Source organism: Hydrogenophaga sp. PBL-H3, from assembly GCF_010104355.1.
In the GTDB taxonomy this organism is placed as follows: domain Bacteria; phylum Pseudomonadota; class Gammaproteobacteria; order Burkholderiales; family Burkholderiaceae_C; genus Hydrogenophaga.
This window is the reverse complement of record NZ_CP044972.1, coordinates 2,249,739-2,711,111: the sequence shown is the minus strand read 5'-3', so window position 1 is coordinate 2,711,111 and position 461,373 is coordinate 2,249,739. Positions and strand designations below refer to the sequence as shown.

Here is a 461,373-nt window from a genome sequence, read left to right as displayed (position 1 = left end):
CGCCGGCGCGGTGCAGGTCCACCGCGAGGTACTTGCCGCTGGGTTTCAGGTCACACAGCACGGGGGTCTTCTGGCGCACACGCTCGAAGTCGTCGATGGTCCACTCGACCTCGGCCGCGTGGGCGATGGCCAGGAAGTGCAGCACCGCGTTGGTCGACCCGCCGGTGGCCATGATCACTGCCACCGCGTTTTCGATCGCCTTCTTGGTCACGATGTCGCGCGGCTTGATGTCTTTCTTGATGGCCTCGATCAGCACCTTGGCCGATTCCTTGGCCGAGTTCATCTTCTCGTCGTGCGGGTTGGCCATGGTGCTGGAGTAGGGCAGCGAGATGCCCAGTGCCTCGAACGCCGAGGACATGGTGTTGGCGGTGTACATGCCGCCGCATGAGCCTGTGCCGGGGATGGCGCGCATCTCGATTTCCCGCAGGTCTTCGTCGCTCAGGTTGCCGGCAGCGTTCTGGCCCACGGCCTCGAACACGCTCACGATGTTGAGGTCTTGCCCCTTCCAGTGGCCCGGCAGGATGGTGCCGCCGTACACATAGATCGCCGGCACGTTGGCGCGCAGCATGCCCATCAGGCCACCGGGCATGTTCTTGTCGCAACCGCCGACCACCACCACGCCGTCCATCCACTGGCCGCCGACGCAGGTCTCGATGCAGTCCGAGATCACCTCGCGGCTCACCAGCGAGTACTTCATGCCTTCGGTGCCCATGGCCATGCCGTCGGAGATGGTCGGCGTGCCGAACACCTGCGCGTTGCCGCCCGCTTCCTCGATGCCGGCGATCGCCGCGTCGGCCAGCTTCTGCAGCCCCGAGTTGCACGGCGTGATGGTGCTGTGGCCGTTGGCCACGCCCACCATGGGTTTGACGAAATCGCCTTCCTCGTAGCCCATGGCGTAGTACATGGAGCGGTTGGGCGCGCGCGACTTGCCTTGCGTGATGTTCGCGCTGCGGCTGTTGATGGGTTTGATCGGGATGGTTTTGCTGTCTGCCATGGTCTTGTCTCGTGGGTGGGAAAAAGAAGGGGAAGTATGCGGCAGCCCTCGGCCTCCTTCCAATAGCTTTGAATACCGGATTTGATACGCTTGGCGTATGAATGAGCCATCCAGATCGCTGCGCATTGAATTGCGCCAGTGGCGCCAGTTTGTCGCCCTGGCCGAAGAACTGCACTTCGGCCGAGCCGCCGCGCGCCTGCACATGACCCAGCCGCCGCTGACCCAGGCCATCGCCGGGCTGGAGGCCGCGCTGGGCGCGCGCCTGTTCGAGCGCACCCAGCGCAGCGTGAAGATCACGCCGGCCGGCGCCGCCCTGCTGCCTGAGGTGCGCGACTTGCTCAGCCGCGCGCAGGCCCTGCCCGAGCTGGCGCGCGCCGCCGCCGCCGCCGGCGAGCTGGGGCGGCTGCGGCTGGCCTTCGTGTCCACGGTCGGTTTCGAGCTGTTGCCGCGCTGGGTGCGAGCGTTCCGCGAACAGTGGCCGCAGGTGGCGCTGGAGCTGATCGAGGCCACGGGTGATGTGCAGCTGGAGCTGCTCGCGCGCGGCGAGGTGGATGCCGGCTTCGTGTTGCACTCGCCCGGCTTCACCGCCGCGGGCCTGGCCCATGCCCTGATCGCCAGCGAACCGCTGGTGGTGGCCCTGCCCGAAGCCCATGCCTTGGCGGCTGAGGAGCGACCCGCGCTGAAGAGCCTGCTGGCCGAGCCGCTGGTGATCTTTCCCCGGCGCATCCTGCCATCGTTGTTCGACACGATCTTTGCGCTGTACAACGCGGCCGGACGCGAGCCGCAGGTGGCGCAAGAGGCCATCCAGATGCAGACCATCGTGAACCTGGTGTCGGCCGGGCTGGGCATGGCCTGGGTGCCGCAGAGCGTGCGGCAGTTCCAGCGGCCTGGTGTGGTGTACCGCCCGGTGGCCTGGCCGCGGGGCAGGGCGGTGCCCGCGTGCGAGACCAGCCTGGTGTGGCGTGCCGATCTTGTGAGCCCGGCACTCGCCCATTTCATTGAATTTGCCAGGAACCACGCCGCAAGCCCTGCGACCTCGACGCGAAATATGCCAAAGGCACAATAGGTCGATGCTTCAACACCCCCAAATCGACCCCGTCGCCCTGCAGCTCGGCCCGCTGGCCATCCACTGGTACGGCCTCACTTATCTGGCGGCCTTTGGCCTGTTCATGTGGCTGGCCAACCTGCGCTTGCGCCACCAGCCTTTTGCAGGTGTGACCAACCCGCCCTGGACGCGGCGCGATGTGGAAGACATCCTGTTCCTCGGTGTGCTCGGCGTGGTGGCGGGCGGGCGCATTGGCTATTGCCTGTTCTACAAGCCCGCCTATTACCTGGCCCATCCGCTGGAGGTTTTTGCGGTCTGGCAAGGTGGCATGAGTTTTCACGGCGGCCTGCTCGGGGTGATGCTGGCCATGCTCTGGTATGCGCACAGCCGCCAGCGCCCGTTCATGGAGGTCATGGACTTCGTGGCGCCCTGCGTGCCCACGGGCCTGGCGGCCGGGCGCGTGGGCAACTTCATCAACGGCGAACTCTGGGGCCGCGTGGCCGACCCGTCGCTGCCCTGGGGCATGGTGTTTCCCGGGGCCGGCGATGCTCCGCGCCACCCCTCGCAGGTCTACCAGTTCCTGCTCGAAGGCCTGTTGCTCTTCGTGCTGCTGTGGCTCTATGCGCGCAAGCCGCGGGCGCGCGGCCAGGTGTCGGCCGTGTTCCTCTTTGGCTACGGGGTGTTCCGCTTCATCGCGGAGTTCTTCCGCGAGCCCGACGCCCACCTGGGCCTGCTCTCCATGGGCATGAGCATGGGACAGTGGCTGTGTGTGCCCATGATCGGAGCCGGTGCCTTCATGTGGTGGTGGTTCGGCCGGCGCAGCTAGGGAGGCGGCCCCCACGCTCCACCGCTTCGCGGGGCGCTGCCCCGGGACGGGGAGGGCCCCGTCCTTGCCGGGTGCGTGCGGCTGATCCGCCTGAGGGCGGCCCGGCGGCGGATCTGATCGCCGTCCATCGCCGGTAGGGGTAAATCCCCGGTGCATGTGGCCGGGGATTTTTTATGATGATGCGTAATTACAGGTGATTACGGATAAACCCGACCCCATGCGACTGGTGCTCAACTCCCTGCACGACGAAGTGGCCGAGAAGCTGCGACAGCGCATCTTCGACGGTGTGCTGTCGCCCGGCAGCTTCATCGACGAGCTGGGGCTCTGTGGTGAATGGGCGATCTCGCGCACACCGCTGCGCGAGGCGCTGAAGGTGCTGGCCGCTGAAGGCCTGGTGCGCCATGAGCCGCGCCGGGGATGTTTCGTCAACCAGATCACCGAGCGCGACCTCGACGAGATCTTTCCGGTCATTGCCCTGCTCGAAGGCCGTTGTGCGTTCGAAGCCGCGAGCAACGCCACCAACGCTGATCTGTTGACGCTGGAGCAGATGCACGAACGCCTCAAGCGCTGTGCCCATGCCCGCCGCATCAACGACTACTACCAGGCCAACTTCGCCATCCACGAAGCCATCATCACGCTGGCCAACAACCGCTGGCTGGCGCAGGTGATCGGCGATCTGCGCAAGATCGTCAAGCTTGCGCGCCTGCAGCAGCTGCATGCGCCGGGCCGGCTGGAGCAAAGCCTGTCCGAACACATGGCGGTGTTTGCCGCGATCAAGGCGCGCGATGCCGAAGGTGCCGAGGCCGCCATGCGCACCCACCTCACGCGCCAGCGCGTGGCCTTGCGCGAGCTCGCGCGCAGCAACACTTCGAGGATCACGGCATGAACACCGCGGAATGGCTGGAGAAGGGTGCCTCCATGTTGCGCCCCGGCGCCAAGGCGGGCGTGCGTTCGACGCAGGAGCGTCTCAAGGGCTCGCTGCGCCACGACGACGAGGCCATGTCGCCACGGCAGTTGCGCCGCCTGCTGGATCAGCTCAAGGGCATCGTCGATCCCTTGCTGAGCGAAGTGGAGGGTGGGCGCCGTGCCCAGGACCTGATGGCCTGGTACGCCCAGGCCGCCGCCCCGCAGCGGCGCGACCTGTGGCTGCTCATGAGCGAGCACTTCGTGGCCGATGTCGAGCAGATCAAGGCCGCCCAGACCCAGTTCGCCGCCGCCGTGGGCACGCCCGACGAAGCAGCGGCCGAGGTGTTGTACCGCCGTGCCACGGTGTCGCCGCGCCGGCGCATCCTTCAGCGCTTCAGCGCGCACCCCGAGGGCATCCGGTTTCTGGTTGATCTGCGCGCCGAGATGCAGCCGCACCTCAAGGGCGACAAGCGATTGCTCGCGCTCGACGTGGAGATGGAATACATGTTCTCCACCTGGTTCGATGTGGGCTTTCTCGAGCTGCGCCGCATCAGCTGGGATTCGCCGGCGTCGCTGGTGGAAAAACTCATCAAGTACGAGGCGGTGCACGACATCCGCAGCTGGGCCGACGTGAAGAACCGGCTCGATGGCGACCGCCGCTGTTATGGATTTTTTCACCCCCGCCTGCCCGAAGAGCCCTTGATCTTCGTGGAGGTGGCGCTGATGAACGAGATAGCCGACTGCATCACGCCGCTGCTTGACGAGGAGGCCGCGCCGGTCGACATCGCCAAGGCCAACACGGCCATCTTCTATTCGATCAGCAACACCCAGAACGGCCTGCGCGGCGTGAGCTTTGGCGACTCGCTGATCAAGCGCGTGGTCGAGACCTTGCACCAGGAATTTCCCAAGCTCAAGGTGTTCGTCACGCTCTCGCCCATACCGGGCCTGCGCGCCTGGCTGAACAAGAACGCACCGGCCGAACTGCTCAAGAGCTGGGAGAACCTCGAACAGCTCACCGAGGCTGCGCCCGAGCGCAAGGCTCTGCTGGGCTGGGCCGCGCGCTACCTGGGCAAGGAAATGCAGGGTGGCAAGCCACTGGACCCGGTGGCCCGCTTCCACTTGGGCAACGGCGCCCGCGTGGAGCGCCTGAACTGGGCGGGTGACCCGTCCAACAAAGGTTCCAAACAATCCTACGGTTTGATGGTCAATTACCTCTATGACCTTAAACGCCTGGAGAAACACCGCGCCTGGCTGGCGCAGGGAAAGATCCCGATAGCCTCAGCGATCGAAGACCTGTACCTTTGACGCTGCTTTTTCATCACCACAGGAGACAAAAAACATGATCGATCGCTTCAACCGCAGAGACATCCTGCGCACGGCTGTTGCCGGCGCCGCCGTTTACGGCACCGGGGCATATGCCCAGTCCACCTGGCCCAACAAGCCCGTGACCATGATCGTGCCGTTTCCCGCCGGTGGCGGCACCGACGCGTTCGCCCGCCCCATGGCCGCGCAGTTCACGCGCCTCTCCGGCAAGAGCCTGGTGATCGACAACCGCGGTGGCGCTGGTGGCACGCTGGGCGCCGGCATCGCGGCCAAGGCCGTGCCCGATGGCTACACCCTCTTCATGGGCGCGGTGCACCACACCATTGCCCCGAGCATGTACCCCAAGCTCGACTACAACATCGAGACCGACCTGATCCCGCTCATCTTGGTGGCCAGCGTGCCGCAGGTGCTGGTGGTCAACCCCAAGAACATCCCGGGCGCGGGCTTCAAGGAATTCATGGCGCAGGTCAAGGCCAACCCCGGCAAGCTCAACTACGGCTCGGCCGGTGGCGGCACCTCGCACCACCTCGCGGGCGAGCTGTTCAAGCAGCAGTCCAAGACCTTCATCACCCACATTCCCTACCGTGGCGCAGGCCCGGCACTCAACGACCTGATCGCCGGCCAGGTTGACATGATGTTCGACGGGCTCGGCTCTTCAGCCACGCACATCAAGGGTGGACGCATCAAGGCGCTGATGGTCTCGGGCGCCAAGCGCAGCCCGGCTTTCCCCGACGTGCCGTGCGCCGCCGAACTCGGCCTGCCCGAGTACAACGTGACCACCTGGTATGGCGTGTGGGCGCCCAAGGGCACACCTGCCGATGCGCAGGCCCGCGCGATCGAGGAGATCCGCAAGGCGGTGAGCACCGATGAAGCCAAGGCCGTGTGGGCAAGCCAGGGCGCCGAGTTCGCCAACATCAGCGGCCCGCAGTTCGACGCCTTCGTCAAGGGCGAGATCCGCAAGTGGGCCGCGGTGGTCAAAGTCTCCGGCGCCAAGCTGGACTGAGCACTTGAACGCTGTGGCTGGCCAGGTCCATCTCGACATCGACGGTCCGCTGGCCCGCGTCACGCTGTCCAATCCCGGCAAGTTCAACGCCATGTCGCGCGCGATGTGGCGTGAACTCAAGACGGTCTTCGAGGACCTGCATGGCAGCGTCGACGTGCGCTGCGTGATCGTGGCGGGCGAGGGCGGTCACTTCTGCGCGGGCGGCGACATTGCCGAGTACCCCGACTTCCGGTTCGACGAAGTCGCCTTGCGCGATTTCCACGAAGGCGATGTGTGGGGTGGCCTGGGTGCCATGTTGGCGTGTGACGTGCCACTGCTGGCGCAGATCGAGGGCAACTGCATGGGCGCGGGAGTGGAAATCGCCAGCTGTTGCGACATCCGCGTGGCGGCCAGCGCAGCGCGCTTCGGTGCGCCGATTGCCAGGCTGGGCTTTCCCATGGCGCCGCGCGAAGCAGCGCTGGTGGCCCGCGAGGCCGGGGCGGCCACCGCGCGCGAGATGCTGCTGGAGGCTGCGGTGTTTGATGCTGCCGAGATGAAGGCACGCGGCTTCTTGAGCACCGTGCTGCCCGACGGCACGCTCACCACCGCGTTGCTGGCGCGCGCGCAGCGCATCTGCGCGCTGTCGCCGCAGGCCGCGCGCCTGAACAAACAAGCCTTGCGTGCCACGCAGGGCCACGCGGTGGCCGAGAGCGATGGTGCCTACCGGTACGCCGACAGCGCCGAACACCGCGAGGGCATTGCCGCATTCATCGCCAAGCGCCCACCCGTGTTTTGACGGACCTTCTGATTTTTTTGTCACTCCACCTTGCTGACCAGAACATGAGCAACCTCAACCTCTTTGCTGCCCTGCGCGCCGCTTTTCCGCAGGACCTTGACCGCGTGGCGATCGAGACCGACGACGGTCTGAACTACTCCTGGCGCGATCTCGACCGCGCCTCGGCCATGGTGGCCAACCTGCTGGATTCGCTGGCGTTGCCGCCCGAGTCTCGCGTGGCGGTGCAGGTGGAGAAGTCGGTCGAGGCCCTGGTGCTGTACCTCGCCACGCTGCGCGCAGGCCACGTGTTCCTGCCGCTCAACACCGCCTACCAGAGCGCTGAGATCGAATACTTCATCGGCAACGCCGAGCCTGCGGTGGTGGTGTGCAGCCCGGGGCAGTTTGGCTGGGTCAGCAAGATCGCTTTCACCGCCGGCACGCGCCACGTGTTCACCCTGGGCGACGACCGCACCGGCAGCTTGCTGGAGCGCGCGTCGCACATGAGCGACCGGCACACGCCGGCTGTGCGCCGCGACGACGACCTCGCCGCCATCCTCTACACCAGCGGCACCACCGGCCGCAGCAAGGGCGCCATGCTCACGCACGGCAACCTGCGCAGCAACGCCGAGGTGCTCAAGACCTACTGGGGCTGGAAGCCCGACGACGTGCTGATCCACGCGCTGCCGATCTTCCATGTGCACGGCCTGTTCGTGGCCATCCACGGTGCGCTGATCAACGGCAGCAAGATGTTCTGGATGTCCAAGTTCGACCCGAAGCTGGCGATCCGCAAGTTCTCCGAAGCCACGGTGTTCATGGGCGTGCCCACGCTCTACACCCGCATGCTGGCCGAACCCACACTCACGGTGAAACAGGCGGCCCACATGCGCCTCTTCATCTCGGGCTCGGCGCCGCTGTTGATCGAAACCTTCAACGACTGGAAAGCCCGCACGGGCCACACCATCCTGGAGCGCTACGGCATGAGCGAGACCGCGATGCTGACCTCCAACCCCTGCAACGCCGACGCGCGCCATGGCGGCGCCACCGAACGGCGCGGCGGCACGGTGGGTTTCCCGTTGCCGGGTGTGGAGTTGCGCGTGATGGGCGACGACGGTCAGTTGGCGCAAGCGGGCGAGATCGGCGGCATCCAGGTGCGTGGCCCCAACATCTTCAAGGGCTACTGGCGCATGCCGGAGAAGACCGCCGAAGAATTCACCCCCGACGGTTTCTTCAAGACGGGTGATGTGGGTCGCATCGACGAGCGCGGCTACGTGAACATCGTGGGCCGCAGCAAAGACCTGATCATCTCGGGCGGCTACAACGTCTACCCGGCCGAGATCGAGGGGTACATCAACGAGATGCCGGGAGTAGTGGAGAGCGCGGTGATCGGCGTGCCGCACCCGGACTTTGGGGAGGTGGGGGTGGCGCTGCTGATTGCCAAGCCGGGGGCGCAGGTGGACGCTGCTCAGGTTCTGGCATCGCTCAAGTCACGTCTTGCGAACTTCAAGATTCCCAAGCGCTGTTTTGTGGTGGCTGAGTTGCCGCGCAACACGATGGGGAAGGTGCAGAAGAACTTGCTTCGTGAAGAGCACAAGGGCTTGTTTGCCTGAGCTTCTGTTGGTGTTCGAACGGCGTTTTGAAAGTTTGGCGAGCTTGGATGCACCCCACGTCCGCGAGCCGAAGAAGCGCAGGCAATCAACGAAAAACTAAGGGGGAGCCAGAACAGAAGAAGTGGCCTCCCGCTCCAACCGCTTGAGAACCCGCCGACTCAACCACACCCCCACCACCCCGAACACCACCACCCCGAGGCCGTAGCCCACCAGCACACCCCGCGCACCAAACCACTGCGCACCAATCCAGATGAAGGGCGCCACCCCCAGCGTGGCGCGGCCCCAGTTCAGAGCCGTGGAGTAGAAGGCAAAGCCCAGGTTGTTGAAGGCAGCGTTGGCCACGAACAGCGCTCCGTTGAAGAAGAAGCTGCCCGCCACGAACACGCAGAAGAACACGATGAGCTCGCGCGCCTCGCCTTGCGCGCCAAACGCGTCGGCGATGAAACCGCTGCCCAGCGCCATGAGCAGCCAGACCACCAGCACGTAGACCAGCGTCACCTTCAAACTGTCGCGCACCGTGCTGCGCAAACGGTCGAAACGGCGCGCGCCGAGGTTCTGGCCCAGGATCGGGCCCACCGAACCCGAGAGCGCAAACAGCGCCACGAAGGCCACCGGGATCAGGCGCACGATGACGGCCCAGCCCGCCACTGCGTTGTCGCCAAAGGGTGCGATGGCCGCCGTCACAAAAGCATTGCCCACCGGCGTGGCCACCTGCGTCAGCACCGCCGGCACACCGATGGCCAGGAACGGCCTGAGGCTGCCGCGCAGCACCACGGCACTCGGCCAGGCGAACAGGCCATGCACGCGCAGCAGTGCGTGCAGGCCGATGACCGCCATGGAGCAGCGCGCCAGCACCGTGGCCACAGCCGCACCGTCCAGCCCCCAACCCAGGCCCAGGATGAGCAAGGGGTCCAGCACGGCCGACACAGCGCCTGCGCCCAGCGTGACGAACATGGCCCGGCGTGCATCGCCCAGCGAGCGCAGCAGCGCCGCCAGGCACATACCCAGCCCCAGCGGCACGGCCGAGGGCAACACGCCGCGCGTGAAGCGCAGCGCCAGCGTGGCGGTATCGCCCCGGGCCCCCAGCAGGCCCAGCAGTTCGGCCAGCCAGGGGTAGACCAACAAGACGGCGACGCCCATGAACACGGCCATGAGCACCAGCGAGGCGCCCGCGATCAGCTTGGCCTGGTCGCGTTCGCCGCGCCCCAGCGCCCGCGATGCCAGTGCCGTGGCCGCGATCGACAGGCCAATGGCCATGGACGTGAGGAAAAACAGCAGCGTGCCCGCGTAGCCCACGGCGGCGGCCAGCTCCTTCTGCCCGAGCTGCGAGATGTAGAAGAGGTTGAGCACGTCCACGAAAAAAACCGCCGCCAGCCCGATGGAGCCGGTGGCGGTCATGCTGATGACGTGTCTGAGCGTGGAGCCGGTGACGAACTTCGGCGCGGCGTGGGGCGATGGCGGCATGTGGGTGGGCGTGTATGCGCACCCACTCTACACCGGGCCTCTCGGGCCCGGGAGGCCGAGGTCTGTTCAGCGCAAGACCAGAACCGGTGTGTGCGAATGCGTCAGGACTTGCTGGGTCTCGCTGCCCAGCAGAAGACGCTTCAAGCCGCGGCGCCCGTGCGAGGCCATCACGATCAGGTCGCACTTGTTGCGTTTGGCCGCAGCGATGATGGCCTCGGCAATCAGGTCGGATTTCACCGTGACCGGCTTGACCTTGACCTCGCGCAGTTGCCCGGCCGATTTCACCTCGTTCACCACGGCCAGGGCCTCTTCGTTCCACTGGGCTTCGATGCGTGCGATCTCAGCGGCGGCCAGCGCCACGCCGCCTTCAAAGTAGGTTTGCGGATAACGGGGGATCACCTTGAGTGCAACCACTTCGGCGCCGGTGAGGTCGGCCAGGTTGATGGTGTGCTCCACGGCCATCTTGGAGAGTTTGGATCCGTCGGTGGCCACCAGAATGCGCTTGTACATGGTCTGCTCCTGCAAGGTTGTTGTTCGAGTCCGCAGGGTAGCGCAGGTGGCCGCCTTGTGGTTGACTTGGATCAAACCCATGAAACAAGACCCCGATTACGCTTCCTCCATGAACCAGGCCGTGTCCACGCTCCGGGTGCGGCCCCCACTTGCCGAACCCGCGCCGTCAGCAACCAGCTGGCTGGGCGACCACCGGGGTCCGCTCACCGTCACCGACAACTTCGCGGTGCTCGACGATCCGGTGGAGCAAGAAACCTTCACCCAGCGCATCGAACCGGCCGAGGGTGAACTCGCCGAATCGGTGTTGATGGTGCAGGGCATGTATTGCGCGGCCTGCGCCGACACGGTGGAGTCGGCCCTGCAGGGCTTGCCTGGCGTTGTGCAGGCGCGTGTGCACGCGGCCACGCGCCGGCTCACCTTGCGCTGGGACCCACAGGCCACCCGCATCTCGGCCCTGGCGCAGGCGGTGGGCGAGCGCGGTTACCGCCTGCTGCCCATGCAACAGGCCCTGGGCATCAGCGAGCGCCTGCGCGAGACGCGCCAGGGTTTGTGGCGCCTGTTCGTGGCGGGTTTCTGCATGATGCAGGTGATGATGTACGCGTGGCCTGCGTATGTGACCGAGCCTGGTGAGATACCGGCCGACATCGACCAGCTGTTGCGCTGGGCCAGCTGGGTGATCAGCCTGCCGGTGGTGTTCTTTGCCAGCGGTCCGTTTTTCGAGAGCGCCTGGCGCGACCTCAAGCATGGCCGTGTGGGCATGGACACCCCGGTCTCCATCGGCATCCTGGTCACTTTTCTGGTGAGCTCGGCCGCCACCTTCGACCCCACCGGCCCCTGGGGTGCCGAGGTCTGGTTCGACTCGCTGACCATGTTCGTGTTTTTCCTGCTCGGTGGGCGATACCTTGAATTCAAGGCGCGCGACCGCACGGCCGGGGCGCTGGATGGTCTGATGAACCGCCTGCCCGAAGTGTGCGAGCGCGAGACTCTGAGCGGCCTGGAGACGGTGTCGATCCGCCGGCTGGCGGTGGGCGACGTGGTGCGGGTGCAGGCGGGGCAGGCCTTTGCGGCCGACGGTGAATTGCTGAGCGAACGCGCCGCGGTGGACGAGGCCTTGCTCACCGGCGAGTCCCGCCCGGTGAACCGTGCGCAAGGGCAGGGCGTGGTGGCGGGCAGCTTCAACCTGGGCGGCCCGGTGCGCGTGCGCGTGACGCAGGTGGGGCGCGACACGCGCTTTGCGCAGATCGTGAAGCTGATGGAGCAGGCCTCCACCGAGAAGCCGCGCCTGGCCATCCTGGCCGACCGGGTCGCCGCGCCGTTTCTCGTGCTGGTGCTGCTGGCAGCGGCTGTGGCGGGTGTCTATTGGTGGCAGATCGATCACACCCGGGCGCTTGCCGTGGCGGTGGCTGTGCTCATCGTCACCTGTCCGTGTGCACTGTCGCTGGCCACGCCAGCGGCCATGCTGAGTTCGGCGGGGGCACTGGCACGCCGGGGTGTGCTGGTGCGCCGGCTGCAGGCGTTCGAGGTGCTGGCCGGCATCAACGCCGTGGTGTTCGACAAGACCGGCACGCTGACCCACGACCGGCTGGAGCTGCGCGAGGTGAGCACCCGGGCCGGCGTGCGCCGCGAGCAGGCGCTGGCGCTGGCCGGTGCGCTGGCGGCGGGTTCGCTGCACCCGGTGTCTCGCGCCTTGGCGCGGCAGGGCGGTGGGCAACTGCTGACCGATGTGACCGAAGTGGCCGGGCAGGGCATGCAGGCCCGCCTGCCCGACGGCACAGGTGTGCGACTGGGCTCGGCCGCTTTCTGCGGTGCACCCGCGCACGCCGCAGACGACGAAGCGCCGCGCACCCACCTAAGCGACGACGCGGGCTGGATGGCCAGCTTCACGCTGGAAGAAGGCCTGCGCGAAGACGCCCGCGAAGCGGTGCAGGCCCTGCGTGCGCTGGGCGTGCGCACCTGGCTGCTCTCGGGCGACCGCGCGACCGCGGCCGAAGCCGTGGGCCAGGCGGTGGGCGTGGACCACGTGATTGCCGGCGCCACGCCCGAACAAAAGCTGGTGGAAGTGACCCGGCTGCAGGCGCAGGGCCTGACGATTGCGATGGTGGGTGACGGCCTCAACGACGGCCCGGTGCTCGCGCGCGCCGACACCTCGTTTGCGCTGGGTCAGGCCGCGCCGCTGGCGCAGGCCCAGTCGGACTACGTGATCCAGGGCGGGCAGGTGATGGACGTGGTGCACACGCTCACCCAGGCGCGCGCCACGCTGCGCATCGTGCGGCAAAACCTCATCTGGGCCGCCGCCTACAACGTGGTGGCCGTGCCGCTGGCGCTGGTGGGCTGGATGCCGCCCTGGCTGGCCGGCCTGGGCATGGCGGGCAGTTCGCTGCTGGTGATCGGCAATGCCCTGCGCCTGGCGGGAAAAACCCCGCAAGCGTCATCGAACAACCCGCCTCCCGCGCCCGCATCGGCGTAGCATGGCCCACACCTCCACAACCACGCTGCAAGCCCACCACCCATGGACATCCTGTACCTGCTGATTCCCCTGTCCGTGCTGCTCGTGTTCGGGATCATCGGCGTGTTCTGGTGGGCCTTGCAGTCGGGGCAATTCGACAACATCGAGCGCGAAGGTGAGCGGATTCTCAAGAGCGATTGAGCCCGCTTGATGTAAGTCAAGGTATCGAATCGTGTCCGTGAAGACACTTCCATCAGTGACATTTGCGAGGAGTTTCAGTATGTCCGTGACAAACAAGGCCAGCCAGTCGGCGGTCTACAACGACAAAGTGGTGCGGCAGTTCGCCGTCATGACGGTGGTGTGGGGGGTGGTGGGCATGCTGGTGGGCGTGATCATTGCGGCGCAGCTCACCTGGCCCGAGCTCAATCTGGGCATTGAATGGCTGTCTTACGGCCGCCTGCGGCCGCTGCACACCAACGCAGTGATCTTTGCCTTTGGTGGCTGCGGTCTCTTTGCCTCCAGCTACTACGTGGTGCAGCGCACCTGCCAGACACGGATCTTCTCCGACGGTCTCGCGGCCTTCACCTTCTGGGGCTGGCAGCTGGTGATCGTGCTGGCCGCGATCACGCTGCCGCTGGGCCTCACCCAGGGCAAGGAATACGCCGAACTCGAATGGCCGATCGACCTGCTGATCGCGGTGGTCTGGGTGGCCTACGCGGTGGTGTTCTTCGGCACCATCGGCAAACGCAAGGTGCGCCACATCTATGTGGCCAACTGGTTCTTCGGCGCCTTCATCCTGGCCGTGGCCATGCTGCACATCGTCAACAGCGCCGCGCTGCCCGTGGACGGCTTCAAGTCCTACTCGGCTTACGCCGGTGTGCAGGACGCGATGGTGCAGTGGTGGTATGGCCACAACGCGGTGGGCTTCTTCCTCACCGCCGGTTTCCTTGGAATGATGTATTACTTCATCCCCAAGCAGGCCGAGCGCCCCGTCTACTCCTATCGCCTGTCGATCGTGCACTTCTGGGCGCTGATCTTCACCTACATGTGGGCCGGTCCGCACCACCTGCACTACACCGCGCTGCCCGACTGGACGCAGTCGGTCGGCATGGTGTTCTCGCTCATCCTGCTGGCGCCCAGCTGGGGCGGCATGATCAACGGCATCATGACGCTCTCGGGCGCCTGGCACAAACTGCGCGATGACCCCATCCTGCGCTTCCTGATCGTCTCGCTCTCGTTCTACGGCATGTCGACCTTTGAAGGTCCGATGATGTCGATCAAGACGGTCAATGCACTCTCGCACTACACCGACTGGACCGTGGGCCACGTGCACAGCGGCGCCCTGGGCTGGGTTGGCCTGGTGACCATGGGGTCCATGTACTACCTGATCCCGCGCCTGTACGGCCAGAAAAAGATGTATTCCGTGCCCGCCGTCGAGCTGCACTTCTGGGTTGCCACCATCGGCATCGTGCTCTACATCGCCGCCATGTGGATCGCCGGTGTGATGCAAGGCCTGATGTGGCGCTCGGTCAACCCCGACGGCAGCCTCACCTACACCTTCGTGGAGTCGGTCAAGGCCACCTTCCCGTTCTATGTGATCCGCCTGCTGGGCGGTCTGCTGTACCTCGGCGGCATGGTGGTGATGCTGTGGAACACCGTCATGACGGTCAGGAGCGGGCTGGCACAGGACGTGCGCATCCCCGCCATCAACCCTGCTCACGCCTGAGGACAACACCATGGCCAATCAAGACAAACCCCAGGGTTTCACGCACGAGCGCATCGAGACCAACAACTTCCTGATGATCGTGCTCATCGTGCTGGTGATCGCGGTCGGTGGACTGGTGGAGATCGTTCCGCTGTTCTTCCAGAAGTCCACCACCCAGCCGGTAGAGGGCCTCAAACCCTACAGCGCGCTGCAGATCGCCGGACGCGACATCTATGTGCGCGAAGGTTGCTACAACTGCCACTCGCAGATGATCCGGCCGCTGCAGGCCGAGACGCTGCGCTACGGCCACTACTCGCTGGCGGGTGAATTCGTGTACGACCGGCCGTTCCAGTGGGGCAGCAAGCGCACCGGGCCCGACCTGCACCGCGTGGGCGGGCGCTACAGCGATGAATGGCACCGTGCGCACCTGACCAACCCGCGCGATCTGGTGCCCGAGTCGAACATGCCGGCCTACCCATGGCTGGCGAAGAAGACGGTGAACGAAGCCGGCATTCCCCGGCGCATGGAGGTGCTGCGCACCCTGGGCGCGCCCTACACCAACGACGAGATCGCCGCATCCACCGCCGACGTCAAAGGCAAGACCGAGCTCGACGCGCTGGTGGCCTACCTGCAGGTGCTCGGCACCGCGATCAAGTAAGCCCACGGAGGACACCATGGACATCAACGACCTGCGCAGCATCGTCACTGTGGTCAGCATGCTGACCTTCCTGGGCATCGTGGTCTGGGCCTGGTCCAGGCAGAACAAGGAACGTTTCGAGGAGGCGGCCCAGCTGCCTTTCCAGGACGAATGAACCCCACGACTCCGTCAGAACAAGAGAAACATCATGAGTGATTTCACCAGCGAATTCTGGTCCTGGTACGTGGCCGGGCTGACCGTGGTCAGCATCCTGGCCTGCGCGGTCCTGCTCTGGATCAGCGGCACCACCAAAGTCAAGGTACGGGCCGACAACACCACCGGCCATGTGTGGGACGAGGACCTGCAAGAGATGAACAACCCCTTGCCGCGCTGGTGGGTGTACCTGTTCATCATCACGGTGGTCTTCGCGCTGGTCTACGGCGTGCTGTACCCCACCTTCGGCAAGTACCAGGGCGTTTTGGGCTGGACGTCGCAAGGCCAGCACCAGGCCGAGGTCGACAAGGTGCAGAAGGACATCGCACCCATCTACGCGCGCTTCAACGGCCTGTCGCCCGAGCAACTGGCGGGCGACGCGCCGGCCATGGCCATCGGCGAGCGCCTGTACATGAACAACTGCGCCCAGTGCCACGGCTCGGACGCGCGCGGCGCCCGCAGCTTCCCCAACCTCACCGACGGGGACTGGTTGCACGGCGGTGATCCTGCAACCATCAAGACCACGCTCACGCAGGGCCGCATCGGCATGATGCCGCCCATGGCTGCAGCCGTGGGCACGCCCGATGACGTGCGCAACGTGGCGCATTACGTGATGAGTCTGTCGGCCACGCCGCACGACTCGGTGCGCGCTGCGGTGGGTCGTTCCAAGTTCGGTGCCTGCGCTGCCTGCCACGGCGCCGAGGGCAAAGGCAACCCCGCACTGGGTGCCCCCAACCTGACCGACGGCATCTGGCTGCACGGCTGGGGCGAGGAGGCGATCGTGCGTGCCGTGACCAACGGCTTCACCAACCAGATGCCGGCGCAGGCCGGCAAGCTCAACGCCGACCAGATCCATGTCCTCACCGCCTACATCTGGGGTCTGTCCAACAAGCCGCCGGTGGCGACCAACTGAGTCTGATTGAAAGCCTCCGTGTCCCAAGCAACACCTGGCGCCAAACCTTCAGCCACCATCATCCCCATCGTGCCTGCGGCCGCAGACGACGAGGTGATGGTGTCGCTGTACGCGTCGAGCCAGAAGATCCATCCGCGCTCGGTCTCGGGCGTGTTCTCCAACTGGCGCTGGATCATGGTGTGGATCACGCAGGTCGTCTTCTACGGTCTGCCCTGGCTGGAGTGGAATGCGCGCCAGGCCGTGTTGTTCGATCTGGAGGCGCGCCGCTTCTACATCTTCAGTCTGGTGCTCTACCCGCAGGATTTCATCTACCTCACCGGGCTGCTGGTCATCTCGGCACTCTCGCTGTTCCTGTTCACGGCGGTGGCGGGTCGGCTGTGGTGTGGGTTTGCCTGCCCGCAAACGGTCTACACGGAGATCTTCCTGTGGATCGAAAAGAAGGTGGAAGGCGACCGCTCCGCGCGCCTGCGGCTGGACGCGGCCGCCATGTCGGCATCCAAGCTCGGCAAGCGCGTGCTCAAGCAGGTGCTCTGGATTGCCGTTGCGCTGTGGACCGGCTTCACCTTCGTGGGCTACTTCACGCCCATCCGCGAGCTGGCCGCGCTCTCGGTGGCCGCCTCGCTCGGCCCCTGGCAAACCTTCTGGGTGTTTTTCTATGGCTTCGCCACCTACGGCAACGCCGGCTTCCTGCGCGAGCAGGTCTGCAAGCACATGTGTCCGTATGCGCGCTTCCAGAGCGCAATGTTCGACAAGGACACGATGATCGTGACCTACGACGAGAAGCGCGGCGAGCCGCGTGGTCCTCGCTCGAAAAAGGCCGACCCGGCGGCCCTGGGGCTGGGCTCGTGTGTGGACTGCACCCTGTGCGTGCAGGTCTGCCCGACCGGTATCGACATCCGCAAGGGCCTGCAGTACGAGTGCATCGGCTGCGCGGCCTGCGTCGACGTGTGCGACGACGTGATGGACAAGGTCGGCTACCCGCGTGGCCTCATCAAGTTCTCGACCCAGAACGGCATGGAGCAGGGCTGGAGTACGAAGCAGATGCTGCAGCGCGCCATGCGCCCGCGCGTGCTGGTGTACTCGGCCATCCTGCTGACCATCACCGCGGCGGTGGGTGTGAGCCTGTTCCTGCGCACGCCACTGCGGGTGGACGTGATGCGCGACCGCGGTTCGCTCGCGCGCATGGTGGAGCAGGGCCGCATCGAAAACGTGTACCGCCTGCAGATCATGAACGCCACCGAAAAGACGCAGCGCTACGCCATCACGGTCTCGGGCCTGCCCGGCATCACGCTGGACCCGCTTGCCGAGGTCGAGGTGTTGCCCACCGAAGTGCGATCGGCCGCGGTGCGGGTCCAGATCCCGCCTGGCACCGCCGAAGCCGGTTCTCACCCCATCCGGTTCGAGATCCGTTCCACCGGTGACGAAGTGGCCCGCGTGACCGAGAAGGCCGCCTTCCTCGTGCCGCGCTGAATCGCCCACCCAGATTTGCCTTTTCAGGAGATTGCCATGACTTCATCCAACGCCACGAACACCGCTGCGGCCCCGGCCTGGTGGCGCACGCCTCACATGTGGCTGGTGGTGGGTGCGCCACTGGTGGGTGTGGCGGCCAGCCTGACCGCCGCCTTCTTCGCCATCAACGGTGCCGACCCGGTGCTCAACAAGGCCGACTACCAGCGCGATTTCAAGGCTGCTCATGCGTTGCAGGGCCAGGCCCGCATCGACGCCTTAGCCAAGCTGCAGCCGGCCCACCAGGCGCGCAACAACGCCGCCTCGCCGGTGATCCCGGCCGAGTGATCCACAACGACAACGGGGAGACAAACCCATGTGGGGAAAGCGCCTGATGGGGATCGCATGGCCCGCCTTTCTGGTGGCGGCCGTGCTGGAGATGGTGGTCTTTGCACTCGTGGACCCGAGCGATCTGCACTGGTTCGGCTCGCCGCTGGCGCTTTCGCGCGAGGCGGTCTACACGCTGGCGTTTTTCGTGTTCTGGGCGCTGACGATGGCGTCAAGCGCGCTCACCACGCTGCTGACCCTGCCTTCGTCGGAACTCTGAACGATCCGCCTCAGGAGGGCAGCGACCCGCGCAGCGGCGGAGCGTGGGGGCCTGGGGATCCGGCGCAGGGCCGCCCCAAGCCGGATCAGCCCCCGTGGGGGGCAGCGACCCGCGCAGCGGCGGAGCGTGGGGGCAACGTTTTGCCGCCGGGCCGCCCCAAGGCAAAACAGCCCCCGTGGGGGGCAGCGACCCGCGCAGCGGCGGAGCGTGGGGGCTACGTTTTGCCGCCGGGCCGCCCCAAGGCAAAACAGCCCCCGTGGGGGGCAGCGACCCGCGCAGCGGCGGAGCGTGGGGGCTACGTTTTGCCGCCGGGCCGCCCCAAGGCAAAACAGCCCCCGTGGGGGGCAGCGACCCGCGCAGCGGCGGAGCGTGGGGGCTACGTTTTGCCGCCGGGCCGCCCCAAGGCAAAACAGCCCCCGTGGGGGGCAGCGACCCGCGCAGCGGCGGAGCGTGGGGGCCTTAGATACAGGTCTGCGGGTTGACGATCTGGCGCAGTCCGTCGACGTTCTTGATGTGCACGTAGCGCTGCTTCACCTCAATGATGCCGTCCTCCACGAACTTGGAGAACGTGCGGCTCACCGTCTCCAGCTTCATGCCCAGGTAGCTGCCGATTTCCTCGCGCGTCATGCGCAGCACGAATTCGGACTGTGAGAAGCCGCGAGCGTGCAGGCGCTGCACCAGATTGAGAAGGAAAGCGGCCAGCCGCTCTTCGGCGCGCATGCTGCCCAGCAGCAGCATCACGCCGTGGTCACGCACGATCTCGCGACTCAGGATCTTGTGCACATGGTGCTGCAGCGTGGTGAATTCGCGCGAGAGTTCCTCGACCTGGTCGAACGGCATGATGCAGACCTCGGCGTCTTCCAGCGCGACCGCGTCGCAGGAGTGGTGGTCGCTCACGATGCCGTCCATGCCGATGATCTCGCCCGTCATCTGGAAGCCGGTCACCTGGTCGCGGCCGTCGGCCGTGGTCACGCAGGTCTTGAAGAACCCCGAGCGAACCGCATAGAGCGAGGTGAATTTGTCGCCGACGCTGAACAGCGATTGACCTCGCTTGATCCGCTTGCGGGTGGAGATCACGCGGTCCAGCTTGTCCATCTCGTCAGGGTTCAGACCCATGGGCAGACAGAGCTCGCGCAGGTTGCAGCTGGAACAGGCAACTTTGATGGTGTGGGCGTCCATACGAAATCCGGGAATGTGTGACAGACCACAGCATACCCCCGTGGGGTGTCGGTGCTCCCAAACGGGCAGGGCGCATCTGCCTGTTGATGAAGATCAAGGGCCCCAGGCCTTTCCTGCGGCACAGTGGTTCCATTGATTGGGAGACATCCTGTGAGCCACACCATTTCCGACGATCTGCTGCGCCGGTTCGACATCCCCGGACCACGCTACACCTCGTACCCCACCGCCGACCGCTTCGTTGAAGCCTTCACCGAGCAAGACTACGTTCAGGCGCTCGAGCAGCGAAAAGCGGGATCGATGGCACTGCCGCTATCACTTTACGTGCACATCCCGTTTTGCGAGTCGGTCTGCTACTACTGCGCCTGCAACAAGGTGATCACCAAGCACCACGAGCGCGCGGCCGAATACCTGCGTTACCTCACACGGGAGGTCGAACTGCAGGTAGCCCATTTCGGCCGGGGGCACAACGTCTCGCAGCTGCACCTGGGCGGTGGCACGCCGACCTTCCTGTCGGACGCCGAGCTCGAAGACCTCATGACCATGCTGCGCTCGCACTTCACGCTGGTGCCTGGCGGCGAGTATTCGGTGGAGGTGGATCCGCGCACGGTGAGCGAAGAGCGCCTGCGCAACTTGGCCCGTCTGGGCTTCAACCGCCTGAGCTTCGGTGTGCAGGACTTCGACCCCGCCGTGCAGAAGGCGGTGCACCGCGTGCAACCCGCCGAGCAGGTGTTCGCACTGGTGGACGCCGCGCGCCGTATCGGATTCGAGTCCGTCAACGTCGACCTGATCTATGGCTTGCCGATGCAAACGCCGGAGTCGTTCGCACGCACCCTGACCCAGGTGAATGCGCTTCGCCCCGACCGCATTGCGCTCTACGCCTACGCTCATTTGCCAGCGCGCTTCAAGCCGCAGCGGCGCATCGTCGCCGCCGAACTGCCCAGCGGCAGCGCCAAGCTGGCCATGCTCTCGGCTTCATTGGACGCGTTGCAGGACGCCGGCTACGTTTACGTGGGCATGGACCACTTTGCGCTGCCGACCGACGCGCTGGCCGTGGCCAAGCGGCAGGGCCGGCTGCACCGCAACTTCCAGGGCTACAGCACCCAGCCCGACTGCGATTTGATCGCACTCGGTGTGTCCGCCATCGGGCGTATCGGGGCCACCTACAGCCAGAACGCCAAGACGCTGGAGGAGTACCGCGACATGCTGGACCAGGGCCGCCTGCCGATCGTGCGCGGCCTGGCGCTCACGCGCGACGACCTGCTGCGCCGCGCGGTGATCATGTCGTTGATGTGCCAGGGCGAGCTGCAGTTCGAGTCGATCGAACTTGGGCACCTGATCGATTTCAAGTCTTACTTCGCCCGCGAGCTGGAGCAGCTGCAAGGCTTGGCCGAGCAAGGGCTGGTGCGTCTGGACAAGACCGGTCTGCAGGTGACGGAGGCTGGCTGGTACCTGGTGCGCGCCATTGCCATGGTGTTCGACAAGTACCTGCGGGTCGACCAGGACCGGGCACGCTTCTCCAAGCTCATCTGAGCTGCACTACATTGAGCCCATGCAAACTTCAATGGCGATCACGGCCTTGTTCATGGGCGTGGTGGGTGGCCCCCACTGCGTGGCGATGTGCGGTGCGGCCTGCGCCGGCATCAGCCGCGGCGCCGGGGAGCGCAGCACGCAGGCCCTGTGGACCTTCCAGCTCAGCCGCATGGTTGGTTACGCGTTGTTCGGCGCCTTTGCCGCGGGCTCGGTGCAAGGCTTGGCCTGGCTGGGCACCAACACTGCGGTGATTCGCCCGGTGTGGACCTCGTTTCACGTGGCGGCCTTGCTGCTGGGGGTCACGCTGCTGTGGCGCGCGCGCCAGCCCGCCTGGATCGAGACCATGGGCCAGAACATCTGGCGCAAGGCGCGGCCCGTGCTGATGTCCATGGGCCAGCGCGCCCCGGTGGTGCTGGGCGTGGCCTGGGCGCTCATGCCCTGTGGCCTGCTGTATTCGGCGTTGCTGGTGGCTTCGCTGTCGGCCAACGCGCTGGAGGGCGCGGCCATCATGGCGCTGTTCTCCATCGGTACGTCGATCTCGTTGACTGCCGCTCCATGGCTGCTGCTTCGCCTGAACGGCGCGCGCTCCGGCGCCTGGGGCATTCGCCTGGCCGGCCTGGCGCTGGCGGCCACATCCGGTTGGGCTCTGTGGATGGGCATCACCCAACCCACCGGGCTCTGGTGTCTCTGATTCAGGTTGTCTGGCTGCTGCGGCCCGGCAAGGTGGCGAGCACCAAGCCGAGCAGGGCGATGCCGAAGGCCAGCAACTGAATGGCAGTGAGTCGCTCGCCCATGAACAACACGCCGATGGCCGCCGCGCTCACCGGCAGCATCACCGTGAACACGCCGGCTTGCGAGGCCGGCACGGTTTTGAGGCCAGTCATCCACAGCCACACCGTCCACACGCTGGCCGCCAGCGCGTAGAACACCAGCAGCGTCCAGATCGGCAGGCTCACCGTGCCGAAATCAAACGACCACGCGGCCCACAGCCCGAACGGCGTGACCAACGCAAACCCCCACAAGTTGATGATGGCCGAGATGCGCTTCGGACCCAGACCCTCGGTGAGGCGCTTGCCGATGACCACATAAGAAGCCTCGCACACCACCGCCGCGAACACCAGGAGGTTGCCCAGCAGCGCGCGGCTGATGCCGAAAGGACCGTTGCTGTCCACCGCCGCACCGGTGTCCACTTTCTGCAGCGAGAACAGGCCGATGCCGATGGCCGCGCAGGCGATGCCCGCTGCGCTGCGCCAGCCGATGCGTTCGCGCAGAAAGACCCAGCTCAGCACCGCCACCACTGCCGGGATGGAGGACATCACCACGCCGGCCGCCACAGCCGTGGTCATGCTCACGCCGAACAGCATGCAGATGGAAAACAGGAAGTTGCCGAGGAAGGATTCGAGGAACAACAGCCGACGCGTGTGCGGCGTGATCGGTGGCTCGCCCGGCGGCTTCTTCAACCAACGCAACATGGCCAGCCCGCCAATGCCGAACCGCAGCCAGGCCAGCAGGAAGATGGGAAACACGAGCACCAGCGGCTTGGACAAAGCCACGTAACTGCCCACGAGCGACATGCTCAGTGCAAGGCTGGCGTAGGCCCACCAACGGTTCAGGGGAGGGATGGGGTTCACAGGATCGCTTGATTCAAAAGTGGGCTGGATCATGCCCGAAGGTGCTGCGCCCTTGCTTTTCGGGATGAGGGTTGTCAATTTCTCATTGTGAAATAAAAGAATGTTGCGGTGCGCAAAAATTTCTCAATACAAGAAAGTTGATTCCATATTGAGAAAAAGTACAAAAATGCTGTTGATAAACATAGAGAAAGTTTTTCTCTTATATAAGACATAAGAGCGTCTAAAACTCTTCTATAAGACTTAAAGTCGAGGCGCTGGCTGAGGCCTTGCAAGCGAACTTGCACTACCGAAGCCAACCCTGATCCATCAACCTCACGGAGTATCCCCATGCCTCAATCCCTCACCGAGCAACTGAGCCGCCAGCAGCAAATCGAAGCCCTGGAAAAAGACTGGGCGACCAACCCCCGCTGGAAAGGTGTCAAGCGCGGCTACTCCGCCGCCGACGTCGTGCGTCTGCGCGGCAGCATGCAAATCGAGCACACGCTGGCCAAGCGTGGCGCCGAAAAGCTCTGGGACAAGGTCAATGGCGGCTCCAAAAAGGGCTACGTGAACGCCTTTGGCGCGATCTCCGCAGGCCAGGCCATGCAGCAGGCCAAGGCCGGTCTGGAAGCGGTGTACCTGTCGGGCTGGCAGGTGGCAGCGGACGGCAACACCTCCGAGACCATGTACCCCGACCAGTCGCTCTACGCCTACGACTCGGTGCCCACCATGGTTCGCCGCATCAACAACACCTTCAAGCGCGCCGACGAAATCCAGTGGGGCCGTGGCATCGAGCCGGGCAGTCCTGAGTTCATCGACTACTTCCTGCCGATCGTGGCCGATGCAGAAGCTGGTTTCGGTGGCGTGCTCAACGCCTTCGAACTGATGAAGAACATGATCGCCGCCGGTGCGGCAGGCGTGCACTTCGAAGACCAGCTGGCCGCCGTGAAGAAATGCGGTCACATGGGTGGCAAGGTGCTCGTGCCCACGCAAGAGGCTTGCGAGAAGCTGATCGCCGCGCGCTTCGCCGCCGACGTGATGGGTGTTTCCACCATCGTGCTGGCCCGCACCGACGCCGAAGCCGCCAACCTGATCACCAGCGACCACGACGCCAACGACAAGCCTTTCCTGACCGGCGAGCGTACGCAAGAAGGCTTCTACCGCGTGAAGAACGGCCTGGAGCAGGCCATCAGCCGCGGCATCGCTTACGCCCCCTACGCCGATCTGGTGTGGTGCGAGACCGGCGTGCCCGACATCGGCTTCGCCCGCGAGTTCGCCCAGGCCGTGCAGGCCGCCTGCCCCGGCAAGCTGCTGTCGTACAACTGCTCGCCGTCCTTCAACTGGAAGAAAAACCTCAACGACAAGCAGATCGCATCGTTCCAGGAAGACCTGGCAGCGCTGGGCTACAAGTACCAGTTCATCACGCTGGCCGGCATCCACATCAACTGGTTCAACACCTTCCAGTTCGCCCACGCCTACGCCCGCGGCGAAGGCATGAAGCACTACGTGAACATGGTGCAGGAGCCCGAGTTCGCCGCACGCGACAAGGGCTACACCTTCGTGTCGCACCAGCAGGAAGTGGGCGCCGGTTACTTCGACGACGTGACCACCGTGATCCAGGGCGGCTCGTCCAGCGTGAAAGCCCTGACCGGTTCGACCGAAGAAGAGCAGTTCCACTGACATCCCCGAGTCCGCCCCAGAGCGGTTGGAGGAGACGAGGAAACGCCACCCTTCGGGGTGGCTTTTTTTTATTGGTGCGGAAGTTAGTTTTAAGGGAAAGTGCTCTAAATTGATGTATTACAAGCAATCAAACTACAACTGCTTCGCGTTACCGGTTTGGACGATTCTCCACTCGGAATCAGGTATCGCGCAATCAATTCGACACTGTAATGAGCCCGGGCGGAGATCGACGATAGACATATTCTTGGATTTAAGCATTTTCGCCAATGCACCTGTTCTCTTCACAATAGGCTTGGCGCCGTGAGCCGTGATGAACACACGATTTGTCCGTGCCTTAATACGTTCGATATCTTCAGCCCGAGGCAGCTTACTGCGACTAAATGGCGTAAGAATTGCGAGCGGATCAGGCAGTAGCAAATCTGTCCAAATACTCTGATGCTCAGCGGTTATAGATCCATGATGTGCAACTTTGTAGAGACTTGCCTTTTGTCCCGGCTTCTCATTACTCGCTAAAACAGCACTCCATCCCGTCAAAATATTACCGTGTTCTTCCAAGTCCGATCCCAGTAGAATTGAATGTTCTCCTGCTCTAAAGTGCATTGCGACGGCGACATGGTTAGGTCCTTGTGCCGGTAGGGTGAGCTTATTTGTCCAAAGTGGAGGCATTAGCTTGGCTAAACTTATCAGACTTCTTGCTGAGTTTTCAGGTGAAGGACTAAGGGTCCAAAGCTCTACGACACCATCTTGTGACATAAAAATGCGTTGATCTTGCGTCGCCAGTTTTGGCGGTGTATTTCTCGATCTAACTATCTTTAAGCAATTCGTCAGTTCAGCTACACCGGAAGTAAAAGGGTCTTCTTCAGTTGAGCCGTCACTGTATGCCTGCAAGAGGGATAGAAATTCTTTTGATGCTAATGCACTCGACATGCAAAATCTTGCATTGGGCGCTGCAGCTAAAATGTCGCTCAGTCCCCGAATATGATCATCATGCCAATGACTGCATACAACTAGTTTGATTTTCGTGAGATCTACACCTATCGAGTTTAGGTAAAGAAGCGCTGTGGGTGTCTTGGTCTCTCGATCTATACAGCTATCAATGACGAACCACATGTCTTGGTAGTGAAGAATTATGCATTCTCCAACACTCGGTCCTATCAAAGTTACTTCTAACTCACTGGGTTTAGGCAGGGTCATTACTAGCTGGTGCTAAGTCAGATTTTAGCCACTCAAGGTCGAATAGGGGTGCATTTATCAGTTGTTCATTCTGTTTGCGTGTCCAAATTTTTCCTCTCTTAAAGCGCAGTGACGATTCGGTTGACCTACGGCCAAACTTGTCAACTCGATACCCTACTGACCAATAAAACAATGCACCTGGTTTGATGAGGTCAAGATCATCTTCTGATATCTCTTCAAAGTTAAACTGCGCGTTTTCTAGAATGCCGGCTTGATGTTCACTAGAAACTTGTGCGTCAAACACACCACTCTCGGTGTCTACGTGTTCAACTCTACCTGTCCACGCTTCCAGCAATTTAAAGGCAACTGTTTCCTTCTCTTCCTTGGAAATAGGAAGAGTTCTTTGCGCTTGCGCGTTGGACCTAACTACTTGTGTGCTACCCGGCACTAAAATTTGGTTGAACTCGCCCCAGTTTGGATCAACTGATTTTGTAATTCTGGGCTGCGTGTAACCGTCATGAATCTCTGTTTTCGAGCTCTCGAAACTTCTTGGATCTGTCCCGTGAGTTCCATGAGTTAAGGGAGTGCTATGTAGCGTTGGTGTGCTCATACAATTCCTTAAAAAGCTTTTCAGCAGTTTCTTTAGAGCTTGTCCAGTGCTTTCTCAAGAATTCTGAGGCCTCTGCTGAACTTACCTTTGCATCATTGATTTTGAGGTTGTAGTGATCATTGATGGAGGTGAATATGCCATTTTTAACGATATTTGATGGCTGAAAGTTTAAGTTGATCTTCCCATTAAGATCATCATTTCTTTCAAGTTGAACTTGGAGATTGAGCATGCCAGCGCGCTTGGGCCAAATTTTATTCCACATTGTTTTTGGCACAAGCGTGTCACCTACATGATGCCAAGCCTTTTCAGACTGAGTTGAGTAATGTTCGACCCAATTAATTCCGAGCTCGTCAATAAATGTCCCTTCAAGAACATCAAGAACTCCACACATCAAATCACGTACAGGTTCAAATAGATTTTCCTGGGTTGTGCCAATTTGAATCCTGTTAGTCCGAACATCTATATCAAACCCCGCGACGTTGAAAATGGTGGCATCTGGAGTTACCAATACTTGATCAGTACCCTTTGATTCAACCTCCCCAAGTAGTTTGTGATGTGCAAACCACCAGGGATGAAAGGTGCCAGGCGCGAAAGGTCCTGTTGCCACAACGGTGAATGATCTCCTGTTATCGGCTTGAGTCATTAGCGTAGATTTCAAAGTGCTGCGAGTAGCAGTGGAGGTGTCAAAAAAAGTGATGCTTGCCAAACAGCTCGTAGCGGGTAATAGATTCGGATGGTCGAACCATGCTCTAGTCCTCTGCTAGCGGTTGTACCTCTTGTGGCGATTCCCGTCCACCTAGTGGTCTGTCACATCACAGCGAGGTCATCCGTTCAACTCTAACGAATCGCTTGTACACGCATGCGCTTCTCCACGTCTTTCATCAGTTCTGAAGGAGTGAGGTCCAACGCATCGCAGAGCTTAAACACCAATCTCACGCTCGGGCTGTTCTTCCCTAGCTCGACTAACGAGATGTAATTTCGGTCCACGTCCGCGCGTAGTGCGAGGTCAGTCTGACTCCACTTGCGACGTGTACGCATACTGCGCAACGCTTGCCCGAATGCTTGATCTGGTTCCACGCTGATCGCTCTCTAAGTTGAGCAAGGTTGTGCCAGATTCTCCCCTGAGTTGCAGCATATATGCGGCAAATTTACTCTCGTGCCGACGGTACTGAGGGGTTCTAGGTGTGGCCGCAAGGAGACTTGCACCACTTGTGGGTCAGTTCAACTTAAACAGTAAGGAAAAAATCTTGACTCGTGTTCATCAAATGATCGGTGTCCTCAGCGTTGGCCTCCTGGCCGCATGTTCGGGTCCATCGAGCGAGGAGGTCAAGACGTATTCAGAGGCCTGCGTCGACTTCTACAAGGAGAAGAGGGCGAAGTCTTCCGATGACGTCGAATACAGAAAGCACTGGATGAAGGACGACAAGATCGTCATTGCCCTGAAGGTCGAGCGAAGGGGGGAGAGCGGCTATGCCGAGGGCATCTGCGTCGTGGATCCCGAGGAGGGCACCGTTCACATTCCCTCACTCTTCGACCAGGCTCGATGGGCCAATTGACGTCCCTCCCTCTCCACCCACCCGCGCCCCAGCGACTTCGGTTCCTGGGGTTTTTTGTTGCCCATTTTTGGAGATTCAAATGATCTGGATACCCCTCCTGTCCGTCCCCCTCGCGCTCGCCCTCGTGAAGTTGGGCGCGGCAATCACCATGGCCTCGGTGCTCAAGTCGGCGGTGACGGTGGCCCTCGTGCTGCTCGTCCTGCTGGCGATAGCGCTGGCCTGGGCTCTTCGTAGGAGGAGTCAGGTTTTGTAGTTATCGATCCGCACCACCTCACCCGATGGGCTCCAGTTGTGTATGCAGCTGGGGCCCTCCTCATTTCCACACCACAAGGAGACTGCACATGCAGGTGATGCGTGATTCCACCTCGATCACCGACCCGACATTGATCCCACTGATTGCCCGACTCATCGAGGACCTGGACGACCAAGGCTGCGAACTGGAAGAGATGGTTCGAGTCGTCGTGATCGATCCCGGTGATGCGCTGACCACCATCGAAACAGAACTAGGCTTTCGTCTGCTGGACCGACCGCTGGACGTCATTGAGATGCACGAGGGTTGGTTCGAGCTGACCTACGTGCTGAGCGATGACGGATTTGGTGTGGTGGTGTACGTCCCCGTTCGCCCCGACGTCGATCCCGCACTCATCGCCCACTGTCGGGCGTCAATGTCATGAGATCCGCCCCCGTCCCCCCGCCGACCACCCACGAGGTGGTTTTTTTTCGTCCGTACCCATTCAGGAGATGCCGTTGAGCAGCCATCCCATCGTCACCGACTTCGCCTCCCTCCTCGACGAGAACCTGCGCGAGGCCTGGGAGGAGAGGGCGGCCGTCATGCAGTTCGAGGCGGGAATACCGCGTGATCTGGCCGAGGCGCTTGCGCTCCTGCTGGTGATCCGTCAGTACCCCACCGCCGCTCTATCCCGGCTCGTCTGAGCCATTTTTGCTAGGAGATATCCATGTCAAACGAAGAAATCATCATCGACGAACCCAGCCTGGACGATCTTGTGCGCGTCATCCGCGAGGGTCAGTGTCCATCCGTCTCCGGGCGCTCCACGCTGACCTACCACCTCGGGCAACTTGGGGAGGGCGGCGAGTTCTATGTGCGCATCTACGACAACACCGGCAAGGGGATGTTCGCCCGCGACTGGATACCGGCGGAGGGCATCCGTGGTGTGCTGGAGAGTGATGTACCGATCACGTCATCCGCCTTCAAGCCGCTGTACGAGGGTCGATCGGTCAACACCGCGGGCTTCCTCATGGCCGCACTGCGTGATCTGGGTGTGATCGGACTCGACGCCGAGAACGCGCGGCTCCACGTCCGCATTCCTGATGTGCCGCTGGACTCCGTGTTCAGTGAGGCTCCTCCCCGCCGCAAGAAGAAGGGAGGCTGATGGATGACGAGTCTCGTCAGTGCTCTTCTGGCCGCCGCGCTGCTCTCCATGCTCTTCACGGGCACGAGGGCGTTCGGTGTCGTCTGTCTCGTTCTCCTCTGCTACCTCAAACCCATCCTCGCTGCCTGCTTGGTCGTGCTGGCCATCACCTTCGTTCTGTACCTCTTCAAGTAAAGGAAATTCACCATGTCATACATCGACGCCATCACCGCCGCCGCCCACTGCATCTCCGACTGGGATGTGCCGCACGAGCTGCTGCAGCCGACCCTGACCAACGAGGCTGCTCGCCTGGCCCACCTGGACTCTGACCGCATGGGGTGCGCGGGGACAGAGTAAATGGGGTGGCCTCGCCGGGGCGCTGGCGGGGCCGCCTGGGACCAACCTGGGCAACCCTGGGCTAACCCCGGGGCTTCGTGGCCGCGCGACCCGGGCACAGGAGGGGGGCACGGGAGGCAGCCTTTTGACATTTGTGGAACCTCAGGAGAGCTTCCGTCGAACAAGATTCGCCCAGAAACTGCTCGTTTACCTCTGTAGGTTGCGTAGAAGCAACGTGGTCCAGAGACATTTTTCAGACCGAACTTTGGTACTGAAATTCCGCCAGGGGACACTTATACTGAGCGTCGATCATGAGTAGCTATAACGATGTATAAATATGAGAAAAAAATAGTATCTATAAGGAAGAAATAAAGCATAGGTATAGAACTAATTTGCAGGTAAGGCGCGCCTGTTCTCCGGTGCTTTGCTAGACTTCGTCCTGTGCCGTGATGAAGTGATGTTGAGTTCAGAACGGCGCAAGGGACTGTCGATTGTGGTGGTGCCAATGCTCTTTAAAAATTTATGTAGCTACGAAGGGTCTTGCGTCATTCATGCAGCGCGAACGGGATGAAAGTCTGCGCTTCGAGCCGTGTTCGGACGCACCTGTGACGCAGCTTTGACGGGGAAGAAGTTACATCGAACCAGTCGTGGGCAGAGAACGCGCTCCCACACAACTATGAAAGGAAACCCAGTGCAACCCCATAGGAGGGTCGGCGAACAATCACCAAAATCAGAAAACGTTCCATACATAAAGCAAGAAAGGAACAAAACAATGAAAGAGGAAGATCAAGCAACGTTCGAGAAGACTAAACCGGGGGGACGAAAGTCTTTCCTACCCAGTCTTTCAAAAGTATTTCAGCCGCTGGACAAAGCCAGCTTTCCACACCAACCTGAAGTACCACATCATTCACTACCAGGCACGATCGAAAATATCGCCCACATGCTCATGGGATACGGCATAACTGTGTCCAACGACGTGATTACCAAGTCCACTACTTTATCGATGGCAGGCTTGGCGAATACGGATGGGATGCAGGAAGCTCTGTTGGCTACGGTGATCAGCCTTGCGAATCTGAATAAACTGCCATCGTCGAATATCTCAGGGTACATCGAGGCGCTGGCCAAGGCTCATGAGGCCAACTGCGCCGAGGAATGGATGAAGTCGAAGCCTTGGGATGAGGTTGATCGGATGGATGCGATCACGGATACCGTGACGGCGGCGCCGGGTTATCCAGCCTTTCTCAAAAGGACTCTCATCAAGAAGTGGTTGCTGAGCATTGCGGCAGCTGCTACTCGACGCTCATTCAGTGCCCGCGGAGTGCTTACATTTCAGGGCGCTCAGGGCATCGGGAAAACGAGCTGGTTCAGGAGGTTGATTGACGATGATGGTTTGCGTGAGCGACTCATCAAGATCGATCATCACTTGGATGTGCACAACAAGGATTCAAAACTCGGGGCCATCAAGCACTTGATCGTTGAATTGGGCGAACTGGACAGCACCATCAAGAAAGATTTCGCCCGGTTGAAGGGTTTCTTGACAAGCGATCAGGACAAAATTCGCAAGCCATACGCCCGGCTTGAGTCGGAATACCAGAGGCGCACGGTGTTCTGTGCGTCGGTGAACGAATACAACTTCTTGGAGGATTCGACAGGAAATTCCCGGTTCTGGACCATTCCGGCGGTGAGTATCGACTACCAGCATGACATCGATATGCAGCAGTTGTTTGCGCAGTTGCTTGTGATGTTGGACAAGGGTGCAGAGTGGTGGCTCGACAAGGAGGAAGAAGGTCTCTTGGAAGAGCAAAACCGGAAGCACCGTGCAGTCAGCGTGATGCGTGACTTGTTTTTGGAGCACGTCGATGTTGAGCGAGTCGACGTAGGTGGATGTGAGGCTTACACGTCAAGTGAGGTGCTCAAGAAGCTGGGGATCCAGTATCCAACGAACGGTCAGGCAAAGGAGTGTGCGAGGACTTTGAGAGAATATTTTGGCGGCAGCCGGAAGATTCGAGATCGTGATCGGTGGCGTGTGCCGTTTCGTGCACAGCCTGCCTATCGGAGTACGGCGGAGGACGATGACAGGTTCGGCGACATAACTTTCTGAGAGTAGTCAACGTATTGTTTTTTGGAGATGTGATGAAGAAGGGGCCCTACGGGGCTCCTTTTTTTTTCGTCGGTACTTTGTTGTGTGAAGTCAGGCAAGCCACGGAGGCGGGGGGATGGGGGGCAGAAAACACAAAATTCCTTGGTGTGGGTGCCGGAGGCCATCCCATGGCGGGAGCACGGGTAGCAGAAACACAGGCAAAAACTGCCCCCGTGATTTCAGGATTGGAGCCGCGCTGGCCAAGTCGGAAAATCTGCCTCCGGTGCCCCCGTGCCCCCGCCACCGGCCGGGTTTTGGTGTGGAGCGCGACAGCAGGACCCATCAACACATTCGGACATATATCTACACACCGCTGGACAAACCTAGTTGGTCGCAGTGATCACACCAACAATTTGGAGATAAGGAAAAAACACAAAAGCTGCATTTCTGACCTGACCGCGTAGCCGGTCCCCATCCATGGCCATGCCTGTTCACTCAATGAGTGTGCCGGTGTGGCCTTTTTTTTCGTCCGCACAATTCATAGGAGGTCCATGTGCCCACTGCAACCCTGTCCACTCAACTCGTGAACTCAGCTGTGTGCCCGGAGGGGCGCAGCAAGCTCGACCTCTACGACACCGCCGTCCCGGGTTTCATCCTGGAGGTGCGTCCGTCGGGAGGCAAGACCTATCACCTCCGCTACCGCGACCAGTACGGCAAGCAACGTCAGTACAAGATCGGTGACGCCGCGTCCATCAGCTTCACGCGTGCACGCGATGCGGCTCAGCGGGTCCGCTCCCGGGTGGTGATGGGAGATAGCCCCATGGATGAGCGCCGTGCTCAGAGAACGGTGCCGACCCTCGCGGAGTTCATCCGTGACACCTACATGCCCCACATACGTGTGCATCGTCGGAACTTCCAGTCCACGGTGAGCTTCCTCAAGCTGCACGTCCTCCCGCGCTTCGGCCATCGGCGCCTCGACGAGATCACACCCAAGATGATCAGTGAGGCCCACGATGAGCTGAAGGTGAAGGGGTATGCCCTGTCCACGGCGAACAAGATGCCGATCCTTTTCAAGATCTTCTACAACCTGGCCCGCAGGATGAAGGTGCAGGGCGCAGCGTCGAATCCCGCCCAGTCGCTCAAGCTGTTCCAGGTCAACAACATGAAGGAGCGGTATCTGACGCCGGAGGAGGTGCAGCGGCTGCGCAGGGTGCTGGAGGAGGGCGACAACAAGCAAATGAAATACATCGTGACTCTGCTGCTGATGTTGGGGTGTCGCAAGCGCGAGCTGCTGGAGGCGCGATGGGAGGACGTCGATTTGGATCGGCGGACTTGGTTCATCCCCATATCGAAGTCGGGGAGGGCCCGCAATGTGCCCCTCTCGTCGGCGGCCATTGAGGTGTTGAGGTCATTGCCACGCTGGGAGGGGTGCACTTATGTGGTCCCCAACCCGATCACACGCAAGCCCTTCGGCAACCTGCACTATCCGTGGGACAAGGTGAGGCGGGCGGCGGGATTAGATGGTGTGAGGATGCACGACCTCCGGCACAGCTTCGCGAGCAATCTGGTGAACTCGGGGCGGTCCATCTACGAGGTGGGCAAGCTCCTCGGCCATTCGCAAGTCAAGACGACACAACGGTATGCGCATCTCTCGGACACAGTGCTTATGTCCGCCATGGAGGAGGCGGCAAATGCGGTGGGACCCATGCGGGAGGAGTGCAGAGAGGAGGGCGAATAAGCATTACATCCAACTTGGTGGCACGGGTACTGGGTTGGATGTGAGCTTGAAAGCGCGACAGGTACGACGAAGCCAGCTCTATTGCCGAAGTAGCGTGCACAGTGGTCAACTTCTGCTTGGGCCCCACTTAAGTCATTGGACCTGGCTGCGTGGGGGCAACGATCATAAATACTTGTACCGAGCGCTGAAAGGAGCGCGTGCTTGCCGGCGCGTTGTTATTATGTTTTCGAACATTGCAAAGCGGGGCCAACTCGCTAAACTGTAGTTCCCTTTATCTACCTTTTCAATCATGCGCCGTCTTGTATTTTGTCTCCTCATGATTGCCGGACTTGCCGGACTTGCCGGATGCGCCGCGCCCAAACCACCTCCAGGCTCTAAGCAGTCACATGCCAGGGTGGTTTCATCGCCTTATGGAAACTTCTCCTTCACAAATATTCAGATCTTTCCTGACAGCCTTGGCGTGAAGGTAAAGGCAGATGTTGCGAGTGGCGCTACCAATCGTTTTGAAGAGGTGTGGTTTGACGTCGCCATTTTCAATGGTAACAACACACAAACTGGAAAGGCAAGACTTGGCGTGTCTAATTTTGCGCCTGGCACTAGCCGTTCCACCGAGACTTTAGTCTATTTATCTGGAAAGGATACTCAAGCCTTTGATCTGAAATTTTCGGAGGCCAGGCTGGCACTAAAGTATGTGTTCAAACTAACTAAGCCAGTTGAATCCGAAGATACAATTTTTGACGACAAGGAAGTGAATATCGGCTTTTCTCCCTCCACTTCGCAGATCGGCATGGTCATCAGGAATAAGACTGAAACGGTCATGCGTATCGACTGGAACAACGTTGCTTACGTGGACACCGATGGGCTGTCTCATCGGGTAATTCACGAGGGTGTAAAGATGGCAGAGAAAAATGCCGTCATGCCGCCGACCGTGATCCCGCCGGGTTCGATGATCAATGATCTAATCTATCCAGCAAGCTATATTTCGTACTCAACAGGCACAGGCCGTGTAAGCGGAAGCTGGAACGAACGCGCGCTGTTTCCGAAGTTGCCCGCAGCGAGGGGAATGAAAGGTAAGGAATTCAAAGTCTTCCTGCCGATCGAAATCAATGGCAAAGTCAGGAATCTGAATTTCGTGTTTCAGATCAAGGATGCGATAGAAGGTTGAAACTTCTTTTTAAGCAGCTTTGGAGGGAAGGCGAGAGGATGGAACGCCTGTAAACAACGCACCCAACTCTGTAGTCATTTGCTAAAGAGTTGGGTGTGGGTGGCTTCCGACTGTTTGGGGAAGACAACCAGTATCACTTTGGCTCTAGGGCTTTGCGTCGCTTCGCCAAAATTGAAGCTGCCGCCAATCCAGCGAAAAGCAAGACTATGGACGAGGGTTCTGATACTGGAGTTGGATCTGTGTTGGCAAGCAAATAGTTGTGTCCTGTTTCGCCAATGAAATCAACGCCTGCAGCTGAAAGGTATGTATGGCTACTGTTTAATGAGCTAACTTGACCAAAATTCATGGGAAATGCATCTGCATCTGCATTTGCACCAATTGCGGCGTAAGTCGCACCAGAAATATCACTCTGCACCAAGAGCAATGACCCTATCAAAGTCTGAAACGAAAATGAATAAGTTATGCTATTCGATGAATAAACTAGGGAGCATCCACCTGTAAACTGTGGCGATGATGCGCTGCATGCAGTGAATTGCACAAGGGGTCCTGTCGACCCTGGGCCATAAATGCTGTAGTTGGCCTGAAGCCATGCATAAGAGCTGGCAGTTACTTGACCGCTAATGCTGGTTGAGTCGGCAAATGCGCTGCCATCCAATGTCAACGTAGCCATAACGTCTACTGGGGTTCCCAGTGCAAGCGTACTGCTCGATACTAATACTTGATCCCAAAAGCCTGCGGAGGCTTGAGCAGTCGCATAAGTGCTGATTTCACCAGTACTTGCCTGCGTCGCTGAGTTCAAATAGATCCCAATATCGCCATAGTTGGCGCGAACACCAAAGTCTGCTTCGCCAATCCCACCGCTTGCCGACTGTAATATGGTGGAGGGGGCTATGTAATTACTCGATGAAACAGGGTCGCAGTAGATTACATCAACTCCCGTATTGACTAAGCATGAGCCAGAAGCTGTAAGTTGGCCAGACCACCCGTAAGCCGGCGCGACGAGCGCACTTACGAAGGCGAACTTCAAAATAGTGTTCACAGTGGAGTCCTTTCGGGGTTGGTAAAGTTTGGTACGCAGACCGCTTACGCTCAAACTTTTTACGCAAGCACGAACTACACCAAAGGAAAAAAGCTATAAAAAACAATAGCTTAAACTTACCTTGTGTAGATTCTGTAAGATGATTCGACAGAATTTATGTCTAGATGCAAAGTTTTTCCTCTAGCAGCCGACCTATCAGAAGTTAGTGCTGTCGACCATCGGCCCTTTGTCTATTTGAAGTACCGAACGAGTTCACGGAGCGCAGTGCACTGTGGCCGTACACCTGATGAAAACCACTCAAACCGACATTCACCTCGCGCGAGTCTTCTATGACATCCTTTTGGATCATGCTCGGACTCATCCGGGTAAGCCGATCCGATACAAAGAAGTGTTAGACCGCGCTCGTCGTGCTCACCCGGATGATGCATGTGTTGCAGGAGCGATTCCCGTATCTATTGGTCGGCGCCTTGAAGTCATAGTGCAGTTCACCCGTGAACATGAACTGCCGCCGCTCACATGCATCGCCGTGAACGAGTCTGGACGTCCAGGAGAGAGTTACAAAACAGTCCATGGATCATGGGACGCGGACATGGAGGCAGTAGCGAGATACGGTTGGTCTGATTGGCAAGGAAGGTGGGATCACTACGCGGAGACTGCATACAAGGTTGCGACACCACTTAAGCGCCGCCGTGACGATGCAGCGCGGCAATTGGTGCATGAGGAGTACATTGCCGGGCGTATCCCAAAACTGGATCTGGACGCGAAGGAACAGCTCGTGGAGCTATTGAAGGATGGACTTCCTTTCAATGATGCGTGGTTGGAAGTTCAGGGACTCACTTCGTAAAACTTTCACGTATTCACTATGGCCTTATACGAATTCACTGAAGATACAAAACTTATTCGAGTAGAACCTCAGAAGTTTTCAGACCTGATGATTCTCGAAAGAACGCACTTGCAACGTGCCCTACGAGAGGCGATTGACGCCATTACGCCAGGCGTCGTCACAATGGTCTTGACGGAGGAGTTTGGGGACTGGAAGGATGTCAATCGGAGAATCGACCTTCTGTGCCTTGACTCCGATGGGCACTTGGTGGTGATTGAACTCAAGCGTAGCGAGTCGGCTGGACATGCAGACCTGCAAGCGTTGCGCTACGCCGCCATGGTCGCTCCCATGACCTTTGATCAAGCTGTGACCGCTCATGCGAAGTACTTGGGGGCAGTAGGTCAGGACCCTGCGTCTGCCGAGAGTTCGATTCGAACCTTTCTTGACCAAGAATCTGGCTCTGTGGCGTTCAAGACCGTAGTTCGAATTGTGCTGGCTGCGGGGAACTTTGACCCTGAGATAACTACCTCGGTCCTTTGGCTAAACAGCATGGGCCTTGATATCCGCTGTGTCCAGATGCAGCCACATCTCGTTGGCACGCGCCGCATCCTGGATATTAAGCAGTTGATACCACTGCCGGAGGCTGCCCACTATCAGGTTGCTATCCGCGAGAAGTCTCGAGAGCAGGTTGCCGCTCAAGAGGGTTCCTACCGCGACTTCACCAAATACGATCTGGTGATCAATGGCACCAGCTATCCCAGGTTACCGAAGCGGCGATTCATCTATCACATAACCAAGGCAGCGATTGATCGCGGAATGACTCCCGAGGAGTTAGCAGCTTGTGTTCCATGGCGGACAATGGCAGCTCTATTTTTGATAGTAAATGGTGATGTGACATCAGCGGCGTTTGCGGAAGCAAACCCAGATCGCGATATTGATCGCTGGTTTGCTGATGATCTAGAGCTATTTCATTCAGGTGGACGCACCTATGCCCTAACGAAAATGTGGGGCGAACATACTGAGAAAGCGGTAAATTCAATATTGGACGCCCTCCCCAGTACACAAGGCATCGCATACACCATTTCAACTGAAGCCTAGCCGTCGCGCGCTATGTTGAGTTGCATCATCCCGCCTCTCACTCCTGCCACCGCTGCTTGCCTTCAACCAATCGGCCTCCAAGAGACCCAGGGCGGTTCACCATGCCTCAAACGTGGTCGTGGCAGAGAGCCGCTGAGACCATTTCTGTCGAGATCGCCCTTCGTATCATCCGCAAACAGAAGAACGAACCACCGGACCCAGCCTTTGGAAGTGCATGAGGTCTTTCTTCGGCTGCATGATCACCAACTCGCTTTCGCTTCTGCTTGAACGCTTCTCTCTGCCTTTTTGACCCCACCATTACGTTGATGTGATGTGCAACCTGCAGCGCACAGGCCTACTGTCGGGATCGTCCGGACCTACGTTAGTCAATCGTTGTATTGGATGTGTACAGGGAACTGGGGAAGCTTATTTGTTATTGTTCAATACTATTCCTGTTTGAATAATTGCTGGTTAAGTACTGCTATTCAGATATGATAAATGCACTAAGAGTTTTTTTTGTTTTTCTACTTTTAATGGTAGGAATTACTCAGTGTATCCAAGGCAATGATCAGGAGAGAAATGCTATTTCAATTGGTTCAACCGGAGAGTGCACTTTATCTGAAGTTATTGCACAAACAGGATCTTTTCAAAGGCATGAAAACCTTCCCTATGATTTTTGCATCATGTATGCTGCACCGGGAAGTTACCGAGAAATTGGAAGTTCCAATTGTATTTTGGCAACATATAATCTTGAAGGTCGAATAACTCCATACAAATTTGAAGTTGGTAAGCGTTGGTTCGTTCTTCCTATTTGGCGTGACGAAAAAGCTTGTTCTGTGTTGATTGCGAGAAGTAAATGGAGTAAGCTTAACTCAATAATTTACTCGCCTCTTATAAACAAGGAAAAAATTCTTGGTGCTGCTACCACAATAGATGACTCTTCCAAAGGCGAAGATAGCTATCGTATTCTTTATAATGAAGCTGATGTTTCTGAGCAATCCATACGACCGATTTTACTAAATGCAGTCGATGAGGCGATTGCTAGGGGTGAAATCTACGACAGATCATCCGATATAAAGATAGAAATCTTTACTTTTGAAAGACGCCTGAAAAGGGATTCTGATCCGATCTGCTACGCAAGTTTTCCCGTACAAAGTAGAAAATTAGGTGGCGAACCATATATTGGCTGCAATAGAGCTCAGCTTGAAATGTGGCAATCGCGTGAAAAGCTAATGTTCAATTTTTCTCCGGAAGCAAGAAAAGAAATTTTTACGGATCTTGCCAATTTATCTCAACCCTACACCAAAAAGAGCTATACAAATCCATCTCCTATCGAAAGGAGGCTTCACTTGCTTTCTCTGAATTCAGGTACGGCGCGGATCAACGATTTGATGATGAATATGATCGCTCGAGAGATCAAGACAGATAGAAAGGCATTGAATTATATTCTAGACGAGGGTTATACATTAGGATGGGCATTCCCTATGGCGGATGCAATACAAGACAAATAGAAATTGGCATTCAATGACTTATTTGCTCTTCAAGCCTCAACTACGAGTGTCCCCGATCAGTCCTGGCAGATTGACCGAAGTGCAAGCTGGGCGGCAGATCTCCGTCGAAAGCAGCGCTCGTCGCTTCACACAAAACGGTCTAGCGCCTCACAAAAAAATGGGCAAAATCACGTTCCCGTGAAAGTGCTCCGATGTGACCCCGTCCCCTTGCGTGTTGGGTGTCTGGTGGGAAACCAACGCGTGACTATGTTTCCGCCTGCAGCAGCACGGGTCGATGCCGAACTCCACATAGCTGGCTCCGATGGGAAGTTGGTGGGTCTGCCCCCCGTCGCACCCTGCCGCCCCTAAATGCTCAACACCAATGTTCGGTTTTCCGATGGCTGGAAGAATCAACACCTTCCAGTTCGCCCACGCCTACGCTCGCGGCGAAGGCATGAAGCACTACGTCAACATGGTGCAGGAGCCCGAGTTCGCCGCACGCGACAAGGGCTACACCTTCGTGTCGCACCAGCAGGAAGTCGGCGCCGGTTACTTCGACGACGTGACCACCGTGATCCAGGGCGGCTCCTCCAGCGTGAAAGCCCTGACTGGCTCGACCGAGGAAGAGCAGTTCCATTGAGCTGAAACTCCGAGGGTTTGAGGAGACAGGAGCCCGGGTACGCCCGGGCTTTTTTGTGGGAAAATTTAGTTTCTTTGAATCAGCAAGAGCGAGAAAGGCGATCTGGTTATGACACCGCGAACTCAGGAGATCACCCTCCCGGCCTTCTAAGGTCTGCAGTTCGCGCCTGCCCGATTCCCCCTTGACCCACACCAGCGCGGCCCCTGCCGCGCTTTTTTGTTTTCAGGACCACCCCATGTTGCACATCACGCTCCCCGACGGTTCCCAACGCGAATATCCCGGCCCGGTCACCGTGGCCGAGGTGGCCGCTTCGATCGGCAGCGGTCTGGCCAAGGCCGCGCTGGCCGGCAAGCTCCCCGCCGAAGGTGGTTCCGGCTTCAAGGTTGTCGACACCAGCTTCCTCATCACGCAGGACAGCCCGCTGTCCATCGTCACAGCCAAGGACGCCGACGGCCTGGAAGTCATTCGCCACTCCACCGCTCACCTGCTGGCGTACGCGGTGAAGGAGCTGTTTCCGGATGCGCAGGTGACCATCGGCCCGGTGATCGAGCACGGCTTCTTTTACGACTTCTCGTACAAGCGACCCTTCACGCCAGACGATCTGGTGGCCATCGAGAAGCGCATGACCGAGCTGGCCAACAAAGACGAGCCCGTGGTGCGCCGCGTGTTGCCGCGCGACGAGGCCGTTGCGCATTTCAAGGCCATGGGCGAGCACTACAAGGCCGAGATCATTGCCAGCATCCCTAGCAACGAGGACGTGTCGCTTTACCGCGAAGGCGCGTTTGAAGATCTGTGCCGCGGCCCACACGTGCCCAGCACCGGCAAGCTCAAGCACTTCAAACTCATGAAGGTGGCCGGTGCCTACTGGCGCGGCGACCACCGCAACGAGATGCTGCAACGCATCTACGGCACGGCCTGGGCCACCAAGGACGAGCTGCAGCAGCACCTGACCATGATCGAAGAAGCCGAGAAACGCGACCACCGCAAGCTCGGCCGTGAACTCGACCTGTTCCACATCGACGAGCACGCGCCGGGCCTGGTGTTCTGGCACCCAAAAGGCTGGACGCTGTGGCAAGAGGTGGAGCAGTACATGCGCCGCGTGTACCGTGACAACGGTTATCAGGAGGTCAAGGGTCCACAGATCATCGACAAGTCGCTGTGGGAAAAAACCGGCCACTGGGACAAGTACCGCGACAACATGTTCACCACCGAGAGTGAAAAGCGCGACTACGCCCTGAAGCCCATGAACTGCCCGGGCCACATCCTGATCTACAAGCAGGGCATCAAGAGCTACCGCGACCTGCCGCTGCGCTACGGCGAGTTCGGTCAGTGCCACCGCAACGAGCCCAGTGGCGGTCTGCACGGCATCATGCGCGTGCGCGGCTTCACGCAAGACGACGGCCACATCTTCTGCACCGAAGAGCAGATCCTGCCCGAGTGCCTGGCCTACACGGCGCTGCTGCAGAAGGTCTATGCCGATTTCGGTTTCAAAAACATCATCTACAAGGTCGCCACGCGGCCGGCTGCGCGCATCGGCTCCGACGAGGTCTGGGACAAGGCCGAGCACGCGTTGATGGAAAGCCTGCGCGCTTCGGGTTGCGAATTCGAGATTTCACCCGGCGACGGCGCCTTCTACGGCCCCAAGATCGAATACACGTTGAAAGACGCGATTGGGCGTCAGTGGCAGTGCGGCACCATGCAGGTCGATTTCTCCATGCCGGAGCGGCTGGATGCCGAGTACGTGGGTGAAGATGGCGCGCGCCACCGCCCCGTGATGCTGCACCGTGCCATCGTCGGCAGCCTGGAGCGCTTCATCGGCATCCTGATCGAAGAACATGCCGGCGCACTGCCCACCTGGCTCTCACCGGTGCAGGTGGCGGTGCTCAACATCACCGATGCGCAGGCCGATTACTGTCGGGAAATCGCGAATTCTCTGCAGAATCAAGGGCTTAGGGTCATAACCGATCTGCGCAATGAGAAAATTACGTATAAAATACGGGAGCACGCGTTGCAAAAGCTGCCTTTCATCGTTGTCGTGGGCGACAAAGAGAAAGAAGCTGGTGCCGTGGCTGTGCGGGCTCGGGGTAACAAAGACCTCGGTGTCATGCCGCTGGAAGCCTTTTCCAAACTCATCGCGGCAGACGTTTCATCCAAGGTTTGATTTCAAACGTCCAGGTTGATGCCCCCGCTGCCGTGGCGCACTTCATGTGCATGCGGGCGGCCGAGGGGCCGCCCTTTCGCCTGAACAGCCCACATCAAGGAACACACCATAGCTACCAACTTTCGCGACCGCCGCCAACGTGAAGAGCGCGCACACCGACTGAACCGTGAAATCATGGCCCCTGAGGTACGCCTCAACGGTCCTGAGAACGAGCCACTGGGCATCGTCAGTCTGCAAGAAGCGCTGCGCATGGCCGGAGAACTGGATGTCGACCTGGTCGAAATCGCGGCCACGGCCGTGCCTCCCGTGTGTCGCCTGATGGACTACGGCAAGTTCAAGTACCAGGAGCAGAAGAAGGCGGCGGAAGCCAAAGCCAAGCAGACGGTCATCGAGATCAAGGAAATCAAGTTCCGGCCCGGTACCGACGACGGCGACTACAACATCAAGATGCGCAACATCCGGCGCTTTCTGGACGATGGTGACAAGTGCAAGATCACGCTGCGGTTCCGCGGCCGTGAGATCACCCACCAGGATCTGGGTCTGGCCCTGTTGAACCGCATTCGTGACGAGTTGGCCGATTCGATCATCGTGGAGCAGTTTCCAAAATTGGAAGGCCGCCAGATGATCATGATGATCGCGCCTGGTCGCAAGAAGACGGGTGGCGGCGCAGCCAAACCTGTCGAGGCGGTGACGCCCGCGGCAGGACAGCCGGCAGCCTGAAGGCCGCTGGCGAGATGAACAGCATTGGACGGGCAGGGTAGTCTCCTGCCGGTCCGAGGCGTCGACTGAGAAGTCAGACGCCGAATCGGAAGACCGAAAGGCCTTCCATAAAAGTGGCTCGGGGCCTACAAGTCTGCGGAAGGTTCGCAGCGCCTCACGAGCACAAATGAAAAGGAGCATGAATATGCCCAAAATGAAGACCAAGAGCAGCGCGAAAAAGCGTTTTCGCGTTCGTCCCGGTGGCACCGTCAAGCGCGGTCAAGCCTTCAAGCGTCACATCCTGACCAAGAAGACCACCAAGAACAAGCGCCACCTGCGCGGATCAGTCACTGTGCATGAGACCAACATGGGTCACATGGCACAGATGCTGCCCGGCATGGGTATTTGATCAACGACGAACAGGAGAACACACATGCCTCGCGTCAAACGTGGTGTCACGGCTCGCGCCCGACACAAAAAAGTACTGGCTCTGGCCAAAGGTTTCCGCGGCCGCCGCGGTAACGTCTTCCGCATCGCCAAACAGGCTGTGATGAAGGCTGGGCAATATGCCTACCGTGATCGTCGCACCAAGAAGCGCGTCTTCCGTCAGTTGTGGATTGCCCGTATCAACGCCGGTGCTCGCGCATGCGGCCTGACATACAGCCAGTTCGCCAACGGTCTGAAGAAAGCTTCGATCGAAATCGACCGCAAGGTTCTGGCCGATCTGGCCGTGAACGACCCGGCTGCCTTTGGCAGCATCGTGGAGCAAGTCAAAGCCAAGCTGGCCGCTTGATTCACGACAGGGATGCACCCAGGTGCTCCCCAGTCGCTCAAAGGGGTTGAGGCTTGAGGGAGTTCCCTCGCTGGCTTCAACCCCTTTTTTCATTTGTAACGATTCAAGTACACACATGAACGAGTTGGACGCACTGGTCGACAGCGCCCGCGCAGCGTTTGCGCAGGCCCCCACCCCGGCCGATCTGGAAAACGCCAAGGCCCTGTACCTGGGCAAGGCCGGCCGCATCACAGAGCTGATGAAGGGCATGGCGGCGTTGCCGGTTGACGAGAAGAAGACCCGGGGTGCTGCGATCAACCTCGCCAAGCAGGCCATCGAAGCGGCTCTGACGGATCGTCGGCAGGCGCTGGCCGATGCCGAGTTGCAGATCCAACTCAAGGCCGAGGCGCTGGATGTGACCTTGCCAGGTCGCCAGCGCGGGCAGGGCGGTCTTCACCCGGTGAGCCTCACGCTGGAGCGCATCGAGGCGATCTTTGGCTCCATGGGCTTCGAGGTGGCCGAGGGCCCCGAGATCGAATCCGACTGGTTCAACTTCACCGCGCTCAACACGCCCGAAGACCACCCGGCGCGTTCGATGCACGACACGTTTTACGTGGAAGGCGGAAGCGAAAAGGCGCCCAACCTGCTGCGCACCCACACCAGCCCGATGCAGATCCGCCACGCTGTGCAGCACGTCAAGCGCCACCGCGCTGCCCTGGACGCCGGCCAGCCCATGCCCGAGATCCGCGTGATCGCGCCCGGACGCACCTACCGCGTGGACAGCGATGCCACGCATTCGCCCATGTTCCACCAGTGCGAAGGCCTCTGGGTGGGCGAGAACGTGAGCTTCAAGGACTTGAAGTTCGTCTTTACCGATTTTTGCCGCACCTTCTTTGAATCGAACGACTTGGTGCTGCGCTTTCGTCCGAGTTTCTTCCCGTTCACCGAGCCCAGTGCGGAGATCGACATCCAGTTCCAGAGCGGCCCGCTGGCGGGTCGCTGGCTGGAGGTGGCAGGCTCTGGCCAGGTGCATCCGAACGTGGTGCGCAACATGGGTCTGGACCCCGAGAAATACATCGGCTTTGCCTTCGGCATGGGCCCGGACCGCCTGACCATGCTGCGCTACGGCGTGAACGACTTGCGCCTGTTCTTCGACGGCGACGTCCGTTTCCTGTCGCAATTCCGTTGAACCTTCGCGCAAAGACACCGACATGCAATTCCCTGAATCCTGGCTTCGCGCCTTCTGCAATCCGCCCCTGACCAGCCAGCAACTGGCCGACACCCTGACCATGGCCGGTCTGGAAGTGGAAGAACTGCAGCCTGTGGCGCCGCCGTTCTCCCACATCGTCGTGGGCGAGATCAAGTCTGCCGAGCAACATCCCAATGCCGACCGCCTGCGCGTGTGTCAGGTGGATGTGGGGCAGGGCAGCCTGCTCAATATCGTGTGCGGTGCGCCCAATGCGCGCGTGGGCATCAAGGTGCCTTGCGCGCTGGTGGGTGCTGAACTGCCGCCGGGTGAAGACGGCAAACCGTTCCTGATCAAGCTGGGTCAATTGCGCGGCGTGGAGAGCCAGGGCATGTTGTGCTCGGCGCGCGAGCTCAAACTGAGCGAGGACCACGGTGGTTTGCTTGAGCTGCCGGCTGACGCGGTGGTGGGGCGCAACATCCGCGAGCAGCTCTTGCTCGACGACGTGCTGTTCACCCTCAAGCTCACGCCCAATCTGGCCCATTGCCTGAGCGTTTACGGCATTGCGCGCGAGGTGTCCGCGCTCACTGGTGCGCCCTTGGTCGAACCGGCATTTCCCGCTGCAGCCGTGTCACTGCAAGATCGCCTGCCGGTGACGGTGAGCGCGCCCGACCTGTGCGGCCGCTTCACCGGTCGCATCGTGCTCGGCGTCAACACCCGCTCGACCACACCCGCCTGGATGGTCGAGCGCCTGGCGCGCTGCGGCCAGCGCAGTGTCTCCCCGCTGGTGGACATCTCCAATTACGTGATGTTCGAGCTGGGCCGTCCTTCGCACATCTTTGACCTCGACAAGATCCACGGCGGCCTGCAAGTGCGCTGGGGTCGCGAGGGCGAAACACTCAAGCTGCTCAACGGCAACACGGTGTCGGTGGACGCGCAAGTGGGCGTGATCGCCGACGATCAAGCTGTGGAATCGCTGGCCGGCATCATGGGTGGCGACGCGACCGCCGTGTCCGACGACACACAGAACATCTACATCGAGGCCGCGTTTTGGTGGCCCAAGGCCATCGCAGGCCGCTCGCGCCGCTACAACTTTTCCACCGACGCCGGTCACCGCTTCGAGCGCGGAGTGGACCCATCCACCACGGTCGAACACATCGAACGCATCACGCAACTGGTGCTCGAGATCTGCGGTGGGCAGGTCGGACCAATGGACGATCATGTGGTCAACCTGCCGGTGGCCAAGCCCGTGACGCTGCGCGTGGCGCGAGCGAACAAGGTCATTGGCATGACGCTCACGCAGACACAGTGCACTGGCGCATTGCGCCGGTTGGGGTTGGCGCTGGAGGAGGGCGAGGGCACGATCACGGTGACGCCGCCCGCCTACCGATTCGACATCCAGATCGAAGAAGACCTGATCGAAGAAGTTGCGCGTGTCGTGGGCTACAACCAGTTGCCCGAGACGCCGCCGCTCGCCCCAATCACGGCCAAGATCCGGCCCGAGGCCAAGCGCGGCCCGTTCGCCGTGCGCCGACTGCTCGCACAGCTCGGTTACCAGGAAACCATCAACTTCAGCTTTGTGGAAGAACGCTGGGAGCGTGAACTCGCCGGCAATGCCGACCCCATCCGTCTGCTCAACCCGATTGCCAGCCAGATGAGCGTGATGCGCTCTTCCTTGGTCGGCAGCCTGGTCTCGGTGCTCAAGTTCAACCTCGACCGCCGCGCCGATCGCGTGCGTCTGTTCGAGGTCGGACGTGTGTTCCGCAAGGACGCGTCGGTGATCGACAGCGACACGAGCGTGGCCGGTTTCCATCAGCCCATGCGCGTTGCTGGTCTGAGTTTCGGTGCGGTGGATGCATTGCAGTGGGGCACCGGCGAGCGTGTGGCTGACTTCTTTGACGCCAAGGGTGATGTGCAGGCTTTGCTTGCGCCGCTGAAGCCTGAGTTCCGTGCCGACGAACACCCCGCCATGCACCCCGGGCGCTGCGCCAGTGTCTGGCTGATGGGGCAGTGCATCGGCCATGTGGGGGAGTTGCATCCTCGCTGGCGCCAGTCGTACGAGCTTGCGCAGGCGCCCGTGCTGTTCGAGCTGGAACTGGACGCTGTGCTGGGAAGGGACGTTCCCGTGTACCAGCCTGTGAGCCGCCATCAGGCCGTTGAGCGCGACCTGGCCATCGTGGTCAAGGAAAGCGTGACCCACACCGCCGTGGTCGAAGCCATCCGTGCGCCTGCCAGTGCCTGGTTGCGCGACGTCGTCTTGTTCGACGTGTACCGACCCAAGAAGCAGTCCGACACGGGCGCACCAGGTGCGTTGGCGCCAGACGAAAAAAGCCTGGCGGTGCGACTCGTGCTCAACCGCGACGACGCTACACTGACCGAAGACGATATTGAGGCCACCGTGAAAGCGGCCCTCGAATCCCTGCAAACGCGTGTGGCCGCCCGGCTGCGCGCCTGATCGAACGAGGATGGAGAAAGCCCCGCATGGAACTCGCTGTTGAAAGCCTGGAGACACCAGCACTGACCAAAGCCCAACTGGCCGAGATGCTGTTTGACCAGATCGGTCTGAACAAGCGGGAGTCCAAAGACATGATCGATGCCTTCTTCGATCTGGTCACCGACAGTCTGGTCGAAGGCACCGATGTGAAGATTTCGGGTTTCGGCAATTTCCAGATCCGCACCAAGGCACCACGTCCGGGACGCAATCCGCGGACCGGCGAACCGGTGGCCATCGAGGCCCGCCGCGTGGTTACGTTCCACGCCAGTCCCAAGCTCAAGGAACAGGTTCAGACAGCCGTGATTGGTGGCTGACCCGCGCTTCCTTTTCGCATTCCCGGGAATCTCCGACCGATGCGGTCGGTGCTTTCAACCGCTCTGACGAACCTTTTCCACGCCTCGCGCCAGACGGTCAGCCATCGGCACTGAGCGGTCGAATCGACCTGGCCTCGGTGGCGTTTGCAACATTTCACACAGAAATCCGCGTTCTCCTGCGCATACCCATGCTTGTTAGAGTAAATTCAAGCTTCGGTCCGTACCGCCTTGATTTTCATGGAAAAAACGCTCCCGCCAATCCCTGCCAAGCGCTACTTCACCATCGGTGAGGTGGGCGAGTTGTGTGGTGTCAAGCCGCATGTGCTGCGTTACTGGGAGCAGGAGTTCACACAGCTGCGGCCCATGAAGCGGCGAGGCAACAGGCGCTATTACCAGCACCACGAGGTGCTCATGATCCGTCGCATCCGTGAGCTGTTGTACGACCAGGGCTTCACCATCAGCGGCGCCCGCAACAAATTGCAGGAACTCGTGCAGGCCGAGCGCGAAAGGCGACGCGGTGATGACGAGGACGAGGCGATTGATGTCATTGACCTTGATGCCGTGATTCACGATGAGGGGCCGCCCGTGGTCAACGAACCAACTCATGAGGTGATGGCAGGCACGGGGCTGCTGGTGCACGAAGTGCGACGCGAGCTGCTTGAAATACGCGAGCTTCTTCGTCACGCAGCCTGAAAGGCCTGCTTTGCCAGCTATAATTCAAGGCTTGTCGGCGTGTAGCGCAGCCTGGTAGCGCACTTGCATGGGGTGCAAGGGGTCGCGAGTTCGAATCCCGCCACGCCGACCATTGAAAACTGAAAGCCCGCAACCGAAAGGTTGCGGGCTTTTTCAGTTTCTGGGCCCCGGCGTCAGCGTGGCCGCTCAAATCCCGAGGCAATCCAGGTTTGCGCACTGTCGACGGTCAATTTGAAGGTAGTCGGCACGGCTACACGGGCCAGTTCCTCGTCGAATTCATCCAGGGCACTCAAGCTTGCGGTTGCGCCTTCCTCGTCGGGGACGATGGAGAGCGCGACTCTCAAACGGCTGCCGTTGACCGTCACGCTGACGCTCTTGTTGAGTTGTGCGTGCAATTGCTGCTCCGATCGCCGAATCACTTCCTTGGCGGTCTTCACCAGTGTGTTGAAGGCTGCGGTGTCCAGTGGCTTTGGGTTCTTCTTGTCACGGCCCATGGTCCAGGGCCCCACCAACGCCGGCTCGGACCCTCCATCCAGGTGCATGGCCACGGCCCAGCCATCGTCGTCTTCGTTCTTGATCACGCGGGCTGTCCAGTGGCCGTCGCTCCACAGGCGGTCTTCGTGTACGGGTTCGTTGGTGTCGATCATGTTGGCTTGCGCTGGGGTTTGAATGAGCCAACCATACCTCGGGAAATCCGGGCTTGCCGCACCGCTTCTCTTCAAGGCACCAGCCACTCCTGGGTGCTGGCGCTCAGGCGCGCTCGGCGATGGCCTTCGGGGGCCAACTCCAGCCAGTCGATGCTTTCGACTTGCGCAACGACCACGGCCAGGTGGTGCGCGGCTGTCGCGACATCGGCGCACGAGGCCAGCGCGGAGCCTGGCGGGCCGGGCGCAAGGTAGTCGCCCGCCGCAGGCGACTGGCGGATCCGCTCCCATGCCGACTCGACCATGTCTCCCTTGCTGTGAAGCTTGGTCAGAACCCGCGCACGCAACTGCCAGTTCAGGCGCTTGCTCCAGAACACGAAAGCGGCAGCGGGTGTTGCGTGGAGCTCGCTTGCCTTGGGGCTGCGGCTGTCGGTGAAAAAGACGAGTTGTGAGGTGGATGCGTTGGCCGCGCGCAGCACCACCGTGCGCGCCTGAGCCAGCCCGTCCAGCCCGGTGGTGGCCAGCACGGGTGTGCGCCATTCGTGGTGACGGTCCACGGTGGCTCGCTGCAGTTCGGTCCAGATCCGTTGACGAATGTCGTCGGTTGCGGGCGGTGATGTGTTTTTCACAAGGCGTGTCGCGGCATGGCTCACTGTTCGTCCCGCGTTGCCGGAGCGGCCGCCGCCGCGGCTTGTTCGCGAGCCTGGCGCTGCTCGCGCTCGCGAATGACCTTCTTCACGTCGTGGAGCTGCCAGAGGCCCCAGGCGAGGACCACCAGAAAGATACCGAGTTCAAGCCAGATACCCATGGTGTGTGCCTCAGGAAGGTAGCGTTAGCGATCCGGCTGACTGTGCCTCAAGGCCCATGTCGGTGCAATACAGTGCGGTATGACCGACGAATACCAGATTGAAATCCCGGCCTCTTTCGTTGCCTTGTATGTGCTGCCCGGCCACCAGAAGCCCAGCCTGCCGCGAGACGATCTGGCCGCGCGCTACGAGCTGTGCGAAGACATGGCCCAGCTCTTGACCGAAACCGCCCGCAACATGGAGTTCAGCCTGGGCCTGGCCGAGAGCGATGTGCTCACGCGATGCCTGCACGGGCTGCGCGTGGAGCCTGCGGTGGTGAGCGAGGCCGAGTCGGTCTGGGTGGTGCGGCGGCTCGCCGAGCTGCTGGGCTGGAGCGATGCGGGCCTGCAGGACCCGCAGGCTTAGCGCACGGGCTGGCGACCGCTGACGCGCAGCCAGAGCAGGGCGCCCAGTGCGCTGAGGCCAAGCCCACCCGAGATCCACAGTGCCCCGGCACCCCAGCGCTCGATGCACAGGCCGAAGAGCAGCGGTGCAAAGGCCTGAGCCACACGCGAGGGCGCCATGAGGATGCCCTGACGCAGGCCGTAGCCCAGCGGGCCGAAATACACCAGCGGCAGCGTGCCCTTGGCAATGGTGAGGATGCCGTTGCCCGCGCCGTGCAGCACGGCAAAGGCGGGCCCGGCCACCGTGCCGAACAGCATCCAGCAGGCCACGCCCACCGGGTGGGCCAGTGTCGCGCAGCGAGCAGAAATCAGCGGGTGCAGGCGCCGCAGAAAACCGAACTCCAACATCCGGGCCGCCACCTGCGCCGGACCGATGAGGGCACCGATGGCCACGGCGCCGGCCAGCGTGGCGCCGCTGGCCACCAGCAACTGAGGCAGGTGCGCTGCCATGGCGGTGCTGATGAACAGGCTGGCGGCGAACACGTAGGAGAGCACCCAGGCGGTGTATTTGGCAGGCGGAGTGTGGGGCGCTGCAGGGGCAACGGGGTCACCGGCAGCCAGTGCCATCGGCGGTGTGGGCAGGGCCACCACGCGCGGGATGCTCGCGTTCAGCGGCAGCCCGACCAGCACATGCAAGCCGGCCCAGGCCAGGCACGCGCCTCGCCAGCCGAACTCGGTCTCCAGCAGGCCGGTCAGGGGCCAGCCCACGGTGCTCGCGAAGCCGGCGATGAGTGTGATGCCGGTGATGGCCGCGCGGGCCTGGGTGCCTTGCAGTCGCACCAGCGCGGCAAACGCTGCTTCGTACAGCCCACTGCCCATGGCCATGCCGATGAGCAGCCAGGCCAGCATGAGGCTGATCGTGCCTTGCACCTGCGACAAACTGGCCAGGCCGATGGCGAACAACACGCTGGTGCCCATGAGCACCGGGCGCCCACCCCAGCGGTCGATGGCGCGGCCGGCGAATGGACCGAGCACCGCCGAAGCCAGCAAGGCCACTGTGAAGGCGATCCAGATCTGCGAGATGGGCAGGCCCAGCCCGTCGGCCATGGGTCGGGCGAGCAGGGCGGGCAGGTAGTAGGTGGAGCCCCAGGCCAGCGTCTGGGCTGTGCCCAGGCGAAGCACCAGGGGCCAGGTGCGGGGGGCGGTCATTCGGGCACGGTGTGGGATGACCGGACCGCCAGGTGTCAGGCGATGTCGAAAGCGTGAAAACCGAAATGGCCTTGGCGGCGATCGGCGAAGTAGTGTTCCAACGTTTCCTTGACGGTGCGAAACGCGATCTCGTCCCAGGGGATCTGGTCTTCCGTGAACAGCCGTGCCTCGATGGTTTCGTGCCCGGGGTCGAAGATGTCGCTGAGCAGGCGGGCGCGGTAGTAGATGTGCACCTGCCCCACGCGTGCAACGTTCATCAGCGTGAAGATCTCGCCCATTTCGAATTGGGCGCCCGCTTCCTCGGTGGTTTCGCGGGCCGCGCCTTCGGCCGTGGTTTCGTTCAGCTCCATGAAGCCCGCCGGCAGCGTCCATTTGCCAAAGCGTGGTTCGATGTTGCGCTTGCAGAGCAACACGTATTGGCCCGTGTCGCCCCAGACCGGCACCGTGCCCACCACATTGAGCGGGTTGTCGTAGTGCACCAGGTGGCAGGCCGGGCAGACCGCGCGCGTCTTGGTGTCGCCGTCGTCGGGCAGACGCATCACGACCGGGGTGCCGCAGTTGCGGCAGTGTTTGGCGGGAGAACGAAGCATCAAAGCAGTTTAGCGGGGTGGCGTGTCGACGAAAAAAAGCCGGGCTTGGCCCGGCCTTTTTTGAGAGAAGGCATCAAGCCTTCTTGCCGTGCTTCACGATCAAGGCCTTGGCGGTTTCCAGCAATTCCTTGCCGTTGAAGCCGCGCTTGTCCATGTCCTGCACCCACTCAATTTCCACCAGGCGCGCCTTGCGGCGGAATTCCTGCGCTTCGGCCGCCGGGATGGTGTAGATCGTGTTGCCCTGTTTCACTGCCGATTCGCGGCCGGCCACATCCCCGGTTTGCTGGGTCTTGCCCAGCCAGCCCGAGGTCTCCATGCCGGAGTTCTTGTCGATCACGGCCTTGAGGTCGGGCGGCAGGCTGGCGTACTTGGCCTTGTTCATGGCCATCACGAAGGTGGTGGTGTAAAGCGCGCCGCCAGCGGGGTCGAACTCGCTGTGGAACTTGGTGAGTTCCTGCACCTTGACCGAGGGCACGACCTCCCACGGGATCACGCAGCCGTCGATCACGCCTTTGGACAGCGCATCGGGAATCTGCGGCAAAGGCATGCCCACGGGCGTGGCGCCCAGGTAGCCGAGCATCTTGGTGATCTGGCGGGTCGGGCCGCGCACCTTGGAGCCGCGCAAGTCTTCGGCGGTCTTGATCTGCTTGCTGCGCATGTGGAAGATGCCCGGGCCATGCACTTGCAGGGCAATCGGTTGCACGTCCTTGAACTCGTCCTTGGCCACCGTTTGCACGTATTCCCAGTAAGCCTTTGAAGTGGCTTCGGCGTTGTTCATCATGAACGGCAGCTCGAACACTTCGATGCGCGGGAAGCGACCCGGTGTGTTGCCCGGCAGCGTCCAGACGATGTCGACCACGCCGTCGCGGGCCTGGTCGAACAGTTGCACCGGCGAGCCGCCGAGCTGCATGGCCGGGTAGGCCTCGAACTTGATGCGCCCGCCCGAATCCTTTTCGACGCGGTCCATCCACGCCTTGTGCATGTTGATCCACACATTGGATTGCGGTGCCATGAAGGTGTGGAACTTGAGCGTGACGCTTTGCTGGGCCAGGCCCACCAGCGCGGGGGCGCCGAGTGCCACGGCGGCACCGGTCTGAAGCAGGGTTCTGCGTTGGATCATGTGAAAAGTCTCCTGGGGGCTGTGGAAAAGTGGGGAAAGGATAAGCGGGGACCGAGGGTCATTTCAGAGGTCTTACCCTCGGGTTCAGACCACCTTCACCGAGATGGGGGTCAAGCCGTCCACGGCGCCCACCAGCGTGTCGCCACGCACCACGGCGTTCACGCCTTCGGGGGTGCCTGTGTAGATCAGGTCGCCGGGTTGCAGTTCCCACGCGGCCGAGAGGTGTTCGATGGTCTCATTCACGTTCCAGATCAGCTTGGCCACGGTGCTGCGCTGGCGATCGCTGCCATTGACCTGCAGCCAGATGGGGGCGTTGTCCACGTCGCCGGCGTCGGCTGCGCGGGTGATCGGGCCGATGGGGGCGGAGTGGTCATAGGCCTTGCCGATGCACCAGGGTCGGCCCTGTTTCTTCATCTCGCCTTGCAGGTCCCGACGTGTCATGTCCAGGCCCACGGCGTAGCCGTAGATGTGCTTGGCCGCATCGGCGGCCTTGATGTTTTTCCCGCCGGTGCCGATGGCCACCACCAGCTCGATTTCGTGGTGAAGGTTGCTGGTCAGGCTGGGGTAGGGCGTGCTGGCGGTCTGGTTCGGCTCGGCCACCACGATGGCGTCGGCTGGCTTGAGGAAGAAGAACGGCGGTTCGCGGCCGGTGAAGCCCATCTCCTTGGCGTGTTCTTCGTAGTTGCGGCCCACGCAGTAGATGCGGTGAACAGGGAAGCGCTCGGTGCTGCCGACCACGGGGACGGAGACGGTGGCCGGCGGAGTGAAGGCGTATTTTTCGGACATGGTGTTCAGCGTGTGTAGCTGGCGGTTGGTGTGAAGGTGAAGGACACAGCGGCGGTCAGTGTGCCATCAGTGTTGTGATGCCGGCAGGCGCACCACCAGGCCATCGAGCTCGGTGGTCAGGCGGATCTGGCAACTCAGGCGGCTTTGCGGCACCACCGGGCTGGAGGCGAAGTCGAGCATGTCGAGTTCGTCGGGCACCGGCGGAGGCAACAGCCTGGACCACGGTGCGTCGATCATCACGTGGCAGGTGGCGCAGGTGAGGCTGCCGCCGCAGTCGGCCTCGATGCCCTGGATGTTGGCGTCCACTGCGGCCTTCATGAGGCTGTCGCCCGGGCGGGCCTGGATGTCGTGTTGCGTCTGGTCGGGGTTGATGAACCGGATGGAAATCATGGGGATGCTCTTGGGTTGGATCAGGTGCGGCTGAAGTATTCGCGGCGTTCGAAATCGGTCTTGTCCTCGGCCTGGGCATGGCGCTCGATCTCGCTGCGCTTGATGCGACAGAAATGCCGCACGACATCGTTGCCGAGCCCTGCGCACAACGCCGGATCCGATGCCAGTGCATCGAGTCCTTCAGGCAGCGAGGTGGGTATTTTCTCGCCACCGTCGGCGTAGGGGGATTCGCTGGCGGGTGGTGCTTGCAGTCGATTCTGCAGGCCGTCGAGTCCGGCGTGGATCTGCGCTGCCATGTAGAGATACGGGTTGGCGGCGGGCTCACCGATGCGGTTCTCGATGCGGGTGGCGTTGTCGCCCGCCGCCCCCACCACGCGCAGCATGGCACCCCGGTTGTCACGCCCCCACAGCACGGCCTGTGGCGCGAGCGCGTTGGGGCGAAAGCGCGCGAAGCCGTTGAAGGTCGGGGTGCACAGCGGCGTCATGCCGCGCGCATGGGCCAGCAGGCCGGCGAGCCAGTGGCTGGCTACGTCGGACAGGGTGTGCCGCGCGTCCAGCGCCGTGGTGCCGGCGGCGGGAGCGTCGCGCAGACAGGCGTTGCGCCCGGTCTTCAGGTTCACCAGCGACTGGTGCAGGTGCCAGCCGCTGGACATGATGTGCGGGAACGGCGGGCGGCACATGAAGGTGGCATGAAAGCCCGCGCGGCGCAGCGCCTGGCGCACACCGCTGCGAAACAGCACCATCTGGTCGGCGGCAGTGAGCGCGTCGGTGGCGTCGAACACGGCTTCCACCTGGCTGGGGCCGAGTTCGATTTCGATCGACTGCAGCGGCAGGCCCAGTGCCTGCGCGGTGCGCTGCACGATGCGCAGGGGTTCGTCGGCCATGTCCATCAGGGCTTCGGCCTGCAGGTTGTAGCCGGGGTGGATCATCTCCACCGCGGGTGGCAGGCCGGGCCAGGCGGCGAGTTCGGGGTCGAGCTGCGGCCGTGTGTCGGTGATGCGGTAGATGTGGAACTCGACCTCCAGCCCGGTCTTCAGGCCGTAGCCCGCGTCACCCAGCCGCGCCAGCGCGGTCTGCAGCACACGCCGCGTGTCCAGCGGCACGGGCGCACCGTCGGCAAACCAGGGCTGGCAGCGCAGCCAGCCGGTGTGGGGCGCCCATGGCAGCTCGGTGAAGCTTTCGGGGTCGGGCAGCAGCATGAGGTTGGCCGCGCCGGCAAAGCCGGGCAGGTCGTCTGCACCGCCGGGCTCGAACACCTTCCACGCGGTTCGGTCGGCGGTGTCCTTGAGCATGAGCGTGCCCACCATGCCCACGCCGTCCTGCAGCGCGCGCATGGCCGCCGTGGCCGTGAGGGTCTTGCCGCGCAGCATGCCGTGGGTGTCGCACCAGGCCATGCGCACGAGCTCGACGCCGCTGGCTTCGATGCGCTTGACCAGGCGCACGCAGGCGGCCTCGCGGGCGGCGGTGTGGATGCCGCAGCGTTCGGCGAACGTCATCCAGCCACTCCCGTTTGCCCCGAGCTGATTTCCGTTCGCCCTGAGCTTGTCGAAGGGTTCGCCAGCACCTGTGGAAGGGCTTCGACAGGCTCAGCCCGAGCGGAGGTGGGCTCAGCCCGAGCGGAGGTGGACTCAGCCCGAACCGAGGATTGCGCGTTCCAGGGCGCGCCCTCGCGCCGTGCGCGCACTGCGTCCTGCCACCAGGCCTGCCAGCCTTGCGCGGGCGCGATGCCGTCCACCGTCTCGGGGCCACTGATCTGCTCACACAGCGCAGGGTCGGCGATGCCGGGTGCGGTGCCGCCTTGTTCCACCGTGTCAATGGCCTGCTGCAGCATGCGGCGGTTGGCCATGATCACCTTGTCGGTGGTGCCCAGGTGTTCGCGCGTGCGGTCCTGGATGGCGCCCATGCTCTCGCAGGCCCACTGGTCGTGCACGTTGATGTCGTCCTCGCCCATGCCCAGGTAGGTGCGGCTCTGCTGTTCCTCGGGGTTGAAGCCCCAGTGGTTGTGGCGGCCGGTTTTGGGCAGGTAGTCGGGCAAGGTCACGGCGGCCAGGCGCGGGGTGCGCATGGCGTCCTTGTCCACCGGGCCGGTGAAGCTGGTGAAGAAGGCAAACCAGTGGTTGTGGGTGTCGTCCACCGGCACGTGCATCTGCGTGATCGTCATGGTCTCGGAAAGGGGAATCACGAAGGTTTGCGGGAACACGGCGTGGGTCACGCGCACATGCGTGAGTTCGTCCGTCATCGGGCGCAGGGCGGTGAGCTGCAGGCCGTGGGGTTTGGGCTCAAACGAGATCAAGGGCTGGCCGAACTCGCGCATCACGCGCGTCATGGGCCAGCGCTCGCCGTCCACGTCGCCTGCGCTGGCGCCACGGAACTGTTTGCCGTAGCTGTCTTCGAGCGATGCGTCGTTGAAGAAGCGGTGCAGATACGAGGCGTGCGCCGGGTCGATGCCGACCTCGAAGGCCTGCAGCCAGTTGCAGTTCCACAAGCCTTTGAAGGCGAAGGTGTGCGAGGCCGGGGCGTTGAAACAGTCCAGCGCGGGGAAGGGGGGTGGCGTCTGGTTTTCGGGGCCGAACCAGCCGAACAGCACGCCGCTTTTCTCAACCAGCGGGTAGCTGCGCTGCCGGATGCGGGTGCACAGTGTGCTGCCCGCGGGCTCGGCGGGCGTCTCGATGCACTGGCCCGTGGTGTCGAACTTCCAGCCGTGAAAGGGGCAGCGCAGTCCGTCGCCCTCATTGCGGCCGAAGGCGAGGTCGGCACCGCGGTGCGGGCAGTCGCGGTCGAGCAGGCCGTAGGTGCCTTGTGCATCATGGAACAGCACGAAGTCTTGCCCCAGCACGCGCACGGGTTTGACCGGGCGCACCGCCATGCGCGGGTCCAGCGCTGGGTCGAACTCGTCGAGCAGGGCGACCGGTTGCCAGTAGCGGCGCAGAAGTTCACCGCCGGGGGTGCGGGGGCCGACCTGGGTCAGGCGCTGGTTGAGTTCGGCTTTCATGGGGGCTCCGGTGGAAGTGGTTCAAACGGTATCCCGTTTAAAAAATTCAGTGTACAGTTTGAGCCATGAGCCTGCAAGACACCGTGTTGATGCAATTGCGCGACCTGATCCTGAGCGGCCAGTTCGAGCCCGGACAGCGCCTGGCCGAGCAGCAGCTCGCCGAGCGCCTGGGGGCTTCGCGCACGCCGGTGCGCGCCGCGCTGGTGACACTGGAGCAGGAGGGCTTGGTCGAGGCCAACGAGACCGGCAAGTACTTGGTGCGCCAGTTCACGGCGCAGGAAGTGACCGACGCGATTGCCGTGCGCGGCCACCTCGAAGGCATGGCCGCGCGGTTGGTGGCCGAGCACGGCGTGCCGCGCCAATTGCAGGGGCAGTTGCAGGCATGTCTGGATGAGGGCGATCGGCTGCTGGCCGACAACCCCTTGACCATCGAGAGTTACGCGGCGTATTCGGTGATGAACGACCGCTTTCATGCCCTGCTGCTGGAGGCCTGCGGTAACCGCGCCCTGCAGCGTGCCGTGGCGCTCAACGACAAGCTGCCGTTCGCCCCGGCCTCGGCCATGCTGCCCATGCAGGGCACGGTGGCGCTGGACCGTGACTGGATGCTCTATGCGCACCGCCAGCACCACATGCTGTTCGACGCCCTCCAGCGTGGTGAAGGCGCGCGCGCCCAGGCGCTGGCCGTGGAGCACACCGAGGTGGCGCAGATGAACATGCGCCTGGCGCTGGAGCGGCGCGCCGAGTCCGAGCGTGTCATGCCGGTGATGCGCCTGGTGGTGGGCTGACACGGCGGCGGTGTATCGTGCCGGGCATGCAAACCGCTGCCCTCACCGGCCTCACGCTGCGGCGCGTGGCCATCGACACCTACCACGAGAACGTGGCCTATCTGCACCGCGACTGCGAGGTGGTGCGGGCCGAGGGCTTCCAGGCCCTGTCCAAGGTGGAGGTGCGGGCCAATGGGCAGCGCATCCTGGCCACGCTCAACGTGGTGGACGACAGCAACATCGTGGGCTGCAATGAAATCGGGGTGTCCGAAGACGCCTTTGCACGGCTGGACGTGGCCGGTGGCCACCCCGCCTCGGTGTCGCCGGCTGAACCCCCTGAATCGATCCCGGCGCTGTTTCGCAAGATCAACGGCGAGCGCCTGGGCCGTGACGACTTCCACCACATCATTCGCGACATCGCAGAGCTGCGCTATTCCAAGATCGAGCTCACCGCCTTCGTGGTGGCCTGCAACCGCAGCGAACTCGACCGCGAAGAGGTGTATTTCCTGACCGAGGCCATGGTGGCCAGCGGGCGGCGGCTCGACTGGCACGAGTCGCTGGTGGTGGACAAGCACTGCATCGGCGGCATCCCGGGCAACCGCACCTCGATGCTGGTCGTGCCCATCGTCGCCGCCTACGGCCTGGTGTTTCCCAAGACCTCGTCGCGCGCCATCACCTCGCCCGCCGGCACGGCCGACACCATGGAGGTGCTGGCCAACGTGGAGCTGCCGTTCGAGCAGCTCACCGGCATCGTGCGCCAGCACCATGGCTGCCTGGCCTGGGGCGGTGCGGCGATGCTCTCGCCGGCCGACGACGTGTTGATTTCGGTGGAGCGCCCGCTGTCCATCGACTCTCCTGGTCAGATGGTGGCCTCCATCCTGTCCAAGAAGATCGCCGCCGGCGCGACCCACCTGGTGCTCGACATCCCCATCGGCCCCACGGCCAAGGTGCGTTCCATGCCCGAGGCACAGCGCCTGCGCCGCCTGTTCGAATACGTGGCGCAGCGCATGCACCTCTCGCTGGACGTGGTCATCACCGATGGCCGCCAGCCCGTGGGCCGTGGCGTGGGGCCGGTGCTGGAGGCGCGCGACGTGATGCAGGTGCTGGAAAACGACCCACAGGCGAGCGCCGACCTGCGGCAGAAATCGCTGCGGCTGGCCGGGCGGCTGATCGAATGCAGCCCCGACGTGCGTGGCGGAGATGGCTTTGCGATTGCGCGCGACATCCTGGACTCGGGCCGCGCGCTGGCGCAGATGCAGGCCATCGTGCAGGCGCAAGGCAGTCGGGGCTTTGACCATCACCACCCGGCGCTCGGTGCGCTCACACTGGAGGTGAGGGCGCCCGACGCGGGCGTGGTCGTCGGCATCGACAACCTGCAGATTGCCCAGATCGCCCGCCTGGCTGGCGCGCCCAAGGTGCGGGGTGCGGGCGTGGACCTGTGCGTCAAACTCGGCGAAGCGGTGGTCGTCGGCGACTTGCTCTACCGCATTCATGCCAGCTACCCGGCCGACCTTGAATTCGCGCGCCAGGCCAGCGAACGCGCCAACGGTTTCAGCCTGGGCACCACCGCTCAGGTGCCCCATGTTTTTGTGGAGTTCTGATGCTTCTCTCCAGCCAAGCTACCGCCGGATGTGTGTTGTGTTTCGACGATGAAGAGGCTGTGGCTGCGCGGGCCGCCAGCGCCGCCGGCATGGCCCTGGCCGTGGTGGAGCGCCACCGGTTTCCCGACGGTGAGATGCGCCTGCGCCTGCCCGCCGAACTGCCTGCGCGCGTGGTGCTCTGGCGCGGCCTGCAGCAGCCCAACGAAAAGCTGGTCGAGGTACTGCTGGCGGCCCAGACCGCACGCACGCTGGGGGCGAGACACCTCACGCTGGTCTCGCCGTACCTCGCCTACATGCGCCAGGACATCGCCTTCAACCCCGGCGAAGCCATCAGCCAGCGCATCGTGGGTGGCTTTCTGGCCGGCCTGTTCGACGCCATCATCACCGTGGACCCGCACCTGCACCGCGTGGCCACGCTCCACGAGGCCATGCCGGTGAAAGACGCGATCGCGCTCAGCGGCGCGCCCCTGCTGGCCGACCACATCGCCACGCAGCGCCAGCAGCCGCTGCTGATGGGCCCCGACGAGGAAGCCCTGCAGTGGGTCGCGCTGGCGGCACGGCGCCACGGCTGGGACCATGCGGTGTGCCGCAAGACGCGCCACGGCGACCGCGACGTGGACATCGAACTGCCGGAGCTGCCTGTGGCCGGGCGCGCGGTCGTGCTGATGGACGATGTGGCCAGCTCCGGCCACACGCTGGCGCGGGCGGCCGCGAAGCTGCGCGCCGCCGGCGCGGCCTCGGTCGACGTGGCGGTGACGCACGCGCTGTTTGCCCCGGGTGCGGTGCAACTGGTGCGCAGCTCAGGCGTTGGTGAGATCTGGAGCACCGACTGCATTGCGCATGCCTCCAATGCCGTGAGCATCGTTCCCGCTGTGGTGGACGCGTTGCAGGGCATCTGAAAGACGGTCGATTCATTGAGGTTGCTCAACGGCGAGCGTGGGGTGCTGCCTAGACTGGCCGGGCAGGGGAGTGGCCCCTGTTTGTTCCAAGGAGACCGTCATGCGCGCCATCCTGCCTTGCGCAATCACGCTGTTGGTGTCGTCGGGCCTGACCGCCTGTTATGTCGTGCCCGAGCGCCAGGCCGACGGGCAGGTGATCTACCAGCACTACCCCTTGCCGCCGGTGGGCTCGGTGGTGCCGCCCCGTGTGGCCATGCCGTCCGGAGGTTCGTCGGCACCCGCCAACCTGCCGGCACGCCTCTACCCCATCAACGACATCGCCACGGCCACCGGCATCGTCACCGGATCGGTCACCAACATGATGACCGGCAAGGGGGTCTTCAACGTCTCCTACCTCGGTGAGGTGCTCACCGGCGAGGCGACCCGTGTGTCCAACGATGAGCGACGGGGCGTGGCCAGCGCGTTCAGCCCGAAGGGCCTGTACATGTCGTGCGAGTACCAGATGAACACGCCTTACCAGGGCGCGGGGACCTGCACCTTTTCCAACGGTGCGGCCTACCGCATCCACATCGGCGGCAACTGAGCGCGGTGGCTCTGCCACGCGGGCGAGGCGTGCGCCCAGTCGCACTCAAATGGCCGTGCAGTGGGCGGGTTATGGAGGAAGCCCGACCCGATCGCTCGGGTATGGGGGAATACTCGGTTTTTTCCTTGCTCCATCACCGCACCGTTCTCATGACCACCACCACGCTGTTCTCTCCCTTCACCGCCGGCCAGATCTCGTTGGCCAACCGCATCGTCATGGCACCGCTCACGCGCAACCGCGCGCCAGGCGCCGTGCCCACGCCGCTCATGGCCACCTACTACCAGCAGCGCGCCAGCGCCGGCCTGCTGATCACCGAAGCCACCGCCATCAGCCACCAGGGCCAGGGCTACGCCGACGTGCCCGGGCTGTACGCGCCCGAGCAGATCGAAGGCTGGAAACGCGTGACTGCGGCCGTGCACGCCGCTGGCGGCAAGATCGTCACCCAACTCTGGCACGTGGGCCGTGTCTCGCACACCGAGCTGCAGCCCGCTGGCGGCGCACCCGTGGCGCCGTCGGCCATCGTGGCCAAGACCAAGACCGTGCTGCTCAAGGACGGCGCACCCGTATTTGTCGAGACCTCCGAGCCGCGCGCGCTGGAACTGAGCGAACTGCCCGGCATCGTCGAGGACTACCGCAAGGCCGCGCTGGCTGCCATCGAGGCGGGCTTTGACGGCGTGGAAATCCACGCCGCCAACGGCTACCTGATCGACCAGTTCCTGAAGACCGGCAGCAACCAGCGCACCGATGCTTACGGCGGCAGCATCGAAAACCGGGCGCGCTTGCTGGTGGAGGTGGTCCAGGCCGTCACCAGCGCCATCGGCGCGGGTCGCACCGGTATCCGCCTCTCACCCGTGACGCCGGCCAACGACGTGATCGACGCCGATCCACAGCCGCTGTTCTCCCATGTGCTGCGTGAGCTGGCGAAGTTCGACCTGGCCTACGTGCACCTCATTGAAGGTGCCACCGGTGGCCCGCGCGAGCTGGCCGACCGGCCGTTCGATTACGACGCGCTGCGCGCGGCTTACCACGCAGCTGGCGGCAAGGCGGCCTGGATGGTCAACAACGGCTACGACCAGCCCATGGCCGAGCAGGCCGTGAAAGACGGCGCCGACCTGGTGGCCTTCGGCAAGACCTACATTGCCAACCCCGACCTGGTGGCGCGCCTGCGGCAAGGTGGCCCGTTCAACGTGCCCGACAACAAGACCTTTTATGGCGGTGGCGCCAAGGGTTACACCGATTACCCGGCTCTGGCTGCCTGATGTGCCATGCACCGCCACGGCGGCGGTGCATGGGCTTGCGCGGTCAGCGCAGCTGGGCGTTGGCCTGCACTTGTTGCTTGAGCTGCTCGGACAGCTGGGCGGCGGCGCGCCGTCCCGCCAGGCCGAAGTCGCTCTTGAATTCGGTGAACTCGGCGGTGCCGTTGCCTTGGGCCTTCACCGTGGTCAGGGCCTTGCCCTCGGCGTCGCTGACGTCGCACGCCAGCTCGATGCCGAACTTGGTGGGTGGCCAGGTGAACAACGACGGAGACTCGGTGGTGGTGGTGATGCTGGGCGAGAACACATAGCTCACACCGTAGGACGCGATGGCCTCGCGGTCACTCGCCGACTTGACCACGAACACATCGGCGTACACCGCTCGCAGTGCATCGCGAATGGACTTCTCCAGGTCGCGGTAGGGAAAGTAGCTCACCTTGTCACCTCCGCCGCCGGCGGTGATGACCTCCTTGCCTCGCTCGGCATCGGTCATGACGTAAGCGACCTTTTTCGGGTTGAGCCCGGCCTCGTTGCGCACGGGTGTTTCCAGCGGGCTGATGCCGATGGGGTGGGCGCAGGCGGCCAGCAGGGCGAGCAGCGCGGCTGCCACGGGGATGCGCCAGAAGTTCTGAAAGGGCATGGGTTTCTTTCGGTTCAAGGTTTGACAGCGGCGATGAAGGCGGGATCGGCGTAGATGGTCTGCAGCAGCGTGCGCACCAGGCGCGGGTATTCGCTCTGGCCCTTGGGCACGGCCACCGCGGCGGCAAAGCTCGATTCAAACTGCGTCTTGGCGCTGTAGATCTTCTCGTGCACGGTCTGACCACGCTTGATCACGCTCAAGCGCACGTCCATGAAACCTTCGCCGGTGTTGATGCCGGACACGTCCATGTCGTTTTTCAGCAGCGTGGCGTCGATGCGCGTGTCGGCCTTGGGGTCAAGCACCCGCAGCTCGGTCAGGTCGGAGCGGATGGCCTCTTCCAGGTACTGGGCAAATGAACCCTGGGTCGTCACGAAGGGTGCGCCTCGCAGGGTGATCTTGTTGACCGGTGCCTCGGGGCTGCGTGGCTGGAATTCACCAACGGCAATCTTGCCCAGCTGGCTCGTCTTGAGCCGGTCGATGCTCGGATAGTCCGGACTGTAGGTGGGCGCCACGAACGAGGCGCAGCCGGTCAAAACGACCGCCGTGAGGGCCAGCGTGGCCATGCGTAGTTTCATGTTGTCTCGCTTTTTTCTGATCGATGCACATGCACCGCGCAGAACTATAGCGATCAGCCGTGGCCTCGCCGGGATACCGCCCACGGTTTATCCTCGCGGGCATGAAGCTCTACAACTATTTCCGATCCTCGGCCTCGTTTCGCGTGCGCATCGCGCTCGCCCTCAAGGGCCTCGACTACGAATACCACGCGGTCCACCTGGCCAAGGGCGAACACAAGCAATCGGCCTACACCGACATCGCCGTGGAGGGCCTGGTGCCGCTGCTCGAGCTGGATGACGGCACGCGCCTGACGCAGTCCATGGCCATCATCGAGTACCTCGACGAGGTGCAGCCCCAGCCGGCCCTGCTGCCTCTGGATGCGCTGGGCCGCGCGCGGGTGCGGGCACTGGCACAGATCATTGCCTGCGAGATCCACCCCATCAACAACCTGCGCGTTCTCAAATACCTCAGCAAGGACCTCAAGCTGGACGAAGACACCAAAAATACCTGGTACCGCCACTGGGTGCGCAGCGGGCTGGAGTCCTTCGAGCGTCAACTCGCGCTGCAGGCCCCCGGCACCTATTGCCACGGTGAGTTGCCCACCCTGGCCGATTGCTGCCTGGTCCCGCAGATATTCAACGGTCAACGGTTCAACGTCGACTTCTCGGGCCTGCCGCGCACCATGGCCGCCTTTGAGGCCTGCATGAAACACCCGGCATTCCAGAAGGCCCAGCCCTCGGCCTGCCCGGACGCGGAGGCCTGATGCTGCCGGCGGGCGACGGCATCCAGCCGGACTGGCCTGCGCCGCCCGGCGTGCGGGCGCTGTTCACCACGCGGGTGGGCGGCGTGTCCGTGGCTCCGTTCGACAGCTTCAACCTGGGCGACCACGTGCGCGATCAGCCTCTGGCCGTGGCATGCAACCGGGAGCGGCTCGCAGCGCTCACCGCGCCCGCGCGTCCGGTGTTCCTGCAGCAGGTGCATGGAACGCAGGTCGTGAGGCTCACGCCCGACATGCCCGATGGCGCCGTGGCCGATGCCTGCGTGGTGCAAGGGCCGGGGGTGGTTGCCACCATCATGGTGGCCGATTGCCTGCCGGTGCTCTTCGCCCATGCCTCGGGCACCGCGGTGGCCGCGGCCCACGCTGGCTGGCGCGGCCTGGTCGACGGTGTGATCGAGGTCACCGCGCGCGCCTTGCACAATGCCGCGGGCGAGGGCGAGCTCATGGCCTGGCTGGGTCCCTGCATCGGGCCGCGGGCTTTCGAAGTCGGGGCTGACGTGTGCGAGGCGTTTGTTGCGGTCGACCACGGGGCCGCAGCGCACTTCTGGCCGCTCGGCAAGGGCAAGTTCCTTGCCGATCTGCCTGCGTTGGCACGGCGCCGGCTGCGGGCCGTGGGCATCACCAACGTGCACGGCAATGACGGCTCACCGGCGTGGTGCACCGTCACACAGGCTTCAAGATTCTTTTCGCACCGGCGCGATGCGGTCATCCTCGGCAGCACCGGGCGCATGGCCGCCTGCATCTGGATCGATTGAGGTCGTCGCCTCAGGCGCTGCGTTGGCCGCCAGCCGGGACATCTGCGCCTGGTGTTCGGCGGCTTCGCGCGCCCTGATGGCCTTGCGCCGCGCAGGCGTTCGCATCAGGTAAACCACCAGTACCACGGGCAGCAGACCGTAAAGAAAAAAGGTCACAATGGCTCCGAGGACCGAGCCTGTGGTGTTGGTCGCTTCTGCCACCGACATCATCAGAACAACATACATCCAACCAATCACGACCAGGTACACAGCGATCCTTGCAGACCGGGAAACCATGTCAGTCTGCTGGAAGCCGCCACGCAGATACTGGGAAAAACCCGGAAATGTTTCCCCAGCGCGGGGATGATAAGCCGCACACAAAGGCACAGGAGACCAGCATGACATCGGGCAAAACCCCACCCACCGACTGGCTGGAGACGGCCAACGCGTTTCAGCAAAACCTCATTCAGCAATGGACCCAGGTGGCTCAGGCTTTCCCGGGTGCCGCCGCCCACGCGAAGCCAGGCGCGACCGACCCCTTTGCCGCATTCAAGGCCTTCATGCCGCAGGCCGGTGCGGCCAACCCGTTCGGTATGGCCATGCCCACCGCGGGTGCGGCTTTTCCCGGCATGCCCGCCATGCCGGGCATGGGCGACATGTTCAAGAACGCGGCTGGCCAGCAGGTGAGTTTTGATCCGGCGAAGCTGCTCGAAGTCCAGAACCAGTACCTCAAGGACGTGGCCGGGTTGTGGAATCAGGGCGGCGCCGTCAAACCCGAGGGCGATCGCCGGTTCGCCGCCGATGCCTGGGCCAGCAACCCGATGGCAGCGTTTTCGGCGGCGGCCTATTTGCTCAATGCACGCACGCTCATGGCCCTGGCCGATGCGGTGCAGGGCGATGCCAAGACGCGCACGCGCGTCCGCTTCGCGGTGCAGCAGTGGATCGATGCCAGTGCGCCGAGCAACTTCCTGGCTTTCAACGCCGAAGCGCAGAAGAAAGCCATCGAGACCAAAGGCGAGAGCATCGCCAAGGGCATGGCCAACCTGCTTCACGACATGAAGCAGGGCCATGTGTCCATGACCGACGAGAGCGTTTTCGAAGTGGGCAAGAACGTGGCCACCACCGAGGGCGCGGTGGTGTTCGAGAACGAACTGTTCCAGCTGATCGAATACAAGCCGCTCACGACCAAGGTGTTCGAGCGGCCCTTCCTGCTGGTGCCACCCTGCATCAACAAGTTCTACATCCTCGATCTGCAGCCCGAGAACTCGTTGATCCGCTATTGCGTGGAGCAGGGTCACCGCACCTTCGTGGTGAGCTGGCGCAACCCGGACGAATCGCTGGCCAAGGCCACCTGGGACCAGTACATCGAAGACGCGGTGATCAAGGCGATCGGCATCACGCAGGACATCACGGGCGCCGAGACCATCAACGCACTGGGCTTCTGCGTGGGCGGCACCATGCTGGGCACGGCGCTGGCCGTGCTGGCCGCGCGCGGCGAGGAGCCGGTGAACTGTGCCACCTTCCTCACCACGCTGCTCGATTTCACCGACACCGGCATCCTCGACGTGTTCATCGACGACAACTTCGTCAAGTACCGCGAGATGCAGTTCGCCGACGGCGGCCTCATGCCCGGGCGCGACCTGGCCACCACCTTCAGCTTCCTGCGCCCGAACGACCTGGTGTGGAACTACGTGGTGGGCAACTACCTTAAGGGCGAGACACCGCCGCCGTTCGACCTGCTGTACTGGAACTCCGACAGCACCAATTTGCCAGGCCCTTACTACGCGCGCTACCTGCGCCAGATGTACCTGGAGAACAACCTCGTCAAGCCCGGCAAGATGACCGTGTGTGGCGAGAAGATCGACTTCCGTCAGGTCAAGCTGCCGGTCTACATCTACGGCTCGCGCGAAGACCACATCGTGCCCATTGGTGGCGCCTACGCGAGCACCCAGGTGTTCCCGGGCAAGAAGCGCTTCGTCATGGGCGCCTCGGGCCACATTGCCGGCGTGATCAACCCGGCAAGCAAGAAGAAACGCAGCCACTGGATCGGCTCCAGCACCCAGTTCCCGAAAGACGTGAACGAGTGGATCGCCAGCGCCGATGAACAACCGGGCAGCTGGTGGACCGACTGGGCTGCCTGGCTCAAGCCCCAGGCTGGCAAACAAATTGCAGCGCCCAAGACCTACGGCAAGGGCAAGACCTACGCGGTCATCGAGCCCGCGCCTGGCCGATACGTGAAAGCGAAAGCCTGATACCGATCAAGTAGTGACCATTCGGGCTGAGCCTGTCGAAGCCCCCGCCAGCACCGCTGGATGCCCTTCGACAGGCTCAGGGCGAGCGGAGTCGTTTTTTTCAGCACAACAAGGAGCAAACCCATGGAAGACATCGTCATCGTTTCAGCCGCCCGCACCGCTGTCGGCAAGTTCGGCGGCTCGCTCGCCAAGACCCCCGCCACCGAGCTTGGCAGCATCGTCATCAAGGCGATGCTGGAGCGCACCGGCCTGCCGGCCGATGTGATCGGCGAAGTGATCATGGGTCAGGTTTTGGCTGCGGGCGTGGGCCAGAACCCGGCGCGCCAGGCCATGATGAAAGCCGGTGTGGCGAAGGAAACGCCGGCGCTCACCATCAACGCCGTCTGCGGCTCCGGCCTCAAGGCTGTGATGCTGGCCGCGCAGGCCGTGGCCTGGGGTGACAGCGAGATCGTGATTGCCGGTGGCCAGGAAAACATGAGTGCCAGCCCTCACGTGCTCAACGGCAGCCGCGACGGCCAGCGCATGGGCGACTGGAAGATGATCGACACCATGATCGTTGACGGCCTGTGGGACGTCTACAACCAGTACCACATGGGCATCACCGCTGAAAACGTGGCCAAGGCCCACGGCATCAGCCGCGACGCGCAGGACGCGCTGGCCCTGGGCAGCCAGCAAAAGGCCAGCGCTGCGCAGGACGCCGGCAAGTTCAAGGACGAGATCGTCGGCGTGAGCATTCCGCAGCGCAAGGGCGACCCGGTTGTGTTCGACAGCGACGAGTTCATCAACAAAAAAACCAACGCCGAAGCCCTGGCCGGTCTGCGCCCCGCCTTCGACAAAGCCGGCTCCGTGACCGCCGGCAACGCCTCCGGCCTGAACGATGGTGCTGCCGCCGTGATGGTGATGTCGGCGAAGAAAGCCGCTGCGCTGGGCCTCAAGCCGCTGGCGCGCATCGCTGCGTTCGGCACCAGTGGCCTGGACCCGGCCACCATGGGCATGGGCCCGGTGCCGGCCTCGCAGAAGGCCTTGGCGCGCGCCGGCTGGAAAGCGTCCGACGTGGACCTGTTCGAGCTCAACGAAGCCTTTGCCGCCCAGGCCTGCGCCGTCAACAAGGCGCTGGACATTGACCCCGCGCGCGTCAACGTCAACGGCGGTGCGATCGCCATCGGTCACCCCATCGGAGCGTCCGGTTGTCGCATCCTGGTGACGCTGCTGCACGAAATGATCCGCCGCGACGCGAAAAAGGGCGTGGCGGCCTTGTGTATCGGTGGCGGCATGGGGGTTTCCCTCGCGGTCGAACGCTGATTTGCCGGTAGATTCAAAAGCCTGTTGCGGGGTCACGTGCGCCCCGCAATCCAACACACACAAACCAGAGGAGAACCCCGAATGAGTCAAAAAGTAGCGTACGTCACCGGTGGCATGGGTGGCATCGGTACCGCCATCTGCCAGCGCCTGCACAAGGAAGGCTTCAAGGTCATTGCCGGTTGCGGCCCCACACGCGACTTCAAGAAATGGCTGGACGAGCAGCAAGCCCTGGGTTTCTCGTTTTACGCCTCGGTCGGCAACGTCGGCGACTGGGCTTCCACCGTGGAAGCCTTCACCAAGACCAAGGCCGAGCACGGCACCATCGACGTGCTGGTGAACAACGCCGGCATCACGCGCGACCGCATGTTCCTGAAGATGTCGCGCGAAGACTGGGACGCCGTCATCGAGACCAACCTCAACTCCATGTTCAACGTGACCAAGCAGGTCGTGGCCGACATGGTCGAAAAAGGCTGGGGCCGCATCATCAACATTTCGTCGGTCAACGGCGAAAAAGGCCAGGCCGGCCAGACCAACTACTCGGCCGCCAAGGCCGGCATGCACGGTTTCTCGATGGCGCTGGCGCAGGAGCTGGCCAACAAGGGCGTGACGGTCAACACCGTGAGCCCGGGCTACATCGGCACCGACATGGTCAAGGCCATCCGGCCCGACGTGCTGGAGAAGATCGTGGCCACCGTGCCCGTGAAGCGCCTGGGCGAACCCGGCGAGATCGCCTCCATCATCGCCTGGCTGGCCAGCGAAGATGGCGGCTACGCCACCGGCGCGGACTTCTCGGTCAACGGCGGCCTGCACATGGGCTGAGCCTGCCGTGCGCAGACGACCAACCCCGCTTCGGCGGGGTTTTTTGTGGGCGTTTTCGGGCGGTATTCAAGCGATCGTGGCTCGGGCAGCGCGTTTATATTGCTGCGATGTACAAGCCGCTTCCCCTGGAATCCCTGGCACTCAACCAGCCGGTGCCCGTGAACATCTGGGACCCCAAGGGCGTGCTGTTGCTGCGCAAGGGCGAACCCATCACGTCCGAGCAGCACCGCGGCCATCTCATGTTGCACACGCCCATGGTGCTGTCCGCCGACTGGCAAGCCCTGAGCTACAGCTACACCGCGGCGCTGGACCGCATGGTGCGCAGCAACGAATCGCTCAGTCGCATCGTCGGGCTCGACGCCATGGTGCCCGTGCACGACAAGGCGCAGGCGCGCGACGATCTTGCCCCCACCGAAGCCTGGCCCGACATCCACGCCGCGCTCACGACATTGCTGCACCAGGGCGGCGAGGCCAGCCAGTTCATGGAGCGGCTGGACCGCCTGGACGCACGGACCGAAAAGCTCTGGCGCGAGCACCCTGACGACAGCCTGCTGGTGCTGGTGCAACTGCTGTTCGATGCGCGCATGCACTACAGCGCCACGCATGCGCTGCTCACCGCCGGGCTGTGCGCCCTGGTGGGGCCGTCGGCCGGCATGGTGAGTGCCGACCAGCTCAGGCTGTCGCGCGCGGCCCTGACGATGAACATCGGCATGACCCGCGCGCACGATGACATGGCACGCCAGGCGGGGCCGCTGTCGGAGCAGCAGCGCAAGACCGTGCGGGAGCACCCCCAGCGCAGCGCAGAGGTGCTGCGCCAGCTCGGCGTGGCGGATGCGACCTGGCTGCAACTGGTGGAAGAACACCACGAGCGCCCCGACGGACAGGGCTACCCGGCGGGCAAACAGGCCAGCGGCACCGCCCACCGCCTCCTGCAGATGGCCGACGTGTACGTGGCCTGCATCAGCCCACGCAAGAGCCGGGGTGGGCTGCTTTCGCAGCAGGTGGCACGCGAGCTGTACCTGGGCGCCGACCTCACCCCCGATCCGTTGGGCGCGCTGTTCATCAAGAACATCGGCTTCTATCCACCCGGCAGCTATGTGCGCCTGGCCAGCGGGGAACTCGCCGTGGTGGCCAGGCGCGGCGTCAAAGCCAACGCGCCGGCGGTGTTCGCCATCGTCGGCCGACAAGGCCTGCCGCTGGGAGAGCCCGCCCTGCGCGACACGACCGACCCCGCGTTCGAAGTCAAGGCAAGTCTGGCGCCCGGCGATGTGAAGGTGGTGGTGAGTGTGGCCAAACTGCTGGCCCGCCTGTGAATGCCAGGGTGGCGCGGTACAGTTCCAGGCTGTGCCCGTGAGCGATTCCCTCAGATGATTGACAGCCCCAACCACCCACAACCCAACCCATGGCGCCTCTCGGTCGCGCCGATGATGGACTGGACCGATCGGCACTGCCGTTACTTCCACCGGCTGCTGTCGAAGCAGACCCTGCTCTACACCGAGATGGTGACCACCGGCGCGTTGGCTCATGGCAGCGTGCAGCGCCACCTGCGCTTCAACGCCGAGGAACACCCCGTGGCCTTGCAGCTCGGTGGCAGCGACGCGGCCGAGCTCGCCATGGCCGCGAAGCTGGGCGAGGAGTGGGGCTATGACGAGATCAACCTCAACTGTGGCTGCCCGAGTGATCGTGTGCAGCGCGGCGCTTTCGGTGCCTGCCTCATGGCCGAGCCGAACACGGTGGCCAATGGCGTGAAAGCCATGGTGGACGCGGTGTCCATCCCGGTCACGGTCAAGCACCGCATCGGCATCGACCGCGTGGAGAGCTACGACTTCGTGCGCGACTTCGTTGGCACGGTGAGCGAGGCGGGGTGCCGTGTGTTCATGGTGCACGCGCGCAATGCCTGGCTGGACGGCCTCTCGCCCAAGGAAAACCGCGAGGTGCCCCCTTTGCGTTACGAGCTGGCCTACCGCCTCAAGCGCGACTTCCCGCAGCTCACCATTGGCATCAACGGCGGCATCACCACCAACGCGCAGATCGCCGAACACCTGCAGCAGGTGGACGGTGTGATGGTGGGCCGCGAGGCGTACCACAACCCCTGGCTGCTCACCTCGTGGGACGAGGCCTTCTTTGGCGCAGCACCCAGCACGATCACGCGCGAAGCGGTGGAGGAGCAGATGGTGGCCTACATGGAGCGCGCCTTTGCCGAGGACGGCTGCCCGTGGTACGCCATAGCGCGCCACATGCTGGGCCTGCGCCACGGCCTGCGCGGCGCAAGGCGCTGGCGCCAGATCTGGAGCGACCACCGCCTGAAGCCCCTGCCGCCGCGCGAGGTGTGGGGCATGGCGCAAGAGAGCATTGAAGCTGAAACCCGGTCCCTGTCTGCCCCGGTGGCGTGACGCCATCCACCTCACCAAGGCCTCCATGTCTGCACTGCCTCCGGCGCTGAACGCTGAACGCTTCGAGATCGACACAGTGGCGGGTCGGGTGAGCGCCTATCGGGCATGGCCGCAGGTGGGTGCGGCGAATCTGCCGCCCGTGTTGCTGGTGCACAGCGTCAACGCGGCGGGGTCGGCGGCGGAGGTGGCGCCGCTGTTCGAGCATTGCCGCCAGCGTCGCGTGGTGTACGCGCTGGACCTGCCGGGCTTCGGTTTTTCCGAGCGCAGTGATCGGCTCTACACGCCGCGCCTGATGACCGATGCGATCCACGCCTTGCTTGCACACATGCGAGACGCACACGGCGTGGGTGCGATCGACGTGGTGGGCGTGTCGCTGACCAGCGAGTTCGTGGTGCGTGCGCAGCAGGAAGCGCCTCTCACAGTGCGTCGCATGGCCCTGGTGAGCCCCACCGGTTTCAGTGGCCCGAAGCGGCGCTACGGCCCGCCGGGCAGCACGCTGTACCAAGCCTGGCTGTACAAGATTCTGTCGTGGCCGTTCTGGTCGGACGGGATTTATCGCAACCTCACCCGGCCCAGCGTGATCCGTTATTTCCTGGAGCGCACCTGGGGCTCCAGGCGCATCGACGAAGCGCTCTGGCGCTATGCCGTGATCACCACGCGCCAGCCAGGTGCCCGCCATGCGCCGCTGCACTTCGTGTCAGCCGGCATGTTCAGCCGCGACATCAACACCCTGTACGAGGCCGTCACTTGCCCGGTGTGGGTGAGCATGGCCACCCGGGGTGATTTCACCGACTACCAAGGCAAGGTGACGGTGGAGCAGCGGCCCAACTGGCGTTTTCACGCCATGGAAGGCGGGGCCTTGCCTTACTTTGAAGACCTCGCGGCCTTCACCGGGAAGCTCGACCCTTTCTGGGGTTGACGGGCAGGGCCAGGTACGAAATCGGACCTGGCGACGCAGTGCTCAGGCCGCGGCTTCCAGGCCGCTCTGAAAATGTTCCTGCATGCGTTGCACCGCCAGTGCCGTGTTGCGCTCGGTCATCGCGCGGACGATGGCGCGGTGCTCGGCCAGCGACTCTTCGATGCGCCCGGTCTTGAGCAGCGAGTTGTGGCGGTTGAGCTTCATGACCTTGCGCAGGTCGGCCACCATCTGCTCGCGCCAGCGGTTGCGCGCCAGTTCCAGCACGCGCATGTGGAACTGTTCGTTGAGCGCAAAGAAGCGGTCGCGTTCGTCCACCGCCGCCTCCAGGTCGTCGTGCAGGGTTTGCAACTCTGCGAGTTCGGCATCGGTTGCCTGCCGCGCCACCACGCCAGCGGCGTCTGACTCCAGCAGAGAGAGCAGGTGGTAGACGTCGGCCAGGTCTTTCTCGGACACTTCGGTCACGTAGGCGCCTCGCCGCACCTTCATTGTCACCAGGCCTTCGGCGGCCAGCACCTTGAGCGCCTCGCGCAGCGGCGTGCGGCTGATGCCGTATTCCTCGGCCAGCTTGAGCTCGTCGATCCAGCTGCCGGGCTCCAGTTCGCGCTTGAAGATGCGCTGGCGCAGCAGTTCGGCTACTTCTTCGTAGAGGGCGCGGGGTGCAAGGGACAGGGCGGACATGGGCAGGATTGTAAGTCGCGAAGAATATTCTGCATCAATAATTATGAATGATATAAAATCTCGCCCGTTCCTGTGTCATTTCAACCATTGCCCGCCATGAGCTCCAAAACGCCCGCCCCAACGCCCGAGTTCCCAACCGTCCCCCTCGAAGCCTGGGCCAAGGCCGCGCAGAAATCGGCACCCGGTGGCGATCTGGGGGCCCTCGACTGGGTCACGCCCGACGGCATCCGTGTCAAACCGCTCTACACCGCCGAAGACACGGCGGGTCTGCAACACACCAACACCTTGCCGGGCTTTGAGCCCTTCATTCGCGGGCCGCAAGCCACCATGTACGCGGTGCGTCCCTGGACGATCCGCCAGTACGCTGGCTTCTCTACCGCCGAGGAAAGCAACGCCTTCTACCGCAAGGCGCTGGCCGCCGGCGGGCAGGGCGTGTCGGTCGCGTTCGACCTGGCCACCCACCGTGGCTACGACAGCGACCACCCACGCGTGACCGGCGACGTGGGCAAGGCCGGCGTGGCCATCGACAGCGTGGAGGACATGAAGATCCTGTTCGACCAGATCCCGCTGGACAAGGTGTCGGTCTCCATGACCATGAACGGCGCGGTGCTGCCGGTGCTCGCGGGCTATGTGGTGGCGGCCGAAGAGCAGGGCGTGGCGCAGGACCAGTTGAGCGGGACGATCCAGAACGACATCCTCAAGGAGTTCATGGTCCGCAACACCTACATCTACCCACCCGAGCCGTCGATGAAGATCATCGGCGACATCATCGAGTACACGGCTGGCCACATGCCCAAGTTCAACTCGATCAGCATCAGCGGGTACCACATGCAGGAAGCCGGCGCCAACCAGGCGCTGGAGCTGGCCTTCACGCTGGCCGATGGCCAGGAATACGTGAAGACCGCGATTGCCAAGGGCATGGACGTGGACGGCTTCGCCGGGCGCCTGAGCTTCTTCTGGGCGATCGGCATGAACTTCTACCTGGAGATCGCCAAGATGCGCGCAGCCCGCCTGCTGTGGACGCGCATCATGAAAGGCTTCAACGCGAAGAACCCCAAGAGCCTGATGCTGCGCACGCACTGCCAGACATCGGGCTGGTCGCTCACGGAGCAGGACCCCTACAACAACGTGGTGCGCACCACGGTGGAGGCCATGGCGGCGGTGTTCGGTGGCACGCAGAGCCTGCACACCAACAGTTTTGACGAAGCCATCGCGCTGCCCACCGAGTTCAGCGCGCGCATCGCGCGCAACACGCAGCTCATCATTCAGGAAGAGACCCACATCACGAACGTGGTGGACCCCTGGGCCGGCAGCTACATGATGGAGAGCCTCACCCAGGAAATGGCCGACAAGGCCTGGGCCATCATCGAAGAGGTGCAGGCCATGGGCGGCATGACCAAGGCGGTGGACAGCGGCTGGGCCAAGCTCAAGATCGAGGCGGCTGCCGCCGAGAAGCAGGCGCGCATCGACTCCGGGCGCGACGTGATCGTCGGCGTCAACAAATACAAGCTCAAGACCGAAGACGCGATCGAGGCGCGCGACATCGACAACGTGGCGGTGCGCGACGGGCAGATTGCGCGGCTTCAGAAGATCAAGGCCACGCGCGACAGCGCGAAGGTGCAGGCGGCGCTTGAAGCGCTCACGGCCGCCGCCGACAGCGGCGAGGGCAATCTGCTCGACCTGACGATCAAGGCGATGCGCCTGCGCGCCACCGTGGGCGAAGTGAGCGACGCGCTGGAGAAGGTTTTCGGGCGCCACCGCGCCGATACGCAAAAGGTGACCGGTGTGTACGCAGCTGCCTACGATTCCGCCGAGGGTTGGGATGCCCTCAAGACCGAGATCAACGCATTCGCCGAAGCGCAGGGCCGCCGCCCGCGCGTGATGATCAGCAAGCTCGGCCAGGACGGCCACGACCGCGGTGCCAAGGTGGTGGCCACGGCCTTTGCCGACCTCGGTTTCGATGTGGACATGGGCCCGCTGTTTCAGACGCCCGAGGAGTGCGCACGGCAGGCGATCGAGAACGACGTGCACGCGGTGGGTGTCTCGACGCTGGCCGCGGGCCACAAGACCCTGGTGCCGGCCATCATTGCCGAGCTGAAGAAGCAGGGTGCCGACGACATCATCGTGTTCGTGGGCGGTGTGATCCCGCGCCAGGATTACGAGATGCTCTTTGATGCCGGCGTCAAGGGCATCTACGGCCCGGGCACCCCCATTCCCGCCAGCGCGAAGGATGTGCTGGAGCAGATCAAGAAGGCACTCGGGTGACCCCTTCGGTGCTGCTGGAAGGCATCGTGCACGGCGACCCCGCCGGGCAGCGCCGCGCCATTGCCAAGGCCATCACCCTGCTCGAATCCACCCGCGCCGACCACCGCGCGCAGGGCGATGAGTTGCTCACCGCCTTGTTGCCCCACACCGGCAAAGCCTTCCGGCTGGGCATCAGTGGCGTGCCGGGCGTGGGCAAGAGCACCTTCATCGAGGCGCTGGGCCTGTACCTCATCGACAAAGGCCTCCGCGTGGCAGTGCTCACCGTCGATCCTTCCAGCACGGTGTCAGGCGGCTCGATCCTGGGCGACAAGACGCGGATGGAAAAGCTCTCTGTGCACGAGCAGGCCTACATCCGCCCCAGCCCGAGCAGCGGCACGCTGGGTGGCGTGGCCGAGAAGACGCGCGAGGCCATGCTCGTCTGCGAGGCGGCGGGCTACGACACCGTGATCGTCGAGACCGTGGGCGTGGGCCAGAGCGAGACGGCCGTGAGCGGCATGACCGACATGTTCGTGCTGATGCAGCTGCCCAACGCGGGCGATGATTTGCAGGCGATCAAGAAAGGCGTGATGGAGCTGGCCGACCTGGTGGTCATCAACAAGGCCGACATCGACCCGGACGCGGCCACGCGGGCCCGTGCACAGATCACGTCGTCGCTGCGCCTGCTCGGTCTGCAGGGTCACCCGGAGCATGCGCACCACAACGAAGCCGTGTGGCACCCGCAGGTGATCCAGCTCAGTGCATTGCTGGGGCGCGGTGTGGATGCCTTCTGGGCCGAGGTGTCGCGGTTTCGCGCGCTGCAAAGCGGCAATGGCCAGCTGGCGGCGCGCCGCCAGCAACAGGCCCGCGCCTGGATGTGGGAGCGCATCGACGCCGGCCTGAAGCAACGTTTCCGCGCGCACCCCCAGGTGCGCGCCGCCCTGGACGACACCACGCAGCGTGTGCTGGCCGGCACCTTGCCCGCCAGCACCGCAGCGCGCCAGCTGCTCGATCTTTTCGACTGAATCCATTTTCTGGAGAACAACGCCATGCAGGACATCCTCGATCAACTCGAAGAAAAACGCGCCGCCGCCCGGTTGGGTGGCGGTGAAAAACGCATCGCCGCGCAGCATGCCAAAGGCAAGCTGAGCGCGCGCGAGCGGCTGGAGGTGCTGCTGGACGAAGGCACCTTCGAAGAATGGGACATGTTCGTCGAGCACCGCTGCACCGACTTCGGCATGCAGGACAACAAGATCCCCGGCGACGGCGTGGTCACCGGCTACGGCATGATCAACGGCCGCCTGGTGTTCGTGTTCAGCCAGGACTTCACGGTGTTTGGTGGCGCGCTCTCCGAAGCGCATGCCGAGAAGATCTGCAAGGTGATGGACCAGGCCATGAAGGTCGGTGCGCCTGTGATCGGCCTGAACGACTCGGGCGGTGCGCGCATTCAGGAAGGCGTGGCCTCGCTCGGTGGCTATGCCGACGTGTTCCAGCGCAACGTGATGGCCAGCGGCGTGGTGCCGCAGATCAGCATGATCATGGGTCCGTCTGCCGGCGGCGCGGTGTATTCGCCCGCCATGACCGACTTCATCTTCATGGTGAAGGATTCGAGCTACATGTTCGTCACCGGCCCCGAGGTGGTGAAGACCGTGACGCACGAGGAAGTGACCGCCGAGGAACTCGGTGGCGCCATCACGCACACCACCAAGAGCGGCGTGGCCGACCTGGCCTTCGAGAACGACGTGGAGGCGCTGCTGATGCTGCGCCGGCTCTACAACTACCTGCCGCTGTCCAACCGCGAAAAGGCCCCGGTGCGGCCCAGCGGAGACGCGATCGACCGCATGGAGTTGAGCCTGGACACACTGGTGCCCGAAAACCCGAACAAGCCCTACGACATGAAGGAGCTGATCGTCAAGACGGTGGACGACGGTGACTTCTTCGAGCTGCAACCCGAGTACGCCAAAAACATCCTGATCGGCTTTGCGCGCATGGACGGCCAGACGGTGGGCATCGTGGCCAACCAGCCGCTGGTGCTGGCCGGTTGCCTGGACATCAAGAGCAGCATCAAGGCCGCGCGCTTCGTGCGTTTCTGCGATGCCTTCAACATCCCGGTGATCACCTTCGTCGACGTGCCCGGCTTCATGCCCGGCACCTCGCAGGAATACGGCGGCATCATCAAGCACGGCGCCAAACTGCTCTATGCGTACGCCGAGTGCACCGTGCCCAAGATCACCGTGATCACGCGCAAGGCCTATGGCGGTGCCTACGACGTGATGAGCTCCAAGCACCTGCGTGGCGACGTGAACTTTGCCTGGCCCAACGCCGAGATCGCGGTGATGGGTGCCAAAGGCGCGGTGGAGATCATCTTCCGCGAGGAGAAGAAGGACCCGGCCAAGCTGGCCCTGCGTGAGGCCGAGTACAAGGCCCGCTTCGCCAACCCCTTCGTGGCGGGCGCGCGTGGCTTCATCGACGACGTGATCCTGCCGCACGAGACGCGCAAGCGCATCTGCCGTTCGCTGGTGATGCTGAAAGACAAGAAGCTGGAAAACCCGTGGCGCAAGCACGGGAACATTCCGCTGTGAGCCAACCCCTCCCGTTCCCTGAGCAAAAACACCCGTTCGCCCTGAGCCTGTCGAAGGGCTCTCACACAAGTTGACTGGTCAGCGCTGGGCTTCGACAGGCTCAGCCCGAACGGTTGGAAGAAGGAAGCACCATGTTCAAGAAAATACTCATAGCCAACCGCGGCGAGATCGCTTGCCGCGTGATTGCCACCGCGAAGAAGATGGGCATCGCCACCGTGGCGGTGTATTCGGAGGCCGACAAGGAAGCGCGCCACGTGCAGCTGGCCGATGAGGCCGTGTTGCTCGGGCCGGCGCCCTCGCGCGAGTCCTACCTGGTGGCCGACAAGATCATTGCGGCCGCCAAACAGACCGGCGCGCAGGCCATCCACCCGGGCTACGGCTTCCTGTCGGAAAACGAAGCCTTTGCCCGCCGCGTGGAAGAAGAGGGCATGGCCTTCATCGGCCCCAAACACTTCAGCATTGCGGCCATGGGCGACAAGATCGCGTCCAAGAAGCTGGCGAATGCGGCCAAGGTCAACACCATTCCGGGCTGGAACGATGCCATCGAGAGCGCCGAGCGCGCGGTGGAGATCGCCAGGGACATCGGCTACCCGGTGATGATCAAGGCCAGTGCCGGTGGCGGTGGCAAAGGCTTGCGCGTGGCCTTCAACGACAAGGACGCCTTTGAAGGCTTCACCAGCTGCCGCAACGAGGCGCGCAACAGCTTCGGCGACGACCGCATCTTCATCGAGAAATTCGTACAGGAGCCGCGCCACATCGAGATCCAGGTGCTGGGCGATTCGCACGGCAACGTGATCTATCTGAACGAGCGCGAGTGCTCCATCCAGCGCCGCCACCAGAAGGTGATCGAGGAGGCGCCGTCGCCCTTCATTTCAGATGCCACGCGCAAGGCCATGGGCGAGCAGGCCGTGGCGCTGGCCAAGGCGGTGAACTACCAGAGCGCCGGCACGGTGGAGTTTGTGGTCGGCAAGGACCAGGACTTCTATTTCCTGGAGATGAACACGCGCCTGCAGGTGGAGCACCCGGTGACCGAGTGCATCACCGGTCTCGATCTGGTGGAGCTGATGATCCGCGTGGCGGCCGGCGAGAAGCTGCCGCTGACGCAAGCCGACGTCAAACGCGAGGGCTGGGCGATCGAGTGCCGCATCAATGCGGAAGACCCGTTTCGCAATTTCCTGCCCAGCACCGGGCGCCTGGTGAGGTTTGCGCCACCCGCGCAGAGCATGTGGCAAGGCAACACGGCTGATCTCCAAGGCGTGCGCGTGGACACCGGCGTGCAGGACGGTGGCGAGATCCCGATGTTCTACGACTCGATGATCGCCAAGCTGATCGTGCACGGCAAAGACCGGCTGGAGGCGATCACCAAGATGCGCGAAGCGCTCAACGGATTCGTCATTCGAGGTATCAGCAGCAACATTCCGTTCCAGGCCGCGCTGCTGGCGCACCCGAAATTCGTGGCCGGTGACTTCAACACCGGCTTCATTGCGGAGCACTACGGCCATGGCTTCCGCGCTGAAGATGTGCCGCACGACGATGCCGACTTTCTGGTGGCGCTGGCCGCTTTTGTGCGCCGCAAGTCGCGCGAGCGCGCGGCGGGTCTGTCGGGCCAGTTGCCTGGCTACGGCGTGAAGGTCGGGCATGACTTCCGTGTGATCGTGCTGGGCGCCACGGGGGAGCACCTCTACAAGCCGGTGCATGTGGACGAGGTGGTGGGTCAACTCGGCTCGGCGCTGGTCACGGTGGATGGCAAGCGTTATGCCATCAGCAGCCCTTCGCGCCTGAACGACATCTGCATCACTGGCGAATGCAACGGCCAGCCTTTCACTGCGCAGATCGAGCGCGGCACGCCACGCAACCCGCTGGCGCTGGTGGTGCAGCACAACGGCACGCGCATCGAGACCATGGTGGTCTCGCCGCGCATGGCCGAGCTGCATGCTTTGATGCCGTTCAAGGCGGCGGCCGACATGAGCAAATATGTGCTCTCGCCAATGCCCGGTCTGCTGGTGGAGGTGGCGGTGCAGCCGGGCCAGAAAGTGCAGGCGGGCGAGCGCGTGGCGGTGATTGAAGCCATGAAGATGGAGAACGTGTTGTTCGCGGCGGCCGATGGCGTGGTGGGCAAGGTGCTCGCTTCTAGGGGCGAATCGCTCGTGGTCGACCAGCCCATCGTCGAGTTCGAATGAACCTGGCAGGGGCTGCTGCCCCACAGACAGCGGGCTTTGAATTGCGCTACCCTGCAAGTCACGTCGACTCTGAAGGGAACTGCATGCGACAAGGTTTGGCTTTCGCGCTGGGGTACCTGCGTAATCCAAGGCGCGTGGGTGCCATCGCTCCGGCCTCCAGAGCCCTGGCGCAAGCCATCCTGAGCGAGGTGATGCGGTCCGCGCCCGGGACCTTGATCGAGGTGGGCGCCGGCACCGGGGCCATCACCCGGGCCCTGCTGCCGGCCTTGGCCCATGTTGATCGCTTCATGGTGATCGAGCGCGACCCCGGCTTTGCCCAGCTGCTGCGCAGAAGCTTTCCCGATCTGGAGGTGCTCAACCATTGCGCCTCCCGGCTCGATGCGCTGGCCATCGAAAAACGCAGTCCGGTCACTGTGGTGTCGTCCTTGCCCCTGCTGTCCATGACGCGGGATGAAGCGCATGGGTGTATCGATGCCATGGTGGCCTTGATCGAGAGCCGCCCGGGTTCGCGCCTGATCCAGTACACCTACGCGTCGCCCCACCTGCGGCCCTTCAAGGACATTCCCATCGGCTGGCGCTGGCGCCGGGCTGCTTCCATCTGGGCGAACCTGCCACCGGCCACCGTGTGGACGCTGGAGCAGGCCAGCCATCCCTCACACACCCACAACGGCTTTCATTGACGCATGAGCACATCGGTATCCCCCATCCGCCCTTTCAAGGTACTGGGCATCCAGCAGATCGCCATCGGCGGGCCTGACAAGCAGCGCCTGCAGAAGCTCTGGGTCGAGATGCTCGGCCTGGAGGTCACTGGCCACTTTCGCAGCGAGCGTGAGAACGTGGACGAGGACATCTGCGCCATCGGCAGCGGACCGTTCAAGGTCGAGGTCGACCTGATGCAGCCGCTGGACCCCGACAAGAAGCCTGCGGTGCACGCCACGCCGCTCAACCACATCGGCCTGTGGATTGACGACCTGCCCACTGCGGTGGACTGGTTGAGCGCTCAGGGCGTGCGGTTTGCACCGGGCGGCATCCGCCAGGGGGCGGCGGGCTTTGACATCACCTTTCTGCACCCCAAAGCCAACGACGAATTCCCGATCGCCGGCGAGGGTGTGCTGATCGAACTGGTGCAGGCGCCGCCCGAGGTGGTCAGCGCGTTTGCCCGGCTCTCGGCCCAGCCGGCCTGAGCGGCCCAGCCCGCAGAACCCCGGAGCAAAGCTGGGTTTCTGCCGCTGTTTCGGGGAATGCGTGGGTTCCAGGCGACCTACGCTTGAGGTGTCCAGAGGCCATGCATCCGCGCAAGAGGCCTCACACCTCCGAGGAGCCGCCATGAACACGGTACCGACCCGAGCAACGCCCGCCACCGCATCCACTCCAGCCCAGGCACCGCTGAGCCGCCGCGCGCTCGATGCGACGCAGATCTGGCCCCACGACCTGCTCGAAGCCTTCTGCCTGCGCATGTCCAGCCACGGCATGTGCGTGAGCCGCGCCCTCATGCAGCACGACCGCCGCTACGGTCTGGAGCAACTCTCGCACGCTCACAACATGGCCGATGACGCGCTTCGCGTGATGGCGGTGCAGCTGTTCCGGCATTTTGAAGCGCGTCAATCGGGGATTTCCGGTCCCCATTGAGAGCGGGCCGTGTCTCAAGCCAGCGCCGTTCTGGCCGATAGCAATGCAACCCCATAGAGGAGACACACGCACATGTCCGGCTTTCATCCTTTGTCCCCAGGCGTCTGGCTGATGCGCCGCCTGCGCCTGCGCGGCAAGTTGCTGCTGCTGGCCGCCTCCTCACTGCTGCCGCAGGTGGTCGCCTGGGGGTTCTCCGGACTGCCTTCGGCGAGCGCCTGGGTGCTGGGCATTGAGCTCGGTGGCGCTGCCGTGCTGGTCTACCTCATGCTCAGTTTCTATGTCAGTTTCATGAGCGACTTTCGGCAGGTGCTGGGCAGCATGGAGCAGACCGCCTCGGGCAACTTGCGCGCCGTGCTGAAGGTGCGAGGCAGCGACGAACTCGCCGATCTCACCCGCTTGCTCGACCGCATGGTCGGCAACCTCTCGGCCATGGTGGCCGAGGTGCGCAGCAACTCCGCCCTGGTGGCTCACGCCGGCAAGAGCCTGGCCACCGGCAACCGCGATCTGGCCGACCGCACCGAACAACAGGCCGCCAATCTGGAGCAGACCGCGGCCAGCGTGCAGGAACTCTCCAGCACGGTGCAGCAAAACGCCCAGACCGCCGGCGACTCCGACAGCCAGGCCGCGCAGGTGCGCGACGTGGCGGAGTCGGGTGCTCAGTCGATGGGCCGCGCGGTGGAGTCGGTCGAGGGCATTCAGAAGAGCGCGCAGCAGATGAACGAGATCATCGGCGTGATCGACAGCCTGGCGTTTCAGACCAACATCCTGGCGCTGAACGCGGCAGTGGAAGCTGCTCGCGCGGGCGAACAGGGCAGGGGGTTTGCGGTGGTGGCGGCCGAGGTCCGCTCGCTGGCCCAGCGCTCGGCTGCGTCCGCCAAGGAAATTCGACAGCTCATCGAGGCCTCGCGCCAGCAGGTGGAGGCCAGCGTGGTGCAGATCCGCACCGCAGGCAGCAGCATCCAGCAGATCGCCAACGGCGTGCGCGGCGTGGCGGCCAACATGTCGCTGATCTCGGCCTCCAGCGCCGAACAGAGCACCGGACTGAGTGAAATTTCATCGGCCGTCTCGCAGCTCGACGAGATCACCCAGCGCAATGCACAGATGGTCGAGCGCGCCGTGGCGCAGGCCGACCAACTGGAGCAGCGGGCGGCACACCTCTCCAAGGCGGTGTCGTCCTTCATGTTGCAGCAAGGCACGGCCGAAGAAGCCATGGCGCTGGTGGACAGGGCGCAGGCCATGCGCCAGCAGCGCGGGCGCGAAGCCTTCGTGCGCGAGATCACCACGCCCACCAGCGGTTTCCACGACCGCGACATGTATGTCTTTGCGCTCGACAAGAGCGGTGTCTATCGCTCGTTCGGCGGCAAGCCCGAGAAGGTGGGCAGCCGCGTGCAGGACATTCCCGGCATCGACGGTCAGGCCCTGCTGAACGCCATCGTGTCGCAGGCCGAAACCGCGCCGGGCTGGGTCGAGTACGACATCGGGAACCCGGCCAACGGCAGCATCCAGGCCAAGATGTCGTATGTGGTGAAGGTCGACGAACTCTACGTGGGCTGCGGCGTCTACAAGACCGCGGCCGCTCGCCAGGCGGCCTGATTCGGTCGATGCCTCAGACGCTGGTGCGCCTGGCCCTGGCCCGGGCGAGCGCGGCCTCGATCACGGATCGCTTCTTGTCCAGCAGCGCCTCGTTGGTGATCCGCGAATGCGCGGCCAGGTCGGTCAGCTTCTCTTTCGCCTTGGCCTCCAGCCGATCGTCGTGTTCCCGCTTCTCGCGAGCGAGTCGCGTCTGCCTTGCCTGGTAGCGCGCCTGGCCTTGCCGCGCCTGCTCGGCCGTCCAGGCCTGCCAGCCGGTGCGCTCGCCACTGACGATCTCCAGCGAAATGCAGTCCACCGGGCACACCGGCAAACACAGCTCGCACCCGGTGCAAGCGGGTTCGATCACGGTGTGCATGCGTTTGTTGCTGCCCACGATGGCGTCGGTGGGGCAGACCTTGATGCACAAGGTGCAGCCGATGCACCAGGCCTCATCGATCACGGCGACCGTCACAGGGCCTTCAATGCCGTTGTGCGGGTTCAGGGGTTTGAAGACCTGCCCCGTGATCGCGGCCAGCCGCTCGATGCCCTCGGCTCCACCGGGTGGGCACTGGTTGATGTCGGCACCGCCATCGGCAATGGCCAGCGCGTAGCTCGCGCAGTCGGGATAGCCGCAGCGCGTGCACTGGGTTTGCGGCAGGGCGGCGTCAATGCGCCGTGCGAGGTCGTTCATGACGGCCAATATACCGGCGCCTGTACCGGTGCCGGGCTTCAGGTTTGAGTCTGCTCAGGCGGCGGTGTTGCGCGGCTTGCGGGTGGCCGGCGTCTTGGCTGCAGGCTTGGCCGCCGCTTTGGCAGGGGCGGCCTTGGACACCGCCTTGACTGCCGGCTTGGCCGGGGCCTTGACCGCGGCTTTCACGGGCTTGGGGGCGGCTGCCTTGACCACCACAGGTGCTGGCACCACCGTCGGCTGGTGAGCCTTCAGGAAAGTCTTGACCACAGGGTGTACCGCCTCGCGCCAGCGGCGGCCACTGAAGATGCCGTAGTGGCCCGCGCCTTGCGCTTCGTAGTGCATGCGATGCGTCTTGGGAATGCCGGTGCACAGTTCGTGCGCCGCTGCGGTCTGGCCGGAGCCCGAAATATCGTCGAGCTCGCCCTCAACCGTGAGCAGGGCGGTGTGCTGGATGTCTTGCGGGCGCACGCGCTCGAGCTTGCCTTGCGGGTTTTTCACGTCCCAGGTCCCGTTGACCAGCTTGAATTCCTGGAACACGGTCTCGATGGTCTGCAGGTAGTAGTCGGCATCCATGTCGAGCACGGCGTTGTACTCGTCGTAGAACTTGCGGTGGCTCTCGGCGCTGGAGTTGTCGCCTTTGATCAGGTCCTTGAAGTAGTCGTAGTGGCTCGACGCATGGCGGTCGGGGTTCATGGCCACGAAGCCGGTGTGCTGCAGGAAGCCGGGGTAGACGCGGCGGCCGGCGCCGGGGAAGCTGTCGGGCACGCGGTAGATCACGTTGTTCTCGAACCAGCTGTGGCTGCGCTGGGTGGCCAGGTTGTTCACGGCGGTGGGCGACTTGCGCGCGTCGATCGGGCCGCCCATCATGGTCATGGACAGTGGGGTGGTCTCACCCCGGCTGGCCATGAGCGACACGGCCGCCAGCACCGGCACGGTGGGCTGGCACACGCTGATCACATGGCAGTTGCCGTAGGCCTTTTGCAGGTGCCGAATGAACTCCTGCACGTAGTTCACATAGTCGTCGAGGTGGAATTCACCCTCGGACAGGGGCACCAGACGGGCATTTTTCCAGTCGGTGATGTAGACCTTGTGGTCTTTGAGCATGGTGCGCACCGTGTCGCGCAGCAGCGTGGCGTAGTGGCCAGAGAGAGGAGCCACGATCAGCACCACTGGCTCCCCCTTGAGCTTGGCCAGGGTGTGGGTGTCGTCAGAGAAACGTTTGAAGCGGCGCAATTCGCAGAACGGCTTGTCGATCTCGATGCGCTCGTGGATGGCGACTTCGATGCCGTCCACATCCACCGTGTGGATACCGAACACGGGCTTCTCGTAGTCCTTGCCCAGGCGGTGCATCAGGTCGTAGCCTGCAGAAACGCGCTGGGCCATCGGCAATTGGGCCAGGGGCAGGGCGGGGTTGGTGAACAGCTTGGCGGCCACTTCGGCCAGGTCCGCAAACGGCTCCATCATGGAGCGCTGGGTTTCGTAAATCTGGTAGAGCATGGGGGTCCGGCCTCGTTATGTTGCAGTGCAATATAGCAGCATGGGTGATCGAGCGTTAGCGTGATAACACCTAATTTACACGGCCATTTGTCACCTTCATGAAAGAATCAGGATCATCGCCGTTGGCTCCCGGCCAGACGGCAATCCACCTGCCACACACATGCCTGAAACCACCACCTCCCAATCCGGCCCCGACGCATCGGGCGATCTGCCGCTCACCCAGCGCATGCCCGTGCTGTTCGTGGGGCACGGCAGCCCGATGAATGCCATCGAGGACAACCGCTGGCACCAGAGCTGGCAGACGCTGGGCCGAGAACTGCTGGAGCGTGCGCAGCCGCCACGCTTGATCCTGTGCATTTCCGCCCATTGGCTCACGCCCGGCTGGCAACTCACGGCCATGAGCCAGCCGCGCACCATCCACGATTTCGGCGGCTTTCCGCAGGAGCTGTTTGACCAGCAGTACCCCGCACCGGGGTGGCCCGCAGCCGCCCGGTTGATCAGCCAGTCGGTCGCTCAGCCCGATTCAAGCCATCCCCTGGGCCTGGACGAGATCAGTTGGGGCCTGGACCATGGGGCGTGGTCGGTCCTCAAACCCATGTTCCCGCAGGCCAACATCCCGGTGATCCAGCTCAGCATGGACTACAGCCGACCTGCTGCCGAGCATTTCGCCATCGGCCGACAACTGTCGCAGCTTCGCGAGCGCGGCGTGCTGATCGTGGGCAGCGGGAACACGGTTCACAACCTGCGCACCATGCGCCGCGACGCGGCCGATAACCAGGCTTACGACTGGGCGATCGAGTTCGATCGCGTCACTGCTGATCACATTGTTCAAAGACGGCTGTCAGCGCTTTGTGATTTTCAGCAGCTGGGTGCCGTGGCGCAGATGGCGCATCCCAGCTGGGAGCATTACCTGCCCTTGCTGTACGCAGCGGGTGCGGTGCACGAAGACGATGAACCGCGCTTCTTCAACGAAGGCTTCCAAGGGGCTTCGATTGCCATGCGTTCCGTGCTCTGGGATTGAGCCGGGCAGGCAGCAAAAAAGCCGCTCAGGAGCGGCTTTCTCTTGGCATTCGTGGGCTCAGACCACTTTGGCGATGGCCTGGCAGACGTAGTCGAGGTTCTTGCTGTTGAGTGCTGCGACGCACATGCGGCCGGTATCGGTGCCATAGACGCCGAATTCGTTGCGCAGACGCACCATCTGGTCCTTGGTCAGGCCGGAGTAGCTGAACATGCCGATCTGGCTGGTGATGAAGCTCATGTCCTGCTTCACGCCGGCAGCCTTGAGGCCATCGACCAGCTTCTGGCGCATGGCCTTGATACGCACCCGCATCTCGCCCAGTTCCTTTTCCCACAATGCGCGCAACTCGGGGTTGTTGAGCACGGCCGCCACCACCGCGCCGCCGTGGATGGGCGGGTTGGAGTAGTTGGTGCGGATCGCAATCTTGAGTTGCGACAGCACGCGGGCGGTTTCCTCGGCGTTCTCGCACAGCACCGACAAGGCACCCACGCGCTCGCCGTACAGGCTGAAGCTCTTGGAAAACGACGTCGAGACGAAAAACACGAGGCCCGCGGCCACGAACTTGGCGATTACCGCACCGTCTTCCGAGATGCCGTGGCCAAAGCCCTGGTAGGCCATGTCGAGGAAAGGCGTGAGGCCGCGCGACTTGACCACCGCGATCACCTGGTCCCACTGGGCCGGCGTGATGTCGTAGCCGGTCGGGTTGTGGCAGCAAGCGTGCAGCACCACGATCGTGCCCGGTGCCGCAGCGTTCAGGCTGGCGAGCATGGCGTCGAAGTTCACGCCGCGCTTGTCGGCATCGTAGTAAGCGTAGGTTCCCACCTTGAACCCGGCATTGGTGAACAGCGCGCGGTGGTTCTCCCAGCTGGGATCGCTGATGAGCACGGTGGCCTCGGGGTTCAGGCGCTTCAGAAAATCAGCGCCGATCTTCAGGCCACCCGTGCCGCCGATGGCCTGCACGGTGGCCACCCGGCCAGATTTCACCGGCTCCGAATCCACGCCGAACACCAGGCCTTTGACGGCAGCGTCGTATGCGGCAATGCCGTCGATGGGCAGGTAGCCGCGCGCGGCGGGCTTGTCCATCATGGTCTTTTCAGCGCTCTGAACACATTGCAGCAACGGCAGCTTGCCGTTGTCGTCGAAATACACGCCCACACCCAGATTCACTTTGTTGGGGTTGGTGTCGGCGGCAAACTGTTCGTTCAGACCCAGAATAGGGTCGCGTGGTGCCATTTCGACGGCGGTGAATAAAGACATGCTGGGTTTCCTGGGGTTGATGACAAAACAGACCAGTATTTTAAGGTGGCGACTCGTGATTGATTGCTCGACTCGACTGGCGCCTTCTGTGCGTCAACGCACTTAGCAGCTACTAAATTCACTGCACTGTGTGACCTTCTTCACTTTGGTAACTTCGTCACACTTTGTCGGTAGTCAGTCCGATGAGGTGTGCGGTATATTCAAAAAGACCGTTAACTTTTATTAACATTTCACCGTGATTTTGAGGACGTGCCACATGCAAAAACATACTTCAGAACTCATGCGTCGCATTGCCGGAAGCGTTGCGCTGATGGCCGTGGTGTTGGCCGCCACAGGTTGCGCTACGCAAGGAGCCAATCCACCCGCACCGGTATTGGCTTCCAGCCCGGATTACAACTACATCGTGGGCCCGGGCGACACCTTGAACATCAATGTCTGGCGCAACCCGGAGCTGTCTTCTTCAGTGCCGGTGCGCCCCGACGGCAAGGTCTCCACTCCGCTGGTGGATGAGTTGGTGGCCCAGGGCAAGACCCCGACCCAGATCGCTCGCGACGTGGAAAAGGCGCTCGCCACGCTGGTGCGTGATCCGGTTGTCACGGTCATCGTGACCAGCTTCGTGGGCCCTTACAGCGAACAGATTCGTGTGGTGGGTGAGGCTACGAGGCCCCAGTTCCTCGCGTACAAGCAGAAGATGACGGTCATGGACGTGATGATTGCCGTGGGTGGTCTCACCGAATTTGCCGATGGCAACAAGGCCACGCTCATTCGTGCCAGCGACGGCAACAAGCGTTACAGCGTGCGTCTCCAGGATCTCGTCAAGCGCGGTGACATTTCCGCCAACGTGGAAATGCTGCCTGGTGACATTCTGATCATCCCCCAGGGTTGGTTCTGACCCTGCCTGTCCCGGCTTGAATCCACCCGCCCCGCGCGGGTGGAGTTTTTGAATTCTCACTGCCACAGGCAGTCGCTTGCATGCAAGACCTCATTCAACAGATCACGATTTTCCTCAGGGGAATGTGGAAGTACCGTCGGCTGGGCGTCGCTGTCGCCTGGCTGGTGGCGGCAGGCGCAGCCACCACCGTGCTTCTCATGCCTGACCGCTACGAGGCTTCAGCCCGCGTCTACGTGGACACCCAATCGATCCTGCGGCCCTTGATGGCCGGTCTGGCCATCCAGCCCAACATCGAGCAGCAGATCAACATGCTCAGTCGCACGCTCATCAGCCGCCCCACGGTGGAGAAACTGGTGCGAATGGCGGACCTTGACCTTGGTGCCAAATCCAAGGCAGAACAAGAGGCGTTGATTGCCCAGGTGACCGATTCGTTGTCCATCCGGTCGACGGGGCGCGACAACCTCTACACCCTGGCTTACCAGGGGGAAAGTCCAGAAAAGGCCTTGCGGGTGGTCCAGTCCCTGATGACGGTTTTCGTTGAGTCCAGCCTGGGCAGTTCCAAATCCGACTCGGACACGGCCCGGCGCTTTGTTGAGGAGCAGATCAAGAACTACGAGGCCCGACTGACCGAAGCCGAGACGCGTCTGAAGGAATTCCGACTGCGCAATCTCGACATCCAGTCGCAAGGCGGACTCGACACTGCTGGCCGTCTCGGTGAAACGACCAACACGCTCAACCAGGCAAGACTGGATCTTCGCGAGGCTGAAAGCGCAAGGGATGCAGCGCGCCGGCAGCTCGATGCCGCCAGAGCCGCCCAGCGTGCATCACCGTCGCAAGCGGGAAGCTCTTTCGCGACGCCAGACCTGGATGCACGAATTGATCCACTCAAGCGGAACCTGGACAGCCTCTTGCAGCGTTACACGGATCTCCACCCGGATGTCACCAACACGCGGCGCCTGATCAAGGAACTTGAAGAGCAGAAGCGCGAAGAAGTGGCCAAGATGCAGCGCGAGGCCGCCGCAAACCCCGGGCAGCCCGTTGCTGAAACCAATCCCGCACTGTTTGAACTCTCCCGCATCAACTCGGCGGCCGAAGTTCAGGTGGCATCCCTGCGGGCGCGGGTGGCTGAGTACGAGTCGCGCGTCAACCGCGCTCGCGAATCCATGAAGGTCGCGCCTCAGGTTGAAGCGGAGCAAGCGCAACTCAATCGAGACTATGAAATCAACCGCAAGAACTACGAAGATCTGGTGGCTCGGCGGGAGGCGCTCACCATGAGTGGCGAGCTGGAAAGCGCGTCCAGCGTGGCCGATTTCCGCGTGATTGACCCACCACGCGCCAATCCAAAGCCCGTGGCTCCGAACCGGGTCCTGTTGCTCCCCTTGGGGCTGCTTGGCGCGTTGGCTGCTGGTTTGGGTGTGACCTTCCTCATGAGCCAGATCCGGCCGGTGTTTTTCGATGCGAACTCGCTGAGGATTGCTACCGACCTTCCATTGCTGGGCGTGGTGACCCTCGTGAAAAACGATGTCGTGAAACGGCGCGAAGCGCGCAGCTTGTACCGTTTCACCGGTTCCGTGGTTGCCTTGGTTGTTGTTTTCCTGATCGGCATGGCCTATCTGGCCTACCGATCAGGCTTTGGAAGGTAGTCCCGAATCATGTCCAGTTTGATTGAAAAAGCCGCCCAACGCTTGGAGCAACTTCGCCAGGCTGGCGTGGAGATGGCACCGGCGCAGCAGGCCGCCGACGAGCCAACTCTCGCAGCCGCAGCCGCGCCATTGCCTGCCTCGCCGGCGCCGGCGCCGGCCGTGGTTGCCCAGATCTCGTCCCCCGAGGTGGATCGCACCTCAAAGTTTGTGCATCTCGATGTGGAGAGCCTTGCGCTCGCTGGCTTCGTGACGCCCAATGCCCCCCGCGCCGCCATTGCTGATCAGTTTCGTGTCATCAAGAGGCCCTTGCTGGCCAATGCCACTGGCAAGGGCGCAGCGCCTGTGGCAAACGGAAACCTCATCATGGTGACCAGCGCCATGCCGGGGGAGGGCAAGAGCTTCTCGGCCGTGAACCTGGCCATGAGCATGGCCATGGAGTTGGACTACCGCGTGTTGCTTGTGGATGCTGATGTGTCACGTCCCTCGCTGCGCAAGGTGTTCAACCTGCCGGCCGGGCCGGGCCTGATGGACCTGTTGATCGACAACAAGATCAAGATGGCCGACGTCCTGTTGCGAACCAACGTGGACAAGTTGAACCTGTTGCTCAGTGGCACACCGCATCCCCGTGCGACCGAACTGCTGGCCAGTGACGCCATGACGGCCTTGATTGAAGACCTTGGCCGGCGGTACCCGGATCGCATCATCATTTTTGATTCGCCCCCGCTCCTGTTGACCACAGAAGCCCGGGTGCTCGCGTCTCACATGGGGCAGATCCTGATGGTTGTCCATGCGGAAAAAACCTTGCGCTCCCAGGTCCTTCATGCGCTCACCACCATCGATGCGTGTCCTGTCAAGCTGTTGATGTTGAACCAGGCGCGCGGTGGCGATCAAGACGCGTATGGCTATGGTTACGGCTACGGGTTTGGCTATGGGCAGTCGGCCAGCCAGGCCGCCGAATCCAACGTGCAGGTGTCTTCTGCATCATGAAAATCACCGAGAGGGCACGTTGATGAAAAGAACGCACCCGAGGGCATTGGCCATGCCCAAGTGCTCGGCCACCATGCTCGGTTGTGTGGCGCTGCTGGGCATGCTGGCGGGCGAATCCTTTGCGCAGGCGGCGGGCGACGCTGAGCCCTCCGGCACAACGCGACCGACCACCTGGATCGAACCCAGTGTGTCGGTGGGCGCGACCTTGTCGTCCAACGGCAACGCGTCCAGCGCAAACTCACGAAGCGAATTGGCGTTGGACGTTTCGCCGGCTTTGAAGGTGGTGATGAACACGCCCAGGGTAAAGGGCTTTGTGGATTACTCCCTCAGTGCCACGTATTACCTGCAGGGCAACTCGCGCAACCGCATTGGCAACCGGCTCAATGCCGACGGCACGGTTGACGTGTGGGACGGAAAAGCCTTTGTGGACGTGTCGGGCTCCATTTCCGATGAGGCCATTTCGGCCTTTGGCCCTCAGACGCTCACAGGCTTGTCGGACACGAACCGCTCCGAGACCTCCGTTTACAGAATTTCTCCCCACATCGGCGGCACCATTGCTGGCGTGATGGACTACCAGCTGCGTTACGCATTGCAGACCGTCAACACGAGCACCTCGCTGCGTTCGGACTCCACCAGCCAGGTGCTGTCCATGCGTTTGGGAAGCCGGCCGGTCGGCCAGTTTCTGGGTTGGTCGGTGGATGCCATGTCCCAGGTCAACGATTATTCAATCGGTCGCGATACCCAATCCGACATTGCCCGGGCCAACCTGTTCATTCTGGCCTCACCGCAGTTGACGTTCTCACTCACCGCTGGTGTCGAAAGAAACGACATCATCACGTTGCAGCCAGCGTCCTACAACATCACAGGCGCCGGCATGGAGTGGCGGCCATCGCTGCAAACGAGCGTCTCGGTGGCTGTTGAAAACCGGTACTTTGGAACGGGCTACAACGTCGCGCTGGAGCACCGAACTGGACGAACCGTCTGGCGCTATGTGGCCTCTCGTTCGGCATCCGACAGCCCCACCCAGTCGGGCGCATTTTCGCGCGGCACCATCTACGACCTCCTGGACGCACTGCTGGAGCCTTTGCAGCCGGACCCGGTGCGCCGGGCCCAACTCGTTCAGCTGGAGTTGCTGCGATTGGGGCTGCCAGCCGACACCCCGGTCTTGCAGGACTTTCTGCGTTCGTCGGCCAGCCTGAACCAGACGCAGCAGTTGTCGGTGGCTTTGAGTGGCATTCGCAGCGTCGTGACGTTCACCTTGACGCGCAGCACCAGCAGCCGTCTCGATTCGTTCTTCACCGGGGGGGACGATTTCGACATCAACGACGACATTGCCCAGCAATCGTGGGGTGTCAATTACGCCCATCGGATCACTCCCCTGACGTCGTTCAATGCGGCTTTTCTCAACCAGAAGAGCACCGGCAATTCAGGAGCCTCCGGACGCCGCCAGACTGTTTCGGCGGGTCTCAGCACCCGTCTTGCGCCGAGAACCAACGGAATCGTTCAGGTTCAGTACGGGCGGTTCAACAACTCCGGCGGACCCTACACCGACGCTGCCATTTCCGCGCGCATCAACCACCGGTTCTGATCCATGTACGAAGCTTTTTACGGGCTGAGCAACAAGCCTTTTCAGCTCAACCCCGACCCCCGTTTTTATTACAGCAGCAAGCCCCACCGGCGTGCGCGTTCCTACCTTGTGTACGGCGTCATGCGCGGCGAGGGTTTCATCGTCATCACCGGTGAAGTGGGCGCGGGCAAGACCACCATCGTTCGTGACCTGCTCGACAGCCTGGAGAATGGATCGGTGGTGGCGGCGCACCTGGTGAGTACGCAGCTGGGGGCTGAAGACGCACTCAAGCTGGTCTGCGCGGCGTTTGGCGTGGCGGTGCGTGGAACCGGCAAGGCCGACATGCTGATGGCGCTGGAGGCCTTCTTCATCACCCAGACGACCCAGGGAAAGCGCTGCCTGTTGATCGTTGATGAGGCGCAGAACCTGCAGCCATTGGCGGTGGAAGAGTTGCGTATGCTCTCCAACTTCCAGTTTGGCGATCAGGCGCTGCTGCAGACCTTTCTGGTGGGGCAGCCCGAGTTTCGGGACATCCTGCAGGGACCCAGCATGCTGCAGCTTCGCCAACGTGTGACGGCACGCTGCCATCTGGGTCCTCTGGACGAGGAAGACACCCGCGCCTATGTGGAGCACCGCCTCAAGTGCGCTGGTGCTACCGACAAGCCCACCTTCGATCCGGCGGTCTTTGCTGCGCTGTACCAGCAATCCGGTGGCATTCCACGTCGCATCAATACCTTGTGTGATCGTTTGTTGCTGTTGGGCTACCTGTCGGAGACGACACACCTCACGCTTGACGCGCTCAATGAGGTGGTCGCCGAGATGCAGGTGGAAAATGCCGGGGCCCCTTCGCGGGTGGCAGAAGACCAGGAACGCTGGGCGCACCTGCCCAACGCCGGCATGAGCGCAGCCCCGACCTGGATGGCCGACGACATGGACCTGGCCGAGCTGGCGCTGGATCCAACGCTGGTGGACGGCATGAGCGACCAGCTCACCCGCGTGTCGGCCGAACAACTGAGCACCCGCTTGCTTCGCATGGAGCGCAGTGTGCTTCGTCAGGAACGCATCAGCCTTGAAATCCTGAGCTCGCTCAAGAAGATCGTCGCCGCCGCTCGCAAGCCACGCGCCACCGACCTGCCCAAGTGAACACCATGCTGGCTCGCTCGCTCATCACCAATGCCCTGACGATCGACGTCGAGGACTACTTTCAGGTCTCGGCGTTTGCACCCCACATCGACCGCGCCGATTGGGACAGCCGCGAATGCCGTGTCGAGCACAACATCGACCGCATCCTGAAACTGCTGGACGACGAACAGACCAAGGCCACGTTCTTCACGCTGGGCTGGGTGGCCGAACGTTACCCGCAGATGGTGCGACGCATCGTGAGCGAAGGCCACGAGCTCGCCAGCCATGGGTACGGTCACCAGCGGGCTTCCGACCTCACGGAAACAGAATTCTTTCAGGACGTGTCGCACGCCAAAGCGCTGCTGGAAGACATTGGCGGACAACGGGTGCAGGGATACCGTGCGCCGAGTTTCTCCATCGGCACGGGCAACCTTTGGGCGCTTGACACCTTGCTGCGTGCCGGCTACCGATACAGCTCGAGCATCTACCCCGTCAAGCACGACCACTACGGCATGCCCGATGCCCCGCGCTTTGCGCACCAGATTCGCGAAGGCCTGATGGAGGTTCCCCCCACCACCTTGCGTTTGTTCAACCGCAACCTGCCGTCCAGTGGCGGTGGCTATTTCCGCCTGCTGCCCTACGCCTTGTCGCGCTGGATGCTGCAGCAGGTCAATCAGCGCGACGCCGAGTCCGCGATCTTTTACTTTCACCCTTGGGAGATTGATCCCGATCAGCCGCGTGTGCCCGGCATCAGTCTGAAAACGCGCTTTCGGCATTACGTGAACATCGGTCGAACCGAGCAACGACTGGCTCTCCTGCTCCAGGATTTCCGCTGGGGCCGCATGGACGACATCTTCCTGAAAGACCATGCGCCAGATCGTTCGACAGGGGTGCCCGTTGTCTGACCGCGGCGCCCTGCAGATTCAGCGCCTGGACAGCTCCCAACCCGACCAGGTCGCCCGATGGGAGGCTTTTGTCGCTCGGTGTCCCAACGCCACTTTTTTCCACCGGGCGGGTTGGCAAACCATCATTCGTGATGTGTTCCGTCATCCCACGCACTTCCTCTTTGCCGAGCAAGATGGCGAGATCCTGGGTGTGCTGCCCCTGGCCCATGTGAACAGCCGGCTCTTTGGCAACGCACTCACGGGTCTGCCCTTTGCTGTGTACGGCGGCGTGGCCTCCGAATCGGCGGCCGCTGCCCTCGCGCTCGAGTCCGAAGCACAGCGCCTGGCCATCGAGCTGGACACCGATCATCTGGAGCTCCGTCACATCGAACGCCGCCACACCGACTGGCCGGTGCAGGAGCTCTATGTCACCTTCCGCAAGGCGATCCTGCCCAAAGAAGAAGACAACATGCTGGCCATTCCGCGCAAACAGCGCGCCATGGTGCGCAAAGGCATCAAGAACGGATTGACCTCCCAGGTGGACGCGAATGCCGACCGCTTCTTTGCCCTGTACGCCGACAACGTGCACCGCCACGGCACGCCCGCGTTTCCCAAGCGTTACTTCCAGGCCCTGATGCAGACGTTTGGGCGTGACTGCGAAGTGTTGACCGTGAGTTCGGCCGAAGGCCGTCCCCTCTCCAGCGTGCTGAGCTTTTACTTCCGGGACGAGGTTTTGCCGTATTACGCGGGCGACGATGAGGCGGCTCGTGACCTCGCGGCCAACGACTTCAAATACTGGGAGCTCATGCGCCTGGCCTGCGCGCGCGGGCTCAAGGTGTTCGACTACGGTCGCAGCAAGGAAGGCACCGGGCCTTATGCGTTCAAGCGCAACTGGGGCTTTGAGCCCACACCGCTGAACTACGAATACCGCCTCTACAAGCGCGAGAGCATTCCGCAGAACAATCCGGCCAACGCCAAATACAAGCTGCTGATCGCCACCTGGCGTCGCATGCCGCTGGGTCTGGCCAACTGGCTGGGCCCGTTCATCGTGCGCAACCTCGGCTAAGCAGGAACCCCATGGCCAACCTGCTGTACCTTGTCCACCGTTTGCCGTATCCACCCAACAAGGGCGACAAGGTGCGCTCGTACCACCTGTTGCGCCACCTGTTGCAGCGCCATCGGGTATTTCTCGGCACCTTCATCGACGACCCGGACGACGAGCAACACCTGCCAACGCTCAAGGCCCTATGCCCGGATTTGCACGTCGAACGCATCGTGCCGCGCACAGCCAAGCTCAAGAGTCTGGCCGGCCTGCTCACGGGCGAAGCACTCACCTTGGCCTACTACCGCAGTGCAGGCATGCAGCAATGGGTGCAGGCAATGGCCAACCAGCACAATCTGCAGGCCAGCGTCGTGTTTTCATCCGCCATGGCGCAGTACGCCCAGCCGCTCGCACCGCAGGTGCCGATGCTGGTGGACTTTGTCGATGTGGATTCGGCCAAATGGACGCAGTACGCCCCGGCACACCGTTGGCCCTTGTCGATGCTCTACCGGCGCGAGGGGCAGAGACTGCTGGCGTATGAACGTGAGGTGGCCGCCCAGGCCCGCCGCTCCTATTTCGTCACGCCCAACGAAACCGCCTTGTTTGTTTCTCAGGCTCCCGAATGTCGCGACAAGGTCCAGTCCTTGAGCAATGGCGTGGATGCCGATTTTTTCGCATCCGACCCCCAGCGACCCAGCCCCTTTGCGCCTGACGAACAGGCGGTGGTCTTCACCGGCGCCATGGATTACTGGCCCAACATCGACGGCGTGAGCTGGTTCGTCGCCGAGATGCTCCCGCGCTTGCGCGCCCACTGGCCACGCGCACGGTTCTACATCGTGGGCCGCAGCCCTACGGCCCAGGTGCAGGCGCTGGCCGGTGAGCATGTGGTGGTCACCGGCACGGTACCCGACGTGCGCCCCTACCTTCAGCACGCCGCTGCCGTGGTGGCACCTTTGCGCGTGGCGCGCGGTATTCAAAACAAGATCCTCGAGGCCATGGCCATGCAACAGGCTGTGATCACCGTCAACAGTTGTGCTGACGCCATTGGCGCAACGCCAGAGCAGGGACTGCTGCGCGCCGAAACGCCCGATGGGTTCGTGCAGGCCTTGCAGCCTTTGCTGGATATCCCCGGTCATGCAGCCGAGGTGGGCTTGCGTGCCAGGGCCTATGTCGAGCGAGGCTTCAGCTGGCAGGCTCACCTCAGCGGCATCGATGCCTGCCTGGCAGAACTCCCGAGCGTTCTCGCCGTGTCTTCTCCGGAGCCATCCCTTCATGTCTGACACTCCACGACTCCCGGCGCACTGGCGCACACCGCTGGCTGCTCTGGCGCTGTTGCTGCTGGCCATCCTCGGGTTGTATGCCCACACGGCCAGCGGCATGGTGGCGATCTGGTGGCGCTCAGACACCTACGCGCACGGGTTCGTGGTGCCTGTCATATCGCTGTGGCTGATCTGGCGCATGCGCTTTGACCTGGCCCCCCTGCAGCCGCGCCCCAGCCCACTGGCCTGGCTGCTGTTGCTGGGGGCCGCCGGTCTGTGGCTGGCCGGCGATCTGGTGGCGGTGAACGCAGCGACACAACTGGCTCTGGTGATGCTCCTGGTGCTGACCGTGCCGGCCGTGCTGGGATGGCGGCTTGCCTGGGCCATGGCCTTTCCCTTGGGTTTCCTGTTTTTTGCCGTCCCCATAGGCGATTTCATGTTGCCCCAGCTGATGGAATGGACCGCGAGCTTCACCATCCTGGCCTTGCGCCTGAGCGGCGTGCCGGTGTACCGCGAGGGTCTGCAGTTCATCATCCCGTCGGGCTCGTGGTCGGTGGTCGAGGCCTGCAGTGGCATCCGCTACATGATTGCGTCCGTCACCGTGGGCTGCCTGTTTGCCTACCTGAGCTACAAGAGCCTGACCAAACGCGTGATCTTCGTGGGTGTGGCGATCCTGGTGCCACTGGTGGCCAACTGGCTGCGCGCCTACATGATCGTGATGCTCGGCCACCTCTCAGGCAACGAGCTGGCCACCGGGGTGGACCACTTGATCTACGGATGGCTGTTCTTTGGCCTGGTGATTCTGGCCATGCTGTTTGTGGGCGCCCGCTGGGCCGATGCGCCCGAACCGTCGACCGCACCTTTGGCCCAGGGCCGTACCGTGCTGGCCAATCAGCGAAAACTTTCTCCCGGAATCGCCGCCCTGGCTGCGCTCTTGATCGTGGCGTCACCCCATCTGCTGGAGCGCCTGCTCGCGCTCGGAAGCAACAGCAGCCCTGTGGTTCTGTCGGTGCCTGCGGCGAACGCGCCATGGCAAACCGCTGCCCAGCCCCCGAGCAACTGGACACCCGCCTTCCAGTTTCCTGCGGCCACGAGCCACACCGGTTACGTTGGTCCCCAAGGACAGGCCGTGGGTGTTCACCTGACCTACTACCGCGCGCAGAACTACGAACGCAAGCTGGTGAGCTCCGAGAATCTGTTCGTCGCCAGCAAGGGCGATGGATGGGCACAGGTGTCTGAAGGGAGCGCCGAGACCCGGTTGGCGGACCAGCCGTTGACGGTCTCGGCGGCCACCCTGCGGCAGCAGGCCGGAGGCCTGGTGGCCAATGGTCTTCGCTTGCAGGCTTGGCGTTTTTATTGGGTCAACGGGCGTTTCACCGCCAGTGACGTTCAAGCCAAGTTGCAAGGCGCGCTGTCGCGACTGACGGGGCAGGGCGACGACGGCGCGATCGTGGCCATTTATGCGCCACTCGATGCCAGCCTGTCCGAAGCCGAAGCGCGCTCGGCGGCCAATCAAACGCTGACCGACTTCCTGCGCGTCCATGGCACCAGCCTCGAAGAGGCACTGAAGCGCACGCGACTCGTGCCTTGACGACATGGGACACACCGGTTCGCCCACAGCCTGCCTGTCGCACCCGCCGTGTGCCTCCCGGCGCGGCCACGGTTCAGGTCGCCGGGACCTCGACGTGACTGATCACGTAGCGGTACTTGCCGGACTTTTCCGGTGGGATCTCGTCGACCAGGCGGATGTTGATGGTCACGTCCGCGCCCAGGCGAGCCTTGGCGCCGCTCTCGATGGTAGGCAGCAATGCCCGGTCAAAGTGCTCGTTGGTGACCAACAGGATGTGGGTCAGGTCGATGCTGTCCTGCACGATCTTGAATTGTTTGACGCCAGCCAGATCCCGCACGATGTAGATGAGCGACAAGCCGTGCATCACGGTGCCGTTGCGTGCCACCAGAAAGTCGGTGCTTCGCCCCTGAAGGTCTTTCAACAGCGGCAAGGTGCGACCGCATGCGCAAGCCTCATGGCCCAGCGCACCGATGTCGCCCGTCCGGTACCGGACAAACGGGAAATGGCGCGTGGCGAGGTGGGTGACGACAATCTCGCCACTCTCACCCTCGGGCAGCACCTGGCCTTGCGGGTCCACAATTTCCACGATCACGTCTTCGTGGGTCAGGTGCATGCCTCCTGATGGGCATTCGTGTGCAATGAAACCCGCATCCCTACCTCCATACCCATTCGCCACCGGGCAGTTGAACACCCGCTGGATCAATTCGCGCTGGTGGTCATACAAGCGCTCCGAGGTCACGAAGGCCACCTTGATGCCCAGCTTGTCCATCGGGATGTGGTGCGCCTCGGCGTGCCGCGCGATGTGCGCAAAAGCCGAGGGGTACCCAAACAGCATGGCCGGTCGCACGCTGCGGATTTTCTCGATGAATCCCGCCACCTTCTCCGGCGACATCTCAAATGCCGGCAGCAATTGCGTGCGCATGAGTGCGTCACGCCAGCGCCGGGCGCGGTCCTGCGAAGTCAGTTCGATGGGCGAGCCCCACAGCACGATTTCAGGATCGCCGATGTCCACGCCCCACCAGCGGGTGGCCCGCCATTTGGCGGCCACGTCGTGGCTCACCCGTTCCTTGCCGATGAAGAACACCAGCGGTTCACCACTGGATCCTCCGGTGTTGAAACGCGCCAGGTCGCTCGCCTCATCGGATTTCATGGCCTCGGTATGAGCACGAATCTCCGTCTTGGTCAGAAAGGGCAGGCGCTGCAGGTCGCGGCAACTGCTGATCGATCGCGGGTCAAAGCCCAGTCGGCCAAACAGTTCGCGGTAGTAGGGAACATGCTGCCCCGCGTGGTCGAGCAGGCTGCGCAAGCGCTTGACACGCAGGTCCTCGAGGCGATCCAGCGACCAGTACTGGCTGGCTTCCATCGCTTGCTTGACGCTCACCGTGGTGTGCTTTTTCAAGCGCTCCTGCATGGGAAAGATCAGATCCGAAATGAGGCGTGTGTGAAGAGTCATGCGCAAATGGTAGACGCCTCGATGCGGGCGCTGCGATCGGCGTTGTTGTTTTTGTGGTGCCGCAGAATCTCGGCAATCTGATCATGCGAATTCTTCATGTCCTTGACCACTCCATTCCGCTGCACAGCGGATACACCTTCCGCACAGCGGCCTTGTTGCGCGAGCAACGCGCGCGCGGCTGGGAAACCTTTCACCTGACCTCACCCAAGCACGGCGCCGAGAAGCAGCTGGAAGAGAACGTTGACGGACTGCACTTCTTTCGCACGCCGGCCCAGCCACCCCGAGTGAAGCTTCCCCTGCTGGGTGAACTCCAGCTCATGAACGCGCTGGCGCACCGGTTGCAGGCTGTCGTCGACCAGGTGCGCCCCGACATCATTCATGCCCACTCACCGGTGCTCAATGCCCTGCCTGCGCTCAAGGTGGGCCGGCGCAACGGCATCCCCGTGGTGTATGAGATCCGCGCCTTCTGGGAAGACGCCGCGGTTGACCATGGCAGCACCCGAGAAGGCAGCCTTCGTTACCGCGCCACACGGGCGCTGGAAACCCGGGCCATTCGCCAGGCGGGCCACGTCTTCACCATCTGCGAGGGATTGCGCAGAGACATCGTCGCCCGGGGCGTGCCGTCGGCCAAGGTCACGGTCATTCCCAACGCGGTCGATGTCGACGGTTTCCAGATGGCCCAGGCGCCCGAGCCTGCGCTGCAGGCACGCTGGGGGCTGCAAGGTCGCACGGTGGTGGGATTCATTGGATCGTTCTATGCCTACGAGGGGCTCGATCTGCTGGTGTCGGCCTTGCCGCTGCTGCTGAAATCCAGGCCTGACATCTTTTTGCTGCTGGTGGGGGGCGGACCGCAAGACGCAGCCCTCAAGGCGCAGGTTCAGGCCCTGGGTCTGGGCGATCACGTGGCGTTCACCGGCCGGGTGCCGCACGCCGAGGTCAACCGGTATTACGACCTGATCGACGTGCTCGCCTACCCACGCCACTCCATGCGCCTGACCGAACTCGTCACGCCGCTCAAGCCGCTGGAAGCCATGGCCCAAGGCCACCTGTTCGTGGCCTCCGACGTTGGCGGTCACAGGGAACTCATCCGCCACGGTGAAACTGGCTGGCTGTTCAAGGCCGACAACGTCGGTGAGCTCTCTGACGCCATCCTGGACATGCTCCAGAATCGCGCCCGGTGGCCTGAGCTGCGCGCCAATGGCCGGCAGTTTGTGGAATCCGTGCGCAACTGGCGCAACAGCGTGGCCAACTACGAAGCGCCGTACAAAGCGCTGCTCTCCAAGGGAACCCAATGAAAGTCATGGTTGTATTCGGCACCCGCCCCGAAGCCATCAAGATGGCGCCGCTGGTCAAAGGCTTGCAGGGCAGGGCTGGTGACATCGAAACGGTGGTCTGTGTCACGGCCCAGCACCGTGAAATGCTGGATCAGGTCCTCAAACTGTTCGAGATCGTGCCCGAGCACGACTTGAACATCATGAAGCCCGGCCAGGACCTCTTCGACATCACCAGCAACATCCTGCTCGGCCTCAAAGGCGTTCTGGAGCAGGAAAAGCCCGACCTCGTGCTCGTGCACGGTGACACCACCACCACGCTGGCCACCAGCCTTGCGGCCTACTACGCCCGCGTGCCGGTGGGTCACGTTGAAGCTGGCTTGCGCACCGGCAACAAACACTCCCCCTTCCCGGAGGAGATGAACCGCAAGCTCACCGGGGCCATTGCCGACATCCATTTCGCGCCCACCGCGGCGTCTCGCGACAACCTCCTGCGCGAAGGTATTTCCGCTGATGCCATCCACGTCACCGGCAACACCGTGATCGATGCGCTGCTGGCCGTGGTCGACAAGCTGCGCAATGACGCAGCGCTGAAAGCCGAACTGGCGCAGCGCTTCGCTTACCTGAACCCGCAGCGCCGCCTCATCCTGGTGACCGGACACCGGCGCGAGAACTTCGGAGAAGGGTTTCAGCACATTTGCGAAGCCCTGGCCGACATCGCGGCCGAGCACGACGACGTGGAGATCCTTTACCCCGTGCACCTGAACCCCAACGTGCGCCAGCCGGTGAAAGACATCCTGGCCGCGCGCGGACTGGCCAACGTCCATCTCATCGAGCCGGTGGACTACCTGCCGTTTCTCTACCTCATGGACCGCTCCTGCATCATCGTCACCGACTCCGGCGGCATCCAGGAAGAAGCGCCCTCGCTGGGCAAGCCCGTGCTGGTGATGCGAGACACCACCGAGCGGCCCGAAGCGGTGGAGGCTGGCACGGTGAAACTGGTCGGCACCTCGCGCGAGAAGATCGTGACCGAGGCGCGTCGCCTGCTGGTGGATGCGGACGCCTACGCCAGCATGGCCCGCGCGCACAATCCGTATGGCGACGGCAAGGCTGTCGAAAGAATCATTGAGCACATTCGAAACTTGAGAGGGAACTGAGATGGCAAGAGAACTGCAAAAGATCGTCGTCATGGGCCTGGGCTACATCGGCCTGCCCACCGCCTCCATGCTGGCCACCAAGGGGCACCAGGTGCTGGGTGTGGACGTCAATGCCAAGGCGGTGGACACCATCAACTCGGGGCGCATCCACATCGTCGAACCCGACCTCGACATCCTCGTGCGCTCGGCCGTCAACAGCGGCAACCTGCGCGCCTCGCTGACGCCGGAGGAGGGCGACACCTTCATCCTGGCCGTGCCCACGCCTTTCAAGGAGGAAGACGGCAACCCCAAGGCACCCGACCTGAGCTATGTGGAGGCCGCCACGCGCGCCATCGTGCCCTACCTGCGCGAAGACAACCTGGTGATCCTGGAATCCACGTCGCCCGTGGGCACCACCGAGGTGATCGAAAAGATCATTGCCACGGAGCGGCCCGAGCTGGCGGGCAAGATCCACACGGCCCATTGTCCCGAGCGCGTGCTGCCGGGCCACATCCTGCGTGAACTGGTGGACAACGACCGCATCATCGGGGGCAACACCAAGGCGGCCGTTGCCAAGGCCAAGACGCTCTACAAGACCTTCTGCAACGGTGCGATCCTGGAGACCGACAGCCGCACGGCCGAGCTCTCCAAGCTGGTGGAAAACTCGTTCCGCGACGTCAACATCGCCTTTGCCAACGAGCTCTCGGTGATCTGTGATCGCCTGGGCATCAACGTCTGGGAAACCATTGCGCTGGCCAACCGCCACCCGCGCGTCAACATCCTGCAGCCCGGCCCTGGCGTGGGCGGTCACTGCATTGCGGTGGACCCCTGGTTCATCGTTTCCAGCGCACCCAAAGAGGCGCGCCTGATCCGCACCGCGCGCGAGGTCAACGATGCCAAGCCGCAATGGGTGATTGAGAAAGTGCGCGCCAAGGCACAGCGCTTCAAGGAGCCTGTGATCGGTGCGCTGGGCCTGACCTTCAAAGCCAACATCGACGACATGCGCGAGTCCCCCTCCATGGACATCGTCGAGCAGCTGCTGCATTCGGGTATCGGCAAGGTGATGGCTTGCGACCCGAACGTGGCCAAGGACAAGGTGCCGTTTCCGCTGTACGACCTGAAAGATGTGCTCAAGGAGGCCGACATCCTGCTCCTGCTGGTGGACCACGCCGAGTTCACCGAGATCGATCCCCAGATCATCAAGGACAAGATCGTGATCGACACCAAAGGTGTGTTGCGGTGAGGGTGCTCAACACCGATGCCGCCAGGGAGGCGCGATGATCGAATCGGTGCTGTTTGCCCTTGACCTGGTGGTGGTGACCTATTGCTGCTGGACCGCGATGCGCGCCAGCAAGAAGCCGCAGGTCACAGCCGCCGATCTCGGCTTCTTTGCCTTCAAAGAGAAAAAGGAAGAAGTCAACAAATGAGAGATTTGTTGATGTTGGGGGTGTTGCTGGCCTTGCTGCCCATGGCACTGAGGAGCAGCTTCGTTGCGTTCCTCGTCTGGGTTTACGCCACGGTCCTGTCGCCCCATCTGTACCTGTACGGTTTCATGCAGGACTTTCGTTTCGTGTTTGTGTTCGCCGCCATCGCCCTGGTGGGTTTGTGGCTGGAAAAAGGCCACAACCGGGGGGGGTTCCTCGCCGAACCGTCCTCGGTATTGCTGATCCTTTTCGTGCTTCACGGGGTCATGTCCGCGATTTTTTCCATGCAGCCCAATCCTGCGGTGTGGGTGCGTTTGGACATCTTTGCCAAAGGCATGGTGCTGGCCATGGTGGCGCCCCTGTTCCTCACTTCGCGCTGGCGGATTCACGTCATGTTGATCGTGCTGGCCGCCGGGCTGGGCTTTCACGGCGTTCTGGACGGACTGAAGATGATTTCGTCAGCGGGCTCGCACAACGTCACCGGCATCCCCACGTCTTCGCTGTCCGACAATAACCTGTATGCCTTGGGCATGGTGATGCTGCTGCCCTTGCTGCTGTATCTGGCGAGGTACAGCGCCAACCAGTTGGCCAAATGGGCCGCGCTCATCGCCTTCGGGCTGTGCGTGATGACCGTGCTGGGCTCCAACTCCCGCGGGGGGTTTCTCGCGCTGGCCATCCTGGGCGTCTGGTACTGGCTGACCAGTCCCCGCAAACTGCTGTCCACCGTGGTGCTCGCTATCGTTGCCTTTGGCGTGGTCCAGCTCGCGCCAGAGCGCTGGTTCGAGCGCATCGACACCATCAAGAACGCGGCAGAAGACGAATCCTTTCTCGGGCGGGTGGCGGCCTGGAAGGTGAGCCTGAACATCGCCAATGACAACCCCATCTTCGGGGGCGGTTTCCATGCGGTGGAGCGTCAATGGATCTGGGACCAGTACCGGACCATCCCGAACCTGATCAACATCGATATTCCGGAGATGACCGCCAAGGCCGCCCACAGCAACTACTTCCAGGTGCTCGGCGATCTGGGCTACATCGGGCTGATCCTGTTCCTCTCGGTCATGGCGTCCGCATTCGTCATGCGCTGGCGGATCAAGGCCAATGCGGCCAAGTCCCGAGGCGACTTCGCCTGGGCGGTCGATCTCGCCACCGCCATCAACCTGTCGCTGGTGGCGTTCATGGCTGGAGGCGCGGGTGTGAGCCTGGCCTATTTCGAGCTGGTCTATCTGTTCATCATGACGCTGCTCGCCATCAACCGGTTGATCCTGTCGGAGACCGTGCGCTTGAAAGCGGTGGTGCCTCAGCGTGGGAGGGCCGCGTCGCATGTTTAGGGCTTTTTCCAGCGGCAAGCTGACCACGCTCGTATTTCACAAGATCCCGCAGGTCCGCCATCCGCTGAGCCCTGCGGAGCTGGATCTCGCGGCCTTCACCGCCGTGCTGCGCACGACGCTGCGCAGGTTCCGCATCTTGCCGCTGGACGAGGCCTTGGTCGCTCTGCGCGCGGGCAATCTGCCCGCCAACGCCGCCTGCATCACCTTCGACGACGGTTACCCCGACTGGCTCGGCGGTGTGGTGCCCGTGCTGGAGCAGTTGGGCGTGCATGCCACCTTCTTCGTCACGTCTGGGCAGTATTCGGGTCTGCCCATGTGGAACGAACGCATCCTGCATGCCGTGGCGGCAGCGCCACCCGGCACGCCGACGCTGCAGTGGCCCGGCGTGGATCTGTCGCCCTTGAGGTTTGGCGACGCGACCGAGCGGCAGAGCACCATTCGGCGTCTGGACGACTTCCTGAAATACCAGGAGCCGATGGAAAAAGAACGGCTGCTCACCGCGCTCGAACAGCACACCGGTTTCGAGCGCTCGAGGGTTCCGGTGATGGATGTGGCCGACCTTCGAGCCCTGCATTCGCGGGGGTTCGGCATCGGCGGGCATTCCGTGACACACCCCATTCTGAGCCGGTGCACGGCCGAGAAGGCCTTTGAAGAGATTGCGGGCGCCCGCGAGCAGATCGAATCCATCATTCGCGGCAAGGTCACGGCCTTTGCCTACCCCAACGGCGCTCCCGGCAAAGACTTCGGCCCGGAGCACATCGAGATGGTGCGGCGGGCAGGCTACCGGTATGCGCTCACCACCTTGCGTGGCGTGGCATCGGCCGACACCTCGCTGCTGCAGGTCCCCCGCTTCACCCCCTGGGGACCCACCACCGCGCACATGAACCTGCAGTTCATGCGCAACCTGTCGCAGCGCATGCCCATGCTGGCTGAAACCACGACAGAGCAGAAGCGGGCGCTCATGGTCGCGTTTCACTTCCCGCCGCAGGCCGGCAGCAGCGGCATTTTGCGCACGCTGAACTTCGTGAAGTACCTGCCCCAGCAAGGCTGGTCCACCTCGGTGCTCGCGGCCACGCCCTGCGCGTTCGAGGAACAGCGCAACGACCTCGTTTCCTCCATTCCCTCGCAGACCAGTGTGGTGCGGGCCACAGCGCTCGATGCCGCCCGCCACCTGTCCATCAAGGGCAAGTACCCACGGCTGATCGCGCTGCCCGATCGTTGGTCGTCGTGGTGGCTTCCCGCCGTGTGGGTGGGCATGAAGGAGATCCGGCGCCAGCCGCCCAAGCTCATCTGGAGCACCTACCCGATCTCCACCGCGCACCTCATTGGCGCGAGCCTGTCCAGCCTCAGTGGCTTGCCGTGGGTGGCCGATTTCCGCGACCCCATGGTCAACAGTGAGTACCCGGTGGACCGCATGCAGCGCCGGGTCTGGCAGTGGCTGGAGGCCCGTGTGCTGCGCACCGCGTCGGCCTGCGTGTTCACCACCGCCAGCGCCGCCGAGGCCTATGGCCGCCGTTACCCCGAGCACGCGGCCAAATGCCACGTGATCGAAAACGGGTACGACGAAGAAGCCTTTGCCCAGGTGGTGCCCTCGCGCGAAGGCGTGGAGGAGGGCAAGCTGCTGCTGTTGCACAGCGGGTTGATCTACCCCAAAGACAGAGATCCGTCGACCTTCTTTGCGGCGGTGCGCATGCTCATCGACGAGGGGCACCTCGACCCCCGGCGCTTGTGCATCCGCTTCCGCGCCCCTCACCATGGGGACGAGGTGATGGCTTGCGCGCAACGGTACGACCTGACGGCGTGCGTCGAGGTGGGCGCGCCCATTCCCTACCACCGGGCGATCGCCGAGATGATGGGCGCCGACATGCTGCTGGTGTTTCAGGGCAGCAACTTCAACACGCAGATTCCCGCCAAGATCTACGAATACCTGCGCTCGGAGCGGCCCATCCTGGCGGTGGTCGACCCGGCGGGCGGCACGGCCGCCCAGCTGCGCCGCTTCCACGCAGTTCACATCGCCGACATTCATGCCGAGGACGCCATCCGTGTGTCCTTGCTGGCTGCCCTGGGTGTTTGCGCCAGCCCGGAGCAACAACTCGCCCTGGCGAGCAACCGCAACCTCGTGCTGAGCTATTCCCGCAGTTCGCAGGCGGGCAGCCTGGGCCGGCTGTTTGACCGCATCGCCGAGACCTCAACGTGAACCGACATGCCAGCGGCCATGGCTTGACCCCTGTGCATCCGGAAATGCTGGCGCATTGGTCGGATGCCGAAGGCTGCTGGTGCACGCACGACCACGGTGTCTACCGGTTCACCTACGCCACCCAGGCCCTGCGCAAAGTCTTTCGCCTACCGCCCAAGACCGACAGCGTGCAAGGCCGCCTGAAAGACGCGCTCGCGCGGAGCTGGCTCAAGCGCACCTTCTGGCCCGGACCCGGCATACAGGACCTGGTGGAATTGCCCAGCCGCGATGTGCTGGTGTTCTACGACCGGATCTATTGGTATTCGGCGGCCCGCCACGAGTCGTGCGCGCAAGTGCTGCCCGACCCCTTGACCCCCCCGATAGCGACCCCGCTGCGTGGCGGCGTGGCGGTGCATCCAAAAAGCCAGTGCGCCTACTTTGGTGAGTACCTCAACGGGCACAACCGCGACATCCGGGTGTGTCGGGTCGATGTTCAAGCGCAGACAGTACAAGCCTGCTGGACGTTCGCGCGCAGCGAAATCAAGCATGTGCATGCCATCCACTACGACCGCTTTCGCAACCGCCTCTGGATCTGCACCGGCGACCTGAACCACGAGTCGTCCTTCTATTACACCGACGACGAATTCGCCACCGTGCACCGCTTTGCCGGCGGCGACCAGAGCTGGCGCGCCATTGCCGTGTTGTTTGACGAGAGCGGCATGGAGTGGGGCATGGACGCCGGCAAAGACGCGCCGGCCGAAGCCATCAACCGCATCTACCGCTACGACTTCGCCACTGGCCAACGCACCGAGTGCGCCACCATCGGCAACCCCGCCTACGCCGCTTGTGAATTCACCGACGGCACGGCCATGCTTCAAACCACCTACGAGCCTGGAAGGCTGCAAGACACCCCCGAAGAAGCAGGGCTCTGGTTTCGCGGACCAGACCGCCAGTGGCGCCAATGCCTCGCATTGCCCCACGCACCCCACCCACGCCCAGGCGTCAGCCCATACGCATCCATTTCCCTGCCCAAGGGCACCAGCCCAGCGGGAGCGCTGCTGTGCACGCCCGTGAACTGCCAGACCGGGCACTACACCCTGATGGAATTTCGCTGGCCTTCACTTCAGAAGCTTGCCTGATGGGGCCGTATCAGATGTTCCTATTGGCTTTTCGTAGCGAGACCCATGGGTTTCTGAGATGGCGAGGTTGAATTGATCACTTCAGCCAGTTTTCGTAATGACATAAATGGCCTGCGAGCTTGGGCCGTCGTTGCGGTCCTGCTCTACCACTTTGCCGTACCAGGATTTCAGGGCGGCTTTGTTGGGGTTGATGTATTTTTTGTCATCTCAGGCTTCTTGATGACTGGAATCGTGGTTTCAGGACTTGAGCAAGAATCAGGATTTGATTTATGGGCCTTTTACCGAGCTAGAGCCCGACGCATCATTCCTGCGCTATCGGTGTTGTGTGCTGTGCTATTGGTGCTGGGTTGGTTTTTTCTCATACCACAGGAATATGAGTTATTGGGCGCGCACACTGTCTCAAGTCTGATGTTCTTGTCCAACGTGATGTTCTGGAATGAGGCAGGATATTTCGATGCAGCCTCCCATGAAAAATGGCTGCTTCACACTTGGTCTTTGGCGGTGGAGTGGCAGTTCTATTTTTTTCTCCCATTGATTCTTATGATGATTTGGAGAATTCAATCTAATCGTGCTAATGTATTTTGGATTGTCGTTGCATTTTTGATCGCATCCTTGGCGATGTCTGTGGCACTGACACCATTGAAGCCGATCGCAGCATTCTATCTGCTTCCGACAAGAGCTTGGGAAATGTTGGCTGGCGGGGCTGTTTATCTCGCCAGTAATAGGTTGGTGATTGACAATGTAAGGCGGAGATTGCTTGAGTATGTCGGGTTTTTCGCAATTGGATTATCAGTTGTTTATTTCGATTCAGGTAGCGAATGGCCTGGTTGGAGAGCTTTGATTCCAGTTCTAGGCGCGATGCTGGTACTGCTATCTGCTCAGGCAAATTCGGTGCTGTCATCAGGTGCATTGATTCAATGGATCGGCTTTCGATCCTACTCGATCTATCTTTGGCATTGGCCAGTCGTCGTAGTATTGTATTTTTTGGAGCTCCAAGACAATTGGGTGATGGTTTCAGTTGGGATGCTTTTCGCATTCATCCTTGGGCACTATTCATTCATTTGCATTGAAAAGAAATCGCAAAGTTTCTTTTCGAATTCTAAGAGTAAATTTCGTTTCGAAGGTTTTATGGTATTTACAGCGGTTATTGCTACTGCTGGTGCGCTGGTCAGTATCTTGAATGGAGTGTCCGGTAGACTGTCTGTAGAAATTGAAATTGCTGCCAAAGAGGCAAATAACACAAAACCTCGTCGGGATACTTGTTTTGTAAAACAAGGTGAAAGTTCACCCTCATGTATCTACGGGCAGGGCGATAAGTTACGAGCCATTTTGATTGGGGATAGCCATGCAGACTCCCTAACTACTGCACTGGCTGCGGCTGTGCCTAGCGGCGATGGCGGAGTCTTGGACTGGAGTTACGTTAGTTGCCCAACGATAATCGGCGTCAAAAATCTTTCTCCAAAATTTAAATCGAATGAAAACTGCAACGGTTTTTTGAATTGGACAGTTTCCAAGTTGGAGCAAATTTCCCAGGATATTCCTTTGGTTATTGTAAATCGAAGTGCGGTATATGCACTTGGGCATAATGAACCTTGGGAAAATGACCTTGGGGTGCCCATGGTCTATTTTACCAAAGCTTTCCATAAAGTCTCGCCCGAATTTTTAACGGAGTACGCCCGTCAATTAACAGATACTGCTTGTCAATTTGCCAAGAGTAGACGTGTGTTTTTAGTGCGACCTATTCCCGAAATGGGTGTGCACGTTCCCAAGGCTGTAGTCCGTGCGATCGCTTGGGGGAAAGATGCAGAAATCTCTATTCCACTCGATCAATATCATCAGCGTCAAGCGTTCATTTGGGCAGCACAAGATGAGGCACGGGATCGCTGTGGTGTGAGTATTCTCGATCCATTGCCATATTTGTGTCATGAAGGCCGCTGTCATGGCGCCAAAGATGGACGACCTTTGTATTTTGATGATGACCATTTAAGCGAGTGGGGCAACAAATTTCTTGTGCCAATGTTTGCTGAGGTTTTCAAATCGGAATGAACTATTTAATGATTCTTAATTGTGTTGCTCATGAATTTATCAACCTGGGGTTTTTGTACCCTATCAAACGCTGAAGCTCATGACCGCACCCCACGCCACCGGAAAGCAAATTGCCAAGGGCGCTGCCTGGCTCATGGGCTTCAAGCTGCTGGACAAAAGCATCGGCCTGATCAGCACCCTGGTGCTCGTGCGCGTGCTCACGCCGTCGGACTTCGGCCTGGTGGCCATGGCCATGGCCGTGGTGTCTCTGCTGGAGCTGATGGGTGCCTTCGGCTTTGACTCCGCGCTCATTCAGCGGCAAGACACCGAGCGCAGCCATTTCGATACGGCGTGGACCTTCAATGTGATCTTTGGCGTGGCCATTGCGATCTTGCTGCTGGTGATGGCGGTGCCGGCGGCGGCGTTCTACCGCGAGCCGCGCCTGGAGCTGATGCTGCCCGCACTGGCCATCGGGGCCGTGGTGGGCGGGTTTGAAAACATCGGCACCGTGGCCTTTCGCAAGGAGCTGAACTTCCGCATGGAGTTCAAGTACCTGCTGATCAAGCGCGTGGCCGTGTTCATCGTGGTGGTCACCCTGGCGTTCACGTTGCGCAGCTTCTGGGCGCTGATTTTTGCCACCATCGCAGGCAAGCTCATGGCAGTGGCCATCAGTTATCTACTGCACCCCTACCGCCCGCGGTTTTCGCTGGCCGCAAGGGCCGATCTGTTTCATTTTTCAAAGTGGTTGTTCATCTCGAACCTGATCCAGTTCCTGCACAGTCGCTCCACCGATTTCATTCTGGGGCGCACGGTGGGCAGTTACGGCCTGGGTATTTACAACCTCGCGGCTGAGATCTCTGCGATGCCCTCGACTGAGCTCATCGCACCCCTCAACCGCGCTGTTTATCCCGCCTATGCTCAGTTGGCCAGGGTGCGCGAGAAGTTGCTGGCGCGATTCCTCGAGGTGTACGGCCTCATCAGTCTGTTGTCATTTCCTGTGGCCGTGGGCCTGTTCTGTCTGTCGGATTTGGTCGTGAACTTGCTGTTGGGGGCACAGTGGGTGGAAGCTGTTCCCATCCTTCAAATTCTGGGATTGTGTGGTCTGGTGGGTGCGTTGCAGGGCAACATGTACGTGGTGATGTCTGCGATGGGAAAGCCCAAGGCCAACACGCTTCTGTCAGCCAGCTTGTTGGCTGTTTCGCTTCCCGCGGTGGTACTTGCCAGTCTGCACTATGGCGCTCTGGGGGCTGCCTACGCACACTTCGTATCTGCCCTGCTGGGTTTTGCCGGGATCGTGTATGTGTTCACACGGGTGACTGGTGCTCATAAGCGTCAGTTGGCTGCAGCCATGTGGCGACCTATGGTGGCATCTGCGTTCATGGCGGCCATTCTTTTGGGCATAGGCCGCCTGGCGGCTCCAATCGGGTGGGAAGTTCCCCTGGCGCTGCATCTTCTCGGTTTGGTGGCTGTAGGAGCCGTTGCATATGCGGTGATCGTTGCGGCCCTGTGGTGGATTGCTGGTCGCCCGGAAAGCGCCGAGAAAGTGTTGCTGAATTTCCTCGGCAACAAGCTCTTGGCCAGGCGCCCTGCACATTGAACGGAACTTGAATATGGCCGAATTTTTCAAACACTCACATGCCCTGGTGGAGAGCGACACCATTGGCGATGGCACTCGAGTCTGGGCCTTCGCGCACATCCTGCCGGGTGCACGCATCGGCTCAGGGTGCAACATTTGCGATGGGGTGTACATCGAAGGCAACGTGGTGGTGGGCAACGATGTAACCATCAAATGCGGTGTTCAGTTGTGGGACGGGCTTCGCGTGGAAGACGGCGCTTTCATCGGGCCCAACGCCACCTTCACCAACGACAGCTTTCCGCGCAGCAAAAATCATGCGTTTCATCTCCAGCACACTCTGGTGAAGGCGGGCGCATCCATCGGCGCAAACGCTACCATCCTCCCGGGTCTTACCATCGGAGCACGGGCGATGGTGGGTGCCGGCGCGGTGGTGACACGGGATGTCCCAGACGGCGCCATCGTGATGGGAAATCCGGCTCGAATCACGGGCCATGTGGATGACGAAAATCCAGCTTGACCTGCTCCCATTCTTCCTGAAAGAAAGCTATGTCAATTGACTTGTGCAAGGTGATGGATCTGCCCATCCACAAAGACCCTCGCGGCAACCTGACTGCGATTGAAGGAGGGACGCACATTCCCTTCGATATCCAGCGGGTCTATTACCTCTACGACGTGCCCGGTGGCTCGGAGCGGGGCGGGCACGCCCACAAGGGCCTGCACCAGCTGATCATCGCCATGTCGGGCAGCTTTGACGTGGTGCTCGACGACGGCAAAGACAAGAGGCGCGTGCATCTGAACCGCTCTTATCAGGGTCTGTACGTCTGCCCCATGATCTGGCGCACCATCGACAACTTCTCCTCGGGTTCGGTGCTGATGGTGCTGGCCTCCAACAAATACTCCGAAGACGACTATTTCCGCGAGTACAGCGATTTCATGCGCGCGAGGTGGCAAGCATGAGCGTTCCGTTTCTCGATCTCAGCGCCATGCACAACAGCATGCGCCCAGGCCTGGACGCCGCATATCAACGGGTGGTGGACTCCAGCAGCTTCATCCTCGGCAAAGAGGTGGAACTGTTCGAAACCGAGTTCGCCGCTTACTGCGAAACGCGCCACGCCGTTGGTGTGGCCAACGGTCTCGATGCCTTGTTCCTCGTTCTCAAGGCCATGGACATCGGCGCGGGTGATGAAGTGATCGTGCCCTCCAACACCTACATTGCCACCTGGCTTGCGGTGTCGTATGCCGGCGCCACACCCGTGCCGGTGGAGCCTGATCCACACACCTTCAACCTCGACGCTTCCCGCATCGAAGCTGCATTGACTCCCCGCACGCGGGCCATCATGCCGGTGCATCTGTATGGTCAGCCCGCCGACATGGATGGCATCAACGCCCTGGCTGCAAAGCATGGTCTGAAAGTGCTTGAAGACGCGGCTCAGGCACATGGAGCGCGGTACAAGGGGCGGTTGGTGGGTGGGCTTGGTGACGCCGCTGGCTTCAGTTTCTACCCCGGCAAGAACCTGGGCGCACTTGGCGATGGTGGTGCCATCACCACCAACGACGACGCGCTGGCCGCACGACTTCGGGTGCTGCGCAACTATGGGTCCGAGCGCAAGTACCACAACCAGTACAAGGGCTTCAACAGCCGGCTCGACGAGCTGCAGGCGGCGTTTCTCCGTGAAAAGCTTCGACTGCTGGATGGCTGGAACGTGCAACGTCGAGCCATCGCTGATCGCTACCGCGAGGCTCTGGAGGGGTGCGGCGTCGCTGTCCCCCAAGTGCCTGAATGGGCAGAGCCGGTGTGGCACCTGTTTGTGGTGCGCTCGGCGCAACGGGATGCGCTCGCGCAGGCGTTGGCAAACCGTGGCATTGGCACCGTGATTCATTACCCGGTGGCGCCCCACCGACAACCTGCTTACTCAGAACTGAAGCTCGGCGTTGGCAGTCTGCCTGTGGCGGAGGCCATCCACGACGAAGTTCTGAGTTTGCCCATCTGGCCCCAAATGTCGGATGCCCAGGTAGAGCAGGTGATTTCGGCTTGTCGCGATGCCGCGGCCTCGCTTTGATTCAGTTGCGGCACCTGCTCGCCTGTTGCCGTGATTGACTCAAGCACGTTGATGCATGCAGAAATCGATGCAGCGCGCGCGCCGGCAGTGACCGTCATCGCGCTGTGCTTCAACCACGCTCGATTCCTCAAGGAGTGCCTGGACAGCATCGCAGCGCAGACCTTTCAGGACTTTCAGCTCATCGTCATGGATGACTGCTCGCAGGACGGATCGGCCCAGTTGATTGAAGCCTGGTTGGCGCGTCATCGACCGGGGGCGCTGTTCATTCGACACAGCCGCAACATGGGGCTGTGCAAAACACTCAATGAGGCCTTGGTCCAGGCACGGGGTGAGTTCATCAGCATGATTGCCACGGATGACGCCTGGGAGCCCGACAAGATCGAACGCCAGCTGGCAGCCGTCAGCCCTATGTCGACAGCGGTGGCGGTGGTGTATTCGGATGCCTCGCGGATGGACGAGGAAGGCAAGCGCCTGGAGAAGGATTTCATTGAATCTCACACCCCTCAATGCACACGTCCCTCCGGACACATTTTTGCAGAGCTAGCCAACCGCAACTTCATTCCCGCGATGTCCACCTTGATTCGCCGTCAGGCTCTGGTGGAGGTGGGGATGTACGACGAGCAGCTGGCCTACGAGGACTACGACATGTGGCTGCGCCTGGCTGCTCGTTTTGAGTTCGTCTACTGCCATGGTGTCGTGGCGCGCTATCGCATCGTTTCCACCTCGTTGGTGCGTACGATATTTGCCAATCCCTCACCGCACTACCTGCACACGGTCTGTCTCATTTGTTTGAAGTGGTTACCCGGTGAGCGTCTGACCCGACGTCAGCGAACCGATTGGGCCCACAGGCTGTGGGAGGCTGCTTATGGTCTGTATGTGGCGAACGATCGCCGCGCGGCCTCGTGCCTGTGGCGGGCCGCCTGGTATGGACGCAAGCCGTATGCAGCGCTCCTCGCCTTGACGCTGTCCATGGGCATCTCGCGCAACATGGTCCGCCGGCTCACCGGGCGCGCATCGTGAGTAAACCTTGGGTGAACTGGAATGACTGACCGCATCAAGGTGGGCTTCGTTTTGCTGTCGAACACGCAGAACGCTATCCCCAGCACCCGCATCGTCGTGCTGAACATGCTGCCTTACCTGAAGGCCGCAGGCTTCGATGCGCAGATCGTGTTTGAACCCGCCACCAGCACCAAGACGCCCGATGTGTCCGGGCTGGCCGAGAAGATCAAGGCGCAGAACTTCCAGATCGTTGTGCTGCAGAAGGTGTTTGGCGACAGCGTGCTGGAGCTCGCCCGCGAACTGCGCCAGGCCGGCATCAAGACTGTGTTCGCGATCTGCGATTTCGTGAACCCGGCCATGTGCGAGGCCACCGACGCCACCATCGTGGTCACCGACCACCTCAGGAGCCTGTATCCCAAGGAGCAGCAGGGCCGGATCTGGGTGGTGCACGACGGTGTGGAGAAGCCGCAGTTTCACAAGACCGATTGGGGCACCCACTCGGGCTCCAGCGCCAGGCCGCTGAACGCGGTGCTCGTCACGTCGGCGGGGCTGGATCGCCTTCCGCTGCTGGGCAGCCCGCCCGACTGGCTCAAGGTCACGATCGTGGGCCGGTATTCCCCGGCCGGGTCGCGCTGGCGCCGCTGGCAAGAGAACAAGTGGCAGATGGACAGCAAGAACGGCGCAAGCGAGCGTTGGCGCTACCTCAAGTTTCTGGCGAGCCGGCGCATCGTCTGCGAGGCCTGGGGCGCTGACTCGGTGTACGACGCCATGCAGCGCGCCGACATCGGCATCATCCCGATCGAGGTGGACCCGGTGCGCGACCCCACGGGGGAGTGGAGCGTCAAGTCTGAAAACCGCCTGACCTTGAAAATGGCCATGGGCCTGCCGGTGGTGGCCACGCCCATCCCCTCTTACGAGCCTGTGATCGAACAGGGCGTGAACGGCTTCCTGGCGCGCAGCAACGGCGAGTGGTTGCATTACCTGGCCGCCTTGCGAGACCCGGCCTTGCGCCAGAGCGTGGGCCAGCAGGCTCGGCAGACAGCGCTGAGCCGCTATTCCATGGACCGCCAGGCCGACAAGCTGATCGCGGTGTTGCGCGACGTGGCGGGCGCTGCGCCGCACACGGCCACCAGCACAGAACAGGCGAGGGCGTGATGCCGAACTCAGACACGCGGTACACCGCCGTGGCCATCGTGGTGGGCGGTGGCCTCAATGCCCTGGGGGTGGTGCGCAGTCTCGGGCAGGCCGGGGTGCCTGTGCGGGTGCTGGACACCGACGCCCACTCTCCGGCCATGCGATCGCGTTGGGGCAGGGCGCAGATGGTGAGCGCCCTCGAAGGGCCGGCGTTCATGGCCGAACTCCAACGCGTGGTGGCCGGGCTGGGGTCGCGCGTGGTGCTGTTCCTGACCGAAGAGAAGACCGTCAACACCGTCTCGGAACACCGTGCGGAGCTGCCTGCGTCGCTGCTGATCCGCCTGCCCGAGCACCAGCGGCTGATGCAGCTGATGCACAAGCAGGGCTTCCAGGAGCTGGCCGAAGCCCTGGCTGCGCCGGTGCCGCGCACGGTGCGACTGGAGAGTTCGCAAGATCTGCACAAGGCGCGTTCGCTGAACTACCCCTGTGTGCTCAAGCCGAGCGGGAAGAGCTACGAATACGGTGCGCGCTTCAAGAAGGCCTACAAGGTGGCGTCGGCCGACGAGGTGGACGCGCTGTACCGCGAGATCGAGCCGGTGCTGGCCGACATGGTGGTGCAGGAATGGATCGAAGGCGGTGACGGCGACATCTATTTCTGTCTGCAGTACATCGGGGCCAACGGGCAGGTGGTGAGCTCGTTTCCCGGGCGCAAGATCCGCTCGTGGCCACCGCGCATTGGCGGCACCGCCAGCTGTACCGCTGCGTGGGAACATGCGCAGGAACTCCGTGACACCACCTCGGCTTTCTTCAAGCAGGTCGGGTTCACCGGCATCGGCAGCATGGAATACAAGCGCGATGCACGCGACGGGCGCTTTTGCATGGTGGAGCCCACCGTGGCGCGTACCGACTTTCAGGAAGAAGTGGCCACGCTCAATGGCTGCAACCTGCCCCTGGCGGCCTACTGCCACGAACTCGGGTTGCCGGTGCCCGAAGCCCATCTGGTGGACCCGCCCCGCGTCTGGCGCGACACGCAGATCGATCGCTGGTCTCAGGAAGAAAGCGGCGATCCGCCCGATCTCGCATCCCGCTCGCACGAGGTGTTTGACGCCTACCGCCGCTGGAACGATCCACGGCCCTGGCTGGACCACCTGCGCTCGCGTTTGCTGCAGCGCCTGCGGCGCTGAGCGCGTGTGTCTGTGTTTGCACCACCCGTGAAGCGCCAGCCCCTTGCCTTTGCAGACTGGTCGGGCGCCGAATACGCCGCCATGGCCAGCTGCCTGCTGCGTGGGCGCGTGCACCAGGGGCCGAACACGACCTTGCTGGCCCAGCGGCTGGCTCAGCTGTATGCGCCATCGGGCGTGCACTTGACCAACTATGGCCACCACGCCATCGAGATCGCGCTGGGCCTGTTCAAACGGCAGCGCCCCGAACGCACCGAAGTCATCGTGCCGGCCTACATCTGCCCGAGCGTGGTTTCGGCCGTGAGCGCCTGCGGCCTGCGGGTGCGCAGCGTGGACGTGCAGGACGACCTGAACATGGGCCCTGCCGATGTGCAGGCGGCGTTGGGGCCCGACACCTTGGCGGTGATAGCCCCGCACATGTACGGCTGTCCGGCGCGCATCGGCGAGATCGAGGCGCTGTGCGACGCGGCGCAGGTGTTCCTGATCGACGACGCTGCCCAGGTGGTCGGCGTTCGGCAAGACGGGCGGCTGCTCGGCACCTTTGGCGACATGGGCGTGATCAGTTTTGCCCAGTCCAAGACCATCGTCACCGGCATCCGGGGTTCGGGCGGCGTGCTGCTCGTCAACCGGCCTGCGTGGACTGCAGAGGCCAGCCGCGTTTGTACCGAGCTGCCCCCGGCCAGCGGCCGCCTGGGTGCACTGGCCGACTTCCTGTGGAACCATGTCGGTCACGTTCACACCGGGCATTCGGGCTATTACCTGGGCCGGGTGATGTCGGCGCTGGGCGCGGTGCCGTCCACCCCCAGCGCCGCCACGCAGATCAGCCACCTGGAGGCCGGCATCGCGCTGGCCCAGCTGGACCGACTCGACGCGCTGCTGGGTGAGAAGGTGCGCATTGCACAGGCTTACCACCAGGCCCTGCAGAGACATCCCCGCCTGCGGTTTCCGCAATTCGCGCCAGGGCGCTTTCTGGCGCGGGTCATGCTGCTCCTGCCCGAGGGGGCCGACATGGCAACCTTTCGCCGCGAGGTGTTGGCGCGCGGCGTGGAAACGCGTCTGGGCTATGCGGCCCAGGTGGGCGCTGGTGAGCACGCGCCGCAAGCCGAGTCATTCGCCCGGCGTTTGGTGGGTGTGCCTTGCCGGGCTGGCATGGGCCAGGCCGATGTGGACGCCATTTGTGCAGTGCTGGACACGGCGCTCCAGGGCGTTTGACACGGGCAACTTCTCCAAACTTCTGCCTACTTCCAATTTCACCCTCAACATGTCCAACACCCCCGACGCGACGCGATTGAACCCACCCGACCAAGGCCCGGCCGTCCGGGACCTGGCTGCCAACGAGCGCTTCCGCCAGAAAGTGGTGGATCTGCTCGGCGGCGACCCGGATTCGATCTGGCATGGGGGTTATGTGGACCATGTCTGGGAGAAGTGCCGGCAACCGCTGGTGCAATACCTCGGGCAGAGCCGGGCGAAGCGTGTGCTCGAATTCGGCTGCAACCTGGGTGCCACGTCGGTCGTGTTGGCTCACCTGGGCGCGAAGGTGGATGCGATCGACATCGACACCCGGTACATCGAGATCGCGGTGGAGAACGCGGCGCGGCACGGTTTCACGGACGAGATCCGGTTTGGCTGCCACGCCGACAGCACGGCCCTGCCGTGGCCCGATGGCACGTTCGATTTCATTGCCTGCAACAGTGTGCTGGAGTACGTGCCTTTCGCCATTCTTCCAGCGGTGCTGTCGGAACTCGACCGCATCCTGGCGCCGGGGGGCATCGTGTTCGTGGCGGGTACGTCGAATCGCTTGTCCCCGATCGAGATCCACTCGCGCCGCTGGTTCATCAACTACATGCCCAGGAGCTTCGGGCCGGCCGCCTCCGACGTTGAGCGGGGCCTGTTTCCCTGGGATGTACTCGGTGGATTTCCGGGCTACACGCAGCTGGATGTCGAAGATCGGTCGAGCACCTATTTCGATTGGAAGAGGGCAGCCGGCATGTCGGCATCCAGGCGAGCCGTGCTGCATGCGGTGGATGCGGTGAGCCGCCCGCTGGGCCTGCCGGTGGCCTTGCTGTTGCCGAGCTTTTCCACGGCCTTGCGCAAGCCCGCCTGACCTTGGAGCGGGCCAGGTGCCCAAGGGTGCATTCCTTCACGCGGAGGTCATTACGTCTTGTTGCATTGCTAAACTGTCGTCACATACTGCGAAAGTACGACAGAACAGGCGGCAACGATGCTCGATGTGTTTTTTACCGTGGACGTGGAGATCTGGTGCCAGGGCTGGAGCGATCTCGATCGCCAGTTCCCCGCAGCCTTCAAACGTTACGTTTACGGCTCCACGCCCCAGGGTGACTTTGGTTTGCCCTACAAGATGGACGTGCTGAACCGGCACGGCCTCAAGGGTGTGTTTTTCATCGAGCCTTTGTTTGCACTGCGCTTTGGCCAGGCTGCGTTGGACGAAATCGTGGGCCTGGTGCGCGAACGTGGTCACGAAGTGCAACTGCACCTGCACACCGAGTGGGCTGACGAGGCGGCCGAGCTGGTGCTGCCCGGGGTGACCGAGAAGCGCCAGCACCTGCGTTATTTTTCAAGGCAGGAGCAGGCGACCTTGATCGCCAAAGGCCTGGAGCTCATGAAGCGCGCCGGCGTGCACGACATCAACGCTTTCCGGGCCGGCAGTTTCGCCTTCAACCGCGACACCTTGCTGGCTTTGGGGGATGTCGGCATTCCTTTCGACAGCAGCTACAACGCGTCCATGTTCGGACCCGACAGTGGTGTGATGCCCGGTGAGCGAATGGTCGAGCCGTTCGAGCTGGACCGGGTGCACGAATACCCCATGACCGTGTACCGGGACGGCACTTCGCAGATGCGGCACGCACAGCTCACGGCTTGCTCGTTCCGCGAGATGGAGGGGCTGCTGTGGCAGGCGCTGGAGCAGCGTCGCCAGTCTTTCGTCATCCTCTCCCACGGCTTTGAACTGCTCAACCGCGCCAAGGACCGGCCGGACACGGTGGTGGTGGAGCGGTTCCACAAGTTGTGTGCCTTTCTGGACAAGCACCGCGACAGCTTCAACGTGCGCGGCTTCCAGGGTTTGAAGCCAGCACCGGTGTCCAGGCAGCCTGCACCGCTGCACTCGCCGTTGCACCGCACGGGCCGGCGCCTGGTGGCACAGGTGTACCGCAAGCGCTTCGGCTGAGCCTTCAGCTGGTCGTGTGCGCTGGCGTGGCGCCGAATTCCCGCGTGTAGATGTCCAGCAGCGACTGCGCCATGGCGTCGACGCTGTAATGCGCCCGGTACTTGGCGTGGCCTGCGTGGCCCATGGCTTCGCGCTGTGCGGGAGACCCTGCCAGTTGGTCCATGGCGGCGGCCAAAGGCGCTGCCTGACCGGGTGAGACCAAAAAGCCTTCGACGCCTTCATCAATGACTTCGGGGATGGCTCCCACCGTGGTGGCCACCACGGGCAGGCGCGCCGCCATGGCTTCGAGCAGCGACATCGGCAAGCCTTCCGCGAGCGAGGGCAGCACGAACGCATCGGCCCGGACCAGCGCGCGGTCTTTGGCCTCGCCCACCACGGAGCCCAGCAGCGTGACGCGATGCGCGAGTTGGCGGCGTTCGATCTCCTGGCGCAACCACTCGGTGAAGCCGGGTTCGGCTTCGCTGCCGGCCAGTTGCACGCACCAGTCGGCCTGTGCCAGGCTCATGGCCTCCAGCAGCACGGGCACCCCCTTGAGGCGGCTCAGATTGCCAAGAAAGAGGAAGGTGGGGCGATCGTTGGCCACGCGCTGTGCTGGGCAGTTCGGCTCGTGCACGCCGTTTTGCAACACGGCAAAGTGGGTGCCCGGCAGCCGTTGGCCCAGCCGGTTGCGCCAGTCCTCAGAGAGCACGATCACCACATCGGCTGTTCGCGCGATGCGCCGGGCGATGCGCAGCAGGATGGGATGGAGTCCGTCGAGAAAGGTGTCGAAGAGGCCGCCGTGCACGTGCAAGACCACCCGGCAGCCCCGGCGACGGGCCAGCAAGGCGAGCAGGCCATCCAGAAAGAAGGTGAAGCCGCTGCAGGTGTGGATGTGCGCAATGGTGCCGCCCTGGTTGGCCAGCAGGGCGGTCCAGTGGCGCATCAGGCGCAGGCGTGCCTGGATGCCTTGCAGCAGCGTGCGGTCGGCAGCGGTCTTCTTGCCGGTGTCAAACAGCGTGAGTCGGGTCTGGCTGGCCAGGCGGGAAGTGCCCAAGGCATCCAGCACCGAGGCCATGCCGCCGATGGCGGGTGGCAGCGGACCGCTCATGACCACGCGATGGAGGCGCTCGGTGTGGCGCATGCCGGGTGGCGAATGGGTCATGGGCTCACCGCCCGTGCCACAGCTCGGGTGCTGAAGCGGCTGAGGAACAGCGTCCGGTACCTTTGTGTGACGACGCCCATGTCATGGCGCTGGCGGGCCTCGTCCAGCGCATGGCTGGCCTGCTCCTTGTCGGATGTGTCGCTCAGGTGTTTGAGCAGTTGCGTGCTCAGGGCCTGCACATCGCCCGAGGGCACAAGATCCCCGCAGCGGCCATGCTCCAGCAGTTCGGCATTGCCACCGACATCGGTGACCACGATGGGCAGGCCTGTGGCCATGGCCTCTTGCAGGGTGCACGAGGTGCCTTCAGACAGCGAAGGGAGAACAAAGCAGTCCAGCGAGCGCAGGATGGCGGCCACATCGCTGCGCACGCCCGGCAGCCAGACCCGGTCTTCCAGGCCAGCGGAGCGAATGCGTTCGCCGATCTCGCCTTGCAGGGGCCCGTCGCCCACCATCGCCAGGCGCATGCGCTCGGTGCCTGCAACGCCGGAGCGCGCGAGGCTGATGAAGGCATCCACCAGCATCAGGGGGTTCTTGATGTGCACCTGCCGGCCCACGGTGCCGATGACCCAGTGGCGTTCGCGCTCGAAGGGGAACCCGGGTGGCAGCGGGTCTTTGGCAGTGGCCGGCCTGAACACGTGTGTGTCCACGCCATTGGGGATCAGGTGAACATGAGCGGGAGGCACGCCCAGCTTGCGCTGCAGGTAGGTTTGCAGTGGTGCAGACACGGCAATGAACTCGTGCACGAAGGGTTTGTAGATCTTGCGCAAGGTGAGGTAGCGGGAACCCTTGGTGTTGATCTCACCCATGTCCATGCCGTGTTCGGCGTGCACGCGCAGGGGCGCGCCCGCCAGCGCCGCCATGGGCATGAACTCCAGGGCCGCCAGGTTGCAGGTGTGCACCACGTCGGGTTTGAGGCGGCGCAGCAGGCGGAAGGTCTTGGGGTACAGGGCAAACGGCTGCCCCGGGGGTTTGTCGAGGCAGATCACGTCCACGTCCTTGCGCTCGATGCGCTGGACGAATGTGGGGTCTGCGTCGGTGATGGCCACCACGGTGTGCCTGAACTCGCCGTGGGGCAGGTGGTTGATGAGCTGGACAACGACGTTCTCGAGCCCGCCGGTGGTGAAGCGGTAGATGAGGTGGACGATGTGGCAAGGACGATTGGGCATCACGTGGAGCGGGCAGTTCCCGGGGTGTTGGTGGAGTCGGGCTCGCGAAGAGACGCCGGTCCCGGGGCGATTGTCACGTATCGCGGCGGCGAGTCCGGCATGGGTCTTTGCGTGCGGTCCAACGACTATCATCTTTGAATGATCCCAACCGCAGGCATCCCACTTGACGACCTTCGCGGCAGGTGCCGATCGGCGCGTCGATCCAGCACAGCATGGGTGGTCGTGGCCTTGCAGCGCATCGCCTGGTGACGGGACCTGAACGGATGTCATTGGTGCCAGCACCTCCTTCTTTGCGGGTGGACCAGGCCGCGGGTTTGCCAGCCCGTTTTGTCCGAGCGCTCTGGTGGGCTTGGGTCTTGTTTGTCGTCTATGGCAGCCTTGTTCCTCTGGAGTTTCAGGCCATCACCCTGGAACAAGCCCTGGCGAGTTTCGCGAGCATCCCCATGCTCGACATTGGCCTGGAGGGGCGCGCCGACTGGATCGCCAATGGCGTGCTGTACGTGCCCGTGGGCTTTTTGACCGCCGCATCGTTGGCGGGGCAGGGCATTGGCCGGCGGCTGTTGAACAGCGTGCTGGCCATCGGGTTCGGCCTGGCCCTCGCGGTGGCGGTTGAGTTTTCGCAGTTGTACTTTCCTCCGCGCACGGTCTCCATCAACGACCTGGTGGCAGAGGGACTGGGTACGGCCGTGGGCGCTTTGCTGGCCTGGCGTGGCACGGCGTGGCTGGCTGGCTTGCAGACGGTTTTGCGCGGTCACTGGCGCGAGGTGGCCGCTGTCCTGGTGCCCGCGGGGGCGCTGGTGGTGCTGCTCGTGTCCCTGTTTCCGTTCGACGTTCTGGTGTCGTCTGCCGAACTGTCGGACAAGGCGAGTGGCTCGTTCTGGGGTTGGTGGATGGCCCCCGAGTTTGCGCAGGAGTCCTTGATACGTCAGCTGGCCCGGCTGGTTGCCGAGACTGCGGTGCTGGTGCCGCTGGGCGCGTTGTGGGCGCGCTCCGTCCTCGTCGGCCAGCGGTCGGCGACCGCGCAGGCTTCGTTGCTGGCGGCATGGTGGTTGGGTGCCGGTTTCGGCGTGATCATCGAGGTCGGGCAATGGTTCATGGCGTCGGGTGTGAGCCAGGGGCTGTCGGTACTGACGCGGGGCACAGGCTGGTTGTTGGGTGCCTGGCTGTGGAATCGCAGGCTCGTCTGGAGCATCGATCAGTGGCGCAAAACCTTGAGCCGGTGGGTGTGGCCCCTGGCAGCGCTCCACCTGTGGGCGGTCGTGGTGTTGAGTGGCTTGGGCGGTGGCGCCTGGCGCAGTGTCGAAGATGCGGTGGCGCGCTTGTCCAGCGGCGAGCTTCGTTTCGTGCCGTTTTATTACCACTACTACACCAGCGAGGCGGTCGCTCTGCAGAGCCTTCTCACCATCGCCTTTCTCTATGCGCCAGTGGGGCTGTGGTGCTGGGTGTCGTCTTTGTCGGTGCGCCATGCGGCCTGGATCGCCGCTGGCGTGGCCCTCGTGGTGGAGTTCGGGAAACTGTTTCCGCTTGAGAGCCGGCCCGACCCGACCAACGTCTTGATCGCTGCGACGGCAGCGGCTTTGTGCGTGCAGTTGTTGCATCGGTTTTTTGAGCCGGGGAGGGAGGTTGAGCCCGTACAAGCATTGCCCGCAGTGAGCCCGGCGCGCACGGGCTCCGCGGGAACCGTTGCGACACGCGCCTCGGTCTGGTTGATCCTTCCGGTGTTCGTTGGCGCTGCTGCCTGGTTGTTCCATTTCCCGGTGTTGCAGTGGCCGGTCGGACTCGCGCTGATGGTGGGTGCCTCGCTCGTCTGGTGGCGCCCGGTGTGGTTGTTTGGCGTGGTTGCAGCGGCCTTGCCCTCGTTTGACCTCTCTGCCCTGAGCGGCAGGGAGTATGTGGATGAATTTGACGTGCTTCTGTTGATCGTGGTGGTCATCGCATGGGTGCGCCAGCCACTGGGCGGCGCGACCCCCGCACAAGACCGCTGGTTGGGTGCAGTCCTGGGCGTGTTTGTCATGAGCGCTGTTGTGGCGGTGGTGGTGGCCTTGCGTCCCTGGGAGCTGGCTGCATTGCAGAACCCGGATACACCCCTGAGTCCCTGGCAAGCGGTGCGTCCCTTGAAGGGGTTGTTGTGGGCCTTGTGCTTGTTCGTTCTGGCGCGGCGGCAACATGCCAACCAACTGCCTGTGGTGCGCTCGTTTGGCGTGGGCCTGGTGGTGGGTCTGGCCTATGTCTCGTGTTTCGTTTTCTGGGAGCGTGCCGCTTTTGCCGGTTTGTGGGATTTCTCGACGCCTTATCGCGCGGCCGGTCCTGTGATGGCCATGCGACTCGGCGGGGTGTATCTCGATGCATTTTTGGTCTCGGCGCTGCCTTTTGCCCTGTTGGGCGCGCTGTTTGGCAAATCAGCAGTCTGGCGGGTGTTTTGCAGTTTGGTCGCGCTGGCGGCGGCCTATGCAGTTGTCGTGACGTTCACGCGAACGACGCATCTGGCCGCGGTGGTGGTTTGTGCATTCGTTGCCATTGCCGGTCACCGGGCTTTTCTGACGAGGCGCCTGGGTGCCCTGACCTCAGCGGCCCTGTTGGTCGTGCTGGTCGCGATGGCCTATCCCCTGGCCATCAGCCCATTCGCCAGTTCGCGGCTGGCGATCGTGGGGCAAGACTTTCAAATACGGATCGATCACTTCAGGAACGTGGTGCGCATCGGTGGTCAGAGTGCCTCGGCCTGGATCTTCGGAAACGGTCTGGGGCAATACCCTTCCCGAACCTACTGGGATGCCGTGTCGCAAGCACAAGATGGCACCCACAAGGCCATGCACCGTTTCCTGCGACAGGAGGGTGTGAGCCAATTGCAGTTGGGCCCGGGCCCTGATCTGTACCTGGATCAGTTCGTTGAACTTCATGGTGCAGGCCCTGTTGAATTGGCGTTGGAAGCCCGGTCCATCGGGGGCAGCGGTTCAATGGCTGTTTATCTGTGCCAGAAATGGCTTCTTTCCTCAGAGAACTGTGTCGTGCGCGGTTTTGATCTGAAAGCAGGCGAGCCGGGCTGGCAGTCTTTTTCCGCTTCCATTGAGACGGAGGCATTGCGTCGATCCGACGGTTGGTTGGGTCGACCGGTGCGGCTGGCGATTCAAAACTCCGGTGCCGCGCGTGTCGATATCCGCCAGATTTCGCTGCGCACCGCGCAGGGAAACGAGTTGCTGCAAAACGGCAACTTTGCCTCTGCGGGGGACCATTGGAGCTACACCTCGGACGACCATCGCTCGTGGCGGGTGCTCAACATCTTTCTGGCGGTCTGGTTTGACCAGGGGGTGTTCGGTCTGGTGGCCTTCGTGCTGTTGGTGGGCACGGGACTCGTGCGTGGGTTCAGCGCTGCATCGTCGGGTGACCAGTCCTCGCTCGCCTTGACCGCCGCGTTGGTGGGTCTGGTCGTCGTGTCCTTGTTCGACTCGTTCACCGGCGAGCCGCGCTATGTGCTGCTCCTGGTGTGCCTGACGTGGATGGCGTCAATGAGGTCGTCCCATCGCGTTGCTGGTCCTGTTGTTCCGGCGCCTTCGATGCCTGGCAAGGCTTCCCGAGGCTTGCGGGTGTGAGCGGGCCAGCCGACCGGGCCCACAGGCCGCCAGATACGGAGCTGTTCCAGACGAAGGCATGGTTCGACAACCTTCGCGAGCACGGCTTTGTCGATCAGCCCATTTCCCTGCCGCTGGAGTCCTCATCAAGCGCAGGCGGTTTGAGCTTTGAGCTCATGCGGCCGCAGGCGGGGGGGGGCTTGCAGGCGCTTTCAAACTTCTATACCTGTCTGTTTGGACCACAGGGTGATGTTGAATCGATGAGCGCATCCGACTGGCGTGCTCTGGTGACGAGGATGCGCGAACTCCCCGGCAGTGCCGTCGTTCAATTGCAACCGCTGGATGCATCCAGTGAATGGCTGGCCGCGTTCGAGAAGGCCTTGCACACGAAGCGCTACTGGACCGATCGTTTCTTCTGCTTCGGCAACTGGTACCAGCCCGTGGCCTCGGGCGGATTCGCCGCCTATTGGTCTGAGCGGCCTTCAGCGCTGCGGCACAGCGTGGAGCGAGGGCGTCGCCGTTTGGAGAAAGCGGGTCCTTGGCGCATCGACATCGTCACCAGCGAGTCTGACGAGCTGGAAGCTGCCGTCGCAGCCTATGCGTCGGTCTATGGCCAGAGCTGGAAACAGCCTGAGCCTTGCCCTGCCTTCATGCCAGGCCTGATCCGTACCGCGGCTCGAGAAGGCTGGTTGCGCCTGGGCGTGTTGTGGCTGGACGGCAGGCCGCTGGCGGCTCAGGTGTGGCTGGTGCACGGCGGCAAGGCCAATATCTACAAGCTGGCGTATGTCGAGGGTTTCCAGAAACTCTCCGCGGGATCGGTGCTGACCGCCGCCTTGATGCAGCATGTCATTGACGTGGATCGTGTGGTGGAAGTGGACTACCTCAGCGGCGACGATGCTTACAAGGCCGACTGGATGGCGATGAGGCGGGAGCGGGTGGGCCTGCTGGCCTGCGACCTGCTCCACTGGCAAGGTTGGCTGGCGGCTGGGCGCCATGTGCTGGGGCGCTGGGCCCGGCGAACGCGGGCCGCGCTGACGGGCTGATCAGGCCAGAGGAGCGGATTCCGCGTTCGTGTTGAGTTGCGTCTGCATGAACTGCAGGATGGTGGCTTCACGAGCCCCGAGCATGCGTTCCATTTCGGTGGCGCTGATGATGTAGACCCTGCGCGCCGGCGTGACGTTGGGGTTCAGAGGGCCCACCGCCACGAAAGGAAATCCCAGTCGGGTCAACAGCCGGCTGAACAGGTTGTCCATCGCGGCCATGCAGTAATCCAGGCCGGTCTGGCGGCACAGCTGGTACACCTCGCGGTACATGCCCAGCACCAGCTCGGGTTGGTGATGCCGCACACCATCGGTCTTGAGGGTCATCTCACTTTCGGGGTCACCCTGAATCGGCTTGCCCTCGTCAGAATGACGGCGGCGAAAATGCGGCGTCACGGCCAGCCGGGAAATTTCCCCGATCTTGTCCTCGGTGGCGCTGGAGTAGGGCAGGGGCCGCTCGATCACGTAGCGCTGCGCCACATTGAGCCCATATTCGTTGGGCATGATGATCCGCATGAAACCCGCCACCACGCCACTGGCTTTGTGGCGGGCGATGAAATGGCGGCTGTTGGCGTCGTACTGATCGGTTTCAATGGGATGCCCGCGGCTGGAAAACATGCCCGGTGCATCGACCCGGCCCAGCTCTTCGCAGAACACGAGGTACCGCGCCTCGAGGTAGTCCTCGAAATCGGAGCTGCCCGGGATCACTTCGTAGAAGGTGAAGTACACAGTTTCCATCGCAGGCCCTGGTGCCGTCGACCTTATGCGCGCTCGCCCGACACGATGAACACGCCGGCCGCGACCAGGCGCCTGCCGGCCGCCACGTCGGCCGACAAGTCTTCGAACAGCTTGGCGAGGTCCACGGCGTCGCCGAGCAGCGAGGCCTTGTAGCCGAGCAGGATGTTGAACAACACGGGGAACGGCAGTTCGCTGCTGGTGAGCATCATGACCCGCGTCTTGACCTTGGTGAACCCGGCCTGAAGCATCATCTCCTGCATCTTGCGACCGATGAACCGGTCACCGCCCTGGCTGGCCTGAATGCTTTGCGCGCTGTGCAGCACATGGTCCACACGCGGTTCTCCGGGGTGGAACAGAACGAGCCCGTCATCGGAGTCGACAGCGCAAAAACGGCCACCGGGCCGCGTCACCCTGAACACCTCTTGCACCACTGCCTGCGGCTTGGGAACGTGCTGTAGCACGAAGCGCGTGTATGAGAAATCAATGCTCTGGTCCGCGAGGGGCAGGGCGTCGCCATAAGCCTGATGGCTGAACAACCCGCGTGCGGGCTTTTGCCGCACATTGCCTTCCAGCTGGGCAATCAGGGTGGGACTGGGCTCCACGGCGTGCAGACTGCCCTGGGGAGCCAGCTCGGCCAGCAGGTCGGACACGAAGCCCGGGCCGCTGCCAATCTCGAGCACGTCGTGCGTGGGCTGGATGCCTGCGCCCCGCAGAATCGAGGTTTCCAGGCTGCGCACAGCCTGGGCCTGCTGCTGCAGGCGCTGTGTTTGAAACTGCGCGTCGTTGAGCGCTTCGAACTGGTATGAGCCCGTGTTCGTGTTGGTCATGTTCTGCAACCGTTGCTGTTCAACGGGGGACGGCATCCCTGGATGCGACGGTGAGCGCACATCGTCATTCCCTCCTTGATTCTGCTTCTGTACGAATATTGTATTGATCGGCCGCGATATGCAATCCCATGATCAACCCTATCACTTCGTTTTTTCAGCTTCGTTTCATTATGCTCGCCGGCCCTTGCCGGCAAGTTGACACAAGACAAGGATTCGCCTTGCGCTGTGGTGCGTGCGCTATAACTTCAGCAGCGGATGCCGCAGATTCATGCGGCTCCACAGCACCACCAGGGCCGGCAGCAGCAGCAGTTCCAGCAACTGGCCCGAGATCAGGCCGATGGCGGTCAGCAGACCGAAGCGGGACGTGGGCACGAAGCTGGACGTGGCGAGCAGCAGGAACTGCGAGACCAGCAGCGCCGAGGTGGCAAGCACGGCCTTGCCCGATGCCTCGATGCTTCTGGCGATGGCAAACACCGCGCCCGCACCGTTGCTCCGTCGCTTTTGATACTGATAAAAAATGTGGATGGTGTCGTCCACCGTGATGCCAAGCACCACGCCAGCAATGAGCACGGTCGCCATGTCCAGGTAGATGCCAGTTGCTCCCATGAGCATGAAGACGAAAAACAAGGGCGCCAGATTGGGCAGCATGCTGATGACCGCTGCCGGCACGGTTCGCCACAGCAGCAGCATGATGAGGAAGATCTGTCCGAAGGCACCGGCAAAGCTGAGCAGCTGGCCAGAGACCAAGAGGTCCTCCTGATCTGCAAACAGGCGTCCGTAACCCGCCATCTGCCACTTCAGTTGAGGTGCATCGACCTTGGCGATCATGGCCTCGATTTTGTTGATGACTTCCTGAATGGCGTTCGCGCCGTGCACGTTGACGTTGAGAAGAATGCGCATGCGCTGGTAGTCGTTGTTCACCAGTTCCTGCAGATCGCGGCCGTCGTAGATCAGCAGCAGCTGGGCCAACATGCGGTCGTCCGTGGGCAGTGCGCGAAAGCTCTTGTCTTCCTCGTTGAACGCCCAGTTCATCTCTTCGACGATGTCCATCATCGACAGCGTGCGGTCCACCTCGGGCAGGGACTCCACCTGCGCCTGCAGCGCCTGCACCTTGCGCAGCAGTTCGACGTTCTTGAACGCATCGCGGGCGGGGCCATCGATCACGATTTCGAGCGCCGTCACTCCGACCAGTGCCGACTCGACCTTGGTGGTGGACGTTGTCAGAGGATGCGATGCGCTGAAAAACTTCAGCAGGTCCGACTCGGCCTGTACCCTGAGCACCAGGGCCGTGCCAGCCACCGAGATGAGCACCAGGCCACCCACCACCCAACCCGCATGCCGGATGCCAACGCGCGCCAGGCTGAAGGAGAGGCGGCGCGTCCATCCGAAGCCGCCACCTTCGCTGGCCCACGGCCCGTGGTCGTACTTCACCAGCAAGGGCGGGATCAGATAGAACACCACGAAATAGATCACGAGCACGCCGATGGCACCGACGAAGCCGAACACCTGCACCGGAGGGATGGGCACCAGCACCAGGCTGATCATGCCGGCTGCCGTGGTCAACACATTGAACATGGCGGGCGTGTTGATCTCCTGCAAGGCGAAGATGACGCGCTTCGGGCGATGGAACCCCGCGTCCCGCATGCGCTTGAGGGCGGCATAGAAGTGCAGCAGGTTGGCCGCGGTGTAGGCCGAGATCAAGGTGGGCACCATGGCCGTGACCAGTGTGTACGGCTGACCGATGAGGGCAATCAGAGCCACGCAGGCGATCACCGAAGTGCTCATGGCCACCGCCCCGATGACCACCGGAATCACGCGTCCAACCACCCAGTACAACAGGGCCAGGCCCAGCCCCATGACCAACGGCGTGAACACGATCGTGTCGCGCAGCATCGAGCGCATCTCCGCAGCGTCCAGGGCCACGGTTCCCGCCACCGCCTCCAGGCGGGCCTCCAGTTTTTGTTCCTGCACGGCGGCATGGAACGCGTCTTCGATGGACTGTCGCTGACGGCTTTCGTCGAGCTTGCGGGTGCGCACCACCACGGCCAGGGCCTTGCCGTCGGTTGAGGCAAGCCAGCGCGGCATGAAGCGGTCACCCAGCACGCGGGCCTTGCGGACCTCCGCCGACTCGGCGTCCAGACGCGTTGCATCGATCAGGGGTTCGACCACGAAGCCGTCTGCGCTGCCCGCGATGTGGTCCACCCGCGTGACGGCGAAAACCCGATCCACATCGGGGTGTTTCGCCATGCTTGCCGCGACGCGGTCCAGAGCGCCGAGCACCGGGGCAGAGTAGATGTCGTCGCCGCGGAACAGGCCGATCAGGATCTCGTCGCTGGGAAACTCGGCGCGCAACTCGCGTTCGAGCACGGTGGCGGGAGCGTCGTGCGGGAAGTACAGGCCGGGTGCGTTGTTGAGGTTGAGCCTGAGCAACAGGGCGGCAGCGATCACGTGGATCAGCACGATGATCGTGATCGCTGTCTTCCTGCGCAGAATGCCCGGCTGGGTCACGCGCAGGAAGAGCGCGTGTTGCGTCACCCTTGCTATCTGGTTGCGCAGCCTGTCGATCAAGTGCATGCCTCAGCCACAGCGTGCCTGCGCCGTGGCTTGAAATTCAACCGGGCAGTTCATGGTCAAAACTTTCCCTGCCAACCGATCACCAGGGTGTCGTTGCGCCGGTAGAAGCCCCCCAGGGTGTTGCTCGCTCCGCTGAACAGGTGTGCCGCGAGGTAAATCTCCTGCTGATCGATACCGGTGTAAGTCAGCCGCGGGTTGAAGTAACGGTCCCGGTCGTTGAGCCCCAGCGAGAAGCGCAGGTCGGCGCGCCAGCGTCCATTGGCAAACGGATGTTCGATTTCACCGGTCAGGCTGTAGATTCGGGTCCGGTCCAGCACGGCCTTGTTGGTGAAAGTTCGGTGCCCTGCGAGCTGCAAGGTCACGCGTGTTTCACTGTCACCCGGGAAAAATTCCGCACCGAGCACGATGTCCAGTGCAGGTTCGGTTCGATACTGGAAGCTCTGGGTGGTCAGCGGTACCGCACTGTTCGCGGCAACTTCCATGCGCCAGGTCGCACCCAGGCGCTCCGTTTCCAGTTCGACGCCCAGCACCGTGCTGAAAGGGTGGACCGCTTGCAGCACCACCTGCGCAGCGGGCACGACCTTGTAGTAAGGCTGAGACTGCCGGATGCGCTGCAAGCTGAATCCGTAGTCGAAGCCTTCGCCCTCGGCCGTCAGGCGCACGCCCCCTCCGCCCGAGCCATGGATGTCGGCCTTGACCACGCGCGCGCCCACGATGCCGGGCAAGCTGCCGATGCCCAGGATTCTTCCGTTGGTGGTGTCCACAGGGTTCCAGACACTGCGGGCGTCGGGCATGACGGCATCGTCAAACACGGGCAGCCACACGCTGTCCAGCTTGAAGCGTTCGCCAAAGTACTCCGCGCGCACCGCGGGGACTGCGCGCCGGCGATCGGGCAGCTTGTCGAGGACGGCGCGGGAGAAGTCCACCCGGCCCATGCGATCGGTCGGGGAAATCTCGTCAACCCGTCCCCACAACACGTTTTGGGTGCCCAGTGTCACCCGGACGTCTTTTTGCTGCCAGCGAAGGTAGTTCTCGGTGTAGTCCAGCCGGACCCGGTCGAAGTCGCGATCGCCGTATTGCGCGTGGGCGTCCAACCTCGCGCCCAGGGCGTAGCTCCAGTCACCGTTGTTGCCTTGCAGGCTCACGGCACCGTGCGCCAGGACACTGCCGGATGCGCCCGGGTCGTCGGCAAAGCCCCCCACCTCCAGACGCAGCGCGTCCACCTTGAGCCCCTCGGCACTTGCGGCCAGCGGTACGCCTCCCAGCGCCGCCAGCAACAACCCCGACCCGACCCAAGCCCCCCGCATTTGCTGACCCTGCATGAACATTGCTCCTCGTCTGATGGTTGATTGCATATCGATTTCGTCGCGAGCGCACCCCTGCGACCAAGGTTGTCACGGAAGGAATTCTCGCTCCACGCGCTCGTCGGCCAAGGCCCGCGAGGTGAATAACGACTCCGGGAGGTTGCGGTCGTACAGCACCTTGCCCACCGTCAGACGGGTTTGGTGACCACTGCCCAAGTCGCTCAGCGTGCTGTCCATGACGGTCCAGTGCCCCTGGATCAACTCGCGTTTGGTGACCAGCAGTCGCTTGCTCGGCTGGTCTGCGTTGCGTTCAAAGAAGTCGACGCGCAGAGGCAACAGACTCTTGGGGTCAATCCAGCTCAGTCGGCGCAGGTACACCGAGTTGCCAGCCTCTGTCGGGACACTCTCCAGTACCTCGCATTCGGTGTCTCCCACCCGCTCGCGTGCCTTCAGGCGGTGGTTGTCCATGGAAGGCTTGCGATCACGCAAATCCTCAAAGTAGTAGTCGGAATTGACAAAGCGCCCACCCTTGCGGTTGGAGTCGACTCGACGCACACGCTGCATGGCAGGCAGGTAGATCCACTGGTTGGAGGCCCCGTCCGCGCCATCGAGCGTGAGAAGCCCGGTGCCTTGTATGTCTGCCGGATCGGTGAAGCGGATAAGGGTTGACACATCGCCACCCTTGCCACTGGCCCGAAACAGCAGCATGCCGCGAACCCTGGGCGGCTTGCCTTCCTCTGTGAGCGACATGGTCACCACTGAAGTGACGTCTTTGCCGTCGGGCCGGTCGTACACGCGCTGGGCCAGCTTGGCGCCTTCGTCAGTCTGTGCGGCGGCAACCAGTGGGGTCAAAAGAATGGCGGTTACAAGGCGCCGGGCCATGCGTTGACTCAGTGCCAGACGCGTGGAATCGAGCCATGTCCTCCAGACCGTTCCTGCCATGCTCACCCCTTCATGAATCTGCTTGCTGGTCAGTCTAACGCAGGGTATTTGCCCTGGCGCTGGCACTGTAGCGCCCCCAGACCTCCAGTCTGGGTTCAGGAGTCAGCCGTCATCTTGGCCAGACGTTTTTTCGCCACGAAGCTCTTGAGCCGTTGAATCGGGTTGCGGTTGCCCATCCACAACCGTCGGTGATGAAACCGGCTCAGCCGCGCATCGAGGTAGGTGTACCAAGGCACGCATTCCAGATCTTGGGGATGCAAGAGGGCGATGAGAGCCTGCGTGGTGATGAAGCCGGTGCAGAGCTTGCAACCGGCGATCGAACTGGGACCTTTGCGGGCTTTCAGGTTGATCGTCTTGGGATCGAGGTATTTGAGGTGATGAAGTTCGGGCGCGAAACCCAGCATGAACTGCACGATCTTTTCGTCGTCCGACATCTCAGGTTTGATGGCGAAGTAGTCCGAGTACGACATCCCCTTGGGGCCAAAAGCGAGCACGCCCGCACCCAGACCCAAGGGCACAGCAGCAATGGTGGCCAGGCCCCGGGCCGTGGCTGCGTTCACCAGCAGGGGATGCATGTCGACTGCAAAGGCGTCAATGGCATCCACCGCCAGGTCCACACCTTGCAAGAACTTGTCGATATTGGCCGCGTTGATGCCTTCATCGAATTTCGTGATGCGCAAATCGGGGTTGATCGCGAGTGCCATGTCCACCATCACGTCGAGCTTGCGCAGGCCGATGGTCTGGGTGTTGGCACCGTACTGGCGGTTGAAGTTGAACAACTCGAATTCGTCGAACTCCGCCAGATGAAAGCCGCCCACGCCGGCCCGCACGAGACTGATGAGGTAGTCACCCCCCACGCCACCCATGCCTGCAATCGCCACTGTGCAGTTGTTCAGGCGCTCGTGCTCGGCGGTGTTGACCACCCCGATGTTTCGGCTGAAGGCGTCGGTGTAGTTGAACGTGGTCAAGATGGGCCCTCATGTGTCGTCGATGGTGTCACCTTTTATCAGATGCGCGCGCGCGAGAAGAACCGGGAAATGACACCAGTTGCCTCGGCGACCCAGGCCGTGCGAAAGAGCGACGAATGTCGGATTTGTTTACAGGCATGCGGGTCGTTGGCACGCCGGTGTTCGCTCATCTTTGTTTCTGTTGAAGTTTTCAGTCCTGGCACACAAACTGCTTTGTACAGGTTCAGGGCACAGCGCTCACCCATCAACATCAAGGAGTTTGGAAATGAAATTGAACAGAATCGCAGCTTCGGCGTTGACCGCCGCTACTTTGCTGCTGGCTACCGGTTCCGCCAGCGCTGGCTTGGTCAACGTGGGTGGTGTTGTGTGGGACACCGACTCATTCTTTGATTTCTCGGCGAACAGCACGCTGGTCGAGAGCGTGGCAACCACTGCTGGTCAAACCATCTCGGGCTACGGTCTTATCACGACCATCAATACGCAGACCAATTTCTGCTCTGGTTGCGAACTGACCTACACTTTCACTGGCTACACGTTGGTGAACAGCCTGACGCCTGCTGTGGGTGAAAGTTTCACGTTCACCGGCGGTGTGCTGAACTTTTTCGTGTCGGGCGCAAACGCCAACTTCCAGGACGTGACCACGTTTTCCGATGGCACGCCTTGGCTGACACTGGTTGGTGCTGACCCGTTGGGTACTGGCGCCACTCTGGCCGGTTCGCTGACGGGTGTGAGCTCACTAGGTGCCATTTTGACCGGTGAAGGTTCTGGTTTTCTGAACGTGGCCGGCGGTTTGGCTGCTGCCTACTTCGACACGAACTCGCAGTTTGGCGCCGACTTCAAGTACACCTCTGAGTTTCAGCCACTTCCCTCACCGATTGGTGGCATAACCCACCTGGGTACCGCAACGATTGCTGGCGACTCGCAGCCCGTTCCTGAGCCAGGAGTGATCGCTTTGCTTGGCCTCGGTCTTGCGGGCTTGGGTGTTTCCCGCCGCATGAAAAAAGCAGCTTGATCGAGATTGAGTAGATGTAAGGCAGGCCGTACAGCACAAGCATGTTGTGCGGCCTTTTTTAACACGGGGTGTGATATGAAAAACATGATTGTGAACGCCGTGCGTTCAGCTGTTGTGACCGGTGGACTTTGTTTGGCCGGAGGAGCGAACGCCCAGTTGGTCCTTCCAGATGTGGAACCCTGCGGTGCAGCTATTCAAACCGCTCTGAGCGGTGGTCTCAACAACCTGCAGTGCTTGAAGGGTACCGTCACGGCGACCAGCCCCGGCACTTACATCGCCAGTTACCACGACGAGTTTCTCTCTTACTCGATCGAGGCGCTGGAGACAATTCAAAAATTGGCCCCCAGCCTGCTGTCGACCACCATTTATGGCGACTGGAGCAAGCTGGTGTCGGGTTCCGGGCAGCTCGACATCGGCGTGCTGATCAAGGCAAACGGAGATGGGGTGCTCAACAACCCCGATCCGTTCCCCGACGCGCAGTCTTCCAATACAACCGATCCAATTTATGTGCGTACCTGGGGTGGATCCACTGGGACTGATACGAGTGATCCAGGCAATGATCCCAATGATCCAGTCTTGACCGTTCAAGAGGTGGTTGATTGGCTTTCGCCTCAACTCATCCCGGTTTTTTACTTTGATTTGGCTGATCCGCAAGCAGGAGGTGCCGTTTCTCAACTCTACTTCGGCGGTCAGGTCTATCTGACCGACAGCTCTGGAGTTCCATTGACAGATGGGAATGGCGATCCCGTGGTTTGGGCGCTCGACAACGTTTTTGATGGTCAGTACTCGATCAGCGGCGATCTGGCGTTGGATCCAGACATGGTGTTGGCTCCACAAAACGTCCCTGTGTATATTCCCGGATCGGGTTGTTCTACAGCGCCGTTTGGCGCGGATTGGTGTCTCATCACGAACAGCCGTGGTAGTGGATCACCCGAGTTCATTGCTTACGCTCCCAGCATGGACTTGAGTCCCTATGCGAAAGACGGCAACTTGTTCTGGGGCAATTTCAAGATCGCAGCCGATGGTGGCGCCAGCGAAGAGATTTATCTGACCAAGCGTGTGTCCACCACCGACATTCCCGAACCAGGCATCCTCATTCTGTTGGGTGTGGCACTGGCCGGCCTTGGTGTGGTTCGGCGGTCGAAGAAGGTCGTTTGACAGACCAGATTGAAACGTAAAAAAACCGCGCAGGCAATGCGCGGTTTTTTTTCGTCCACGCGCAATCAATGACGCGCGCTGTTGATGCAAGCCGAATGTCAGACCAAAGAGGGTATGCGAGCGCCAAATGGCAACAGGCAGGAAGTCGAGCGCGGCGTTTGCCATGAAGGCTCACCAAACGCTTCCACCATCGGTGCATCCGTTCCGAAAATGAACTGATACAGGCAGGAGTTCCGACCCGCCAAGCCAGAGCGCATTGCGTGTGCGCCAATAAGGTAGGGTTGCCTCGCAGGTTGAACCGCATGGTTGACAGGACCTGCTTCTTGAAACGGAAATCCCAGACGATTGAGCATTCGTGACAACGAAGGCTCCATGGCCGCGTAGCAGTGGGTGATGCCGTGTTCACTCGCCAGTCGGAATATCTCTCGGTAGAGACCCAAGGCGACGGTCGGGCCGTCGCGCTTGACTTCCCTGCAGATCTCTTCCGAGCAGATCGCTGGCAGGGCCGGACCAACGAGTTGTGTATCGCGACGGTAGCGCCGCAGCTTGCTTGAAATGGCGAGTCTGCCGATTTCTCCCACCGATTCCGCATCCGAAGTGGCGGCGGTGTGGAGTTTGTATCGAGACAGGACGTTGAGCCCCTTGGGGCTGGGAAGAATGAGTCTGGCACACCCGACGGCTTCGCCAGTCTCTACCGATCGGCACAAGACATGCAAACTGTGCTCGTCAAAACCATCTGTTTCCATGGGGCGGCTGCCCGAACCCTCTGCGCATGAGGGAACTCGTTGCAGTTCCGTGCAAAACACCTCGTGTCGCAGAGAGCAGTAGTCTTCGTAGCCCGGGGTCCCCCGGCTCACGACCGAGTACTCGTATTTTTGCGCCAGCATCGATGTTCTCCACAGCGTACCTGAAGGTACCCGCTTGATATAGGTTGCAAACGCTTTCCCAACCTTGCGACCATACCTTGATGATGGTTGGTTTTCGGGCGCTGAAATGTAAATGCAGTCGCCGAAATGTAAGCCGTCGCAGGACTGGGAATCTTGTGCATTTGGCAACGGGCGCCTCGTGCCATCGCAGAGTAACCCGATCACATTATTTGACGGAGCCAGGACAAGACGAATGACTCCATTTGGCGACTGGCGGTCGTGGTGGAGCAGGTGTGGTCTGCCCCTTGAATGTGTTGCAGAAAAAGCTGTGACCGCTCAAGTGAACCCAGCCACCGTGCGTCGCTTTGAGCCAGTTCGTGGAACTCTTTCGCGACGAGGTCACGTTCGCTGAGCAGCAGCAGGATGGCACCCGGAAAGGCCTTCCAAGCTTCTGCCATGGCATCTTGAAAGCTGAGTGGCGTGGGCTCATGGCGGCGCATGGCGATTAGGTTATGACCCAGACCTCGAAGTGCCTGCCATCCCACCTGCCCACCTAGCAACTTGCGCCAGAAGGATGGGTCCAGGAGCCTTTGGCGGTAGTAGTGTTTGACTCGAACGCGGGCGTGGCTGGCTTCGGAGCGTACCCACGGATTGAGCAGCGCCAGTCCGACCACGCGCGGGTCTTGTGTGTTTCGAAGATACAGCACACTGGCCGATGCTCCATCGCACAGGCCCCACAGGACCACCTGGTCTACGCCGGGGCAGTGCTGGTACAACGCATCGATGGCCAGTCCGATAGGGTCCGAAGTGGCTTCAAATGGCAGGAGGATACCCGGACTGTCACCCATGCCCGGCAGATCAAAGCGCAGTACCGGGTGCCCCTCTGCGGCCAGGCGGCGCGCCAGTTGCACAAATTGCCTGTGGCTGCCCACCCGGTATTGGGCGCCGCCGACCACGATGACGACCGCCGTGTGCTTCGCGGCGACGTCCTCTGGGGGCAGGCTCACGATGCCCAGCATGTCGGCCTCAGGGCCGATCATCTGGATGGCTTGTTCACGGACTCTCATGGGGCGACACGAAGCTGCGAGGCGTGTTGATCCACCATTGCTGCGAGTGTGGTGCTGATCAGGTTTGGTGCCTCGTCTGCGCTCACCGTTTGCCAGAAGGCGGGGCCTGCCACCGAGCGGGCATCCACTTCCCAATGGGCCGCATGCCAGCGTCGCAACTCACTTTGCCCTGCCGGGCTCAAGGCGACATCGGACTGGGTGGAGAGTTCAAGCCAGACAATCCGCCCGGCGGTCCCTCCATCGAACGGTTGCAGGCGTGCGTCTGCCAAGCCCCCTGCCAATTCAGGACCGATGGTGTAGCCGGCGACGTCCACGGTTTGGCCCTGAGCAAGTCGCTGAGCGGGAGTTGGTCCGTCCGCCTTTTGCGAGCCGAGCCACTGGCTTGCAGCGTGCAGTCGAAGGAATTGCTGCAGTACCTGCGGGCCGCTGACCACGGGTTGCCACAACAGCAGGTTGGCCGGTTGGCTCAGCCTGCTCAGCAGCGCGGTGGCCAGCAGGGTGCCCGAACGCAAGCCCCAGAGCCACAACGGACCATCGGATTTTGAGTTCAACCATCCAAGGGCCAGTTGCGCGTCATTGAGCCAGTCAGACCACGTCGCCTCAGCAAAGTCGCCTGAACTGTCGCCGCAGCCCAGCAGGTCGATCTGCAACACCGCGTAGCCCGCCCTGGCCATGGCGCGGGCTTGCTGAGCGACCACACGGCGGGTGGTGTTGAGTTCTTCGGCAAACGGGTGCAGGTACAGGACGCGCCCGCGCGGGGCGCCTTGCGGCGAATGAAAAAGGCAAAACCGCTGGCTCTCGTCATGATCGGTGCCGCCAGAGGGCAGGAAAAATGCCTTGGGCAGGACTTCGCGGTCGGTGGGGGTCACGTGGGATGACCACTGAGGTGCTGCTCGACCAGACTGGTCAAGGTGCCCACGGTGGCAAACACGTCAGCATTGAGCACCTCGTCGCTGAATGCAATGCCGAAGTGGTCTTCAAGGCCGCCGATCAGGGCCAGCACGGCCATGGAATCGAGTTCGGGTAGCGCGCCCAACAAAGGCGTGCCGCGATCAAAGGCAACGGAGCGCCCTTGCAGGCTGAGGGCATCGTCCAGCACGCGCAAGACTTGTTCGTACACGTTCATGGAATGGAAGCGGATGGATTGATATGGGAAAAGTCTTGAGTATCGCGTCTGATTCTAGAGAACGGGCTTGCCCGAGCGACCGGGGCGGGCCGCGCGACGGTGATCGCTTAACATGCGCCGCATGGCCACAGCGCAAGATTTCAGCGAAAGCTATCCACCGGTTTTGCTGCACGAGTTGCCGCTGCGCGCAGCCGCCGAGATGCAGCAGCGGCTGGCTCTCACAGCGGGTCGCACCAGTGTTTCCTACGGCGAATTGGGTGAATCGATCCAGGGGCTGGCCGCTGGTCTGATCCAGTTGGGGCTTGTGCGCGGAGAGCGCGTTGCGGTGTTTCTGGAGAAACGTGTCGAAGCTGTGGTGACCAGCTTCGGCGTGTCGGCCGCCTGTGGCGTGCTGGTGCCCGTGAATCCTCTTCTCAAGCCGGCTCAGGTCGCCCACATCCTGCAAGACGCGGGCGTGCAGGTGCTGGTGACCTCCGCGTCGCGCCTGGAGGTCCTCAAACCCGCGCTGAAGGAATGCCTGGCGTTGCGGCATGTGGTGGTTTGCGACAACGCCGCTGCTTTGACGGCGGAGTTGCCGTGCAAGCTGCATGCATGGGCTGACGTGCTGGCATGCAGGCAGAACGTCCTGCCATCGGTCCTGGAGACGGATGCGGCCGCCATCTTCTACACCTCAGGCAGCACGGGCTTGCCCAAGGGAGTGGTCTTGTCGCACCGCAATCTGGTGGCGGGTGCGACGAGTGTTGCCAGCTACCTGCAGAACAACGCCGACGACACCCTGTTGGCCGCTTTGCCTTTGTCGTTCGATGCGGGCTTCAGCCAGTTGACCACAGCCTTTCTGGTGGGCGCGCGCGTGGTGTTGCTCAACCACCTTTTGCCGCGCGATGTGTTGCTGGCCATGGCCAGAGAGCAGGTCACCGGCCTGACGGCCGTGCCAGCGCTGTACATGCAACTCGCGGCGCTGGATTGGCCCGAAGAGGCGTCGCGGCATTTGCGCTATTGGGCCTGCACGGGAGGTCGCATGCCGCGAGCCACGCTGGATCGCTTGCGCCAGTTGATGCCCTCGACCAAGCCATTCCTGATGTACGGATTGACCGAAGCCTTTCGATCGACGTACTTGCCACCGTCGGAGGTGGACCGCAGGCCCGACTCGATCGGCAAGGCCATTCCCAATGTGGAGATTCGGGTGCTTCGCCCGGACGGTACCGAGTGTGATGTGGACGAGCCGGGGGAGTTGGTGCACCGTGGGCCCTTGGTGGCGCTGGGCTATTGGCGCCGGCCCGAGGAAACCGCATTGCGTTTTCGGGCTTGGCCGATCGCGCTTTCAACTCCGCGCGAGGCGTTTGCCCGAACTGAGATGACCGTTTTCTCTGGCGACACCGTTCGCCGCGATGCCGAAGGTTTCCTGTATTTCGTCGCCCGGCACGATGAGATGATCAAGACCTCGGGCTACCGTGTCAGCCCGACCGAAGTGGAAGAGGCTGTGCACGCCAGCGGGCTGGTGGTCGAAGCGCTGGCGGTGGGCATGCCCCATGCGGTGTTGGGTCAAGTCATTGTGGTGGCCGCGGTGGCCATCAGCGACGAGGACACCGGTGCACTGTTGGCCCACTGCAAGGCCACGCTGCCTGCCTACATGGTGCCGGCTGTGGTGCATTGGCATGACCAGGCCCTTCCACGAAACCCCAATGGCAAGCTCGATCGCGCCCGATGGAAGTCGGACTGGGAACGCCTCGCCGGAAAGAACAACGATGAGACCCTCTGAGACGCTTGATGGTGAGCTTTGTGTCGGCGGCATACCGCTGACCCGCCTCGCTGAGCGGGTGGGCCAGACCCCGTTTTATGCCTATGACCGCCATTTGCTGGCTGCGCGCGTGGCGTCTGTTCGAGCCGGCTTGCCGCACGGTATTGGCTTGCATTACGCGGTGAAGGCCAACCCCTGGCCCGCCCTGGTGGGCTTCATGCGACCCCTGGTCGACGGCCTGGACGTGGCCTCTTCGGGGGAGCTGGCAGTTGCCCTGGATGCCGGGGTCGACCCGATGCATGTGAGTTTTGCGGGACCAGGCAAGCGCGAGGCTGAAATCGCGCAGGCGGTGGCGGCGGGGGTGCTGGTGAATCTGGAGTCCTTCCGGGAAGTGGAGTTGCTGGCCCGCGCCTCTGAGCGCCTGGGGTTGCCCGCTCGAGTGGCCGTTCGCGTGAACCCGGACTTTGACCTGCGCGGCGCGGGCATGCGCATGGGCGGAGGCGCCAAGCCGTTTGGTGTGGATGCCGAGGTGGTGCCCCTGGTGCTCAGGGCCATTGGTGACGCCGGCTTGCGGTTTGAAGGTTTTCACCTTTACCCGGGGTCGCAAAATCTCCACGGTGCATCCATCGCGCAAGCCCTGCGCCAATCTCACGAACTGGTGGTCCGGCTGGCCGAAGGCGCGTCGTCGCCAGTGAAACAGATCAATCTGGGTGGTGGTTGGGGCATTCCTTACTTCCCAGGCGAACAAGCACTTGACCTTGCACCCGTTGCGGAGGCACTGGCCGAGATTCAGGGCAGCATGGCCAGCGAATGGCCCGCTTGCCGCCTCGTGCTGGAGCTCGGGCGCTATCTGGTGGGGGAGGCGGGGGTGTACGTGGCCCGCGTGCTGGACCGAAAGGTATCCCGCGGACAGGTCTTTCTGGTCACCGATGGTGGCATGCACCACCACCTGGCGGCCTCCGGCAACTTCGGACAGGTCATTCGTCGCAACTACCCGGTGGCCGTTGGCAATCGCATGGACCTAACCGAGCGCGAAAAGGTCTCGATCGTGGGGCCCTTGTGCACACCGCTGGATGTGCTGGCCGACCGGGTGGAACTGCCCCCGGCCTATCCGGGCGATCTGGTGGTTGTTTTCCAGTCGGGCGCGTACGGTGCCAGTGCCAGCCCGCAAGCCTTTCTGGGCCACCCGCGTTGCGCGGAAGTGCTGGTTTGATTGGACACGGCGGGGGTCGGCGGGCGACGGGAGATCTCATTCAGCCGGTGCTGTTGCTGTTGATCGGTGGGGGCATGACTTTGGCGGCCCTGTGGCTGGCGGTGAGGCATCCTGTCGCTCCCTCGCTGGTGTCTGGCGCAGCTCTCCTGACCGGCGCTTGGGTGGCGGCGCGGCCCCAGACCCTCTGGTTTTTGTTGCCTGCCGCGTTGCCGGTCATGAGCTTCATGCCCTGGACCGGCTGGTGGCTGGTCGACGAGTCCGACGTGCTGGTGCTGTCGTGCCTGGGCGGGGCCTTCGTCCGCTGGGCGCATGACATGCGTCAAGGAGAAACGCCCAGGCGCTTGATGGCCCATGGGCCCGTTTTCGCAATCTGGGCACTGTTGGCGGTGTCTCTCGTGGTTGGCGTGTGGCGCGGCCTGCACGACGCCGGCGTTGACTGGTCGGCGCTGCCACGGTGGCACGAGGCGGCATACGCCGGCTACGACAGCGCCTGGAACACTTGGCGGGTTGGCAAAAGCCTGCTCTGGGCCTTGCTGCTGGCCACGTTGTTGGCGCCACCGGGGGACAGTGATCGGCCCGTGCTGCCGCGGCTGGTGGCGCGCGGCATGTTGACCGGATTGGGGCTGGTGTGTCTGATGGTGCTTTGGGAGCGCACGGTTTACACCGGTGCGTTCAACTTCACCCAAGCCTACCGCACCAGCGCCTGGTTCTGGGAAATGCACGTGGGTGGCGGAGCCATCGATGCCTACCTCGTCATGGCGGTGCCGTTCGCGGTGTGGGGCATGTGGGCATCGTCGACAGCACCGCGATGGATTGGGTGCAATCTGCTCATGGTTGTGGCCGTATATGCCGTGCTGACCACGTACTCGCGTGGGGTGTACCTGGCGGTGACCCTGACCTTGTTGCTCATGGGGCTCACGGCCTGGCAATTGCGGCTGCCCCCCGCTGCCGGCGCGATCTGGGGGCGCAGAACCCTGCTTGCCGTGCTGGCCACGCTGGTGCTGGAGAGCTCACTCGTGCTGGTGGGCGGGTCGTTCATGGCCGATCGCCTTTCCCGCTCGGAAACCGACATGGTCAACCGAATGGATCACTGGCGATCAGGGGTGGGGCTCCTGGACTCCCCGCAGGACTGGTTGCTGGGGTTGGGGTTGGGCCGCTTCCCGGCCCACTACAGCACCGAAGTGCCCGGTGGGCAGTTTCCTGGCCAGGCGATCTGGCGGGGAGACTCAACCGGCTCGGGTCATGTCCTGCTTTCCGGGCGCCACGACATCGACCAGCGTGCCGATTTGTTTGCGTTGACTCAACGCATCGAGCTTGGCGAGGGGGACACTGCTACCGTGCGCTTGCGCGCCTCAGGTGACAGCGGATCGAGGTTGTTGGTGAGCCTGTGCGAGCGGCATTTGCTCTACAACGTCGAGTGCCGCAGGCAATGGGCCTCACTGAATCCGGCTTTGGGTGCGGGAGATGGTCAGGTGGAAATGCATTTCGGCAAGGACATTTCTGGAGAGACGCGTGGCGTCGCCCGTTGGCGTGAAGCGGTTCTGGCACTGTCGCCCGCTCAGGCGGATGCGCCCATTCGCATCGATCGGGTGGAAATGTTCGACGCCGCCGGACACCAGCGTCTGCTCAATCCCGACTTTGCCGCCGGTTTGCAGCATTGGCTTCCCATCGCGCAAGGGAGGTTCCAGCCCTGGCACTTGGACAATCTTTACCTTGATGTGCTCATCGAGCGCGGATGGTTCGGCCTCTGGGTTTTTGCCGTCTGGGTGATGTGGGCACTGCGCCACCTGTGGCGCCGTGTTCGGGCGGGTGATTCGGTGGCTTGGGCATACATGGGCGCGCTGGCAGGGATCTTGAGCTTGGGCGGCGTGATCAGTGTCACGGAAGTGCCGCGTGTGAGCTTGATACTGCTGATTTTGTTGTGGTCAGTGTGCGCATTTCGTGGACAAATAGAGGGTGTTTCATCATGTAACAGGTTGTAGTCCTTAGCATTACGCTGTAATGTGTTTGACGACGTTGCCAGTCCCGCAACCTAGTCATCCGAAAATACGCAGGGACCCTCGCTTTGATAAAGATCTTCAATCACTACTTCCATCGCCGTACGGTGCTCCAAGTCATGCTCGATATGGGCTTGGTGGTCGGAGCGCTCATGCTGGCTCTGTTCGTGCAGTCCAACTCGGCATTGCTGGGTGCCTCGGTGGTCACCGAAGGTTTGACCCGCGGCGTGTTGATGGCCTTGGGAATGTTGGCCATCAATTCAGCGCTGGGCTTTTACGAACGAACCCGCAGCAAGACAACCGGTCAGATGCGAGCGCGTGCCGTGTTGTCTTTTGTATTGTCTGGCGCCATTGCGGTGGCCGTGCTGTGGTTCCTGCCTCTGGAGCCTTCCTACGACGCCAAATGGGTGGCGCTCATCGTTCTGGGTACAACCGGGTTCATGCTCACCCACCGTGTTCTGGTGGGTGAAATGCTGCCCAAATCCCTCACGCGCCGCAAGGTGCTCGTCTATGGCACTGGGGAACGTGCCCAGATGGTGGGGAAGTCGCTGACCCACTCCAGTGCCAACGTTGAGCTCGTCGGCTACTACGCGAGCCCCAATGAAACAGACCACAAGGTCACCTCTTGGGCGACTCTGGCGCCGGGCGAACGCCTCAATGACCTCGTCACGCGGGCTGGCGTGGACGAAATCGTGGTGGCTTTGAGCGAACGCCGCGGTGGCAGCATGCCCATGCGGGAACTTCTGGACTGCAAGTTGCAGGGAGTTCGCGTCTCCGACATCGCCACGTACTTTGAGCAAAACCTGGGCCAGATCCGCCTGGAGTCGGCGTCTGCAGGCTGGCTCATTTTTGGTGAAGGATTCAACCAGGGCTTCGTCCGCACCACCGTCAAGCGCCTTTTCGACATCGCCGGGGCGATGGTCCTCATCCTCGTTTCGCTGCCGATCATGGTGATCACGGCCCTGGCTGTGAAGCTGGAGAGCGCCGGCCCGATCCTGTACCGCCAGGAGCGCGTCGGCTTGAACAGCAAGCCGTTTGACGTTGTGAAATTCCGCAGCATGCGCATCGACGCAGAAAAGGACGGCGTTCCCCGTTGGGCCACTGCTTCCGACAGTCGCGTCACGCGTGTGGGACGAATCATCCGCAAGTTGCGCATTGACGAACTGCCGCAGCTCTTCGGCGTGCTCATGGGTGACATGAGTCTGGTGGGGCCTCGCCCGGAGCGCCCTTATTTTGTCGATCAGCTCACGCAGGACATACCGTTTTACGCCGTACGGCACAGCGTCAAGCCCGGGGTCACCGGTTGGGCGCAGGTGAGCTACCAATACGGTGCCTCACGAGAAGACACGGTGGAAAAACTCCAGTACGACCTCTATTACGTCAAGAACCACTCCCTGTTTCTTGACCTTGTCGTGCTCTTCGAGACCATCGGTGTGGTGCTGACGGGCAAAGGTGCCCAGTAATCCGACCCGTTTCATGTTTGCGGGGCCTGCGGCATGAACGGCATGGGTAACGTGTTGTTGGCCTGGGGCTTCGGCGCAGCCATGCTGGCGTACGCAACGATGACTGCCCTCGTGGGGCGCCAGGGCTACTTCAAAGCGCCTGTCAACAGGCCGGGTATGGCGATCCTGATGGCTGCAGCGCTCACGGCTTTGTGGGGTGGCTTGAGCTTCGCCGCCTTGTCCGCGCCGGTGTGGTGGGTGTGGGCTGCTGTGGCCGACATCTGCAGGTATGCCGCGTGGTTCGCATTTGTGGTTTGTCTGTTTCGCGCCAACGCCGAGCAAGGGCGCGCGCTCGACAAGGTCCAGTGGATGGTGCCTGTTGCCGTGGCCCTACCGGTTCTGAGCCTGTTGAGCCTTTTGTTCTCGACGTTCTGGTTTCAGCCCAAGGGTGATGCGCCAGTCGGGCTCTACCTCACGTTGATGCTGCTTTCCGTGATGGGCTTGGTGCTGGTGGAGCAGCTATTTCGTAACTTGCCAGAAGACGCGCTGTGGAGTGCAAAGCCCATCTGCCTGGGGCTGGCTGGCACGTTTCTTTTCGACCTGTACCTGTTCTCTCAAGCTGTGCTCTTCAGCGGCATCGATGAGGACGCCTGGAACATTCGAGGCATGGTGCACGCGGCCTTGATGCCGTTGTTCTTGCTCGCGATCTCCCGCCATCGCAACTGGATTTCCAACATCCGGGTTTCTCGCAAAGTGGTATTTCATTCAGCGACGCTCCTGTTGGCTGGTGGCTACCTCATGTTCATCGCGGGAGTCGGCTATTACGTGCGCTATTTCGGTAGCGATTGGGGGCGGTCGCTGCAACTGGCGATGGTGTTCCTGGCGCTGGTATTGCTCGCTGCATTGGGCCTGTCGCGCAGCTTCCGGGCACGCATGCGGGTGCTGCTGGGCAAGCATTTTTTCAGGTACCGCTACGACTACCGTGAGGAGTGGTTGAAGTTCACCCAGACCCTGTCGATCCAGACCGCGCCAGGTGAGACGGGACTCAACGTGATACGGGGCCTGGCGGACATGATGGAGAGCCCGTCCGGCGCGCTGTGGCTGCGGCGCCCCGATGAGCAGATGTACCGACAAGTCGCTCGTTGGAACTCGCCACATGTTTCGCAGACCGAGCCTGTTGATTCGGCGCTGCTGGATTTCATGCGCCGCTCGGGCTGGGTGGTCAATTTGGAGGAATACCGACTTCATCCAGATCGCTACGAGCATTCGACCTTGCCGCAATGGCTTGCCGCACAGCCGCAAGCTTGGCTGCTGGTGCCTCTGTGGCTGGGCAACGAACTCTTGGGCTTCGTGGTGTTGGGCAGCCCGCGCACTCGAGTCGACGTGAATTGGGAGGTGACGGACCTGCTCAAGACGGCGGGTCGCCAGGCTGCCAGCTTTCTGGCCCAGATGCAGTCCACCGAAGCGCTGCTGGAGGCCCGCAAGTTCGAGGCGTTCAGCCGCATGTCTGCGTTTGTGGTGCACGACCTGAAGAACATCGTGACGCAACTCTCGCTCATGGTGAAAAACGCCAAACGCCTGAGTCACAACCCCGAGTTCCAGGCCGACATGTTGATGACGGTGGAGAACTCGCTTGAGCGCATGCGTCAGCTCATGCTGCAGTTGCGTGAGGGAGCAGCTGCAGGGGGCGCTGCCGTGGGTGTCGATCTGGGACGCATTGCCGAGGAGTTGGCCTCCAGCGTCGCGAGGCGTGGCCGTCAGTTGGAGCTTGACGTCCAGCCTCGCGTGGCCACTCGCGGCCATGAAGATCGGTTGGAGCGGGTCATGGGGCATCTCGTCAACAATGCGCTGGATGCCACGGAAGGCCAACAGCGGGTCTGGCTGAAGATCGAGCGCTATGGGAGCCATGCTCGGGTGGAAGTCGGGGACAATGGCTCGGGGATGTCTGAGCATTTTGTGCAGGAACGGCTGTTCAAGCCCTTCCAGACGACCAAGGAAGCCGGCATGGGCATCGGTGCCTATGAGAGTTTTCAATACGTGCAGGAGTTGGGCGGCAAGATGTCGGTGGACAGCAAGGAAGGTGCGGGAACCGTGGTCACTCTGCTCTTGCCACTCATCGAGTCGTTCAACGAATCCGACTGGCATCAAATGGGAGAGGCATGAGCGCTGACAAAGGGCCGCAACTGCTGATCGTCGAAGACGATCTTGCATTGCAAAAACAGATCAAATGGTCGCTGGACCAATTCGCCTCGGTGACAGCTGACGATTGCGACAGCGCGCTGGTTCAATTGCGTCGCTACGCGCCTGCCGTGGTCACCATGGATCTTGGGCTGCCGCCAGATGCCGACGGTACTTCTGAAGGTTTCAAGCTGCTCGAGCAGATGCTGGTGGCCGCACCGGATACCAAAGTGATCGTGCTCACTGGGCAGAATGGTCAGGCCAATGCCCTGAAGGCCGTGGCCATGGGCGCTTACGACTTCCTGGCCAAACCGTTCGAGCCGGAGATGCTCAACCTCACGGTGGAGCGGGCTTTCCGTTTGCACGAGTTGCAGACCGAAAACGCCCGCCTGCAGGCCATGCGCCAGCCCGACACGCTGGCTGGGCTCATCACGCGCGACCCGGAAGTTCTGCGCGTCTGCCGCACCATCGAGAAGGTAGCCAACAGCGGCGCCACCGTGATGCTGCTGGGCGAGAGCGGCACGGGCAAGGAGGTGCTGGCCCGAGGTCTGCACCAGTCGTCCAATCGCAAGGCCGGGCGTTTCGTGGCCATCAATTGCGCGGCGATTCCCGAGAATCTGCTTGAGAGCGAACTCTTCGGCTATGAGAAGGGCGCTTTCACCGGAGCGGCCAAGACCACCTTGGGCAAGATTGAAACGGCCAACGGCGGCACCCTGATGCTCGACGAGATCGGTGATCTGCCCATGCCTCTGCAAGCAAAGCTCCTTCGCTTCTTGCAGGAGCGTGTGATCGAGCGCGTGGGCGGCCGTCAGGAAATTCCGGTCGATGTGCGCATCGTGTGCGCCACGCACCAAGACCTCAAGCAACTGACGACGGAAGCGCGCTTCCGGGAGGATCTTTACTACCGGCTGGCTGAAATCGTGGTCAACATTCCGCCACTGCGCAAGCGCGTCGGTGACGCCGCGCTGCTGGCCCATGCGTTCACCAAGCGCTTTTCGCAGGAACAAAACCGCCGCAACCTCTCTCTATCGGACGACGCACTCAGGGCCATCGAGGCGCACACTTGGCCCGGCAACATCCGCGAACTTGAAAACTGCATCAAGCGTGCCACGATCATGGCCGATGGCTCGCAGGTCACCGCTGACGATCTGGGTTTGCCGGTGCCGCTTGACGGGGTCGCGGAGCAGTCGATGGACTTGCGTGCCGTGCGTGATGAGGCCGAAAGAAAAGCGGTCATCGCGGCGGTTGCAAGGGCCAATGGCAATTTGCTCAGGGCGGCCGAATTGCTGGGCGTGAGCCGCCCGACCTTGTATGACCTGATGCACCGACTGGGGCTCAAGTGAGACCCGCAACCATCTCCTGGAGGAACCCATGAAAACTACAAAATTCCTTGGCGGCTTTGCACCAGTCGCCCTCGCTGTCGTGTTGTTGCTTGCGGGCTGCGCCGAGAGCGATCCTCAGAAAATGGTGGAGTCGGCCCGGCAATACCTCGGCAAGAACGACACAGCCGCGGCGATCATCCAGCTGAAGAATGCCCTGCAGAAGAACCCCGATCTTGCCGAGGCCAGATTCTTGCTGGGACAAGCGCTGTTCCTCAACGGTGACCCGGTCGGCGCGAAGGCGGAGCTTCAAAAAGCCCGCAACCTCGGATATCCCCTCGATAAGTTGGCTCCGTTGATGGTTCGAAGCATGCTCGCGTTGGGCGAGTTCAAGCAGGTGACGGAGGAGTTCGACAAGGTAGAGGTCACCGCACCGGAGGATGCCGCTGAACTGAAAACACTGATGGCGGTGGCATGGCGACAGCAAGGCAAGCAAGAGAATTTTGAGGTGAGCTTGCAGCAGGCATTGGCTGCAAAACCCGATCACCCTCCCGCTTTGATCGAGCAAGCCCGATTCAAATCGGCTCGGCGTGACTACGACGGTGCGCTCGCCATTCTCGACAAGGTTTTGGCTGCGGCTCCCAAGAACGAGGATGCGCTCCAGCTGAAAGGCGACATCGTCTTTTATGGCACTGGTGACGCGCAGAAGGGCATGGCGTTGTATCGCGAGGCCGCGCAAGCGAACCCCAAGTTCCCGGACGCTCAAGCTTCGATTATTCGCATCCTGCTTAGCCAGGGGCAGCTGGCCGAGGCTTCCGTCGAAATGGAGAAGCTGACCAAGCTCGCCAAAGGCGCCCCAACGACTGTTTACCTTCAGGCGCTCCTTGCGTTCGAGAAGAAGGATTACCCAGCAGCACGAGAGTATTCACAGCAGATGTTGAGGTATGCGCCCAACAGCCCCAAGGCGCTGGAGATGGCAGGTTCTACTGAGCTTCAACTCAACTCTTTGGGCCAAGCCGAGGCGCACTTGACCAAGGCGCTCAGCGCAATGCCAACCTTGAAGGTTGCGCGTCGTGCGCTCGTGCTCACCTTGCTGAAAACTGGCCAAACAGACAAGGCGCTTGCTGCCTTGCCTGCCGACATCGCTACGAACAATACTGATCCGGCGCTGCTCACCGCGGCGGGACAGGTGCACCTGGTGCGAGGAGACCTGGATCAGGCTCAGGCATTGTTTGCACGCGCATCGCAATTGGATCCTCAAGACCCCGCCAAGCGAACTTCGCTGGCGGTGAGCCAGTTGATGTCGGGCAAGACAGAGCTTGCGATGAACTCCCTGCAAGGGATCGCGGCTGATGATTCAGGGGTGGTTGCTGACCTGGCCTTGATCAATGCTCACCTGCGCAAACGCGACGTTGACAAGGCGCTCGTTGCCATTGATGCCCTGGAAAAAAAGCGCGCGAACGACCCCATGCCATCGCTCCTTCGCGGGCGTGCAAACTTGCTGCGCAATGACAGGGAAACGGCACGCAAATCCTTTGAGCGAGCATTGGAGATCGCCCCTGGATACATGGCTGCAATTGCCGCGCTCGTAACGTTGGATGTGGCAGAGGGCAAGCCTCAAGAAGCCCAGAGACGTCTGGAAGCCGAGGTGAAGCGCGACCCCAAGAATTCACAGGCTCTCATCGCGTTGGCCGAGATCAAGGCGAAGAGCGGGGCAGCGAAAGAGGAAGTGCTGGACATTCTGCGCAAGGCGATTGATGCTGCGCCGAATGAGAAGATTCCCCGCGTTATGTTGGTGGAGTACCTTCTGCAACAAAAGGACCCAAGGGGTGCTTTGTCGAGTGCCCAAGGCGCGGTCTTGGCTGTTCCCGATGCACCGGAGTTGATCGATGCGCTGGGTCGGGCACAGGCTGCGAATGGTGAATACAACCAAGCCATGAGCAGCTTCAACAAGCTTGCAGGATTGCTGCCCCAGTCGGCCCAGCCTCATCTGCGAATTGCATCGGTACATGCCGCTTTGAAGAACTCTGCGGCGGCTCAGCAAAGTCTTCATCGAGCGCTGGAGCTCCAGCCCAACTTTCTGAACGCGCAGCGGGCCTTGGTTGAGCTCGCCATGCAGGACAAGAAGCCAGCCGATGCACTTCTCATCAGCAAGACAGTGCAGAAGCAGCGTCCCAAAGAGGGTGTCGGGTTCTTGATGGAGGGAGACATCCACTTCAGCAGCAGAAACTGGACCAATGCGGTTGAGGCCTATCGCTCAGGTCTCAAGGCTGCCCCAAGTACCGAATTGGCCATCAAGCTGCAAACAGCACTTGGATTTGCCGGCAAGTTGGCTGAGGCTGATCGATCCGGAGCGGAATGGGTCAAGTCCCATCCCAACGATGTGGGGTTCCTCCTCTTTCTGGGAGATCGTGCACTCAGCATCAAGAACCTCCAGGAAGCCCAACGGCAGTATGAGCGGGTGATTGAACTGCAACCAAAGAACGCGTTGGCACTGAACAATTTGGCCTGGGTGGCCGGTCGGCTGGGTCGCGCAGATGCCCTGTCATTGGCTGAGCGTGCCGTCGCAGCAGCGCCCAATCAACCCGCCTTCATGGACACCCTGGCGGGGTTGTTGTCTGAAAAGGGTGAGCACGCCAAGGCTTTGGAAATTCAAAAGAAGGTGGTCTTGGCGCAGCCCAACTCGCCCACTTTCAAGCTCAATCTCGCCAAGATCTACCTGGCCTCTGGTGACAAGTCTTCCGCACGGCCGCTGCTGGACGAGCTTGAAGCTCTGGGCGACAAGTTTCGCGGGCAGAGCGAGGTGACAAAAATGAAAAGCGCTCTCTAAAGTGTCGAAAATATTTACACATGCAAACCCCAAAGCAGCACACGCATGGAATGCGGTGTCCTCTGCAGGCCTAGACCGTTGAAAAAACACGCCTTTTGTATCTAATTGCTAATTGGTCCAATAATTGCTTCGTTGATGCAAGCGCGACCGAAATTCAAGTTGCAAGAAAGTCTCTCATGTCAGAAAACACCCCGCCACGCTCAACCGAACAGCCCAAGCAACTCTCCGCTGAGGCAAATGCTCGGCGCCTGATGATGTTGAAAGGGCTTGGCCGTGGTTCGGCTGTCGTCTCTGCGGCGGCACTTCCACTTTCGGCGCTCTCTCAAGGCAGCACCTTGTTGCTGACGCCCACCGGCAAGGGTGGAGAAGAAGCTGGGTTGCGGTGTTCGGTGTCCGGCATGCAGTCCAAGGTTGCCAATTCGCGAATTCCGAGCGATGCCCGCACTTGCGGCGGCTACAGTCCCGGCTGGTGGGGGCAAGAAGCGGAGAACAACGGGAAGATCGTTCCCCGGCGCACATGGCCGATTGACTACAAGACCAAGTGCACCTCACTGTTCACCCGGTATGCGACCGACGATCCCGGCATGTCCGGTTTGTTCACCAACGGTGTAACCCTCTTCGATGTGATGCGCAAATCCGAGTTTGCGTCCACCAAAACGCGACACTGGATCGGGGCCTACCTCAATGGTTTGTCGGGTGGCGTACCCGGTTTCCCATTTCCGTACAGCGGCGCCGAGGTGATGAAGTTCTACAACACCATGGATCAGAAGCGCGATCAGTTCTACGCGTTGGTTGTGACCTACCTTGAGATTCACAACTGAGCTTGCTCTGAAGGGGCGGTGGCTTGATGGCGGATGGCAGGCTGTTCATTCAGAACCCGTTGGTGAGGCTGCACTGGCGCGCATTCGACGATGAGTTCGTGGCGTTTGACCAACTTTCGGGCATCACCTACCGATTTGACGTGTTGAGGGCATTTCTGCTGGATGTGTTGGCCCAGGGCGCTCGCAGCGAGACATCACTCGCGCTTGATGTCAGTGAGCATCTTGGTCTTTCCGACCCATCCACCGTGCCGTTGCTTGTGCAAAAAATTTTGCGAGAGTTTGATGGAGCCGGTTTGGTAGAGGTCGCAGAAGCGTGATCGTTGCCGACCTCACTCCCGATGCCTTGCGCGACCGACTGTCGAATGGTGGGCTGCTTCTGAAGATTGGCCCCTTTTCATTTGAGCTGATCTCGCCGTTGCCCCAAGTTGCCGAGGCCCTGATGTGCCTTTACGCCGACTACCCCGTTCTTGACGACAGTCAGTTTGTTGACTACAGCATCACGATCGCCAGGGGGGCGGGCTGGCGGCGTTGGTTCAGGCGGCAGGCCATCTTCAAGTTCGATGGTTTCGAGCCCTTCGTGCCATTGCCTGAGAACCACGCGTTTCCCCTGCTGGAATGGGCCATGAACTGGTGTGTTTCGATGCACACATACCACTACCTTTTGCTGCATTCCGCTGTGATCGAGCGAGAGGGCTGCGCCGTGATCATGCCGGCGCCTCCCGGCTCGGGCAAGAGTACCTTGTGCGCAGGTCTGGTCAACCGGGGCTGGCGGCTGTTGTCAGATGAACTGGCGCTGGTTTCACTGAACGATGTCTCCATCACCCCGTTCGGGCGTCCCATCAGTCTGAAGAATCAGTCGATAGACATCATGCGGCGATACGTTCCGCAGGCGGTGTTCAGCCAGGTCGTGCACGACACGTCCAAGGGCACGGTGAGCCACATGAAAGTTCGACCCGAGCACTTGGCGCGCATCGCCGAGACCGCGCAAGCGCGGTGGGTGATCTTTCCCAAGTACGTGGCGGGAGCGGCGCCCCGTCTGACTGAACGTTCCAGGGCCGACAGCCTGCTGGAGCTTGGAAGGAATTCGTTCAATTACCTGATTCTTGGAAAGCAGGGATTTGACGTGTTGGCCAACCTGGTGGAGGCGTGCGACTGTTACGACTTCGAATACGGGCAGCTTGATGACGCGGTGGCCATGTTTGAAAAACTGGTTACAAGGCGGTTTTGTGAAGCCTGACCTGCTCTCTTCCGTCTGGTCCACGTCCAACACGCGGCCAGCGCTTGCCTTGCGGCAATGGGGCGCGCTGCTTGGCCAGGCCAGGCAGGCCACGTTGCTACCCAGGCTGGCCCACCTGTATGCCGACCGCGGCTGGCTTGAACAGGTCCCCGATGGCCCACGGCAGCACCTTGAGGGAGCCATCAGACTGGCTGATCGCCAGCAGCATGAGGTGCGTTGGGAAGTGGATTGCATTGCTCGCGCCTTGCGGGGCCTGAACACCCCGGTGGTGTTGCTCAAAGGTGCCGCATATGTGATGGGTGAACAGGCGCCGGCGCGCGGGCGCCTGTTTTCAGACATCGACATCATGGTTGATCAGGCCCACATCCTGAGTGCCGAAGCTCGCCTGCTGGGTGGAGGCTGGATCTGCGAAGAGCGCGATGAGTACAACCAGCGCTATTACCGCGAATGGATGCACGAGATCCCGCCGCTGCGTCACGTGCAGCGGGACACGTTCATCGACTTGCACCACACCATCGCGCCGCCCACGTCCCGCTTTCGTGTAGATGGGCGCAAGTTGCTGGAGCGGGTGGTTCCGGTGAGGGGCTACCCAGGTCTGTTCGTGCTGGCCCCGGTCGACATGGTGTTGCACAGTGCCGTGCATCTGTTCCAGGAGGGTGAGTTCGGGCACGGGCTGCGTGATCTGTTGGATCTCAACGATCTGCTGCTTCATTTCGGAGCCAGACCAGGATTCTGGGACGAGCTGGTGGAGCGGGCGGTGGAGCTGGGTCTTCAGGTTCCTCTGTTCCACGCTTTGCTGCATATCCACCGCCTGTTCGGTATGTCAGCGCCTCAGCACCTGCGGGCTCGTGTGGACCGGCTGGGCCCTGGTCCGATGGCGCGTTGGCTGATGTCATGGGGCCTGGGCCTGGCGCTTCGACCCATGCATCCTTCCTGCGACACGCCGTTGACGGGCCTTGCGCGTTGGCTGCTGTACGTTCGTTCTCACATGCTTCGCATGCCCTTGCACCTGGTGATTCCGCATTTGTTGCGAAAAGCCTGGATGCGCCGCTTTCCCAATGTACCCAAAGATGAAGCGGTGCTTCACCCGAAAGCTTGAATGCGCAACCTGCACCCGATGAAACGCCTTCTGGCGATTTGCCTTTTGTGGTCTGGCTTCTGGCTGGTCTGCACAGGCGCTGTGTGGGCGGGGTTGCCAGACACCATCGACAAGCTGAAGCCCTCTGTGCTGTTGGTCGGCACTTTCAAAGCAACGGACAGCCCGCGGTTTCAGCTCAGGGGCACAGGCTTCCTCGTGGGCGATGGGCAGACTGTGGTGACCAACGCCCACGTGCTTCCGTCAGACGCATCGACCGGTGACGCGCCTGCGCTGGTTGTGCAGATTCGCCAGCCATCGGGCGAGTGGCAGATACGTCCAGCCAGGGTGGTGGGCACCAACCCCGGCCGCGACCTCGCCCTGCTGCGCATGGAGGGTCCGCCAGGCTCAGTCGTGCGTCTGGGCGATTCCAGGGCTGTGCGTGAGGGCGCTGAGCTGGCCTTCATGGGTTTTCCCATTGGTGGTGTGCTCGGGTTCTCGGTCGTCACCCACCGTGCCACCGTCTCCAGCATCACATCGGCAGCGCTGCCCAGCCCTTCGGCCGGTCGCCTGAGCGAGCAGGCCATTCGAGGGCTTAGAGGTGGCACATTCGAAATTTTTCAGTTGGATGCGACGGCCTACCCCGGCAACAGCGGCGGGCCGCTTTTCGATCCCAACACCGGTGATGTGGTGGGGGTGCTCAACATGGTGTTGATCAAGGGCACACGTGAATCCGCTCTCAGCCAGCCGTCCGGCATCTCCTATGCGATTCCGAGTGTTCACATCCAGGAACTGATGGAACGCCTTCGGTGAAGCCGGCCGCCATGGATCCCGCCAACGCAACAAGCCATTCCCCATGAACCGCGCACCTGAACGAGTGGACGCGTTGGTCATTGGCGCGGGAGTGGTTGGACTGGCCGTGGCGCGTGCTCTTGCCCTGAGTGGTCGAGAGGTGATGGTGCTCGAACGCGAAGCCGCGATCGGCACTGGCACCAGTTCGCGCAACAGCGAGGTGATCCACGCAGGCATCTACTACCCGACCGGTTCGCTCAAAGCCACACTGTGTGTTCAAGGGCGCAAGGCGCTCTACGCCTACTGCGCCGAGCGCGGCATTGCCCATCGTCGGTGCGGCAAACTCATTGTTGCCAACACGCCATCACAGTTGGCTGCCTTGCCCGCCATCTTGACCAAGGCGGCCGCCAATGGGGTGGACGATCTGGTTCTGCTGAGCCGCGATGAGGCCCAGCTGCGGGAGCCCGAGCTTGAGTGCCTGGGAGCGATTCTTTCACCTTCCACCGGGATCGTGGACAGCCACGCGCTCATGCTGGCGCTGCAAGGTGATCTGGAGAACCAGGGTGGGCTGGTGGTATGCCACAGCGGAGTGCGCGAGCTCGCGGTCACCCCTCGTGGGATTGAAGTGGAGTCTCTGGACGGCACCCGGCTGATGGCGCAAACCGTGGTCAATGCCTCGGGTTTGCATGCTTGCGATCTCGCACGCAAGACCCGTGGTCTGGATTCGCGCAGCCTTCCCAAGGCCTGGTATGCCAAGGGCAGCTACTTCACACTGGCGGGCCGGTCTCCTTTCTCCCACTTGATATACCCGGCGCCTGAGCCCGATGCACATCTGGCCGGCCTGGGTGTCCACCTGACACTGGACTTGGGTGGGCAGGCCAAATTTGGTCCGGATGTGGAGTGGACTTCGTCGGTTGATGATCTGCGGGTGGACCCTTCACGCTCCGACGTTTTCTATGCGGAAGTGCGGCGCTATTGGCCCGGCCTGCCCAGCGGCTCGCTGCAGCCCGGGTATGCGGGCATCCGACCCAAGATCAGCGGCCCGCACGAGCAAGCCGCCGATTTCTGGATACAGGGGCCCAACGACCATGGTGTGCCAGGTTTGGTCAACCTGTTCGGTATTGAGTCCCCGGGCCTGACCAGCTGCCTGGCGCTTGCAGACCGTGTGATGTCAGATTCAAGGGCGCTTTGAGCTTCCGTGGGCCTGGATTGCCCGGGCCGATTCCCACACCAAGGAGGGGCCTTTGTAGATCAGCCCGGTGTAGATCTGAACCAGATCGGCGCCTGCCTGAATCTTGCTCACCGCATCGGCTGCGCTGAGCACGCCGCCCACGCCAATGATGGGAAAGCTCTTGCCCAGACAAGCGCGCAGTTGGCGGATCACCTGGTTGCTCATGTTCAGCACCGGCGAGCCCGACAGGCCACCGACTTCCTCTGCGTGGTCCATGCCGCTGACAGCTTCGCGGCTGAGTGTGGTGTTGGTGGCGATCACGCCCAGGGCGTGAGTCGCCTGGCCTTCGTTGTCGGCGCCGTATCGCATGAGCGTGGCCGCGATGATCTCGATCTGTGTGTTGTCCAGATCCGGGGCAATCTTCAGGAAGATCGGAATGCGCCGGCCGTGGCGTTGAGCCAGCAACTCGCGCCGCTCGGCCACCGCGCCTAGCAAGGCGTCAAGTGCTTGGTCGCTCTGCAGGCTGCGCAGGTTTTGCGTGTTGGGGCTGGAGATGTTGACGGTGACGTAGTCGGCATGTGGATACACGCCGTCCAGGCAAGTGAGGTAGTCGTCGGTGGCGCGCTCGATGGGTGTGCTGGCGTTCTTGCCGATGTTCAGGCCCAACACCATGGGGCTGGCGCCGCTCTGGCTGCGGAAGCGGGCCCGCTGCACGTTGGTCAGGAATGCATCGAGGCCTTCGTTGTTGAAGCCCAGCCGATTGATCAGGGCATGTGCCTTGGGCAGTCGGAACATGCGCGGCTTGGGGTTGCCAATCTGGCCCTTGGGGGTGACCGTGCCCACCTCCACAAACCCGAAGCCCATGGCGGCCAGGCCGTCGATACAGCGGGCGTTTTTGTCGAGACCTGCCGCCAGTCCCACACGGTTGGGGAACTGGATGCCCGCCAGCGTGTAGGGGTCGTGAATCCGGGGTTCGCTGTACAGGCAGGTCAGTGGTGAGTGCTGCAGACGCGCGAGAGCGTTGATGGTCAGGTCGTGGGCGGCTTCGGGGTCCATGCCGAACAGAAAGGGGCGGGCGGCGGCATAGGGGAGAAGCGACATCGGATAATCCAAGGCTGTTGTTTCACCGATTGTCTCAAATGACCCAAGACGAACTCAAAGCGCTGGTCGGCCTGGCTGCCCTGCAATACGTGACCCCCGGAGAGATCGTTGGCGTGGGCACCGGCTCCACGGTCAACAAGTTCATTGAAGCGCTGGCCAGCATGAAGGACCAGATCGCCGGCGCCGTCTCCAGCTCGGAGGCTTCCACCGCCCGCTTGAACGCCTTGGGCATTCCGGTGTTTGAGGCCAATGCGGTGGGCGAGCTCTCTGTCTACATCGATGGTGCCGACGAAATCGACGCCGGCGGGCACATGGTCAAGGGTGGAGGTGCTGCTCTCACACGCGAAAAGATTGTGGCGGCGCAGTCGCGTCGCTTTGTCTGCATCGCCGACGAATCGAAACTTGTGACGGCGCTGGGCGCTTTTCCGTTGCCGGTGGAGGTGATCCCGATGGCCACCTCGCGCTTGGTGCGGCAGTTTGCTGCCATGGGCGGACACGCCAGCGTGCGCCTGAAGGACGGTGTCCCGCTGGTCACCGACAACGGGCAGCACATCCTGGATGTGACCGGTCTTCGGATCACCGATCCGCTGGCGTTCGAGAGCGAGGTCAACCAGTGGCCGGGCGTGGTCACCGTGGGTGTCTTTGCCCACCAGAAGGCCAGCGTGTGCCTGCTGGGCACGTCGGACGGCGTGAAGACGCTGACGTTTTGATCAGCGTCCAGCACCCGATCAGAAGCGGATGCCGGCGGGATTGGTGACGGGGGGCGTCACCGACGGTGTCGCAGGTGCCTCGGCCGGTTGCGACTGAGCTGCGCTTTGCCTGGCTGCTGCGGTCGGCGCCTGCACTGCCACCAACGGTGTGGCGGCTGCGCGGCTGTAGGCGGCGGGCAGGGCCGACTGCTTGGGATAGCCGGCGGCATCAAGGTACTGGGTCCACTCGCTGTCCGAATAGCCTTTGATTTGCTGGCTTCCAATCGTCAGGAAGGGCAGGGCGGCCTGGCCGCTGAGCCGCTTGAGCGCTTCCGCATCCTCATTGGTCCCGATCGTTTTCTCGGTGTATGGAATGCCGCGGGCATTGAGCAGGTTGCGCCCGCTGTTGCACGGAGCACATTCGTTGCTGGTGTAGATCGTCACCGGGTATCGGGTGCTGACCTGACGCAGCTCGAACGGCAATTGCGCGTTGGCGCTGCTGGCGGAGCCGGCTGCTCCAGCCACCGGGCGCGCATTGGTGGCCGGCGGTGGTTGGTCAGAGTAGCTCACACGACCATCGGGGCCGACAATCCGGTACACGCCTTGCGCAAAGGCTGACACGGACACCATGCCCACCACCAGGCTCAGGGCGGCACAGCACAGACGAGAGGCAGTTGCGGGCGTGAAAGTGGATACGTGGGTGTTCATGTCGACTCCTATCGGCAATCAGCAAAACAAATCAAGTCATGCCCTGGTGGCGCAACAGCGCCTCGATGCTGGGTTCGCGGCCCCTGAAGGCCTTGAACGACTCCATGGCCGGGCGGCTGCCGCCCGCTTCCAGGATTGCTTCACGATAGCGGCGGCCGGTGGCCACGTCCAGCGTGCTGCGGCCGTTTTGCTGTGCGGCTTCTTCGAATGCGGCGTAGGCGTCGGCGGACAGCACCTCGGCCCATTTGTAGCTGTAATAACCGGCCGAGTAGCCGCCAGCAAAGATGTGGCTGAAGGTGTGCGGCGAGCGGCTGTAGGCCGGGGGCTGCAACACCGCCACCTCGTCGCGCACCTGCTGTTGCAACGCCAGGATGGCCTCGCCGCTGGTGGCAGGCTGGGTCAGGCTGTGCAGCAGCATGTCAAACAGCGAAAACTCCACTTGGCGCAAGGTCTGCAGACCGCTCTGGTAGTTCTTGGCGGCCAGCATTTTGTCGAACAGGGCGCGCGGCAGCGGCTCGCCGGTGTCCACATGGGCGGTCATGTGCTTGAGCACGTCCCACTCCCAGCAGAAGTTTTCCATGAACTGGCTGGGCAGCTCGACCGCGTCCCATTCCACACCGCTGATGCCTGACACGTCTCGCTCGTTCACCTGGGTCAGCATGTGGTGCAGGCCATGGCCGAACTCGTGGAAGAGGGTGATGACATCGTCGTGTGTCAGCAAGGCGGGCTTGCTGTTCACACCCTCGGCGAAATTGCACACCAGGTGCGCCACCGGAGTTTGCAATTCGGAGGTGTCGGGGCGCAGCCATCGCGCGCGCACGTCGTCCATCCAGGCGCCGCCGCGCTTGCCGGTGCGTGCCGCCGGATCGAGATAGAACTGGCCCACGAGCTCGGCGCCCTGGGGCCCGGTGCGCTCAATGCGGTAGAACGCCACGCCGGCGTTCCACACCGGCGCCTGATCCCGGCGGATGGCCACTTCAAACAAGGTCTCGACGATCTGGAACAGCCCGGCGAGCACTTTGGGCGCCGTGAAGTAGGGCTTGACTTCCTGCTCGCTGAAGGCGTACCGGGCCTCCTTGAGCTTTTCGCCGATGTAGGGCCAGTCCCAGGCCTGTGGGTCTGTCAGACCGAGTTCGCTGGCGGCAAAGGCGCGCAGGTCGGCCAGGTCTTTTTCAGCATGCGGGCGGGCCTTGGAGGCCAAGTCGCGCAGGAAGGCAACCACCTGCTCAGGCGACTCGGCCATCTTGGGCACCAGGGACACATCGGCGTAGTGCCGGTAACCCAGCAACTGCGCCTCCTCAAAGCGCAAGGCCAGCAGCTCACCCATGATCGCGGCGTTGTCGAACTTCACCGCGTCGCCCTCGGCCTGGTCGCTGGCTCGGGTAGCGTAGGCACGGTAGAGCCGTTCGCGCAGCGGGCTGCTGTGTGCGAACTGCATCACTGGCAAGTAACACGGCATCTTCAGGGTCAGCTTGTGGCCCGTCTTGCCCTCTGCCTGTGCAGCGGCAGCGGTGGACTGCACAACATCGTCGGGCACGCCGGCGAGTTCATCCGTCGTCACATACAGCGCAAACGCATCGGTGGCATCGAGGGCGTTTTCGCTGAACTTTTGGCCCAGTTCTGCCTGGCGCTCCTGCAGCCAGGCAAAGCGGGCCTTGGCCTCGCCCTGCAGATCGGCGCCACCGAGCACGAAGCCGCGCATGGCGTTGTGGTGGGCGCGGGCCTGCTCGGCGTTCAGGCTGGCCGGATCCATGGCCTTGTACTTGGCGTACAGCCGCTCGTCGGCACCCAGGCGGGTCCAGAACTCGGTGACCTTGGGCAGCGCCTCGTTGTAGGCGGCGCGCAACTCCGGCGTGTCGGCCACGCCGTTGAGGTGGCTCACGGCACCCCAGGCGCGCGACAGGCGCTCGGTCGGCACGTCCAGGGTTTGCGACATGCGCTTCCAGTCGGCGGGGAAGTCGCTGGCCGTCACGGCTTCCAGCGCAACGCTGGACGCCTGCATCAGCTCGTCAATCGCCGGGCCCACCAGCGCTGGCGTGATGGCGTCGAACAGAGGCAGGTCGTCGAAGTTGAGCAGTGGGTTCTGGGCAAAGGGAGCAGTACGGTCGTTCATGCGTTCTGAGATGTGGCGCTGTGGGTGAAGTTCAAGCCAGAGGGCCCTGAACGAACGTAGGGGGAGGGCAATTACTGCGATTGAGCGCTCTTCTTCACGCTCTTCTTCATGACCTTGGCGCGCTTGATCTGCCCGCCGGTGGTCAGGCGCTGGTTGCCCAGCACGCGCACCACCTTCACTTCGGGGCGCTGGCCGCCGCGTTTGCTGAATTTCAGAACCTTGACGTCGCGCGGTCCGGGCATGCGGTCTTCGTCGACCACTTTCACCTTCTCGGCCACGGGGCGCCAAAGCACCAGCAATTTGCCAATGTGCTGGATGGGCGCTGCATCGAGCTCGTCGGCCAGGGTGTGCAGCATGGCCTCACGGGCGACGCGGTCGTCGCTGAGCACGCGGACCTTGATCAGGCCGTGCGCCTTGAGCGCCGCCCCGATTTCTTTTTTGACGGCAGGGCTCAAACCGTCGTTGCCGATGTGGACAACGGGGTCGAGGTGGTGGGCTTCGGCGCGGTGAACTTTGCGCTGGGCGGGCGTGAGTGTGATCTGGGGCATGGGACAATTATCGTTTACACAGACCTTAGGCAACCCTCATGGGCATGAAAGTCAAAACCCAGAGCAAAAAGGTCAACAAGGCCTGGCTCAACCAGCATGTGAACGACCCGTACGTTCGCCTGGCCAAAAAAGACGGCTACCGTGCGCGCGCCGCCTACAAACTCAAGGAACTCGACGAAACCCTGGGCTTGATCCGTCCTGGCGACTGCGTGGTCGACCTCGGCTCGGCGCCCGGCGCCTGGAGCCAGTACGCGCGCCGCCGGCTCAGCCCGCAGGGTGCGGCGGTGGGGGAACTGCACGGCACCATCATCGCGCTGGACATGCTGCCCATGGAAGACGTCGAAGGTGTGCATTTCATCCTGGGCGACTTCCGCGAGGCCGCCGTGCTGGAAGAGCTGGAGACCGCCCTGACCGACCGGGGCGTGCACCAGGTCGATGTGGTGATCTCCGACATGGCGCCCAACCTGTCGGGCATCGGCATGACCGACGCCGCGCGCATCACCGACCTGGTGGAGCTGGCGGTGGATTTTTCAATCAAACACCTCAAGGCGGATGGTGCGCTGGTGGTCAAGCTGTTCCACGGCGGCGCCTACGACCCCATGGTGGCGCTGTTCCGCCAGACATTTCGCACCGTCAAGGCCGTCAAACCCAAGGCGTCGAGAGACAAATCGTCTGAAACCTTTCTGGTCGGCATGGGTCTGAAATCCACGGTACGGGGCTGAGTACGGCGCTTCGTTGCCCTCCATAGGCAAAAGCCAACCCTTCCATTGACACAGCCTCGTCACCCGCATGAGGCACGCGCGCTTGAAAGTCCTAGAATGACTCCCACATGCGCATAACCGCCAATACCGACTCCAGGAGCTGCACTTGAACAATCAGTGGTTTTCGAAAATCGCCGTGTGGATGGTCATCGCCATGGTGCTTTTCACCGTCTTCAAGCAGTTCGACACACGCTCTGCGGCTGGATCGGGCTACATGGGGTACTCCGAGTTCCTCGACGAGGTCAAGGCCCGACGCATCAAGAGCGCCACCATCCAGGAAGGCCAGGGCGGCACCGAGATCGTCGCCGTCACACAAGACGATCGTCGCGTGCGCACCACGGCAACCTACCTCGACCGCGGTCTGGTCGGTGATCTCATCAACAACGACGTCAAGTTCGACGTGCGTCCCCGCGAAGAGGGTTCACTCCTGATGACCCTGCTGGTCAGCTGGGGCCCCATGCTGCTGCTGATCGGCGTGTGGATCTACTTCATGCGACAGATGCAGGGCGGCGGCAAGGGCGGTGCGTTCAGCTTCGGCAAGAGCAAAGCCCGCATGCTCGATGAGAACAACAACACCGTGACTTTCGCCGATGTGGCCGGTTGCGACGAGGCCAAAGAAGAGGTGAAGGAGGTCGTGGACTTCCTGAAAGACCCCGCCAAATTCCAGAAACTTGGCGGGCGCATTCCACGCGGCTTGCTGCTCGTTGGCCCTCCCGGCACCGGCAAGACCTTGCTGGCCAAGGGCATCGCGGGTGAAGCCAAGGTGCCGTTCTTCAGCATCTCGGGTTCCGACTTCGTGGAAATGTTTGTCGGCGTGGGCGCGGCCCGCGTGCGCGACATGTTCGAAAACGCCAAGAAGAACGCGCCCTGCATCATCTTCATTGACGAGATTGACGCGGTCGGCCGCCAGCGCGGTGCGGGTCTGGGCGGCGGCAACGATGAGCGCGAGCAGACCCTGAACCAGATGCTGGTCGAGATGGACGGCTTCGAAACCAACCTGGGCGTGATCGTGGTCGCTGCCACCAACCGCCCCGACATCCTGGACGCCGCGCTGCTGCGCCCGGGCCGGTTCGATCGTCAGGTGTATGTGACGCTGCCCGACATCCGTGGCCGCGAGCAGATCCTGAACGTGCACATGCGCAAGGTGCCCCTGGGCACCGACGTGAACCCGAGCGTGATTGCGCGTGGCACGCCCGGCATGAGCGGCGCCGACCTGGCCAACCTGTGCAACGAGGCCGCCCTGATGGCCGCGCGTCGCAACGCCCGCGTGGTGGAGATGCAGGACTTCGAGAAGGCCAAGGACAAGATCTTCATGGGTCCCGAGCGCAAGAGCATGGTGATGCCCGAGGAAGAGCGCCGCAACACGGCGTACCACGAGTCCGGCCATGCACTCATCGGCAAACTGCTGCCCAAGTGCGATCCGGTGCACAAGGTCACCATCATTCCGCGCGGCCGTGCGCTGGGTGTGACCATGAGCCTTCCGGCACAGGACCGCTACAGCTACGACAAGGACTACATGCTGAACCAGATCAGCATGCTGTTCGGTGGCCGCATCGCCGAGGAGGTGTTCATGAACCAGATGACCACCGGCGCATCGAACGACTTCGAGCGAGCCACGACCATCGCCCGCGACATGGTGATGCGTTACGGCATGACCGATGCCTTGGGCCCGATGGTTTATGCCGAGAACGAGGGTGAAGTGTTTCTGGGTCGCTCGGTGACGAAAACCACCAACATGAGCGAGCAGACGATGCAGAAGGTCGACGCCGAAGTGCGCCGCATCATCGACGCCCAATACAAGCTGGCGCGCGACCTCATCGAGGAAAACAGCGACAAGATGCACGCCATGGCCAAGGCCCTGCTGGAGTGGGAAACCATCGACGCCGATCAGATCGACGACATCATGGCGGGCAAACCACCCCGTCCCCCGAAGGACTGGACGCCGCGCAACCCCTCGGTGGGTGGTGGTGGTAGCGGTGGATCGCCCGCCGTGGCGACCGACCCGGCGCCCACGGCTGCCTGATCGGCCTGGATTTTTCAATCAGACACACGGGGCTTCGGCCCCGTTGTCGTTTCCGTTTCCAAACCCTCTCCAAAGTCTTTCCATGCATTGGCAGACCACCCGTTTCAATATCGATCTTTCCACGCCGCATGTCATGGGCATCGTCAACGTGACGCCCGATTCCTTTTCCGACGGCGGTCAGCATGCGGGTACGTCAGCCGCGCTCAGGCATTGCGAACAGCTCATCCGGGACGGGGCGCACATGCTCGACATCGGCGGTGAGTCGACCCGCCCTGGCAGTCCGGCCGTGCCGCTGGACGAAGAGCTGGCCCGTGTGGTGCCGGTGGTGCGCGAGGCTGTGACGCTGGGCGTGCCGGTGTCGGTGGACACCTACAAGCCCGAGGTGATGCAGTCCGTGCTGGACGCCGGTGCCGACATCGTCAACGACATCTGGGCGTTGCGGCGCGGTGCTGCGCTCGAAGTGGTGGCTGCGCATCCACGCTGTGGTGTGTGTCTCATGCACATGCACCGCGATCCACAGACCATGCAGGTGGCTCCCATGGATGGCGACGTGCTGCCGTCGGTGGCTGCTTTCCTGCGCGAGCGGGCGGACGCGCTCATGGCGCATGGCGTGGCGCACGAGCGCATCGTGCTCGACGCAGGTGTCGGGTTTGGCAAGAACGTGGCGCAGAACTTCAGCCTTCTGGCGCGCCAGAGCGAGCTGATGGCTCTGGGCTGGCCCATGCTGGCGGGCTGGTCGCGCAAGTCGTCGCTGGGCGCCGTGACCGGGCACGAACTGCCCGTCGATCGCGTGGCCGCCAGCGTGGCTGCGGCCTTGCTTTCGGTGGAGCGCGGTGCTCGCGTGGTGCGTGTGCACGACGTGCGCGAGACGGTGGACGCTCTCAAGATCTGGCAAGCCATCCAGCCCGGGTGAGCGGGGTGCTCAGGCCCCGATAATGGCCCAGCTTCGATACAACAAGACACAGGACAAGGACAAGCACATGCCCCGCAAATACTTCGGCACCGACGGCATCCGCGGCACGGTCGGCCAGGCCCCCATCACCCCCGACTTCGTTTTGCGCCTGGCCCATGCCGTGGGTCGCGTGTTGCGCCGCACCGAGCCTCATCCTACCGTGCTGATCGGCAAGGACACGCGCATCTCCGGCTACATGCTGGAGGCCGCGCTTGAGTCGGGTTTCAACTCGGCGGGTGTGGACGTGGTGCTGCTTGGCCCCGTGCCCACGCCGGCCGTGGCCTACCTCACACGGGCCCAGCGCGCCAACCTGGGCGTGGTGATCTCCGCCAGCCACAATCCGTTTGCCGACAACGGCATCAAGTTCTTCAGCGCCCTGGGCACCAAGCTGCCGGACGACTGGGAGCACGCGGTGGAGGCGGCGCTCGACGAGCCGCCGGTGTGGGCCGCCTCGGCCGAACTGGGCAAGTCGCGCCGGCTGGACGACGCGGCGGGCCGTTACATCGAATTCTGCAAAAGCACCTGCTCGCACAACCTCTCGCTCAAGGGCCTGAAGATCGTGGTGGACGGCGCCAACGGCGCGGCCTACCAGATCGCGCCCGCCGTGTTCCATGAGCTGGGTGCCGAGGTCATCAAGATTGGCTGTGCTCCGGACGGCCTGAACATCAACCACGGCGTGGGCGCCACGCATCCGCAAGCCATGGTGGATGCGGTGAAGGCACATGGCGCACACTTTGGCATCGCGCTCGATGGTGACGCCGATCGCCTGCAGATGGTGGACTCGGACGGGCGTCTGTACAACGGCGACGAGTTGCTGTACCTGATCGTGGCCGATCGTCTGGCTCGCGACCACGACGTGCCCGGCGTGGTGGGCACGCTCATGACCAACATGGCGGTGGAAGTGGCGCTGAAGGCGCGCGGCGTGAAGTTCGTGCGCGCCAAGGTGGGTGACCGCTATGTGCTCGAAGAACTCGAAAAACACGGCTGGATCCTGGGCGGCGAGGGCTCGGGCCATCTGCTGGTGCTTGACCGGCACACCACTGGTGACGGCCTGGTGTCGGCCTTGCAGGTGCTGCACGCCTGCGTGGACAGCGGCAAGACCATGGCGCAGCAACTGGCCGACGTGACGCTGTTTCCGCAGACCCTGATCAACGTGCGCCTGCAACCCGGCCAGGACTGGAAGACCAACACCTTCCTGGCGCAGCAGACGAGTGCGGTGGAAGCCGATCTGGGCGAGACCGGTCGTGTGCTCATCCGCGCCAGCGGCACCGAGCCGCTGCTGCGCGTGATGGTGGAGGCGCGCGACGCACAGAAGGCGCAGGCCTGCGCCGAGCGCCTGGTGGCCGCCGTGCGGGCGCAGGTGCCCGCGTGAGTGCCGCTTCCATCTTGCGCGCGGACTACGCCGACCCCATTCACGCGGCCGCGCTGGTGGCCTTGCTCGATGCGTATGCCAGCGATCCGGCGGGTGGCGGCGAAGGGCTGTCGGACTTTGCCAAACAGCACCTGGTGCGCGAACTCTCGGCGCGGCCACAGGCCTACAGCGTGCTGGCGTTTGACGGTACGCAGCCGGTGGGACTGGTGAACTGCATCGAAGGCTTCTCCACCTTTGCCTGCAAGCCGCTGGTGAACGTGCACGATGTGGCCGTGTTGGCCAGCCACCGCGGGCGCGGGATTGCCGAGCAGATGCTGGCCTTCGCAGAGTTGATCGCGCGCGATCGCGGCGCGGTGAAGATGACGCTGGAAGTCCTGTCGGGCAACCAGGGCGCCGTCCGGCTGTACGAGCGCATCGGCTTCGCTGGTTACCAGCTGGACCCGGCCATGGGCACGGCCCGGTTCTATCAGAAGTGGCTGGACTGAAGCCGTTTCAGTACAGCAGGAAGGGCGCGCGTCCTAAAGCCCAAGCCCCCTCGTCGGCTGCCGCGGCAGCATCCAGCACGTCCGGCGAGGCCGACACATCGTCCACCCACTCCCGCAGCATCGGCCCACCGTTGATGAGGTCGATCGCCAGGCGGTCGTGTTCGTACTCGTAGGCGAAGTCGCGCCACAGGGGGTAGTCGGGTGCCTGCAGGCGCAATGCGCGAAACGCCAGCGCTTGCAGCCGCCAGGGTTTGAAGGCGGCGTGGTCGTAATGGGTCGGGTCTTCCACATGGATCTGCAGGCCGGCGCACAACTGCCCGTGGTGCTTGTGGAAGGTGGGCTCGAAGAAGCACGGCCGCAGCACGCAGCCCAGCAGCCATTGCGGCGCGATGCGGCGCATGTTGGCCAGCAGGCGCGGCACATCGATGTCCGGCGCGCCAAACAACTCCAGCGCGCGCGTGGTGCCTCGGCCTTCGGACAGCGTCGTGCCCTCCAGCATCACCGTGCCGGCGTAGGCGCGCGCCATGCTCAGGTTGGCGGCGTTGGGGCTGGGGTTCACCCAGCTGCGCTCGGTCGGCCAGCCAAAGCCGGGCGCTGCGTCGGGCTGCCAGCCGGCCATGGCGATCACGCGGTACTCCACGGTGAGGCCGAGCCTGGCGATGAACCAGTGCCCGAGTTCGCCCATGGTCATGCCGTGGCGCATGGGCATGGGTCCGGCGCCTACAAAACTCTCCCAGCCTTCGCGCAGGGTGAGGCCTTCGATCGGCCGGCCTGCGGGGTTGGGGCGGTCCAGCACCCACACCGCCTTGCCGTGCTGCGCTGCAGCCTCCAGCACATAGCGCAGCGTGGTGATGAAGGTGTAGATGCGGCAGCCGAGGTCTTGCAGGTCGACCAGCAGCACGTCGAAGCTGGCCATCATCGCGTCGGTCGGGCGGCGCACCTCGCCGTACAGGCTGAACACCGGAATGCCCAGTCGCGGGTCGAGGTAGTCGGGCGACTCGACCATGTTGTCTTGCTTGTCGCCGCGCAGGCCATGCTGCGGGCCGAAGGCGGCGCTGAGCTTCACATCGGGCAGGGCGGCCAGTGCGTCGAGTGCATGCGTGAGGTCGCGCGTGACCGAGGCGGGGTGGGCCAGCAGGGCCACGCGCCGGCCCGCGAGCGGAGCGCGCAGGGTGGGGTCTTGCAGGAAACGATCGAGGCCGAATTGCATGGCGTTCAGTTCTGGGGCAGGGCCAGGCGCAACGAGCGACCGGCGGGGTGGTGGAAATCGGGACGTGCTTGCGGGTGTTGCAGCGCCCAGTAGCTGAGGTGACCGTTGGCCTCCTCGATGACGGCGCTCAGGGCGATGCACAGCGTGCCGGGGCGCGGGGGCAGGGCAGCCCACGGCAGACGGGCCGACAGGACCAGGCAGGCGGGCGTGAGGCTCAGCTCCAACGATGGCGGCGGACTCGCTTCTGCGTTGGTGTCCCTCACCCGCTCGCTGGCGAATCGGTAGGCCGCCCATTGACCCGAGGGCGAGAAGTTGAATTCGCGGTAGGTCGCCCCACCCTCGGCGGCCACGAAGGCCTCCAGGCAGGTGTGTTGCCACAGACCGTCAAGCGGGCCCGGTGCGGTCGGCGCCGGGATGCGCAGTGCGTCTGTGTGCCCGCTCACCGTGTAGACCAGCAGCAAGCCATCGCGCTCGACGCTCACCGCCACCGACAGGCCCAGCGGTGTGCCGGGCGGTGTGGCGGGGTGGCATTGCAGCGGGTGTGGGGTCGCGGGCGAGACGGGGTTCACAGGGCCGTATTCTCTCAGGCCCCTGCGGTCGTCCAGGTCAGGGCGTGGCGGGCGACACCAGCCAGCCTTGCACTTCGGCCACGGTCGGAATGCGGCCGCTGCTCACGAGTTTTTCGTTGATGACAAGGCCCGGTGTGGACATCAGATCGTAGGCAATGATCTGCTTCACGTCGGTTACCTTGACGAATTCGGCCTCAACCCGGGACGCGCTGACGGCCTCGCGCGCCACCGCTTCGAGTTTTTTGCAGTTGGCACAGCCGGAGCCGAGGATTTTCACGGTCAACATGGGTTTTCTCCTGTGGGAACGAACGGGTTCAAGCGGGCACGGAGGCGCGCCAGCGCCGCCGCAGCCGGCCCACTGCCACGGCCAGTGAGCCCAGCACGAGCGCCATCACCGCCGCCAGCGATGGCCAGCCCACGCCATCGGACCAGGCGCCAAAAATCAGGCCGGCGCACACGCTGAAGACCGCCACCCAGCCCACGTAGGTTGCGGTCTTGGTCCAGCCGATGACGGCGGCCACCATCAACATGCTTTGCAGGCTGAGTTCCGGATCGGCCATGAGGTAGGCCAGCAAGGGGCCCGGGTGCATGCCGAGATCGAGGAACATGCGCGCCACCGGCACCTCCACCAGCGTGGGGAAGTACATGAAGACACCAAAGCCGACCGCCACCACGTTGGCCTGCACCGTGTTGCTGCCGGCCAGGGACTCGATCCACTCAGGCCGGATCACCTGGCGCGCCATGCCGACAATGAACACGCCGATCACCAGCACCAGAAAGATCTGCTTCACGAAGCGCCAGGTTTCCCACAGCCATGAGCGCCAGTCGTCGGCCGGCAGCTGACGCGCGTGGTACCACACAGACGCCATGGCGAGCGCAACACCGACAGTGCGGCCAGTGACCTCGATCTCAAGCCCCTGGAGGCCAGGCACCAGGCTCAGTGAAGCCACCAGCAGTGTGGTGGCCGCCAGTCCCAGCACGAGCCAGGTCCAGCGGTTGGCCCCTTCGATGATGTTCTCCAGCCCTTTCCCCGCCGTGGTGGCCACCAGCACCAGCAACACGATGAGCACCGAGCCGTGCAGGCTCACGCCTTCTTCGCCCCGGGCCGAGTCAAACGGCACCCAGCCAAGCAGGGTGGCCTGCCAGCTCTGCGCCCACGACCCGGGCAATGCGAACGAACCCAGCGCAGCGGTGAGTGGCCACAGCTTCAGCGTGCCCGCAATCAGCAGTGCCACCAGCGAAACCATGACGCCCAGCGCGGCCGGCGAGACGCTGGCCCGGTCGGCAAACAGCTGGTCGGTCTGGGCGTCGTGGGCCGCGTCGTCGCGCCAGAAAATCAGCGCCATCAACAGGCCGATGCCGACGCCGAACATCAGACACAGCACGAGGCGGGCGACGGCAAATTCCGGTCCGAGGATGCTGCCGGTGTAGGCCAGCGCCATGACGTTGCCCGCCGGTGCGAAGAACAGGAACGTCATGGCCGGGCCGATACCGGCACCCTTGCGGTAGATGCCGGCAAACAAGGGCACGATGGTGCAGGAGCACACCGCCAGCAGCGAGCCCGCGGCCGCAGCCGCCGGGTAAGACACGAAGGCGGGCACATGGCGCCCCAGCCAGCGCGTGATGCTGGCCTTGGGAATCAGCGCGGCCATGGCCCCGGCAATGAAGAACGCGGGCAGCAGGCACAGCAACACGTGCGCCGCCAGGTAGGCCGCCAGGCTGCCGGCCCCACCGTGGATCATCCTCAGGAACAGTTCCATGCCGCGCGCGCTCCTTCAAGTCTGTCCATTATGGAAAGCCGATGCGCAAAGAGAAGAGGGCCGGGGCGCCCAAGTGGGCACTGCTTGAGCCGGATCAAGAAAGGGTGAAATTCACCCAGCCCACGCGGCACAGCGCTTTGTCATGACTCAAGGGGGGCCTGTCCGCAGGCCTGTTTCGGCGGGTCGCCAGGCGTTGACCAGGGCCACCAGCGACAGCATCACCGGCACCTCCACCAGCACGCCGACCACGGTGGCCAGCGCCGCGCCCGAGTTCAAACCGAAGAGCGAAATGGCCACGGCCACTGCCAGTTCGAAGAAGTTGGAAGTACCGATCAGGCAGGCCGGGCCCGCCACGTTGTGCGGCAGCTGGAGCCATTTCGCGCCCCACCAGGTGATGAAGAAGATGCCGTAGCTCTGCAACACCAGCGGCACCGCGATGAGCAGAATCACCAGTGGCTGGCGCACGATGGTTTGTGCCTGAAAACCGAACAGCAGCACCACGGTGGCAATCAGGCCGATCACCGACCACGGCTTGAGCGCGGCCACAAACGAGCTCATCGCAGCAGGTCCGCGTTGCATCAGCCACTTGCGTGTGAGCATGCCGGCTGCCAGGGGCAGCACCACGTAGAGCACGGTGGACAGGAGCAGCGTTTCCCAGGGCACGGTCACGTTGGTCACTCCCAGCAAAAACGCCGCGATGGGCGCGAACGCCACCACCATGATGAGGTCGTTGATCGACACTTGCACCAGCGTGTAGCTCGCATCGCCTTTGACGAGCTGGCTCCACACGAAGACCATGGCCGTGCAGGGCGCCACGCCCAGCAAAATCATGCCGGCGATGTATTCGCTGGCCGACTGCGGATCGACCCAGGGCGCAAAGATGACCTGGAAGAACAGCACGCCGAGAGCGGCCATGGTGAAAGGCTTGATCAGCCAGTTGACCACCAGCGTGAGCAGCAGCCCTCGCGGCTTATTGCCCACATCGCGCACGGCGTGCCAGTCGATCTGGATCATCATGGGGTAAATCATCACCCAGATGAACACGGCCACGACCAGGTTGACCTGCGCGACCTCCATCGCAGCCACGGCCTGAAATCCGGCGGGTGCGAGCAGCCCCAGCCCCGCCCCGGCGGCGATCCCCAGCGCCACCCACAGCGTCAAGTAACGTTCAAAGAGTCCCATCAGGCTGAGACCCGTCCTATGCCGGTGAGCTCGTTTTTGAGTGCGTGCTTGTCGAGCTTGTGGATGGGCAGCACCGAGAGCAGGGCAATGCGCCGGTTCAGAACGATGAAACGGTCGTTGAACGCTCGCTGGATGGTCTCATCGCTGCCCTTGACCGCCGCAGGATCTTCAACGCCCCGGTGGGCCGACATGGGCTGCCCAGGCCACACCGGGCACATCTCGCCGGCCGCCTTGTCGCACACGGTTCGCACGAAGTCCATTCTGGAAAACCTTTCAGCAGGTGGTGCAGACAGCAACGGAGGCGGTCACCTCGCAGGGCTCACCCTGGCAGCAGTGGGCGGTGAGGAATTGCAGCAAGTCGTTCATGGTGCTGAACTCGGCGCGGTAGATCAGGTGGCGGCCGTTGCGCTCTTGTGAAACAAGACCCGCATGGCTGAGCTCCTTGAGGTGGAACGACAGCGCCGTGCCTGCCACGCCCAGCACTTCGGTGAGTTGGCCCGGTGTGAGGCCCAGAGGCCCTTGCGCCACCAGTGCGCGGAAGATGCGCAGGCGTGTTTCCTGCGCCAGGGCTCCGAGGGACTTGACGGCTTGGATTTCGTCCATGGGATGTCTTTCAGGCAGGTGTGTGTTGCAGGGGCGGGCGGATGGGCAGCTTGAGCGTGGCCAGCCAGCACGCGACCAGCATGAGCGCGGAGCCCAGCAGCGCATAGAGCAGGCCGCCCCACTGGTACAGCAGGCCCGAGAGCAGCGTGCCGCTGAAGCGGCCGAGTGCGTTGGCCGCGTAGTAAAAGCCCACGTCCTCGGCCGCTTTTTCCGAACCCGCGTAGGCCAGTACCAGGTAGGAGTGCACGGACGAGTTCACCGCGAACGCAAAGCCGAACACGCCCAGCCCACCCACCACCACCCAGGGCAGGTGCGGCACGTCCAGCGCCACCGCCACGGCCAGCGCCATGGGCACCAGCGCCAGCAAGGCCGACCACAGACGCGCGGCGGGTACCTCGGTGCTCAGGCCGTCGGTGCTGCGCTTCACAAAAGCGGGTGCCATGGCCTGCACTGCGCCGTAGCCGATGGTCCAGGCCGCCAGAAACGTGCCGACCATGGTGAAGGTCCAGCCCTGCGAGTACAGGTACACCGGCACGCCCACCACAAACCACACGTCACGCGCGCCAAACAGCACCACGCGTGCGGCGGCCAGCACATTCACGCCCGTGTTCTTGGCGAACAGTTCTTTCGCGGACCTGGACGCCTTGTTTTTGCCCATCATCTGTGGCAGCGCGCTCACCACACCCATCAGCACCAGCGCCAGCAGCGCCGCCATGGCCCACAGCGCGTGCTGAAAGCCCAGCATCTGCAGCAGCAGGCCGCCGAGGAAGAAGCCGACGCCCTTCATGGCGTTCTTGCTGCCGGTGAACCAGGCCACCCACTTGAAGAGCTGGCCCGAGCCCTGGTTTTTGGCCTGGTCGGCCGTGACCTTGATGGCCGACTTGCTGGCGGTCTTGGTGAGGTCTTTGGCCACACCGCAGATGCCTTGCGCCAGCACCACCCAGGCCACCGACATCGCCGCGCTCCAGCCCGGATCGAGGAAGGACAACACGGTGAATCCGACGATCTGCGTGACCAGTCCCACGGTGAGCATGCGTGTGATGCCATAGCGCGTGGCCAGCCAGCCACCGATGAAATTGGCCACGATGCCCGCCGCCTCGTACAGCAGAAACAGAAATGCGAGCGTGAACGGCGAATAGCCGAGTTGGTAGAAGTGCAGCAGCACCAGCATGCGCAGCGCGCCGTCGGTGAGCGTGAAGCCCCAGTAGGCGGCGGTGACGATGGCGTAGTTGCGTTCTGCTGTGTTCATGTGTGTGCGAGGGCTTCGACAGGCTCAGCCCGAACGGATATGGGCTCAGCCCGAGCGGATGTGGATCCGGCTCGTGCGGTGTGGTCAGATGCCGACGCTGTGCATGTGGCAGGCCAGGTCGACCATGCGGCAGGCGTAGCCCATCTCGTTGTCGTACCAGGCGTAGACCTTGAGCAGCGTGCCGTCGGTGACCATGGTGGACGGCGCGTCCACGATGCTCGACCGCGTGTCGCGTGCGTAATCGGCGCTCACCAGCGGGCGCGTCTCGTGACCCAGAATGCCGGCCAGCGGGCCCTGCGCCGCCGCGGCAAACAGGCCATTGACTTCGTCCACCGTGGTCTCGCGCTGCAGCTCGAACACGCAGTCGGTGAGCGAGGCGTTGAGCGCCGGCACGCGCACCGCGTGGCCGTTGAGCTTGCCCTTGAGTTCGGGGTAGATCAGCGCGATGGCGGTGGCGCTGCCGGTGGTTGTGGGCGCCAGGCTCATGAGCGCGCTGCGGGCGCGTCGCAGGTCCTTGTGCGGCGCGTCCACCACCAGGTTGGTGTTGGTCGGGTTGTGCAGCGTGGTGATCTGGCCGTGGCGGATGCCGATGGCTTCATGAACCACCTTCACAACCGGCGCCAGGCAGTTGGTGGTGCACGAGGCGGCGGTCACGATGCGGTCGCGCACGGGTTCGTAGAGCATGTGGTTCACGCCCACCACGACGTTGAGCACACCGCCCGTCTTCACCGGCGCGGCCACGATCACGCGCTTCGCGCCCCGGTCCAGGTGGCCCTGAATCGTCTCTGGCGTGAGGAACTTGCCGGTGCACTCCAGCACCAGGTCCACCCCCAGATCGCCCCAGGGAATGTCGCCTGGGGCGGCGTGAGAAGAGAACGACAAACGCTGCTGGTCGATGCGGATGCTGTCTTCACCCTCGGAGGCGATGTCGGCGCGCCATTTGCCCTGCACGCTGTCAAAGGCCAGCAGGTGGGCGGTGGCCGCAGCGCCACCCTTGAGTTCGTTGAGGTGCACCACTTGCAGCCGGTTGCCGGCGCGCGGGTCGGTGGCTTCGCGCTCGGCCGCGCCGAGGGCGGCGCGCAGGGCCAGGCGGCCGATGCGGCCCATGCCGTTGATGCCAACTTTCATGAAATGTCCTGTGGAGGGTGGGACGCAGAAGGGCGTCAAACTATTCAACGAGTGTTGAATTGTTGTGCGACTTCGTGACCGTTCTGTGACAGCGCCGCCGGCATCGTGGGCACCACCACCACCGGCGAGAAGCCGCCTCCCTCGGTGCGGAAGTTGGTGGTCTGGCCGGTCCAGGTGCGTGCGGCCAGGAGTTGCACGTCACCCCGGTAGGTGTAGGCCCGCAGGTCCAGCTTGAGCAGTTGGGTGCCGTCCTGAACCCGCACCAGGCGCTCGCTCGGTGGCACCAGGGCCTGGGCCACGTAGTCGCCCGCCAGGATCTCGCCCCACACGCGGCGCGTGAGCTTGTCGCCCCGGTAGGCCGCGCGCGCACCAAACCCGGCGGCCGGCTTGAAGAACAAACCTCGGCGCCCGGCCCACAGCTCGTCTGCGTTGTGGGTGCCCACCCGTTGCGTGGCGGGCACCACGGCCTGCAGCAGGGCGCGGTCGGCCTCGCTCACGCCCCAGCGGGCGAGCAGATCGGTATCGGAGAGGGCAATGAGGTTGCGTTTGTCGGCGTACAGGGCATGGGTGCGCGGGTGCGGTGTGAGCACCACTGCGCCGGCCTCATGAGCAAGCCGCAAGGCCTGGTGGGCCTCGTCTTGCAGGTAAAAGTCGGTCAGGCGGTTGTAGACCAGGTCCACCGGCGTGCCGGGTGGCAGGGCGGGGTGGTGCAGTGCGCCATCCCGCCACTGCAGATCGGCCGCGTCGGCCACCAGGGCGGTGAGGCCGTGCGCGGCGAACAGTTCGCGCACGAGCTCGAACTCGGGTGCCAGGTACTGCTGGTCGGGCGCATCGTCCACGATGAGCACGGTGCGCAGTGGTGCGTCGCCCCGCTGCAAGGCCCATTCCGAGCGGAACATGTCGACGAACACCGTGTCGATCGACTCCAGCGTGCCGCGTGGATCAACCACCTCGCCCATGGCGTTGCAGCAGGCGCTGTGCGCGCGGGCCAGGGCCGCGTTGAGCACCCCGCCGCCGGCGTTGCTGTTGATCTCTATCAACCGCGGACCCGTGCTGGTGAGGTGGAAGTCGTAGCCCATGAACACGCCCACCGGGCCGTGGTTGAGGGCGGCAATCGCTGGCGCCCGCGCCAACGCCTGGTCTTGCCAGGCGGGCAGGGCGATCACGCGCTCGATGGCCGCCACCGCCTGCCCGATGCGCTGTGCCATGGCGCTGTCGAGGAACACGGCGGTGGCCGAAAAGAGGTGGGGATGGCTCAGCGTCAGCCGCGCGGCCAGGCCGTCGAGCGCCGGGCCGGTTTCCAGCTGCTCGCGCAGGTGGGGCATGGACAGCGTCTGGCAGGCGCAGCCCAGGTTGAGGGTGTCGGCGAGGTTCATGGCTTTCAGGTGCCTTTCATATATTTCAATGATATTTGAAATAACAAGGGGTGGCCCTCCGCAGACCGTCATCAAAACTTCATGCGAGTGCCTTGTGAGGGTCATGACCGGTTTTCACACTGCCTGTTCATGACCACAACCTTCATCCCCCACGCCATTCCGCCAGAGACGGTCTTCGTCCCTGTACCGGCGCAGCCGGTTGCACACGGCATCGAGGTTTCCTGGGCCCGGCACCAGAGCGAAGTGCGCGAGGCACAGAAACTCCGGTTTGACGTGTTCTCCCGTGAGATGGGCGCCCGCCTGCCCAACACGCTGCCCGGCCATGACGTGGACCTCTTCGACGACTTCTGCGAACACCTGCTGGTGCGCGACAGCGCCACCCGGCAGGTGATCGGCACCTACCGCGTGCTCACGCCGGCCCAGGCCAAGCGTGTGGGCAGCACCTACAGCGACACCGAGTTCGACCTCACCCGCCTGCGTGGCGTGCGCGAGCGCATGGTGGAGCTTGGCCGCAGCTGCGTGCACCGCGATCACCGCCATGGCGGCGTGATCATGGCGCTGTGGGGCGCGCTGGCCGAATTCATGGTGCGCAACCAGCTCGACACCATGATCGGCTGCGCCAGCATCCCCATGCAGCACGAAGGCCCGCACGGCATGGTGGGTGGTGGTCACGCAGCGGCCAGCATCTGGCGCCAGGTGCGGCAGACGCACCTCGCGCCGATCGATTTTCACGTGCGCCCACGCCTGCCGTTGCCGGTGGAGCGGCTCGACGACACGCTGGACGTGGAGCCACCCGCGCTGATCAAGGGCTACCTGCGCCTGGGCGCCAAGGTGCTGGGCCCGCCGGCCTGGGACCCGGATTTCAATGCCGCCGACTTGCCCATGCTCATGCGCATCTCCGATCTGCCCGCGCGCTACCGCAAGCACTTCCTGGGGGCCTGATGCGCCCATGAAAATCCTGCTCGTCACCGACGCCTGGCTGCCGCAAGTCCATGGGCTGGTCTCCACCCTGGTGGAGCTGGTGCGCCAGTTGCAAGTCGGTGGCCACGAGGTGGTGGTGATACAGCCGGGGCAGTTCCGCACACGGCCTTGTCCGGGTTGTCCGGGGCTGGAGATCGCGCTGTTTCCCGGCGCTCGGCTGCGTTCGCTCATGGACGCCGCCGACCCCGATGCGATCCACATTGCCACCGAAGGCCCGTTGGGATGGGCGGCGCGGCGCCACTGCGTGCGGCGCGGTCTGCCGTTCACCACCGCGTTTCACAGTCGGTTTCCCGAGATGCTGCAAGCCGCATTCCGTTTGCCGCTGTCCTGGAGTTACGCGCTGCTGCGCTGGTTTCACCGGCCATCCGGCGGCGTGATGGTGCCCAACCAGGGCTTGCTCAACCGCCTGCAGGAGCGCGGTTTCGAGCGCCTGCGGCAGTGGACACCCGGCGTGGACACGCATCTGTTTGCGTTGACCGATCGAACCCGGTCCAGCGCTTCGCTCGGTCCCCTGGCCCACCCGGTCAGTCTGTACGTGGGGCGGCTCTCGGTCGAAAAAAACCTGGAGGCCTTCCTGTCGCTGGATGTGCCCGGCAGCAAGGTGGTGTGTGGTGACGGCCCGCTGGCATCGAGCCTGCGCGCGCGTTATCCCAATGTGCACTGGCTCGGCGAGTTGCCACGGCAAGAGCTGGTGCAGGTGTATGCCGCAGCCGACGTGTTCGTGTTTCCCGGTCGTGGAGAAACCCAGGGCAAGGCCATGCTGGAGGCCATGGCCTGTGGCGTGCCGGTGGCCGCCTACCCGGTGGACGGACCGCTGCATCTGGTGGGTGAAAGCCGCGCGGGCTCCTTGCGCGACGATTTGCGTGAGGCCTGGTACGAGGCCCTCAAGCTGCAGCGCCACGATGCACGCAACCGCGCATTGCTGTTGGGCTGGGGACGATCGGGTGCGCTGTTTCTGTCGCATCTGGTGATGCTGCCGAGGCACCGGCGGCAGCGCCTGCGTTCGGAATTTGCCGTGCACGGCCATGAGGGTGCTGGCATCACGAAGCTGTCACACAAACGTCATCCTGTCGTTGAATAATCGTCACAAGTCATGCGTTGATGGCCTTGCACACTGGGCTGGGTCCCGCGTGCCTGGGCACAGGGCAGGCGCAACTGGCGACAACAACAACATCAGACATGAGCGGCAACAACTCCAACAACAAGTTTCCCCTGCTGGACCGGGACCACAGCATCCTGGCCTTCAATGAACGTGTCATGGACTGGGCGCGTCGTCCCGACGTACCGTTGCTGGAACGCCTGCGTTACCTCAGCATCGTCTCCAGCAACCTCGACGAGTTCTTCGAGGTGCGCGTCGCACCCCACCTGACGGCCGCGCAGGCCAACGAGCAGCGCGGCCAGTACACCGCGCAGACTTTCGAGAAGCTGTCCGAAGAAATCCACACGCTCGTGGCGCAGCAGTACGCCATCTACAACGACGAATTGCTGCCGCTGCTGGAGAAAAAGGGCATCAAGCTCATCTCGCACGGTGAGCGCAACGCGCGCCAGCGCCGTTGGGTCAAGGAGTTCTTCGTCAAGGAAGTGCAACCCCTGCTGATGCCGGTGGGGCTGGACCCGGCGCACCCGTTTCCCCAGGTGGCCAACAAGTCGCTCAACTTCATCGTGCGCCTGGCTGGCAAGGACGCCTTCGGACGCGAAAACGAGATCGCCATCGTCAAGGTGCCGCGCATCCTGCCGCGCTTTTTCAGCATGCCGCCCGTCAAGGGCTCCAAGCAGACGCACTTCGTCTCCATCTCCAGCCTGATCCGCTCTCACCTGGGCGACCTGTTCCCGGGTCGCCAGGTCACCGAGTTTTCCCAGTTCCGCGTCACGCGCCATTCCGATCTTGCGGTGGACGAGGAAGAGGTGAAGAACCTGCGCACCGCGCTGCGCAAGGGCCTGCAGCAGCGCCACTACGGGCAGGCCTTGCGCCTGGAAGTGTCGGCCGGGTGTTCGGAGTTTCTGTCGAATTTTTTGCTGGAGCAGTTTGTGCTGCCCCACAAGGCGCTGTACCGCGTGCCCGGGCCGGTGAACCTGGTCCGCCTGAACCAGCTGATCGACAAGGTCGACGCGCCCGCGCTGCGCTTCGACAACTACAACGCGGGCTGGCCGGCGCAGCTCACGCCCGGGCAGTCGTACTTCGAACGGCTGCAGCAGGGCGACGTGCTGATCCACCAGCCCTACGAGAGCTTCGATGCCGTACTGGCCTTCCTGCGCGAGGCGGTGGAAGACCCCGATGTGCTGGCGATCAAGCAGACCATCTACAGAACCGGTGCGAAGTCGGAGCTGATGAACCTGCTGCGCGAAGCGGTGCGCCGCGGCAAGGAAGTGACCGCCGTGGTGGAGCTCAAGGCCCGCTTCGACGAAGAGGCCAACATCAATTACGCCGAGCGGCTGGAGTCGGTGGGCGCGCAGGTGGTCTATGGGGTGGTGGGCCTCAAGACCCACGCCAAGATGCTGCTGGTGACCCGCCGTGAAGAGGCTGGACTCAAGCGCTATGCACACCTGTCCACCGGCAACTACAACCCGGGCACGGCCCGGCTCTACACCGACATCAGCTACCTCACGGCCGACGACGCGCTCACCGCCGACCTGGAGCAGATATTCCTGCACCTGGCCAGCCAGAACCGCCTGCCCAAACTCAACAAGGCGCTGATCGCACCGTTTCACCTGCACAAGGCCATGCTCGACAAGCTGGACGCCGCGGGCGCCGCGGCCAAGGCTGGGCTGGAGGCACGCGTGATCGTGAAGATGAATGCGCTGACCGACGAGCAACTTGCCCGAGCGCTGGCCACGGCATCGCAGCAGGGCGTGAAGATCGACCTCATCATCCGCGGCGCCTGCATCCTGCCGGCGCAGGTGCCGGGTTTCACCGACAACGTGCGCGTGCGCTCGGTCATCGGGCGCCTGCTGGAGCATTCCAGGGTGTTCTATTTCCGCACGGGAGAGTCGGAAGAACTGTGGCTCTCCAGTGCCGACTGGATGAACCGCAACATGCTGCGCCGCATCGAACTGGCCTGGCCCGTGACCGACCATGCGCTGCGCCACCGCATCATGGACGAGTGCCTGTCGGCCTACCTGCACGACACCAAGGACGCCTGGCTGCTGCAGCCCGATGGCCGCTATGTGCCGGCCAGCATCACTGGCAGTGGTCGCGCCCGCTCGGTGATGCATTCGGCGCAGGCCAGCTTGATGGCGCGCTACGGCAGCAAGGGATAGGGATGCTCGGCACGATGGACCTCATCCTGTGGCGGCACGCCGAAGCGCATGAGCATCCCGATCTCCTGACCGGGGTGCCTGGCGACGCCCGGGATCTGGCCCGACGCCTCACCCCGCGCGGCGAGAAGCAGGCCGCGCGCATGGCCGCCTGGCTGGACCGGCAGTTGCCCGAAGGCGCGCGCGTCTGGAGCAGCCCGGCTTTGCGGTGCGAGCAGACCACACTGGCCCTGGGCCGCAAGTTCAAGATGCGCGAAGAGCTGTTGCCCGAGGGCGACCCGCTGGCCCTGCTGGAACTGGTGCAGTGGCCAAACGGCAAGTCGCCTGTGGTGGTTGTCGGTCACCAGCCCACGCTGGGCCGGGTGATTGCGCGCTTGCTCAACCTGGCCGAGGACGACTGCTCGGTGAAGAAGGGAGCGCTGTGGTGGCTGCGCCATCGCGAACGTGCCAATGGCAGCCAGACCGTGGTGGTCACGGTTCAGACCCCTGAACTGATCTGAGCGACATCCGCAGCGGTGCCCCGGGTAGGCTTCAGGCGGCCACAGCCTTCTTGGCGGGAGCGGCTTTTTTCACAGCGGGCTTGGCAGCGACTTTTTTCGCGGCGGCTGGAGCGGCAGTCTTGCTGGCGGGGTTGGCCAATGGCTTGGCCGGTGCCTTGGGCGCCACCTTGACGGCGGTCTTCACGGCTACCTTGACGGCTGGCTTGCTCGCTGGGTTCTTCGCGGCTTCGGGCTTCTTGTCGGCGCCGGTGGGGCGGCCGGTCTTGAGCGTGGGCACGGCGGACAGCGCAGCCTTGTAGGCGGCGTCGTTGAGGCCTTGCAGGGCCATGAGTCCAGCGCGCAGCAACTCGCTCTTCTTCACGCTGGTGCCCAGCGCGATGGCGCGGGTTTTCAGCGTTTCAATGGCGGCGAACTCCGCCTTGGGGATGGTGAAGCTGTCGCGCACGAGCTTGGGTTTCTTGTTGCTCTGACTGGCCATGAATGCACTCCGTTGGTCGATAAAAAGGAGAGCAGTATAAACCGTATAAATCGTTTATACGGTTGTGGCAGCAGTGTGACGGCAGTGTGACGGTGCGACGTCAACGGATGTCGGCGGTGAACTTCCACGCCGACTTTTGCCAGGCCACGACCTCTTCGCCCAGCAACCATGCCGATTGTGGGTAGCGCTTGGCCCAGCCAGGGTTGGTGGCCAGCTTGAAGGCGCGTGGCTTGTAACTCAGCTTGACCGACTCGTGCTCGGGCATCTGGCGTGCGTGGCACAACAACACCGCCAGGCGCAGGGCCATGAGTTGTTTGGCAAAGAGCTCGTCCTGCAATGTGTCTTCGAGCTTTCGAAGCTTGCCTCGCTGGCCCAGCACCAGCTGGCTCATGCGGTGCAGTTCGGGCAGCGAGAAACCGCGTGCATCCACGTTGTCCAGGATGTAGGCGCCATGGTGGTGCGAGCGTTCGTGGGAAATGTGGGTGCCGATCTCGTGCAGCCGAGCGGCCCAGGCCAGTTTCTGCGAGTAACGTTCGTTCTGCGCGTCCAGCGCGGCAATTTGTGAAAAGAGGGCGGTGCTCACCGTGCTGACGCGCTTGCCTTGGGCCTCATCGGCCGAGAAGCGGTGGGTCAGCCAGTTCACGGTGCGCTCGCGCACGTCGCCACCATCGGTGTCGCGGTCGATCAGGTCGTACAGCGCGCCGTGGCGCAGCGCGCCCTGGGCGGGCAGCATCTGCTCGATGCCGAACAAATCAAAGATGGCGCGCAGCACGCTCAGGCCACCGCCGATCACCGGGCGTCGGTCGTCCTTCAGGCCTTCGAGGCGCAACTGGTCGACATTGCCCGCCTTGATCATGCGATCGGTGAGCCAGTCGAGCCCCGCCCGGGTGACCACGCCGGAGGCCCAGCCGTTGGCGGCCAGCATGTCGGCCACCGCGCCCACCGTGCCCGAGGAACCGTAGGCCACGGTCCAGTCGGCGGGGGGGAATCGGTCCAGAGCCTCGTCGATCACCGCCTTGGCCGCCACTTCAGCAGTCTTGAAGGCGGCGGCGGTGAGCTGGCCACGCGGGAAATAGCGGGTGGACCAGGCCACGCTGCCCAGGCGGTACGACTCCATGGTGCGGGCCGAATAACCCTGGCCCAGGATCATCTCGGTCGAGCGCCCCCCGATGTCGACCACCAGGCGTTTTTCGTCTGAATGCGGCAGCAGGCGCGAGACGCCCTGGTAGATCAGGCGCGCCTCCTCGTAGCCAGACACCACGTCGATCGGAAAACCCAGGATGGCCTGGGCCTGGCGCACGAATTCGTCGCGGTTCTTCGCCTCGCGCAGGGTCTGGGTGGCCACGGCGCGCACCTGCTGTCGCTTGAAGCCGTGCAGCCGCTCGGCAAACCGGGCCAGGCATTCCCAGCCACGCTCCATGGCCGCCTGGCTGAGGTTTTTTTCCTCGTCCAGCCCGTTGCCCTGGCGCACGGTCTCCTTGAGGTATTCGATGCGCTCGATGTGGCCCGAGTGGTAACGGCCGATTTCCAGCCGGAAACTGTTGGAGCCGAGGTCGATGGCGGCGAGGAGGGTTCCGTTTTGCATGCGAAGGGGGAGCGGCGAGCCAGAACGGCTCAGGGACGGCTCCGGGAGAGCGGGGGAGGGGGGAGGTTGGGGCGAGCCCGGATTGTGACGCATGCCCGGGCCATGGCCATGGGTTTGTGAGTGCGTCACGGCAGGCTTTGTGACATTCGTGAGATGTCATGTAGATGTCACATTGCCTGCCTAAAGTCGCCTGTGTTCGTATTTTCAACCGCAAGGAGTCTCGACATGATCAACAAACGCATCTTCCTTCAGGCCGTCGCCGCTGCCGCCATGGCAACCGCCGGCATGAGCTCCGCCATCGCTGCCGACATCACGGGTGCCGGCGCCACCTTTCCCTTCCCGATCTACGCGAAGTGGGCCGAGGCCTACAAGAAGGAAACCGGTACCGGTCTGAATTACCAGTCGATCGGGTCGTCCGGTGGCATTCGCCAGATCCGCGCCAAGACCGTGGCCTTCGGCGCCTCCGACGCGCCGGTGCCCGGTGCCGACCTCGACAAGGACGGCATGGTGCAGTTCCCAGCCATCATCGGCGGTACCGTGCCCGTGATCAACCTCGAAGGCTTCAAGCCGGGCGAGTTGCGCGTGACCGGCCCCGTGCTGGCCGAGCTGTACCTGGGCACCATCACCAAGTGGAATGACCCCAAGCTGGCAGCCCTGAACCCCGGCAAGACGCTGCCCGACCAGAACGTGACCGTGATCCACCGCGCTGACGGTTCGGGCACCACTTTCAACTTCACCGACTACCTCAGCGCCGTCAGCAAGCCCTGGGCCGACAGCGTGGGCAAGGGTGCTGCCGTGAAGTGGCCAGCGGCCTCTTCGGTCGGTGGCAAGGGCAACGAGGGCGTGGCTGCCAACGTGAACCGCGTCAAGGGCGCCGTGGGTTACGTCGAGTACGCCTACGTGAAGAAGAACAACATGAACTTCCTGCAGCTGCAGAACGCCGACGGCAAGTACGTGAGCCCGGACGACAAGACCTTCGCCTCGGCCGCCGCCGGTGCCGACTGGTTCAGCGTGCCCGGCATGGGCGTGTCGATGGTGAACGCCAAAGGTGCCGAGAGCTGGCCCATCAGCACCGCCTCGTTCATCCTGATGTACAAGGACCCGGCCGACAAGGCGCAGTCCGCCGAAGTGCTGAAGTTCTTCGACTGGGCTTTCAAAAGTGGCAAAGCCATGGCCACCGAACTGGACTACGTGCCGCTGCCCGACGCGCTGACCGCGCAGATCCGCGCCAAGGTTTGGACGCAGATCGCCAAGTAAGTTAGGCTGCTCCCCAAGTTGCATCCGCCGGTCGGTTCAGTCGGGCCGGCGGATGTTGACTTGTGGGGCCGGTCACCACCGGATCGGAGTCAACATGAGCCTGGGAACCACCATGAGTTCGCAACCCGTGTCCATTGAGCTGGACAATCCCAACATGGCGTCGATTGCCAAGCGGCAACGCTTCCAGGACGTCCTGTTTCACCGCATTACACAGAGTTTTTCGCTGCTGGTGCTGGTCGCCCTGCTGGGCATCATCGTCTCGCTGTTCATCAATGCCTGGCCCACGTTCCAGAAGTTCGGACTGAACTTCATCTGGCGGGTGGAGTGGGACATCATCAACGAAGAATTCGGTGCCGCGATCGCCATCGTTGGCACCATCGCCAGCGCCACCATCGCCATGCTGATCGCTGTGCCGCTGGCCTTCGGCATCGCGCTCTTTCTCACCGAAACCTGCCCCGTGTGGCTGCGCCGCCCGCTGGGCACGGCGGTCGAGTTGCTGGCGGCCGTGCCGTCCATCATCTACGGCATGTTCGGTCTGTTTGTGTTCGCGCCGCTGTTCGCAGACTACTTTCAGGTGCCGGTGCAAAACGTGCTGGGCGGCATGCCGCTGGTGGGCTTTCTGTTCGGCGGCAGCACCAACGGCTTCGGCATCCTGGCCGCGGGCATCGTGCTGGCCTTCATGGTGTTGCCGTTCGTGGCGGCCGTGATGCGCGACGTGTTCGAGATCGTGCCACCCATCCTGCGCGAATCGGCTTACGGACTGGGCTGCACGACCTGGGAAGTGGTGCGCCGCGTGGTGCTGCCCTACACGCAGAAGGGCGTCATTGGCGGCATCATGCTCGGCCTCGGTCGGGCGTTGGGCGAGACCATGGCGGTCACCTTCGTGATCGGCAATGCCAACCGCATGCCGACCTCGTTGTTCTCGCCGGGCACCTCGATCGCCTCGACGCTGGCCAACGAATTCGGTGAAGCCGCCGATTTCCACCTCTCCACGCTGTTTGCGCTGGGCTTCCTGCTGTTCGTGATCACCTTCATCGTGCTCTCGGCGGCCAAGATCATGATGATGCGCGCCGAGAAGGCCAAAGGCTTCTGACATGGAATTCAACAACCAACTCTACAAACGCCGCCAGCGCGCCAACACCGTTGGCCTGACGCTCTCCATGGGAGCCATGGTGCTCGGCCTGGTGGTGCTGCTCTGGATCCTGAGCGTGCTGCTGTCCAACGGCCTGGCCGCGCTCGACTGGAACATGTTCACCCAGTCCACGCCGGCCCCGGGCAGCGAAGGCGGCGGCCTGGCCAACGCCATCGTCGGCAGCCTGATGATGGTCGGCTTCTCGGTGCTGGTATCCACCCCCATCGGCGTGTTTGCCGGGGTGTACCTGGCCGAGTACGGCGACGAGAGCAAGACCGCCGAGCTCACCCGCTTCGTCACCGACATCATGCTGTCGGCTCCCTCCATCGTGCTCGGCCTGTTCGTCTACGCCATCGCTGTGGCCACCGTGGGCAACTTCTCCGGCTGGGCCGGCAGCCTGGCGCTGTCGCTGATCGCGGTGCCGGTGGTCGTGCGCACCACCGAGAACATGCTTCGCCTGGTACCGGGCAGCCTGCGCGAAGCGGCATTCGCCCTGGGCGCGCCGCGCTGGAAGGTGGCCACGCTGGTCACGCTGCGCGCGGCCAAGAGCGGTGTCATGACCGGCCTGCTGCTGGCGGTGGCCCGCATCAGCGGGGAGACCGCACCTCTGCTGTTCACCGCGCTCAACAACCAGTTCTTCAGCACCGACATGGGCGCGCCCATGGCCAATCTGCCGGTGGTGATCTTCCAGTTTGCGCTCAGCCCTTACGACAACTGGATCCGCCTGGCCTGGGGTGGTGCGCTGCTGATCACCTTGTCGGTGCTGTTGCTCAACATCGTTGCCCGCGTGTTCCTGCGCGAGAAGAAGCTGGGTTGAACCCGGCGTATCCCAACTTCCCAGAATCAAGAAATACGGACATCACCATGCCGAACACCGCCGCCCAACCCGCTGCCGCTGCCAAGAACGCGCTCGAACTGCGTAACCTCAACTTCTTCTACGGCAAGTTTCAGGGCCTGAAGAACGTCAACATGAACATTGAAGAGCGCAAGGTCACCGCCTTCATCGGCCCGTCGGGCTGTGGCAAGTCGACCCTGCTGCGCACGCTCAACCGCATGTACAGCCTGTACCCGGGTCAACGCGCCGAAGGCCAGATCAACTTTTATGGCCAGAACATCCTGGACGACAAGCAGGACATCAACCTGCTGCGCGCGCGCATCGGCATGGTGTTCCAGAAGCCCACGCCCTTTCCCATGTCGATCTACGACAACATCGCTTTTGGCGTGAAGCTCTACGAAAACCTGGACCGCAGCGAGATGGACGATCGCGTGGAATGGGCGCTGTCCAAGGCGGCACTGTGGAACGAGGTGAAGGACAAGCTCAACCAGAGCGGTCTCTCGCTCTCCGGCGGTCAGCAGCAGCGCCTGTGCATTGCGCGCAGCGTGGCGGTGAAGCCCTCGGTGTTGCTGCTGGACGAGCCCACCTCGGCGCTCGATCCGATTTCCACAGGCAAGGTGGAAGAACTGGTGCATGAGCTCAAGCAGGACTACACGATCGCCATCGTCACCCACAACATGCAACAGGCCGCGCGCTGCAGCGACTACACGGCCTACATGTACCTGGGTGAACTGGTCGAGTTCGGCTCCACGGAGCAGATCTTCTTCAAGCCCGCCAAGACCGAAACCGAGGACTACATCACCGGGCGCTTCGGCTGACCCGCCAACGGGCCGAAGGTCGAACAGTTCCAAGCCATCACGGGAGATTTTCCATGAGCGACAAACACATATCCAGCCAGTTCGACGCCGAGTTGAACTCCATCTCTTCCCAGGTCCTCGAAATGGGCGGCCTGGTCGAATCCCAGTTGCATCAGGCGGTCTACGCACTGGTGCACATGAGCATGGAGTCGGCCGATCAGGTGATCGAGAACGAAGCGCGCATCAACCAGATGGAGATCCAGATCGACCACGAGATCATCTCCACCATCGGTCGTCGCCAGCCCACCGCGCGCGACCTGCGCTTTCTGATGGCGATTTCGCGCACGACGCAAAATCTCGAACGGGCCGGTGACGAGGTGGCCCGCATCGCCCGCATGGTCAAGTCCATCATCGAAAACGGCTCACCGCGCAACCTGCCCAGCTCCGAGCTGCGCATGGCAGCCGACCTGGCTTCCGCCCTGTTGCGCAAGACACTCGATTCGTTCGCACGGCTCGACACCACGATGGCGGTGGCCATCATCAAGGGCGACAACGCCATCGACAACGAATACAACGGCTTCCTGCGCAAGCTCATCACTTACATGATGGAAGACCCCCGCACGATCTCGCCCAGCCTGGACTTGCTGTTCCTGGCCAAGTCGATCGAGCGCGTGGGCGACCACGCCAAGAACATCGCCGAGCAGATCATCTTCATCGTGAAGGGTGAAGACGTGCGCCACACGCCGATGTCGAAAGTGGAATCGGTGGTCGGATGAGGAAGTTGCCCAGAGTCCTCGTGGTTGAGGACGAACCTTCAATCGCCGAGCTGATCGCCGTCAACCTGCGGCACAACGGCTTCGCGCCCACCGTCGTGTTCGACGGTGTGGCCGCGCAGCGCGAGGTGGATGCCGTGCTTCCCGATGTGATCCTGCTCGACTGGATGCTGCCCGGCGAAAGCGGCGCCTCGCTGGCCCGCGGCTGGCGCAAGAACGAGCGCACCAAGACCATCCCCATCCTCATGCTCACCGCGCGCAGCGACGAGAGCGACAAGGTACAGGGCCTGGACGCGGGTGCCGACGACTACATCACCAAACCGTTCTCCACGCAGGAGCTGCTTGCGCGCATCCGCGCGGTGCTGCGCCGGCGTGCGCCCGAGATCGTCAACGACTCGGTGCAGGTGGGAGAGCTGTCCCTGGACGCGGCGACCTACCGCATCACGTTCCGTGGTGCCGAACTCAAGGTCGGGCCAACCGAGTTCAAGCTGCTGCACTACCTCATGAAGCACGCAGAGCGGGTGCACACCCGTGGTACGCTGCTCGACAAGGTCTGGGGAGACCATGTTTTCATCGAGGAACGAACCGTGGACGTGCATGTCAAACGATTGAGGGAATCACTGGGTGAGGCCTCGAGCATGATCGAAACGGTTCGTGGCGCTGGCTACCGGCTCACTTCGATGAACAACACCGCACGACCGGCGCAAAGCACCCCCATATCCGCAGCATGACCCGGCGCGCGATAGAGCTTCTGCTTCTGGTTGCACTGGGGGCAGTGCTGGGGTGGACGCAAAACTCACCTGGCTGGACGTTTGCCGGCGCGCTGGTCGGCGCCCTGGCCTGGACGGTTGTCGATGGCTTGCGGGCCCGCAGCTTTTTGCGCTGGCTCAACAAGGCCGACGTGGCCCGTCAGCCCCACCTTTCCGGCACCTGGGGCGAAATGGTGGATCGGGCGCGCAAGCTGATCAAGAAGCTTGAAAAAAAGGCGCAGAGCAGCGATGCCCGTCTGGAGGACTTTCTCGCCGCCATCCAGGCCTCGCCCAACGGCGTGGTGTTGCTGGATTCTGCTGGCCGGATCGAGTGGTCCAATCTCACGGCCGCCAACCATCTGGGCTTTGACCCGCAGCGCGATCTGGGCCAGTACGTGCGAAATATGGTGCGCAACCCGGCGTTCACCGCGTATCTGGCAGGCGGCGATTTCAACCAGGAGATTCAGATCGACGGGATCGGGCCGCGGCCCTCCCAGCCTTCCAAGATCTCGCTGCAGATTCACCCATATGGCAAGAAGCGCAAGCTCATGCTGACCCGCGATGTGACGGCGGTGCAATTGGCCGAAACCATGCGGCGGGACTTCGTGGCCAACGTCTCGCACGAGATTCGAACCCCACTGACTGTGCTCAGCGGTTTCGTGGAAACCATGCAGAGCATTCCGCTGGAAGAGGCCGATCGCACGCGCTATCTGGGTCTCATGAGTCAGCAGGCCCACCGCATGCAGACGCTGGTGAGCGACCTGCTCACGCTGTCGCGTCTCGAAGGCAGTCCCGCGCCTGGTCCGGGCGAGTGGATCGACAGCGAAGAACTGCTCACGCATGTTGTGCAGGAGGCGCAAGGCCTGACGCAGGCAATCTCCACCACACTGCACAAGATCGAACCCATACCCGGGCCTTCGATGTGGGTGTCTGGCGCCAAGACCGAACTGCTCAGTGCCATGTCCAACCTGCTCAGCAACGCGGTGCGCTACACACCCGGAGGGGGCCTCATCCAGACGGGCTGGCGGTTGCGATCCGACGGTTGGGGTGAATTCTTTGTGAAGGACACGGGACCCGGCATTGCCGCTGAGCATCTGCCACGCCTGACAGAGCGCTTTTACCGCGTGGACCGCAGCCGCTCCCGCGAGACCGGCGGTACCGGTCTGGGTCTGGCCATCGTGAAACACGTGGCGCAGCGCCATGGGGGACACATTGATGCCGAAAGTACCGTGGGAGAAGGCTCCCGGTTTGCGATTGCTTTGCCGCCCAACCGGGTGCGCGAGCGCGCCACCGGCTGAACGGGCCCAGCGTCAGTTGCCCACGCGCTGGTAGATCAGCAAACTTTCTTTGGTGTCGGTGAGTCGGCTGACGGTGGACTTGAAAGCCCAGTGGGTCAATTCGACGCGTTGATGGAGCGTGGCCTGGTTGGGCGGCGCCACGACCAGGCTCTGGCAATCGGCGCCTGCGCCACGGTCGGTGGTGCGCACCAGCTTGAGCGATCCGTGGTACTGCAGGGCGGCAATCTGCGCCTGTGTCAAGCCGTCAGCCAGCACACAACCCTCAGCCGGCACCAGGGTGGCAATGCGCCGTGAAATCGGGCCATAGCTGCGGCCGAAGTCCAACAGCGGCAGCCACAGCGTCATGAGCAACAGCCAGCACAGGGTGCTGCCCGCTGCAGGCAGCACGAGGCTCTTCCACAACGCTTGCCGATGTTTTCCCACGCGCCATGACACCAGCCAGAGCCAGGCGCCGGTGGCCACAGCCGCTGCCAGAAACAGCCACCAGGAGAACTCGGGCACGAAACCAGGAGCCAGTTTGGCCACGTTGGCCGCCGGCTTGGCGGGCACGCCGGTTTGCATGGCAAACCAGATCACCCAGATGACCAAGGCACAGCCCGAGAAGAAAATCAACGTGAACCAGTCAACCAGGGCAGAGACGCTGCGGCGCAGCGTGGGCAGCGCAAAGGCCGCCAGCGCTGCGAGCGCGGGCAAGGCCAGCAGCAGCGCTCGATCACGTTCGGGAGACTGTGCACTGTCCGCAATGCTCACCAAAGCAGCCCACATGGGCAGCGCCACATGGGGTCGCAGGAGCTGATGGCGCCAACGCCACAGCGTCCACAACACCAGCGGCCAAGCCGGCCAGGTGAACCACACAAGCAGCTGACCCCAACTCTGCCATTCCACCAGATTCAGTGCGGTTTGCAGGCCGGGTACAGGGACTTGTCCGGTAAGTGCGGATGCCGCCACGATCAGCGCCAGCAACACGGCTGACCAGGCCAACGGGTCGCGCTGTGAAGGCGCTTCGCTGGTGAGCCACGCGGTGTCGGGTGCCTCCTGGTTGCGGCGTGAGAGCCACAGGATCAGCAGCAGACCACCGCCGAGCGTGACTGCGATCCATGGCGCCCCGCTGAACACCAGTGACGCCACGGCCACGCCCCACAGAGCCACACTTCGCCATGGTTGCCGTTGGCCTGTGTGCGCCATGCGCGAAGCCATCAGAAGCATGAGCGAAACCAGTGCGAGTCGCGCCAGATCCGGGGTGGTTTCGTGCGACAGCTGGGCCAGGCCCAGGCAGGCCATGAGCGCCAGCAGCCCGGCGTCGGCCAGGGCCCGTGCGTAGTCGGTCGGTTTGGCTTCACCACCGAAAGCAAACTGCACTGGCTGCGCGGCGGGCTGGCGAGCGAGGTGGTACACGGTGTACCAGGTGCAGACCAAGGTGAGAGCCAGCAGCAGCGCGAAGGGCACACGCACGGCGAACTCGGGTGAGAGAAAAGGCAGCAGCTTGATGAACACCGCTCCGAGCCAGTAGGGCAGCGGGCCGGCTTCCTCGACCGCTACACCCAGTACCCGTGGGCTCCACCAGCCGCTGTGACCAACAGCCATCTCCAGCATCACGCCAAAGGCCGATACGTCGGCGTTCTTCCAGGGCTCACGCCCCAGAAAACCCGGCAGAACATAGGCCACGCAAAACAGGACCAGAGCGATCCGGGGCAGCCGGCGCACGGCTGACTGGGTGACGATAGCGGGTGTGGGCTGGTTCACTGCGGGGAATATACAAGGAGCCCGACAGGCAGGGGCAGCCAGGAAAGGACGAAAAAAAAGCAGCCGGACAACCAGCTGCTCTTCTTGTGCGGGACGTTGCGCCTGTGCAGACGCAAGCCAGCCTTCTGCTTACTTCGCAGCGGGAGTCGTCTTGCCGTAACGGTTGCGGAAGCGCTCCACACGACCACCCATGTTGTCCACGCTTTTCTGCGTGCCGGTGTAGAAGGGGTGCGATTCGCTGGAAGTGTCCAGCTTGAACAGCGGCAGCTCGCGGCCGTCTTCCATCTTGATCATCTCTTTCGTGTTCGCGCAGGAGCGGGTCACGAATTTGAAGCCATTGGAGAGGTCCTGGAAGCAGACTTCGCGGTAGTTGGGGTGAATGCCGTCTTTCATGACGATTCCTTGAGGTTCAGGTGCGGCAGCCGCAGGAAAACCATTTCCCTGTACTTGCAGCAATTAGCAAAGCCTGCGATTTTAGCAGGAAAGTCCAGATCAGCCGCCCCGACGCATCATGTCGAAGAATTCGGAGTTGTTCTTGGTGGATTTCATGCTCTTGAGCACCATCTCCATGGCCTCGATCTCGTCCATGTTGTACATGAACTGACGCAGGATCCGGGTTTTCTGCAGGATCTCGGGCTGCAGCAGCAACTCTTCGCGGCGGGTGCCGCTGCGGTTGAGCTGGATCGAAGGGAACACGCGTTTTTCGTACAGGCGGCGGTCCAGGTGGATTTCGCAGTTGCCTGTGCCCTTGAACTCTTCAAAGATCACTTCGTCCATGCGCGAGCCTGTGTCGACCAGCGCGGTGGCGATGATGGTCAGCGAGCCGCCTTCCTCGATCTTGCGGGCCGCTCCGAAGAAGCGCTTGGGACGTTGCAGGGCGTTGGCGTCCACGCCGCCAGTGAGCACCTTGCCGCTGGAAGGCAGCACGTTGTTGTAGGCGCGGGCCAGGCGGGTGATGGAGTCGAGCATGATCACCACGTCCTTGCCGAGTTCGACCAGGCGCTTGGCGCGCTCGATCACCATTTCGGCCACATGCACGTGCCGTGCTGCGGGTTCGTCGAAGGTGGAGGCGATGACCTCGCCGCGCACGGTGCGTTGCATCTCGGTCACTTCCTCCGGGCGCTCGTCGACCAGCAACACCATGAGCACCACCTCGGGGTGGTTGGCGGAGATGGCATGGCAGATGTGCTGCATCATGACCGTCTTGCCGCTCTTGGGTGGTGCCACGATCAGCGCGCGCTGCCCGCGGCCGATGGGCGCAATGATGTCGATCACGCGGCCGGTGATGTTCTCTTCGCTCTTGATGTCGCGTTCCAGGCGCATCTGTTCCTTGGGGAACAGCGGCGTCAGGTTCTCAAACATGATCTTGTGCTTGTTGTCCTCTGGGGGCAGGCCGTTGATCTTGTCGAGCTTGTTGAGCGCGAAGTAGCGCTCGCCATCCTTGGGAATGCGAACCTCGCCCTCGATCATGTCGCCGGTGTGCAGGTTGAAGCGGCGGATCTGGCTGGGCGAGATGTAGATGTCGTCGGTGCTGGCGGTGTAGCTCGTGTCGGGCGCGCGCAGGAAGCCAAAGCCGTCGGGCAGCACTTCCAGCACGCCGTCGGCGTATACCAGTTCACCGCCCTTGGCGCGCTTCTTGATGATGGCGAACATGAGCTCCTGCTTGCGCATGCGGCCGGTGTTTTCGATCTCAAGCGCTTCAGCCTGCTTGAGGACTTCAGACACGTGCAGTGCCTTGAGTTCGTTGAGGTGCATGGAATTCACTCCGTGAGGGAGTTGAGTCGGGAACCGGGGGAGGGGGCGCTGGCGTCCGGATGTCGGGCGGTGCGCAGATGTGAGGCGGGGACTGTCGGATCCGCCTGCGAGAAATTATGACAGGAAAAGAAAGCCGCTGAAAAGGTGCCCGGGCATTGCACCCAGGCACTCGTCAATGGAGATCAGGCGAGTTGCTGATCGATAAAGGCGGTGAGCTGGGCCTTGCTCATGGCGCCAACCTTGGTGGCCGCCAGCTGACCGTCCTTGAACAGCATCAGCGTGGGGATGCCGCGAATGCCGAACTTGGCCGGCACGTCGCGGTTGTCGTCCACATTGAGCTTGGCGATCTTGAGCTTGCCGTCGTAGGAGCCAGCCACCTCGTCAAGGATGGGGGCAATCATCTTGCAAGGGCCGCACCATTCGGCCCAGAAGTCAACCAGGACGGGCGCCTGCGCTTCCAGCACATCGGCCTGAAAGCTTGCATCAGAAACGTGTTTGATCAGGTCGCTCGCCATGATTCATCCTAAAAAACGTTGAACGGGGAGGTTAAAGTTTGGGCACTCGCACGGGCTTCAAGAGCTTGAATTTCCCGCTGGGCCGGCCAGTCCGAGCAATTGTGACAGAAACCCCCATTTCATGACGCCTGCCAACCCGCCTTCCGAATCCGGTCTTCTCGCCTGGCCCGAGCGAGAAACCGAAGGCGGCACCAGCGACTGGTTTTCGTTGGTTGAGACACTGTCGCAGGCGCTGGCCCAGCGCGGTGTGTCCCCGGGCAGTGCTGTGGTGCTGGTGCCCTACGCGCAACTCATGGACGTGGGTCGGCGCGCCTGGTCGATTCGCCATCCCGATGGCTTTGCACCGCGTTTCGAGTCGAGCCGCAACTGGGCTGCATCGCTGCAACCCTTCGTGCCCGGGGCCACCGACCTGAGCATGGACATGGCGCGCGACAGCCTCATGGCCGCAGGCTTCATCGACCGGGTGGCGCCTGCCCGCGCCGACGCCGAGTTGCGCGCCGTGATGGCGACGCGTCTGGTGGAGGCCGCGCGGCAACTCGCTCTTTTGGCCGCGGCCGTGCCGCCGGAGCAGCGCACGGCGTGGGCCGAAACGCTGCGCCAGGACCTGTTGCCGGGTCCGGCCTCGCTGCAATGGGAAGGTCTGGTGGCCACACTCGCGCTGACCTGGGCCAGCACATCCGCTTACGCCACCGACGTGTTGTGGTGTCCGCAGGCCAGCCCTGGCACGGGCGCACAGGCATTGGTGGTGCTGCAGGGTTTTCAGACCGATCCCCTGACCGCAGCCCTGGCGGCGCACTGGGGCGAGCGCGCGCTGAGCTTGTCGTGGAGCGTGGGTCAGCCAACCAGCGTCGAAGCCTCGGGCTGGACGCTGCACGCTTGCGATGACGCCGAAGACGAGGCGCAGCGCGCAGCCGCCTGCGTGATTGCCCGGATCAACCAGGGCCATCGGCCTGTGGCGTTGGTCGCCACCGACCGGCTGCTCACCCGGCGCATCAGCGCGTTGCTGCACGGTGCCGGGGTGGCCGTGACCGATGAGACGGGATGGAAGCTCTCCACCACCCATGCGGCTGCTCAACTCATGAGTCTGTTGCGCGCGGCTTCTCCGCGCGCGTCCATGGACGATGTGCTCGACCTGCTGAAGCAGGCGCCGAGCTGGCCAGAAGAAACTGTGCTCACGCTGGAGCAGCTCGCCCGAGAAGCCGGTGTGTCGCAGTGGCGCGCCGCTGCTCGCACAGCCAGTCTGGAGCAAGCCTTGCCCGGTGGTTTGACGGAACTCCTGGCGGGCTTGCAATTGCCGCGCACCCTGGTGCACTGGCTCGACGCGGTAGCGCAGGCTTTGAAGGCCGCCGGCTTGTGGGACCTGCTGCAGCTTGACGGCGCGGGGCGACAGGCTTTGCAGGTGCTGCGTCTGGAAGACGGCGCGGCGCAGGAACTCTCGGACATCGGTGAGATCTCGGTCGATCCCGCCGCACAGCGGGTTGCTGGGCGCAAATCACTCGCCGCGTTCACAGCCTGGGTGCGCGACGTGCTCGAGGGTGCAACCTTCATGCCGCGCGGTGCACAAGACGCGTCGGTGGTGATCCTGCCGATGGCGCAGTTGCTCGGACGCTCCTTCGCGGCCACGGTGGTGCCCGGCTGCGACGAGGTGCATCTCAATCCCAGTCCGGAGCCGCCTGGTTCGTGGACCGCCGCGCAGCGTGAACTGCTGGGCTTGCCATCTCGGGAGACCTTGGCCCAGGCCATGGCCAGCGCCTGGCACTCGCTCCTGCAGATGCCGCGTCTGGATGTGCTGTGGCGAACGCAGGAGCTTGGCGAGCCCGTGATGCCCAGTGCTTGGGTGTTGGCGTTGCGGACCGAGGCCAGCATCGATTCGCTCGACCCCCGCATGGTGACGGCGATGGTGTCGGTGCCTTCTGCGCGTCCCGCGCCATCGGCGGGCGACGTGTTGCCCGGCGCACTTTCGGCCAGCGCTTACCAGGACCTGCGCGATTGTCCCTACCGGTTTTTCGCCCTGCGCCAGTTGCGGCTGGTCGATGCACCCGAGCTCGCTGCCGAGCCGGACCAGCGTGACATGGGCAACTGGCTGCACGCGGTGCTGCGCACTTTTCACGAACAGCGCGGCGATGCGCGCCCCGGGGCCGAGGCCGATCGCGCGGCGCTCGACCAGATCGCCCTTGAAACCGCCGCAGCCATGGGGCTGAACGCCGGCGAGGGTGGGGCGGGCTTTCTGCCGTATGAAGTGGTGTGGCCCGCCACGCGCGACGGTTACCTCGAATGGCTGGCCACGTTCGAGGCCACGGCCGACCGACCCGGCCCGCGTTTCGTGCAGGCCGAAGCGGCGATGACGGCCAGCGTGGGCCCATGGAAGCTCTACGGCAAGCTCGACCGCGTGGATGCGCAGGACAGCCCGGAAGGCCCGATCCCGTTTGTGATCGACTACAAGACCGAGAGCCGCAAGACCACCACCGACCGCTTGAAAGAGCCGCTGGAGGACGTGCAACTGGCGTTCTACGCCGCGCTCCTGCCCGACGACAACCTGCGTGCCGCCTACCTCAGCATCAACGACCGGCCCGGCTCTGGCGCGAATGACGGCGCCACCAAACTGGTTGAACACATCGAGGTGCTGGATGCGCGTGAACACCTCCGCGCAGGCCTCTCGCACGACATGGCCCGCGTGGCTGCGGGCCACCCCATGCACCCACTGGGTGAAGGCCGCGTGTGCGAATTCTGCAAGGCGCGTGGCCTGTGCCGCAAAGATTTCTGGAGCGTGACATGAGCACCGTTGCTGCCTACCGCATCAACGGTGCACCGGTGTCCCGCGAAGCGTTTTATGCGCTGGCCTGCGACCCGGCGCGCAGCATCGCGGTGGAAGCCTGCGCCGGCGCCGGCAAGACCTGGATGCTGGTCTCGCGCATCTTGCGCGCGCTGCTCGACGGCTGCGCGCCCCAAGACATTCTGGCGATCACCTTCACCAAGAAAGCCGCCGGCGAGATGCGCAAGCGGCTGGGTGAAGAGTTGCGGCGTTGGGCCGATCTCTCCGAAGCCGAGCTTGTGGACACGTTGCTGCAGCGTGGTCTGAGCCGCGCCGACGCCGAGCGCCGCGCGCCCGAGGCCCGCAGCCTGCATGCCCGGGTGATGGCGCTGGGGCGGCCGGTGCAGGTGCGCACCTTCCACAGCTGGTTCGCCGCCTTGCTGCGCGGCGCGCCGCTGTCGGTGCTGCAAGAGCTGCAGTTGCCGGTGCAGTACGAGCTGCTCGAAGACGACACGCAGGCGGTGGGCCAGGTGTGGCCGCGGTTTTACGGCGCGCTCGCCGCCAGTCCAACCGACCGTCAGGACTTCGTCGATGCGGTCGGCACACACGGTCGCTTTCAGACGCAGCAGGCCTTGCACAAGGCGTTGCAAAAACGCGTGGAGTTCGCACTGGCCGATGCGGCTGGCGTGGTGCAGACCTCGGTGGATTCGATGGTCGAGCAGTTTCCCGAGTTCGCTGGCTTCGACGATCCGCTTCGGTGGCTGGTCGAAAACGCACCCACCCGCAGCCTGTTGTCGGGTGCTGCCATCGCCCTTGGGCGAGCCAGCGCCGTGACCTTCGCGGCGAAAGGCACCGAGCTGGAAAAAGCCATCACCGACCTGAACGGTGCCGGTGTTCTCGATGCCTTGCTCACGCAAAAGAGCGAGCCCCGCAAGTTCAGCGACAAGCTCACCGGTATCGAGCAGGTCCGTGCGGCACAAGAGACGGCACTGCGTGTGCTCGCCGCGCGTGCGCAACACCAGGCCTGGCTGCACCACCAGCGCATGGCACGCCTCACGCGAGTGCTGCTCGCCAGCTTCGCCGCGCTCAAGCGCGAGCGCGGCTGGGTTGACATGAACGATGTGGAGTCCGCCGCGCGCCGCCTGCTGGGCGACGCCGAGCTCTCCGGCTGGTTGCAGCAGCGGCTGGACGCACGGGTGCGTCATGTGCTGATCGACGAGTTCCAGGACACCAATCCGCTGCAGTGGCAGGCGCTCTACGGCTGGCTCTCGGCCTACGCGGGCGCCGGCCCGGGCGAGGCACCGTGCGTGTTTCTGGTGGGCGACCCCAAGCAGTCGATCTACCGCTTCCGCCGCGCCGAGCCACAGGTGTTCAAGGCCGCGCAGGCCTTTGTGGTGCAAGGCCTCGCGGGCGCCTTGCTCAGCTGCGACCACACCCGCCGCTGCGCCCCTGCCGTGGTGGATGCCCTCAACAGCGCCATGCTGGCCGCCGTGCAGGCCGGTGACTACGGCAGCGATTTCCGTCTGCACACCACCGAGAGCCACGAGCCGGGTGAGGTGGTGGCCCTGCCGCAGGTGCCGCGCAGCGCGCGAGAACGCGAAGCTGGCGCTGGCGATGAAGGCACCTGGCGCGACAGCCTGAGCACGCCGCGCGTGCTGCTCGAAGACACCATGTCGGCGCTGGAGGCGCGCCAGGCGGCCAACTGGATCGTGGCCGAGATCGGCTCGGGCCGCTTGAGCGCCGACGGTCTGATGGTGCTGGCGCGTCGGCGCGAGCGCCTGGCCTGGATGTTCGAGGCACTGCGCGAACGCGGCATTGCCAGCGAACAACCCGAGAAACTCGACCTGTGTGAAGCGCCCGCCGTGCAGGACGTGGTGGCGCTGCTGGATGCGCTGGTCTCGACCCGCCACGACCTGAGCCTGGCGCGCGCACTGAAGTCGCCGCTGTTCGGCTGGGGCGACGATGCGTTGGCCTGGCTGGCCCGGCTGCAACAGCACTGGACGGTGCGCCCGGGCACCGACGCCAAACCCGTCAAACCCTCGTGGTGGGCCGCGTTGCAGCGCTTCGCGGAGACGCCAGCGCTGGACGGGGTTGCCTTGCCGCCAGTGCCCGGGTCAATCGCCCTGGACTTCAACGCCACCGCCGAGCGCCTTCTGCGCTACCGGCAGTGGGTGCATAGCCTGCCGCCGCACGACGCGCTCTCCGCCATCTATGGCCATGGTGATGTGCTCGCCCGGTTTGCCCGGGCCGTGCCCGCCAGCCAGCGCGCCGGTGTGCTGGCGCAGCTGCGCGATCTGCTGGCCAACGCGTTGGCGCAGGATGGCGGGAGGTTCCTCACGCCTTACCGTTTTGTGCGCGCGCTCAAGGCCGGTGGCATCAAGGCCACGCCCACGCACAACAGCGGCGCTGTGCGCCTGCTCACCATCCACGGCGCCAAGGGGCTGGAGGCCCACACGGTGCTCATGCTCGACACCGACACCGGCCCCTCGCGCCCCGAGAGCATGGGCGTGTTGATCGACTGGCCGGGCGAAGCGCCGCTGCCGCGCCGTTTCGTGTTTCTGGCCAGTGAAAAAAATCCGCCGGCCTGCGCCGCCAGTGCCCTGGCGCTGGAGCAGCAGGCCCGCTCGCTCGAAGAGCTCAATGCCCTGTATGTGGCGCTCACCCGGGCCGAAACGCGCCTGGTGATCTCCAGCTTCGAACCCCATGCACGCGGCAACGCCACCAGCTGGTACGAGCGGTTGCTGCCGCTGACACAGCCGCTGGCGGTGCCCTTGGAAGCTGGCGGGCACGGGGCGCCCGACGCATCCCATGCCGACACCTTCAGCCTGCTCGAGCTGCCCGCCTTGACGTTCGCGGCGAGTCCCGCAGCACCCCCGCCGGCCGAGGCGGTGCGGGCCGACGACGAGCGCACCCGCATCGGGCTGGCACTGCACCGCCTGCTGCAGTGGCACCCCACGCCCGCGCGGGGGTTCGACTGGACCAGCGTGCACACCCACGCCGTGGCCCGCGAATTCGCGCTCAGCCCGGCCCAGGCCACGCAGGCGCAGGCCATGGCGCGACGCATCGTGCAGGGCGAAGCCGCCTGGGCGTGGGACGACGCCGTGGTCGACAACACCGGCAACGAAGTCGAGCTGTTCCATGGCGGTGAACTGTTGCGGCTGGATCGCCTGGTGCGGCGCACCGACTCTGGCGAATGGTGGGTGCTCGATTTCAAGAGCGCGGAACATCCAGAACAACAACCCGAACTGCTCGCGCAGATGCGGCGTTACGCACAGGCGGTGCAAGCCGCGCGGCCCGGCGCTGTGGTGCGCCCGGCCTTCATCAACCTGCACGGTCGTCTGATCGAACTGCAAGACACATCGATCCATTCATGAGCGACCTCAACCCAACCCCATCTTTCAACGTGGACGTGGCCATCATCGGCGGCGGTCCCGCCGGCCTCATGGCCGCCGAGGTCCTGAGCCGCGCCGGCGTGGCCGTGCACCTGTTCGACGCCATGCCCTCGGTCGGGCGCAAGTTCCTGCTGGCCGGCAAAGGTGGCATGAACCTCACGCACGCCGAGCCGCTGGAAACCTTCGTCACGCGCTATGGCGCAGCACAAGACCGCGTGCAAGCGCTGCTGCAGCACTGGGGCCCGCAGGCTGTGCGCGACTGGGCCGCCGGCCTGGGCATCGAGACCTTCGTGGGCACCTCGTACCGGGTGTTTCCCGCCGACATGAAAGCCGCGCCTTTGCTGCGCGCCTGGTTGCACCGCCTGCGCCACCCGGGCGCGGGTGGGGTTCCCGTGGTGTTTCACATGCGCCACCGTTGGCAGGGCTGGGCTGGCTCGCCCGATGGGCCGCTGGTGTTCGACGCGCCCGGCGGCCGGGTGGAAGCGAGCGCCCGCGCGACCGTGCTCGCGCTGGGCGGTGCCAGCTGGGCGCGCCTGGGGTCCGACGGCGCCTGGCTGCCCTGGCTGCAGGCCGCCGGCGTGGCGGTGAACCCGCTGCTGCCCAGCAACTGCGGCTTTGATGTGGCGGGCTCGGCCGCACACGGTGTGGCGCAAGGCTGGAGCGGGCATTTCATCGAACGCTTCGCCGGCCAGCCGTTCAAGTCGGTCGCGATCCGCGCCACCGACAGCCTGGGCCAGCACTTCCACCGCAAGGGCGAGTTCGTCGCCACCGCCACCGGCGTCGAAGGCAGCTTGGTCTACGCCGTATCCAGCCTGCTGCGCGACGAGATCGCGCGCAGCGGCCAGGCCAGCTTCGAACTCGACCTGCTGCCCGACCGCAGCGCCGAGCAGGTGTTGGCCCATGTGAGCCACCCGCGCGGATCACGCAGCCTCTCCAGCCACCTCAAGAGCCGCCTCGGCCTGGACGGCATCAAGATGGGCATCCTGCACGAGCGGCTCGACAAGGATGCGATGAACGACCCGGCGCGGCTGGCCGCTGCCATCAAGGCCTTGCCCATCACCGTGCGCGCGACCCGGCCGATCGATGAAGCGATCAGCAGCGCGGGTGGTGTGCGCTGGGATGCCCTGGACAACGACCTCATGGTCGAGGCGCAAGCGGGCCTGTTTTGCGCAGGCGAGATGCTGGACTGGGAAGCCCCGACCGGCGGCTACCTGCTCACCGCCTGCCTGGCCAGCGGGGTGCGGGCGGGGCAGGGCGTCCTGCACAGGCTTGGGGTCACGGCAGGCGGCTGAAGGGGCGGCACTGGTCCGTTTGGCTGGGGCACCCGGCTTGTTGCACAAGGTTGTTGCTGTTACAAATCCCCGGGGGTACGCCATTCCGCGTATTTCCGAGTACCGACTTCGACAGAAAGCTCCGGTATCTGGATCTTGGGGGGAGCCCGGTGAGAGTTCGCAAATTGCTTGCAGGGGACGAGCTGGACGTTCCCGCGCCTGTGCCTGGCGCCGTTGGCACGGCCACGGCGTTTCAAGACGGCAACCTGTCCCAGCTCGCGTTTGTCCACGGTGACCCCGCGCGTTTCAATGCTTGCATGGTGGCCTGGGCTGGCGGCGCGGGAGCCCGAGGCCGGGAGGCCGAGCTCTCCCTGTGCGTACAGACGTTCGTGAGGTCCTGGGCCGTGCCGGGTGAGGCGGGAGAGCCGCTGCCCGCAGCGGATCAGGTGTCTGACACCCGAGCCCTGGGGAGCGTGGCCACTTTCGCGGAAGAAGCGCAGGTCATGGCACTGCTCTTTCTCGCCGATGCCTTGCGTGAACGGCAACCTGCGGTCGCGCAGCGCCTGCTTCGCCTGGCCTTGGGCGAGCGGTTTGCACCCTGCCTGTCCCACAAGCTGCCCGGGCCGGCGCCTGCCATGACTCGTCTGTTCTCGCTGGCCTTGGAGGAGGGGGTCGAGGTCGAACGCGTGAAGGCGCTGATCCGCCAGCACTGGCCCCCGCCCCCGCCCGATGCGGCCGAGTCGCTCAACTGGCCCTGGCCGGTTCGCATTCACACCCTGGGTCGGTTTGCCGTGCTGTGCGACAACGCGCCCCTGGCGTTCTCCGGCAAATCCCCGCGCAAGGCGCTGGAGTTGCTTCAAGCGCTCATTGCCAACGGCGGACGCGAGGTGTCGCTTCCGTTGCTCATCCGCAACCTCTGGCCCGACGAGGATGGGGGTGACATGAAGAACCTGTTCGACAACACCTTGCACCGGCTGAGAAAACTGATGGGGCCGGTTGAAGTGATCCAGGTGCGCAACGGCAAACTGACGCTGGACCCGTCAATGTGCTGGGTCGACGCCTGGGCCTTCCAGCGCCTGTCCGGCGCCTTCCTCGCGGCCGACGCGCCGACCGATGCAGCCCGGGGCCGTGCCTTGCAGCGCGACGCCCTGGCTGCCTTGCGACTGTATTCGGGCCATTTCCTGCAGTCGGAGGGCGACGAGCCCTGGGTCCTGGCCTACCGCGACCGCATCAAGAGCCGTTACCTGCGCCTGGTGCGGGCGCTGGGTGGCCGGTTCGAGCAACTCGGCCAGTGGGACCTGGCCATCGAGATCTACGAGCGCGCCCTGGAGGTCGACAACCTGACTGAAGCGCTCTACCGCCAGTTGATGCTGTGCCACCAACAGCTGGGTGAACACGCGGAGGTGCTTCGGGTCCACCGGCGCTGCCGGGAATTGCTCTCCATTGTGCTGGGTCTGGCGCCATCGGAACGCACGGAGAGCGTTCGAGAGGCCTCCGTGCGGGCCAGCCGGAGGCTCACCGCGCCTGGGGCCGTGCCCTTTTTCGAGAGCAGTCCAGGCGATCTTGGGGATTGCTAAGTCATCCCTACGTGCCCACTCCCTAGGATGCCCCCGAGGGTACTGCGGCTGGCGGTGGGATGTTTCATGGCCCCCGGAAACATCGCCATGGAGGTTGCAGGCTCACGGAATGCTGACTCTGGGGTCATTGCCGGTTGCTTCGTGCGCTGTGCACCAACGCCAGCGTGGGCGCAAGGGATAGCGCAAACAACCGGAGATGCTCATGGATACGTCCGTCAACCGCAGCCGCACCGAATCCGTCTGGCGCCGATTCGCTTTGGCCAGGGCCTTGCGGCCCTCGACACTGTGGTCGCGGTTGCAGGATGGTTACGGGCGGCTCATGCGGCCGGCCAGCACGGTGCATCACACCCTGCCGCTGGTGCCGACCAGACACGGGCGACGGCCGCAGGTTTTGCATTCGGTGCGCGGGCGCACGCGCACCCGGCCTTTCGGCCTGGAGGTCATGGAGCCCAGGCTGCTGCTCTCGGCCGATGTCAATGCCCTGGGCGTTTTGCAGGTGGGCGGCACCAGTGGCGACGACGAGGTGGTGTTGACCCGAACCGCTTCCGGTCTGGACGTGAAGATCGGCGGGGTCCTGATCGACAGCTTCAACAGCGGCTTGTTCGACAGCGTCGAAATCGATGCGCTGGGCGGTCAGGACACCATCCGCTTCGAGGGTGACTTCGATCTCGCGGGCCATGCACTGCTGGCCCTGGGTGAAGAGATCACGCTGGCGGGCTCCATCACGGGCGCCTCGTCGGTGACCTTCATGGCGCACAGCGACACCCTGGCCACGATCACGGTTCAAGGCGACATCGAAGCCTCGGGGGCGGTGTTGCTGTCGGCGCAGTCCGGCGCGACCACGGCGCTCAACGGGTTCACGAGCCACGATGCGGCATCCACGGCCACGATCGCCATCACTGGCGCCGGCACCACCGTGCAGGGCCAGACGGTGGCGATCACCGCGCACAACCGCGCGGTCGTGACGGCCCAGTTCGATGCGGCCGATTTCACCCAGTCCACCCTGTCGATCACCCAGGACAACACCACGGCGGTGAGTGTGGGCGGTGGTGTCACGGTGAACGGCGCGGACGGCGTGATCGTCGAGGCCCTGGATGACAGCTGGATTCAGATCGAGCTCGACAGCACCGGCATCGATGTGTCCGGCGGTATCGAACTCGAACTCGACTTCGCGCTGCTGAATTCCCAGGTGGTGCTCACGCGCAGTACCACCGTGATGCTGCAGGAGGGCAGCACGGTCGAGAGCGGTGGCCTGGTGGCCCTGAGCGCGCGCAACGACCTGGCACCGCGCACGGGCGTGGCGCCAGAAGACCTGTTCAGCGTCTCCAACCGGGTGCTGGGCGGCCTGGTGGGTCAGGCCAGCAACACGGTCACCGACGTGGCCGAAGCCAGCGTGACCGGCGCCACCGTGAATGCATCGCTCTCGGTGCTGGCGAGCAACGCCGGGGTGTACACCGCACTGGGCCGGGTGGCTTCGAACACGCTGGACGGCAACACCCTCGCCGCGATCCGGGCGGAAAGCGCCGTCACGGCCACCGGGTCGGTGTCGGTGGCGGCCACCGACAGCGCCCGCCTCACGGCCGAGGCCACGCCGGTGCTGCTCGATGCCCAGATGGTGGTCGGTGAAATCGGCCTGCAGGCGGGCGTGGCGCGCAACACCGTTGCGCGCGAGGTCACGGCCTCCATGGACAGCTCCGTGGTGAGCGCCACCAACGGCGACATCACGTTGGACGCCGATGCGGCGCGCCAGTTGCGCGCCACCGCCTCGGGCGTGGAACTCTCCGACGCCACGCTGCTGGGCGGCTCTGCCTTCGGCGCGCTGGAACTCGGCGGTGTGTATGCCGAAAACCGCGTGCTCGGCGACATCACGGCCGAAGTCTCTGACAGCGAACTCACCACCCTGGACAGCGGTCTGGTGCGCGTCCAGGCCACCGACACCTCGCTCATCGATGCCCAGGCCGGCCTGAGCGGTGTCGCCACCACCACGGGCATCGGCTTTGTGGCTGGTGGCATCAGCGCCGGTGTGGCCGTGGCATTCAACGCCATGGGCTGGAACATCAGTGCTGGCGAACAGACGCTGGAGACGCTGATCGGCACCAGCTTCGGCGACGCGGCGGAAGACTCACTGGACGTGACCGCCTCCCTGTACAACACCCGCGTCGAGGCGGCGGGCAACGTCACGGTGCAGGCGGAGGCCGGCGCCCGGCTCGACGCCACCGTCAGCAACACCAACACCGCCACCGGCGCCGGCCTGTTCGGTGCCCTGAGCGCGGCCGCCAGCGGCATCCTCACCAGCAACTTCGTCAGCGGTTCGGCCCAGGCCCTGGTGACCAACACCGCAGCCATCGACAACACGGTGGACATCACCGCGCTGGGCTCGCTCACCGTCAAGGCCAGCGACACGACGCTGGTTGCGGCCAACACCCGGCTCGTGTCCAGCGCCGTCAGCACCTCCGACGGCGGGGCCAACGTGCTCAACGACCTGCTGGCCAGCCTGGCGCACGACCACACCAGCCTGGACGGCTCGGTGACGCTGGCCTTCGGCGACCGCGTGCTGGTGGATGGAGGCCACACCGCTGGTGGCGAAACCGACCGGGCTTACCAGTACATGGGCACTGGCGCCACGCTGGACCTGGGCCTGCAGGATTACAGCAACGCCGACTGGTGGAAAGAGATCCTGGAGACCCAGCTCATTCCCGAGGGCTACAACCTCGCCAATTCCAGTTCGGTCGCCATCGGCGGTCTCGTGGTGCGCAACGATTTGCGCACCGACGTGCTGGCCCTGCTGGACCAGGTGGTGGCCGAGATCACGGACGGCGACATCGCCGTGACCGCGCTGCAGGCCGCGACGATCTCGTCGGTGGCCGACGCCAACGCCACCGCGTCGGGCGGCAGCGCCTACGGCACCGGCACGGTGATCGCCGCCAGCGGCCTGATCGCCACCAACATGGTGCGCAGCCAGGCCGATGCCCGGGCCAGCAACAGCCGTCTCAAGCTGGAGAAGAGCCTCGGTGGACCGGTCGGCACCGGCACGCTCACCATCGACGCCCAGAACCGCTCCAGCATCACCGCCACCGTGAAGAACGCGGTGACCTCGGGCGACACCGGCGTAGGCGTCACGCTGGCCTTCAACACCCTGGGCTGGGAAGCGCAGAACCTGCTGTACCAGACGGTCGATGCCCTGGTGTCCACCGACATCGCCGAAGAAGACAAGGCGGGCGCGCGCGCCGAATTGCTGAACACGGTGGTGACCACCCACGGGAGCGTGGCGATCACCGCCGAGATGGCGGCCCTGATCGACGCCACCGTCGACAACCAGGCCACGTCGACCGCCAGCGCCATCTACGGCGCCACGGGTTTGTCGGTGAGTGCGCTGCTGGCCAGCAACATGGTCAGCACCGAGACCCTGGCATCGGTCGGTGACCCGTCCGATGCCACCCAGGGCAGCTCCATCACGGCCGCCGGCGCCATCGAGGTGCGAGCCACCGAGAGCAGCTCCATCCAGTCCGGGGCCGAGATGCTGGCCAAGGGGTCCACCAGCAACGACGGTGGCGCCAGCCTGATCAACAACCTGGCCCGGGCGCTGCTCAACGAGTACCGCTACACCTCGCGCTCGGGCCAGCAGACCGTCAACCCGGACGACATGGTGCGCGTGGCCTCGGACAGCACCCAGGGTGTGCCGGGCGCGCTGTATGTCTACCAGGGCAGCGACCCAGCGGTCATCGATCTGGACACCGTGGACTACCGCAGCGCCGACTGGCTGCGCGTGGACGAGCGCAACATCGTCCCGGCCTTTGGCAACGTGTCGAATTCCGACTCGATCGCCATTGGCGGCATGGTGGTGCGCAACGACGTGCGCGGCGGCGTGAACGCCACCGTGGCCGACAGCACGCTCACCGGTGCGGCCATCGGCATCCATGCCGTCGGCCAGGCCATCATCACGGCCAGCACGCTCAGTGCCGCCGAGGCCTCGGGTGGCAGCCTCTACGGCAGTGGCACCGTCATCGCCGGCAACGGCAGCGCCGTGACCAACCTCGTGCTCGGCGGCGCCGACGCACTGGCCCTGCGCAGCGAGCTCACCAGCACGGTGGGCGACGTGGCGGTGACGGCCGAGAACACCGCGCAGATCGACGCCACCCTGCTCAGCAAGACCAGCAGCGGTGACACCGCTGTGGGCGTGATGCTGGCCTTTAACAGCGTGGGCTGGACCTCGCAGAACCTGCTGATGAACGCGCTGGATGCGGTCATCGGCCGGCCGGTGGATTCGTTTGATGCCACGCGCACCGAGGTCGGCGCGCTGGCCCAGGGCACGCGCGTGCTCGCAGCCAATGGCTCCGTTTACACCTACGGCGGGCCCACCGTGTCGGGCCAGACCCTGGGCGATTTCTTCTACAACGATGCTCCGTCGAGCTGGACCCTGGTGGCCGCGGGCCAGCAGGTCGAGACCTTCGACGTGCGTGCCGCCGACGTGGGCAAACTCCTGACCGGCGACCGCGTGCTGGCCGACGACGGCAAGGTCTACCGGTACCTCGGCGACACCACCACCATCGCGGCCCTGGCAGACGGTTTCCAGGGCGACGCCACGCAATGGGACGAGGTGGTCTCGCCCTACGGCAACGAGCTGCCCGCCGCCACCCGCGCGCGGCTGCTTGATACCCTCGTCACCAGCAAGGGCGACGTGATCGTCAGCGCCGTGGGCGAGGCGCAGATCAACGCCACCGTGAGCAACGCCGCCAGCTCGGCCGCGTCGGCCCTGATCAACGCCACCGGCAAGTCGATTGGCGGCATCCTGGCCAGCAACAAGGTCAGCAGCGCGGCCGAAGCGTCCATCGTCTACACAGACGCCTTCGTCCACCCGGTGGATGCCGACGTGCAGGCCGCAGGCCGCGTGGCGGTGGTGGCCCAGGACAACGCGGGCATTTACGCCAACACCCGGCTGGTGTCCGACTCCGTCACGTCCAACGATGGCGGCGTGGGCCTCCTCGGCGGCGAGATCGACGCCCTCCTGCCGGTGGACCACCTCAGCGACGATCCGAATGCGCCCCTGGAGTTCGGTGACCGTGTGCAGCTCATTGCGGGCTACGGCGACAAGGACTTCGACAGCGGGGACGGCGAGCAGTCCCTGGCGACGGGCCAGAGGGTGCTGGTCAGCGCCGAGCACACCGCCAGCAAGTTCAGCTCTGACAACGGCGTGCGCCTGCTGCGTTACGCCGACGTGGTGCAACTGGCCGACGACCACGACGACCCGTCGCGCGGCGACGCCGGCGCCACCTACCGCTTCGTCGCCCCCGGCACGCGCGGCCAGCGCACCGATCTGCAGACCGAGGACTACACAGACACCTCGCGCTGGGTGCGCATCGGCGGCGATGCCGACACGTTGTACGAGTACCTGGGCAGCGACGCCACGCTCGACCTCGCCTTGCAGGACTACACCGACGAGAGCTTGTGGCGCGTCATCAGCGGCAGCGAAGGCGAGATCTACCAGTACATGGGCCAGACGGCCACGGTGGACCTCGTGCTGGCCGACTTTGGCGACGACACGCTCTGGAAGCTCGTCCCCGAGTCGCAGGTCATCCCCTCCGGGCTGAACATCACCTCATCCGACTCGGTGGGCGTGGGCGGCGTGGTGGTGCTCAACGACGTGCGCAGCGCGGTGCTGGCGCAGATCGACCAGGCCGAGGTGACAGCCGCTTCGGCCGACGACACCGATGCCGCCATCGCCGTGACGGCCAGCGTGGCGGCCGTGATCCGTGCCGACACCGACGCGGCGCTGTCCTCGTCGGGCGGCAACGTGTTTGGCAAAGGCACCTCGCTGGCATTGGGCGGCGTGCTGGCGACCAACCTGGTGCTCAGCGCCGCCGACGCGCTGGTCACCGACAGCGTGCTGGCGACCACCGGCACCACCGGCGGCGACATCGCCGTGGCGGCCGAGAACCTGTCGCAGATCGACGCGCTGACCCGCGTGGTGGCCACCTCGGGTGCCCAGACGGCGGCCTTCCTGCTGGCCTTCAACACCGTGGGCTGGGAAGCCCAGAACCTGCTCTACAACACGCTGGACGCGCTGCTGGGCACGAGCCTGTTCGCCGACGAGCGCGCCGCGCGCGTCAACGCCACCGTGCTCGACAGCCAGGTGCGCGCCAGCGGCGACTTCCGGTTGACCGCCGACAACGCCGCGCAGATCTTTGCCCGGGTGAGCAACGACGCCACCTCTTACCCCAGCGCCTTCTTCGGCGCGGCCGGCCAGAGCGTCAGCGGCGTGCTCTCCAGCAACCTGGTCAACAGCAGCGCCACCGCACGCATCGCCTTCACGGACGGCTACACCCACCCGGTGCTGGGCGACCTGATCGTGGGCGGCAACGTGCTGGTGGAAGCGCTGGACGAGGCCTCGGTGGATGCCGAGACCCGGCTGTCGGCCGAGGTGTCGCCCACCAACGACGCCGCCACCGGGCTGTTCAACAACGCGGCCAGCGCCTTCCTGGACGACTACCAGTACACCACCGAGTCGGGCATGCAGGACCTGGTGTTTGGCGACAAGGTGTACGTCAGCTTCGGTGCGTTCGACGCCGATTACGAGAACGATGGCGAGACCGAGCAGATCGTCGTGCTGGCGGTGGGTGATGTGGTCGAGCTCGACGAGGGCTTCGACGGCGACGGCACCGCCGGCAGCCGTTACCGCTTCATCGGTCTCGCCAACGGTGCCGACGTGGACCTGGCGACCGAGGACTTCACCGACACCACCCGCTGGGTCGAGGTGGGTGGCAGCTACCAGTGGATGGGCTCCGATGCACTGGGCCTGCAGGTGGACCTGTCCGCGCTGGACCTGGACGACTTCACCGACTACGGCCGGTGGAAGCGCCTCAACCCGGCCAACCTCATCACCGACTCCACCACCTACGCTGTGTTGTCGGTGCTCAGTGCCTCGCAGAAAAAGGCCACCGGCACCGACCCGAGCCTGGCCGGTGAATCCACCAGCCTGTACGGCCTGATCGACCGCAACGACGTGCGCAGCGAGGTGCTGGCCAGCATCGACGGCGCGGTGCTGCGCATCGGTGGTGACCTGAGCGTGCAGGCGTGGGAGAGCGCGACCATCAACGCGCTTGACGACAGCTACGTGGTTCCGTGGGACGGCACCGGCGGCGTGATCGCGACCAACCTGGTGCTCAGCAGCGCCAACGCCACCGTCACCGGCAGCGACGTCCAGACCGATGGCAGCGTGGCCATCCGGGCCGAGAACCTCTCCACCATCGACGCCGAGGTCACGAGCAAGGTCGAGGCCTGGGGTGCCAAGACGGCCGTGGTGGCCTTCAACACCATCGGCTGGCAGTCGCAGAACGTGCTCTTCAACGCGGTGGACGCGCTGATCGGCGACCCACTGATCTCCGACGCCTTCAACGGCGAGCAGCCAGCCGAGGTGCAGGCCTACGCGCTCGACACCCGCATCGTGTCTGGCGGCGACGTGACCGTCGATGCCCGCTCCACGGCCCAGATCAGCTCGTATGTGGGCAACGACAACGAGATCGTGGCCGAGGTGGACATCGTCATCCCCGGCGCCATGGAGGGCGCCGAGGCCGTGGCCGGTGGCGGTGTGCTGGCCAGCAACAAGGTCAGCAGTTTTGCCAAGGCCTACATCGCCTTCACCGGCGCCACCGCCGGCACGGTGCAGGCGGAGGGTGCCGTGACCGTGCAGGCGCAGGACGAGGCTGGCATCAACGCCAGCTCGGCCTTGTCTCAACTGGCGGTGGCCAGCAACACCCTGGCCGGCGTGGTCGATCAGATCCAAGCCCTGCTGCCGGGTGATTTCGACTACACCACGAGCTCGGGCACGGTGCTGGTGGAGTCCGGCACACAGGTCAAGGTGGGCCCGGACTTTGATCCCTTGCGCGGCGACGCCGGCGCGGTGTACCGATACATCGGCCAGACGGGCGGCGAGCTGTTGCTGTCTGCCCAGACCTACACGGACGAGCTCGTGTGGGAGAAGCTCGTCGGTGGCGCGGACAACCTGGAAGACCTGTACCCGGGCATCGGCAACCTCACCGAGTCCGACGCAACGGCGGTGGGCATCCTCGTGGTGATGAACGACGTGCGCAGCGGGGTGGACGCCTACATCCACAACGCGGTGGTCACGGCGGCCCAGCCCACGGTGTGGCAACACGTTGCGCCGGCTGCGGGTGTGGACGTGATCGAGATCGAGACCGGCCAGCGGGTGCAGGCCACCGACGGCCGCGTGTTTGAGTACCTGGGCGAGTCGGACCGCGAATTCGAGCTGGACGACACCGGTTTTGACGACGCCGACCTGTGGCGCCGTGTCGAGTCGGTCAACGTCAACGCCTTCGAGACCGCCTTCATCCAGGCCACCGCCGAGGCGAGCGTTCAGGCCTCGGGCGGCAGCTTCCTGGGCAAAGGCTCGGTGCTGGCCGTCAATGGCCAGATCGTGACCAACGTGGTGCTCAGCCACGTCACGGCCACCATCACCGACAGCGACATCACCACCACCGGCGGTGGCAGCGTGGCGGTGCTGGCCGAGAACGAATCCACCATCGACGCCACGATGACGGCCACCACCAGCACCGGCGAAACCGGGGTCGGCGTCACGCTGGCCTTCAACTCCATCGGCTGGCAGTCGCAGAACTTCCTGTTCAACGCGCTGGACACCATCATCGGCCGTCCGGTCGACCAGTACGACCACGAGAGCACCGAGACGGTGGATTCGCTGGCCGTGGGCGATCGCGTCAAAGACATGGGCACCGGCGACATCTACTGGTACGCCGGCACCGGCGAGAGCGCGCAGGAGTACACGGTCTACAGCAAGCCCACGGCGCTGGTGGCCGGGGACCGCGTGCGCCTGAACGCCGACCTGCTGGACACCGACGGCGTCACCGTGCTGGCCGAGGCCGGCCTGTACGAATACGCCGGCAGCGACCTGTCCGACGGGGACGGCATCGACCTGCGCGCGCTGTTCAGTGCCACCGGCTTCGTCAGCGCCGACTGGGCGCTGCAGGACCCGGTGCCGATCGACCTCGGCGCCGACCTCCAGGCCAACCCCGATCGCTGGAAGCGGGTCATCAACCCGTTCGCCAACGAGCAACCCGCGCTGGTGCTGGCCCATATCACCGACACCGCGCTCGACGTGGACGGCGACCTGACGGTCAGCGCCACCTCGCAGGCCCTGATCAATGCCACGGTGAGCAACGTGGCCCAGTCCACCGCCTCGGCGCTGTACGGCGCCAAGGGCCAGAGCGTGGGTGCGGTCGTGGCCAGCAACAAGGTCAGCAGCGACGCGCAAGCCTACATCCGTGGCGACGACACCCTGACCACCGAAGCCGGTGCGGTCACCGTGGCGGCACAGGACGTCTCGGGCATCTATGCCAACGTCAAGCTGGTGTCGGCATCCATGACCACCAACGACGGCGGCGCCGCCGTGTTGCAGGAGACGATCAACGACTTCATCGCCGCCGACCACCAGAGCGGTGACGGCACGGTGCAGCTGGTCTTTGGCGACCGGGTGCGCCTGGCCGACGACTACGGTGACCCCGACTTCAGCAGCGATGACAGCGGCGTCCTGCTCACCCAGGGCAAGCGGGTGGAAGTGGCCGACGGCTTTGACGCGACGCGCTTCACCAACGAGTCCGGCAAGCGCCTGATCGTCACTGGCGACAAGGTGCAGCTCACCGACGACTACAACGACGCAGGCCTGAGCACCCGGGGCGACAAGACGGTCAGCCTGAGCAACGGCCAGTTCGTCAAGCTGGAGGCCGACTACACGGTCACGGCTGCCGATGGCGACATCCAGCTCGTCGATCTGGACGCAGGCGATTTCGTCAAGCGCGTGGTGATGGGCGAACCCGGTTCCGAAGCCGACGGCCAGGTGCTCAGCTCGGCGATCTACCGCTACGTGGGAACCCCCGGCAGCGTCGACCTCGAACTTGAAGACTACGACGACACGGACCGCTGGGCGCGTGTCCAGGGCGATGACGGAGCGGTGTACGCCTACCGCGGCGACAGCGGCCCGGTGGATCTTGCGGCGCAAGACTTCACCGGCGGCGACTGGCAGGCCGTGGCCGGCGGGGTCTACCGGTACGTGGGTGTTGGAGGTGCCGGCTTGCGGCTGGACCTGGCCGCGCAGGATTACGGCGACACCACCCAGTGGGTGCGTGTGGGCGGCGAGGCTGGCGTGGTCTACGAGTACCTGGGCAGCAGCGCAGTGGCCGACGCCGACCTGGGCCTGGTGGACTACACCGACAGCACGCTGTGGCTGAAGATCGGTGGTGCCGGCGCCATCTACGAATGGATGGGCTCCGACGCCAGCGTGAACCTGGGCAGCGCGGACTACACCAACCTCGACTTCTGGAAAGAGGTGCTGGTCACCAAGCTGATTCCCAGCGGCTACAACATCAGCGACTCCGACTCGATCGGCGTGGGTGCGCTCATCGTGCTCAACGACGTGCGCAGCGATGTGGACGCCGAGGTGTCGGACGTTCAGCTGACAGCCGGCAGCCTGTCGGTCACGGCCGACCAGACCGCCGTCATCCGCGCCACCGCCGACAGCGCGGCCAGCGCCTCCGGCGGCAGCGCCCTGGGCAAAGGCAACGTGGTGGCTGTCAGCGGCGTGATCGCCACCAACCTGATCCTGAGCAACGCGCAGGCGCTGCTGGACAGCAGCACGGTCACCCTCACGGGGGACCTGGCCGTGACGGCCTCCAACGTCTCGTTGATCGAGGCCGTGAACCTGAACTCGACCACCAGCGGCGACAAGGGCGTGGGCGTGACCCTGGCCTTCAACACCGTGGGCTGGGAGCCGCAGAACGTGCTGTTCAATGCGATCGACACCCTGGTCGGTCCGTTCGATTACGACCACCGCTCCGACGAGATCCTGGAAGACGGGATCAACAACGGCGCGCTGGTGCAGGACGTGAACGACGCCGATGCCGTCTACCGCTACCTGGGCACCACCACCACCAGCCGCGTGGACCTGAACAACGCCGATTTCGATGATCCGCTGGCCTGGGAGCGAACGCTCAAGGTGTTTGCGGCCGAGCGCCCGGCGCTCACGCACGCCACCCTGCGCGACACCGTGCTGGCGGTGGGCGGAGACCTCACGGTCAGCGCCGTGACGGAAGCCTCCATCGACGCGACCGTGAGCAACGAGGCCACGTCGGCCGCGGTGGCCCTCAAGGGAGCCAACGCCACGGCCGTGGGCGTGGTTCTGGCCAAGAACATGGTCAGCAGCGACACGCGCGCCCACCTCGAGAACATCACCGGCCTGGCCGACGCGGCCGCCAACCATGTGGGCGGCAGCCTCGTCGTGACCGCCGACGACGCGGCCCTCATCAACGCCGACACCACCGTCAAGGCCATCGCCTCGGTGGTCAACGACTATGGCCTCAGCATCGCCACCAACCTGCTGCGCACCCTCATCGCCGACTACCAGTTCACCTCGAACTCGGGCATGCAGTCGCTGAACAAGGGCGCGCTGGTGCGCGTGGCCAGCGACTACGGCACGACGACAGAGCAGATCGCCCTGCGCGGCAAGGTCGTGCAGTACCAGGGTGGCCCGGCCGATGTGGACCTGAACAGCGCCGACTTCAGCACCACCACCTGGCTGGTGCGCACCGTGGCCGGTCAGGACCTGGACGCCGCGCTGAGCTTCGTGCTGGACCTGATCCCGAGCAACCTGGGCGGTGGTGTGTCCACCGCCGCCGGGGCGCTGGTGGCACGCAACGACGTGCGCGGCCTGGCCGATGCCCGCGTGAGCGACGCCACGCTGCGCGTGCAGGACGCGTTCACCGTCAGTGCGCTGGAGACCGCGTCCATCCAGGCCGCCCACCAGAGCACGGTGCAAACCAAGGGCGGCACCGCCACCAACGTCAACGGCGTCATTGCCGCCAACCTGGTGCTGAGCGAAGCCAACGCCATCGTCGAAGACAGCAACGTCCTCACCCGCACGGGTGACATCGTGGTCGATGCCGAAAACATCTCCACCATCAACGCGACCACCACCAGCAGCCTGACCGCCAAGGGCACCAACGTCGGTGTCACGCTGGCGTTCAACTCCATCGGCTACGCATCGCAAAACCTGCTGTTCGATCTGGCCGACACCTTGTTCGGCCTGGGGCTGGCCGACGAGATGCCGGCCCAGGTGCGCGCCCAGATCCTGGACAGCACGGTCAGCGCCGGTGGCGACCTGTCGGTGACGGCCGCGTCCGATGCATCGATCACGGCCACCGTGGAGAACAGCGTCACCACGATCGCCAAGGCACTCTTCACCTTCAGCGCCACCCAGAGCATCTCGGTGGGTGCGGTGGTGGCGCTCAACCGGGTCGCCACCCAGGTGCGTGCCGGCATCGACGGTGTGGACCCCAACGGTCTGTCCGGCGTGCAGGACCCGATCAACACGGCGAGTGCTCGGGGCAATGTCACCATCGACGGTACCGATTCGGCCGTCATTGAAGCAGAAGTGCAGGTCAGCACGCTGGCCGTGGCCGCCACCCCCAGCGGGGACAAGACCTCGATTTCCGTGGGCCTGAGCGTGGCCCGCAACGAGGTGATGACCGACATGCTCGTCGGTGTGTCCGATGTGTCGCAGGTCACCGCCACCGGCGGCTCGGTGCGGGTGGGTGCGAACGAGGCGGCCACCATCGACGCCACCTCCACCGCCACCTCGATTGCGCTGTCGCTGTCGCTGGCCGGCAGCAACAGCACGGCCTTCAGCGGCGGCGGCGCCACCGCGGTCAACAGCATCAAGGGTGGCGCACAGGCCTTCATCCGCGACACCCGCGTCACCGCCACCAAGGCGGCCGTCGATCCCACGGCCAGCACCGGCGCCATCGAGGTGATCACCGTCAACAGCGCCGAGATCGATGCCCTGGTGCGCGCCATCGCGGTCAGTGCCGCGCTCACGTTCAAGGGTTCCGGCACGGCGGTCGCCATCGGCCTGTCGATCGCGCGCAACCTCATCGGCTGGAACGAGTTCGGCGGCGCCGACCCGCTGGCCGTCAAGGCCTATGTGGCCGATACCGATGGCGATGGCGACACCTGGCTGCTGGCCGACCGCGGCATCGAGGTCTCGGCCACCTCCAGCAACCGCATCGACGCCACCGTGCAGGCCGCTGCGCTGGCCCTGTCCATCTCCGCCAAGTCGGCGATTGCGGCCACTGGCGCCGGGCTGTGGACCGACAACCGCATCGCCAGCGACATCCACGCCTACATCGACGGCGCCACGCGCGTGCAGAGCGATGGCGCGCTGAGCGTCACGGCGCAGGACACCTCAACCATCGATGCCGACGCCATGGCCGCTGCCATCTCGGCCGCGCTCACCGCCAAGAGCGCCATTTCCGTGGCCATCGGGCTGTCGCTGGCGGAAAACGCCATCCGCAACAGCATCCAAGCCCACATCACCGACGTGGACGCGGTGGACACCAAGGGCGGCACGGTGACGGTGAGTGCCACCGACGACGCCACCATCAACGCCACGTCGACGGCCGTGGCGGTCTCCATTGGCGCCTCGGGCAAGCTCGGCGTGGCGTTTGCCGGCGGCGGCGCCGTGGCCACCAACACCATCCTCACCTCCACCAAGGCCTTCATCGCCGACAGCGTGCTGGGCGCGGGCGCCGACACGGTGGGCGCGGTCGACATCGACGCTGTGAGCACGGCCACGGTGGACGCGCGCGTGCTGGCGGTCTCGGCGGCAGTCGCCTTTGGCGGCAAGGCCGGCGTGGGCGTGGCGCTGGGCGTGTCGGTGGCCCGCAACTTCATCGGCTGGTCGATCGACGGCGACGCCGTGGCCGACTACCAGACCAGCGACGGGTTGCCCGCGGGCGATTCGCTGGCCGCGGGTGACACCGTCAAGCTCAGCGAGGGCGCGCGCGCTGGCGACGTGTACGAATACCTGGGCGAGACCCTCACACAGCCCACGGCCAACCTCCAGTCCAGCGGCATCCGGAATCTGATGGCGGGCGACCTGGTGGAGGTGACGGCTGACCACACAGGCGAGGGCGGCACGCTGGGGGCGGTGTACCGCTACCTGGGCGGCGCGACCGCCAACGACAACGACAACGTCAACCTGACGACGGAGAACTACGAGGACAGCACCCGTTGGGAGCTGGCCAGCACCGACCTGCGCACGCTCGACTACTCCGACCGCCGCGTCTGGCGCCAGACCAATCTGGCCGCGCAGGTGGACGAGGACGGCAAGTCCAGCTCGCAGGTGCGCGCCTTCATCGAAAACACCAGCATCGACGCCACAGGCGACATCACGGTGGACGCCGATGCCACGCGCAGCATCGAGGCCCTGGTGGTCGCGGGCGCGGTGGCTGTGGGCGGTGGCGGCAAGGCCGGCATCGGTGCCAGCGGCGCCGGTGTCTACACCGAGAACCGCATCCGCACCGACATCGAGGCCTTCATACACGGCGACGGCGCACTGGGCATCACCGGCGCGAGCCTGGCGCTGGACGCGCGCGATGCCTCGACCATCGTGGCCACGGCCGGCGCCGCGTCGCTGGCCGCCGGCCTGGGCGGCGGCCTCGGGCTGGCCGTGTCGGTGGGCATTTCGCTGGCGCGCAACGAGATCGACAACCAGATCGCGGCGTTCATTGAAGACGCCGACACGGGCATCAAGACCACCACGAGCGAGATCTCCGTCGTCGCCACCGAATCCGCCTCCATCGGCGCGTTTTCGGTCGCCGCTTCGCTGGCCGCCGGAATCGGCGGCAAGGCCGGCATCGCGCTCAGTGGCGCCGGTGCCTGGTCGAGCAACAACATCCTGAGCGACGTCCGGGCGCACATCACCGACAGCCAGGTCGAGAGCGCCACCGGCGTGACGATCGAAGCCACCAGCACCACCAGCATCGACGCCACGGTGATCGCGGCCTCGGTGGCACTGGCCGGTGGCGGCCTGGCCGGCATCGGCGCGTCCATCGGCCTGTCGATCGCTGACAACCGCATTGGCGACCCCGGTGATGCGTCCGAGGTACTGGCCTACATCGACAGCTCCACCGTCAACGCCAGGAACGGCGCGCTGACGATCAGCGCCGACGGCAACCAGACCATCGAAGCCCTGGTGGTGGCCGGTTCGGCCGCCGTGGCGGCCTCGGGCGTGGCCGCCATTGGCTTCAGTGGTGCCGGCGTCAGCGCCACCAACCTCATCACCCAGCACATCAAGGCCTTCATCGACGGCGACGACAACAACGCCAACGCCACGGTGACCGGCATCCACGCCGACAGCATCGCCATCGATGCCTTCGACAGCTCGGTGATCCTGGCCGATGCGGCGGCCGCTTCGTTGGCGGCCTCGTTCGCTGGCGTGGCCGGCATCTCCTTGTCCATCGGCGTATCACTGGCCCGCAACGAGATCCGCAACGTGGTGGAGGCGGGCATGCGCAACGCCCGCCAGGTGGTCTCGCGCGAGGGCGACGTGACCATCCACGCCGGCACCATTGAAGACCCGAGCGGCTTCCCCAGCCAGTACGACGCCAGCGGCGTGGTGGCGCTCAAGGCGGGCGACACCGTCAACAGCGGTGGCGTGGTCTACCGCTTCCGTGGTGAAGACCAGCCATACGCCCCCGACTTCCTGTCCACCGACGGCGTGCAGCAGGTGCGCCACGGCGATCTGGTGGGCGTGGCCGACGACGACAACGAGCTGACGCTCTACCGCTACAACAACACCGCGGCGACCTCCACGCCCGTGTCACTCGACTTGGGCACACAGACCTACCCGTCGTCGCGCTGGGTGCTGGTGAAGCAGCCAGCCGCCTACAACACCAACGGCGGTGAAACCGACCTCGAAACCGGCGACATCGTCGAGGTGGGGCGCGGCTACACCGTCATCCGCGGCAGCGACGAGACCGGCGTGGACCTGGTCCCCAACAAGAGCTTTGTCACCCTTGGCGAAGATTTCGAGCCCGTGGTGGGCGTGCGCGACGGCATCGAGGGCGCGACCTACCAGTACATCGGCACGGCCTTGCTGACCAGCGTCGACCTGAACGACATCGACTACACCGACACGACGCAGTGGCGCCTGGGCAAGCCGGCCGACAACGCTTTCGGCGAGGGCGGCGTGTTCTACCGCTTCAAGGGGGCCGATGTGCTCGACCTGGAGCTGGGCCTGCAGGACTACACCGACACCACGCGCTGGGAAATGATCACCCGCAACCTGGCGGCCGAGGACTTCAGCGACACCTCGCGCTGGACGCGCACCTCGGCCATCACCGCGTTGTCGGTGGCGGCATCGCTGGGCGTGGGCGTGGGTGGCGTGGCCGGTATTGCGGTGAGCGGCGCGGGCGCCGAGGCGACCAACGTCATCCTCACCCACACCAACGCCTTCATCGAGAGCAGCAATCTGCAGGCCCTGCAGGGCGACGTGGACCTGGACGCGAGCAACACCGCCAGCATCGACGCCATCGTCATTTCGGCCTCGGCCGCGATCGGTGCCGGTGGCGTGGCCGGGGTGGGCGCCTCCATCGGTGTGGCGGTGGCGCGCAACTACATCGGCTGGGACACCAGCGTCTCCAGCGGCCTGGCGGCCGAGGTGGACTTCTCCACCGGCGACGCCAGCCGCGACCGCTTCTCCGGATCGAATCCGCTGGAAACCGGCGACCTGGTGCGGGTGGACTCGGGTGCCCGCGCTGGCGACGTGTACCGCTACCTCGGCAGCACCGTCGACCCGCGCTTCACCAGCAGCCAGGGCACGGTCTCGGTCAGCGAAAACGACCTCGTCGAGGTGTCATCGGGCTACACGCACGACACCGATGACGACGGCACCACGCCCAACGGCAAGGTCGGTGGCCTGTACAAGTACGTGGGCTCCGACAGCGCCAGCCTCAACCTGTCCACGCAGGACTACCTCGACGGCGACCACTGGCAGTACGTGGGCTCCACCCGCCTGGCGGAGCAGGACTACGGCAACGAAGACCTCTGGCAGCAGGCCAACCTGGGCAACGCCCGGGCCCAGACCCGCGCCTACGTGGACGACAGCAGCATCACGGCAGGCGGAGCGCTCACCCAGACCGCGATCGCCGATGCCACCATCAACGCCATCGTCTTCGCCGGATCGGCAGCCATCACCGGCGGCGGTGTGGCCGGCGTGGGTGCCAGCGGGGCTGGTGTCTATGCGGCCAACCGCATCGCCAACGACGTGGGCGCCTTCATCAGAGGTGACGGCAGCACGGGCATCGACGTGGGCAGCGTGGCGCTGCTCGCCCAGGACAGCTCACGCATCAACGCACTGGCGGGCGCTGCCTCGGTGGCAGCGTCCTTTGCCGGCGTGGCCGCCGTCTCGGTGTCCCTGGGCGTGGCCGTGGCCAGCAACACCGTGACCAACCAGGTGCACGCTTTCATCGAAGACGCCGATCAGGGTCTGATCGCACGCAAGGGCGAGGTGAGCATCGAGGCCCACGAACTGGCCCGGGTTGATGCCATCGTGGTCGCCGCCTCGGTGGCCATTGCCGGTGGTTTTGTGGGTGTGGCCATTGGCGGTGCCGGTGCCGTGGCCGACAACATCATCTCCAACGACGTGCAGAGCTACATCGACGGCAGCGTCGTCACGACCCAGGCACCGCAGGACCACACCTCCGACCAGTTGCTGACTTCACTGGTCACCGGCAAGCGCGTGCTGGTGGTCGATGGTGCCACCGGCCTGCTGGGCACGGGCACGGTGGGCTCGGTGTACGAATACATCGGTGCCACCCGTGGCTCGGCCACCGAACCGGTGGGCCTGCGCGGCGAGAACTACGCCAACACGTCGCTGTGGAGAAAACTCACGATCCCCAGCAAGGACGTGACCGTGGAAGCCACCAACGACGCGGCCATCAAGTCCCTCACCGGCGCCATTGCCGGTGCGGTGTCGGGCGGCTTCGTGGCGGTGTCGGGCGCGGTGGGTCTCACGCTGGCCGACAACTTCATCGGCGACCACAGCATCGAGGTGTTCGACGTCGCTTCCGGCTCGTTCAGGTCGGTCAACACATCGAACACGGCCAAGGCCCGCATCGAGGACTCCACGGTGCATGCCGCGGGCGATGTGCGGGTGCTGGCCGACTCCACCGAACGCATCGAGGGCGATGCCTTTGCCGGCTCGGTGGCAATCGCCATCGGCATTGGTGGCGCGGTGGCCGGTGCCGGTGTGCAGATACGGAACACCTTCGGTACCGACACGCACGCTTCGGTCATCGACAGCGAACTGGTGGCGACCGGCAACATCGACGTCCTGGCCACGTCGGACAGCGAGATGGCGCGCTCGGCGGCCGTGGGCGTGGCGCTCTCGGGCAGCCTGGTGGGCTTGTCGGTCGCGGTCTCGCTGGCCGAGAACACGATTGCCAACGACGTGCGAGCCTGGATCGAGGGGGACGCCGAACACATCGTGCTGGCCACCGGCGACATCACGGTGGATGCCGACGCCACGGCGCGCATCGCCGATGTCGAGGCGGTCACCGTGTCGGTCTCGATCGGTCTGGTGGCGGTCAGCGGCGGCGGCCTGCGCATGGACAACACCATCGACAACACGGTGGTGGCGTCGATGACGGGTGGCATGAACGTGATGGCGCTGGGCGATGTGGAAGTGTCGGCGGCCGACCATGCCTACCTGGAGGGCGACGCCACCAACGTGACGCTGGCCATCGGCCTGGGCGCCGCCATCGGCGTGTCGGACGTGCTCAACGCGATCACCAGCGATGTCTCGGCCAGCGTGATGGGTGCCAGCAGCACCGACCGCCTGGACCTCTGGGCCGACAATCTCAGCGTGTCTGCGCTGGCCGATGCCGACATCGACCGGACCAAGACGGTGGGTGTGGCGGCCTCGCTGCTGGGGGTGGCCGTCAACCTGGCTGAAGCCAAGGTGTCCACCAGCGCCTCGGCCCTGGTCGGCCAGGCCAACGTGAGCGTGGCCAATGACCTGGTCATCTCGGCCAGCGGGGTCAACCAGGCCGATGCATCGGCCGTGGGCGGCGCGTTCGGTGCCATTGCCGCAGGCGCCATGGTGTCGGCGGTGCGCATCGGCGGTGACCACGCGGTGGACGTGAGCGCCGGCGTGGGCGACCACACCCGCATCGAGGCGGGCGGTGTGACCATCGGCTCTGCCGCCAGCAACATCCTGACCAGCCATTCGCAGGCCGCCGCCGGCGGCCTGATCGCCGGTGCCGGCGCCGACACGACCATCACCAACGACACCGTGTCGCTGGCGCGGATCGGCGAGAACGTGGCCATCACCAGCGGCAGCCTGGTGGTCACCTCCACCCATGGCCAGACCTTCAACGCCACCGCCGATGCGATTTCCTTCGGCCTGGCGTTCGGCGCCGGTGCGGCCATCACCAACACCATGAACACCCGGGCCGATATCGACATCGGCGTGGGCAGTGGCGCCGCCACCAACCTCACGGCGGACTCGATCTTCATCAAGGCGGTCAACGCCTTCCAGAAACCCGCCCTGGACGACGGCGACTACAACCTCAACTCAGGCTCGGCCGGTGCCTTCGGCCTGACCATCCTCAAGAGCAGCACCATCCTCAACTCGGATGCGGTGATCGACATCGGCGCCGGCACGTCCCTCACGGCCCTGGGCAGCAACGACCAGCGCGGGCAGATCGAGATCGAGGCGGCCAACACCGGCGCAGCCTTCGACAAGCTGCGCCTGGAAAGCGTCACGGGCTTCTCGCTGGCCATCGGCCTGTCGGAGATCCGCTTCGACGGCGACGCCGAGGTGAACGTCACCGGCGCGACGATCGAGAACAAGACCGGCGACGTGGTGATGGCCACCAGCAGCAACGTCCAGGTGCGGCCCAGCGCCAACCTGTTCGTGGGCTCGGCCTTTGCCAGCGCGGTGGGCGTGAACGTGACCAGCATCAACACCGCCGACAACCGCGTGACGGTGACCGACAGCACGATCAAGGCCAGCGATGTCAACCTCACCGCCGGGCGCAACACAGACGGCATCTCCAACCAGCTGTTCACCTCGGCCAACGCCGAGATCCTCACGATCTCGCTGTTCCCGTCGATCGTCGTGCCGATCGTCGATGCCGACATCAACGAGACCAACCAGGTCAATGTGCGCGGCACCACCCGCATCCAGACACTGCAGGACGTGATCCTGTCGGCCAACAAGGGCATTGGCCAGGTGCGGGCCGACACCAGTGGTCTGGCCCTGTCGCTGTCATTGATTCCCTTCGGCTTCCCGGTGCCCGATGGCGCCGACGACCGCAGCGTCAACGAGGTCAACATCGACGCGACCGCGCTGATCGAAGCCGGCCTGAACAACAAGACGGTGGTGCGCGCGTTGCCGGTCACGATCAACGGCCTGGAGCGCACCGACTTGCTGGGCAACCCGATCATCGCGCGCCTGAACAGCACCAGCGACGTGGCCGGTGTGGGCCGGCGCCTGAGCGACGCCGAACTGGCGCTGCTCACCCCGGCGCTGCCGGCCGGCCTGAAGTACGAGTACGCGTGGCTGGACGTCAGCGAGATCGCCTTCCGCCTGACCCAGAGCAGCTTCATCCAGGTGGCCGCGGGAGCCAACCAGGGCGGCGAGGTCGGTGCCTATTACCGCTTCCGTCCGGCGGTGGGTGCCGATGGCATCGACATCGTGCTGGAGAACGAGAACTACGCCGACACGTTGCGCTGGGAAAAGATCACCCGCGCGCTGTCCAGCGACGAACTCAACCGCACCTATGGCAGCGACGCCACCGCCGCCTTGCGCGAATCGGCCCAGGGCAAGTTCTATGTGATCAAGCCAGTGGAGCTGGCCAAGCCCACAGTGACCTACGCCAACGTGGGCAACCTGCTGCTGAGTCAGCGCGAGGAACTGGTGTCGTGGATCACCAACCACCGTGGTGACGCGGAGGCGCTGGCACGCTACCAGGTGCAGCTCGATGCGATCGACGAGACGCTGGAAAAGCTGGGTCTGGCCGACTACATCACCCCGGTGGCCACCAATGCCGTGGTGTTCGACGTGGCTGGCGCGAAACGCTACCAGCACACCACCATGGCCGCCGGCTACGTGCTCACCTCCGAAGATTTCAGCGACACCAGCCGCTGGACCTTGCTCGGCGGTACCACGGCCCAGGCCGGAGACATCCTCAGCACCACCACGGTGGGCACGCGCGTGGTCCAGCGCGAACTCGATTCGCTGTTCCTCAACATCCCCGACATCTACGCCGCGCCGGGCTCTATCTACATCGAGCGCGATGCGCTCGACGATGCCGAAGAAGTGCTGGCCAGGGATGTCTACCAGGACCTGGTGGATACCGGGCGGCTGATCGCGCGCTCCGGGGCGTCGATCGATGTCTTCAACGCCACCCCGTTCACCACCGTCTTCGGCGACGCGATCATCCGCGACAACAAGCGGGTGCAGGTGGTTGATGGCGTGTACACGGTGTTCGAGCCCGGCAACGCCTGGCTCAACACCTACAAGCTGACCAACAACCAGGACACGACCCCGCCGCAGATCCGCATCGTGCAGGACGCGTTCCCGATCGCGGCCTACGGCTTCGACGCCAACCTGGCGCGCGCGCTGGGCGGCCTGGACCAGGACATGTACCTGGCCGGTGACGTGATCAACGAAAACGGTGGCCTGGTGGTGACCAACTTCGAGGGCAGCATCATCGTCTCGGGCACGCTGCGCGCCGAAACGGTGTCGATCACCGCCTTCCGCGATTTCTCGCTCAACAGCGAGGGCTGGTTCCACACCAACAAGGACCCCCGCCAGTACATCAACTACGACGCCATGCGCGCCCTGGCCCAGCAATCGGCGGGCATCAACGCGCTGGCCGATCTCCTGGCCTCCCTGGGCTTCAACCTCAGCGGCCTGTCAACCGACTACGACAACGCCACGGCCACGCCCGATATCCCGTCGTCGGCCGTGCCGGGCCTGACCGCCGCCATCAACGCCGACAACTCGCGCATCCTCGCGCAGGGCAAGATCACCATCACCGCGCGTTTCCTCAACATCAACGGGCTGGTGCAGAGCGGCGTTGACACGATCGAGCTGGACATCGATGCCGGCTTCAACCCGGGCAACCGCACGGTCAACTTCACCGACGACGACGGCATCGTGCTGCCGGGCATCCACTTCGGCGGCGACGTGCCGGTGGACGGCTACTTCGACGCCAGCCGCCGGGCCATCGTGCTGGAAGAGATTTCGCCGCAGGGTGGCGAGATCGTGGTGGCGGGCCAGATCCTGAGCACGGGCCACGGCATGCTGCGCGTGGCCAACGGCTACACCAATGTGCTGATCAACAACCGCAGCGGCTACGACCTGATCCTGGACCGCATCGACACCACGACCGACCGCAAGGGCAAGATCACCATCGTCGACACGGCCCGCCTGACCAAGGATGTGTACGAGGTGTCGGCCGGCCGGGTGGTGCACACGCCCTACCAGGGCGTCGTGGCCACGCAGCCGGTCAGTGCCGACGGGGTGGTCTCGGCCATCGTGTACACGGCACTGCCCACCGTCAACGAAGGGACCGTGGGCGCCGGCATCGAGGCGACCTACATGCCCCGCGAGGGCCTGCACTACGTCTGGTCGGAAGGCCAGTCGCTGCAGCGCACGATCATCACCAAGTACGAGCAGAAGAGCTTCAACCTGCTCGGCGACAACGCGCTGGCCGACTGGCTGGTGGGCGACACCAGCTGGGTCAGCCGCGACACCTTCTACACCGACAAGCAGCCGTTGCTGGAATCCGAGACGCTTGAGCTCGAAGGAACGAGTGGCCTGCCGGCGTATGCCGACGAGAGCGCTTACACCATCCGCTACGTGCAGGTGAGCGAAGGCGAGCTTGACGCAACGAAGAACGTGACCAAGGTGTTCGTGGGTGGCGACATCCGCTACGGCACGGGAGGCACCTGGTACAAGTACATCGGCGAGAACGCGCTGCTGTACCTGCCCACGCAGACCTACACCGACACCAACCTGTGGGCGCCGCTGACCGAGGCCGAGCTGGCGCAGATCCAGCTGGGTGACTCGAACGACGAGGACGACATCGCCGTCCTCAACCGCACGCTCAACCAGTATTACCAGGGCTACATCAACTACTCGGTCGATGCCGAGGTGTGGACCGAGGGTGGCGGCTGGTTGCGCTACAAGACTGTGCACACCGAGATCACCGAGATCGCCGGCCTCAAGGACATCTACACCCACACGCTCAAGGCGGATTACCCGATCAGCCTGGACTTCCTGCAGGGCCCGACCTCGCCCTACATCAACGTCCAGACCCAGGGCAACCTGTACCTCAACGGCGACATCGAGTCGCCGGTGCATGGTGCGATCAACCTGCGCTCCTTCACCGGATCGATCATCGGCGCAGAAGGCATTGCCATTTACGGCGCAACACCCGAGGTGCACGCCGGCCAGGGCGTCGAGGACATCATCCGGCTCAACATCGAAGGCAACAAGCTGCCGGTGGACACGCCGCACAAGCAGGGCATGAACGAGCTCACCCTGCGGCGCGGCGACTTCGTCGAACGCGCCGACGGGCTCTACCAGTTCACCGGCAACGGCGCGGTGCTGCAGAGCAATGGCACCACCGTGCAGGTGGGCCGCAACGCCGTGACGCTGCTCATGAGCCAGCAGGACCTGAGCGACCAGCGCAACTGGCTCAAGGTGGCCGACAAGGGCCTGATCGCCACCGCGGGTGGTGACATCACGGTCAACGCGGTGTCGCTGAACAACATCAGCAGCCGCTTCAAGATCGCGGAAATCAATTCCAGCAAGGGCGACGTGCTGGTCAATGCCCGCAACGGCATCTACGCGGCCTCGGCCGCGGCGCAGATCACCGGCGAACACGTGGAGCTCGATGCCGCCGACGGGTACATCGGCAGCAGCACGCTGATGCTGCGCGTGAACAGCGACATCGACGGCGTGGCCGCCACCGGTGGCCTGTCGGCGCGCGCGCAGGGCGACATTTTCATCACCGAGGACAACGCCGCGCGCAACGCCGGCAACCTCAAGCTGGTCAAGGCCGTGAGCTGGACCAGCACCGCTTCGGTGGCCTCCACGGGTGGCAACGTGCACCTGCAGACCGGCAACGGCACCATCCTGGACGGCATGGTCGAGCTGTTCCGACCGGGCGAGGCCGGCACCACGCTGACGCGCGACATGCTTTCAGAGCAGATGAAGCTCGATCTCGACGCGGGTCTGTTCTCGCTCGACGCCGCCAGTTTCGCGGTGTCCCCAGGCCTGATGCGTTACCTGTTCCCGCAGACCGAATTCCTCGGGCAGACGCCCGCCATCAACGCCGACGAGGACCCGAACATCGTCGGTGTCAACGTGACGCTGGTGGCCGGTGGCCTGGACGGCGGCGTGGGCCGCGCCTCGGGGCGCCAGTCGATTGACCTCTCAGGCAACTGGTCTGATCTGAGCGACGCTGAAAAGTCGACCCTGGCCAATGCCACGGCGGATGACGTGATCGGTGCGCAGTACGCGACCTACCGCTACGTGGGCGCAGGCGCGACCGGCGTGAACCTGGGCGACAGCGGCTTCAACTTCAACACCAGCGACTGGGTGCGCATCACGGCCGATGTGGTGTCCCGACTGGACCGCACCACGGCCGACACCGTGACGCTGACGCGCGGCCAGCGGGTGCTGGTGCAGTACTCGGCGGGCGAGTACGGCCTCTACACCTTCAACGGCGGTGACGACCAGGGAACGGCGGTCACGCTGAACCTGGCCACGGAAAGCTTCCAGGCGGGTGGCCGCTGGACGGAGTTGACGGCGAACCACGCCACCGACGACGTGGGTCTCAAGACCCTGAGTGCGAACCAGATCGTGCAGGACAAACGCCACATCGATGTGCTGACCCTGCAGCTGTTCGACGACGTGGACATCGAGGCGTCGGGCAACCTCTCGGTGGACGCTGGTGCCGCCGTGGTGATCGACACCACCGGCGATTTCAAGATCGACCACATCCTGGTCGACGGCGACCTGCGCATCCGGGCGGGCGGCAGCCTGTTCGACAGTGGCGACACCGCCGAGAAGGCGGCCATCAGTGTCTTTGGTGACCTGGCCATGATCGCGGGCACATCCATCGAAGGGCTGGCCAGCGACACGGCGCTGCGCCTGCAGATTGCGCCCGACAGCCTGCTCAACGTCGATGTGCGCGGCAACCTGCGCCTGGTGCAAGTGGCAGCGGACATCGAGGTCAGCGATTTCGACACGGCCGTGCTGGGCGTCAGCCGCCTGGACATCAACGACCTGATCGCGTTCCGCATCGATGCGGGTGGCGTGGCCGAGATCGAGGTGAAGGAGGGTGACCTGTACCTGGGCCGGGTGGAGGCGGGTGATGCCGTCGAACTGCGTGCCCAGAGCGACATCCTGGACTTCTACGACGACGCGGCCGACACCGTGGTCAACGTCTACACCGAGAACGCTGCGGCGGATGTGTTCCTCTACACAGCGACCGGCAACGTCGGCACCGCCACCAACTTCGTCGACGTCCAGATCCTGCAGGCCGACCTGAATGGCGACGTGGCGCGCGACAGCTTCGTCAACAGCGTGATCGACCTCAACGTGGGCGAGTACACCTCGCGCGACGGCAACGTGACCCTGACCGTGGCCGGTCAGGCCAACATCGGCCTGATCACCGCGCTGGGCAACGAAACAGCCGATCCCGCCACTTCGCTGGGCGACGGACTGGTGACCATCCGCGCCACCGGCTCCATCGTGGACCGGCGCGACGACGATCTCGCCAACATCGTTGCAACCGGTGCGATCCTGGTGGCTGGCGATGATGTGGGCAGTCATGACAATCTCTTCGACACCCGCATCGCCCGCCTTGAGGCCCAGGTGACCAGCGGTGGCATCTGGCTGCGCAACACCGGTGATCTGGTGGTCGGCGACATCAGCACGCTGGCGGGCATCCAGGCCCGGAACACGGTGCACCTGGAGGTGCTGGGCACGCTCACCGTGAACGAGGCGATCGACACCGAAGATGGACCCGTGTGGCTGAAGGCCAGCCAGGACATCACCGTCAACGCCGGCATCACCAGCGGCGGGGGAGCCGTGTCACTGCTGGCCAACCGCAGCATCTTCTTCACCGAGCGCGGTTACATCGACACCGAAACAGGCGCCAGCCTGGTCACCTTGAGCGCCGATGAAGACTTCAACGGCACCGGCGGCATCACCATGGCCGACCGCTCGTATGTGGACGCCACCGACGGCAACATCGATGTGCGTTCCGCGCGGGACATCCTCCTGTCCCACCTGCGCACCAGCACCAACGTGGTGGTGGTGTCGCGCCTGGGCGCCATCCTGGACAACGGCGACAGCGACCTGGAGATCCAGGCCCGCACGGCGCAGTTGATCTCGCAGGGCGACATCGGCCGCGATGCCAACGAACTGGAGGTGGATGTCGCCTTCCTGGAAGGCAGCAGCACCGCTGGCGGCATCTTCATCGACGACGAGTCCGGTGTCGTGCTCGGCATCATCGGCCTGGTCGGCGCGCCCGCATCGTTCAACGCCTTGCTCAACGGCTTGCGTGCCCGCAACGACATCCGCGTGACCAGCACCGGCTTCATGCGGGTGCGGGAGGACGTGGAGTCCACCCACGCCACGGTCGAGCTGCACGCCATCGACTCGGCGGCCATGACGCTGCTGCCCTGGATCGCCAGTGGCCCGGGCATCACCTCAGCCGGCAACGACGGCAGCAACGCCGACGAAGACCTGATCCTGGAGAACGCTGCCGACATCAAGGGCGCAACCCGCGTGACCCTGCTGGCCGGCGACGACATGCTGATCGGTGCCGGCTCGATCGTCACCACCGACGCCGACGGCGTGACCGATGTGAACGACACCGTGGTGCTGCGCATCGACCACGGCGACGCCGACAACGCGGCTGGCTCGGACGCCAACGGCAACGCCTTCAACACCGGCGCACGCCTGGACCTCCTGGGCAGCGTGGCCACCACCCGTCTGCTGGTGACCGGTGCGGCCGACGACGACTTCTTCTACTTCAACCCGCAGGCGCTCAGCGGCCACGTGCAGGTGCTGGGCAACCTGGACGGTGCAGCGCGCGACACCGACTTGTTCGTGCTCGACCACCTGCCGACGCTGGCCAGCACACACGATCGCCCGGACCACGACCCGGTGTCGGGACTGGCGGCCGTGCTCGACACGATCGACCTCGACGGCCGGGGTGGCACCGATCACTACGTGGTCAACGTGTCCGACGCTGGCGCGGCTTACCTGGTGAACGTGAAGGACAGCGGCGGGCCTGCCGATGGCGCCGACACGCTGCGCATCCATGCCCTGAACGTGGTGGGCACCGGTGCCTTCGACTGGGACCACCCCCAGCAGGGCAGCACCGATCCGGCACGCAACGACGTGTTCCTGCTGCGCCAGAATTTTGTGGCCCACCTCACGCCCGTGGGCGGCGGGGCGTTTGGCCCGTCGGTGCAGCGCATCAACTACGACGGCAGCATCAATGGCCGTCTGCTGGTCAGTGGTGGCGCCGGTGACGACGCGTTCTACGTGGACGACAACAGCGCCATCACCACGCTGGACGGTGGCCTGGGCAAGGACCTGTTCCAGATCGGCCAGGTGTTCGGCAGCAACCCCAACGGGCACGTCTACGCCAACGGCGCGGTCGATGCGCGCGAGGTGGCCACCGACACGCAGAACATCGATCTCACCGCCGATGGCGACGACATCGAGCTGCTGCAGATCACCCGCGGCTGGCTCAGCCAGGGCATCACACATGCGCTCACTGCGTTTGGCGGCGAGGGCGGCGACACCTTCAACGTCTACAGCAACAAGGCGGTGCTGCGCATGGAGGGCGAGTCGGGCAACGATGTGTTCGTCATCAGGGCCTTCATTGCCGAGGACGACATCATTGCCGAGGGTGGCAACGACGACGACCAGTTCGAATACAACATCAACGCGCCGGTCAGCATCAACGGTGGCCTGGGTTTTGACACCGTGGTGGTGATCGGCACCGAGCGTGCGGATGCCTTCATCATCACGTCCGAGGGCATCTTCGGCGCCGGTCTGAACGTCAAGGTGGACGGGGTCGAGGAGTCGATCGAGGTGGACGGCCTGGAAGGTGACGATTACTTCTATGTCCTGAGCACACGCAACGACGTGGTGACCACCGTGATCGGTGGCCTGGGCAGCGACAGCTTCATCATCACGGGCGACGTGACGCGCGACGTGGTGAGCCAGAACCTCGAGGGGCTCAGCGGCGTGGTGAACCACGGCGCCCAGAGCAGCGGCGACAGCGCCTACGACAAGCTGCTGGTGGACGGCATTGCGGTGACGGTGGCCACCCAGAACCAGGGCAAGGTCATCATCAACCAGGACCTGGACGCCACCTCGCCCGGCTTCACCCGCGTGACCGAGGACAGCGGTGACCAGGATGGTTACTGGATGTCACTGCTGCGCCCACTCGGCCTGCACGGCAGCACCGTGGCCTACATGACGGTGTCGGCCGCCAGTGCCTCCAGCTACGACCGCCGCCTGCCCACGCGCAGCGGCGCACCGCACGCCGACGAGGCGGAATCGGTGCTGATCTCCATTGACGGAGGTGTCACCTGGCAGGCCTCGGCCGTGCTGACCTTCACCGCCGACACCTGGGACGTGGCCCAGCGCGTGCTGGTGAAGGCCGCGCACGACGACGCCATCGAAGGCGAGCGCAAGGTCATGATCAGCCACAGCCTGCGGGTGGACATCGATCCCGCAGCCGACGCGGCTGCCCGGGCCGTCGCAGCGTCCTACAACGGGATCGCCATCGCCAACGTCGAGGTTCAGGTGCTGGACGACGACCGGGGCACGTTGCTGATCGAACAGTTGGGCGCAGGCGGTGCGGTGGACAACCGCACCACCGTGCTGGAAGGTGGGCCGGTGTTCGACAGCGCCGGCATGCTGGTGGGCAACAGCGCCATCGACGATGTGTACCGTGTGCGCCTGTCGGTGGCGCCCACCGCCGACGTGCGCGTCGACCTGGGCTTCGATGCCACGCAACTGGCCGTGTTCAATGCGGCGGGTCAGCAGATCAGCTTCCTGAACTTCAACAGCAGCAACTGGAACGACTGGGTCACGCTGACCGTCAAGGCGGTCAACACCGACACGCCGCTGAACGGCCGAGAGAACGCGCAGACCGAGACCATCACGCACCGCTTCACCTCGACCGACCTCGTGTTTGGCGGTGCGCAGGCGGTGGAGATGGACGTGCGCGTGCTCGACAACGACAGCGCCGGTGTGCTGGTGACCGAATCGAACGGCGCCACGCGCCTGGTCAAGGGCGGCGCGGGCGACGACTACACGCTGCGCCTGGTCACTGCGCCCACCGCGCCGGTGACGGTCAATGTGTTTGGCGACGGACAGACCCGCGTGGTCAGTGCCCTGCTGAACGGCACGGATCGCCTGGTGACGGCCAACGTGGGCCAGCCGGTCCACGTCATGGTGACCGTGGGCAGCAACGCCACGACCAGCGACGGCGTGCCCGTCACGCGCGACACCATCACCCGGACCGATGGCCGCAGCTGGCTCGACGACGGCTACCGCGTGGGAACCCTGTTCACGCTGGATGGCGGCACCACGCTCTACAAGGTCAACAGCGTGCTCACCGAGGTCGACGAGACCACCGGCGTCGTGCTGTCGTCGACCCTGGTGCTCACGCTGGATGGCGATGTGCCGGTGCTGGCCAGCGGCGTGACGCATGCCTTCCAGCGCGCGGCCTGCGCCGTGACCTTCACCGCCGACAACTGGTGGCAGCAGGTCACGATCGCGCTGGAGGCCGACGTGAACTATGTGGCCGATCCGGCCGACCAGTTCCTGCGCAACGAGCCCGTGCGCCAGCACCTGGTGGGTGCGATCGGTGGTCCGCTGGTCATCGAAGGCAACGTGGCCGACGGCAAGGACCGCTCGCTCAAGACGGCTGTGATGCTGCCCACGGAGCGCACGGCGCCGCCCAAAGACATCTCCGTCAACACCGACGAAGGCCAGCAGGCCGACCGCCTGCAGGTGTTCAACGACTCCAGCACCGCCGACGACACCGGCTGGATGTCCGCGGTGGATGCCGGCACGATCGCGCAGCTGGCCGACATCATCCGGCTCAGCGACAACGCCATCAACCTCTCGGGTCTGGGCATGCGCCCGGTGAGCAACGCCAGCCCGGCTTCCAGCCCGCTGGCAGTGGACATCAGCGAGAACCAGGACGGCACCGGCATCATCCACGTGCCCGGTGGCATCACCTTTGACGACATCGAGATCACCGAGGTCCTGCTGGGCCAGGGCAACGACCGCTTCAACATCAGCGCGACCAGCCGCGGCACGCCCGGCGCGCAGGACAAGGTGGTCACGGTGGTGCACGGCGGCGGCAACGCGATGCTGGCCGGTGGCGTCATCGGTGGCGACCACATCGTGGTCACCGGCAACGCTGGCGGCGCGGCGTCGCCGTTGGTGGTCTTTGGCGACACCTCGCAGGACGGCAGCCGGTACGACGCGCGTCCCGACCTGGGTCTCTTCACCGGCAATGCCACCTTCTTCGGCCTGCACGGCAACGACGTGATCGATGCCAGCGGCTCCCTGCTGGGCCTGACCATCTACGGTGGCCGAGGCAATGACACCATCACGGGCAGCCAGGGCGACGACCAGCTGGCCGGTGGTTCGGGCGACGACACCATCCGCGCCGAGCGCGGCAACGACCACGTCTATGGAGACTCGGGCTTCAACATCGACATCTCCGTGACCAAGCTCGCCGGCTCCGATGCGGCCATCGTGCCGCGGCTGCTGAGCGTGCCCACGGTCAACACCAGCCCCTTGCTCACGGCGGACGCGGTCATCGTGCCGGTGGCTGGCGTGGCGCGCACCACCTCGACCATCCTGGCCGGCGAGGACCGCCTGTACGGCGGCCTGGGTGACGACATCGTCTTCGGCGATCACGGCGACATCCGCCAGGCCGATGGCGGGCGCATGCGTCTGGTGAGCAATGCCGGCGTGGTCTACGTCGGCACGGTGGAGGCCGCCAACGGACGCAACGACGTGATCGAGGGCAACGAAGGCCACGACCTGCTGCTGGCCGGCAACGGTGCCGACGCGGTGGACGGCGGGACTGGCCGCGACCTGATCTTCGGCGACCTGGGCCTGATCGACTTCGTGGTGGCCGATGGGCAGGCCGATGACATCGACCGCATCGAGAGCACCGACTTTGGTGTGGGCGGCAACGACCAGATCCTGGGTGGTGCCGACTCCGACATCATTCTGGGCGGCTTCGGCGCTGACTTGATCGACGCGGGCGAGGGCGACAACAACATCGTCTTCGGCGACCACGGTCGCATCCGCTCGGCGCGGGACAGTGGTTCCGAGGACCTGGTCAACCCGCTCGACGGCCACCCGATTTCGCTGGGCCGCATCGAGACCATTGCACCCGCAGTCGGCGACGCCGACGTGATCACGGCGGGCGCGGGGCGCGACTTTGTGCTCGGTGGCGCCGGTGCCGACCGCATCGAGACCCGGGCGGGCCGCGACCTGGTCTTTGGCGACCATGGCTTCATCGACTTCGTGCTGGCCGATGGGCAGGCCGACGACATCGACCGCATCGAGAGCACCGACTTCGGTGTGGGCGGTAACGACCAGATCCTGGGTGGTGCCGACTCCGACATCGTTCTGGGCGGCTTCGGCGCTGACTTGATCGACGCCGGACAGGGCGACAACAATATCGTCTTCGGCGACCACGGCCGCATCCGCTCGGCGCAGGACAACGGTGGCATCGACCTGGTGGCGCGGCTGGACAGCCACCCGATCTCGCTGGGCCGCATCGAAACCATCGCGCCAGCCGTGGGCGGCAACGACGTGATCATCACCGGCACGGGGCGCGACATCGTGCTGGCCGGTCTGGGCAACGACGATGTGTTTGCCTATGGCGCGGTGCAGACCGGCGGCGTGTGGGTGGCCGCATCGGCCTCGGTGGCCGCGCTCGATCGCAACAACCTCGTGCTGGCCGACCTGGGCTTCATCGACTACCGCAGCACCACCGACCTGGCCGACGACGCACGCGACATCGACACGATCCGCTCCACAGACCTCGGCCTGGGCGGCAACGACCGCGTGTTCGTGGGCGACGACAACGACATCGTCATCGGCGGCTCGGGCTCCGACCAGATTACCGACGGTGAAGGCTCGGCCATCCTGATCGCCGACAACGGCCTGATCACCTCGCTCGACGGCTACGACCCGCTGGCACCGTTCTCCGCGCACCCGCTGCTGCTGGGTTGCATCGAGACCCTCTACTCCTCGGCCGATGGTGGCGACACCATCATCTCGGGCAACGAGGGCAGCCTGATCTTCGGCGGCTCTGGCGAGGACGTGATTTTTGCCGGTGGCGGCGACGATCTGGTGTTCGGCGAGTACGGCGAGGTCTGCGCTGGCGAAGAGATCGAGAACGACTGCCTGCCGTTCCGCTTCCGCGACGCCAACGGCAACGTGTCGGGTGGGGACTTCCACTACAAGGCCCTGGACACCCAGGTGGGCGGCAACCAGAACGATCTGATCTTCGGCCAGGGTGGCAACGACATCCTGATGGGCCAGCAGGGCGACGACGCGCTGTACGGCGGTGACGGCGACGACATCATCATTGGCGGCAGCAACGTGGCGGGTGCGCTGGATGGCAACGACCGTATCGACGGCGGCGGCGGGCACGACGCCATTGCAGGCGACAACGCCAGCATCTGCTACCGCCCCGACGCGCTGGACGTTCGCATGCGCGCGCTCGACGGCACCTTGCTCTACGGTGTCACGCCGGGCCTCAATGACGGCCAGGTGCTCATCGGTGTGAGCAATGCCGGCAACGCCATCAATCCGAACGATCCGTTTGACAACGCCATGAACGACCCCCGCCACGCCGAGCGTGTCTGGGTCAATGGCGTGCTGGTCAATCCGGGGCATGCGTCCTACCGCATCAATCTGCTCGACCACAGCGACACCACGCTGGCGGGCCGCTACGGCAACGACTACATCGCCGGCGGCGCGGGCGAGGACGAAATCTTCGGCCAGCTGGGCAATGACGTGATCCAGGGCGACGGCACCATCGGGGTGGGCAACATGGCGCACCTGGGCGCTGCCCAGCTCAGCCTGACCAGAACCGACGGCACGACCCTCGGCCTCAGTGGCTACCACCTCGTGGGTGCCAACCGGGGCACGGTGTCCTTTGATCCGGCCAGCTTCGGCTTCACCATGAATCCGCAGTCGGCGCTGCTGTACACGGCCAGCTTCGAGGGCAAGTTCGACGGTGACGATTACATCGAAGGCAACGGCGGCAACGACGTGATCTTCGGCAACCGGGGCCAGGACGATATCGTCGGCGGCAGCTCCGACCTGTTCGGCCTGACGCTCGCCTCCGACCGTCCAGACGGCAGCGACCTGCTGTTCGGCGGCGCGGGCACCGACCTGGCGCGCATCAACGACGGCGACCTGGGTGCGGGCGGCCATGCCCAAGATGCCGACACGCTGACCGGTGACAACGGCCGCATCCTGCGCATCGTCGGTGTCAACGGGGTGCAGGGCACCGCGACCGGCCTGGCCAGCTCGGGCGGTTTCCTCAACTTCAACCACGACACCTTCGGCAACGCCGCGGACAGCGACAGCACCACGTACGACCGCATCATCGTGCGCGCCGTTGGCCATCTCGACTACCACGAGGGCGGGATCGACGTCAGCGCGGCAGCGGCCCAAGATCGGGGCGGTGCCGACGAACTGCACGGCGAGTCGGGCGACGACGTGCTGTACGGCCAGAAGGGCGACGACGTGTTGTACGGCGAAGGCCAGGACGATGACCTGATCGGTGGCTACGGCAACGACTGGATCAGCGGCGGCAATGGCGCCGATGGCGTGATCGGTGACGACGGCCGCATCATGACCAGCCGCAACGCCACGCTGTATGGCGAAGCGCTGTTCGGTGTGCACGCTCTCCTGAGGGACGACGGCGACACCCGCACCTTCAACGGCAACATGATGGACGAGTGGATCGCCACGCCGGGTTCGATCCAGCAGGCGCGGGTCAACGTCGGTGGCGAGCTGAAGAAAGCCATCAACCTCACGCCGTTTACCTTCGACACCGCGTTCAACGGGCAGTGGGACGAATTCATCACCATGGACCGCAAGACGGTGGACGATCAGGGCCGCCCCGGCGCGCACAACGCCGACGACATCATCTTCGGTGGCCTGGGCGACGACTGGCTGCACGGCGGCTCGGGCGACGACGCGATCTCCGGTGGCGAGGCGCTTTGGGTGGCCTACACACAGGCGTACGACGCAACAGGGCGTCTGGTGGCGACCTTCAGCGACTACCAGCGCCCCTTCAACCCGGTGGACGTGCTGCGCTACAACCCCGAGGACGCGGACGGCTGGCATTTCGACGCCACCCGCCGCTCGGGCGAGTTCGCCCTGTACGACGAGTACGATCCGCGCCGCGCGATCCAGCTCAACGCCGATGGCACGGTCAACAAGACAGGCACGGGTCTGCCCTGGTTCCTGAGCTTCTCCACCACCGAAGGTATCTTCGTACCGGGTGGCACGCTCAACACCAACGGCCAGCAGGCCACGAGCTATCTGTCCACCTACAACGATGGCAACGACAGGATCTTCGGCGACACCGGCAACGACTGGCTGGTGGGTGGCACGGGCCGCGACAACCTGTATGGCGGCTTCGGCAACGACCTCATGAACGCCGATGACGAGCCCGCCACGGCAGAGACGCCCGACACGCAGCCCAGCTTCGAGGACCGTGCTTTCGGCGGTGCGGGACGCGACATCCTGATCGGCAACACCGGCGGCGATCGCCTGATCGACTGGGTGGGCGAGTTCAACGCCTACATCGTGCCATTCGCACCGTTCGGCATGGCCACGGTCAGCCGCACGCTGCAGCCGCAGCTGGCTGAATTCCTGTACACGCTCAGCGAGAGCGACGGTGCCGATCCGACCCGCGTTGGCGACCTGATGCTGGATGCCAGCCAGGCCTTCCGCAACGGAGAGCCGGCCGGCGAGCTGGGCCTGATCCGCCAGAAAGACTTTGCGTGGCAGAGCCAGACCGGTGCGCCCACCGATCCGCAGGCGGGCAACATCCCCGGCGGCAAGCGCGACGTGCTGCGCAGCGCCACCTTCAACGACGGCCAGATGCAGGCGCTGGCGCCCGACAGCGGCACCTGGGAAGTCAGTGGCGGCACGCTGCAGGTGAGCGCCAAGTCGAACAAGTCCGACGCGGTGGCGGTGTTCAACGTGGGTGATGCGCTGCCGTCTTACTACGAGGTCCAGGCTTCGATCAAGACGTTGAAGCCGACCCAGGGCTGGAACGCCAACAGCTACGTGATCTTTGACTACCAGAGCGCGACCGACTTCAAGTTCGCCGGCATCAACATGTCGACCAACAAACTGGAGATGGGCCACCGCACAGAAGCCGGCTGGATCGTGCTCAAGCAGGCCAGCTTCCCCGGCAGCGTCAAGGCCGACACCTGGTACAACCTCACGCTCGCCGTCAACGGCCTGAACGCCACGCTGGTGGTCAACAACACCAGTGTCTTCAGCCACACCTTTGAAGCGACGGTGATCGATGGCTGGAGCTACGGTCTGAACTGGGGTCTGGTTGGCTTCGGCTCGAACAAGGCCCGGGGCGCGCTGGACAACATCGCGGTGCAGGTTTTGCCCCCGGTGGCCACCGTCATCAAGACCGAAGACTTCAACGACGGCGTGGCTGGTGTGCTCGACAAGTCGGCTGGTGCCTTCAGTGGCAGCTGGTCGATGGTCAATGGACGGCTGGTCGCCGCGCCAGCCACCACCGGCACGACCTCGGTGCAGCTGCTGACCTGGGTGGATGTGACCCGCCTGCAAGGCAGCGCCATCCTGGACATGAACGCCACACTGCGCACCGGCGGCAGCGCCGGCATCGTGTTTGACCGCTACAGCGACACCGATTTCAAGTTCGCTTCGGTGGACGTTGCCAACCAGCGCCTGGTCATCGGTCACCGCACCGCGTCGGGCTGGACCATCGATGCCTCCATCGCCCGCACGGGCCTGTCGTCCACCGTGGACTACCAGCTCGGTGTGTCGATCAAGGGCTCGACTGTGAGCGTGACCCTGGACGGGCAGACCCTGCTGGGCCATGTTTTCAACGCGGTGGCGGTGGACGGACGCTTTGGCCTGCACGCCTCCGCGGCGGGCGCCAGCTTCGACACCATCACCTTGCGCACCAACGACGCCGCCGTCGGGCAAGCCGTGCAACTCGCCACGGCCTCCGGGGTCGATTTCCTGATGGCCGAATCCGAAGCTGTTCGAAGCACGGGCCCGACGGTCACTCAAGACCAGGCCGAGGCCTTGCTGAAGCAGGCGCTGCAACGCCTGGGCGTGGGCCTGGATGCCACGGCCATCGCCGCGCTGGGCGCGGTCACGGTGCGCATTGAAGACCTGGACGGCGCCGCGCTCGGTTACTTCGACGACGGCGTCATCGTGATCGATGTCGATGCAGCCGGCCACGGCTGGTTCATCGATCACTCACCGATGGATGACAGCGAGTTCGGCGCCGATGGACTGGCACAGAACGGGGTCGCGGCCCGACGCATGGATCTGCTGTCGGTGCTGGCGCACGAACTGGGTCACGGCCTGGGCCTGGAGCACAGCGAAGACGGCCTGATGGACGATCGACTGGCCACCGGTGAACGCTCGCTGCCAGCCATCAACACCCGGGTGCCGTCGGAGGGAGCCACGCCAGCAAGGCCATGGCTGTTGGGCGAGCTGCCGCTGGGTGTGCCGCCGCTGCCGGGTTCAAGCGCCGCGGTTGCGCCAGTGATCGACTGGGCGCCAGCGCAAGGCCTTGCGTTGCCCCAACCGGCGGCGTCCAAGGTGCCGTCCTGGGTGCGCGACTTCGTCGAGAACCTGGGCCGCCGTTCGGGCGATCTCGGCCCGAATGCCGACCTGCGGGTGCAACTTCCGGTCAGCAGCCCGCTGACGGAGGAGGTCGACCTGCTGTGACGGCGAGCCAACCGTGACCGTGGCCATGGCCCAACCCGCGCTGGCCGACGGCTGCGCCCGTCTGCTGCAGGTCATCGCGCAGCGTGGCGTCGCGCACGGCATCGAGGACTCGCTGAAATTCTCGGTGCGCGACGGGCTGGTCGCGCGGCGGCTGCTCGTGGGCGTGCGCTCGGCTGATCTGCCCTGGGCTGGTTTTCTGTCTCTGGTGGAGGAGCTCGGCCTGCCAGCCGGGCACGCAGCAAGCCTTCAGTCCGCGTTTGCACGCTCCAGTGCGCTCGGCCTTGCCGTGGAGGACCGGGGTGCGCGCACCTTGTGGAAGGTGTACCTGGAATTCTGGGACGAGGTGCGCGCAGCCGTGCGCACCAGTGGGTCGCGCGAGCCCCGTTTGATGCACCTGGGCCTGAAGTGGGAGGAGGGGCCGGCGCAGCGGCTGGAACGTGCGCACTACACCTGCCACCCCCTGCTCACGCACCAAGACATCCTGGCCCGCTTGAGGACCCTGTATGGCGAGGACCAGACCATGGCGGGCTACACCGCCGCGCGGCGCATCGTCAAAGTCTGCGCCGTGCGATGGCCGACGATGCCGTTGATCTACCTGGAAGCCGGTGAAGAGGGCAATCCGCGCCGCTCGTTCGACATCAACTGCTACCGGACCGAACTGCGGCTGCCCGACGTGTTGCTGCCGCTGCAGTCAGCGGGTGAGGGGCTTGGTATCGATGCGGAGGCGGTGGCCGACGCACTCGCCGGCCTGGGCGATGCCCGTCTGGGCCATCTGTCGGGCGGCATCGACCGCCACGGGAGCGAATTTCTGAGCCTGTACGTGGAACGCCAGCCGTTGTAGGTGGCCCAAAGGCTCGAAAAACATGGAAGGTGACGAGCCTCTACCCCGGCACTGGATTCACAGTTAGGGCTGCTTGGTTCCCCACCTGACCCGGTTGGCCGCTTCACCATGCGGGAAGGCCCGTCGGGGTGAATTGTAGGCCATGCGGCCTCGCGGCGCAGGGAAGCTGGCGATACCCCGCCGCTTAGAATCAACCGCATGTCCTATGTCGTTCTGGCCCGCAAATACCGCCCGCGCAATTTCACCGAAATGGTGGGTCAGGGCCATGTGGTGCAAGCCCTCTCCAACGCACTGACCACCCAGCGGCTGCACCACGCCTACCTGTTCACCGGCACGCGGGGCGTGGGCAAGACGACCGTCTCGCGCATCCTGGCCAAGTCGCTCAACTGCCTGGGCGCCGACGGGCAGGGTGGCATCACCGCCGAGCCGTGTGGCGTGTGCCAGGCGTGCACCGACATCGACAGCGGCCGCTTTGTGGACTACACCGAGCTCGACGCCGCTTCCAACCGCGGTGTGGACGAGGTGCAGGCTTTGCTGGAACAAGCGGTCTACAAGCCGGTGCAGGGCCGCTTCAAGGTGTTCATGATCGACGAGGTCCACATGCTGACCAACACGGCGTTCAACGCCATGTTGAAGACGCTGGAGGAGCCGCCCGAGTACCTCAAGTTCGTGCTCGCCACGACCGATCCGCAGAAGGTGCCGGTGACGGTGCTCTCGCGCTGCCTGCAGTTCAACCTGCGACCGATGGCGCCCGAGACGGTGCAGGAGCATCTCATGCAGGTGCTGCAGGCCGAGCAGGTGGCTGCCGAAACGCAGGCGCTGCGCCTGATCTCGCGCGCGGCGCGAGGTTCCATGCGCGACGCGCTGTCCCTCACCGACCAGGCCATTGCCTTTGGCGGCGGTCAGTTGCAAGAGGCGACCGTGCGCCAGATGCTCGGCGCGGTGGACCGCTCGTATGTGCTGCGCCTCATCGACGCGCTGGCGCGCTCCGACGGTGCCACGGTGGTCGACACGGTGGATACCTTGCGCCTCAACGGCCTGAACGCCGCCACCACGCTCGAAGACATGACCGGTGTGCTGCAGCGCATGGCGGTGTTGCAGGCGGTGCCGGGTCGTGCGCCGGCCGATGGCCTGGAAGATCCGGACGAAGTCGAGATCGAGCGGCTGGCCGGCAGCCTGCCGGCGGATGAGACCCAGTTGCTTTACAGCCTGTGCCTGCACGGCCGGGCCGAACTCGGCCTGGCGCCCGACGAATACGCCGGCCTGACCATGGTGTTGCTGCGGTTGCTCGCATTCAAACCGGCAGGCTCGGCGGTGGCCGCCGCGGAAAAAAAAACTCTGAAACCCGCTGAGGCGGTGCCACCAGTGGCCTTGGCCGCGCCGACGAGTGCGCCCGTGGCACGCACGGCGCCGATTGCCGCGCCTGTTGCGCCGGCAGTTGCAGCCCCCGTCGCAGCGCCTGCACCCCGGCCGGTGGCGGTTCAGCCACCACCGGCGGCGTCACCCGCACCGGCGCCAGCACCCGCCACGCAAGCCGCAGCCTCGCCCGAGATGGACGATGCGCCCTGGCCCGAAGACGACGGGCCACCGTGGGAAGAAGACCATGAAAGCGTGGTCAACCCGAGCCGCACGGTGGCAATTCCTGTGCGCGACGCAGGTGAGCCGGGCCGCGCAGATCAGCCGCAAGTTCGCGCGCCGTCAGTGTCTGCCGGACTCGCACCGATTGTGCCCAGCGAAGAGGGTGATTTCTGGTTCGACGCCGTCATGCAGCTGGTGCGCGCCGAGGCGATTTCAGCCCTGGTGCGGGAGCTGGGCCTGCAGTCCCAGCTGGTGGCACGCGACACCGACCGCTGGGTGCTGCGCGTGGAGCGCGAGTCGCTCAACCAAGGCAACAGCCGCGAGCGCCTGGCCACGGCGCTGCTAACCATTGGCCACCAGGTGCGCCTCGTGGTGGAGATCGGTACCGTGGCCGACTCACCGTCGCGGCGCCTGGCGCTGGAGGCCGAGCGGCTGCAGCGCCAGGCCGAAGCGCAGATCATGGGTGATCCGTTTGTGCAAACCATGATGCGCGACTTTGGCGGCAGAATCGTCCCCGGCACGCTCAAGGCCACACGCGCCTGAGCCTCTCATTTCATTCCTACAAAGAAAGACACACAGCATGTTCAACAAAGGACAACTCGCCGGCCTCATGAAGCAGGCCCAGGCCATGCAGGACAACCTGAAGAAGGCGCAGGACGAACTGGCCTTCGTCGAAGTCACGGGCGAGTCCGGTGCCGGTCTGGTCAAGGTGCTCATGACCTGCAAGCACGATGTCAAGCGCATCACCATCGACCCCAGCCTGCTGGCCGACGACAAGGACATGCTCGAAGACCTGGTGGCCGCGGCCTTCAACGCCGCAGTGCGCAAGGCCGAAGAAACCTCGGCCGAGAAGATGGGCAAGATCACCGCCGGCATGCCGGGCCTGCCCGGTGGCATGAAGTTTCCTTTCTGACGATCACTTCCGCTAGCGCATGGCCGAAACGCATTCCCTAGAGCATCTGGTTCAGGCCTTGCGGCGCCTGCCTGGGGTGGGCGTCAAGTCGGCCCAACGCATGGCGTTCCACCTGCTGCAGCACGACCGCGAGGGTGCGCTGCACCTGGCCCGCGCGCTGGAGCACGCTGCCGCTTCCGTGCAGCACTGCGCGCTGTGCCACACCTTCACCGAAGAAGCCATCTGCCACACCTGCCTGGACCCGCGGCGCGACCGCAGCCAGCTCTGTGTGGTGGAGACGCCGGCCGACCAGGCCGCCATGGAGCGCACGGGTGCGTACAAGGGCCTGTTTTTCGTGCTGATGGGCAAGCTCAGCCCGTTGGACAACGTGGGTCCGAAAGACATCGGCCTGCAGAAGCTGTTCGACCGCATTGACGCGCCCGCGCAAACGCCCACCGGCGTATCCGAAGTGCGTGAGGTGATCCTGGCGACCAACTTCACGGCTGAAGGCGAAACCACCGCACACGTGATTGCCCAGGCGCTCAAGGGGCGCGGCGTGCAGGTCACGCGGCTGGCGCGCGGCGTGCCCGTGGGCAGCGAGCTGGAATACGTGGACCTGGGCACCATTGCCCACGCCCTGGTGGACCGGCGCTGAACGCATCGATTCATTTTTCCTGAAAGAACCAAACCATGAAATTGGCGGGATTGACCGTGGCCTACTGGTGCGTGCTCGTGTCGTCGGTGCTGCCCATCGCGTGCGCAGGGCTGGCCAAGTGGGGCATGTTCACCCGGCCCAGACGCCAGGGTGGCTATGACAACAACCATCCACGTCAGTGGCTGGCGAAGCAGACCGATTGGCGCGCCCGCGCCAACGCGGCTCAGGCCAACAGCTTCGAAGCTTTGCCGTTTTTCATGGGCGCGGTGATCATTGCCCATCAGATCGGCGCTTCGCAGCTGCGGCTGGATGTGCTGGCCTTCCTCTACATCGTGCTGCGCCTGCTCTACATCATGATGTACGTGGCCGATCTGGCCACGGTGCGCAGCCTGGTGTGGGCGCTGGCCTTTCTGGTGAATATCGCCATCCTGTTCGCCTGAGTGGCAACGCCGTTACATCGGCTTGCAAAAAACACCCTGAAAACGCTCGGTACAAACCCGCTCCGGAATGGTCCCGATGCGGAGTTGAAGGCGGCCCCGTAACCTCTGTGTATTCATAAAGCAATACAGAGAGGACATTCGGGCATGCTCAAGCGCAGAGATTGGGGTCGAGCGGTGGCTGCGGCGGCACTGGCCGCGGGCTTGCCTGAGCTGCGCGCTCAGCCGGTCGTGCCACCTGCCGCCCCCTTGGCACGCAGCGCTCCCAAGCTGGTGATCGCGGTGGACAACCGCACCGACTTCTCCTGCCTGCCCCTGACCATTGCCGACCGTTTGGGCTACTTTGCCAGCGAGGGTGTCGACGTGGAGGTGCGGGATTTTGCCGACGCGTCCCAAGCCATGCAGGCTTTGCTCTCGGGTGCGGTTCATGCGGTTTCGGCGCACTACAGCAGCACCATCGCCTGGCAGGTCCGGGGCCATTCGCTGCAGTCGTTCGTGCTGCAGGGGCGCACGCCGCAGATCGTGGTGGGGGTGTCGACCAAGACGTTCGCGGATTACCGCCAGCTCTCGGATCTCAGGGGCAAGCGCGTGGGCGTGCAGGCCTTCGGATCGCCGGCGCACCGCGTGGCGCGCGCCGTGTTCAACCGTGGCGGCTTGCGTTCCGACGACGTGCAATTCGTTGCCCTGCCCAACGCATGGGCCGCCATTTCCGCGTTTCGCAACGGCGCACTGGACGCCATCAGCTACACCGATCCCACGATGACGCAACTGGAGCAGGCGGGTGAACTCAAGGTGGTGGCCGACACCCGCAGCGTGCGTGGCAATGCCGATGTGTTTGGCGGTCCGATGCCTTCGGCTTGCCTGTGCGCCACCAGTGGATTTCTCACTCAGTTTCCGCGCGCCAGCCAGTCCATGGCGGACGCGATGGTGCATGCCCTCAAGTGGCTGCAGACGGCCGGGCCTTCCGATCTCATCAAGGTGGTGCCGGAGCGCTACTTTCAGGGCGACCGTTCGCTCTACCTCGCGGCGTTCAACCGCGCGCGTGAGGCCTGGTCGCCCGACGGCCTGATGCCTGAAGCGGGGCCGGAGATCGCGGCGCGCCTGGTGGCGCAGTTCGACGAGCCCGGGTCGATGGATCGGTTTGATCTTCCGAGCACATTCACCAACGTGTTCGCCCGCAAGGCCAAGGCCCGCTTCAGGGCCTGAGGCTGATTGGTTCAGGGCTTTCTGTCGGCCTTGGCGCTGGACGCCACACGCGTCTTGGCGCCGCTCGACGCCACTGCCTTGGTGGTCTTTTTCTTGGCAACGGCGCTGACCTTTGTCTTGGTGGGCTGGCCCGCGCTCTTGGCGACCTTGCGGGTGCCGCTGGCCGCCGCCTTCTTCCCGGGAGCGCCAGCCGATGCTGCCAGCGAGACCCGCTTGGGCAGCATCAGGGTCACTTGCTGACCGGGCTTGAGGGCCGCGTTCACCGCCAGCTTGTTCCAGCCAGCCACGCTGACCGCACTCACGTTGTAGCGCTGCGCCAGGCGTGCCAGTGTGTCGCCCTTGCGTGCCTTGACCACCGATCGACGCAGCACGATGTCGGGTTGCAGGCTGAGCTGGGCGTTGTCGGCCACGTGCAAGGGCACATCCGTGTTGCGCTGCCCGGTGCGCGGTACCAGCAGGCTGGAGCCGGCGCGCACGCTCATGCTCGGCGGGATGTTGTTGACGTCGCGCAGCTCGGCTTCGCTCATGCCCACGCGTGAAGCGGCCTGTGCCACCGTCATGGTGGTGGGCACGACCCAGGCGGTCCAGCTGGCCAGCGGGCCGTTGTGGGACTGCAGCTTGGTCTGGAAGATCACCGCGTTGTCCCAGGGCAGCAGCACGTTGGGGGTGCCGGACGCCATCACCACAGGCTGTTTGAGCGAGGGGTTGAGCGCGCGGAAATCGGCCTCGCTCACCTCGGCCAGACGGGCGATCACGGCCACATCGATGTCACGGTCGAGCGTGACGGTGTCAAAGAACGGGTGGTTGCCGATCAGGGGCAGGGTGGTGTTGAACGCCTGGGGGCGGGCCATGATGTTCTTGACCGCCTGCAGCTTGGGCACGTAGGTGCGCGTCTCCAGCGGCATGTTGATGTCGGTGTACCCGGTGGGCAGTCCCTGGCGCTTGTTCTGGGTGATCGCGCGGTTCACATTGCCCTGGCCCCAGTTGTAGGCCGCCAGCGCCAGGTGCCAGTCGCCGAAACGGCCGTGCAGCTGCTGCAGGTAGTCGAGCGCGGCGCGGGTGGAGGCCAGCACGTCGCGGCGGTCGTCGCGAAAGACGTTTTGCTTGAGGTCGAACGACTGCCCGGTGGCGGGCATGAACTGCCACATGCCAGCGGCGCGCGCGCTGGAGACCGCTTGCGGGTTGAAGGCGCTTTCAATGAAGGGCAGCAGGGCCAGCTCCATGGGCATGTTGCGCCGCTCGATCTCTTCGACGATGTGGAACAGGTAGCGGCTGGAGCGCTCGGTCATGCGCTGGATGTAATCGGGCCGGGTGGCATACCAGCGTTCCTGGTCGCGCACCAGGTCGCCGTCGAGATCGTTCATGGCGAAGCCACGGCGGATGCGCTCCCAAAGATCGGCCGGGGCGGCCAGCAGGGCCACGGGCGGCACGCTGGTGCTGGCCACGCCGATATCGCTCAGCGGCACATCGCCCGGCAGGCGGTACGAGGGCAGGCGCGGCGTGTTGGCCGCGCGGTTGCTGGAGGGATCGGTTGCCGACGGCGCCGGGGCGTTGTAGTCGTTGTAAACCGTGGCACAGCCGGAGAGAAAGAGACCGGCTGCCAGGGCGGCAGTGCTCCACCAGTGGTGGCGGCGGGAGGGGGCGGGCGCGGAAGATGGCAAAGCGGAAGCAGGCGTCATTTGAAGTTGTTTTTCCAGGTCCGAAGCGTGGCGAAGACCGACACGGCATCCTGGGTGGTGGCCGGTTCGTGGGCTTGGGCCGATCGCACCACGGACGCTTCTGCGGTGCGCAGGAACGGGTTGATGCGTCTTTCCACTTCGATGGAGCTGGGCAGGGTGGGAAAGTTCTGCGCGCGTTGTTGCTGGCATTGCGCCACGTAGGCGGCGAGAGCGCCATTGTCGGGCTCGATGGCTTGCGCGAACTTCAGGTTGGACAGCGTGTACTCGTGGGTGCAACACACGCGCGTGGCCGCGGGCAGGGCCGCCAGGCGGGTGAGGGAGTCGAGCATCTGCGCGGGTGTGCCTTCGAACAGGCGGCCGCAGCCACCCGAGAACAGCGTGTCGCCGCAGAAAAGCAGCGGCGTGCCCTGGGCTTCGGCCGCGTAAAAGGCGATGTGGCCGGCGGTGTGGCCCGGCACCTCGATCACCTCGAAGCGCAGACCCAGCACGTCCACGTGTTCACCAGCACCCACGCGCTGCAGCGGCTCGGGCATGGGCTCGTGCGTCGGGCCCACCACGCGCGCGCCGGTGGCCTCGCGCAACGCGGCCACGCCACCGGTGTGGTCGGCGTGGTGGTGGGTGATCAGGATGGTGTCGAGCTGCAGCTTGTGCTGTGCCAGCCAGGCCAGCACGCCATCGGACTCGCCGGGATCGACCACCAGCGCGCGCCGGCCGTCGTGGAGGATCCAGATGTAGTTGTCGCTGAAGGAGGGCAGGGGGAACAGTTCCATGGCGTCGGGGCGTGCGTCGATCGGGTGGGGACGTGTAGAGTCCGGGGGGGCTTTCGCGGTGGTTTGCAGTGTCGCAGACTTCGGTTGTTTCATCGCCCATCCCACGCCACCCATGACCGAAAAATTGACAGGGCTGACCGAATGGTTTCAGACCCCGCCCGGCCAGTATTTGCTGGGCTGGGAGCAGACACAGTTCGACCTGGCTGTGGCCGATCTGTTTGGTTACAACGCCCTGCAACTCGGTTTGCCGGAGTTGCAGACCCTGCAGGCCAACCGCATGCCGTACCGGTGGCTGGCCTTGCCCGAAGAACTCGAGTCCGCCATCGCGCTGGACGACGGCTTGACCGGACAGCCACGGCGCACGCGGGTCGCGCTGGTCACCGACGCAGCCGCCCTGCCGTTTCCCGCGGCCAGCCTCGATCTGGTGGTGCTGCCGCACACGCTGGAATTCAGTGCCGACCCTCACCAGGTGCTGCGCGAGGTGGAGCGCGTACTGGTGCCCGAGGGGCGTGTGGTGATCTCCGGTTTCAACCCAGGCAGCCTGTGGGGCCTGCGCCAGGGGCGGGCGCGTCTGGGCGGGCGCATGGGTCTGCTCGGCACCCCCCACCTGTTTCTGCCGGATGCCGGTGAATTCATCGGTCCCTGGCGCCTGCGCGACTGGCTGCGCCTGCTGAGTTTTGAAGTAGAGTCGGACCGCTTTGGCTGCTACCGTCCGGCGATGAAGACCGACAAGTGGTTGCAGCGCACGGCCTGGATGGACCGGGCCGGTGCACGGTGGTGGCCCATCTTTGGCGCGGTGTATTTCGTGGTGGCGGTCAAGCGCGTGCGCGGCATGCGCCTGCTGGGGCCGGCCTGGAAACCCCGGCGCGCCGCGTCACCTGCGCCCGTGCCGGTGACCAACCGGCGTTGAGCCGCCGAGCCCGGCCATCCCATCTCCCCAAAGCCTGTTTTCTGGAGTTTGACGTTTGAACCATGTGGTGATCTACACCGACGGTGCCTGCAAAGGCAACCCGGGGCCCGGCGGCTGGGGCGTGTACCTGCGCTCGGAGGGGTTTGAGAAAGAGTTGTGGGGTGGCGAGCGCAACACCACCAACAATCGCATGGAGCTGACTGCGGTGATCGAGGCGCTCGCTGCGCTCAAGCGCCCGTGCCGCGTCTCGCTCTACCTCGACAGCGAGTACGTGCGCAAAGGCATCACCGAGTGGATCCACGGCTGGAAACGCAAGGGCTGGACCACCGCAGCCAAGCAGCCGGTGAAAAACGCCGAACTCTGGCAGCGGCTGGACGCCCTGGTGCACGGTGGCGTCCACCAGATCGAATGGCACTGGGTGAAAGGCCATGCGGGTGATCCGGGCAACGAACGGGCCGATTCCCTGGCCAACCGCGGTGTCCCGGGCTGATCAACATCCCTTGTAAAAGCCTGGATGGGGGGAACTCCGAGCCAAGCGCGTTGCTCTGCACTGATACATTGCGTGGATCGTGAGCATGCCATCGATCAAGCTCTGACCGCATGCACCGTCACCGGGCATCCCCTGACTGAACTTTCACAGAAAAGACCATGGCCAAGAAAGTGATTTACGTTGTGGTTGCGGTTGCGGTTGCGGGCATTGCCCTGGCCTCGGGCGCAGCCTGGTGGTTTCAAAACCGCGCTGCCTCCGGCGCTGCGAAGGCCTCGGCCGTGGCGGCGCCGGCCAATGCGGCCCGCAGCGGGAATGGGGCGGGTACCCCCGGCGTGGAGGTGGCGAAGGTCAAGGCGGTCCAGTTGCAGGACGACGCACAGGCGGTCGGCACCTTGCGCTCGCGCCAGAGCGTCACGCTCAAGCCCGAGGTCAGCGGCCGGGTGGCACGCATTGCGTTTGCCGACGGTGCACAAGTCAAGACCGGGCAACTGCTGGTGCAGCTTGACGACACCTTGCAGCGTGCCGAGCTCAGCCAGGCGCAGGCCCAGCAATCGATCGCCCGCGCCAATCTGAAGCGCAACCAGGAACTGGTGGCGCAAGGTTTCGTGGCCACACGCGTGGTGGAAGAAAGCCAGGCCAACCTGCAGGTGGCCGATGCGCAGGTGGCCCTGGCCGACGCGCGCATGAAGCGCATGCGCATCACGGCGCCGTTCAACGGCACGGTGGGCCTGCGCAGCATCAACCTGGGCCAGTACGTGGGCGACGGAGACGATCTGGTGAACCTGGAAGACACCTCGGTGCTCACCGTGGACTTCCGCCTGCCCGAGCGCTACCAGACCCGCCTGGCACCCGGCCAGCCGGTGCAGGTGCAGCTCGATGCCTTGCCCGGGCGAGGCTTTGAGGCCAAGGTGCTGGCGGTGGACCCGCTGCTGGACGCCAATGGCCGCTCGATCGCGGTTCGCGCCGTGATGCCGCCCACCAGCGGCAATGTGTTGCGCCCGGGCATGTTCGCCCGTGTGGTGACCATCTTTTCGGTGAACGATGCCGCGCTGGTCGTGCCTGAGGAAGCCCTGGTGCCGCAGGCGGGCAAGCAGTATGTGTACCGGTTGGCCCAGGAAGGCGAGGGCGATGCGCGCAAGACGGTGTCGCGCCGCGTCGAGGTGCAGCTGGGCGTGCGACGGGGGGCCGAGGTGCAGGTGACCGGTGGCCTGGCGGTGGGCGACACGGTGGTTGTTGCGGGACAGCAGCGTTTGCAGAAGGACGGCACGGCGGTGCGCGTCGTGGACATGAGCAAGGGTGGTGCGCCGGGTGCGGCCAAGCCTGCAGCCGCCTCGGCCACGGCCACGCCGGTAGTCCCGGCAAAGCCTTGATGCCAGCCCTCCAACGCCTGCGGAGCATCCCCCATGCAATTGCCTGAAATTTCGATCCGCCGCCCGGTGTTTGCGACCGTGTTGTCGCTGCTGATCCTGTTGGTGGGTTTGGTGGCGTTCAACGGCCTGACGGTGCGCGAGTACCCCAAGATCGACGAGCCCACCGTGACGGTGAGCACCACGTTCGGTGGCGCCTCCAGCGAGGTGATCGAGTCGCAGATCAGCAAGGTGCTGGAGGATTCACTGGCCGGCATCGAGGGCGTGGACGTGATCACCTCGATCAGCCGCCAGGAGCAGAGCCAGATCACGGTGCGCTTCAAGCTCGAACGCGACCCCGACTCCGCCGCCGCCGATGTGCGCGACAAGGTCAGCCGGGTGCGCCAGCGCCTGCCGCAAGACATCGACGAGCCGGTGATTGCCAAGGTGGAGGCCGATGCCCAGCCGGTGATCTTCCTGGCCATGATTTCCGAGACCCACACCCCGCTGGAGCTCAGCGACTTCGCCAACCGCCTGGCCAAGCCGCAGCTGCAGACCGCGCCCGGCGCGGCCGACGTGCGGGTGTACGGCGAGCGCAAGTACGCCATGCGCGTCTGGCTCGACCCCGACCGCCTGGCCGCCTACAGCCTGACCGTGCAGGACGTGGAAGACGCGCTGCGCCGCTCCAACCTGGAAGTGCCGGCCGGACGCATCGAAAGCACGCTGCGCGAGTTCAACGTGACCGCCGCCACCGACCTGCAGACACCGGCGCAGTTCATAGACGTGGCGCTGCGCAACGTGAACGGACAGACCATCCGCCTGGGCGATGTGGCCCGCGTGGAGCAGGCGCCGCTGGACGAGCGCACCTACATCCGCCTGAACGGCCGCGAAGGTGTGGCACTGGGTGTGATCCGCCAGGCCACGGCCAATCCCCTGGAGCTGTCGGCCGGCGTGCGAGCCATGCTGCCCAAGATCATCAGCGACCTGCCCGCCGGCGTGAGCGTGGAGGTGGCCAACGACAACTCGGTGTTCATCGACCGCTCGATCAAGGCCGTCTACACCACCATCGCCGAGGCGGTGGTGCTGGTGGCGCTGGTGATCTTCGTGTTCCTGCGCACGCTGCGGGCCTCCATCATCCCGCTGGTGACGATTCCCGTGAGCCTGATCGGCTCGTTTGCCCTGATGGCCTTGTTTGGCTTCTCCATCAACACGCTCACGCTGCTGGCGCTGGTGCTGGCCATTGGCTTGGTGGTGGACGACTCCATCGTCGTGCTGGAGAACATCTACCGGCACATCGAAGACGGCATGAAGCCATTCGAGGCCGCGATCAAGGGCGCGCGCGAGATCGGCTTTGCCGTGGTGGCCATGACGCTCACGCTGGCCGCGGTGTACGCACCGCTGGCGTTCACGCCGGGGCGTACCGGGCGCCTGTTTGCCGAGTTCGCGCTCGCGCTGGCCGGGGCGGTGGTGGTGTCGGGCTTCGTGGCGCTCACACTCTCGCCCATGATGTGCAGCAAGCTGCTGCGCCACAACGCCAACCCCGGCCGTTTCGACCGCGGCATGGAGCGCGTGCTGGTGTCCATCACCAACGGGTACGACCGCGTGCTGGCCCTCTCGCTCAAGGCGCGCTGGCTGGTGGTGGGCGTGATGATCGCCAGCGCGCTGGGCAGCTGGCTGCTGCTCAAGAACACCCGCCAGGAGCTCGCCCCGATCGAAGACCGTGGCGTGATCCTGGCCTCCATCAACGGGCCTGACGGTGCCACGCTGGCCTACACCCGCCGCTACGCCGAGTCGATCGAGCGCATCGGGCAGGAGTACCCCGAGTTCAACAACGTGTTCAGCAACGTGGGCAACCCGTCGGTGGCGCAGGGTAGTGTGTTCCTGCGTGCCAAGCCGTGGGAGGAACGCACGCGCACCACGCAGGAGATCGCGCGCGAGATCGGCCCACGCATGGCGTCGCTGCCGGGCGTGAGCGCCTTCGCCATCACACCCCCGTCGCTGGGGCAGGGCTTTCGCGAGCGCCCGATCAACTACGTGATCGTGACCTCCGACAGTTACCAGAACCTCTCGGCCACGGTGCGCAAGTTCCAGGACGCGCTGGCCAGGAATCCGGGCTTCGTGCAGGTCGACACCGACCTGCGCTTGAACAAACCCGAAATCCGCATGGACGTGGACCGCGAGCGCGCGGCCGACATGGGCGTGAGCGTGGACGCGATCGCGCGCACCGTGGAGACCATGCTCGGCGGGCGTACGGTGACGCGCTACAAGCGCGACGGTGAGCAGTACGACGTGGTGGTGCAGACCGTCTCGGCCAACCGCAGCACGCCTGAAGACATCGACCGGCTTTTCGTGCGAGGCCGAGACAACGCCATGATCCCGCTGGCTTCGCTGGTGAAAGTCTCCGAGGTGGTGGTGCCGCGCGAACTCAATCACTTCGGACAGCGCCGCAGTGCTTCCATCACCGCCAACCTGGCGCCCGACCTGGCGCTGGGGGATGCGCTGGCTTTCATGGACCAGACCGCGCGCGAGATACTGCCCCCGGGCTACACCACCGACCTCAACGGACAGAGCCGTGAGTTCCGCAACTCGTCGGGCTCACTGGCGATCGTCTTCGTGCTCTCGCTGCTGTTCATCTACCTGGTGCTGGCGGCGCAGTTCGAGAGCTTTGTCGATCCGTTCATCATCATGCTCAGCGTGCCGCTCTCCATGCTGGGCGCGCTGGCCGCGCTCAACATCACGGGCGGCACGCTCAATGTGTTCAGCCAGATCGGACTGATCACCTTGGTGGGCCTGATCACCAAGCACGGCATCCTGATCGTGGAATTTGCCAACCAGTTGCAGGAAGAGGGCGTGAGCAAGCTCGAAGCGGTGAAGCGCTCGGCAGCTCTGCGCCTGCGTCCCATCCTCATGACCACGGGCGCCATGGTGCTGGGCGCGATTCCGCTGGCGCTGGCCTCGGGTGCGGGCGCCGAGAGTCGGCAGCAGATCGGCTGGGTCATCGTGGGAGGCATGAGCCTGGGCACACTGCTCACCATCTTTGTGGTGCCCACCATGTACACGCTGCTGGCGCGCACGCACCAGCACGACAAGCCCGCAGCACTGGGACTGAAGGGGGATGGTGCTTCGGGAGCTGTGCCAGCGAAGTGAGGGCCGGGGAGCCGTCAGATCGCTCCGTCGAACATCATCACATCCACACGGTCGCCCACGGCCACATTGCCCTGGCCATGGTGCAGCACGATCAGACCATTGGCCTCGACCATGGAGCTCAACACGCCCGAGCCCTGGTTGCCGGTGATGCGCACCGTCAGCGTTCCGTCGGCCGCGCGGCCGACGATGCCGCGCTGGTACTCGGTGCGGCCGGGCTTCTTGCGCAGGGGCTCCAGGCTGTGTGCCTGCAGCAGCACCGGTTGCGTGACGGTTGCGCCCATGAGCCGCTGCAGCGCAGGGCGCACGAAGGCCAGGAAGGTGACCATCACGGCCACCGGGTTGCCGGGCAAACCGAACAGCACAGATGATTTGCCCGCCTCACCGAGGCCGGCGCCGGGCCGCCCCAAGCCGGACTCAGCTCCCTCGGGGGGCAGCGACCCGCGCAGCGGCGGAGCATGGGGGCTCGTGATGCGGCCCACCGCCATGGGCCGACCCGGCCGCATCGCAATGCGCCAGAACGCCACGTCGCCGAGCTGTTTCATCATGGCTTTGGTGTGGTCGGCCTCGCCCATGCTCACGCCACCGCTGGTGATGATGGCGTCGGCTTGCAGGGCGGCGCTGCGAAATGCGGCTTCGAGCAACGCGGGCTCGTCGCGCACCACGCCCATGTCGATCACATCCACGCCCATGCGCTTGAGCAGGCCGAACACGGTGTATCGGTTGCTGTCGAACACAGCGCCTTCGCGGATGGGTTCACCCAGCGTGAGGATCTCGTCACCGGTGGAGAAATACGCCACCCTGATGCGGCGGAACACGGTCACTGTCGGCAGACCCAGGCTGGCGATCAGGCCCAGTGCGGCGGGGCCGAGTGTCTGGCCCTTGCGCAGCGCCGGCTGGCCCGCCATGAGGTCTTCGCCGAGCAGGCGGCGGTTGTCGCCCGCCTTCACCACACCCGGTGGAATCTCGACCACATCACCATCGACCTTGACGAACTCCAGCGGTACCACGGTGTCCAGCGCGCCCGGCATGATGGCGCCGGTCATGATCTTCAGGCACTGGTCCGCGCCCAATGCGCCCGCCCAGGCCTTGCCCGCAAAGGCGGTGCCGGCCACGCGAAGCTTCAGTGGCTGGCCTGGCTGGAGCAGCCGGCTGTCGAAGGCAAAGCCGTCCATGGCCGAGTTGTCGTGCGGCGGCACGCTGATGGGCGAGACCACATCCACGGCCAGCACGCGGTCCAGCGCCTCGAACACGCCGACCTCCTCCAGGGTGGTCACGGGCTCGACCAGATGGGCCAGAAACTCATTGACCTGACCGGCGCTCAAGGCCTGGGGGTCGTAGCCCTGCAGCTCGGCTGCGATCTGCTCCATCGTCTTCATGAGGTCAGCTCTTCTCCAGCGCGTGCAGCTCGGCCAGGGTGTTGGTGTTGTGAAAGGCTTGCGGGTCGTCACCGGGCTGGTTGAACGGCACGATCACGGTCTTGTGCTGAGCGGTCCACAGGTCGATCTTGCGGCCACCCGCCTGCGTGAAGGCCACCAGGCTTTCCAGCAGGCCCACGCGCATCAGGCAAAACACGGGCTGTGGGCGCAATTGGCCGTCATCCTCGGGCGCGGCGGCCATGGCGATCTCGGTGCTCTCGTCTTCAAAGGCCTGCGCCAGGCGCTGGGCCAGGTCGAAGGGAAACAGCGGTGTGTCGCAGGGCACGGTGAGCAGGTAGGGGGTTTCGCAACGTTCCAGCCCGGTCATGAAGCCCGCCAGCGGCCCGGCGAAGTCGCCCAGGGTGTCCGGCCACACCGGCGCTCCAAACGCCTCGTAGGCGGCAAGATTGCGGTTGGCGTTGAGCATGAGCTCGCCGATCAAGCCCCCTTGCTGCATCTGCAGGCGCAAGACCGTGTGCAGCGCCAGCGGCGTGCCGTTGAAGTTCTGCAGCCCCTTGTCGAGCCCGCCCATGCGCGAGCCGCGGCCGCCCGCGAGAACCAGGCCGGTGATTTCGTTGGTGTGGATCATTCTTGTTCAGCCACCGATGTAGCTCATTTCGACGCGTCGGAGGCCTGTTGAAGCGTCGGGCGGGAGGCTCGCCCGCAACTCTGAGTACCGGTCGCTGCGGCCCTGCCAGATGGCCGCAATCGCGCTGGCGAGCTGTTCGTCGGTGGCGTTGCCGCGGATGAGCGGGCGCAGGTCGTGGCCCTGGCTGGCGAACAGGCACAGGTAGAGCTGGCCTTCGGTGGACAGACGGGCGCGGTTGCAGTCGCTGCAGAAGGCCTGGGTCACGCTGCTGATCACGCCGATTTCGCCAGCACGCTCATCGTGCTTTCCATCGTCGTCGGCATAGCCCCAGCGCTCGGCCGTCTCACCCGGCGCGGCAGCACCCAGCTGCACCAGCGGCAGCTCGCGGTGGATGCGCTGCACCACCTCGGCGCTGGGCAGCACCTCGTCCATGCGCCAGCCGTTGGTGGCGCCCACGTCCATGTATTCAATGAAGCGCAGCACGATGCCGGTGCCTTTGAAGTGGCGCGCCATCGGCAATATCTGATGGTCGTTGGTGCCGCGCTTGACCACCATGTTGACCTTGATCGGACCCAGGCCGGCGGCCTGCGCGGCCTCGATACCCTCGAGCACGTCGGCCACCGGAAAGTCCACGTCGTTCATGGCCCGGAAGATGGTGTCGTCCAGTCCGTCCAGGCTCACGGTGACGCGTTGCAGGCCGGCGGCTTTGAGCGCAGCGGCCTTGCGTTTGAGCAGCGAGCCGTTGGTGGTGAGCGTGATGTCCAGCGGCTGGCCCTCAAGGGTGCGCAGCGCGGCGAGCTGTTCGATCAGGATTTCCAGGTTCTTGCGCAGCAGCGGCTCGCCACCCGTGAGGCGGATCTTCTGCACCCCGTGCGCCACGAACTGCGTGGCCACGCGGGTGATTTCCTCGAAGGTCAGCAGCGAGTTGTGCGGCAGGTAGGCGTAGTCCTTGTCGAAAATCTCCTTGGGCATGCAGTAGCTGCAGCGGAAATTGCAGCGGTCGGTCACGCTGATGCGCAGATCGCGCAGCGGGCGGCCCAGGGCATCGCCGAGCAGGCCTGTGGGCGTCACCGGCACGGTGGGAATGCGCGCAACGGTGTTGACGAGGCGCTGATCGATCAGGGGGATGACACGTTCGGACATCCCCGGATTATCGATGACACCCCGTGGGGTAGTGCATTGGCAACGGCCTCAACCCGCCCCGACACGCGTGTACTGGTCGGCGTTGCGCTCCAGCCAGTTGCTGGAGAGGTCACTCGACTGCTGGTTGGGGTGGAAATCGGGCCGGAAATACGCACGCCAGGGTTTGAAGCTGCTGCTGAGCAGACCGTCGCGTCCGAGCAGATGGCGGCCTGCGCTGCGCCAGGTGGACCAGCGCCACAGCGTGCCGTCGTGGTGCAGGTTGAGCACCGTCTGGCGCAGCGCGTCGGTAAGGAAGAACACGGTGACTCGGCGCATCCAGGTCACGCGCCAGCGGTGGCTGCCGCCCAGCGCCTGATAGAGGTCGAACGCGGTGCATTTGTGCTCGGCCTCTTCGGCGCTGTGCCAGAGCCAGAGGTTCTTCAATCGAGGCTCGGTGTGTTTGAACACCTCGGGGTGCGAAAGCATCCACTCGGCGAACAGCGCAGTGAAATGCTCATTGGCGGCGGTGATCGCCAGGTGGTGGCGCGGGTCTGCACCGGCGAGCACCTTCATGCGTTCTTCGATGCGTGGACCCCAGGCGTTCACCAGCCCATGTTTTTCGATCTGAGCATTGAACAGCGCATGGATGCGCCGGTGGGTGGCTTCCTGGCCCACGAATCCCTGCACCTCGGCCTGCCATGCAGCCTGTTGTTCGGGCGCAAGGCCTTTGGCGCCGTGGCGCACCGAGTCCAGAAAGAACTGTTCACCCACCGGGAAGCTCATGGAGAGAGCGTTGAACCAGGCCGTGAGAAAGGCGTCGTTGGCGCACCAGTGGCGCGCCACGGGTTGTTCCAGATCGATCAGCAGGCGGCGGACGGTGAGGGTGGTCATGGATGGAGCGGTGGTGCGACAGAGGCGGCATGTTGCGCGTGGCGCCTGGAGCCGTCAAGCAGACGCGGCACAGCGTGTGCAGCGTGCCATGAAAAAGGCCCGCCTGAGCGGGCCTGGTTGCCATGCAAGGGCCGTTCAGGCGGCCATCGGCAACAGCGGCACGATCAGCAGCGCCACGATGTTGATGATCTTGATCAGTGGGTTCACGGCCGGGCCGGCGGTGTCCTTGTAGGGGTCGCCCACGGTGTCGCCGGTCACGGCGGCTTTGTGCGCTTCGCTGCCCTTGCCGCCGTGGTGCCCGTCTTCAATGTACTTTTTGGCGTTGTCCCACGCACCGCCGCCGGTGCACATGGAAATGGCGACAAACAGGCCGGTGACGATGGTGCCCATGAGCAGGCCGCCCAGCGCCTTGGGGCCGAGGAACACACCGACGAGGATCGGCACCACCACCGGCAGCAGTGAGGGGATCACCATTTCCTTGATGGCTGCGGTGGTGAGCATGTCGACCGCGCGGCCGTACTCCGGCTTGGCCGTGCCTTCCATGATGCCCGGGATCTCCTTGAACTGGCGGCGCACTTCCACCACCACCGAGCCGGCGGCGCGGCCCACGGCTTCCATGGCCATGGCGCCGAACAGGTAGGGGATCATGCCGCCGATGAACAGACCCACGATCACCATCGGGTCGCTCAGGTCGAACTTGATCTGGTGGCCAAAGGTCTCCAGCTTGTGGGTGTAGTCGGCAAACAGCACCAGCGCGGCCAGGCCTGCGGAACCGATGGCATAGCCCTTGGTCACGGCCTTGGTCGTGTTGCCCACGGCGTCCAGCGGGTCGGTCACATCGCGCACGCTGCTGGGCAGCTCGGCCATTTCGGCAATACCGCCGGCGTTGTCGGTGATGGGGCCGTAGGCGTCGAGTGCGACCACGATGCCGGCCATGCTGAGCATGGCGGTGGCGGCGGTGGCAATGCCGTAGAGGCCGGCGAGCTGGTACGAGGCCAGGATGCCGACACAGACGAACAGCACAGGCCACGCGGTGGAGCGCATGGACACGCCCAGACCAGCAATGATGTTGGTTCCATGGCCGGTGGTGGAGGCTTGCGCGATGTGCTTGACCGGCGAGTACTGCGTGCCGGTGTAGAACTCCGTGATCCAGACCAGCGCGGCGGTCAGCAGCAGGCCGACGGCGCAGGCGCCGAACAGGCGCATCTGGCTGCCGGTGGCGGTGATGGCGTTGTCCGGCATGATCAACTTCGTCACGAAGAAGAAGGCAATGAGCGAGAGCACACCGGCAATGGCCAGGCCCTTGTACAGCGCCGGCATCACGTTCTTCATGCCCGGGCTGGCCTTGACGAAAAAGCAGCCCACGATGGACGCGAGGATGGACACGCCGCCCAGCACCAGCGGGTAGAGCACCGCCTGCATGGGTGCGGCCGCGACCATGAGCGCACCCAGCACCATGGTGGCGATCAGCGTGACTGCGTAGGTCTCGAACAGGTCGGCGGCCATGCCGGCGCAGTCGCCCACGTTGTCACCCACGTTGTCGGCGATCACCGCCGGGTTGCGCGGGTCGTCTTCCGGAATGCCGGCTTCGACCTTGCCCACCAGGTCGGCGCCCACGTCCGCACCCTTGGTGAAGATGCCGCCGCCCAGGCGCGCGAAGATCGAGATGAGGGACGAGCCGAAGGCAAAACCGATCAGGGGATTGAGCAGTTTGGCCAGGTTCTTGTCGGGCGTGAGGTTGCCGTTGCCGACCAGGAACCAGAAGAAACCGGCCACGCCCAGCAGGCCCAGACCGACCACCAGCATGCCCGTGATGGCGCCACCGCGGAAGGCCACGTCGAGCGCTGGGCCAATGCCTTTGGTGGCGGCTTGCGCGGTACGCACGTTGGCGCGCACCGAGATGTTCATGCCGATGAAACCGCAGGCGCCCGAGAGCACGGCGCCGAGCACGAAGCCGATGGCGCTCTGGCCATCGAGGAAGACACCGATCAGGATGGCGAGCACGACGCCCACGATCGCGATCGTCTTGTACTGCCTGGCGAGATACGCCGCAGCGCCGGTTTGAATGGCACCGGCAATTTCCTGCATGCGGGCGTTGCCAGGGTCTTGGGAAAGAATCCAGCTGCGCGACCAGAAGCCGTACGCCACGGCCACCAGTCCACAGACCAACACAAATATCAGCGCAGATTGACCAACCATTGAATCGCTCCTCGTTGTTTCGACTTGGAAGGGGCAACGCCTCCGGGGTGCCCCCGCTGCGTTGCTTCCTCGCTGCCGGTTGCGCTGCGTTGCACAGCGTTGAAACAGGGCGATTGGCCAACATGGCGAATTTAGCGGCAATTCAGTGCGCTCAAGTGAAAGCGGGTCTGTAAGTCAGCTTCGAATCAGTAAAATCAGGGTAAATCCTAGGCGCGCCGACCGCATGAGGCACGCCAGATGCCTCTCCAGAAGGCAGCGGGCCTGCACCGGCTGCTTCAGTTTTCAACCAACCTCCCTCAAACAACATGGCTCTCGACAACGTCACCGCCGGCAAGAACGTGCCCGAATCCTTCAACGTGATCATCGAAATCCCGATGAACGCCGATCCGATCAAGTACGAAGTGGACAAGGAAACCGGCGCGATCTTCGTGGACCGCTTCATGAGCACGGCCATGCATTACCCGACCAACTACGGCTACGTGCCCCGCACCATTTCCGGTGACGGTGACCCGGTCGATGTGTTGGTGATCACGCCTGTACCGCTGATCCCCGGCGTGGTGGTTCCCTGCCGCGCCATCGGCATCCTGAAGATGCAGGACGAGGCCGGCGAAGACGGCAAGGTGCTGGCGGTGCCAATCGACAAGATCCTGTCGATCTACACGCAGTGGCAAAAGCCCGAAGACCTGAACCCCATGCGCCTGAACACCATTCAGCACTTCTTCGAGCACTACAAGGACCTGGAGCCGGGCAAGTGGGTCAAGGTGATCGGCTGGGAAGGCAAGGACGCCGCCCACAAGGAAATCCTCGACGGCATCGCCGCCTACGAAGCTCAGAAGGGCTGATCAGCCGGCGGCGGGATCGGGCAACACGTCGTTCAAGACCGGCAGGTTGTCCCCGAGTCTCAGGGTCTTGAAAGGACCCTGCAGACTCGCCCCCTCGTAGAGCTGCATCCGCCGCGCCGAGAGCGAGCCCGTGGATACGCCGCTCTTGGCCACATAGGCCATGCCCTGGCATTCCAGGCTGGTCTCAACCGCGTTGCCGCCAGGCCCGCCCAGGTGGCCAAACAGGTACAGATCGCCCAGCACGCGGATGCGTCCGCGCACCACAGCGCCGGTCCAGATGATCAGGGGGCCATTGACGCGGATGTGGCCAGAGACCTCGCCCTGCACCAACAAGCCGCCGTTGAATTCCAGTTCTCCGTGCAGCTTGCCACCCACGGCCACCCGGTTGACCACGTTCATCGCCACTGGGTCGATGGTCAGCGTGTCCTGCGGTGTTTTCAGATCCATGGTCAGCGCCCCATCCAGGTGGCCGGCACCCAGCCGGTGGTGGGCAGCCACGCGATGGTCCAGAACACCGCACTCCCGAGCACCATCAGCAGGCCCGCCAGTGCGATGAGCAGGGCGTGGCGCTCCAGCCAGCGGCGCACGCGTCTGGGCCGGCGGCGGGGTGTTCCAGCGGGGGGGTCGAGGTGGTCAAGCATGGCCCAGCTTCGCCAGCCCTCGGTCAGGACCATGTCGCCTTTCGCGAGCGACACCTCCATGCCCTGCGTCGACGCGCTTGCCGGCCCCTGGCGGCGCCCCAGCAGCACCGAAAAGGGCGCGCCCACGATCGTGTGGGTGAAGAATGCGTCGGTTTCGTCCATGGTGACCGAGTTTAGCGATGCACCGTTTGACATCCTCACTTCACAGCTCGTTCAGCGGCGGCGCCACGTCGCGCGTCGCCAGGCCGGTCTTGAGCGGGTTGCGCTGGGCAAGCTCGTCCATGTACTGGCCGATGCCCTGGCTTTCACGCTCCAGGAAGCGCTCGACCGCCTCGGCAAACGAGGGGTGTGCGAGCCAGTGGGCGCTGGTGGTCTTGACCGGTAGCAGGGCACGCGCCATCTTGTGTTCGCCCTGCGCGCCGCCCTCGAAACGCTGGAAGCCGTGTTCAATGCACCAGGCCAGCGGCGCGTAGTAGCAGGCCTCGAAGTGCAGGCAGTCCACCCGCTCCAGAGCACCCCAGTAGCGCCCGTAGGCCACGCGGGCTGTATCGTCGACGCCGATCAGGCTGCAGGCGATGGCACGGCCCTCGCGCTCGGCCACGAACAGCAGCCAGTGCTGCGGCATGGTTTGCGCCATGCGGCGGAAGAAGTCGCGGTTGAGGTAGGGCGCATTGCCGTGTTCGAGGTAGGTGCGCTCGTAGCAGCGGTAGAAAAAATCCCAGTCAGTCTCTGAAATGTCGGCCCCGCGGGACCAGCGAAACGTCACGCCGGCCTCCGCGACCTTGCGCCGCTCCTGGCGGATCTTCTTGCGTTTTTCCTGTTGAAGGCTGGTGAGGAAATGGTCGAAGCTGGTGAAGGGGGGCGACAGGCCTTCAGCGGAGGGCGCCTCATTCTTCCAGTGGAACTGCACCGTGTGGCGCAGCATCATGCCGGCCTGCTCACATGCCTCGACGTCTTGAGCCTGGGCGAACAGCAGATGAAACGAGGACAGGTCTTCGTCGCGCACCTGCTGGATCACTGCCTTGACCAATGCGGTTCGAGCCGCTGCGTCGCGCGCCAGCAGCCTCGCACCCGGCACCGGCGTGAACGGCACCGCCACCAGTGCCTTGGGGTAGTAGTCAAGGCCGTGCTGCGCATAGGCGTTGGCCCAGGCCCAGTCGAACACGTACTCGCCATAGGAGTTGTTCTTGAGGTACATCGGGCAGGCGGCCTGCAACTCGTCTCCGTGCCACAGCGTCACGAACTGACACTGCCAGCCCGCGCGAGGCCTCGCGCTGCCACTCTCGTGCATGGCCACCAGGTATTCGTGGCGCATGAACGGGCTCGGGTCGGGGTTGAGGGCCAGCAAGGCGTTCCATGCGGATTCTTCGAGCTGCGATGGGGAAGAAAAGACCCGGGTGACATAATCGATTTCAGTCACCTGCAGCTCCGGCACACAGCGAGCTCAAGGCCCATTTCGCAACGTTTTCAGACCCCATGACTCTTTCCATTTGCGTGGCCCAGCTCAACTTTGTGGTGGGCGACATGGCGGGCAACGCCCGGAAGATGATCGACGCCGCAGAAGCGGCCCACGCCCGCGGCGTCAACCTGCTGCTGACCCCCGAATTGGCCCTGTGCGGCTACGCCGCCGAAGACCTGTACCTGCGGCCCGCGTTCGTCGATGCCTGTGATGATGCCCTCAAAGTCGTGGCGGCTGGCACCGCCCACCTCAAAGGCCTGCACATCGTGGTGGGACATCCGGCGCGGCCCGCGGCAGCCGCCGGCCAGCGGCGCGAACGCAGTGTGTCGGTGGCCCACCTGCACAACGCGGCCAGCGTGCTGCACGCCGGCGCCGTGACCCACGCCTACGCCAAGCGCGAGCTGCCCAACTACCAGGTGTTCGACGAGCGCCGCTACTTCGTGCCGGGCCATGACACCTGCGTGTTCGACGTGGCCGACAACGAAGGCCGGAGCGTGCGCGTGGGCCTGCTGATCTGCGAAGACGCCTGGTTCGATGCGCCTGCGGCGGACGCCAAGGCGGCGGGTGCCGAGCTGCTGGCGGTCATCAACGCCTCACCGTTTCACGCCGGCAAGGGCGGCGACCGAGAAGCGGCCATGCGCGTGCGCTGCCAGGCCACCGGTCTTCCGCTGGTGTACGCGCACCTCGTGGGCGGGCAGGACGAAATCGTGTTCGAGGGCCGCAGCTTTGTGCTGGCAGCCGACGGTGTGCTGGCCGGGCGCGCGGTGAGTTTTGAAGAGACCTTGTTCGACGCCGCCTTCACACGGCAGGGCGCGGGCTGGCACATCACCGCCGACACCGACCGCGCGCACAGCCCCGAGGCCGACCTGTGGCACGCGCTGGTGCTGGGCGTGCGCGACTACCTGGGCAAGAACGGTTTTCCCGGCGCCATCCTCGGCCTGTCGGGCGGCATCGACTCGGCCCTGGTGCTGGCGATCGCGGTGGACGCGCTGGGCAAGGACCGCGTGCGCACGGTCATGATGCCCTCACCCTACACGGCCGACATTTCGTGGATCGACGCGCGCGACATGGCCGCGCGCCTGGGCGTGCGTTACGACGAGATCGGCATCGCGCCGCAGTTCGAAGCCTTCAAGGCCAGCCTGGCCAGCGAGTTCGCGGGCCTGCCCGAAGACACCACCGAAGAGAACCTGCAGGCGCGCATCCGTGGCACGCTGCTCATGGCCTTGTCCAACAAGTTCGGCAGCATCGTGCTGACCACCGGCAACAAAAGCGAGATGGCCACCGGCTACTGCACGCTGTACGGCGACATGGCAGGCGGTTTCGCGGTGATCAAGGACGTGGCCAAAACCATGGTCTTCAAGCTCGCCCGCTGGCGCAACGCGCACGACCCCTACGGCACCGGTGCCAACCCGATCCCCGAGCGCATCATCGTGCGTCCGCCAAGCGCCGAACTGCGCCCTGATCAGAAAGACCAGGACAGCCTGCCCGAGTACCCGGTACTCGACGCCATCATCGAGCGCTACATGGAAAACGACCAGAGTCCTGCCAGCATCGTGGCCGCCGGTTTCGACCGAGCCGACGTGGACAAGGTGGTGAGGCTGATCCGCATCAACGAGTACAAACGCCGCCAGGCGCCGGTGGGTATCCGCGTGACCCACCGCAGTTTTGGCAAGGACTGGCGTTACCCGATCACGAGCAAGTACCGGGCTTGAGCTGTCCCCCGGCCGCGCTGCGAGCGCCCCCCAGGGGGGCGATGCCGTAGACCGGATCGGGTCCGTCCAATGTCGACCAGGGCTCGAGCGAGGAACGGGTGAAGAGTGGCGAGTTCACCTCGCCCACGCTGGCCAGCAATTGGCCTGGGCGTTCACCACTGCCATCGAGCCAGGGTGGATGTTTTCCGGACGCCCTCAGCGGCAGGTGACGGTGATGGGAGCGTGGTGGGGCAGGGTGGTTGAATTCATGTGCGGGAGGGTGGGTTGGCTGCGTCGCGTACGAACCGATCGGAGGGCCTTGGGCATAATGAATCGACAACGCCCTTCCCACTAGTCACGCCCTGGAGACATTGCATGAAACAGATCACCGCCGTCATCAAACCGTTCAAGCTCGAAGAGGTTCGCGAAGCGCTGGCAGAGCAGGGTGTGACCGGCCTGACCGTGACGGAGGTCAAGGGCTTCGGAAGGCAAAAGGGCCACACCGAGCTCTACCGCGGTGCCGAGTACGTGGTCGACTTCCTGCCCAAAGTGAAGGTGGAGGTGGTGGTGAAGACGGTAGACGTGGAGCGCTGTGTGGACGCCATCATCCGCGCCGCCCGCACCGGCAAGATCGGCGACGGCAAGATTTTTGTCACGTCGGTCGAGCGTGTGGTGCGCATCCGCACCGGTGAAGAAGACGAAACCGCCGTCTGAGCTGGCGAATCAGATGGCGTCCAGGCGGGCTGCGGGCGACAGCCCCGCCGCCTGTACAAGTTCAGGCAACAGCCTGTGTGCGTCGCCGTCGACACGAATCAGCTTCATCTGGACACCGCTCATGAACTGTTGGTCCAACCCAGTGCGCAAAAAGGCCATCAATCCGTCGTAATAGCCCGCCACATTGAGCAGGCCGACCGGCTTGTCGTGGTAGCCGAGCTGGCGCCAGGCCCAGACCTCAAAGAACTCTTCAAACGTACCGATGCCGCCGGGCAGTGCCAGGAACGCATCGGCCTTGTCGGCCATCAAACGTTTGCGCTCGTGCATGTTGTCCACGACGTGCAGTTCGGTGCAGCCGTGGTGGGCCCACTCCCGCTCAACCAACGCTTTCGGGATGATGCCGACGACCTGGCCACCCGCTGCCATGGTGGCGTCGGCCACGATGCCCATGAGGCCGTTGCGGCCACCGCCGTACACCAGCTGGCCGCCGTGATCACCGATCCACTGGCCCACGGCGCGTGCCGAGTCGGCAAACGCGGAATTGGCACCCGGACGGGAGCCGCAATACACGCAGAGCGAAAAGGCGGGTGCTGTCATGTTTCGGCCATTCCCGGCGGTCAGGCCCAGCGAACCCACGCCGCCGCCAGCCAGATGCCCACGCACAGCAACAGACTGAGCAACACGGCGGCGCTGCCCATGTCCTTGGCGCGCTTGGAGAGGTCGTGCCATTCCGGGCCGATGCGGTCGATGGCGGTTTCGATACCGGTGTTGAGCAGCTCGACCATCATGACCAGCATCACCGAGCCCGCGAGCAAGGCGGTTTCCACCCAGGTTTGACCGATCCAGAACGCCGCCGGGACCATGACGATGGCGGCGAGTGCTTCCTGGCGGAACGCGGTTTCGCCCCAGCCCGAGCGCAAGCCGGCCAGCGAATATCCGAAGGCGTGCCACATGCGGGAGACGCCACTGCGCAGCTTCTGTGCGTTGACCGGTTCCCGATCAGGATTGAGACTCATGTTTTCAACTCCACCAGCGCCGTGGTTTGCTCGCGTCATCCACCGGCTTGAAATGGATCAGACGTGTACCGGCCAAGGCATCATGCAGGAACTGGCGCTGGACATGGAAGCGTGACAGCAGTGCCCAGAAGACGACCCAGCCCACCAGCAGGACCGACAGCTGCTGCCCGGACAGGCGCATCAGCCCCGCGACCGCCAGCGGTGGCAGCAGCCACAGCCACGACAGAACGTATCGCCACAGCGCGCGGCCTTGCGTCAAGGCGTTGCCGTGGCGATCAACCACACGGATGTGCCAGGTCTTCATGGCCAGGGTCTGGCCCTTGGCCCAGAACCAGCCGAAGTAAATGCCGAATGCCACGAACACCAGCGCCTGCTGCACAAAGCGGTTGTCCAGCGCGTTGCCCGACTGGGTGAACGAGGACAGCACGTAGCTGGTGGTGAACAACACGCCCACCAGGAATACCACGCCGAACAACAGGGTGCCTTCGTACAGCCAGCAGGCCATGCGACGGCGCAAGGACGGCGCCATCAGGTCCGTTGCAGCGCCCTCATCGATGGGTGTGTTGAAAGGTGAGGGGGTGAAAGCGGGCATGTGCTAACAAGAGGGAGCGGCCCGTTGGGCTCGGGCTCGAATTGTCGCATTGGAGCCAAGACACCCGCGATTTGAGGCCGTTGTAAGGGTGGCCGCTTGGCCTGACCCGTGTTGCAGTGCGATAATGCGCGTTGCACTTCAAAACACGGCAAACGGATCAGGGTCCGGCGGGGTATGTGCCCGCTCATGTCCACTGGTCTCAAGTCTCGACACCGCCCCACAAGGGTTGGTCAAGAGGCACCCAAGGTATTTCGTCAGAGAAATTCTCGAAAGGTTCATCATGGAAATCAACAAGGCCGAACTGGCCTCGGCCGCTGCCGCTACCGGCACTGCCCCTCAAGAACTCCGCGGCGCAGAAATCCTCATCAAGGCTCTCCAGGCCGAAGGGGTCAAGTACATCTGGGGCTACCCCGGTGGTGCTGTGCTGCACATTTACGACGCTTTCTACAAGCAGGACACCATCCAGCATGTGCTGGTGCGCCACGAGCAGGCGGCCGTTCATGCGGCCGACGGCTACGCGCGCGCCACCGGTGATGTGGGTGTGGCTCTCGTCACCTCGGGTCCGGGCGTGACCAATGCCATCACCGGCATCGCCACCGCCTACATGGACAGCATCCCGATGGTGATCATCACTGGCCAGGTGCCCACGGCCGCCATTGGCCTGGACGCCTTCCAGGAATGCGACACCGTCGGTATCACGCGTCCCATCGTCAAGCACAACTTCCTTGTGAAGGATGCGCGCGACATGGCCATGGTGATGAAGAAGGCCTTCCACATCGCGCGCAGCGGCCGTCCTGGTCCTGTGGTGGTGGACATCCCGAAAGACGTGTCGTTCAACAAGGTGCCCTACAGCGGTTACCCCGAGTCGGTCGAGATGCGCTCGTACAACCCGGTGCGCAAGGGCCACGGCGGTCAGATCCGCAAGGCGCTTCAGCTGCTGCTGGCCGCCAAGCGCCCCTACATCTACACCGGCGGCGGCGTCTTGCTCAGCAACGCCACTGAAGAGTTGCGCACGCTGGTGAACATGCTGGGCTACCCCGTCACCAACACGCTCATGGGGCTGGGTGCTTACCCGGCGTCGGACCGCAAGTTCCTCGGCATGCTGGGCATGCACGGCACGATCGAAGCCAACAACGCCATGCAGAACTGCGACGTGCTGCTGGCCGTGGGCGCGCGCTTTGACGACCGCGTGATCGGCAACCCCAAGCACTTTGCGCAGAACGAACGCAAGATCATCCACATCGACATCGACCCGTCGAGCATTTCCAAGCGCGTGAAGGTCGATGTGCCGATCGTGGGCGACGTGAAAGACGTGCTCACCGAGCTCATCAACATGGTGCGCGAGAGCGCCACCAAGCCCGATGGCAAGGCGCTGTCCGCTTGGTGGGACACCATCGAGACTTGGCGCTCCAAGGACTGCTTGAAGTACGACCGTGGCAACACCGACGTGATCAAGCCGCAGTACGTGGTGGAAACCCTCTGGAACATGACCAAGGACGCCGACACGTATGTGACGTCCGACGTGGGCCAGCACCAGATGTGGGCCGCGCAGTACTACCGCTTCGACGAACCCCGCCGCTGGATCAACTCCGGTGGCCTGGGCACCATGGGTGTGGGCATTCCCTACGCCATGGGCATCAAGCTGGCCAAGCCCGACAGCGAGGTGTTCTGCGTGACCGGCGAAGGCTCGGTGCAGATGTGCATCCAGGAGCTCTCGACCTGCCTGCAGTACAACACGCCGATCAAGATCGTTGCGCTGAACAATCGCTACCTTGGCATGGTTCGCCAGTGGCAGGAGATTGACTACGAAGGTCGCTACAGCCACAGCTACATGGACGCGCTGCCCAACTTCGTGAAACTCGCCGAGGCCTATGGCCATGTCGGCATGCTGATCGAACGCCCGCAAGACGTGGAGGGCGCTCTCCGCGAAGCGCGCAAGCTCAAGGACCGCACCGTGTTCATGGACTTCCGCACCGACCCGACCGAGAACGTCTTCCCCATGGTCAAGGCCGGCAAGGGCATCACTGAGATGTTGCTGGGTTCCGAAGACCTCTGACCCCCTCCGCGAAGCAGCGTTTGCCCGCTGCTTCATCCCCTCAGACGAATCTATTGCCCGCCAAGCCTGCGCATTACCGTGTGCAGGGGAGGGCGGCGAAAAGAGGAATCGCACATGAAACACATCATCGCTGTCTTGCTGGAAAACGAACCCGGGGCCTTGTCCCGCGTGGTCGGCCTGTTCTCTGCGCGTGGGTACAACATCGAGTCGCTCACTGTGGCACCGACCGAAGACCCCAGCCTGTCCCGCATGACGATCCAGACCACCGGGTCGGACGACGTCATTGAACAGATCACCAAACACCTCAACCGCCTGATCGAAGTGGTCAAGGTGGTGGATCTCACCGAAGGTGCCTACACCGAGCGCGAGCTCATGATGGTGAAGGTTCGCGCAGTGGGCAAGGAGCGTGAAGAGATGAAGCGCATGGCCGACATCTTCCGCGGACGCATCATCGATGTGACCGAGAAGAGCTACACCATCGAACTCACCGGCGATCAATCCAAGAACGATGCGTTCCTGGAAGCCATCGACCGCTCCGCGATCCTCGAGACGGTGCGCACCGGTGCCAGCGGCATTGGGCGCGGCGAGCGCATCTTGCGCGTGTAAGACAATCCCCAAGTTTTCATTTCCCCCGAACAACACATTTCAACCGGAGCAACCCATGAAAGTTTTCTACGACAAAGACTGTGACCTGTCCCTGATCAAGGGCAAGACCGTGGCCATCATCGGCTACGGCAGCCAGGGCCACGCACACGCACAGAACCTCAACGACAGCGGCGTCAAAGTCGTGGTCGGCCTGCGCAAGGGTGGCGCCTCGTGGGACAAGGTCGGCAAGGCCGGCCTGACCGTTATGGAAGTCAACGACGCCGTGAAATCGGCCGACGTGGTCATGATCCTGCTGCCCGACGAGCAGATCGCCGAGGTCTACCACCAGAACGTGGCACCCCACATCAAGCAGGGCGCATCACTCGCCTTCGCCCACGGCTTCAACGTGCACTACAACCAGGTCGTGCCGCGTGCCGATCTGGACGTGTGGATGGTCGCGCCCAAGGCCCCTGGCCACACCGTGCGCAACACCTACACCCAGGGTGGCGGCGTGCCCCACCTGGTCGCCATCCACCAGGACAAGAGCGGCAAGGCGCGTGACCTGGCGCTGAGCTACGCCATGGCCAACGGCGGCGGCAAGGCCGGCATCATCGAGACCAACTTCAAGGAAGAGACCGAGACCGACCTGTTCGGTGAGCAAGCAGTGTTGTGCGGTGGTGCGGTCGAGCTGATCAAGATGGGCTACGAAACACTGGTGGAAGCCGGCTACGCGCCCGAAATGGCCTACTTTGAATGCCTGCACGAGCTCAAGCTCATCGTGGACCTGATCTACGAAGGCGGCATTGCCAACATGAACTACTCGATCTCGAACAACGCCGAGTACGGCGAGTACGTGACCGGCCCCGAAGTGATCAACGCCGAGAGCCGCGAAGCCATGCGCAACGCCTTGAAGCGCATCCAGTCCGGTGAGTACGCCAAGATGTTCATCCTGGAAGGCCGCACCAACTACCCCAGCATGACGGCCCGCCGTCGTCTGACCGCCGAGCATCAGATCGAAGTGGTTGGAGCCCAGCTGCGCGCCATGATGCCCTGGATCGCCAAGAACAAGCTGGTTGACCAGACGCGCAACTGACGCGCGCCCCGCTCGCTTCGGCGAGTGGAATCTCACAATGGCCACTTCGGTGGCCATTGTCGTTTCTGCATGCCGTGGCACTGCCTTACACTGCACCTTTGCGCCATACAGGGTGCCCTTGGGCATCCCTTTACACACATCTCATGCACGACGGTACCGATCCCCAGCACACCCAGCACGAAGACCGACCCAAGCGGTCCAAGGGCATCTACATGGTGCCGAACATGATCACGCTGGCCGCGTTGTTCGGCGGCTTCTATTCGGTGGTGATGGCCATGAACGGCCGCTACGACCTCGCCACCGTGGGCATCTTCGTGGCCATGGTGCTCGACAGCCTGGATGGGCGCGTCGCCCGCATGACCAACACCCAGAGTGCGTTTGGCGAGCAGATGGACTCGCTCTCCGACATGGTCTCGTTCGGCGCGGCGCCTGGCTTGATCGCCTATGAGTGGACATTGCGTGATCTCGGGCGCTGGGGCTGGATTGCCGCCTTCGTGTACTGCGCCTGCGCCGCCTTGCGACTGGCCCGCTTCAATGTCAACACCGGTGTGGTGGACAAGCGCTACTTCCAAGGGTTGCCTTCGCCTGCAGCGGCTGCACTGGTGGCGGGCTTCATCTGGTTGATGACCGAACTGGATGTACCCCCGCAAGACGTGACGTGGGTGATGTTCGCCATCACGCTCTACACCGGCCTCACCATGGTGACGAACGTGCCTTTCTACAGCTTCAAGGACCTGAGTCTGCGCAAGAGCGTGCCGTTTGCCGCCATTGTGCTGGTGGCGCTGGCCATCGCGGTGATCAACATTCACCCCCCCACTGTCTTGTTTGGTCTGTTCGTGGTTTATGGCTTGTCTGGATACGCAGTGTATTTCTGGCGCAAGGCCAAGGGCCGCCCGACCAGCGTGATCAGCACCTCCACTGACGAGCCTGACGAGCGTGGTCTGCACGACGATTGAGGTCTGAATCTTGTCGATCATTTTTCCCAACCAAGGCCCTCTCGGGCTTTGTGCTACATTGCCAGTCATGTCCAACTTTTCGATTTCGCTACTACTGGATGTCCGTCACGGGCAGGTCTGGTAACGCGAGAGCGATTCCCTTACAACGGCCCGTTTGCACCCGCAGCGGGCCGTTTTTGTTTGGACTGCGGGTTTTTGAAGCGCTGCCCACGAGGCATCCCACTGGAGCATTGAGATGAGCGACAAACTGATCATTTTTGACACCACCTTGCGCGACGGCGAGCAGTCGCCAGGCGCGTCCATGACGAAGGACGAGAAGCTGCGTATCGCGCGCCAGCTGGAACGTCTGAAGGTCGATGTCATTGAGGCCGGCTTTGCCGCGAGCTCCAACGGTGACTTCGAGTCCGTCAAGGCCATTGCCGATGTCATCAAAGACTCCACCGTGTGTTCGTTGGCCCGAGCCAATGACCGCGACATCGCGCGCGCTGCAGAAGCTCTCAAAGGTGCTCACCGAGCGCGCATCCACACCTTTATCGCCACCAGTGCGCTGCACATGGAGAAAAAACTGCGCATGACGCCCGAGCAGGTGCTGGAGCAGGCCAAGCAGTCAGTGCGGTTTGCGCGCAACCTCGTGGACGACATCGAGTTCAGCCCTGAGGACGGATACCGCAGCGACATGGATTACCTGTGTCGCGTTCTGGAGGCCGTGATCAAGGAAGGCGCCACCACGCTCAACATCCCGGACACCGTGGGTTACGCAGTGCCTGAGTTGTACGGCGAGTTCATCCGCACCCTGCGCGAGCGTGTGCCCAACTCCGACAAGGCGATCTGGTCCGTGCATTGCCACAACGACCTCGGCATGGCGGTGGCCAATTCCTTGGCGGGCGTGAAAATCGGCGGCGCGCGCCAGGTGGAGTGCACCATCAACGGGCTGGGCGAGCGTGCGGGCAACTGCTCGCTTGAAGAAGTCGTGATGGCGGTGCGCACGCGTCGCGACTACTTCGGGCTCGATGTGGGTGTGGACGCCACGCAGATCGTGCCGGCCAGCCGCATGGTCAGCCAGACCACCGGCTTTGTGGTGCAACCCAACAAGGCGGTGGTGGGCGCCAACGCGTTTGCACACGCCAGCGGCATCCACCAGGACGGCGTGCTTAAGGCTCGCGACACCTACGAGATCATGCGCGCCGAAGACGTGGGCTGGGCGGCCAACAAGATCGTGCTGGGCAAGCTCAGCGGTCGCAACGCGTTCAAGCAGCGACTGCAGGATCTGGGCATCGAGATGGAGTCAGAGAGCGAAATCAACACCGCGTTTGCCGCCTTCAAGGAGCTGGCCGACCGCAAGAGCGAGATCTTTGACGAAGACATCCTCGCCCTGTGCAGCGACGAAAGCGTGACCGCCGAAAAGGAGCAATACGGCCTGGTTTCGCTCAAGCAGCGAAGCGAGACCGGTGAGCGCCCTCATGCCAGCGTGGTGTTCACGGCTGACGGCCAGGAGATCCAGGTCGAAAGCGACGGCAATGGCCCTGTGGATGCGTCGTTGAAGGCCATCGAGAACCACGTCAAAAGCGGTGCCGAACTGGTGCTTTATTCGGTCAATGCCATCACGAGTGGTTCGACCGAAAGCCAAGGCGAGGTAACGGTTCGGTTGCAGCACAGTGGGCGTGTCGTCAACGGCGTGGGGGCAGACCCCGACATCGTCGTGGCTTCGGCCAAGGCGTATCTCAGCGCCCTGAACAAGCTGCACAGCAACTTGGACCGGGTCGCCGCACAAGGATAAAGCCTAGATAATTCAATAACTTGGGTTAATCAGTGTTTTGATCTGTGGAAATGACACCAAAAGTAGCACCTGTTCTACCGATCATTTAAGAGAGTTTCCCAAGCAATTGATATTGCTAGTTTTTTTCCTGTTGCCTATACTTCACCCCAGCGCAATTTCTGTTGCTGGAGTGAAGTCATGAGCCTAGGCGTTTTTCGCATTCGAAAACTGGTCCTTGCAGCCACGTTGGCCGCGTGGGTGGGCGTGTGTGCCTTGCCCACGGCTGTGAACGCCGCCGCCACTTCCGCCAAAGTCTCCAAGACCCCCAAAGCGTCGTTGGCCAAAGCCTCGATCAAGCGCACGGCCGTGTCGGCCAAAGCTCCCACGCGCAAGCTTGCAACAGCCCAGTCCAAGAGGGACGTCGTTGCCAAAAAGGGGGCTTCCCGAGTCAAAGTCCAGTTGGCCTCGGGCAAAAAGCCCACGGCCCGTCAGTTGGCCGCTCAGAGCGAAGCCAGGAAACCCGTGAAGGCAGCCGTTGTGCGGGTGGTGGCACCTGCTCGCCTGTCCATGGGAGAGCAACTGGGCCTGCGAGCCAGCGACGATCGGCTGGAACTCAACTCCAGCGTGGCGTTGGTGATCGATCAGGAAACCAACGAGGTGCTGTTCAGCAAGAATGACGCGGCAGTGCTGCCGATTGCCTCCTTGACCAAACTCATGACAGGTCTGGTGATCGCCGATGCAAATCTGGACATGAGCGAGCTGATCACCATCACCCAGGACGACGTGGACACATACAAGGGCAGCAGTTCACGGCTGGCCGTGGGGAGCACGCTGTCTCGCGGCGAGATGATGCATCTGGCGCTCATGTCCAGCGAAAACCGAGCTGCGAATGCTCTCGGCCGTACCTATCCGGGCGGCTTGAGCGAGTTCGTCCGGTTGATGAACAACAAGGCGAGGCAACTGGGCATGAGCGACACGCGCTACGTCGAACCCACTGGGCTGTCCAGTCTGAACCAGTCCAGTGCACGCGATCTGGCCACGCTGGTGTCGGTGGCCTATGAGCGACCCATCCTCCGCAGTCTGTCCACATCGCCCGGCCATGAGATCGAATTGGGCCGCCGTACGCTGCACTACAACAATTCCAATCGTCTGATCAAGAACCCCGATTGGGAGATCGGTCTGCAAAAAACGGGCTACATCTCCGAAGCGGGCCGCTGCCTGGTGATGCAGGCCAAGGTGGCTGGTCGCCAGTTGATCATGGTGTTCCTGGACTCCGCGGGCAAGCTGAGCCGCATGCAGGATGCAGAGCGTGTTCGGCGTTGGGTTGAGGTGCAGGCGGACACGCCGCGCCCGATGGCAGCGCGACCGCAAGGTTGAGCCAAGTTGCTCCCGGAGTTCAAAAAACGGTCCCTTGAGGACCGTTTTTATTGATGCCGAAGGATCAGCGTCCCGTGGTGCCTGCGGGCCGTGAACAACCGAGGGCCGACGATATCTCCGCCGCAGTGGTCCTGAGTTTGGGAAGCCAGCTCTCGTCAATGCGGTCCGCCGGCGCGGAGATCGACAGGCCGGCCACCAGTTTGTTCTGGTCGTCATAGATACCGGCAGCCATGCAGCGCACGCCCAGCTCCAGTTCTTCGTTGTCCCGTGCCACACCGGCTTGGCGGCATTGGGCGAGTTCACGTTCGAGGCTGGGCAGCTGCGTCAGGCTGTTGCGTGTGTTTCCTGCCAACCCGGTGCGTGTGGCGTAAGCGCGCACGCGTTGTGGCTCGTCATCGGCAAGAAAGAGCTTGCCCACTGACGTGAGATGCAGTGGCGCGCGTCCACCAATGGCGCGCACCACCTGCATCCCTGAGCGCTCGCTGTAGGCCCGCTCGACATACACGATCTCATCACCTTGGCGCACGCTCAAATTGACTGGTTGTTGAATCTGCTTGTGCAGTTCGCGCATGGGCAGCAAGGCTGCGTCTCGTACGCTCAGCCGCGCTTTGACCAGATTGCCCAGCTCGAGAAGGCGCATGCCGAGACGGTAGCTGCCGGCTTCGGGTCGATCGACGAAACGGCCGATGGTGAGGTCGTTGAGAATGCGATGCGCCGTGGAAGGATGCAGGCCGGTCTTTTCGCTGATTTCTTTGAGCGACACCGGCTCTTCTTTGGAGGCAAGCACTTCAAGCAGGTTGAACATGCGTTCGATGACCTGAACCGTGGGAGTGGCGGGGATGGAGTCTGAGCGTTTGGTCATGGCGCAAGTGTGACCGAAATTTTACGAGATGAAATCAGGTGTCGTGCCGTGCAGTGTGCTTGGCACCGGTCCCCACACACATATTTTCTCAACCACCCGGAACCCAGCGACCATCAAGCAGCAGCTCGTGTGGCTGGAAACTGGCCTTGTAGCTCATCTTGCTGCTCTGGGCGATCCAGTAGCCCAGATAGATGTGGGGCAGGTCCAGCGCCTTTGCCTGCTCAATCTGCCACAGCACGCTGTAAGTGCCAAAACTGGCCTTCTCATCGGGTTCGTAGAAGGTGTAGACCGCGGACAGACCGTCATTGAGCACATCGACAATCGACACCATCTTCAGGCGTGAAGGCTGCCCATTGGTGCCGGGCTCGTGGAATTCGATCAAACGCGAGTTGACCCGACTCTGCAGCAGGAACTGCGTGTACTGGTCGATGCTGTCTTGGTCCATGCCGCCACCCGCGTGCCGGCTGTTCTGGTAGCGCAGGTAGAGCTGGTAGTGCTCAGGCACGAAACACAACTTGAGCACGCGGCTTTGCAAATGGCCATGCTGCGCCATGGAGCGACGCTGGCTGCGGCTGGGCTTGAAGTCGGCCACGGGCACACGCAGCGGTACGCAGGCCTGACAACCATCGCAATAGGGACGGTAGGTGAACATGCCACTGCGGCGAAAGCCGTGTGTGACCAGATCTGAATAGGCGTCGTTGTGGATGAGGTGGCTGGGTGTGGCCACCTGTGACCGGGCCTGATGACCGGGCAGGTAGCTGCACGGGTACGGCGCAGTGGCGTAAAACTGCAGCGCTTGTAGCGGGAGTTCTTTGAGGTGTGTCACGCGTGCCGACGTTGTTCAGGGATGACTTTTTGCCAGTATATGGGCAGGAATTTCCACTCTGGTGCGGGGCGTGACATGGCCTCGCTGACGTGTCGGCAGAATGCCGCCCGTGGCATCAATTGCCCCCCGAGGCTGGCGAGGTGTGGCGTGTTCTGCTGACAATCGATCAGAGGCAAGCCCTTGGCGCGGCAGAAGGCCACCAGTGCCACGAGCGCGATCTTGGAGGCGTCGCTTTGTCGGCTGAACATGGACTCGCCATAGACCATGCCACCGAGGTTGATGCAATAGAGGCCGCCAGCGAGTTCGCCATCGATCCAGGTCTCCACACTGTGCGCGATGCCTGCGTGGTGCAGCCGGGTGTACGCCTGCACCATGGCCGGCAGAATCCAGGTGCCATCCTGGCCGTCGCGCGGCGTGCTTGCACAGGCCCGGATCACGCGCTCGAAACCGTGATCGAAGCGGATCTCCAGTCGGCCGTCGAGGCGCATTTTCTGGATGGTCTTGCGCAGCGAGCGGTGCAAGCGGAACGCCTGCGTCTCCAGCACCATGCGGGGATCGGTGCTCCACCAAAGAATGGGTTGTCCTGCGCTGAACCAAGGGAAGATGCCGCGCGAGTAGGCTGCAATGAGGGAGGGCACATCAAGCACCCCCCCGGCGGCCAGCAAGCCCGGCGCCGGGTCGCTCGGGCCCCACGCTGCTTCCACGGGTGGAAACGGTTGACCGGGCTCCAGCCAGGGCAGGGCGCGGTTGGGAGGAGCGTGTGACATGCCGCTATTGTGCGGCTGGCCTCAGCTCTGCGGTGTTGCCAGGCGCCGAAGACCCATCCACAGAACTGCCCCGATCAAGATGCCGATGCCGTCGGCTAAAAAATCGAGCCATTCGCCATAGCGCCAGCCGGTGGCGGCTTGCATCAGCTCGATGACGCCGCCGTACACAACCAGCCCCACAAGCACCGACCACGGCCTGCGGCCGTAAGCCAGCAAGCCCACCAGGGCCAACCAGGCGAACCCGAATGCATGCTGGCCTTTGTCCCAGATCGAGGCGGCTTGTTGTGGCAACAAATCCACCGGAACCAGAGACGCGATGGCCAGCACCAAGGCGCTGCACCAGAAGGCTGTCCTGATCAGTCTGGAAGTCATGGTGGGCAGTGGCATGCAGAAACAACAAAGGCCTTCGCAAGAAGGCCTTTGAGTGGATGTTGGGTGGCTCCCCGACCTGGACTCGAACCAGGGACCTGCGGATTAACAGTCCGTCGCTCTACCGACTGAGCTATCAGGGAACAGCCTCAAATTATAGCGTTGAATCTTTCGATTTCTGGCGCGAGGCAGATTTTGATGAATATTTGTCGCGTTCAGCCAATGGCGGGTGGAGCCACGCCAAGAACCTTGTGCAGTTGGGTGCTTGTCGTCGTGTATTGAAGCATCACGGTTTTGTCGGGGAAGATGAAAGAGGCTGCGCCGAAGGCCGCGAGGGTCGCCTCGTGAAAGCCCGAGAGGATGAGTTTCTTCTTGCCGGGATAGGTGTTGATGTCACCCACGGCGAAGATGCCCCGCACGCTGGTGGAAAATTTTTCGGTGTCCACCACGAGTTGCTTGCGTTCGATGTCCAGGCCCCATTCGGCGATGGGCCCGAGTTTGGGTGAGAGGCCGAGGAAGACCAGCAAGGCGTCGAGCGGCACGGTGTGGGTCACGGCTTGCGGGTCGGTGATCTGCACGGCCGTTAGGCGATCGTCAAGGGATTCGAAGCCCGTGGGTTGTCCCACCATGAACAGCATCTCGTGGCGCTCGCAAGATCCACGCATGCGTGCGATGCTCGCAGCACTCGCCTGGAACCCGTCGCGCCGGTGAACCAGGGTCACACTGGCGGCCTTGTTCGGGCCCGGTGCGGCAAAGTTCGTGGCCCAGTCCAGCGCAGCATCATTGCCGCCCACGATCACGATGTTCTTGCCCGCGAACCCATCGGAAGTGTTGAAGCGGTGGAAGACTTGTCGGCCTTCGAATGCATCGAGTCCGTCGAGCTTGAGCATGCGAGGCTGAAACGCTCCGACACCGGCTGCGATAAACAACGTCTTGGTCTGGAAACGTGTGCCTTTTGAGGTGGCTACGAAGAAGCGCCCGTCGTCCTGCTGCTGCACTGTGGCGACTTCCTGACCCAGGTGAAAGGTGGCGCCGAAGGGCTCAATCTGCTTTAGCAGGTTGTTGACCAGTTCCTGACCCGTGCACACCGGGATGGCCGGGATGTCGTAGATGGGCTTGTCGGGGTAGAGCTCGGCCGGCTGTCCACCCGGGTAAGGCAGGGCATCGATCACGTGGGCCTTGATCTCCAGCAGGCCCAGCTCGAACACCTGAAACAGTCCGACAGGGCCCGCTCCGATGACGACTGCGTCGGTTTCGATGAGCCCGTCGTGCACAGCAGCGGTGGTCCCGATCGCCGTGTTCAGGTCCGGCTCCATGCCGCTCAGCGCAGCAACTCGGGCAGTTTGCCGGTGCGGTCTTTCCAGTCGTCGGCGTCGGCCAGGGGGGCCTTGCGCTTGGTGATGCTCTTCCAGCCTGGCAGTTGGGCCAGATCGGCGTTGAGCTTGGTCATGTGCAACTGGTCCTTGGGCAAATCTTCTTCTGCGTAGATCGCGCTCACCGGGCATTCGGGAATGCACACCGCGCAGTCGATGCATTCGTCTGGATCGATGGTGAGGAAGTTGGGGCCTTCGCGGAAGCAGTCCACGGGGCAGACGTCCACACAATCGGTGTATTTGCAGCGGATACAGGCTTCGGTGACAACGTGAGTCATGGTGGTCTTGGGAATCGGTGGAAGCCGTGATTTTAGGGTTTCCGGCAATGCGGGGCGGGGCCATGGCCCTTGCCGTGACACAAGTTAAGGTGATGCGAGCCCAGAGAAGGCCCGCGCTGGCTTCATTGCACCAGCAACGCTCCGGCCGTGCGGTGGCTGGCGGTGTCCACCAGCACCAGTGAACCCAGGGCCCGCGATTGCGCAAAAGGCAGCGTGGCCAGCGGTTCCTGCAGCGCCAGTTCGATGTGGCCGATGGCATTGGGTTCCAGCTGGTTGGCGTCCTCTTCGGCCAGGGTGTGGATGTCGAGCCGGTGCACGATGCGCTTGATCTTGGCCTTGACCCAGCGATGGCCATGAAGAGCCCAGTACACGCGGCCGGGCACCAGGGTTTCGTCGTCGAGCCAGGCCACGGTGGCGCGGATTTCGCGGCTGCCACTCAATGCCTCGCCTTCGTCGTCCGCAAGCAGCCAGTCGCCTCGCGAGACATCGACTTCGCGGTCGAGCACGATGCCTGCGCTGTGGCCGGCGAGCACGGCCTGTGGTTGACGCACATGGTTGAGCACCTGCGCAACGACGGCGGTCTGGCCATTGGGCATGATGCGCACGCTCTGACCGGCCTGCACACCACCGGTGGCCACGCGACCCCAGAAAATGCGGCGGCCTTGCGAGGTGTCGGCGGAGCTGCTGAATTTTTCAACCCATTGCACGGCAAACGCGAAGGGCAGTGTGCTGTCTGTCGGCGTCACCGGCAGGTCTTCCAGAATTTCCAGCAGCGTGGGACCGCTGTAGCCGCACCAGCCGGTCTGTTCGCTGGCGTCGACCACGTTCCAACCCTTGAGCGCCGAGATCGGCACCACGGCCGTGACCGGAATACCGGCTTGTGCGGCGAATTCGCGCAGCGCGGCACCGATGTGCTCGAACGCGACGGCGCTGTCTTCGACCGCGTCGAGCTTGTTGATGGCGAACACCACCGAGGGCACGCGAAGCAGCTTGAGCAGCAGGCTGTGGCGGCGGGTCTGGGGCAGCAGCTTGAGCGCGGCGTCGGCCCAGGCCAGCTTGGTGGCGTCGACCAGCACCACGGCGGCGTCGGCGCTCGATGCGGCTGTCACCATGTTGCGCGTGTACTGCTCATGGCCCGGCGCGTCGCCAATGATGAATTTGCGCGTTTCGGTGCTGAAGTAGCGGTAGGCCACGTCGATGGTGATGCCTTGCTCGCGCTCGGCCGAGAGGCCGTCGGTCAGCAGGGCGAGGTCGGTCTGACCGTGGCGCTGCACGCCGGCCAGGTGGTCTTGCAGCACGGCCTTGCTGTCGACCAGCAGGCGGCCGATCAGCGTGCTCTTGCCGTCGTCCACGCTGCCGCAGGTGATGAGGCGCAGAGCCGAACGCGTGTCGATGGGGCCGGTGGCGGTTTGCGGCGCGGTGGCGTGGGGGGCGAGTGTGGTCATGTCGTTGTCCTGTGTCGGCGTGGCTTCAGAAATAGCCATCTTTTTTTCGTTTTTCCATCGAGGCATCGGAGGTCTTGTCGTCCATGCGCGTGGCGCCGCGTTCGCTGACCTCGGCGGCCAGCGTCTCGATCACGATGTCGTCGGCGGTGGCGGCCAGGCTCTCCACCGGGCAGGTGCAGGTGATGTCACCCACGGTGCGAAAGCGCACGTCGCGCAACTGCACGGTCTCGCCGTCGCGCGGTGGCGTGAGTTCGGTCACCGGCACCAGCAGGCCGCGGCGGTCGACCACTTCGCGCTGGTGCGTGTAGTAGATCGAGGGCAGCGCGATGTTTTCGCGGGCGATGTACTGCCACACGTCGAGCTCGGTCCAGTTGCTGATCGGGAACACGCGGAAGTGCTCGCCGGGCTGCAGCCGGGTGTTGAACAGCGTCCAGAGTTCGGGGCGCTGGGCCTTGGGCTGCCACTGGCCGAAGCTGTCGCGGTGGGAAAAAATGCGTTCTTTGGCGCGGGCCTTTTCCTCATCGCGGCGCGCACCGCCGATCAGGGCGTCAAAGCGGAACTCGTCAATGGCTTCGAGCAGCGTGACCGACTGGTGCACGTTGCGGCTCTCGCCCTCGTGGGCCAGGCGCACGGTGCCGCGCGCCATCGAGTCTTCAACGCTGCGCACGATCAGCTCGGCGCCCAGTTCCTTCGCGCGCAGGTCGCGGAAGTCGGTGACTTCGGGGAAGTTGTGACCGGTGTCGATCATCAGCAGCGGGTACGGGATGCGGCCCGCGCCAAACGCCTTTTCGGCGCACTTGAGCATGACCAGCGAGTCCTTGCCGCCGGAGAACAGCAGCGTGGGGCGCTCGAAGGCGGCAGCCACCTCGCGCAAGATGAAGATGGTTTCTTCTTCCAGCGCATCCAGGTGGGCGTTGCTCAGGTGGTGGTCGCTGGCGTGTTGCAGGGCGGTCTGGATCACGGCGGTTTCGGTGCGGGCGTTCATGAGGGGGTCCGTTCGAGTGAGGACACGAGGGGAGGCACAAGGGATGAAGCGGCAGGCTGCACGTGCAGGCCGCATTCCTTGGCGCTTTCCTGTTCCCACCACCAGCGCCCGGCGCGGAAGTCCTCGCCGACACTGATGGCACGGGTGCAGGGCGCGCAGCCGATGCTGGGGTAGAACTGGTCGTGCAGTGCGTTGGTGTCGAGCTGATGCAGGGCAATGAAATGCCACACGTCGCCCCAGGTCCATTCGACGATGGGGCTCACCTTGATTCGACCGGGCTCCTGCACGACCTCACCCACCTCGGCACGCGCGTTGGACTGCTCGCGGCGCAGGCCGGTGATCCAGCCGTCGTGGCCAGCCAGGGCGCGCGCGAGCGGCTCCATCTTGCGGATGTCGCAGCAGGCCTTGCGCAGCTCGATGCTCTGGTACATCGCCTCTTCGCCGTTCTTTCGCACGAAATGGATGACCGATTCCTGCTTGGGGCGAAATACCTGCACGCTGATGCCGTAGCGCTGCTCGATCTTCGGAATCACGGCAAGCGTCTCGGCGTGCAGCTTGCCGGTCTCCAGCACGAAGACGCTGGCGTCAATGCCAGCCAGGTGCATCAGGTGGGTGACCACCATGTCTTCGGCCCCCAGGCTGGACGCCTGGGTCAGCCGGGGATGACTCGCCGCGGTTTCGCGCAGCAGCGCGATGCTGCGCTCCACCTTGGCGGCAAAGTCGCTGGAAGGCTTGTTGTACAGGTCGAGAGCTTTCATGACGGCAACCCTCAAGCAGCGACAAAGTGAGGGGCGATGTGCACCGCGTCGCCCTGGTAGAAGGCCGGGTAGTGCGCCAGCAGCGCCTGGCCGTGGGCCAGGTTCTGGTCGGCGCGCAGCACGGCCTGTGTGAAGCCACTGCGCTGCATCTGCACGAGCTGGTCGATCAGCACGTCGCCGGTGGCGCGAATCTGACCTGAGAAGCCCAGGCGGCGATGCAGCAGGAAGGCCTGGCTGAAGGCGCGGCCATCGCTGAATTTGGGGAAGTGCAGTTCGATCACGCTGATGCCGGTGAGGTCGGCCTCGCGTGGATCGGCGTCATTGGGCAGCGTGAGGCGTTGCGCCTGCGCCTCGGTGGGCGCAAATGTGTCGGCACTGAAGAGTTGAAGGGTGTGGCTCATGGTGTCTGTCCTCAGGCGGTGGCGCGCGCGGTGCTCGTGCGCACCGCGTTGGCGGCGGTCTTGAACGGATCGGCGCCGGTGCGGCGCAGCGTGGCCACGAAGGTCTCGGTGTCGACGCGCTGGGCGCGGTAGGTGTCGAGCAGCGCTTCGATCACGTCGGGCACTTCGCTGGCGGCAAACGAGGGGCCGATCACCTTGCCAGGGGTGGACTCGCCGGACAGGCGCGTGCCATCCGAGCCACCGAGCGTGACCTGGTACCACTCCTGGCCGTCCTTGTCGACGCCCAGAATGCCGATGTGGCCGCTGTGGTGATGACCGCAGCTGTTGATGCAACCGCTGATGTGCAGATCGATCTCGCCCAGGTCGTGCAGCTCGTCGAGGTCCTTGTATCGGCCCAGAATGGCTTGTGCCAGCGGCAATGAGCGCGCGTTGGCGAGGTCGCAGAAATCGCCGCCGGGGCAGGCGATCATGTCGGTCAGCAGGCCGATGTTGGGCTTGGCCAGACCCAGGCGGCGCGCTTCGCGCCAGAGTTCGGGCAATTGGTCGCAGCGCACCCAGGGCAGCAGCAGGTTCTGCTCGTGCGTCACGCGGGCTTCGCCGGCCGAGAAGCGTTCGGCCAGGTCGGCCGCGCGCTCCAGCTGTTCTGCCGTAGCGTCGCCAGGCGCTTGTCCGAAGCGCTTGAATGAAAGTGTGACGGCGCGCAGGTCGGGGTTCTGGTGCGGCTTCACGTTTTGCGTGAGCCAACGGCTGAACTCCATGTCGTCCTCGGCCGCGGCCTTGAGGATGTGCGCAATCTTCGCGTCGGCGCTCTTGCGATCGCAGTTGAGAACGGGCGGAACGAAGAAGGCGCTGACGCGGTCGAGTTCGGCCTGGCTGATGGTGTGCGGCGCGCCATCCTTCTCGAGGATGTCGCGGTACTCGGCTTCCACCTGGTCGGTGAAGGCCTGGCCCTCGGCCTTCACCAGGATCTTGATGCGGGCCTTGTACATGTTGTCGCGGCGGCCGAAACGGTTGTAGGCACGCACCACGGCTTCAAGGTAGTTGAGGATCTGGTTCCAGGGCAGGAACTCGCGGACCACGCTGCCGATGATGGGCGTGCGGCCCATGCCGCCGCCCACACGCACCTGGAAGCCCAGTTCGCCGTCCACGTTGCGCAGCAGGCGCAGGCCCACGTCGTGCCAGGCGGTGGCGGCACGGTCTTCGCGCGCGCCGGTGATGGCGACCTTGAACTTGCGTGGAAGGAAGGCGAACTCGGGGTGCAGCGTGCTCCACTGGCGCATGATTTCGGCGAAAGGCCGCGGATCGGCGACCTCGTCGACCGCAATGCCAGCCAGTGCATCGGTGGTGATGTTGCGGATGCAGTTGCCGCTGGTCTGGATGCCGTGAAGGTTCACGCTGGCCAGCAAGTCCATCACATCGGCCGAGCGCGCCAGCGGGATCCAGTTGTATTGCACGTTCTGGCGCGTGGTGAAGTGGCCGCAGCGGTCGGGCAGGGTGGGTACCTCGCTCAAACCGGCATTGGCGTTGGAGACGTCGTGGTCTTCCTTGTGGTCGAAGTCGCGGGCTATCGTTGCGAGCACCTTGAGCTGGGCGCTGTTGATTTCGCCGTAGGGCACAGCCACGCGCAGCATGGGTGCAAAGCGCTGCACGTACCAGCCGTTTTGCAGTCGCAGCGGCTTGAACTCGTCGCCGCCCAGGGTGCCGGCCTGCCAGCGGGTGAGCTGGTCGCGGTATTGGTCGGCGCGCAATTGCACGAACTGGCGATCAAAGTCGGAATATTGGTACATCGTGGGTACGTCGTCTTCGTGGACAGTGGGAATCAGAGGGCGATCAATTTCAGGCCGGCGTAGGCCAGCAGCACAGAAAGCGCGGAACGCACCAGGCGCTCAGGCGTGTGACGCATCAGGCGTGTGCCCAGCCAGATGCCGGGCAGCGAGCCTGCGAGCAGCTTGCCCAGCAGCGGCCAGTCGACCGAGCCCATGCTGGCGTGACCCAGGCCGGCGACCAACGTGAGCGGCACGGCGTATGCAATGTCGGCAGCCACGATGCGTGGCAACGGCAGCAGCGGGAACAGGAGCAGCAGCACCGACACGCCAATGGCACCGGCACCGACCGAGGTGAGCGTGACCAGCGTGCCGATCACCGCGCCGAACAGCACGGGCAGGCTCCAGTGGCGCGCGTGCGTCGCGGTTTCCAATTGACCGGCAGCCAGTGTTCGGGGCAACTGCTTGCCGCGAGCGGCCTTGTAGAGCATGGCTGCAGCGGTGAGCAGCAGGGCCACGCCCAGGGTGTTGGTCATGAGCGACTGCACGAGCGGGCTGGCTGGGCCCAACTGGTGCAGGGCGCCCAGGGTGATCAGCGCGGCCGGGATGCTGCCCGCGCAGAGTTGCCCCACCACGCGCCACGGCACCAGCTTCTGGCGCGCCAGGCTGATGGTGCCGCCCATTTTGGTGAAGGCCGCGAACAGCAGGTCGGTGCCAACCGCCAGGTAGGGTTTGACGCCGAAGAAAAAAATCAGAATCGGCGTCATGAGCGAGCCGCCGCCCACACCGGTGAGACCCACGATGAGTCCCACGGCGAATCCGGCAAGGATGATGGCGATGTCAGGCATGGGCGCGACTGTACGGAGTCGGGCTTATATCCCAAACGATTTTTTCTTTATGGGGGTATGCCTCAGTTGAATATAGAAGGCGGGGCGTGTGGCATCGCACGCCGCCTCCGTTGGACCGACGCGCGCGCCGGGCTGCGAAGGGGCGCTGACGTAACATGGCCTCATGCAACAACAGCGAGTTCTGGTCAGCGTGGTGGGTTTTTCCGACGTGGAGCGCCACGCTTTGAACACCGTCTTTCGCCTCTCCCAGTCCAGAGACCTGTCGTACGCACCCTACGCTCCCTTGACCGCGCCAGGCGTGGCTGCGCCCAGGGGCGTGTCTGAGGTGGCGCTGGTGGATGGTGCAAGTGCCGAGGCGGTGTTGTCGCACGCCAAGGAAATGCCGACGGGGCAACGCCTGATCTGGGTGGGCAAAGATGCGCCGGAGCACGCGTGGCGGGTCATGGACCGGCCCATTGACTGGGCGGCCGTCCTGCACGACCTGGACGCGGTTTATGCCGCCAAGCAGGCCGATTCCGGCTTGCTCGATCTGGATGTGACGGCACCCGCACCGCTCGACCTGGCCTTTGGCGAAGACGTCATCGGCTTGCGCCGTGCCCTGGTGGCGGGTGCTGACGAACAAGAGCGCACCTACCTGCGCACCCGCCTGGCACTGGCGGGCGTGGCGCAGGTGGACGAGGTGACCACCACCGAAGCCGCTGTCTCCATCATTGCCCGCAACGCATACGTCTGCGGCGTCTTCAGCCTGGACGATCCGCAGCTGGATGTCTGGTTGTTGATGCGCCTGTTTGCCGAGCACAACCCCAAGGCCCTGACGCTGGCCACCAGCGAGCTGGCGGGCCCTTTGGCCGGTTGGTGGAGCCGACGCCGGGTGCGGCGCAACGCCCAGCGCGCGGGAATTTCGGCGCTGCTGGCGCGTCCGATTCAGCCGCCCGAAATCTCGGTCTGGCTCAACCTGCTGTAGTCCGTTCCTGGGCGGAACCCCGACGGCGGACATTCCTGAGCGCAAAGCGAGCCGGGTCGAGTGCGCCCATGAGATCGGACTCCACCAGCGCAGGCACACCCTCCAGCTGAATGGCCAGCTGTTCCGCGCACCAATGGGCCAGCGTGAGGCCCCGCGAGCCCATGGCGCAGAGTAAATGGAGTCCCTGCCAGCGAGGAACATCGGCCAACTGGACACGATCGCGTTGCCCCCGCCCTGCGGCCATAAGTTCGCTCAGCGCGGCGGTGTCGGGCGCGGCGCCCACCAAGGGGAGCCGGTCGAGGGAGGCGCAGCGCACCTGCGCCCAACCCATCAACCGACCCTCGGCCAGGTCGGTTCGCAGACGGTCCGCGGCTGCCGGGTGGATGGCGTGCAGGCTTCGGGCATTCCGTTCGTGGGCCTCAAGGCTCACGTGGGTGTGCGTCATGCCGCGTTCATAGGTAGAGCCCATGGTCCAGACGGTGGCTGGCCACAGAGGTGGCAGGCCGCTGTCCTGGTACCGGGGTACAAACACGCCGTCGTTGCGTTGAGGTCGCTCGGCCAGGGCGGGGCCTTCCAGCGCCGCCAGGCTCATCTGACCCTGCACCGGGCGCAGCGGCAGGTCGGTGCCCGACAGCTGACCGGAAGCGCCCGTGAGCAAATTAAAGCTGCCGAGCGCCGCCGCGAGCACCACCACCGGTGCTTGGGCCAGTGGCCTGCCTCGTGCGTCGCAGGCCTGCCAAACCCCGGGACCAGACGGGTCAACACCCTTCTTCGGTTCCAGCCGGTCGACATGTGCCTTCCAGATACAGGTCAGAGCGCCAAGGCCCGTCGCCTCGTTCAGCCAGGCTTGCACCAGTGCGGAAGGCCGCACCAGCGCAGCTGGCCAACGGCCAGGATCGTGGGCCAGGTTGTCGACCTCACAGGTTTGCCATCCCGCGCCTTCGGGTACGAGACGCCGCAACTCGGCCAGCGTGTCGGCCACGCCCAGCGCCGACAGGCGCGACAGCGGCGTGGGTGAGCGTGTGACGTGGGGGCTGAGCATGCCCACCGGCAGGCTTGATGCGCCACCGGCAGGACCGTCCGCCGCGTCGAGCAGGGTGATGCGCCACCCACGGCGGGCCAGTGTCGAACAGGCGGCCGCGCCAGCCAGGCCAGCGCCAATCACCAGGGCATGGCGCCGCGAGTCAGACACGGGCTGTTGGGTGCGGATCAGGCCGAGGGAGGCGGCACATAGCCGGCGGCGGCGTCAGCGCCTTCGCCGAAGAAGTGCTTTTCCATCTGGCGGGCGAGGTACTGGCGCGCGCGCGCATCGGCCAGGTTCAGGCGGTTTTCGTTCAGCAGCATGGTCTGGTGCTTGAGCCAGGCCGCCCAGGCTTCCTTGCTCACGCCTTCATAGATGCGCTTGCCCAGCTCGCCAGGGTAGGGTGGAAAGTCCAGGCCTTCGGCTTCTTTGCCGAGCTTGATGCAGTTGACGGTGCGTGCCATGGGGTGTCCTCGGGAAGAATCAGATGATTTGGTTATAACGAATGGAAGAATTTATTCGTTCCAGTGTCTTGCGAAGGCCGGCATGATGCGGGCTTCGTGCGGCAGAGGGCGACTGTAGCAACCTTTGATCGACCGCAAAGTCATCAGGGCCGCAGTCCGCATGATCTGTGGTGCGCAATTCCATGGTGGTCTTGTTGCCACGATGCCTTTTTACAATAGACACCTTCGCCTTCACAGGACCCCTCATGAGTGCATTTCAGGAAGAACGCGTGCTCAGCGTTCACCATTGGACCGACCGGCTGTTCAGTTTCACCACGACGCGCGACGCATCGCTGCGGTTCTCCAACGGTCACTTCACCATGATCGGCCTGCGCGTTGATGGCAAGCCGCTGCTGCGCGCCTACAGCATCGTCAGCCCCAATTACGCAGACCACCTCGAGTTCCTGAGCATCAAGGTGCCCGACGGCCCGCTGACCTCGCGGCTGCAGCACATCCAGGTGGGCGACACCATCGTCGTGGGTCGCAAGCCCACCGGCACCTTGTTGATCGACTACCTGCTGCCCGGCAAACGCCTGTACCTGCTGGCCACGGGTACCGGGCTGGCGCCGTTCCTCAGCGTCATCCGCGATCCGGAAACCTACGAGCGTTACGAACAGGTGGTGCTGATCCACGGCGTGCGCCAGGTCAAGGAACTGGCCTACCGCGAGTACCTCAGCGAGGCCCTCCGCCATGACGAGTTCCTGGGTGAAATGGTGCAGCAGAAGCTGCTCTATTACCCCACGGTCACGCGTGAGCCGTTCGTGCACCAGGGCCGCATTCCTCAACTGCTGGCCGAGGGCAAGGTCGCCAAGGATCTCGGCATTCCCCTGCTGAACCCGGCGGAGGACCGCATCATGATCTGCGGCAGTCCCGAAATGCTGCGCGACCTCAAGGCACTGGCTGAAAAGCTGGGCTTCGAGGAAGGCAACACCAGCCGGCCAGGCGCTTTCGTGATCGAGCGTGCGTTTGCAGGAACTTGATCGCGCCGCGAGCGCTCTGTTCGGTAGCACCTTTCAACCACAGGCCCACCCTTGATCACCACCCTGCCGACCGTTCACCCTTCGTTCCTTGAGCGCAACCCCCGCCAGATCCTGGGCCTGATCGCACTGGTGTGCATCGGCATGCTGGCTTTCGGCCTGTACCTGCAGCACGTGGTGGGTCTGGAGCCGTGCCCGATGTGCATCGTGCAGCGGTATGCGCTGATCGCGGTGGCGCTGGTGGCCGGCATCACGGCCTTTCTGCGTGGCCGCAGGGCCTTTTGGAGCGGCGTGGGCGTGATGGCGGTCTTTGCCGTGTTCGGTGCCGGCGTGGCTGCGCGCCAGAGCTGGCTGCAGTGGTACCCGCCCGAGGTCATGAGTTGCGGGCGCGACTTCTTCGGAATGATCGAGTCGTTCCCGCTGCGCCGCGCGATCCCCATGATCTTCCGTGGCAGCGGCGACTGTTCGGTGATCGACTGGACGTTCCTGGGGCTGTCGATCGCGAACTGGTCGTTCGTCAGCTTCACCGCGATCACCCTGGCCGCCGCTGTGCTCTGGCTCAAACGCACCCCCGCCTGACGGCCACGGGCTGGGCACTCAGCTCAGCTTCTTCACCAGCACCTGGCTCTTGCGGTCCCAGTTGTACTTGCGCTTGCGGGCTTCTGGCAGCCAGTCGGCACTTACCTGAACGAATCCACGCTTGATGAACCAGTGCATGGTGCGCGTGGTCAGCACAAAGATGCTCTGCAACCCTTGCGACTTGGCACGCGCCTCGATGCGCTTGAGCAGCCGCTCGCCATCGCCTTGGCTCTGCGTGTCGGGTGACACGGTGAGTGCCGCCATTTCTCCGGTGCGCGCTTCGGGGTAGGGGTAGAGCGCCGCGCAGCCGAAGATCACGCCGTCGTGTTCGATGATGGTGTAGTTGCCGGCGTCCCGCTCGATCTCGGTGCGGTCGCGTTTGACCAGCGTGCCGTCCTTCTCGAACGGCTCGATCAGCGCCACGATGCCGCTCACGTCGTCCATGGTGGCCTCGCGCACGCTCTCCAGCTTTTCGTCCACCACCATGGTGCCGAAACCATCGTGGGTGTAGATCTCCAGCAGCAGCGCGCCGTCCACCGCGAACGGCAGGATGTGGCTGCGCTCCACGCCGCCTTCGCAGGCGCGGATGCAGTGCTGCAGGTAGAAGGCCGGGTCGGTCGGTTGGGTCGGCGCGGGCAGGCCGGCGAGCAGCTTCTTGGCGTCGGCCAGTGGAATCTCGGTGTCGATGTCGCTCTCGGGGTCGGACAGGTCGGTGCGCAGGCCGGGTACCTCGGTCAGGAACATCAGCTTGTCGGCCTGCAGCGCAATGGCCACCGAGGTCGCCACATCTTCCATGGTCAGGTTGAAGGCCTCGCCGGTGGGCGAGAAGCCGAAAGGCGACAGCAGCACCATGGCGCCCATGTCGAGCGTGCGCTGGATGCCCTCGGTGTCGATCTTGCGCACCAGGCCCGAATGCAGGAAGTCCACGCCGTCCATCAGGCCCACGGGGCGCGCAGTGATGAAGTTGCCCGAGATCACACGCACCGTGGCACCGGCCATGGGCGTGTTGGGCAGGCCCTGGCTGAAAGCGGCTTCGATCTCGTAGCGCAGCTGGCCGGCGGCTTCCTGCGCGCAGTCCAGCGCCACCTCGTCGGTGATGCGCATGCCGTGCGAATACCGGGCTTCGTGCCCCTTCAGGCGCAATTGCTCGTTCACCTGCGGGCGGAATCCGTGCACCAGCACGATCTCCACGCCCATGCTCTGGATGAGCGCGAGGTCCTGCGCCAGCTTCTCCAGCTTGCCGGCCGCGATGGCCTCGCCCGCGATGCCCACCACCAGCGTGTTGCCGCGGTGCTTGTGGATGTAGGGCGCGACCGAGCGGAACCAGGGGACGAAGGTGAAGTTGAAGACGGTGGACATGGATGGGGTGGCGGGCAGGCGGTGGGCCGGGCGCGGATAATGGCCGGCTGCCCGATTTTGACCGAAGTTCCCCACTTGTCTTCCACACCGCTGCACATCGAATTTCCGGAGACGCTGCCCGTCTCGGCCCGCCGCCACGAGATCGAGGCGGCGATGCGCGACCACCAGGTTGTCATCGTCTGCGGTGAAACCGGCTCGGGCAAGACCACGCAGATCCCCAAGATCGCGCTCGCCATGGGGCGGGGTCGAATCAACGCAAAACCCGGACAAAGAGGCCAGCTCATCGGCCACACGCAGCCGCGCCGCATCGCGGCCTCCAGCGTGGCCAAGCGCATTGCCGAAGAACTGAAAACGCCGCTGGGCGACGTGGTCGGTTTCAAGGTGCGTTTCCAGGACCGGCTCTCCAAGGATGCTTCCGTCAAGCTGATGACCGACGGCATCTTGCTGGCCGAGACGCAGACCGACCCCGACCTGCGCGCCTACGACACCATCATCATCGACGAGGCGCACGAGCGCAGCCTGAACATCGACTTTCTACTCGGCTACCTGCGCCAGTTGCTGCCGCGCCGGCCCGACCTCAAGGTGGTGGTGACTTCGGCCACCATCGATGCCGACCGCTTCGCGCAGTACTTCGCTTCCAAACGAGGACCAGCCCCGGTGCTGATGGTGTCGGGCCGCACCTTTCCAGTGGAAGTGCGCTGGCGTCCGTTCGAGGAAAGCCGCGACTACGACCTGAACAGCGCCATCACCGATGCGGTGGACGAACTCTGGCGTGGCGCCCAAGGCGGCGACATCCTGGTTTTTCTACCGGGTGAGCGCGAAATCCGCGAGGCGGCCGACCACCTGCGCAAGCACCTCAGCCACATTCCCACGCTGCGCAACGCCGAGGTGCTGCCCTTGTTCGCGCGGCTCTCGCAAGCCGAGCAGGACCGCATCTTCCAGGACCACGGCGGGCGGCGCATTGTGCTCTCGACCAACGTGGCCGAGACCTCGCTCACCGTGCCCGGCATCCGCAACGTGATCGATGTGGGCACCGCGCGCGTGAAGCGCTACAGCTTCCGCCAGAAGGTGGAGCAGCTCATGGTGGAGCCGATCAGCCAGGCCGCGGCCAACCAGCGCGCCGGGCGCTGCGGCCGCGTGGCCGACGGCATCTGCATCCGCCTCTACGACGAGGCCGGTTTCAACGCCCGCCCGAAGTTCACCGACCCCGAGATCCTGCGCAGCTCGCTGGCGGGCGTGATCCTTCGCATGAAGGCGTTGCGCCTGGGCGCGGTCGAAGATTTCGCCTTCATCGAAGCGCCGCAGAAGCGCGCCATCGTCGACGGCTACCAGCTGCTGGCCGAGCTCGGCGCGGTGGACGACGACAACGAGCTCACGCCGATTGGCCAGACGCTCTCCCGCCTGCCGCTGGACCCGCGCGTGGGCCGCATGATCCTGGAGGCGCAGCAGCGCGGTGCGCTCGACGAGGTGATGGTGATCGCTTCGGCGCTCTCTGTGCAGGACGTGCGCGACCGACCACTCGACAAACAGGCCCAGGCCGACCAGGCGCACGCCAAATTCGACGACGAGAAAAGCGAGTTCAGCGGCACGCTCAAGCTCTGGAAATGGCTGGAAGACACCAAGGGCGGCCACGGCAAGGACCACAAGCTCAGCCACCGCCAGTACGAGAACCTGCTGCGCGAGAACTTCGTGAACGTGCGGCGCGTGCGCGAATGGCGCGACATCCACACCCAGCTGCACACCGTGGTGGCCGAACACAAGTGGCAGATCAACACGCAGCCCGCGAGCTACGAACAATTGCACCTGGCCATGCTGGCCGGCCTGCTGGGCAACGTGGGCCAGAAGAGCGAGACCGAAGACTGGTACCTGGGCGCGCGCGGCATCAAGTTCTACCGCCACCCGGGCGCCAACCTCAGCAAGAAGCCCGGGCGCTGGATCGTTTGCGCCGAGCTGGTGGAAACCACGCGCCTGTTTGGCCGCGGCATCGCCGGCATCGAGCCCCTGTGGCTGGAGCAGGTGGGATCGCACCTGCTCAAGAAGCAGTTGCTCGATCCGCATTGGGAAAAGAAGTCGGCGCAGGTGACGGCGCTGGAGCGCGCCACGCTCTACGGCCTGGTGGTCTACAACAACCGCCGCACCGACTACGGCCGCGTGGACCCGGTGGGCGCGCGCGCCATCTTCATCCGCGAAGCACTGGTGGCCGGTGACTGGGAGACGCGCCTGCCGTTTCTGGCCGCCAACCAGAAACTGGTGAAACAGGTGGCCGAGCTGGAGCACAAGTCGCGTCGCCAGGACGTGCTGGTGGACGACGAGCTCATCTACGCCTTCTACGACCAGCAATTGCCCGCGCACATCTGCAACGGCGCCACTTTCGAGCGCTGGTACCAGGACGAGGTGCGTCGCACGCCCACGCTGTTGTTGCTCACGCGTGAGGAGCTCATGCGCCATGAGGCGGCCGGCATCACCACGCAGGCCTTCCCCAAAACGCTGCGCCTGGGCGGTGTGGACTGCGCCTGCGACTACCTGCACGTTCCGGGCGATCCGCGCGATGGCCTGTCGGTCACGCTGCCGATCTTTGCATTGAACCAGGCCAGCGACGACCGCTGCGACTGGCTGGTGCCCGGCATGCTCAAGGACAAGCTGCTGGCGCTGCTCAAGACGCTGCACCAGCGCCCACGCTCGCGCCTGGTGCCACTGCCGGCCACGGCCGAACGCTTTGCGCAGGCCTTGTGCGAGCCGGCGGCGTTCGGCGCCGGCAACCTGATGGACGCGCTGCTGAAGCTGGTGCGCGAGGCCACGCAGCTCGACATCCAGCGCAACGACATCAAGATCGACATGCTCAGCCCGCACCATTTCATGCACCTGCGCGTGGTGGACGAACACGGTCGCCAGCTGGGTCAGGGCCGCAGCCTGGCGGCGCTGAAGGCCGAGTTGGGCAGCCAGGCGCGCGGTGCCTTCCAGGCGCTGGCCTCCATCAAGCTGGACAGCCTGCGACCGGCCGCGCCCGCTCAAGAGCAGCGGCCCACTGCGCCGGTGGTCAAAGCGACTGGCAAGGCAGCGTCCACCACGCCTGCGGTGAGCGCGGCACAGCGCCACACAACCTGGGACTTCGGCGAACTGCCCGAGCTGATGGAGATCCGCAAGGGCCAGCAATCACTGATCGGGTTTCCGGCGCTGATTGACGACGGTGACGCGGTGCGCCTGGAAGTGTTCGACGAGCCCGACGTGGCGAAGGCCCGGCACCGCGAAGGACTGCGTCGGCTGTGCGCGTTGCAGATCCGCGATGCCGTGAAGTACCTGGAGAAAAACCTGCCCGGCCTGCAGGCCATGGCTGCGGCCTACATGCAGGTGGGCAAGGAGTCGGGTGGGGGCGGCACGCTGGAAGAGCTGCGCACGCAGATCCTCGAACTCGCGCTGGACCGCGCCTTTCTCGCCGAGCCGCTGCCCGCCAGCGAAGGGGCTTTCAAGCAGCGCGTGGATGAGGGACGAGGGCGCCTCACGTTGATCGCCAGCGAGATCGCGCGCAGCGCTGGTGCCATCCTCACCGAATACTCGGCCGCCGCGCGCAAGCTCAAGGACAGCAAGCCACCGACCGACGTGGCCACCGATGTGGGCCAGCAACTGGCCCGGCTGGTGCCCAAGCGTTTCCTGTTGCAAACGCCTTACGCCCAGCTGCAGCACCTGCCGCGCTACCTGAAGGCGGTGCAGTTGCGGCTGGACAAGCTGCGTGCCGACCCGGCACGCGACGCTTCCAGGCTGGCCGAGCTGCGCCCGCAAGACCAGCGCTTCTGGCGTCTGGTGGCCGAGCGCAAGGGCGTGCAGGACGGCCGGCTGCAGGAACTGCGCTGGCTGCTGGAGGAGCTGCGGGTGAGCTTCTTCGCCCAGGAGTTGCGCACGCCGCAGCCGGTGAGCGTGAAACGGCTGGACAAGGCCTGGGCTCAGCTCCAGCTTTGAGCCCCCACGCTCCGCCGCTGCGCGGGTCGCTGCCCCCCATGGGGGCTGGCCTTGCTTGGGGCGGCCCTGCGCGGCGGCCGCTGGATCAACGTGTGGCCAGCGCTACGCGTCCCTCGGTCACGCCCAGCGCGGTGTTGGCTTGCAGTTGTTTCAACACAGCTTCCGCGTCTTCGCGGGTAGCGAACTGGTTGATGCGGACCTCGAAGCGGCCATCCTTGACCACCACCTCGGCGGGATAGCCTGCGGTCTGCAGGCTGGTGCGCAGCGCATTGGCCTGGGCTCCGCTGGGCATGAAGCCCGCCACCGTGCGCCAGCGGCCGCCTTGCAACAGGATGCCTTTGCCGGGCTGCATCTCGGCCTGGCCAATGAACTTGGCCAGTTGATCCGGCGTGGCCTGACCAGCGGGTTTTTCTTCCGCACCTGTAAACACAACCCAGAACGCACCGGGCTTCTCCAACATGATGCCGGGCTTGGCATCGCGCATGACCTCGACCTTGCCCTCGAACATGCACACGGCGTCGTGGGCAGCGTCGGTCATGCTCCAGAAATCGGTGCCGCGAATGCCCACGGTGGCGGTGGCCATCTTCAGGTTGATGTCGCGCTTGTTGCCCAGGGCCTTGCTGGTGTAGTCGGTGGCATACCGAAACACGCCGGTGACCAGGCGCAGGGTGGCGGAGAGTTCCGATGGACCTGCCGCTTGCGATTTGCGCACAGCCATGGACTCGATCTGGAATTCGGTTTGCTCGCCGAGCTTGATCACACTGCGGTCGGACATGCGCAGCAGCATGCGGGCTTGCCCGGCGGTGATCGCCTTGTCGTTGTCGACCAGTTGCACGCCAGGCTCGGCCGGGCGACGCTGTCCGTTGTGCTCGACCCAAGCGGGCAATTGCACGGCTTCGATCACTGTGCTGGTGGTCGCCGCGCGGGCGACGCCCTGACCAGCCCAGAGGCCGGCTCCCAGCAGCAACATGCCCAACGCATGACGAACGAAGATCGTTGAAGGTCGGGCCACGGCGATCTGAAAAGCATTGATGGGCAACATGAAAGCGCTTCCTCAAAAGTCAAAAACTGGATACCCCGTACGGTAACTACGCGGCCAGCTTTGTATCGGATGCAGCGATCAATCAAATAGCCCGGCAGTGACGCATTTCCGTGAAAAAAGTCGCGGGCCGCAGCGACTCCGTGTAAAGCCGGCTTGTCCCTTGTTTGAGGTGGGAGATGTCCGCGCTGGTTGACATGACGTCTGGCGATGCGTTTCACTGTCCACCATGCCACGCCTGTGGTCGTCGTTTCACTGCACCGGGGTCTTCATATGGATCGTCGTGAATTCGGGGAAGCTTGTGCATGGGGCGCGGGGTCGCTGGCGGCCACGCTGGCGGGCCATGCATGGGCTGCCGAGGCCAGGCCTCGCAGCTATGGCCGGGTGTTGCTGGTTGACGAACTGGGCCAGCCGCTCAAGGCCGCCGGCCTGCGGACGCAGACCAACTACGTTTTCCACTACCCGTTCGAGGCCACGCCCGTGTTCCTGCTCGACCTGGGCAAGGCAGCCACAGCCACCCAGCTTGTCACGCGCGAGAAGCAGACCTACCAATGGCCCGGGGGTGTCGGTCAGCAGCGCAGCCTGGTGGCGTTCTCCGCCATCTGCGCGCACAAGCTGGTGTATCCGACCAAAGAACTGAGCTTCATCAGCTTTCGCAAGGGCGCGGCGGTGAATCCGCAGACGCCGAGCAAGGGCAGCGATCTGATCCACTGCTGCGCCGACCACAGCCAGTACGACCCGGCGCGTGGTGCGCTGGTGCTCAATGGCCCGGCCGAGCAGCCGTTGTGCGCGGTGCTGATCGAGCACGATGCCAAGACCGACCAGCTCACCGCCACGGGCACGCTGGGGGGTGAGCTGTTTGACGACTTCTTCAAGAAGTACGAGATGAAGCTGAGCCTGGAGGTGGGGCCGAATGCGAAGCAGGCGGTGGCACGGCAGAGCACCGTGCGCGAACTCGACCGCTACTGCCGCAACGCGGTCCGTTGCTGACTCAGAGTCTGGCGAGCCGTTTCAGCGCTTCGCGCAGGGTGTCGTCCTTCTTGGCGAAGCAAAAGCGAACCACGCGCTGGTCGAAGCCGTTGCCATAGAAGGCCGAGAGCGGAATTGCGGCGACGCCGATCTCGCGTGTGAGCCACTGGCAGAAGTCACCGTCAGGGAGGTCGCGCTCCGGCACGGCCAGGCCGGAGATGTCAACGCACTGAAAGTAGGTGCCTTCACCCGCGAGCATGCGAAAGCGGGTGTTGGCCAGGCCTTCGCAGAACAGGTCGCGCTTGCGCTGGTAGAACGCGCTCAATTCGAGGTAGGGCGCGGGGTTGGCCATGTAGGCAGCCAGCGCGTGCTGCATGGGTGTGTTCACCGTGAATACGTTGAACTGGTGCACCTTGCGAAACTCGGCGGTGAGCGCGGCGGGCGCCACCACGGTGCCCACCTTCCAGCCAGTCACGTGATAGGTCTTGCCGAAGCTGCTGACGATGAAAGCGCGCGCAGCCAAGCCCGGGAAGCGCGCGGCGCTCTGATGCTGCTGGCCGTCAAACACCATGTGTTCGTAGACCTCGTCGCTGATCAGCAGCACGTCAGTGGGGGCCAGCAGGTCCTGCAGGCGCTGCATGTCGGCCGCGCTCCACACGGTCCCGCTGGGGTTGTGTGGGCTGTTGATCAGGATGGCGCGCGTGCGCGGCGTCATGGCAGCGGCTATGCGGTCGAAATCGGGGCGGAAGGTGCCCGGCGTCAGCGGCACGCGCACCGGCACACCGCCGGCCAGTTCGATGTTGGGCACGTAGCTGTCGTAGCAAGGCTCCAGCACGATGACCTCGTCGCCAGGATGCACCACGGCCAGCAGGGCGGTGAGGATGGCTTGCGTGGCGCCGGCGGTCACGGTGATCTCGGTGCCCGGGTCGCAGCGCAGGCCGTAGAGCGCGAGCATCTTGTCGGCCATGGCCTGGCGCAGCGCGGGCACGCCCGGCATGGGCGGGTACTGGTTGTGGCCAGCCTGCATGGCTTTTGTGACGGCGTCGACCAATGCAGGGTCGCAATCGAAGTCCGGAAACCCTTGTCCCAGATTCACAGCCTTGTGCTCGGCCGCCAGGGCCGACATGACGGTGAAGATGGTCGTGCCGACGTTGGGCAGGCGAGATTGAAGGAGCGGTGTGCGGGGAGGATGGAGGCTCATGAAGTCACAGTTCGTAGTCATCGGGGGTGCCGCTCATGGCGCGCATGATCTGGTCGCGCGTGAGGCGCTCGCTGAGCAGCTCGGCAAATCGCAGCACGAAGTGGCGCAGGTAGGTGCCGCGCTTGAAGGCCACACGCGCCAGGTTGTGGCCAAACAGGTCGGCTGCAGGGCGGGACACCAGGTCGGGCGTCTGGTTGTCGCCCGCCATGGCCATCTCGGCCACGATGCCCACGCCCATGCCCAGCTTCACATACGTCTTGATCACGTCGGAGTCGATCGCTTCCAGAACAATGTTGGGCTGCAGGTGGCGCAGCGCGAAGGCCTGGTCGATGCGGGTGCGGCCGGTGTAGCTGGGGTGGTAGGTGATCAGGGGCACATGGGCCAGGTCTTCGTGCGTGATGCGCTCGCGCTCCAGCAGCGGGTGGTCGAACGGCAACACCAGGACGTGCTGCCACTCGTAGCAGGGCAAGGTGACGAGTTCGGGGTAGTTCACCAGAGATTCGGTGGCCATGCCGATTTCGGCGACTTCTTCCATCAGCATCTTGGCCACCTGGTCGGGCGAGCCCTGGTGCAGGCTGATGCCGACCTTGGGGTAGGCCTGGCGCAAGGCGGCCACCGGTCCGGGCAGCACATAGCGGGCCTGGGTGTGCGTGGTGGCAATGGACAGCGTGCCACTGTCCTGGGCCGAATACTGCTCGCCGATGCGCTTGAGGTTGTTGACCTCGCGCAGGATGATCTCGATGCTCTTGAGCACCTGCACGCCGGGCTCGGTAACGCGTTTGATGCGTTTGCCGTGGCGCGCGAAAATTTCAATGCCCAGCTCGTCTTCGAGCTCGATGATGGCCTTGGACACCCCGGGCTGAGAGGTGTGCAGTGCCTTGGCGGCCTCGGTCAGGTTGAGGTTGCGGCGCACGGCTTCCTGCACGAAGCGGAACTGGTGCAAATTCATGGGGCAGTTTCCAATGCGATCTGCGCGAGCAGTGCGGTCAGGCGTGGGTCTTCTCCCGCAGCGGGCAACTGCTCGAAACGCACCTGGGGGTGGCTCTCGGCCAGGTCTTTCATGAGCACTGGCAGGTCTTCGCGCGCGTGCTTGCCCATGCCGAAAAACAGCGGCAGCACCCGCACGTGCGTGGCGCCGGCCGTGACCATCTGGTTCACGGCAGTGGCCATGTCGGGTTCACAAAGTTCCAGGTAGGCGCACGACACGGCGGCAGCGGGGTCGTTGCGCGCGATCTGCTGCGCCACCGACTCCACCGGCAGGCGCCACAACGGGTCGCGCGACCCATGGGCAAACACGATCACACCGAGCATGGACACGCTACCTTCGCAAGACGAGCCAGCCAAACGCGGCCAGCGAAAACACCGAATAGATCAGCGCGGGTGAGGCCGCCGCCAGCCAGGGCTGCCAGGCATTGAGGTTGCCGATGTAGCCGAAGACGTTGTTGAGCAGGAAGAAGCTGATGCCGATCATCACGCCGCCAAACACGTAGGCGGTGATGCTGCCCGAGCGGAAGTGCAGGTAAGCGAAGGGCAGGGCGAGCACCACCATCACCAGGCAACTGAGTGGGTAGAACACCTTGCGCCAGAACTCGATCTCGTAGCGCTGCGCCGTCTGCCCGTTTGCCTGCAGGTGGCGGATGTAGCCGAACAGGTCGGCCGTGCGCATTGTCTCGGGCTTGAGCAAGGCCACCGACACCATTTCGCTGTTGATGCCGCTGGGCCAGCGGAAGGTTTCCAGCTCGCTGCGCACGATGCGGGCCGACGCCTTGCCGGCGGTGTCGAATTCGCGCCGCTGCACCTGGCGCAAGGTCCATGAGTCGTCGGCCTCGATCTGGCCGGTGACCGCAGTGAGCGTGGAGACCAGCGAGCCCTGGTTGTTGAACTCGAAGATCCGCACGTTGCCCAGCCCGCCTTGTGACGACATCGAGCCCACGTTGACCGAGAAATTGCTGTAGGGCTGTCGCTCCTTGAGCCAGGCGCCGGTCTGGCCGACGCTGATGTTGCCTTGGTAGCGGGCCTTGAGCAGTTGAGCCGTCCGGTCCGCCAGCGGTGCCACGTAGTCGCCCAGTGCGAAGGTGAGCACCACGAACACGGCACCCAGGCCGAGCAGCGTGCGCAGCGCGCGCCAGGGGCCCAGCCCGCTGGTGCGCAGGATCGTGTATTCCGAGCCTTGGGCCAGCCGCGCCAGCACGAAAACTGCGCCGATCAGCACCGAGATCGGCAGCAACTCATAAATGCGGTTGGGCATGAGCAGGCCAACGTACAGCAAGGCATGCGGCACCTCGTACACCAGCTTGGGGTCCAGCGCCGACGGTTTGCCCAGCGCGGGCAGCTCGTCCACGAAGTCGAAGAAGAAGAACAGCGACAGAAAGGCCAGCAGCACGAAGCCCACCGCCAGAAAGATTTCGCCGTAGATCAGGCGTCGGATGGTTTTCATGCGGCAGGCCCTCGTGACGCTGCGCTGGCGTTGCGCCGGCTGTTGAGCCAACTGCGCATGCTCACGTTGTAATGCCGCTTGATCAACCAGAGCACCGTCAGCACGAACACCCCGCCGTGCAGCATCAGCATGAAAGCGCCCAGGCTCACCAGCCCGCCCGCCACCCAGCTCTGGCCGAGGTTGAGCAGGTTGTAATAAAACACGAAGGAGAACAGGGTGAAGAAAAGGTTGCCGCCGCGGCCCGCACGCGGATTGCCCGCGGTGGTGGCCAGGGCGATCAGCACGAAGTTGAGCGCGGTGAGTGCCATGCCGATGCGCCAGCCCAGCTCACCCAGGTTGGCCCGGTCGGGCTCGGTGATGAGCAGCAGCGTGCTGCGCGACTTGAGGGCTTGCGCACCCCGTTCACCGATCGCGCTGGATCCTATCTGCGTGCCGTAGCTCTCGAACTCACTGACCTTCAAGCCGCTTCCGTCGGCAGCCGTTTCCAGCCGCTGGCCGTTGTTGAGCATGAGGAACTGCTCATCATTCACCCACTCGATCCGCCCCGAGCGCGCGGACGTCACCGTCTCGCGACCATCGTCCTCGGTGCTCGATATGAAGATGTTGCGGCCTTCGGTGCCGCCCGCCGTGTCCTTGTCGATGAAGAAGACACGGCGCCCACTCGATGATTCCTGGAACTGGCCCGGCGCCACACGCTCCAGATCACCGCGGCGCTCGAAGCGGCTGCGCAAGTTGTCGGTCTGCTGGTTGGCCCAGGGCCAGACGAAAAACACCATCAGCGTGATCACCGCCAGGATCGGCCACGAGAAGCGCAGCACCGGCCCGAGAAAGCCCCCGAGCGAGCGCCCGCTGGAAAACCAGATGATCATTTCGCTGTCGCGGTACATGCGCGAGAGCGAAAAGACGATGGCCACAAACAAGGCTAGCGTGAGGATGGTGGGCATGCGGCCGATGACGGTGTAGCCCAGCACCAGGGCGATCTCTTGCGGGTTCACGCTGCCCCGCGAAGCCAGGCCCAGCGTGCGGATCAACAGCATCGTCAGCACGATGGTGAACAGCACCACCAGGGTGGCTCCGAAGCTGCGCGCCAGCTCTTTGCGGATGGAAGAATGAAATAACATCGATTGCTACAAGGAAAACACGATTATGGACTTCGAACTCAAATCCCTCAGCGCTGCACAAGCGGCCCAACTGCCCGTCGACGCGCTGCTGGTGCTGGTGCCCGATGTGACCCCGACCATGAAGTCCGCCGACCAGGCGCTGACCCGTCTGGTGGCGCAGGCGGTGGAGCACAAGGACCTTGAAAGTGGCGTGGCCAAGCTGCTGGCCTGCTACCGGCCCGAAGGTTTCAAGGCCTCGCGCGTGACTCTGGTGCGGGTGGGTGACGGATCGGCTGCCTCGGTGCGCAAGGCCGTTGCCGCCGCCATGGGATCGTTCAAGCAGCCCGGTCTCCAGAAACTCGGCCTCGTGTTCAGCCTGATCGAAGCCACCGACGACGGCGTGCGTGCCGCCATGCAGGCCTGTGCCGACGCCACCTACTGCTACACCACCACCAAACCCAGCGCCAAGGCGCGCACACTCAAGCAGGTGGTGGTGGGTGTGGCGACATCGGGCAACGTGCAGCGCGGATTTGAAGTCGGCAAGGCGCAGGTGGTGGGCGTGGAGTTCGCCAAGGAATGGGCCAACCGGCCGGCCAACCACGCCACCCCCACCATGCTGGGTGAGGCCGCGCGCAAGCTCGGTCGCACCCCCGGCATGAAAACCGATGTGCTCGGCCCCAAGCAGGTGGAAGCGCTGGGCATGGGTTCCTTCCTGTCGGTCGCGCGCGGCTCCGTGGAGCCGCTGCGCTTCATCGTCATGCACTACAACGGCGGCGCCAAAGGCAGCGCACCCGTGGTGCTGGTGGGCAAGGGCATCACGTTTGACACCGGCGGGATCTCCATCAAGCCCGCCGCCGAAATGGACGAAATGAAGTTCGACATGGGCGGTGCAGCCAGCGTGCTTGGCACCTTCGCGGCGCTGGCCGAGCTCAAGCCAGCCATCAACGTGGTCGGCCTCATACCCAGCTGCGAGAACATGCCCGATGGTCAGGCCGTGAAGCCCGGCGACGTGGTCACCAGCATGAGCGGCCAGACCATCGAGATCCTCAACACCGACGCCGAAGGCCGCCTGATCCTGTGCGATGCATTGACCTACGCCGCCCGTTTCAAACCCCGCAGCGTGGTTGACATCGCCACCCTCACCGGCGCTTGCGTGATTGCCCTGGGCGCCGTGCGCTCCGGTTTGTTTTCCGCCCGCGACGATCTCGCGCATGCGCTGGCCAGCGCTGGCGAAAAGTCGCTCGACCTGTGCTGGCGCATGCCGCTGGACGACGAGTACGCCGAAGGCCTCAAGTCGAACTTCGCGGACATGGGCAACGTGGCCGGCCGTGCGGGCGGCGCCATCACCGCCGCCAAGTTCTTGCAGAAGTTCGCCACCGAACTGCCTTGGGCTCACCTGGACATTGCGGGCACGGCCTGGAAGAGCGGCGCGGCCAAGGGATCCACCGGCCGGCCCGTGCCGCTGTTGCTGCAGTACCTGCTGGATCAGGTCGATGCGCCTGTCAAGGCCAAGCCGAAGACCCGGCGTGCCGCCAGCGCCTGAGGCCGATGTGCCCGAAGTCGCCTTTCACTTCAACGCGCCTGATCGGCTGGGGTATGCCTGCCGGCTGCTGCGCAAGGCTTATTTGCGCAAGGCGCGCCTGTTTGTGTGGACCGCCGATGCCGATCTGACGAGACTCGACAATGCCCTGTGGACCATGGGCGCGGGCGAGTTCGTGCCGCATTGCCGCGCCGACGACGTTGATCTGTTGAAAAGCCACTCACCCATTCAGTTGGGTCATCGTCTTCCCGATGAACGTGGCGCATTCATTCTGGTGAATCTGCGCCACGACATGCCCGACGACCCGGCGGCGTTCAGCAGGATTATCGAAGTGGTGACGCTTGACGAGGCCGATCGTGCGCCCGCCCGCGAGCGCTGGCGCCAGTACAAGGCACTCGGATTGGAGCCTCTGCGGCACGATCTTCAGTTGGCTCCGACCGACTGAGCGCAGCTTCGCAACAGCGCGCTCCATCGCGGCATGACCACCGCTAATGCGTCATTCATCGAGGTGATGTGCTCTGGGAAAACCCTCGATAGAGCTTTCGCCTTGTCACGCAAGTGAAATCCGCATCATTTTTAGAGTATCTTTATGAGCGTGATGGCAAAAGTTCCCATCGCTTAACTTTTTAATCCTTTTCGAGGAAAACCATGCAACTGAACCTGAAACTCGCCGTTCTTGCTGCGGCCGTCGCTCTTGCCGCTTGCGGCAAAAAAGAAGAAGCCGCGCCAGTCGCAGCACCTGCGGCGGCTCCTGCGCCTGCAGCACAGGTCATCAAGATTGGTCACGTCGGACCCACCAGCGGTGCGATTGCCCACCTCGGCAAGGACAACGAAAACGGCGCCAAGATGGCGATCGAAGAACTCAACGCCGCTGGCCTGACCATCGCTGGCGCACCCGTCAAGTTCGAGTTGCTGGCCGAAGACGACGCTGCTGATCCCAAGCAAGGCACCGCAGCTGCCACCAAGCTCGTGGATGCCAAAGTGGCTGGCGTGATCGGTCACCTGAACTCCGGCACCACCATCCCTGCTTCGCAGATCTACAACGACGCAGGCATTCCCCAGATTTCCCCGTCGGCAACCAACCCCAAGTACACCCGCCAGGGTTACGCAGGCGCGTTCCGCATGGTCGCTGACGACGTGCACCTTGGTGGCACGCTCGGCAAGTACGCTGTGGAAACCCTCAAGGCCAAAACCGTGGCCGTGATCGACGACCGCACGGCCTACGGTCAGGGCGTGGCTGACGAGTTCGAAAAAGGTGTGGCTGCCGCAGGCGGTACCGTGGTGGGCCGTGAGTTCACCAACGACAAAGCAACCGACTTCAACGCCATCCTGACCACCCTGAAGGCCAAGAAGCCTGACGTCGTGTTCTTCGGCGGCATGGACGCCGTGGCCGGCCCGATGCTCAAGCAGATGAAACAGCTCGGCATCAAGGCCAAGTTCATGGGTGGCGACGGCATCTGCTCCAGCGAGCTGCCCAAGCTGGCCGCTGACGGCATGGCCGACGACCAGGTGTACTGCGCTGAAGCCGGCGGTGTCGAAGGCGAGCAGAAGGAAGGCATGGACAAGTTCCGCGCTGACTTCAAGGCCAAGTTCGGTGCTGACGTTCAGGTGTACGCACCTTACGTGTACGACGCAGTCAAAGTCATGGCCAACGCCATGGTGACCGCTGGTTCTGCAGATCCCAAGGTCTACCTGCCTGCACTCAAGGCCACTGCCTACAAAGGCGTGACCGGCAACATCGCCTTTGACGAAAAAGGCGATATCAAGAACGGCGCCTTGACGCTGATGACCTACAAGGCAGGTGCCCGCACCACGTTGTCCGTGATCCGCTGATCCAGCGCTCCGGTAGTGTCAAAAAGGCCACCTTCGGGTGGCCTTTTCTTTTGGTGCGCCCAGCATGGGCGCCCACCTGCGGGTGCAAGTCCCGCTGCGAGCTGGTCACAGTGAGCAAAGTGAAGCGCAACTGCGTGAGGGCGACCGAGCGTGGGAAGGAAGCGTGGAGCGTAAAGCGCGAGCCGATGAACAAGAACCGCATAGAAGGCGTTGCCGAGCAGGGCGAGTGGGCCAGAAACCACGAAGCTCTTGTGACCAAAGGCGAGGCGACGTAGATGCGGCGGTTGTGCGCTGAAGGTGTGCGTTCTTACCTGGGGAGATCTCGCCTTGTTTCTGAAAGGAAGACGGCTCTGCCGGAGCGAGAAGTCAGCATAGGTCGTAGTAGCTGGCGCCGGGGCCGATGAGGCCAGAAGGCAAGAGCGAAGGACCGAACGAGAGTGAGTGAGCGAGGACAAGGAGATGTCAAAGGCCATGCGTCAGATGCTGGAGCGATCCGGGCGGGTGGGCGTAGCGTACGGTGAAGCCGTGCGCGATCTCATCAGCGACGAAGCCTGCGGCCCGCTCCTTGAGCACCCGCACACAGGGTCGGCACAGCCGAAGGCGGGCACTGGTGGCCTGCTGGAAGTGGCGCTGACGAGACAGAACCTGCAAGCCGCCTGGAAGCGGGTCAGGGCCAACAAGGGTGCCGCCGGGGGGGACGGGCTCGACATCGAGCAAACCGCCCAGCTGATCCGCCAGCACTGGCCCGACATCCGCCAAGAGCTGCTGGCAGGGCACTACCGGCCCAGCCCGGTACGCAAGGTGATGATTCCCAAGCCGGATGGAAGCCAGCGCGAGCTGGGCATCCCCACGGTGCTGGACCGACTGATCCAGCAGGCACTGCTGCAAGTGCTGCAACCCCTGATCGACCCCACCTTCAGCGATCACAGCCATGGGTTTCGTCCGGGCAGGCGGGCGCACGATGCGGTCAAGGCCGCGCGGGCGTACGTGCAAACGGGCAAGCGCGTGGTGGTGGACGTGGACCTGACGAAGTTCTTCGACCGGGTCAACCACGACATCCTGATCGATCGAGTGAGAAAGCGCATCGACGATGCTGGAGTGATCCGGCTGGTTCGGGCCTATCTGAACGCTGGGATCATGGATGGCGGGGTGGTGGTTGATCGCCACCTGGGCACGCCGCAAGGTGGGCCCCTCTCGCCACTGCTGGCCAACGTGCTGCTTGACGATGTGGACAAGGCGCTGGAGGCCCGGGGCTACAGCTTCGCGCGCTACGCCGACGACTGCAACGTCTACGTGGGCAGCAGACGAGCCGGGGAGCGGGTGATGGCCTATCTCCGGGAGCTGTACACCGGTTTGAGGCTTCAGATCAACGAAGCCAAGAGCGCGGTGGCCAGCGCCTTCGGGCGCAAGTTCCTGGGGTATGCGTTGTGGGTGAGCAAGGGAGGAGAAGTCAAATGTGCAGTCGCAAAGAAGGCACTGGAGACCTTCAAGGCCCGGGTGCGGCAGCTCACACGCCGCTCGGGCGGGCGCAGCATGGGCGAGGTGGTGGAGAAGTTGCGGCCCTATCTGCTGGGCTGGAAGGCGTACTTCGAGATGGCGCAAACGCCCAAAGTCTGGCGAGAGCTGGATGAGTGGCTGCGCCACCGGCTGCGGGCCATCCAGCTCAAGCACTGGAAGCGGCCGCGGCCGATCTACCGGGAGCTCAAGGCGCTTGGGGCGAGGGAAAACGTGGCGCTACAAGTGGCTGGCAACAGCCGCCGCTGGTGGCGCAACAGTGACCGGCTGCTCAAGACCGTACTCACCATTGCGTACTTCGACCGATTGGGAATGCCAAGGCTGTCCTGACCTCAAGCTCTCGAACCGCCCGGTGCGGACCCGCACGCCGGGTGGTGTGGCAGGGGTGCCTCCGAATATGGAGGCCCCCTATGCCGATTGCGCTGAGCAACCGCTCAACTTGCCTTGCGATCCCTGGATACGTCTATCCGGAGTACGATTGGCCTGACACCCCCCGGAGATCCCCGGCAATCCGCATGGACGACTTTTATAAAGGCTTGAGGGAGCGTCACGAGGCTCAGCGCAATCGGTTCCGTCAACTGGTTCGCATCAAACCGGATGATTCGCGTGCAGGAGTTTTGCATGGCGCCGTGCATTGCAGTCAGCAAAGAAAGCAGAAATGAAAAACGGGCCGTGAGGCCCGTTTTTTTCTTGATCCCTGGCGGAGAGGGCGGGATTCGAACCCGCGGTGGGTATTAGCCCACACACGCTTTCCAGGCGTGCGACTTAAACCGCTCATCCACCTCTCCGCGAAGCCTTCGATTGTAGCAGCCTCGCTGGTCGGCTCAGTTGGTCGGGCTGCCGTCGGCCGTCTTGTGCCACGCATGTTGTTGCAAGACCTCCAGCTTCACGTATTGCAGCGTGGTCGCGTTGGTGCTCTCCAGCACGACGGGCGGGGCTGAGCCGGCTTGCAGGGCTTCCAGCCATCGCTGCACGCAGACGCACCAGCGGTCGCCGGGCTTGAGGCCAGCAAACCGCCACTCGGGCCGGGGCGTGCTCAGGTCGTTGCCGCGTTCGCGCGAGAAATCAAGAAACTGCGCGGTGACACGAGCACACACCACGTGGGTGCCGTGGTCATCGGGGCCGGTCTCGCAGCAACCGTCCCGGTAGAAACCAGTGAGTGGGTCGTAGGAGCAGGGCAGCAGTTCGCTGCCGAGTACGTTGCGAGCGAGGGTCATGGTCGTCTCGGCGAGGGTGGGGGGTCAGTTGGTTTTGCTGGCGCCGACCATCTTCATGGCCGAAGCAATCAAGGCCGACACTTCGGTCATGTTGCTCGGCACGATCAGCGTGGTGGTGGCATCAGCTGCGACCTTGGCATAGGCATCCACAGCGCGCTCTGCCACTTTCAGCTGCACGGCTTCCTGTCCACCGGGTTGGCGGATGGCTTCGGCGACCACTCGGATGGCCTCGGCGGTGGCTTCGGCCACGGCCAGAATGGCGGAGGCCTCGCCTTGTGCGTTGTTGATCTCGGCTTGCTTCTCGCCTTCGGAGCGGGCAATGAAGGCTTCGCGCTCGCCGGTGGCGATGTTGATCTGCTCTTGGCGACGGCCTTCGGAGGCGGCGATCAGGGCACGTTTCTCACGCTCGGCCGTGATCTGCGCCTGCATGGCCAGCAGGATCTCCTTGGGTGGTGTGAGGTCCTTGATCTCATAGCGCAGCACCTTCACACCCCAGTTCAGCGCAGCCTCGTCGATGGCGTGCACCACCTGTGCATTGATGATGTCGCGCTCCTCGAAGGTCTTGTCGAGTTCCAGTTTGCCGATGACCGAACGCAATGATGTCTGGGCCAGCTGGGTCACGGCAACGATGTAATTGGACGAGCCGTAGCTGGCGCGCATGGGGTCGGTGACCTGGAAATACAGAATGCCGTCAACCTGCAGCTGGGTGTTGTCACGCGTGATGCAGACCTGGCTGGGCACGTCCAGCGGGATCTCCTTCAGGCTGTGTTTGTAGGCCACCTTGTCGATGAATGGGACCAGAAAATTCAGGCCGGGCGCCAGAGCGGTGTTGTATTTGCCCAGTCGTTCGACCACCCAGGCGTTTTGCTGCGGCACCACTTTGACGGAGCGCGTGATGAAGATGGCGGCAACGATGATCAGCAGGATGGCGATTTCCATGGCGGGCAGGCTCTCGGCGAAGTTGTTGGAAGGTGGACGGGGGAGGTTAGCGCAAGCGTGTGTCGAATTTGGGCGTCAAACCTTGTCGACCAGCAGGCGGCTTCCCACCAACTCGGCAACGCGGTAGGTCCCGGGCGTTGGGGAGTTGCCCGGACGCTGGATCACGGTCCATTGGGCACCTCGGTATTTGACGCTGGCCGTGCCATCGGCGTTCCATTCGTCGATCTGCAGGATTTCGCCCACATCCAGGTTCACGCTGCGCATGGCCCGCACGGAAGGGTCGGTGGCGCGCCGTTTCTTGACGAAATACCAAGCCACCACCGCGGCCGAACCGGTGATGGCGGCTGCGGTCAGTTGTGCGGCCATGCCAAGGCCGGCGTGGGCGGCGAGCGCGCCCGCCACCATGCCCACGGCCAGCATGAGCAGGTAAAAGGTGCCCGTGAACAGCTCCAGCGCGACGGTGGAACCCGCCAACAACCACCACAATGTTGAATCCGACATGCATGCTCCCACTTTGTTGATCGACTGCGACTGGCCTGCGTGATCGCCTTTGGCCCTTGGCCGGTTGCGGCGTTTGTAGGACCAGCGCCACATTCTGCGGCAAATGCCGTGCGGCGCCAGAGCGCGGACACACGTTGTCCGTACACTTCGCGCCTGCTTTGCCATCAAGGGCGCTTTCGCTGCCTGCTTACTTTTGCCTGATGGCCGCGCCCGCGGCTGGAGAATTTCATGAAATTTCGCTTTCCCATCGTCATCATCGACGAGGATTTCCGCTCCGAAAACACCTCGGGTCTGGGTATTCGCGCGCTGGCGCAGGCCATCGAGGCCGAGGGCTTCGAGGTCGTCGGTGTGACCAGCTATGGGGACATGAGCCAGTTCGCCCAGCAGCAGAGCCGCGCCAGTGCCTTCATCCTGTCGATCGACGATGAGGAGTTCAGCCACGGTGCCGACCTCGACCCCGTGGTGCTGAACCTGCGCAACTTCATCGACGAGGTGCGGCGCAAGAACTCGGACGTGCCGATCTACATCTACGGCGAGACCAAGACCAGCCGGCATCTGCCCAACGACATCCTGCGCGAGCTGCACGGCTTCATCCACATGTTCGAGGACACCCCGGAGTTCGTGGCGCGTCACATCATCCGCGAGGCCAAGAGCTACCTCGAAGGCATCCAGCCGCCGTTCTTCAAAGCCCTGCTCGACTACGCCGAGGACGGCTCGTATTCCTGGCACTGCCCGGGCCATTCGGGCGGCGTGGCGTTCCTGAAGAGCCCGGTGGGACAGATGTTCCACCAGTTCTTTGGCGAGAACATGCTGCGCGCCGACGTGTGCAATGCGGTGGAAGAACTCGGCCAGTTGCTCGACCACAACGGCGCCATTGGCGCGAGCGAGCGAAACGCCGCGCGCATCTTCAATGCCGACCATTGTTTCTTCGTGACCAACGGCACCAGCACCAGCAACAAGATGGTCTGGCACCACACGGTGGCGCCGGGCGACGTGGTGGTGGTCGATCGCAACTGCCACAAGTCCATCCTGCACAGCATCATCATGACGGGCGCGATCCCCGTCTTCTTGAAGCCCACGCGCAACCACTACGGCATCATCGGCCCGATCCCGCAAAGCGAGTTCGAGATCGACGCCATCAAGGCCAAGATCCGCGCCAACCCGCTGCTCGCCGGCGTGGACGCCGACGCCGTCAAGCCGCGTGTGCTCACGCTCACCCAGTCCACCTACGACGGCGTGCTCTACAACACCGAGGCGATCAAGCAGATGCTCGACGGTTACGTGGCCAACCTGCACTTCGACGAAGCCTGGCTGCCGCACGCGGCCTTCCACCCGTTCTATGGCAACTTCCACGCCATGGGCAAGAAGCGCGCGCGGCCGCTGGAGTCCGTGGTGTACGCCACGCAGTCCATCCACAAGCTGCTGGCCGGCATCAGCCAGGCCAGCCATGTGCTGGTGCAGGACTCGCAGAACGTCAAGCTCGACCGCCACCTCTTCAACGAGGCCTACCTGATGCACACCAGCACCAGCCCGCAGTACGCGATCATCGCCAGCTGCGACGTGGCGGCGGCCATGATGGAGCCGCCCGGCGGCAAGGCGCTGGTGGAAGAGAGCATTTTTGAAGCGCTCGATTTCCGCCGCGCCATGCGCAAGATTGACGCCGAGTTCGGCGACGACGACTGGTGGTTCAAGGTCTGGGGCCCCGACGACCTGGCCGAGGAGGGCATGGGTGAAGCCATCGACTGGGTGCTCAACCCCGACCCGGCGGGCTCACAGGCCACGGCCAAGGAATGGCACGGCTTTGGCGACATGGCGCCGGGCTTCAACATGCTCGACCCGATCAAGGCGACCATCGTCACGCCGGGCCTGAACCTGGACGGCCGCTTCGAGCCCGAGGGCATTCCCGCGTCCATCGTCACCAAGTTCCTCGCAGAGCACGGCGTGGTGGTGGAGAAGACCGGCCTGTACAGCTTCTTCATCATGTTCACCATCGGCATCACCAAAGGCCGCTGGAACACGCTGCTGACCGCGCTGCAACAGTTCAAGGACGACTACGCCAAGAACCAGCCGATGTGGCGCATCCTGCCCGAGTTCTGCCAGAAGCACCCGCGCTACGAGCAGATGGGTCTGCGCGACCTGTGCCAGCATGTGCACGAGCTCTACGCCCGCTACGACATCGCCCGCCTCACCACCGAGATGTACCTGAGCGACCTCACGCCGGCCATGAAACCGACCGACGCCTTCGCGCACATCGCGCAGCGCACCACCGAGCGTGTGCCGATCGACGAGCTCGAAGGCCGCATCACCACCAGCCTGGTCACGCCGTATCCGCCAGGCATTCCGCTGCTGATCCCGGGCGAAGTGTTCAACAAAAAGATCGTGGATTACCTCAAGTTCGCGCGCGAGTTCAACGCCCAGTGCCCGGGCTTCGAAACCGACATCCACGGCCTCGTGGAGATGGTGGGGGACGACGGCAAGAAGCGCTACTTCGCCGATTGCGTGAAGGCCTGAAGGCCTCTGCGTCTGAAAGCAAAAGGCCCCTCGTGGGGCCTTTTTGCTGGCTGCCGCAGGCTTGGGATCAGCTCAGCGCGTCACTGTCGCGGCTCACGCCCGTGGTGTGGCTGTAGCCACCGTCCACATAGGTGATTTCGGCGGTCACGCCGCCAGCCAGGTCGCTCAGCAGGAAGGCGGCCACGTTGCCCACGTCTTCAATGGTGACGTTGCGTCGGATCGGCGAGGCGCTGGCCACCATGCCCAGCAGCTTGCCGAAGTCCTTGATGCCGCTGGCCGCCAGCGTCTTGATGGGGCCGGCACTGATGCCATTCACGCGCATGCCCTTGGGGCCGAGTGATTCGGCCAGGTAGCGCACCGAGGCTTCCAAGCTGGCTTTGGCCAGGCCCATGGTGTTGTAGTTGGGCACGGCGCGCAGGGCACCGAGGTAGGTGAGGGTGAGCAGGGCCGACTTGTCGTTGAGCATGGGCAGCGCGGCCTTGGCCATGGCCGGGAAGCTGTAGGCACTGATGTCGTGCGCGATGCGGAAATTCTCGCGGCTGAGGCCGTCAAGAAAGTCACCGGCGATGGCTTCGCGTGGGGCGAAGCCGATGCTGTGCACGAAGCCGTCGAACTTGGGCCAGACCAGGGAAAGGTCGGCAAACAGCTTGTCGATTTGCGCGTCGTCACCCACGTCGCAGTCAAAGATGAGTTGGGAGTTGAAGTCGGCAGCGAACTCGGTGATGCGGTCCTTGAAGCGCTCCCCGACATAGCTGAATGCAAGCTCTGCCCCTTGTTGATGGCAGGCCCTGGCGATGCCGTAGGCGATGGATCGGTTGGACAGCACGCCCGTGATCAGCAATTTCTTGCCGGTGAGAAAACCCATGTTTCAGTCTCCAATGAAAAATCCTTCAGAATTGTCGCATGCACTTCCCCCGCATCCGCCCCGGTCACCGACTCGTCTCGACGTCCCTGGCCGCCTTGCTGATGCTCTGTAGCCCACTGGGTTGGGCAGCCCACGGTTATGCGCTTTGGGGCAAGCTCAAGTACCCCGACGGATTCACCCATTTCGACTACGTCAACCCGACCGCACCCAAGGGCGGTGAGTTGCGCCTGGTGAGCAACCTGCGGCTTTCCACCTTCGACAAATACAACCCGTTCACCCTGCGCGGCAGTGCACCGGCCTACCTGTCGGACCTGATGTTCGATTCCCTGCTCACCGGCGCGCTGGATGAAAACGGCGCAGCCTACGGGCTGCTGGCCGATGACGTGAGCACCGCGCCCGATGGCCTGTCGGTCACGTTCAAACTGCGCGACACCGCACGCTTTCACAACGGCGACCCAGTGCTCGCCGCCGACGTGAAACACAGCTTTGACACCCTCATGGGGCCGCACACCTCGCCGGCCTTCAAGACCGTGTTGCAGGACGTGGCCGGGCTGGACGTGCTGGGCGAGCGAGTCGTGCGCTACCGCTTCAAGAAACCCAACCGCGAACTGCCACTTACCGTGGGCGGCCTGCCGGTGTTCAGCCGGGCCTGGGGCAATGCGGTGGACCCCAAGACCGGCCAACGCAAAACATTCGACCAGGTCGTGACCGACATTCCCATCGGCAGCGGGCCTTACAAAATCGGACCCGTCGAGTTCGGCAAGGACATCACCTACGTGCGCGACCCCGCCTACTGGGCACGCGACCTGCCAGTGCGCCGCGGCACCGCCAACTTCGACCGCATCGTCGTCAAGATCTACAAGGACAACACCGCCAAGCTCGAAGCCCTGAAGGCCGGCGAATTCGATCTCATGCGTTTCTTCTCGGCGGGAGACTGGGCACGCCGCGTCAACGGAAAACGGTTCGATACCGGCGAGCTCGTCAAGGGCGAGTTCACGCACCGATTGCCCACCGGCTTCCAGAGCTATGTGCTCAACACGCGACGCCCGCCGCTGAATGACATTCGCGTGCGCGAGGCGCTGGGCCTGGCGATGGACTACGAGTGGATGAACCGCCAGATGTTCTACAACGCCTACCAGCGTGTGCAGGGCCTGTTCGGCAACACCGACTGTTCGCCGCAGGGCACACCCTCTCCCGAAGAGCTGGCCTTGCTGGAGCCCTGGCGCAAGCAGTTGCCGCCGGCTGTGTTCGGCCCCGTGTACGCGGCGCCGCGCACCGATGGTGCGAGCTCCCTTCGCGGCAACCTCAAGCGCGCCCAGGCCTTGCTGCGCGAAGCGGGGTGGACGGTGCAGGGCGGCCAGTTGCGCAACGCGCAGGGCAAGGCCATGGTGATCGAGTACCTCGACAGCAACGAGACCGGCGCCCGCGTGGTCACGCCCTGGATCCGCAACCTGGTCAAACTCGGCGTCGAACTCAAGTTCCGGCCGGTGGATTTCGCGCTGTACCAGCAGCGCCTGCGCAGCTTCGATTTCGACATTGTTTCGCTGGCCTACGGCGGCACCAACAACCCGGGCGCTGAATACGCCGACCTGTTCGGCAGCCAGGCCGCCAAGACCGAGGATTCGGGCAACCACACCGGCATGGCCAGCCCGGCGGTGGACGCCTTGATCGAACGCATGATCGAAGCGGCCACACAGTCCGAGTTCCTGGCCGCCTGCCGCGCACTGGACCGCGCCATCACCCACAGCCATGTGCTGATCCCGCAGTGGTCGGCCACGACACACCGCATGGCATACAACGCGTGGCGGCTAGCGAGACCGAAAGACATGCCGCCGTACGCATCCGGTGAAGTCTGGGCCATTGACACCTGGTGGTCTGCTCCACCCCGAAGGGACTGACGCGATGTGGGTCTACATCCTCAAACGCCTGCTGCTCATGATCCCGACGCTGTTCGGGGTACTGCTGCTGACTTTCGTGGTGATCCAGTTCGTGCCCGGTGGTCCTGTGGATCAGTATCTGGCCGAAGCCCGAGCGGGTGCCGGCGCGGCGGGTGCCGAGGGCGGTTCGGTGTACCGCGGGGCGCAAGGCGTGGACCCCAAGCGCATCGAGCAGATCAAGGCGCTGTACGGCTTTGACAAACCAGCGCACGAGCGCTTCTTCCAGATGCTGGGCCAGTTCGCGCGCTTTGATCTGGGCACCAGCTTCTTTCAGAACAAGGCGGTGTCCCAACTCATCATGGAGAAGCTTCCCGTCTCCATCACGCTGGGCCTGTGGACGTTCCTCATCAGCTACGGCGTGGCCGTGCCGCTGGGTGTGGCCAAGGCGGTGCGCGCCGGCTCGCGCTTTGATCTGGTCACCACCTTGCTCGTGCTCATCGGCTACGCCATCCCCGGCTTCGTGCTGGGCGTGGCGCTGCTGGTGGTCTTTGGTGGGCAATTGCAGTGGTTTCCGCTGCGCGGCCTCACCTCGTCCAACTGGGCAGACCTCAGTTGGGGCGCGCGCATCGTCGACTACTTGTGGCACATCACCTTGCCGGTGGTGGCCATGGTGCTGGGCAGTTTCGCGGTCACGGCCATGCTGACCAAGAACGCGTTTCTGGAAGAGATCCGCAAGCAGTACGTGATGACCGCGCGCGCCAAAGGCCTGAGCGAGCGCCAAGTGCTGTGGAAGCACATTTTCCGCAACGCGCTCATTCCCATCGTCACCGGTTTTCCCTCGGCCTTCATCGGCGCCTTCTTTGCGGGCTCGCTGCTGATCGAGACCCTGTTCTCGCTCGACGGGCTGGGACTGCTGAGTTACGAGAGCGTGATCCGGCGCGACTATCCCGTGGTGCTCGGTACCTTGTTTTTCTTCACGCTGATCGGGCTGGTCACCAAGCTGATCTCCGACCTCTGCTACGTCTGGGTGGACCCGCGTGTCAAATTCGACTGAAGCCGTGACACCCTCGTTGTCCCCGAGCGCGCGCGCCTGGCGCCGCTTCAAGCGCAACCGCCTGGGCTACTGGAGCCTCGTGCTGTTCTGCCTGCTGGTGGTGGGGAGCCTCTTCGCGGAGGTGCTCTCCAACGACCGTCCCCTGATCGTGCGTTACGAGGGCACCACCTATTTCCCCATGGTCAAGGACTACGCCGAGACCGTGTTTGGTGGCGACTTCGACACCACCACCGACTACCTCGACCCATTCATCCGCGAGCAGCTCACCAAGGGCAACAACTGGGCCATCTACGCTCCCAATCCGTACGGCCCGCAGACGCTGAACTACTTCGCCAAACTGCCCAACCCATCGCCGCCCACGCTGGACAACCTGTTCGGCACCGATGACCGCGGGCGCGACCTGCTGGCGCAACTGATCTACGGCTTTCGCGTCAGCGTGCTGTTCGCGCTGGCGCTCACCGTCATCGGTGTGTTGCTGGGTGTGTTCACGGGCGCCATCCAGGGTTTCTTCGGCGGCAAGACCGACCTGGCCTTTCAGCGCTTCATCGAGATCTGGGGTTCCATGCCCGAGCTGTACTTGCTCATCATCTTCTCAGCCGTGTTCGCGCCCAGCATCAGCCTGCTGCTGATCCTGCTCAGCCTGTTCGGCTGGATGGGCCTGAGTGACTACGTGCGCGCCGAGTTCCTGCGCAACCGCCAGCTGGACTACGTGCGCGCCGCGCGAGCGCTCGGCCTGTCCAACTGGCAGATCATCTGGCGCCACGTGCTGCCCAACAGCCTCACGCCGGTGGTGACCTTCCTGCCGTTTCGCATGAGCGCGGCCATCCTGGCGCTCACCTCGCTCGACTTTCTGGGCCTGGGTGTGCCGCCCGGCACACCGTCGTTGGGTGAGCTGCTGAGCCAGGGCAAGAACAACATCGACGCGTGGTGGATTTCACTCTCTACCTTCGCGGTGCTGGTGATCACGCTGCTGCTGCTGACCTTCATGGGCGATGCCCTGCGTGATGCGCTCGACCCGCGGAAAGCGGACAAATGACGACCTCCATGCTCCTCGAAGTCAAGGGCCTGCGCGTGTCGTTCGGCGGTCAGGCCGTCGTGCACGGTATCGACTTCTCCATCAAGGCCGGCGAGAAGCTCGCGCTGGTGGGCGAATCCGGCTCGGGCAAAACGGTGTCCGCGCTGTCGCTGCTGCGCCTGGTGCACAACGCCGACGTGAGTGGCTCGGCGCTGCTCAACGGCCGCGACCTGCTGCAGATGAGCGAACACCAGTTGCGCGGCGTGCGCGGCGACGAGGTGGCCATCATCTTTCAGGAGCCCATGACGGCGCTCAACCCGCTCTACACCGTGGGTGACCAGATCGTCGAAGTGCTGCAGCTGAAAAAGGGCCTCACGCCGCGGCAGGCGCTCGCGTCCACCGTCGAGCTGCTGGCATCCACCGGCATCCCCGAGCCCGCGCGCCGCGCCAACGCCTTCCCGCACCAGCTCAGCGGTGGTCAGCGTCAACGCGCCATGATTGCGATGGCCCTGGCCAGCAGCCCGAAACTGCTGCTGGCCGACGAGCCCACCACCGCACTCGACGTGAGTCTGCGCGGCCAGATCCTGGACCTGCTGGCCGACCTGCAACGTCAACACGGTATGGCGGTGCTGCTCATCACGCACGACCTGAACCTGGTGCGCCGTTTCGCCGACCGCGTGGCCGTGATGGAGCAGGGCCATCTGGTAGAGCAGGGCGCCGTGGCAGACGTGTTTTCCGCCCCGCAACACGCCTACACACAGATGCTGTTGGCCAGCAAGCCCGAGCGCGACGTGGCACCCGCCGAACCGCCCGCCGTCGGCGCCAAGCCGGTGCTGCAAGCACGCGGACTGCGCGTGGGTTACCCCGTGTCATTGCCGGGTGTGCAGGGGTGGTTCAAAAAAGGTGAATTCGTTGCCGTGCAGGGTGCCGATCTGGACTTGGCGCCGGGCCAGACGCTGGGTGTGATCGGAGAATCGGGCTCGGGCAAGTCGACATTGGCGCTGGCCGCTCTTGGCCTGTTGCCCCATCAGGGCCGCTTGCAAGTGACCGGCTCCGACTGGACGCAGGCCTTGAAGAATGGCCAGGGCAGGGCACTGCGCCAGCGGGTGCAGGTCGTGTTCCAGGACCCCTTTTCTTCCCTCTCGCCGCGCATGACCATCGAACAGATCGTCGGCGAAGGCCTGCTCGTTCACCAAAGCGGCCTGTCGGTTGCGCAACGCCGTGAACGTGTGGTCAAGGCCCTGGCCGACGTCGGTCTGGTGGACGACCCCCGGCGCGGCGGCGACTGGTTGCAGCGCTACCCGCACGAGTTCTCGGGCGGCCAACGACAGCGCCTGGCCATCGCACGCGCACTCATCATCGATCCTCAGTTGCTCGTGCTCGACGAGCCCACCAGCGCGCTCGACGTGACGGTGCAAAAACAGGTGCTGGCCCTGCTGCAGCGCCTACAACGCGAACGCGGCCTGAGCTACCTGCTGATCACGCACGACGTGGACGTGATCCAGGCGATGGCGCATCACGTCATCGTGATGAAAGACGGCGTGGTGGTGGAAAGCGGCACGGTCGAGCGGGTCCTTCGTTCCCCGGAGCACCCCTACACCCGCACGCTGGTGCAAGCGGCTGCCTGAAGCGATCCGGGGCTTGACCTGCATCAGCCCCCAGGCAAGGCGGGCGGCGTATAAACGTTTCCCATGATCGAATCTTCGTCACAGCTCACGCACCCCGTCACACTGCAGTCGCCCTGGCGCTGGCTGGCCTTGGGATGGGCCGACCTGCGGCGCAACCCGGTGCCCGGGCTGGTCCACGGGCTCCTGCTCACCGCCTTTGGATGGCTGCTGTTGTGGGCCGCGCGCGACCAGTTCTGGCTGCTGGCTGGCGCCTTCTCAGGCTTCCTCATCGTGGCACCCATCCTGGCCACCGGGCTGTACCAAATCAGTCGACAGCGCCAGGCCGGCCTCGGCGAGGTGGTGCAGCTCTGGCGTTCGGGCGACGGCCGGCTGGTCAAGTTCGGGCTGCTGCTGGGTCTGGCCGGCACTGGCTGGGTGCTCACCTCGGCTGGGTTGATCACCTGGGGTTCACCGGTGCCCATTCACAAGCCCCTGGATTTTCTGCGGCACGTGGTGCTGGTGCGTGAAATCGGATTGTTTGAGGTCTGGCTGCTGCTGGGTGCCCTGTTGGCGGCCCCCGTGTTTGCATCCACCGTGGTGGCCTTGCCCATGTTGGTGGACACCCGCGCCACGGTGATGGAATCGGTGACCGAGAGCTGGCGTGCCGTGGCCAGCCACCCCGGACCCATGGTGCTGTGGGCGGTGGTGATCGGCATGCTGGTCGGTCTGGGCATGGCCACGGCCTTGCTCGGGTTGATCGTGCTGATCCCGCTGCTGGCCCACGCCAGCTGGCACGCCTACCGCGACCTGACCGCCCATCGGGTGGCGAACTGAGCCATGGGAAACACCGTTTTCGGCTACACCGAGGCACAGATCGCCCAGTTCGGTCTGACTTTCGGCATCGGGGCCTTCATCCTCTACATGCTCTTCATCGTGTTCAACCTGGCCCGCGAATCCAAGGCCGGCAAGTTCGGCACCTTCGTGCTGTTTCTGGTGTTGTCATTCGGCATGCTGGGGTTTCTGGCCAAAAACCTCATTCAATGGATTCTGGGTATTTGAACGGCGTTCAGCGTTGAGCCGTTGATCGGGTTGCCATTTGGTCTTGGCAGGCGTTACAATGCGAGCTTCACGACCAAATGGGCGGGTAAATACCGGCCCATTTTTTTTGGCCGAACGCTTTTGGCCCTGGGGTAATCCACAGGGCAAATTCGGCGGCGAACCCCTGGGCAGACACCATCAGCATGGCTTGGCAAGAGATCGTAGAGCAGACCGTCACCGGACTGGGTTTTGACCTGGTGGAGCTGGAGCGCTCGGGCAGTGGCTTGCTGAAGGTCACGATCGATCTGCCCTGGGAAGCGCCCGTGGAAGGCCAGCCGGCGCCCCAAGAGCGTTTTGTCACGGTCGAAGATTGCGAAAAGATCACGCGTCAGTTGCAATATCTGCTGGAAGTCGAGGGCCTCGAGTACCGTCGCCTCGAAGTGGGTTCGCCAGGCATCGACCGTCCGCTCAAGCGCGAGATCGACTATGTGCGATTCGAGGGCCATGTGGTCGACCTCACCCTGAAGGCGCCGATTGGCGCCACCGGGACCGACGTGGCGGCCAACCGCAAGAAATTCAGGGGCACGCTGGAGCGTGCCGACGACGGCGTGCAGTGGCAGGTGGTCTGGAGCGATGCGCCAGAACCCAAACCCGGCGCGCGGGTGAGCAAGAAGCGAGCGCCCGTGCCCATGCAGGCTTTGACCTTTTCGCTGGACGACATCCAGCAGGCGCGCTTGGCGCCGATTGTGAATTTCAAGGGCCGACAGGCTCCCGGAGCCCAAGCTCCAGACAGTGATGAATGAGGGAAATCAAAGTGACCCAGGACAAGCTATTCGGAAAGGTGGGCGAGTGAAATGAACCGCGAAATGTTGATGCTGATCGATGCGATCTCGCGTGAGAAAAACGTCGAGCGCGACGTCGTGTTGGGCGCCGTGGAACTGGCGCTGGCCTCGGCCACCAAGAAACTCTACAAGGGCGACGTGGACATCCGCGTGGCCATGGACCCGGACACCGGTGCCTACGAAACCTTCCGCCGCTGGCTGGTCGTGCCCGATGAGGCCGGCCTGCAGAACCCGGACGCCGAAGAGCTGCTCACCGATGCCCGCGACGAGCTCGCCGACATCGAAGAGGGTGACTTCATCGAGAAGCCGGTCGAAAGCGTGCCGATCGGCCGCATCGGTGCCATGGCGGCCAAACAGGTCATCCTGCAGAAGATCCGCGACGCCGAGCGCGAAATGCTGCTCAACGACTTCATGTCGCGCGGCGACAAAATCTTCGTGGGCACCGTCAAGCGCATGGACAAGGGCGACCTGATCGTGGAGAGCGGTCGCGTTGAAGGCCGCTTGAAGCGTGGCGAGATGATCCCGAAGGAAAACTTCCGCACGGGCGACCGTGTGCGCGCCATGATCATGGACGTGGACCTGACGCTGCGCGGCGCGCCCATCCTGCTGTCGCGCTCGGCCCCGTCTTTCATGATCGAGCTCTTCCGCCAGGAAGTGCCTGAGATCGAACAAGGCCTGCTGGAGATCAAGACCTGCGCCCGTGACCCGGGTTCGCGCGCCAAGATCGCCGTGCACACCTTCGACAAACGCATTGACCCCATCGGCACGTGTGTGGGCGTGCGCGGTTCGCGCGTCAATGGCGTGACCAATGAACTCGCCGGCGAGCGCGTGGACATCGTGCTGTGGTCGGAAGATCCAGCCCAGTTCGTCATCGGCGCGCTGGCGCCGGCCAACGTCGTCTCCATCGTGGTGGACGAAGAGCGCCATGCCATGGACGTGGTGGTGGACGAGGAAAACCTCGCCATTGCCATCGGGCGCGGTGGCCAGAACGTGCGCCTGGCGTCGGAGCTGACCGGCTGGCGCATCAACATCATGACGGCCGACGAGTCGGCCCAGAAGCAGGCCGAAGAGGCCGACGGCATCCGCAAGATCTTCATGGCCAAGCTGGACGTGGACCAGGAGATTGCCGACATCCTGATCGAAGAAGGCTTCACCAGCCTCGAAGAAGTGGCCTACGTGCCGCTGCAGGAAATGCTGGAGATCGAGTCTTTTGACGAAGATACGGTCAATGAGCTGCGCACCCGCGCCAAGGATGCCCTGCTGACCATGGAAATCGCTCGCGAAGAGAGCGTCGAAGAAGTTTCGCAAGACCTGCGCGACCTCGACGGCGTGACCCCCGAGCTGGTCGCCAAGCTGGCTGACGCCGGCATCCACACCCGCGACGAGCTGGCCGACCTGGCCACCGACGAGCTCACCGACATCACCGCACAGACGCCTGAAGAGGCCACCGCGCTGATCATGCTGGCACGCGCTCACTGGTTCACCGGTGACGAAGCGCAATCCACGACCTGACCAGCGGAGGCCCATCGGAGAATTGAAACCTATGACAAGTACCACCGTCGCCGAACTGGCTGCCGAGCTGCACAAGCCCACCACCGTCCTGCTGGAGCAACTCTCCGCAGCGGGTGTGCCCAAGACTTCCGGGGCCGATCCAGTCACCGAATCCGACAAGCAATCGCTGCTGGGCCACCTCAAGGCCAGCCACGGCACGGCCGGCGGTGAACGCAAGAAGATCACCCTGGTGAAGAAGTCCACCTCCGAGATCAAACAGGCCGATTCCACCGGGCGTGCACGCACGATCCAGGTGGAGGTGCGCAAGAAGCGCACCTTCATCAAGCGCGACGACGAGGTGGCGGTACCCGAGGCGGCGGAAGAGCCGGTGGCTGCCGCGCCGGTGGTTGACACCGAAGAACTGGCCCGCCGTGAGGAAGACGCACGCCGCCAGGCCGAGTTGCTGCGCCGCCAGGAAGAAGAGTTCAACGAAAAGCGCCAGGCACGCGAGGCCGAGGAAGCCCGCCAGGCCCAGGCGGTCGTTGAGCAGGAGCGCGCCGCTGCTGCTGCCGCTGAAGCCGCTGAAGCAGCCGCCCGCGCCGCTGCAGAAGCCGCCACGCCCGAAGGCATCGCAGAGGCCATCGCGGCTCGCACCGCCAAGGACGCCAAGGCCAAGACCGATTCGCTGGAGCGCGACTCCGCGGCCCGCGTGATCGCGGACCGCAATGCCGAAAGCAAACGCGCAGACGACTTGCGCGCACAGGATCTGGTGGAGCGCCGCCGCAAGGCCGAGGCCGAAGCTGCCAACATCCGCGCCATGATGTCCGCGCCTGCCAAGACCCTGGTGGCCAAGAAGCCCGAGCCCGCTCCGGTGGCCGACCCGAAGGCCGGCATCAAGGGCACGCTGCACAAGCCTGCTGGCACACCCGGCAAGCCCGCCACCACGGCGGGTGCTGCCACGCCTGGCGTGGCTGGCAAGAAAGAGATCAAGTCCGAGAACCTGTCTTCCACCTGGAAGGACGACGCGGCCAAGAAGAAAGAAATCAAGACGCGTGGCGACACCAGCGCGGGACGCTCCAACTGGCGTGGGGGCCCGCGCGGTCGCCGCGACTCGCGCGATTCGCGTGACACGGGACAGAGCAATTTCGTGGCCCCGACCGAAGTCAAGGTCATTGAAGTGCACGTGCCCGAGACCATCACGGTGGCCGAACTCGCGCACAAGATGAGCCTGAAGTCGTCCGAAGTCATCAAACAATTGATGAAGCTCGGCCAGATGGTCACCATCAACCAGCCGCTGGACCAGGACACCGCCATGATCGTGGTGGAAGAACTGGGCCACAAGGCCGTGGTGGCTGCGCTGGACGATCCGGAAGCTTTTGCCGACGACGAAACCTCGCAGCAGGAACACGAACTGCTGCCACGCGCTCCCGTGGTCACCGTCATGGGTCACGTGGACCACGGCAAGACCTCGCTGCTGGATTACATCCGCCGTGCCAAGGTGGCCGCAGGCGAAGCCGGCGGCATCACGCAGCACATTGGTGCGTACCACGTCGAGACCGAGCGCGGCGTGATTTCCTTCCTCGACACCCCGGGTCACGAGGCGTTTACCGCCATGCGTGCGCGTGGTGCCCAGGCCACCGACATCGTGATCCTGGTGTGCGCGGCCGACGACGGCGTGATGCCACAGACCAAGGAAGCCATCAAACATGCCAAAGCGGCGGGCGTGCCCATCGTCGTGGCGCTGACCAAGATCGACAAGCCAGGCATCAACCTCGAGAAGGTGCGCTCCGAACTGGTGGCCGAAGAAGTCGTGCCCGAAGAGTTCGGCGGTGACGTGCCCTTCGTGGGCGTGTCCGCCAAGACGGGGGCGGGCATCGACGCGCTGCTGGAACAGGTGCTGCTGCAGGCCGAAGTGCTGGAACTCAAGGCACCGGTGGACGCCATGGCCAAGGGCCTGGTCATCGAAGCCCGCCTGGACAAGGGCCGCGGCGCTGTGGCCACGGTGCTGGTGCAGAGCGGCACGCTCAAGACCGGCGACGTGGTGCTGGTGGGCCAGACCTCGGGCCGCGTGCGCGCCATGCTGGACGAAAACGGCAAGCCCATCAAGGCCGCCGGCCCGTCGATCCCGGTGGAAATCCAGGGCCTGTCGGAAGTGCCACAAGCGGGCGACGATTTCATGGTGATGACCGACGAGCGCCGTGCGCGCGAAATCGCTACCTACCGCGCCGGCAAGTTCCGCAACACCAAGCTGGCGCGCCAGCAGGCCGCCAAGCTGGAGAACATGTTCTCCGACATGTCGGCTGGCGAAGTCAAGCTGCTGCCCATCATCGTCAAATCCGATGTGCAGGGTTCGCAGGAAGCGCTGGCTTCTTCGCTGCTCAAGCTCTCGACCGACGAGGTCAAGGTGCAACTGGTGTTTGCCGGGGTCGGCGGCATCAGCGAGTCCGACGTGAACCTGGCCATCGCCTCCAAGGCCGTGATCATCGGCTTCAACGTGCGTGCCGACGTGGGCGCGCGCAAGCTGGCCGAAGGCAACGACGTGGACCTGCGCTACTACAACATCATTTACGACGCCGTGGATGAGTTGAAAGCGGCGATGTCCGGCATGCTGGCGCCCGAGAAACGCGAAGAAGTCATCGGCTCGGCCGAGATCCGCACCGTGTTCGTGGCCACCAAGATCGGCACCATTGCCGGTTGTATGGTCACGGCAGGTCAGGTCACCCGCAGCGCGCATTTCCGCCTGTTGCGCGACAACGTGGTCATCTACACCGGCGAGATCGACACGCTCAAGCGCCTCAAGGACGACGTGCGCGAGGTCAAGGAAGGCTTCGAGTGCGGTATCAAGCTGAAGAACTACAACGACATCAAAGAAGGCGACCAGCTCGAATTCTTCGAGGTCAAGGAAGTGGCGCGCACGCTGTAAGCGGTGGTCTGCATGGTTCGCAAAGCCTCATCCACCCCCAACCGCGGATTCCGCGTGGCCGACCAGATCCAGCGCGATCTGGCCGAGTTGATTGCGCGCGAGTTGAAAGACCGGCGGGTGGGCATGGTCACGATCAATGCGGTCGAGGTCACGCCCGACTATGCGCACGCCAAGGTTTTCTTCAGTCTGCTCACGGGTGATCCTGCCGAAACGCTGGAAGGCCTCAACGCTGCTGCCGGGTTCCTGCGCAGCGGGTTGTTCAAGCGGCTGCACATCCACACCGTGCCCACACTGCATTTTGTGTTTGACCGCACCACCGAGCGTGCGGCCGACATGAACGCCTTGATTTCCAAGGCGGTTTCTTCTCGTTCAAAGGAAGAGTAGCCATGCACGCGCCACGCACGAGGGTGCAGCGGCGCCCTGTGCACGGGGTGCTGTTGCTCGACAAACCGCTGGGTCTCTCCAGCAACCAGGCTTTGCAAAAGGCCAAGTGGTTGTTGCGAGCCGAGAAAGCCGGCCACACCGGTACGCTGGATCCACTCGCCACGGGCGTGTTGCCGCTGTGTTTTGGCGCCGCCACCAAATTCAGTCAGATCCATCTGGATGCCGACAAGACCTACGAGACCGTGGTGCGCCTTGGCGTGAAAACCAGCACCGGTGACGCCGAGGGCGACGTGATCCAGACCCGCGATGTGGTTTGCACGCCGGGGCAGGTGGTCGAAGCGCTCGATGCCTTCATGGGCCCGATCACCCAGGTGCCGCCCATGCACAGCGCCCTGAAGAAGGACGGCAAGCCCCTCTACGAATACGCCCGCCAGGGTGAGACGGTGGAGCGCGAGGCGCGCCACGTCGTCATTCACGACCTCGACCTGCTGGACATGCAGCTGCAGGGCGACGCACCCTTTTTGCGACTGCGTGTGCGCTGCAGCAAGGGCACCTACATCCGCACGCTGGGCGAGGACATCGCCGAGGCCCTCGGATGTGGTGGGCACCTCAGCATGCTGCGCCGCACCGAAACCGGCCCGTTCAACGCATCGCAATGCATATCGCTGCAGGCTCTGGAAGCGCTGGACGAAAACGAGCGCATGGCGCTGTTGCTGCCGGTGCAAACCCTGCTGGACGGACACGAGACCGTCACGCTGGACGCCGACGATGCCGGACGTTTCCTCAGCGGCTTGCGCCGCCGGGGTGCCTGGGCCGACCAGGAGCGGGTGGCCGTGTTCGGCCCGGTGCCTGCAGGTGACGCATCGTTTTCACAAGAAGCCGTGCTGCTGGGCAGCGCGCACACCGTGGCTGGTGAACTGATCCCGGGGCGGCTGCTGAGCCCCATCGAAATACAGCAAATCCTGGAAACCTCACCGGAACTCGCATCATGAGCAAACAAATCCGCAACATCGCCATCATTGCCCACGTTGACCATGGCAAAACCACCATGGTGGACCAACTGCTTCGCCAGTCGGGCACATTCGCCGAGCACGAGAAGATCGTCGACACCGTGATGGACAACAACGCCATCGAACGTGAGCGAGGCATCACCATCCTGGCCAAGAACTGCGCCGTGAGCTGGGAAGGCACGCACATCAACATCGTCGACACCCCCGGCCACGCGGACTTTGGTGGTGAAGTCGAGCGCGCCCTGTCCATGGTGGACGGCGTGGTGCTGCTGATCGACGCGCAAGAAGGCCCGATGCCGCAGACGCGCTTCGTGACCAAAAAAGCGCTGGCGCTCGGCCTCAAGCCCATCGTCGTGGTGAACAAGGTCGACAAGCCAGGCGCGCGTCCCGACGCCGTCATCAACGCCGCGTTCGACCTGTTCGACAAACTCGGCGCCAACGACGAGCAGCTCGACTTCCCCGTGGTTTACGCCTCGGGCATCAACGGTTGGACCTCGCTGGTCGAAGGCGCACCCGGCGAGCAGTGGGGGCCCGACATGTCGGCCCTGTTCAACACCGTGCTCAAGCACGTGCCGCCTCAGCAGGGCGATCCGGCTGCTCCGCTGCAGCTCCAGGTTTCGGCGCTCGATTTCTCCACCTTCGTCGGCCGCATCGGCGTGGGCCGCATCAGCCAGGGCACGATCAAGCCCAACATGGACGTGGTCGTGATGGAAGGCGTGGACGGCAAGGTCGTCAAGGGCCGTGTCAACCAGGTGCTCAAGTTCCAGGGCCTGGACCGTGTTCAGGTGACCGAAGCCGGCCCCGGCGACATCGTGCTGATCAACGGCATTCCGGACATCGGCATCGGCGTGACCGTGACCGATCCGCTGAACCCCGCGCCGCTGCCCATGCTCAAGATCGACGAGCCCACGCTGACCATGAACTTCTGCGTGAACACCAGCCCGCTGGCCGGCCGTGAAGGCAAGTACGTGACCAGCCGCCAGATCTGGGACCGCCTGCAGAAAGAGCTGCAGCACAACGTGGCCTTGCGCGTGAAGGAAACCGACGAAGACGGCATCTTCGAAGTGATGGGCCGCGGCGAACTGCACCTGACCATCTTGCTGGAAAACATGCGCCGCGAAGGCTACGAACTCGCGGTGTCCAAGCCGCGCGTGGTGTTCCGCGATATCGACGGTGTGCGTCATGAGCCTATCGAGATGGTGACGGCCGACATCGAAGAGCAGCACCAGGGCGGCGTGATGCAGGCGCTGGGTGAGCGCAAGGGCGAACTGGCCAACATGGAGCCCGACGGCCGTGGCCGTGTGCGCCTGGAGTACCGCATTCCGGCGCGCGGCCTGATCGGTTTCACCAACGAATTCCTGAACCTGACGCGCGGTTCTGGCTTGATCGCCAACATCTTCGACGGCTACGAGCCACACAAGGGCGACATCGCCAGCCGCAAGAACGGCGTGCTGATCTCGATGGACGACGGTGAGATCTTCACCTATGCCCTGGGCAAGCTCGACGACCGCGGCCGCATGTTCGTGCGCGCCGGCGACCCGGTGTATGAAGGCATGATCGTGGGTATCCACAACCGCGACAACGATCTGATCGTCAACGCCACCCGCACCAAGCAGCTGACCAACTTCCGCGTCAGCGGCAAGGAAGATGCGATCAAGATCACGCCACCGGTTGACCTCAACCTTGAGTACGGCGTGGAATTCATCGAAGACGACGAACTGGTCGAGATCACGCCCAAGAGCGTGCGTCTGCGCAAACGCTTCCTGAAGGAAAGCGACCGCAAGCGCGCCTCCAAGAGCTGATCCCGGCGGGCCGCAGCTCGGCGCTGCGGCCGCTCCGATCTGAACTGGCCATGCCTTTTCGCGCCCTCAACCGCCTGACCCACAGCCAGGCGGTTTTTCTCATGCTGGCGGTCACGCTCATGTGGTCGATCGCCGGTGTGGTGTCACGCCAGCTCGAATCCGCTGCGCGGTTTGAGGTCACGTTCTGGCGCAGCGCTTTCACCGCGCTCTCGCTGCTGGTCATCCTGCCCCTTTGGCGCCATGTAGACCGCAGCCAGGGACACCTGGTCGAACCCGCAGAGACGCCATCGTTGCGCACATGGCTCAAGCGCCACTGGGGCCTCATTCCCGAATCGTCGGCGTTCTGGATATCCGGCGTTTGCTGGTCTGTCATGTTCACGGCCTTCATGCTCGCGCTCACGTTCACCAGCGTGGCCAACGTGCTGGTCATCATGTCGGTCGGGCCTTTGTTCACCGCGCTGGTGGCACGCATCTTCATCGGCCAGCGGCTGGCCACACGCACATGGTTCGCCATCCTGGCTGCGGGTGCGGGCATTGCCTACATGTACGGCAGCCAGTTCATCCAGGCCTTGGCCCATCCGGAACTCGACTCTGGTGGCTTGGTACTGGGTTCGATCTCGGCGTTGTGTGTGCCCATCGCTGGCGCCATCAACTGGACCGTGGTGCAACGCGGCCAGACCCACGGCGAAAAGATCGACCTGGTGCCCTCGGTGCTGCTGGGTGCGGTGCTCTCGTCTGTGCTCACGCTGCCCCTGGCGCTGCCGTTCTCGGCCACCGCCAGCGACGTGCTCTGGCTGGCCCTGCTGGGCCTGGTCCAGCTAGCGATTCCCTGCGCACTGTCGGTGGTGTGCGCACGTGTTCTCAAGGCGCCCGAGGTCTCGCTGCTGGCTTTGCTGGAAGTGATTTTCGGCATCCTGCTGGCCTGGATCTGGGCCAATGAAGCCCCCGGCGAAGAAGTGTTGCTGGGTGGCAGTCTGGTGATCGGCGCCCTGGTGATCAACGAGTTGCTGGGCTGGCGTTCGCGCGCGCGTTCTCCTCGCATACAGACCGTTGACCAGCAGCCACAATGAACGACTTTTCGGAAGAACAACGATGAACGCCCCTGTGCCCGAAACCCACGTCATTGCCGAAGTCCTGGGCCGCGTGGGATGCATCACGCTCAACCGCCCCAAGGCTCTCAACGCCTTGTCGCTTGAGATGATCCGCAGCATCACACAGGCCTTGGTGGCCTGGCGCGACGACGATCAGGTGCAGGCGGTTGCGGTGCGCGGCGTGAACAAGGAAGGCCCGTTTGGCCAGTTCTGCGCGGGCGGCGACATCCGCTATTTCCACCAGGCCGCGCTCTCGGGTGACGCTTCGCTGGAAGCATTTTTTACCGAAGAGTACGCTCTCAACCACCTGATCCACACCTACCCCAAGCCCTACATCGCTTTCATGGACGGCATCGTCATGGGGGGCGGCATGGGCATCAGCCAGGGGGCGAGCCTGCGCATCGTCACCGAGCGCAGCAAGCTCGCCATGCCCGAGACCCACATCGGCCTGTTTCCCGATGTGGGCGGTGGTTATTTCCTGAGCCGCTGTCCGGGCCGCCTGGGCGAATACCTCGCGCTCACTGGCCAGGTGCTCGGCGCGCGCGACGCCATGGCCGCGGGCTTGGCCGACGGCTTCATCGAGTCGGGCCGCCTCGTGGGTCTGTGGAACTCGCTGGCCCAGACCCCGTTCGAGAACGGTGCCTCGGTGGAGCGCTGGTGTGCGAGCCACCTCAGCACCACCGTCTCGCCAGGCAGCTGGCCTGCCAGGGAGATCGAGCGTGTGTTCGGCCTGCCCGACATGCACGCCATCATCTCCACGCTGGAGTCGGGTGATGGCGAGTGGGCCAAGGCCACTGCGGCCACCCTGCGCCACCGCTCACCGCTGATGTTGCACGTGGTGCTGGAGCAGGTTCGCCGCGCCCGCGCCATGGGCCTGGCCGACAACCTGCGCATGGAGCGCGGCATGGTGCACCGCTGCTTCCACCTGCGCCCGGGCGCCGCCAGTGAAACGGTGGAAGGCATCCGGGCGTTGGCGGTGGACAAGGACCATCAGCCGCGCTGGAATCCCGAGCGCATTGAAGACGTGGGAAGAGGGCAGGTGGCCGCGTTTTTTGAAAGCCCGTGGACGGCGGAGGCCCATCCGCTCATGCACCTGCGCTGAAGGGGACGTGCAGCCTCAGCGGTTGCGCGACTTCATGGCGCGGTCGACCTCGCGCTTGCCTTCGCGGTCCTTGATGGTGTCGCGCTTGTCGTGCTCGGCTTTGCCCTTGGCCAGCGCCAGGTCGCATTTCACCTTGCCGTTTTTCCAGTGCAGGTTCAGCGGCACCAGCGTGTAGCCCTTCTGCTCGACCTTGCCAATGAGTCGACGGATCTCGTCCTTGTGCAGCAGCAACTTCTTGGTGCGCACCGCGTCCGGACTGATGTGGGTGGAGGCCGTGTGCAGCGCATTGATCTGGCAACCAATGAGGAACAGCTCGCCGCTGCGAATGACCACATAACCGTCGGTGAGCTGCACCTTGCCCTCGCGCAGGGCCTTCACTTCCCAGCCCTCGAGCACCATGCCGGCTTCAAAGCGTTCCTCGATGGCGTAGTTGAAGAATGCCTTCTTGTTGTCGGCAATGCGGCTGTCGAGGCCTTTGGTGGTAGGTGCTTTGCTGTTTTTGGTGGCCATGGCGCGCGAGGTGCGGCCGTTTCAGGCCAATACAATGACTTCGATTGTATGAAAACGATTCACAAGTCCGTCTTGCTGTGGCACAGCGCGCCCGAAATGTTCGCGCTGGTGACCAACGTTGCACACTACCCGCAGTTTCTGCCCTGGTGCGAACATGGCGAAGTGCTTGAACAAGTCGAAGATGGCATGGTCGCGCGCGTGGGCATGGCCATCAGTGGCCTGCGCCACAGCTTCACCACCCGCAACACCCACGAGACCGACCGCAAGGTGCTCATGGAACTCGTGGACGGCCCTTTTTCCAGGCTTGACGGCAGCTGGGAGTTCACCCCATTGGGAGATGACACACAACGCGCCTGCAAGGTGGAGTTCACGCTGAGCTATGGCTTCTCCAGCACCACGCTGGCCGCTCTCGTGGGGCCTGTTTTCGACAAGATCGCCGGCAACCTGGTGGATGCGTTCGTCAAGCGCGCCGATCAGGTATACGGCGCTGACTGAGATTGGCATGCAGATCACACTGATCCATGCCAGTGCGCCGCATGAGGTGGTTCAACAGGACTTGTCGGTGCCCGACGGAAGCACGGCGCTGCATGCGCTGAAGCTGGCGGGATGGCTGGAGGCCTTCCCCGAACTCGGTACGCCAGCACTGACGCTGGGTGTGTGGGGCCGGCGGGTGGACCCTGAGCACGTGTTGCGTGAAGGTGACCGCCTTGAGGTCTACCGCGCGCTGCGGGTGGATCCGAAAGTGGCTCGCCGGGAGCGCTTCGTGGGGCAGGGCGCCCGCGGTACGGGTTTGTTTGCCCGACGAAAAGCCGGCTCCAAGGCCGGCTACTGAAGTCTGAATAGGTCGAGGGTGATCACTGCTGCTTGGGCAGAGGACCGCAATCGCTGCGGATGATGCCGTCCATGCGCTGGGCCTCGGCGGCTTTGGCTTTGTCGTCCATGATCTCGCGCTCTCCCTTGGCATTGGTGGTGGCCATGCGCACGCCTGAATCCATGGTGATCTTGGCCTTTCGCGCACGTTCGCAGTTCTCGGCGCGAGCCTTTGTCACCCGTTCCAGCTCGGCTTTTTTCTTCGCGTCTTCAGCTTGTTCGGCTTGTTTCTTTTTCGCTTCCAGCTCGGCGTCGCGAGCCGGAATCTGGGGCGCAGCAGGCGTGGTGGTGGCCGGTGCAGCCGCTGCCAAGGCCGGCTGCGCAGCGGCGGGTGGGGCCATGCCCATGCCCGGTTTCTTGAGGACGTTCTTGTCGGGGATGCTCGCTGGTGGCGCGGTGTCGCTGAACACCTTGCGGCCGGTGCCATCGACCCATTGCCATTGCGCCATCGCGGCGGTGCTGAGCGCGAGCAGCAGTCCCATCAGCAGTGGGTTACGCCAGGACGGTTTTGGGGAGTTGGCTTGTGACATTTCTTGAGTTTAGCCCCGAGTCCAGCAGGCGCCGCGCGCGCCTGACGCCCCATTGGGCACGAGCCGCCGCAGTGGTGGTTTTTCGCCACTGAGCGGTTGGTATTGCGTGCGCCGAGGCACGGGTTTGCCCTCGGGTCGGCCGGCTACAATCGACGCTTTTGGAGCTTTCCCATGCGCCTACTCGGCAAAGCGCTCACCTTCGACGACGTGTTGCTGGTGCCAGCGTACTCCCAGGTCCTGCCCAAGGACACATCCCTTGCCACCCAGTTCTCCCGCAACATCCAGCTGAACCTGCCCTTGGTTTCTGCGGCCATGGACACGGTCACCGAGGCCCGTCTGGCAATCGCGATTGCGCAAGAGGGCGGCATCGGCATCATCCACAAGAACCTCACGCCGCAGGAGCAGGCCGCCCAGGTGGCCAAAGTCAAGCGCTACGAGTCGGGTGTGCTGCGCGACCCGGTGGTGATCTCGCCGCAAACCACCATCCGCCAGGTGATGAAGCTCTCGGATGAGTTGGGTATCTCCGGTTTTCCAGTGGTCGAGGCTGGCCGGGTGGTCGGTATCGTCACCGGCCGCGACCTGCGTTTCGAGACCCGCTACGACTTGCCGGTGAGTGAAATCATGACGCCGCGCGAGCGCCTGATCACCATGCCCGACGGCACCACGCCGGCCGAGGCCAAGACCTTGCTCAACAAGCACAAGCTCGAACGCCTGCTGCTGGTCAACGACGCCTTTGAGCTCAAGGGCCTGATCACGGTGAAAGACATCACCAAACAGCTCAACTTCCCCAATGCCGCGCGCGATCCGTCGGGCCGCCTGCGTGTGGGCGCAGCAGTGGGCGTGGGCGAGGGCACTGAAGAACGCGTGGAAGCGCTGGTGAAAGCCGGCGTCGATGCCATCGTGGTGGACACCGCGCACGGTCACAGCAAGGGCGTGATCGATCGTGTGCGCTGGGTCAAGCAGAACTACCCGCAGATCGACGTGATCGGCGGCAACATCGCCACCGGTGGCGCTGCCATGGCGCTCGTCGAAGCTGGTGCCGATGCGGTGAAGGTCGGTATCGGCCCGGGTTCGATCTGCACCACGCGCATCGTGGCCGGCGTGGGTGTGCCGCAGATCATGGCCATCGACAGCGTGGCCACCGCTCTGCAGGGCACGGGCGTGCCGATGATTGCCGATGGCGGCATCCGCTACAGCGGTGACATTGCCAAGGCCATCGCGGCCGGTGCCAACACCGTGATGATGGGTGGCATGTTCGCCGGCACCGAAGAGTCGCCGGGCGAGATTGTTCTGTTCCAGGGCCGCAGCTACAAGGGTTACCGCGGCATGGGCTCCATCGGTGCCATGCAGCAGGGCAGCGCCGACCGCTACTTCCAGGAAAGCAGCACCGGCAACCCCAACGCCGACAAGCTGGTGCCCGAGGGCATTGAGGGCCGCGTGCCCTACAAGGGCTCGGTCGTCTCCATCATCTTCCAGATGGCCGGCGGCCTGCGCGCGGCCATGGGCTACTGCGGCTGCCCGAGCATCGAGCACATGCGCCACAAGGCGGAGTTCGTCGAGATCACCTCAGCGGGTATCCGCGAGAGCCACGTGCACGACGTGCAGATCACCAAGGAAGCCCCCAACTACCGAGCAGAATAAGCGCCCATGCGCCAGTGGCCGTCCTGATGGACGGCCTTTTTGCTTTCTGAACAGCCCAACCAGACAACACCATGCAGCACCAGAAAATCCTCATCCTCGATTTCGGCTCCCAGGTCACCCAGCTCATTGCCCGCCGCGTCCGCGAGGCGCATGTGTACTGCGAAGTGCATCCCTGCGACGTGAGCAGCGACTGGGTGCGCGAGTTTGCCGCCGACGGCCAGCTCAAGGGCGTGATTCTCTCGGGCAGCCACGCCAGCGTCTACGAGGTGGACGACAAGGCACCGGACGCGGTGTACGAGTTGGGCATCCCGGTTCTCGGCATCTGCTATGGCATGCAGACCATGGCGCAGCAACTGGGCGGCAAGGTCGAGGGCGGCCACACGCGCGAGTTCGGCTACGCAGAAGTGCGCGCCAGGGGCCACACCGCGCTGCTGAAGGATATTGCCGACTTCCACACGCCCGATGGCCACGGCATGCTCAAGGTGTGGATGAGCCACGGCGACAAGGTGACCGAGCTGCCGCCCGGCTTCAAGCTCATGGCCAGCACCGAGAGCTGCCCCATCGCCGGCATGGCCGACGAAGCGCGCCACTTCTACGCCGTGCAATTCCACCCCGAGGTCACGCACACAGTACAAGGTCGGGCGATGCTGGAGCGTTTTGTGCTCGACATCTGCGCCACCCGGGCCGACTGGGTGATGCGCGACCACATCGAAGAGGCGGTGCAGAAGATCCGCGAGCAGGTGGGCGATGAAGAAGTGATCCTGGGTCTGTCCGGCGGCGTCGACTCGTCGGTGGCCGCGGCGCTGATCCACCGCGCCATCGGCGACCAGCTCACCTGCGTGTTCGTCGACCACGGCCTGCTGCGCCTGAACGAGGGCGACATGGTGATGGACATGTTCGTCGGCAAGCTGCACGCCAAGGTCATCCGCGTGGACGCGGCCGATCAGTTCCTCGGCCACCTCGCTGGCGTGAGCGAGCCGGAGGCCAAGCGCAAGATCATTGGCCGCGAATTCGTTCAGGTTTTCAAGGCTGAAGCCGCCAAACTGATCTCAAGTGGTGCATCAACAAAAGGCGCCAAGTGGTTGGCACAAGGCACTATTTATCCAGACGTGATCGAATCGGGCGGCGCCAAGAGCAAGAAGGCCGTGACCATCAAGAGCCACCACAACGTGGGTGGCCTGCCCGAGCAACTGGGCCTGAAACTGCTGGAGCCGCTGCGCGATTTGTTCAAGGACGAGGTGCGTGAACTCGGCGTGGCGCTGGGCCTGCCGCACGACATGGTCTACCGCCACCCCTTCCCTGGCCCCGGTCTGGGCGTGCGCATTCTGGGTGAAGTGAAGAAGGAATATGCCGATCTTCTGCGCCGGGCCGACGCGATCTTCATCGAAGAACTGCGCTCCACCATCGACCACCCCAGCGGCAAGAGCTGGTACGACCTCACCAGCCAGGCCTTTACCGTCTTCTTGCCGGTGAAAAGCGTGGGTGTGATGGGCGACGGCCGCACCTACGACTTTGTGGTGGCCCTGCGCGCGGTGCAGACCAGCGACTTCATGACCGCCGACTGGGCCGAGCTGCCTTACGCGCTGCTCAAGAAGGTGTCCAGCCGGATCATCAACGAGGTTCGCGGCATCAACCGCGTGACCTACGACGTGAGCAGCAAGCCGCCGGCAACGATCGAGTGGGAATGATCCTGGAGTCGCGAGCATGTACCTGCCACCCCAGTTTGCGGCCAAAGATCCAACCATTGCGCTGGAGTTGATCCGCGCGTACCCGTTCGCCAGTCTCATTTCCACCGACGACGAGGGCCTGCCCTTTGTCACACCGCTGCCCCTGCACCTGGTGGAGGAGGATGAGGCCGGTGGGGGTGGCCTGACGCTGCTGGGTCACGTGGCCCGGCCCAACCCGCACGCAGGCTACCTGCGCCAGCGTGCCACCGCGCTGGCGGTGTTTCAGGGCCCGCAGGCCTACATGACGCCGCGCGTCTACCCCGATCTCACCCGGGTGCCGACCTGGAGCTACCTGGCCGTGCACGCCAAGGTGCAGGCCACCTTCATCGAATCGTTCGATGACAAGGACCGCTTGCTCAAGCACCTGATCCATGACCACGATCCGGCGTACGACCCGCAGTGGCGCGCGCTGCCCGAGGACTACCAGCACAAGATGATGGGTGGCATTCACGCCTTCGAACTGCGGGTGGTCGATCTGCAATGCAAGGTCAAGCTCAACCAGCACCGACCTGAATCCCATGCCGCCATGGTGGCGGCCTACGAAGCGGGCAATGACAACGAGCGTGCGCTGGCCGGCTGGATGCGCCGCCTGGGACTGACGGGGCAGGGCGCATGAAACGCCGGAACTGGTTGCTGGCGGCGGCTCTGCTGGCGCCGTCGATCTGGGCGCAAACGGTCCTGCCGGCCGAGCAGCGCTGGAAGAGCGAGCTCGACGCCTTTGCGGCCGCCGACCGCAAGCAGATGCCCGCCGCGGGCGGTGTGCTCTTTGTGGGCAGCTCGTCGATCCGCATGTGGAGCGGCCTGGAGACCGCCTTCGCGGACCAGCCGCTGGTCATCCGGCGCGGATTCGGCGGCTCGCGCCTGTCCGACAGCGCCGACCTTGTGCATCGCCTGGTGTTGCCTTACCAGCCACGCCTGGTGGTGCTCTACGCGGGCGAAAACGACATCGCCGAAGGGGCCACGCCACACGACCTGCTCGGCCACTTCGTGCGCTTTGTGCAGCAGGTGCAAAGCGCCTTGCCCACCACGCGGATTGCCTACATGTCCATCAAACCCAGCCCCTCCCGGCTGGCGCACATGGCGGCCATGCGCGAAACGAACCTGCTGATCCAGACCCACGTGCTGGCGCGCGACAACCTGGATTACATCGACGTGCACACCGCCATGCTGGACAACGACGGACGGGCGCGACCCGAGCTGTTCGTGCGCGATCAACTGCACCTGAGCGCCGAGGGCTATGGCCTGTGGCGCCAGATCGTCTCAGCGCACCTGCGGCCCTGAGCGCCACGCCACCCCCGTGCGCCGGCCATGGTGCTCGCGTGCTTCCACCGCCATGGCCACCGCATACAGGCCGGCAAAGGCACTGGCGAGCAGAGCGATGTCGGTGCTCCACGGACGCACCACCTCAGGCGAGCCGAAGAAGGCCAGCGTGAACAGGGCAATCACGATGTGGGCGCAGAACACCGACAGGGAGTTGCGGCCCAGCAGCTCCAGCGGTAACGGGCGCGGCATCACCCGCGTCAGCCAGGGGCCGAAAGACACCAGCAGCACGAACACACTGGCGAAGTTCAGCACGCGCAGGGGCCCCAGGGACCATTTGTCCAGCAGCAGGCCCACAGCGGGCACGCCGGGCATCGGATCCTGACCCACCATGTGGCGCCACAAGAGCATGCCTGCGGCGTACACCGCAGCGGGCACAAGGCACCAGACGGGCATGCGAGGCAGCGGCAGCTGACGCGCGCCCATCCACAGGCCGGCCACCCACAGCGCCTGCCAGGCGAACCAGTGGAAGGCGCCCATGTCCTTGTAGGGAATGGGCAGGCCAGAAAGACCCACCGCCCATTCGTACAAGGCCAGACCCAGCCCCCACTGCTCAGCCAGCCAGAGCAGGGCGCTGACCGCGAGCACACCGCCCCAGCCACGTCGCAGGGCAAGGCGCAGCAGCCACGGGCTGACCAGCATGAGCGCGATGTACAGCGGCAGGATGTCCAGCAGCGGCGGGTTGTGCAACAGCAGGGCGGCGCCCACCACGGCCGCTTTGGGGTCGATGAAGAAGAACTCGAGCAGGCCGGTCACGCCGCCTTGCTGGTTGTGCACACCCAGCCAGGCGATGAGCGTGAACGCCAGCAGCAGCAGGCCGAGCTGGCACAGGTAGAGCTTGAGCGCGCGCTCGTGGAAGGCCGCCTGCATGGCCGGCAGGCCGTCTCGCCGCGCACGGGCTCCGTACACGCGGCCCGCCATGAAGGCGGAGAGGAACACGAAACCCTCGGCCGCCGAGACAAAGCCGAACGGCTGGCCCGATGGCAACGAGTACATCGTCGGCATGTGGGTCAGCGTCATCAGGACGAGCATGAGGCCCCGCAGGGCGTCGAGCTCCCAGCGGCGTTGTGGGGCGTGTGGCATCAGGGTTAACCAGAAGAATGCGCGATCATGCCAGAGGGGCGCTGCGGCGCGCGTGCCTGGCCTGCCAAAAGCCCCAGGCCAGACCGAGCACCGCAGCCACCAGCGAGGCCAGCAGCACCCCCAGCTTGGCGGCGTTGAGCAGATTCGCCTCGTCGAAGGCCAGCGTGGCGATGAAGATCGACATGGTGAAGCCGATGCCCGCGAGCAGCCCGACCAGGCAGACACCGGGCCAGTTCACGCCCGGTGGCAGGCGGCACCAGCCCAGGCGCACGGCCAGCCAGCTCGCCCCAATGACGCCCAGGGGCTTGCCCAGCACGAGCGCCAGCACCACGCCCACGGTGACAGCCTGCGCAGCGCCCTGGCTCAGGTCCACGCCATCAAACGTGACGCCCGCGTTGGCCAGCGCGAACAGCGGCATCACGCCGAAGGCCACCCAGGGATGCAGCGCCATCTGCACCCGGGTCACCGGCGGCATGAGCTCGCGCTGCGCCCGCCGCAGCAGCCGCAGCGGACCCGCGAGCTCGTGCGGCGCACTGTTGGCGCGGGCATTGAGCTCATCGAGCGCGCGCGAGACTGCGTCCAGCGGTTGCTCGCGCATGCGACTGGGCAGCACCGGCGTCATCAGGCCCAGCACCACGCCGACCAGCGTGGGGTGCACGCCGGTCTGCAACAGACCCAGCCACAGCACCGCGCCCGGCACCACATAGGCCCAGGCCGAGCCAACACCAATTCGCTGAAGACCCAGCACCATCAGCACACCCAGGCCAGCCACCAGCAGACCGCTGAAGTCCAGTCCGCCCGAGTAGAACACCGCGATGATCAGCACCGCGACGATGTCGTCGATGATGGCCAGGGCCAGCAGGAGCACGCGCACATTGCCCGGAATGGCGCGACCCAGCAGCGCCAGCACACCCACCGCAAATGCGATGTCGGTCGCGGTGGGTACCGCCCACCCGCGCAGCTGCGTGGGTTCGGTATTGAGCGCCACATAAATCAACGCTGGCACCAGCACCCCACCGAGCGCGGCCGCCAGGGGCAGGGCAGCCAACCGAAGGCTGGCCAGCGCGCCCTCGTGCATTTCGCGCCGGATCTCCATGCCCACGACCAGAAAGAACACCGCCATCAAGGCGTCGTTGATCCAGAAATGCAGGGACTGGGAGAACACCTGGCTGCCCAGGCCGATCAAGACCGGGGTGTGCCACAGCGCGTGGTAACTGCTGGCTGCGGGCGAGTTGGCCCAGACCAGCGCAATGGCGGCGGCCAGCAACAGCACGATGCCGCTGACGGCTTCGGTGTGGAGAAAACGCTCAAGGGTGGAGAAGGTGCGCTCGGCAAGAATCTGGGCGCGCGGCAAGGTTTGCCGAGGGGTGTTTCGGTTCATGGTCGTGACAATTCCGCGTGGCGGCCCGACCAGCGCAAAGAACCTGTTTCGCCGCGATGTGCAGCGCGAACACCCTCTTCTATTTTACAGGGTGGGGTATCGGGGCTCGCCTACACTCCCCGCATGCCCTTTGAGCCCGACCACGACGACGCCCGTTTCATGCATCTGGCGCTGGACGAGGCCCGAGCCGCCGCCGAGATCGGCGAGGTGCCGGTGGGTGCGGTGGTGGTGAAGGACGGGCGCGTGATCGCCACCGGACGCAACGCGCCCATCGACGGACACGACCCCACCGCCCACGCCGAAATCGTCGCGCTGCGCGCGGCCGCGCAGGCGCTCGGCAACTACCGGCTGGAGGGCTGCTCCCTGTATGTGACGCTGGAGCCCTGTGCCATGTGCAGCGGCGCCATGCTGCATGCGCGCCTGGCGCGCGTGGTGTTCGGTGCGGCCGATCCCAAGACCGGCGCCGCCGGTTCGGTGCTCAATCTGTTCGACCACCCGCAGCTCAACCACCAGACAGTGGTGCGGGGCGGTGTGCTGGCCGAGGAGGGTGCGCAACTGCTGCGCGGTTTTTTCAAGGAGCGACGCGTGAACCCACACCCCCTGCGCGACGACGCGCTGCGCACACCCGACGATCGCTTTGACAACCTGCCCGATTACCCCTGGGCACCACACTACCTGAGCGACCTGCCCGCGCTCGGAGGCCTGCGCCTGCACTACCTCGACGAAGGGCCAGCGGACGCGCCGCTGACCTGGCTCTGCCTGCACGGCAACCCGGCCTGGAGCTACCTGTACCGCAAGATGATTCCGGTGATGCTCGCCGGTGGCGGTCGGGTTGTGGCGCCCGACCTGATCGGTTTCGGCCGCAGCGACAAGCCCAAGAAAGACAGCGCGCACACGTTCACATGGCACCGCCAGGTCCTGCTCGAATTCATCGAGCGACTCGACCTGCACAACGTGGTGCTCGTGGTTCAGGACTGGGGTGGCCTGCTGGGCCTCACGCTGCCGATGGAGGCGCCAGCGCGCTACCGTGGCTTGCTGGTAATGAACACCACGCTGGCCACCGGCGAGACACCGCTCTCACCCGGCTTCCTGGCCTGGCGCACCATGTGTGCGCAAAACCCCGAGTTCGATGTGGCGCGCCTGTTCTCGCGCGGCAACCCGCAGATGAGCGCCGACGAATGCGCCGCCTACAACGCGCCATTCCCCGACCGCGGCCACCGCGCCGCACTGCGCGCTTTTCCCGCCATGGTTCCTGAACACCTGGACGACGACGGCGCGGCCATCGGTCGCCGGGCGCAGGCGTTCTGGTCCAACCAATGGACGGGGCAGAGCCTCATGGCGATCGGACAGAAAGACCCGGTGCTGGGCGAGCCGGTGATGCGGGCTCTGCGTGCGGCGATCCACGGTTGCCCCGACCCCATGCTGCTTCCTGAAGCCGGTCATTTCGTGCAGGAACACGGCGAGGCCATTGCACAAGCCGCGGTGCGCCATTTCAGCGCCTGAGCGCCTCGATAATGGTTGCCTTTTGCAGCGCCCCGAACCCATGAGCCACATCTACATCTATTCCCCCTCCAGCGCGGTGCGCGACAAGGCCGCGTTCCGCCGAGGCGTGGCGCGGTTGAAGGTCCTCGGGCACGAGGTGGAGATCGATGAGGCGGCGCTCGCCAGTCACATGCGTTTTGCGGGCGACGACGAAACGCGGTTGGCGGCCATCGGACGTGCCGCGGCCAGTGGTGCCGACGTGGCGCTGATTTCCCGCGGGGGCTACGGGCTCACGCGCATCCTGGGCGCGTTGCCCTTCAAGAAGCTCGCCAAGGCCATCGAAAACGGCACGCAGTTCGTGGGCCTGAGCGACTTCACCGCCCTGCAAATGGCCCTGCTGGCCAAGACCGGCGCGCTCACCTGGGGCGGACCGGCATTGGGCGAAGACTTCGGTGCCGAGGCGCCCGACGACATCATGGAGGCTTGTTTCGACGACTTGTTGATCGGACACGGTGAGGGCGCGGGATGGCGCTTGCCCGCCTCCGACCTGTCGTCAATGAAACCCGGCAAAGCCGACGCAACACCGGCCCTGCGGGTGCGCTCCGCCACCTTGTGGGGCGGCAACCTCAATGTGATGTGCTCCCTGGTGGGTACGCCTTATCTGCCCGCCATCACGGGGGGCATCCTGTTCCTGGAAGACACCAACGAACATCCGTACCGCATCGAACGACAGCTCACGCAACTGCTCAATGCCGGCATATTGGGTCGGCAAAAGGCGGTGCTGCTGGGATCGTTCAACCGGTTCAAGCTGATACCCGGATACGACCGGGGATTCAAGCTACAGACCGTGGTGGACTGGCTGCGCACCCAGACCAAGACCCCGGTGTTCACCGGTCTGCCGTTCGGGCACGTGCCCACCAAGGTGTTGCTGCCCGTGGGACAGAAAGTCGATCTGATGGTGGAAGGGCGTGACGCCCTGATTTACTGGGGTTGAGCCAACGGCGGTGGTGTTCAGCGCCGTGAAGCTCGCGAGCGGTGCTTACCTGCTGCGCAGCCGGGAGGAATCGATCAGGCTCTTTGGCACCAAGCCTTGAAACACCGGAGACAAGCTCTGGACCCGGTGCACTGCCAGTGCTTCGCCATGCAGCTGGCTCAGGACGGCAACCATTTCGGCACGCGCAAACCACAAGGCGTGGGGATCGTGGAGGTATTTGAGACGCCGAACCAACTGCGGGTTGATCTGTGCACCATCTGCGCCCAGCACATCCAGCATGGCCTTGCGCACGGGCTCAAGCGCTTCCCCCGGGTCCTGATGGACCTCCGGCCCCAGAAGGGCGGAAATGCTGTTGCGAATACCGGGTTTGAACCAGCGCATGGAGTTGACCTCAACGACTTTTGTATGAATCCATACGTAGGATACGTTCTCTCACACCGGTCGCGCAATCCCGCACATCGAATTCCCTTGCAAAAACAACATGCAAATCAAAGGTTTACGGCGATATTTTTATCCCATGCTTTAGGTTTGTAGTACCTTTTGTATCAATTCCGGGAAAACATGAGATTGCGGATTAATACCCCGGTGCGTGAGCCTTTGGCGCGGACGCAACAAAGCTTGTGAAAACTCCGTGCGCACGTGTTTGTTCGTGACAAGGCGTTGCCAAGGGCCTGTGCTTTAATCCAGCGCATATTCTTTTGCTCTATGGCTGAACTGACAATTGCGTTCGTGGATTTGACCGGAAGCGTCTCGGTGTTTGAAACACTGGGAAACGACCGCGCCACGATGGTGGTGACCAAGCTCACCCAGTGGATTGGGGCCACGGGCGTGGAACACGGCGGCACCGTCGTGAAGATGCTGGGCGACGGCGTTTTGCTGTCTTTCTCCAGCAACCGCCTGGCGGTGGAAGCCATGGTCCAGATCCAGCAAGAACACGCCAAGCGGGTGGTTCAGTGGCCCAACCGCCTCAAACTCATGATGCAGATCGGCATGGCGCGAGGCCAGGTCGTGCTGGTCGACGGCGACTGTTTCGGGGATGCGGTCAACCTCGCTTCGCGCCTGAGTGATCTGGCCGGTGGCGAACAGATTCTGGCAACAGACAACGTTGTGCAAGACTTGGGTGCCCGCACCCCGGTTCGCAGCCGCAGTCTGGGGCCCATCCGGATCAAAGGTCGCACCGAGCCGTGCGAGGTGTTCCGAATCGAGTGGCAACAGGAAATGCTCTCCGAGTTCCTGACTTTGCCTGCCGATCTGCATGCACTCCTGCCGCCCAAGGACGTGGGCATGGGCGGAATCGAGCTGGCGTGGCTGGACACCAGCCGCAGCTTCGGCGTGACCGAACTGCCCTTGAAGATCGGGCGTGTTCCGGAAGCCGAATTTGTGGTCAGTGATCCACGCGTGTCCCGCATGCACACCAGCATCGACATCCGCTCCGGCAACTACGTGCTTGAAGACATCAGCAGTTATGGCACATGGGTGCGCTTTGCGGGGGGCGACAACGTGATCGCGCTGCGCCGTCAGGAATGCATGCTGCACAACGACGGCGAGATTGCGCTGGGCGCACCGTTCTCCGATTTCAGCGCGCCAACGGTCAGCTTCAAGCTGGTCAACGGCAATATGGTGCTGGGTCGCACGCCCCCTCGAAGCTGACCGCATCCCTGTCGGGTTGCAGCCACGTCATCGCTGGCGGTGAACCGTTTTCCAAAAACACGCAGGAGACACCATGCGCTGGATCAAACGCTTCTTCAAGCTTCTGGTGGTGCTGCTGGTTGCAGCGGCGGTGGTGGCCGCCATCTATGCACAGCGCAGCTTGCCGCAGATGAATGGACGTCTTGCGTTGAGCGGGCTGGGCGGTCCGGTGAAGGTGCACCGCGACGCCAGCGATGTGACACACATCCTGGCCAGTCGACCGACCGACGCGTGGAAGGCCATGGGCTACGTGCACGCGCAGGAGCGGGGCTGGCAGCTGGAGTTCAACCGACGCGTGATGCGTGGCGCGCTCTCTGAAGTGCTGGGCTCAGCCACCCTGGAAACCGACAAGCTCATGCGCACGCTGGGTATCCGCGAGGCGGCGAAGCGGCAGTGGGAGGGCCTGCCCGCCGATGCGCGCCTGGCCCTGGAGGCCTACAGCGAAGGGGTCAATGCGTTCTTTGCCAACAGCTCCCAGGCGCTGTCGCCCGAGTTCGTCCTGCTGGGTGTGGATCCCGGTCCCGAGGCCCGGGCAGGCCGTTATTGGGATCCACTGGACAGCGTGGGCTGGTCACTCATGATGGCGCTGGACCTCGGAGGCAACTGGGGCAACGAATTCGCACGACTCACCGCCCTGCAAACCATCGACACGCCGGCACTGTGGCAATTGTTTCCACCGTACCCCGGTGAGCCGCCTGCGGCCACGGCCGACCTGGCCAGCCTGTACCGGGGCATGGGGGTGTACCGAAGTGCGCCGACCGCCACCTCGTCGGCCCAGCCCGAGCGCTCGCAGAACATGGCCGCGCTCATCGGGCGCGACATGGAGCGATGGGCCAACGAACTGGGCAACATCGAAGGCAAGGGCTCCAACAACTGGGTGGTGTCGGGCTCGCGCAGCCAGACCGGCATGCCCTTGCTGGCCAACGATCCCCACCTGGGGTTGAGCGCGCCCGCCATCTGGTATTTCGCACGGCTGCAGGCGCCCGATGCGGACGGCGTCAAGGGCATGGACGTGATCGGCGCCACCTTGCCCGGCACGCCGTTTGTGGTGCTCGGACGCACCGAGAAGGTTGCATGGGGGTTCACCAACACCGGGCCCGATGTGCAAGACCTCTACATCGAGCAGATCAATCCGGCCAACCCGGCGCAATACCGGGTACCGGGCAGCACCACCGAGCCGGTCTGGGCCGACTTCGGCCTGCGCATGGAAACCATCCGCGTGAAGGGCCAGCCAGACGTGAGCCACATGGTGCGCAGCACGCGCCACGGCCCGGTGCTGAGCGACGCACAGGCGCGCCACGGCGAGGTCATCGACACCCGCCGTTTTGTGTTGGCCCTGCGCTGGAGCGCGCTGGACTCCGACAACCGCAACGTGGTTGCCACGCTCGAGTCGAACCGCGCGCAGTCGGTGGCCGATCTGACGAAAGCGTTCGCCGATTTCCATTCGCCGATGCAGAACGCGGTGATGGCCGATCGCAGTGGTGTCATTGCCTACAAGGCGGTGGGCAAGATCCCCGTTAGGGCGGCCGACAACGACATTCGCGGCGTGGCCCCGGCGCCGGGCTGGGATGCCAGGTACGACTGGGCAGGCTGGTTGCCCTATGAAGACACGCCGCAGGACGCGGGCGAACGGGGGTGGATCGCCACCGCCAATCAGCGCATTCACGCGGCCGACTACCCCCACTTCATCACGCAGGACTGGGCGCCCGCGTACCGCCAGAAACGCATCGAAGCGATGTTGCAGGCCACGCCACAACACACGGTCGCATCGTTCCAGGCCATGCATGGCGACCTGCAATCGGCTGCCACGGTGCGTCTGCTGCCGTTTCTGCAAAAGACGCCATCGAACCACCCGCTGGCCGCCGCGGCGCAGGAGCAATTGAAAACGTTCAACGGAGAAATGCGGGCCGACCTGGCCGCGCCGCTGATTTACACAGCCTGGATCGATGCCTTCACGCGCCAGGTGGTGGGGGAGCGCCTCGGCCAGGCACGCTTTGAAAGCGTGTACGGCAAACGCCTGTTTCGCAACGCGGTGGAAGGCATCCTCGAGCGCAACGACACCGCCTGGTGCGGCGCGGCCGGTTGCGAGGCGGCCAGCACGCGGGCGCTGGACCGCGCGCTTGATCAGTTGCGCGAAAAGCAAGGCAACGACGTGGCCAAGTGGCGCTGGGCCGACGCCCACCCGGCGATTTCCATCCACCGACCGATGAGCAATGTGAAGGCACTGGCCCCGCTTTTCGAAGTGCGCTCGCCCACGGGTGGTGACCCGTTCACGATCAATGTGGGGCAGTACCACCTGGACAAGATGGATGCGCCGTTTGCCAACCGGCACGCAGCCAGCCTGCGCGCCATCTACGACCTGGCCGACATGGACAACTCGCGTTTCATCTACCAGACCGGGCAGAGCGGCAACGTGTTTTCAGGCCGTTACCGCGACATGAGCAAGACCTGGTCGGCGGTGGAGTACCGCCCGCTCACGATGAAACCCGGCGAGTGGACTTCAACACTGGAGCTCACGCCCTGACACAGGGTGGGGCTACTTGAGATTGCCGGAGAGAAACTGAGCGAGGCGCTCGCTCTTGGGCCGGGCCAGCACTTCAGCTGGCACGCCCTGTTCTTCGATGCACCCCTTGTGCAGGAAGATCAGGTGCGAGGACACCTCGCGCGCGAAGCCCATCTCGTGCGTGACCACCACCATGGTGCGGCCTTCCTCGGCCAGCAGCTTCATCACGCGCAGCACCTCGCCCACCAGTTCGGGGTCGAGTGCACTGGTGGGTTCGTCGAACAGCATCACGTCAGGCTCCACGGCCAACGCGCGCGCAATCGCCACGCGCTGCTGCTGACCACCGCTCATGTGCGACGGATAGCGGTCTTCGACGCCCCGCAGGCCCACACGCTCCAGATAGCGGCGCGCGGTCTCCACCGCCTTGTCTTTCGGGATGCCCAGCACATGCACCGGCGCTTCGATGATGTTCTGCAGCACCGTCATGTGGGCCCAGAGGTTGAAGTGCTGGAACACCATGGCCAGCTTGGTGCGCAGGCGCTGCAGCTGCGCGGCGTTGACCGCGCGCAATTCGCCCCGCTTGTCGGCCTTGAGTTGAAGCTCTTCGCCGGCCAGGATGATGCGGCCAGCGTTGGGGTTCTCCAGCAGGTTGATGCAACGCAGCAGCGTGCTCTTGCCCGAGCCCGAACTGCCGATCAGGCTGATCACGTCGCCAGCGCGTGCTTGCAGCGACACGCCTTTGAGCACTTCGTTGGAGCCAAAGCGCTTGTGGATGTCCTGGACTTCCAGCAAGGGTCGGCCGGGCGTTCGGGTGGCGTTGGATTCTGCAGTCATGTTCGATACCCGATGGGGATGAAAACTCAGGCGCCCAGCAGGTCGCCGGAGCGGAACGGTGTGGCGCCGGCAATCTTGCCGACTTCACCGCCTGAAACGATGTAGCGCTCGCGCACGGTGGCATACAGCACGCCCGAGACCTCGGCGCGCACCTCGTGCACCCGTGCAAAGTCAGCGGCTGTGGGGTCGATCACCTCGGCGACTACGTCGCCCACGTCCAGACGGGCACCTGGTTTTGCGAGAAACACGAGCACGCCCGGTACGGGTGAACGCAGCGTCTGCGAGCCCGCCAGCGGTGTTGGCCTGCAGGCCATGGGCGGCAGCGGGCGAACAGCGGTGGCGGCCAACGCGCCTGCGTGTTCCAGAAAAGCAAAGATCGCCTGAGCGTCGTGTCGGGCGGTGTCGTGCGAAACATTGTCCTCGCCACGCAGTTCCACGGTCGTGCTGGCACAGGCCTGAGGCAGGGGCGCGCTCAAGCCTGCGGCGCGCAGTGCAGCGGCCAACTGCCACCACAGACCCGACAGACGCTCATCGAAGGGTCCTCCACCGGACTCGCGAGCCAGCAGCACGGCCTGGCAGCCGAGCAGGCGCGCCAGTGGCTCGAACGGTGGCCAGCAGGCTTCCTCGCTGTAGAGGTGCATCACTGCGTCGGTGTCGCAGTGGAGGTCGAGCACCAGGTCGGCGTCGTGGGAGAGCAGCAACAACCGCCGGCGCATGCAGTCGAGCTCGCTGGTGGGCTGCCATTGGGCAAGCCACTCACCCACGAGCTGGCGCACCGTGGCCACGTTGGCATGGGCATTGGGACCCATGCGAGACCTGGCATCGGCCAGCACCGCGGCGGCCATGTCCGGGTAGTGGCGGTTGAAGTTTTGAGCCGTGTCGAACTCGAAGCGTCCCATGGCACGGTGGTCCAGGCGCTGGCTCAGGCCGATCGGGTTGGCCGCCGGCACCAGGACGATCTCGCCCCGAATGAGTCCCGCCTTTTCGGCCTCTACCAGGCGCTCACGCAAGTGGTGCGCGACCAGCATGCCGGGCAACTCTTCAGCATGCAGGCTGGCCTGTATGTACACCTTGGGGCGGGCACCGGGCACACCAAAGTGAAAGCCAACCAAAGTCTTCTGGCTGCCCAGGCTTGGACTCAGCAGGGGGTATTCAGTGCGTTGCATGTGTCGAGTGAGACGGGGCCCTCAATGCCCGCGCGGTGCCAGGTGGGCCAGGAAACGCCGCTCGGCGAGCTTGAAAGCGCCCACCAGGCTGAATGTGATGGTGAGGTAGATCGCGGCCGCAAAAATGTAGGCCTCGAAGGGCAGGTAGAAGTCGGAGTAGATGCGGCTGGCGGCTGCGGTCACGTCCAGCATGGCGGGCACGGTGCTGGCCAGACTGGTGGCGTGCAGCATCATGACCACCTCGTTGCTGTACGCCGGCAAGGTCCGGCGAATGGCGCTGGGCAGAACGATGCGCCGCATGGCGGTGGCCGAGCTCATGCCCATGGCCTGCGCGGCCTCGATCTCACCAGCAGCGGTTTCCCTGATCGCTCCGGCGAGCATCTCGGCGGTGTAGCCTGCGGTGTTCAGACTGAAGGCGAGCAAGGCACAGAAGAACGGCTCCTTGAAATGCGTCCAGGGCCACACGTCGTTCCAGCGCGCCTGGATCCAGTCCAGTTGCGCCAGGCCGTAATAGATCAGATAGAGCTGAATCAGCAGCGGCGTGCCTCGGATGACATAGGTGTAGGCGCCGACGAGCCAGCGCAGCGGTGCCACCGAACTCGTCAGTGCCAGTGCGAACAGCACGGCGAGCACCGTGCCCACGCCCAGCGAAGAGAGTAGCAACCAAAGGGTTGTGATGAGACCCTCGCCATACATGGCCAGGGTGTTGGGCTGAAAGATGACTTCCCATTTCATGGGTGGGTGCTCAGGTGTTGGCGCGTTTCACGCCCAAGCTGAAGCGGCGGTCCAGCCAACGCAACGCCCACAGCGAGACGGAGGTGTAAACCAAGAACAACGCAGCGGCAAACAGGAAAAAGGTGAACGGCTCGCGGGTGGCAGCGCTGGCCTGCTTGGCAAGGTAGGTCATTTCCTGCAAGCCAATCAGGCTGATGAGGGCGGTTGCCTTGATCAGGACCAACCAGTTGTTGGTGAAGCCGGGCAAGGCATAGCGCACCATCTGGGGGGCCGTGATGCGTAAAAACGTGCGCATGGGGCCCATGCCGAAGGCCCAGGCCGCTTCCATCTGCCCCTTTGGAATGGCCAGAATCGCGCCGCGGAAGGTCTCCGTCATGTAGGCACCATAGATAAACCCGATCGTGAGCATGCCCGCGAGAAACGGATTGATGTCCACCGATGACTTGCTGCCCATCGCTTCGAGCAGGTGGTTGAGCCCAATGGTGCCGCCGTAGAAGATCAGCAACATGAGCACCAGCTCAGGGATACCGCGCACCAGCGTGGTGTAGACGCTGGCCAATCCCACGAGAATGGGGCGGCCCGACAGCTTGGCCACTGCGCCCATCAAGCCCAGCAAGATCGCCACCGCCAGGGCGGCCAGTGAGACGCCCACCGTGAGGAGGGCGCCCTGCAGGATGGAGGCGAAATAGCCGGACAAGACGCAATGACTCAGTTGCCGTAGACGTCGAAGTCGAAGTACTTCTTGCTGACCGTCTCGTAGACGCCGTTCGAGCGAATGGCCTTGATCGCGGCGTTCAGCTCATCCTTGAGAGCGGTCTCGCCTTTGCGCAGGGCCACGCCAACGCCGGTGCCAAAGTACTTGGAATCCGCAAGCACAGGGCCAACGAACCCGTAGCCGGCGCCTTCAGGCTTGCTCAGGAAGCCGCCATTGACTTCAACCTGGTCAGCCACGGTGCCGTCCAGACGGCCGGATTTGATATCCAGATAGACCTGGTCCTGGGCCTCGTAGGGAACCACATTCACGCCCGCGGCCTTGAGTTCACCCATGGCGTACTTCTCTTGCGTGCTGCCTTTGAGCACGCCGATCTTCTTGCCCTTGAGAGAGGCGGCGTCTGTGAACGCCGTGCCTGTCTTGACCACGATGCGGCTGGGCGTGAAGTAGTACTTGTCGGTGAAATCCACCACTTGCTGGCGTTCTTCGGTGATCGACATCGAGCTGATGATGGCGTCGTACTTCTTTGCTTGCAGGCCCGGGATCATGCTGTCCCACACTTGCTCGACGTAAACGCATTTGCGTTTGATCTGGTTGCACAGTGCTTCGGCGATGTCCACGTCAAAACCAGTGGGTTTTCCATCGGCAGTTTTGAAGGTGAAAGGCTCGTAGGTCGGGTCGATTGCGACCTTGAGTTCAGGCAATTCGGCCGGTGCAGCAGCAGGAGCAGCAACAGGCGCTGCTGCAGGGGCCGCTTCGGGCGCCGGGGTTTCGGTTTTGCCGCAACCAACCAGGGTGGCTGCGCCAATCAGACTCAGAGACAAAAACAGGTTTTTCATGGACATCTTTCAATGGCGGCTAAAGAATCGCCAAGTGGGTTGAGACAAGCGTCTGGATTGTAGGTTGACGCATCCCGGTGCTCCGTAACAGGGCTGCTGGTGTTTCCCCGCATAGTAGGGATGCGCGCCCTCGATAAGGCCTGTGAATCCAAAGCAAGCTTCAAGCCTGAGGAGCACACCAACCTTCGATCATTAACTTTACATAATATACATCGTGGAATATCAAACCACCACCAAGGAAGCGGCCCTGCAGCCCTGAGACCCGCATGGAACAAGCCCACCGGTTCAAAGCCATGTACACCCGCCTGGGGTTTTCTGTGGCCGATGCTGCGAAGTTTCTTCAGGTGACGCCGCGCACGGTGCACGCCTGGATTTCGGGCCGTGTGCGCATCCCGTACGCGGCCTACAAGCTGTTGCGGGTCCAGCTGCACTACGAGCTGCCCGGGGACGCTTGGAGCGGCTGGAGCTTGAGCGCAGGCAGGCTGTACACGCCTGAGGGCCACGAGCTGAGCCCGCATGACTTCTCCTGGTGGTCATTGCTGTGTCGCAAGGCTTCGATGTTCACCGCGCTCTACGCCCAGCAGCGAGCGGCTGGGCGGACTGCGACGGGCCAGGCCATCGCGCAGCTGGCGGAGCCAGGCGCGTGGCCAGGCACGGCGAAGTGCGGCCCGACCGACGCAGTCGGGCGGCCGGCGCAGCCGGCCGGCCCTAATTCATTCTTAGAACACTTTAGAAATGTGGCCTACCTTGCGGACGGCCCGCTGCCCCTTGATGCTGCGGAATCGATAGCAAGCCCGAAAAACATTTCACACTATGAAAAGGAGGCCTGTATGGCAAGAAAACGAACTCGGCAGCTTGGCGGTAGCGGCGGGGGCACTGGTGGCCGGGCGACTCGCCTGGGCGTGGCTCAGATTCGCCAGGAAGACATCAACGAGCTTCGCAGGACCGGCAAGTTGCCTTTGGAGGGGTCGCCCCTGTTGCATCGCCTTCTCGGGCGCTCTGTGGCCTCTGTGGCCGCTCGGGAGTGGACTGACGTGACTGGGGGTGCTGGCGTCGTTCTGGTGGACGGCAAGCCGGTTGATGTGAAGGGGGGTGTTTGACCTGGCGTAGGCGCCGCTGTTGTTGTTGGCCAGCGTTGTGAAACGTCGCTCTTAATGCGAGGCGCCCAGGTGGTGAGACACCCAGGCGCTTCTAACCAAACCGAACTGTATTGGAGTTACGAAATGGCTAAGGCTGATCTTATTGTTGAATCGTTGGTCAAGGTAGAGCATGAGGCCTCTTACATGGAGATGCTCATGGAGACGTTCAGTGACCTCGGTGGCGACCACAACGTCCCTTCGTGGTTGCTCGTGGTGTGGGATCGTTCTCGCGCCTTGCAGGCTGCTGTAGATGCTTTGGGCGTCGTTGTGCGTCGGGATGCCCTTCCCTATTTGGCCGACCTCGATCGTGCGAAAAACGGGGGGATGGGGGGTATGCCCCCCATGGTGACAAAGGTGATGGCGGGCCAATCGGCCCCTTCGCGGACGTAACTCAGTTACCGCCAATTAAGTCCCTCGCGGCCTGATTGGCGGTATTTATTTACGTACCCATTGAAGGAAATTCGCTATCATGACTAATGCACGATATACATCGTGGAATATAAAACCACCACCGAGGAAGCGGCCCTGCAGCCCTGAAACCCGCATGGAACAAGCCCTCCGGTTCAAAGCCATGTACACCCGCCTGGGGTTTTCTGTGGCCGATGCTGCGAAGTTTCTTCAGGTGACGCCGCGCACGGTGCACGCCTGGATTTCTGGCCGTGTGCGCATCCCGTACGCGGCCTACAAGCTGTTGCGGGTCCAGCTGCATTACGAGCTGCCCGGGGACGCCTGGAGCGGCTGGAGCTTGAGCGCAGGCAGGCTGTACACGCCTGAGGGGCACGAGCTGAGCCCTCACGACTTCTCTTGGTGGTCGCTGCTGTGCCGCAAGGCTGCGATGTTCTCGGCCCTCTACGCGGAGTCAGCTTCACGGGCTGGGCGGGCTGTGGCGACGACGGCCGGGCATGCGCAAGCGTGCCCGCCGGCGGCGGCGCTGGCCATGCCGCCCACCGACGGTGGGCGGTCGCCGCAGGCGACCGGCCCTAATTCATTCTTAGAACACTTTAGGAAATGGGAGAGAGTCGCCGACGGCGGGCTGGCGCTTGATGCTTCGGAATCGATAGCAAAACAGGAAGAAATTCCACAACATGAAAAAGGAGCCTGTATGGCCAGAAAACGAACCCGCCAGCTTGGCGGTAGCGGCGGGGGTACTGGTGGCCGTGCGGCTCGCCTCGATGTTGCTCAGATTCAGCAGGAGGAGGTCACCAAAGCGCGCAGGGCGGGTGAGTTGCCGTTCGAGGGGTCTTCCCTGCTCCGTGGCCTGTTGACGCGCTCTGTGGCCGATCTGGCGGCCCGGGAGTGGGCGGCGGTGACGGGGGGCGCTGGTGTGGTTCTGGTGGACGGTAGGCCCGTCGATCCGGGGGCGGTGAAGTGACACCCATGTCTGTCTGGCTGGCGTTCCCGCTGGCCCTGCTGGCCATGCTGATCGGGAGGGCCGTGCTCGAAGCCCTCATGTAGGCGATCAAACGCGAGAACGCCCAGGCATGCAGGCCCGGGCGTCTCTGACCAAACCGAACTGAATTGGAGTTACGAAATGGCTGATGCCGATGTTATCGCCACCACTGGTGGTGCGCTTGAAGATGCAATGCTGCAACTCACGTATTTCGTGAAGGTGTGCGACAGCTTGGACAGGGACAGCGAGTGTCCTTTGGTGTTTGTGATGGGGAACATGGTGCGTGAGGTGAATGTGGCCATGGAGGCCTACCTCACGGCTGTTAACACCCGTGCCCTGCCCTTGCTGCGGGATATGGCTTCGTTGACCAAGGCCAACGGTGTTACGCCCCCTGCTGCTGTCCAGGCCTATGCGGATCGGAACGGTTTGCCGCCTGGGGGGATGGGGGGTGTGCCCCCCATGGTGACAAAGGTGATGGCGGGCCAATCGGCCCCTTCGCGGACGTAACTCAGTTACCGCCAATTAAGTCCCTCGCGGCCTGATTGGCGGTATTTATTTACGTACCCATTGAAGGAAATTCGCTATCATGACTAATGCACGATATACATCGTGGAACATACAGACAACTTGCATAAACGCCCATCAGCCACGCTTGCGCCAAAAACAAACCCGGCACAAGGCCAGGTTTGTCTCACTTCGATTTGTCAGCTTCTGCAGCTAGACCCGATCATTCTTCAACGAATGCTTCTTCACGCTTCTTCTTGATTGAAGGCAGCAGCACAATGACAAGCAGCAAGCTGGCAGCGGCCAACAGCGAAGCCGAGATGGGCCGTGTGACAAACACCGACCAGTCGCCACGTGAAATCAGCAAGGCACGGCGCAGGTACTCCTCCATCATCGGGCCAAGAATGAAACCGAGCAGCAAAGGCGCCGGCTCGCAACCCAGCTTGATGAACAAATAGCCAATCGCTCCAAACAGCGCGACCATCCAGATGTCGAAGCTGTTGTTGTTGGTCGAATACACGCCGACCGCGCAGAACAACACGATGGCCGGGAACAACCAGCGATACGGCACGGCCAGCAGTTTGATCCACATGCCGATGAGTGGGAGGTTCAGGATGATCAGCATTGCATTGCCAATCCACATCGATGCAATCAGACCCCAGAACAATTCAGGATTGGAGGTCATCACCTGGGGGCCAGGCTGAATGTTGTGGATGGTCATCGCGCCCACCATCAGCGCCATCACGGCGTTGGGCGGAATGCCCAGCGTCAGCAGCGGGATGAAGGAGGTTTGCGCGCCGGCGTTGTTGGCGGACTCGGGTGCTGCAACACCGCGAATGTTGCCCTGGCCGAAAGGAACCTCGCCCGGGCGCAGCTTGGTCTTTTTCTCAATGGTGTAGGCCGCAAACGACGACAGGAGCGCGCCGCCACCGGGCAGAATACCCAGCACCGAGCCAAGGGCAGTGCCGCGGATCACGGCGGGCAGCATGTTCTTGAAGTCTTCCTTGGTCGGGAAAATACCTTTGACCTTGTCGGTGAAAACTTCGCGTTTCTCGTCGGAATGAGACAGGTTGCTGATGATCTCGCCGTAGCCGAACACGCCCATGGCGATCACGACGAAGCTGATGCCGTCGGTGAGTTCGGGGATGTCAAAGCTGAAGCGCGCCACACCGGAGTTCACGTCGGTACCAACCAGGCCCAGCAGGAGTCCGAGCACGATCATGGCCAGCGCCTTGAGCAGTGAGCCGGAGGCCAGCACCACGGCACCAATGAGGCCCATGATCATGAGCGAGAAGTATTCGGACGGGCCAAAGCTCAACGCGACTTCCGTCAGAGGTGGGGCAAATGCGGCCAACACGAGGGTGCCAACGCAGCCAGCGAAAAACGAACCCAGGCCTGCGGCGGCCAGCGCCGGGCCCGCCCTGCCCCTGCGTGCCATCTGGTAGCCGTCGATCACGGTCACCACCGAGGACGACTCCCCAGGCAAGTTCACAAGAATGGCGGTGGTGGAGCCACCGTACTGCGCACCGTAATAAATGCCGGCGAGCATGATCAGGGCAGAAACGGGCTCCAGACCATAGGTCACGGGCAGCAACATGGCGATGGTGGCGACAGGACCGATGCCGGGCAGCACGCCGATCAACGTCCCCAGCAGGCATCCAACAAAGGCGTACAGCAGGTTCTGCAAGGTAAATGCAACGCTGAAGCCCAGTGAGAGGTGTTCGATGAGTTCCATGAGATGGGTCTCCGTGTTGTTATTAGTGAGTCAGGAAGGCCGGCCACACCGGGAACTGGAGCTTGAGTGCGAAGACAAAGGCGCCGTAGCTGCCCACCGCGAGGATGGTCGCCAGAATCAGCGATTCTTTAAGGCTGGCATTCGGTTGGGCCCGGCCGGCAATGATCACCAACGCGTAGATGCCGACGATCAGGCCCATGGCAGGAATGCCCAGCGAGGGCAGCCCCACCAGCAAAGCGCCGAATGCCAGGTTGGCACCCAGGATGTGGATCAATGGCCGCCAAGCCACCGCGCCGATGCGATCGCCATCGGGCTGGCCCTTGGCAAACGACTTGACGGTGATGGCTGTCCCCAGCACCGTGAGGATCACGCCCAGCAACAGCGGGAAGTAACCCGGGCCCATGCGTGCCGCGTTCCCCACGTCAAAGTTGAACGCACCAGCAGCGAACGAAATGCCCACGATGGTGAACATCAAACCAGAGAAAAAATCTTTTTGACTTGCCAGTTTCACAGTGTCTCCTCGGAATATCGGGTGTGGCGATTCTGATGCGGTCAAGCGAATCTCCCCATGTGGGTTACACCTACATACGGGGGGTGGTTGAGTACCGCGTCTTCATTTTTCTGGGCGTTCGGACTGTGCCTACCAACGGCCTTTGGGCTGCTTTGCCCGAACGAATGCCGCAATGATGTTGGCCGATTCGGCTCTCTGGGCCCGGTTGGCGAAATCGATCGCCGTCAGGCCTTGCTGGTTCTTCAACAGGGGATCGGCGCCCTCTTCCAGCAGCAGCTTCACCACCGAAGGGCGACCGTAATGGGCCGCCATCATCAGCGGCGTGGTGCCGTTGGGGGATTCGGCATCGATGTAGGCGTGGTGCTCGAGCAGGAGGCGCACCATGGGCAGACTCTCGTCGTCGGCGTTGGTGGCCGCGTAGTGCAATGGCGTCCATCCGGGCTTGTTCACCTCGGCTTGGCGGCTGATCAGGCGCCGTGCTGCCTCCAGCTTGCCTTTGAGCGCGGCCATCATCAGAGGGCTCTCGTCCTTGCTGGTCCGGCTTTCGACCTGCACTTTCACCTGCCCCAGGAGGAAGCCCGACACCGCAGGTGCGTCATCACGCAAGGCAAGGAACAGCGCATGTTCGCCTTCCTCATTACGGGTGTTGAGGTCGAACCCGCGCTGGGCCAACTGTTGAACGGCGCCGACATCGTCGCGCTTGACCGCCGAGAAGAAGTCGTTGAACGAATCTGCCCACAGCGTGGTGGACAGCAAGGCCGAAAGCATCATCAGCCATTTAAAAACATGGGTCTTTTTGGTATTTTTCATGTGAGTTCTGAGGTCAGGATGCCACCCCGGCAGACGCCACGCGGTCAAACAGTTGATCAAAATTCACGCTGGTGGTCTGCGCCACAGCGGCGACGCTCAGGCCTCTGATCTCGGCAATCTGCTGCGCAACCCTCGGCACGAAGGCGGGTGAGTTGGTCTTGCCACGGTGGGGCACCGGCGCGAGATAGGGGCTGTCGGTCTCGATCAGCATGCGATCCAGTGGAACGAAGGCCGCGACCTCCCGCAGGTCGCTCGCGCTGCGAAACGTGAGGATGCCGGAAAACGAGATGTAGAACCCAAGGTCGAGCGCGGCGCGCGCCACCTCCACTGTTTCGGTGAAGCAATGAAACACGCCACGGGCCACGTCCATCGATCCGGTATCGCCCTGAAAACCACCCTCCTCGCGCAGGATGGCCAGCGTGTCCTCAGAAGCACTGCGGGTGTGGATCACCAGTGGTAGGCCGGTGTGTCTTGCGGCCCGAATGTGGGTGCGGAAACGATCGCGCTGCCAGGCCATGTCGGCCGTGGTGCGGTCGCCGAGGCGGTAATAGTCCAATCCGGTCTCGCCAATGCCCACCACCCTCGGGCGGGCCGCCCGAGCCAGCAGATCGTCCAGCGTGGGCTCTTGGACGCCTTCGTTGTCGGGGTGCACGCCCACTGTCGACCACAGGTTGTTGTTGTCGAGTGCCAGCCTGTGGACTTCCTCGAATTCTTCCAGCGTGGTGCAGATGCACAGCGCCCTGTCCACCTGTGCCTGTGCCATGGCGCTCAAGATCTCGGGCAACTGGCTTCTGAGCTCTGGAAAATTCAGATGGCAGTGGGAATCGGTGAACATGCGGGGCCTTGGGAATTCGGCAACGGGATGCAGGCCTTTCAAGGCCCGATCAGGGATCGCGACAGCTTCAGAGCGTCTGGGTGGCGCGGTCGGAACCGAGGTTGGCACCGAGGATTTCTTCAATCTTCAGCTTCAACATGCGCGACTTCTCGTCGGACGGGAAGCGGATGCCAACGCCCTGAGTGCGACCACCCGAGGCCTTGGCCGGCGTGACCCAGGCCACCTTGCCTGCCACCGGGTAACGCTGTGGGTCGTCCGGCAGGCTGAGCAACACATACACATCGTCGCCGAGCCGGTATTCGCGGGAAGACGGGATGAAGATGCCGCCGTCGGCGAACAGCGGAATGTATGCCGCGTAGAGCGCTGCCTTCTCCTTGATGGAGAGCTGGATCACGCTCGGGCGTGCCGCAGCTGCCGAAGGAGAAGGGTTTGTGCTCATCGGTTTGAGTTTAGCGGCAATCCCGTGCGGGGTGCATCGTGTTGCGAGGCTGCGAAACGATACCGGGCTGTGTACTTCGCGCAGTCGTTCCGCCGTTGCAAGATCGGTCAATGCGCCTTGGCCGCCAGCACCTGGCGCGTGCGCGCAGCCCAGGCTTCCTGCATGAGGCCCGGGTTGTAAGGATGCTCCACCGAACGCGCGGCCTGCATCAGTTCGCGCGACCAGGCGGCCAGCGCGGTCATGCGCACAGCGGCCGGCAGCCCCGAAGCGGGGAAAAACCGGGCCGGTGCGCCCGTGCCATGGGCCATCAGGTCGTGACACAGCTTCTGCAACACGGCGAGCTGCTGTGCAGCTGGCCAGTCGGCCAGCACGGTCCAGTCGCCACGCGCCAGTGCCTGCGGCAGACCTGCCCAGGCCTGGGCGTTCAACCCGCTGGACGCCCAGGCCAGCGCGTCATCGGGTCGTCCGCCCGCTGCCTGCAGCCACACCGCAGCCTGTTCGGGCGTGGGCGGAGAGACCGGCGACTTGCCGCCCGCTTGCGCGGTGCTCACCTGCGCAATCAACCAGTTCAGCGCCTCGGGCTGCGTCGGCCAAGTCATCGCGTGGGCCTGGCAGCGGCTGCGGATGGTGGGCAACAACTGGTGCGCCGACTCGGTGGCCAGGATGAAGCGCACTTCGCCCACCGGCTCTTCCAGCGTCTTGAGCAGGGTGTTGGCCGATTCAATGTTCATGCGCTCGGCCGGGTAGACCAGGATCACCTTGGTGTTGCCGCGCGAGCGGGTGGTCTGGGTGAAGGCCACGGCGTCGCGCGCGGCCTCCACCCGGATCAGCTTGCTGGGTTTGCGTTTCTTGTCATCGATCTCCTTTTGTGCGCTTTCGTCCAGCGGCCAGCCCAGTTCAAGGCTGAGCACCTCGGGCATGAGCGCGCAGAGGTCGGCATGGGTGCGCACGTCGATGGCGTGGCAGCTGCCGCACTCGCCACAGGCGCCGTGTGCCGTGGGTTGTTCGCACAACCAGGCACGTGCCAGCGCCAGGGCCAGATCGTATTGCCCCAGGCCCGACGGGCCCGACAGCAGCAGGGCGTGACCGCGCTGGGCGAGCAGGCTGACGAGCTGGGTTTGCAGCCAGGGTGCGAGCGTGGCGCTCATGGTGCAAGCTCCGAACGCAGCCAGCCGCGCTGCTCGAACGCGCGTCGCACTTGGTGCCACACCGCCTCTCTGGGTTGGTCCGAGGGCACGCGGGCGAAGCGCGCCGGGTCCTGTTGCATGCGATCGCCATAGCCTGCGGCCACCCGCTCGAAGAACGCCAGGGGCTGGGATTCGAATCGGTCGGGCAGGCGGGCGCCCGCCAGACGCTCGGCGGCAACAGCCGGCGGCAGGTCGAACCACACCGTCAGGTCGGGTTGGCGCAGGCGGCCACCCTGACCCGGCAGCGACTGCACCCAGTGCTCAAGCTGGCGCAGCACGCCCAGGTCGAAGCCGCGACCCGCGCCCTGGTAGGCAAACGTGGCATCGGTGAAGCGATCGCAAAGGACCACATCACCTCGGGCCAGCGCGGGCTCGATCACCTGCTGCAGGTGGTCACGGCGCGCGGCGAACATCAGCAGCGCTTCGCACAGCGGGTCCATGGGATCGTTGAGCACCAGTTCGCGCAGTTTTTCAGCCAGCGGTGTGCCGCCGGGTTCGCGCGTGAGTGTGACGGCCCGCCCATGCGCCCGAAAGGCCTCGGCCAGGCCGGCGATGTGGGTGGATTTGCCCGCGCCGTCAATGCCTTCAAACGTGATGAAAAGTCCGGCGGTCTGCATGGAAGGGAATGAGGTTCGGGCGGGAATCAACGGCGCAGGATGTAGCGACGCACGGCGGCATTGTGCTCTTCGAGCGTTGCGCTGAACTGGCTCGAGCCGTCGCCTCGTGCCACGAAATAGATGGCTTTGGTGTCGCCCGGCTGCACGGCCGCCCGCAGCGACGCCGCCCCCGGCATGGCGATCGGTGTGGGCGGCAACCCGGCTCGCGTGTAGGTGTTGTAGGGGGTGTCGGTCTGCAGATCGTCGCGGCGCAGGTTGCCGTCGAAACGTTCGCCCAGGCCGTAGATGACGGCGGGGTCGGTTTGCAGGCGCATGCCGATGCGCAACCGGTTGGTGAAGACACCGCCGATGCGTTGGCGGTCGCTCTCCAGACCGGTTTCCTTCTCGATGATGCTGGCCAGGATGAGCGCCTCTTCCGGCGATCGCAGTGGCACGCCGCTGTCGCGCTGTGCCCAGGCGTCGGCCACTCGCTTGTCCATGGCCTGGGCTGCCTGGCGCAACACGCTGGATGCGGTGGCGCGCTTGGCCACGCGGTAGGTGTCGGGGAAAAAACGCCCTTCCGGGTGGCGGCCGGGGTACCCGATGAGGGCCATGATGTCGGCAGAACCGAGGCCTTCGAGGTCCTGGGTCAGGTCGGGCGAGGCGCGCACCAGCTCGAAGACCTGGCGGTGGTTCCAGCCTTCCAGCAGGGTGATGCTGCGAAAGGCCTGCTCGCCCCGCACCAGTTTGGAGAGCAGGCTGCGCGGCGTGGTGCCTGGTGCAAACTCGTAGCTGCCGGCCTTGATGTCGCGCGACTGGCCCGACACCCGGAACCAGCCGTACAGCAGAACCCAAGGCGTCTGGACACCCGACAACGAGAGTTTTTCGGCGATGCCACGTGCCGACTGCCCAGGGGCAATCTCCAGATCCAGGGGCGTCTGCTCGGTCACGCCAGGGGCCAGCTGCAGCGGCTCATCAACCCACCAGACGCCGAAGGCACCGGCAACCAGCAGGCCCAGCAAGGGCCACACGAACAGGCGTTTGAGGAGGCGTGACAAGGGTGTGAGCTCAGCAGGGTGATGGGTCGGGCGCCAGGGGTCTGGCGCGGGCACGAGATGATAATCGGGCACCTCATTCAGCGCGGCGTGCCTACCCAAGCGTTCCCGGCACCTTGCATCTCCCCCAGGCGCCCGACATGACCACCACCCACACCCCCATGACCCCATCCCTGACGTCCGCGGACACCACTTCCCTTCATGGCATCGCCCGGCTGAGCAGCCTGGGCGTGATCCAGGTCGATGGGGAAGACGCCGCGAAGTTCCTCCACGGCCAGCTCACGCAGGACTTTGCGCTGCTAGGCCTGTCCGAAGCCCGTCTTGCGGCCTTCTGCTCGGCCAAGGGCCGCATGCAGGCCAGCTTCGTGGGCTTCAAGCGCAGCCACGACCAGATCCTGCTGGTCTGCAGCAAAGACCTGCTGCCTACCACGCTCAAGCGGCTGTCGATGTTTGTCTTGCGCGCCAAAGCCAGGCTCAGCGACGCCAGCGAGACCTTCGCCATCTGGGGCCTGGCCGGCAGCGCCGTGCCCACCGCGTTGCCAGCGGCGCCGTGGACACAGTGGCGCGAGGGCGATGCCAGCGTGGTGCGCCTGTACCCCGCCGACGGGACCCCCCGGGCGCTGCGGGTGGCTCCCGCCAGCGCCGCGGCGCCCGCCGGGGCGGACTTGAGCGAAGACCTGTGGAACTGGCTGGACGTGAAGAGCGCGGTGGCCACGCTCAGCCAGCCGGTGTTCGAAGCCTTCGTGCCGCAGATGCTGAACTACGAGTCGGTCGGTGGCGTGAATTTCAAGAAGGGTTGCTATCCCGGCCAGGAGGTGGTGGCGCGCAGTCAGTTCCGCGGCACGCTCAAGCGCCGGGCCTATCTGGTGCACAGCCCTGAAGCCCTGGCGGCTGGCCAGGAGTTGTTCCACAGCAGCGACACCGAGCAACCTTGCGGCACGGTGGTGCAGGCCGCGCCCCATCCAGCGGGCGGTTTCGACGCCATCGTTTCCATGCAGACCAGCGCAGCGGCCGAGGGCAGCCTGCACGCGGGCAGCATCGACGGGCCGGCGTTGGCGCTGATGCCCCTGCCCTACCCGCTGCTCGACGACATCTGAACGGGGTCCGGCCATGTGCCTGATTGCCTTCGCGCTCAACACCGATCCGGCCTGGCCCCTGTTGATCGCCGCCAACCGCGACGAATTCCTGGACCGCCCCACCGCGCCGCTGCACCGCTGGCTGCTCGACGACGGCACCGAGGTGGTGGGTGGACGCGACCTGCGCGACGGCGGCACCTGGCTGGGCCTGAGCCCGCAGGGCCGCGTGGCGATGCTGACCAATGTTCGCCAACCGATGCAGGAACCCGCCCTGCGCAGCCGTGGTGAGCTGGTCACGCGCTGGCTGCAAAGCGCTGGTGATGCCGAGCGGTTTGCAGCCGGCATTGCCCCTGCCGAATACGGCGCCTTCAACCTGGTGGTGGGCGACTTTCACGCCCGCGCGTGGCACTGGCTGGGCAACCGCGACCCCGACGCGCCGCACGGCGCACAGGCAAACGTGCTGCACCGGCGTGCGCTCGGCATGGGCATTTATGGACTGTCCAACGCGAGCCTGGACACGCCGTGGCCCAAGACCCGGCGACTGAAGGCCGCGCTCGGCGAATCGCTTGGCACCGCATGCGACTGGCTGTCACCCCTGTCCCGTGCACTGACCCACGAACAGCCGGAGCAGGACCTTGAACTGCCGCACACCGGAGTGCCCGAGGACCTGGAGCGCGCACTCTCCAGCCCCTTCGTGCGCATGGCGGGTCGCGCCTATGGCACGCGCACCAGCCACGTGGTCAGCGTGCGCGCGCTGGTGCAGGGCTTCGCCGTGACGGTGGATGAATGGACCCACGACCCCGCCCTGCCCGTGGCCGGCCTGGTGCCCGAACAAGCCCGACGCGAAACGCTGGTGTGGTGAGCCTCAGAGGCGCTTGAACATCGTCACGTGCGGGATGCCGGCTTCTTCAAAAGGCTCACCCAGCACCGTGAAACCCAGGCGGTCGTAAAAGCCTTGGGCGCTGCGCTGCGCGTGCAGCAGCACCTCGGCGTCACCGCGCTCGCGTGCGGCGTCCATCAAGGCGTGCAGCACATCGCGCCCCAGGCGGGAGCCGCGCAGGGTGCGGTCCACCGCCATGCGACCGATCTTGGAGCTGCCTGGCTCATGGGCCAGCAGGCGTCCGGTGGCCAGCGGGCGACCCAGCCGGTTGTAGGCCACCGCATGCACGGCCGTGGTGTCGGCTTCGTCCCACTCCAGCTCCTTGGGAATGCGCTGCTCTTGCACAAACACCTCGGTGCGCAGGCGCTGCGCGTCGGTGCCCAGTTCACGCCAGGAACCCACGCGCACCTCGGTCACCGCTTCGCCCGCCTCGTAGGCGTTGAGGGTGTCGCGCAGCGCTGCCGGCACCGGGCGCGAGGTCTGCGTGGCCGGATCGGCAAACACGTAAATGATCTCCCCGGTGATGAGGTGTTCGTCGCCCCGGAAGATGGCGCCCGTGAAGGTGAGAGACGAGTTGCCGATGCGGGTGCATTTCATGGCCACCTCGATCTGGTCGTCCGCCCGCGCCGAGGCGTGGAACTCCACAGTGGCCTTCACCACGTACAGATCGCCGCCCAGCTGCGCCATGCTTTCCTGGTACGGCAGGCCCAACGCGCGCCAGTAGTCGGTGATCGCGGTGTCGAAATACATCAGGTAGTGCGCGTTGAAGACGATCTTCTGCATGTCCACCTCGGCCCAGCGCACGCGCAGGCGGTGGAAGAAGCGGAAATCGGAGCGTTGCAAAGTCATGTCAGGTCTCTTTGAAAGCTTGGCGCAGCGCCCGGGCTGCGTCGTTGTGGGCGGTCAGTGCCTGGGGAATGGCACGACCGAAGTTGATGAAGCCATGCACCACGCCAGCGTAGATCTCGATGTCCACCGGCACGCCCGCGTGTCTCAGCCGGTCGGCGTACATCACGCCCTCGTCGGTGAGTGGGTCGCATTCGGCCAGGCCGATCCAGGCCGGCGCCACATCGTCGAGTTCGCGCTCATGGCCACTTTCGTCCACGCCATCGAGCGGGGCAAAGCGCCAGTCGTCCCGGTCGGCCGCACTGCGCAGGTAGTGGCCGAAGAAGTAGCTGATGTGCGGCTCTTCCAGCAGGAAGCCTTCGGCGAAGGTCTTGTGCGATGCCGTGTCCTGGTGGCCCACGCAGCCCGGATAAAACAGCATCTGCAGTGCCAGCGGCACGCCCGCATCGCGCGCCGCAATCGCCGTCACGGCGGCCAGCGTGCCACCCGCACTGTCGCCGCCCACCGCGATGCGCGCGGCATCGAGCCCCAGCCCGGTGCACTGGGCACGCAAACCCACCAGGCTGTCCCAGGCATCAAAGGCCGCGGCCGGAAACTTCCATTCGGGCGCCAGCCGGTAGTCCACCGACACCACCGCGCAATGCGCCAGGTGAGCGAGGTGGCGGCACAGCGCAGCGTGCGTGGCCACGCTGCCCACGGTGAAACCGCCGCCGTGGAAGTACAGCAGCACAGGCAAGGCGACATCGGAGGCCGGTGCGAACAACTGCGCGCGCAGCTCGGCGCCGTCGCGTGCGGCAAAGCGCAGGTCTTCCACCCGCGCCAGCTTGTGCGAAGGGATCTCCAGCACACCCGCGCCGGCTTCGTAGGCCAGCTTGGCCTGGGCCGGTGTGAGAGCGTGCAGGGGCATGTGGCCGGCGCGCGCAATGCGCTCCAGCACATGGCGCATGGCCGGGGTCAGCAGCGCGCGGGGATCTGGGTGGTGCGACATGGGAGCTGATTGTCGCGGCCCTCGCGGCCGGGTGCCACAACCCGGCGGGCATGGCCTGTCTTTTGGGTGACGGCGCGCGGGTTGACGCCGTAGGCGGATGGCGGAGCCCACCGTACAGTGGTGCCAACCACAAAACCTGCACCGGAGACCGCCTTGGCCCAGATCCTCTACATCACCAACATCCTGATCGACTTCGGCGTGCTCTCGCAGTTGCAGGCCGAATGCGAGCGCGTGGGAATCCGCCGCCCGCTCATCGTGACCGACGCCGGCGTGAAGGCCGCCGGCCTGCTGGACAAGGCCACCGCCGCCCTGCCCGGCCTGCAGCCTGCCGTGTTCGACCAGACGCCGTCGAACCCCACCGAGGCTGGGGTGCGTGCCGCGGTGGCGGTGTACCAGTCGCAAGGCTGCGACGGACTCATTGCCCTCGGTGGCGGCAGTGCCATCGACTGCGCCAAGGGCGTGGCGATTGCCTGCACGCACGAGGGCCCGCTCAAGACCTACGCCACCATCGAAGGCGGCTCACCGAAGATCACCGAGCGGGTGCCGCCGCTCATTGCCGTGCCCACCACGGCCGGTACCGGCAGCGAGGTCGCGCGCGGTGCCATCGTGATCGTGGATGACGGCCGCAAGCTCGGTTTCCACAGCTGGCACCTGGTGCCCAAGACCGCGCTGCTCGACCCCGAACTCACGATCGGCCTGCCGCCCATGCTGACCGCCGCCACCGGCATGGACGCCATTGCCCACTGCATGGAAACCTTCATGGCGCCGCCCTTCAACCCACCGGCCGACGGCATCGGGCTGGATGGCCTGGCGCGGGGCTGGGCCCACATCGAGCGCGCCACGAAGAACGGGCAGGACCGCGACGCGCGCCTGAACATGATGAGCGCCAGCATGCAGGGCGCGATGGCGTTTCAGAAGGGCCTGGGCTGCGTGCATTCGCTCAGCCACAGCCTGGGCGGTGTCAATCCACGCCTGCACCACGGCACGCTCAACGCCGTGTTCCTGCCAGCCGTGATCCGCTTCAACGCCGAAGCCGAATCGATGAAGAGGGACAGGCGCCTGCAGCGCATGGCACACGCCATGGGTCTGGCCAGCGGGGGTGATGTGGCCGAGGCCATCACCGAGATGAACGCCCGCCTGGGCCTGCCCACTGGCCTGGCCGCCATGGGGGTCACGCCCGACCTGTTCGACAAGGTGATCGAAGGCGCGATGGCCGACCATTGCCACAAGACCAATCCTCGCCTGGCGACACCCGAGGACTACCGGGCCATGCTGCAAGCCGCCCTGTGAGCTGGGGGCTGCAGCCCCGGCACAGCCCAACTCCCCGCACTCCCGCTCGCCGGGTCTGCCCCTCCCGTTTCTGGTCGCGACAGCCTGCTGTCGCGACTTTTTTTCGTGCCTTGCGCGGGTCACTGCAAGGTCTTTCGCTCTCCTTTGGGGCGCGTTTGCCGAGTCATCGATTCATGAGCGTTTCATAACCTGTTCGTCAATCCTCCAACGGGTGATTGCCGCAGACTGCCCTCACTGAATTCGATGCCGCCACGGATAAAGACTGCCTCGCATCAAGCGGGGCTCCCGGGGTCGGTGCATCTGAATTGAGCTCAGACAACCACCAACCTGGGTCGACCATGACATTCGCATCTCTCCTGCATTCTTCCGACACCCCCCTGACCGCTCGCGAAACCGAAATTCTCGATTTCATTGCACGCGGGCTGACGTCCAAACAGATCGCCCGGGAACTGAACATCAGTCCCTACACCGTGAACACACACCGCGACAACCTGCGCCGCAAGCTGGGCGCACACAACGGCGCGCAGCTGGCGTCCTGCAGGGCCACCTTGTCCTTCAACCCGCCCGGCGAAGCGGCGATGGTCCCCAAGTTCTGACCCGGCGTCCCACCCTTCCTTCCTTTCAGGAGTCACTCATGTCGACCACCATCCCCTACTCGCCCTCACTCGTGCTGGGCAGCATCATCGAGCCCGCCGCGATGGAGAACCTGCTGGCCGTGTCGGCTGCGCAGACGCCGATCGATGCCGCGCAGGAAACCCTGAACTCGTTCATTTCCATGAAGCGCAGCCTGGAGATGACCGTGCAGGAACTCATCAACATGGGTCTGGACCCCAAAGACCTGCTCAAGAAGGTCCAGGAGGTCGGCACCGACGTCGACAAGGCGGCGACCGCTTACGCCACCACGCGCCTGGAGCAGGAACTCAAACTGCAACCCCTGCGCGCCAAGATGCAGATGGTCAACGCCAGTGTCGAGAGTCCGATCGACTACAACCGCACGCAGATCAAGACCATGCCGCTGGCGGCCGACTCGCTGAAGATGGACGCCCAGTTCTTTGCCTTCGACGACAACAGCGAAAACGACAGCGACACCCTCTCCAACATCAAGACCTACGTGAGCGCGGCCACCTCGTTCCTGGGACAGGGCGCCTCGTTCGACATGGCCAAGACGGCCGTGGACCAGGTGGAGAAGCAGCGCCAGTTGCACAAGATTTCCGGCACGCTGGTGCTGACCGCAACCTGCACCCACAAGGAGGCGCAGGTGCTCGCACCGCTGTGTCTGGACGTGGACAAGGCCATCCGGGTGTGGAACCAGCTGTTTCCCGGCGCCAAGGACAAGATCCGCATGGATGAAAGCACCATCGAGCAGATCGCAGAGCAGGAAGGCACCACCGCCGAGAAATCGTTCAACATCATCTCGGGCTCCACCCTGGGGTCGAGTTTCGTGGGCATGGTCCACCTGCTCAACACCGAGAGCACCTCCTCCAGCCAGGACGATGACTCGCGTGCGGGCTCCTTGAAAGGCACGCTGGCGCTGGGCTCTGCGATCGCCTCGCTCAAAGGCGGTTTCGGTGTGGACAAGGACTTTGCCCGGGACGTCAAGCGGCTGTTGAGCACGCAGAACATCAACTCCCACGTCACGCTGATCACGGCGGGCTACATCCCCACGATCAAGGCCAACCAGGTCTCGCTGGGCGTCAAGCAGTTCGCCAACTTTGATCCGTCGGACATGATGACCAGCCTGGCCAAGCTCTCTGATTTCACCTCGGCCGATCGCTCCTCGGTGCAGCAGGCCGCCACGGCAGCGCGCACCAAAGGCGAGTTCGTTGCCCTCAAGACCGCCACCATCGAAAGCGTCATGCAGAGCCTGTCCAGGCTCGACGATGGGCAAAACAGCATGCTCGACATTTCGTCGATGGTGGTGGCGTTCGAGGACTACGTGAACACCGCCTCGGCCGCCACGTCCGAGGCCAGCATCGGCGTGCCGATCAACTACTACCTCAAGCCCATCACGCGAACCCAGCTCGCCGAGATGTGGGTGTCCAAGTACTACCCCAACAAGTACCTCGACATCCAGGGCGATGACACCCCACGTCCGAAGAAGGACACCACGGCAACCAGCTGAGCGCAACCGGCGCGCTGACACCTGCGTCCCTGTGCCATTCAACCCCTTTCCGGAGCCAACCCCATGCCTTCCACCATTCCCTATTCGCCGTCCCTCGTGCTGGGCAGCATCGTTCATCCCGCGGCCATGGACACCCTGCTGGCCATGTCGGCCCTGCAGGCGCCGGTCGATGCGGCGCAAGACACGCTCAATTCGTTCATCTCGCTCAAGCGTGGCCTGGAAATGACCGCCAGCGAACTGGTGAACATGAACATCGATCCCAAGGACCTCATCGACAAGATGCCCGAGGTGAACACCCAGCTGGAGAAGGCCGCCGTCAGCTACGCCACCACACGCGTGCAGCAGGAACTGCAGATGCAGCCACTGCGGGCCAAGGTGCAGCTGGTCAACTCGGGTGTCGAGAGTCCGATCGACTACCAGCGCACCGTGATCAAACAGATGCCCCTGGCTGCGGACACCTTGAAGATGGATGCCCAGTACTTCTCCTTTGACGAAAACGAGCAGAAGGCCCAGAACACCATTTCCAACATCCAGCGATTCATCAGCCTGGCCGGTAGCGACACCGACAGCGATGCCTCGTTTGAAGTCGCGCAGACCGCGGTCAAGCAGATCAACCGGCAGCGGCAGATGCACAAGATCGCGGGTACCCTCGTGCTCACGGCCAGCTGCACGCACCGCCAGGCATCCGTTCTGGCGCCGCTGGTGCTCGATGTGGACAAGGCCATCCGTGTGTGGAACCAGCTGTTTCCCGACGCCAAGGACAAGATCCGGCCCGACGCCACCACCATGGCGCAGATTGCCAAGCAGGAAGGCACCTCGGGAGAGAAATCCTTCAACATCATCTCCGGTGCCACCCACGGCTCCAGCTTCGTCGGCATGGTGCACATCCTGCGCAAGGAGACCACGGCCACCAGCCAGCAGATGGAGTCCGAAGTCGGCGAGGCGCAGGTCATGGTGGACCGGAAGAACTTCTTCAGCTCGGCCAGCGGCTCGCTGGGCGTCGAGGACACCGAGGCCAGTGACGAGAAAAGCCTGCTCAGCCGCCAGGAAATCACGTCCCACGTCACGGTGATCACCTCGGGCGTGATCCTGGGCATTGCATCCACCGACGTGCAGATGGCCGTGAAGACATTCGCTGTCGAAGAGGGCAAGACCACCATGGATGCGCTGGCGGCCATGGCCACCACCGCCAACACGGGCCTGCAGTCCATGCAGACACTGGCAGCCAGCGCCCGCTCAGGCCAGGCGTTCACCGAGCTGCAGGCCAACACCGTGCAGAGTGTGCTGAGCAAGCTCGGCGAGATCCAGGGCATGAAGGTCAAGGTGCTCGACGTCAATTCCCTGATGACGGCGTTTGACAACTATGTCGAGGCGGCCCGAAAAGGCGGTATCGGCGTGCCGATCAACTACTACCTCAAACCCATCACGCGCACCCAGCTGGCCCAGATGTGGATGACCAAGTATTACCCCGACAAATTCCTGGCGATCCAGGGTGACGACAGCGCGGCAGCCGACGCCACCACCACCCAGTGAGGAGCGGGCCCATGACAGCCAACGATCTGGCCACCCTCACAGGCAGGCCCAGCAACGAAGTCGCGCCATGGCTGCAACCCCTTGGCGTTGCCATGGCCGAGTTCCAGATCAACACGCCGGCCCGCGAGGCGGCGTTTCTGGCGCAGATCGTCCACGAATCGGACGGGCTGCGCGCGGTGCAGGAGAACCTTGCCTACAGCGCCAGCCGCCTGCCCGAAGTGTGGCCCAGGCATTTCTACCTGGCCCCGGACGAACCCGATGGCCGCCTGGATGCCAACCTGTTCGAGCACCGTCCTGAAGCGCTGGCCAATGTGGTCTATGCCTGCCGGATGGGCAATGGCCCCGAGGGCAGCGGCGACGGCTGGCGCTACCGGGGACGCGGCCTCATCCAGCTGACCGGGCGATCCCTCTACGGCGAAGCGGGTGCCGCCCTGCAGCTCGATCTGGTCAACCAGCCCGATGCCTTGCTGCAACCGGCCGCCGCCGCGCGCGCGGCCGGGTGGTACTGGCAGCACATCCAGGGCAACAAACTGGCCGACCCCGCCACACAGCAGGCTTTCGAACAACTCACCGTTGCCATCAATGGCGCGCTGCTCGGCCAGCAGCATCGTGAGTTGCTGTGGAAACAGGCCCAGTCGCTGCTCGGTGCCGAAGCCTGAGCATCACAGCGCACGAGGTGAGCCCATGAGCCGTGTTCTTGGAGGGGCGCTGGTGTGCCTGCTGGTGCTCCTGTCGTCCGTGACCCGGGCCCAGCCGATGGCCGCCCCGGCAACACCCCAGGCGCCCCATGTGAGCGCACTCATGGGCGAGCTGGAGATCGACCGGATCATCGAAGTCCAGGTGGATCGCCTGGCCGACTGGAATCTGGCGATCGGTGGGCCCGCTGCCACGCGCACAGGTCCCGCGTCGGTGCACCCCGCCTGGCAACTGGTGCCCTACATCGACGGGCGGGCCCTCACCGGCGTGACGCCGCTGGCGGTGGACCTGGGTCAGGGGCGGCTGCAGTTCCACCTGCGGATCACTGCGCAGAACCGGGACACCTGGACGCACCTGCTCAGCCCGCTGACCTTCCAGCGGGCGGTGCAATTCAGCGTGGGCCTGGAGCAGGTCGATCCGTTCGCGACCGACTTCACACGGACGAGCCGGCGTGCGCTGCTCACGGTCATCAACTGGCGCTGGTTGCTGGCCGCCGTGCTGATCGTGGCCACGTTCAGCGCGGCGTTCTGCGCCCTGGCGGTGCACACCACCCTGTTGATGGAGCGGTACAAGTTGCTGGACGGTACGCTGGCCCACCGATTCAGCCTGGCCAAGGTTCAACTCGCGCTGTGGTTCTTCGTGATCTTCAGCGCATTCCTCGTGATCTGGCTGGCCACGGGCAACTTCGACACCTTGAACAGCTCCATCCTGTCGACCCTGAGCATCAGCGCCGGCACCGCGCTGGGCGACACGTTCGTGAAGGCCGCAGGCCCGATCACGGCGACGGGGACCTTGCAGTCTGGCGACACAGACGGCTTTCTTGCACCACGCTGGACCGCACGCCGCTTCATGCGCGAACTGGTTTCCGACGACGAGGGCTGCTCCATCGCCCGATTCCAGATGTTGGCCTGGACCGTTGCACTGGTCATCGTCTTCCTGGCCGATGTCCTCGACGACTTGCAAATGCCCGTCTTCGGGCCGGAACTTCTGTACCTGCTGGGCCTGAGCACGGGCACCTACGTGGCACACCGCTTGCCCGAGATCCAGCGCGACCGCCAGCGCAACGACGCCGCGGCCCAGACGTAGCGCCGAGGGCGCAGGCCCGATTTCCTGGGTTGACGAACCGATGGCGCGTGCGGTCCCAAGGTTCTATAAAGTCGCATCCATTCGAGCTAATTAATACTTACATCGTATACATGAAGGTTCGACAAGGTCGTCGCAGGCCGTCTGGCTCGGCCGAGGCAACCCCTGTGCAATTGGCCCAGGGTGGGGGATCTCTGAACCGCTTTCCCCGAAAACTCGACACGGTGGAGGCATGGCATGGCGAATCGCCCACAAGGAACCCAAGATGACGGAAAAAAACAGCGCCTGGCGGGAGGAGTACCACTTCGCGAATTGCGTCATTCGCAGCGACACGCGAGAGCTTTTGCGCGACGGCGTGGCCCAGAAGATCGAACGCCGGTCGTTCGACTTGATCCTCTACCTCCTGAAGCTTGAAGGGCGGGTTGCCAGCAAGGACGAATTGCTGGAGCAGGTGTGGGGCAACCACTTCGTCTCCGAATCGGTCATCGCGCAAAGCATCATGAAAGTACGAAAGGCACTGGGCATCACCGGCAAAGAGCCAGGCCCGATCAAGACGATTCACCGGGTGGGTTACCGGTTCGCCAGCGAAGTTCGAAGGGCCATCCACTCGTCGTCACCCACTGCGCCCCCGCTGCGCTCACCTGGTCCGACCCGCATCCTGTGGCTTCCCACCGACTGCGCCCTTCCCCGCGCGGACCTGTCCTGGGTCCGCTATGGCCTGATTTCGGTGGCCACCCATGTGTTGCACGGTCACGGCGTGCCCACCGTCCCGGCAAGCGAGGCGATCCGGCTGCACGAATCGCTGGAGGAGGATGGCGGCCATTGGGTCGACGGTCAGAGGAGCGGCATCCGGGAGATCGGCATACCGATGGTGCACAGCCGGATGACAGCGCTCGGCGAGCAATTCCGGCTGGAGTGGTGGATGCAGATCGACGGCGTCGGCCATGGCAACCAGATCGAGGGGCCCGCCCCCGCCGAACTGGCCCTGCGGGCGGCCCGTGAGGTGGCTCTCATCGCGCGCATGCAATCGGGTCTGCAACCCACGCCGGGGCAGGAAGCCAGGTTCTGGGAAGAATCGAGCCAGTTGGTGTCGCTGGCCGTGGCGCTCGATCAGGCCGACAAAGCGCTGCCACTGATGGCCATCTGCATCGACATGCCTCAGTGCCCGCTGCCCATCTGGGCCGAGTACGTGCTGGTGATCGCCCAGCGAGGGGACGAAGACACGCCTGCCAGCGCACAGCGCATGGCGCAACTGGCCAGCGTGGCGCAAGACTGCGCGCACGAAGGGTGGGCACACCTGTGCTGCGCCGTGTACGACCTCCACCTGCACCGCACGGCCAAGGCCGTGGAGCAGGCCATGAGCGGCGTGGCCCTGGTGCGCCACGCTGCGCCCCACGGCTGCCACGCCAGGGCGCTGCTGCTGGCCTCTCATGTGCTGGCCACAGCGGGCAAGGCCAGTGAGGCGCTCGTGCTGTGGCGGGAAGCGGCCACCCTGGTGAATCAGGTGCCCTCTCCCGACATGGTCTGCCGCTTGCATCTGCTGCGATGCGAACTGGACCACATGGTCATGGGGCCCGGCGGTGTCGCCGACACCCACGCCGACGGAGTGGCCGCCGCACGCTGGTTGGGCCTGACAACCATGACCGCCCGTGTCCAGGTCTTGCAAGGTCTGCAATCCTGTGCGCGGGGCGATTGGGATACCTGCCGCCGACAACTTGAAGCTGGCTTGAAAGCGAGTGAGAAAAGCGGATCGGCGCTGGCCCGGCTGTTTGCCCATCTTCAACTCGGCAGTCTTCATTCGCGATGCGATGATCAGGCTGGACTGGGGGCCTGCCTGAGCGCGGTCGAGCAGCCGGCATTGCGCGCAGCGCCCATGGGCAGCGCGGTGGGCCGCTGGTTGCAGGCCCGGCGGTGCTATCTGACCGGGAATGCGGTGCAGGCGCTGTCGCTGGCCGAGGAGGCCATGGAGGAGCTGGCCGATTTCGGTGTCTGGTGCGCGGAGGATCACTGGCTCTTCGTGGCTCAACTGGCTCTGGTAGCGGGCAACCGGCGCGCGGCCCGCGCCCTGCTGCAGCGGCTGCAGGCCAGACACGAACACCGCCCGCTTCAAACCCGGCAGGCCACGGCGCTCGCCGTGGAGGGGATGATCGAATACGCCGAGGGCAATGCGAGCAAGGCCCTGATGTTGTTCGAGCAGGCCTGCCGGCTGGCGCGCGGCACCCTGATGGCCAACATCCTCCTGTTTGGCCACACATGGCTGGCCTTGATCGACGGACGCAACCCCTCGCCTTCACAACTGGCCCCCGCCGGGCAATGGGTGGAAGCCACGCGCGAAGGCCGGCACCTTCGCGCCATGCTGCTGAACAAGCCCTACTGGGCGATCGCGCAACGCCAGCCACCCGTCTTGCTGGGAACGGCCACCCGCCCGACGCCGCACAGCGTGGTGCATGCGGGTGAAGGTGGCCCTGCGAGCTACGCGCACTACCTTCCGTTGCCGGTGTGATGTCCCGCTTTTGCACCAGACCGCTGGCACCGCAAGACCGCGCTGCTTTCGTCGAATTCGAGCAAACCAACCGCGAACCGTTTGAACACTTCAATGAGCCACACCCGAGCTGCTATTACAGCGAAGCCGGTCTGAAGCAGGCTTTCGACAGGCTCATGGCCCGTCAAGATACCGCGCGGTTTCTGACCCGGGTGATCACCTGCACAGATTCCCAGCCCTGGGTGGGCAAAGGCAGTCTGAGCGTGTACGGCACCGGTGATGGCGCTTTCGCCATGCTGGTCTACCAGACCGATCAACAGCACTGGAAACAAGGCGCCGCAGGCGCTCTGCTGGCAGACCTCGTTCAAGAGGCCACGAGGCTGCGCCTGGCCAGGGCGGATGCGCTGATCGCCAGCGACAACCTGGTGTCGCTTCATCTGTTGCGCCGCGCTGGCTTCACGGCTGCGGGCTGGGACGCGGCGGCCGCCCTGCGCCGCGGCCAGATCCCCTGCCTGCGGTTAAGCCGGCCCTTGGGGGGTGTTGTCGGGCCGGTCCTGGCGCGCGCCCACATGCACCTGCCCGCGTGATTCCGCCAGTTCGACCTGACGCTGCCGCTCGGCCAGCTGGGCCTTCTCTTGCGGGGTGCGCTGGTCGTGGCAGTGGGGACAGCTCACGCCTTTGACGTACAGCGACGAGGCCTTCTCGGCCGCGCTCAGCGGCCAGCGGCACGAGCGGCAGAGCTCGTGCGGGCCGGGCTGCAGCCCGTGGCCCACGCTCACGCGTTCGTCGAACACAAAGCACTCACCCTCCCAGGTGCTCTGGGCGGGTGGGATCTCTTCGAGGTATTTGAGAATGCCGCCTTCCAGGTGGTAAACCTCGTCAAAGCCCCGCATCTTCATGAGCGCGGTGGATTTTTCGCAGCGGATGCCGCCGGTGCAGAACATCGCCACCCTGGGCTTCTTCCCGGCTTGCAGGGCCGGTTGCGCGTCCAGCCAGGCGGGCAGTTCGGTGAAGGTCTTGATGTTCGGGTTGACCGCACCGGCGAAGGTGCCGATGGCCACCTCGTAGTCGTTGCGGGTGTCGATCACCAGCACGTCCGGGTCGGCCAGCAAGGCGTTCCAGTCCTGTGGTTTCACGTATTGGCCCACGGTCTTGTTCGGGTCCAGGCCTGGCACGCGCAGGGTCACGATCTCCTTCTTCAGCCGCACTTTCATGCGATGAAACGGCGGGTGGTCACTCCAGGATTCCTTGTGGGGCAGACCGGCCAGGCGTGCATCGGCGCGAAGCTGTGCCAGCACGGCGCGCACGCCCGCCTCGGGCCCGGCGATGGTGCCGTTGATGCCTTCGCGTGCGATCAGCAGCGTGCCCTTGACACCGTGCGCCTCGCAGCAGGCCTGCAGTGGATCGCGCAGGTCGGCGAAGTCGGGAAGGTCGACGAACTGGTAGAGCGCGGCGGTGAGGTACATGGGGGCGGAAGGCTCGGCGGACATGACCGCAATTATCCCCCTGCCCCGCCCTCTCAAAGCGGCAGCACCTGGGCTGGATCGGGCCGTTCAAGCCACTGGGCGAACTCGTCGGCCAGCTGCCGGCTGGCCGCGGTGGCGGCACTCCAGGCCTTCATGCGCCCGGCGAGATCGGGGCCGTAGCGGGTGAAATCCTGGCGATCCGGCAGCTTGGCGTTGGGCAGGGTCTTCACCCAGGCCGGATCGGGCGCGAGCACCAGCATGCTGTCCAGCGCCGCGCTGCTGCGATGCCGACCTTTCCAGGGCTTGTCCAGCCAGCCCGGCACCACCGCTTGCTGGAAGTGCGGGTACAGCACGATCGGTGACGTTGAGGGGGTCTGGTAGTTCAGGTGCAGGTGGTAGTCGGTGATGCCACCGTCCCAGTAGGCGCCGGGCGGCGCGCCATTGATGCTGTGCACCGGGCGCAGCACGAAGGGAATGGAGCAGCTGGCCTGCAGCGCGTCCATGAAGTTGACTTCGCTCAGCGGCACCTGACGGGTGCGGAAATCCTGCGTGGCAAACGGCAGCTCGGGGGTGGTGGAGAACACCACCCGCTCCAGCCAGGCACCCAGCGCCTTGCGGTGCAGCGCATTGGCAGCGAACGCGCCCAGGTAACCCAGTGGCGTGCGCACGCCACCCTCCCGGCTCAGCACATGGCGCCCGCGCGAGGTGACGAGGTGCAGGTGATAGCGCGGGTGGTGGAGCACCTCCGGGATGCGCCCGCCATAGAAGCGCCTCAGGCTGCCGCCAAACTGCTCGCTGACCTGATCGGGGGTGGGCCGCTTCTGGCCCGCAGGCAGGGCGTAATGCTGGGCGATGTAGTCGCGCTCCAGCCGCTCGAAGGCCGCCACCGAGTCCCCCAGGCAAGCCGTGGCCATGCGCCACGCACCGATGGAGGCGCCCACCAGATGAACCGGCTGGCTGCTTTGCGGCAACCAGTGACCAAACAGGAAGCGGTCGAGCGGGCCGAGGATGAGCCCCTTGGGGCCACCCGCGGCAGCGGGAATCACACCCACGTCCTGGGGACGCAGGCCGTGCTGCTCGATGTGTTGGCGGGCACGTGGGCCGGCGTGCAGACGAAGGGCTTGCATGGACTGCGATTGTCTCGCAGCCCATGGGCACAAGACACCCTGGCTCAGGTCGTGACCGAGTCGCCCGGGGTTTCTTCGGCTTCGGTGATCTCGGTGTGGCGCGAGATGGAGGGAATCTCTTCGGCCACCACGGTGTCGGGGTCGATGCCCAGCACCAGGCCAACCGGATCGGGGTAGGTGTTGATCAGGAGCTCGGAGCGCATGGACTGCTCTTCGGCCCGGGCACGCCAGGAGCCGATGTGGATCACACCGGCAATCGGCTCGTAGACCTCGTTTTCGAACGGCGCCGTCTGGTGCTCGATGGCGTTGATCATGCGCTTGGGGAAGTTCCACTCGCGCGCCAGCGCGGCGCCCACTTCGGCGTAGCTGTAGCCGAACAGGCCACGCTCGGCCGTGGTGCGCTTGAGGTCGAGCATGGGCACGCTGCGGTCCAGATCGATCATGGCCTCGGGCATGCCCACGTGCATCACCAGTTCGCCAATGCCGTGGATCAGGCCTGCGGTGAAGGCGGTGTTTTCGTCAATTCGGATCGGCAGGGCGATGTAGCGCGAGAGGTTGGCGGTGTTGAGGCTGTAGCGCCAGAACTGGTTGAGGTTGACACCGCCCACGGCGTGGAAGCCTTCGCCCAGCGAGGCCGCAATGACCAGCGCACGCACCTTGATCAGACCCAGCACCTGGATCGCTTCGCGGGCATTGGACACCGAGCGGTGCAGGCCGAAGAAAGCCGAGTTGGCGGTTTTGAGCAGCTTGGCGGTGAGCACCGGGTCGTCTTCGATGAGGGCGGCGGCCGACATGGCATCAACGTCTTCCTGATCGAAGGTCTCGATCAGCTTGCGCACCACCTTGGGTGCCGACGGCAGCGCGTTTGGCCGTTTCAAGAGCTTGTCGAGTTGCATGTTTTTCCCCGCCTTTAGGTGCTCACCCGATGAAGGCTTGCTGTGTTTTTTATCGCCTGAAAGCCTGTGTACTTGAGGTCTTTTTCAGTCAATGAATGCACCCAGTGCCTGGCTGAACGACCACTCCGACGGGTCCTTGCCCAGCACGCTGTCCAGATCGAGTCCCAGCGAGAGGCCCACCAGGTCAGGGAAGGTGGCCACCAGGCCGTTTTCGTCGAGCTGGATTTCCTCCGCACGCGCGCGCCACGAGGCCAGGTGCAGCACGCCACCCAGCGGGTCGTAGGCCTCGCCTTCAAAGGGACTGATCTGGTTGTTCAAGGCCGAGACGATGGTGGTGGGGAATTGCCACTTTTCAGCCATGCCGGCGCCCACCTGGGCATAGGTGTAGCCAAACATCGACATCTCGGCCTGGGCACGCTGCAGGTCCAGGGGTGGTGTGCCCATGTCCAGCGGAGCGATCTGGTCGGGCATGGCGATGTGCATGATCAGGTCGCCGATGGCGTGGATCAGGCCGGCGGTGAAGGCGTTGCTCTCGTTCTGGCGCAACACGCCCGCCAGCGATTTGGAAATGTCGGCCACGCGCAGGCTGTAGCGCCAGAACTGCGGCAGGTTCACGCCGGGCACGTTCTTGAAACTGGAGCCCAGTGCCGCGGCCATCACCAGCGAACGCACATGGGTCATGCCCAGCATGGCCACGGCCTCTTCGGCGCTGCCGATCTTGCGGCTGACCCGGAAAAATGCCGAGTTGGACAGGCGCAGCACCCGTGTGGTGAGCGAAGGGTCCTGGGAGATCAGGTCGGACACCCGCTTGGGGCTAGGGTCGTCCTTGTTCATCTCCGCCAGCAGGTCGGACACGGTGCGCGACATGGCGGGCAGCGCGCGGGGAAAGTTCAGCAGGGCTTCGAGTTGCATGGGGTGAAGTCCGGTGGAGGCTTTGGGTGTGGGGACGCCGTGAAGTCTGATGAAAACGTTTCTTCCTGTGTATCGGCTTGTGTGCACCCAACTTGAGCCCGGGTACCGAACCCAACTTGGCGGCGTTCTGTGCGGCTTTATCCCGCCTTTTTCACCGCTTCGTGTCTTTGCCGGCACTCTGGAGCCGGGCAAACGCCGAAGCCATGGCCGATTGCGCGGGAGTGGCGGGGCCGCTGGGCGCGTTGCGCCCTTGCGAACGGTCCGAACGCAACGGCTCGAAACGGTTGTCACGCGGCCCCGCGCCCTGCCCGCCGCTGCGCCCGGGCGCATCGCCGAGCTTCATCGACAGGCCGATGCGCTTGCGCGCCACGTCCACTTCCATCACCTTGACCTTGACGATGTCGCCGGTCTTGACGATCTCGCGGGCGTCGTTGACAAACTTGTGCGCCAGCTGGCTCACGTGCACCAGCCCGTCCTGGTGCACACCCAGGTCGATGAAGGCGCCGAACTGGGCCACGTTGCTCACCGTACCCTCCAGGATCATGCCCTCGCGCAGGTCGCTGATGTCGTCCACGCCCTCGTTGAAGCGCGCCACCTGGAAGTCGGGGCGCGGGTCGCGACCGGGTTTTTCCAGCTCGCCCAGGATGTCCTTGACGGTGATCACGCCGAAGCGCTCGTTGGCGAACAGCTCGGGGCGCAAGGTCTTGAGCATGTCGGCGCGGCCCATGAGCTCGGCCACCGGTTTGCCGGTGGTTTTCATGATCTGCTCCACCACCGGGTAGGTCTCGGGATGCACGCCGGTCATGTCCAGCGGGTTGTCGCCACCGCGAATGCGCAGGAAGCCCGCGCTCTGTTCGAAGGTCTTGGCGCCCAGGCCGGCCACGTCCATGAGTTGCTGGCGGTTTTTGAACGCGCCGTGCGCCTCGCGCCAGCGCACCACGGCCTTGGCCACGCTGGCCGACAGGCCCGACACTTTGGAGAGCAGCGGCACGCTGGCGGTGTTGAGGTCCACGCCCACGCCGTTCACGCAATCTTCCACCACCGCGTCCAGCGTGCGCGCCAGTTCGCTCTGGTTCACGTCATGCTGGTACTGGCCCACACCGATGCTCTTGGGGTCGATCTTCACCAGCTCGGCCAGCGGGTCCTGCAGGCGGCGCGCGATGCTGGCCGCACCGCGCAGGCTCACGTCCACGTCGGGCATTTCCAGAGAGGCAAATTCGCTGGCGGAATACACCGAAGCGCCCGCCTCGCTCACCACGACTTTCTGGATGGAATCCGTTGGCCCTGAGCTTGTCGAAGGGCTTGCGGCGGCTTCGACAGGCTCAGCCCGAACGGCGGGGTGCTTCTCCAGCAGCTTGATCAGGTCGGCGGCCAGCTTGTCGGTCTCGCGGCTCGCCGTGCCGTTGCCGATGGCGATCAGGTTCACGCCGTGTTTCTCGCTCAGCAGGCGCAGCGTGTGCAAGGCGCCGTCCCAGTCGCGCCTGGGCTCGTGTGGGTACACCGTGGCGGTGTCGACCAGCTTGCCAGTGGCGTCCACCACAGCCACTTTCACGCCGGTGCGGATGCCCGGGTCCAGGCCCATCACCACCTTGGGCCCGGCGGGCGCAGCCAGCAGCAGGTCGCGCAGGTTGTCCGCGAACACCTTGATCGCCACGCCTTCGGCGCTCTCGCGCAGGCGGGCAAAGAGGTCGCGCTCGCTGGACAGCGAGAGCTTCACACGCCAGGTCCAGGCCACGCACTTGCGCAGCAGGTCATCGGCTGCTCGGCCCTTGTGGCTCCAGCCCAGGTGCAGGGCGATGCGGCCTTCGGCGAGGGACGGCACAGCCACCGCTCGGGCTGAGCCTGTCGAAGCCGCCACCTCAGGTTCGGGCAGCACCAGCTTGGCGTCCAGGATCTCCAGCGAGCGGCCACGAAACACGGCCAGCGCGCGGTGCGAGGGCACGCGGGCAATTGGCTCGTCGTAGTCGAAGTAGTCACGAAACTTCGCCACCTCGGGCGCGTTCTCGTCCTTGCCCGCCACCAGCGTGCTCTTGAGCAGACCTTCGCTCCAGAGCCATTCGCGAAGGTTCTGCAGCAGCGCTGCGTCTTCGGCCCAGCGCTCGGAGAGGATGTCACGCACGCCATCGAGCACGGCGGGCACGGTGGAGAAATCGGCACCGGGTTTGCCGTCGTCCAGCACCTCGGGTGGGCGGGTGAAGGCGGCGGCCTCGGCCGTGGGGTCCAGTGTGGGATCGGCAAACAATTTGTCGGCCAGGGGTTCGATGCCGAACTCCCGGGCAATGAGGCCCTTGGTGCGCCGGCGTTGCTTGAACGGCAGGTAGAGGTCTTCCAGCTCCTGCTTGGTGGCGGCCAGCATCACGGCCGCGCGCAACTCGGGCGTGAGTTTGCCCTGCTCATCAATGCTCTTGAGGATGGTTTCGCGGCGGGCTTCAAGTTCGCGCAGGTACTCCAACCGGTAGGCCAGTTCGCGCAGTTGGATGTCGTCCAGCCCGCCAGTGGCTTCCTTGCGGTAACGCGCAATGAACGGCACCGTGGCACCGCCGTCGATGAGGTCCACGGCGGCCTGGACCTGGTGAACGCCAACCCGGATTTCCTGCGCGATCTGCGCAACGATGTTCTGCATCTGTGGCTCTGCTCGCCTCTGGGGCGAATGTCGGTGTGGTTGAAAAAGCGGGGGGAGTTTGCCACACGTGGTCAGGCGGCTTTTCGGTCAGGCCGAGGGGCTTGATTGAGGACTTTTTTCCTATTCGACCATGACTTTTGTCACCAATGGCTTGGGGTTCGATTACGAAATACTTCCCTTGGAGTATGGGTTGATTTGATACCCCTACCTAGTATCTCAGCCAGCCCGACAAGCTCATCAGCACGAGAACCGTCTTGAACTGATTGCCTCGGTTTCATCACTCCGCTGGAGATCTCATGAGCAACTACTTTCGCTTGACCCGTTACTTCACGGTCACCAGTCTGGTGGCCTTCGGTGTGGTCGCCGCCACCCTGATGTACTTCGAACACCGCCAGTCCAACTTCTTTCAGGAGGTGCAGGCCAACGAAGCGCAAATGCTGGGCGGGATCCAGACCGATTTCGTGACCCGCGCCGATGCCGTGGCGCGGCGCGACCTGCTCGCCGTGAACGAGCAAGGCAACTTGAATCTGACGCGGCTTTTCTCCAACGCCCTGTGGACCAGCGACATCACCCCCTACCTGGCCGACATCGGCTCGGTCGACTTCACGCACTGCAGGGCGATGCCCGACACAACCGATGTCAATGGCAAGACCGGTGCCACGCCGGAGAAGAAGGCATGCTTCAAGGAAACAGGCGCGAAGCTGCAGGCGCTGGGCAGCTTTGCCTCGCTGGATGCGCGGGTGCGCGAGGCCATGCAGGGCAGCACGATCTTCAAGATCAAGGTGTATGACCTGAGCGGCATCACCGTCTATTCCACCGAACTGGCGCAGATTGGTGAAGACAAATCGGGCAGCGCGGGCTGGAAGACGGCGGCCCGCGAAGGCAAGGCGATCAGCGAACTCACCTTTCGCGACAAGTTCAGCGCGTTGCAGGGCGTCGTCCAGAACCGCGACCTGATCGCCAGCTACCTTCCCGTGATCGAACCGGGTAGCCAGAAAACTGTCGGGGTGTTCGAGGTGTACGCCGACGTGACACCTTTCCTCGGTCAGATCAAGGCCACGTCCAGCGAGTTCAAGCAGGTCGCGCTGGCCAACCAGACCCGCCTGGCCGAACAGGCCGCCACCAACCACCAGCAGGTGCAGAGCAGCTCCAACCAGCAGTTGCTCATCGTGGCGGGCCTGCTGGCCTTGCTGTATGTCGTGCTGCTGAGCATCGTGCGCCGTGCGCAGACCGTCATCGAGCGCCAGGCCCGTGAGAGCGACGCCACCAAGCAGCGCCTGGCCCAGTCGGAAAAGATGACGTCACTGGGGCAGATGGTGGCCGGCGTGGCGCACCAGCTGAACACGCCACTGGCCTTCTCCAAGAACAACGTGCTCATGTCGATCCAGGCACTCGATCAGCTCGAGGGTGACGTGCACCGCCAGATCCGGCATTCGATGTGCCGCGCAGAAGTGGTGTCCAGCGAATCCGACACTCTGGTGGAGCCCATGGATGACGAGCATCTGGCGCGTGAACTCGCCTCTGCGATGCTCGAGGTGCGCGAGGCGCGCGAGATGCTCGGCGACGTGCTCATGGGCATGGGTCAGATGAACGAACTGGTGGACAACCTGCGCAGCTTCACCCGCCTGGACCGCGCCCACACCGCCGAGGTGAACCTCAACACCGCGCTGGGCAGCGTGTGCTACATCGCCAAAACGGTGATCTCGACCAAGATCACCCTGCAGCAGGCGTTTCAACCCCTGCCCACCATCGAGTGCAATGTCTCGCAGCTCAACCAGGTGTTCCTCAACCTGATCAACAACGCGGCGCAGGCCATCCAGGGCACGGGCACGATCACCGTGGCCACCCAGGCCGACGCCCGCTTCATCACAGTCAGCATCCGCGACACGGGCGGCGGCATCCCGCCGGATGTGCTGCCCCGCATCTTCGAGGCCTACTTCACCACCAAGCCCGATGGTGAGGGCACTGGCCTGGGTCTGGCGATCGCCCGCAACATCGTGGAGGAGCACGGCGGTGACATCCAGGTCAGCAGCGATGTGGGTGTGGGTACCGAGTTTCGTGTGCGGCTGCCGATCGACAAGGCGGCGCAACCATGAACCAGGTTTCACTGCCCAAGGTGCTGTGCGTCGACGACGAGCCCGGCCTGCTTCGCTCCCTGCGCTGGCTGCTGCGCGGTCAATACGAGGTGGCCGTGGCTGCCAGCGGACTCGACGGACTGGCACTGCTGGGGGCCGAGAACTTCGACGTGGTCATCAGCGATCAACGCATGCCCGGCATGACCGGCACCGAGTTCCTGGAGCGGGCCCGGCAGGTCTCGCCGCGCAGCATCCGGCTTCTGCTCACAGGGTATTCCGACTTCAACGCCGTGCTGAGTTCGGTCAACGACAGCGAGGTCTTCCGCTTCATCTCCAAACCCTGGGACAACCAGAAGCTGCTGGACACCGTTGGCGATGCAGCCAAGGTGGCCCGCATGACGCAGGCCTCCTGGGTTGATTTCCAGGACACCGTGAATGCCGATGGCGCCGACACCTTCGACGAAGGCGTGCTGGTGTTCGACAGCGACGGCAACGCGGGCGCGCAGTGGCAGGCCGCCGTCAAGAGCGCGAGCAACATCGTCTGTACCGACGACATCGGTGAGGCGGTCAGCCAGCTGACGCGGCAGAAAGTGGCCGTGCTGATCACCGACATCCAGGGCGCTCGTTCGCAGCAGATGGATCTGATCCGCGCCGTGCGCCGCAACCAACCCCAGGTGGTGGTGTTGGTCTACAGCCAGGAGCGTGACAGCGCCGTCATTGGCCGGCTGATCAACGAAGGTCAGATATACCGATTCATTGCCAAGCCCGCCGGCCCCGAGTACCTGAACCGGACGCTGCGATCCGCCCTGACCCGCCACCGCCAGCTTCTGGCTGTGCCCGAGCGCACCACACGCCACCGGGCGCAGGTGTCGGAGGATCTCGACTTTGAACTCGACTTCGCTTCGGCGGCAGGCCAGTTGCCTACATCGATGCGAAAGCCGCTCACGGGCGCGCGGGCCTGGTTGCAACGCCTGTTTCGCTGAACCCGTCGGGCTACCATCACTGCCATCCGGGTGGCGCTTGTGCCAGGCATCCGGCACTCGCCCACCATGCAAGACACGCTCTTCGGCGAACCGCCCGCACCCCCACCACCGGCAGATTCACCCGCTCGCCAGCGGCGCTCGGCCGTGAGCCCCGCGCTGCCCGACGCGGCCTTGCAGGCGCTGGCACCGACACTGCCGGCACGGGCGCGCCTGGGCACATCGTCATGGACCTACCCGGGTTGGGCCGGCCTGGTGTGGGACGCCGAGTACCCCGATGCGCAACTCTCGAAAGACGGCCTGGCAGCCTACGCCCAGCACCCACTGATGCGCACCGTGAGCCTGGACCGCGGCTTTTACCGCCCGCTCACCGAGGGCCAGTACGCACGCTACGCCGCCCAGGTTCCGGACGATTTCCGCTTCGTGGTGAAGGCGCCCTGCCACGTGACCGACGCGCTGGTGCGCGACGAGGATGGCCGGGGTCGCCAACCCAATCCGGCGTTTCTCGACGCAACCCTGGCCACGCAGGACTTCGTGGCGCCGGCACTCGCGGGTTTGGGCCACAAGGTGGGTGCGCTCGTGTTCCAGCTCAGTCCGATGCCGCGGCACCTGTTGCACAACCTGCCGCTGGTGCTACAGCGCCTGCGCACCCTGCTGCTGGCCCAGCCGCCGCTCACACCCACTGCGCCCGATGGCGTGCTGGCGGTGGAGGTGCGCGACCCCGAATGGCTGGACCCGGTTTTCATGCCCGAACTCGCAGCGGTGCTGCGTGAGGCTGGCGCTACCTGGTGCCTGTGCCTGCACGCGAAGATGCCGCGCCTCGCGGAGCAACTGCCCCTGCTGCGCAGGCTCTGGCCCGGGCCCATGGTCTGCCGCTGGAACCTCAACCCCTTGCACGGGGCCCACGGCTATGAAGACGCGCGCAAGGAATACAGCCCCTACGACCGCATCCACGACGTGGACCACGAAACCCGCGCGCTGCTGGTGCGCACCATCGCCGGCGTGACCGGCGCCGGGCAGAACGCCTATGTGACGATCAGCAACAAGGCCGAGGGTTGTGCGCCGTTGTCGGTGCGGGCGCTGGCTGAGGGCTTAGCGGCTGGCCCTCACACGAAGTGAGCTGCTCACCCCCGCCAGCAGCGCACAACCCGCCGCCAGGCACAGCGCGATCGTCTCGCCCCGCCCGTCGTGCTGGTTCCACACCGCGTAGATCGCCGCCAGCATCACCGCGCCCAGCGTCTGCCCCGTGAGCCGGGCCGTGCCCAGCATGCCGCTGGCGGCGCCACTGCGGTGCAAGGGTGCTGTGGTCACGATGGTGTGGTTGTTGGGCGACTGGAACAGTGCAAAACCTGCGCCGCACAAGGCCAGGCGCCAGCCCATCTCCAGAGCCGTGGTGTGTTCAGGCCGCAAGCCCACCAGCAACAGGCCACTGGCGAACACCACCATGCCGATGCCGCCCAGCCAGCCCGCCGGGTACCGACCAATCAGGCGGCCCGCGACCGGCGCCACCAGCACGGTGGCCAATGGCCAGGCCGTCATGATCAAACCCGCCTGCATGTGCGTGCGGCCCTGCACTTCCAGCAGCAGAAAAGGCAGGCTCAGAAACGCCAGCATCTGCGCGCAGAACGCCCCCAGCGACGATCCCATGGACAGTGCGAACACGGGGATGCGCAGCAGGTCCAGCGGGAACAGCGGTGCGGCGAGAAACCACTGCCGGCGCAGGTAGACCACGCCCACCGCCACACCGGCGCCGAGCAAGGCCCAGCCCATGGGCGACGCACTGTGGGCTGCTTCGCCACGAACGCCCAACTGCTCCGCCCCGACGAACACCAGCGTGAACATGAGCACGTTGAGCAACACGTCGATCAACGAGAACTGCGGCGCGGCCTCGGTGCGCGGCGGGTTCTTGGGCAGTGCGCGGCGGCCCATCCACAGCGTGAGCAGACCCAGCGGCACGTTGAGCGCGAACAACCAGGACCACGATGCGACCGAGAGAATGGCGGCGGCCACCGCCGGGCCCGCCATGGTGGAGGTGGCCACCACCATCGAATTGATCGCGATGCCGCGCCCCAGTCGCGCGCTTGGGTAGATCAGTCGCACCAGCGCGGTGTTCACGCTCATGATGCCGGCCGCCCCCAGCCCTTGCAGCGCGCGTGCCGCGGTGAGCATCAAGAGTGAGTTGGCCAGCATGGCCAGCAAAGACGACAGCACGAACAGGGCCATGCCGACCAGGTAGACGCGCCGGTAGCCCAGGCGGTCGCCCAGCGCAGCCAATGGCAGCAGCATCACCAGCGAGGCGATCTGGTACGCGTTGATCACCCAGATGGCTTGCGAAGCGGGTGCATGGAGTTCGCGCGCGATGCCCGGCAGGGCCAGGTTGACGATGCTGCCGTCCATCACCGCCAGGGTGAGCCCCAGCACGATGACCAGCACGGCCCTGCCGCGCTGGGGTGGTTGCAGGCCGTCTGGCAGCGTCAATGTTGGGCCCCGGGCGTGAGGTGGGAACGTGCCGCACCACCCAGCGTGAGCCAGGTCAGCGCCACACCGATCAGCGCGCCCGAGGCCATGCCCACCACCATGGGCAGCGGCTTGCCGTTGGCAAACAGGCTCACGATGCCCATGGCCGCCGCGCCGCCCAGCATCTGCAGCGTGCCCAGCAGGGCCGAGGCGGTCCCCGCAATGGCGCCGTGCTTCTCCAGCGCCAGCACGGAGGTGGTGGGAATCACCAGGCCCATGAAGGCGCTGGCCACGAAGTACAGCGCGATCAGCACGGCGAGCTGGTCGCCGCCGGCGAGGTAATAGACCAGGAGCACCGACATGGTCAGGCCCGAAGCGCTGGCCGCCGCCTTCACCAGACGCACCAGGCCGAACCGCTGCCCCAGCAGGCCGGTGAACTGCGAAGCGCCAATGAAGGCGATGGCGTTGAACGAAAACGCGAGGCTGTACTGCACGGGCGTGAGGCCGTAGTGGTTGATCAGCACGAAGGGCGAGCCAGCCAGGTACACGAAGAAGCCCGCCATGGCGGTTGCGCCGATGCCCACCAGGCCCAGGTAATGCCCGTCGCGCAGCAGCAGCCCGTAGGCACGCAGGGCGCTGCCCAGGCTGCTTTCCACGCGGTCGGCGGCGCTGCGGGTTTCCTGCAGGGCACCGTGGACCAGCGCCAGGCCGGCCACCGAGGCCAGGGCCACAGCCCAGAACACACCGCGCCAGCCGGTGAGCGCGATCACGCCGCTGCCCGCCAGCGGGGCGAGGATGGGCGACACGCTGAACACCAGCATCAGCAGCGACATCAGGCGCGCGGCGTCCGCCCCGGTGTGCAGGTCGCGCACCACGGCACGCGGAATCGCCATGCCGGCGGCCGCGCCCAGGCCCTGCAGGAAGCGCAGCACCACCAGGGTCTGGATATCGGTGGCCAGCGCGCAGCCGATGCTGGCCAGTGTGAACAGACCGAGGCCGAAATACAGCGGCGGCTTGCGGCCCACCATGTCGGAGACCGGGCCGTAAAGCAGCTGGCCCACGCCAAGCGAGAGGAAGAACGCGGTCAGGCTGAATTGCACGGCACCAACTTCGGCACCCAGGCTGCTGCCGATGGCGGGCAGCGCGGGCAGGTACATGTCGATGGCGAAGGGGCCGATGGCGGAGAGCAGGCCCAGGATCAGGGCCATCTTGAGGTAACGGGTGAAAAACATAGCGGCTCATTGTCCCAGCCACGGGATGGCATTGCCTCAGCACGGTCGGATCGCTCTGGTGTAAGGGCGGGGGCGTGCGTCACAATTTCGCCTTCCACCGATCCACCGATCCACCCATTCACCCCCCCGGAGTCATCCCATGGCCGTTGAAGGCAGCGCAGGCGATCTGCTCAAAGTCGTGACCTTGCTGGGTGCAGCGGTCGTCGCCGTGCCCCTGTTCAAGCGCCTGGGCCTGGGCTCGGTGCTCGGCTATCTGGCCGCCGGCCTGGCCATCGGGCCGTTCGGCATGGGCCTCATCAGCGACCCGGCCACCATCCTGCACACGGCCGAACTTGGCGTGGTCATGTACCTCTTCGTCATCGGTCTGGAGATGCAGCCTTCGCACCTGTGGAGCCTGCGCCGCGCCATCTTCGGCCTCGGCAGTCTGCAGGTGGTGGTGTGCGGCCTGCTGCTCACCGGCGTTGGTCTGGCCTTCGGGTTCCCGCTGGGCGTGTCCTTCGTGAGTGCCATGGGTTTTGTGCTCACCTCAACCGCCGTGGTCATGCAACTGCTGGGTGAACGCGGCGACATGGCACAGCCGCGCGGGCAGAAGATCGTCGCCATCCTGCTGTTTGAAGACCTGCTGATCGTGCCGCTGCTGGCGGTGGTGACCTTCATGGCGCCGCCCGATCTGGCGGGCACGGCGGCCGCCATCTCGTCGCGCTGGGCCACCATCGGCCTGGCGCTGGGTTCGCTGGTGGCGCTGGTGGCCGCTGGCGTGTGGCTGCTCAACCCGCTGTTTCGCGTGCTGGCCAATGCCAGGGCGCGCGAGGTCATGACCGCCGCCGCCTTGCTGGTGGTGCTGGGCGCGGCATTGCTCATGCAGGTGGGCGGCCTGTCCATGGCCATGGGCGCCTTCCTCGCCGGCGTGCTGTTGTCGGAATCCACCTTCCGCCACCAGCTCGAAGCCGACATCGAGCCTTTCAGGGGCCTGTTGCTGGGTTTGTTCTTCCTGAGCGTGGGCATGTCGCTGGACCTGGCCGCGGTGGCGAGGAACTGGCCCATCATCGTGGCCGGCGTGCTGGCCATGATGGTGGTCAAGGCGTTGTGCATCTACGGCGTGGCCCGGTTTTCCAGGAGTTCACACGCCGACGCGCTGGACCGCGCGGTGCTCATGGCCCAGGGCGGCGAATTCGCCTTCGTGCTGTTCGCCGCAGCCCTGGGCGCCAGAGTGATCGACCCGGTGGTCAACGCCAACATGACCGCCATCGTGGTGCTCTCCATGGCGCTCACGCCACTGGTGGTGCTGGTGCACCGGCGCCTGGCCACGAAGCCGGGCGTGTCGATGGAGGGCATCGAGGTCGCCCGTGACCAGGCGGCCAGCGTGCTGGTGATCGGCTTTGGCCGCTTTGGCCAGATCGCCAGCCAGGGCGTGATCGCCCGTGGGGCGAGCATCACCATCATCGACAACAACGTTCAGATGATCCGCGATGCCGAGCTCTACGGCTTCAAGGTGTATTACGGCGACGGCTGCCGCGCCGACGTGTTGCACGCGGCTGGCGCGCACTCGGCCAGCGCCATCCTGGTCTGCCTGGACAACAAGGCCGCCGCCACGCGCATCGCCGAGCTGGCAAAAACCGACTTTCCGCAAGCCGAACTGCTGGTGCGCGCCTTCGACCGCGAACACGTGCTCGAACTGCGCAAGGCCGACGTGGGTTACCTCGTGCGCGAGACCTTCGAGTCGGCCATGGCCATGGGCCGCCAGGCTGTGCTGACCCTGGGTGCGGCCGACGAAGAAGCCGATGAGGTGATGGAACGCCTGCGCAGGCGCGACGCCGAGCGCATGGACATGGAGGCCGCCGGTGGTTTGTTTGCCGGGCGCTCGCTGGTGCTGGGCCGGCAGGTAAAGAAGGCTGCCGCGCACCCGGAGGCGCAAACGCCCGCCTGAGCGTTCAAAGGTCGTCGAACAGGGGCGCCATGCCCGAGGGTCGCGCGCCTTCGATGGCGAGCATGCGCAGCTTGGTTAGCGCGCCACCCCCGGCCGAAAACCCGCCCGGCCGGTTGCCGGCCGCCAGCACCCGGTGGCAAGGCACGACCGGGGCGAACGGGTTGTGACCCAGAGCCTGCCCCACCGCGCGCGACAGACCCACATCGCCCAACTCGCGCGCGAGCTCACCGTAGGTGCGTGTCTGGCCCGGCGGTACGGCGCGCGCCATCGCATACACATCGCGCTGGAACGGTGTGAGGTGCGTCATGTCGAGCTGTATTTCACGCAGGTCCCGCGACTCGCCGCGCATGAGCGCCTGAATGCCATCGATGGCGGCCTGCACCTGCGCTGGCGGGTGCACCTGCGCCGGCGCGGGCCGCAGCCCTTTCAGCAAGCGGGCACGGGTGCCCTCCCTGTCGGTCTCGGGCAACTGCACCGCGACCACGCCACGCGGGCCCCATGCGATGCCACACACCCCGATCGCGGTGTCGAACAGTGCGTGGCCGCCCTCCTCCAGGCTGGACATGTGGCGAGAGGCGGTCAGCTCAGAGGCGCAACCGCCTGGGGACGGGTGGTCACCTGTTCGGCATCCTGCTGGTGGATCCAGGCCGCGATGGCCTGACCGGTGAAGTCCCGCCCCAGCACCAGCTTGAGCTGCATGCCGGCGGGTAGCGAAGGCACCGCCACCCGTTCCACGGCCACGGGCAGGTGTTGCACCAGCGCCTGCAACGCGGCCTCCTGCCCGGCGACATAACGGATCTGGGTGCGCACCTGCCGGTAGGGCGATGCGTTGGTCAGGCGCGCCACACGCACGCCGCTCTTGGCGAGCTGGCTGGCCGTGCGCCGGGCCAGCCGCTCGATGCCCGCACCGTTGGTCACTTCCAGGCGCAGGCGGCGCAGATCGGTGGCGGGCACGGTGGCGGCCGCGATGGCCGGCGCCGTGGCGGTCAGGGTTGTCGTTGCTCGCAGCTCATAAATCTGCGGAGCCACCACCACCAGCGCGCCAGCGGCCTCGCCGCTGGCGTTGACCACCGGCTGCTCGCGCACCATCTCGGCCGCCGCTGTTTGCGCACGCCGCTCTGCCTCGGAGAGCAGTCGCAGGTTCTGCAAGGTTTGCAGGCTGCCGGGGTCCAGGTCCATCGCCAGTCTGAGCGCCAGCCGCGCCTCGGTCAGGCGATCGGATTGCAGCAAGGTGTAGCCGAGGTTGTTGTGCACGTGGGCCGACAGCGGGCTGAGGTCGCGCGAGCGTGCGAACAGCGCCAGGGCTTCGGCGGTGAACCCCTCCTGCGCCCTGATGACGCCCAGCCCGTTGAGCGCACCCACATGGCGCCCATCGGCCGCCAGCGTGCGGGTGTAGTGCTCGGCCGCCAGGCGCAGCTGGCCCTGGCCGTGCGCCTGGCGGGCCATTGCGTAAGCGACTTCGCTGGCGGGCATGTCGGGCGTGATGGCCGGCGCGGGCATCACCGTCACCGGCACCTGCGCGGCGGTGGCGTGCGGCGCGCTGGTGGGGGTGGCGCAGCCCACCAGGCTGCCGAGCAACAGGGTTGAAGCGAACACGGACGTTTTCATGGAGTGGTACCAGGTTCAGTTGCCGCCCATGGTGGGCAGCAGCACGCGGTAGATGCTGATCATGGCCGGCCCCATGAGCACGACCATCAGCGACGGGAAGATGAAGAAGATCAAGGGAAACAGCAGCTTGAGCGGGATCTTGGCGGCGCGCTCTTCGGCTCGCAAGCGCCGGTGGGTGCGCATGGTCTCGGCCTGCACCCGCAGGGCCTCTGCCACGTTGGTGCCGAAGCGGTCGGACTGCACCAGCATCGAAACAAAAGACGAAATGTCGTCCACGCCGGAGCGCATCGCCAGGTTGCGCAGCGCCAGCTCGCGCTTGACGCCCATGCGCAGCTCCAGCGCCACGAGATTCAGCTCGTCCGACAGGGCCTGGCTGCGCATGCCGATCTCGCCGGCCGCCCGGTTCATGGCGGCGTCCAGCCCCAGCCCGGCTTCCACGCAGACGATCATCAGGTCCAGCGCGTCGGGGATGGCGTTCTGCAGGTTCTCGCGTCGTTTGCTCACCAGGTGCGAAAGGATCACGTTGGGCAGGTAGTAGCCCACCGCCAGCAGCACCACCAGGATCATGAGCGAGGTGTTGAACTTCATGGCCACGCTGCTGAAGCCGCTGTACACCATGAACACACCCGGCAGCAGCAGCGCCAGCAAGGTCTTGCTGGCGAAAAACAGCGCTGGCCACGAGGCCTCGCGCAGGCCGGCGTTCATGAAGCGCACCCGCAGGCTCGAACCTTCCCAGCCCTCCTGGGGCGCGGAGAGCTTGGCCACCGGGCCCACCGCCTTGACCACCTTGGCTTGCCATTGGGCCGCGTCTTCCAGGCCCGGGCCACTGGCGGAGCCGGTCTCGGTCAGGCCGTCAAGCCGGCGCTTGACGCCGGCACTGCGGTTGAGCCAGAGCGTGAGGCCCAGCGTGGCGCCTGCCACCGACAGGAACACCAGCGAAAGGAGCATCCATTGCGAATTCATGCCGTTCTCCTCAGACCTTGATGTCGATGATTCGCCACATGAAGAAGATGCCCAAGGCCATCATCACCAGCGCCACGTACACCACGTTGATGCCTGCCGGGTCCGTGAACAGGACCGAGAGGTACTTGGGATTCAGGATGTTGATGGCACCGGCCACGCAGAACGGCAGTCCGGTCAGGATCCAGGCCGAGAGCTTGCCTTCGGCGGCCAGCGCGCGCACCTTGGCGAACAGCTTGAAGCGCTCCCGCACCAGCTCGGCCAGCTTGCCCAGCAGTTCGCTGAGGTTGCCCCCGGTTTCGCGCTGGATGATCACGGCCATCACGAAGTAGCTCATGTCGGGCGACGGCACCCGGGCGGCGAGGTTGTTCAGTGCGGCGTCCACCGACACACCGAAGGCGATTTCGTCGGACGTGATGCGGAATTCGGCAGCGATCGGATCCACCGCTTCACTGCCCACCATCGCCATGGACGAAGGAAACGCGTGACCGGCGCGCAGCGCACGCGACATCAGATCCATCGCGTCGGGCAACTGGGCCTCGATCTTGTGCAGCCGCGCATTGCGCTTGCGCACCAAGTTCAGCAGGGGCAAGGCGGTCAGGCCCAGCGTGATGGCCAGCGCGGTGTACCAGGGAAAACGCAGCACCAGGCTCACCAGCAAGCCCGCCAGGCCAAACATGGCACTGATCGCCAGCAGGTGCGACACCGTGTTGGCGTCACCAGCCTGCTGCATCAGCTGGTCGAGCTGGCGCGCGCGCGGCAGGCGCAGCAACAGGTTTTGGAAGCCCGGGCTTTCGCTGAGCAGGCGCTGCTTGAGCAGCTTGAGCTCGCCAGCCTCGGTCTGGCCGCCGGCGGAGATGGCGCGCAGCCGGTCGCCCACGCGGCGCACCTCGGGGCTCTTGGTGTCGTTCCAGTACACGTACAGGCCTTCGAGCAGCAGCACCACCGCCACGAAGCCCAGCACCACGAAGAGGGCAAAACTGGTGTTCATCGCATCACTCGTAGATCAGGGAGGGATCGAAGGTGGCATCGGGCACGCTCAGGCCATAGGCCTTGAGGCGGTCCATGAACTTGGGGCGCACACCCGTGGCCCGGAAGTGCCCGGTCACCAGGCCGTCCTTGTCCATGCCGGTCTGGTTGAAGCGGTAGATCTCCTGCATGGTGATCACGTCGCCTTCCATGCCGGTGATCTCCGACAGGCTCACCAGCTTGCGCCGCCCGTCGTTGAGCCGGGCAATCTGCACCACCGCATTCACCGCGGAGCTGATCTGGTGGCGCATCGCATCCTGGCTGATGGTGGCGCCCCCGTAGCCGGCCATGTTTTCCATCCGTGTCAGGGCGTCGCGCGGCGTGTTGGCGTGCACCGTGGCCATAGAACCTTCGTGGCCGGTGTTCATGGCCTGCAGCATGTCAAGCACCTCGGCGCCCCGCACCTCGCCCAGGATCACCCGGTCCGGGCGCATGCGCAGGCTGTTGCGCACGAGCGCGCGCTGATTCACCTCGCCTTTGCCCTCGATGTTGGGCGGGCGTGTTTCCAGCCGCACCACATGGGGCTGCTGCAATTGCAGTTCGGCCGCGTCTTCAATGGTGACGATGCGCTCGTGGTGCGGAATGGATGCCGACAACACGTTGAGCATGGTGGTCTTGCCGGTGCCGGTGCCGCCAGAAATCAGGACGTTGAGCTTGGCCCGCACCATGGCCGACAGCAACTCGGCCAGCACCGGCGTGAGCGAGCGTTTGTCGATCAGGTCCTGGATGGTCAGCGGCACGGTGGCAAACCGGCGAATCGACACCAGCGGACCGTCCAGCGCCAGGGGCGGAATGATCGCGTTCACCCGCGAACCGTCGGGCAGGCGCGCGTCCACCATCGGGCTGGACTCGTCCACCCGGCGGCCGATGCGCGAGACGATCTTGTCGATGATCTTCATCAGGTGCGCGGTGTCGGAGAACACCACCTCGGAGAGCTCCAGGCGGCCGCGGCGCTCCACGAACACCTGCTTGGGTCCGTTGATCAGGATGTCGGAGACGGTGGGGTCGGCCAGCAGCGGCTCCAGCGGCCCCAGTCCCATGATCTCGTCCTGGATGTCCGACGTCAGGCGGCGGCGCTCCATCGCGTTGAGTGCCGCGCCCGCCTCCTGGATCAGGCGCTCGACCAGCAGACCCAGCTCTTCGCGCAGCCGCTCGGGCTTCATGCTGCCCATCACCTCCAGGTCGATGCGGCCCAGCAGCTGGGCATGGAGTTTGTCCTTGAGGGCGTGGTATTCGCTGCTGACAGTTCCCAAGGCCCGGCTGTCGGCATCGGACTCGGCATCGGGTTCGTTCTGGCGCAGCGGGCTGCGCAGCTCCGGGGTGACGGCTCGAAGGTTCATGGCGGTTGTATCCCTGTGGTCAGATCGAAAGGTCGGGGTTCATGTCACGGCCGGCGCCGTTCATGGGGTCCCACGCAAATTGGCAAACCAGCTCTTGGCGCCTGCTTTCACCGTCACGGGAGAAAGCTCCTGCGCCCAGTCCCGCAGCACCTTGGCCACCGGGTCCTTGGGTGCCAGCTTCACCAGCGCCACCCCCTGGTTCACCGATGCCAGCACGCCCAGACCGCTGGCCGGCACCACGCGCGCCACCTTCAGCCGGGTGGCCTGTTCCACGTCGTCCACGCTGATCGGGTTGCCCTTGATGAAGCGGTTCACCACCACCTGAACCTTCTCGGTGGAGTAGCCCAGTCCTTCAAACACCTTGACCACCCGCTTGGCGTCCTGCACCGCGGGCAAGGTTTGCTGGGTCACCATGAACACCCGCTCGGCCAGGTCGAGCGCCTTCACGGTGGTCGGGTCGAAGGTGCGGCTGAGGTCGAGCAGCACGAAGTCGTATTCGGTGCGCGCAAGCCCCACGATGGCGGCCAGGCGATCGGGCGTGACCTCCTCCACCTGATACGGCAACTCAGGCGCGGTCAGCACGTGCAACGTGGGGCCGGCCTTGAGCACGCTGGCGTTGAGCAGGGCCGCGTCCAGGCGGTGGGCCTGGCGTGCCACATCCACCACGCTGGTCTCGACCCGCTGGTCGCTCAGGCAGGCGGCGGTGTCGCCGAAATACAGGTTCAGATCGATCACCAGCACCCGCTTGCCGCTCTCGGCCAGCTGATAAGCCAGGTTGGACGCGATGAAGGTGTTGCCACAACCGCCCTTGGCCGGCACGAAGGCGAACAGCGCGCCTTCGTGCGTGGCGAAGGTGGACTGGTTGGCGCGGGACTCACGCAGGAAGTCCACGGTGATGGAGACCGCATCCGTGTTCAGCGGACCCGGCAACACATCGCGCACACCGGCACGCATGGCGCGTTTGATCGTGGCCAACGACGTGTCGGTGCTCACCAACAGCAGCATGACCCCGGAGGCCCGCGTGGTGGCCACCTCGATGGTGGCGAACGCGGACTCGTCGGGGGCGCCCTGCTCCAGCACCACCGCGTCGGGCTTGTCCTGCTGCATCACCAGTTGCAGCTGGCGCACACCACCCACATGGGCATGGATCTGCACATCGGGCATGGGCTTGAGTTGCTCCACCAGCCGGTCGCGCGACTCGGTGGTTTCACAGATGACGGATACGTTGAAGGTCATGGAGGAGTGGGAGAAGGAGAAATGGGGGGCGCACACACGGGGTTGGCTTCGCCGCCCGGCCCGGTGCTGGCCATGCTCTCGCGGGTCAGCGTCGTCGAAAACGACGGCAGACTGGCGGTCAGCGGCACGAAGGGAATGAAGGTCTGCACCTGTTTGCTCACGGAGACCGTGACCGATTCGCAGGTGCTTGCCGTGCACAGGTTGGGCGCATACGTCACCGTGATGTCGCCGGCTTGCAGCACGCCCAGCATGTTGACCATGCGGGCCTTGATGTCGGTGTCGTTCACATCACACACCACCGCCATGCGGGCGCCCAGGCGGGTGACTTCGGCAGCGGTGTTGACGTAGAACAGCACGCGAGCCATTTCCATGATGCCGATCAACAGCGAGAAGAAGATGATCGCCAGCAGAGCGAACTCGACCGCGGCGACGCCACGCTGGCGGGAGATCTTCGAGGTGTTTCGGGTGGCCATCACAGGGCTCTCACAGCACCTGCCGCATGGTGGCGCGGATGGTGTTGAACTGGATGTCGTTGAGGCCGGGCACGAACGGCAGTGAGGTATCGAACGGGAAACCCACCACGCGCACCTCCACCAGGTTGATCAGACCCAGGCCGGTGGTGACGGCGCTGTAGGTTTCACCCGGGCAGTCGGTGGAGCTCACCGGGTTGCACACGCGGATCATGTCGGTGGTCAGTCCTGGTACCAGCGCAGCACCGGTGCAGCCTTCGTTGCCGTGCACCACCAGGCAACGCGCGGCGGCCACCGGGTACAAAGGATCGGATGGGTTGTGGATCGTGAGGTAGCGCACCGCCCCGCGCACCGACTTGGCCAGGGTGTTGTACTGGTGCAGGGCGCGACCGTACTCGACCACGCCCACCAGCAGCGTGATGAGGGGGATGAGCACCAAGGCGAACTCCACCGCCACGGCACCACGGTGGCGGGCCTGGCGGCGCGGGTTGGGCAGTGATGTGAGGGTCTTCATGTCATTGCACCAGCACCGGCACCAGTGGCCCGACCGTTCCTGTTCCAGGCAGACCGAGCGAAGCACAAGGGCTTGAGGGGTCATTGGATGCGCCCCGGTATTCCAGGAACATGCGTGTGCTGCCCGTGGCTCCGCCACCACCGCCCGCGCTGTTGTTGATCGGGTGCAGCATCAGGATGCAGGCCCACTGCTCCACCGGAGCCGTTGTACCGGTCAGGAACTCGTCGCAATCCACCACCGGCACGATGTTCAGGCGCCGATCGGCTCCGCGTGCTTTGAGGTCCGTGCTGCTGATGACAGAACCCTGGATCTTGAGTCCGGTGACCGTGTCGCTCTGCAGGGCCGCGTTGGAACCACGCTGGGTGGCGAAATTGTTGTAGGCGCCGAACTTGCTCGGCCAGTTGGTGTCCGTGTAGGCGTAGCCCGTGAAATCGGGGGTGATGTCCTGCAGCTTGGTGCTTCCCTTGTAGACACCGAAGCGGCTGTTCCACTCATCGGCCAATGACGAGATCACACCAGCCTGCCCCACTTCCGTGCCCACCGATGGCAGGTTGCAGGTGCCCGCACCCTTGAGGATGCCTGCAAGTTCGCTGGCACCGCCGCTGGGCGGGGTGAAGTCGATCCACTTGAAGTTGCCGGTGAGGTTTTGTGCCCCGGGACCCATGGCGCCTTCCAGCCAGGTGCCTTTGGGTTTGGCTGCACCACTGGCGTCTTTCAGCGCCGAGCTGCAAATACCCACGGGAATCGCACAGGTGGTCTGGGCCGGTGCCAAGGTGGCCGCAGCGGTGGAGACAACCGTCTGGTTGCCGATGTTCACGCCGGGATACACATTGAGCACCTGGATGAACCAGTTGACGATGTTGCCGCGGGTGGCGGTGCAGCGGGCGTAGCGCAGCGCAGCGATTTCGGTGGCGCTCAGGAAGGCCGACTTCGTCTGGTAGGAACCATTGAGCGTCGCACTGAAGCTCACGTCCTGGTCGACGCCGAGCAGCACCGCTTCGCTCTGGAACATCACGGCACTTCGGGTGCCGGTGGTGATGCCCGCCGCCTCGGCAATGTCGAGTTGGCTGGCATTGGTGCCCGTGAGTTCGCGCGCTGCCGCCAGCGCGCAAGCGTCGGCCGCGTTTTGCAGCTCGGTCTTGGCGATGTAGAGCTTGCCCAGATCCAGCGCGAGACCCACAAAACCGATCAGCACCGCCAGCGTGATGCCCACGATGATCGCGATGGCTCCACGCTGCTGCTTGCGAGCGGCGGGGCGGCGGTGGCAATGCTGGTGGGTCATCGTCGGCTCCAGGCGGATTCGGTTCAGTTGCCCGAGAGCGAGCCACCGATGCTGTTGACCTCGAAGGTCTTGGGCGGCGCACGGAACGAATCCTGGTACCGCCCTTGCGCGGCCACGCCAGCCTGGCCGTCGATGCCCAGCACCGGGTCCTTGTTCTCCGAGGCTTTGGGGTTGAGCGTCTGGTTGGCGCGGGCGTCGCGCAGCGCCTTGCCAAAGCTGGCGTCGAGCTTCGGTGTGGTGGTGGAGCAGGCGCCCAGCAGCAGGCTGCTGCCCAGGCACAGCGCGGTGGTGGCGTGGCGGATGGTGGTGTTCATCGGGTGCTCCTTCACTTCACTTGCAGGCCGCCGGCAGGGGCAGCGGGGGTGGTGGGGGTGTCGGGCCTGGCCCGATCGGCTGGCACGTCGGCACGGCCCGAGCCTTCGAGCTGGTTGCCCAGGTAAAACCCCGAGCGGCTGGGTGGCGTGTAGCCGTCGGTGGGCAGTGCGTAGCCAGCGTCCAGCGGTTTGATCAGGCGCGGAGTGATCACGAACATGAGTTCGCTGCGATCGCCCTGGAACTCGTTGCTGCGGAACAGGTTGCCCAACACCGGCACCTCGCCCAGGCCGGGCACGGCGTCCAGTGATTGCGTCACGTTGTTCTTGATCAGGCCGGCGATGGCCAGGCTCTGGCCGTCCATGAGCTGCACCGAGGTTTGCGCGCGGCGGGTCGTGAAGCTCGGCAGGATGGCGGTGCTGCCATTGACCGTGGTGAAGGGCGAACCGGTCTGCGAGAGCTCGGACACCTCGGGCGCCACCTTGAGGTGGATGCGCCCGCCTTCGAGCACGGTGGGGGTGAATTTCACGCCCACACCAAACTCTTTTTCTTCCAGCGTGATGGTGGTGCCACCGTTGTCGTTGGAGCGGGCCACGGGAATGAATATCTTGCCGCCGGCCAGGAAACTGGCCTCTTGCCCGCTGATGGCCACCAGGGTGGGCTCTGCCAGGATCTTGACGAGTCCGTCCTTCTTCTCGGCGTCGATCACGATGCCGTTGCCGTTGTTCTTGATGGCGCTCAACAGGCCACGACCGTCGCCACCGAGCGCTGCTTCGATGCCGTAGGTCCAGTTGCCCGGCCCGTTGCCCTGCGCGTTGGTGCGCCTGAACAGCAAGTTGGCACCCAGTTTGTCGACGAGGGTTTTCGAGACCTCGGCCACCGTCACCTCCAGCATCACCTGCTGGGCCTCGGCAATCGACAGCAGGTTCACCACCTTGGCGTTGTTGGCCTGCGAGCCGCCATCGCTGCTGCCAGTGCCCACCGCCAGCGTCTTGCCGGATTCGGCACGGTTGTCACCGGCCACCACCGGCAGCACCAGGCTGCGGTTCACATCACGCACGAAAGCGTTGGCAATCTCGTCGGCGGCGCGGGCTTTGGTCGCGCTGCTCACCACACCGGTCAAGATCACCGAGTCGGCCGCCGGGCGCACTTCGATGCCCTTCTCGTTGGGCAGCAGTTCGCGCAGCTTGGCCTGCATGCGCTGGTGATCGATGTTCACGTTCACGTCGATGGCGGTGGGGCCCGCGCCCTTGCGCCAGACGATCAGGTTGGTCGAGCCGTAGGTCTTGCCCAGCAAGTACAGCTCGGTCGGGCTGATCAGCGTCACGTCGGCCACACCGGGGTTGCCCAGTGAAATACGGGTCACGGCCGAGGGCATGCGCAGCAGCGTGGACTTGCCGATGGTCAGGTTCATCGTGGGCCCGACGGTGGCGTCGGCCACGGGCTCGGCCACTGGTGGCACCGGTGCGGTCTTGCTGGTGGTCACGCCGCGGGTCACTGCGGTCTGGGCCTGCGCCAGGGTCTGCGTGAACAGCAGGCCCACCGCCAAGGCGTGGAGTACGGGTGTTTTCATGTGCTTGCTCCCTCAGAAATTGGACGTGGACTTCTGCGTGCCGCGGATGACTTCCACGGTGCCGGCGGCTTCGGTGACTGGGCGGGGTGCGGCCGGACGCGGGGCGGCGCGGCGAACCGGTGTTGCCTGCGGCTGCGGCGCTGGTGCAGCAGCCGTCTTTTTCGCGGCGGCGGTCGGATCAAAGAGGTCCTCGCGGGTGATGCCGTTGGTGGGTGTGCCTTCAATATCAACCTGATTGCGCAGCATCAGCGACAGCGTGCCCACGTTGCGCGCCAGGTCGATTTTCTCGGCCTGCTCGGGGAGCACTTCCAGCGTGACCGCGTTCACCACACGGGCCTTGCTGTTGTCAGGCCGGTTGGCTTCTTGCGCCACGGCCAGCACCATGATGCGTTCGAGCACGACCCGCGAAATGGACTTGTCACGGTCGTCGTTGATGTTCACCAGAAGATCGACATAGCTGCCTGGGGCCAGGAAGCCGGCCACGCCAACCACCTCGTTCACCTTCACCGTGATGGCGCGGTGCCCGGGTTTGATGACCGAATCCAGACCGGCCTTGGTGCCCTCGGGCGCCAGCTTGGGCTCCAGGACCGGCTCGCCCTTGTAGATGCCGGCGCGCACCACGCGGCCTTCGAGCAGCTTGACGTCGTTGAACGAGCCCTCGGGTTGGCTGCCAGCCGGCCAGGCAATGGGCTGCAGCATCTGCGCCGTGATGGCCTGGCCCAGCTCCAGGTCGCGGGTGGCCACCAGCACCGACGATTTCTCGCCAGCAGCCTGCTGACCCATCCAGCGGGCAGCCAGAATCACGGCCGCCAGGCCCGCCAGCACCGACAGCGCCAGCATGATCAATGCGCGTTTGCTTTGCATGTCACTCTCCTGAAATGTTGTTGACCAGAGTCCGGGGGATCCGGTCCTCCAGTCCGAAATACGCGTTCCATGCCCAGTCCAGCCGCTCGCAGGTCATGCGAGCAGGCTCGCCGAGGTAGCGGTCGAGGTCGGCGATCTTGCTGATCACGTCGAACGGGATGCAGGGGTAGTACGGGGTGTCATCGCATGGGTGCAATGTGTTGATGAGGTGATCGATGGCGCGCAAGTCTTCCGGCACGCCGCTGCGCAGGCAGGCCTGGGCCACCACGGTGCGGTAGCTGGCGGCGTCCAGTGCGTGGATGCGCAGCTTGTAGCCCAGCCGGCGCGCAAAGGCGGGGTCCACCAGCTCGTCAGGCGAGAGGTTCGACGAGAAGATCACCCGTACATCGAACGGCACCGAGAATTTGGTGCCGGTGTTCAGGGTGAGGTAGTCCACGTGCCGGTCCAGCGGCACGATCCAGCGGTTCATGAGGTCGCGCGGGCTCACGCGCTGGCGTCCCAGGTCGTCCACCACGAAGATGCCGTTGTTGGCTTTCATCTGCGGCGGCGCAATGTGCAGGCGGCTGCTGGCATCAAATTCGAGGTCCAGCGTGTCCAGCGTGAGTTCACCGCCAGCAATCACCACGGGGCGCTCGGTGCGCACCCAGCGACCGTCGCTGGAGAGGTCGCGCACCAGGGCGCGGTCGGGCACGGGCGCCAGCGTCACACGCTTGTGCACGATGGGGTCGAACACCGTGATCACCTCACCGTCCACATAGACCGCGTGCGGCACCCAGATGTGGCCCTCCAGCGTGCGCACCAGGTGTTCGGCCAGGTAGGTCTTGCCGGTGCCGCTGTCGCCAAACAGGTAAATGGCCTTGCCCGAGTTGAGCGCACTGCCCAGCGTGGGCAACAGCGCTGGGTCGACCACCATGTCGCCCAGCACCTGCTGCAGCCTTTCGGCCCGCACCGGCGCAAGGTGCTGGCCCTGCTCTTTCACCTGGGCGATGTAGTCGTTGAGCGGCACCGGTGCGGGGCCCACGTAATGGCATTTCTCGAAGGCCAGGCGCGCCAGGCGGTGGCCGGCATCGGTGAGCACGTAGCTGATGTCGCCGTCCAGCGTGCCGCGGCGCGGCACCTCCACCAACGCCAGGCTGCGCATTTGGTGCAGCAGCCCGTCCACCAGCGGCACCGGCAGACCGAGTGCCTGCGCCAGCGCGAACAGCTTGAGCTCACCCTTGCGTCCGAGATGGCGCAAGGCCAGGTCGGATAGAAACGAAGCCGGCAGACCCGCAATGTCGGAGACATCAACGAGCGTGTCGGTAGGTTCCGACTTCAGCAGCGTGGAGACCGGGATGCGGGTAGTGTCCAGCATGGTGTGGGCCTCAGAAATTCAGGATCGGGGTGCGCCCCGAGAACACCCACGCAGCGTGCGCGGCGACGCCCATGGCGATGGCCACGGCGTAAGGCATGCGCCAGAGGGTTTGCGCGGGTTTGAACTGCCCCGTCATCACGGCGGCCATGTTGTTCAACAAGAGCCGGGGATGACCCACAACGGCCATGCGCGCCAGGGCCAGCACACCACCTGCCAGGAGTACCCACAGGGCGATGTTGAGAAAGGCCGCGGTGCCGGCAAAGGCGCCCACACCAGCGAGCAGCTTCACGTCGCCTGCGCCCAGGGCGCGAAGGGCGTACATGGGAAGAAAGGCCATCAATGCGACCAACCCGCCAAGCAGGCTGCCGGCAAAACCCAAGGCACCTGGTGTGAGTGAGAAAAGTCCGTCGTTCACCCGGAAAGGCTGCGGACCCACGGCATTGAGCAGCAGTCCGGCGATCAGGACTGTCAACACCAGGAAATTGGGAATACGGCGAGCGCGGGCATCAAAGGCAATCGCAACAAGCAGCGCGATCGCAAGAATGCACGAAGCAATTAGCTGCCATGAAGAAACTTGTATTTGTAGTTGTACGTTCATCTCTGCACCTCCTTTCTTCACTCCAACTGGCTAACCTGCGCGAAACCCAGGCAGGTGGAGTACCAAACGCGTTGACGTTTCAGGTTTCAATCGCCGGCTACCGCCTCGACCACCTTGGCGCTCCATGCATCCCATCCAGCCCCCTGCGATCCGCCCAACAGCGAAAAACCGACAATCGCGGCCAGCGCTATCAATGCGGCCATGAGCGCGTACTCGATGGAGGTCACACCGATTTCCTTCTGGCTGCTCGCTGGCGTCACTTGAAATGCCATTTCGACCTCCGTGTCAAAAGGGGAAGGGGCACAAGCCCCTTCTCGTCATGGGCTTACGGAAAGCAAGTTGCGGACGGATTGCTCAAGCAAGCAGCAATGTTGCCGAACAGGGTGTTCAGATTGGTACCAACCAGGGCAGCACCGGCAATGATCACCACCGCAATCAGCGCCGCAATCAGGCCGTATTCAATCGCCGTCACACCCTCTTCATCACGCAGGAAACGGCGCGTCGCATTCAGAAATTTGTCCATGATTAACTCCTTGACTAAGTTGATTCACCGGTCACCCCCCATGAGCAACCAGTGGCTGATGGCTTGCTGGAACCCCACCCCCGTGGATACGTTCAGTTACGTGAGTAACAAAATATCGCCAGCCACGAATGAATTGTGATGACTTCGTAACCAGATGCAAGCAACTAGCCCTGCCTTGTTACACGAAACGCCCGAAATCGTTCTTTTTGTTAGAAGAAGCGTGACAACCAACACATTTCTCAGTACGAAGTAGTACATGCGAGGCATGGACAGAGGGCGCAAATGCAACGCCTTCGCCCACAAATGCTTAGCTTTTAGTATTCATTTGTGCAAAACCTCTGTCTGTGGGTACCCATGGCGTCCGACCAACCGTCACGCCAGCGACGGGCGAAAAAAAGCCGCTGAAAGCGGCTTGTCGGGTGGGCAGTGTCGGCGCTCAGCTTCGAAGTGCAGACCGAAGCTGTACCCCGATTTCGGGCCGCTCGGCGAACGGGTCCGCCGGGTTGGTCTGGTTCACGATGCCTTCCATGCGGGCGCGTACATTCCCCAGTGCGCGCGGGTGGCTGAAGATATAAAAGCGGTCGGCCGTGATGGCGTCAAACACCAGCTGCGCCACCTCGGCCGCCGTGACCTTGCCCGAGCTCACCGCCTTGTCGCTCATGGCCTGGCCAATCAGCTGGCTCTGGGTGGCTTTCTCATCGGCCAGTTCGGCCGGCTTGTTGCGGTGGCTCTGGCTGATGCCGGTGGGCACGAAGTACGGGCAGAGCACGCTCGCGCTCACCTGGTCGCTTACCAGCTTCAGGTCCTGGTACAGGGTCTCGGTCAGGCTCACCACGGCGTGCTTGCTCACGTTGTAGATGCCCATGTTGGGAGGCGTGAGCAGGCCGGCCATGCTGGCGGTGTTCACGATGTGGCCGCGCCAGGCCGGGTCTTTCTTTGCGGCGGCCAGCATCATGGGGGTGAACAGGCGAACGCCGTGCACCACGCCCCAGAGGTTCACGCCCAGCACCCACTCCCAGTCCTTCACCGAGTTCTCCCAGATCAGGCCGCCCGAGCCCACACCCGCGTTGTTGAACACGAAATGCGGTGCTCCGAAGGTCTTCTCCACGTCGGCGGCCAGCGCCTCCATCTGCGCCTGGTCCGCGACGTCCACCTTGCGCGCAAGCACCCTCACGCCGGTGGCACTGATCTCGGCCGTGGCCTTGTCCAGCGCGTCCTGCTGCACGTCGACCAGCACGAGGTTCATGCCCAGCCTGGCGCCAATGCGCGCGCACTCCAGGCCGAAGCCCGAGCCCGCGCCGGTGAGCACGGCGGTCTTGTCTTTGAAGTCTTGAATCATGTCTGTCTCCTCTGTGGGTGTGTCAACAATCAGGCGGGGCGCAGCATTTCGATGTGGTCGATGCCGTCCTCGATGTACATCGGGCCCGACGGCTCAAAACCATGCTGTCGGTAGAAGGGTTGCAGGTGCGCCTGCGCGCCGATGCGGATGGGCTGCATCCCCCACAGGCCGTGCAGCGCCCGCACTGCCTCGCGCATGAGCACATGGCCCAGGCCGCCACCGCGCGCCGCCGGCAGCGTGACCACGCGGCCAATGCTGGCTTCGTTGAACTTCAAGCCTGCCGGCACCAGGCGGGCATAGGCTTCGAGCCCCCGGGCTCCTTCGCCCAACAGGTGAAAGCACTGCGCGTCGGCCCCGTCCATGTCCTGGAACACGCAGTGCTGCTCCATCACGAACACTTCGGTGCGCAATTGCAGCAGGGCATAGAGCGTGCGGGCATGCAGGGCATCAAACGGCAGGCAGCGCCAGGTCTGGGGGGTGGGGCTCAAGCGCGCACTTCCCTCAGCACAAAACCAATGCGTGGGAAATGCACGTGCAGCAGCCCGGCGCGATCATCGGTGCGCTCCAGCGTGTAGCGGGTTCGGGTGGCCGCGCGCAAGATGCCCTCGGTGGGCTCTTGCCCAAACGTCTCGGCGCTGATGGTCACGCGGCTGCCCAGCGCGATGCCGTGGTCGTCCTGGAAGGTGTCGTCGGTGTGGGGCGCGGGCTGGGCGGCAGCGGCGATGGCGATGGCATCGGTGGACGTGAGTTTGCTCAAGTGGCCGTGGCCGATGGCGGCCATGCGGTCCATCCATTCAATGACGTGCGGCGTTGCGTCCAGGATGCCGGCCATGGCGGGGTTGACCACGCGGCTGAACCACAGTGGGTGGTAGGCCGCGAAGTCGGCCACGCAGGGTGCATCACCCAGCAGGAAGGGGTGCATTTCCACCATGGTCGAAAGGCGGCGCAGGTAGCTCTTGTAGGCGGAGCTTGCGTCGCCCGGGCGCAGGCTGGTCATGCCGCCACGCATGGCACCGCGGTCGGCCGCGAAGGCCTGTGCGGCTTCGGGCGGCTGGCCGGCAAACAGCGCCGCCGCGCCTTTGGGGCTGAGGCTGTAGCCCATGGCGGCCCAGAACAGCGTGCTGTCGGCCCACTGGGACAAAACGCGCGCCATGCCTTTGAGGTGTTCGGGGTAGAGCGTGGGCTCGGGCTGGTGGTGTTCGAGCACGTCGCAGATGAGCGCGGTGTCGCAATAGATATCGGCGCCGATCTGCAGGAACGGCGTGCGGCGGTAGCCGCCGGTGAGGGTGATCACGTCGGGCTTGGGCATGATGCGCGGGATATTCACACTCTGCCAGCTGAGCTTCTTGTGGCCCAGGATCAGGCGCACCTTTTCCGAAAACGGCGACGTGGGGTAGTGGTGCAGGATGAGGTCGGGCATGGTGTCTCCAGGTTCGTTGTTGTTCAGTGCGGCATGGCGCGGTTGAGTATGGCGTCGAAGTCGACACCGGCGCCCAGCGAGCCGAAGCTGTGACCCCACTCACCGCCAATGCGCGAATCACAGAAGGCACCGAACACGGCAGATGGCGCGGTCTGCGCGAGCAGCGCGGCCTGCACGGCCAGGGCCACGTCTTGCGCCAGGCGGCGCGCCTCCATCTCGGTGGCCATTTCTTCCACGCGGATCGGCAGTTGCGCGGCGAGCCGGTCCAGCGCCGGGTGCATGCCGCGTGCCGGGGCCAGTTCGTGTGCCAGTGCGGCGGCGGCGTCGGCCTTGCGCAAGGCGCGCAGCAGGTCGATGGCCATGATGTTGCCCGCGCCCTCCCAGATGCTGTTGAGCGGCATCTCGCGGTAGATGCGCGCCATCACGCCCTCGCCGCCCTCTTCCACATAGCCGTTGCCACCCAGGCACTCCATGGTTTCCTGTGCAAAGTGGCTGCCGCGCTTGCAGATCCAGAACTTGGCCACCGGCGTGAGCAGGCGGTTCATCACCTGTTCGTGGGCATCGCCGGGGCGGTCGAAACTGCGCGCCAGGCGCAGTGCCAGTGCGGTCGCGGCCTCCGATTCCAGCGCCAGGTCGGCCAGCACGTTTTTCATCAGCGGCTGGTCGATCAGCATCTTGCCGAACGCCTTGCGCTGTGCCGTGTGGTTGAGCGCAATGCTCAGCGCCTGGCGCATCAGGCCGCTGGTGCCCAGAGCGCAATCGAGCCGCGTCATGGTGCCCATGGCCAGGATCTGCGGAATGCCCCGGCCCTCCTCGCCCACCAGCCAGGCACTGGCGCCCACGAACTCCACCTCGGAGCTCGCGTTGGCCTTGTTGCCCAGCTTGTCCTTCAGGCGCTGGATGAAGAGCTGGTTCATCGAACCGTCGGGCAACACGCGCGGCAGGAACAGGCAGCTCAGGCCATTGGTGGTCTGCGCCAGGATCAGGAAGGCGTCGCACATGGGCGCGGAGAAGAACCACTTGTGGCCGGTGACGCTGAAACGCTGGCCCCAGTGGTCTGTGCCGGTGGGCTCTGCGCGCGTGGTGTTCGCGCGCACGTCGGAGCCGCCCTGCTTCTCGGTCATGCCCATGCCCATGGTCAGGCCGACCTTGTCGCGCCAGACCTTGAGGGTCGGGTCGTAGGCGCGGCTGGTGAGGCCGGGTGCCCACTCGTTGTAGATGGCCTCGTTGTCCTTGAGCGCCGGGGCGACGGCGTAGCTCATGGAAATGGGGCAGAGGATGGAAGGCTCCAGCTCGGTGAACAGCATGAATCCGGCAGCACGCAACTGGTGGGCATGCCCGGTGGCCTGCTGCTCGGCGGAAAAGGCCGTACCGTGCAGACCGGCCGCCACCGCTTCTTTCATCAACGCGTGATAACTCGGATGAAACTCCACCTGGTCCACCCGCTGCCCAAACCGGTTGTGCGTCTTGAGCTGCGGCGTGTGCACATTGGCCAGCCGCGCGTGCGCCTGCATCTCGCCGCTGCCCACAATGGCGCCCAGCGCCTGCAGCGGCGCCGTGTCCAGTGCAGGCGCGTTGAACGCCAGCGCGGCCTGCATGGCCCGGTTGGCGCTGAACAGGTTGGTGTCGACCAGCGGCGCGGGCTGGTTGAACACTTCGTGCGTGGTCACCATGCCGGCCTCCTGGTGGTCAGATCAGCTTGACGAGTTGTTTGCCGAAGTTCTTGCCCTTGAGCAGCCCCATGAAAGCTTCGGGTGCAGCGGCAAGACCCTCGGCCACGGTTTCGCGCGGGCGCAGTTTGCCGGTGGCCACCAGCGTGCCCAGCTCGGCGAGGGCCTCGGGCCAGACTTCCATGTGCTCGCTGACGATGAAGCCTTCGATCTTCAGACGGTTCACCAGGATCAGCGCGGGGTTGGTCAGCGGCAGTGGCTGGCCGTCGTAGCCGGCGATCATTCCGCACACGGCGATGCGGCCGAAGGCGTTCATGCGCAGAAGCACGGCATCCAGCACCATGCCACCGACGTTTTCGAAATAGCCGTCGATGCCCTTGGGGCACACGTCTTTCAAGGCTTTGGCCAACGAGTAAGCGTCCTTGTGCAGCTTGTAGTCGATGCAGGCGTCAAAGCCGAGCTCTTCCACCGCGTACTTGCACTTGTCGGGCCCGCCGGCGATGCCCACCGCGCGGCAACCGCGCGCCTTGGCCAGCGCACCGAAGGCGCTGCCCACCGCCCCGGTGGCCGCGCTCACCACCACGGTGTCGCCAGGCTTGGGGTTGATGATCTTCACCAGGCCGTACCAGGCGGTCACGCCGGGCATGCCGACCGCACCCAGGTAATACGACAGCGGCACATGCGTGGTGTCGACCTTGCGCAGGGCACCGACCTGGTTGGCGTCGACCACGCTGAACTCCTGCCAGCCGCCCATGCCCACGACCTGGTCACCGGCCTTGAACTTGGGGTGCATGGACTCGACCACCTCGCCCACGGTGCCGCCGATCATGACCTCGCCCAGCGGCTGCGAAGCCGCGTAGCTCTTGCTGTCGTTCATGCGCCCGCGCATGTACGGGTCCAGGCTCAGGAAGTGGTGACGCACCAGCACCTGGCCGTCCTTGAGCGCAGGTGTGTCGATGGTGACGAGCTTGAAGTTGTCGACGGTGGCTTCGCCCTGGGGACGGTTGTCGAGAACGATCTGGTGGTTGGTGGGCATGGTGTGTCTCCTTGGAAATCAGTCGGTGGAAATGCGGTTGAAGGGCTGGACGCTGCCCGCGCCCACCGGCAGCCGGGCGACGAATTTGAAGGTGCCGGTGGCGTGCGCGCAGAGCTTGCCCGCTGCGTCAAAAATGCTGCCTTCGGTGAAAGCCATGGTGGCAGTGCGGTGCAGCAGCTTGCCTTTGGCAGTGAGCGGCCCCTTGGCTGCGCGCATGAAGCTGGTCTTCATCTCGATGGTCACGCAGCCCATGTCGGGCTGCACCGAGCGCGCTGCGTGCGCCATCACCACGTCGAGCAGCGTCATGCTCGCACCGCCGTGCACCACGTCGAAGGAATTCAGGTGGTCATCGGAAGGCTTGAAGCCGATCTCCGCCTCGCCGCCTTCGAACTGTTGCAGTTCGAAGCCGAGCAGTTCGACGAAGGGGATGCGAACGGAAAACTCCATGAACTGCTCAGCCTCCGGTGATGATGGACACACCACCGTCGACCGCCAGCCACTGGCCGGTGATGTGTTTGCCGGCATCGCTTGCGTACAGCAAGGTCAGGCCTTTCAGGTCTTCGTCGTCGCCCAGGCGGCCCAAGGGCGCGTGCGCGGCCAGTCGCTCCTCGCCCATGGCCTTGAGCGTGCCCATGGTCATCTTGCTGGGGAAGAAGCCGGGGCAGATCGCGTTGACGCGGATGCCGTGTGCGCCCCACTCGGCGGCCAGTGCGCGGGTGAAGTTGATCACCGCACCCTTGGAGGTGTTGTAGGCAATGGTCTTCATGTCGCGCGGGTTGCCACCCAGGCCGGCAATCGATGCGGTGTTGATGATGCTGCCGCTTTTGCGCGCGATCATGCTGCGCTTGGCCACGATCTGGCTCAGGATGAAGTAGCTGCGCACGTTGAGGTTCATCACCTTGTCCCACGCGTCCACCGGGTGGTCTTCGGCGGGCGCGCCCCAGGCGGCGCCAGCGTTGTTGATCAGGATGTCGATGTCGCCCAGGCGCTGCAAGCTCTCGTCGGCCAGGCGCTGGATGTCTTCTTCCTTCGAGCAATCAGCGGCGATCCAGCGGGCGTCGATGTTGGCGGCCTGCAGCTCGGCGGTGGCGGCTTCCAGATCGTCGGCCTTGCGAGAGCTGATCACCACGCGGGCGCCCGCTTCACCCAGCGCATGGGCCATCTGCAGGCCCAGGCCGCGCGAGCCGCCGGTGATGAGGGCGGTCTTGCCCTTGAGGTCGAAGAGTTGGTGGATGGTTCGGGTCATGTTCATGTCTCCTGGTTTCAAGCTCCCTCCCCCGCTGGGGGAGGGTCGGGATGGGGGCAGCGCGTCAGACGCTCAGGTCTCGAAGTCCATGCACTGACGTTCGAGAACCACTTTTCTCATGAAAGGCTTCAGCGCCACATGCGAAGGGTGTGTCTGATAGGCCGCGAGCGCTGCGCGGTCGGTGAAGCTGCTGTTGAGCACCAGGTCGTAGGTGCCCTCCAGGCCGGGCTGGGCCGTGGCCACGTCAAAGCGCTCGATGCCGGGCACCAGGTGGGCACAGGCATCGAGCAAGGCCTTGGCCTGGGCGATGTTGGCGGCCTTGTTGCCCTCGGCGCCCAGGTCCTTGATCTTCCACATCACGATGTGGTGCAGCATCAGAACGCCTCCTCGGGCAGCGCGGCGCAGGTCTGGTCGCGGCTGCTCACCACCTGCAGCCAGGCGCCGATCTTCGGCAGCTCGTAGTGGAAGAAGAAACGCATGGCGGCGAGGCGCCCGGTGCGCGCAGCCGAGTCGGGCGCGCCGTGTGCGGCCAGTGCCACATCGAGCCACACCCAGGCCAGCACCGTGTGGCCAAAGGCCTGCAGATACGGCACGGCGTTGGCCAGCGCGTCGGTGGGCTCGCCCGTGGACCACGCGGCCTGGGTGGCGGCCCCCACCTGCGCGAGCGCCAGGCCCAGCGCGTTGGCGTGTGCGGCGAACTCGGGCACGTGGAGGGCGCGCTGGATCGTGTCGTTGATTCGCCCCGCCAGCAGCGTGAGGCCCTTGCCACCTTCCATCAGCACCTTGCGGCCCAGCAGGTCCATGGCCTGGATGCCGTGTGTGCCCTCGTGGATCATGTTCAGGCGGTTGTCGCGCCAGTACTGCTCCACCGGAAAGTCACGCGTGTAGCCATAGCCGCCATGGATCTGGATGGCCAGGCTGTTCGCTTCCAGGCACCACTCGCTCGGCCAGCTTTTCGCAATGGGCGTGAGCACCTCGAGCAGCAAGCGCGCGTCGTCGGCCGCGGCCGCTTCGGCTGTGTGCTGCTCATCCACCAGACGCGCGCAGTACAGCTCCAGCGCCAACGCACCTTCGCAATACGACTTCTGCGCGAGCAGCATGCGTTTCACGTCGGCGTGTTCAATGATGCGCACGGGCGGCTGGGCGGGGTCTTTGCCGGCCGGCCCCATGGGGCGGCCCTGCGGGCGGTTTTTGGCGTAGTCCAGGCTCGCGAGATAACCCGCCATGCCCAGCATGGTGGCCGCCATGCCCACGCCGATGCGGGCCTCGTTCATCATGTGGAACATGCAGTGCAGGCCCTTGCCCGCCTGCCCCACGAGGTAGCCGACAGCACCGGCCTCGCCGCCGACCGGGTACTTGCCTTCGCCAAAGTTCAGCAGCGTGTTGGTGGTGCCGCGCCAGCCGCATTTGTGGTTGAGCCCGGCCAGCGCCACGTCGTTGCGCTCGCCGGTCAACTCACCGGCGATGTTCACGATCTTCTTGGGCACGATGAACAGCGAGATGCCGCGCGTGCCGGGCACGAGCTTGCCGTGTTCATCCGGAATCTTGGCCAGCACCAGGTGGATGATGTTCTCGGTCAACTCGTGCTCGCCGGCCGAGATCCACATCTTGTTGCCCTTGAGCCGGTAGCGCGGGCCCAGCGGATCGTCGGCGAAGTCGGCACCGTCGGGCACGGCGCGGGTGGACACGTCGCTCAAGCTGGAGCCGGCCTGCGGCTCCGACAGGCACATGGTCCCCGAGAAACGGCCGCTGAACTCGTTGAGCGCAAAAACCCGCTTCTGCGCGTCGGTGCCATGCACCATGAGCAGGTTGGCGTTGCCGGTGGTGAGCATGCCGCTGCCGATGCTGACCGAAGCCATGGCAAAGAACGCGTTGGCCGCAGCCTCCACCGTGTAGGGCAGCTGCATGCCGCCCACCTCGTAGTCCTGCGCGGCGCTCAGCATGCCCGAGGCCGCGTAGGCCTTTTGCGCATCGTGCGTGGCCTGCGGCAGGATCACGCGCTCGCCGTCGAAGTGCGGCTCTTGTGTGTCCACCAGCCGGTTGAACGGTGCGTACTTCTCGCGCGCAATGCGCTCGCAGGTGTCGAGCACCGCGTCGAACGTTTCGCGGCTGTGGTCCGCGAAACGCTCACGCTGCTGCAGCGTCTCGACGTGCAGCCAGTCGTGCAGCAGGAAGTCGACGGTCGGGCGCAAAGTCATGGTGCGCCCCGGTGTCAAAGAACTTCGAACACACCAGCGGCGCCCATGCCGCCGCCGATGCACATGGTGACCACGACACGTTTGGCGCCACGGCGCTTGCCTTCGATCAGCGCGTGGCCGGTCAGGCGCTGGCCCGACACGCCGTAGGGGTGGCCCACCGCAATGGCGCCGCCGTTGACGTTGAGCCGGTCGCCCGGAATGCCCAGCTTGTCGCGGCAGTAGATCACCTGCACCGCGAAGGCTTCGTTGAGTTCCCACAGGTCGATGTCGCTCACTTTGAGGCCCAGGCGCGCGAGCACCTTGGGGATGGCGAACACCGGGCCGATGCCCATCTCGTCAGGCTCGCAACCCGCCACCGCGAAGCCGAGGAAACGGCCCAGCGGGGTCAGGCCACGCTTCTCGGCCAGGGTTTCGTTCATCAGCACGCAGGCGCCGCCGCCGTCGCTGAACTGGCTGGCGTTGCCGGCCGAGACCAGGCCGCCCGGCAGCGCGGAGCGCAGGCCGTGGATGCCTTCAAACGTGGTGCCGGCGCGGATGCCTTCGTCGTTCTCCACCGTCACCTGCTTGGTCGTCAGACCCATGACCTTGTCGGCCACGCCGGCGGTCACGGTGATGGGGGCGATCTCGGCCTTGAACAGGCCGGCTTCGAGTGCTGCCGTGGCCTTTTGCTGGCTGGCGGCGCCGTACTCGTCCATGGCGTCGCGGCCGATGCCGTAGCGCTTGGCCACCTGCTCAGCGGTCTGCAGCATGTTCCAGTAGATCTCGGGCTTGTTCTTCGCGAGCCACGGGTCGGCCAGCATGTGGGTGTTCATTTCCTGCTGCACGCAGGAGATGCTCTCCACGCCACCGGCCACATACACATCGCCTTCGCCCGCGATGATGCGTTGCGCGGCCATGGCGATGGTCTGCAGGCCGGACGAGCAGAAACGGTTGACCGTCATGCCCGAGGTGGTGATGGGCAGGCCGGCGCGCAGCGCGATCTGGCGCGCGATGTTGGCGCCGGTGGCGCCCTCGGGGTTGGCGCAACCCATGATGACGTCGTCCACTTCGGCGGCTTCGATGCCGGCGCGGGCAACCGCGTGCTGCACCGCGTGGCCACCGAGGGTGGCACCGTGGGTCATGTTGAAGGCGCCCTTCCAGCTCTTGGCCAGGGGGGTGCGGGCGGTGGAAACGATGACGGCGTTGGTCATGAAATGTTCTCCTGTTCGGTCTTGTGCTGTGGGGTCAGGCGTTGAAGGTCTTGCCTTCGGCGACCAATCGGGCCAACAAGGGCGCTGGCTCCCAGAATTTCGCGTCGTCCAGCGGATTCTTGGCAAAGCGCTTCATGCTCTGCACCACGTTGAACAGGCCCACCGTGTCGGCGTAAATCATCGGGCCGCCGCGGTGCGCGGGGAAGCCGTAGCCGAAGATGTAGACCACGTCGATGTCGCTGGCCTTGTTGGCAATGCCCTCTTCCAGGATGTGCGCGGCCTCGTTCACCAGCGCGTACACCAGGCGCTGCACGATCTCCTCATCCGAAATCTTGCGCGGTGTGATGCCCAGCGTCTTGCGGTGGTCCTCGATCATCTTCACCACCTCGGCGTTCGGGATCGCGTCGCGCTTGCCCGGCACGTAGTCGTACCAGCCGGCGCCGGTCTTCTGGCCGTAGCGGCCCTTCTCACACAGCAGGTCGGCGGTCTTGCTGTACTTCATGTCCGGCTTTTCCTGGTAGCGGCGCTTGCGGATCGCCCAGCCGATGTCGTTGCCGGCCAGGTCGCCCATGCGGAACGGGCCCATGGCCATGCCGAACTTCTCCATCGCCTTGTCCACCTGCTCGGGCGTGCAGCCTTCGTCGAGCAGGAAGCCGCCCTGGCGGCCGTACTGCTCGATCATGCGGTTGCCGATGAAGCCGTCGCACACGCCGGAGACCACCGCGGTCTTCTTGATCTTCTTGGCCACGGTCATGACGGTGGCCATCACGTCCTTGGCGGTCTTCTCGCCGCGCACCACTTCCAGCAGCTTCATCACGTTGGCCGGGCTGAAGAAGTGCAGGCCCACCACGTCTTGTGGGCGCTGGGTGAACGAAGCAATCTTGTTGACGTCCAGCGTGGAGGTATTGCTGGCCAGGATCGCGCCCGGCTTCATCACGCGGTCGAGCTCCTTGAACACCGCTTCCTTCACGCCGATCTCTTCGAACACGGCCTCGATCACCAGGTCGGCCGAGCCGATGTCGTCATAGCTCAGCGTGGTGCTCAAGAGCGCCATGCGCTGCTCGTACTTGTCCTGCTTGAGCTTGCCCTTCTTGACTTGCGCTTCGTAGTTCTTGCGGATGGTCGCGATGCCGCGGTCCAGCGCGTCCTGCTTCATCTCGAGGATCTTCACCGGGATGCCGGCGTTCAGAAAGTTCATGGAGATGCCGCCACCCATGGTGCCCGCACCGATGACGGCGACCGAGGCGATCTCGCGCTTGGGCGTGTCTTCCGGCACGTCGGGAATCTTGCTCGCGGCGCGTTCGGCCGTGAACAGGTGGCGCAGCGCACGGCACTCGGGCGTCCACATCAGGTTGATGAAGATTTCGCGCTCGAAGGCCATGCCGTCGTCAAACTTCTTTTTCGTCGCGGCTTCCACCGCGTCCACGCACTTGGCGGGCGCGGGGAAGTTCTTCGACATGCCCTTGACCATGTTGCGCGCAAAGGCAAAGTACGCATCGCCCAGCGGGTGTTTGCATGGCAGGTTGCGCACCTTGGGCAGTGCGCTGCCGTCGGCGTGTTTGGCGGCCATCTCGCGCGCCAGGGCCAGGGCTTCCTCGGACAGGCTCTCGGCCGATGCGGCCATCTTGTCGAACAGCTTCTGGCCCGGCAGCATGGCGAGCATCTCGCTCTTGACCGGTTCGCCGCTCACGATCATGTTGAGCGCGGGCTCCACACCCAGGGCGCGCGGCAGGCGCTGGGTGCCGCCGGCACCGGGGATCAGGCCCAGCTTCACCTCGGGCAGTGCCACGTTGGTGCCGGGTGCGGCAATGCGGTAGTGGCAGCCCAGGGCCAGCTCCAGGCCACCGCCCATGCACACGCTGTGGATGGCGGCGATGACGGGCTTGGAGGTGTTTTCCACCGCCAGGATGACGGAGAGCAGGTTGGGTTCGGCCAGCGCCTTGGGGGAACCGAACTCACGGATGTCGGCACCGCCCGAAAACGCCTTGCCGGCACCGGTGATCACGATGGACTTCACGGCCGGATCGGCTTCTGCCTTCTCCAGACCGGCGGCAATGCCCTGGCGGGTGGAGAGCCCCAGGCCGTTGACCGGCGGGTTGTTCATGGTGATGACGGCCACATCGCCGTGGACCTGGTACTCAGCGGTCATGGAATCTCCTTCGTTGTTGGCGGAAAACGGGTGCCCCGAGGGCGTTGACTGTGATGTTCTTCTTGAAAAAGAACGATCGTTCGATTCTAGGAACTTGCTGCGCTGCCGCAAGGGCCTCTTGTCGCCAGCGAGTCAGGCTGTGGCGTGCTCAGACTTCCAGCCATTCCTTGCGCACCTGGGAATCGGCGCGAAGTGTTTCCGGCGTGCCTTGAAACACGATGCTGCCGTGCCCCATGACCAGCACACGGTCGGAAATGCTGAGCGCAATGGTGAGCTTCTGCTCGATCAGCAGCACTGAGACGCCCCGGCTTTTCAGCTTTTGCAGGTACTCGGCCACCAGCTCCACGATCTTGGGCGCCAGGCCCTCGGTGGGCTCGTCGATGATGATGAGATCGGGGTCACCCATGAGGGTGCGGCACAGCGTGAGCATCTGCTGCTCGCCGCCCGAGAGCACGCCGGCCTCGGTGTGTTCGCGCTCTTTCAGGCGCGGGAACATGGCGTACATGTCGTCGAAGCTCCAGCGCGCGCCGATGCCCTTGCCTTTCTGGCCGAGCAGCAGGTTCTGGTGCACGGTGAGCTTGGGGAAGATGTCGCGGTTTTCCGGCACGTGGCCGATGCCCAGGTGGGCGATCTCGAACGGCTTTTTGCCCAGGATGGGCTTGCCCTGCCAGTTGACGCTGCCAGTGGCCTCCACCAGGCCCATGATGGCCTTGGCGGTGGTGGAGCGGCCCGAGCCGTTGCGCCCGAGCAGCGCCACGATCTCGCCCTTGCCGACCGAAAACTGCACCCCGTGCAGCACGTGGCTTTTGCCGTAGTAGGCGTGAAGGTCTTGTAGTTCAAGCATGGTGTGTCCTCAGTGGCCTGCCGCCTGTTGATCCGCCAGCACCGAGCCCAGATAGGCTTCTTGAACACGCGGATTGGCGCGCACCGCTTCAGGCGTGTCGAAGGCGATCACCTCGCCGTACACCACCACCGCGATGCGATCGGCCAGGCCGAACACCACACCCATGTCGTGCTCCACGGTCAGCAGCGTCTTGCCCACCGTCACCTCGCGGATCAGGTCGATGAAGCGGCTGGTTTCGCTCTTGCTCATGCCGGCCGTGGGTTCGTCCAGCAGGATCACCTGTGCGCCACCGGCGATGGTGATGCCGATCTCCAGCGCACGCTGCTCGGCGTAGGTCAGGTTCATGGCCAGCGTGTCGTGCTTGCGCTCCAGATGGATCATGCGCATGAGCTCTTCGGCGCGGTCGTTGGCGTCCTTCAGGTTCGCAAGAAACTTCAGGAAGGTGTACTTGTAGCCCAGGCTCCAGAGCACGCCGCAGCGCAGGTTCTCGAACACGCTGAGCTTGGGGAAGATGTTCGTGATCTGGAAACTGCGCGAGAGGCCCAGCCGGTTGATCTCGAAAGGCTTCATGCCGTTGATGCGGTGACCCCCCAGCATCACGTCACCGCTGCTGGGCTCGAAGCGGCCCGAGATCAGGTTGAACAGCGTGGACTTGCCCGCGCCGTTGGGGCCGATGATGGCCACGCGCTCACCCGGGTTCACCACCAAGTTGACGCCACGGATGATGTCGGTCTTGCCAAAGCTCTTGCGCAGATCGCGCAGTTCAAGTGCGGGGGTGCCAACAGAAGTACCTTCGCCCTGCGGGCTGCGGTGCGAGCCCGCTTCGGAGCGGCCGTGCGCTGTGCTCATGCAGCCTCCCGCTGTTGTGTGTGTTTTTCAATCGTCACCTGGATGTCGTGCCACTGGAGCATGAAGCGCCGGCGCACCAGCTCGAACAGTCCCAGGCCCACCAGCAGCACGACCAGCGCACCCACCCAGCTCGTCGCGCTGCGGGCGTCGAGGTCCAGGCCCAGGAAGCGCAAGGCCGTGTCTTGCCCCGCATTGAGCTGCAGGTGGTACATCATTTCGATCATGGCGCCGGCACCGGCCAGCATGACCAGGCCAAGCACGGCCAGCAGCGCGTAGCTACCCAGCACGCGCTTCAGCAGGCCGTAGGCGGCCACGCGCACATTCATCATGATCAGGCTGGCCACGCCACCGGGCGCGTACATCACCATGAACAGGAAGATCAGGCCCAGGTACAGCAGCCAGGCCTTGGTGAGTTCGGACAGCAGCACCGAGGCCAGCACCATGAGAATGCCGCCAATGATCGGGCCGAAGAAGATGGTGGCGCCCCCCAGGAAGGTGAACAGCAGATACGCGCCCGAGCGCCCGGCACCGACCACCTCGGCCGTGACGATCTCGAAATTGAGCGCGCCCAGACCGCCCGCAATGCCAGCGAAGAAGCCGGCGATCATGAACGACAGGTAACGCACTTTCTGCGTGTTGTAGCCAATGAACTCCACGCGTTCGGGGTTGTCGCGCACGGCATTCAAGATGCGACCCAGCGGCGTGCGGGTGAATGCAAACATGAGCCCGACGCAGATGAAGGTGTAGACCGCGATCAGGTAGTACACCTGCCGTGGCGGGCCATAGGTCAGTCCCAGGAAGGCCTCGCCAAACACCCGGTTGCCCGAGACACCCGCCTCGCCACCGAAGAACTCGGAAAACATCAGCGACATCGCAAACACCAGCTCGGCCATGCCCAGCGTGATCATGGCGAAGGTGGTGCCGGCCTTCTTGGTGGTGACATAGCCGAACAGCACGGCGAAGAACAGACCCGCCACGCCGCCCACCAGCGGCAGCAGCGTCACGGGAATGGGCAGCTGCCCACCAGCGGCGGCATTGAGCGTGTGCATGGCGACATACGAGCCCAGCCCGGTGTACACCGCGTGGCCGAAGCTCAACATGCCGCCCTGCCCCAGCAGGATGTTGTAGGACAGACAGGCAATGATGGCGATGCCCATCTGCGAGAGCATGGTCACCGCCAGGTTGCTGCTGAACACAAAAGGCGCGACCAGCAAGACCGCGGCAAAGAGGGACCAGACGGTCCAGCGGCCTTTGTTGAAACCGGTGGTGGTGTGTTGCATGGTGGTCATCGGGTCAGCCCTCTCGCGTGCCGAGAAGGCCTTTGGGGCGGAAGATCAGGATCAACACCAGGAACAGGTAGGGCAGGATCGGCGCCACTTGCGACAGCGTGAGCTTGACCACCGAGTTGTTCTTGGTGGCGTCCGAGAGTTCGAGGCCAAGCTGTTGCGCCAGGCTGATGAAGGAATAGTCGAACGCGACCGCGAAGGTCTGGATCACGCCGATGAGCAGCGAGGCGAGGAAAGCGCCCGAGAGCGAGCCCATGCCGCCGACCACCACCACCACGAAGATCACCGAACCCACCGTGGCGGCCATGGCCGGCTCGGTGACGAAGGTGCTGCCGCCAATGACCCCGGCCAGGCCGGCCAGGCCGGTGCCGGCGCCAAACACCAGCATGAACACGCGCGGCACGTTGTGCCCCAGGCTCTCCACCGTCTCGGGGTGGGTGAGCGCGGCCTGGATCACCAGGCCGATGCGGGTGCGGGTGAGCAGCAGCCACAGCGAGAGCAGCATGAGCAGGGCCACCAGCATCATGAAGCCGCGCGTGGCGGGGAACGGCGAGCAGATCACGCCGGCGGCGGAGCACACATCGCTGGTCACCGCGCCCCAGACCAGTTGCAGGGAATCATCGGCCAGGTGCACCAGCGTGAAGGCCGGGCCGCGCAGCACCTCGGGCGGCCCAAAGTCCAGCGCCGTGCGGCCCCAGATCAGTTGCACCACTTCAAGCAGGATGTACGAGAAACCGAAGGTCACCAGCAGTTCGGGCACGTGGCCGAACTTGTGCACCTTGCGCAGCGTGAGCCGCTCGAACAGCGCGCCCATGGCACCCACCAGCACGGGCGCCACGATCAGCGCGGGCCAGAAGCCGATCCAGTGGGACAGCGTGTAGCCGATGTAGGCCCCCACCATGTAGAAGCTGGCATGCGCAAAATTGAGGACGCCCATCATGCTGAAGATGAGGGTCAGCCCCGAGCTCAACATGAACAGCAGCAGACCGTAGCTGATGCCGTTGAGCATGGAGATGATGAAGAACTCCATGAGTTCGCCTTTCTTGGCTGGTGTGGCAGCCGTCGGAGCACGGTGAAAACGAACCAGCGCCTGAAACGGCGCTGGTTCTACCCAAGACGACCACCTTGCACGAAACCGGGTTCGTGCACAGCAGTCCTGTCGATCAGCCCGGACGCTTCATCTGGCAGCTGGTGGGCGTGCTGGAGATGTAGGACGGGTATTCCTTCACCGGCGCCAAGGTCATGCCGGTGTTCTCCGGGCTGTAGGGGTACTTCTTGTCGGCTTTCTGCCAGACCGTGACGAACAGCGGCTGCTGCAGCTGGTGGTCCAGCTTGCGCATTTCCACTTCGCCGTTGAAGCCCTTGAACTTCAGGCCTTCCAGGGCGGCCGCGACCTTCACCGGATCGGTCGACTTGGCCTTGGCCATGGCTTCGGACACGGCGGTGTAAGCCAGCGGAATCGCACCGGTGTACATGTCGTCCTTGTACTTGGCCTTGAACTCGTCGGCCCATTTGCCCATCTGGCCGCCCATGTTGTAGTGCTGGTACGCGACCTGGTACACACGGCCCTCGCCACCCGTGCCCAGCGCGGTGGGGGTGCCCGTCAAGCCGGTGTAGTAGGTGAAGAACTTGCCGGTGTATCCGCCCTCGCCTGCCGCCTTGACCAGCAAGGTCATGTCCGATGCCCAGTTACCCGTGATCACCGTATCGGCGCCGGAGGCCTTGATCTTGGCAATGTAGGGAGCGAAATCACGCACTTGGGCCAGCGGATGCAGATCTTCACCCACGATCTGCACGTCAGGGCGCTTGCGTGCCAGGTTTTCCTTGGCGAACTTGGCCACCTGCTGACCATGCGAGTAATTCTGGTTGAGCAGGTAGACCTTCTTGACGTCGGGAATGTCCTTCATGAAGGTCGTCATGGCCTCCATCTTCATGGACGTGTCTGCGTCGAAACGGAAGTGCCAGTAGTTGCACTTGCTGTTGGTGAAGTCGGGGTCGACCGCTGCGTAGTTCAGGAAAATCACTTCCTTGCCGGGGTTGCGCTCGTTGTGCTTGCTGATCGCATCGATCAGCGCGCCAGCCACCGAGGAGCCGTTGCCCTGGGCGATGTAGCGCACGCCCTGGTCCAACGCGGCCTTGAGGTTGTTCAGGCTCTCGGCGGGGCTGAGCTTGTTGTCGAACGCGATCAGTTCGAATTTCACTCCGGCCGGATTGCTCTGGGAAAACTTCTCGGCGAAGAACTGCCAGCTCTTGACCTGGTTGTTGCCGACCGGGCCCATCAGGCCGGTCTGAGGGTCGATCAGGGCGATCTTGACGGTTTCGCCCTTCTGGGCTTGCGCGGCGAGTGCGCAAGCCAGCAACGAGGCGGCGGTGAGGCTCTTGATGGCGAAATGCATTGTTTGTCTCCGTTGGTTTTGGGGAAGTCGCGCACGCAGCTTACAAGCCTGTTGCGGTGCAGCACTCAGGGATACCCCCTAGGGGGTATCGCGCTGGCGACTTCATTCGAAGAAACAATGCATCGGCGGACCTCAAATGCCGGGCAACACGTAGTCCTTGAGCTGCTGGCGCAGCGTCATCTTCTGCATCTTGCCGGTGGCGCCCAGCGGAATCGCGTCGACAAACACCACGTCGTCCGGGATCTGCCACTTGGCGGTCTTGCCCTCGAAGAAGGCCAGCAGTTCCTCGCGCGTCACCTCGGCGCCGGGCTTCTTGACCACCACCACGATGGGCCGTTCGTCCCACTTGGGGTGGTGCATGCCCACGCAGGCGGCCATGGCCACGGCCGGGTGCGCCATGGCGATGTTCTCCACGTCGATCGAGCTGATCCACTCGCCGCCGGACTTGATCACGTCCTTGCTGCGGTCGGTGATCTGCATGAAGCCGTCGGGGTCGATGGTGGCCACGTCGCCGGTGGGGAACCAGCCCTGGCCCTGTGCGTCGTAGCGCAGCGGGTCGCCGCCCTCACCCTTGAAGTAGCTCGCAATGATCCAGGGGCCGCGCACCAGCAGGTCGCCGTAGCGCTTGCCATCCCAGGGCAATTCGTCACCGGCGTCATCGACGATCTTCATGTCCACGCCGTACACGGCGCGCCCCTGCTTGAGCAGCACCTTGTGCTGCTCCTCCGCAGGCAGCGCCAGCTGCGCGTTTTTCAGCGAGCACACCGTGCCCAGTGGCGACATTTCGGTCATGCCCCAGGCGTGGATCACGGCCACGCCGTACTGGTCGTTGAAGGCTTTCATCATGGCCGGCGGGCAGGCCGAGCCACCGATCACGGTGCTCTTGAGCGTGCTGAACTTCAAGTTGTTGGCCTGCAGGTGGCCCAGCAGCATCTGCCACACCGTGGGCACGCCCGCGGCCATGCTCACCTTCTCGGATTCCAGCAACTCGTAGATGGATTTGCCATCCATGGCCGGGCCGGGGAACACCAGCTTGCAGCCAGTGGCCGCCGCCGAGTACGGCAGGCCCCAGGCATTGACGTGGAACATGGGAACGACTGGGAGCACGCTGTCGCGCGCACTCAGGCTCAGGGCATCCGGCAGCGCCGCGGTGAAGGCGTGCAGGATGGTCGAGCGGTGCGAGTACAGCGCGGCTTTGGGGTTGCCGGTGGTGCCACTCGTGTAGCACATGCTGGACGCCGAGTTCTCGTCGAACGTGGGCCAGTGGTAGGTGTCGGGCTGGCCGCCGATCCAGGCCTCGTAGCTCTGCAGGCCAGGCAGGCCGCTGTCGGCAGGCAGCTTGTCGGCATCGCACAGCGCGATCCAGTGCTTCACGGTGGGGCATTTGGCCGCCACTGCCTTGACCAGCGGCAGGAAGGTCATGTCGAAACAGACCACCTTGTCTTCGGCGTGGTTCACGATCCAGGTGAGCTGGTCGGGGTGCAGGCGTGGGTTGAGCGTGTGCAACACATGCCCCGTGCCGCTGACGCCGAAATACAGCTCCAGGTGGCGGTAGCCGTTCCAGGCCAGCGTGGCCACGCGGTCGCTGAAAGCCAGGTTCAGGCCATTGAGCGCGTTGGCCACCTTTCGCGAGCGCACGGCGATCTGGCCCCAGTTGCTGCGGTGGATGTCACCCTCGACACGGCGGGACACGATCTCACCGCTGGCGTGGTGCCGCTCGGCGTGCACGATCAGCGTTGAAATCAAAAGGGGTTGGCTCTGCATCTGGCCCAGCATGGGAATCTCCTGTGTGGTTTTGGCGGAATCGAACAACCGTCGGATCATGCCGCAGACCACGCCGATAGCCCAACCGGGTCTGCCCGGATAGCCTGACCAGCCGTGGGTGCAAGTCGTCTCGGTGACAATGACCGACATGAGTTTTCCCCTTGCCTGGTCCCACCGCTTTGCCGACCTCGGCCCCGATTTCCACACCGTACTGCAGCCCTCTCCCCTGCCCGATCCGCACTGGGTTGGCCAGAGCCACGCTGTGGCGCGCGAGCTTGGCCTGGAAGAGCGCTGGATGCTGAGCGACGAGGCTTTGCAGACCTTCATCGGCAACGCCGTGCTGCCTGGCATGCGGCCGCTGGCCAGCGTGTACAGCGGGCACCAGTTCGGCCACTGGGCCGGCCAGCTCGGCGATGGTCGCGCGATCCTGCTGGGCGAACTGCCCGGGCCAACGGGCCTGCTGGAGATCCAGCTCAAAGGCGCGGGCCTCACGCCGTATTCGCGCATGGGCGACGGCCGCGCCGTGCTGCGCAGCTCGATCCGCGAATTCCTTTGCAGCGAAGCCATGCACGCGCTGGGCATCCCCACCAGCCGGGCGTTGTGCGTCACAGGGTCGCCCGGGCGGGTGCGCCGCGAAGAGATCGAGACCGCAGCGGTGGTCACGCGCGTGGCGCCCTCCTTCATCCGCTTCGGCCACTTCGAGCACTTCTCGCACAGCGGCCAGCACGCCCAGCTGCGCACCCTGGCCGATTTCGTCATCGACCATTTCTATCCCGCCTGCCGCGAGACTGCCGGCAACCCCTACGCCGCGCTGCTGCAGGCTGTGAGCGAGCGCACCGCCGACATGGTGGCGCAGTGGCAGGCCGTGGGTTTTTGCCACGGCGTGATGAACACGGACAACATGAGCATCCTGGGCCTGACGATCGACTACGGTCCGTTCCAGTTCCTTGACGCTTTCAACCCCGGCCACATCTGCAACCACAGCGACACCGGTGGACGCTACGCCTACAACCGCCAGCCCAACGTGGCTTACTGGAACCTGTTCTGCCTGGGCCAGGCGCTGCTGCCCCTGATGGACGACCAGCAACAGGCGCTGGACGCGCTGGAGCCCTACAAGGCCCACATGCCGGCCGCGCTGCAGCGGCGCATGAACGCCAAGCTCGGCCTAGCCCGCGTGGAAGACGGCGACGCCGAGTTGACCGAAGCACTCATGAAACTCATGGCCGCCGACGCGGTGGACTTCACGATCTTCTGGCGCCGGCTCAGCCACGCGGTGGCGGGCACACTGGAGCCCGTGCGCGACCTGTTCCTGCAACGCGTCGCCTTCGACGCCTGGGCCGCGCGCTGGCAAGCGCGCCTGCAGTCACAGCCGGGCTTCGATGCCGACACCACCCGGGCGCAGATGCTGCGCACCAACCCGCAGGTGGTGCTGCGCAATCACCTCGGTGAAGTCGCCATCCAGCGCGCGAAACAAGGCGACTTCAGCGAAGTGGCGCGGTTGCAAAACGCGCTGGAACGCCCATTTGAAGAAGTTGCCGGTCACGAAGACCTCGCCGACTTCCCGCCCGCCTGGGCCAGCCAGATCGAAATCAGCTGTTCGTCATGAACACCAAGGAGAACGCATGAACTTCCCCGTCCAGAAAACCGAAGCCGAGTGGCGCGACCTGCTGGCTGCCAAGGGCGCCGAGCCCCGCGCCTTCGACGTGACCCGCCACGCGCACACCGAACGGCCCTACACCGGGAAATACGAGCAGGTGTGGGCCGATGGCAGCTACCACTGCATCTGCTGTGGCAACACCCTGTTCGACGCGAAGACCAAGTTCGACGCCGGTTGCGGCTGGCCCAGCTTCTCGCAAGCCGTGCCCGGCGCCATCACCGAAATCACCGACCGCACCCACGGCATGGTGCGGGTGGAGACCGTGTGCAGCCAGTGCGGCGCCCACCTCGGCCACGTGTTTGACGATGGCCCCACACCCACTGGCTTGCGTTACTGCATGAACTCGGCTTCACTGGAGCACTCACCCACCAAGGACACACCATGAAAGCCAACACCATCCTCCAGACCATCGGCAACACACCCCATGTGCGTATCCAGCGACTGTTTGGCGCGGCGACGCAGCAGGTGTGGATCAAATCCGAGCGCAGCAACCCGGGCGGCTCCATCAAGGACCGCATTGCGCTGGCCATGGTGGAGGCCGCAGAACAAAGCGGCGCGCTCCAGCCCGGCGGCACCATCGTCGAGCCGACCTCGGGCAACACCGGCATCGGCCTGGCCATGGTGGCCGCGGTGAAGGGCTACAAGATCATCCTGGTCATGCCCGACAGCATGTCGGTCGAACGCCGCCGGCTGATGCTGGCCTACGGCGCCACGTTTGACCTCACGCCGCGCGAGAAAGGCATGAAAGGCTCGATCGCGCGCGCCGAAGAGATCGTGGCAGCAACGCCTGGCGCCTGGATGCCCCAACAGTTCAACAACCCGGCCAACGTGGCGGTTCACGTGCAGACCACGGCCGAAGAGATCGCCGCCGATTTCCCCGAGGGCATCGACGCGATCATCACCGGCGTGGGCACCGGTGGCCACATCACCGGCGTGGCCCGGGCGCTCAAGGCGCGCTGGCCGCGGCTCAAGGTGTACGCGGTCGAGCCCGCGGCCTCGCCGGTCATCTCGGGCGGCGCACCCTCACCTCACCCCATCCAGGGCATCGGCGCGGGCTTCATCCCCAACAACCTGGACACCAGCGTGCTCGATGGCGTGATCCAGGTCGAGGCAGAGCCAGCGCGCGAGATGGCGCGTCGCTGCGCGCGCGAAGAAGGCATGCTGGTGGGCATCTCCTCGGGCGCCACGCTGACCGCCATCGCCCAGAAGCTGCCCGATCTGCCGGCCAACGCCGTGGTGCTCGGCTTCAACTACGACACCGGCGAACGCTATCTGTCCATCGAAGGTTTCCTCCCGGCATGAAACAGCTCAAAGACATCCGCCTGTCCATGCTGGACCTTGTCGCCGTGCGCGAAGGCGGCAGCGTGGCCGACGCGCTCGCCGTTGCCCTGCGCACGGCGCAACACGCCGAGTCGCTGGGCTTCACCCGCTACTGGCTTGCCGAGCACCACAACATGAGCGGCATCGCCTGCTCGGCCACGGCCGTGCTGGTGGGCCACATCGCGGGCGGCACAAAACACATGCGCGTGGGTTCAGGCGGCGTCATGCTGCCCAACCACGCGCCGCTGGTGGTGGCCGAGGCCTTCGGCACGCTGGCCGAGCTCTACCCCGGCCGCATCGACCTGGGCCTGGGCCGCGCGCCCGGCACCGACCCCATGACCATGCGCGCGCTGCGCCGCAACCGGACCGAGAGCGAAGACGACTTTCCGCGCGATGTGGCCGAACTGCAGCACTTGCTGGGCCCCACGCAGCCCGGCCAGCGCGTCATCGCCAACCCCGGTGCCGGCACCAACGTGCCGATCTGGCTGCTCGGCTCCAGCCTGTTCTCGGCCCGCCTGGCGGCCGAGCGTGGTCTGCCTTTCGCGTTTGCGTCGCACTTCGCACCGCGCCTGCTGCTGCAGGCGCTGGATGTGTACCGCAGCCACTTCAAGCCCTCCGCCCAACTGGCCAAGCCCTACGTCATCATCGGCGTGCCGCTGATCGCCGCACCCACCGACGACGAAGCCGAGTTCCTCGCCAGCAGCACGTACCAGCGTGTGCTGGGCATCCTCACTGGCCAGCGCGGCCAGCTGCCGCCGCCAGTACAGGGCTTCATGCAGCGCCTGCACCCGCAGGAACGTGCCGGCATTGCCGACTTCCTCGCTGCGGCCGTGATTGGTGGGCCCGAGACGGTGCAAGAAGGTCTGAGCGCACTGGCCCAAGCCACAGAAGCAGACGAATTCATGATCGTCTGCGATGTCTTCGATCCCGCCTTGCGCCTGCGCTCGCTGGACTTCGCAGCCGAAGCGATGGCCGCACCGGTGAGCACAGGCGTCGCCTGCTGACCAGAGCTCCCGCGGAACCGGCTTTGCAGGGCCGCAGGGTGCGCGGGGTTACCCCTTCACCAGTTTCATGATCTGCCCGGCGTCCAGCGTGGCGGCCTTCTGCTGGATCTGCGGCAGGTACTGTGCCTGCATCTGCTTGGCTGGGCCCAGCAGGCTCTGAAAGGTTTCCTGCAGCAGAGCGGTGCTCATGACCCGCCCGCCTGCGTAATAGCGTTTGGCCACCTGCCCGAGCGCGTAGGTGGTGGCAAACGAAAACGCCACGCCCGTGGCGGCACCACCCAGGCCACCGATGGCACGGCCCGCGACCTTGCCCAGCAAACCGCCCAGCAACTTGCGCCCGAACTGCTCCAGGTACTGCGAGGTCAGGCCCACGCCCACCGCCGCGATGAACTCGCGGATGTGGCCCTGGTCCAGCTCCACGCCGTGTGCCTTGCCGATGGCATAGACCATCTTCACCTGCAGGGGAATGATGGCCATCGAGGCCCAGGACTGCGGCAACAACTCCAGCGCACCGTTGATCAGCGCGTAATTCAGGATGGATTTGTCCAGGTCGACCCCGGGCGCCACGGAAGCTGAAACCACCGCAGCGGCAGCTGCTGCGGGCACCGCGACCGGAGCGGCCTGCTCCGCCGCATCCACGAGGGCATCTGCCTCGCGCTCGAACGCAGCGGCCTGAGACGGGTCCAGCTTCAGGCGTGTCTTCAGGTCCGCCAGAAACGCCCGCTCGGCGTCGCTCTGCCGGCCATCGGCATCGCAGACGCACACGGCCATCTCGTAGGCCAGCTGGCGCTGCCCGGCGTCTTGCAGGCTGGCGGCGGCATCGGCCAGCGACACGCGTTTGAGCAGCACATCCTGATACAGGCCAGCCAGTCTCACGCCCACGTCTTCCCGCGTGAGCGACTCGGCCATGCGCCGGATCGCCTCGCGCTCCGTGTCGTCCTTGTGACCGTCAGCAAAGCCCGCAAGCAAGGCAATGGTGAGGATCGATTGTTGTTCCTGGGGGGACATGTTGCGTGAACTCCTTGAAGCCGAAGGTGGACAGACCCAACCAATGGAGCCGCCGGGTGGCCACGAGTTCCGGGCGCTTGACCTCGCTCAACGAAGGCCGCAGAGCAAAGGGGATAATCCAGCGATGCGTTTCCTCATCGACTTCTTTCCCATCGCCCTGTTCGTGGCGGCCTACAAAATGGCCGACATCTACACCGCCACCGCCGTCCTCATGGCGGCCACACTGGTGCAGACCGGCATCATCTACGCCATCGACCGCAAGCTGCAGACACTGCAGAAGGTGACGCTGGTGCTCATTCTGGTGTTCGGCGCCCTCACCCTCTTCCTGCAGGATGAGCGCTTCATCAAGTGGAAACCAACCGTGCTGTACGCGAGCATGGCCATCGTGCTGGCGGCCGCGCTCTGGGTCTGGAAGAAAAACTTCCTGAAACTGCTGCTGGGCAGCCAGCTCAGCCTGCCCGACGCGGTGTGGGCCAAACTCACCGTGGCCTGGGCCGCTTACTTCGTGTTCATGGCGGCCATCAACGCCTATGTGGCGGCCTACTACTCCACCGAGGACTGGGTCAACTTCAAGCTCTGGGGCTACGTGTTTCCGGTGATCTTCATCGTCGGGCAAGGGCTGTACATCTCTCGCTTCCTCAAGGACGACCCGGTGGAGAAGTCATGAGCGAAGCCGTGACACCGACCGCCGCCGCCATCGACGCGCAACTGCGCGCCGCGCTGGTCCCCACCGAACTGGAAGTGATCGACGAAAGCGCCGCTCACGCCGGGCATTCGGGGTCCAACGGACTGGGCTTCGGCACCCACTTCCGGGTGCGCATCGCGGCACCCGGGTTCCAGGGTCTGAGCCGGGTCGCCAGGCACCGCCTTGTGTATGATGCGCTGCAAAAATTCACCGACGCGGGACTGCACGCGTTGGCCATCGAAATCAAGGCCTGAAGCGGCTTGCCGGCCTGCCATCACGTTCTGACACGAGTCTGCTGAACCCAACCGGCACCCGCAGCTCCAACCCCTTTTCAAACCCGAGGAACACCATGAAATTTTCCCGCTCAGCCCTGACCGTGGCCGTGCTTGCTGCCGCAGCCTTCAGCGCTTCTGCCCAGAACGTGGCCATCGTCAACGGCAAGGCCGTTCCCACCGCTCGCCTGGAGGTGCTGGCGCAGCAGCTCGCGGCCTCGGGTCGCCCGGTGGACGACGCTGTGCGAGCCCAGCTCAAGGAAGAAGTGGTCCTGCGCGAAATCTTCATGCAGGAAGCGCAGAAGCGCGGCGTTGGCGCCACGGACGAGTTCAAGAACCAGCTTGAACTGGCCCGCCAGACCATCATGATCCGCGCGCTGTTTGCCGACTTCCAGGCCAAGAACCCGGTGACGGACGCCGAGATCAAAGCCGAGTACGACAAGTTTGTAGTGGCCAACGGTGGCAAGGAATACCGCGCCCGCCACATCCTGGTGGAGAAGGAAGAAGAAGCCAAGGCCATCATTGCTTCGCTCAAGGGCAAGGCCAAGTTCGAGGACATCGCCAAGAAGCAGTCCAAGGACCCAGGCTCCGGCGCCAACGGGGGCGACCTGGACTGGGCTGCTGCCGCCAGCTACGTGCCCGAGTTCTCCGAGGCCATGGTCAAGCTTGAAAAGGGCCAGACCACGCAGGTGCCGGTGAAGACGCAGTTCGGCTGGCACATCATCCGCGTGGACGACATCCGCCAGGCTGAATTGCCCAAGATCGAAGACATCAAGCCGCAGATCGCGCAGCAGATGCAGCAGCAAAAACTCACCGAGTTCCAGAAGGGCTTGCGCGAGAAGGCCAAAATCGAATAACACGAGCCCTGCGGCTCCCTGAAAAAGCGCGGATTTCCGCGCTTTTTTCATTTCGGTTCAGCCGACTCCCCAGCCAAAGCAGGCGGAGATGAAAGTCTTGGATGATGGGGCGAGCGAAGTTCTGGCAGATGCGGTCCAGGCGCCACGTCATGGATGCCTCAGGTGCTGGCCTGGCGCTGGATGTCCCGCAGGATCTGGCTGAGCGCTGCAGGCTCGCTGACCATGGGGTCGTGGCCGGTGGCCATCTCCACCACGTTCCAGCCCGGCTCGCTGCGCACCCTGGCGCGCGACGGTGCAATGGTGGCCAGCGCGGGCTGCGTGCAGTCGATGAAGGTGCGCGCCAGTGCATCCACCCGCTCGGCATCAAAGTCAAGCGGCTGCAAGTACAGCCGAAAGGGCTGTGGCGTCTGGCGCCGGTTGACCCAGTCGCGGTCAGCGCCGCTCAGGCCAAACAAGGTGGCGTCGGGCGGGGGGAAGCTCAGGCCGCCGCTGGGTTTCGATGCATCGATGCGAGCCTGCCGTGTCTCGGCTGAGTGGTGGCTGCTCCAGCTGTCACCGGGGTACGGCAGCGCGGCATCAAGGTACACCAGGTGCGTCAGCAGGCCGGGCCGCTCCCGCTGCAGCCGGTCGGCAACACCGGTGATCACCATGCCCGCATAGCTGTGGCCCACCAGCACCACGCGCTGCAACTCTTCGGCTTCAATCAATCCGATCACGTCCTGGATGTGGGTGTGCAGATCGATGCCGGGCGACATCAGGTGGGCACGTTCACCCACGCCGGTGAGCGTGACGGCGTGACTGTCCACCCCCGCACTTCGCAGCAGCGGCAGCACCCTGCTCCAGCACCAGGCTCCATGCCAGGCGCCGTGCACGAGCACGATGGAGGTCTTCGTGGGGTCGGCGGCTGTGTTCAAGAGCGATCTCCGGTGGGGTTCAAATCCACCGGATTCTGCCCTGCGCTCACCAGGTCGTCAGATGTAGGCGAGTGGTTTGCGCGCGTGCCTGATGTGCAGCGAGAGACCCAACGCGGCCATGTGGTTGCTGTTGCGGCTCAGGATGGTCTCGGACAGCGGCAGGAATTCCTTTTCCTCGAAGGCGGCGTGCGCGGCGTAGGCGGTCACCAGCTGGTGCAGTTCGTCCACGTCGAGGTCGGCGTCCTGGCCCTTGCCCACGCGCTTGAGTGCTTTTTCCAGGCCTTTCCAGAGTGTCTCGATGGCGCGGTGCTCTCGGGTGAGCCGCTCGGTCATGCCCTGCACGCGTTCGTGTTCCACGCCGGGCTGGGCGCTGGCGAGCACCGCCGGAAACAGGTCACGCTCCTCGTCAAGGTGGTGTTCAAAGATGGCCTCCCGGAAAAACGCCAGCGAGTCCGAAGCGATCTGGCGGGCCTGCGCTACCGGCTCCAGCAGGGCTGGCAGTCCGTCAAGCGACTGGAGGCGTTTGAGGATGCCGACATGGCAGTCGGTGAAGGTGGTCAGCGGCGCTTGCTCGTCATGACCCGGGTGGGCTGGGGTGGGCATGGTGTCTCCTGGCGGGCCGCCGGACGAACGCCCGGCGCATGCAAGCAGTCTAGGCAGGCCACGGCCCTGCGCATTGATGCAAGTCAAGCGGGGCCGGTTCAGCGATGCGCCACCAGCTCGAACACGTCTTTTTCGTTTTCCGCGCCGGACGCGCTGATCACGCGGCGCTGCATCTTCACGTACCGCTTGGCCGATGGCGCGTACCAGATCAGGTAGTGGATGCGCACCGGTTCGATCATGGCCCGGGTGGCGCCACCGGTGGCGTTGCGGCTGCTCCACACCTCGACCTTGAAGGCGTCGAAGCTGCCACCCGGCACGTTCACGGTTTCGCGCCCCAGCACCTTGGCTTGCGAATACCACTGGCCCCAGGTGTCCACGTCCGGGGTGGCGAAATCGCTCAGGGGGCCCAGGCTGCTCAGGTCACGGAATGCGCCGAGGTAGGGGCTGTATTCCAGACCGATCTGATCCCACTTGAGGAATCCGGGCCGCCCACCCACGGCGCGGCGCGAGTCGCCGGTGATGCGCGTGTCAGCGTCAGCGCGCAGCACATCCGTCACCAGTCCATCGCGCACCGATTGCACCGAGATCACGATGTCGCGGCGCGGGCTGGTGGGCCATTTGCCACTGGTGCGGTAGGTCCAGCTTTCGCCGGGCCGGGGCAAGGCACCGTCCACCGGGCGCGCCACCTCTGGCGCGGGCGCGGGTACGGGCGCAACAGCCACCGGCGCTGGCACTGGCACTGGCGCCACCGCTGGACGCGGGCGAACCGACAGGGTTCTGGTGGCCGAGCCTGTGGCGTTGCGCGCGGTGAGCGTGAAGGTGGTCGGCTCGGTGACGGCCACCGTCACACAATCCTTGACCGGTTTGGCCAGCGCACCCGGTTGCGGCATGAGGGTGAGGCTCTCGGCCTGGGCCACCGAATAGCACAGCTTCGCGCCCGCGGGATCGGCCTGGCTCTGGAACAGGCGGATCACGGGTGGTGACGGTGCGAGCGGTGCCGGCGGTGAGGGCGCAGCCACAGCGGCCGGCGATGCCGGTGGTGCCACGGTGGGTGCTGCGGCCACGGCCACCGGGGGATCCGCTCGGGCGGGCACAGCGGGCACAGCGGGCGCAGTGGCCGCCGCCGCCGGCTGGTCGGTGCGGGGTGCCTTGGCCGTGAGGATGGGGGGCGAACCCACCGCCGTGGCCGGCTCGGGAGTGCCGCGCCAGCCCGCCCAGAGCACCAGCCCGAGCACGCCTGCGCCCACACCCGCCCATATCCACCGCCTGCCGGGCCAGGGCTTCCTGGGGTCCACTGCCGCTGTATCGGGCGAGCTGGTCACGAGGTGCGCCTCGGGCACCTCTCCAAGGACGGTGATCCCGGCATCAGGCCGCTGACCCAGCATGGTGTTGAGTGCACGAATCAGTTCGCGCGTGGACGCCTCCCATTGCTTGTGGCTGATCTCGATGGCCTGGCGACGGGCCAGTGATTTGAGTTCCTCGGGCAGCTCTTCGGCACGCGGCATGAGCGCGCCGCCCACGAGCACCGGCACGACCCGGATTTCGCGATCCAGCGCCACACGGGTCTCCAGGCGCACGAAATCCTGGGGGTCGTCCAGCCGTCGGCGGCCCGCTGCATCGGCGGTGCTCAGCCACTCGTCCCCGATGACGACGATCAGGACCTTGCAGGAGCCAACAGCCTTTTCGATGGCGGTGACGAAGTCGGTGCCAAGCTCGATGCCCTCGACATCCATGAACACCTGGTCGGCGCCGAAGTGGGCCGACAGCCGGTCGTACAGCCGCCCGGCGTAGCCAGCCGAATCGTCCCTGCGGTAGCTGATGAAGATCCCGTCCATGTGGCGAAGACCCCAGGTGTCACCGCAAATCGGTGCGGTGTCCGGTGTCGGGCCCGGCCAGCGCCAAGGCGCCTGGGCCAACCGGCTCATTCTAGGACGCGACTCCGGTGCGTGCCATCCCCATCCCGGGGGACGCCCGGCTCAGACGTGCTTGGGCTTGTTGCCCCGCAGGCGGCCGATGACCCCCACCACCAGCAGCACCACCGCACCAGCCACCAGCCCCACCAGCGCGCCGGCCAGGTTGGTCACCACGGGCGCGATCCAGCCCAGGCCAGCAGCAAATTCCTCGATGCCATGGCCCACCGCCGGCACGCCGTGCACCAGGATGCCGCCACCCACCAGGAACATCGCAGCGGTGCCCACCACCGACAGCGTTTTCATAAGCCAGGGCGCTGCGGCCAGAATGCCGCGCCCGATAGCCTGTTTCCAGCCTTCGATCTGCCGGTTGAGGTACAGGCCCAGATCGTCGAGCTTGACGATGCCGGCCACCAGGCCATACACGCCCACGGTCATGAGCAACGAAATGCCCACGAGCACGGCCACGCGCTGTCCCATGCTGGCCGTGGCCACGGTGCCCAGGCTGATCACGATGATCTCGGCGGAGAGGATGAAGTCGGTGCGCACGGCGCCCTTGATCTTCTCTTTCTCGAAGGCCACCAGGTCCACGTTTTCGTCGGCAACGGCCTTCAGCAGTTTGGCGTGTTCGGCCTTGTCTTCGGCCTTGTGTGCGCCAAAAGCGTGCACGAGTTTTTCCACCCCCTCGAAGCACAGAAACAGGCCGCCGAGCATCAGCAGCGGCGTGATGGCCCAGGGCGCAACCACGCTGATGAGCAGCGCCGCCGGCACCAGGATGGCCTTGTTGATCATCGAACCCTTGGCCACCGCCCACACCACCGGCAACTCGCGGTCGGCCTTCACGCCGGTGACTTGCTGTGCGTTGAGTGCCAGGTCGTCGCCGAGCACACCCGCCGTCTTCTTCGCCGCCATTTGCGTCATGGCGGCCACGTCATCGGCGGCCGCCATGCCCTGACGGGCCGCCACCTTGGTCATCACCGCCACGTCGTCGAGGATGGTGGCGATGTCGTCGATCAACAAGAGCAAGCTGCTTGCAGCCATGGGGACTTTCGTGGGTTGAGGACTCAGGCGGCCATGGGCAGCACTTCTTTTGCAATTCGTGGCGCCAACTCCTTCTGGGCCACCTTCACTTCGTACGCAGTCTGCAGGTTCATCCAGCTTTGCACATCGCCACCGAAATAACGCACCAGCCGCATGGCGGTGTCCACCGTCACGCCACGCCGCTCCAGCACGATGTCGTTGATGCGCGAAGCCGGCACCTTCAGGGCGTGCGCCAGCGCATTGGCGCTCATGCCGAGTGGCAACAGATAGTCTTCCCGGAGAATTTCTCCAGGATGGATGGGGCGAAGCCCGTTGATGGGTGCGACAACAGCCATGGCCAACTCCTTGCAGGCTCAGTGGTAGTCCACGATTTCCACATCGCGCACTCCGTCTGCAGCCCAGACAAAACACAGACGAAACTGATCGTTGATCCCGATACTGTGCTGACCCTTGCGATCACCCTTCAGCCCTTCCAGGCGGTTGCCGGGAGGGGCCTTCAAGGCATCCAGCGTCACGGCACTGTCAAGCTGCTGCAACTTGCGCTGAGCCACTGACAGAATGTTGGCAAACGCCTTCACGGGCTTGCCGGAAAACAGATCTGCGGTGGCACGGTCAGCGAAGGAAACGATCATGCAAGCGACAGTTTATACCGTTTACCGGTAAACGGCAATCTAAGAAGCGTTCACCCCACCCACTTCCGCGCATTGCGCCACAGCTGCATCCAGGCGCTGTGGGCGGCCGGGTCCTGATCGGTCCAGCTCATCTGGATGTTGCGGAACACGCGCTCGGGGTGCGGCATCATGGCCGTGAAGCGGCCATCCAGCGTGGTCACGGCCGTGAGGCCGCCCGGGCTGCCATTGGGGTTGAACGGGTAGGCCTCGGTGGCCATGCCGGTGTTGTCGGTGAAGCGCATCGCAGCAATCGCCTTGGAAGCGTCGCCACGGTGGTGGAAATTGGCGTAGCCCTCGCCGTGGGCCACCGCGATCGGCAGGCGGCTGCCGGCCATGCCGGCCAGGAACAGGCTGGGCGATTCAAGCACCTCCACCATCGACAGGCGCGCCTCGAAGCGCTCGCTCTGGTTGGTGGTGAAGCGCGGCCATGCCTCGGCGCCGGGGATGATGTCGGCCAGCTCGGCAAACATCTGGCAGCCATTGCACACGCCCAGGCCGAAGGTGTCGCTGCGGGCGAAGAAACCCTGAAACTGCGCCGACAACGCCGGGTTGAAGGTGATGCTGCGCGCCCAGCCGATGCCCGCGCCCAGCGTGTCGCCGTAGCTGAAGCCACCGCAGGCGACCACGCCCTTGAAGTCGGCGAGCCTGGCGCGACCGCTTTGCAGGTCGGTCATGTGAACGTCGAAGGCCTCGAAACCGGCTTGGGTGAAGGCGTAGGCCATCTCCACGTGCGAGTTCACGCCCTGCTCGCGCAGGATGGCGACCTTGGGGCGGGAGAGGTTCAAGTAGGGAGCGGGGACGCCCTCACCCCAACCCTCTCCCAGGGGGAGAGGGAGGAAGGCATGCAGGCCCGGGTCTTCGGGGCGTCCGGCGGCTGCGTGCTCGGCATCGGCGCAGGCCGGGTTGTCACGCTGCTGGTTGATCTTCCAGCTCACGCTGTCCCAGACCTGGTGCAAATCAAACAGGCTGGCCGAGAAGACGGCCTTGGTGTCGCGCCACACCTGAAGCTGGCCTTTACCGGCGTCCATCGCGGAAGACGCTGGCCGGGTCTTGCCGACGAAGTGGCTGTGTTTGCTCAGGCCATGCTCGCGCAGGGTCTGCATCACGGCGTTGCGGTCTTCGGTCTTCACCTGCAGCAACACGCCCAGCTCTTCGCTGAACAGCGCCTTGAGCGTGAGCTCCTCGCGCCGCGCGCTGACCTGGCCAGCCCAATTCTTGGCGTCGCCCATCTCGGCGCGGCTGTCGCTGATGCCGTCGCCTTCGGTCACGAGAAGGTCCACGTTGAGCGCCACGCCCACATGGCCAGCGAAGGCCATCTCGGCCGCGGCGGCCAGCAGGCCACCGTCGCTGCGGTCGTGGTAGGCCAGGATCTTGCCCTCGGCGCGCAGCGCGTTCACCGCGTTGACCAGACCGATGAGGTCTTGTGCGTCATCGAGATCCGGCGCTTGGCCACCGCCCTGCCCCAGCACCTGGGCCAGCACGCTGCCGCCCATGCGGTGGCGGCCTTTGCCCAGGTCGATCAGCACCAGCGTGGTGTCTTCCAGCGTGTTGTTGAGCTGCGGCGTGAGTGTGCCGCGCACGTCGGCCAACGTGGCGAAGGCGCTCACGATCAGGCTCACCGGCGAGGTCACCTTCTTCGTGTCGGCGCCCTCTTTCCACTGCGTGCGCATGGACAGGCTGTCCTTGCCCACGGGGATCGAAATGCCCAGCGCCGGGCAGAGTTCCATGCCCACGGCCTTCACGGTTTCATACAGCGCGGCGTCTTCGCCCGGTTCGCCGCAGGCGGCCATCCAGTTGGCGGAGAGCTTCACACGCGGCAGTTCGATCGGCGCGGCCAGCAGGTTGGTGATGGCCTCGGCCACCGCCATGCGGCCTGAAGCCGCTGCGTCGAGTGCGGCCAGCGGCGTGCGCTCGCCCATGCTCATGGCCTCGCCCGCGAAGCCCTGGAAGTCGGCAAGGGTCACCGCGCAGTCGGCCACCGGTACCTGCCAGGGACCGACCATCTGGTCGCGGTGCGAGAGGCCGCCCACGGTGCGGTCGCCGATGGTGATGAGGAAGCGCTTGGAGGCCACGGTGGGGTGGCTCAGCACGTCGATCACGGCCTTCTGCAGGTCCACGCCGGTCAGGTCCAGCGGGGCCGGCGTGCGCGCCACGGTCTTCACATCGCGGTGCATCTTGGGCGGCTTGCCCAGCAGCACGTTCATCGGCATGTCGACCGCTTTGTCCGATCGCCCTGAGCCTGTCGAAGGGTCGTCACCCAGCACCAGCTGGCGTTCTTCCGTGGCCACACCGATCACCGCAAACGGGCAGCGCTCGCGCTCGCAAAAAGCCTGGAAGACCTCCAGCGATTCGGGCGCGATCGCCAGCACGTAACGCTCCTGGCTTTCGTTGCACCAGATTTCCTTGGGCGCCAGGCCGCTTTCTTCCAGTGGCACGGCGCGCAAATCAAACCGCGCACCGCGTCCGGCGTCGTTGGTGAGTTCGGGGAAGGCGTTCGAGAGGCCACCCGCGCCCACGTCGTGGATCGCCAGGATGGGGTTGTTCGCGCCTTGTTGCCAGCAGTGGTTGATGACCTCCTGCGCACGGCGTTCGATCTCGGGGTTGCCGCGCTGCACGGAATCGAAGTCGAGCGAGGCGGCGTTGGTGCCGCTGGCCATGGAGCTGGCCGCGCTGCCGCCCATGCCGATCTTCATGCCCGGACCACCGAGCTGGATCAGCAGCGAACCGGCGGGGAACAAAATCTTCTGCGTCTGCGTCGCGTCGATCACGCCAACGCCGCCGGCGATCATGATCGGCTTGTGGTACCCGCGCTGCACACCGTCCACCGTGAGTTCGTATTCGCGGAAGTAGCCCAGCAGGTTGGGCCGACCAAACTCGTTGTTGAAGGCTGCGCCGCCCAGCGGTCCCTCGGTCATGATCTGCAGCGGGCTGGCGATGTGCTCGGGCTTGCCGCCCGGCTGGTCACTCAGACCGCCCCAGAGCTTGCCCACGGTGAAGCCGGTCAGGCCCGCCTTGGGCTTGGAGCCACGGCCGGTGGCGCCTTCGTCGCGGATCTCGCCACCCGCGCCGGTGGAGGCGCCGGGGAAAGGGGAAATCGCCGTCGGGTGGTTGTGGGTTTCCACCTTCATCAGCACGTGGTGCGTTGCCGTCTCGGCCACATAAGCCGGCGAGGCATCGCCACCGGCGCGCGCCACGAAGCGCTCGACCACGCTGCCCTCCATGATGGATGCGTTGTCCGAATACGCCACCACCGTGTGCTGCGGCGCGAGTTGGTGGGTGTGGCGGATCATGCCGAACAGGCTCTTGTCTTGCGCCACGCCGTCGATGGTGAACTGCGCGTTGAAGATCTTGTGGCGGCAGTGCTCGCTGTTGGCCTGCGCGAACATCATCAGCTCGACGTCGGTCGGGTTGCGCTTCAGACCGGTGAAGGCATTCACCAGGTAGTCGATCTCGTCATCCGCCAGGGCCAGGCCCCAGTCGGTGTTGGCGCGCTCCAGCGCTGCACGGCCACCGCCCAGCACGTCGACCTGCTCCATGGGCGCTGCGTGCAGCTCGGTGAACAGGGCCTGGGCCTGCGTGCGGTCGAGCGAGACGTTTTCCGTCATGCGGTCGTGCAGCAGGTCGGCCACGGCACGCAGCTGATCGGTCGACAGGCTGGCCTTGCCCAGCAGGCCGCTCTTGAGCTGCAGGCGGAATTCGACCAGCCGCTCCACCCGATGCAGGGCGAGGCCGCAGTTGTGGGCGATGTCGGTGGCTTTGGAGGCCCAGGGCGAGACCGTGCCCAGGCGCGGCATCACCAGCAAGGCCGGAGCGCCTGTGGCTTCGAGCCTGGCGTGCGCCTCGGTGGCGGGTTCGCCGTAGGTCAGCAACTCACCCACGCGCGCCACGGTGGCCGCATCGGGCTCGCCGTCGAAGGCGGCCAGGTGCACGAAGCGGGCCGAGAGGCCGGTGATCTTGTCGGAGAGGGCTGCCAGACGGGGCAGGAGTTGCTGGACTTTGAAGTCGCTGATGGCATTGCCGCCATCGAAAGTGCGCAGGTGCAGGGACACGTTGGGAGCCTGAGGTGCGTAGACCCGGGGGGTGGGCGGAGCGAGGATTTTACCCGCGTGGGCCACCCAGGCATCGCCGCCGATACCCTGCGCCCCAGGGCCCGGTGGGATAATCCGGCCCCATGAGCATCACCTACAAAGACGAAGCGGGCATTGAAGGCATGCGGGTGGCTTGCCGCCTGGCCTCCGAAGTGCTGGACTACCTCACGCCGCTGATCCAGCCGGGCGTGACCACCCTGGAAATCGACCGCTTGGCGGCCGAGTTCATGAAGCAGCAGGGCACGGTCTCGGCGACCATCGGCTACCAGCCCAGCGGTTACCCGCCCTACCCGGGCCACCTGTGCACCTCCATCAACCACGTGGTGTGCCACGGCATACCCAACGAGAAGCCGCTGAAGAAGGGCGACATCCTCAACGTGGACGTGACCGTCATCAAGGACGGCTGGTTTGGGGACAACAGCCGCATGTACATGATCGGTGGCGAGGCAGCCTGTTCGGTGCAGGCACGCCGGCTGACCCAGGTGACGTACGAAGCCATGTGGAAAGGCATCGTCATGGTCAAGCCTGGCATCCGCCTGGGCGATATCGGCCACGCGATCCAGACCTTTGCCGAAGGCAACGGATTCTCGGTGGTGCGCGAGTTCTGCGGGCACGGCATCGGCCAGAAGTTCCACGAAGACCCGCAGGTGCTGCACTACGGCCGCCCGGGCACGCTCGAAGAGCTCAAGCCCGGCATGACCTTCACGATCGAGCCCATGATCAACGCCGGCAAGCGCGACATCAAGGAAGCGGGCGACGGCTGGACCATCGTCACGCGCGACCGTTCGCTCTCGGCCCAGTGGGAACACACCGTGCTGGTCACCGAGACCGGCTACGAGGTGCTCACGCTCTCGGCCGGCAGCCTGGCACCGCCGGCCTTCGTGAAGCCGGCCGCCGCCGTGGCCGCCTGAGCCCATGGACGCCCCCCTGGCGCCAGCGGGCGACATCGGCGCGCTGCGCCAGCGCTACCGTGACGACAAGACCGCGCTGTTTGCGCTGCTGCGTGATCAGGGCGCATCGACCCGTGGTGTGCGTCAGGCCCTGCAGCAGCTCTCGAGGCTGACCGACCAGACCCTGCGCGAGCTCTGGGGCCGTGCCGGCTTTGCCACCGGTTTTTCCCTGATCGCCGTGGGCGGTTATGGCCGCGCCGAGCTGTTTCCCTATTCCGACGTGGATGTGCTGGTGTTGCTGCCCGATGGCGCGCAACCCGACGAGGACACCGAACTCAAGAAGCAGCTGGAAGCCTTCATCGGCGCCTGCTGGGACCTGGGGCTGGAAATCGGCTCCAGTGTGCGCTCGGTGAAGGACTGCGTGGATGAGTCGGCCAAGGACGTGACGGTGCAGACCTCCATGCTGGAGAGCCGCCTGATCTGCGGCAGCAAGAGCGCCTTCAGCCGCCTGGTCACCCTGCTCGATGAAGCCATGGATCCCAAGGCTTTCTATGTGGCCAAGACGCTGGAGATGCGCCAGCGCCACACCAAGTACGAAAACACGCCGTACTCGCTGGAGCCCAACTGCAAGGAGTCCCCCGGTGGCCTGCGCGACCTGCAGATCATTCTCTGGGTGGCCAAGGCCGCGGGCCTGGGTCGCAGCTGGGACGAACTGGCCCGCAAAGGCCTGGCCACGCCCCTGGAGGCGCGCCAGATCAAGGCCAACGAGGCCCTGCTCAGCCTGATCCGCGCCCGCCTGCACCTGCTGGCCAACCGGCGCGAAGACCGCCTGGTGTTCGACCTGCAGACCGCCGTGGCCGAATCGTTCGGCTTCAAGGCGCAGGTGCCGCCCGCCATCACCGCCGGGCCGGCCGACCAACCCCACGCAGCCCCCACGGCCAAAGGCATCCGCCGCGCCAGCGAAGCGCTCATGAAGCGCTATTACTGGGCCGCCAAGGCGGTCACCCAGCTCAACCAGATCCTGCTGCTCAACATCCAGGAGCGCCTGCAGGACGACATGGCCGGCGTGGACCGGCTGCGGCCGCTGAATCCGCGCTTTTTCGACAAGGGCGGCATGCTCGAAGTGGCCAGCGACGACCTGTACGTCCAGCAGCCGCAAGCCATCCTGGAGACCTTTCATGTCTACCAGACCACGGTGGGCATCAAGGGCTTTTCGGCGCGCACGCTGCGTGCGCTCTACAACGCCCGCCCCGTGATGAACGCGCGCTTCCGTGCCGACCCGGTCAACCGCGCGCAGTTCCTGCAGATCCTCAAGGAGCCCGAAGGCATCACGCACGCGCTGCGCATGATGAACGAGACTTCCGTGCTCGGTCGTTACCTCTGGGTGTTCCGCCACATCGTGGGCCAGATGCAGCACGACCTGTTCCACGTCTACACGGTGGACCAGCACATCCTCATGGTGCTGCGCAACGTGCGCCGCTTCTTCATTGCGGAGCACTCGCACGAATACCCGTTCTGCTCGCAGCTGGCCGCTGGCTGGGACAAGCCCTGGATCTTCTACATCGCGGCCATCTTCCACGACATCGCCAAGGGCCGCGGCGGTGACCATTCCGATCTGGGCGCCAAGGACGTGCGCACCTTCTGCCGCCAGCACGGCATCGAGCGCGAAGACAGCAAGCTGATCGAGTTCCTGGTGTCCGAACACCTGACCATGAGCCGCATGGCGCAGAAGGAAGACCTGAGCGACCCGGACGTGATTGCCGCGTTTGCCAAACGCGTGGGCAACGAGCGCTACCTCACGGCACTCTACTTGCTCACCGTGGCCGACATCCGCGGCACCAGCCCGAAGGTGTGGAACGCCTGGAAGGGCAAGTTGCTGGAAGACCTCTACCGGTACACGCTGCGCGCACTCGGCGGCCGCGCACCCGACCCGGGTGCAGTGATCGAGGGCCGCAAGCGCGAGGCGCTCTCGATGCTGGCGCTGCACGCGCTGCCGCACATGGCGCACAAGGCCCTGTGGGACACGCTCGATGTGAGCTACTTCATGCGCCATCAGGCTGACGAGATCGCCTGGCACACCCGCGTGCTCACGCGCCAGATCGCCCAGACGGCTGCCAAGGGCGCAGGCAAAGCCTCGCCCGACGCCCAGGCCATCGATCCCTGCATCGTCCGCGCCCGCCTCTCGCCCGAAGGTGAAGGCCTGCAGGTGCTGGTGTACGCCCCCGACCAGCACGATCTGTTTGCCCGCATCTGCGGCTACTTCGACAGCTCGAACTTCAGCATCCTCGACGCCCGCGTGCACACCACGCTCACCGGGCACGCGCTCGACACCTTCCAGGTGGTGGCGCCCACACTGTCAGAGCATTACCGGGAACTGATCGCGATGGTGGAGAACAACCTGGCGCAAACCATCGACGAGTGCGGTCCGCTGCCCGCGCCGATGAAGGGTCGGCTATCGCGCCGGGTCAAGAGTTTCCCGGTCACGCCGCGGGTGGATCTGCGCCCCGACGAAAAAGCGCAGCGCTGGTTGTTGTCGGTCTCGGCGAGCGATCGCGCCGGTCTGCTTTACGGCATCTCGCGGGTGCTGGCGCGTTACGACATCAACGTGCAGCTGGCCAAGATCACCACCCTGGGTGAGCGGGTGGAAGACACCTTCCTCATCTGCGGTGCGCAGCTGCAGATGAACAAGCGGCAGATCGAGATCGAGACGGAATTGCTGGAGACTTTGGAGGGCTGAGTTTTTTCTCTGGCTTCGCTCGTGTTTCTCTTCGGCAGCTCCCTAGGCGCGAACGGCCTCCCCAGGCTCAGCACCAGAAGGTTTGCGCCCAAACAGTTTCCCGAACCAGATCGACACATCGTCCACCAGCGTGAATACCGCCGGGATCACCAGCAGACTCAGGAAGGTGGACGTGATCAAACCACCGATCACCGCCACCGCCATCGGTGAACGGAAACTGCTGTCGGCCGCGCCCCAGCCAATCGCAATCGGCAACATGCCCGCCCCCATGGCAATGGTCGTCATCACGATCGGGCGTGCGCGCTTGTGGCAGGCGTCCAGGATTGCGTCCAGCCGGTTCAATCCGTGTTCGCGCCGCGCCTCGATGGCGTACTCCACCAGCAGGATGGAGTTCTTGGTCGCCACGCCCATCAGCATGATCAGGCCAATGAGCGAGGGCATGGAGAAACTCTTGTGTGCCAGCAACAGCGCCACGAAGGCACCGCCGAGCGACAGCGGCAGTGCCGCCAGGATGGTGACCGGGTGCAGGAAAGCCTTGAACAGCAGCACCAGCACGATGTAGATGCACAGCACGCCGGTGAGCATGGCCAGGCCGAAGCTGGCGAACAGCTCGCCCTGCACCTCGGCGTCGCCGATCTCCAGCACCGACACCCCCGGCGGCAGGTTGCGCAGGCTGGGCAGCTTCTCCACCGCGGTCTTCATGTCGCCCAGGGCAATGCCGGCCAGCTCCACCTCGAAGTTGACGTTGCGCGCGCGGTCGTAGCGGTCAATCACCGCCGGGCCGCCGCCAAAGCTCAGCGTGGCCACCTGTCCCAGCATCACCGGGCCCTTGCTGCCCGGCACCGCCAGACGGGCCAGCAGATCCAGGTCGCCACGGGCTGCGGCATCGAGCTTGACCACGATGGGAATCTGCCGCTGCGGCAGGTTCATCTTGGGCAGGGCCGTGTCGTAGTCGCCCACAGTGGCGATGCGCAGGGTCTCGGCAATCGCGCTGCTGGTCACGCCCATCTCGGCCGCACGGGCCAGGTCGGGCGTGACGCTGATCTCGGTGCGCACCAGCGACGCGGTGGACTGCACGCTGCCCACACCACCGATGGTGCGCAGGTCGCGCTCGATCGCGGTGGCCGCGCTGGTCAGCGCGGACGCGTCGTTGCCGGTGAGCGTCAGGATGTACTTTTCGCCGGAACCGCCCAGGCCCACCTTGCTGCGCACGCCCGGCAGGTTGGACATGGCGGCACGCATCTGGTTTTCGATCACCTGCTTGCGCGGACGCGTGCCACGCGCGTCGAGCTGGATGGTGAGCGCGGCCTTGCGCGACTCGGCCGTGCCTTGCGGCGCGAACGGGTCGGAGCCCGCCGAGCCCGAGCCGATGGTGGTGTAGACCGACTTCACGTGCGGCACGTCCATCACCAGCAGGCGCGCACGCTCGGCGCTGGCCACGGTCTGCTGCAGCGTGGCGCCCGGTGGCAGCTCGATGTAGACCTGCGTCTGCGAGTTGTCGTCGGCCGGTATGAAGCCCTGCGGCAGCAGCGGGATCAGCATCAGCGAGCCGACAAAGAACACGCCGGCGCCCACCATGGTGATCCAGCGGTGGCGGATGCACCAGGCGGCCCAGCCTTGGTAGGTGTCGAGCCAGGCAGGCTCGTCCTGGTTGGTCATCCAGCGCCAGACCGCCGCGGTGACGCGGTTGCTGCGCGCCCAGCGCGGCATGTCTTTGGCCAGCACCACCGGCTTCAAGAGGTAGGCTGCCATCATGGGCGTGAGCGCGCGCGCCACCACCAGCGAGGCGAACACCGCGAACGAGGCCGTCCAGCCAAACTGCTTGAAAAACTTGCCCGGGATGCCCGACATGAAGGCCGTGGGCAGGAACACCGCGATCAGGGCGAAGGTGGTGGCGATCACCGCGAGGCCAATCTCGTCGGCCGCTTCCATGGAGGCCTGGTACGGCGTCTTGCCCATGCGCATGTGGCGCACGATGTTTTCCACCTCCACGATGGCATCGTCCACCAGGATGCCAATCACCAGCGACATGGCCAGCAGCGTGACCACGTTGATGGTGAAGCCCATGTAATGCATGCCGATGAAGGCCGGGATGGCCGACAACGGCAGCGCCACGGCCGAGACCACCGTGGCGCGGAAGTCGCGCAGGAACAGCCACACCACCAGCACCGCCAGGAGGGCGCCCTCGTAGAGCAGCGTCATGGAGCCGTCGAACTCTTCCTGCACCGGCGTGACGAAGTCAAACGACTCGGTGATGCGCAGGTCGGGCCGCGCGGCCTGCAGGTCTTTCAGCTTGGCACGCACGCCATTGCCCACCTCGATCTCGCTGGCGCCGCGGCTGCGCGCAACCTCGAAGCCCACCACCGGCTTGCCGTCCAGAAAGGCCGCCGCCGTGGGCTCGGCCACGGTGTCTTTGATCTGGGCGATCTGGTCCAGGCGAACGCGCCGGCCATCCGGCAGCGCGAGTTCGAGCCGGGCTAGCGCCTCGGCCGACTGCAGCGACGACAGCGTGCGCAGCGGCTGCTGGCTGCCGCCCAGGTCGACCCGGCCCCCGGCGCTTTCGATCTGCACCTTGGCCAGCTGACGCGACACGTCAGCCGCGCTGGCGCCCAGGGCCTGCAGCTTGAGTGGGTCCAGCAGCACCTGCACCTCGCGGTCAACACCGCCCACGCGGTTGATCGCGCCCACGCCACGCACCGACAGCAGCAGCTTGGCGATGTCGTTCTCGACAAACCAGGAAATGGCTTCCGCGTCCATCTTGTCGGACGACACGGTGTAGGCCAGCACCGCGCCGCCCGCGAGCTCGATCTTGTTGATGATGGGCTCGCGCAGATCGGCCGGCAGCTCGCCCCGCACCTTGGCCACGGCCGAACGCACGTCGTCCAGCGCTTCCTGGGTGTTCTTCTCGATGCGGAACTCGGTGGTGATGGTGACCGCGCCGTCCTGCACCTTGGTGGTGATGTGCTTGAGACCCTGCAGCGAAGCCAGGCTGTTCTCGATCACGCGCGCCACGTCGTTCTCAAGCTGGTTGGGCGCAGCGCCCGGCAGGCTGGCCGTCACCGTGATGTTGGGCACGTCCAGATCGGGGAAGTTCTGCACCTTCATCTGGCCGAACGAGAACAGGCCCGCCAGCGTGAGCATGAAGAACAGCATCGCCGCGGGAATGGGATTCTTGATGGACCAGGCTGAGACGTTCATGGCCTGGTCCTCACTTCACCACTTTGACGAGGTCGGCTTCGTTCAAAAAGCCCGCGCCTTGCACAGCCACCGGCTCGTCGGCTTTCACCCCATCCAGCACCTCGACCCGCTCACCCACACGGCGCCCGGTCTGCACCTTGCGCTGGCCGGCCTTGTTCTGCGCGTCGATCACGAACACGTAGTTGCTGCCGTCGCGCACCACGATGGATTCGCTCGGCACGGTGAGCGCCTCGCTCTGGCCCAGCTCAAAGAAGCCTTTGGCAAAGGTGCCGGCCTTCAGGTCGGCATGCCGGGGCAGGTCCACGAAAACAAGGATGTTGCGTGTCTGCGGGTCGGCGCTGGGCGCAATCGCGCGCACCTGGCCAGCGATCTCCAGCCCGGTGGCCGCAGTGACCTGCACCTTCTGGCCCACGCGGATGCGGCCCACCTCGCTGGGCGTGACCTCGCCGCGCCATTCCAGACGGCTCTGGCGCACCAGGCGAAACAGCTCCTGCCCCGCGCTCATCACCGCGCCCACCGTGGCGCCGCGCGCTGAAATCACGCCGTCGTCGGGCGCGAGCACCCGGGTGTTGCCCAGGCGCACCTCGGTCGCGCCCAGCACCGCCCTGGCCGCCTCCAGCTGCGCGCGCGCCACCTTCTCCTGGGTGAGGTACTGCGCCACCTGCGAAGCCGAGAGCGCGCCGCTGTCCTGGATGGAGCGCGCGCGGTCGGCGTCGGCCTTCGCATTCTCGAAACTGGCCTCGGCCTGCATCAGGCTGGCGCGGCTCTGCAAACTGTCGGCCTGCGTGGTCTCGCGGGCGAACTCGGCCAGCACTTGGCCTTTGCGCACCACGTCACCCACGTTCACATTCACCGACGCCAGGCGCAGGCCGTTGAGTTCCGCGCCGACGCTGGCCTCTTGCCAGGCTGTGATGTTGCCGTTGGCCTGCAACCTGATCGGCAGGCTGCTGCGCTCGGGCTGGGCCACCGTCACGGTGAGCGCGGGCTTGGGTCCGGCGGTGGTCGCGGCATCCGCCTCGGGCGCCTGCGGCTTCCTGATGAACATCCAGAACACCACCAGCAGCACCAGGGCCAGTGCGATGGCCAGCCAGAGCCAGCGTTTGCGCGATTGCGAAGGGGTGGCGTTCATGACGGGTCTTTGAGGGCGTTGGGGTTGTTCACGGGATCGAAGCCACCGCCCAGCGCGACGTAGAGCTGGATCCAGGCGTTGATGCGTTCCTGCTGCAGGTTGACGGCGCTGCTGTCGGCGTTGAGCTTGAGTCGACGGGCTTCTTCCAGCTCGTTGAGGTTGGCCAGGCCCACGCGGTAACGCGCCTCGGTGCCCTTGAGCGACTGCTCGTAGCCAGCTTGCGCGGTATCCGTGGAGGCCCCACGCTCGCTCAGGCTGGCCAGCGTCACCAGCGCCTGCTCCACCTCGGCCACGGCCTGACGAAGGGTGCTGGCGTAGGCGATGGCGGCGGCCTCGTAGCGCGCCTGCGCGCTGTCGGAGCTGGCGCCCAGGCTGTCGCGCCCCAGCAGCGGCAGGCTCAGGCTGAGCGGGCCGATGGCCCAGGTGTTGAACGTGCCCTCGGTGCCACCGCCCGAAAACCGGTTGCGCAGCAGGCTGCCCGAGAGCGAGAGGCCGGGCAACAGCGCTGCCTTGGCCACGCCCACGTCTTCGCTGGCGGCCACCAGCTCGCGCTGCGCCCGGTACACATCGGGCCGCTGGCGGATCACCTCGGCGGGCACGGCGTTCACCGACAACAGGCTGTCCAGCCGATGCGATGCCAGCAAGGCCGGCGCTCCCGCCAGCCGCTGGCGCACCTCGGGTTCGGGCACGCCGGTGAGCGCCGTGAGCGACTTCACCTGCCGTTCGCAGGTTTCAAACTGCTGCCGGTAACGCGCCGCGCTCTCCGCCCCGCTGGCGCGGGCCAGCGCGGCCACCGCCGGCGCCGTCAGGCCGGCGCGTTCCGAGGTGGTGTTGTTCTGCGCGGTGACCGCACGCGAATCGCGGTCACGCGAGGCCACCGCAAGCTGCTCGCGGCACAGGCGTTGCGAAAAATAGAGTTGCGCCAGTTCAGAAGCCACCAGCACGCGGGCCTCGTGCCAGCCGGCACCGGCCGCGTCTTGCAACGCCTGGGCACTGCCCAGGCGGGCCTGGCTCTCGCCCCACAGGCCGATGGCCCACGAGGCCTGCAGTCCCGCACTCAGCGTGGTTCCCAGGGGAATGGTCGGGTCGGTGATGCCACGGGTGGCGTTGGCCACCGCGGTCACCTGCGGCCCGTTCTGCGCCTCCACGCCGAACCTCGCGGCGCGGGCGGCAAACACCTGTGCGCGTGCCGTGGCGATCGTCGGGCTCTGCGCCTGCGCGCGGGCGATCCAGTCGGTGAGCACCGGATCGTCGAATCGGCTCCACCATTGGGTGAGTTCGATCGTGCTGCCCTGGTGGACCAGGGGTGGCGCATACCAGCTGCCGGGCAGGTCCACGGCCAGATCGACGGGGGGCTTGGTCACGCTGCAGGCGCCCAGCAGTGCCGCGCAGGCCGCCATGGCCAGCAAGTGCTTCATGTGTCGGAATCCCTGTTCGTTGGTTTGACCCGGGCCTGACTCTATTCGATGTGCCCGCCCGAACATGTCAATTCATTTCAACCACGCGACGGTTTGTATCAATCGTCAACGGCCGCATCCAACCCGGGGAACAGCACCTCGGTGAAGCCGAAGCGGGTGAAGTCGCGCACCCGCATCGGGTACAGCTGGCCCCAGAGGTGATCGCACTCGTGCTGCACCACCCGCGCATGGAAACCCTCGGCCTCGCGGTCGATGGCCTGTCCGCGCTCATCGAAGCCTTGGTAGCGGATGCGCCTCCAGCGCGGAACCACGCCGCGCAAGCCCGGCACCGACAGGCAGCCTTCCCAACCCTCTTCCTCTTCGTCACCCAGCGGGGTGATGACCGGGTTCACCAGCACGGTGCGCGGCACCACGGGAGCGTCGGGGTAGCGCGGGTTGGGCTCGCCGCTGCCGAAAATCACCACCTGCAGGTCCACGCCGATCTGCGGCGCGGCCAGGCCGGCACCCACGGCCGCCACCATGGTGTCCTGCAGGTCGATCACCAGCTGGTGCAGTTCGGGCGTGTCGAAGGCGGTCACGGGCTGGGCGTGGCGCAGCAGGCGCGGATCGCCCATTTTCAGAATGGTGTGAATGGTCATGGCGTTGGACAAGCAGCGGGGATGGGTTTAGTTTCGCTGATCGTTGCCCTGCGCACGACCCCAAAAGAGGAGATGCCATGAAGACCGCCCTGTTCGCCCTCGCCCTGTTCGTGCACGTGCTTGCACAGGCCCAGGGCGCCGACATTTTCAAAGGCGCCGATCTCGCCCTGGGCGCCAGGCTCATCGCAGACAACAAATGTGCCCAATGCCACGCCAGCAAGGTCGGCGGCGACGGCAACACCATCTACCGCCCTCAAGGCCGCATCAACACGGCTGCCCTGCTGCGCGGCATGGTGGAGAACTGCAGCACGCAGCTGAACCTGCAACTCTTCCCCGAAGAAGTCACCGCCATCGCCGCGGTGCTCAACCGGGACCACTACAAGTTCAAGTGAGTGAGCCCAGCAAGGCCAGCATGCCGGCCTCGTCCAGCACCGCCACACCCAGCTCGTTCGCCTTGTCCAGCTTGCTGCCGGCCTCGGTGCCAGCCACCACGTAGTCGGTCTTCTTGCTCACCGAGCCGGCCACCTTGGCGCCGGCGGCTTCCAGCATGGCCTTGGCGTCCTCGCGCTTGAGCGTGGGGAAGGTGCCGGTGAGCACGAAGGTCTTGCCCGCCAGCGGCTGCGGGGCGCGCTGGGCGGGCTCGCCCTCTTCCCAGCTCACACCACAGGCGCGAAGCTGCTCCACCACCTCGCGGTTGTGCGGCTGGTCGAAGAAGGTGCGGATGCTTTGCGCCACCACCGGGCCGACATCGTCAACCTCCGACAGCGCCTCCAGGCTCGCGTCCATGACGCGATCAAGCTGGCCGAAGTGGCGCGCCAGGGCCTTGGCAGTGGCCTCGCCCACATGGCGGATGCCCAGACCAAACAGGAAACGCGGGAGCGTTGTTCGCTTGGACTTCTCCAGGGCGGCCAACACGTTTTGCGCCGATTTTTCGGCCATGCGGTCCAGCGCCAGCAGCGAAGTGAGGCCCAGGCGGTAGAGGTCGGGCAGGGTCTTGACCACGCCCGCGTCCACCAGCTGCTCGACCAGCTTGTCGCCCAGACCTTCAATCTCCACCGCGCGGCGCTGGGCAAAGTGCAACAGAGCCTGCTTTCGCTGGGCGCCGCAGAACAGGCCGCCGGTGCAGCGGTAGTCCACTTCACCCTCTTCTCGCACGGCGTCGCTGCCGCAGACCGGGCACTGGCGGGGCAGGCTGAAGGGCTCTGGGTCGCCGACACGTTTGTCGAGCAGCACCGACACCACCTCGGGAATCACGTCACCAGCCCGTCGCACGATCACCGTGTCCCCCACACGCACGTCCTTGCGGCGCGCCTCGTCTTCGTTGTGCAGCGTCGCGTTGGTCACCGTCACGCCGCCCACGAACACAGGCGCGAGCTTGGCCACGGGCGTGAGCTTGCCGGTGCGGCCCACCTGCACGTCGATGGCCAGCACGGTGGTGAGCTGCTCCTGCGCGGGGTATTTGTGTGCCACGGCCCAGCGTGGCTCGCGCGTGACAAAGCCCAACTGGCGCTGCAGCGCGAGTGAATTGACCTTGTAGACCACGCCGTCGATGTCGTAGGGCAGCTGGTCGCGGCTGGTGCCGATGCGCTGGTGGAATTCGACCAAGGCATCTGCGCCACGGCACAGGGCGGTCTGCTCTGCCACCGGAAAGCCCCATGCCTTGAGCTGCATGAGCAGCTCGAAGTGGGTCTCGAACGCTGGTCCGCCCTGCTCGGATGGTGTGATCTCACCCAGACCGTAGGCGAAGAAGCTCAAGGGCCGCTGGGCGGCAATTCCTGAATCGAGCTGGCGCACCGCGCCGGCCGCGGCATTGCGCGGATTCACAAAGGTCTTTTCACCCTTGGCGCCAGCGGCGATCTTGGCGCGCTGCTTCTCGTTGAGCGCGTCAAAGTCGTCGCGGCGCATGTAGACCTCGCCCCGCACTTCGAGCACCGTTGGAGCGTCGGCCGGCAAGCGCAGCGGCACCTGCTGGATGGTGCGCACGTTGGTGGTGACGTCCTCACCCAGCTCACCGTCGCCACGCGTGGCGGCCTGCACCAGCACGCCTGCCTCGTAACGCAGGCTCATGGCCAGGCCGTCGAACTTGAGTTCGGCCACGTAGTCGACCGGTGGATCGGCTTCGGCCATGCCCAACGCGCGGCGCACGCGGGTGTCGAAGTTGCGCGCGCCGCTGGGCTCGGTGTCGGTCTCGGTGTTGATCGAGAGCATGGGAACGCGGTGGCGCACCGGCGTGAACGCATCGAGCACCCGGCCGCCCACGCGCTGGGTCGGTGAATCGCTGGTCAGCAGCTCGGGGTGTCCGGCCTCGATGGCCTGCAGCTCGCGGAACAGCCGGTCGTACTCGGCGTCGGGGATCTCCGGGTCGTCCAGCGTGTAGTAACGATGCGCGTGATGGTGCAGCTGAGCGCGCAACTCGGCGGCTCGCTCGGCGGGGCTCGGCCCCGCAGCGAAAAGATCGGGTGTCATCGGACTTCCGCCGGGCCGCCCCAAGGCAGGCCAGCCACCATGGGGGGCAGCGACCCGCAAAGCGGTGGAGCGTGGGGGTTTTGTTGCATCAAGAGAACAGCCGGCGCGCCTGCGCGGAGCCGGCCGACAGGTCGCGGCTGTCGAGCGCGTCGTACAGGCTTTCCAGGTCGGCGCCAATGCCGTCCATGGTGTCGGTGGACAGCGGCTGGCCCGCGTCGTCGGTGACGATGCCGTCCATGGCCTCGGCCAGCGCCATGGCGGTCTGGCGCATGCGCACAAAAGGCTGTTCGCTGCGCGGCACATGGGTCACTTCCAGCGACAGCGCCACCTCGCGCAAGGCGCTTTGCTCGGGGTCTTCGGCCATGGCGGCCTGCGGGTCAAACACCAGGCTGAGCACCGGCGCCTGGCCCATCTGGCTGCCCGAGAGCACCATGCGCCCGGGCAATGCCCCCGCCACGAAACCGAGCTTGGCCGCGTGCTGAGCCACATAGCCCGGGCTCCAGGCGGCGCGGCGCGCACGCAGGGTGAAGCCGAGCTGCGCGTCGTGCCCGCTGGCAAATGCGTCGAGCTCACGCCCGCGGGCCACCTCGGCGCGCATGTCGGGAAACTCGGGGGCCGCGCCCACTGCATCGGCGAAGGCCTGGGCCTTCACCACGAACTCGGAAAACTCGATGTCGTTGAGCGCGCCAGCCCGGTTGGCCAGTTGCACACCCGCTTGCAGCGCCCGGTAGCGCTGCCCCAGGCGCGGCGTTTCCCACTCGCCGCTGGCGTCGCACAGGCCCTCGACCGCAAACGGTTTGCTGCCCACCCGGCGCGTGCCGGGCAGTGCCGCCAGCAGGGCATCGCCCGACACCTCGTGGTCGAGCACCAAGGGTGTGATCACGTCGATCAGGGCGTCGAGCCCGGGCCGTTTCTCGGGCTGGTTGAGCAGCGGATTCACGCTGACGGCCGCCGCAGCCACGGCGATCGCGGCAGGGTCGGGCCGCATGACACCGGGCATGTCGCCCAGCACCGGGTCGATGCGCTGGATCTCGGTGCCCTCGAGGTCTTCGGGTGAGTACGGCACGGTCTCGTCACCGGACGGATCGCCAGGCGGGTGGGTCGAGCGTTCGCGCGCCAGGCGCGGCGCGCTGTGGCGTGTGATCCAGGCGTTGTAGGCCACCACACCGGCCAGCACGAGCCCCCCGATGATGGCCAGACCGATTTGCAGAGTGCTCATGGTGTTTTTGTTCAGGTGGATTCGAGCATGCCGGCGGCCGATTCCATGTCCACCGCCACGATGCGGGAGACGCCCTGCTCCTGCATCGTCACGCCGATCAGCTGCTCGGCCATTTCCATGGCGATCTTGTTGTGGCTGATGAACAGGAACTGCGTCTCTTTGGCCATGGCCGTGACCAGCTTGGCGTAGCGTTCGGTGTTGGCGTCGTCCAGCGGCGCGTCCACCTCGTCGAGCAGGCAGAACGGCGCGGGATTGAGCTGGAAGATGGCGAACACGAGCGCGATGGCGGTGAGCGCCTTCTCGCCGCCCGAGAGCAGGTGGATGGTCTGGTTTTTCTTGCCGGGTGGCTGGGCCATCACCTGCACGCCGGCGTCCAGGATTTCCTCGCCGGTCATCACCAGGCGCGCGTTGCCACCACCGAACAGCTCGGGGAACATCTTGCCGAAGTGCGTGTTGACGGTCTCAAACGTGCTGCCCAGCAAATCGCGCGTTTCGTTGTCGATCTTCTTGATCGCGTCTTCCAGCGTGTTCATGGCTTCGACCAGGTCGGCCGTCTGCGCATCGAGGAAGGTCTTGCGTTCGCGCGCGGCGGTGAGTTCGTCCAGCGCGGCGAGGTTGACCGCGCCCAGCGCCTGGATCTCGCGGTGCAGGCGGTCGATTTCACCCTGCATGCCGGGCAGGCGCACGTTGTTCTCCGTGATGCTTTGCGCCACGGCGGCCAGATCGGCCTGGGCCTCTTCGAGCATCTGGCTGTACTGCTCCACGCCCAAGCGCGCGGCCTGCTCCTTGAGCTGGAAATCGGTGATGCGGTTGCGCAGCGGATCGAGTTCGCGTTCCAGTTGCAGGCGGCGCTCGTCGCTGGCGCGCAGTTTGGCGGTGAGGTCGTCGTACTGGCTGCGCAGCGCGCCCAGGACCTGCTCGCGCTCCAGCTTCATGGCCAGCGCGTTTTGCAAGCCGGCCTGCGCAGCCGCGTCGTTGAGGCGACCCAGCTCCTCGGAGGCACGTTGCTGTTCGTCTGCAAGTGACTTCTCCTGCGTGGCCGCTGTCTCCAGCGAGCGCTGCAGCTCGGCCTGTCGCGCCTGCAGGCTTCGCAGGGCAAACGTGGCTTCTTGCGCCGTGCGCTCCAGCGAACGCTGCTGCTCACGAGCCTGGTTCAGCGCGCGTTCGGCCGCGATCACCGTGTCGTCCAGTTGCGCGTGGCGCTCCTGGCTGTCAGCCAGTTGCATGTCGAGTTCTTCGAACCGCGCCTCGGCGGTCACGCGGCGCTCTTGCAACTCATCGAGCTGGGCGTCCACCTCGGCCAAGTCGGACGCGATCTGCTCGCTGCGCGCGCGGGTCTGTTCGGCCAGCTGGGTCAGGCGCAGTGCTTCGACCTGCAGCTCGTGGGCGCGGCCGCGCGACTCGGCGGCCTCGCGCCGCGCGCTCACCAGGCGCTGCGAAGCGTCGGTGTAGGCAGCCTCTGCGCGGATCAGGCTGGAGCGCGCCTGTTCGTTGATCAGCACCTGCGCCTTGAGCTGCTTGTCGATGTTCTCGATTTCCTGGGCGCGAGCCAGCAGGCCTGCCTGCTCGCTGTCGGGTGCGTAGAAGCTCACGCTGTGCGCGGTCACCGCATGGCCGCTGGCCACGAAGATCACCTCGCCGGCTTGCAACTGGGCGCGCTGCGCCATGGCGTCTTCCAGGCTGGGCGCGGTCAGGCAGCCGTGCAGCCACTCGGCCAGCAAGGCCTGCTGGCCGGCGTCGTTCAGGCGCAACCAGGCGGCCAGGGGCTTGAGGCCGCTGGCGCTGGGCGCACCTGCGCCGGCCGCGGGCGGGTTGTAAAAGGCCAGCTTGGCCGGCGGCGCGTCGTTGCCGAAGGCACGCACCATGTCCAGGCGCGAGACTTCGAGCGCACCCAGGCGCTCGCGCAGCGCGGCCTCCAGGGCGTTTTCCCAACCGGTCTCGATGTGGATGCGGCTCCACAGGCCTTGCAGACCGTCCAGCCCATGCTTGGCCAGCCAGGGTTTGAGCTTGCCGTCGGTCTTGACCTTGTCCTGCAGCGCCTTCAGCGCCTCCATGCGGGCCGACAGATCGGCCTGCCGTGCCGACTCCTGGTTCACCGCTTGCTGCGCGGTGCGGCGCGCGTCGTCCAGTTGGGGCACGCTGTCCTGCAGTTTCTGCAGCACGGCGTCGTTCATTTCGGCCGCGTCCTGCGCACTCGCCAGCTGGGTCTGCGCGTTCAGCAGGCGGGCTTCGTCGGGCGCGGCCAGCGCATTGCGGTCGGCGGTCAGCCGCTCGCGGCGCTGGTTGAAAGAACGGCTCTGCTCTTCGATGTTGCGCTGCTCGGCCGCCAGCACCTGGATCTGCTGCTGCACCTGCGTGACACTGGCGCGCTGCTCGTTGGCACGGGCCTGGGCCTGGCGCAGGCTGTCTTCGAGCGCGGGCAAGGCGCCCGATTGTTCCTCGCCCTGCGCCGCCAGCACCACCGACTGGTCTTCCGCCTGCACCATCGATTCGGCGAGCTGTTCCAGCTCCACCGCCGCGTCTTCGCTGCGGGTGGCCCACGAGGCAATCTGTTCCTTCAGCTGCACCAGGCGCTGCTCCACGCGGGTGCGACCCTCGACCACGAAGCGGATTTCGGCTTCGAGTTTGCCCACCTCGGCGCTGGCCTCGTACAGCTTGCCCTGGGCCTGGTTGACCTGGTCGCCCGCAGCGTAGTGGGCCTGGCGGATGGTTTCCAGCTCACTTTCGATGCGGCGCAGGTCGGCGGTGCGCGACTCCAGGTCGTTGATGGCCTGGGCGGCATCAAGCTTCACCTTGACCTGATCGGCCTCGGCCTCGCTGCGTTTCATGAACCAGAGCTGGTGCTGCTTGAGCGTGACGCCGGCCTGCAGGTTGTTGTATTTCGCGGCCACCTCGGCTTGCTTCTCCAGCTTGTCGAGGTTGGCGTTGAGTTCGCGCAGGATGTCCTCGACCCGGGTGAGGTTCTCGCGCGTGTCGGCCAGGCGGTGCGCGGTCTCGCGGCGGCGCTCCTTGTATTTGGAGACGCCTGCGGCTTCTTCGAGGAACAGGCGCAGCTCTTCGGGCTTGCTTTCGATGATCCGGCTGATGGTGCCCTGGCCGATGATGGCGTAGGCGCGTGGGCCCAGGCCGGTGCCCAGAAACACGTCCTGCACGTCGCGGCGGCGCACCGGCTGGTTGTTGATGTAGTAGCTGCTGGTGCCGTCGCGCGTGAGCACGCGTTTGACGGCGATTTCGCCGAACTGGCCCCACTGGCCGCCGGCGCGGTGGTCGCTGTTGTCGAACACCAGCTCCACGCTGGATCGGCTGGCCGGTTTGCGCGTGTTGGTGCCGTTGAAGATCACGTCCTGCATGGACTCGCCACGCAGCTCGGAGGCCTTGGACTCGCCCAGCACCCAGCGCACCGCGTCCATGATGTTGGACTTGCCACAGCCGTTGGGCCCGACCACGCCCACCAGCTGGCCCGGGAGCATGAAATTGGTCGGTTCGGCGAAGGACTTGAAGCCGGAGAGCTTGATGGAGTTGAGACGCACGGCGCTGCCCGATGACTGACTGGTGAGGAACGCCCGCCCCTGGGCCGACGACGCGAGCGAAATGATACCCCGCTGCCTCACGGGGCCACCGATCCAGCGGCCTGGGCCCGCAGCCAGCGGAAAAGGTCGGGGACTGCGTCGTTTTTCACAGAGAACGAAGGTTGGCATGCTTACCTTTATGTCCAACACCCCTATGCTCCGGCCGAGTCGTTTAAACCCCGCTATTTCGCGCCGAACGCCACCCCGCCATGAACCCCTACGTCACCACCGCTTTCAATCCCTTGTTGGTCGCCCTGTCATTCGTCTTTGCCGTCGTCGGCTCCTTCGTGGCGCTCACAGCCGCTGGCCGAGTGAATCAGCTCGGCGGGCGCCAGAGCCTGTCCAACGTCCTCACCGTGGGAGTCTCGCTGGGCGGCATCGGTGTGTGGTCCATGCACTTCATTGGCATGCTCGCCCTCGACATGGACGTGGGCAGCAGCTACTCCATGGTGGATACCTTCGCATCACTTCTGATCGTCATCGTCGCCACGTCGTGGACGGTGAGCTTCGCTGCCAAATCGCCCGACAACCTGCCCCGCCTGGCCACCGCCGGCGTGCTGCTGGGCATGAGCGTGGTCGTCATGCACTACCTGGGCATGTTCGGCCTGAAGATCAACGGCTATATCCGCTGGGACTATGGCGTGGTGGTGCTCTCCATGGTGATCGCCATCGTGGCAGCCACCGCCGCGCTCTGGCTGGCCTTCAACAGCCCCACGCTCAACCGCCGCATTGCCGCCGCCCTGGCCATGGGTGTGGCAGTCTGCGCGATGCACTACACCGGCATGTATGCGGCCGAGTTCGTGTGCACCACCGAGAGCCGCAACGCCATTCCGCAAGGCGCCAGCTACATCAGTTCGTTCCGCCTGCCCACGCTGGTGATCGCCATCACCTTGATGATGACGGCCCTGCTGTCGGTGGACCAGCTGTTGCAGTACCTGCGCAGCAAACCCGCCGGGACAGCAGCCAGCATGCGCTGAAAGTGCCTGCCGGGCGCCGCCGAACGCCCCCGCAGGCGCGGTGTGTTGCCGGGCACCGGGATAATCGCGGCATGAACCCGCTTTTGTCCCGCCTGCAGCCCTACCCCTTCGAGCGTCTGCGTCGGCTGTTTGCCGACATCACCCCCAACCCGGAACTTCGCCCCATCAGCCTGGGTATTGGCGAGCCCAAACACGCCGCGCCAACGTTCCTCAAACAAACCCTGGCCCAGGCGTTGGACACGGGTCTCTCCAGCTACCCGGCCACCGCCGGCGAGCCCGCCATGCGCGAAGCCTGCGCGGCCTGGGTGCAGCGCCGCTATGGCGTGGCGGTGAGCCCGGCCACCCAGGTGCTGCCGGTCAATGGTTCGCGAGAGGCGCTGTTCGCCTTCGCCCAGACCGTGATTGACCCGACGCGCCCGGGCGCCACGGTGGTGTTTCCCAACCCGTTCTATCAAATCTATGAAGGCGCGGCCCTGCTGGGTGGCGCCGAGCCGTTCTATGTGGCCAGCGACCCGGCGCGCAACTTCGCGGCCGACTGGGACGCCGTGCCGGCCGACGTGTGGGCCCGGACCCAGCTTCTGTTTGTGTGCTCGCCAGGCAACCCGGCCGGCGCGGTGATGCCGCTGGAGGAATGGCGCAAGCTTTTCGAGCTGAGCGACCGGCACGGCTTCGTGATCGCGTCCGACGAGTGCTACAGCGAAATCTATTTCCGGGACGAGCCGCCGCTGGGCGGTCTGGAGGCCGCACACGCGCTCGGCCGTACCGATTTCCGCAACCTGGTGAGTTTCACCAGCCTCTCCAAGCGCAGCAACGTGCCGGGCCTGCGCAGCGGTTTCGTGGCCGGTGACGCCTCGCTCATCAAGCCCTTTCTGCTCTACCGCACTTACCATGGCGGCGCCATGAGCCCCGTGGTGCAGGCCGCCAGCATGGCCGCCTGGAACGACGAAGCCCATGTGGTGGACAACCGGCGCCAGTACCGTGAAAAATTCGCCCAGGTCACCCCCTTGCTGGCCGAGGTGCTCGATGTGGCCCTGCCCGACGCGTCTTTTTACCTGTGGGCCGGGGTTCCGGCGTCGTTTGCCGATGCATCCAAGGGCCTGAGCGCCGACGAAGCCTTCGCCCGCGCGCTGCTGGCTCAATACAATGTGACGGTTCTGCCCGGCAGCTACCTCGCGCGCGATTTCAACGGATCGAATCCCGGCACGGGCCGCGTGCGCATGGCCCTGGTGGCCGAGCCCGCCGAATGCCTGGAAGCCGCCCACCGCATCAGAGCCTTCATGGCCGGGTGCACCTGACTCCCCCTTTTTTCTTTTTCTTCCTCCGACCTGCCTCATGACACAACAACTGCAAAGCCTGATCGACAACGCCTGGGACAAGCGCGCCGAACTCTCCCCCGCCTCCGCGCCGAAGGAAGTGCTGGACGCGGTGGAACACGTGATCGCCGAGCTCAACAAGGGCCGCCTGCGCGTGGCCACGCGCCAGGCCGTGGGCCAGTGGACGGTGCACCAGTGGATCAAGAAAGCGGTGCTGCTGTCGTTCCGCCTCAAGGACAACGAGCTCATGCGCGCGGGCGACCTGGGCTTCTTCGACAAGGTCAAAACCAAGTTCTCGCACCTGAGCGAATCCGAAATGAAGGCCACCGGCGTGCGCGTCGTGCCGCCCGCCGTGGCGCGCCGCGGGAGCTTTGTGGCCAAGGGAGCGATCCTGATGCCCAGCTACGTGAACATCGGCGCCTACGTGGATGAGAACACCATGGTCGACACCTGGGCCACGGTCGGCTCCTGTGCCCAGATTGGCAAGAACGTGCACCTCTCGGGCGGCGTCGGCATCGGCGGCGTGCTGGAGCCCCTGCAGGCGGGCCCAACCATCATCGAAGACAACTGCTTCATCGGCGCGCGCTCCGAGGTGGTCGAAGGCGTGGTCGTCGAAGAAAACTCCGTGCTGGGCATGGGCGTCTACCTCGGCCAGAGCACGCCCATCTTCAACCGCGACACCGGCGAGGTGGTGTTTGGCCGCGTGCCCAGCGGCAGCGTGGTGATCAGCGGCAGCCTGCCCAAGAAAACGGCATCGGGCAAAGACTACAGCACCTACGCAGCCATCATCGTCAAGACGGTGGACGCACAGACGCGCTCCAAGACCAGCCTGAACGACCTCCTTCGGGACTGAGCAAGATGCCCCCACGCGCCGCCGCTTCGCGAGTCGCTGCTGCCCAAGGGGGCTGGCCTCGCCTGGGGCGGCCCGGCGCGGCGGCCTGTCTCACTGAACGTAGTTACCTGAAGGGATCAGCATGAGCAGCGGAACGATGGAGCGCATCCTGCGCCTGATGGCCGAGAAGAAGGCCTCGGATGTGTATCTGACGGCGCATGCGCCAGCCATGATCAAGATCAACGGCCAGACCATCCCGATCAACAGCCAGGTGCTGCCACCGGAGGCCCCGCGCAACCTGCTCTCCGAGATCGTGCCCTCCACCCGCATGGAGGAACTGCAGGAAACCGGCGAACTCAACATGGCCGTGCCGCTGGAGGCACTGGGCAACTTCCGTATCAGCGCGTTTCGCCAGCGCGGCCAGATTGCCGTGGTGATCCGCTACATCCCGGGTGACATTCCAGCGCTCGACTCGCTCAACGTGGCGCCCGTGCTCGCCGACCTGGTGATGGAAAAACGCGGCCTGGTGCTCATGGTGGGTGCCACCGGTGCGGGCAAGAGCACCACGCTGGCGGCCATGATCGACCACCGCAACGAATGCGCCAGCGGTCACGTGCTCACCATCGAAGACCCGATCGAATACGTCTATCGCAACAAGAAGTCGGTGGTCAACCAGCGCGAGATCGGGCCCGACACGGCCTCGCTGCAGATCGCGCTGAAGAACGCGCTGCGCCAGGCACCCGACGTGATCCTGATCGGTGAAATCCGCGACCGTGAGACCATGTCGGCCGCCATCGCTTATGCCCAGTCGGGTCACCTGTGTCTGGCCACGCTGCATGCCAACAACAGCTACCAGGCGCTCAACCGCATCTTGAGCTTCTACCCGGTCGAGGTGCGTCCCACCATGCTCGGCGACCTGGCTGCCGCCCTGCGCGCCATCGTGTCGCAGCGCCTGCTGCGCACCCACACCGGCAGCCGCGTGCCGGCCATGGAGGTGCTGCTCAACACCTCATTGATCGCCGACCTGATCCAGAAGGCCGATTTCTCCGGCGTGCGCGAGGCCATGGAGAAATCACTGGCCGACGGCTCACAGAGCTTCGAGCAGGACCTGGCACGCCTCATCAACGACGGCCTGGTCACGCGCAACGAAGGCCTGGCGCAGGCCGACTCGCCCAACAACCTGCTCTGGCGCCTGCAGAACGACTTTCACGCCCTCAAGTCGAACGACGCGGCCAATGCGAGCGACGAAGACACGACCGAGGACGCCACTTTCACCGAGTTCACGCTCGACGTGAAACACTGATCCCATGACCGATACCCTGCGCCTGACCGAACAGCTCATCGCCCGCGCCTCCGTCACGCCGCGCGATGAAGGCTGCCAGTCGGTCATTGCGCAGCGCCTGTCTGCGCTGGGCTTTGCCTGCGAGACGATCGAGAGCGGCCCCGACGATTTCCGGGTGACCAATCTGTGGGCCCGGCTGGGCACGGGCCAGCAACCCACGCTGATCTTCGCCGGCCACACCGACGTGGTTCCCACCGGCCCCGCCAGCGCGTGGAGCAGCGATCCGTTTGCTCCCACGCACCGCGACGGCAAGCTCTACGGCCGTGGCGCCAGCGACATGAAAGCCTCGCTCGCCGCCATGGTGGTGGCTTGCGAGGAATTCGTGGCCATGCATCCACGGCCGGCCATTGACATTGCCTTTCTGCTCACCAGCGACGAGGAAGGCCCTGCCGTGGACGGCACCGTGGTGGTGTGCGAGCGGCTGAAGCAACGCGGCGAGCG

General features: G+C 64.4%; 387 protein-coding genes, 3 tRNA genes, 1 other RNA gene and 2 pseudogenes (2 of these 393 running past the window's edge). 216 read left to right on the top strand and 177 right to left on the bottom strand.

All coding sequences use genetic code 11. The annotated features are described in order from the left end of the window. Window positions 1–994: the 5' portion of a dihydroxy-acid dehydratase gene (gene ilvD / locus F9Z44_RS12460; protein ID WP_159606592.1), read on the bottom strand. It extends 713 nt beyond the left edge of the window; the window shows 994 of its 1,707 coding nt (coding positions 1–994); its start codon is at window positions 992–994; the stop codon falls past the left edge of the window. A 97-nt stretch (window positions 995–1,091) separates the two neighbouring features. Between ilvD and F9Z44_RS12455 the strand changes: the two genes are divergently transcribed. The 7 genes from F9Z44_RS12455 to F9Z44_RS12425 all read left to right on the top strand — a co-directional run bounded on the left by F9Z44_RS12455 (window position 1,092) and on the right by F9Z44_RS12425 (window position 8,458). After that, entirely contained in the window at window positions 1,092–2,060 is a 969-nt protein-coding gene (locus F9Z44_RS12455) for a LysR family transcriptional regulator (RefSeq protein WP_159606590.1), read from the top strand. 4 nt (window positions 2,061–2,064) lie between these two features. Further along, window positions 2,065–2,865, top strand: coding sequence for a prolipoprotein diacylglyceryl transferase (gene lgt / locus F9Z44_RS12450; RefSeq protein WP_159606588.1), 801 nt, complete (start codon window positions 2,065–2,067; stop codon window positions 2,863–2,865). Between the two features lie 217 nt (window positions 2,866–3,082). Beyond that, window positions 3,083–3,751, top strand: coding sequence for a GntR family transcriptional regulator (locus F9Z44_RS12445; protein ID WP_159606586.1), 669 nt, complete (start codon window positions 3,083–3,085; stop codon window positions 3,749–3,751). Further along, the gene (locus tag F9Z44_RS12440; RefSeq protein ID WP_159606584.1) at window positions 3,748–5,076 is read left to right on the top strand and encodes a malonyl-CoA decarboxylase; all 1,329 of its coding nucleotides are present in this window, start codon (window positions 3,748–3,750) and stop codon (window positions 5,074–5,076) included. Before F9Z44_RS12445 ends, F9Z44_RS12440 begins: the two co-directional genes overlap by 4 nt. A 34-nt stretch (window positions 5,077–5,110) precedes the next feature. Continuing rightward, entirely contained in the window at window positions 5,111–6,097 is a 987-nt protein-coding gene (locus F9Z44_RS12435) for a Bug family tripartite tricarboxylate transporter substrate binding protein (RefSeq protein WP_159606582.1), read from the top strand. 13 nt (window positions 6,098–6,110) lie between these two features. Further along, window positions 6,111–6,872, top strand: coding sequence for an enoyl-CoA hydratase/isomerase family protein (locus F9Z44_RS12430; RefSeq protein WP_159608698.1), 762 nt, complete (start codon window positions 6,111–6,113; stop codon window positions 6,870–6,872). Between the two features lie 44 nt (window positions 6,873–6,916). Further along, the gene (locus tag F9Z44_RS12425; protein ID WP_159606580.1) at window positions 6,917–8,458 is read left to right on the top strand and encodes a malonate--CoA ligase; all 1,542 of its coding nucleotides are present in this window, start codon (window positions 6,917–6,919) and stop codon (window positions 8,456–8,458) included. Between the two features lie 96 nt (window positions 8,459–8,554). Here F9Z44_RS12425 and F9Z44_RS12420 read toward each other — a convergent pair whose 3' ends face one another. Continuing rightward, window positions 8,555–9,922, bottom strand: a complete 1,368-nt coding sequence (locus F9Z44_RS12420; protein WP_159606578.1) for an MATE family efflux transporter — start codon at window positions 9,920–9,922, stop codon at window positions 8,555–8,557. Between the two features lie 66 nt (window positions 9,923–9,988). Next, window positions 9,989–10,432, bottom strand: a complete 444-nt coding sequence (locus F9Z44_RS12415) for a universal stress protein (RefSeq protein WP_159606576.1) — start codon at window positions 10,430–10,432, stop codon at window positions 9,989–9,991. A gap of 79 nt (window positions 10,433–10,511) precedes the next feature. On the opposite strand from F9Z44_RS12415, the gene F9Z44_RS12410 reads away from it, so the two are divergent. The 9 genes from F9Z44_RS12410 to F9Z44_RS12370 all read left to right on the top strand — a co-directional run bounded on the left by F9Z44_RS12410 (window position 10,512) and on the right by F9Z44_RS12370 (window position 18,399). Continuing rightward, window positions 10,512–12,899 (top strand): heavy metal translocating P-type ATPase, encoded by a 2,388-nt coding sequence (locus F9Z44_RS12410; RefSeq protein ID WP_236574111.1) that lies wholly within the window; start codon window positions 10,512–10,514, stop codon window positions 12,897–12,899. A gap of 42 nt (window positions 12,900–12,941) precedes the next feature. Then, window positions 12,942–13,079, top strand: a complete 138-nt coding sequence (gene ccoS / locus F9Z44_RS12405; protein ID WP_159606574.1) for a cbb3-type cytochrome oxidase assembly protein CcoS — start codon at window positions 12,942–12,944, stop codon at window positions 13,077–13,079. A gap of 79 nt (window positions 13,080–13,158) precedes the next feature. After that, a complete protein-coding gene (gene ccoN / locus F9Z44_RS12400) occupies window positions 13,159–14,604 on the top strand; it encodes a cytochrome-c oxidase, cbb3-type subunit I (RefSeq protein ID WP_201449956.1) in 1,446 nt (481 codons plus the stop codon). Window positions 14,605–14,614: 10 nt separating this feature from the next. Beyond that, complete coding sequence (ccoO, locus tag F9Z44_RS12395; protein ID WP_159606572.1) at window positions 14,615–15,241, top strand: cytochrome-c oxidase, cbb3-type subunit II; 627 nt, start codon at window positions 14,615–14,617, stop codon at window positions 15,239–15,241. 16 nt (window positions 15,242–15,257) lie between these two features. Further along, window positions 15,258–15,395, top strand: coding sequence for a cbb3-type cytochrome oxidase subunit 3 (locus F9Z44_RS12390; RefSeq protein WP_159606570.1), 138 nt, complete (start codon window positions 15,258–15,260; stop codon window positions 15,393–15,395). Between the two features lie 33 nt (window positions 15,396–15,428). Then, complete coding sequence (ccoP, locus tag F9Z44_RS12385) at window positions 15,429–16,346, top strand: cytochrome-c oxidase, cbb3-type subunit III (RefSeq protein ID WP_159606568.1); 918 nt, start codon at window positions 15,429–15,431, stop codon at window positions 16,344–16,346. A gap of 96 nt (window positions 16,347–16,442) precedes the next feature. Beyond that, window positions 16,443–17,816 carry a cytochrome c oxidase accessory protein CcoG gene (ccoG, locus tag F9Z44_RS12380; protein WP_159608695.1) on the top strand — a complete coding sequence of 458 codons (1,374 nt, stop codon included), beginning with the start codon at window positions 16,443–16,445 and terminating at the stop codon, window positions 17,814–17,816. 36 nt (window positions 17,817–17,852) lie between these two features. Further along, complete coding sequence (locus F9Z44_RS12375; RefSeq protein WP_159606566.1) at window positions 17,853–18,140, top strand: nitrogen fixation protein FixH; 288 nt, start codon at window positions 17,853–17,855, stop codon at window positions 18,138–18,140. A gap of 28 nt (window positions 18,141–18,168) precedes the next feature. Then, entirely contained in the window at window positions 18,169–18,399 is a 231-nt protein-coding gene (locus F9Z44_RS12370) for a hypothetical protein (protein ID WP_159606564.1), read from the top strand. Between the two features lie 459 nt (window positions 18,400–18,858). Here the strand turns inward: F9Z44_RS12370 and fnr are convergent, their stop codons facing one another. Beyond that, window positions 18,859–19,578 (bottom strand): fumarate/nitrate reduction transcriptional regulator Fnr, encoded by a 720-nt coding sequence (gene fnr / locus F9Z44_RS12365; protein WP_159606562.1) that lies wholly within the window; start codon window positions 19,576–19,578, stop codon window positions 18,859–18,861. 150 nt (window positions 19,579–19,728) lie between these two features. Here fnr and hemN point away from each other — a divergent pair, with 150 nt between their 5' ends. Together hemN and F9Z44_RS12355 are read left to right on the top strand one after the other, a co-directional pair. Next, complete coding sequence (hemN, locus tag F9Z44_RS12360) at window positions 19,729–21,108, top strand: oxygen-independent coproporphyrinogen III oxidase (RefSeq protein ID WP_159606560.1); 1,380 nt, start codon at window positions 19,729–19,731, stop codon at window positions 21,106–21,108. Between the two features lie 19 nt (window positions 21,109–21,127). Further along, the gene (locus tag F9Z44_RS12355; protein WP_159606558.1) at window positions 21,128–21,799 is read left to right on the top strand and encodes a sulfite exporter TauE/SafE family protein; all 672 of its coding nucleotides are present in this window, start codon (window positions 21,128–21,130) and stop codon (window positions 21,797–21,799) included. A gap of 1 nt (window position 21,800) precedes the next feature. Here the strand turns inward: F9Z44_RS12355 and F9Z44_RS12350 are convergent, their stop codons facing one another. Then, window positions 21,801–22,682 carry a DMT family transporter gene (locus F9Z44_RS12350; protein WP_236574353.1) on the bottom strand — a complete coding sequence of 294 codons (882 nt, stop codon included), beginning with the start codon at window positions 22,680–22,682 and terminating at the stop codon, window positions 21,801–21,803. A 384-nt stretch (window positions 22,683–23,066) separates the two neighbouring features. Between F9Z44_RS12350 and aceA the strand changes: the two genes are divergently transcribed. Continuing rightward, on the top strand, window positions 23,067–24,398 hold the full coding sequence (aceA, locus tag F9Z44_RS12345) for an isocitrate lyase (RefSeq protein ID WP_159606556.1): 1,332 nt from the start codon (window positions 23,067–23,069) through the stop codon (window positions 24,396–24,398). A gap of 132 nt (window positions 24,399–24,530) precedes the next feature. On the opposite strand, the gene F9Z44_RS12340 is transcribed toward aceA, so the two are convergent. The 4 genes from F9Z44_RS12340 to F9Z44_RS12325 all read right to left on the bottom strand — a co-directional run bounded on the left by F9Z44_RS12340 (window position 24,531) and on the right by F9Z44_RS12325 (window position 27,219). Beyond that, complete coding sequence (locus F9Z44_RS12340) at window positions 24,531–25,508, bottom strand: MBL fold metallo-hydrolase (RefSeq protein ID WP_162147756.1); 978 nt, start codon at window positions 25,506–25,508, stop codon at window positions 24,531–24,533. Between the two features lie 70 nt (window positions 25,509–25,578). After that, entirely contained in the window at window positions 25,579–26,181 is a 603-nt protein-coding gene (locus tag F9Z44_RS12335) for a hypothetical protein (protein WP_159606552.1), read from the bottom strand. Then, window positions 26,159–26,824, bottom strand: coding sequence for a hypothetical protein (locus F9Z44_RS12330; protein ID WP_159606550.1), 666 nt, complete (start codon window positions 26,822–26,824; stop codon window positions 26,159–26,161). The genes F9Z44_RS12335 and F9Z44_RS12330 overlap by 23 nt, the downstream gene beginning before the upstream one ends. Window positions 26,825–27,018: 194 nt before the next feature. Beyond that, a complete protein-coding gene (locus tag F9Z44_RS12325; RefSeq protein ID WP_201450069.1) occupies window positions 27,019–27,219 on the bottom strand; it encodes a helix-turn-helix domain-containing protein in 201 nt (66 codons plus the stop codon). A gap of 227 nt (window positions 27,220–27,446) precedes the next feature. On the opposite strand from F9Z44_RS12325, the gene F9Z44_RS12320 reads away from it, so the two are divergent. From F9Z44_RS12320 to F9Z44_RS12275, 10 genes are all read left to right on the top strand, one after another. Continuing rightward, the gene (locus F9Z44_RS12320) at window positions 27,447–27,737 is read left to right on the top strand and encodes a hypothetical protein (protein ID WP_159606546.1); all 291 of its coding nucleotides are present in this window, start codon (window positions 27,447–27,449) and stop codon (window positions 27,735–27,737) included. Between the two features lie 79 nt (window positions 27,738–27,816). After that, the gene (locus tag F9Z44_RS12315) at window positions 27,817–27,990 is read left to right on the top strand and encodes a hypothetical protein (protein WP_159606544.1); all 174 of its coding nucleotides are present in this window, start codon (window positions 27,817–27,819) and stop codon (window positions 27,988–27,990) included. Window positions 27,991–28,078: 88 nt separating this feature from the next. Then, on the top strand, window positions 28,079–28,411 hold the full coding sequence (locus F9Z44_RS12310; protein ID WP_159606542.1) for a hypothetical protein: 333 nt from the start codon (window positions 28,079–28,081) through the stop codon (window positions 28,409–28,411). A gap of 73 nt (window positions 28,412–28,484) precedes the next feature. After that, the gene (locus tag F9Z44_RS12305) at window positions 28,485–28,670 is read left to right on the top strand and encodes a hypothetical protein (protein WP_159606540.1); all 186 of its coding nucleotides are present in this window, start codon (window positions 28,485–28,487) and stop codon (window positions 28,668–28,670) included. A gap of 23 nt (window positions 28,671–28,693) precedes the next feature. Continuing rightward, complete coding sequence (locus tag F9Z44_RS12300; protein ID WP_159606538.1) at window positions 28,694–29,128, top strand: hypothetical protein; 435 nt, start codon at window positions 28,694–28,696, stop codon at window positions 29,126–29,128. A 3-nt stretch (window positions 29,129–29,131) separates the two neighbouring features. Next, window positions 29,132–29,302 carry a hypothetical protein gene (locus F9Z44_RS12295; protein ID WP_159606536.1) on the top strand — a complete coding sequence of 57 codons (171 nt, stop codon included), beginning with the start codon at window positions 29,132–29,134 and terminating at the stop codon, window positions 29,300–29,302. Between the two features lie 12 nt (window positions 29,303–29,314). Then, on the top strand, window positions 29,315–29,464 hold the full coding sequence (locus F9Z44_RS12290; RefSeq protein ID WP_159606534.1) for a hypothetical protein: 150 nt from the start codon (window positions 29,315–29,317) through the stop codon (window positions 29,462–29,464). A gap of 751 nt (window positions 29,465–30,215) precedes the next feature. Continuing rightward, the gene (locus F9Z44_RS12285; RefSeq protein ID WP_159606532.1) at window positions 30,216–31,544 is read left to right on the top strand and encodes a VapE domain-containing protein; all 1,329 of its coding nucleotides are present in this window, start codon (window positions 30,216–30,218) and stop codon (window positions 31,542–31,544) included. Window positions 31,545–32,076: 532 nt separating this feature from the next. Further along, window positions 32,077–33,261, top strand: a complete 1,185-nt coding sequence (locus F9Z44_RS12280; RefSeq protein WP_159606530.1) for a site-specific integrase — start codon at window positions 32,077–32,079, stop codon at window positions 33,259–33,261. A 289-nt stretch (window positions 33,262–33,550) separates the two neighbouring features. Further along, entirely contained in the window at window positions 33,551–34,426 is an 876-nt protein-coding gene (locus F9Z44_RS12275) for a hypothetical protein (protein ID WP_159606528.1), read from the top strand. A gap of 133 nt (window positions 34,427–34,559) precedes the next feature. Here the strand turns inward: F9Z44_RS12275 and F9Z44_RS12270 are convergent, their stop codons facing one another. After that, window positions 34,560–35,465 (bottom strand): PEP-CTERM sorting domain-containing protein, encoded by a 906-nt coding sequence (locus F9Z44_RS12270; protein ID WP_159606526.1) that lies wholly within the window; start codon window positions 35,463–35,465, stop codon window positions 34,560–34,562. Between the two features lie 286 nt (window positions 35,466–35,751). Here F9Z44_RS12270 and F9Z44_RS12265 point away from each other — a divergent pair, with 286 nt between their 5' ends. The 13 genes and pseudogenes from F9Z44_RS12265 to F9Z44_RS12205 all read left to right on the top strand — a co-directional run bounded on the left by F9Z44_RS12265 (window position 35,752) and on the right by F9Z44_RS12205 (window position 47,926). Further along, a complete protein-coding gene (locus F9Z44_RS12265; RefSeq protein WP_159606524.1) occupies window positions 35,752–36,309 on the top strand; it encodes a hypothetical protein in 558 nt (185 codons plus the stop codon). 18 nt (window positions 36,310–36,327) lie between these two features. Then, complete coding sequence (locus F9Z44_RS12260; protein WP_159606522.1) at window positions 36,328–37,386, top strand: hypothetical protein; 1,059 nt, start codon at window positions 36,328–36,330, stop codon at window positions 37,384–37,386. 443 nt (window positions 37,387–37,829) lie between these two features. Then, a complete protein-coding gene (locus tag F9Z44_RS12255) occupies window positions 37,830–38,876 on the top strand; it encodes a hypothetical protein (RefSeq protein WP_159606520.1) in 1,047 nt (348 codons plus the stop codon). 391 nt (window positions 38,877–39,267) lie between these two features. Continuing rightward, window positions 39,268–39,495 (top strand): annotated as a pseudogene (locus F9Z44_RS12250) (isocitrate lyase); the annotation flags it as partial. Window positions 39,496–39,730: 235 nt separating this feature from the next. Then, window positions 39,731–41,656 carry a threonine--tRNA ligase gene (gene thrS, locus F9Z44_RS12245; RefSeq protein ID WP_159606518.1) on the top strand — a complete coding sequence of 642 codons (1,926 nt, stop codon included), beginning with the start codon at window positions 39,731–39,733 and terminating at the stop codon, window positions 41,654–41,656. 174 nt (window positions 41,657–41,830) lie between these two features. Then, on the top strand, window positions 41,831–42,376 hold the full coding sequence (gene infC / locus F9Z44_RS12240; protein WP_236574110.1) for a translation initiation factor IF-3: 546 nt from the start codon (window positions 41,831–41,833) through the stop codon (window positions 42,374–42,376). A 184-nt stretch (window positions 42,377–42,560) separates the two neighbouring features. Further along, on the top strand, window positions 42,561–42,764 hold the full coding sequence (gene rpmI, locus F9Z44_RS12235; protein WP_056275072.1) for a 50S ribosomal protein L35: 204 nt from the start codon (window positions 42,561–42,563) through the stop codon (window positions 42,762–42,764). Window positions 42,765–42,788: 24 nt separating this feature from the next. Continuing rightward, window positions 42,789–43,148 carry a 50S ribosomal protein L20 gene (rplT, locus tag F9Z44_RS12230; RefSeq protein WP_056274988.1) on the top strand — a complete coding sequence of 120 codons (360 nt, stop codon included), beginning with the start codon at window positions 42,789–42,791 and terminating at the stop codon, window positions 43,146–43,148. A gap of 115 nt (window positions 43,149–43,263) precedes the next feature. After that, the gene (pheS, locus tag F9Z44_RS12225) at window positions 43,264–44,316 is read left to right on the top strand and encodes a phenylalanine--tRNA ligase subunit alpha (RefSeq protein ID WP_159606516.1); all 1,053 of its coding nucleotides are present in this window, start codon (window positions 43,264–43,266) and stop codon (window positions 44,314–44,316) included. Between the two features lie 22 nt (window positions 44,317–44,338). Then, window positions 44,339–46,768, top strand: a complete 2,430-nt coding sequence (pheT, locus tag F9Z44_RS12220; protein ID WP_159606514.1) for a phenylalanine--tRNA ligase subunit beta — start codon at window positions 44,339–44,341, stop codon at window positions 46,766–46,768. 26 nt (window positions 46,769–46,794) lie between these two features. Then, window positions 46,795–47,121: an integration host factor subunit alpha gene (locus tag F9Z44_RS12215; RefSeq protein ID WP_056274982.1), complete on the top strand. Its 327-nt coding sequence runs from the start codon at window positions 46,795–46,797 to the stop codon at window positions 47,119–47,121. Window positions 47,122–47,358: 237 nt separating this feature from the next. Continuing rightward, entirely contained in the window at window positions 47,359–47,814 is a 456-nt protein-coding gene (locus F9Z44_RS12210) for a MerR family transcriptional regulator (protein ID WP_159608692.1), read from the top strand. A 35-nt stretch (window positions 47,815–47,849) separates the two neighbouring features. Next, window positions 47,850–47,926: transfer RNA gene (locus F9Z44_RS12205), tRNA-Pro, on the top strand. A gap of 61 nt (window positions 47,927–47,987) precedes the next feature. Here F9Z44_RS12205 and F9Z44_RS12200 read toward each other — a convergent pair. From F9Z44_RS12200 to F9Z44_RS22775, 3 genes are all read right to left on the bottom strand, one after another. Beyond that, entirely contained in the window at window positions 47,988–48,461 is a 474-nt protein-coding gene (locus F9Z44_RS12200; protein WP_159606512.1) for a hypothetical protein, read from the bottom strand. A 71-nt stretch (window positions 48,462–48,532) separates the two neighbouring features. Then, window positions 48,533–49,087 carry a pyridoxamine 5'-phosphate oxidase family protein gene (locus F9Z44_RS12195; RefSeq protein WP_159606510.1) on the bottom strand — a complete coding sequence of 185 codons (555 nt, stop codon included), beginning with the start codon at window positions 49,085–49,087 and terminating at the stop codon, window positions 48,533–48,535. Window positions 49,088–49,107: 20 nt separating this feature from the next. Continuing rightward, window positions 49,108–49,266 (bottom strand): hypothetical protein, encoded by a 159-nt coding sequence (locus F9Z44_RS22775; RefSeq protein WP_201449955.1) that lies wholly within the window; start codon window positions 49,264–49,266, stop codon window positions 49,108–49,110. 79 nt (window positions 49,267–49,345) lie between these two features. On the opposite strand from F9Z44_RS22775, the gene F9Z44_RS12190 reads away from it, so the two are divergent. Next, window positions 49,346–49,669 (top strand): ATPase with chaperone activity, encoded by a 324-nt coding sequence (locus F9Z44_RS12190; protein ID WP_159606508.1) that lies wholly within the window; start codon window positions 49,346–49,348, stop codon window positions 49,667–49,669. On the opposite strand, the gene F9Z44_RS12185 is transcribed toward F9Z44_RS12190, so the two are convergent. The 7 genes from F9Z44_RS12185 to F9Z44_RS12155 all read right to left on the bottom strand — a co-directional run bounded on the left by F9Z44_RS12185 (window position 49,666) and on the right by F9Z44_RS12155 (window position 56,734). Continuing rightward, window positions 49,666–50,856 carry an MFS transporter gene (locus F9Z44_RS12185; protein ID WP_159606506.1) on the bottom strand — a complete coding sequence of 397 codons (1,191 nt, stop codon included), beginning with the start codon at window positions 50,854–50,856 and terminating at the stop codon, window positions 49,666–49,668. The genes F9Z44_RS12190 and F9Z44_RS12185 overlap by 4 nt on opposite strands. A 35-nt stretch (window positions 50,857–50,891) precedes the next feature. Next, window positions 50,892–51,446: an NUDIX hydrolase gene (locus F9Z44_RS12180; RefSeq protein WP_159606504.1), complete on the bottom strand. Its 555-nt coding sequence runs from the start codon at window positions 51,444–51,446 to the stop codon at window positions 50,892–50,894. A gap of 73 nt (window positions 51,447–51,519) precedes the next feature. Further along, complete coding sequence (locus F9Z44_RS12175) at window positions 51,520–52,566, bottom strand: TRAP transporter substrate-binding protein (protein ID WP_159606502.1); 1,047 nt, start codon at window positions 52,564–52,566, stop codon at window positions 51,520–51,522. A gap of 84 nt (window positions 52,567–52,650) precedes the next feature. After that, window positions 52,651–53,352 carry a fumarylacetoacetate hydrolase family protein gene (locus F9Z44_RS12170; RefSeq protein WP_159606500.1) on the bottom strand — a complete coding sequence of 234 codons (702 nt, stop codon included), beginning with the start codon at window positions 53,350–53,352 and terminating at the stop codon, window positions 52,651–52,653. A 66-nt stretch (window positions 53,353–53,418) separates the two neighbouring features. Continuing rightward, window positions 53,419–53,742, bottom strand: a complete 324-nt coding sequence (locus F9Z44_RS12165) for a 2Fe-2S iron-sulfur cluster-binding protein (RefSeq protein ID WP_159606498.1) — start codon at window positions 53,740–53,742, stop codon at window positions 53,419–53,421. Between the two features lie 20 nt (window positions 53,743–53,762). Next, window positions 53,763–55,238, bottom strand: a complete 1,476-nt coding sequence (locus F9Z44_RS12160) for a glutamine synthetase family protein (protein ID WP_159606496.1) — start codon at window positions 55,236–55,238, stop codon at window positions 53,763–53,765. Then, window positions 55,235–56,734 (bottom strand): aromatic ring-hydroxylating dioxygenase subunit alpha, encoded by a 1,500-nt coding sequence (locus F9Z44_RS12155; RefSeq protein ID WP_159606494.1) that lies wholly within the window; start codon window positions 56,732–56,734, stop codon window positions 55,235–55,237. Before F9Z44_RS12155 ends, F9Z44_RS12160 begins: the two co-directional genes overlap by 4 nt. Window positions 56,735–56,799: 65 nt before the next feature. Here F9Z44_RS12155 and F9Z44_RS12150 point away from each other — a divergent pair, with 65 nt between their 5' ends. The 5 genes from F9Z44_RS12150 to F9Z44_RS12130 all read left to right on the top strand — a co-directional run bounded on the left by F9Z44_RS12150 (window position 56,800) and on the right by F9Z44_RS12130 (window position 61,840). Next, window positions 56,800–57,519, top strand: coding sequence for a GntR family transcriptional regulator (locus tag F9Z44_RS12150; RefSeq protein ID WP_159606492.1), 720 nt, complete (start codon window positions 56,800–56,802; stop codon window positions 57,517–57,519). A gap of 26 nt (window positions 57,520–57,545) precedes the next feature. Beyond that, on the top strand, window positions 57,546–59,099 hold the full coding sequence (locus F9Z44_RS12145; protein WP_159606490.1) for a thymidine phosphorylase family protein: 1,554 nt from the start codon (window positions 57,546–57,548) through the stop codon (window positions 59,097–59,099). Then, a complete protein-coding gene (locus tag F9Z44_RS12140) occupies window positions 59,099–59,998 on the top strand; it encodes a ribose-phosphate diphosphokinase (RefSeq protein WP_159606489.1) in 900 nt (299 codons plus the stop codon). The genes F9Z44_RS12145 and F9Z44_RS12140 overlap by 1 nt, the downstream gene beginning before the upstream one ends. A 100-nt stretch (window positions 59,999–60,098) precedes the next feature. Beyond that, a complete protein-coding gene (locus F9Z44_RS12135; protein WP_159606487.1) occupies window positions 60,099–60,581 on the top strand; it encodes a hypothetical protein in 483 nt (160 codons plus the stop codon). 149 nt (window positions 60,582–60,730) lie between these two features. Next, window positions 60,731–61,840, top strand: a complete 1,110-nt coding sequence (locus F9Z44_RS12130) for an alkene reductase (protein ID WP_159606485.1) — start codon at window positions 60,731–60,733, stop codon at window positions 61,838–61,840. A 43-nt stretch (window positions 61,841–61,883) separates the two neighbouring features. Here the strand turns inward: F9Z44_RS12130 and F9Z44_RS12125 are convergent, their stop codons facing one another. Further along, window positions 61,884–62,474 (bottom strand): hypothetical protein, encoded by a 591-nt coding sequence (locus F9Z44_RS12125; RefSeq protein ID WP_201449954.1) that lies wholly within the window; start codon window positions 62,472–62,474, stop codon window positions 61,884–61,886. A 14-nt stretch (window positions 62,475–62,488) separates the two neighbouring features. Beyond that, complete coding sequence (locus F9Z44_RS12120) at window positions 62,489–63,049, bottom strand: hypothetical protein (protein ID WP_159606483.1); 561 nt, start codon at window positions 63,047–63,049, stop codon at window positions 62,489–62,491. Between the two features lie 101 nt (window positions 63,050–63,150). Between F9Z44_RS12120 and maiA the strand changes: the two genes are divergently transcribed. Beyond that, a complete protein-coding gene (gene maiA / locus F9Z44_RS12115) occupies window positions 63,151–63,792 on the top strand; it encodes a maleylacetoacetate isomerase (RefSeq protein ID WP_159606481.1) in 642 nt (213 codons plus the stop codon). Next, window positions 63,792–64,562 (top strand): peptidoglycan editing factor PgeF, encoded by a 771-nt coding sequence (gene pgeF / locus F9Z44_RS12110; protein WP_159606479.1) that lies wholly within the window; start codon window positions 63,792–63,794, stop codon window positions 64,560–64,562. Before maiA ends, pgeF begins: the two co-directional genes overlap by 1 nt. On the opposite strand, the gene F9Z44_RS12105 is transcribed toward pgeF, so the two are convergent. Continuing rightward, window positions 64,482–64,838 (bottom strand): hypothetical protein, encoded by a 357-nt coding sequence (locus F9Z44_RS12105; protein ID WP_159606476.1) that lies wholly within the window; start codon window positions 64,836–64,838, stop codon window positions 64,482–64,484. The genes pgeF and F9Z44_RS12105 overlap by 81 nt on opposite strands. A gap of 101 nt (window positions 64,839–64,939) precedes the next feature. Between F9Z44_RS12105 and F9Z44_RS12100 the strand changes: the two genes are divergently transcribed. From F9Z44_RS12100 to F9Z44_RS12075, 6 genes are all read left to right on the top strand, one after another. Then, window positions 64,940–66,793, top strand: coding sequence for a PHA/PHB synthase family protein (locus F9Z44_RS12100; protein WP_442907193.1), 1,854 nt, complete (start codon window positions 64,940–64,942; stop codon window positions 66,791–66,793). 123 nt (window positions 66,794–66,916) lie between these two features. Beyond that, on the top strand, window positions 66,917–68,095 hold the full coding sequence (locus tag F9Z44_RS12095) for an acetyl-CoA C-acetyltransferase (protein ID WP_159606474.1): 1,179 nt from the start codon (window positions 66,917–66,919) through the stop codon (window positions 68,093–68,095). Window positions 68,096–68,176: 81 nt separating this feature from the next. After that, a complete protein-coding gene (phbB, locus tag F9Z44_RS12090) occupies window positions 68,177–68,914 on the top strand; it encodes an acetoacetyl-CoA reductase (protein ID WP_159606472.1) in 738 nt (245 codons plus the stop codon). A gap of 107 nt (window positions 68,915–69,021) precedes the next feature. After that, on the top strand, window positions 69,022–70,227 hold the full coding sequence (locus tag F9Z44_RS12085) for an HD-GYP domain-containing protein (protein WP_159606470.1): 1,206 nt from the start codon (window positions 69,022–69,024) through the stop codon (window positions 70,225–70,227). A gap of 54 nt (window positions 70,228–70,281) precedes the next feature. After that, window positions 70,282–71,307 carry a tRNA dihydrouridine(20/20a) synthase DusA gene (dusA, locus tag F9Z44_RS12080; RefSeq protein WP_159606468.1) on the top strand — a complete coding sequence of 342 codons (1,026 nt, stop codon included), beginning with the start codon at window positions 70,282–70,284 and terminating at the stop codon, window positions 71,305–71,307. A 25-nt stretch (window positions 71,308–71,332) separates the two neighbouring features. After that, window positions 71,333–72,226 (top strand): alpha/beta fold hydrolase, encoded by an 894-nt coding sequence (locus F9Z44_RS12075; protein ID WP_159606466.1) that lies wholly within the window; start codon window positions 71,333–71,335, stop codon window positions 72,224–72,226. A 42-nt stretch (window positions 72,227–72,268) separates the two neighbouring features. Here the strand turns inward: F9Z44_RS12075 and F9Z44_RS12070 are convergent, their stop codons facing one another. Next, a complete protein-coding gene (locus tag F9Z44_RS12070) occupies window positions 72,269–72,904 on the bottom strand; it encodes a GntR family transcriptional regulator (RefSeq protein ID WP_159606464.1) in 636 nt (211 codons plus the stop codon). A 96-nt stretch (window positions 72,905–73,000) separates the two neighbouring features. On the opposite strand from F9Z44_RS12070, the gene scpA reads away from it, so the two are divergent. The 8 genes from scpA (at window position 73,001) to F9Z44_RS12030 (ending at window position 83,129) form a co-directional block, all read left to right on the top strand. Then, a complete protein-coding gene (gene scpA, locus F9Z44_RS12065; protein WP_159606462.1) occupies window positions 73,001–75,169 on the top strand; it encodes a methylmalonyl-CoA mutase in 2,169 nt (722 codons plus the stop codon). Next, window positions 75,166–76,170: a methylmalonyl Co-A mutase-associated GTPase MeaB gene (gene meaB / locus F9Z44_RS12060; RefSeq protein WP_159606460.1), complete on the top strand. Its 1,005-nt coding sequence runs from the start codon at window positions 75,166–75,168 to the stop codon at window positions 76,168–76,170. The genes scpA and meaB overlap by 4 nt, the downstream gene beginning before the upstream one ends. A 24-nt stretch (window positions 76,171–76,194) precedes the next feature. Next, entirely contained in the window at window positions 76,195–77,727 is a 1,533-nt protein-coding gene (locus tag F9Z44_RS12055; protein WP_159606458.1) for an acyl-CoA carboxylase subunit beta, read from the top strand. 131 nt (window positions 77,728–77,858) lie between these two features. Then, a complete protein-coding gene (locus tag F9Z44_RS12050) occupies window positions 77,859–79,907 on the top strand; it encodes an acetyl-CoA carboxylase biotin carboxylase subunit (protein ID WP_159606456.1) in 2,049 nt (682 codons plus the stop codon). Between the two features lie 83 nt (window positions 79,908–79,990). Further along, entirely contained in the window at window positions 79,991–80,587 is a 597-nt protein-coding gene (locus tag F9Z44_RS12045; protein ID WP_159606454.1) for a class I SAM-dependent methyltransferase, read from the top strand. Between the two features lie 3 nt (window positions 80,588–80,590). Then, the gene (locus tag F9Z44_RS12040; RefSeq protein WP_159606452.1) at window positions 80,591–81,091 is read left to right on the top strand and encodes a VOC family protein; all 501 of its coding nucleotides are present in this window, start codon (window positions 80,591–80,593) and stop codon (window positions 81,089–81,091) included. Window positions 81,092–81,233: 142 nt separating this feature from the next. After that, entirely contained in the window at window positions 81,234–81,536 is a 303-nt protein-coding gene (locus F9Z44_RS12035) for a hypothetical protein (RefSeq protein ID WP_159606450.1), read from the top strand. A gap of 72 nt (window positions 81,537–81,608) precedes the next feature. Next, window positions 81,609–83,129, top strand: coding sequence for a methyl-accepting chemotaxis protein (locus F9Z44_RS12030; protein ID WP_159606448.1), 1,521 nt, complete (start codon window positions 81,609–81,611; stop codon window positions 83,127–83,129). A gap of 13 nt (window positions 83,130–83,142) precedes the next feature. Here F9Z44_RS12030 and rsxB read toward each other — a convergent pair whose 3' ends face one another. Both rsxB and F9Z44_RS12020 read right to left on the bottom strand, forming a co-directional pair. Then, entirely contained in the window at window positions 83,143–83,799 is a 657-nt protein-coding gene (gene rsxB / locus F9Z44_RS12025) for an electron transport complex subunit RsxB (protein WP_159606446.1), read from the bottom strand. Between the two features lie 54 nt (window positions 83,800–83,853). Continuing rightward, complete coding sequence (locus F9Z44_RS12020) at window positions 83,854–85,296, bottom strand: polyhydroxyalkanoate depolymerase (protein WP_159606444.1); 1,443 nt, start codon at window positions 85,294–85,296, stop codon at window positions 83,854–83,856. Between the two features lie 160 nt (window positions 85,297–85,456). On the opposite strand from F9Z44_RS12020, the gene ygiD reads away from it, so the two are divergent. After that, on the top strand, window positions 85,457–86,317 hold the full coding sequence (gene ygiD / locus F9Z44_RS12015) for a 4,5-DOPA dioxygenase extradiol (RefSeq protein WP_159606442.1): 861 nt from the start codon (window positions 85,457–85,459) through the stop codon (window positions 86,315–86,317). A 57-nt stretch (window positions 86,318–86,374) separates the two neighbouring features. Here ygiD and F9Z44_RS12010 read toward each other — a convergent pair whose 3' ends face one another. Further along, entirely contained in the window at window positions 86,375–87,571 is a 1,197-nt protein-coding gene (locus F9Z44_RS12010) for an amino acid aminotransferase (RefSeq protein WP_159606440.1), read from the bottom strand. A 256-nt stretch (window positions 87,572–87,827) separates the two neighbouring features. On the opposite strand from F9Z44_RS12010, the gene F9Z44_RS12005 reads away from it, so the two are divergent. The 9 genes from F9Z44_RS12005 to xrtA all read left to right on the top strand — a co-directional run bounded on the left by F9Z44_RS12005 (window position 87,828) and on the right by xrtA (window position 98,558). Then, complete coding sequence (locus tag F9Z44_RS12005; RefSeq protein WP_159606438.1) at window positions 87,828–88,463, top strand: XrtA/PEP-CTERM system exopolysaccharide export protein; 636 nt, start codon at window positions 87,828–87,830, stop codon at window positions 88,461–88,463. Between the two features lie 80 nt (window positions 88,464–88,543). After that, complete coding sequence (locus F9Z44_RS12000) at window positions 88,544–90,106, top strand: XrtA system polysaccharide chain length determinant (protein ID WP_159606436.1); 1,563 nt, start codon at window positions 88,544–88,546, stop codon at window positions 90,104–90,106. 9 nt (window positions 90,107–90,115) lie between these two features. Beyond that, window positions 90,116–91,093: an XrtA-associated tyrosine autokinase gene (locus tag F9Z44_RS11995; RefSeq protein WP_159606434.1), complete on the top strand. Its 978-nt coding sequence runs from the start codon at window positions 90,116–90,118 to the stop codon at window positions 91,091–91,093. Window positions 91,094–91,178: 85 nt separating this feature from the next. Beyond that, window positions 91,179–92,681 carry a TIGR03016 family PEP-CTERM system-associated outer membrane protein gene (locus F9Z44_RS11990; protein ID WP_162147755.1) on the top strand — a complete coding sequence of 501 codons (1,503 nt, stop codon included), beginning with the start codon at window positions 91,179–91,181 and terminating at the stop codon, window positions 92,679–92,681. A gap of 3 nt (window positions 92,682–92,684) precedes the next feature. Next, the gene (locus tag F9Z44_RS11985; protein WP_159606430.1) at window positions 92,685–93,803 is read left to right on the top strand and encodes an XrtA/PEP-CTERM system-associated ATPase; all 1,119 of its coding nucleotides are present in this window, start codon (window positions 92,685–92,687) and stop codon (window positions 93,801–93,803) included. A 5-nt stretch (window positions 93,804–93,808) separates the two neighbouring features. Continuing rightward, window positions 93,809–94,687, top strand: coding sequence for an XrtA system polysaccharide deacetylase (locus F9Z44_RS11980; protein ID WP_159606428.1), 879 nt, complete (start codon window positions 93,809–93,811; stop codon window positions 94,685–94,687). Continuing rightward, window positions 94,650–95,732, top strand: a complete 1,083-nt coding sequence (locus F9Z44_RS11975) for a FemAB family XrtA/PEP-CTERM system-associated protein (protein WP_159606426.1) — start codon at window positions 94,650–94,652, stop codon at window positions 95,730–95,732. The genes F9Z44_RS11980 and F9Z44_RS11975 overlap by 38 nt, the downstream gene beginning before the upstream one ends. An 11-nt stretch (window positions 95,733–95,743) precedes the next feature. Beyond that, the gene (locus F9Z44_RS11970) at window positions 95,744–96,988 is read left to right on the top strand and encodes a TIGR03087 family PEP-CTERM/XrtA system glycosyltransferase (RefSeq protein WP_159606424.1); all 1,245 of its coding nucleotides are present in this window, start codon (window positions 95,744–95,746) and stop codon (window positions 96,986–96,988) included. Further along, on the top strand, window positions 96,981–98,558 hold the full coding sequence (xrtA, locus tag F9Z44_RS11965) for an exosortase A (protein WP_159606422.1): 1,578 nt from the start codon (window positions 96,981–96,983) through the stop codon (window positions 98,556–98,558). Before F9Z44_RS11970 ends, xrtA begins: the two co-directional genes overlap by 8 nt. 73 nt (window positions 98,559–98,631) lie before the next feature. Here the strand turns inward: xrtA and F9Z44_RS11960 are convergent, their stop codons facing one another. Next, window positions 98,632–99,990, bottom strand: coding sequence for a phenylacetate--CoA ligase family protein (locus F9Z44_RS11960; RefSeq protein ID WP_159606420.1), 1,359 nt, complete (start codon window positions 99,988–99,990; stop codon window positions 98,632–98,634). A gap of 83 nt (window positions 99,991–100,073) precedes the next feature. Between F9Z44_RS11960 and F9Z44_RS11955 the strand changes: the two genes are divergently transcribed. The 18 genes from F9Z44_RS11955 to F9Z44_RS11870 all read left to right on the top strand — a co-directional run bounded on the left by F9Z44_RS11955 (window position 100,074) and on the right by F9Z44_RS11870 (window position 120,623). After that, window positions 100,074–101,285, top strand: a complete 1,212-nt coding sequence (locus F9Z44_RS11955) for a TIGR04063 family PEP-CTERM/XrtA system glycosyltransferase (RefSeq protein ID WP_159606418.1) — start codon at window positions 100,074–100,076, stop codon at window positions 101,283–101,285. Beyond that, window positions 101,282–102,418: a non-hydrolyzing UDP-N-acetylglucosamine 2-epimerase gene (wecB, locus tag F9Z44_RS11950; RefSeq protein ID WP_201449953.1), complete on the top strand. Its 1,137-nt coding sequence runs from the start codon at window positions 101,282–101,284 to the stop codon at window positions 102,416–102,418. The genes F9Z44_RS11955 and wecB overlap by 4 nt, the downstream gene beginning before the upstream one ends. Window position 102,419: 1 nt before the next feature. Further along, window positions 102,420–103,640 carry a UDP-N-acetyl-D-mannosamine dehydrogenase gene (gene wecC / locus F9Z44_RS11945; protein WP_159606416.1) on the top strand — a complete coding sequence of 407 codons (1,221 nt, stop codon included), beginning with the start codon at window positions 102,420–102,422 and terminating at the stop codon, window positions 103,638–103,640. A 34-nt stretch (window positions 103,641–103,674) separates the two neighbouring features. After that, the gene (locus F9Z44_RS11940) at window positions 103,675–103,824 is read left to right on the top strand and encodes a hypothetical protein (protein ID WP_159606414.1); all 150 of its coding nucleotides are present in this window, start codon (window positions 103,675–103,677) and stop codon (window positions 103,822–103,824) included. Further along, the gene (locus F9Z44_RS11935) at window positions 103,821–105,149 is read left to right on the top strand and encodes a putative O-glycosylation ligase, exosortase A system-associated (RefSeq protein WP_159606412.1); all 1,329 of its coding nucleotides are present in this window, start codon (window positions 103,821–103,823) and stop codon (window positions 105,147–105,149) included. The genes F9Z44_RS11940 and F9Z44_RS11935 overlap by 4 nt, the downstream gene beginning before the upstream one ends. Beyond that, window positions 105,142–107,346, top strand: a complete 2,205-nt coding sequence (locus tag F9Z44_RS11930) for a polysaccharide deacetylase family protein (protein ID WP_159606410.1) — start codon at window positions 105,142–105,144, stop codon at window positions 107,344–107,346. The genes F9Z44_RS11935 and F9Z44_RS11930 overlap by 8 nt, the downstream gene beginning before the upstream one ends. Beyond that, the gene (locus F9Z44_RS11925; RefSeq protein WP_159606408.1) at window positions 107,343–108,464 is read left to right on the top strand and encodes a hypothetical protein; all 1,122 of its coding nucleotides are present in this window, start codon (window positions 107,343–107,345) and stop codon (window positions 108,462–108,464) included. Before F9Z44_RS11930 ends, F9Z44_RS11925 begins: the two co-directional genes overlap by 4 nt. 72 nt (window positions 108,465–108,536) lie before the next feature. Next, entirely contained in the window at window positions 108,537–110,510 is a 1,974-nt protein-coding gene (locus tag F9Z44_RS11920) for an acyltransferase family protein (RefSeq protein ID WP_159606406.1), read from the top strand. A 79-nt stretch (window positions 110,511–110,589) separates the two neighbouring features. Next, window positions 110,590–112,086 (top strand): lipopolysaccharide biosynthesis protein, encoded by a 1,497-nt coding sequence (locus F9Z44_RS11915; RefSeq protein WP_159606404.1) that lies wholly within the window; start codon window positions 110,590–110,592, stop codon window positions 112,084–112,086. 13 nt (window positions 112,087–112,099) lie between these two features. Further along, window positions 112,100–112,582: an acyltransferase gene (locus F9Z44_RS23140; protein WP_159606402.1), complete on the top strand. Its 483-nt coding sequence runs from the start codon at window positions 112,100–112,102 to the stop codon at window positions 112,580–112,582. A gap of 29 nt (window positions 112,583–112,611) precedes the next feature. Then, window positions 112,612–113,022 (top strand): sugar 3,4-ketoisomerase, encoded by a 411-nt coding sequence (locus tag F9Z44_RS11905; RefSeq protein ID WP_159606400.1) that lies wholly within the window; start codon window positions 112,612–112,614, stop codon window positions 113,020–113,022. Next, a complete protein-coding gene (locus F9Z44_RS11900; protein ID WP_159606398.1) occupies window positions 113,019–114,125 on the top strand; it encodes a DegT/DnrJ/EryC1/StrS family aminotransferase in 1,107 nt (368 codons plus the stop codon). Before F9Z44_RS11905 ends, F9Z44_RS11900 begins: the two co-directional genes overlap by 4 nt. Window positions 114,126–114,176: 51 nt before the next feature. Further along, a complete protein-coding gene (locus tag F9Z44_RS11895) occupies window positions 114,177–115,145 on the top strand; it encodes a glycosyltransferase (RefSeq protein ID WP_159606396.1) in 969 nt (322 codons plus the stop codon). A gap of 21 nt (window positions 115,146–115,166) precedes the next feature. After that, window positions 115,167–116,279: a glycosyltransferase family protein gene (locus F9Z44_RS11890; protein WP_159606394.1), complete on the top strand. Its 1,113-nt coding sequence runs from the start codon at window positions 115,167–115,169 to the stop codon at window positions 116,277–116,279. After that, a complete protein-coding gene (locus tag F9Z44_RS11885; RefSeq protein WP_159606392.1) occupies window positions 116,279–117,442 on the top strand; it encodes a carboxylate--amine ligase in 1,164 nt (387 codons plus the stop codon). Before F9Z44_RS11890 ends, F9Z44_RS11885 begins: the two co-directional genes overlap by 1 nt. A gap of 27 nt (window positions 117,443–117,469) precedes the next feature. After that, window positions 117,470–118,651, top strand: coding sequence for a DegT/DnrJ/EryC1/StrS family aminotransferase (locus F9Z44_RS11880; RefSeq protein WP_159606390.1), 1,182 nt, complete (start codon window positions 117,470–117,472; stop codon window positions 118,649–118,651). Between the two features lie 49 nt (window positions 118,652–118,700). Continuing rightward, a complete protein-coding gene (locus tag F9Z44_RS11875; protein ID WP_159606388.1) occupies window positions 118,701–119,543 on the top strand; it encodes a class I SAM-dependent methyltransferase in 843 nt (280 codons plus the stop codon). A 117-nt stretch (window positions 119,544–119,660) separates the two neighbouring features. Beyond that, window positions 119,661–120,623 carry a polysaccharide deacetylase family protein gene (locus tag F9Z44_RS11870; protein WP_159606386.1) on the top strand — a complete coding sequence of 321 codons (963 nt, stop codon included), beginning with the start codon at window positions 119,661–119,663 and terminating at the stop codon, window positions 120,621–120,623. Window positions 120,624–120,627: 4 nt separating this feature from the next. On the opposite strand, the gene F9Z44_RS11865 is transcribed toward F9Z44_RS11870, so the two are convergent. After that, window positions 120,628–121,764: a glycosyltransferase family 4 protein gene (locus F9Z44_RS11865; RefSeq protein ID WP_159606384.1), complete on the bottom strand. Its 1,137-nt coding sequence runs from the start codon at window positions 121,762–121,764 to the stop codon at window positions 120,628–120,630. Continuing rightward, complete coding sequence (locus tag F9Z44_RS11860) at window positions 121,761–122,930, bottom strand: TIGR03088 family PEP-CTERM/XrtA system glycosyltransferase (protein WP_159606382.1); 1,170 nt, start codon at window positions 122,928–122,930, stop codon at window positions 121,761–121,763. The genes F9Z44_RS11865 and F9Z44_RS11860 overlap by 4 nt, the downstream gene beginning before the upstream one ends. A 182-nt stretch (window positions 122,931–123,112) precedes the next feature. Here F9Z44_RS11860 and F9Z44_RS11855 point away from each other — a divergent pair, with 182 nt between their 5' ends. Together F9Z44_RS11855 and F9Z44_RS11850 are read left to right on the top strand one after the other, a co-directional pair. After that, entirely contained in the window at window positions 123,113–126,517 is a 3,405-nt protein-coding gene (locus F9Z44_RS11855) for a VanZ family protein (protein WP_159606380.1), read from the top strand. A gap of 275 nt (window positions 126,518–126,792) precedes the next feature. Continuing rightward, window positions 126,793–127,539 (top strand): GNAT family N-acetyltransferase, encoded by a 747-nt coding sequence (locus F9Z44_RS11850; protein WP_236574106.1) that lies wholly within the window; start codon window positions 126,793–126,795, stop codon window positions 127,537–127,539. Here F9Z44_RS11850 and F9Z44_RS11845 read toward each other — a convergent pair whose 3' ends face one another. From F9Z44_RS11845 to F9Z44_RS11820, 6 genes are all read right to left on the bottom strand, one after another. Continuing rightward, window positions 127,540–128,274 (bottom strand): PEP-CTERM/exosortase system-associated acyltransferase, encoded by a 735-nt coding sequence (locus tag F9Z44_RS11845; RefSeq protein ID WP_159606378.1) that lies wholly within the window; start codon window positions 128,272–128,274, stop codon window positions 127,540–127,542. A gap of 23 nt (window positions 128,275–128,297) precedes the next feature. After that, entirely contained in the window at window positions 128,298–129,101 is an 804-nt protein-coding gene (locus F9Z44_RS11840) for a methyltransferase domain-containing protein (RefSeq protein WP_159606376.1), read from the bottom strand. A gap of 237 nt (window positions 129,102–129,338) precedes the next feature. Next, window positions 129,339–131,675 (bottom strand): efflux RND transporter permease subunit, encoded by a 2,337-nt coding sequence (locus F9Z44_RS11835; RefSeq protein ID WP_159606374.1) that lies wholly within the window; start codon window positions 131,673–131,675, stop codon window positions 129,339–129,341. A gap of 56 nt (window positions 131,676–131,731) precedes the next feature. Then, a complete protein-coding gene (locus F9Z44_RS11830) occupies window positions 131,732–132,997 on the bottom strand; it encodes a DUF1302 family protein (RefSeq protein WP_159606372.1) in 1,266 nt (421 codons plus the stop codon). A 72-nt stretch (window positions 132,998–133,069) separates the two neighbouring features. Further along, window positions 133,070–133,831: an outer membrane lipoprotein-sorting protein gene (locus tag F9Z44_RS11825; RefSeq protein ID WP_201449952.1), complete on the bottom strand. Its 762-nt coding sequence runs from the start codon at window positions 133,829–133,831 to the stop codon at window positions 133,070–133,072. Window positions 133,832–134,016: 185 nt separating this feature from the next. Next, window positions 134,017–134,889 (bottom strand): ThiF family adenylyltransferase, encoded by an 873-nt coding sequence (locus tag F9Z44_RS11820; protein ID WP_159606368.1) that lies wholly within the window; start codon window positions 134,887–134,889, stop codon window positions 134,017–134,019. Window positions 134,890–135,154: 265 nt separating this feature from the next. Here F9Z44_RS11820 and F9Z44_RS11815 point away from each other — a divergent pair, with 265 nt between their 5' ends. Beyond that, entirely contained in the window at window positions 135,155–135,901 is a 747-nt protein-coding gene (locus F9Z44_RS11815; protein WP_159606366.1) for a PEP-CTERM sorting domain-containing protein, read from the top strand. Between the two features lie 75 nt (window positions 135,902–135,976). Then, a complete protein-coding gene (locus F9Z44_RS11810; RefSeq protein WP_159606364.1) occupies window positions 135,977–137,059 on the top strand; it encodes a PEP-CTERM sorting domain-containing protein in 1,083 nt (360 codons plus the stop codon). A 98-nt stretch (window positions 137,060–137,157) separates the two neighbouring features. On the opposite strand, the gene F9Z44_RS11805 is transcribed toward F9Z44_RS11810, so the two are convergent. The 4 genes from F9Z44_RS11805 to F9Z44_RS11790 all read right to left on the bottom strand — a co-directional run bounded on the left by F9Z44_RS11805 (window position 137,158) and on the right by F9Z44_RS11790 (window position 140,118). Then, window positions 137,158–137,946: a PEP-CTERM/exosortase system-associated acyltransferase gene (locus tag F9Z44_RS11805; RefSeq protein WP_159606362.1), complete on the bottom strand. Its 789-nt coding sequence runs from the start codon at window positions 137,944–137,946 to the stop codon at window positions 137,158–137,160. Window positions 137,947–138,146: 200 nt separating this feature from the next. Beyond that, a complete protein-coding gene (locus F9Z44_RS11800) occupies window positions 138,147–138,992 on the bottom strand; it encodes a hydrolase 1, exosortase A system-associated (RefSeq protein ID WP_159606360.1) in 846 nt (281 codons plus the stop codon). Then, the gene (locus F9Z44_RS11795) at window positions 138,989–139,861 is read right to left on the bottom strand and encodes a hydrolase 2, exosortase A system-associated (RefSeq protein WP_159606358.1); all 873 of its coding nucleotides are present in this window, start codon (window positions 139,859–139,861) and stop codon (window positions 138,989–138,991) included. The genes F9Z44_RS11800 and F9Z44_RS11795 overlap by 4 nt, the downstream gene beginning before the upstream one ends. Continuing rightward, window positions 139,858–140,118 carry an acyl carrier protein gene (locus F9Z44_RS11790; protein WP_159606356.1) on the bottom strand — a complete coding sequence of 87 codons (261 nt, stop codon included), beginning with the start codon at window positions 140,116–140,118 and terminating at the stop codon, window positions 139,858–139,860. Before F9Z44_RS11790 ends, F9Z44_RS11795 begins: the two co-directional genes overlap by 4 nt. Window positions 140,119–140,230: 112 nt before the next feature. Here F9Z44_RS11790 and F9Z44_RS11785 point away from each other — a divergent pair, with 112 nt between their 5' ends. From F9Z44_RS11785 to F9Z44_RS11725, 13 genes are all read left to right on the top strand, one after another. Further along, complete coding sequence (locus tag F9Z44_RS11785) at window positions 140,231–141,877, top strand: acyl-CoA ligase (AMP-forming), exosortase A system-associated (RefSeq protein ID WP_159606354.1); 1,647 nt, start codon at window positions 140,231–140,233, stop codon at window positions 141,875–141,877. After that, complete coding sequence (locus F9Z44_RS11780; protein WP_159606352.1) at window positions 141,864–143,069, top strand: pyridoxal-dependent decarboxylase, exosortase A system-associated; 1,206 nt, start codon at window positions 141,864–141,866, stop codon at window positions 143,067–143,069. Before F9Z44_RS11785 ends, F9Z44_RS11780 begins: the two co-directional genes overlap by 14 nt. A 47-nt stretch (window positions 143,070–143,116) precedes the next feature. Continuing rightward, window positions 143,117–145,051, top strand: a complete 1,935-nt coding sequence (locus F9Z44_RS11775) for a hypothetical protein (RefSeq protein WP_159606350.1) — start codon at window positions 143,117–143,119, stop codon at window positions 145,049–145,051. Between the two features lie 83 nt (window positions 145,052–145,134). Then, window positions 145,135–146,529 (top strand): TIGR03013 family XrtA/PEP-CTERM system glycosyltransferase, encoded by a 1,395-nt coding sequence (locus tag F9Z44_RS11770; RefSeq protein WP_159606348.1) that lies wholly within the window; start codon window positions 145,135–145,137, stop codon window positions 146,527–146,529. A 33-nt stretch (window positions 146,530–146,562) separates the two neighbouring features. Then, entirely contained in the window at window positions 146,563–148,671 is a 2,109-nt protein-coding gene (gene prsK, locus F9Z44_RS11765; RefSeq protein ID WP_159606346.1) for an XrtA/PEP-CTERM system histidine kinase PrsK, read from the top strand. Then, a complete protein-coding gene (prsR, locus tag F9Z44_RS11760) occupies window positions 148,668–150,029 on the top strand; it encodes a PEP-CTERM-box response regulator transcription factor (protein ID WP_159606344.1) in 1,362 nt (453 codons plus the stop codon). Before prsK ends, prsR begins: the two co-directional genes overlap by 4 nt. 28 nt (window positions 150,030–150,057) lie before the next feature. Beyond that, window positions 150,058–152,835, top strand: coding sequence for an XrtA/PEP-CTERM system TPR-repeat protein PrsT (prsT, locus tag F9Z44_RS11755; protein WP_159606342.1), 2,778 nt, complete (start codon window positions 150,058–150,060; stop codon window positions 152,833–152,835). A 176-nt stretch (window positions 152,836–153,011) separates the two neighbouring features. Continuing rightward, window positions 153,012–153,656 (top strand): hypothetical protein, encoded by a 645-nt coding sequence (locus F9Z44_RS11750; RefSeq protein WP_159606340.1) that lies wholly within the window; start codon window positions 153,012–153,014, stop codon window positions 153,654–153,656. Window positions 153,657–153,682: 26 nt separating this feature from the next. Then, window positions 153,683–153,973 (top strand): HPr-rel-A system PqqD family peptide chaperone, encoded by a 291-nt coding sequence (locus F9Z44_RS11745; protein ID WP_236574349.1) that lies wholly within the window; start codon window positions 153,683–153,685, stop codon window positions 153,971–153,973. Beyond that, on the top strand, window positions 153,970–154,893 hold the full coding sequence (locus tag F9Z44_RS11740) for an HprK-related kinase A (RefSeq protein WP_159606336.1): 924 nt from the start codon (window positions 153,970–153,972) through the stop codon (window positions 154,891–154,893). Before F9Z44_RS11745 ends, F9Z44_RS11740 begins: the two co-directional genes overlap by 4 nt. Then, window positions 154,883–155,992 carry a nucleotidyltransferase domain-containing protein gene (locus F9Z44_RS11735; RefSeq protein WP_201449951.1) on the top strand — a complete coding sequence of 370 codons (1,110 nt, stop codon included), beginning with the start codon at window positions 154,883–154,885 and terminating at the stop codon, window positions 155,990–155,992. The genes F9Z44_RS11740 and F9Z44_RS11735 overlap by 11 nt, the downstream gene beginning before the upstream one ends. A gap of 216 nt (window positions 155,993–156,208) precedes the next feature. Next, the gene (locus F9Z44_RS11730; RefSeq protein WP_236574105.1) at window positions 156,209–156,781 is read left to right on the top strand and encodes a S1 family peptidase; all 573 of its coding nucleotides are present in this window, start codon (window positions 156,209–156,211) and stop codon (window positions 156,779–156,781) included. A 43-nt stretch (window positions 156,782–156,824) separates the two neighbouring features. Continuing rightward, window positions 156,825–157,952 (top strand): NAD(P)/FAD-dependent oxidoreductase, encoded by a 1,128-nt coding sequence (locus tag F9Z44_RS11725; protein WP_159606332.1) that lies wholly within the window; start codon window positions 156,825–156,827, stop codon window positions 157,950–157,952. Here F9Z44_RS11725 and F9Z44_RS11720 read toward each other — a convergent pair. Further along, on the bottom strand, window positions 157,938–159,032 hold the full coding sequence (locus F9Z44_RS11720) for a quinone-dependent dihydroorotate dehydrogenase (protein ID WP_159606330.1): 1,095 nt from the start codon (window positions 159,030–159,032) through the stop codon (window positions 157,938–157,940). The genes F9Z44_RS11725 and F9Z44_RS11720 overlap by 15 nt on opposite strands. 38 nt (window positions 159,033–159,070) lie before the next feature. On the opposite strand from F9Z44_RS11720, the gene rpiA reads away from it, so the two are divergent. Beyond that, window positions 159,071–159,742, top strand: a complete 672-nt coding sequence (gene rpiA, locus F9Z44_RS11715; protein ID WP_159606328.1) for a ribose-5-phosphate isomerase RpiA — start codon at window positions 159,071–159,073, stop codon at window positions 159,740–159,742. A gap of 18 nt (window positions 159,743–159,760) precedes the next feature. On the opposite strand, the gene F9Z44_RS11710 is transcribed toward rpiA, so the two are convergent. The 3 genes from F9Z44_RS11710 to F9Z44_RS11700 form a co-directional block, all read right to left on the bottom strand. Beyond that, complete coding sequence (locus tag F9Z44_RS11710; protein WP_442907192.1) at window positions 159,761–160,429, bottom strand: glutaredoxin family protein; 669 nt, start codon at window positions 160,427–160,429, stop codon at window positions 159,761–159,763. 31 nt (window positions 160,430–160,460) lie between these two features. Further along, window positions 160,461–162,542, bottom strand: coding sequence for a M3 family metallopeptidase (locus tag F9Z44_RS11705; protein WP_159606326.1), 2,082 nt, complete (start codon window positions 162,540–162,542; stop codon window positions 160,461–160,463). A gap of 71 nt (window positions 162,543–162,613) precedes the next feature. After that, entirely contained in the window at window positions 162,614–163,090 is a 477-nt protein-coding gene (locus F9Z44_RS11700) for a YhbY family RNA-binding protein (protein WP_159606324.1), read from the bottom strand. A gap of 44 nt (window positions 163,091–163,134) precedes the next feature. Here F9Z44_RS11700 and F9Z44_RS11695 point away from each other — a divergent pair, with 44 nt between their 5' ends. The 5 genes from F9Z44_RS11695 to F9Z44_RS11675 all read left to right on the top strand — a co-directional run bounded on the left by F9Z44_RS11695 (window position 163,135) and on the right by F9Z44_RS11675 (window position 168,683). Further along, window positions 163,135–163,812 carry an RlmE family RNA methyltransferase gene (locus F9Z44_RS11695; RefSeq protein WP_159606322.1) on the top strand — a complete coding sequence of 226 codons (678 nt, stop codon included), beginning with the start codon at window positions 163,135–163,137 and terminating at the stop codon, window positions 163,810–163,812. Between the two features lie 145 nt (window positions 163,813–163,957). Beyond that, window positions 163,958–165,874: an ATP-dependent zinc metalloprotease FtsH gene (gene ftsH, locus F9Z44_RS11690; protein ID WP_159606320.1), complete on the top strand. Its 1,917-nt coding sequence runs from the start codon at window positions 163,958–163,960 to the stop codon at window positions 165,872–165,874. An 82-nt stretch (window positions 165,875–165,956) separates the two neighbouring features. Then, window positions 165,957–166,787, top strand: coding sequence for a dihydropteroate synthase (gene folP, locus F9Z44_RS11685; protein ID WP_159606318.1), 831 nt, complete (start codon window positions 165,957–165,959; stop codon window positions 166,785–166,787). 67 nt (window positions 166,788–166,854) lie between these two features. Next, window positions 166,855–168,198, top strand: coding sequence for a phosphoglucosamine mutase (glmM, locus tag F9Z44_RS11680; RefSeq protein WP_159606316.1), 1,344 nt, complete (start codon window positions 166,855–166,857; stop codon window positions 168,196–168,198). Beyond that, window positions 168,195–168,683 (top strand): GNAT family N-acetyltransferase, encoded by a 489-nt coding sequence (locus F9Z44_RS11675; RefSeq protein ID WP_159606314.1) that lies wholly within the window; start codon window positions 168,195–168,197, stop codon window positions 168,681–168,683. Before glmM ends, F9Z44_RS11675 begins: the two co-directional genes overlap by 4 nt. 7 nt (window positions 168,684–168,690) lie before the next feature. Here the strand turns inward: F9Z44_RS11675 and F9Z44_RS11670 are convergent, their stop codons facing one another. From F9Z44_RS11670 to F9Z44_RS11625, 10 genes are all read right to left on the bottom strand, one after another. Continuing rightward, the gene (locus F9Z44_RS11670) at window positions 168,691–169,893 is read right to left on the bottom strand and encodes an exo-beta-N-acetylmuramidase NamZ family protein (protein WP_159606312.1); all 1,203 of its coding nucleotides are present in this window, start codon (window positions 169,891–169,893) and stop codon (window positions 168,691–168,693) included. Window positions 169,894–169,898: 5 nt separating this feature from the next. Then, complete coding sequence (locus tag F9Z44_RS11665; protein WP_159606310.1) at window positions 169,899–170,462, bottom strand: DOMON-like domain-containing protein; 564 nt, start codon at window positions 170,460–170,462, stop codon at window positions 169,899–169,901. Between the two features lie 37 nt (window positions 170,463–170,499). Further along, window positions 170,500–170,748: a thioredoxin family protein gene (locus F9Z44_RS11660; RefSeq protein WP_159606308.1), complete on the bottom strand. Its 249-nt coding sequence runs from the start codon at window positions 170,746–170,748 to the stop codon at window positions 170,500–170,502. A 28-nt stretch (window positions 170,749–170,776) separates the two neighbouring features. Next, complete coding sequence (locus F9Z44_RS11655; protein WP_159606306.1) at window positions 170,777–172,222, bottom strand: permease; 1,446 nt, start codon at window positions 172,220–172,222, stop codon at window positions 170,777–170,779. 147 nt (window positions 172,223–172,369) lie between these two features. After that, window positions 172,370–173,404, bottom strand: coding sequence for an ACR3 family arsenite efflux transporter (gene arsB / locus F9Z44_RS11650; protein ID WP_159606303.1), 1,035 nt, complete (start codon window positions 173,402–173,404; stop codon window positions 172,370–172,372). After that, complete coding sequence (locus F9Z44_RS11645) at window positions 173,404–173,664, bottom strand: hypothetical protein (RefSeq protein WP_159606301.1); 261 nt, start codon at window positions 173,662–173,664, stop codon at window positions 173,404–173,406. The genes arsB and F9Z44_RS11645 overlap by 1 nt, the downstream gene beginning before the upstream one ends. A gap of 13 nt (window positions 173,665–173,677) precedes the next feature. Continuing rightward, the gene (locus tag F9Z44_RS11640; RefSeq protein ID WP_159606299.1) at window positions 173,678–174,007 is read right to left on the bottom strand and encodes an ArsR/SmtB family transcription factor; all 330 of its coding nucleotides are present in this window, start codon (window positions 174,005–174,007) and stop codon (window positions 173,678–173,680) included. Between the two features lie 10 nt (window positions 174,008–174,017). Further along, window positions 174,018–175,256, bottom strand: coding sequence for an organoarsenical effux MFS transporter ArsJ (gene arsJ / locus F9Z44_RS11635; RefSeq protein WP_159606297.1), 1,239 nt, complete (start codon window positions 175,254–175,256; stop codon window positions 174,018–174,020). 84 nt (window positions 175,257–175,340) lie between these two features. Beyond that, complete coding sequence (locus F9Z44_RS11630) at window positions 175,341–176,384, bottom strand: ArsJ-associated glyceraldehyde-3-phosphate dehydrogenase (protein WP_159606295.1); 1,044 nt, start codon at window positions 176,382–176,384, stop codon at window positions 175,341–175,343. 44 nt (window positions 176,385–176,428) lie between these two features. Further along, a complete protein-coding gene (locus F9Z44_RS11625; RefSeq protein ID WP_159606293.1) occupies window positions 176,429–177,760 on the bottom strand; it encodes a hypothetical protein in 1,332 nt (443 codons plus the stop codon). 129 nt (window positions 177,761–177,889) lie between these two features. Here F9Z44_RS11625 and F9Z44_RS11620 point away from each other — a divergent pair, with 129 nt between their 5' ends. From F9Z44_RS11620 to F9Z44_RS11605, 4 genes are all read left to right on the top strand, one after another. Next, window positions 177,890–178,702 (top strand): GNAT family N-acetyltransferase, encoded by an 813-nt coding sequence (locus tag F9Z44_RS11620; RefSeq protein WP_159606291.1) that lies wholly within the window; start codon window positions 177,890–177,892, stop codon window positions 178,700–178,702. Between the two features lie 7 nt (window positions 178,703–178,709). Then, the gene (locus F9Z44_RS11615; protein ID WP_159606288.1) at window positions 178,710–179,822 is read left to right on the top strand and encodes a glycosyltransferase family 4 protein; all 1,113 of its coding nucleotides are present in this window, start codon (window positions 178,710–178,712) and stop codon (window positions 179,820–179,822) included. A 98-nt stretch (window positions 179,823–179,920) separates the two neighbouring features. Next, a complete protein-coding gene (ppk1, locus tag F9Z44_RS11610; RefSeq protein WP_159606286.1) occupies window positions 179,921–181,999 on the top strand; it encodes a polyphosphate kinase 1 in 2,079 nt (692 codons plus the stop codon). Window positions 182,000–182,013: 14 nt separating this feature from the next. After that, complete coding sequence (locus F9Z44_RS11605; RefSeq protein WP_159608685.1) at window positions 182,014–182,496, top strand: SixA phosphatase family protein; 483 nt, start codon at window positions 182,014–182,016, stop codon at window positions 182,494–182,496. 31 nt (window positions 182,497–182,527) lie between these two features. Here the strand turns inward: F9Z44_RS11605 and F9Z44_RS23240 are convergent, their stop codons facing one another. After that, on the bottom strand, window positions 182,528–182,974 hold the full coding sequence (locus F9Z44_RS23240; RefSeq protein WP_159606284.1) for a hypothetical protein: 447 nt from the start codon (window positions 182,972–182,974) through the stop codon (window positions 182,528–182,530). Window positions 182,975–183,074: 100 nt separating this feature from the next. Beyond that, entirely contained in the window at window positions 183,075–184,559 is a 1,485-nt protein-coding gene (gene ppx, locus F9Z44_RS11595) for an exopolyphosphatase (RefSeq protein WP_159606282.1), read from the bottom strand. Between the two features lie 225 nt (window positions 184,560–184,784). Here ppx and pstS point away from each other — a divergent pair, with 225 nt between their 5' ends. From pstS to phoR, 7 genes are all read left to right on the top strand, one after another. Further along, on the top strand, window positions 184,785–185,816 hold the full coding sequence (gene pstS, locus F9Z44_RS11590) for a phosphate ABC transporter substrate-binding protein PstS (protein ID WP_159606280.1): 1,032 nt from the start codon (window positions 184,785–184,787) through the stop codon (window positions 185,814–185,816). Between the two features lie 112 nt (window positions 185,817–185,928). Beyond that, the gene (gene pstC, locus F9Z44_RS11585; RefSeq protein WP_236574104.1) at window positions 185,929–186,909 is read left to right on the top strand and encodes a phosphate ABC transporter permease subunit PstC; all 981 of its coding nucleotides are present in this window, start codon (window positions 185,929–185,931) and stop codon (window positions 186,907–186,909) included. Window position 186,910: 1 nt separating this feature from the next. Next, window positions 186,911–187,765, top strand: a complete 855-nt coding sequence (gene pstA / locus F9Z44_RS11580; RefSeq protein ID WP_159606278.1) for a phosphate ABC transporter permease PstA — start codon at window positions 186,911–186,913, stop codon at window positions 187,763–187,765. A 47-nt stretch (window positions 187,766–187,812) separates the two neighbouring features. Then, the gene (gene pstB / locus F9Z44_RS11575) at window positions 187,813–188,601 is read left to right on the top strand and encodes a phosphate ABC transporter ATP-binding protein PstB (RefSeq protein ID WP_159606276.1); all 789 of its coding nucleotides are present in this window, start codon (window positions 187,813–187,815) and stop codon (window positions 188,599–188,601) included. A 53-nt stretch (window positions 188,602–188,654) separates the two neighbouring features. Next, window positions 188,655–189,356, top strand: coding sequence for a phosphate signaling complex protein PhoU (gene phoU, locus F9Z44_RS11570; RefSeq protein WP_159606274.1), 702 nt, complete (start codon window positions 188,655–188,657; stop codon window positions 189,354–189,356). Next, window positions 189,353–190,084 (top strand): phosphate regulon transcriptional regulator PhoB, encoded by a 732-nt coding sequence (phoB, locus tag F9Z44_RS11565; RefSeq protein ID WP_159606272.1) that lies wholly within the window; start codon window positions 189,353–189,355, stop codon window positions 190,082–190,084. Before phoU ends, phoB begins: the two co-directional genes overlap by 4 nt. Beyond that, window positions 190,081–191,400, top strand: a complete 1,320-nt coding sequence (phoR, locus tag F9Z44_RS11560; RefSeq protein ID WP_159606270.1) for a phosphate regulon sensor histidine kinase PhoR — start codon at window positions 190,081–190,083, stop codon at window positions 191,398–191,400. Before phoB ends, phoR begins: the two co-directional genes overlap by 4 nt. A gap of 12 nt (window positions 191,401–191,412) precedes the next feature. On the opposite strand, the gene F9Z44_RS11555 is transcribed toward phoR, so the two are convergent. The 4 genes from F9Z44_RS11555 to trxA form a co-directional block, all read right to left on the bottom strand. Further along, window positions 191,413–193,143, bottom strand: coding sequence for a hypothetical protein (locus F9Z44_RS11555; RefSeq protein WP_159606268.1), 1,731 nt, complete (start codon window positions 193,141–193,143; stop codon window positions 191,413–191,415). 129 nt (window positions 193,144–193,272) lie between these two features. After that, the gene (locus F9Z44_RS11550; protein ID WP_159606266.1) at window positions 193,273–193,536 is read right to left on the bottom strand and encodes a type B 50S ribosomal protein L31; all 264 of its coding nucleotides are present in this window, start codon (window positions 193,534–193,536) and stop codon (window positions 193,273–193,275) included. Between the two features lie 99 nt (window positions 193,537–193,635). After that, window positions 193,636–194,898: a transcription termination factor Rho gene (rho, locus tag F9Z44_RS11545; protein WP_056274742.1), complete on the bottom strand. Its 1,263-nt coding sequence runs from the start codon at window positions 194,896–194,898 to the stop codon at window positions 193,636–193,638. Between the two features lie 182 nt (window positions 194,899–195,080). After that, a complete protein-coding gene (gene trxA, locus F9Z44_RS11540) occupies window positions 195,081–195,413 on the bottom strand; it encodes a thioredoxin TrxA (RefSeq protein ID WP_159606264.1) in 333 nt (110 codons plus the stop codon). Between the two features lie 121 nt (window positions 195,414–195,534). Here trxA and F9Z44_RS11535 point away from each other — a divergent pair, with 121 nt between their 5' ends. The 6 genes and pseudogenes from F9Z44_RS11535 to F9Z44_RS11510 all read left to right on the top strand — a co-directional run bounded on the left by F9Z44_RS11535 (window position 195,535) and on the right by F9Z44_RS11510 (window position 242,177). Beyond that, window positions 195,535–198,189: a PD-(D/E)XK nuclease family protein gene (locus F9Z44_RS11535; RefSeq protein WP_159606262.1), complete on the top strand. Its 2,655-nt coding sequence runs from the start codon at window positions 195,535–195,537 to the stop codon at window positions 198,187–198,189. After that, window positions 198,186–201,419: pseudogene (locus F9Z44_RS11530) on the top strand (UvrD-helicase domain-containing protein); the annotation flags it as partial. The gene F9Z44_RS11535 and the pseudogene F9Z44_RS11530, both read left to right, overlap by 4 nt. Next, a complete protein-coding gene (locus F9Z44_RS11525) occupies window positions 201,359–202,849 on the top strand; it encodes a TIGR03862 family flavoprotein (protein WP_328793945.1) in 1,491 nt (496 codons plus the stop codon). The pseudogene F9Z44_RS11530 and the gene F9Z44_RS11525, both read left to right, overlap by 61 nt. Window positions 202,850–202,998: 149 nt before the next feature. Then, a complete protein-coding gene (locus tag F9Z44_RS11520; protein WP_159606256.1) occupies window positions 202,999–204,405 on the top strand; it encodes an AfsR/SARP family transcriptional regulator in 1,407 nt (468 codons plus the stop codon). A gap of 202 nt (window positions 204,406–204,607) precedes the next feature. Next, a complete protein-coding gene (locus tag F9Z44_RS11515; RefSeq protein ID WP_159606254.1) occupies window positions 204,608–241,336 on the top strand; it encodes an LEPR-XLL domain-containing protein in 36,729 nt (12,242 codons plus the stop codon). Window positions 241,337–241,349: 13 nt separating this feature from the next. After that, window positions 241,350–242,177 carry a hypothetical protein gene (locus F9Z44_RS11510; RefSeq protein ID WP_159606252.1) on the top strand — a complete coding sequence of 276 codons (828 nt, stop codon included), beginning with the start codon at window positions 241,350–241,352 and terminating at the stop codon, window positions 242,175–242,177. A gap of 28 nt (window positions 242,178–242,205) precedes the next feature. On the opposite strand, the gene ffs is transcribed toward F9Z44_RS11510, so the two are convergent. Then, window positions 242,206–242,302: signal recognition particle sRNA small type (gene ffs / locus F9Z44_RS11505), an RNA gene on the bottom strand. Window positions 242,303–242,375: 73 nt separating this feature from the next. Here ffs and dnaX point away from each other — a divergent pair. From dnaX to F9Z44_RS11480, 5 genes are all read left to right on the top strand, one after another. Further along, window positions 242,376–244,298: a DNA polymerase III subunit gamma/tau gene (gene dnaX / locus F9Z44_RS11500; RefSeq protein ID WP_159606250.1), complete on the top strand. Its 1,923-nt coding sequence runs from the start codon at window positions 242,376–242,378 to the stop codon at window positions 244,296–244,298. Window positions 244,299–244,335: 37 nt separating this feature from the next. Continuing rightward, entirely contained in the window at window positions 244,336–244,668 is a 333-nt protein-coding gene (locus F9Z44_RS11495) for a YbaB/EbfC family nucleoid-associated protein (protein ID WP_159606248.1), read from the top strand. Window positions 244,669–244,687: 19 nt separating this feature from the next. Beyond that, window positions 244,688–245,302, top strand: coding sequence for a recombination mediator RecR (recR, locus tag F9Z44_RS11490; protein ID WP_159606246.1), 615 nt, complete (start codon window positions 244,688–244,690; stop codon window positions 245,300–245,302). A 35-nt stretch (window positions 245,303–245,337) separates the two neighbouring features. After that, window positions 245,338–245,742, top strand: coding sequence for an MAPEG family protein (locus tag F9Z44_RS11485; protein WP_159606244.1), 405 nt, complete (start codon window positions 245,338–245,340; stop codon window positions 245,740–245,742). 144 nt (window positions 245,743–245,886) lie between these two features. Next, window positions 245,887–246,945 (top strand): ABC transporter substrate-binding protein, encoded by a 1,059-nt coding sequence (locus tag F9Z44_RS11480; RefSeq protein WP_159606242.1) that lies wholly within the window; start codon window positions 245,887–245,889, stop codon window positions 246,943–246,945. Window positions 246,946–246,956: 11 nt separating this feature from the next. Here the strand turns inward: F9Z44_RS11480 and F9Z44_RS11475 are convergent, their stop codons facing one another. Together F9Z44_RS11475 and gloB are read right to left on the bottom strand one after the other, a co-directional pair. After that, the gene (locus F9Z44_RS11475; protein WP_159606240.1) at window positions 246,957–248,624 is read right to left on the bottom strand and encodes a transglycosylase SLT domain-containing protein; all 1,668 of its coding nucleotides are present in this window, start codon (window positions 248,622–248,624) and stop codon (window positions 246,957–246,959) included. After that, window positions 248,621–249,394, bottom strand: coding sequence for a hydroxyacylglutathione hydrolase (gloB, locus tag F9Z44_RS11470; RefSeq protein WP_159606238.1), 774 nt, complete (start codon window positions 249,392–249,394; stop codon window positions 248,621–248,623). The genes F9Z44_RS11475 and gloB overlap by 4 nt, the downstream gene beginning before the upstream one ends. 112 nt (window positions 249,395–249,506) lie before the next feature. Between gloB and F9Z44_RS11465 the strand changes: the two genes are divergently transcribed. From F9Z44_RS11465 to F9Z44_RS11450, 4 genes are all read left to right on the top strand, one after another. Further along, a complete protein-coding gene (locus tag F9Z44_RS11465; RefSeq protein ID WP_201449949.1) occupies window positions 249,507–250,304 on the top strand; it encodes a class I SAM-dependent methyltransferase in 798 nt (265 codons plus the stop codon). Between the two features lie 55 nt (window positions 250,305–250,359). After that, window positions 250,360–250,794 (top strand): ribonuclease HI, encoded by a 435-nt coding sequence (gene rnhA / locus F9Z44_RS11460; protein ID WP_159606237.1) that lies wholly within the window; start codon window positions 250,360–250,362, stop codon window positions 250,792–250,794. A gap of 158 nt (window positions 250,795–250,952) precedes the next feature. Further along, window positions 250,953–252,164 (top strand): efflux RND transporter periplasmic adaptor subunit, encoded by a 1,212-nt coding sequence (locus F9Z44_RS11455; RefSeq protein ID WP_159606236.1) that lies wholly within the window; start codon window positions 250,953–250,955, stop codon window positions 252,162–252,164. Window positions 252,165–252,197: 33 nt separating this feature from the next. Continuing rightward, on the top strand, window positions 252,198–255,287 hold the full coding sequence (locus F9Z44_RS11450; protein WP_159606235.1) for an efflux RND transporter permease subunit: 3,090 nt from the start codon (window positions 252,198–252,200) through the stop codon (window positions 255,285–255,287). A 14-nt stretch (window positions 255,288–255,301) separates the two neighbouring features. On the opposite strand, the gene moeA is transcribed toward F9Z44_RS11450, so the two are convergent. From moeA to F9Z44_RS11425, 5 genes are all read right to left on the bottom strand, one after another. After that, on the bottom strand, window positions 255,302–256,663 hold the full coding sequence (gene moeA / locus F9Z44_RS11445; RefSeq protein ID WP_159606234.1) for a molybdopterin molybdotransferase MoeA: 1,362 nt from the start codon (window positions 256,661–256,663) through the stop codon (window positions 255,302–255,304). 4 nt (window positions 256,664–256,667) lie between these two features. Beyond that, window positions 256,668–257,291 carry a molybdenum cofactor guanylyltransferase MobA gene (gene mobA, locus F9Z44_RS11440; protein WP_159606233.1) on the bottom strand — a complete coding sequence of 208 codons (624 nt, stop codon included), beginning with the start codon at window positions 257,289–257,291 and terminating at the stop codon, window positions 256,668–256,670. Window positions 257,292–257,297: 6 nt separating this feature from the next. Further along, window positions 257,298–258,434 carry a GTP 3',8-cyclase MoaA gene (gene moaA, locus F9Z44_RS11435; protein ID WP_159606232.1) on the bottom strand — a complete coding sequence of 379 codons (1,137 nt, stop codon included), beginning with the start codon at window positions 258,432–258,434 and terminating at the stop codon, window positions 257,298–257,300. Window positions 258,435–258,482: 48 nt separating this feature from the next. Beyond that, on the bottom strand, window positions 258,483–259,304 hold the full coding sequence (locus F9Z44_RS11430; protein WP_159606231.1) for a metal-dependent hydrolase: 822 nt from the start codon (window positions 259,302–259,304) through the stop codon (window positions 258,483–258,485). 135 nt (window positions 259,305–259,439) lie between these two features. Next, window positions 259,440–261,503, bottom strand: coding sequence for a sodium-translocating pyrophosphatase (locus F9Z44_RS11425; RefSeq protein ID WP_159606230.1), 2,064 nt, complete (start codon window positions 261,501–261,503; stop codon window positions 259,440–259,442). Window positions 261,504–261,808: 305 nt separating this feature from the next. Here F9Z44_RS11425 and ppa point away from each other — a divergent pair, with 305 nt between their 5' ends. Further along, entirely contained in the window at window positions 261,809–262,345 is a 537-nt protein-coding gene (gene ppa / locus F9Z44_RS11420) for an inorganic diphosphatase (RefSeq protein WP_159606228.1), read from the top strand. Here the strand turns inward: ppa and F9Z44_RS11415 are convergent, their stop codons facing one another. From F9Z44_RS11415 to F9Z44_RS11405, 3 genes are read right to left on the bottom strand one after another with little or no spacing between them, the layout of a single operon-like run. Beyond that, entirely contained in the window at window positions 262,346–262,843 is a 498-nt protein-coding gene (locus F9Z44_RS11415) for a bactofilin family protein (protein ID WP_236574103.1), read from the bottom strand. Then, window positions 262,795–263,148: a hypothetical protein gene (locus F9Z44_RS11410; protein WP_159606226.1), complete on the bottom strand. Its 354-nt coding sequence runs from the start codon at window positions 263,146–263,148 to the stop codon at window positions 262,795–262,797. Before F9Z44_RS11410 ends, F9Z44_RS11415 begins: the two co-directional genes overlap by 49 nt. A gap of 40 nt (window positions 263,149–263,188) precedes the next feature. Then, window positions 263,189–264,406 carry a GNAT family N-acetyltransferase gene (locus F9Z44_RS11405; RefSeq protein WP_159606224.1) on the bottom strand — a complete coding sequence of 406 codons (1,218 nt, stop codon included), beginning with the start codon at window positions 264,404–264,406 and terminating at the stop codon, window positions 263,189–263,191. Window positions 264,407–264,462: 56 nt separating this feature from the next. On the opposite strand from F9Z44_RS11405, the gene F9Z44_RS11400 reads away from it, so the two are divergent. Continuing rightward, window positions 264,463–266,157: an NAD+ synthase gene (locus F9Z44_RS11400; protein WP_159606222.1), complete on the top strand. Its 1,695-nt coding sequence runs from the start codon at window positions 264,463–264,465 to the stop codon at window positions 266,155–266,157. A gap of 354 nt (window positions 266,158–266,511) precedes the next feature. Continuing rightward, the gene (locus tag F9Z44_RS11395; protein WP_056274681.1) at window positions 266,512–266,850 is read left to right on the top strand and encodes a P-II family nitrogen regulator; all 339 of its coding nucleotides are present in this window, start codon (window positions 266,512–266,514) and stop codon (window positions 266,848–266,850) included. 9 nt (window positions 266,851–266,859) lie between these two features. On the opposite strand, the gene F9Z44_RS11390 is transcribed toward F9Z44_RS11395, so the two are convergent. From F9Z44_RS11390 to F9Z44_RS11380, 3 genes are read right to left on the bottom strand one after another with little or no spacing between them, the layout of a single operon-like run. Next, complete coding sequence (locus F9Z44_RS11390) at window positions 266,860–267,447, bottom strand: TIGR00730 family Rossman fold protein (protein WP_159606220.1); 588 nt, start codon at window positions 267,445–267,447, stop codon at window positions 266,860–266,862. Between the two features lie 20 nt (window positions 267,448–267,467). Further along, window positions 267,468–267,866 (bottom strand): diacylglycerol kinase, encoded by a 399-nt coding sequence (locus F9Z44_RS11385; protein ID WP_159606218.1) that lies wholly within the window; start codon window positions 267,864–267,866, stop codon window positions 267,468–267,470. Window positions 267,867–267,870: 4 nt separating this feature from the next. Beyond that, the gene (locus F9Z44_RS11380; RefSeq protein WP_236574347.1) at window positions 267,871–268,371 is read right to left on the bottom strand and encodes an RDD family protein; all 501 of its coding nucleotides are present in this window, start codon (window positions 268,369–268,371) and stop codon (window positions 267,871–267,873) included. 367 nt (window positions 268,372–268,738) lie between these two features. Between F9Z44_RS11380 and F9Z44_RS11375 the strand changes: the two genes are divergently transcribed. From F9Z44_RS11375 to F9Z44_RS11350, 6 genes are all read left to right on the top strand, one after another. Further along, a complete protein-coding gene (locus F9Z44_RS11375; RefSeq protein ID WP_159606216.1) occupies window positions 268,739–270,514 on the top strand; it encodes an acetolactate synthase 3 catalytic subunit in 1,776 nt (591 codons plus the stop codon). A 114-nt stretch (window positions 270,515–270,628) separates the two neighbouring features. Then, a complete protein-coding gene (gene ilvN / locus F9Z44_RS11370; protein WP_159606214.1) occupies window positions 270,629–271,120 on the top strand; it encodes an acetolactate synthase small subunit in 492 nt (163 codons plus the stop codon). 55 nt (window positions 271,121–271,175) lie between these two features. Next, on the top strand, window positions 271,176–272,192 hold the full coding sequence (ilvC, locus tag F9Z44_RS11365) for a ketol-acid reductoisomerase (RefSeq protein WP_159606212.1): 1,017 nt from the start codon (window positions 271,176–271,178) through the stop codon (window positions 272,190–272,192). Between the two features lie 143 nt (window positions 272,193–272,335). Further along, a complete protein-coding gene (gene pssA / locus F9Z44_RS11360; RefSeq protein WP_159606210.1) occupies window positions 272,336–273,148 on the top strand; it encodes a CDP-diacylglycerol--serine O-phosphatidyltransferase in 813 nt (270 codons plus the stop codon). A 235-nt stretch (window positions 273,149–273,383) separates the two neighbouring features. Further along, on the top strand, window positions 273,384–274,925 hold the full coding sequence (locus tag F9Z44_RS11355) for a 2-isopropylmalate synthase (RefSeq protein ID WP_159606208.1): 1,542 nt from the start codon (window positions 273,384–273,386) through the stop codon (window positions 274,923–274,925). 177 nt (window positions 274,926–275,102) lie between these two features. Next, window positions 275,103–276,281: a serine hydrolase gene (locus F9Z44_RS11350; protein ID WP_159606206.1), complete on the top strand. Its 1,179-nt coding sequence runs from the start codon at window positions 275,103–275,105 to the stop codon at window positions 276,279–276,281. A 64-nt stretch (window positions 276,282–276,345) separates the two neighbouring features. Here the strand turns inward: F9Z44_RS11350 and F9Z44_RS11345 are convergent, their stop codons facing one another. The 13 genes from F9Z44_RS11345 to F9Z44_RS11285 form a co-directional block, all read right to left on the bottom strand. After that, window positions 276,346–277,143, bottom strand: a complete 798-nt coding sequence (locus tag F9Z44_RS11345; RefSeq protein WP_159606204.1) for an IclR family transcriptional regulator — start codon at window positions 277,141–277,143, stop codon at window positions 276,346–276,348. An 88-nt stretch (window positions 277,144–277,231) separates the two neighbouring features. Further along, a complete protein-coding gene (locus F9Z44_RS11340; protein WP_159606202.1) occupies window positions 277,232–277,969 on the bottom strand; it encodes an arginyltransferase in 738 nt (245 codons plus the stop codon). After that, window positions 277,966–278,736 (bottom strand): leucyl/phenylalanyl-tRNA--protein transferase, encoded by a 771-nt coding sequence (gene aat, locus F9Z44_RS11335; protein ID WP_159606200.1) that lies wholly within the window; start codon window positions 278,734–278,736, stop codon window positions 277,966–277,968. The genes F9Z44_RS11340 and aat overlap by 4 nt, the downstream gene beginning before the upstream one ends. A 21-nt stretch (window positions 278,737–278,757) precedes the next feature. Next, window positions 278,758–279,063, bottom strand: a complete 306-nt coding sequence (locus F9Z44_RS11330) for a VanZ family protein (protein ID WP_236574346.1) — start codon at window positions 279,061–279,063, stop codon at window positions 278,758–278,760. Between the two features lie 109 nt (window positions 279,064–279,172). Then, window positions 279,173–279,248 (bottom strand) — tRNA-Asn (locus F9Z44_RS11325). Window positions 279,249–279,320: 72 nt separating this feature from the next. Further along, entirely contained in the window at window positions 279,321–280,421 is a 1,101-nt protein-coding gene (locus F9Z44_RS11320) for an NAD(P)/FAD-dependent oxidoreductase (RefSeq protein ID WP_159606198.1), read from the bottom strand. A gap of 5 nt (window positions 280,422–280,426) precedes the next feature. Continuing rightward, window positions 280,427–280,756: a ferredoxin FdxA gene (gene fdxA / locus F9Z44_RS11315; RefSeq protein WP_159606196.1), complete on the bottom strand. Its 330-nt coding sequence runs from the start codon at window positions 280,754–280,756 to the stop codon at window positions 280,427–280,429. Window positions 280,757–280,878: 122 nt separating this feature from the next. After that, complete coding sequence (locus F9Z44_RS11310) at window positions 280,879–282,201, bottom strand: sulfate adenylyltransferase subunit 1 (RefSeq protein WP_159606194.1); 1,323 nt, start codon at window positions 282,199–282,201, stop codon at window positions 280,879–280,881. 25 nt (window positions 282,202–282,226) lie between these two features. After that, complete coding sequence (gene cysD / locus F9Z44_RS11305; protein WP_159606192.1) at window positions 282,227–283,186, bottom strand: sulfate adenylyltransferase subunit CysD; 960 nt, start codon at window positions 283,184–283,186, stop codon at window positions 282,227–282,229. After that, window positions 283,183–283,944 (bottom strand): phosphoadenylyl-sulfate reductase, encoded by a 762-nt coding sequence (locus F9Z44_RS11300; RefSeq protein ID WP_159606190.1) that lies wholly within the window; start codon window positions 283,942–283,944, stop codon window positions 283,183–283,185. Before F9Z44_RS11300 ends, cysD begins: the two co-directional genes overlap by 4 nt. 11 nt (window positions 283,945–283,955) lie before the next feature. Further along, window positions 283,956–284,345, bottom strand: coding sequence for a DUF934 domain-containing protein (locus F9Z44_RS11295; protein ID WP_159606188.1), 390 nt, complete (start codon window positions 284,343–284,345; stop codon window positions 283,956–283,958). Window positions 284,346–284,356: 11 nt separating this feature from the next. Beyond that, window positions 284,357–286,132 (bottom strand): nitrite/sulfite reductase, encoded by a 1,776-nt coding sequence (locus F9Z44_RS11290; protein ID WP_159606186.1) that lies wholly within the window; start codon window positions 286,130–286,132, stop codon window positions 284,357–284,359. A gap of 32 nt (window positions 286,133–286,164) precedes the next feature. Beyond that, entirely contained in the window at window positions 286,165–286,956 is a 792-nt protein-coding gene (locus F9Z44_RS11285; protein WP_159606184.1) for a sulfite exporter TauE/SafE family protein, read from the bottom strand. 163 nt (window positions 286,957–287,119) lie between these two features. Between F9Z44_RS11285 and F9Z44_RS11280 the strand changes: the two genes are divergently transcribed. Next, a complete protein-coding gene (locus tag F9Z44_RS11280) occupies window positions 287,120–287,920 on the top strand; it encodes a hypothetical protein (RefSeq protein ID WP_159606182.1) in 801 nt (266 codons plus the stop codon). On the opposite strand, the gene F9Z44_RS11275 is transcribed toward F9Z44_RS11280, so the two are convergent. The 3 genes from F9Z44_RS11275 to F9Z44_RS11265 are packed head-to-tail and all read right to left on the bottom strand — an operon-like array spanning window position 287,907 to window position 289,589. Continuing rightward, on the bottom strand, window positions 287,907–289,112 hold the full coding sequence (locus F9Z44_RS11275) for an FAD-dependent oxidoreductase (protein WP_159606180.1): 1,206 nt from the start codon (window positions 289,110–289,112) through the stop codon (window positions 287,907–287,909). The two genes, F9Z44_RS11280 and F9Z44_RS11275, sit on opposite strands and share 14 nt — an antisense overlap. A 17-nt stretch (window positions 289,113–289,129) precedes the next feature. Further along, window positions 289,130–289,405 (bottom strand): oxidative damage protection protein, encoded by a 276-nt coding sequence (locus tag F9Z44_RS11270; protein WP_159606178.1) that lies wholly within the window; start codon window positions 289,403–289,405, stop codon window positions 289,130–289,132. 19 nt (window positions 289,406–289,424) lie between these two features. Further along, window positions 289,425–289,589 (bottom strand): hypothetical protein, encoded by a 165-nt coding sequence (locus tag F9Z44_RS11265; RefSeq protein WP_159606176.1) that lies wholly within the window; start codon window positions 289,587–289,589, stop codon window positions 289,425–289,427. 61 nt (window positions 289,590–289,650) lie between these two features. On the opposite strand from F9Z44_RS11265, the gene F9Z44_RS11260 reads away from it, so the two are divergent. Both F9Z44_RS11260 and F9Z44_RS11255 read left to right on the top strand, forming a co-directional pair. Beyond that, entirely contained in the window at window positions 289,651–290,424 is a 774-nt protein-coding gene (locus F9Z44_RS11260; RefSeq protein ID WP_159606174.1) for a ferredoxin--NADP reductase, read from the top strand. A 54-nt stretch (window positions 290,425–290,478) separates the two neighbouring features. Further along, window positions 290,479–291,000, top strand: coding sequence for a disulfide bond formation protein B (locus F9Z44_RS11255; protein ID WP_236574344.1), 522 nt, complete (start codon window positions 290,479–290,481; stop codon window positions 290,998–291,000). 18 nt (window positions 291,001–291,018) lie between these two features. Here F9Z44_RS11255 and argA read toward each other — a convergent pair whose 3' ends face one another. After that, a complete protein-coding gene (gene argA, locus F9Z44_RS11250; protein WP_159606172.1) occupies window positions 291,019–292,359 on the bottom strand; it encodes an amino-acid N-acetyltransferase in 1,341 nt (446 codons plus the stop codon). Between the two features lie 39 nt (window positions 292,360–292,398). Between argA and hrpA the strand changes: the two genes are divergently transcribed. After that, window positions 292,399–296,313 carry an ATP-dependent RNA helicase HrpA gene (gene hrpA / locus F9Z44_RS11245; protein WP_159606170.1) on the top strand — a complete coding sequence of 1,305 codons (3,915 nt, stop codon included), beginning with the start codon at window positions 292,399–292,401 and terminating at the stop codon, window positions 296,311–296,313. An 85-nt stretch (window positions 296,314–296,398) separates the two neighbouring features. Here hrpA and F9Z44_RS11240 read toward each other — a convergent pair whose 3' ends face one another. Further along, window positions 296,399–297,355 (bottom strand): FecR domain-containing protein, encoded by a 957-nt coding sequence (locus F9Z44_RS11240; protein WP_159606168.1) that lies wholly within the window; start codon window positions 297,353–297,355, stop codon window positions 296,399–296,401. A 270-nt stretch (window positions 297,356–297,625) separates the two neighbouring features. Here F9Z44_RS11240 and F9Z44_RS11235 point away from each other — a divergent pair, with 270 nt between their 5' ends. Continuing rightward, a complete protein-coding gene (locus F9Z44_RS11235; protein ID WP_159606166.1) occupies window positions 297,626–298,342 on the top strand; it encodes a (2Fe-2S)-binding protein in 717 nt (238 codons plus the stop codon). A gap of 1 nt (window position 298,343) precedes the next feature. Here F9Z44_RS11235 and F9Z44_RS11230 read toward each other — a convergent pair whose 3' ends face one another. The 5 genes from F9Z44_RS11230 to lptF are packed head-to-tail and all read right to left on the bottom strand — an operon-like array spanning window position 298,344 to window position 303,080. Continuing rightward, window positions 298,344–299,522 carry a pyridoxal phosphate-dependent aminotransferase gene (locus F9Z44_RS11230; RefSeq protein WP_159606164.1) on the bottom strand — a complete coding sequence of 393 codons (1,179 nt, stop codon included), beginning with the start codon at window positions 299,520–299,522 and terminating at the stop codon, window positions 298,344–298,346. 4 nt (window positions 299,523–299,526) lie between these two features. After that, the gene (locus F9Z44_RS11225) at window positions 299,527–300,471 is read right to left on the bottom strand and encodes a CysB family HTH-type transcriptional regulator (protein WP_159606162.1); all 945 of its coding nucleotides are present in this window, start codon (window positions 300,469–300,471) and stop codon (window positions 299,527–299,529) included. Then, on the bottom strand, window positions 300,468–300,833 hold the full coding sequence (locus F9Z44_RS11220) for a sirohydrochlorin chelatase (protein ID WP_159608678.1): 366 nt from the start codon (window positions 300,831–300,833) through the stop codon (window positions 300,468–300,470). Before F9Z44_RS11220 ends, F9Z44_RS11225 begins: the two co-directional genes overlap by 4 nt. A 7-nt stretch (window positions 300,834–300,840) precedes the next feature. Beyond that, complete coding sequence (gene lptG, locus F9Z44_RS11215; RefSeq protein WP_159606160.1) at window positions 300,841–301,959, bottom strand: LPS export ABC transporter permease LptG; 1,119 nt, start codon at window positions 301,957–301,959, stop codon at window positions 300,841–300,843. After that, window positions 301,956–303,080, bottom strand: coding sequence for an LPS export ABC transporter permease LptF (gene lptF, locus F9Z44_RS11210; RefSeq protein ID WP_159606158.1), 1,125 nt, complete (start codon window positions 303,078–303,080; stop codon window positions 301,956–301,958). The genes lptG and lptF overlap by 4 nt, the downstream gene beginning before the upstream one ends. 25 nt (window positions 303,081–303,105) lie before the next feature. Between lptF and F9Z44_RS11205 the strand changes: the two genes are divergently transcribed. The 4 genes from F9Z44_RS11205 to ltrA all read left to right on the top strand — a co-directional run bounded on the left by F9Z44_RS11205 (window position 303,106) and on the right by ltrA (window position 308,277). Next, window positions 303,106–304,602, top strand: a complete 1,497-nt coding sequence (locus F9Z44_RS11205; RefSeq protein ID WP_159606156.1) for a leucyl aminopeptidase — start codon at window positions 303,106–303,108, stop codon at window positions 304,600–304,602. 7 nt (window positions 304,603–304,609) lie between these two features. Next, window positions 304,610–305,044, top strand: coding sequence for a DNA polymerase III subunit chi (locus F9Z44_RS11200; RefSeq protein WP_159606154.1), 435 nt, complete (start codon window positions 304,610–304,612; stop codon window positions 305,042–305,044). A 203-nt stretch (window positions 305,045–305,247) separates the two neighbouring features. After that, window positions 305,248–306,432 (top strand): branched-chain amino acid ABC transporter substrate-binding protein, encoded by a 1,185-nt coding sequence (locus F9Z44_RS11195; RefSeq protein ID WP_159606152.1) that lies wholly within the window; start codon window positions 305,248–305,250, stop codon window positions 306,430–306,432. Between the two features lie 459 nt (window positions 306,433–306,891). Continuing rightward, the gene (ltrA, locus tag F9Z44_RS11190) at window positions 306,892–308,277 is read left to right on the top strand and encodes a group II intron reverse transcriptase/maturase (protein ID WP_159606150.1); all 1,386 of its coding nucleotides are present in this window, start codon (window positions 306,892–306,894) and stop codon (window positions 308,275–308,277) included. A 368-nt stretch (window positions 308,278–308,645) separates the two neighbouring features. On the opposite strand, the gene F9Z44_RS11185 is transcribed toward ltrA, so the two are convergent. The 4 genes from F9Z44_RS11185 to F9Z44_RS11170 all read right to left on the bottom strand — a co-directional run bounded on the left by F9Z44_RS11185 (window position 308,646) and on the right by F9Z44_RS11170 (window position 310,604). Next, window positions 308,646–308,735 (bottom strand) — tRNA-Ser (locus tag F9Z44_RS11185). 36 nt (window positions 308,736–308,771) lie between these two features. Beyond that, a complete protein-coding gene (locus F9Z44_RS11180; RefSeq protein ID WP_159606148.1) occupies window positions 308,772–309,164 on the bottom strand; it encodes a DUF2237 family protein in 393 nt (130 codons plus the stop codon). A gap of 24 nt (window positions 309,165–309,188) precedes the next feature. After that, on the bottom strand, window positions 309,189–310,103 hold the full coding sequence (locus F9Z44_RS11175) for an SPFH domain-containing protein (protein ID WP_159606146.1): 915 nt from the start codon (window positions 310,101–310,103) through the stop codon (window positions 309,189–309,191). 75 nt (window positions 310,104–310,178) lie between these two features. Beyond that, window positions 310,179–310,604 carry an NfeD family protein gene (locus F9Z44_RS11170; RefSeq protein ID WP_159606144.1) on the bottom strand — a complete coding sequence of 142 codons (426 nt, stop codon included), beginning with the start codon at window positions 310,602–310,604 and terminating at the stop codon, window positions 310,179–310,181. 228 nt (window positions 310,605–310,832) lie between these two features. On the opposite strand from F9Z44_RS11170, the gene F9Z44_RS11165 reads away from it, so the two are divergent. After that, window positions 310,833–313,115 carry an arginine/lysine/ornithine decarboxylase gene (locus F9Z44_RS11165; RefSeq protein WP_159606142.1) on the top strand — a complete coding sequence of 761 codons (2,283 nt, stop codon included), beginning with the start codon at window positions 310,833–310,835 and terminating at the stop codon, window positions 313,113–313,115. Between the two features lie 67 nt (window positions 313,116–313,182). On the opposite strand, the gene fabI is transcribed toward F9Z44_RS11165, so the two are convergent. Next, complete coding sequence (fabI, locus tag F9Z44_RS11160; RefSeq protein ID WP_159606140.1) at window positions 313,183–313,980, bottom strand: enoyl-ACP reductase FabI; 798 nt, start codon at window positions 313,978–313,980, stop codon at window positions 313,183–313,185. A gap of 101 nt (window positions 313,981–314,081) precedes the next feature. On the opposite strand from fabI, the gene F9Z44_RS11155 reads away from it, so the two are divergent. The 14 genes from F9Z44_RS11155 to F9Z44_RS11090 all read left to right on the top strand — a co-directional run bounded on the left by F9Z44_RS11155 (window position 314,082) and on the right by F9Z44_RS11090 (window position 331,216). Then, window positions 314,082–315,878, top strand: coding sequence for an extracellular solute-binding protein (locus tag F9Z44_RS11155; RefSeq protein WP_159608677.1), 1,797 nt, complete (start codon window positions 314,082–314,084; stop codon window positions 315,876–315,878). A 4-nt stretch (window positions 315,879–315,882) separates the two neighbouring features. After that, entirely contained in the window at window positions 315,883–316,911 is a 1,029-nt protein-coding gene (locus F9Z44_RS11150) for a microcin C ABC transporter permease YejB (RefSeq protein ID WP_159606138.1), read from the top strand. Continuing rightward, a complete protein-coding gene (locus tag F9Z44_RS11145) occupies window positions 316,895–317,947 on the top strand; it encodes an ABC transporter permease (protein WP_159606136.1) in 1,053 nt (350 codons plus the stop codon). Before F9Z44_RS11150 ends, F9Z44_RS11145 begins: the two co-directional genes overlap by 17 nt. After that, complete coding sequence (locus tag F9Z44_RS11140; RefSeq protein ID WP_159606133.1) at window positions 317,944–319,554, top strand: ABC transporter ATP-binding protein; 1,611 nt, start codon at window positions 317,944–317,946, stop codon at window positions 319,552–319,554. The genes F9Z44_RS11145 and F9Z44_RS11140 overlap by 4 nt, the downstream gene beginning before the upstream one ends. Before the next feature lie 63 nt (window positions 319,555–319,617). Continuing rightward, complete coding sequence (locus F9Z44_RS11135) at window positions 319,618–320,367, top strand: DUF2189 domain-containing protein (protein ID WP_159606131.1); 750 nt, start codon at window positions 319,618–319,620, stop codon at window positions 320,365–320,367. Between the two features lie 3 nt (window positions 320,368–320,370). Next, on the top strand, window positions 320,371–320,592 hold the full coding sequence (locus tag F9Z44_RS11130) for a DUF2788 domain-containing protein (protein ID WP_159606129.1): 222 nt from the start codon (window positions 320,371–320,373) through the stop codon (window positions 320,590–320,592). Between the two features lie 182 nt (window positions 320,593–320,774). Beyond that, complete coding sequence (gene rimP / locus F9Z44_RS11125) at window positions 320,775–321,374, top strand: ribosome maturation factor RimP (RefSeq protein ID WP_159606127.1); 600 nt, start codon at window positions 320,775–320,777, stop codon at window positions 321,372–321,374. A 51-nt stretch (window positions 321,375–321,425) separates the two neighbouring features. After that, window positions 321,426–322,925: a transcription termination factor NusA gene (gene nusA, locus F9Z44_RS11120; protein ID WP_159606125.1), complete on the top strand. Its 1,500-nt coding sequence runs from the start codon at window positions 321,426–321,428 to the stop codon at window positions 322,923–322,925. Between the two features lie 31 nt (window positions 322,926–322,956). Then, window positions 322,957–325,827 carry a translation initiation factor IF-2 gene (infB, locus tag F9Z44_RS11115; protein WP_159606123.1) on the top strand — a complete coding sequence of 957 codons (2,871 nt, stop codon included), beginning with the start codon at window positions 322,957–322,959 and terminating at the stop codon, window positions 325,825–325,827. Between the two features lie 12 nt (window positions 325,828–325,839). Beyond that, on the top strand, window positions 325,840–326,211 hold the full coding sequence (gene rbfA / locus F9Z44_RS11110) for a 30S ribosome-binding factor RbfA (RefSeq protein WP_159606121.1): 372 nt from the start codon (window positions 325,840–325,842) through the stop codon (window positions 326,209–326,211). A gap of 2 nt (window positions 326,212–326,213) precedes the next feature. Continuing rightward, window positions 326,214–327,203, top strand: coding sequence for a tRNA pseudouridine(55) synthase TruB (gene truB / locus F9Z44_RS11105; protein WP_159606119.1), 990 nt, complete (start codon window positions 326,214–326,216; stop codon window positions 327,201–327,203). Continuing rightward, a complete protein-coding gene (gene typA / locus F9Z44_RS11100) occupies window positions 327,200–329,023 on the top strand; it encodes a translational GTPase TypA (RefSeq protein ID WP_159606117.1) in 1,824 nt (607 codons plus the stop codon). The genes truB and typA overlap by 4 nt, the downstream gene beginning before the upstream one ends. Window positions 329,024–329,073: 50 nt before the next feature. After that, on the top strand, window positions 329,074–330,093 hold the full coding sequence (locus F9Z44_RS11095; protein WP_236574102.1) for a DMT family transporter: 1,020 nt from the start codon (window positions 329,074–329,076) through the stop codon (window positions 330,091–330,093). A gap of 22 nt (window positions 330,094–330,115) precedes the next feature. After that, window positions 330,116–331,216 carry an enoyl-CoA hydratase/isomerase family protein gene (locus F9Z44_RS11090; RefSeq protein WP_159606115.1) on the top strand — a complete coding sequence of 367 codons (1,101 nt, stop codon included), beginning with the start codon at window positions 330,116–330,118 and terminating at the stop codon, window positions 331,214–331,216. Window positions 331,217–331,231: 15 nt separating this feature from the next. Here the strand turns inward: F9Z44_RS11090 and smpB are convergent, their stop codons facing one another. Further along, window positions 331,232–331,726: an SsrA-binding protein SmpB gene (gene smpB / locus F9Z44_RS11085; protein WP_159606113.1), complete on the bottom strand. Its 495-nt coding sequence runs from the start codon at window positions 331,724–331,726 to the stop codon at window positions 331,232–331,234. Window positions 331,727–331,774: 48 nt separating this feature from the next. Here smpB and F9Z44_RS11080 point away from each other — a divergent pair, with 48 nt between their 5' ends. Together F9Z44_RS11080 and F9Z44_RS11075 are read left to right on the top strand one after the other, a co-directional pair. Next, window positions 331,775–332,221 carry a type II toxin-antitoxin system RatA family toxin gene (locus F9Z44_RS11080; RefSeq protein WP_159606111.1) on the top strand — a complete coding sequence of 149 codons (447 nt, stop codon included), beginning with the start codon at window positions 331,775–331,777 and terminating at the stop codon, window positions 332,219–332,221. A 7-nt stretch (window positions 332,222–332,228) separates the two neighbouring features. Next, window positions 332,229–332,558, top strand: coding sequence for an RnfH family protein (locus tag F9Z44_RS11075; RefSeq protein WP_159606109.1), 330 nt, complete (start codon window positions 332,229–332,231; stop codon window positions 332,556–332,558). Window positions 332,559–332,580: 22 nt separating this feature from the next. On the opposite strand, the gene F9Z44_RS11070 is transcribed toward F9Z44_RS11075, so the two are convergent. Continuing rightward, a complete protein-coding gene (locus F9Z44_RS11070; protein WP_159606107.1) occupies window positions 332,581–333,078 on the bottom strand; it encodes a DUF4124 domain-containing protein in 498 nt (165 codons plus the stop codon). Window positions 333,079–333,297: 219 nt separating this feature from the next. On the opposite strand from F9Z44_RS11070, the gene guaB reads away from it, so the two are divergent. From guaB to F9Z44_RS11050, 4 genes are all read left to right on the top strand, one after another. Further along, window positions 333,298–334,767, top strand: coding sequence for an IMP dehydrogenase (guaB, locus tag F9Z44_RS11065; RefSeq protein ID WP_159606105.1), 1,470 nt, complete (start codon window positions 333,298–333,300; stop codon window positions 334,765–334,767). 71 nt (window positions 334,768–334,838) lie between these two features. Beyond that, window positions 334,839–336,455 (top strand): glutamine-hydrolyzing GMP synthase, encoded by a 1,617-nt coding sequence (gene guaA, locus F9Z44_RS11060; protein WP_159606103.1) that lies wholly within the window; start codon window positions 334,839–334,841, stop codon window positions 336,453–336,455. Window positions 336,456–336,471: 16 nt separating this feature from the next. Beyond that, window positions 336,472–337,110, top strand: a complete 639-nt coding sequence (locus tag F9Z44_RS11055; RefSeq protein WP_159606101.1) for an FMN-binding negative transcriptional regulator — start codon at window positions 336,472–336,474, stop codon at window positions 337,108–337,110. Next, window positions 337,107–337,775, top strand: a complete 669-nt coding sequence (locus tag F9Z44_RS11050) for an SGNH/GDSL hydrolase family protein (protein ID WP_159606099.1) — start codon at window positions 337,107–337,109, stop codon at window positions 337,773–337,775. Before F9Z44_RS11055 ends, F9Z44_RS11050 begins: the two co-directional genes overlap by 4 nt. Here the strand turns inward: F9Z44_RS11050 and opgC are convergent. Together opgC and nhaA are read right to left on the bottom strand one after the other, a co-directional pair. Then, window positions 337,755–338,897, bottom strand: coding sequence for an OpgC domain-containing protein (gene opgC / locus F9Z44_RS11045; protein WP_159606097.1), 1,143 nt, complete (start codon window positions 338,895–338,897; stop codon window positions 337,755–337,757). The two genes, F9Z44_RS11050 and opgC, sit on opposite strands and share 21 nt — an antisense overlap. 25 nt (window positions 338,898–338,922) lie before the next feature. Next, window positions 338,923–340,278: a Na+/H+ antiporter NhaA gene (nhaA, locus tag F9Z44_RS11040; protein WP_159606095.1), complete on the bottom strand. Its 1,356-nt coding sequence runs from the start codon at window positions 340,276–340,278 to the stop codon at window positions 338,923–338,925. Between the two features lie 123 nt (window positions 340,279–340,401). Here nhaA and tadA point away from each other — a divergent pair, with 123 nt between their 5' ends. Continuing rightward, entirely contained in the window at window positions 340,402–341,781 is a 1,380-nt protein-coding gene (gene tadA / locus F9Z44_RS11035; RefSeq protein ID WP_159606093.1) for a tRNA adenosine(34) deaminase TadA, read from the top strand. Between the two features lie 40 nt (window positions 341,782–341,821). Continuing rightward, a complete protein-coding gene (locus F9Z44_RS11030) occupies window positions 341,822–342,754 on the top strand; it encodes an LD-carboxypeptidase (RefSeq protein ID WP_159606091.1) in 933 nt (310 codons plus the stop codon). A gap of 45 nt (window positions 342,755–342,799) precedes the next feature. On the opposite strand, the gene F9Z44_RS11025 is transcribed toward F9Z44_RS11030, so the two are convergent. Next, window positions 342,800–343,135, bottom strand: coding sequence for a hypothetical protein (locus tag F9Z44_RS11025; protein ID WP_159606089.1), 336 nt, complete (start codon window positions 343,133–343,135; stop codon window positions 342,800–342,802). A gap of 348 nt (window positions 343,136–343,483) precedes the next feature. Here F9Z44_RS11025 and F9Z44_RS11020 point away from each other — a divergent pair, with 348 nt between their 5' ends. Next, the gene (locus F9Z44_RS11020) at window positions 343,484–344,404 is read left to right on the top strand and encodes an FHA domain-containing protein (protein ID WP_442907191.1); all 921 of its coding nucleotides are present in this window, start codon (window positions 343,484–343,486) and stop codon (window positions 344,402–344,404) included. A 73-nt stretch (window positions 344,405–344,477) separates the two neighbouring features. Further along, the gene (locus F9Z44_RS11015; protein WP_159606087.1) at window positions 344,478–346,967 is read left to right on the top strand and encodes a penicillin acylase family protein; all 2,490 of its coding nucleotides are present in this window, start codon (window positions 344,478–344,480) and stop codon (window positions 346,965–346,967) included. Between the two features lie 12 nt (window positions 346,968–346,979). On the opposite strand, the gene F9Z44_RS11010 is transcribed toward F9Z44_RS11015, so the two are convergent. Genes F9Z44_RS11010 through F9Z44_RS10990 form a run of 5 tightly spaced genes read right to left on the bottom strand, consistent with a single transcriptional unit; the run spans window position 346,980 to window position 351,232 of the window. Then, window positions 346,980–347,780 (bottom strand): ABC transporter ATP-binding protein, encoded by an 801-nt coding sequence (locus tag F9Z44_RS11010; RefSeq protein ID WP_159606085.1) that lies wholly within the window; start codon window positions 347,778–347,780, stop codon window positions 346,980–346,982. A 26-nt stretch (window positions 347,781–347,806) separates the two neighbouring features. Further along, a complete protein-coding gene (locus tag F9Z44_RS11005; RefSeq protein WP_159606083.1) occupies window positions 347,807–348,946 on the bottom strand; it encodes a succinylglutamate desuccinylase/aspartoacylase family protein in 1,140 nt (379 codons plus the stop codon). 21 nt (window positions 348,947–348,967) lie between these two features. After that, the gene (locus F9Z44_RS11000; protein ID WP_159606081.1) at window positions 348,968–349,681 is read right to left on the bottom strand and encodes an ABC transporter permease; all 714 of its coding nucleotides are present in this window, start codon (window positions 349,679–349,681) and stop codon (window positions 348,968–348,970) included. Window positions 349,682–349,691: 10 nt separating this feature from the next. Then, window positions 349,692–350,378, bottom strand: a complete 687-nt coding sequence (locus tag F9Z44_RS10995) for an ABC transporter permease (RefSeq protein ID WP_159606079.1) — start codon at window positions 350,376–350,378, stop codon at window positions 349,692–349,694. Between the two features lie 11 nt (window positions 350,379–350,389). Continuing rightward, on the bottom strand, window positions 350,390–351,232 hold the full coding sequence (locus F9Z44_RS10990) for an ABC transporter substrate-binding protein (protein ID WP_159606077.1): 843 nt from the start codon (window positions 351,230–351,232) through the stop codon (window positions 350,390–350,392). A 266-nt stretch (window positions 351,233–351,498) separates the two neighbouring features. Here F9Z44_RS10990 and F9Z44_RS10985 point away from each other — a divergent pair, with 266 nt between their 5' ends. The 3 genes from F9Z44_RS10985 (at window position 351,499) to F9Z44_RS10975 (ending at window position 354,268) form a co-directional block, all read left to right on the top strand. After that, entirely contained in the window at window positions 351,499–352,332 is an 834-nt protein-coding gene (locus F9Z44_RS10985) for a VC1465 family Xer recombination activation factor (protein ID WP_159606075.1), read from the top strand. 583 nt (window positions 352,333–352,915) lie between these two features. After that, a complete protein-coding gene (locus tag F9Z44_RS10980) occupies window positions 352,916–353,743 on the top strand; it encodes a VC1465 family Xer recombination activation factor (protein WP_159606073.1) in 828 nt (275 codons plus the stop codon). A 159-nt stretch (window positions 353,744–353,902) separates the two neighbouring features. Then, entirely contained in the window at window positions 353,903–354,268 is a 366-nt protein-coding gene (locus F9Z44_RS10975) for a hypothetical protein (RefSeq protein ID WP_159606071.1), read from the top strand. A gap of 220 nt (window positions 354,269–354,488) precedes the next feature. Here F9Z44_RS10975 and F9Z44_RS10970 read toward each other — a convergent pair whose 3' ends face one another. The 8 genes from F9Z44_RS10970 to mltG all read right to left on the bottom strand — a co-directional run bounded on the left by F9Z44_RS10970 (window position 354,489) and on the right by mltG (window position 361,436). After that, window positions 354,489–356,000 carry a tripartite tricarboxylate transporter permease gene (locus F9Z44_RS10970; RefSeq protein ID WP_159606069.1) on the bottom strand — a complete coding sequence of 504 codons (1,512 nt, stop codon included), beginning with the start codon at window positions 355,998–356,000 and terminating at the stop codon, window positions 354,489–354,491. Between the two features lie 22 nt (window positions 356,001–356,022). Beyond that, the gene (locus F9Z44_RS10965; RefSeq protein ID WP_159606067.1) at window positions 356,023–356,511 is read right to left on the bottom strand and encodes a tripartite tricarboxylate transporter TctB family protein; all 489 of its coding nucleotides are present in this window, start codon (window positions 356,509–356,511) and stop codon (window positions 356,023–356,025) included. 129 nt (window positions 356,512–356,640) lie between these two features. Further along, on the bottom strand, window positions 356,641–357,321 hold the full coding sequence (locus F9Z44_RS10960; RefSeq protein WP_236574101.1) for an ankyrin repeat domain-containing protein: 681 nt from the start codon (window positions 357,319–357,321) through the stop codon (window positions 356,641–356,643). 13 nt (window positions 357,322–357,334) lie between these two features. After that, window positions 357,335–358,156 (bottom strand): TatD family hydrolase, encoded by an 822-nt coding sequence (locus tag F9Z44_RS10955; RefSeq protein WP_159606065.1) that lies wholly within the window; start codon window positions 358,154–358,156, stop codon window positions 357,335–357,337. A 67-nt stretch (window positions 358,157–358,223) separates the two neighbouring features. Next, entirely contained in the window at window positions 358,224–358,595 is a 372-nt protein-coding gene (locus F9Z44_RS10950) for a PilZ domain-containing protein (protein ID WP_159606063.1), read from the bottom strand. 107 nt (window positions 358,596–358,702) lie between these two features. Next, window positions 358,703–359,743, bottom strand: a complete 1,041-nt coding sequence (locus F9Z44_RS10945) for a DNA polymerase III subunit delta' (protein WP_159606060.1) — start codon at window positions 359,741–359,743, stop codon at window positions 358,703–358,705. After that, entirely contained in the window at window positions 359,740–360,399 is a 660-nt protein-coding gene (gene tmk, locus F9Z44_RS10940; protein WP_159606058.1) for a dTMP kinase, read from the bottom strand. Before tmk ends, F9Z44_RS10945 begins: the two co-directional genes overlap by 4 nt. A 26-nt stretch (window positions 360,400–360,425) precedes the next feature. After that, window positions 360,426–361,436, bottom strand: a complete 1,011-nt coding sequence (gene mltG / locus F9Z44_RS10935) for an endolytic transglycosylase MltG (protein WP_236574100.1) — start codon at window positions 361,434–361,436, stop codon at window positions 360,426–360,428. 158 nt (window positions 361,437–361,594) lie between these two features. On the opposite strand from mltG, the gene ygfZ reads away from it, so the two are divergent. Continuing rightward, on the top strand, window positions 361,595–362,530 hold the full coding sequence (gene ygfZ / locus F9Z44_RS10930) for a CAF17-like 4Fe-4S cluster assembly/insertion protein YgfZ (protein ID WP_159606054.1): 936 nt from the start codon (window positions 361,595–361,597) through the stop codon (window positions 362,528–362,530). A 13-nt stretch (window positions 362,531–362,543) separates the two neighbouring features. Continuing rightward, a complete protein-coding gene (locus F9Z44_RS10925) occupies window positions 362,544–363,371 on the top strand; it encodes an NRDE family protein (RefSeq protein WP_159606052.1) in 828 nt (275 codons plus the stop codon). Window positions 363,372–363,374: 3 nt separating this feature from the next. Here the strand turns inward: F9Z44_RS10925 and F9Z44_RS10920 are convergent, their stop codons facing one another. Together F9Z44_RS10920 and F9Z44_RS10915 are read right to left on the bottom strand one after the other, a co-directional pair. Next, a complete protein-coding gene (locus F9Z44_RS10920) occupies window positions 363,375–364,238 on the bottom strand; it encodes a YbgC/FadM family acyl-CoA thioesterase (protein WP_159606050.1) in 864 nt (287 codons plus the stop codon). Window position 364,239: 1 nt separating this feature from the next. After that, window positions 364,240–365,223, bottom strand: a complete 984-nt coding sequence (locus F9Z44_RS10915; protein WP_159606048.1) for an alpha/beta hydrolase — start codon at window positions 365,221–365,223, stop codon at window positions 364,240–364,242. A 153-nt stretch (window positions 365,224–365,376) separates the two neighbouring features. On the opposite strand from F9Z44_RS10915, the gene F9Z44_RS10910 reads away from it, so the two are divergent. From F9Z44_RS10910 to F9Z44_RS10875, 8 genes are all read left to right on the top strand, one after another. Then, the gene (locus F9Z44_RS10910; protein ID WP_159606046.1) at window positions 365,377–366,513 is read left to right on the top strand and encodes an iron-containing alcohol dehydrogenase; all 1,137 of its coding nucleotides are present in this window, start codon (window positions 365,377–365,379) and stop codon (window positions 366,511–366,513) included. A gap of 338 nt (window positions 366,514–366,851) precedes the next feature. Continuing rightward, on the top strand, window positions 366,852–367,109 hold the full coding sequence (locus tag F9Z44_RS10905) for a response regulator transcription factor (RefSeq protein WP_159606044.1): 258 nt from the start codon (window positions 366,852–366,854) through the stop codon (window positions 367,107–367,109). 38 nt (window positions 367,110–367,147) lie between these two features. Next, window positions 367,148–368,635, top strand: coding sequence for a hypothetical protein (locus F9Z44_RS10900; protein ID WP_159606042.1), 1,488 nt, complete (start codon window positions 367,148–367,150; stop codon window positions 368,633–368,635). Window positions 368,636–368,698: 63 nt separating this feature from the next. Then, a complete protein-coding gene (locus F9Z44_RS10895) occupies window positions 368,699–370,168 on the top strand; it encodes a hypothetical protein (RefSeq protein ID WP_159606040.1) in 1,470 nt (489 codons plus the stop codon). Window positions 370,169–370,179: 11 nt separating this feature from the next. Then, window positions 370,180–370,827: a glycoside hydrolase family 19 protein gene (locus tag F9Z44_RS10890; protein ID WP_159606038.1), complete on the top strand. Its 648-nt coding sequence runs from the start codon at window positions 370,180–370,182 to the stop codon at window positions 370,825–370,827. A 25-nt stretch (window positions 370,828–370,852) separates the two neighbouring features. Then, window positions 370,853–371,950: a hypothetical protein gene (locus tag F9Z44_RS10885; protein WP_159606036.1), complete on the top strand. Its 1,098-nt coding sequence runs from the start codon at window positions 370,853–370,855 to the stop codon at window positions 371,948–371,950. A gap of 262 nt (window positions 371,951–372,212) precedes the next feature. Then, the gene (locus tag F9Z44_RS10880) at window positions 372,213–374,450 is read left to right on the top strand and encodes a winged helix-turn-helix domain-containing protein (RefSeq protein ID WP_159606034.1); all 2,238 of its coding nucleotides are present in this window, start codon (window positions 372,213–372,215) and stop codon (window positions 374,448–374,450) included. Next, window positions 374,450–375,016 (top strand): GNAT family N-acetyltransferase, encoded by a 567-nt coding sequence (locus F9Z44_RS10875; protein WP_159606032.1) that lies wholly within the window; start codon window positions 374,450–374,452, stop codon window positions 375,014–375,016. Before F9Z44_RS10880 ends, F9Z44_RS10875 begins: the two co-directional genes overlap by 1 nt. Here the strand turns inward: F9Z44_RS10875 and trhO are convergent. The 5 genes from trhO to F9Z44_RS10850 all read right to left on the bottom strand — a co-directional run bounded on the left by trhO (window position 374,948) and on the right by F9Z44_RS10850 (window position 381,453). After that, window positions 374,948–375,919 (bottom strand): oxygen-dependent tRNA uridine(34) hydroxylase TrhO, encoded by a 972-nt coding sequence (gene trhO / locus F9Z44_RS10870; RefSeq protein ID WP_159606030.1) that lies wholly within the window; start codon window positions 375,917–375,919, stop codon window positions 374,948–374,950. The genes F9Z44_RS10875 and trhO overlap by 69 nt on opposite strands. A 29-nt stretch (window positions 375,920–375,948) precedes the next feature. Then, window positions 375,949–377,022 carry a patatin-like phospholipase family protein gene (locus tag F9Z44_RS10865; RefSeq protein WP_159606028.1) on the bottom strand — a complete coding sequence of 358 codons (1,074 nt, stop codon included), beginning with the start codon at window positions 377,020–377,022 and terminating at the stop codon, window positions 375,949–375,951. 44 nt (window positions 377,023–377,066) lie between these two features. Next, window positions 377,067–377,918 (bottom strand): HDOD domain-containing protein, encoded by an 852-nt coding sequence (locus tag F9Z44_RS10860; protein ID WP_159606026.1) that lies wholly within the window; start codon window positions 377,916–377,918, stop codon window positions 377,067–377,069. 84 nt (window positions 377,919–378,002) lie between these two features. Then, on the bottom strand, window positions 378,003–378,830 hold the full coding sequence (locus F9Z44_RS10855) for an HDOD domain-containing protein (protein WP_159606024.1): 828 nt from the start codon (window positions 378,828–378,830) through the stop codon (window positions 378,003–378,005). A gap of 151 nt (window positions 378,831–378,981) precedes the next feature. Then, window positions 378,982–381,453 (bottom strand): Tex family protein, encoded by a 2,472-nt coding sequence (locus F9Z44_RS10850; protein ID WP_159606022.1) that lies wholly within the window; start codon window positions 381,451–381,453, stop codon window positions 378,982–378,984. Window positions 381,454–381,749: 296 nt separating this feature from the next. On the opposite strand from F9Z44_RS10850, the gene F9Z44_RS10845 reads away from it, so the two are divergent. From F9Z44_RS10845 to F9Z44_RS10835, 3 genes are all read left to right on the top strand, one after another. Next, entirely contained in the window at window positions 381,750–383,549 is a 1,800-nt protein-coding gene (locus tag F9Z44_RS10845) for a sensor histidine kinase (protein WP_159606020.1), read from the top strand. Next, window positions 383,546–384,511 (top strand): response regulator, encoded by a 966-nt coding sequence (locus tag F9Z44_RS10840; RefSeq protein WP_159606018.1) that lies wholly within the window; start codon window positions 383,546–383,548, stop codon window positions 384,509–384,511. The genes F9Z44_RS10845 and F9Z44_RS10840 overlap by 4 nt, the downstream gene beginning before the upstream one ends. Window positions 384,512–384,577: 66 nt before the next feature. Beyond that, window positions 384,578–385,627, top strand: coding sequence for a DUF72 domain-containing protein (locus F9Z44_RS10835; RefSeq protein WP_159606016.1), 1,050 nt, complete (start codon window positions 384,578–384,580; stop codon window positions 385,625–385,627). Here the strand turns inward: F9Z44_RS10835 and F9Z44_RS10830 are convergent. Further along, on the bottom strand, window positions 385,601–386,986 hold the full coding sequence (locus tag F9Z44_RS10830; protein ID WP_236574099.1) for an MFS transporter: 1,386 nt from the start codon (window positions 386,984–386,986) through the stop codon (window positions 385,601–385,603). The genes F9Z44_RS10835 and F9Z44_RS10830 overlap by 27 nt on opposite strands. Next, complete coding sequence (locus tag F9Z44_RS10825) at window positions 386,983–388,197, bottom strand: multidrug effflux MFS transporter (RefSeq protein WP_159606014.1); 1,215 nt, start codon at window positions 388,195–388,197, stop codon at window positions 386,983–386,985. Before F9Z44_RS10825 ends, F9Z44_RS10830 begins: the two co-directional genes overlap by 4 nt. Before the next feature lie 139 nt (window positions 388,198–388,336). Here F9Z44_RS10825 and F9Z44_RS10820 point away from each other — a divergent pair, with 139 nt between their 5' ends. Continuing rightward, the gene (locus F9Z44_RS10820) at window positions 388,337–390,124 is read left to right on the top strand and encodes a monovalent cation:proton antiporter-2 (CPA2) family protein (RefSeq protein WP_159606012.1); all 1,788 of its coding nucleotides are present in this window, start codon (window positions 388,337–388,339) and stop codon (window positions 390,122–390,124) included. 4 nt (window positions 390,125–390,128) lie between these two features. On the opposite strand, the gene F9Z44_RS10815 is transcribed toward F9Z44_RS10820, so the two are convergent. The 33 genes from F9Z44_RS10815 to F9Z44_RS10655 form a co-directional block, all read right to left on the bottom strand. Further along, window positions 390,129–390,689 carry a methylated-DNA--[protein]-cysteine S-methyltransferase gene (locus F9Z44_RS10815; RefSeq protein WP_159606010.1) on the bottom strand — a complete coding sequence of 187 codons (561 nt, stop codon included), beginning with the start codon at window positions 390,687–390,689 and terminating at the stop codon, window positions 390,129–390,131. A gap of 14 nt (window positions 390,690–390,703) precedes the next feature. After that, entirely contained in the window at window positions 390,704–391,732 is a 1,029-nt protein-coding gene (locus F9Z44_RS10810; protein ID WP_159606008.1) for a LytR C-terminal domain-containing protein, read from the bottom strand. Window positions 391,733–391,747: 15 nt separating this feature from the next. Continuing rightward, window positions 391,748–392,695: a type II secretion system F family protein gene (locus F9Z44_RS10805; protein ID WP_159606006.1), complete on the bottom strand. Its 948-nt coding sequence runs from the start codon at window positions 392,693–392,695 to the stop codon at window positions 391,748–391,750. A gap of 10 nt (window positions 392,696–392,705) precedes the next feature. Next, window positions 392,706–393,683, bottom strand: coding sequence for a type II secretion system F family protein (locus tag F9Z44_RS10800; protein WP_159606004.1), 978 nt, complete (start codon window positions 393,681–393,683; stop codon window positions 392,706–392,708). Between the two features lie 4 nt (window positions 393,684–393,687). Then, the gene (locus F9Z44_RS10795) at window positions 393,688–395,061 is read right to left on the bottom strand and encodes a CpaF family protein (RefSeq protein WP_159606002.1); all 1,374 of its coding nucleotides are present in this window, start codon (window positions 395,059–395,061) and stop codon (window positions 393,688–393,690) included. 60 nt (window positions 395,062–395,121) lie between these two features. After that, window positions 395,122–396,297 (bottom strand): AAA family ATPase, encoded by a 1,176-nt coding sequence (locus F9Z44_RS10790; protein WP_159606000.1) that lies wholly within the window; start codon window positions 396,295–396,297, stop codon window positions 395,122–395,124. After that, window positions 396,294–396,770 (bottom strand): TadE/TadG family type IV pilus assembly protein, encoded by a 477-nt coding sequence (locus F9Z44_RS10785; protein ID WP_159605998.1) that lies wholly within the window; start codon window positions 396,768–396,770, stop codon window positions 396,294–396,296. The genes F9Z44_RS10790 and F9Z44_RS10785 overlap by 4 nt, the downstream gene beginning before the upstream one ends. A gap of 10 nt (window positions 396,771–396,780) precedes the next feature. After that, complete coding sequence (locus tag F9Z44_RS10780) at window positions 396,781–397,281, bottom strand: TadE/TadG family type IV pilus assembly protein (protein WP_159605996.1); 501 nt, start codon at window positions 397,279–397,281, stop codon at window positions 396,781–396,783. 1 nt (window position 397,282) lies between these two features. Then, window positions 397,283–398,563, bottom strand: coding sequence for a pilus assembly protein TadG-related protein (locus F9Z44_RS10775; protein ID WP_159605994.1), 1,281 nt, complete (start codon window positions 398,561–398,563; stop codon window positions 397,283–397,285). 23 nt (window positions 398,564–398,586) lie between these two features. Next, window positions 398,587–398,877, bottom strand: coding sequence for a hypothetical protein (locus F9Z44_RS10770; RefSeq protein ID WP_159605992.1), 291 nt, complete (start codon window positions 398,875–398,877; stop codon window positions 398,587–398,589). A gap of 11 nt (window positions 398,878–398,888) precedes the next feature. Beyond that, entirely contained in the window at window positions 398,889–400,448 is a 1,560-nt protein-coding gene (locus F9Z44_RS10765; protein ID WP_159605990.1) for a type II and III secretion system protein family protein, read from the bottom strand. Between the two features lie 12 nt (window positions 400,449–400,460). Beyond that, window positions 400,461–401,312, bottom strand: a complete 852-nt coding sequence (gene cpaB / locus F9Z44_RS10760) for a Flp pilus assembly protein CpaB (protein ID WP_159605988.1) — start codon at window positions 401,310–401,312, stop codon at window positions 400,461–400,463. A 1-nt stretch (window position 401,313) separates the two neighbouring features. Continuing rightward, window positions 401,314–402,666, bottom strand: a complete 1,353-nt coding sequence (locus F9Z44_RS10755; RefSeq protein WP_159605986.1) for an ATP-binding protein — start codon at window positions 402,664–402,666, stop codon at window positions 401,314–401,316. 10 nt (window positions 402,667–402,676) lie between these two features. Further along, on the bottom strand, window positions 402,677–403,264 hold the full coding sequence (locus F9Z44_RS10750) for an A24 family peptidase (protein ID WP_159605984.1): 588 nt from the start codon (window positions 403,262–403,264) through the stop codon (window positions 402,677–402,679). A gap of 86 nt (window positions 403,265–403,350) precedes the next feature. Further along, a complete protein-coding gene (locus F9Z44_RS10745; RefSeq protein WP_159605982.1) occupies window positions 403,351–403,536 on the bottom strand; it encodes a Flp family type IVb pilin in 186 nt (61 codons plus the stop codon). A gap of 53 nt (window positions 403,537–403,589) precedes the next feature. Next, window positions 403,590–403,787, bottom strand: coding sequence for a Flp family type IVb pilin (locus F9Z44_RS10740; RefSeq protein ID WP_159605980.1), 198 nt, complete (start codon window positions 403,785–403,787; stop codon window positions 403,590–403,592). Window positions 403,788–404,223: 436 nt separating this feature from the next. Further along, a complete protein-coding gene (locus tag F9Z44_RS10735; protein WP_159605978.1) occupies window positions 404,224–405,126 on the bottom strand; it encodes an SDR family oxidoreductase in 903 nt (300 codons plus the stop codon). Between the two features lie 29 nt (window positions 405,127–405,155). Continuing rightward, complete coding sequence (locus F9Z44_RS10730) at window positions 405,156–405,614, bottom strand: GNAT family N-acetyltransferase (RefSeq protein WP_236574098.1); 459 nt, start codon at window positions 405,612–405,614, stop codon at window positions 405,156–405,158. Continuing rightward, window positions 405,611–406,546 (bottom strand): glutathione S-transferase family protein, encoded by a 936-nt coding sequence (locus tag F9Z44_RS10725; protein ID WP_159605976.1) that lies wholly within the window; start codon window positions 406,544–406,546, stop codon window positions 405,611–405,613. Before F9Z44_RS10725 ends, F9Z44_RS10730 begins: the two co-directional genes overlap by 4 nt. 23 nt (window positions 406,547–406,569) lie before the next feature. Next, complete coding sequence (locus tag F9Z44_RS10720) at window positions 406,570–408,219, bottom strand: isovaleryl-CoA dehydrogenase (RefSeq protein WP_159605974.1); 1,650 nt, start codon at window positions 408,217–408,219, stop codon at window positions 406,570–406,572. Window positions 408,220–408,235: 16 nt separating this feature from the next. Continuing rightward, window positions 408,236–409,252, bottom strand: a complete 1,017-nt coding sequence (locus F9Z44_RS10715; RefSeq protein WP_159605972.1) for an NADP-dependent oxidoreductase — start codon at window positions 409,250–409,252, stop codon at window positions 408,236–408,238. Window positions 409,253–409,270: 18 nt separating this feature from the next. Further along, entirely contained in the window at window positions 409,271–409,699 is a 429-nt protein-coding gene (locus F9Z44_RS10710) for a PaaI family thioesterase (RefSeq protein WP_159605970.1), read from the bottom strand. A 7-nt stretch (window positions 409,700–409,706) separates the two neighbouring features. Then, window positions 409,707–410,498: an SDR family oxidoreductase gene (locus F9Z44_RS10705; protein ID WP_159605968.1), complete on the bottom strand. Its 792-nt coding sequence runs from the start codon at window positions 410,496–410,498 to the stop codon at window positions 409,707–409,709. A gap of 72 nt (window positions 410,499–410,570) precedes the next feature. Further along, window positions 410,571–410,873 (bottom strand): Dabb family protein, encoded by a 303-nt coding sequence (locus tag F9Z44_RS10700; protein ID WP_159605966.1) that lies wholly within the window; start codon window positions 410,871–410,873, stop codon window positions 410,571–410,573. Beyond that, entirely contained in the window at window positions 410,873–412,696 is a 1,824-nt protein-coding gene (locus tag F9Z44_RS10695; RefSeq protein WP_159605964.1) for an acyl-CoA dehydrogenase, read from the bottom strand. Before F9Z44_RS10695 ends, F9Z44_RS10700 begins: the two co-directional genes overlap by 1 nt. 14 nt (window positions 412,697–412,710) lie before the next feature. Further along, window positions 412,711–413,886, bottom strand: coding sequence for an acetyl-CoA C-acyltransferase (locus tag F9Z44_RS10690; RefSeq protein WP_159605963.1), 1,176 nt, complete (start codon window positions 413,884–413,886; stop codon window positions 412,711–412,713). Between the two features lie 34 nt (window positions 413,887–413,920). After that, window positions 413,921–416,035, bottom strand: coding sequence for a 3-hydroxyacyl-CoA dehydrogenase NAD-binding domain-containing protein (locus F9Z44_RS10685; RefSeq protein ID WP_159605962.1), 2,115 nt, complete (start codon window positions 416,033–416,035; stop codon window positions 413,921–413,923). 148 nt (window positions 416,036–416,183) lie between these two features. After that, the gene (locus tag F9Z44_RS10680; RefSeq protein WP_159605961.1) at window positions 416,184–416,879 is read right to left on the bottom strand and encodes an ABC transporter ATP-binding protein; all 696 of its coding nucleotides are present in this window, start codon (window positions 416,877–416,879) and stop codon (window positions 416,184–416,186) included. 9 nt (window positions 416,880–416,888) lie between these two features. After that, window positions 416,889–417,728: an ABC transporter ATP-binding protein gene (locus tag F9Z44_RS10675; protein ID WP_159605960.1), complete on the bottom strand. Its 840-nt coding sequence runs from the start codon at window positions 417,726–417,728 to the stop codon at window positions 416,889–416,891. Further along, the gene (locus F9Z44_RS10670) at window positions 417,725–419,017 is read right to left on the bottom strand and encodes a branched-chain amino acid ABC transporter permease (protein WP_236574097.1); all 1,293 of its coding nucleotides are present in this window, start codon (window positions 419,015–419,017) and stop codon (window positions 417,725–417,727) included. The genes F9Z44_RS10675 and F9Z44_RS10670 overlap by 4 nt, the downstream gene beginning before the upstream one ends. 4 nt (window positions 419,018–419,021) lie before the next feature. Beyond that, window positions 419,022–420,044, bottom strand: a complete 1,023-nt coding sequence (locus tag F9Z44_RS10665; RefSeq protein WP_159605958.1) for a branched-chain amino acid ABC transporter permease — start codon at window positions 420,042–420,044, stop codon at window positions 419,022–419,024. Window positions 420,045–420,177: 133 nt separating this feature from the next. Further along, complete coding sequence (locus tag F9Z44_RS10660) at window positions 420,178–421,410, bottom strand: branched-chain amino acid ABC transporter substrate-binding protein (RefSeq protein WP_159605957.1); 1,233 nt, start codon at window positions 421,408–421,410, stop codon at window positions 420,178–420,180. A 132-nt stretch (window positions 421,411–421,542) separates the two neighbouring features. Further along, window positions 421,543–423,186, bottom strand: coding sequence for a 3-(methylthio)propionyl-CoA ligase (locus F9Z44_RS10655; RefSeq protein ID WP_159605956.1), 1,644 nt, complete (start codon window positions 423,184–423,186; stop codon window positions 421,543–421,545). Between the two features lie 136 nt (window positions 423,187–423,322). On the opposite strand from F9Z44_RS10655, the gene F9Z44_RS10650 reads away from it, so the two are divergent. The 4 genes from F9Z44_RS10650 to F9Z44_RS10635 are packed head-to-tail and all read left to right on the top strand — an operon-like array spanning window position 423,323 to window position 427,155. Further along, a complete protein-coding gene (locus F9Z44_RS10650; protein ID WP_236574096.1) occupies window positions 423,323–424,780 on the top strand; it encodes a protein adenylyltransferase SelO in 1,458 nt (485 codons plus the stop codon). A gap of 16 nt (window positions 424,781–424,796) precedes the next feature. Then, complete coding sequence (gene msrB, locus F9Z44_RS10645; protein ID WP_159605954.1) at window positions 424,797–425,216, top strand: peptide-methionine (R)-S-oxide reductase MsrB; 420 nt, start codon at window positions 424,797–424,799, stop codon at window positions 425,214–425,216. Next, window positions 425,213–426,133 carry a cysteine synthase A gene (gene cysK / locus F9Z44_RS10640; protein WP_159605952.1) on the top strand — a complete coding sequence of 307 codons (921 nt, stop codon included), beginning with the start codon at window positions 425,213–425,215 and terminating at the stop codon, window positions 426,131–426,133. The genes msrB and cysK overlap by 4 nt, the downstream gene beginning before the upstream one ends. Then, window positions 426,130–427,155 carry an LLM class flavin-dependent oxidoreductase gene (locus F9Z44_RS10635; protein WP_159605950.1) on the top strand — a complete coding sequence of 342 codons (1,026 nt, stop codon included), beginning with the start codon at window positions 426,130–426,132 and terminating at the stop codon, window positions 427,153–427,155. Before cysK ends, F9Z44_RS10635 begins: the two co-directional genes overlap by 4 nt. Before the next feature lie 48 nt (window positions 427,156–427,203). Here the strand turns inward: F9Z44_RS10635 and F9Z44_RS10630 are convergent, their stop codons facing one another. After that, on the bottom strand, window positions 427,204–428,163 hold the full coding sequence (locus F9Z44_RS10630) for a YcjF family protein (RefSeq protein ID WP_159605948.1): 960 nt from the start codon (window positions 428,161–428,163) through the stop codon (window positions 427,204–427,206). A 124-nt stretch (window positions 428,164–428,287) separates the two neighbouring features. On the opposite strand from F9Z44_RS10630, the gene F9Z44_RS10625 reads away from it, so the two are divergent. The 3 genes from F9Z44_RS10625 (at window position 428,288) to F9Z44_RS10615 (ending at window position 429,977) form a co-directional block, all read left to right on the top strand. Beyond that, window positions 428,288–428,830: a septation protein A gene (locus tag F9Z44_RS10625; protein WP_159605946.1), complete on the top strand. Its 543-nt coding sequence runs from the start codon at window positions 428,288–428,290 to the stop codon at window positions 428,828–428,830. Continuing rightward, window positions 428,827–429,102 carry a BolA family protein gene (locus tag F9Z44_RS10620; protein WP_159605944.1) on the top strand — a complete coding sequence of 92 codons (276 nt, stop codon included), beginning with the start codon at window positions 428,827–428,829 and terminating at the stop codon, window positions 429,100–429,102. Before F9Z44_RS10625 ends, F9Z44_RS10620 begins: the two co-directional genes overlap by 4 nt. 95 nt (window positions 429,103–429,197) lie before the next feature. Beyond that, window positions 429,198–429,977, top strand: coding sequence for a peptidylprolyl isomerase (locus tag F9Z44_RS10615; protein WP_159605942.1), 780 nt, complete (start codon window positions 429,198–429,200; stop codon window positions 429,975–429,977). Window positions 429,978–430,135: 158 nt separating this feature from the next. On the opposite strand, the gene F9Z44_RS10610 is transcribed toward F9Z44_RS10615, so the two are convergent. From F9Z44_RS10610 to purL, 7 genes are all read right to left on the bottom strand, one after another. Then, a complete protein-coding gene (locus F9Z44_RS10610; protein WP_159605940.1) occupies window positions 430,136–430,891 on the bottom strand; it encodes an alpha/beta fold hydrolase in 756 nt (251 codons plus the stop codon). 57 nt (window positions 430,892–430,948) lie between these two features. Continuing rightward, window positions 430,949–431,494, bottom strand: coding sequence for a hemerythrin domain-containing protein (locus tag F9Z44_RS10605; protein ID WP_159605938.1), 546 nt, complete (start codon window positions 431,492–431,494; stop codon window positions 430,949–430,951). 98 nt (window positions 431,495–431,592) lie between these two features. Continuing rightward, a complete protein-coding gene (locus F9Z44_RS10600; RefSeq protein WP_159605936.1) occupies window positions 431,593–433,329 on the bottom strand; it encodes a toll/interleukin-1 receptor domain-containing protein in 1,737 nt (578 codons plus the stop codon). Between the two features lie 141 nt (window positions 433,330–433,470). Further along, complete coding sequence (locus F9Z44_RS10595; RefSeq protein ID WP_159605934.1) at window positions 433,471–434,445, bottom strand: DUF808 domain-containing protein; 975 nt, start codon at window positions 434,443–434,445, stop codon at window positions 433,471–433,473. Between the two features lie 23 nt (window positions 434,446–434,468). Further along, window positions 434,469–434,780, bottom strand: a complete 312-nt coding sequence (locus F9Z44_RS10590) for a HigA family addiction module antitoxin (protein WP_159605932.1) — start codon at window positions 434,778–434,780, stop codon at window positions 434,469–434,471. A gap of 18 nt (window positions 434,781–434,798) precedes the next feature. Then, the gene (locus F9Z44_RS10585; RefSeq protein ID WP_159605930.1) at window positions 434,799–435,077 is read right to left on the bottom strand and encodes a type II toxin-antitoxin system RelE/ParE family toxin; all 279 of its coding nucleotides are present in this window, start codon (window positions 435,075–435,077) and stop codon (window positions 434,799–434,801) included. Window positions 435,078–435,127: 50 nt separating this feature from the next. Further along, window positions 435,128–439,165: a phosphoribosylformylglycinamidine synthase gene (gene purL, locus F9Z44_RS10580; protein WP_159605928.1), complete on the bottom strand. Its 4,038-nt coding sequence runs from the start codon at window positions 439,163–439,165 to the stop codon at window positions 435,128–435,130. A 122-nt stretch (window positions 439,166–439,287) separates the two neighbouring features. Between purL and map the strand changes: the two genes are divergently transcribed. Continuing rightward, window positions 439,288–440,115, top strand: coding sequence for a type I methionyl aminopeptidase (gene map / locus F9Z44_RS10575; RefSeq protein ID WP_159605926.1), 828 nt, complete (start codon window positions 439,288–439,290; stop codon window positions 440,113–440,115). A gap of 4 nt (window positions 440,116–440,119) precedes the next feature. Beyond that, the gene (locus F9Z44_RS10570; RefSeq protein ID WP_159605924.1) at window positions 440,120–442,831 is read left to right on the top strand and encodes a [protein-PII] uridylyltransferase; all 2,712 of its coding nucleotides are present in this window, start codon (window positions 440,120–440,122) and stop codon (window positions 442,829–442,831) included. 42 nt (window positions 442,832–442,873) lie between these two features. Here the strand turns inward: F9Z44_RS10570 and F9Z44_RS10565 are convergent, their stop codons facing one another. The 4 genes from F9Z44_RS10565 to def all read right to left on the bottom strand — a co-directional run bounded on the left by F9Z44_RS10565 (window position 442,874) and on the right by def (window position 449,214). Beyond that, window positions 442,874–446,029 (bottom strand): efflux RND transporter permease subunit, encoded by a 3,156-nt coding sequence (locus tag F9Z44_RS10565; protein WP_159605922.1) that lies wholly within the window; start codon window positions 446,027–446,029, stop codon window positions 442,874–442,876. A 10-nt stretch (window positions 446,030–446,039) separates the two neighbouring features. Further along, window positions 446,040–447,158, bottom strand: a complete 1,119-nt coding sequence (locus F9Z44_RS10560; protein WP_159605920.1) for an efflux RND transporter periplasmic adaptor subunit — start codon at window positions 447,156–447,158, stop codon at window positions 446,040–446,042. Then, window positions 447,155–448,576 (bottom strand): efflux transporter outer membrane subunit, encoded by a 1,422-nt coding sequence (locus F9Z44_RS10555; RefSeq protein ID WP_159605918.1) that lies wholly within the window; start codon window positions 448,574–448,576, stop codon window positions 447,155–447,157. Before F9Z44_RS10555 ends, F9Z44_RS10560 begins: the two co-directional genes overlap by 4 nt. 98 nt (window positions 448,577–448,674) lie before the next feature. After that, window positions 448,675–449,214, bottom strand: a complete 540-nt coding sequence (def, locus tag F9Z44_RS10550) for a peptide deformylase (protein ID WP_159605916.1) — start codon at window positions 449,212–449,214, stop codon at window positions 448,675–448,677. Window positions 449,215–449,291: 77 nt separating this feature from the next. Here def and F9Z44_RS10545 point away from each other — a divergent pair, with 77 nt between their 5' ends. Beyond that, window positions 449,292–449,606, top strand: a complete 315-nt coding sequence (locus F9Z44_RS10545) for a hypothetical protein (protein ID WP_159605914.1) — start codon at window positions 449,292–449,294, stop codon at window positions 449,604–449,606. On the opposite strand, the gene ligA is transcribed toward F9Z44_RS10545, so the two are convergent. From ligA to smc, 3 genes are all read right to left on the bottom strand, one after another. After that, a complete protein-coding gene (gene ligA / locus F9Z44_RS10540) occupies window positions 449,599–451,680 on the bottom strand; it encodes an NAD-dependent DNA ligase LigA (RefSeq protein ID WP_159605912.1) in 2,082 nt (693 codons plus the stop codon). The genes F9Z44_RS10545 and ligA overlap by 8 nt on opposite strands. Before the next feature lie 88 nt (window positions 451,681–451,768). Continuing rightward, window positions 451,769–452,899: a cell division protein ZipA C-terminal FtsZ-binding domain-containing protein gene (locus tag F9Z44_RS10535; protein ID WP_159605910.1), complete on the bottom strand. Its 1,131-nt coding sequence runs from the start codon at window positions 452,897–452,899 to the stop codon at window positions 451,769–451,771. Between the two features lie 11 nt (window positions 452,900–452,910). Further along, a complete protein-coding gene (gene smc / locus F9Z44_RS10530) occupies window positions 452,911–456,429 on the bottom strand; it encodes a chromosome segregation protein SMC (RefSeq protein ID WP_159605908.1) in 3,519 nt (1,172 codons plus the stop codon). A 248-nt stretch (window positions 456,430–456,677) separates the two neighbouring features. On the opposite strand from smc, the gene F9Z44_RS10525 reads away from it, so the two are divergent. The 5 genes from F9Z44_RS10525 to dapE form a co-directional block, all read left to right on the top strand. Then, complete coding sequence (locus tag F9Z44_RS10525) at window positions 456,678–457,445, top strand: MHYT domain-containing protein (protein ID WP_159605906.1); 768 nt, start codon at window positions 456,678–456,680, stop codon at window positions 457,443–457,445. A 71-nt stretch (window positions 457,446–457,516) separates the two neighbouring features. After that, window positions 457,517–458,740 (top strand): succinyldiaminopimelate transaminase, encoded by a 1,224-nt coding sequence (gene dapC, locus F9Z44_RS10520; RefSeq protein ID WP_159605904.1) that lies wholly within the window; start codon window positions 457,517–457,519, stop codon window positions 458,738–458,740. A 37-nt stretch (window positions 458,741–458,777) separates the two neighbouring features. Further along, the gene (gene dapD, locus F9Z44_RS10515; protein WP_159605902.1) at window positions 458,778–459,611 is read left to right on the top strand and encodes a 2,3,4,5-tetrahydropyridine-2,6-dicarboxylate N-succinyltransferase; all 834 of its coding nucleotides are present in this window, start codon (window positions 458,778–458,780) and stop codon (window positions 459,609–459,611) included. 121 nt (window positions 459,612–459,732) lie between these two features. Beyond that, on the top strand, window positions 459,733–460,893 hold the full coding sequence (locus tag F9Z44_RS10510) for a PilT/PilU family type 4a pilus ATPase (RefSeq protein WP_159605900.1): 1,161 nt from the start codon (window positions 459,733–459,735) through the stop codon (window positions 460,891–460,893). 4 nt (window positions 460,894–460,897) lie between these two features. Further along, a protein-coding gene (gene dapE / locus F9Z44_RS10505; protein ID WP_159605898.1) for a succinyl-diaminopimelate desuccinylase crosses the window boundary here: on the top strand, window positions 460,898–461,373 show its beginning. It continues 697 nt past the right edge of the window; only the first 476 of its 1,173 coding nucleotides appear in the window; its start codon is at window positions 460,898–460,900; the stop codon falls past the right edge of the window.

Coding starts and splice junctions, on each gene's coding strand:
- F9Z44_RS12455 (WP_159606590.1), top strand. CDS start 1,092: ATGAATGAGCCATCCAGATCGCTGCGCATTGAATTGCGCCAGTGGCGC.
- lgt (WP_159606588.1), top strand. CDS start 2,065: ATGCTTCAACACCCCCAAATCGACCCCGTCGCCCTGCAGCTCGGCCCG.
- F9Z44_RS12445 (WP_159606586.1), top strand. CDS start 3,083: ATGCGACTGGTGCTCAACTCCCTGCACGACGAAGTGGCCGAGAAGCTG.
- F9Z44_RS12440 (WP_159606584.1), top strand. CDS start 3,748: ATGAACACCGCGGAATGGCTGGAGAAGGGTGCCTCCATGTTGCGCCCC.
- F9Z44_RS12435 (WP_159606582.1), top strand. CDS start 5,111: ATGATCGATCGCTTCAACCGCAGAGACATCCTGCGCACGGCTGTTGCC.
- F9Z44_RS12425 (WP_159606580.1), top strand. CDS start 6,917: ATGAGCAACCTCAACCTCTTTGCTGCCCTGCGCGCCGCTTTTCCGCAG.
- F9Z44_RS12420 (WP_159606578.1), bottom strand. CDS start 9,922: ATGCCGCCATCGCCCCACGCCGCGCCGAAGTTCGTCACCGGCTCCACG.
- F9Z44_RS12415 (WP_159606576.1), bottom strand. CDS start 10,432: ATGTACAAGCGCATTCTGGTGGCCACCGACGGATCCAAACTCTCCAAG.
- F9Z44_RS12410 (WP_236574111.1), top strand. CDS start 10,512: ATGAAACAAGACCCCGATTACGCTTCCTCCATGAACCAGGCCGTGTCC.
- ccoS (WP_159606574.1), top strand. CDS start 12,942: ATGGACATCCTGTACCTGCTGATTCCCCTGTCCGTGCTGCTCGTGTTC.
- ccoN (WP_201449956.1), top strand. CDS start 13,159: ATGTCCGTGACAAACAAGGCCAGCCAGTCGGCGGTCTACAACGACAAA.
- ccoO (WP_159606572.1), top strand. CDS start 14,615: ATGGCCAATCAAGACAAACCCCAGGGTTTCACGCACGAGCGCATCGAG.
- F9Z44_RS12390 (WP_159606570.1), top strand. CDS start 15,258: ATGGACATCAACGACCTGCGCAGCATCGTCACTGTGGTCAGCATGCTG.
- ccoP (WP_159606568.1), top strand. CDS start 15,429: ATGAGTGATTTCACCAGCGAATTCTGGTCCTGGTACGTGGCCGGGCTG.
- ccoG (WP_159608695.1), top strand. CDS start 16,443: ATGGTGTCGCTGTACGCGTCGAGCCAGAAGATCCATCCGCGCTCGGTC.
- F9Z44_RS12375 (WP_159606566.1), top strand. CDS start 17,853: ATGACTTCATCCAACGCCACGAACACCGCTGCGGCCCCGGCCTGGTGG.
- F9Z44_RS12370 (WP_159606564.1), top strand. CDS start 18,169: ATGTGGGGAAAGCGCCTGATGGGGATCGCATGGCCCGCCTTTCTGGTG.
- fnr (WP_159606562.1), bottom strand. CDS start 19,578: ATGGACGCCCACACCATCAAAGTTGCCTGTTCCAGCTGCAACCTGCGC.
- F9Z44_RS12355 (WP_159606558.1), top strand. CDS start 21,128: ATGCAAACTTCAATGGCGATCACGGCCTTGTTCATGGGCGTGGTGGGT.
- F9Z44_RS12350 (WP_236574353.1), bottom strand. CDS start 22,682: ATGTCGCTCGTGGGCAGTTACGTGGCTTTGTCCAAGCCGCTGGTGCTC.
- aceA (WP_159606556.1), top strand. CDS start 23,067: ATGCCTCAATCCCTCACCGAGCAACTGAGCCGCCAGCAGCAAATCGAA.
- F9Z44_RS12340 (WP_162147756.1), bottom strand. CDS start 25,508: ATGTGGTTCGTCATTGATAGCTGTATAGATCGAGAGACCAAGACACCC.
- F9Z44_RS12335 (WP_159606552.1), bottom strand. CDS start 26,181: ATGAGCACACCAACGCTACATAGCACTCCCTTAACTCATGGAACTCAC.
- F9Z44_RS12330 (WP_159606550.1), bottom strand. CDS start 26,824: ATGACTCAAGCCGATAACAGGAGATCATTCACCGTTGTGGCAACAGGA.
- F9Z44_RS12325 (WP_201450069.1), bottom strand. CDS start 27,219: ATGCGTACACGTCGCAAGTGGAGTCAGACTGACCTCGCACTACGCGCG.
- F9Z44_RS12320 (WP_159606546.1), top strand. CDS start 27,447: ATGATCGGTGTCCTCAGCGTTGGCCTCCTGGCCGCATGTTCGGGTCCA.
- F9Z44_RS12315 (WP_159606544.1), top strand. CDS start 27,817: ATGATCTGGATACCCCTCCTGTCCGTCCCCCTCGCGCTCGCCCTCGTG.
- F9Z44_RS12310 (WP_159606542.1), top strand. CDS start 28,079: ATGCAGGTGATGCGTGATTCCACCTCGATCACCGACCCGACATTGATC.
- F9Z44_RS12300 (WP_159606538.1), top strand. CDS start 28,694: ATGTCAAACGAAGAAATCATCATCGACGAACCCAGCCTGGACGATCTT.
- F9Z44_RS12295 (WP_159606536.1), top strand. CDS start 29,132: ATGACGAGTCTCGTCAGTGCTCTTCTGGCCGCCGCGCTGCTCTCCATG.
- F9Z44_RS12290 (WP_159606534.1), top strand. CDS start 29,315: ATGTCATACATCGACGCCATCACCGCCGCCGCCCACTGCATCTCCGAC.
- F9Z44_RS12285 (WP_159606532.1), top strand. CDS start 30,216: ATGAAAGAGGAAGATCAAGCAACGTTCGAGAAGACTAAACCGGGGGGA.
- F9Z44_RS12275 (WP_159606528.1), top strand. CDS start 33,551: ATGCGCCGTCTTGTATTTTGTCTCCTCATGATTGCCGGACTTGCCGGA.
- F9Z44_RS12265 (WP_159606524.1), top strand. CDS start 35,752: ATGAAAACCACTCAAACCGACATTCACCTCGCGCGAGTCTTCTATGAC.
- F9Z44_RS12260 (WP_159606522.1), top strand. CDS start 36,328: ATGGCCTTATACGAATTCACTGAAGATACAAAACTTATTCGAGTAGAA.
- thrS (WP_159606518.1), top strand. CDS start 39,731: ATGTTGCACATCACGCTCCCCGACGGTTCCCAACGCGAATATCCCGGC.
- infC (WP_236574110.1), top strand. CDS start 41,831: ATGGCCCCTGAGGTACGCCTCAACGGTCCTGAGAACGAGCCACTGGGC.
- rpmI (WP_056275072.1), top strand. CDS start 42,561: ATGCCCAAAATGAAGACCAAGAGCAGCGCGAAAAAGCGTTTTCGCGTT.
- rplT (WP_056274988.1), top strand. CDS start 42,789: ATGCCTCGCGTCAAACGTGGTGTCACGGCTCGCGCCCGACACAAAAAA.
- pheS (WP_159606516.1), top strand. CDS start 43,264: ATGAACGAGTTGGACGCACTGGTCGACAGCGCCCGCGCAGCGTTTGCG.
- pheT (WP_159606514.1), top strand. CDS start 44,339: ATGCAATTCCCTGAATCCTGGCTTCGCGCCTTCTGCAATCCGCCCCTG.
- F9Z44_RS12215 (WP_056274982.1), top strand. CDS start 46,795: ATGGAACTCGCTGTTGAAAGCCTGGAGACACCAGCACTGACCAAAGCC.
- F9Z44_RS12210 (WP_159608692.1), top strand. CDS start 47,359: ATGGAAAAAACGCTCCCGCCAATCCCTGCCAAGCGCTACTTCACCATC.
- F9Z44_RS12200 (WP_159606512.1), bottom strand. CDS start 48,461: ATGATCGACACCAACGAACCCGTACACGAAGACCGCCTGTGGAGCGAC.
- F9Z44_RS22775 (WP_201449955.1), bottom strand. CDS start 49,266: ATGGGTATCTGGCTTGAACTCGGTATCTTTCTGGTGGTCCTCGCCTGG.
- F9Z44_RS12190 (WP_159606508.1), top strand. CDS start 49,346: ATGACCGACGAATACCAGATTGAAATCCCGGCCTCTTTCGTTGCCTTG.
- F9Z44_RS12185 (WP_159606506.1), bottom strand. CDS start 50,856: ATGACCGCCCCCCGCACCTGGCCCCTGGTGCTTCGCCTGGGCACAGCC.
- F9Z44_RS12180 (WP_159606504.1), bottom strand. CDS start 51,446: ATGCTTCGTTCTCCCGCCAAACACTGCCGCAACTGCGGCACCCCGGTC.
- F9Z44_RS12175 (WP_159606502.1), bottom strand. CDS start 52,566: ATGATCCAACGCAGAACCCTGCTTCAGACCGGTGCCGCCGTGGCACTC.
- F9Z44_RS12170 (WP_159606500.1), bottom strand. CDS start 53,352: ATGTCCGAAAAATACGCCTTCACTCCGCCGGCCACCGTCTCCGTCCCC.
- F9Z44_RS12165 (WP_159606498.1), bottom strand. CDS start 53,742: ATGATTTCCATCCGGTTCATCAACCCCGACCAGACGCAACACGACATC.
- F9Z44_RS12160 (WP_159606496.1), bottom strand. CDS start 55,238: ATGACGTTCGCCGAACGCTGCGGCATCCACACCGCCGCCCGCGAGGCC.
- F9Z44_RS12155 (WP_159606494.1), bottom strand. CDS start 56,734: ATGAAAGCCGAACTCAACCAGCGCCTGACCCAGGTCGGCCCCCGCACC.
- F9Z44_RS12150 (WP_159606492.1), top strand. CDS start 56,800: ATGAGCCTGCAAGACACCGTGTTGATGCAATTGCGCGACCTGATCCTG.
- F9Z44_RS12145 (WP_159606490.1), top strand. CDS start 57,546: ATGCAAACCGCTGCCCTCACCGGCCTCACGCTGCGGCGCGTGGCCATC.
- F9Z44_RS12140 (WP_159606489.1), top strand. CDS start 59,099: ATGCTTCTCTCCAGCCAAGCTACCGCCGGATGTGTGTTGTGTTTCGAC.
- F9Z44_RS12135 (WP_159606487.1), top strand. CDS start 60,099: ATGCGCGCCATCCTGCCTTGCGCAATCACGCTGTTGGTGTCGTCGGGC.
- F9Z44_RS12130 (WP_159606485.1), top strand. CDS start 60,731: ATGACCACCACCACGCTGTTCTCTCCCTTCACCGCCGGCCAGATCTCG.
- F9Z44_RS12125 (WP_201449954.1), bottom strand. CDS start 62,474: ATGCCCTTTCAGAACTTCTGGCGCATCCCCGTGGCAGCCGCGCTGCTC.
- F9Z44_RS12120 (WP_159606483.1), bottom strand. CDS start 63,049: ATGAAACTACGCATGGCCACGCTGGCCCTCACGGCGGTCGTTTTGACC.
- maiA (WP_159606481.1), top strand. CDS start 63,151: ATGAAGCTCTACAACTATTTCCGATCCTCGGCCTCGTTTCGCGTGCGC.
- pgeF (WP_159606479.1), top strand. CDS start 63,792: ATGCTGCCGGCGGGCGACGGCATCCAGCCGGACTGGCCTGCGCCGCCC.
- F9Z44_RS12105 (WP_159606476.1), bottom strand. CDS start 64,838: ATGGTTTCCCGGTCTGCAAGGATCGCTGTGTACCTGGTCGTGATTGGT.
- F9Z44_RS12100 (WP_442907193.1), top strand. CDS start 64,940: ATGACATCGGGCAAAACCCCACCCACCGACTGGCTGGAGACGGCCAAC.
- F9Z44_RS12095 (WP_159606474.1), top strand. CDS start 66,917: ATGGAAGACATCGTCATCGTTTCAGCCGCCCGCACCGCTGTCGGCAAG.
- phbB (WP_159606472.1), top strand. CDS start 68,177: ATGAGTCAAAAAGTAGCGTACGTCACCGGTGGCATGGGTGGCATCGGT.
- F9Z44_RS12085 (WP_159606470.1), top strand. CDS start 69,022: ATGTACAAGCCGCTTCCCCTGGAATCCCTGGCACTCAACCAGCCGGTG.
- dusA (WP_159606468.1), top strand. CDS start 70,282: ATGATTGACAGCCCCAACCACCCACAACCCAACCCATGGCGCCTCTCG.
- F9Z44_RS12075 (WP_159606466.1), top strand. CDS start 71,333: ATGTCTGCACTGCCTCCGGCGCTGAACGCTGAACGCTTCGAGATCGAC.
- F9Z44_RS12070 (WP_159606464.1), bottom strand. CDS start 72,904: ATGTCCGCCCTGTCCCTTGCACCCCGCGCCCTCTACGAAGAAGTAGCC.
- scpA (WP_159606462.1), top strand. CDS start 73,001: ATGAGCTCCAAAACGCCCGCCCCAACGCCCGAGTTCCCAACCGTCCCC.
- F9Z44_RS12055 (WP_159606458.1), top strand. CDS start 76,195: ATGCAGGACATCCTCGATCAACTCGAAGAAAAACGCGCCGCCGCCCGG.
- F9Z44_RS12050 (WP_159606456.1), top strand. CDS start 77,859: ATGTTCAAGAAAATACTCATAGCCAACCGCGGCGAGATCGCTTGCCGC.
- F9Z44_RS12045 (WP_159606454.1), top strand. CDS start 79,991: ATGCGACAAGGTTTGGCTTTCGCGCTGGGGTACCTGCGTAATCCAAGG.
- F9Z44_RS12040 (WP_159606452.1), top strand. CDS start 80,591: ATGAGCACATCGGTATCCCCCATCCGCCCTTTCAAGGTACTGGGCATC.
- F9Z44_RS12035 (WP_159606450.1), top strand. CDS start 81,234: ATGAACACGGTACCGACCCGAGCAACGCCCGCCACCGCATCCACTCCA.
- F9Z44_RS12030 (WP_159606448.1), top strand. CDS start 81,609: ATGTCCGGCTTTCATCCTTTGTCCCCAGGCGTCTGGCTGATGCGCCGC.
- rsxB (WP_159606446.1), bottom strand. CDS start 83,799: ATGAACGACCTCGCACGGCGCATTGACGCCGCCCTGCCGCAAACCCAG.
- F9Z44_RS12020 (WP_159606444.1), bottom strand. CDS start 85,296: ATGCTCTACCAGATTTACGAAACCCAGCGCTCCATGATGGAGCCGTTT.
- ygiD (WP_159606442.1), top strand. CDS start 85,457: ATGCCTGAAACCACCACCTCCCAATCCGGCCCCGACGCATCGGGCGAT.
- F9Z44_RS12010 (WP_159606440.1), bottom strand. CDS start 87,571: ATGTCTTTATTCACCGCCGTCGAAATGGCACCACGCGACCCTATTCTG.
- F9Z44_RS12005 (WP_159606438.1), top strand. CDS start 87,828: ATGCAAAAACATACTTCAGAACTCATGCGTCGCATTGCCGGAAGCGTT.
- F9Z44_RS12000 (WP_159606436.1), top strand. CDS start 88,544: ATGCAAGACCTCATTCAACAGATCACGATTTTCCTCAGGGGAATGTGG.
- F9Z44_RS11995 (WP_159606434.1), top strand. CDS start 90,116: ATGTCCAGTTTGATTGAAAAAGCCGCCCAACGCTTGGAGCAACTTCGC.
- F9Z44_RS11985 (WP_159606430.1), top strand. CDS start 92,685: ATGTACGAAGCTTTTTACGGGCTGAGCAACAAGCCTTTTCAGCTCAAC.
- F9Z44_RS11980 (WP_159606428.1), top strand. CDS start 93,809: ATGCTGGCTCGCTCGCTCATCACCAATGCCCTGACGATCGACGTCGAG.
- F9Z44_RS11975 (WP_159606426.1), top strand. CDS start 94,650: ATGCGCCAGATCGTTCGACAGGGGTGCCCGTTGTCTGACCGCGGCGCC.
- F9Z44_RS11970 (WP_159606424.1), top strand. CDS start 95,744: ATGGCCAACCTGCTGTACCTTGTCCACCGTTTGCCGTATCCACCCAAC.
- xrtA (WP_159606422.1), top strand. CDS start 96,981: ATGTCTGACACTCCACGACTCCCGGCGCACTGGCGCACACCGCTGGCT.
- F9Z44_RS11960 (WP_159606420.1), bottom strand. CDS start 99,990: ATGACTCTTCACACACGCCTCATTTCGGATCTGATCTTTCCCATGCAG.
- F9Z44_RS11955 (WP_159606418.1), top strand. CDS start 100,074: ATGCGAATTCTTCATGTCCTTGACCACTCCATTCCGCTGCACAGCGGA.
- wecB (WP_201449953.1), top strand. CDS start 101,282: ATGAAAGTCATGGTTGTATTCGGCACCCGCCCCGAAGCCATCAAGATG.
- wecC (WP_159606416.1), top strand. CDS start 102,420: ATGGCAAGAGAACTGCAAAAGATCGTCGTCATGGGCCTGGGCTACATC.
- F9Z44_RS11940 (WP_159606414.1), top strand. CDS start 103,675: ATGATCGAATCGGTGCTGTTTGCCCTTGACCTGGTGGTGGTGACCTAT.
- F9Z44_RS11935 (WP_159606412.1), top strand. CDS start 103,821: ATGAGAGATTTGTTGATGTTGGGGGTGTTGCTGGCCTTGCTGCCCATG.
- F9Z44_RS11930 (WP_159606410.1), top strand. CDS start 105,142: ATGTTTAGGGCTTTTTCCAGCGGCAAGCTGACCACGCTCGTATTTCAC.
- F9Z44_RS11915 (WP_159606404.1), top strand. CDS start 110,590: ATGACCGCACCCCACGCCACCGGAAAGCAAATTGCCAAGGGCGCTGCC.
- F9Z44_RS23140 (WP_159606402.1), top strand. CDS start 112,100: ATGGCCGAATTTTTCAAACACTCACATGCCCTGGTGGAGAGCGACACC.
- F9Z44_RS11905 (WP_159606400.1), top strand. CDS start 112,612: ATGTCAATTGACTTGTGCAAGGTGATGGATCTGCCCATCCACAAAGAC.
- F9Z44_RS11900 (WP_159606398.1), top strand. CDS start 113,019: ATGAGCGTTCCGTTTCTCGATCTCAGCGCCATGCACAACAGCATGCGC.
- F9Z44_RS11895 (WP_159606396.1), top strand. CDS start 114,177: ATGCATGCAGAAATCGATGCAGCGCGCGCGCCGGCAGTGACCGTCATC.
- F9Z44_RS11890 (WP_159606394.1), top strand. CDS start 115,167: ATGACTGACCGCATCAAGGTGGGCTTCGTTTTGCTGTCGAACACGCAG.
- F9Z44_RS11885 (WP_159606392.1), top strand. CDS start 116,279: ATGCCGAACTCAGACACGCGGTACACCGCCGTGGCCATCGTGGTGGGC.
- F9Z44_RS11875 (WP_159606388.1), top strand. CDS start 118,701: ATGTCCAACACCCCCGACGCGACGCGATTGAACCCACCCGACCAAGGC.
- F9Z44_RS11870 (WP_159606386.1), top strand. CDS start 119,661: ATGCTCGATGTGTTTTTTACCGTGGACGTGGAGATCTGGTGCCAGGGC.
- F9Z44_RS11865 (WP_159606384.1), bottom strand. CDS start 121,764: ATGACCCATTCGCCACCCGGCATGCGCCACACCGAGCGCCTCCATCGC.
- F9Z44_RS11860 (WP_159606382.1), bottom strand. CDS start 122,930: ATGCCCAATCGTCCTTGCCACATCGTCCACCTCATCTACCGCTTCACC.
- F9Z44_RS11850 (WP_236574106.1), top strand. CDS start 126,793: ATGCGCGAACTCCCCGGCAGTGCCGTCGTTCAATTGCAACCGCTGGAT.
- F9Z44_RS11845 (WP_159606378.1), bottom strand. CDS start 128,274: ATGGAAACTGTGTACTTCACCTTCTACGAAGTGATCCCGGGCAGCTCC.
- F9Z44_RS11840 (WP_159606376.1), bottom strand. CDS start 129,101: ATGACCAACACGAACACGGGCTCATACCAGTTCGAAGCGCTCAACGAC.
- F9Z44_RS11835 (WP_159606374.1), bottom strand. CDS start 131,675: ATGCACTTGATCGACAGGCTGCGCAACCAGATAGCAAGGGTGACGCAA.
- F9Z44_RS11830 (WP_159606372.1), bottom strand. CDS start 132,997: ATGCAGGGTCAGCAAATGCGGGGGGCTTGGGTCGGGTCGGGGTTGTTG.
- F9Z44_RS11815 (WP_159606366.1), top strand. CDS start 135,155: ATGAAATTGAACAGAATCGCAGCTTCGGCGTTGACCGCCGCTACTTTG.
- F9Z44_RS11810 (WP_159606364.1), top strand. CDS start 135,977: ATGAAAAACATGATTGTGAACGCCGTGCGTTCAGCTGTTGTGACCGGT.
- F9Z44_RS11805 (WP_159606362.1), bottom strand. CDS start 137,946: ATGCTGGCGCAAAAATACGAGTACTCGGTCGTGAGCCGGGGGACCCCG.
- F9Z44_RS11800 (WP_159606360.1), bottom strand. CDS start 138,992: ATGAGAGTCCGTGAACAAGCCATCCAGATGATCGGCCCTGAGGCCGAC.
- F9Z44_RS11790 (WP_159606356.1), bottom strand. CDS start 140,118: ATGAACGTGTACGAACAAGTCTTGCGCGTGCTGGACGATGCCCTCAGC.
- F9Z44_RS11785 (WP_159606354.1), top strand. CDS start 140,231: ATGCGCCGCATGGCCACAGCGCAAGATTTCAGCGAAAGCTATCCACCG.
- F9Z44_RS11780 (WP_159606352.1), top strand. CDS start 141,864: ATGAGACCCTCTGAGACGCTTGATGGTGAGCTTTGTGTCGGCGGCATA.
- prsK (WP_159606346.1), top strand. CDS start 146,563: ATGAACGGCATGGGTAACGTGTTGTTGGCCTGGGGCTTCGGCGCAGCC.
- prsR (WP_159606344.1), top strand. CDS start 148,668: ATGAGCGCTGACAAAGGGCCGCAACTGCTGATCGTCGAAGACGATCTT.
- prsT (WP_159606342.1), top strand. CDS start 150,058: ATGAAAACTACAAAATTCCTTGGCGGCTTTGCACCAGTCGCCCTCGCT.
- F9Z44_RS11750 (WP_159606340.1), top strand. CDS start 153,012: ATGTCAGAAAACACCCCGCCACGCTCAACCGAACAGCCCAAGCAACTC.
- F9Z44_RS11745 (WP_236574349.1), top strand. CDS start 153,683: ATGGCGGATGGCAGGCTGTTCATTCAGAACCCGTTGGTGAGGCTGCAC.
- F9Z44_RS11725 (WP_159606332.1), top strand. CDS start 156,825: ATGAACCGCGCACCTGAACGAGTGGACGCGTTGGTCATTGGCGCGGGA.
- F9Z44_RS11720 (WP_159606330.1), bottom strand. CDS start 159,032: ATGTCGCTTCTCCCCTATGCCGCCGCCCGCCCCTTTCTGTTCGGCATG.
- rpiA (WP_159606328.1), top strand. CDS start 159,071: ATGACCCAAGACGAACTCAAAGCGCTGGTCGGCCTGGCTGCCCTGCAA.
- F9Z44_RS11710 (WP_442907192.1), bottom strand. CDS start 160,429: ATGAACACCCACGTATCCACTTTCACGCCCGCAACTGCCTCTCGTCTG.
- F9Z44_RS11705 (WP_159606326.1), bottom strand. CDS start 162,542: ATGAACGACCGTACTGCTCCCTTTGCCCAGAACCCACTGCTCAACTTC.
- F9Z44_RS11700 (WP_159606324.1), bottom strand. CDS start 163,090: ATGCCCCAGATCACACTCACGCCCGCCCAGCGCAAAGTTCACCGCGCC.
- F9Z44_RS11695 (WP_159606322.1), top strand. CDS start 163,135: ATGAAAGTCAAAACCCAGAGCAAAAAGGTCAACAAGGCCTGGCTCAAC.
- folP (WP_159606318.1), top strand. CDS start 165,957: ATGCATTGGCAGACCACCCGTTTCAATATCGATCTTTCCACGCCGCAT.
- glmM (WP_159606316.1), top strand. CDS start 166,855: ATGCCCCGCAAATACTTCGGCACCGACGGCATCCGCGGCACGGTCGGC.
- F9Z44_RS11670 (WP_159606312.1), bottom strand. CDS start 169,893: ATGCAATTCGGCCTCGATCGTTTCCTGCAAGACCCCACCCTGCGCGCT.
- F9Z44_RS11660 (WP_159606308.1), bottom strand. CDS start 170,748: ATGTTGACCGTGAAAATCCTCGGCTCCGGCTGTGCCAACTGCAAAAAA.
- F9Z44_RS11655 (WP_159606306.1), bottom strand. CDS start 172,222: ATGGAACTGTTCCTGAGGATGATCCACGGTGGGGCCGGCAGCCTGGCG.
- arsB (WP_159606303.1), bottom strand. CDS start 173,404: ATGGGACTCTTTGAACGTTACTTGACGCTGTGGGTGGCGCTGGGGATC.
- F9Z44_RS11645 (WP_159606301.1), bottom strand. CDS start 173,664: ATGGACTTCGTGCGAACCGTGTGCGACAAGGCGGCCGGCGAGATGTGC.
- F9Z44_RS11640 (WP_159606299.1), bottom strand. CDS start 174,007: ATGGACGAAATCCAAGCCGTCAAGTCCCTCGGAGCCCTGGCGCAGGAA.
- arsJ (WP_159606297.1), bottom strand. CDS start 175,256: ATGAACACAGCAGAACGCAACTACGCCATCGTCACCGCCGCCTACTGG.
- F9Z44_RS11630 (WP_159606295.1), bottom strand. CDS start 176,384: ATGAAAGTTGGCATCAACGGCATGGGCCGCATCGGCCGCCTGGCCCTG.
- F9Z44_RS11625 (WP_159606293.1), bottom strand. CDS start 177,760: ATGAACCTCGCCGACACCCTCAACCTGGGCTGCGCCTGCCAGACGCTG.
- F9Z44_RS11620 (WP_159606291.1), top strand. CDS start 177,890: ATGACCACAACCTTCATCCCCCACGCCATTCCGCCAGAGACGGTCTTC.
- F9Z44_RS11615 (WP_159606288.1), top strand. CDS start 178,710: ATGAAAATCCTGCTCGTCACCGACGCCTGGCTGCCGCAAGTCCATGGG.
- ppk1 (WP_159606286.1), top strand. CDS start 179,921: ATGAGCGGCAACAACTCCAACAACAAGTTTCCCCTGCTGGACCGGGAC.
- F9Z44_RS11605 (WP_159608685.1), top strand. CDS start 182,014: ATGGACCTCATCCTGTGGCGGCACGCCGAAGCGCATGAGCATCCCGAT.
- F9Z44_RS23240 (WP_159606284.1), bottom strand. CDS start 182,974: ATGGCCAGTCAGAGCAACAAGAAACCCAAGCTCGTGCGCGACAGCTTC.
- ppx (WP_159606282.1), bottom strand. CDS start 184,559: ATGCAAAACGGAACCCTCCTCGCCGCCATCGACCTCGGCTCCAACAGT.
- pstS (WP_159606280.1), top strand. CDS start 184,785: ATGATCAACAAACGCATCTTCCTTCAGGCCGTCGCCGCTGCCGCCATG.
- pstC (WP_236574104.1), top strand. CDS start 185,929: ATGAGTTCGCAACCCGTGTCCATTGAGCTGGACAATCCCAACATGGCG.
- pstA (WP_159606278.1), top strand. CDS start 186,911: ATGGAATTCAACAACCAACTCTACAAACGCCGCCAGCGCGCCAACACC.
- pstB (WP_159606276.1), top strand. CDS start 187,813: ATGCCGAACACCGCCGCCCAACCCGCTGCCGCTGCCAAGAACGCGCTC.
- phoU (WP_159606274.1), top strand. CDS start 188,655: ATGAGCGACAAACACATATCCAGCCAGTTCGACGCCGAGTTGAACTCC.
- phoB (WP_159606272.1), top strand. CDS start 189,353: ATGAGGAAGTTGCCCAGAGTCCTCGTGGTTGAGGACGAACCTTCAATC.
- phoR (WP_159606270.1), top strand. CDS start 190,081: ATGACCCGGCGCGCGATAGAGCTTCTGCTTCTGGTTGCACTGGGGGCA.
- F9Z44_RS11550 (WP_159606266.1), bottom strand. CDS start 193,536: ATGAAAGACGGCATTCACCCCAACTACCGCGAAGTCTGCTTCCAGGAC.
- rho (WP_056274742.1), bottom strand. CDS start 194,898: ATGCACCTCAACGAACTCAAGGCACTGCACGTGTCTGAAGTCCTCAAG.
- trxA (WP_159606264.1), bottom strand. CDS start 195,413: ATGGCGAGCGACCTGATCAAACACGTTTCTGATGCAAGCTTTCAGGCC.
- F9Z44_RS11535 (WP_159606262.1), top strand. CDS start 195,535: ATGACGCCTGCCAACCCGCCTTCCGAATCCGGTCTTCTCGCCTGGCCC.
- F9Z44_RS11525 (WP_328793945.1), top strand. CDS start 201,359: ATGGTGGGTGCTCGATTTCAAGAGCGCGGAACATCCAGAACAACAACC.
- F9Z44_RS11515 (WP_159606254.1), top strand. CDS start 204,608: ATGGATACGTCCGTCAACCGCAGCCGCACCGAATCCGTCTGGCGCCGA.
- dnaX (WP_159606250.1), top strand. CDS start 242,376: ATGTCCTATGTCGTTCTGGCCCGCAAATACCGCCCGCGCAATTTCACC.
- F9Z44_RS11495 (WP_159606248.1), top strand. CDS start 244,336: ATGTTCAACAAAGGACAACTCGCCGGCCTCATGAAGCAGGCCCAGGCC.
- recR (WP_159606246.1), top strand. CDS start 244,688: ATGGCCGAAACGCATTCCCTAGAGCATCTGGTTCAGGCCTTGCGGCGC.
- F9Z44_RS11485 (WP_159606244.1), top strand. CDS start 245,338: ATGAAATTGGCGGGATTGACCGTGGCCTACTGGTGCGTGCTCGTGTCG.
- F9Z44_RS11480 (WP_159606242.1), top strand. CDS start 245,887: ATGCTCAAGCGCAGAGATTGGGGTCGAGCGGTGGCTGCGGCGGCACTG.
- F9Z44_RS11475 (WP_159606240.1), bottom strand. CDS start 248,624: ATGACGCCTGCTTCCGCTTTGCCATCTTCCGCGCCCGCCCCCTCCCGC.
- gloB (WP_159606238.1), bottom strand. CDS start 249,394: ATGGAACTGTTCCCCCTGCCCTCCTTCAGCGACAACTACATCTGGATC.
- F9Z44_RS11465 (WP_201449949.1), top strand. CDS start 249,507: ATGACCGAAAAATTGACAGGGCTGACCGAATGGTTTCAGACCCCGCCC.
- F9Z44_RS11455 (WP_159606236.1), top strand. CDS start 250,953: ATGGCCAAGAAAGTGATTTACGTTGTGGTTGCGGTTGCGGTTGCGGGC.
- F9Z44_RS11450 (WP_159606235.1), top strand. CDS start 252,198: ATGCAATTGCCTGAAATTTCGATCCGCCGCCCGGTGTTTGCGACCGTG.
- moeA (WP_159606234.1), bottom strand. CDS start 256,663: ATGAAGACGATGGAGCAGATCGCAGCCGAGCTGCAGGGCTACGACCCC.
- mobA (WP_159606233.1), bottom strand. CDS start 257,291: ATGATCCACACCAACGAAATCACCGGCCTGGTTCTCGCGGGCGGCCGC.
- moaA (WP_159606232.1), bottom strand. CDS start 258,434: ATGTCCGAACGTGTCATCCCCCTGATCGATCAGCGCCTCGTCAACACC.
- F9Z44_RS11430 (WP_159606231.1), bottom strand. CDS start 259,304: ATGACCACCCTCACCGTCCGCCGCCTGCTGATCGATCTGGAACAACCC.
- F9Z44_RS11425 (WP_159606230.1), bottom strand. CDS start 261,503: ATGGTTGGTCAATCTGCGCTGATATTTGTGTTGGTCTGTGGACTGGTG.
- ppa (WP_159606228.1), top strand. CDS start 261,809: ATGGCTCTCGACAACGTCACCGCCGGCAAGAACGTGCCCGAATCCTTC.
- F9Z44_RS11410 (WP_159606226.1), bottom strand. CDS start 263,148: ATGGACGAAACCGACGCATTCTTCACCCACACGATCGTGGGCGCGCCC.
- F9Z44_RS11400 (WP_159606222.1), top strand. CDS start 264,463: ATGACTCTTTCCATTTGCGTGGCCCAGCTCAACTTTGTGGTGGGCGAC.
- F9Z44_RS11395 (WP_056274681.1), top strand. CDS start 266,512: ATGAAACAGATCACCGCCGTCATCAAACCGTTCAAGCTCGAAGAGGTT.
- F9Z44_RS11390 (WP_159606220.1), bottom strand. CDS start 267,447: ATGACAGCACCCGCCTTTTCGCTCTGCGTGTATTGCGGCTCCCGTCCG.
- F9Z44_RS11385 (WP_159606218.1), bottom strand. CDS start 267,866: ATGAGTCTCAATCCTGATCGGGAACCGGTCAACGCACAGAAGCTGCGC.
- F9Z44_RS11380 (WP_236574347.1), bottom strand. CDS start 268,371: ATGGCCTGCTGGCTGTACGAAGGCACCCTGTTGTTCGGCGTGGTATTC.
- F9Z44_RS11375 (WP_159606216.1), top strand. CDS start 268,739: ATGGAAATCAACAAGGCCGAACTGGCCTCGGCCGCTGCCGCTACCGGC.
- ilvN (WP_159606214.1), top strand. CDS start 270,629: ATGAAACACATCATCGCTGTCTTGCTGGAAAACGAACCCGGGGCCTTG.
- ilvC (WP_159606212.1), top strand. CDS start 271,176: ATGAAAGTTTTCTACGACAAAGACTGTGACCTGTCCCTGATCAAGGGC.
- pssA (WP_159606210.1), top strand. CDS start 272,336: ATGCACGACGGTACCGATCCCCAGCACACCCAGCACGAAGACCGACCC.
- F9Z44_RS11355 (WP_159606208.1), top strand. CDS start 273,384: ATGAGCGACAAACTGATCATTTTTGACACCACCTTGCGCGACGGCGAG.
- F9Z44_RS11350 (WP_159606206.1), top strand. CDS start 275,103: ATGAGCCTAGGCGTTTTTCGCATTCGAAAACTGGTCCTTGCAGCCACG.
- F9Z44_RS11345 (WP_159606204.1), bottom strand. CDS start 277,143: ATGACCAAACGCTCAGACTCCATCCCCGCCACTCCCACGGTTCAGGTC.
- aat (WP_159606200.1), bottom strand. CDS start 278,736: ATGTCACACGCTCCTCCCAACCGCGCCCTGCCCTGGCTGGAGCCCGGT.
- F9Z44_RS11320 (WP_159606198.1), bottom strand. CDS start 280,421: ATGGAGCCGGACCTGAACACGGCGATCGGGACCACCGCTGCTGTGCAC.
- fdxA (WP_159606196.1), bottom strand. CDS start 280,756: ATGACTCACGTTGTCACCGAAGCCTGTATCCGCTGCAAATACACCGAT.
- F9Z44_RS11310 (WP_159606194.1), bottom strand. CDS start 282,201: ATGACCACACTCGCCCCCCACGCCACCGCGCCGCAAACCGCCACCGGC.
- cysD (WP_159606192.1), bottom strand. CDS start 283,186: ATGAACGCCCGCACCGAAACCGCCGTGATCCAGACCGCCCTGCAACAC.
- F9Z44_RS11300 (WP_159606190.1), bottom strand. CDS start 283,944: ATGAAAGCTCTCGACCTGTACAACAAGCCTTCCAGCGACTTTGCCGCC.
- F9Z44_RS11295 (WP_159606188.1), bottom strand. CDS start 284,345: ATGAGCCACACCCTTCAACTCTTCAGTGCCGACACATTTGCGCCCACC.
- F9Z44_RS11290 (WP_159606186.1), bottom strand. CDS start 286,132: ATGTACCAATATTCCGACTTTGATCGCCAGTTCGTGCAATTGCGCGCC.
- F9Z44_RS11285 (WP_159606184.1), bottom strand. CDS start 286,956: ATGCCTGACATCGCCATCATCCTTGCCGGATTCGCCGTGGGACTCATC.
- F9Z44_RS11280 (WP_159606182.1), top strand. CDS start 287,120: ATGCAACAACAGCGAGTTCTGGTCAGCGTGGTGGGTTTTTCCGACGTG.
- F9Z44_RS11270 (WP_159606178.1), bottom strand. CDS start 289,405: ATGGCACGCACCGTCAACTGCATCAAGCTCGGCAAAGAAGCCGAAGGC.
- F9Z44_RS11265 (WP_159606176.1), bottom strand. CDS start 289,589: ATGGAATTGCGCACCACAGATCATGCGGACTGCGGCCCTGATGACTTT.
- F9Z44_RS11260 (WP_159606174.1), top strand. CDS start 289,651: ATGAGTGCATTTCAGGAAGAACGCGTGCTCAGCGTTCACCATTGGACC.
- argA (WP_159606172.1), bottom strand. CDS start 292,359: ATGTCCACCGTCTTCAACTTCACCTTCGTCCCCTGGTTCCGCTCGGTC.
- hrpA (WP_159606170.1), top strand. CDS start 292,399: ATGGCCGGCTGCCCGATTTTGACCGAAGTTCCCCACTTGTCTTCCACA.
- F9Z44_RS11240 (WP_159606168.1), bottom strand. CDS start 297,355: ATGTTGCCCATCAATGCTTTTCAGATCGCCGTGGCCCGACCTTCAACG.
- F9Z44_RS11235 (WP_159606166.1), top strand. CDS start 297,626: ATGGATCGTCGTGAATTCGGGGAAGCTTGTGCATGGGGCGCGGGGTCG.
- F9Z44_RS11230 (WP_159606164.1), bottom strand. CDS start 299,522: ATGAGCCTCCATCCTCCCCGCACACCGCTCCTTCAATCTCGCCTGCCC.
- F9Z44_RS11225 (WP_159606162.1), bottom strand. CDS start 300,471: ATGAATTTGCACCAGTTCCGCTTCGTGCAGGAAGCCGTGCGCCGCAAC.
- F9Z44_RS11220 (WP_159608678.1), bottom strand. CDS start 300,833: ATGCTCGGTGTGATCGTGTTTGCCCATGGGTCGCGCGACCCGTTGTGG.
- lptG (WP_159606160.1), bottom strand. CDS start 301,959: ATGAAAACCATCCGACGCCTGATCTACGGCGAAATCTTTCTGGCGGTG.
- lptF (WP_159606158.1), bottom strand. CDS start 303,080: ATGTTATTTCATTCTTCCATCCGCAAAGAGCTGGCGCGCAGCTTCGGA.
- F9Z44_RS11205 (WP_159606156.1), top strand. CDS start 303,106: ATGGACTTCGAACTCAAATCCCTCAGCGCTGCACAAGCGGCCCAACTG.
- F9Z44_RS11195 (WP_159606152.1), top strand. CDS start 305,248: ATGCAACTGAACCTGAAACTCGCCGTTCTTGCTGCGGCCGTCGCTCTT.
- ltrA (WP_159606150.1), top strand. CDS start 306,892: ATGTCAAAGGCCATGCGTCAGATGCTGGAGCGATCCGGGCGGGTGGGC.
- F9Z44_RS11180 (WP_159606148.1), bottom strand. CDS start 309,164: ATGACCCTCGCTCGCAACGTACTCGGCAGCGAACTGCTGCCCTGCTCC.
- F9Z44_RS11175 (WP_159606146.1), bottom strand. CDS start 310,103: ATGGAAATCGCCATCCTGCTGATCATCGTTGCCGCCATCTTCATCACG.
- F9Z44_RS11170 (WP_159606144.1), bottom strand. CDS start 310,604: ATGTCGGATTCAACATTGTGGTGGTTGTTGGCGGGTTCCACCGTCGCG.
- F9Z44_RS11165 (WP_159606142.1), top strand. CDS start 310,833: ATGAAATTTCGCTTTCCCATCGTCATCATCGACGAGGATTTCCGCTCC.
- fabI (WP_159606140.1), bottom strand. CDS start 313,980: ATGGGTTTTCTCACCGGCAAGAAATTGCTGATCACGGGCGTGCTGTCC.
- F9Z44_RS11155 (WP_159608677.1), top strand. CDS start 314,082: ATGCTCTGTAGCCCACTGGGTTGGGCAGCCCACGGTTATGCGCTTTGG.
- F9Z44_RS11150 (WP_159606138.1), top strand. CDS start 315,883: ATGTGGGTCTACATCCTCAAACGCCTGCTGCTCATGATCCCGACGCTG.
- F9Z44_RS11140 (WP_159606133.1), top strand. CDS start 317,944: ATGACGACCTCCATGCTCCTCGAAGTCAAGGGCCTGCGCGTGTCGTTC.
- F9Z44_RS11135 (WP_159606131.1), top strand. CDS start 319,618: ATGATCGAATCTTCGTCACAGCTCACGCACCCCGTCACACTGCAGTCG.
- F9Z44_RS11130 (WP_159606129.1), top strand. CDS start 320,371: ATGGGAAACACCGTTTTCGGCTACACCGAGGCACAGATCGCCCAGTTC.
- rimP (WP_159606127.1), top strand. CDS start 320,775: ATGGCTTGGCAAGAGATCGTAGAGCAGACCGTCACCGGACTGGGTTTT.
- nusA (WP_159606125.1), top strand. CDS start 321,426: ATGAACCGCGAAATGTTGATGCTGATCGATGCGATCTCGCGTGAGAAA.
- infB (WP_159606123.1), top strand. CDS start 322,957: ATGACAAGTACCACCGTCGCCGAACTGGCTGCCGAGCTGCACAAGCCC.
- rbfA (WP_159606121.1), top strand. CDS start 325,840: ATGGTTCGCAAAGCCTCATCCACCCCCAACCGCGGATTCCGCGTGGCC.
- truB (WP_159606119.1), top strand. CDS start 326,214: ATGCACGCGCCACGCACGAGGGTGCAGCGGCGCCCTGTGCACGGGGTG.
- typA (WP_159606117.1), top strand. CDS start 327,200: ATGAGCAAACAAATCCGCAACATCGCCATCATTGCCCACGTTGACCAT.
- F9Z44_RS11095 (WP_236574102.1), top strand. CDS start 329,074: ATGCCTTTTCGCGCCCTCAACCGCCTGACCCACAGCCAGGCGGTTTTT.
- F9Z44_RS11090 (WP_159606115.1), top strand. CDS start 330,116: ATGAACGCCCCTGTGCCCGAAACCCACGTCATTGCCGAAGTCCTGGGC.
- smpB (WP_159606113.1), bottom strand. CDS start 331,726: ATGGCCACCAAAAACAGCAAAGCACCTACCACCAAAGGCCTCGACAGC.
- F9Z44_RS11080 (WP_159606111.1), top strand. CDS start 331,775: ATGAAAACGATTCACAAGTCCGTCTTGCTGTGGCACAGCGCGCCCGAA.
- F9Z44_RS11075 (WP_159606109.1), top strand. CDS start 332,229: ATGCAGATCACACTGATCCATGCCAGTGCGCCGCATGAGGTGGTTCAA.
- F9Z44_RS11070 (WP_159606107.1), bottom strand. CDS start 333,078: ATGGGACTGCTGCTCGCGCTCAGCACCGCCGCGATGGCGCAATGGCAA.
- guaB (WP_159606105.1), top strand. CDS start 333,298: ATGCGCCTACTCGGCAAAGCGCTCACCTTCGACGACGTGTTGCTGGTG.
- guaA (WP_159606103.1), top strand. CDS start 334,839: ATGCAGCACCAGAAAATCCTCATCCTCGATTTCGGCTCCCAGGTCACC.
- F9Z44_RS11055 (WP_159606101.1), top strand. CDS start 336,472: ATGTACCTGCCACCCCAGTTTGCGGCCAAAGATCCAACCATTGCGCTG.
- F9Z44_RS11050 (WP_159606099.1), top strand. CDS start 337,107: ATGAAACGCCGGAACTGGTTGCTGGCGGCGGCTCTGCTGGCGCCGTCG.
- opgC (WP_159606097.1), bottom strand. CDS start 338,897: ATGCCACACGCCCCACAACGCCGCTGGGAGCTCGACGCCCTGCGGGGC.
- nhaA (WP_159606095.1), bottom strand. CDS start 340,278: ATGAACCGAAACACCCCTCGGCAAACCTTGCCGCGCGCCCAGATTCTT.
- tadA (WP_159606093.1), top strand. CDS start 340,402: ATGCCCTTTGAGCCCGACCACGACGACGCCCGTTTCATGCATCTGGCG.
- F9Z44_RS11030 (WP_159606091.1), top strand. CDS start 341,822: ATGAGCCACATCTACATCTATTCCCCCTCCAGCGCGGTGCGCGACAAG.
- F9Z44_RS11025 (WP_159606089.1), bottom strand. CDS start 343,135: ATGCGCTGGTTCAAACCCGGTATTCGCAACAGCATTTCCGCCCTTCTG.
- F9Z44_RS11015 (WP_159606087.1), top strand. CDS start 344,478: ATGCGCTGGATCAAACGCTTCTTCAAGCTTCTGGTGGTGCTGCTGGTT.
- F9Z44_RS11010 (WP_159606085.1), bottom strand. CDS start 347,780: ATGACTGCAGAATCCAACGCCACCCGAACGCCCGGCCGACCCTTGCTG.
- F9Z44_RS11005 (WP_159606083.1), bottom strand. CDS start 348,946: ATGCAACGCACTGAATACCCCCTGCTGAGTCCAAGCCTGGGCAGCCAG.
- F9Z44_RS11000 (WP_159606081.1), bottom strand. CDS start 349,681: ATGAAATGGGAAGTCATCTTTCAGCCCAACACCCTGGCCATGTATGGC.
- F9Z44_RS10990 (WP_159606077.1), bottom strand. CDS start 351,232: ATGAAAAACCTGTTTTTGTCTCTGAGTCTGATTGGCGCAGCCACCCTG.
- F9Z44_RS10985 (WP_159606075.1), top strand. CDS start 351,499: ATGGAACAAGCCCACCGGTTCAAAGCCATGTACACCCGCCTGGGGTTT.
- F9Z44_RS10980 (WP_159606073.1), top strand. CDS start 352,916: ATGGAACAAGCCCTCCGGTTCAAAGCCATGTACACCCGCCTGGGGTTT.
- F9Z44_RS10975 (WP_159606071.1), top strand. CDS start 353,903: ATGGCTGATGCCGATGTTATCGCCACCACTGGTGGTGCGCTTGAAGAT.
- F9Z44_RS10970 (WP_159606069.1), bottom strand. CDS start 356,000: ATGGAACTCATCGAACACCTCTCACTGGGCTTCAGCGTTGCATTTACC.
- F9Z44_RS10960 (WP_236574101.1), bottom strand. CDS start 357,321: ATGAAAAATACCAAAAAGACCCATGTTTTTAAATGGCTGATGATGCTT.
- F9Z44_RS10955 (WP_159606065.1), bottom strand. CDS start 358,156: ATGTTCACCGATTCCCACTGCCATCTGAATTTTCCAGAGCTCAGAAGC.
- F9Z44_RS10950 (WP_159606063.1), bottom strand. CDS start 358,595: ATGAGCACAAACCCTTCTCCTTCGGCAGCTGCGGCACGCCCGAGCGTG.
- F9Z44_RS10945 (WP_159606060.1), bottom strand. CDS start 359,743: ATGAGCGCCACGCTCGCACCCTGGCTGCAAACCCAGCTCGTCAGCCTG.
- tmk (WP_159606058.1), bottom strand. CDS start 360,399: ATGCAGACCGCCGGACTTTTCATCACGTTTGAAGGCATTGACGGCGCG.
- ygfZ (WP_159606054.1), top strand. CDS start 361,595: ATGACCCCATCCCTGACGTCCGCGGACACCACTTCCCTTCATGGCATC.
- F9Z44_RS10925 (WP_159606052.1), top strand. CDS start 362,544: ATGTGCCTGATTGCCTTCGCGCTCAACACCGATCCGGCCTGGCCCCTG.
- F9Z44_RS10920 (WP_159606050.1), bottom strand. CDS start 364,238: ATGACTTTGCAACGCTCCGATTTCCGCTTCTTCCACCGCCTGCGCGTG.
- F9Z44_RS10915 (WP_159606048.1), bottom strand. CDS start 365,223: ATGTCGCACCACCCAGATCCCCGCGCGCTGCTGACCCCGGCCATGCGC.
- F9Z44_RS10905 (WP_159606044.1), top strand. CDS start 366,852: ATGACATTCGCATCTCTCCTGCATTCTTCCGACACCCCCCTGACCGCT.
- F9Z44_RS10900 (WP_159606042.1), top strand. CDS start 367,148: ATGTCGACCACCATCCCCTACTCGCCCTCACTCGTGCTGGGCAGCATC.
- F9Z44_RS10895 (WP_159606040.1), top strand. CDS start 368,699: ATGCCTTCCACCATTCCCTATTCGCCGTCCCTCGTGCTGGGCAGCATC.
- F9Z44_RS10890 (WP_159606038.1), top strand. CDS start 370,180: ATGACAGCCAACGATCTGGCCACCCTCACAGGCAGGCCCAGCAACGAA.
- F9Z44_RS10885 (WP_159606036.1), top strand. CDS start 370,853: ATGAGCCGTGTTCTTGGAGGGGCGCTGGTGTGCCTGCTGGTGCTCCTG.
- F9Z44_RS10880 (WP_159606034.1), top strand. CDS start 372,213: ATGACGGAAAAAAACAGCGCCTGGCGGGAGGAGTACCACTTCGCGAAT.
- F9Z44_RS10875 (WP_159606032.1), top strand. CDS start 374,450: ATGTCCCGCTTTTGCACCAGACCGCTGGCACCGCAAGACCGCGCTGCT.
- trhO (WP_159606030.1), bottom strand. CDS start 375,919: ATGTCCGCCGAGCCTTCCGCCCCCATGTACCTCACCGCCGCGCTCTAC.
- F9Z44_RS10865 (WP_159606028.1), bottom strand. CDS start 377,022: ATGCAAGCCCTTCGTCTGCACGCCGGCCCACGTGCCCGCCAACACATC.
- F9Z44_RS10860 (WP_159606026.1), bottom strand. CDS start 377,918: ATGCAACTCGACAAGCTCTTGAAACGGCCAAACGCGCTGCCGTCGGCA.
- F9Z44_RS10855 (WP_159606024.1), bottom strand. CDS start 378,830: ATGCAACTCGAAGCCCTGCTGAACTTTCCCCGCGCGCTGCCCGCCATG.
- F9Z44_RS10850 (WP_159606022.1), bottom strand. CDS start 381,453: ATGCAGAACATCGTTGCGCAGATCGCGCAGGAAATCCGGGTTGGCGTT.
- F9Z44_RS10845 (WP_159606020.1), top strand. CDS start 381,750: ATGAGCAACTACTTTCGCTTGACCCGTTACTTCACGGTCACCAGTCTG.
- F9Z44_RS10840 (WP_159606018.1), top strand. CDS start 383,546: ATGAACCAGGTTTCACTGCCCAAGGTGCTGTGCGTCGACGACGAGCCC.
- F9Z44_RS10835 (WP_159606016.1), top strand. CDS start 384,578: ATGCAAGACACGCTCTTCGGCGAACCGCCCGCACCCCCACCACCGGCA.
- F9Z44_RS10825 (WP_159606014.1), bottom strand. CDS start 388,197: ATGTTTTTCACCCGTTACCTCAAGATGGCCCTGATCCTGGGCCTGCTC.
- F9Z44_RS10820 (WP_159606012.1), top strand. CDS start 388,337: ATGGCCGTTGAAGGCAGCGCAGGCGATCTGCTCAAAGTCGTGACCTTG.
- F9Z44_RS10815 (WP_159606010.1), bottom strand. CDS start 390,689: ATGTCCAGCCTGGAGGAGGGCGGCCACGCACTGTTCGACACCGCGATC.
- F9Z44_RS10810 (WP_159606008.1), bottom strand. CDS start 391,732: ATGAAAACGTCCGTGTTCGCTTCAACCCTGTTGCTCGGCAGCCTGGTG.
- F9Z44_RS10805 (WP_159606006.1), bottom strand. CDS start 392,695: ATGAATTCGCAATGGATGCTCCTTTCGCTGGTGTTCCTGTCGGTGGCA.
- F9Z44_RS10800 (WP_159606004.1), bottom strand. CDS start 393,683: ATGAACACCAGTTTTGCCCTCTTCGTGGTGCTGGGCTTCGTGGCGGTG.
- F9Z44_RS10795 (WP_159606002.1), bottom strand. CDS start 395,061: ATGAACCTTCGAGCCGTCACCCCGGAGCTGCGCAGCCCGCTGCGCCAG.
- F9Z44_RS10790 (WP_159606000.1), bottom strand. CDS start 396,297: ATGACCTTCAACGTATCCGTCATCTGTGAAACCACCGAGTCGCGCGAC.
- F9Z44_RS10785 (WP_159605998.1), bottom strand. CDS start 396,770: ATGGCCACCCGAAACACCTCGAAGATCTCCCGCCAGCGTGGCGTCGCC.
- F9Z44_RS10780 (WP_159605996.1), bottom strand. CDS start 397,281: ATGAAGACCCTCACATCACTGCCCAACCCGCGCCGCCAGGCCCGCCAC.
- F9Z44_RS10775 (WP_159605994.1), bottom strand. CDS start 398,563: ATGACCCACCAGCATTGCCACCGCCGCCCCGCCGCTCGCAAGCAGCAG.
- F9Z44_RS10770 (WP_159605992.1), bottom strand. CDS start 398,877: ATGAACACCACCATCCGCCACGCCACCACCGCGCTGTGCCTGGGCAGC.
- F9Z44_RS10765 (WP_159605990.1), bottom strand. CDS start 400,448: ATGAAAACACCCGTACTCCACGCCTTGGCGGTGGGCCTGCTGTTCACG.
- cpaB (WP_159605988.1), bottom strand. CDS start 401,312: ATGCAAAGCAAACGCGCATTGATCATGCTGGCGCTGTCGGTGCTGGCG.
- F9Z44_RS10755 (WP_159605986.1), bottom strand. CDS start 402,666: ATGCTGGACACTACCCGCATCCCGGTCTCCACGCTGCTGAAGTCGGAA.
- F9Z44_RS10750 (WP_159605984.1), bottom strand. CDS start 403,264: ATGAACGTACAACTACAAATACAAGTTTCTTCATGGCAGCTAATTGCT.
- F9Z44_RS10745 (WP_159605982.1), bottom strand. CDS start 403,536: ATGGCATTTCAAGTGACGCCAGCGAGCAGCCAGAAGGAAATCGGTGTG.
- F9Z44_RS10740 (WP_159605980.1), bottom strand. CDS start 403,787: ATGGACAAATTTCTGAATGCGACGCGCCGTTTCCTGCGTGATGAAGAG.
- F9Z44_RS10735 (WP_159605978.1), bottom strand. CDS start 405,126: ATGATTCAAGACTTCAAAGACAAGACCGCCGTGCTCACCGGCGCGGGC.
- F9Z44_RS10725 (WP_159605976.1), bottom strand. CDS start 406,546: ATGCCCGACCTCATCCTGCACCACTACCCCACGTCGCCGTTTTCGGAA.
- F9Z44_RS10720 (WP_159605974.1), bottom strand. CDS start 408,219: ATGGTGACCACGCACGAAGTGTTCAACCAGCCCGCGCCGCTGGTCGAC.
- F9Z44_RS10715 (WP_159605972.1), bottom strand. CDS start 409,252: ATGCCCACCAACCACCAGATCGTTCTCGACAACCGTCCCCAGGGCGAA.
- F9Z44_RS10710 (WP_159605970.1), bottom strand. CDS start 409,699: ATGGAGTTTTCCGTTCGCATCCCCTTCGTCGAACTGCTCGGCTTCGAA.
- F9Z44_RS10705 (WP_159605968.1), bottom strand. CDS start 410,498: ATGACCCGAACCATCCACCAACTCTTCGACCTCAAGGGCAAGACCGCC.
- F9Z44_RS10700 (WP_159605966.1), bottom strand. CDS start 410,873: ATGCTGCACCACATCGTGATGTGGAAGATCAAGGACCTGGGCGCCGAG.
- F9Z44_RS10695 (WP_159605964.1), bottom strand. CDS start 412,696: ATGACTTTGCGCCCGACCGTCGACTTCCTGCTGCACGACTGGCTGCAC.
- F9Z44_RS10690 (WP_159605963.1), bottom strand. CDS start 413,886: ATGACCAACGCCGTCATCGTTTCCACCGCCCGCACCCCCCTGGCCAAG.
- F9Z44_RS10685 (WP_159605962.1), bottom strand. CDS start 416,035: ATGACCGCTGAGTACCAGGTCCACGGCGATGTGGCCGTCATCACCATG.
- F9Z44_RS10680 (WP_159605961.1), bottom strand. CDS start 416,879: ATGCTTGAACTACAAGACCTTCACGCCTACTACGGCAAAAGCCACGTG.
- F9Z44_RS10675 (WP_159605960.1), bottom strand. CDS start 417,728: ATGAGCACAGCGCACGGCCGCTCCGAAGCGGGCTCGCACCGCAGCCCG.
- F9Z44_RS10670 (WP_236574097.1), bottom strand. CDS start 419,017: ATGACCACCATGCAACACACCACCACCGGTTTCAACAAAGGCCGCTGG.
- F9Z44_RS10665 (WP_159605958.1), bottom strand. CDS start 420,044: ATGGAGTTCTTCATCATCTCCATGCTCAACGGCATCAGCTACGGTCTG.
- F9Z44_RS10660 (WP_159605957.1), bottom strand. CDS start 421,410: ATGCATTTCGCCATCAAGAGCCTCACCGCCGCCTCGTTGCTGGCTTGC.
- F9Z44_RS10655 (WP_159605956.1), bottom strand. CDS start 423,186: ATGCTGGGCCAGATGCAGAGCCAACCCCTTTTGATTTCAACGCTGATC.
- F9Z44_RS10650 (WP_236574096.1), top strand. CDS start 423,323: ATGAGTTTTCCCCTTGCCTGGTCCCACCGCTTTGCCGACCTCGGCCCC.
- msrB (WP_159605954.1), top strand. CDS start 424,797: ATGAACTTCCCCGTCCAGAAAACCGAAGCCGAGTGGCGCGACCTGCTG.
- cysK (WP_159605952.1), top strand. CDS start 425,213: ATGAAAGCCAACACCATCCTCCAGACCATCGGCAACACACCCCATGTG.
- F9Z44_RS10635 (WP_159605950.1), top strand. CDS start 426,130: ATGAAACAGCTCAAAGACATCCGCCTGTCCATGCTGGACCTTGTCGCC.
- F9Z44_RS10630 (WP_159605948.1), bottom strand. CDS start 428,163: ATGTCCCCCCAGGAACAACAATCGATCCTCACCATTGCCTTGCTTGCG.
- F9Z44_RS10625 (WP_159605946.1), top strand. CDS start 428,288: ATGCGTTTCCTCATCGACTTCTTTCCCATCGCCCTGTTCGTGGCGGCC.
- F9Z44_RS10620 (WP_159605944.1), top strand. CDS start 428,827: ATGAGCGAAGCCGTGACACCGACCGCCGCCGCCATCGACGCGCAACTG.
- F9Z44_RS10615 (WP_159605942.1), top strand. CDS start 429,198: ATGAAATTTTCCCGCTCAGCCCTGACCGTGGCCGTGCTTGCTGCCGCA.
- F9Z44_RS10605 (WP_159605938.1), bottom strand. CDS start 431,494: ATGCCCACCCCAGCCCACCCGGGTCATGACGAGCAAGCGCCGCTGACC.
- F9Z44_RS10600 (WP_159605936.1), bottom strand. CDS start 433,329: ATGGACGGGATCTTCATCAGCTACCGCAGGGACGATTCGGCTGGCTAC.
- F9Z44_RS10595 (WP_159605934.1), bottom strand. CDS start 434,445: ATGGCTGCAAGCAGCTTGCTCTTGTTGATCGACGACATCGCCACCATC.
- F9Z44_RS10590 (WP_159605932.1), bottom strand. CDS start 434,780: ATGGCTGTTGTCGCACCCATCAACGGGCTTCGCCCCATCCATCCTGGA.
- F9Z44_RS10585 (WP_159605930.1), bottom strand. CDS start 435,077: ATGATCGTTTCCTTCGCTGACCGTGCCACCGCAGATCTGTTTTCCGGC.
- map (WP_159605926.1), top strand. CDS start 439,288: ATGAGCATCACCTACAAAGACGAAGCGGGCATTGAAGGCATGCGGGTG.
- F9Z44_RS10570 (WP_159605924.1), top strand. CDS start 440,120: ATGGACGCCCCCCTGGCGCCAGCGGGCGACATCGGCGCGCTGCGCCAG.
- F9Z44_RS10565 (WP_159605922.1), bottom strand. CDS start 446,029: ATGAACGTCTCAGCCTGGTCCATCAAGAATCCCATTCCCGCGGCGATG.
- F9Z44_RS10560 (WP_159605920.1), bottom strand. CDS start 447,158: ATGAACGCCACCCCTTCGCAATCGCGCAAACGCTGGCTCTGGCTGGCC.
- F9Z44_RS10555 (WP_159605918.1), bottom strand. CDS start 448,576: ATGAAGCACTTGCTGGCCATGGCGGCCTGCGCGGCACTGCTGGGCGCC.
- def (WP_159605916.1), bottom strand. CDS start 449,214: ATGACCATTCACACCATTCTGAAAATGGGCGATCCGCGCCTGCTGCGC.
- F9Z44_RS10545 (WP_159605914.1), top strand. CDS start 449,292: ATGAAGACCGCCCTGTTCGCCCTCGCCCTGTTCGTGCACGTGCTTGCA.
- ligA (WP_159605912.1), bottom strand. CDS start 451,680: ATGACACCCGATCTTTTCGCTGCGGGGCCGAGCCCCGCCGAGCGAGCC.
- F9Z44_RS10535 (WP_159605910.1), bottom strand. CDS start 452,899: ATGAGCACTCTGCAAATCGGTCTGGCCATCATCGGGGGGCTCGTGCTG.
- F9Z44_RS10525 (WP_159605906.1), top strand. CDS start 456,678: ATGAACCCCTACGTCACCACCGCTTTCAATCCCTTGTTGGTCGCCCTG.
- dapC (WP_159605904.1), top strand. CDS start 457,517: ATGAACCCGCTTTTGTCCCGCCTGCAGCCCTACCCCTTCGAGCGTCTG.
- dapD (WP_159605902.1), top strand. CDS start 458,778: ATGACACAACAACTGCAAAGCCTGATCGACAACGCCTGGGACAAGCGC.
- F9Z44_RS10510 (WP_159605900.1), top strand. CDS start 459,733: ATGAGCAGCGGAACGATGGAGCGCATCCTGCGCCTGATGGCCGAGAAG.